The following is a 461,373-nucleotide window of genomic DNA, read 5'->3' on the forward strand; positions in this document are numbered from 1 at the left end:
CAGGCCGCCGGCCAGGGCTATTTGCAGCACGGGCAGGGCCTCGTCGTAGCTCCCCATTTTGTAGTAGATGTCGCCCAGCGTGGCTTGCAGGCGGATTTTCGTCTGCAAGTCGCCCGCCTGCTCGGCCAGCCGCAGGCCTTTAAGGGCCGACGCCAGGGCCGGCACGGGGTTGCCCTGGAGCATGTCAATCAAGCTCAATTGAAGCCAGGCGCGGCCCTGCCCCTGGCGGTCGCGCAGCCGCACAAACAGCGCCTGCGCCTGCCGGGCCAGGCGGCGGGCCAGCGCAAAATCGTTGTGACGACGGTGCAAAGTGCTCAGGCGCAGCAGGGCCTGGCCCTCGCCCGCCGAATCGCGGAGCTGCCGGGCCAGCACCAGCGCCTGCTGGCTCAGCCTAATGGCGCGGGGAATGTCAGTGCTGCTCCATTGCTGTGCGGCTTGCAGCAGCTGGCGCACGCGGGCCGTATCGGGCCGGGCCGGACGGGGCAGCGCCGGGCGCATATTGGGGGCATGGGGCACCTGCCCAGCCACCGGTAGATAGCAAACTGTCAGGCTCATGCACAGCAGAATCACGAAGAATTTCATGCCGATGAGCGCAAAAAATCAGGTTATTGCCCGGGGCAACCGCGCATGCGGCAGGCGGCCGGGCAACCACTCAGATATTCGGGTTGTGAATCACGCCCGCAATCACCTCGCCGCCGTCGCGCAGGGCGTTGGTTTGGATGAGGTGCAGCTCATAATCCTGGTCGACGGCCCGAAAAATGACCACCGGCGGGTACTGAGAATAGTCCGGAGCCGTGCCCAGGCGCTGCGTGTAAGACTCAACGGTCTCGTTCCAATTATCCTGAGAAACAACTTTTTTTTCGATGGCGGGATGGGGCTTCATGGCCACAGGGGTTAGCGGTGAATATAATATTGTAAATATAATAAATATTATATCAACTATTTCACCCCAGGCATTCAATGAAAAAGCCTATTTTAAAAATCCCAATCCTGGCTCCAGAATGTCCGGGAAAGCGCCTCAGAAGAGCTTAATGCGGGATAAATAGGCCGGCAGGCCAGGCAATTATGCAGTAAAATCATTATCCGGTTTCAGCCACGGATGAGCCGCTTACGTAGCAGTCCTGTTCACTTTACCATTCGTTTATGAAGCGCTACGCCCCCCTCCTGCCGCTGGCCCTGCTGCTGAGCTGCGCCAGCACCGACCGGCCCGTGGTCGAAACCCCAACCGTGAGCACCGCGCCCACCGTGCAGCGGGCCTTCGACGTGCCCGCTCTGCTGGGCATGAATGCTGACCAGATTGCCCGGCCCCTCATTAGCCAATCCATCCGCCCAGACCACGACCGCACCCCGCGCGAATCATCGGCAGGCACCACCGAGGCCCTTTACACGTACTGGCGCGATACCACCGCACTGGAAGTGAGCTACGACCCGGCCACGCTGCACGTCAACAGCTATTTCATCAAAACCAAGAGCGGGCGGACAGCGGACTATACCACGCTGCTCAAGCTGGCCAACGTGAGCAAGTACGACAAGCGCCTGAGCATCGAGCCCATTGCCTCGGTAGAGAACCCGAACCTTTATACTGGCGTGAAGCTCACGCCGGCCGCACCCACACCTGTGAACTAAGCGCTGAAACGCGTCATTCCGACGAAGGAGGAATCTGGGCAAAATACAGCCCTCAGATTCCTCCTTCGTCGGAATGACAATGTTTAACCAGTTGCTTACCTATTCAGCAGCCGCCGGAACGGGTTCAAAAGCGCGCACAAAGGCGGCCTGCTCGGCAGTTTCGGGTGAGCGGGGCACGCGGTGGTTTTTCTCCACGCCCTTCCACTCCTCGGCGATGCGGGCCAGGGCTTCGTCGCCGCTCAGGCCGAAATGCTGGCGCAGGTGGCAGCCCACCACCGTGCCCGTGCGGCCCACGCCGCCCCAGCAATGCACCACGGCCCGGCGGCCGGCGGCGGCACTGTCTTCGATGGCGGCCAGCACTTCGGCCAGGCGCTTGGGCGTGGGTACGCTCACGTCGCGGATGGGGAAGCGGCGGAAACGCACGCTTTCGGCGGCCAGGCCCAGGTGGGCGGCCCGGGTGCGCAGCAGGTTTTCGTAGGGTTCGAGCGGCTCGGTGGCCTCGGTGAGGTCGTAGAAGTCGCGGATACCGGCGGCCAATAACAGGTCGAGGCGATGCGCGGCATCGGCTTCCAGCTTGGCCCCGGGGTACTCGGAGGCCAGCAATAAAGGGGTGGCCCAATACGAGTTGGGCAGCGGACGGGGGGCGGGAATAGTATTCATGGCAGAAGGTACGGAAAGTTGCGAAATGCCCAGCTTACTCGCCCGCCAGCCGCCCGGCCAGGTCCTCAATATCGGCCCGGCGGGCCAGCACGGCCAGCCACTCGGCCGGGATGCCCGCCTCGCCATAGGCCAGACCCGCGAGGCCGCCGGCCACGGCTGCGGTGGTATCGGTGTCGTCGCCCAAGTTCACGGCAGCCAGCACGGTGGCGGCGTAGGTGTCGTGCTTCAGCAGGCACCACAGCGCCGCTTCGAGGGTGTGTACGACGTAGCCGGAGGAAGAAATTGCCTTTTCCGGCTGATTTACAATCCCTTCGGAAAGCACCCACCAACGGTAGTGTTTGTCTTCAACCACGGCCGGAATGCTGCCGTTTTCCAGCCACGGATTAGCCTGCTCGCGCATCCGGGCACAGGCCTCCACAGGTGAAAGCCCCGCTAATAGTCCCCGCGCCACCAATAGGTACAGAAAGCAGCCCAGCGTGGAGCGCGGGTGGCCGTGCGTGACGCTGGCCACATTTTCAGTAAGTGCCCAGGCAGCATCCAAATCCAGGTTTTCCGCCCGCCAGACATCGTGAAACACCAGCGGCAGAATCCGCATGAGTGCGCCATTGCCGTTGTCGGTTTCCGAGTTTGGTCCGGCGGCGGTGGGCATGATGCCGCGCTGAAGCCGGTCTATGGCGGTGCGGGTGGCGTTCCCCACGTCGAATGTTTCGCCCGTCGCGGTCCAGTAAGATTGATATAGCCAGTTGATGCTGCGCCGGGCGAAATCGGCCAAATCGGGTGCGCCGCTGCGGCCGCTGGGGCGGGCCAGGGTTTCGGCCAGGCAGAAGGTGAGCGAGGAATCGTCGGACCAGGTGCCGGCGGGCTGGCGGTGGGTGCCGAAAGCGCGCATCCCGGTCACGGGGTCTTGGCGGCGGGCGACACGGGACAAAAACTCCACGGGCACGCCGAGGGCATCGCCCACGGCTAGGCCTAGGAGGGCGGCGCGGGTCTGTTCAGAGGTAGCTGGTTGGGACATTGAATTTGAATGGAAAAGAAGCGTTTGGCTACACAAAGAACCGGATAAACTTATCCCAGAACCAGCTCTTTTCGGCCTGCATGAGGCGCGTGAGCAATTTATCCGACACCGTGGCCAGCTGCTGAATGTCAGTTAGCGCGCTGTGGAAAGCACGGTAGTCGGCATCGGCCGCATCGCCGGGAAGGGCGGCCAACTGGTCGAGGCTGCGCTTCATCTGGTCGAGTTCGCGCCGCTTGCGGGCCCGGATGATGCAGCGCGTGACTTGCAGCATATCCTTCTCGGCGATGAAGTATTCGCGGCGTTCGCCCGGGCGCAGCTCTTTGTAAATCAGCCCCCAGTCGAGTAGCTCGCGCACCGTCATGCTGGCATTGCCGCGCGAGATGGTGAGTTGCTCCATCAGGTCTTCGGTACTCAGGGCGGCAGGGCTCACCAGCAGCAGGGCGTGCACCTGCGCCAGGGTTTTGCTCACGCCCCAGCTCGCGCCCGATACACCCCAGGTATGAATGAATTGGGCTTTGGCCTCGGCCAGGGTGAGTGCGGGAGAATTATCGGTTGGTTGCATTGTTGAAATCAGGTTAGCTGGCAAGTAAGTCCGTAATAGCCTGCCCGCAAGTGGGATACCGAAACTCAAAGCCCAACTCCAGCAGCCGCTGCGGATATACTTTGCGGCTTTTGAGAATCAGTTCGGTTTCAGTACGCAGGAAGAATGCACCAATTTCCAGCAGCCATTTCGGCTGCGGCAGGCGCAACAACGGCCGCAGCTGCCGGCCCAGCAAGGCATTGAATTCCCGGTTTGGCAAGGGGTTGGGCGCGCATACGTTGAACGCACCGGCTTCCTCAGTTTGCGAAATCAGAAACTCCACAGCGCGGCAGAAATCCGTAATGTGCAGCCAGCTCACCCACTGTCGCCCGGTGCCCTGGGGCGTGCACAAGCCCAGCCGGGCCAGCTTCGCCATCACCGGGAAGGCACCACCATCCCGCCCCAGCACAATGGAAGTGCGCAAGGCTACCTTGCGCGTGGCCGGCGCAAAGCACGCGTCGAATGCCGCTTCCCAGGACCTGGCTACTTCCACCGAAAAGCCCGTGCCGATAACGCCCGCAGCCTCAGTATTGGCTGGTTTGTCGCCTTCGGTATCGGCATAAATTGTGGCCGTGGAGGAATTGAGCCAAACGTTGGGGGGTACGGCACAGGCGGCCACGGCCTCGCCCAGCACCCGCGTACTTTCTACCCTACTGGCGATGATTTCGCGCTTATTGGCTTCGGAGTAGCGGCAATCCACTGTGCGGCCGGCCATGTTCATCAACACGGCGGCCCCTTCCAGCTCGGCGGCCCACGGGCCCAGCGTGCGAGCATCCCATTGCACACTATCCGGCCCGGTATGCAGATTTCGGCTGATGATGACCACCCGGTATCCCAACTGCTGAAAGTGCTGGCGCAAGTGGTTTCCCAGAAACCCATTGCCCCCGACGATTACCATTTTTGGCTGTTGCATACGCTCCTGCCCTGTGTTGGGGACCCGCCATCCGGTTGGTTCCGGGACGTCCCTGTTGGGCGAAGCAAATGTATCACAAGTTTCAATAATTATTGAAACTTGTGATACATTGTTTTTATTCCTGTGTCGGGATGCCAGTGAGCATGACGGGTTGAGCATTTCGAAAGTAGCAGGAGCCGCCGCACGGCGCTACTTTAGCGCCTCACCCCTTGCTCCCCGGCAGTCCGCCGCCCCTCCCGCATGCACAAAGGACGACTCGAAGCTTTCAGCGATGGCGTGCTGGCCATCATCCTCACCATCATGGTGCTGGAAATCAAGGTGCCGCACGGGGCCGATTTCGCGGCCCTGCGCCCGCTGCTGCCCGTGGTTCTCAGCTACGTGCTGAGCTTCATCTACATCGGCATCTACTGGAACAATCACCACATGATGCTGGCCGGCACGAGCAAGGTTTCCGGCGGCGTGCTGTGGGCCAATCTGCACCTGCTGTTCTGGCTGTCGCTGGTGCCCTTCGCCACGGGCTGGATGGGCGAAAACCACTTCGCCCCCGCCACGCTGGCCGTGTATGGCGTGATACTGCTCATGGCCGGCGTGGCCTATTTCGTGCTCCAAAACTGCATTATCGCCATCGAAGGCCCGGATTCGACGCTGGCCCGCGCCATTGGGCGCGACTTCAAGGGCCTGTCGTCGCCCCCGCTTTACCTGGCGGGCATTGCGGCCAGCTTCTGGCAACCGTGGCTGGCGGGCGGCATCTACGTAGCCGTGGCGCTGATGTGGCTCATCCCCGACCGGCGCATCGAGCGCACGCTGGTGGATAAAGCCTGAACGACTGTAGAGCCGTGCCCCTATTATCACCTCGTTTTAGAGCCCCGAATAATCAGTTGGCCGCAGGAATGTGATGTCGATGTGGGACACGTTATGCTGATACTCGGGCAGGGCGGATAGTTTTTTCCATTCGGGGTCGCTGCCAAAGGCTTTCCAGTGTGCTTCCCGCGCCGGCATGTTCGCGAAGGACGTCATGTACATGAGATTGGGCATTTTGGCACCGAAGACTACTTCGCCGTAGAAAATGCCATTGAATCCCAGCCGGTCAAACAGCCTGATTTCTTTGCCGGCATTGAACATCTGAACTTTGTTGCGGAACAGCTTTTCGCTAGCGCCTTCGTAGCTGCGCAGCTCGTACACCCGCTCATTTTTAGGAGCTTCGAACCGGGGGGCAGTCAAGCCAGTCATCTCATCAAAAGCGCGAATGAGCATGGTTTCGTGCCGGGTGTAGGCCGGGTCGTTGTAGGCGGCATTGACGTAGGTGCCACCCGCGGCCAGCAGCTTGGCAGTCGTTTCTTTATCGACTTTCTCCCACTGTTTCAGGGAAGTAAATGGCGTGAATACATACACGCGCCTATCGGCGGCCGTGTCGTTGCCGATGGGCTTGAACACCCCAATGGTAGCAATGCCCGCCGCGTGCATAGTCGGCAGGTATTGCCGCTGCAGAAAACTGTCAATCAGGCCTTCCTGCCGAGCAGTTTTTAAGTGATATACCTTCAGCGCAAAATACGTTGGGCGCTCGGTGGAAGTGGTTGGGGCAATGGCGGCGCTGGTCAGCAAAAAGCCCAGACAGGTAACGATGAGCGGAAGGATAAGTCGTTTTTTCATGGATAGGCAAGGTCAGCTTAAATGCTTAGCCACAAGTACGTGGTAGGTGCCGCAACTGCTGCCTAACTCCTAAACGGGCGCTGCTGTTTCCCCGACCGGCGCATTAAGCGCACGCTGGTGGCTAAAGCCCAAGGGAAACACGCTGGGTAGCGGCGGCCGCTTCGCGGACTTGACGGGAGATGCGGGAGTAGCTTGGGCGCTGGAGTGGCATAATTTCATTAATTATACTTCGAATTTCAAATCCCATTTTAAAAACACCAGTAATCCTTATGAGCCACACAGAAAAAGAACTCAATGACATTGGTGTATTCCAATGGGAGTCAATTGTAGATGGCTTCCAAGACGCTAACTTGTTCTTGGGAAATGGATTTTCTATTTCTCTTTGCAAACGACTTTCTTACAAATCTTTATTTGAGAAATTCAAAGTTACTACAAACCCTGAATTACTTAAGATTTTCAACAGCTTCAAAACATTCAATTTTGAGCTGGTTATGCAGAATTTGAATAATACAGAAACAATCAATAACATTCTAGGCATTTCCAGCAATAAGATTGAAAAACTAAGAGACGCACTCAGAAGTGGGTTGATTAAGACCGTCCAGGACAACCACCCAACTCACAGCGAAATACATTACCCACAATTATTGAAGCCTGGATATGAACTACTTGATTTTAGAGATATTTTTACCACTAATTATGACGTATTTCTTTACAAAAGTATTTTACAGGTTATTTCAGAGTATCAATACCAAAAGTTAGAAGCGCCATTTCAAGACTATTTCTATGAGAAAGCAAGCCCGACTCAACTCAAATTTTCCAGCGTTATCCCCTACAGCAATCCTCGAAGTGTGTACTATTTACACGGGTCACTATTTCTATATATTTTCGATAATCAGCGCTCTACGTACAAACTCCGCAGATTAGAGGAAGCACGTATTGAATATATTCACCTGATTAGAAGAGAAATAGAAAACAATAATTTTCCTATTTTTGTCGCCGAAGGCTATGCTGATGACAAACTGCGCACTATTAATAACAATGCTTATTTAAGCTTTTGCGCCAGCAAACTCCAGAACTCAGGTAGAAACTTGGTCTTTTACGGCTTCTCATTCGGCGACTCTGACAAACACATTCTTGACTTTGTGAACAAAAGCAAGGTAAACCAAGTCGCAATCAGCATTTATAAAGGAAACAAGAGTCTTGAGCAATTAGAGCAAGAAAGCTCATTCTTTCGTAATTTATTCACGAAGAAGGATGTAGCTGTGTATGATTCTGAGAGTTTATTTCCAAGTTTAAGGCCTTTCTAATAATTTGAGTCCTACAGCCGTGGGTCCACCTCCGCGTTTTCCAGCGATAGCACGCCGAAGACTCACTGATGTACGCGGCGCAGGGGCTGGCCGGCCACGAAGCGAGTTCGCCCTCGACGCCGAGGGCGAACTCGCGCAGGGCGAGGTTGCTCTTGGCCTTCACGTTGCGCTGGCGGAGGCGGTCGAGGTGGCCGGGCAGCAGGTAGTCGGGGCCGTAGATGATGCGTAGGCACTCGCGGCCCCGGCACTTGAGGGCAGTGTAGAAATTCGGGAGGCCGAATGTACCATGGCCACGTCCGATGCAGGGCCGGGTTGGCGAAGGAGAAGTAGGTTTGCGGTTGATTAGGCCGGTTTACGACCGGCTCCACTCCTTTTTCCTGCTCCGCCTGCTCGTGCCCGACACCGCTCCCGCCGCTCCCATCGGTCCATCCCTCGCCGATTTTGCCTGCTTTTATCTCTACGGCCTCACCAACCATCCCTATCAGCAATCGCCTGACTTAACGAAGTTTGGCGAACTGTACAGCCTCGTCATCGGCAACCACGGCGGCTTGGGTATCGCCAGCTCGTTCCACCCTTATCAACTGGTGGGTCCGGGTGGCATCTCGGTGTGGTACGCGGCCTATGCGCAGTTCTACGCGCAGCCCAATCGACTCGAAATGTTTGCCGAAATGACGCTGGAAAAAGCACAATTTGTAGTGGTGCCACCGGCTTCGTTCGCCGAATACCACGTCTGGTCCGACACCCGCCTAACCACCGACGAAAACCCAATTTTTGGCCGCTTCGTCCCCTTCGTTATTCCGTTTCTGGTGCGCAAAGACCCGGAATTATTGCGCTGGGACAAGGAGTTTGCCGCCGCCGGAGGCGACAAAAACCGCATCAGCCCCTATTTAAAAGCTGTGAACGAGGCCATCCATTTCGTGCAGCCCGCGCCGGCCTTCGTGCTGGGTTTTGGGGAATTTGATGAGCAACAGCCGGAGCAGCTGATTGAGCATTTTATGAGCTGCCGCGATATGCTGCTGTAGAGACGCGCCCCTTCACGTCTCGTTGTTCGCGCCATACTGACGGTACTCGTTCAACGCCGAGACGCGAAGGGTCGCGTCTCGGCGCCTAACTACCGCATCGTTCCGGCGCGCATTGTGGCATCTGCAGTACCGGCCACCGCTGCGCCGCCCAAAAACTCCTGGTACCAGCGCCCCGAGTCCTTCACAATCCGCTCCTGCGTTTCATAATCAACGTGAATGAGGCCGAAGCGCGGGCCGTACCCCTCGGCCCACTCGAAGTTATCGGTCAGGCTCCAGGCGAAGTAACCGCTCACATCCATGCCCTCGCGCTGGGCGCGCAGCACTTGGCCGATGGCTGCCTGCAGGTAAGCCCGGCGGGCAGCATCGTGCACCCGGCCATCCATTGCCACGTCCGGAAACGCTGAACCACTTTCAGTTACGAGCAGCGTTGGCGCATTTGGATAAGCGGCAAACTGTTTCAACATTTGGTAAATCGACTCTGGATACACCTCCCAGCCCATGTCGGTATAGGGCACGCCGCGCTGCTTGGCGGGCACCAGTGCGGCCCATTGCAGGGGCAGCCAGGGCGAGAATTTTACCACCTCGCGGGTATAATTCTGGATGCCCCAGAAGTCGAAATCAAAGGCCATGCGCTGCTCGTCGCCGGGCTTTTGGTAGCGTTCCAGCAGCCAGCGCAGGGCCGGCAGCTCGGCCACCGGGTATCCCAGGCCGAGGGTGGGCTCCACGAAAAAGCGGTTCAGCAGGGCATCGGCGCGGCGGTTGGCGGCTTCGTCGTAAGCATTGCCGGGGCGGTGCGGCGTGAGGTGCGAACACGAAAACGTAGTGCCGATTTGGGCTGTGTCGGGCAGCGCAGCGCGCAACGCCCGCCCCCCCTCGGCCTGGGCCAGCGTGGCATGGTGGGCCGCCGCCAGGAAAGCCCCCAAGTGCCGCCTTCCGGGCGCATGAATGCCTAGCAAGTGGCCCGCCCCCACAAATACCATGGGCTCGTTCAGCACGCACCAGTTCGGCACCCGGTCGCCGAGGCGGCGGGCCATGATTTGGGCGTAGTCCGAAAACCAGTTCACAATGTCGCGGTTGGCCCAGCCGCCGCGCGCTTGCAGGGCGCTGGGCAAATCCCAGTGATAGAGCGTGAGCATGGGCCGCAGGTCACGCTCCAGGCAGGCATCCACCAGCCGGTCGTAGTAGTCGAGGCCGCGGCGGTTCACGGCCCCGATGCCTTCGGGCAGCACCCGGGGCCAGGCGGCGGAGAAGCGAAAATCCGTCAGGCCCAGGCTGCTGGCCAGGTCCAGGTCGGTTTCGTAGCGGTTGTAGAAATCGGCGGCCACGCGCCCGTGCTCGTTGCGCCGGATGGTCCCCTTGCGGCGCGTAAAATCATCCCAGATGCTGGGACCTTTGCCCTGGTGCTGCCAGGCACCCTCGGTCTGGTAAGCGGCTGCTGAGGCTCCCCACTGAAAATCGGGCCCGAAATCGGCCCTTGAAAACGGCAGCGGGGCCGAGGCCGGATAGAAGGCCGCCGGTAGCGGCTCCGAATAGCTGGGGGGAAGCTTTATCATGCGCGGGGCGCGGAGGAATCAAATGGATGGAATTAATCACGCCACGCGTGACGCGCTTTCTTATGGTGTACCGGCCCAACACCATTGCCCGGCAATTGCTCCCGCAGCAACTGGTCAATTACGGCGGCCGTCTGGTCGGGGTAGTCAACGGCAATCACCTGGTCCTGATTCAGCCACTGGTCCACCTTATCCAGGTTTTTGTCCTTGAAGCTTTTGATGACGGGCACGCCCAATTTTTCCAGCGCGGCGGCGTTGCACTGCTGCTCATATTGCTGCTTCATGGGCATCACCAACAGCTTTTTGCCCAGGTAGAGCGCTTCGGCGGGGGTTTCAAAGCCCGCGCCGCACAGCACGCCGGCCGAGCGGGCCAGACTGTCGAGAAAGGCCGGGCCGCTCACGGGCCACACCCGCACGTTGCCGTACTCGGCGGGTTCGTGGCTGTGCTTGCTAAATACCTCCCACCGGATGCTACGGCTCAGGTGCTGCAGCCGCTCCACCAGAATTTCTTCTTCGTAGGCCGGTAGGTACACCGTGTAATGGCCCTCATTGGTCGGGCTCAGCTCGCGCACCTGCTGGCGGATAACGGGCGTGGAAATCTCCGGTGCATAGCGCTGAAAATGGAAGCCGTACTGGTCCGTACTCGGCGCGTAGTGCTTCAGCACGGCGCGGCCGGCCGGGTCTTCGCGGTCGGGGCGCGGGGCGGCGGGGTGCAGCACGGCGCTCTGGTGGCTGAGGGCAATGCAGGGCACATGCCGCATTTTGCAAGCCCAGCTGCTCACCGGCTCAAAGTCACTGATAACCAAATCATATTCTTCCACCGGCAGGTGCCGCACCTCGTGCAGAAACTTCACCGAGTTGAACTGCGCGAAGGTCTTCACGAAGTTGATGCCGCCCTTTTTGCCGAACATGAAGCCCATGCCCTGCGCCTTGTATTTCACGTCAAAAGGCAGCGGCAAATCGGCGGGCGGGCCGCTCACCAACACATCAAGCTGCTCGCAGCGGCTTTGCAGCAGTGGCACCACATCGAGGGCGCGGCTGAGGTGGCCATTGCCGGTGCCCTGGATGGCGTAGAGAATTCGGGACATTTATTATTGATTCTAAATTCTGGCCGGTCATGCTGAGCGTAGCCGAAGCATCTCTACCACTTCGTTGCAATGCCATTGATTACTGTCGTGGTAGAGATGCTTCGGCTGCGCTCAGCATGACGTTCTTTATTGTTGTTCAACGCAACTGCGTCGTTTACGCCTTAATCTTAAACTCGGCCAACAATCCTTCCAGCAGCTGCGCCGGGTTGGCATCGGCCAGCTCCTCGGCGGCGTCTGCTGCTTCCGTTTCCACAGCCTGTTGCATGGCCGGGTCGTTATTATAATAATAGAGCTGCCAGCCGGCCTCGGCCGTGTACTCCAGCGCCGTCAGGTTCTCCACCCAATCGCCGGAATTCAGGTAAATCACCTCCCCTTTTTCGGTATGCAGGGTCTTGATTTCGGGCTGGTGAATGTGCCCGCAGGCCACGTAGCGGTAGCCTTCATCGGCGGCGATGGCGGCGGCTGTTTCCTCGAAGTTGCTCACCGCCGATACGGCCGATTTCACCCGTTCCTTCACCAGCTTGCTCAGGGCCACGCGGGGGCGGCCCAGCTTTGCCAGTAGGTAATTCACGAAACGATTTATCAAAATCAATAAATCGTAGCCGTGGCCGCCGAGCTTGGCCAGCCAGCGCGAGTGCCGCATGGTCACGTCGAACACGTCGCCGTGAAACAGCCAGGTGCGGCCGTGGGGCAGGTCAAGCACCAGCTTGTTATCGAGGCGGAAATTGCCCAGCTTCAGACCGGCGAATTTGCGCAGCAGCTCGTCGTGGTTGCCGGTCAGGTAATGGATTTTGACGCCCTTGGCAGCCAGGCCGGCCAGGTAGCGCACCACGCGCATGTGGGCCGGCGGCCAGTAGTTTTTGCTAAACTGCCAGATGTCCACAATGTCGCCATTAAGCACCAGCACCTGCGGCCGGATGCTCTTGAGGTAGCGTAGCAGTTCGGTGGCGTGGCAGCCATACGTGCCCAAATGCACATCGGATATGACGGCCACCTGCACCCGGCGCTTGCGGCGGGCGGCGGGGCGGGCGGGAACAACCGGCGGGTTTTCGGGCACCAAAACAGTTGCTACGCTCATGCGGCAGCCGACTGGGTGAAACGTCCTCCACGCGCCGGCCCCACCGAGCGGCGCGGCCGGATGGCCGGCCCCGCCGTGCGCCGGCCAAACTCGCCCCCTAGGGCCGAGCGCAGGCTGCCCAGCGTGTGCAGCGCATACGCCACCCACAAGGCCAGTTGAAACAACTCGTACACGAGCCATCGCCCCAAACGGCGCAGCCCCGAAATCAATGCCGGGAAGTACATAGCAGGAATGGTTATAACCAGTGAAAATCCTGCTTTCAAAGGTCCACTTCTTCTATTAAGTCTTGATTACGGCCGCATTAAGGTTAAATCACGCTTGGCAATAATTGCGCAGTCCAATTCTGCCCCGTCCGCATTTTGCCAGATTTCGGCCGGGTTTCCGTTTCTTTGTTCCCCCAATTATCGGTTGGTTAGCCTCACCTTATTTCGTTCCTCATTTTACCGCTTATTATGCAGTTTCTACCCCGTCTGGCCCGTCATTTCTTCGTTGTGGCCCTGCTCCTGCTGTGCGCCGGAGCCGCCCTGGCCCAGCCCACCGGCAAAGCCGCCAAAGGCCGCAAGCGCTACACCTTCGCCCAGAAAGACGAAGAGTCGCCTTACGTGAAGAATGTAACCAAAAACACCGAGGATGAGCAGGATGTCGACGGCTCCTTCACCCGCCTCGGCTACCGCTCCTACTCCGACATGCTCACCGAGCTCACGGCCCTCAAAAAGCTGCACGACTGGGCCGATACCACCTACCAGCGCCGCGTGGCCGCCATTCCGGCCGGCGGCGCGCTGGTGGTCATCGTGCACCGCCAGGGCCCCAAAGGCGTGGAAATGTCCAACCTCACCCTCACCGCCACCGACAAAGCCGGCAAGGAGGTCTTCACCCAAACCCTGGCCCCCGCCACCGGCCGCTTCTTCGGCCGCGACCTCTACCAAGGCAAAGCCGTCATCCCCTTCCCCAAAATGGACCCGCAGGAGCTGAACGTCAGCATCCGCGACGCGAAGCTCTACCAGACGTTTGATTACACGCTGGAACTGCCGGCGGCGCAGTAGCCGCAATATCTTCTTTTCGCTTCGATGGGGCGACATTCGCGGCGGCGGATGTCGCCCTGTTTTTTTATTTCCTCATACTCCGCTTACCAGTCGAATCAGCATGAAGCGCAAAGCAGCCCTCGTTTTCATTGTGTTGCTGCTGGGAGTAGTTATTATGTCCAGTCGGCCGGCTTACCAATACCCGGCCCCGACCGAACTGCGTCAAAAAGCCCATTATCTGGAGCGTATTATCCAGGCACCCGAGGGCGAAGCGGCCGAATTAAATGCGCTGGGCAATGCGGAATGGTCGCTGTTCTCGATGTCTTATTCAGCGTATGCGTTCACAAATATGGCGCAACTGGACAGCAGCTTTCGCCGCGAAGCCGCACAATACACCCAGCTGGCTATTGGCAAAATGCTGGCTGGCAATATCGCCCAGGCATTCCGCAACTCAGCTGCCACCGTCGCAGCTGATTCGGTAACCTCTGTGCTCTACCTGGGCCACCTCAACCTGATGCTGGGCTGCCACCGCCTGCTCGACCCTAATTCTCCTTATAAAACGTTACACGACTCTCTTTCTGCCAGCCTGCACCGCCGGCTCGTTAGCGCGCCCAACCACTGCCTCGAATCGTATCCCGGCGGAGTATGGGTGCCCGACAATACCGTAGCTCTGGCCTCACTGCAACTCCATAGCGACCTGACGGGCAGTCGCTATCGCGCCTTCTGCCAGCAGTGGGTAACCTACGCCCGTCAGCATCTTTCCGACCCTACCACTGGGCTGCTGCTCTCCAAGCCGGCCACCCGCCACCAGGCGGCCGAAGAGCCGCGCGGCTCTCACTTGGGCTGGAGCATCTTCTTCCTCTACCGCTTCGCCCCCGCCTACGCCGCCGAGCAATACCAACGTTACCAGCAGCACTTCAGCACCAACTTCGGCGTCATCCGCCTCTACCACGAGCGGGCTGGCAAATACGAAACCAGCGAGGGCGATGTCGACAGCGGCCCGCTGATTTTGGGCTACAGCATCCCGGCCAATGCTTTCGCCTTCGGCAACGCCGTAGCCCTTCGCGACTGGCGCAATGCCCAGCGACTTCGCCGCGTCATCAGCTTCGGCAGCCGCGAGGTGGAGACGCCACAGGAAATATCCTACGGCGTCCGCTTCGTTGATTTATCCGTCAGCCCGTTGGCCGAGGCACTTTTATTGAATGCCGAGACGATGACGCCCTGGCAAAGGCCTTCCAAAAGCCAATAGTTAATTTCAGCTTATTTGCCCCAAGGAACTCAGCCGTACGAATATTCGGAACACCTATTTCCGCAGCCGCACCCACTGCACGGCAATCACCGTCTTCGCATCCCGCAGCGGCTCCGCTACCAGCGCTTCCCATCTCAGCTCCACCATTTCGATGTTCTCGTGCTCCTCGGCCAGCCCACCACCTTCTCCGGTGCGGTGGCTCACTTCGGCGTGGTACACGGTGATTTCCTCGGAGCTGGTGCCCGGCGAGGGCCAGATGCACACAATTTCCTCCAGCTTATCTACCTCGTAGCCCAGTTCCTCGTGAATCTCGCGGCGCACGGCCGTTTCGGGCGCTTCGTCGCCATCAATCATGCCGGCGGCGATTTCCAGAATCTCCGCTTCCGGGCCGATGCGGAACTGGCGGGTGAGCACGTACACCTGCCGGGCCGTGTCGTAGACTAGCGCGGCTACAGCTTTGCCGGGCGCGAACTGCTCGCGCCGGAGCTGGTGCTCGCCGTCCTGAACGATTAGCTGGTTGACTTTGTAGTGGCCATTGAAGACCCGGGTGCGCTCGATAATCTGCATCGTCGGATTTGTGTGTTGTACCTTTGTTGTCACCAGGGCCGCCGTCGGAGCAGCCCGCTGCCCGGCTGCGTCGGGCAAAGCCCCGCGCCTCGGCTGTCTCCGCGAAGTAAGCGCACCTCACCCCAATTCCTCTTCATTCAGGGAATCTGACGGCCTCCGACGAGCCATCAACCCCGCCCACGCCTGGCCTCGTCCGGCGTGGACATGCCCGCCTATGCTACGGCGCAGGCCCAACCACTTATTGCGCGGACCACTGTCTGCCAACACGATACCCAAGTACCCAGTACTAAAGCCAACCTATGACGTTTGACGATTTAAATCTGATTGACCCCATTCTCAAAGCCCTCAAAGAAGAAGGCTACACTACCCCTACTCCCATCCAGGAGCAGGCCATTCCCCACGTTCTGGAAGGCAAAGACCTCCTCGGCGTGGCCCAGACCGGCACCGGCAAAACGGCCGCCTTTACCGTGCCCATCCTGCAAGTGCTGCACCGCACGGCGCAGGTTGCTAACCACGCCCCGCGCGCCATTCGCTGCCTCGTGCTCACGCCAACCCGCGAGCTGGCCATCCAAATCAACGAAAGCTTCGGTGCCTACGGCCGCCATCTTAGCCAGATTCGCCACACCGTTATTTTCGGTGGCGTGGGCCAGCACCCGCAGGTACAGGCCCTCAAGCGCGGCGTAGAAGTGCTCATCGCCACTCCCGGCCGCCTGCTCGACCTCATGAATCAGGGCTTCGTGGACCTGCGTCAGGTAGAAGTTTTCGTGCTTGATGAAGCCGACCGCATGCTCGACATGGGCTTCATCAACGACATCAAGCGCATCCTGCCCAAGCTGCCCACCAAGCGCCAGACCCTATTTTTCTCGGCCACCATGCCCGGCCAGATTCAGGAGCTCGCCAGCACCATCCTACGCCCCAACCCCGTGCGCGTGGCCGTAACGCCCGTCAGCAGCACCGCCGACACCGTTACCCAATCGGTATACCTGGTTGAAAACAACGACAAGCCCGCCCTGCTCCGCCACATTCTGGAGGACAAAGGCATCAAGCGTGTCCTCGTCTTCACCCGCACCAAGCACGGAGCTGATAAGGTTGTGAAAGCCCTCGCCGCGAATCAAATACAGGCCGAAGCCATTCACGGCAACAAAAGCCAGAACCACCGCCAGCGCGCCCTGTCGAATTTCAAAGCCGGCAGCACCCGCGTGCTGGTGGCCACCGACATCGCCGCCCGCGGCATCGATGTGGACGAACTGACCCACGTCATCAACTACGAAATCCCCAACGAGCCCGAAACCTACGTGCACCGCATCGGCCGCACCGGCCGAGCCGGCGCTTTTGGCACCGCCTTCTCCTTCGTGGAAGATGAGGAGCGCGCTTACCTCCAGGATATCCAGAAGCTCATCAGCCGTCAGATTGACGTGGAAGCTGAGCATCCCTTCGTGTCGGGCCGCATCAAACCCGTAATGCTGCACGGCAACGAGCGCATCATCCGGCCCAAGGGTCCGGCTGGTCGCCCGGCCCGCTCCGGCCCCCGCGAGGGCGGTAATGGCGGCGGCGGTCGTTCCGGCGGTGGCCAGGGCGGCGGGCGCTCGGGTGGCGGCCGTACCAGCGGCGAGCGTCCTAGTGGCGAGCGCACCGGCGGTGGCCGTCCCAGCGGCGAGCGCAGCCGTCCGGCCGCACCTGCCAGCAGTGGTCAGTCCGATACCGCTCGTCGCTTCGGCAGCGGCGGGGCCCGCGTGAATGTGGGCGGCAACCGCGAAGGTGGTGACCTGGGCGGCCGTCGCCGGGGCGATGCCGGTGGCACGCGCCGCGGCTCGTTCTAAGCAACGTCTTTATTAGGGTGTCATGCTGAGCGCAGCCGAAGCATCTCTACCGCAAGAGTAATCCAATCGACAGGATTAGTTACACGGTAGAGATGCTTCGACTGCGCTCAGCATGACGTTCTTTTTTACGGACGAATAGATTCAACACAAAGCAGAAGGACCCGGAAAACTTTTTCCGGGTCCTTCTGCTTTTTATGGCTGATTACTTGCTTTTTCCGCGAATAATTCCTCCGTTAATATGGCTCAGCCCACGCTTCCCGTCATTCAGGCCCTGCGCGATACGGCCCAGCGCCTCGCCACCCAAGCACCCTACCAGTGGGGCCACATGGGCAGCTGCAACTGCGGCCACCTCGCCCAAACCGTCACGCGCCTCACTAAAGCCGAAATCCATGCCCGCGCCATGCAGCGCTACGGCGACTGGGAGCGCCAGATTACCGACTATTGCCCCACCAGCGGCCTGCCCATCGACCAGACCATCGACGAAATGCTGGCCCTCGGCTTCTCGCGCCGCGACCTCACCCACCTCGAGCGCATCTCCGACCCCACCATTCGGGCCGCTATCCCGTTCGAGCGGCGCGACAGCCTTCGCCACAACCAGCGCGACGACGTGGTGCTCTACCTCAGCACCTGGGCCGACCTGCTGGAGCGCGACCTGCTGGCCGGTATCAGCCTGCCGAACTTCGACGCCGCGCCCGTACCCACGCCGGTAATGGCCGCCGCTCGCTAAGCCTTTCAAGTTGCCTGGCCCATGACGGCCAAAACTGATGACACAGAAAAAGCCCCCGCCAAATTTTTGGCAGGGGCTTTTTTATTTTTCAGGACGGTCGGCGGCTTAGCCAACCGCTGGCCTTAGTTGCGGGTCACGTTGGAACGCTGGGCTTCGCGGTAGCCTTCGGCACGGTGGGCACGCTTGTAAGCGGCGTCAGCGGAAGGGTCTTTCTCAGCCTCGGCGGCATCGGGGGCCTGGGCACAAGAGGCCGTCAGGAGCATGGCCGTTGCGGCGGCCAACCAAAGATTCGTGCGGGTCAGTTTCATGCCACGAAGGTAGCCCACGGTCGCCAAACGAACAACCCGACCAGCAGGGCATCCGCACAACCTATGTATTTCGGGCCGCTCTTGCGCACTATTGCCGGCTATGCTTTGGGAGCAGAAAACAAGCTACCCTTCATTTACAATTGACAACACCCCTGCTTACCTGCCCAAACGCAACGGATACTTTACCCACTACGTCTGGCACAGCTTTCAGCTATCCAAAAGCAGTTGGCGCTACTCCCATTCTGCCCTACAGCAGCTAACCCATGCTCCAACAATCCGTCTCACTATGTTAGCACACGTTAGTTTGCAATCAACCTGACATTGTACTCAACCATGTTGGTTATTTTAGCCACCATGTCAAATTCATTAGCAGCACCATGCAGCTACCCGGTGTAACATCTGCTGTCCGACTGCTCAAATAGCTGGGATTATAAAGTCGATAATTCCCTACCCAGCTTCTACATCACACCACTCAATCCATCAAACCATTGCTTTCGTTAGCTTAATTTAATTCGGTGAAATACAATATATTATGAAAATAAAAAACATTAAAGCAAATCAGTTAAAATTGGCCCTACAAAAGTTAGCAGTCAATACAATTAAATATTGCCGTTTCCAAGAGCATTAAGTTCATTACAACCCTACCAACGAGGGCACCCAAGCGCGAAGCCCAAGCGCATGACAAATTGAACAATGGCTGCAGAAGTGACCTAACCTCCAATTAAGGCAGGGAGGCTCAAAACCTGAATATCACTTGGGCTTCAATAGCAGCGTCCAATATGGCAAGGCCAAATAAAGTACTAGGGAATGCCCTGCTAAGCACCCTGCGTGACGCTGTTTTACTGGCGTATACACGCATTATATACGCCGAATTAAGCTTGGCAGATTCTGTCCTCGCGCCTGGCCATGGTCAGGTAGCAACCATCTGCAATGAGATTGCAGCAATGGAAAACGGCACTTCTATTGGAGTCGCAACCTACTCGGGTTGATAATCGGCAAAGGAACCGTCGCGATAGAAAATCACAATCCGACGGATGGGCTTGTCGCCTCCAGCAAATAGAGCGGAAGCCAAAGTTGCACCAGTCGTTTCATTGGCCGGCACCAGCTGAAGCGTAGCTGCCGCATCAGACACGTCTGCCGTAGGGGTGGGCGTGGGAATAGGCGGGCTGGGTGTAGTATCCTGAACTGGAACTGCTGCCGGGGCCTGTTCGCTCGTCACTGCCAAGCGCTGGGTTGGAGCTTGGAGGCTGTCCGGAAGTTGAGGTAACGCATCCATCGGTGCTGCATTCGCTACAAAGCGCTTGGGCATAACCCGGGTACGACCTGGAGCAGGTATGCTGGTTCGTAGTGGGACCGCCTTGGGCATATCATACCGAACAGGCTCTTGTTCAATATGTTCATTACCGTGCACAGGTGCCGGTGGGGCCTCCACGGCCGTTTCCATAACAATTGGGCGGTTCTCAGCAGCCTCAACTGATACTGGTGCAGCTGCCGCAACCGGCGTAACGGGTATAGCTGTAGCCTCCGATGGCACGGAAAGGATTGCCGCAGCACTGGTGCCGGCCAACATTGGCCCGGTACCATTCAGCAGCCACGGCATGGCCAAATCGGGCATAGCGGCCAAGATGCGCTGGACAACTTCCAGGCTAGGTTTGTTGCGCCCCGACAAAATGTGGCTGACAATGGGCCGGGCCACGCCGATAACATCGGCAAACTGCGTAGGCGTAAGCTGTCGGCTTTCTAATAGGGTTCTGATGCGCTCAACCATAGTCGGGATTTTAGTTACAAATGTAGCGCCTGAAATCAGGAGAGCATTAACGCCAATTAAAAAGCATTGATTACAATTGTATAAGCCCAGTGTCACATGCTGTATTTACATCTGTAAATCAAATGGGGCTTGCCATGGCACATCCCCACCCAAAACAAATGTAATCAGCCCAAATGTTGTAAATATTGCCCTTCTTGGTACGCTTGGATTCGCATTATCACAATTCGTTACTGGCCTCGGCCACTGTCTCGTGGCAATATTTCCGCAGCGCAACGATGCAATAAGGGGATGGGATTTCTACCCGGTTTAACTTCTCGCTTTTGCTTATTCCCCTGAACCAACGGCACGAAAAAAGGCCCGGCAACCTCTCGGTTATCGGGCCTTTTGAATCATCAGCCCCACACGCAGAGGGGGTGCAGAGCCAGCGTTTTGGCTAGTCGAAGTACTCGCGGGCGAGCTTTTTATCCAGCCCGTAGATGTCGTCGCGGAAGTGTGGATGGCCGGCGGCATCGGCCCAGGCCGTGAAATAGACTAGGTACACGGGCAGCTTTTCTTTGAGGGTAATGTACTTTTCGCGGCGGGTTGCGATGGAGTCCAGGATGGTGGCCTGGTCCCATTCGGGCCGGTCGCGCAGTAGGTAGGTAGCCAGTTTGATGGGCTCGGAAAGGCGCACGCAACCGTGGCTGAAGCTGCGGTTGCTCTGCGAAAACAGCTCGTCGTGGGGCGTGTCGTGCAGGTAAATATCGTTCGAGTTGGGGAAGATAAACTTCACATTGCCGAGGTCATTCTTGGGTCCGGGGCGGCGGCGCAGCGTGTATTTGAACGTCGCCTGCGTCACGTTGGCCCAGTCGACGGAGGCCGGGTCGATGACGGTGGCCTTACGGCCGTAGCCCTTCACCACCTCCATATCGAGGCGGTCGAGGTAGTTGGGGTTGGCCACGAGTTTATCGCGCAGCTCATTATCGATGATGCTGAACGGCACATTCCAATACGGAGCCAGCACCACGTACTCCATTTTGTCGCTGAACACCGGCGTTTCGTGCAGCACTTTACCCACGATAACGCGCATGTTGAATGCCTCTTTGCCCCCCTCAATCACGTGCAACGTGTACTCGGGAATGTTCACCAACAGGTAATTTTCTTCAAACTTTTTGGGCAGCCAGCGCCAGCGCTCCATGTTCAGAATGAGCTGGTCGATGCGCGTGCCAATGGGCACGTTGAGTTGCTTCAGTGTCTCGCCACTGACGATGCCGGTCGGTTTCAGGCCGGCATCCTGCTGAAATAATTTGACGGCCTGCACCAGTTCGGGGTCGTAAACCTGGGCGGCAGGAACTGCGGCGGCCGGGGTTCCGGGCTGGGCGGGGTTAGCCGGGGGCGTGCTGGCGGCGGCCCCACCGGCACTATCGAGCAGACGCTTGCGCAGGGCGGCCACAGCCGGCGAGGCGGCTCCGGGCTTCAGGTTGAGGGTGGCCGGAAGGGTGGGCCAGCCGCCGGCGCGCTCCTGAGCGCGGTAGGTGGCGAGGGCCTTTTTCAGCTGGTCGTACTCGGGGTGAAGGGGGGCAAACTCGTAGTAATTATAGCGGCTTTTACGCTCACCCAGGAAGGTGAGCAGGGCCTTATTGAGCTTGATTTTATTGGGCTTGACCAGCCACGAGGTATCCTTTTTATCGTGCGGATTGGCCACGCCCCGGTAATAGTCGTTGGCCCACTTCATATACGTTCCGGTCAGGGCAATATCAACCTGGCGCTCCAGCGCATTGCGGCGCACGGAGTCGCCACGCACCTTCTCCAGCTCGGCCAGCATCTTGGATATATCCTTAACCTGGTAGTCTTTAGAATTCAGGCCTTCATTTCCAGCTTTAGCAATAATATCCTGTAAGGTTTTAACCCGAGCCACCGGCTGGTGGTCCTTAAACCAGCCTAATTTGAAGCCCCGCTCCCGGTAGAAGCGGCGGGCGGGGAGTAACTGAGCCTTGAATTTAGGCTCGGCCTGAAAGGCTTTGATAACCTCCGTGCTATCGAGCAGCGGCTGGGGGCCGGCCACATTAGTCACCGAAGAGTCGGCCGCCGTTTGCCCGGCGGTCTGGTTCTGCGAGTCAGAGGAGCCGCAGGAGGCAAGAGTAGTGCTGCCGAGAGCCGCCAATAGGAGCAGCCACAGCAGGGAAGTAATTCGGAGGAGAAAAGTCATTGAAGGAAAAAAAGCGGGCGGAAAAATAGCCTCGGCCGTGGCCGAAGGCTGGGCGTTGTACTGCCAGGCTGCTGGCAGGGTTGCGCCGGGCCGCCCGCAGGCAGTCCGGTTGCAAAGTACGCTACTGCGGGGCACAGCGTGTTGCCATAAGGCGGTAATCGTGCCAATTCCGGGCAAAAAGTACCGTTCCGAGGGGCGGGGCGGCCCGAATAGCCTTATTTGCCGGGCGTAGCTGGCTTCCGGCAGCCCTTATCTGGCAACCGACGTCTTCTTTTGAGCCCAATCCACCAGCCTGGTTGTTATTTCGGGCCGGCGTTTAGCGAAGTACTGGCTAGCACGGTCATCGATTTCCGTCCCGGCTTTTCCGACTATCTCTTCTCCATTTCCCGCATGGCCCCTCTCTCATCCGACTTGACCCCCACCGTCCTCCCCACCGACCCGCATAGCCACGCCGGTAGCAGTCCGGTGCGGGTGCAGCACCTCGCCCTGGCCCTGACGGTCGACTTCGACCAGCATACCCTGGCTGGCACCGCTACTTGGCACCTCGCCAATCCCGGGGCGGCGGCCGATTTCGTGCTCGACACCCGCGACCTCACCATCGAAGCCGTGGAGGCGCTCGATGCCACAGGCTTGGCCACGACCACTGATTTCATCCTAGGTTCGCCCGATGCCATTTTGGGCCAGGCCCTGCGCGTGACGCTGATGCCCGCGACCACGGCCGTCCGCATCCGCTACCGCACGGCCCCGCAGGCGGCAGCTTTGCAGTGGCTGAAGGCGGAGCAGACGGCCGGCACCGAGCCGTTCCTCTTCACGCAGTCGCAGGCCATTCTGGCGCGCACCTGGCTGCCGTGCCAGGACTCGCCGGGCATCCGCTTCACCTACGAGGCCACGGTGCGCGTGCCCGCCCACCTGCTGGCCCTGATGAGCGCCGAGAACCCGCAGAAGCTAAGCCCCACCGGCGAGTACCACTTCCGCATGGCGCAGCCTATTCCGGCCTACCTCATGGCGCTGGCGGTGGGCGACCTGGCCTTTGCCCCGCTCAGCGGACGCACCGGCATCTACGCCGAGCCGGCCACGCTGCCGGTAGCAACCCACGAGTTTGTCGACCTCGAAAACATGGTGGTCGCCGCCGAGCAACTGTACGGTCCTTATCGCTGGGAGCGCTACGATTTGCTGGTGCTGCCTCCCTCCTTCCCTTTCGGCGGAATGGAAAACCCTAGATTAACATTTGTAACACCAACCATCCTTGCGGGCGACCGCAGCCTGACCAGTTTGGTGGCCCATGAGCTGGCTCACTCGTGGTCGGGCAACCTGGTTACAAATGCAACGTGGAATGATTTCTGGTTGAACGAAGGATTTACGGTGTATTTCGAGCGCCGCATCATGGAACATTTGTATGGCCGCGAATACGCCGATATGCTCCAAGTACTGGGCCGGGCCGCGCTGCATCATACCATTGAAGAAATTGGGGCGGCCAGTCCCGATACCCATCTGCACCTGGCCCTGGCCGGCCGCGACCCCGACGAAGGCCTCACCGAAATTGCCTACGAGAAAGGCTGCGCCCTGCTCCTGACGCTGGAGTCACTCATTGGCCGGCCCCGGCTCGACACCTTTATTAAGGAGTATTTCGCCCGCTTCAGCTTTCAGGCGATGGACACCGCCACCTTCCTACACTACCTCCGCGCCGAGCTGCTGGACAAAGAGCCCGGCCTCGAAGCCAAGTTGAACCTGGCCGCCTGGGTCGATGGCCCCGGCCTCCCACCCAACGCGCCAACGCCAACATCCGACCGATTTGCCAAGGTCGACCAGGCATTGGCCAACCTGGAGGCAGGCACCGCACCAACGGCCCTCCGGACGGCCACCACCGAATGGAGCAGCCACGAGTGGGTCCATTTTCTGCACCGCCTCTCCCCGACCCTGACGGCCGAGCAGCTGGCGGCGCTGGACGCGGCCTTCCACTTCACTACTTCCGGCAATGCCGAAATTCTGGCCGCCTGGTTTCCGCACACGCTGCGGGCCGGCTACGCGGCGGCCGACGAAGCCGTGAAAAAATTTCTGCATCACGTGGGCCGTCGCAAATTTGTGGTGCCGCTCTACCAGGCCCTGCTGGCCACGCCCGATGGCCCGGCGCGGGCCCACGCCATCTACACCGAAGCCCGGCGCAACTATCACTCCGTGACCACCGGCACGCTCGATGCCCTACTTGCCACCCGGGCCGAGCGTCATTAATCCCCATCCGGCCCGAACTTTGCCACGGGCTACGGCCCGGCTACCGTCTGGCCATTTCGTTTTTGCATCACTCCGTAACATCCGCCATCCGTTGAAAACCATCATTCCGCTCGGCAAGCTCATCGCCGTGGGCGGCAACGAGGACAAGGGCACGTACCCCAACCCCCGGACCCGCCGCAAGTATTACCTCAACTTTTTCGAGTTGGGCATCCTGAAGCGCATCGTGCTCGAAACCGGCAAAACCGACCCGCGCATCGAAGTCGTGACCACCGCTTCTATGATTCCAGAGGAAGTTGGGCCGATTTACACCGGCTCCTTCGCCATGCTCAACTGCCTGAACGTGGGCATTATGGACATCCGCACGCCCGAGGATGCCCGCCAGCCCGAGTACTTAGAGCGCCTGCTGGCCGCCGATGTGGTCATGTTTTCGGGCGGCAACCAGTCGCGCCTGCGCGAGATGTTCGGCGAAACCGATTTCCTCGACCGCATGATTCAGCGGTACTACGCCGAGCCGAATTTCGTAATTGCCGGCACCAGCGCCGGGGCCATGGCCATGTCGCACTACATGATTCGCGGCGGCTCGGTGCCCGATGCCTTGTTAAAAGGAGCCGTGAAAATGGGCATCGGCCTGAGCCTGCTACCCGCCGCCATCATCGACTCGCACTTCGTGAAGCGTGGCCGCTTCGGCCGGCTCATCGAATCGGTGGCGCTGCACCCCAAGCTCATCGGCATTGGCCTGGGCGAGGACACCGGCGTACTCATCACCGAGGGCAACCTGGTCGAAACCATTGGCTCTAACCTGGTTATCATCCTCGACGGCCACAACATCCAGCACAATAACGCCGCCGCCGCAAAAAAAGGCACGGTGCTTTCCATCGAAAACGTAACCATGCACGTCCTGGCCAAAGGCAACGTGTACGACATGCGCGAGCGGAAATTCTACCCCAGCAAAGACGTTCTGGCCCCCGTTGCCACCCCAAGCGTGGCCATTGATATTACGCCCATTGGGTAAAGCCTGCCGGATTTTGCCAGAAAAAGCCCGCTCATTGCGTAAATGAGCGGGCTTTTTCTTTCCATCGCAGCCATTTTGCCGTACGCTACTCAGCAAGCAGCACTCCGCAGCGCGGGCGTAATGGCCTGTTTTCGCCGCTTTCACCATCAAACTTCATCCATATGAACTACCGCAAGCTCGGCAGAACCGGATTTTCAGTTTCAGAAATCAGCCTTGGCACCTGGCAAGTTGGCGGCAAGTGGGGCGACCCGTTCAGCCACGCCAACGCCGATAAAATCCTGAATACCGCCGTGGATGCCGGCATCAATTTCATTGATACCGCCGATGTGTACGGCGACGGCGAGAGCGAAAAAGCCGTGGGCCGGCTGGTGCGCTCCCGCTCCGAGCGCCTTTTCGTGGCCACGAAATGCGGCCGCCGCCTCCAGCCCCACACGGCCGAGGCCTACCAGCCCGCCGTGCTCCGCCAGTTTGTGGAAGACAGCCTGCGCAATATGCAACTGGAAACCATCGATTTAATTCAGCTACACTGCCCACCCACCGAGGTCTACTACCGCCCGGAGATTTTCGGGGAGTTTGACCGCCTGCGTGAAGAAGGCAAAATCCAACACCTCGGCGTGAGCATCGAGAAAGTGGAGGAAGGCCTTAAAGCCATCGAATTCCCCAACGTGACGACGGTCCAGCTGATTTTTAATATGTTCCGCCAGCGCCCGCCGGAGCTGCTGTTCAAAGAAGCCGCCCGGCGCAATATCGGCCTGATTGTGCGGGTACCGCTGGCCAGCGGCCTACTCACCGGCAAGTTCTCCCCGCAAACCCATTTCTCAGCCGACGACCACCGCAATTTCAACCGTCATGGCGAAGCCTTCGACAAAGGCGAAACCTTCTCCGGCGTGGATTACGAAACCGGCCTCGCCGCCGTGGAAGAATTAAAACACGTTTTCGGGCCTCAAACGCCCCTCGCCGCCCAGGCCCTGCGCTGGATTCTGATGTTCGACGAAGTAAGCTGCGTCATCCCCGGCGCTTCCCGCCCCGAGCAGATTCTCTCGAATCTGCAAGCCGCCGAGCTTCCCGCCTTATCGGCGGAGCAAATGCAGGCCGTGCGGGAGATTTACGATGAAAAAATCAAGCCGATGGTGCATTATAGTTGGTAATCGTAACCGGCGCATTACAAAGAAAACGTCATGCTGAGCGCAGCCGAAGCATCTCTACCGTGCAAGTAAATCCTGTTGATTGGATTACCACTGCGATGGAGATGCTTCGGCTGCGCTCAGCATGACGTTCTGATTTTTGCCTATAGTCGTTCGGCTACTCCTTATAGATAGCCACCGCGGCCTCCCCTCCTTCAACCCGGCTGGCGCGGTACATACCTTCCGAATTAAACGGCAGCGTGACGTTCCCGGCCGCGTCCACGGCAATCAGACCGCCTTCACCGCCCACCGGTGCCAGTTTGTCCTGCACCACAATGCGGGCCGCTTCCTCCAGTGATAACCCCTTGTATTCCATCAAACAAGCCACGTCGTAAGCCGCCACCGCCCGGATAAAATACTCCCCATTGCCCGTGCAGCTGATGGCGCAACGCGCATCGGCCCAAGTGCCAGTCCCGATGAGCGGCGTGTCGCCGATGCGGGAGTAACGCTTGTTGGTCATGCCGCCGGTGCTGGTGGCGGCGGCCAGGTGGCCGTGCTGGTCGCGGGCCACGGCCCCCACGGTGCCTTTTTTCCAGTTCGGGTCGGCAGCGTGGTCGAGCTGCATTTTGCCCGAAGCAATGGCATCCTGGAGCTGGTCGAAACGCTTTTGGGTGAAGAAATATTCCTCTGGTTGCAATGGCAGGCCGTGTTCGCGGGCCAGCTCATCGGCTCCGGGGTAAGCCAGCAAAACATGCTCGGTATACTCCATTACCAGGCGGGCGGCCCGGATTGGATTTTGCACCTGCCGCACGCCGGCTACCGCCCCAGCCAGTTTGTTGTGGCCGCTCATGAGGGCGGCGTCCATTTCGTGGTGGCCGTCGTGGGTAAACACGGCCCCGCGCCCGGCATTGAACAGCGGGCAGTCTTCGAGGCTGCGCACGGCGGCTTCCACGGCGTCGAGGGCGGCGGCCCCGTCGCGCAGCATATCGTAGCCAGTGCTGAGGGCCGCTTCGAGGGCAGCGCGGTAGAGCTGTTCATCGGCGGGAGAAAGCGAAGCGCGGGCAATGGTGCCGGCACCGCCGTGGATGGCAAGGGCGAACATATATATAAGGAGTAAAAAAGTCGGGAGAAATGCGCCCGCAAAGGTAGCCGGAGGGAACGGCAGCGGGGCCGCTTGCGTTTTTTTTCGTAGGTTTGATGTTCAAGTCTACAAATCCAAAAACACCCCATTTTTATGGCATACGACGTAACCGGCCGGCTGCACGAAATATTTGACGAACAGCAGGTAAGCGAAAAGTTTCGCAAGCGCGAGTTCGTGCTGGAAGTCCAGGACGGCCAGTATCCCGAGCATATTAAGTTTCAGATGGTTCAGGACAAAACCAGCCTCATCGACCCTTTCAAAATGGGCGACGAAGTGAAGGTGACCTTCAACCTGCGCGGCCGTGGCTTTAACAAAAACGGCCAGATGCTGTACTTCACCAACCTGGAAGCCTGGAAAATCGAGCCTGCCGGTGCTGCCAACTACGGTGGCGGCGGTGGCCAGCAGCAAGCGGCTCCCCGCCCCGCTGCCCAAAACCAGAACCCCACGCTGCGCGCCCAGCCTTCTGCTGCACCCATCGCCAGCGACGACGACAACGACCTGCCCTTCTAAGGCCAGCCGTTTGCTCCGGTAGCTCAGCTACTTGATAACGCTTATGAAAATGCCGCCTCCGGTACCCGGGAGCGGCATTTTTTATGTCCGATTTGCGTATAATATTCCATGGACTTACACGAGTTGATAGCAAGGGGCGAGGGTGAGGCGCTGGAATTCAAGCAGAAAACTACCCACCCGCACCGCATTTCGCGCACCCTGGTTTCGCTGGCCAACACGCGCGGCGGGCAGGTACTGGTAGGTGTCGATGATGCCGGCCGCATCCTGGGCGTGCGCGATGCCGAGGAAGAATTATTTGTGCTGCGCGATGCTGCCGCGCACTACATTGCCCCGCCCCTAGCCGGCCTGCACTTCCACGAAGTGGAGGAAGATGGCCGCACTGTCCTCATCGTGACCGTGCCCGAAAGCCCCCGCAAGCCCCACCGAGCCCAGGTAGCGCCCAACGACTGGCGCGGCTACGTGCGCGTGCGCGATGCCAGCGTGCAAACCAGCGGCCTCACCGAGAAGCTGTTGGAACGCCAGCAGCCTGAGTCTCAATTCGAGCAAATCCCCCTCAACAAGCAGGAACTTGCCGTTATCGACTACCTGAAAACCCACCCCCGCATCACCCTGGCCCAGTTCATGAAGCTGGTAAATTTCGGCAAGCGCCGCGCCTACCAAACCCTGATAAAGCTGGTGCTGCACGGCTACATCCGCCACCATGACAAGGAAAAGGAACCGTACTACACTGCCTGACCACGGATTGGCTACGCCGAACTTCGTTTCGCTCGGATTTTTCGGATTCCACGGATTTTGTAGAAGTCACGAATTATTCAAACCGCACTCAATGAAAAGGCCACTCAACTGAGTGGCCTTTTTCATTGAGTAACCTAGATGAATCGTCCACAAAATCCGTGGAATCCGAAAAATCCGAGCCAATCCGTGGTCTATTCCTGCTTGCGGGCGCGGGCTACTTTCTTCTCTTCTTTTTCCGCCTTTTTTTCTTTGGTGGTTTTTACGGGTTCTTTCTTTTTCTCTTTGCGGGCATCCTGCGCTTTGGCCATGATTGAAAAGAAGTTTAGGTGAGGGAATGGGTTTCGGGGCTTTCAACGCACGGCCGGGCCGGCGTGTTGTAGTTGGGCGAAGGTAGAAACTTTACCGAAAATCCCCTACAAAATGGGCAAATACCGCTCGCGGATGATGTTGAGGTGGTGCCGCTCGTGGCCGGGCACGATGTAGAGCAACGCCCGCACCGTAGCGGGGCCGCCGTTAGCCGTGCCCCGCCGGTCCAGTTGCTCCTCGGTGAAGGAGTCGAATAAGGCTACGGTAGCAGCGCGGGTGGCATCGTACTCGGCCAGCAAGCTGGCAATAGAACGGGCGTTGGCCCCGCTGTACGTTACGTAGTCGTCCTGCTCGAAACCGGGCAGGTTCTGTCCATCATTGCGGGCGAAGCGCATGGCGCGGTAGGCAAATACCCGCTCAGAATCAATTTGATGCAGCAGCATTTCCTTCAGGTTCCACTTGCCGGGAGCGTAGGCTTTTTCGGCCTGCTCTTCGCTTAGGCCAGCAAAAACGGCGTGAATTTCGGCGGGTTGGGAGCGCAGCACCTCGCGCGGGTCGGCATCGGTTGGCACGAGGTTGATATAGCCGGCGGCATACGGCAGGAAGTCGCCATCGGCAGGGCGGGTCAGGGACATGGGAGTGGGAATTGAATGAGTAGCAAGGACTAATGCAGCCGGCAATGGTTGCCCAACGGCATTTTCGGAAGTCGGCAGCACCAGCGGGGTGACGGGCGGCGCGACTGGCGGGGCCGAAGGCGGCAAAATAGCGGGGGCCAGATGCGGGTCGAGTTGCAGGCGTACCACCGGCAGCGGGGCGGGGAGCGCAGCCGAACCTTCTGCCTTGCCAAATGCCCAAATCAGAAAATCAGACATCACCCGGCCCCAGGTATCGGGGTGGTGGTGGCCGCCTTCTACCTGCACGTAGCGCAGGGCATTTTGCGTATTTAAACCACAGGAAATCAATTCCTCAATTAAATCCAGACAGTCTTCGACAGAATCGATAACGCCATTTTCGTTGCGGTCGCCGCGCTCGTCGAGCGTGCCCACCTGCAACCAGAAACGGTGGCTGGGATGCAGGCTACCGGCCCGCACCAGCCCGTGCATGATGCGGTCGGCGGGCGTGTAGCCGGCCCCCACCGCCCGCTGCCGCCACCAGAACGAGCCCGAAAATACCCCGGCCCGCGCAAACGCCTCCGGGTGGTGCCACACCAAATCAAACGCCGACAGGCCGCCGAGCGAAAAGCCCGCCATCACCGCCTCAGCCGGGTTAGAAGAAGCCTGGTGATTCTCTTGCACAAAGGGCAATAGCTCCTCCAGCACGAACTGCGCATACGCCCCGGCCAAACTGCCCCGGCCGTTGAAATCGGGGTGGCCGGCCGTACCGTATTCCTGCACCCGCAGCTCGTTGGCGTGCATTCCTACTACTATAAAAGGCTGCACCGTTCCCCCGGCATACAGCACATCGAGCGTGGCTTGCAGGTGCAGCCGCTCAAAATCCTGCCCATCGTTGAGATATAACACTGGATAGGAGGCGGCCGTAGGCAGGCTCGCCGGGGGCAGCAGAATGCTTAGTTCCACCTCGCGCGCCAAAAAGCTGGACGGTAACACTTCCCGGCAAAGGCGGGTGCCAACGGATGATATTAAGGGGCTGGTGGGGTCTGCAAGCATCAAACAAAGTAACGCCGCCCGGTCGGAATGCGCTTCTTAATCAAAGAAAAACCGGATAAATGCAGCCGGTCCATGATTTCTTCACTAGTTTGCCGCACCGCTCCTCAAATATTTCTTCGCCACCCTTCCCCCCACCCCGTGCAGGAACAACATCGTCGCTTTTACTCGCACCACCTCGGCCAGGATATTGATATGCTGGTTTTTGGCACCTGGGGCTACCCGGTGGTCATCTTTCCCACGTCCGGCGGCCGCGAATACGAGGCCCGCGACTTCAAGCTCATCGAGGCGGCGCGCCCGCTCGTAGAAGCCGGCCGGGTCAAGCTTTACTGCATCGACAGCGTCGACCAGCATTCCTGGTACGCCAAGCACCTGGAGCCTCGCATCCGGGTGCAGAACCACGTTTTCTACGACCAGTTTCTGAGCGAGGAGCTCGTGCCAATGCTCCAGCAGGAGTGCCACGTTGATAAAATTGCGGTGGCGGGATGCAGCTTCGGCGGCTTCCACGCGCTCAATTTTGCCTTCCGCCACCCCGACCAGGTGGCACATTTATTTACGATGGGCGCGGCCTTCGACATTCGCCAGTTCGTAGACGGCTACCACGACGACAACGTGTATTTCAACAACCCGCCCGAATACCTGCCCGGCGCGTACAACGAGCATTTCCAGTGGATGAACATCATCTTGGGCACCGCCGAGCATGACTTCTGCAAAGAAGCCAATTTCCAGATGGCGCGCCTGCTCAGCGAAAAAGGCATTCACTATACGCTGGACGTGAAGCCATTCGGCAACCACGACTGGCCTGTATGGCGCGAGATGTTCCCCCAATACCTGGCCACCATCGGCTAAGCACCTCCGTTCGCTTCCCCAATTCTTCACCCCAGAAAACGAACCAAACACCCCAACCTATGAAAAAAATTGGCATCCTCTTCGGACAGGAAAATACCTTCCCGCAAGCCTTCGTCGACCGTGTAAACGAGAAAGCCGTGGACGGCATCACGGCTGAATTTGTTAAGATTGAGCAAGTTGAACAGGCTGTGCCCTGCGGCTACGATGTCATCATCGACCGGATTTCGCAGGACGTTCCATTTTACCGCGCCTACCTGAAAAATGCGGCCCTGACCGGCACCGCCGTTATCAACAACGCCTTCTGGTGGAGCGCCGACGAAAAGTTTTTCAACAACGCCCTGGCCGTACAGTTAGGCGTGCCGGTGCCCAAAACGCTGCTACTGCCCAGCAAGGCCCGCCCCGACGACACCACCGAAAACTCCTTCCGCAACCTGACCATGTTCAACTGGGAGCGGGCGTTCGAACGCATTGGCTTTCCGGCCTTTATGAAGCCCCACTCCGGTGGCGGCTGGAAGAGCGTGTATAAAGTAGACAACCCCGAAGAAGCCTGGCGCGCCTACGACGAAACCGGCCAGCTGGTGATGCTGTACCAGGAAGCCATTGAGTTCGACGACTACTTCCGCTGCTACTGCCTGGGCGGCAAGCACGTGCTCATCATGCCTTACGAGCCCCGCAACGCTCCCCACGAGCGTTACCAGACGACCATGAAAACCGAAGGTGAGGCTGGTCAGAAGCTGCTCGACACCATCAAGGACTACACCCTGCGCCTGTGCCAGGGCTTGGGCTACGACTTCAACACGGTAGAATTTGCCGTGCGCGGCGGGGTGCCCATCGCCATCGATTTCGGCAACCCTGCCCCCGATGCCGACGTGAATTCCGTTGGTGCTGAGAACTTTGAGTGGGTGGTAGAACATGCCGCGCTGCTGGCCATCGAGCGCGCTCAAGCCAACCAGGCAGGCAAAACCAACCTCACCTGGGGCAGCTTCGTGCAGGACTCAGTAGGTGCCGCACCCAAGAAATCCGCTGGCAAAGCCGATGTACAGGTAGGCAGCGCCGTGAGCGAAACCAACGACTTGGGTGCCACCGGTGCCCCCAAGGCCACCGCCAAAAAAGCCGCGCCCAAGAAAGCCACCAGCGCCCCCAAGCCCGAGCCGCCCACCGGCGAAGTACCTGTAGCCAAAGCTCCGGCCGCCAAAAAAGCTGCCGCACCCAAAGCGCCCGCCGCCAAAAAGCCAGTTGCTAAAAAGGCTTAATCGCCTGTCCACCAAATAGCCGCGCTCCACCCCATCGGGCGCGGCTATTCTTGCCTTTTTCTTCCTTTCTTCAGTCGCTCCGTTCATGGCCACGCCTACGTTTACCCTCGGCATCGAGGAAGAATTTCAGACCATTGACCCGGAAACCCGGGAGCTTCGCTCGCACCTCTCGCAAATCGTCGAAAACGGCAGAATCACGCTCCACGAGCAAGTGAAGGCCGAAATGCACGAGGCCGTGGTGGAGGTGGGCACCAATATTTGCCAGAACATCGGCGAGGCTCGTACGGAAGTACTGCACCTGCGCCGCCAGGTAATTGAGCTGGCTGACCGGCAGGGCCTGAAAATCGGGGCGGCTGGTACGCACCCATTCTCGCGCTGGCAGGACCAGCCCATCACGCCCGATGTGCGCTACGATAAAATCGTGGAAGAATTGCAGGAGGCCGCTCGTTCAAACCTCGTTTTCGGCATGCACGTCCACGTCGGCATCGAAAACCGGGAAATGGGCGTGTACATGATGAACACGCTGCGGTATTTCCTGCCGCACTTGTTCGCACTCAGCACTAACTCGCCGTTTTGGGAAGGCCGCGAAACTGGCTACAAATCATTCAGAACCAAAGTGTTCGAGCGATTTCCGCGCACTGGTATTCCCGGCTTTTTCCACAGCGCCAGCGACTACGATGAATTTATCGCGCTGCTGGTAAAAACCGGCTGCATCGACAACGGCAAAAAAATCTGGTGGGACGTGCGCCTGCACCCCTTCTTCGACACCATTGAGTACCGCATCTGCGACATGATGATGCGCGCCGATGAAACCATTGCCGTGGCCGCCATCATGCAGGCGCTGGTGGCCAAAATCTACAAGCTCAAGGCTCAGAACCTCAATTTTCGCATCTACCGTAGCGCTCTTATCAAGGAAAACAAGTGGCGTGCCGCCCGCTACGGCCTCGATGGCAACATGATTGATTTCGGCATTCAGGAGGAAGTGCCCACCCGCAAGCTCATCCTGGAGCTGCTCGATTTCATCGACGACGTGGTGGACGACCTCGGCAGCCGCCACGAAGTAGAATACGTGCTGAAAATGATGGAGATGGGCACCGGGGCCGACCGCCAGCTACAGGTTTTCCGCGAAACCGGCGACCTGACCAAGGTGGTCGACTACATTCTGGCCGAAACCACGTTCGGTCTGTAACTGAATTATCTTTGTTTTCGCAACGCCAGCCCCCCGGTTGGCGTTGTTTGTTTTTAAGCTCGGCTCTGGCTTGGCTTTTTTCTATTTTTTGGCTGCAACAGCCTATTTATTAAATACTCTATGAAAGCTATTCGCATTGCGATTCTGGATATGTATGATAATGCGCGCAATGAAGGAATGCGCTGCATCCGGCAGCTGCTGGCCCGTAGCGCGGAGGAAAACGGTGCCCGATTTCGCGTCGACACCTTTAATGTGCGAGCCGAAAACGAGTTGCCCGGCCTGGATTATGACATTTACGTTTCGAGCGGCGGCCCCGGTAGCCCCCTGCCCTCTGATGAGCTGTGGGAACCTCGGTACTTTCGGCTGATTGATGCAATACTTGCTCATAATCAGACAAATGAAAACAAGAAGCACCTGTTACTTATTTGCCATTCGTTTCAGTTAGTGAGCCGCCACTTGGGCGTGGGCACCATTAGCCGGCGCAAATCCACCTCGTTTGGCGTGCTGCCGGTGCATTTCACACCGGCCGGCGCGGCCGAGCCTACGCTGCGGGGCTTAGCCGACCCATTCTATGTGGTCGATTCGCGTGATTATCAATTGGCGGACCTCAATATGCCGCGCATTGAGGAGTTGGGAGCTAAAATTCTGTGTCTGGAAAAAGAGCGTCCCCACATACCCCTGGCCCGAGCCGTAATGGCCATACGCTTCTCGCCGGAAGTATTCGGCACGCAGTTTCACCCCGAAGCCGATGGCGAAGGTATGTTACGCTATATGCTCACCGACGAGCGCAAGCAACAGGTAATCACGACTTACGGTGAAGCCAAATACCACGAAATGGTGCGCCTACTGGCCGACCCCGACACGATTGAATACACCGAATCCATCATCCTGCCTACTTTTTTACGTCGCGCTTTAGCCCAGTTGGGCCAGCTCACGGCCGCTTAATTCCGGCCCGCATTCAGCCGCTCCTTTCCTTATGATTCCTGAGCACCGCCACCGCTACAACGCCGCTTTCACGCCCGAGAAATATCAGGAAATGCTGGCCGACATCGACCAGCAATTTCCCGGGCAATTAGACTTTCGGGTGGCCGAAACACCGGTATTTATCCCAGCTGATTTACGGGATAAATTAATTGCGGCCGGCGACTCAATTATCGATGTTATTCAGCAGGATAATTTCAAGGAATTAACCGAAGGAGCAATTCCCACGCATCAGCGCGTGCCCGGCAATGAAGGCCGGCCGGATTTTTTAACGTTTGATTTTGCCGTGTGCCGCAATGCTGCCGGCGAACTGGAACCGCAGCTGATTGAGATGCAGGGATTCCCCTCGCTCTACGCGTTTCAAGCTTGGCTACCAGGTATTTTTGGCCGGCATTTCCCTATTTCAGATTCCGTTTCCGCATTCCTAAATTCGCCGGATGCAATTGGTTACCGCGAAGAAATGAGGCGTTTTTTACTAGGCGGTGAAGCACCTGAAAACGTTATTCTGCTGGAAATTTATCCCGAGAAACAAAAGACTCGCATTGACTTTGTTTTAACGAAAGAATTCTGGGGAATCGAGGCTGTTTGTCTCACCAAAGTTCGCAAAAATGGCCGGCAGTTGTTCTACGAAAAAAACGGTCGCCAAATTCCAATTAAGCGTATTTATAACCGTGTTATTTTTGACGAATTAGAGCGCTACCCAAATTTGCCCGGTGAGTTTCACCTGACCGATGATGTGAACGTGATTTGGGTGGGTCACCCCAACTGGTTTTTTCGCGTCAGCAAGTACACGCTCCCGTTGCTCAGCGGGCCATTTGTACCGCCCAGCTACTATCTGCACGAGCTAAGTTCCTACCCTGCCGACCTGGAAAACTACGTGCTCAAGCCTCTGTTTTCCTTTGCCGGGGCCGGCGTGCGCCTGCACGTCACGGCCGCCGATTTGGACGCCATTGAGGACAAGGAACATTATCTGTTGCAGCGCAAAGTGCAGTACGAACCCGTAGTACAGTCCCCTGATGGCTTGGTTAAAAGCGAGATTCGCCTGCTTTACATCTGGCATCCTGACCAGGTACGTCCCATGCTCCTCTGCGGCCTGAGCCGCCTGAGCCGGGGCGAGATGATTGGGGTCGATTTCAACAAGAATAAAGATTGGGTGGGTGGCACCACGCCCCTGTTCGAACGCTAGGGCCGCTGGCCTTGGATGAAGCCGGCGTGAACAACGCGGGGCCGTTGCGCGTAAAGCCCGCCCAACACTCTCTCACTCGCATTGTTATGCCCATGTCTCCGCTGGCCGAAAAAGGCCTCAAAATTTCCAAAAACGCACTTTTCAACGTATTCATTGGCCGCGCTACCAAGCTTCTGGGCAAGCCGTTCAAAGTAGTTGCCGTCCTGAACGAAACGGCTGATAAACTGGCCAGTAAGGAAAGCAAGGACAACAAATTCAAGCAGCTGTTCGACGTGGCCCTTACGCTGGTACGGCTGGTGCGGGCCTTCATCAGCGGCCAGTACCGGGACATTTCTACCAGCACCGTTATTTCGGGCCTGGCGGTGTTGCTCTACGTGTTGTCGCCCATCGATTTGGTACCCGATTTTATTCCGGTAATTGGCTTCCTCGACGATTTGAGCCTGATTGGCTGGTTTGTGGGCAAATTCCAGGGCGAAATCCTCAAATTCCGGGAATGGGAGCAAACCGGTGCACGTGCCGCCGTTAGCAGCCCCGGCCCGGATGCTGCCGCCGAGCCTGCCCGTGGCGACCAGGCCCAGCCCAGTGTAGCCGAACTGGGGCATTCGTAAATTGCCTTTTAATGTTGGAGCCTCAGCCCCGGCTGGGGCTTTTTTCGTTATTCTGCCGACCAAACAACTGATTATTTGCCGCTGTTTGCCTTCGCCTGGCCAGATTCCAGTTTAGCCGGCTTGCTTCCAGCTACCGTTCCATTCCGCCCGTATGCCGACTTTCGTAGTTTCCCTGCGCCTGCCCGATGCCTTCAACGAGGAGTTTATCGCCGTTATTCCGCGCCACCGCGACTTTATCAACCGCCTGCTGAACGAAAAAATCGTGGAATCCTACGCCATCAGCAGCGACCGGAGCCGGGGCTGGGTCACCATGAACGGCGATGACGCCGCCGCAGTGCAGGCCCTCGTCGAACAATTTCCGCTCTATCGGTTCCTGCGTGGCGTGGAAATTGATGAGCTGTTCATTTTCGACAGCACGGCCTCGCGCTTTCCCCACATCAACCTCAATTAATGCTGCCTTTGCTCCCTGATTCTGGAGCAGTCGGTCGCTCATTTTGTCCTTTTATGCCTGCTTTTCCCGCTACATTTTCTACTACGCTACGTTTCGTTATTCCGGGAGGAATATTGGCTTTAATGGCCGCCACGGCCCCCGCTCCCCCGCCCCCCATCACCACGGAGCAACTCACGACGCGCATGAGCTCGGCCATCGAAGGCCTGAAATTCCTGCGCTGCACCGTGAAAGCCCAGGAGCGCATCGAAGGCAGTATCCATCAGGCACGTAGCATCATGAAGCTGACGTACAAGCCGCTACGCATTTACATCAAAAACCAGAAAGGCGTGGAAGTGCTCTGGCTGGCTGGCCAGAACGGCGGCGATGCCTGGGTGTACCCAGCGGCTTTCCCCTACGTTACCCTCAGCCTAGACCCCAATGGCAAGCTGATGCGCAGCGGCCAGCACCACACGGCGTTGCAGGCCGGTTTCGGCACCATTTCAGACCTGCTACGCTCCACCGGCCTGCGCCAGGATAATTCCTACAGCCGTTCGTTCCGCTACGTGGGCGATACCACCCTGCTGGGCCGCACCAATTACGTGCTCCGCTCCGACTACCCGCAGTACCGCTACGTGAGCTACAAAGCGGGCAAAAACGAAACCATCGGCACGGTTGCCGAGCGTTTTGGCTGCGGCGAATTCCGCATAATCGAGCGCAATGGTCTGACTATCGGCGACAAAATACCCGAAGGCAAAGTGCTGCAAGTGCCTAATTCTTACGGTCGCCGCACTATTCTCTGTGTCGACCCCAAGACCTACCTCCCCACCATGGTGCAGGTGAATGATGAAAAAGGCCTGTTTGAAAAATTTGAATTCCTGGATGTAATTCCTAACCAACCCATTCCGCTGGAGGAATTCACCAAGGATTACAAAGACTACAAACTCTAGACCATGGATTCGCTCGGATTTTTCGGATTCCACGGATTTTGTGGACGCAGAAAAAACAAAAAAGGCTTGCCAGTTGGCAAGCCTTTTTTACTCATTATGATATCAATTAGTAGATTGACATCCACAAAATCCGTGGAATCCGAAAAATCCGAGCGAATCCGTGGTCTAGCGGCGCATGGTTTTCTCAATGGTATCCCACATATCAGGCGTCAGCATTTCGAGCTTATTGAACTCGCCGGCCCCGTTCAGCCACTCACCGCCGTCAATGGTCACGACTTCGCCATTCACATAGGCCGAGAAATCAGATACCAAGTATGCGGCCAAGTTGGCCAGTTCCTGGTATTGGCCCACGCGCTTGAGCGGCACGCTGGCGGCGGGGTCGAGCTTACTAGCCAAGGGCTCGGGGAAAAGGCGGCTCCAAGCCCCTTCCGTCGGGAATGGGCCGGGGGCAATGGCGTTGGAGCGAATACCGTACTTGGCCCATTCCACTGCCAATGAGCGCGTCATGGCCAGTACGCCGGCCTTGGCCGTGGCCGAGGGCACCACGAAAGCCGAGCCAACGGAGGCATAGGTTGTCACGATATTGAGAATAGTGCCGGGCTTTTTATCGGCAATCCAACGCTTGCCCACGGCCAGCGTGCAGTTATAGGAACCGCGCAGCACGATGTCCACAATCACATCAAAAGCCTTGTGACTCAGGCGCTCGGTGGGGCTGATGAAATTGCCGGCTGCGTTGTTTAGCAGCACGTCAACGCCGCCAAATTCCTGGATGGTGCGCTCCAGCATGGCCTCCACTTCGTCGTACTTGCGCACGTCGCAGGCAATGGCCAGCACTTTGCCGCCGGTTTGCTGGCGAAGTTCGTCGGCGGTTTTTTCCAGCACGTCCAGCTTGCGACTGGTGATGGTGACATTGGCCCCCAGCTGGAGGAAATAGGTGGTCATGGCCCGGCCCAGGCCGGTGCCGCCGCCAGTTACGATGATGGTTTTGCCAGCCAGGGCGTTATCGCGCAGCATGGGCTGGGTGTAGGGTGCGTTCATTCGAAAAAAAGTCGGTGAGGGTGGGAATAGCGGGGTGGTCCGCCGCCCGAAGGTACAAGCCTGCTGGTGCGAATGTTAGCTCAACGCGGCTCAGAAGCCAGATTATTTATTTTCAATGCCGAATATAGTGTTTCATATTTTTTTCTCACCTTCGCAGCTTGAAGGCATTAATAGGTACTGACATTGCATGACTAGTTCCATTTCCGGGGGCTCCACGAGCCCGACTTCGGGAGCGGGGCTCCCTACCGTATTAGTGCTGGGCTGTGGCTGGCTGGGCATGGCCCTGGCCCGGCAGCTCGCGGCTTCGGGCCACCCCGTGCTGGGCACCACCACCACCCCCGAAAACCTGCCTCTGATGGCTGCGGCTGGCATTAAAGGCCACTTGCTGCGGCTAGGTTCTGATTTTGGCGCGCCGGCCGAAGCTCTCCTGCACCGCCTGCTCAGCGCTGCCGACGTGCTCGTGCTGAACGTGCCGCCTCGCGCCGCCGCCGCCGGGGCCTACCCCACCTTGCTACGCCCCATCCACCGGGCCGTGGCCGCTGCTGGCACCCCGCACGTACTATTCGTGAGCTCGACCAGCGTGTATCCGAACGAGCCGCGCCTCATGCGCGAAACCGACGCCATCAGCACCCGCGATGCGGCCTCGGACGTACTGCGGGCAGAGGGCCATTTCGTGCCACGCTACGGCCAATGGAAAAGCACCGTGGTGCGCCTGGGCGGCCTCATTGGCCCGGAGCGGGCCCCCGGCCGCTTCCTGGCGGGCCGCCAGGGCCTCGACCAAGGCAATGCCCCCGTAAACCTTGTGCACCTGACCGATGTGGTGGGCGTGTTGTCCTGCATCATCGAGCGCGGAGCCTGGGGCCACACTCTGAACGTGTGCGCCGACCAGCACCCACGCCGCCGCGATTTCTACCCCGCCGCCGCCCAATACCTCAATCTGACCGCACCCACTTTTAAAGACGAGCAGGGCGTGAGCGGCAAAACCATTGACAGTAGTCTGGTACGCAGCATTGTGCCTTATCAGTTCAAGCACGACGACGTGCTGGCTTCACTGGCCTACTGCTAAGGCGCTGCTTGTAGCATATGCTTTAGCTTGTGCCCAGTAGAATGCCAGCCGAGCACAAGCTAAAGCATGTGCTACAAGCCAGCCGTACCTTTGCCCCGTGAAATCTGCTGTAGCTCCCCCCCTCGTGGCCGTTCTTGGCGGCGGGGCGGCCGGCTTTTTTGGTGCCATTGCCTGCGCCGAAGCCAACCCCAACATCTCCGTCATTTTACTGGAAAAAACCGGCAAATTGCTGGCAAAAGTGCGCGTTTCGGGTGGCGGCCGCTGCAACGTGACCCATGCCTGCGACACCCCCGCCCAGTTAGTGGCCCACTACCCGCGCGGCAGCAAGCAGCTCAAAGCTGTCTTTCAGCAATTCGGCGTGGCCGAAACCATTGCCTGGTTTGCCAAGCGCGGCGTGGCGCTGAAAACGGAGGCCGACGGCCGCATGTTTCCCACCACCGATTCGAGCGAAACTATTGCCCAGGCGCTGGAAGAAGCTGCCCGGCGGGCCGGTGTCCGCATCGTCACCAATGCCAGTGTTGATGAAATCAAGCCCTTGCCCGAAGGTGGCTTTAACCTGAAAATTACTGGCTCAGGCAGCACGCAACTGGGCGCATCGTTGCTGGTTTCGCAGTTGCTCATCGCCACCGGCGGCAACCCCAAATCGGCCAACTATGACTGGCTGCGCGCCCTCGGCCACCACATCGCCGAGCCAGTGCCTTCCCTCTTCACCTTCAACGTACCCAATTCGCCCTTAAGCGAGCTCATGGGCGTGAGCGTGCCTCAGGCCCGCGTGGTGCTGGCCGGCGAAAAGCTGCAATACGAAGGCCCGCTACTCGTCACGCACTGGGGCGTGAGCGGCCCGGCCGTGCTCAAACTCTCGGCCTGGGGCGCCCGCCGCCTCAGCGAGCTGGGTTACATAGGCACTGCGCTTATCAATTGGATACCAGCCTTTACCGAAGAAACCCTGCGCCCCTGGCTGCAACAATTCCGGCAGGAAAACGGCAAGAAAACGGTAGTAAGCAACCCGCAATTCGGCCTGCCGCAGCGCCTCTGGCGCAACCTGGCCGAGCAAGCCGGCATCGCCGCCGAAACCCGCTGGAGCGACCTACCCGCCAAAGCACAGAACCGCCTGCTCGAATTATTACTCCGAATGCCGCTGGCCGTGCGCGGCAAAACCACTTACAAAGAGGAATTCGTGACCTGCGGCGGCATCATCCTCGACGAAGTCGACCTCAAAAACATGCAGAGCCGGCGCGTACCCGGCCTGTATTTCGCCGGCGAGGTGCTAGATATCGACGGCATCACCGGCGGTTTCAACTTCCAGGCCGCCTGGACCACCGGCTTTCTGGCCGGGCGGGCGATGGCCGTACCATTGGCATCGGCAGTGTAACCTTCCGCGCGGCTCAGCAGTAAACGAGGCATAATATTTCACCTCAAAATACTCTTTCCTCATGGAAGCCAAAGCCACCCAAGCCCTGCTCAACGAATTGGTTGAAACCCTCAAAGACGGCCAGAAAGGCTACGCCGAAGCCATGGTTGACGTGCAAGACGCCGACCTAAAGGACACGTTCAAGCATTTCGCCGCCCAGCGCTCAAGCTACCTCAATGAAATCGAGGACCAGATGTTCAAGCTGGACCTCAAGCCCGACACCAACGAAGGTGCCAGCGGCTCCATCACCGGTGCCGTGCATCGCGCCTGGATTGACCTGAAATCGGCCGTAACCGGCAAAGACCGTCACAGCATCCTCGCCGAGTGCGAGCGCGGCGAAGACTACGCCAAGAAAGCCTACCAAACCGCACTGAAAGCCGAAGGCCTCCCCGCTGCGCTGAAATCGGTAATCGAAAAGCAGTACCAGGGCGTGGTTGAAGGCCACGACAAAATCAAAGCCCTGCGCGATTCGTCGAAGTAGAAACCGTAGATTATTACGGATTCGACGGATTCAGACAACCTGTTTCGAACGTTTCTAATAATCTTGATAAATCAAAAAAGGCCCCCTCGATTAATCGAGGGGGCCTTTTTTATAGCACTAACTTCAATAAATAGCTTTGCTAATTATCACCAACAAACAATAAATATATAATCAACAATTAACTGGACTGATGGAGATGAATATCGGCCGGGTTATAATAACCCGACCGAATCCGTTCTTATCCGTCAAATCCGTTAAAATCTGCGGTCCTTATTCGTCGAAGCTCTCGTTGCGGGGAGCACGGGGCGCAGGGCGCGTGTCGTACTCGCGGGGCGTGCCGTAGCTCGGCTTGTTGCCGTAGCTGGGCTTGTCGCCATAGCTCGGACGGTTACCGTAGCCCGACTTGCCAGTGCCGCCTTCGCGGTTGCCGTAAGCTGGCTTGTTGCCATAGCCGCTGCCACCGTCGCGGTTGCCTTTGTAGCCACCGCCGTAGCCGCTGCCACCCTCACGACGCTCGCCGCCGCCAAAGCTGCCACCACTGCGGTTGCCGCCTTTGTAGCCGCCGCCGTAGCTGCTGCCGCCTTCACGACGCTCGCCGCCGTTGAAGGGACGACGCTCACGGTCGCCGCCGAAGCCGCCGGGACCACCACCGCCCATGCGGTTGAAGCCTTCTTCTTTAGCTGCGCCTTCCTGCACGGGAGTGGCGATGCTGAAGCTAACCGGAGTGCCCTGGATGCTGGTGCGGCCCAGTTTGCTCACAATCTCATCGGCGTATTCCGACGGTACTTCCACAAAGCTAAACTTGTCGTAGAGGGCGATATCGCCCACTTTGGCACCGGTCAGGTTGCTCGATTCCGAAATCAGGTCCACGATGTCGCGGGGATGAATCCGGTCTTTCTTGCCCATGGTCACGAACAGACGGGTGAAACCGGCGCGCGCTTGGCCGGCGGCCTTGCTGGCGTCGAGGCTCTGCTGAGCACTCTTGTCCTCTTTCATGGTCATTTTCAGCAGCGCAGCGGCGATGTCGAGCGAGGTCATTTCCTCACCCTGGTCGAGCAGGCGCTGCACGCGACCCACGTATTTCTCCAGGTTGCCCTTCTCCACGATTTCCTTAATCTGGTTCAGGAACAGCGTGGTTTTCACCTCCGATACATCGGCGAACGACGGCACCTGCTCCAGTTTAATCTGGGCCTTGGTGAAGCGCATGATGTCGCGCAGCTTATAAATGTCGCGGCCGCTCACAAACGTGAAGGCTTTGCCACTCTTGCCAGCGCGGCCCGTGCGGCCGATGCGGTGTACGTAATATTCTTCGTCGGCCGGCAGGTCGTAGTTTACTACGGCTTCCACGTTGTCCACGTCGATACCGCGGGCAGCTACGTCGGTAGCAACAAGCACTTCGATGGTCGACTTGCGGAATTTATCCAGCGTGTTCTGGCGCTGCTGCTGGCCCATGTCGCCGTGCAGGCCCTCGGCGAAATAGCCTTTGGCTTGCAGGTCGGCCACAATTTCGTCCACCATACGCTTGGTGTTGGCGAAAACGATGGTCGACTTCAGGTTGAACATATCGAGCAAGCGGCTCAGCACGTCCTTTTTCTGGGGGCCGCGCACCTCGTAGTAGCTCTGCTCGATGTTGGTCACCGTCATCGTCTGGTGGTTCACCTTCACTACCTGCGGGTCGCGCTGGTATTTCTTGGTGAGCTCCATGATGGGCTTGCTCATCGTGGCCGAGAAGAACACCGTCTGGCGCTCCTTCGGCATCTTGCTCAGGATGAACTCGATGTCGTCGCGGAATCCCATATCGAGCATTTCGTCGGCTTCATCCAGAATAATTTTGGTGGTGTTTTCCAGCTTCAGGGTGCCACGCTCGATGTGGTCCATAATGCGGCCGGGCGTGCCGATAACAATCTGCACACCACGCTCCAGGGCGCGGAGCTGACGGTCGTAAGGGCTGCCGCCGTAGATGGGAACTACCATCAGGCCACGCTTATACTTGCCCAGTTTCTGGATTTCGCCCGAAACCTGCACCGCGAGTTCGCGGGTGGGGCAGAGCACCAATACCTGCACGTCCTTGCTCTCGGTATCGATGTTATCGATGGCGGGAATGGAGAAGGCAGCGGTTTTGCCGGTACCCGTCTGGGCCTGGCCGATAACGTCTTTGCCGGCGAGCAGCACGGGAATAGCAGCAGCCTGAATGGCCGAGGCTTCCTCGTAGCCCATCTCGGTGATGGCGCGTTGTACTTCCTCGGAGAGGTTCAGTTCGTCAAAGCGAACCACAATTTTTTCAGCTTCCATGATTGGAGTTGATAAGGGGGAAAAGAGACATAGCTCTGAAAACAGCCGTACTCAGCGACGTTTCCCCTCCTTCTACCTTGTCACAATCAGGCGGGAAAAAACAACCAAAAAACTACGCGGCCAATGCGTTAGCGCCTCTCTCGGGCTTGCGCGGACTTGGGCCGTCCTCAAATGCGGGTGCAAAGGTAGGATTTTTATTTCGGAAAAGCTAATATTCTTCAAAGAACAAGAAACCCGAACGTCATGCAGAGCGCAGCGAAGCATCTTTACCGCTTCGTTGTTAGCCATCCCACGTTTCCAAAGCAATCGGCTTCCACTCAGGATTGAACGCAGCAACAAGCGCGTCTTTCTTAGCACGTGACCATCCTTTCATCACTTTCTCGCGGGCAATGGCTTGAGCAGCATCAGGCAATTGCTCAAAGTAAACCAGCAAATCAGCTTGGTAGCGGCCGGTGAATTTACTGGCATCGCCCCGGCCGGTGCTGTGCTCGTAAAGGCGGCGAGTGAGGTCGTTGGTTACGCCGATGTAGAGAACGGTACGGCCGATATTGGTTAGAATGTAGACGTACATGGCGTAATCAGAATGTTCAACGAAGCGGTAAAGATGCTTCGCTCCGCTCTGCATGACGTTCTGGGTTCGTTCTTTTATTCGTTCTGACTATCGCCCATCGGGCACAAAAAAAGCCCGCCGGAAGGCGGGCTTTCTTATCAAGAACAAAGCTAGGACAGGACTAAACCAGCGTCACTTTCACAGCGTTCGGGCCTTTTTTGCCCTGAGCTACTTCGAATTGAACTTTGTCATTTTCGCGAATCGAGCTTACTTGCAGGTCGCTGATGTGTACGAAAATGTCATCGCCAGTTTCGTCGTTTTTGATGAAACCAAAGCCTTTGGTCTCATTAAAGAATTTTACCGTTCCGGTGGGCATGGTGGTTGTGTTGTGGAGTTTCCCTAAGCTTTTGGGCCACCGTGGCTTGGTTTCTTAGGTTGCGTCAAAGATAGGCATAATTTCCAAATCAGCAAGTCGATAGGTATTTTTTTCATTCGCTACCGACCTTTGCCCGCTCCCCCTCCTACCTATACTGTATGCCCGACGCGCCAGCCCACGCTTTTTCGCACGATTTTAAAGTTCCGGAAAGTGCCATTGATGCGCTAGGCCACGCCAATAACGTGGAATACGTGCGCTGGGTGCAGGACGTGGCGGGCGCGCACTGGCTGGGCATCTGCCCGGCTGAACTGCGCGACCAGATTATCTGGGTGGTGCGCGAGCACCGGATTCGCTACCTGCAATCGGCCTTCGCGGGCGAGACGCTGCGGGCCAGCACCTGGGTGGGCGAAACCAGCGGGGCCACGTCGCTGCGCTACACCCGCCTCACCCGCGCCGCCGATGGCGTGCTGCTGTGCGAGGCGGAAACGACCTGGGTGCTGCTCGACCCCAAGAGCGGCCGGCCGGTGCGCGTGACGGCGGAGATGGTGAGTTGGCTGCTGCCCAAGTGACAACCCATCTTAGACATAAGCAGGGTCTATCTGACTGCTTGTTGTACCGCATTTCATACAGACAAAAACATTGATTACCCAACAATCACCCAAGTCGTAGTCATCGCCAATAGAATCAATAGTTGCATAGCAGGTCATTGGTTGTTTGCACATTGTGCATGATGGAGTTTCCACATTTTCACCAATAGGTTCTCCACCCAATTTATGTCTTGTACCCGCTACTTTATTCCACTTGTGAACAGCAGCAGCTTTTGCTTCTTCTGTATCTGGCGAGGGAATTAATTTAATTTCTGGAATTGTCATTTCAAGATTCGTAACAAGATTATGCCTCCCTCCTTCCGCATCTACTCCTCTTCGGCCGGCTCGGGGAAGACGTACCAATTAACGAAAGAATACCTGCTGCTGGCGCTGGGGGGCGATGACCCGGCGTATTTCAAGCGCGTGCTGGCCATTACGTTTACCAACGATGCGGCGGGGGAAATGAAGCACCGCATTGTGGATGCGCTGCGGAATTTTGCCTACCCCACGGCGGGCAAAACGGATGCGCTGCTGGCCGATATTGCGGCCGAGCTGCAACTGCCGGCGGCGGAAGTGCGGCGGCGGGCGGCGGAAACGTTTCGGCTGGTGCTGTACCACTACGCCGATTTTGGGGTGAGCACGATTGACTCGTTTGTGCAGCGGATTGTGACGGCGTTTACCCGGGAATTGGGTTTGCCGGCCACATTTGAGGTGGAGCTGGACACGGATGCAGTGCTGCAAAGCGCAGTGGCCGCGCTGCTGGACAAGGTGAACCGCGACCCGAACAGCAAGCTGCTGTCGCAGACGCTGGCGGAATATGCGCTGGGGCAGGCCGAGGAAGGCAAAAGCTGGAGCCGCCTGCCGGAGGAGCTGGCCGGGTTTGGCCGGGTGCTGTTTAATGAGACGGTGCAGGAGGCGGTGGCGCAGTTGGACAGATTGAGTCTGGCCGATTTTCGGCGGCTGGACAAGGAGATTCGGGCGCGGCGGGGGGAAATTGAGACTGCCTTTGCGCAGACGCGGGAGGTGGCCCTGGCGGTGATGGAAGCCGCAGGGGCCACGGAAGGTGACTTTTTCCAGGGCAAACGCGGCATTTTTGGCTACGTACAGAAGGGCGTGGATTTGCTGGCGCCCGATGCCGGGCCGAATAGCTACGTGCGCGCTACGCTGGCCGATGACAAATGGTACAGTGGCAAAATCAAGACGGTGGCCGACCGGGAACGGGTGGATGCGGTGAAGGAACCGCTCGGCCAATTGGTGGAGACGCTGGATAAATTACGCGCCGAGTATTTGCCGAATTATGTATTGCTGGCGGCGATGCAACCGTATTTATTTCACGCTTCCTTATTAAGTGAATTAAATAAAATAGTGGAGCAAATTAGCCGCGAGAGAAACGTGGTGTTGATTTCGGAATTTAACCGGCGTATTGCCAGCATTGTGCTCACCGAGCCGGTGCCGTTTTTGTATGAGCGGCTGGGCGAGAAATACGAGCATATTTTGATTGACGAGTTTCAGGATACGTCCGTTTTGCAGTGGAATAACTTGCTGCCGCTGGTGGAAAATACGCTGGCGAATGGGCACTCCAGCTTGGCGGTGGGCGATGCCAAGCAGGCCATTTACCGTTGGCGGGGGGGCGAGATGGAGCAGATTCTCAGGCTGCACCAGGGCAACACGGAGGCGCTGGCGGCGCGGGCCCGCGAGCCGGAGATGCGCGAGCTGCTACGGGGGCGCTATGAGTCATTTCGGGGGAAGCTAGAGCCGCGGGCGTTGCAGGTGAATTACCGGTCGGCGCGGGAGATTATTGATTTTAATAACTCGTTTTTTGAGGCGGTGAGTGGGCGGCACGAGGTGCTGGGGCTGGTGACGGGGATTTATGACGCGCATTTTGGGCAGCAGGTGCCGGAATCGCAGCGAGCGGACCAGCAGGGGCATGTGGAGTTGCTATTCACCCAAAAGGATGCGCCGGCGCTGATTTTCGACCCGGCCGCCGGCGCTTACACCGCCGAGCCCCTCCCCGGCCACGCGGCGGAGGCGCTGCTGGGCTACGATGAAAGCACCTGCTACCTCACCCTACAGCTGGTGGAACAGGCCCTTCGCGACGGCTACGAGTTGCAGGATATTTCGGTGCTGTGCCGCACGCGGGGGGCCAGTAAAATCATTGCCAAGTTCCTGAAAGAGCGGGGCTACGCCATTATTTCGGCCGACTCATTGGCGCTGGAATTTGCGGAGGTGGTGAACTTGCTGGTGAGCATTCTGCGGGTGCTGCACCAGCCGGCCGATACGCTGGCGCGGGCCGAGGCCCTGCTGCTCGTGGACAAGGTGGTGCGCGGGCTGGCCCCCACGCCGGCGCGGGCGCGGCACATTGCGGTAGTGGCGAATGCGGCGGGCGGCACGTCGTTTTTTGAGGAGCTGCGCGACCTGGGCTACGACGTGAACGAGGCCGAAACCGGCAACCTGGGCCTCTACGAGCTGGCCGAGCGGCTGCTGAATCTGTTCGGGCTGCTGGGGCGCAACGGGGAAAGCGAGTACCTGTTCCGCTTCCTCGATTTGACGCTGGAATACAGCTTGAAATTTGGCAACAACCTGGGCAATTTCCTCACGCACTGGGAGGAGCGCAAGGGGCGCATCAGCATCAACGCGCCGGGCGGGCGGGCGGCTATTACCATCACCACGGTGCACAAGGCCAAGGGCTTGGCGTATGGGGTGGTGATTGTGCCGTTTGCCGATTGGAGCCTGGAGCCGCACCGGGGCACGCTGCTGTGGGGGCATCTGGAGGCGGGTCAGAAGCCCATCGAACTGATGCCCGACGTGGCGGTGGTGAGCCTGAGCAAGGGCATTCAGCAGACGGTATTGGGCGGGCAGTACGACGAGGAGCGTGAGAAAACTTTCCTCGAAGGGCTGAACACGCTGTACGTGGCCTTCACCCGGCCGCGCCACCGCCTCTACGTCATCAGCAAGCGGCCGGAAGAGAAGAAAACCACCAAAACCGATGAGTTGGACGCCGCCGCGCCCACCACGGCCGCCCGCACCGTGGCCGACCTGCTCCACGGCTACCTGCTGGGGCGCGGCGAGTGGCAGGACGAACAGGTGTCTTTCGTAGTATCGAAAGGCTCGTTGGCGGCGGAGAAAAAGGCCGGCAGCGCCCCAATGGCGGCTACCTACGAGCTAACGAACCTGGCCGCCGCGCCCTGGGAGGAGCGCCTGAAGCTGCGCCGCCACGCCACCACGCTCTTCGATTTTGACGAGCAAAAGGCCCAGGGCGAGTGGAACCGCAAGCTGCACTTTGCCCTGCGCCGCCTGCTCACGGCCGCCGATGTGGGCCGGGTGGCCAGCCAACTCGTAGCCGAGGGCATCCTCAGCGCCAAGGAGCGGCCCGCGCTGGTGGAGAGCCTGGAGCAACTAGTGAGCGACCCGCGCCTGGCCCCCTACTTCGCCCCGCACCTGAGCGTGGAAACGGAGCGCGAAATCCTGGTGGGCGGCGTGAAGCTGCGCGACTACAAGCCCGACCGCGTGGTGCTCGAACCCTCCCTCGAAGCCCACCACCGCCTGGGCGGTCGCGTCACGCTGCTCGATTTCCGCCTGCCCCCGCCGCAGGAGAAACACCAGCGTCTGCTGCGGAATTACGCCACGCTATTCGAGCAATTGGGGTACGCGGAGGTGCGCGGGGTTATTTATTATTTCGGGACGGGAGAAGTGGTGGAGATGTGAGGAGGTTTAATCTAACTTCGTTTTTCACATACATCAAGAAATCTAATGAAAGTAAAATTCGCCTTGCTGTATCTATTTCTTGTATACAGCTTTAATGGTCATGCCCAAAACAGACCGTTAGCAACTTATACTATTCGCTCAAAAAACTATGACGACATAGATGTTGCGATGAAGAACATCATAGCTGGAAAGCTAGTAGAAATAAACCAGCGGCGATGGGCTGAAATTGAACAGTCAATAGCGGCAAAATCGGGAGGCATCGTGATTAACAAGGAATTCTTTGAGAAGAATAATTACGAAATTGATGGCAGAGGCAGAAGTCTGTTTATACTTTTTGATAAAGTGAGTACTACATTTTACGCAATACAAATCATGAATTGTGTAAATACTTCTCCAAGCTCCAAATTGAGGTGGGGCTGTGAGTTGGGAATAACGAATGTGGTTTTTGATGATGGACGAACTGATTACACAGTAAAAAGCAAAAATGAAGTTGATGCTGCTTTAAGACGGTTTAAAAAAGATATTCTACCTCGTTTGAAATCATTGATGCATTGACCTAGTAGCATCAAACCCTATTCATCTACTGGCGCGCGTCTGCGGGGTTATCGGATTTGAGTAAGGGTTTCGCTGTCCCCCTTCCTGAACCCTCGGCTACTCCAGTAGCCGGGGGTTCGCCTTTTTAGTGGCAACCGCTGGCCGGGGACTACCTACGCGTGGGGCGAAGATAGGCGGGCGGGCCACCCGGCCCGGAAAAATGCTCGACGGCCCTTGTCACCTTGAGTTGGGAGCCGTCGAGCAGCGCGGGAGCACCCGGCGCGAGGTGACAAGGGCTGTTGAGCGCCGCGACGGGCCATATCACCACGCGCCCGTGGCCGTTGAGCGCCGCGACGGCCACGGGCACCACCCGCCGAAAGCCGTTGAGCACCGCGCCGGCTCCCGGCTCCTGGCCGCCGACGCCAGCGCGGAAAATGGGGGCTTACCAAAATTTTACGCACCTTAGCCGGGCCGTAACTCTGCGGTGCCTTTCATCCCTCATTTTTACCTGTTTACCTCATGGCAGACCAATCTACCACGCCCGTTTCGGCCGGTGCCTCCACCCCCACTTCTACCGCCGATGCGGTGGTGAACCCCAAATTACTCATCCCCAAAAAAGACGGCCCGCTGGCCGAGGTGGGCCGGCTCGCGGCCGAGGCCTGGGGCAAGGAACCCTGGTTTGTGCTGCGCTGGAAAAGCCAGGCCGACTTTGCCACGCTGGCCGCCGAATTTGGCGCGGCTATCACCGACAAGCGCAGCGCCGCCGCCGCCCGCACCCCGCAAAGCCAGCGCCTACAGGAGCTCGACGACCAGTTTGACGAGGGCCTGCGCATTCTGAAAAAATACATCAACGAAGACAGCGGCTACGACAAGGCCCGCACCGATGCCCGCCTGCCCGGCTTCGGGCTGATAACGCGCAAAAGCCGCGGCTTCGCCCTGAGCGAAGACCGCAACGAGCGCCTCGTGGCCCTGCGCGACATGCTGATACCCGCCGTAGCCGGCGCGCCCTTCGCCGCCCGCGATTATGGCGCAGGGTTCTGGCAAACCCGCTTCGATGAATACAAAAAGCTACTGGACCAGACCGGCGGTCTGGCCGGCAAAGTCAGCAAGTCGGTGAGCCAGAAAGACACCGCCAAGCTGGAGCTGCGCAAGGTGCTGCAAGCCGTGGTGTATGCGCTGAAGGCCAATTTCCCGGAGACGTTTGAGGCGGAACTGCGGAGCTGGGGCTTCCGGAAGGAAAGCTATTAGTACAGGTTTTTAGGCGTTATTATAGAACGTCATGCCGAGCGCAGCGAAGCATCTTTACCGCCACCAGTATACCCTTTCGATTAGGTTAGCGGTGGCGGGCAAGATGCTTCGTTGCGCTCGGCATGACGTTCTTTTTTGTCGTTCATAGTCCGCGCTACGCCGACCTTTGCCCCCATGCACACCCTTGCCCAACTGCGTGCCGGCCAGCTCCACGGCCTCACGCGCTTAGATTTAGCCGAAGGCCTCACCGAATTTCCCCGCGAAATCTTCGCCCTGGCCGATACGCTCGAAGTCCTCAACCTGACCGGCAACGCGCTGTCGTCTTTGCCCGATGATTTGGGCCGGCTGCATAAGTTGGAGGTGCTGTTTTGCTCCGATAATCAGTTCACCGAAGTGCCCGCCGTGCTGGGCCAGTGCCCCCGGCTGCAAATGGTGGGCTTCAAGGCCAACCAGATACGGACGCTGCCAGCGGCGGCCCTCACCCCGGCCCTGCGCTGGCTCATTCTCACCGATAACCAGCTGGAAGCATTGCCCGCCGAAATCGGCCGCTGCCAGCACCTGCAAAAGCTGATGCTGGCCGGCAACCAGCTGCGGGAATTGCCCGCAACCCTGGCCCACTGCACCAACCTGGAGCTGCTGCGCATCGCCGCCAACCGCCTCACCGCGCTGCCGACGTGGCTGCTGGCCCTGCCGCGCCTCTCGTGGCTGGCCTACGCCGGCAACCCCTTCAGCGCGGCCATTGAGGCCCGCGTGGAGGCGCGGCAGCTCATCGGCCCCATCGCCTGGAGCACCCTGACGGTGGAAGAAAAGCTGGGCGAAGGCGCTTCCGGCATCATTTACCGCGCCCGCCGCGAGCAGCCCAATGTGGAGGACACCGAGGTGGCCGTAAAGCTCTTCAAAGGCGCCGTGACCAGCGACGGCCTGCCCCACTGCGAGATGCTGGCCTGCCTGCTGGCCGGCGCGCACCCCAATCTGATTGCGGTGGAAGGCAAGCTGAGCGGCCACCCCGCCGGAGCCGAAGGCCTGGTGCTGGAGCTGATTGACGAGGCTTTCGGCAACCTGGCCGGCCCGCCCAGCCTGGCCACCTGCACCCGCGACGTGTACGCGCCCGGCACCTCGTTCAGCCTCGAAACCGCTTTAGCTATTGCTTCAGGCATTGCCGCCGCCGCCGGGCATTTGCACGATGAGGGCATCATGCACGGCGATTTATACGCCCACAACATTCTGACAACCCGTGAAGGCAATGCCCTACTGGGCGACTTCGGGGCCGCCAGTTTCTTCAATTCCGAGGATGCGGCCACGGCCCAGGCCTTGCAGCGGCTGGAGGTGCGGGCCTTCGGCTGCCTGCTGGAAGAATTGCTGACGCATTGCGATGAGGCCGATAAGGCCCCGGCGGCGGTTGCGGCGCTCTGGGATTTGCAGCGGCGCTGCGTGCAGCCGGAAGTGGCGGGCCGGCCGCTGTTTGCGGAGATTGAACGGGTGCTGGCCGGGTTGTAGCGCGGACTTTTAGTCCGCGAGTGCGTGGTGTATACGCGGACTAAAAGTCCGCGCTACAGCTACTCCGCCAGCCGCTGGTAGCGGATGCGCGGCTGCACGCTGCTCGTATCCACGTAGAAGGCGAAGCTGGTTTCAGCACTGTTGATTTCGAAGCGCACCTCGGCCAGCTTTTTTGGCGGTGTGAAGCGCGGCATGGCGGCAAAGCGCATCTCCACGGGCACGCCCGTGCCGCCCAGCGGCAGCAGGTAGAGGCCGCGCTTGTCATCGAGCAGGTACTGCGTGGCGGTGGCCTTCAATTGGTAGCTGGGAATGGTGTAGCCCATTTCCTCGTAGTAGCCGTTGTAGTGGAAGCGGCGCAGCACGCGCCCGGTGCGGATGTTGCGCACGAAGGCATTGGGCGCGCGTAGCTGCTGCACAGTGGGCGTGCGGCCGTAGCCCTCCATGCCATCGGCAAAGCGAATGGGATGGGCCTTGCCGGGCGCGTACACCACCAGCACGGTGCTGTCGCTGAGGAAGGACGCGCCCACCAGCTCGGCATCGGGCCGCTCTAAGCGCATGGGCGGACGGCCGGGCCGCAGCAGCTCCGACGCCGTGAGCAGGGCCGAGCCGTTGGGCGAGAGCGCGGGCTCGGCCTCGGGGCCGCCGCCGGGGCCCCGGCCTTCGCTCAGGCGCAGCACGTTGCCGGCCAGGTCCAGCATGAGCACCACCTGGCCGCCCACATCGCTGTCGGGCACCATGAAATCGAGGGTGAAAACCAGCGCGCCCAGCGGCCGGCTATAGCCCAGAAACTGCGGCAGGTAGGCCTCGCTCTCGGTCACGATATCAGCCCCGGCCTTCTTGAAAAACGCGCCCTTGCGCAGCTTGCGGCTGAAAATCTGCCGGCCCGACTTCTCGCGCAGCGTCACGGTATAGTAGCCCTCGAAGCCGCGCACGCGCTTGAAGCGGCCGGGCGTTTCCTCGTAGGAAGCCGTGAGGCGGTGGGTCGAATCGGTTTCGGCGGCCAGCAGCAGGTGGTAGGGCTGGCCGTTGAGCATCACCAGCGTATCGGCCGCAACGGGCGGAGCCCAGCCGGGGATTTCGGGCGGCGGCTTGGGCTTGGCCACGGGCGGCTGGGCGGCGGGCGGCGGTTCCGGCAGCGGCGCAGGCGCAACCGCCACGCTGGGCATAGCCCGCGCATCCGACCTCGTAGAATGGAGCTTCTGCTCGCAGCCCGCCAGCAGTGCCAGCAGCCCGACGGCAACTATATTGCGCATTATTTTGAGAGCCAGCCGTTGGCGTCGAGCCAGTTGCGCAGGCGGTCCGTCCAGAGGTCTTTGGTGGTTTTATTGTTGAGCCCGAAGCCGTGGCCGCCCTTTGGGTAGAGGTGCATTTCGGCCGGCACGCCGTGGCGCAGGCAGGCCTGGTAGAACACGATGCTGTTATTGACAGGCACCGTTTTATCGTCCTGAGCGTGTACCAGGAAGGTGGGCGGCGTCTGGGCCGTCACCTGCAATTCGTTGGAATACTGCCGGATTTGCGCGGCCGACGGGGTTTTGCCCAGCAGGTTATCGCGCGAGCCCGTGTGCTTGAGCGTGTCGCTGAAACTGATAACCGGGTACATGAGCACCAGAAACGCGGGCCGCACCGAAGCCGGCCCCACATTATCGCCCACCGGCCGGGCAAACTGGGTGCCCGCCCACGCCGCCAGGTGCCCGCCTGCCGAAAAGCCCATCAGGCCAATGCGCTCGGGGTTGACATTGTATTTAGCCGCCTGCTGGCGCACGAGGCGCAGCGCCTGCTGGGCATCGAGCAGCGGGGCAATGGACTTGTCGACCTGGCTTTCGTCGTTGGGCAGGCGGTATTTCAGCACGAAGGCCGTCACGCCGAACTCGTTCAGGCGCTTGGCCACGTCGTAGCCCTCGCTATCGATGGAAAGCCGGGTGTAGCCGCCGCCGGGGCAGATGATAACCGCCGTGCCATTGGCCGTACCCGCCGCCGGCAGAAAGGCCGTGAGGTTGGGCTGCACCACGTTGGAAATCCGCACGCCGCCGTTGGCTAGCGTGACGCTGGTTTCCTGCACCGCGCTGGGCTGGGAATCGGGCACAGTACCCGTGTAAATCGGGAATGTCTGCTGTGCGAGCAAGCGCCCGGAAGCCAGCAGCAGAAGCCCCATAAACGCAATAGTAGCGGTTGTTTTCATAGAATAGAGGATTGTACGCAAAAGTACGGCATCCGGCCATATGGTGGCATTATTAAACAAGCACATGGTATTATCAGATGAAATTTCTGCAAAGCGCAACCTAAGTTGAATCATTCCGTACCGTCGGCGGTCTTTAGGCCATGCGCAAGACCACTCTGCTGGCCGCCGCCGCCCTGCTGGGCAGCCCCGGCCTCACCCTGGCCCAGAACACGCCGGACGAAAACAACCCCAACGTGGACGCTCCGTTCGTGCGAAACATTCGCGCCGACCGCCCCGGCCAAACCATCACCGCTCAGGTGCTCCGCCCCGGCCGCCTGCAGCTCGAAACGGGCTTCCAGCGCCAGTTTGGCGGCGTGGGCTTGGCCCAGAGCCTGAGCGCGGCCACGCTGCGCATCGGCTTCTTCAACAGCATGGAGCTGCGCGTGAGCCAGCCCTACTTCCACAACGGCCCGTCGCGGGTGACGGAGGCCGGCCGCGTCGATTCCAGCGGCTGGGCCCCGGTGGTGGTGGGCGCGAAGTTCATGATTTCGCCTAACTACGACACCCGCACGCAAGTCGCTATTCTGGTAGAGTCGGCGGTGCCGGGCTCCGGCAGCGCGGGCCTGCGTGGCACCACCTGGGGTCCCGGCGGCCGCCTGCTGGTGAGCGAGCAGTTGGGCGAGCGGTTTGGGCTGGAAGCCAACTTCGGCTTCAGCCAACGCGGCCTCACCACCAAGGACATTGAAAAAGGCCAGTTTCTGGGCACGCTGGCCCTGAATGGCCCCCTGAGCGAGAAGGCCGGTTTCTTCGTGGAAGCCTACGGCTACGGCCGCCAGACTATGACCGCCGGTACCACGGCGGGGCTGTATTTCCGCCCCATTCCAGCCATGCGCCTCGACATCACGGCCGGGCAGGCAGTGAGCGGGCTGGCCGCCGGCACCTCCACGCTGGGGGCCGGGCTCACGTTCAAAGTGGGCAAGTAGGGCGGCTAGCGCGAACCACGCTAAAACAACGTTCAGCAAAAAGCCTGCGTAGTAACGCAGGCTTTTTACGTAAAATCAGCTTCTTAACTTGTTTGCTATGCGTCTCTCCTTTTTTCTGCTGACCCTGCTGGTTGCGGGTTGCCAAACCCGCCCACCTCAGGAAACTGCGGCATCGTCCCCACGCGCTCGCGTGGCGCCCGATGCCCAGCTGCGCGAAACCCGCTGGGTGCCGCGCCAGTTGGCCGGCCAGCTAGTGGCCGTGCCGGCCGACTCCCAAGAGCCTTACCTGCTGCTCCGTGCCGACGGCACGGCCGAGGGAAACGGCAGCTGCAACCGCTTCCGGGGCACTTTCTTCAGCGAAAAACCCGGCGAGTTGAAATTCAGCCCGCTGATGAGTACCCGCATGGCCTGCGCGGCCATTGCCATCGAGAACGAATTTACCAAAGCTCTGGGACAGTCGAACAGCTACCGAATCAGCGGCGACACATTGCTGCTATTCAACGCCACGAGCACACCGGTAGCGCGGCTGGAAGCGGTGTATTTGCGGTAGTCAGCGCAGTCGCTTTGTTGCCATTAATGGAGCACGCCCCTACTACTTAGCCGCCAGCCGAGCATCTATGCGCTGTACCAAAGCTCCAACCTCCGCATCGGTGCGGGCTTTGGATTTGTCCTGCGCTTCGGCTGTTACGGCGGTGGCTTGGCGCTGGGCTATGGTGGCCAGTATGCTGGCCTTGTTGCCTTTCACAGGCACATAGGTGCCATCGGCCCAGCGCAAATAGTATTGCGTCGCTGTCTGATAGGCATCCGTGGGAGCACCGCTGGAGTAAGCAGGGTCGGGCTTTTCACTGAAAACCGTTTTGCGCTGAAATTTTAGCAGCCGCAATTCTTTTCCCATGGATAAATCTTCGGCGTAGGCCACGGGCACATCGGGCACAAGGCTGCTCGGCAACAGCTCAAAGTGTCGTTCCATCGGCTTACCATCGGAACCGGTAGGCCGCAATGTGAACCCTTGCAACTTTTCAGGAGTCAAAATAATGGAGTCGCCCTGTGACCGCAAAGCTCGCAGCTGCTGGTTGTAGGCATCGAACTTGAACACTCCGGCCATGGGCTTGGCGGAGGTACTCAGCTGGGCATCGCCCATTGCCCAGCCGGGGAAGAGAAATGGAGTGCCGCGCACCTTACGCGCCCGGGTATCAAACCCCAGCACGTCGCCATCATTGGCACCGTTAATAGCCGTCATTTTATTGACGAGAGCCGCTTCGGCTATCGCATCTTTCACCGCTTTTTCACGGGCGATGGTGGAGGCAGTTTGGGCAGATGGCAGCACAACGGTCTGGGCAACGGCAGGAGCCGCAACGCAACCAAAGCCAGCTAATAGCAAAAGGAAGGGGCGCATGGGGGTAAATGAGGAAAGGAAGGTGAATGTGTAGCGCAATATAGCTGGCAGGTCCTTACCCCAACGTCAGCACCAAATCATCGGCCGAAACGCGGGTGCCTTCGGGCAGCACCACGTCGGCCACGGTCAGGTCCTGCGGGGCGGTGATGGTGGTTTCCATCTTCATGGCTTCGATGACGAAGAGCGGGGTATTTTTGGGCGCGGCCTGGCCCGGCTTCACCAGCACTTTGCTGAGCATGCCTTGCAGCGGCGCGCCCATCTGGTGCGGGTTGGCTTTATCGACTTTGGCGTTGCTGATTTTAGTGACGGCCACCGACTGGTCGCGCACCTGCAGGTTGCGAGTCTGGCCATTCAGGGTGAAGAAGATGGTGCGGCAGCCTTCCTCGTTAATATCGCCCACCGATTCGAGGCGCACGATTACCGACTTGCCCCGGGCAATTTCAATGATGGTTTCCTCGCCCGATTTTAGGCCGTAGAAGAAGGTGGAAGTGGGCACCTTGCTCACGTTGCCGAACTTCTGGCGGAATGCCCAGTATTCCTCAAACACCTTGGGGTAGAGCAGCGACGAGAGCATATCCGTGAACTTCGCGCCGGCAAATTTCTCCTGGAATGCCGGCCATTCCTTGTCGAAATCGATGGGCGCGAGGTGCTCGTTGGGCCGGTCGGTGAACGGGGTTTCGTTCTTCAGAATCAGCTTTTGCAGCTCGGCGGGCCAGCCGCCTTCGGGCTGGCCAATGTCGCCCCGGAATAGCTCGCGCACCGACTCGGGGAAGTTCAGGCTCTCGCCTTTTTCCATCACATCCTGCGGCGTGAGGCTGTTGCTCACCATGAATAATGCCATGTCGCCCACCACTTTAGAGCTGGGCGTCACCTTCACGATGTCGCCAAACATCATGTTCACGTCGGCGAAACGCTGCTTCACTTCCTCGAACTTATCGAGCAGGCCCAGCGAGGCCGCCTGCGGGCGCAGGTTGGAATACTGCCCGCCGGGAATCTCATGCTGAAACACCTCCGAAGTGCCGGCTTTCAGGCCCGACTCAAACGGGTAGTACATCTCGCGCACAGCCTCCCAGTAGTTGCTGAACTCGTTGAGAGAATGCTGGTTGAACTCGCGATGGCGCGGCGTACCCCGGAACATTTCGACCACCGAATTGAAGTTGGGCTGCGAGGTGAGGCCCGAGAGCGAGCCAATGGCCACGTCGATAACGTTGACGCCGGCCTCCACGGCTTTGGCGTAAGTAGCGGGCTGTAGCGAAGACGTGTCGTGGGTGTGCAGGTGGATGGGTATTTTCACCGTATTGCGCAGTCCCTCAATCAATTCGGTGGCGGCGTAGGGCTTGAGCAGGCCGGCCATATCCTTGATGCAGAGGATGTGTGCGCCGGCATCTTCGAGCTGCTTGGCCAGCTTGAGGTAGTAGTCGAGGGTGTATTTGGTGCGGTTCGGGTCCATGATGTCCCCGGTGTAGCAGATGCTGGCTTCGGCCAGGCGGTTGGTTTTGTTGCGCACGAAACCGATGCAGGATTCCATGCCCTTCATCCAGTTCAGCGAGTCGAAAATGCGGAATACGTCGACGCCGGTTTCGGCCGCCTGCTGCACGAACCGCTCCGTCAGGTTATCCGGATAAGCCTTGTAGCCCACGCCGTTGGCTCCGCGAATGAGCATTTGCAACAGGATATTCGGGATGGCTTCGCGCAGCTTGGCGAGGCGCTCCCAGGGGTCTTCGTGCAGGAAGCGCAGGGCCACGTCGAAGGTGGCCCCGCCCCAGACTTCGAGGGAGAAGGTTTGGGGGTGCTGCTGGGCGTAGGCGCGGGCCACTTTCAGCATATCCCAGGTGCGCATACGGGTGGCCAGCAGGCTCTGGTGGGCGTCGCGCAGGGTGGTGTCGGTGTAGTGAATGAGCGGCTCGTTGCGCAGCCATTCGGCGAATTTTTCGGGGCCGAGCTCGTCCAGTTTCTGCTTGGTACCGGGGGCGGGCTCGGTGTATTCGAAGTGCGGGATGTGCGGGCGGCGCGGGTTGGCGCGCGGGTCGAGCAGGTTGCGCACGTCGGGGTTGCCGTTCACTACCGTCTCGCCGATGAAGCCGAGCAGGCGCGTGGCCCGGTCCTGTCGGGTTTCGAACTGAAATAATTCGGGGTGGTCCTTGATGAAATCGACGGTGGCGTGGCCGGTCTGGAATTCCTCGTTGCCGACGATATTCTTCAGAAACGGAATGTTGGTTTTCACCCCGCGTATGCGGAATTCATCCAGTGCGCGCAGCATTTTCTGGGCCGCGCCGTGCAGCGTGGGCGCGTGGGCCGAGATTTTGACCAGCAGCGAATCGAAAAACGGCGACACCACCGCGCCCTGGTACACCGAGCCTTCGTCGAGCCGGATGCCGAAGCCGCCGGCCGAGCGGTAGGCCACGATGGTGCCGTAATCGGGCTTGAAGTCGTTGGCGGGGTTTTCAGTGGTCACACGGCACTGCACCGCGAAGCCGGCGCGCAGCGGCACTACGTCGGCCCCAAGGCCTATTTCAGGGTCGCTGAGCTTGTAATTGGCGGCGATGTAAATCTGGGTTTTAATCAAATCCACGCCCGTAATCATCTCGGTCACCGTGTGTTCAACCTGAATACGCGGGTTCACTTCGATGAAGTAAATCCGGTCCTGCTCGGGGTTCACCAGGAATTCCACGGTGCCCACGTTGTCGTAGCCCACGGCCCGGCCGATGCGCAGAGCGTACTCATATAAGAGGTGGCGCTGGTGGTCGGGCAGGTTCATGGCGGGCGCTACTTCCACCACTTTCTGGAAGCGGCGCTGCACCGAGCAGTCGCGCTCATATAAGTGCACGAGGTTGCCGTGGTGGTCGCCTACTAATTGAACCTCAATGTGCTTGGGGCGCTCCACGAATTTCTCCAGGAATACCGTGTCGTCGCCGAAAGCATTCAGGGCCTCGTTCCGCGCCTCAAAAAAGCCCTTCTCCATCTGCTCATCATCGCGAATGATGCGCATACCGCGCCCGCCGCCGCCGCTGGCCGCCTTCAGCATCACGGGGTAGCCGATGCGGTTAGCCTCAGCTTTGGCGGTTTCGAAGTCGACCAAGTCGGCTTCGCTGCTCTCGATTTGGGGCACCTGACACTGCTGGGCCACTTCCTTGGCGCGCACTTTGTCGCCGAGGGCTTCCATTACTTCGGGGCGCGGGCCGACGAAAATGATGCCTTCCTCGGCGCAGCGGCGCGAGAGGGTGGCATTTTCCGAGAGGAAGCCGTAGCCGGGATGGATGGCGTTGACGCCGTTTTCTTTGGCGATGCGGATGATGCCCTCGATGTCGAGATACGGCTTCAGCGGCTCGTCGTCGCGGCCGATTTGGTAGGCTTCATCAGCCTTGTAGCGGTGCTGCGAGTACCGGTCCTCGTAGGTGTACACGGCCACCGTGGGGATGTTGAGCTCGGTGGCGGCGCGCATCACGCGAATGGCAATTTCGCCACGGTTGGCGACCAGGAGTTTGGTTATGTTCATAGAAGCAGTGGGTGATAGGCGCGATACGGCGAATGTAGGGGAAAGGCTGCTGCAATACCATATTTCCCTGCAATTCCCCAACGAAGCCCGTTGCGAACACCCGCTTCAGGTTGGGGGTTGAACGTTATATTTGGCTGGCCCTGGCGCTACCTCCGCCAGTCCTTCCTCCACTCCATGAAACGTAACTACTATTTGCTGGCCGCCCTGCTGAGCGGCCCGGCGCAGGCGCAGTCCGCGGCTCCTGGTTCAGCTACGTCGGTTCCGCCCCCGGCCAATGCGTGGTATATCGGGCTGGGCGTGGGCAATGGGCTGGAGATGCACAGCGGGTACAAGGCTCCGCACTGGCTGGCCTATGGGCGGCTGCGCGGCAAATGGTGGGGACCGGATAAGGAGCCGAAAGCCCACTTGTTCGGCGACGATGTCAACACCAATTCCCAGCAAACGGAAGCGGCGGTGCTGCTGGGCATTCCGCTGGCGGCGGGCCGGTCCTACTTCTACGCCGCGGCGGGCGTGGCCTACGTGAGCGGGCGGCAGCTGGGTGAGTATCGCTATAGCCTGCGCAAAAGCGGCCTGCTCTCCTCCGATGCCACGCATTATTACGCCTACCGCGACTACCAGGCCATCGGCCTGCCGCTGGAAGTGGGCTGGCAGTCGACGGCTTACGCCGACGGCAATGCCCGGTTTGGGCTGGTTGGGCAGGCCAATCTGAACCCGGAACACTCGGTTTTCTGCCTTTTGGGCACTGTTTCAGTCTTGCTTTCACCATTGCACCGCTCGGGCCAGTAGCCGGCGCACCTGTTTTTACTGCTGCCATGACCACTCGTTTTCCGATTTTCATGCTTGCGCTGGGCGGCCTGGCCAGCTGCACCCTCACGGCCGATGACGTAGAGCCGGCGTTGCCCAGCGTACCGGTTTTCCAAACCAATACCGTGGCGTACCAACTCAACAGCTTGCCCGTGGTAGCGCATAATTACGGCTCGCTGATTTCTGCTGTTTTCTCATTTGGCAGCCGGTCGCGGCCGGTCGACGGCTTTTTATACCCCGACAGCACGTTAGTAATCGGTTCAGTAGATGACCAGAACTATATCGGACCCGGCGCGGTGCAACACGGGCTAGAATGGCAATTGCTGCATTTCCGAGGCGTGGGGCGCTACGTAGCAGTGCCCGGCCACACGTTTTTGCAGGTTGATACCCGCGACGCAGCCAACAAGGAATGGATAAACGGCCCCCGCCAGCCCCTGGCCGCCCAGCCGGCCACTGAGGTCGTCGTGACGGCCTGGGACCCAACTACCCAGCACATCAGCGGCACCTTCAGCATGCGCTTTGCGGCGGTCGGCAGCGCGCCCGACGCCGACCTCCGGGACGGCCGGTTCGACCTGACGCTGGGCCGCTAACTGCGCCAGTCCCAAACCTTCGGGGCAAATAGTGGGTTAGCGAGGCATTCCTGCCCTTAGCTTTCTTCTATGGATTTTGCCCAGAAAAACATCCTCATCATCGGCGCTTCGTCGGGCATTGGCCTGGCAACGGCCACGCTGCTCAGCGGCCTCGGGGTCAACCTGTTCACGGCCTCGCGCCACCGCTCGCCGGAACTGCAGGCCCTGAACACCACGCATTTTGACTACGATGCCACGCAGGCCGTGGGGCCGACCTTCGACGGCTTGCCCGAGGTACTACACGGCGTGGTATACTGCCCCGGCAGTATCAAGCTGCGCCCGTTTGAACGCATCCCCGTGGAAGATTTCCAGGCCGATTTCGACCTGAACGTGCTGGGAGCCGTGCGCGTCATCCAGGCCACCATCAAGCGGCTGAAAAAAGCCGAAGGCACGGCTTCCATCGTGCTGTTCAGCACCGTGGCGGCCGATACGGGCATGAGCTTCCATGCCAGCATTGCCACCGCCAAGGCGGCCGTGGAAGGCCTCACCCGCGCCCTGGCCGCCGAGTACGCTGCTAGTGGCGTGCGCGTGAACTGCATCGCGCCCTCGCTCACCAACACGCCGCTGGCCGCCGCCTTGCTCAACTCGCCCGAGAAGGTGGAGGCCGGCGGCAAGCGCCACCCCTTGCAGCGCATCGGCCAGCCCGAGGATTTGGCCTACACGGCCTCGTTTCTACTGTCGGACCACAGCTCGTTCGTGACTGGTCAGGTAATGGCCGTGGATGGCGGCATGGGGAAATTGAAGTAGATAACAGGCATGAAAATCTGCATCTTCTGGCACCGGCGTGACCTGCGCATTCATGACAATGCGGGCTTGGCGGCGGCACTGGCCAGCGGGCTGCCCGTGCTGCCGCTGTTCATTTACGACAAGGAAATCCTGGACCACCTGCCCGAGAAAGCCGATGCCCGGCTCACCTTCATTCATGATGAAGCGGAGAAAATAGCCCAAGAAACCGAAGCAGCCGGCGGCACATTTCTGGCCCGCTATGGGCAGCCGCTGGCTGTGCTGGAGCAGCTGCTGAAAGACTTCGACGTGGCCGCCGTGCATACCAACGAAGACTACGAGCCCTACGCCACCAAGCGCGACACCGCTGTAGCCGCCATGCTGAAGAAGCACGATGTGGAATTTCACGCTTATAAGGACCAAGTCATCTTCGCCAAAGAGGAGATAATGACCAAATCGGGCACCGTACCCAAGGTTTTCGGGGCTTACCTAAAAGCCTACACGGCGAAGCTCACCGATGAGCTTTTGGAGCCGCACGCTTCTAAAACAGCATTCAAGAAGGCCAATCTGCACCACGTTTCCAAAGAAAAAGCCGGCCCGCGCCCTACGTTGAAAAGCATGGGTTTCGAGCGCAAAGAGCAATACTTCCCGCCGGTGAAGCTGCCGGCTGAGGGCATCGTGCGCAACTACCACAAGACCCGCGACACGCCCGCCAACGAGCACGGCAGCACCCGCGAGTCGCTGAACCTACGTTTTGGCACGCTGAGCGTGCGCGAGGTGATGCGCCAGGCAAAGGAGCTGAACCCAAAGCTACTGGCCGAAATTATCTGGCGCGATTTCTTCATGATGCTGCTCTGGCATTTCCCGAACACCGCCACCGAGAGCTACGACCCCAAGATGCGGCATATTGACTACCGCAACAATGAGGACGAATTCCGGGCTTGGTGCGAGGGCCGCACCGGCTACCCGCTGGTGGATGCCGGCATGCGCGAGCTCAACGAAACCGGCTATATGCCCAACCGCGTGCGGATGACCGTGGCCGGCTTTCTAGTGAAGCACCTGTTCATCGACTGGCGCTGGGGCGAGCGGTATTTTGCCGATAAGCTCCTCGACTACGACATGGCCAACAACGTGGGCAACTGGCAGTGGATGGCCGGCACCGGTGCCACATCAGCCCCGTGGTTCCGGGTGTACAGCCCCGAGAGCCAGCAGGCGCAAGTCGACCCGGAGATGAAGTATATCAAGCGCTGGGTGCCCGAAGTAGGGACTTCAAAATATCCCGCGCCAATTGTGGAGCACAAGTTTGGCCGCGAGCGGGCCGTGGAAGCCATTCGGGCGGCGCGCATCGCGGCCAGCTAAAGCCGAAAAGCTGTTGATTTTTAATGGGCTGACCACCGAACCGCAGGGCCTGCGAAGCGGTTGTAATTCCATGGAAAAGGACCGCATCAAACAAGCCTATCTCGACTTCGTGCTCAACGAAGGCCACCCGCCGCAATCGGTATTCAAGCTCACCCAGCAGCTTGGCCTGAGCGAATCAGAATTTTACCAGAGCTACCCCAACTTCGAGGCCATCGACCGGGAAATCTGGGCCGATTTTGGCCGGCAGGCGCGCGAAACCGCCGCCGCCGAGCCCGTGTGGGAAGGCTACGGCAGCCGCGAAAAGCTGCTGGCGTTCTACTACACGCTGCTCGAAATCCTCAAAAGCAACCGCTCCTACGCCCTGATGAGCCTGCGCCGCTCGCTGCACCGCATCCCGGCGCTGTCGCCCCGCGTGCTCGATGACTTCCGGCAGGACTTTGAATATTTCGTAAGCGACCTGCTTAGTGCTGGCCGCGTAACCGGCGAAATCGCCAACCGCCCGCTGGTGCAGGACGGTTACCCGCGCTTTTTCTGGCAGCAGGCGCTGTTCGTGCTCGGCTACTTTGCCAAGGACGACACCGTGAATTTCGAGCGCACCGATGCTGCCGTGGAAAAGGCTGTGACGCTGAGCTTCGATTTGGTGGGCCGTAATACGATTGATTCGGCCGTGGATTTCGTGCGGTTTTTGGTGCGGAAGTAAATAACAATGGACGAACCCCAAACATCCCTCCCGACCACTAAGGTGGCCCGCGCCGCCCGCTTTGCCAAAACCGGCTTCAACGTCGGCACCAATTACATCAAGCACTACGCCAAGAAGGCCGTCGGCGCGGAATCAACTACTGAGGACCTGCACGCGGCCAACGCCGCCGAGCTCTACGGCACGCTGAGCGAGATGAAAGGGTCCGTGCTGAAAGTGGCCCAGATGCTGGCGATGGAGAAAAACATGCTGCCCTCGGCCTACGCTGAGCAGTTTGCCCAGGCCCAGTATTCGACCCCGCCCCTCTCCGGCCCGTTGGTGGTGAAAGCATTTCGGGATGCGTTCGGGAAGTCGCCGTTTCAGCTTTTTGATGAGTTCGAGCCCGAGGCGCGGCAGGCGGCCAGCATCGGGCAAGTGCACTTTGCCCGCAAGGATGGCAAAGCCCTGGCCGTGAAGGTGCAATACCCCGGCGTGGCCGACAGCATCAAGTCAGATATCCGGCTGGTGAAGCCCATTGCCCTGCGCATCATGGGCCTGAACGAAGCCCAGGTGCGCCCCTACTTGGAGGAAGTCGAAACCCGCCTGCTCGAAGAAACTGACTACAAGCTGGAACTGCGGCGCGGCCAGGAAATTGCGGCCAAATGCCAGAATTTGAAGCACCTGGAGTTCCCGGCTTATTATCCCGAGTATTCCACGGCCCGCATTCTCACCATGGACTGGCTGCCCGGTCAGCACCTCAAGGAGTTTCTGGCCACCAACCCCAGCCAGGAAATCCGCAACCAGATTGGCCAGGCGCTGTGGGATTTCTACCAATTCCAGTTCAACACCCTGCACCAGTTGCACGCCGACCCGCACCCCGGCAATTTCCTGATGCGGGCCGATAACGGCGGCACCCTCGGCGTACTCGATTTTGGCTGCGTGAAGGACGTACCACAGGATGTGTACGAGCTGTTCACCGCCCTGCTGGCCCCCGAAACCTTCTCCGACGAAGCCCGCCTCGAAGCCCTGCTCATCCAGGCCGGCGTGCTCCGCGCTACCGATGCGCCGGCCATGCGGGCGCTCTACCTGCGCACCATGCGGGTGTCGCTGGAGCTGGTGGGCCGCCCCTTCCGTCAGGCCACTTTCGATTTCGGCGACCCGGCCTACATGGCTGCCCTCTACGCCCTCGGCGACGACCTCATGGCCGACCCTGAATTGCGCAAGCAGCGCGAGCCGCGCGGCTCCGAGCATTTTATCTATTTGAACCGGACCTACGTGGGCCTCTTCGCGCTACTCACGGAGCTGGGCGCTTCCATCGAAACCGGGATTCCGGCGTAGCGCGAACCTGTAGCACAAGCTAAAGCATGTGCTACATTTCGACCGTGAACCTCCGAACCGAGCTACTGCGGGAACACTCGGCGCGCCAGACCCAGCGCCTGGCCGACTATGCCTGCGCCCACCCCACGGCCCTGGCCGAGCTGCTCCAGCTGTTCTGGTACGGCGCGGAGCGCGAGCGCCAGCTGGCCGCCGACGTGCTGGGCTGGGTGGGCGAGCGCCGACCCAAGTGGCTGGTGCCCAACCTGCCGGGCCTGCTGGCCGCCGCCCAATCCGGCTCGGAGCAGCACCCGGCCATCCGGCGGGCCGTGGCGCGGGTGTTACAATTCGTGCCAGTGCCCGAAGAATGGCAGGCCCTGGCCTTCGATACCTGCCTGGCCCTGCTGAGGGCTCCCCGTGAGCCGGTCGCCATTCGTGCCTACGCCCTCACGGCGGCCGCCCGACTGGCCGGCCCCTACCCCGAACTGGCCGCCGAAGTTGTGGCTACCGCCGAAACTGCCCTGAGCACCACCAACTCGGCCGCGCTGCGCAGCCGGGCAGCACGCGAATTGCCAAAACTTCGCAATATTTCGCGGGAAGTTTTGCCGGGTTAGCTGTTGGGTAGGCTCATTCGTTTCAATTCTCACCAATTCCCATGAAAAAGTTTCTTACCCTCGGCGCGGCGCTGCTCAGCCTCACCTTCTCGGCTTCGGCCCAAAAGATGGCCAGCTGCTGCGCCCGCCCCGCCGGCAACCTGTCGGCCTCGGCCACCGAGGCCTTCGCCATGCTCGCCACCGACAAGGATTTTTCGGGCGGCCACGACGCGCCCCTGCCCTATTCCTATGCCGGTGAGGGCAAAATGATTGAGTTCAAAACCCCCGATGGCACGCCCGGCCACGGCTTCGAAATCAAAAGCGCCAAGCCCAGCAACAAGTACCTGTTCGTGATTCACGAGTGGTGGGGGCTGAACGACTACATCAAGAAGGAAGCCGCCACCTTCGCCAGCGAAATGCCCGATGTCAACGTCATCGCCGTGGACCTCTACGATGGTAAAATAGCCACCACGCCCGAAGAAGCCGGCAAATACATGGGCGAGGTGAAAACCGAGCGCGCCACGGCCATCCTCAAGGGGGCCCAAATGTATGCCGGCCCCAAGGCGCAACTGGCCAGCATCGGCTGGTGCTTCGGCGGCGGCTGGAGCCTGCAGGAAGCCCTGCTCGGTGGCAAGCAAACCGTGGGCTGCGTGATGTACTACGGTATGCCCGAGAAAGACGTAGCCAAACTCAAAACCCTGAACTCCGACGTGCTGGGCATCTTCGCCAGCCAGGACAAGTGGATTAACCCCGAGGTGGTGGGCCAGTTCAAAAAAGACATGACCGCCGCTGGCAAAAGCGTGACCATCGAGAGCTACGATGCCGACCACGCCTTCGCCAACCCCTCCAACCCCAAATTCAACAAGGAATACGCCGCCAAAGCCCACGGCCAGGCGCTGGCTTACCTGCGCGGCCGCTTCAAATCGAAAGCCTAGTTTTTGGATTTGAAAAGGAAAAGCCTTCCCAATTGGGAAGGCTTTTTTTTGCTACTTTGGTGAGCCTGAACCATCCTCCTCGCGGGCTAAAAGCCCGCGCTACTAAAATTCCCACCGTTATGGCTCCGCTTGCCTCCCTCCTGTCCGAATACGGCGAAAGCCACCAAAACCCCACCAATAAGCTGGTGCACTGGGTATGCGTGCCACTGATTATGTTCTCATTAATTGGCCTGCTGTGGTCGGTGCCAGTGCCGGCGGCTATCCAACACATCAGCCCGTGGCTGAACTGGGGCACGCTGGTGATGGCGCTGGCCCTCATCTATTACGTGCGGCTGAGTGGGCGGCTGGCGCTGGGCATGGTGCTGGTGTGGGTGGCCATGGCGCTGGCCCTGCGCGTGGTGGCGGGCGCGGCGGCGCTGCCGCTGTGGGGTATTTGCCTCATCATTTTTGCGCTGGCCTGGGTGGGCCAGTTCTGGGGCCACAAGGTGGAGGGCAAGAAACCCAGCTTCCTCAAGGACCTGCAGTTTCTGTTGATTGGGCCGCTGTGGCTGCTGCATTTCGTGTATCGCCGGCTGGGTTGGGGATATTGACCAATGGCCAGTTGTTGATGGCGGTAATTTGCGTTAGCGGGCGAATTGGTAGAAGTTTCGTTGCACAAGCGCCGTATCAGCCGGAAGCCGCACCTGCTTACGGATAGAGAAGTGTTGCGCGCTCAACAGCAGTGTTTTGCGGATAACTACCGGACGGTTATCGTCCTGACCAGCGCCTTCGAGCAACAGGCGCAGCGTTTGGCCGGGCAGCCACTGTTTGGCTTTCACGGCGAAGTCGGTGCCGTCCCAGTGCAAGGTGGTGCCGCCGGATGCCACCGTCAGGGTATCGGTGCCAAAAACGTGGGTGTGGTTGGGTTCTTCGTAATCGAATCGGAGGACGAAGCGGTCGGGACGGCTCATTAGCGCCTGCAAGCCGGTATTGAGCACAACCGATTTATGGGAACCATAGTCGAGGTAAGTAAGCGTACCGCGCCAATTTGGAGCAAGCAGAGCCGAGAGTTCGGCAGCTGTTATTCGGGGCGTGGCTTTTGCCTTTACCGCGTAATGCTCATACATGCCGCTGTTATCAGGGCTGACGAAGCGGGCGGAGAAATCTGCGGCAAAGGGCGCGGACAATGCCACAGCTACAAAAAAGGGAAGGAGAGAATATTTCATAAACGGGGGAAGTGGGGTTGGTGAATCGATGCCCCAAAATTCTCCCTGCTCAGCCCCGGTCGCGCTCCAACTTACGGCCTGAGCCGTCCCAATTTATCATTTGGGCCGCGCAATCTCGCCGGGCGTGCGGCCGGTGAGCTTCTTGAAAACCCGGTTGAAAGTAGACTTCGAGTTAAACCCCGACTCCAACGCAATGCCTACCAAGGAGTAATGCGCCAGGCGTGGGTCCTGCAGCTTGCGCTCGGCCTCGGCCACGCGGTAGCGGTTCACGAAGTCGTTGAAGTTCTGCCCGCAGCCGGTGTTGATGACGTGGGAGAGCAGCGAAGTGTTGGTGCGCAGGCGGTGGGCCAGCTCGGCCAGGGTAAGCTCGGGCTCCAGCCAGGGCTGGTCCTCGGCCATCAGGGCGAGCAGCTTGGTGCGCCACGGGTGTAGCTCGGGGGCCAGCGCATCGGCGGTTTCCTCACTTGGTGTAACTGCCCCGGCCAGTCTGGGAGCAACCGCAGCTACTTCGGGAGCTTTTGCCACTTCAGTGGCACTGACAAATGGCAAGTCAGCAGTTGGGGCAGCTTGGGCAGCAGCCTCCCTTAAGGGAATTTCTTCGGCTGTCGTGCCAAGCCCGGTAGTCATTTCGGGAGAAACCAGTGGCCCGGTGCCGAAGGAAATCCCGGCAACGCCAGCCGCCTCGGGCTCAAAGCGCAACGGAGTCATGGCGGCAAAATTGGCCTGTAAGCCCACGATGCTCAGGTAGTAAATCAGCGCGCCATTGGCGAAGTAGGCGTACCAGTAGTCGCCGTAGCCCAGCGGCCCAACGGCCCAGTTCACTACCTCAAAGCCCACCCACAGCACCAAGCCCAGCAGCGCGGCCACCAGCAAATCGCGCAGCCCCCGAAACCGCAGCCGCGCCGTGTCCGAAAAGTTGTCGTCGAGGTAGCGGCGGTAGCGGCGAAAAAGCCGCAGCGTGGCCAGGCCATAGCCAAGCATCAAGGCATAGCCCAGCCACTCGGCGGGTGCACTCAGCATATCGAGGAAGTTAGCCGCCGCGCCTTTGGTACCGAAGTGATAAGGCAGCGCCCAGCCGTGCAAGGCCCGGCCCCAGACCAAATCGTACAGCGCCGCGCCCGCGTACAGGCCCGCAAACAGCAGCCCCGGCAGCAGGTGCCGCCAATGCTTCCGCAGCTCAAATTCCTGGTTGGTGAGGCTGCGGAAGTAAAGGTAAAACGCCGGTCCCCAGGCCAGCCAGGGCTGCCACGGCACGTAGAACATTGCCGTGGAATGGCCGTCGTGGCTGTCGTACCAGCCGGCGTAGCCCAGCATCCACTGCGTCACGGGCAGCACGTTCAGGAACAGCAGCAGCGCCAGCAGCCCATTGGGCAACGCGCCGAAACGGAAGCTCCGAATCAGCAAATGCACCGCCAGCACCAGCCCCGGCACCACAAAAGGCAACAGCAGCGCACTGTGCGCACCAAATTCAAACAGCATGCTGCGAAGCTAGTGCATAGCGCCATGCCTTCGCCATCAGCGACCTTAGCCCAAGGCCAACATGCCAGCCAGTTCGGCCACGCATTCGGTGAGCTGGTCCCAGGCGGGCAACATGAAATACTGATTTTGGTAGCGGGCCCCGGTCACGGGCGTGCGCAATACGGTGGCCAGGTCGAAAGCCGGACGCGGGGTCAACTCGTTCACGCAGTGATGTATTTCGCCGGCCGATGACAGCAGGCCCGCCCCGTAGAGGTGCGGCTTGCCATCGTACTGCACCATGCCAAATTCGGCCGTGAAGAAGTACAGCGCCCATAGCTGCTCCCGCGCCGGCGAGCCCGCCGGCTGGGCCACGTAGGCCTGCCCCAGCTCGTGCAGGAAGTTGGCCAGGCCCTCATCAAGCAGCATGGGCACGTGCCCAAACAGGTCGTGGAACAAGTCCGGCTCGGGGCTGAAATCGAACGCCTGCATGGACCGGATACGGGTCACAATCGGAAACTTGCGCTCGGCCAGCAGGGCGAAAAACGCGGCCGGCTCAAACGGGCGGCCCACCGGGGCCAGCTGCCAGCCAGTTTCGGCCTCCACCGTCGCACTCAGCTCCCGAATGTCGGGGATGGATTCGCGCCGAAAGCCCAGCCGGGTCAATCCTTCCCAAAACGCCGGCACAGCCCGCCGGTGCAGCAGCGCAGTCTGGCGGTCAAACAGCATCTTCCAGATGAGCTGGTCCTGGCTGGTGGCGGCGGCGGGGTTGGACTTGGTAAACATAGCGTAACGAAAAAGGTAAGCGTGGTTAAAACGGGGCGAAAAAAAAGCCCGATATCCTGGCGGATTCGGGCTTTTGAAGGTTTCTAGAGAAAGTCGGGTTTCATGCCTCGTCTTCCGGTAGCGCCAATCGCAGCCCGTACGCTCCCTGTTTGGGGGCGGTCATTAGGGTGTTAATGCAATTGACGAATTGGTGGCGCATGAGTGAGACGAATTTAGGAACCGATTTCGGGAATGCAAGCATTTCCCCACATTAATTTTTCTTTATTCAAGTTCCTGCCGCAGCTGGTACACGCGCCGCAGGTTGCGAATAAGGCGGGCCGACTCATCAAAATCCAGCGTCTGGGCTCCGTCCGAAGCGGCGGTTTCGGGCGTTTCGTGGGTTTCGTACACGATACCGTCGGCCCCAGCCATCACGCCGGCCAGCGCCATCGTGGGTACGTACTCGCGGATGCCGATGCCGTGCGAAGGGTCCACAATCACGGGCAGGTGGCTCTTGGCTTTCAGGATGGGTACTGCGTTCAAGTCCAAGGTATTGCGGCTAGCGGTTTCAAAGGTCCGAATGCCGCGCTCACAGAGAATCAGCTTCTCATTACCGCCCGAAAACACGTACTCAGCCGAGGAAAGCAATTCCTCAATTGAACCCGAGATACCTCGCTTCAGCAGCACCGGCTTGTCCACGCCACCCAGGGCATCGAGCAGGTTGAAATTCTGGGTGTTGCGCGCGCCGACCTGGAACACGTCCACAAAATCGTGCATCTCCTCCACCTGCGACACCTGCATCACTTCGGTCACGATTTTGAGGCCGCGCGCCCGGGCCATGCGGTGGAAGTCGCGCAGCCCCTCCAGCCCCAGCCCGCGAAAGGCGTAGGGCGACGAGCGGGGCTTAAACACGCCACCGCGCATCAGGCGCACGCCGTTGGCTACGAGGTGGTCCATCACCTTTTCCATCTGGGCTTCGCTCTCGATGCTGCACGGCCCAGCGCAGATGGCCAGCGAGTTACCACCGATGGTCACGCCGTCGCCGAGGTCGAGCACGGTGGGCTTCACGCGCCACTTACGGCTCACGAGCTTGTAGTCGTCGCTCACGCGGTGCACGTCGCGCACGCCCGGCAGCTGGCCGATAGTGCGGATATCAAAGTCCTTTTTGCCGATGGCTACCAAGTAGTGGGCGTGCTGGGTGGTGACTTCGGTGGCCTTGTAGCCCTGCTGCTTCAGGTGCTCGGTGATGGTGGCTACTGAGGCAGATTTTTCTAATTGGATTATCACGGAATGAATGAGTTAACTCAAGAACGTCATACTGCGGCTGCGCTCAGCATGACGTTCTTGAGATTGAATGAAATTGCTTATGCCTGCTTTATGACCCGCACGAAACGCCCAGCAGCAGCCGGCGCATCATCCACATCCTCCAAGGCACGGATGAGGGCCGAGCCGATAATGGCACCCTCGGCGTGCTGGCAGGCACGGTCGAAACCGGCTTTATCAGCAATGCCGAAGCCGATGAGGCGGGGATTGCGCAGCTTCAGGGCGGCGATGCGCTCAAAGTATTGCTCCTGCACGACAGCATCGGGCAACGTAGTGCCGCCGGTGGTGCCGGGGCCGGACACGAGGTACAGGAAGGCTTCGGAGAGATTGTCGAGGCGACGGATACGCTCTTCTGAGGTTTGCGGGGTGATGAGGAATACGGCTTTCAGACCGTATTTCTTGAAGGTTTCCTGATAGAACTCTTCATACTCCGCGAGCGGCAGGTCGGGCAAAATGAGGCCATCGATGCCCACGGCGGCGGCCTGGCGGCAAAATTCCTCCACCCCGAACTGCATCACTGGGTTGAGGTAGCCCATGAGCAGCACCGGCGTTTCGGGCACGGCAGCGCGCAGGCCTTTCAGCTGCTCGAACAGCACGGGCAGGTTCATGCCATTGGCCAGGGCCACACTGCTACTGCCTTGGATGATGGGTCCATCGGCCAGCGGGTCGGAAAAGGGCATGCCGATTTCGAGGATGTCGGCCCCGGCTTCCACCAAGGCTTTAGCTAGCGGGATAGTATCGTGCAGGCTGGGGTAGCCGGCGGTGAAGTAGGTATTGAGCAGGTTGGTTTTGCTCGCGAAGGCGTGTTTGATGCGGTCCATATAATATAGCGTTGGGGAGCCGCAGGCTACACCAGCTTGTCCATGTTTTTGAGGTAGGTTTCCAAATCCTTGTCGCCACGGCCGGAGAGGTTTACCACCACCACGTCATCCGGCCCAGCCCCGATTTGTCCGAGAGCGGCCAATGCGTGGGCCGTCTCCAAGGCGGGGATGATGCCTTCGAGGCGGCTCAGTTCGGCCACAGCCGTTAGAGCTTCGTCATCGGTGATGGCAATGAACTCGGAGCGGCCCACCTCGCCCAGATAGGCGTGCAGCGGGCCAATACCGGGGTAATCAAGTCCCGCGCTCAGCGAGTATGGCTCGGTAATCTGGCCGTGCTCGTCCTGCATCAGCAAGGTTTTGCTGCCGTGGATGATGCCCGGCGTACCCAGCACCGACGTGGCCGCCGAATGGCCGGAATGGATGCCGTGCCCGGCAGCTTCCACCGCAATCAGGCGAACATCCGGCTCATCCAGAAAGTGGTAGAATGCCCCAGCCGCGTTGGAGCCACCGCCCACGCAGGCCACCACGAAATCGGGCAGCTCGGAGCCGGTTTTTTCCAGCAGTTGCTTGCGCATCTCCTCGCTGATAACGGCTTGCAGGCGCGCCACCAAATCGGGGTACGGGTGCGGGCCGACGACGGAGCCGATGATATAGTGAGTATCAACGGGGTTGGCAATCCAGTCGCGAATGGCTTCGTTGGTGGCATCTTTCAGGGTCTGGCTGCCGCTTTCGGCGCGGCGAACTTCGGCCCCGAGCAGGCGCATCCGGGCCACGTTGGGGGCCTGGCGCTCCATGTCGATGGCCCCCATGTACACCACGCAGGGCAGGCCCATCAGGGCGCAGACGGTGGCGGTGGCCACACCGTGCTGCCCGGCCCCGGTTTCGGCGATGATGCGCGTTTTGCCCAGCCGCTGGGCTAACAGAATCTGCCCCACGGTGTTGTTGATTTTGTGGGCACCGGTGTGGCAGAGGTCTTCGCGCTTGAGGAAAATCCGGGTGTTGTACTTGGCCGACAGGCGCTTGGCTTCAAACAGTGGCGTGGGCCGGCCTACGTAGTCGCGCAGCAGGCCTTGCAGTTCGGCCTGGAATGCCGGGTCGGCCATGATTTCCAGATACTGCGTGCGCAGCTCCTCCACGTTGGGGTAGAGCATTTCGGGCACGAAAGCGCCGCCGAACTGGCCGTAGTAGCCGCGGGCAGTGGGCTGTTGGTAAGAGGTAGTGGGAGTCATATCGATGGTGCGCCGGGGCGCAATTGAGTGAGCATTTGGGCCAGGCGGGCGGCATCTTTCACGCCCGGCGCGGTTTCAAAACAACTGTTCAAATCGACGCCGGCCAGGCAGGGCAAGCGCAGGGCCGCCAACTCGGCAGCGTGTTCCAGCCCCAAGCCGCCGGCCAGGAAATAGGGTACGGGCAGATTGTAGGATTGCAGCAGATTCCAGTTGAACGTGGTACCGTTGCCGCCGGGTACGGCCCCTTTGGTATCGAAGAGGAAGTAGTCGCAATACGGCACGTAAGGCAGCAGGGCATCAAAATCAACCTTCTCCCCTACCGAAAACGCTTTCATCACCAGCAGGCCGCCTTCGTTCAATTCCTCGCACTGGGCGGGCGTTTCCTGGCCGTGCAGCTGCACGGCGGCGAGGCTGAAGCGGTGGGCCGTGGCGAAGATATTTTCGGTGGTTTCGTTCACGAACACACCCACTTTCCAGATAGCTGGCGGCAGGGCACGCACCAGTTCCGGAGCCAGTACGTCGCCCACAAAGCGCGGTGATTTCGGCGCGAAAATGAACCCCAGAAAGTCCGGCCCCAGCGCGGCGACTTTGGCCAGCGCCGCCGCGTCGCGCATACCGCACACCTTCACCAGCAGCCGCGATGGGGTAGCGGCCGGAGTTGATGGCACAGCTGCGCCGGGTACGCCAGCGGCGAGCGCCAAAGCAGACAGGTTTGGGCGGGGCATTTTCATTTCCGGCAGCTAGGCAACGGCAGATTCGGTTTTCGGCAGAGCTGCGATTTCCTGCACCAGCGCGGCGCAGGCACGCTCGGGGCGGGCGTGGCGCATGAACGCCTCGCCCAGCAGGAAGCCCCGATAACCGACTTCGCGCAGCTGGCCAATGGCCTGAGCCGTTGAGATACCGCTTTCCGACACCTTCACAAATTCCTGCGGAATGGCTTCGGCCAGCGCCATCGACGTATCGAGGCTCAGGCTGAAATCGTGCAGGTTGCGGTTGTTTACGCCGATGAGGTTGACGGCGTCGGCGTTGGCGGAGCGGGCCAGTTCTTCGCCGTCGTGCACTTCGAGCAGCACTTCGAGGCCCAGCGAACGGGCCAGGCGGCCCAATGAGTCGACTTCGGCGGGCGTGAGGACGGCCGCAATCAGCAGCACAGCATCGGCTCCTATGCTTTTGGCTTCGAGAATCTGGTACTCGTCCACCACAAAATCCTTGCGCAGGATGGGGCAGAAATTGAAGCGCCGCGCCGTGGTCAGGTCCTCGTTTTTACCGCCAAAAAACTCGGCGTCGGTGAGGATGGACAGCGCCGCCGCGCCGGCCTGCATGTAGCCAAGCGTGGTGCGCTCTACGGGCGCATACTGGTTTATCCAACCCTTGGAGGGCGACTTGCGCTTGAACTCAGCAATGAGGCCGCTGCCGCCTTCGCGCAGCAGGTATTTGCGCAATGACAGCGGCTGCGAGTTGAAGTAAAGGCTAGTTTCGAGCAGCTTCACGGGCACCAGCTCGCGGCGGCTGGCTACTTCCTTGCGCTTGTGGGCGACGATGGTATCGAGAATGGTGGATTGGGACATGACTTGGAAAACAGCAGCGCGCAGGATTTGCTTCGCGCCATATAGAAAATTTATTGGGTGGCCAGCATGGTTTCAAACGCCCGCCGGGCCGCGCCCGAGTCCAGCGACTCGCGGCTGAGGGCCAGGGCCTCGGCCCAGCTCAGGCCGGGGCGGGCGCATTGCAGGGCCAGGGCGGCGTTGGCGGTAGTTACGTTGCGCTGGGCGGCGGTGCCATGGCCATCGAGGACCTGCTTGAACAGCTCGGCGGCGGCGGCCACGGTGCTGCCACCGGCCAGGTCTTCGGCGGTGCAGGTGGGCAGGCTCAGGGTATCGGCGGTCAGCATCCGCTCGCCTTCGAAGGAGGAAACTACTTTGGCCGGGCCGGTGAGGGCCAGCTCGTCGTAGCCATCCAGCGCATGCACCACAGCGTAGCGAGTGCCGGTGGGCTGCATGAGGTAGTGGTAGAGACGTTGCAGTTCGAGGCTGAACACACCCAGCAGCTGGGCGGCCGGCCGGGCCGGATTCACCAGCGGGCCGAGGATGTTGAAGAAGGTGCGCAGGCCCAGCTCGCGCCGGATGGGCCCGGCATGGCGCATGGCCGGATGGAAGGCGGGCGCGTGTAGAAAGCAGATGCCCGCCTGGTCGAGCTGTCGCCGCAATTGGTCGGAGCTGGCTTCGAAATTGTACCCAAAATGCGCCAGCACATTGGACGCCCCCGACACCGACGACACGCCAAAGTTGCCGTGCTTGGCCACCAGCGTGCCCGCCCCGGCCACGATAAAACAGGCCAGCGTGGAGATGTTAATCGTGTTTTTGCCGTCGCCGCCCGTACCCACGATGTCCACGACTTCGTGCGTGCCCAGTTCCGGGTCGCGGCTAAGGTCGAGCAGCGCCTGGCGGAAGCCGGCCAGCTCGGCCACCGTGATGGGCCGCATGCGGTACACGGCCAGGAAGGCCGCCGTTTCGGCCGGGTTGGCTCCGCCCTCGCCCAGTTGGCGCATGGCGGCGTGGGCCTCTGCGTGTGTGAGGGGCTGGTGGTCGAAAAGCTTGGTGAGAATCTGTTTCAAGGGATTTTTCTTTTCAGAACGTCATGCTGAGCGCAGCCGAAGCATCTCTACCGCTTCGTTGCAGCAGTTAGTTAGTAATGGAGGTAGAGATGCTTCGGCTGCGCTCAGCATGACGACCTTTTAATATTCTGACGGCCTAGCTCAGCCAGTTTTCCAGCATCTGCGCGCCGTGCTCGGTGAGGATGCTTTCGGGATGAAACTGCACGCCGCGCACGTCATATTCGCGGTGGCGGAAGGCCAGCACCTCGCCGTGGGCGTCGCGGGCCGTTACTTCCAGCGTCGCGGGCATCGACTTGGGCCGCACCGCCCAAGAGTGGTAGCGCCCCACTTGGAACCGCTCGGGCAAACCCGCGAAGAGGCGTTCGTCAGATACGGTTACTTCAGCTTCATTAGCCACGCCGTGCAGTACGGCCGGGATGTTGTAGAGCTCCGCGCCGAAGCTTTCGGCCAGGCCCTGGTGGCCCAGGCACACGCCCAGGATGCGCTTGGTGGGCGCATATTTTTCAATGATGGCCGGCATCAAGCCCGCTTCGGTTGGAATGCCGGGGCCGGGCGAGAGCAGGATGGCATCGTAAGCATCTACGGCTTCGAGGGTGAGCTGGTCGTTGCGCGTCACCGTCAGGTTGGGGCCGTGGCCGAGCTCACGCAGCAGGTGCACCAGGTTGTAGGTGAAGGAATCGTAGTTATCAAGAACGAGGATTTTCATGGCGATAGGCTGGAATTATTTTACGTCTTCGGCGGCCCGCAACGCCGCGCGCAAGGCCCCCAGCTTGTGGTGCACCTCCTCCAGCTCCGACTGTACTTTGGAGGCCGCCACCACGCCCGCGCCGGCCTGGAAATACAGCTGGTTGCCGGTGCTCAGAAACGAGCGAATCATAATGGCGTGGTTGAAACTGCCATCGAAACCCAGGTGGCCCAAGCAGCCGCCGTAGTAGCCGCGGGCAGTAGGCTCCAGTCCGTCAATCAGTTGAATAGCGCGGAACTTGGGCGCGCCGGAAAGCGTGCCGGCTGGGAAGGTATCGGCCACCACCTGCAGCGTGTCGGTGTTTTCGGCCAGTTCGGCCGTTACCTTACTTACGAGGTGGATGACGTGGGAGTAGAACTGAATTTCGCGCAGCGTGCGAACCTCCACTTTGGTGCCGTGGCGGGCCAGGTCGTTGCGGGCCAGGTCCACCAGCATCACGTGCTCGGCGTTTTCCTTGGGGTCAGCGGCCAGGCGCTGGGCGGCGGCGGCATCGGCAGCGTCGTCGCCGGTGCGGCGGTAGGTGCCCGCGATGGGAAACAGCGTGGCTTCGCGGCCCTGCACCAGCACCTGCGCCTCGGGCGAGGAGCCGAAGATTTTGTAGTCGCCGTAGTCGAAGTAAAAGAGGTAGGGCGACGGGTTGATGGACCGCAACGCCCGGTACACGTTGAACTCATCGCCCGAGAAGCCCTGCTGGAACCGGCGCGAAAGCACAATTTGGAACACATCGCCGCGCAGGCAGTGGGCCTGGCCCTGCGTGAGGCGGGCCAGGAATTCCTCGTCCGTCTGATTGGTCTGCTCCTCGCCTACCGTGGCGAAGCCGAAGTTGGGCACGCTGGGGTGGCGCACCAGGTTTTCGAGGCGGTCGAGACCGTCGGTTTCGGCCAGGGTCTCGCCGGCTACGCCGTGCTCGAACAGGTGCAGTTCCTGGCGGAAGTGGTTGAAGGCAATGACGTAACGGTACACGCCGTAGCGAATGAGCGGAATGTCGCCGGCCGGCACCTTATCAGGGCTTAGCTGCACGTCCTCAAAACTCTGCACGGCCTCGTAGCCCATGTAGCCAAACAGGCCGGTGCTAATGAAGGGCAGCTTCTCAGCCGAAGCATCGGGCGTGCCGGCAGCGGCAAAATCACGCAGCCGGGCCAGTGCTTCGCGGGGGTGGGCCAGTGTTTCGCTGGTTTCAGGGGCACCGGGCAGCAGCTGGCGTAACACGCCGCCGCGCCGCAGCTCAAACGTGGCCAGCGGCTCGCACACCAGGTAGCTGAAGGCATTTTGCTGGCCGTGATAGTCGGCGCTTTCCAGCAGCAGGCAGTTGGCGTACTGGTCGCGCAGGCGCAGAAACAGGCCCACGGGCGTCACGGTATCGGCGAGCAGGCGGCGGGAGCGGGTGAAGAGTTGGTAAGGCACGAGGATGAAAAAGGAAGCAGCAAAAACGAAAAAAGCCCGGCGTATGGGCCGGGCTTTTTGTGATTGCAGGGTAAAATCAGGTTGACTTCACGAGGCGCACAGGCAGGCCGGTCCGATGTTTCGGAGCTGCCACCACCAAGCCTGAGAAATACGAGTCGAGTTCATATTAAAAAAGACGCTTCGACTGAAACGCGTTGCAAAGATAAGGCTGCATTTTTGAGATTAACACAATCACTAGCAAAATTCCATACGAAACCCGCAATGACATGGTTCTGTTTTCACCAATATTCAAATCAGTGCGAAGCCCCGATTCTACTTCCGCTTGGCCCCCGAGGTGCTGGTTTTCACCGCCGAACCAAACAGAAACTGGTAGGCCGCCGGGAATTCCCGCCGCCAGAACCATTCCCGATGCTCCCCATCGGCAGGGGCCGAAAATGCCAGGTTGGCGGCCGGTACGCCTTCGGACCGCAACTCATCGCGCCATTGCGCCATCAGTGGCAGCATAGTTTCCGATTCCTTGGTGCCGCACACAAAGTAGAAGCGCGCCGTGCGCGCCGCCGGGTGGGTTTTGGCATAGGCCCGCAGCGAATCGTTGCACACCCAGAAGGCTGGCGAAAACGCCCCTACTTCGCCAAAAACCTTCGGGTATTTCAGCGCGGCGTACACCGAAATCAACCCGCCCAGGCTGGAACCGGCGATGCCGGTATGCGTCGCCTCGGGCCGGGTGCGGTAGTGCGCATCTACGTAGGGCTTGAGCGTGAGGGCCAGAAAATCGACGTAGGCGCTGCCCTGTCCGCCTTTATGCGGCTGGTCCTTGAGCTCGGCGCTGGCCCAGGGAATGTACTCATCGGAGCGGAACTGGTCGCCATTGTCCACGGCCACCACGATGCTGCCGGTGGCATCCTGGCCGGCCTTGCGCAGGCGGTCGAGGGTTTCGTCGACGCCCCACTCGCCGCCGAAACTCGTGGCGTCGTCGAACACATTCTGGCCATCGTGCAGGTAGAGCACGGGGTAGCGCCGGGCGGGTTTCGCCGCGTAGTCGGCGGGCAGGTAGAGCCAGACGCGCCGCTGCCGGCCCAGCTGCGGCATGGCGAAGGAGGTGGACAGTATGCGCACCTGCGGCGACGCAGTGTGCTTTTTAGCAGCGTCGCTCTGGGCGTTCCAAGCCAGCACCTGGTTGGTGATTTCGCGGGTCGTGGTCAGGTCAGCTTTGCGGTTGGCAATCTGGTCGTTTTTGCCGTCCACTTCCACCGTGGGCCAGCTGCCACGGGTAAACTTATACTCGATGGTGCCCAGGCTGGGCGGCAGGCTGATTTGGTAGGTGCCGTCGGCCTGCTTCTGCAAGGCGTAGGCGCGGCTGTGCGGGTTCCAATTGTTGAAAGAGCCCGCCACGAAGAGCGTGTCTTGGGTCGGTGTGGTGGCCGGCACTTGGGTTAGTTTCAGGATGGCTTGGGCGCTGGCGGTGCTGCACGCCAAGTCCAGGGTGCTGGCCAGCAGCGCCGTGCGTTTCAAAAGCAGTAGTTGGTTCATTGGTTATCGTATGGTTTCGCCGCTGCCGGCACCCCGCTCCGAGGCTTCCGTTTTGCGCAGGGTGTACACGGCCCGCACAGAGTCGATGCCCGGCAGACCGTTGGCCTGGAAATCGAGCAAGGCCCCCTTCTTCTGCGGGCCCTTCACGAAGTGCCGGTATTCTTCGGCCGATTCGCGCACCACGTACAGGATTCCCGGCGACGGCACCTTCAGGCGAGAGAAAAAGCTGCGGCCATCGCCGGCGGGGCGGCGCGTGGTTTCGGCCACGGCACTGGTGCCCAGCAGCCGGTACTTGGCCACGTCGGCCCCCGGCGGGGTCAGGTTGCCCAGGCCGTCCACAAACACTTCGCGGCGGGACATGAGGTGCTCCAGGTCCAGGGTTTTGAGCAGGGTCAGGTTTTCCTCCGACATGATGAGCTGCTGCACCGTTTTGCCGGGGGCGGGCTCTTCGTAATACACCAGCACCGGCTTTTTCAGCTTCAGCTTGCTCACCACCAGGGGCGGCGGCGCATCCTCGTTGTCGGTGGCGCGCTGGGTGGTAATGGGCGTGTATACCGGCGGCGGCTTCACCACTCCCCGGGCACTGGGCGCGGGCTTGCCCGCGCTCTTGGGGGCGGGCTTGTGGGAGCCAGGCCGAGACTGGGCCACGGCCCCGGTCACCGTACCGGCCAGTAGCAACGCGAGTAATGGTAGGTGCTTTTTCATTTTCTGAGGAAAAGCCAAAAGTAGCGAGGAGAATATGGCCCGGCAAGGCAATTACTGCGCCAGCTGAGGGAAAACAGTGCCATTATGAGCCGGAACGTACCGGAATACGCTACTGGCAACGATGATTAACCACAGGTAGCCGAACGGACTTCGTGGCTTTACCCGTCCGCCCGACAATCGATTTTGGGGATGCGGCAGGCCTGGGCAAAGGAAAGCACCAGGCCGCCGCAAACCGTCCGAATGAGTAGCTACACACCCCGGATGAGTAGCTACACACCCAAAAAAATCGCCGCTTTTAAACTTATTTTTTCCTGAAAAACCTCAAAAAAAGTCACTTTTGGAAGCAATGTGCGCCCCAACTCCGAATCGTTTGCATTGCGCACCCTGTAGCACCGCCCGCCAACACGTCAGTTATACATCTGTTAAACAGTGCTTAATAAATTAAATCAATATCATTTTCAAATTATTTACCACTTAAATATCGGTCAAAAAAGCCCGATTTTGAGCAAACGTTTTTTCGCTTTTATGAAGTCCCGTGATTTTTAAAAAAACGCCTTTAAACCTCCTGTAACGCAAGTTTTTGGTAACTTGCAGCCCCAATCTTTAAAAATTTCCCACCATCAACACATTTAAGAAGTTTCCCATGAGACACCCTTATTTAGCGAAGCTCCTGTTTCTGCTATTGTTAGCGGGCTTTGGCTTCCTCCCTTCGGCGGCCTTTGCTCAGTCGACCGGCTCGGTTAGCGGCCGCGTCACCGACAGCAAAAACGAAGGCATTCCCGGTGCTACGGTCCTCATCGAGGGCACTTCACTGGGCAGCTCCTCGAACGTAGACGGCACCTACAGCATTCAGAACGTGCCCGCCGGTCCGCACACGGTTGTGATTTCGTTTGTGGGCTACAACGCTGTTCGCGTTCCCGTGACGGTAGTGGCAGGCCAGAATGCGGACGCATCCGCAGGCTTGAAGGAGAACACCACCCAACTGGCCGAGGCCGTGGTGGTGGGCTACGGCACCCAGCGTCGGCAGGACATCACCGGTGCCGTAACGGCCATTGACTCGAAGCAGTTTGTGCAGGGCCAGGTGACCAACCCCGAGCAGCTGATTCAGGGCAAAGTGGCCGGCGTGAGCATCTCGACGGCTGGCGGTGCGCCGGGCGCGGGCACTACGGTACGTATTCGCGGCAACTCGTCGCTGAATGCCAACAGCGACCCGCTCTACGTAATCGACGGCGTGGCCGTGGACAAAGAAGGCATCAACGGCGCTTCGAACCCGCTGACGCTGATTAACCCGAACGATATCGAAAACGTGACCGTGCTGAAAGATGCTTCGGCAACGGCCATCTACGGCAACCGGGCAGCCGGCGGGGTTATCCTCATCACCACGAAGCGTGGCTTGGTGGGCGAGAAAATCCACGTTGAGTTGAATTCCCAGGCGTCCATCTCGACCGTAGCCCGTCGCTACGACGTGTTCTCGGCCGACGAGTTCCGCGAAGTAGTGAAGGCCAACAGCACCTTGTCGTCGCAGGTTGCGACGCTGGGCACGGCCAACACCGATTGGCAGAAGGAGATTTTCCGGACGGCGAAGGCTTTCGACAACACCGTCAGCCTGCGCGGCGCGGTGGGCAAAGTGCCGTTCCGGGTTTCTTACGGTAACCTCAACCAGCAGGGCCTCGTCATCACCAACAAGCTGGTGCGGAACACAGGCTCGGTGAGCCTCAACCCCACGCTGCTCGACAACCACCTGCGCATTGATATCAACGCCAAGGGTTCCGTGATTGATAACCGCTTTGCTGACTACGGCCAGATTGCCAACGCCGCGTTTTACGACCCGACGCAGCCCGTTACCTCCACCGACCCCATCTACGCCCCCTACGGCGGCTACTACCAGTTCCTGAACGGGGCCAACCCGCTGGGCCAGGCCCCGGGCAACCCCGTAGCGGCGCTCAACTACCGCAACGACATCAGCACGGTGAAGCGCCTCATCGGCAACGTGCAGTTCGACTACAAGATTCACGGCATCGAAGGCCTGCGCGCCAACCTGAACCTGGGCGTGGACCTGGCCCGGAGCCGGGGCAGCATCTCGGTGGCTCCCACCGATTTCGGCACCCACAACAACGACCAGCCCAACGTACCGGGCCTGAACGGCTCCTACGTGCCATCGTCGCAGGACAAGAACATGAAGCTGCTGGAAGCCTACCTGGCGTATGAGCGGCAGTTCGGCGGCACGCGATTCACGATTCAGGCGGGCCACGCCTACCAGTCGTTTGAGAATCAGGGCCTGAACTTCCTGACGACCCGCTCCGACCAGACGACGCTGTTCAAGCCGGGCGAAATCCTGACCTTGCCAGCTTACTACAACAAGTACGTGCTGCTCTCGTTCTTCGGCCGGGCTACGCTGAACGTGAAAGACAAATACCTGCTGACGGCCACGGTGCGGAATGACAACACGTCGCGTTTCACCGCCGGCAACCGCAGCGGCACATTCCCCGCGCTGGGCCTGGCCTGGCGCATCAAGGGCGAGGACTTCCTGAAGGATAACAACAGCATCTCGGAGCTGAAGCTGCGCGTGGGCTACGGCCGCACGGGCCAGCAGGACATTGGCGGCGCTTACGATGCCATTGCCCGCTACCAGATTGGCAGCTCGACCACCCAGTACCCCATTGGGCCGATTGGCACTACGACCGGCATCACCGCCGCGCCGCTGGGCTACAACCAGTTCCTGACCTGGGAAACCACCAACACCTACAACGCCGGCTTGGACCTGGGCTTCCTCGACAACCGCGTTGGCCTGACCGTGGATGTGTACCAGCGCACGGCTACCGACCTGCTGGCCAACGTGGCAGTACCCGCCGGCTCGAACAACAACAACCAGCTGAACCGCAACATCGGCTCGCTGCGCAACCGCGGTGTTGAAGTCGCCTTGAACTACAACGTGATTCGCACCACCGACGTGAACTGGTCGGTGAACCTTAACGGGGCTTATAATGTGAACAAAATCACGGACTTGGGCACGCAGCTGGAAGGCTTTGCCGGCTACCGCTTCGGCAACCCGGGCGTGGGCACCGGCAACTACATCCAAATCAACTCGGTAGGCTACCAGAGCAACTCGTTCTACGTGCGCAAGCAGGTGTACGATGCCAACGGCCAGCCCATCGAAGGCCTGTTCGCCAACAACGGTGCTTACTATCAGTACAAGCAGCCGGCTCCGCTGGTCACGATGGGCTTCACCTCGAACCTGTCGTACCGCAAAGCCAGCCTGGGTGTTACCCTGCGCAGCAACATCGGCAACTACGTGTACAACGCCAACACGGCCAGCGGTGCCAACTTCTCCGGTGCCAACACTTCGACCGGTTTCGTGAGCAACCTGTCGCCGGATGTACTGGTGACGCGCTTCAGCACCAACAAGCCGTTTGACTCGGATTACTACGTGCAGAACGCCTCGTTCCTGCGTTGCGAAAACATCGTTCTGGGCTACAACGTGGGCAAGATATTTGGCGAAACCACGCTCCGCCTGTCGGGCAGCGTGCAGAACGCCTTCCTGGTGACGCGCTACAAAGGCGTTGACCCGGAAATCACCGATGGCATCGACCGGAACTTTTATCCGCGTGCCCGCACCTATACGTTTGGCTTGGCCCTTGGCTTTTAATCCTCCCTTCTCATGAAAAACGTTTTATTTCGGGGGCTAACCACTCTCACCCTGGGCACTGCCCTCGCCAGCCTGAGCGCCTCGTGCACCAAGGACCTGGACCAGAATCCCAAATACGAACTGACGCCTGACCGCCAGTACACCAGCCAGGCCGGCTATTACCAGGTCATGGCGAAGCTCTACGCCGGCTTTGCCGTGTCGGGCCAGGGCGACCCGGACTCCGGCTCGTCCAGCGACATCAGCGGCATCGACGCCGGCACGGGCAACTACCTGCGCCAGTACTGGAGCGCTCAGGAGCTCTCGACCGACGAAGCCGTGGTGGCTTGGAATGACCCGGGCATCCAGGACTGGCACAACATGAACTGGAACGCCAGCAACCTGCTCATCAACGGCCTGTACAACCGACTCTATTACGAGATTTCCATCTGCAACGAGTTCCTGCGGGAGTCGACGGATGAAAAGCTCAGCGCCCGCGGCATCACCGGCGATGCCGCTGCTGCGGTACGTGCTTACCGGGCCGATGCCCGCTTCCTGCGCGCCGTGACTTACTACCACGTAATTGACTTGTTTGGCAACGGGCCGAAAGCCACCGAAACGACGGTAGTAAACACCGGCGACACGCCGCCCTACGCCACCCGCAAGGACCTGTTCAACTTCGTTGAAGCCGAGCTGCTGGACTGCGGCAATACCCTGCCCAAGCCCAAGGCCAACCAGTACGGCCGGGTAGACCAAGCTGCGGCCTGGGGTTTCCTGGCGCGTCTGTACATCAACGCCGAAGTGTATACCGGCGATTTGCCGACGGCAAACACCACGCACGGCAACGGCGTGGCACGCTGGGCCGATGCGGCCAAGTACGCCAAGCAGGCTATTGATGCCGGCTACAACCTGGCCAACACGCCCAACGCCACTGCGTCGGCCTACGGCCGCCTCTTCCTGGCTGACAACAACACCGGGCCGGCTACGCAGGAAATCATCTGGCCGATTATCTACGACGTGAACACCACGCGCAGCTACGGCGGCACCACCTTCCTCATCAACGGCTCGACCAGCCCGACCACGGCTCCGTGGCAGAAGCTGGTGGGCCAGAGCACGGGCTGGGGCGGCCTGCGCGGCACGAGCGCCCTGGTCGACCAGTTCGCCAAAGCCGGCGGCGATACGACCCGCGATTCGCGCGGTCGTTTCTGGATAACTCCTCCCCGCCGGCCTTACCAGCCCAAACTGACCGATACCGCCAAAGTGCGCCAGTACCTGCGCATCACGAACCTGAGCGATTTCACCCGCGGTCCGGGCGTGCTGAAGTTCCGCAACGTTAACTCGGCCGGCGCGGCCCAGGGCGGTGCCCAGAATTTCTCGAGCGTGGATTACCCCATGCTGCGCGCAGCCGACCTGATGCTCATCTACGCCGAAGCAGTAGTGCGCGGCGGCGGCGACCAAACCACTGCCATGACCTACGTGAACAACATCCGCCGGCGTGCCTACGGCGACAACAGCGCCGACGTAAGTTGGGCCACCATCTCGCAACTCACCGGCGGCCAGCCCGAGTTCCTGCTCGACGAGCGCAGCCGGGAGCTGTTCTGGGAAGGCGTGCGCCGCACCGACCTCATCCGCTTCCGCCGCTTTGTGGAGAACACCTACGTGTGGCCCTGGAAGGGTGGCGTGGCCAACGGAACCGGCGTACCAGGCTTCCGCGAGCTGTATCCCCTGCCCACTTCCGATTTGACGGTTAATCCCAACCTGAAGCAAAACGCGGGTTACTAAAACTTTTCGTCCCTGACCTGCTGTTAGCGGGTCAGGGACAAATTCCCACCCCTCACCAGCTTAATCGTTATGACCAAGAATTTATTTACTACAGCCCTGCTGGCCGGCTTGTTGGCAGTGAGTTTTACGTCCTGCAAAAAGGATGAAATCCGCACCACCGCAACCTTCAGCGACGCGCCCAAGCTCAGCAGCAATACGACCAACGCGGGCGTGCTGCTGCGGGCCAACAAAGACAACGATGCCGTTACGTATACTTGGACGCCGTACACGTATACGCTGTCTGACAATACGACGAGCACTTCGCCCGTTATCTACACGCTGCAGATTTCTGCGGATGGCGCTTTTGCCAACCCATACGAGCTGGTAGCCGGCACCGATAAAGCCGCTTCGCTGAAGCTGACCGTTGGCCAGCTCAACGCGGCGCTGATTAACCTGAAAGCCCCGCTCACCAAGGCTTCGACGCTGCAGGTTCGCCTCAAGACCTTCGTGGCCAATAACGAGTCGGCCATCTATTCGAATGCGGTTAGCATCAGCGCCACTCCTTACGACGAGTGCGTAGCGCCGAACTCGGATACCTGGTCCCTCATTGGCCTGGCCGGAGTTGATTGGAGCACCGACGTGCCCCTGAAGTGGAGCTGCTCGGAGAATGCCTACGTTGTGACGATGGCTTTGAACGCTGACGAATTCAAATTCCGCCGCAACAACGACTGGGCCGTGAACCTGGGCGGTGCCGGTAGCGGCGTGACCACCCTGACGGTAGGCGGCACCACGGCTTTGGCCACCGGCAACCCACCGAACCTGAAAATCGGCACTGCCGGCACGTACACCATCAAGCTCAAAGTAACCGGGTCGGGCGCCACGACGGCTGGCACGGTAACGCTTGTTAAATAAGTGAATTCCGGGCAAACCGGTATTTCCTGAATGTCAATTAAGCAAAAAGCCGCTTCCTGTATGGAAGCGGCTTTTTGCTTAATGGGCCAGGGCCAGCATTGCTGTCCAAAACAGGATATCCAGCGTACTGAAAACGCTTTTTCTTAAAATAACTACCCCGCAAACGTTTGTTCAGAGGGGTTTTCCCGCTTTTTTCCGGGATGGTTGCTACTTTCGTTGCCCCTCCCAAACCATACTTTTTACTATGATACTTATTGCCGACGGCGGCTCAACGAAGTGCAGCTGGTGCCAGCTCGACGACGCGCACAACCGCGTGTACTTTAATACGGAGGGCTACAACCCCGATTTCATGGACACGGCGGCCATCGTGGCCTCGCTCAACCAGAACCTACCCAGCACGCTGCCCCGCGAAGAAGTGACCGACGTGCATTTCTACGGCGCGGGCGTGTCGTCGGCGCAAAAGGCAGAGGTGATTGCGGCGGCCCTGCGCCAGGTGTTTCCCAAGACCAAGGCGCATGTGACCGAAGACCTGCTGGCCGCCGCCCGGGCGCTGCTGGGCCACAAGCCCGGCTTCGCGGCCATTCTGGGCACGGGCACCAACTCCTGCCTCTACGACGGCGATAAAATCATCTACAACGTGGATTCGCTGGGCTATTTCCTGGGCGATGAGGGCTCGGGCTCGTACTTCGGCAAGCGGCTGCTGCGCGACTACCTGCGCGGCCTGCTGCCCGACGGCTTGCAGGAGATTTTCAAGGAAACCTACTCGCTGGGCTCGCGCAACGACATTCTGGACCGCCTCTACAACCAGCCGCTGCCCAACCGCTACCTGGCCAATTTTGCCAAGTTTGCCTACGACCACAACAACGTGAGCTACTGCCGCGAAATCGTGCTCGAAGGCTTCGAGACTTTCTTCCAGAACCTGGTGCTGCACTACCCGCGCTTCCAGGAGTACACGTTCAACTGCGTGGGCTCGGTGGGCTACAATTTCCGCGACGTACTGACGCAGGTGGCCAAAACCCACGGCATGGAAGTAGGCAAGATTATCCGCTCCCCTATCGATGATTTGGTAGCGTATCACGACGAGCTGCCGGTACGGTAGAAGTCTGGATTTCTCAACAGCTTCCGCATAAAAAAAGGCCGCTTCCAAATGGAAGCGGCCTTTTTTGTGGCCTTGGATGGACAGCGTTAGTGCTGCACTACGAGGCGGGTAGTTTGCATCAGCTGGCCGGTGCTGAGGCGCACCACATAGATGCCATTGGCCAAATCCTGCACGGGCAGGGTGAGCTCGTGCGAACCAGCGGCCTGCGTGGCGCGGCTGCTGATGGTACGCACGGTAGCGCCGAGCACGTTGTGGACGGTAACGGTAACGGCGGCCGGCGTAGCCAGCTCATACTGCAGGCTGGCGGTGCTGCTGGTGGGGTTAGGCACGGCCACGAGGCGCAGGGCCTCGGTGCGGCGGGCGGTGGTGCCCAGCAGGGTGGCCTTCTTGAGGCGGCGCGTGGTGTAGACGGCGTAGGCCCCGGGAGCCAGCGTGATGAGGGCGTTGGCGTTGGTTACGGTAATGCTGTCGCCGGAGAGGTAGTTGTACCACTTGCCGGTGCGCTGGAAGGCGGGGTCAATGGTGGTGGTGGTCACGTCGAAGTTGCCGATAACGGTGATGTTCTGGGTGGCGTTGCTCACGTGGATGGACTTGCCGGCACCGGCCAGCTGCTGGGTGTAGCTGGTGGGGTTGGCAAAGGCGGGCTCCTGCTTTTTGAGGGCAAGGAGGGCGCGCTGCACTTCGTAGAGCTGGCGGCGGTTGGCATCCTGGTAGTAGCTCCACACGGGTAGCTTGGCGCTCAGCTTGCACTGGTCGTTGCCGTAGGGCGTGGGCACGGTACCGTTCGAGCAGGTGAAGATGGACTTGTCGTAGCCGAGCTCACCGAACTGCCACAGCATTTTGGGGCCGGGCACGGTGAAGAAGAAAGCCGAGGCCAGTTCGATGCGGGCCAGAGCGGTGTTGAGGTCGCGGGTGCTGTAGGTGCCCGAGGAGTTGCCGAAGGTGAGGTTTTTGTACATCAGGCGCTCCTCATCGTGGCTTTCCATGTAGGTCACCAGGTTGGGGCTATTCCAGCCGCGGCCGCCCTGGGCGGTGCTGCCGTAGTAGCCGTAGCTGAAGTTGGAGTTGGGCAGGTAGCCCATGGTGGCCTCGTTGTAATTATTCACGGCGTTGCCCCATATCATGAAGCCGGCATCGGCCAGGGTTTTGGCTTCGCGGTTTTCGGGGAAGTGCTCCAGAATGGGGTACAGGTTCGGGTCAACACCAATCATGTGCTGGTAGTAATCCAGCCAGATGTTGATACGGCTCTGGTCGTAGTTGCCGTAGGTGTTGCCGTTGCTGGTCTGCTGCGTGAAGCCGCCGGCCAGGTCAAAGCGGTAGCCATCAATGTGATACTCCTGCAGCCAGAACGACATCACTTGCTTCGAGAAGTATTTGGTGAGGGCGCTTTCGTGGTTGAAGTCGTTGTAGACACTATAAGGATGCGGGGCCGTCACGTTGAACCAGGGGTTGTCGGCCGACGGGCCGGCCGTGCTGCCGTAGAGCTGCACCATCGGGCTCTGGCCGGTGGCGTGGTTGAGCACCATGTCCATAATCACGGCGATACCGCGACGGTGACATTCGTCGACAAACTGCTTGAAAGCCTGCTTGGTGCCGTAGTATTTATCGGGCGCGAAGAAGAAATCGGGGCTGTAGCCCCAGTTGTCGTTGCCGTCGAACTCGTTGATGGGCATCAGCTCAATGGCGTTCACGCCGAGGCGCGAGAGGTATTTCAGGGTGTCGCGCACGGTCTGGTAATCGTGGAAGGCCGTGAAGTCGCGCATCAGGAGCTCGTACACCACCAGGTTGGTGCGGCTGGGGCGCTGGAAGTTGGTGGTCGTCCACACGTAAGGCGTCTGGTTGGTTTGCAGCACCGACACGATGCCCGTGGTGAGGCCCGTGGGGTAAGCCTTCAGGTTGGGGTAGGTCCGTGCGGGGATGTACTGGTCGTCGTTCGGGTCCAGGATTTTCTCGCAGTAAGGGTCGGCCACGCGCAGGTTGCCGTCCACGAGGTACTGGTAGGCGTATTCGCGGCCGGGCGTGAGGCCGTTGATTTGCACCCACCAGCGGCTGCCATCGGGCGTTTTGTTCATGTAGCCGGCGTTGGTGGTCTGCCAGTTGTTGAACTCGCCAATGGCATAGGCAAACTGCTTGCTCGGGGCCGTCAGATTAAGGATAACCGACGTGCCGCCGTTCAGATACGTGACACCGTCCTTAGCCCCGGCGGGCAGCGCAGCCACGGTTACGGTGGGGCGCACCACGAAAATCAGCGAATCGACGCCCTGGCTGGCCCCGCTGGTGGCGGTGAAGCGCACCACGTTGCGGCCGCTGGCGGCTGTCACGGTGGTGGTGAGGGTGGTGGCGCTGGCCTGGCTGGCCACCTGCGTGCCGTTGAGGCTAAAGGCCAGATTGGCGGTGGCCGAGGCCGTGCCCGTCACGCTGATTTGCGCGCCCAGGTTCACGAACAACGGGTTGCCGCTGGCGTTGGGCGTGGGGCTGGTGATGCGGGCCGACAGGGCGGCCGAGGCGGCATCCACGAAAATGTCGCCGCCGCCCGTAGCCCGACCCACCACGGAGCCGTCGGCATTCTTGAAAATCATGCCCAGACGCTGCAGCGTTTCGGCGGCCGGAATGGGGTAATAAGTGCGCGGCGTGAAGGTGATGGTGTAGATGTTGGGGTTGCTGGCGCTGCGCGTCATCAGCGCGGTGGGGTCGGCCACGCCGAAGCTGGAGCTGTGCACGTTGCGCCAGTTGGTGTTGGTGGTGCTCAGGTTGGTCACGGTACCGGTCCAGATGTAGACGTTGCCGGTGAAGTTATTCAGCGCTCCGTTGCCCTGAGTGGCGTCGTAGGTGATGGTAACGGGCGTGGTGTCGGTGAAGAACACCGGCGAGGTGGTGACCTGGGCCTGGGCGGTCCAGGCCACGAGGGTTAACAGCAGGGCTGTCAGGCGTCGAAATGTTTGCATTGGGAATTTTTAGGATGCGAAATGATTAGGAGTGACTACGGGAATTGAGATTGGTGGGCTAAGCTGGACGCTTGTCGAAACGTTTGCCACGGCTGTAATTAATTGTTTTTGTTGGCAAACCAAGTCGCAAGATACGCTATGGGTGTCAGCAGCCCGCTTTATGGGGCGTACCTTTGGGCACTATTTATGGCCCGTATGGCGCTTGTCTCATTATTTTTGGATTTGATTGGGCGCAGACGGTTGGCCAGGCTGGCGGTGGGTTGTGGGCTGGCTTTGCCGCTACCCAGCCACGCCCAGGTTCCGCTTCGTACCGACAGCGCGGCCGCCCCACAGGTTCCCACGGTTCGTACTTCCTCACTCAGTAGTTTTCCGGTCGATTCAGTGGCGCTGCGCAAGCGCCGCCTGCGCCTGCTGGTGGGCGGCTCGGTGCTGGGCTACGGTGCGGTGTATGCCGGCCTGGCCACTTCCTGGTACACCGGCGAGCGGGTGCCGCTGCACTGGTTCAACGACCTGCCCGAGTGGCAGCAGCTCGACAAGTGCGGCCACTTCTGGGGCGCGTTTCAGGAAAGCCGGGGGGCCGTCGATATGCTGCGTTGGGCCGGCCTGAGCGAGAAAAAAGCCATTTGGTACGGCTCATTCGTAGGGTTTGCCCTGCAAAGCCCCATCGAGTACTTCGATGGCCAGGACCCCGAATACGGTGCCTCGGCCACCGATTTGGCGGCCAATTTCCTGGGCTCGGCGGGGTTGCTGGCCCAGCAGCTGGCCTGGCACGATGTGCGCATCATGCCCAAATGGTCATTTCACCTCACCAGCTACGCCAAAATGCGGCCCAACGTGCTGGGCAGCAACGTGCCCGAACGCCTGCTGAAAGACTACAACGGCCAAACCTACTGGCTCTGCGCCGACGTGGGCGCGTTCCTGAAGCCCGGCAACCGCTGGCCGCGCTGGCTGCAACCGGCCTTCGGCTACGGCGGCCAGGACATGGTGTACAACGACGACGGCACCAATGCCGCCAAAGGCCTGAACCCCTACCGCCAGTTTTATCTATCGCTCGACGTGGATTTGCGCCGCATTCCCACCCGCAGCGTCCTGCTGAAGCGCGTGTTTTACACGCTCAGCATTTTTCATTTGCCGGCCCCGGCGCTGGAGTACAACCCACGCAACGGTTTCGGCTTCCACGGGCTCTATATGTAAGGCCAGGCGAGGTCCGAAAACGGAATATCCATCCGCGCTGCCCATCTACCCGTACTTTTGACGAACCCACCCCGTCCCAGCCGCTGTTCCTGCCATTCAAGCAACCGCGCCGGCCGGTGTAAATCTGTGATATTATGAACGTAGGAGATAGAGTCCGGCTTTTGACCGGCACCGAAGAAGGAATTGTTACCCGCCTGCTCGACAGTGAGTTGGTGGAAGTGGCCATTGACAACGACTTCACCATTCCCGTGCTCCGGCGCGAGGTGGTGATAGTGGCCCAGGAAGAAGGCAAGAACTTCGACCGCGCCGCCCCCGACTACGGCCCCGGCCAGACGCCCGGCAAAAACGCCAACGCCAGCAAGAAGGACAACAGCAAGCGCGCTTCGGCGCCCGCCGCGCCTAAGCCGGTGCAGCCCTCGCTACAAGAAGCCCTGGCCGCCGTGGCATCCAGCGGCGCAGGCGTGGCCAAGCCGGCCGGCAGCAACGGGCCGGGAGCCGGCACCAAGCAGCCAGCCGCCGCCAAAGGACTATTTCTGGCCCTGGTGCATCAGTCGCCGGAGTTGCTGGGCGTCACGCTCATCAACAACACCGAAGCCGACGTGCTCTTTACCTACGGCGAGGAAACCGCCGCCCGCCCCTACCGCGCCCTGGCCGCCGACAAGCTCGGCCCCAAAACCAGCACCAAGCCTCTCTCCTTCCTGCACATGAAGGACTTTGAGGCCTGGCCCGCCGTGGTGTTCCAGCTGCTGCCCACCAAGCTCAATGGCGATGCCGCCTACGAGCTGCTCACCAAGCGGCAGGCCTTCAAGGCCAGCACGTTCTACGGCAGCCAGCGGCCCGCGCCGGTGATTGGCAAGGATGCCTACCTCTTCCAATTGGATGAGAAGGCGGCTGCTGCCATCGCGCCCGAGAAGCTGGCCGAGGAAGCCCCCGCTCCTGCCCCCGCCGCCCCGGCCAAACCCGCCGGCGTGGATGCTGCCGCCCTCAAAGCTCAGCTCAGCGGAGATGCGCCCGCTAAGCCCGCCGCCGTGGTAGCCGCCGCTGCGCCAGCCAAACCGGCCGGCCCCATCGTGGCCCCGCCCCACGAGCTTGACCTGCACCTCGAAGCCCTGCGCCCCGACAACAAGGAGGAGCTGAGCAACACCGCCATCCTGCGCCTCCAGCTCGATGCGTTTGAGGATGCACTGAGCCGTGCCCTGGCCACCAACATGCACGAAATCGTGTTCATCCACGGCATGGGCAACGGGGTGCTGCGCAAGGAAATTCACCGCCAGCTGAGCCGCAACAAGGACATCAAGTTCTTCGAAGATGCCCGCAAGGAGAAGTTCGGCTTCGGGGCTACGCTGGTGCGGCTGAAGTAATACTTCGCAGCACGGCGGCCACCCGCACGGCACCCTTCACCGACAAAAAGCACCCATCTGGCCCCGGCGGCCGGGTGGGTGCTTTTTTTCATCCATTAGCCATCAGCGGGCCTGTACTTTTGTAGTCCTTAAAATCGCCCTATTCATTACGGAATAATTTAATGACGAAAAAGCACCCTTAGCTCCAGCGCGGTGACCTCGGCCAGCAACGGCCTGACGAAATCCGGGTCGAATGTTGTGCTCGGCGGCACCCTCACGCAGGCTACCACAATTGCCACGGGCGATAACAACTTGGCCATTACGGGCACGGGCAGCGTGGGCATCGGCACCAGCAGCGCGCCCACCAGCACGCTGCAAGTGGCCGGCACCGTGGCCGTGGGCGTGGTCAACGGCCTGGCCGGCAGCGGGGCCGGCACCCCGCTGGGCAACGCGGGCTACGTGGGCCTCTCGCCCGTCAACGGGGCCGACTTCTACCGCCTGCCCGATGCCACCTCCTGCCCCGGCCGCATTTATTACGTGCGCAACAACAGCACCAGCAACATTGCTTACCTGAGCACATCGGGCGGGGCCATTTTCGAGGGTGGAACCACGGCCGCTGCCGGCCTGCCCTATTTCATGCAAACCAGCGGCCTCACCAAAACCATCACCGCCATCTCCGACGGCACGAACTGGACCCTGCTTAAGAACGGCAACTAGCCCACGGCGCCGGCCTCAGCGGCCCGCATTGCCCCCATCGCCCCCGACCATCTGGCCGGGGGCTTTTTTGTGGCCGGCTTTCTCGAAAAACCACACGTTCATGCGATACCGCCGCATGGGAATGCGCCGGACCTTTGTACCATGCAATTCCCCCTGGCCCTGGCCATCATCGAAGACCAGGCCGCCATCCGCGAGACCCTGCACGACTACCTCTGCGCCCAGCCCGAGTTCCGCTGCGTGCTCATCGTGGACTCGGTGGAGGCGTTTTTGCGGGAGTTGCCCACGGCCGCGGCGTCGCCTCAGCTCATCCTCTCCGACATCGGCCTGCCCGGCCTCACCGGCATCGAGGGCATTCCGCTCATTCAGGCGCGGCTGCCCGAGGCCCAGGTGCTCATGCTGAGCGTGTACGCCGATGCCGAGCGCGTGTTTGAAGCGCTGCGGGCCGGGGCGGTGGGCTACCTGCTCAAGCACACGCCCCTGGCCCAGCTCAAGGAGCACCTGCTTCAGGTGGCGGCCGGCGGCTCGCCCATGAGCCCCGGCGTGGCCCGCTTCGTGGTGCAGGCCTTTCAGCAGCAGCTGGTGGCCCCGGCGGCGGCCCTGCCCCTGGAGAAGCTGCTGGCCGAGCCCCTCACGGCGCGCGAGTTGGAGGTGGTGCACGGCATCGAGGACGGGCTGAGCTACAAGCTCATCGCCGAGCGCCACTTCGTGAGCATCGACACTGTGCGCAGCCACATCCGCAACGTGTACCGCAAGCTCCAGGTGAACTCCAAAGCCGAGCTGCTGGCCCAGACGCTGAAGCGCCAGCGCGGCTAAGCCCCCGCCCAAAACCACATGTTCATGCGATACCGCCGTGTTGCCGGGGGCCAGACCTTTGCGGGAAATACCCTTGTCGTTTCTATTACCGGGGGCCCCGCGGCCCAGCGCCTTACTCCGGGAGCCGGCGCGCTCCCTGCCTGCATGATTCACCCCTACGCTTTGGCCGCCCGCGCGGCCCACCAACTCCTGCGCCGCGCCCTGGCGTACTGCCTGCTGCTGCTGGTCCTGCTGCTGGCCGTAGCGGGGGTGGCCCAGGCCCAGACCGCCACCACCTATTCCTATACGGGTGGCACGGACAGCTACGTGGTGCCGGCCGGGGTGACGCAGCTGACGGTAGTGGCCACGGGTGCAAACAATGGGGCCGTTGTGCAGGCCACGGTGGCGGTAATCCCCGGCGAAACCCTGACCGTGGTGGTAGGCGGGGGCGGCAGCAGTGCCTTTTTTGGCCCCGGCGGTGGCAGCAGTGGCCCCTCTGTTCTGGTGGGCTATAATGGCGGCGGCAATAGCGGCTTCTACAACCTCAGTTCGGGCACCTCCATCAGCGTTGGTGGGGGGGCTACCGACCTGCGGCGCAATGGCGCCCGAACCAACGACTACCTGGCCAGCCGCAATGCGCTGTTGGTGGCGGGTGGCGGCGGCAGCGGATGCGCTACCGACCGCGGCGACTACTACGCAGGAGGCAGCGGGGGCACCCCAACCGGAGGGGACGGGAGCGGTGCTGGCGTTGGCGGCGGAGCTTCGCAGGCGGGGGTCGGCAGCTCGGCGGGCGGGGCGGCCAGCAACAACGTGGGCGGCACGGGCACTAACTACGGCGGCAGCGGCGGCGGCGGCTACTACGGCGGGGGCAGTGGCACGAGTAGCGGCAGCGGCCGCTCCTTTATTGCCGGCGGCGGTGGCGGCGGCTCGTCGTGGATAGCGACGGGCAGCACGGGCACTTTCGGCCTGAGCACCGACTACGACGGGAGCATGACCATTACGCCCATCATCACGGCCACCCCGGCCCTCACCGCGCCGGCCAACGGCAGCACCGTGGCCACCGCCACGCCTACTTACAGCGGCACGGCCACGGCTGGCAGCACGGTGCGTCTGTATGTGGACGGCAGTAGCACGGCCCTCACCACCACGGCCACCAGCGGCGGCACCTTTTCCGTCGTCCAGCCCACGGCCCTGGGCCAGGGCAGCCACTCGGTGTACGCCACGGCCCAGAGCAGCGGCGTGCCCGTGAGTGCCCGCTCGGCCACGGTCACCTTCACGGTCGATACCGTGGCACCCACGGCCACGCTCAGCACCACGGCCAGCAATCCCACGGCAACCTCGCCCATTCCCTTCACCGTCACGTTCTCGGAACCTGTGACGGGCTTTGGGGCCGGCGGCCTCGTGGTGAGCAACGGCACCCTGACGGGCGGCACCGTGAGCGGCACCAGCGGCGGCACTACCTATACCTTCACCGTCACCCCTTCCGGCAACGGCGTGGTGGTGGGCGTGAGCGTGCGGGCCGGCGCGGCCCAGGACGCGGCCGGCAACGGCAACCCCGCCAGCGGCACCACCAGCGTCACCTACTCCGTGACGCCCACCATTTCCGGCTTCTCGCCCCCGAGCGGCCCCATCGGCCAAACCGTAACCGTGACGGGCACCAACCTGACCGGGGCCACGGCCGTGACGGTGAACGGCACGGCCGGCACCATCACGGGTACGCCCACCACGGGCAGCCTCACCTTCACGGTGGGCGCGGGCAGCACCACGGGCCTCATCCGGGTGACGACGCCGGGCGGCACGGCCACCAGCAGCACCAGCTTCGCGGTGGTGCCCGCGCCCACCATCAGCGGCTTTTCACCCCCGGGCGGGCCGGTGGGCCAGACCGTTACCATCACGGGCACCAACTTCACTGGGGCCACGGGCGTGACCTTGAACGGCGCGGCCATCCCGGGCTTTACCGTCGTCAACAGCACCACCGTCACCTTCGTGGTGCCGGCGGGCAGCAGCTCCGGCCTCATCGCCGTCACTACGCCGGGCGGCACGGCTACCAGCAGCGGCGCCTTCACGTTTATTCCGCCGCCCACCATCAGCGGCTTTTCGCCGGGCAGCGCCAACACGGGCCGCACCGTCACCGTGACGGGCATCAACTTCAACGGGGCCACGGCCCTGACCCTGAACGGCGTCGCCATCACCGGCTTTACCGTGGTCAACGGCACCACCATCACCTTTGCCGTGCCCGCCGGGGCCACGTCCGGTCCCATCGGCGTGACCACGCCGGGCGGCACGGCCACCAGCAGCGGCTCGCTCACCATCGACAACACCGCGCCCACGGCTACGCTCAGCACGACGGCCGGCGGCAGCACCGGCGTGTCGCCCATTCCCTTCACCGTCACGTTCTCGGAAGGCGTGACGGGCCTGGCGGCCGGCGGCCTTGTGGTGAGCAACGGCACCCTGACGGGCGGCACCGTGAGCGGCACCAGCGGCGGTACCACCTACACCTTCACCGTCACGCCCACCGGCAGCGGCAGCGTGGTAACGGTGCGCGTGGCGGCCGGCGCGGCCCAGGATGCGGCCAGCAACGCCAGCCTGGCCAGCAACACCGTGAGCGTGACCTACAACGGACCGCCGCCGGGGGCCGAAATCGTGAACACCGGCACCCTGCTCACGGTGCAGGCCGGGGGCATTCTCTACGTGGGCCCCGGCGGGCTGGGCAACCAGGCCGGCACCCTCACCAACGGCGGCACCCTGCGCGTGGACGGCCCCCTGACCAACCCCGGCACCCTCGACCTGGGCGCGGGCACGCTGGAAGTGAAGGGCGACCTGAACAACGCCGGCACCGTGACGCCCGGCACCAGCGCCGTCACCTTTTCCGGGGCGGCCGACCAGCTGCTAACCCCCGGCGGGGCCAGCCTCTACCGCGTGGTGGTGAACAAGGCCACGGCCGGGGCCAACACCCTGCGCCTGGCCGGCAACCTCACGGTGACCAACAACCTGAACCTGCTCAGCGGCCTGGTGAACACCAAAAACGGCACTGTCGTCAGTACCTTGTCCCTGCCCAACGGGGCCACCCTCAGCGGCGAGGCCAGTGGGCGCTACGTGCTGGGCAGCTTGCAAGTCACCCGCAGCGCCGTGAGCGGCGCGGCCGTGGATTTTGGCCACGGGGCCGTGCTCAACCCCACCACCAACAACCTGGGCACGGTGGCCATCACCCGCACGGCCGGCCTGCTGACGGACGACGTGAGCCGGGGCGTGAACTTCACCAACACCGCCTATAAGGGCATCGACCGCATCTATACCGTCAGCCCGGCTACGCAGCCCGCTGCCAACGCCCCTGTGCAGCTCACCCTGAGCTGGCTGCCGGATAACGACAACGGCATCACGAACTTTACCCAGGCCCGCGTGTGGCAGCAAAGCGCCTCCGGCCAGCCCTGGGCCGTGCGCAGCCCCGTGGCCAACGCCAGCAGCCGCAGCATCAGCATGAGCCCCACCTCGCTCAGCCGCTTCACGGTGAGCAACGCCGCCAACCCGCTGCCCGTCACCCTCGTCGATTTCACAGCGCTGGCCGACGGCCCGGCGGCCGTGCGCCTGCGCTGGACCACCGCCTCGGAGCTGAACAACGCCGGCTTCACGGTGGAGCGTAGCCCCGACGGCACCGCCTTCGAGGCCATCGGCACGGTGGCCGGGGCGGGCACCAGCGCCACCCGCCACGACTACGCCCTGCTCGACGCCAAGCTGCCCGGCGGCGCGACCCTGCTCTACTACCGCCTGCGCCAGACCGACCAGAGCGGCGAGTTCAGCTACTCGCCCGTGCGCACGGTTCAACTCACCAGTTCACCAACTCACCAATTTGCCGTGTTCCCCACGCGGGTGGCGGCGGGACAGGCCGCTACCTACCGCTACATCGGCCCGGCCGAAGCCGGCACCCTCGACATCCTCAGCGTGCTGGGGCAGGTGCTGGGCACCGTAGCCCTCGACGGCCGCCCCACCGGCGCGGTGCCGCTGCCGGGCCTGGCCACCGGGGTCTATTTCCTGCGCTACACCGGCCCCGCCGGCCGCTTCACCAGCCGCCTGGTGGTGGAATAGTCCACCGGCCGCATTCACTTCTTCAATCTTAACCGCTCCGTGCTTCCTGTTTTCCTCATGCAATACTCTCCTCTCTCCCGGCGCGCCCTGTTGCTCGCCCTCTTCGCCACCGTCCCCTTCGCGGCCCGCGCCCAGCACATCGGCGTGGGCACCCTCACGCCCACCGAACGGCTGGACGTGGTGGGCGGCAACCTCAAAATCAGCACCGCCGGCAACGGGCTGATTTTCCCCGACGGCACCACCCAAACCACGGCCGCCAGCGGCACCGGCACCGGCAGCTTTATCCTCAACAACCCCGCCAGCCAGCAAGCGGGCAGCTTCAACCTAAACGGCGCGGGCACGGTAGGTGGCAACCTGCAGGCCGGCACCAACCTGATTGTGGACGCGGCCGGGGCCAACACCGGCACCACGGCCAACATCCTGCATTTTGGGGCTGCCGGCACCATCAGCGGCGAGGGCATCGGCAGCAAGCGCAACGCCGGTGGCAACCAGTACGGGCTGGATTTCTACACCACCTCGGCCGCCCGCTTGAGCATCACGCAGGCCGGCAACGTGGGCATTGGCACCAGCGCCCCCGGCCAGGCGCTGGAAGTCAACGGCAACGTGCTCATTCCCCTGACCAACGACTACCTCTTGCGCGACACCAACCACGGCCTGGGTTACTACGGAAGCGGCAAGCTTTGGAACGGCCTGAACGTTAATGGCCCGGCCCTCTACGGCTACGCCGGCGGGGTGCTGGGCACCAACCAGGGCGGCACGCGCACCACGGCCCTGACCTGGAACAGCGTTGGCAACGTGGGCATCGGCACCAGCACCCCGGCTTTCCCCCTTGACGTGCAAACCACGGCCACCACGGGTGCCTACAGCTTCGGTTACCTGAACGGCAGCGGCCAAACGGGCTCTGGCAGCATTGGTGCCAACGGGACGGGCATCAGCATTCGCGCCACCGGGCGCATCCTTTCCAGCGAGTTCAACGCCGTCTCGGACCGCCGCCTCAAAACCGTGGTGGGCCTGAGCGACCGCACGGCCGACCTGGCCCTGCTCAATAAGCTGCGCATCACCGATTACACCATGCGCGACAAGGTGCAGTTCGGCAACCGGGCCTTCAAAAAGGTGATTGCCCAGGAGGTGGAGGCCGTCTTCCCACAGGCCGTGCACCAGCAAACGGGCTTCCTGCCCGACGTGTACGCCCTGGCTACCGCCGTGCAGGCCCTGCCCGGCGACTCGCTCGTGGCCCTGACCCTGCCCGCCGCCGGCCTGCCCACGGCCGCCGCCGCCGGCCAGCGCCTCAGGCTGATGGGCCAAACCGGCGACGTGCTGGCCGCCCTGGCCCGCCCCGCCGCCGCCGGCACCCGCACCCTGGTGCTGCGCCGCGCCCGGGCTCTGGCCGGCACCCAGGTCTTCGTCTTCGGCCTGGAGCACCCCGACGTGCGCTCGGTAGACTACGAGGCCCTGAGCATGCTCAACGTGAGCGCCACCCAAGAGCTGGCCCGCAAAGTGGAAGCCTTGGAAAAGCAGAACACCGCCCTGGCCGCCAAAGCTGCGGCCTTCGAAGGCCGGGCCGCCCAGGCCGACGCCGACCACGCCTCGCTGGTTAGCCTACAAGAGCAGATGGCCCGCCTGCTGGGCGAAACGCCCCCCGCCACCGCTCAGGCCCGCAAGTAGCGGCGCGCGCCCCTGGCCGCTGCAAAAGTCCCCAGCGGCGCGGTAGTGAAGGGGTTCGATGCCCTGGACCGCCCCGTGCTTACCGCCACGGCCGATGCCGCCGGTACCGCCGCCCTGGCCCTGCCCGCCGGGCTCCCGGCCGGGGTGTACGTGGTGCGCACCGGCAGCAAGGCCCTGCGCCTCACGCTGGAGTAAGGTCCCTTCCTACTATCGTCCGCCGCTTGCATGTCGGCCGGGGTAGTTTTTGAAAGCCTCTGGCCATTGGCCGGAGGTTTTTTTGTGGGCAATGATGATGGGGTGGCGATGGGTAGCAGCTTTGGCAACAGGGAGCTGCTGGCGGAAGCCTTCCCCGCCGGGCGCGGGGACTCCCCCGCCCGGCGCGGGGATTCCCCCAGTGAGCGCGGGGACTCCCCCGGTGGGCACGGGGGCTCCCCCGCCGGATGCGGGGACTCCCCCGCCGGATGCGGGGACTCCCCCGGTGAGCGCGGGGAAGCCCCCGGTGAGCGCGAGGGGGTCCTCGCCGGGAATGAGGGGTACGTCCCCGATAAGAGCAGGGCTGCCCCGGGAGGCGTTGGTGGGGCTTTGCTGGTGGGCGAGGTCAGCAGGTATTCGGAGGGAGTTGCTAAAGCCGGGGTGGTAGCGCTAGAAACCAGGTAGAAGTACGTGGTTTCAAAATCAGGTATTTATACGCTATTCAGTGGCTACCCCTGCGTCTACTTTTGATTCATCCTTCGGGTAATAACCCATCCCTCCACATTTTATTTCTACAAGATGACCAATGACTGGTACCCCCGCCGCGAAGCTGAGCGCCGGATTTTTCTCCAAAACTTCGTCGATACCATCGAAAATGCCACCGAACTCATGGGCTTGCCCAAAGACACTTTCAAAGTAGCCGCCGGGGCGGCCCAGGCGGAGCTGGACCTGTTCGGCGTGCGCGATACGGCCCAGAAGGTTTTCGACACGGCCCAGGGCAAGTTGGTGAAGCAGGAGGAGCTGACTTCGGCGGCCGTGCGGGCCGGCGTGAAGCAAATCAAAAACACCATGAACGTTTCGTCGGAAGTGCTCGACCTGCTGGAATTGAACACCAGCTCCGACAAGCCCACCGAGCGCATTGCGGCCGATGCGCCCGTGCTCAAGGTGAAGATGGACGGCATCCACCCCAACATCGGGGGCGTGAAAAACGGCTTTGATGCCTTGCAAATCTGGTGCTGCCGTACCGGCGAGAAGGAGTTTACGCTGCTGGCCACCGTCACGCACCTGCCCTACTTCGACAACCGCCCCAACGTGGACCCCGCCGTGGCCGAGCAGCGCGACTACTTCGCCTACTACCTGAAGAAAAACGTGGTGGTAGGGAACAAGAGCGCCACCTACATGTTGCTGGTGCCCGGCGGCAGCCACGTGTAGGCCGGGTTTTAGCCGCCACTGGCCGACTAAAACCCGCCGTTCGCCCGTATCAGACGTTTTGGACAGGCCCGCGCAGTGGTTGCGCGGGCCTGTGTTTCGTTATTGGGGGTTGGGCTGCCGGGGCGGGGCGGGCGCCTGTCCGCCGATGCCTGCTCCCGGGGGAGCAACACCGGCGGCGGGTGGGTGCCCGCCCCGCCCCGGCAGCTCCCGTCCTTCAGTAGTGCTTACCTTGTCTTCCTTGATTAAAACGCTTACTTCCACCGGCCCGGGATTTCGGCTTATCTGTCTCGGGCTGCTGCTGCTGGGCCTGCTGCCGGGCAGTGGCCCTGCCCGGGCACAGGGGCCGCCCCTGCCGCTGGCCCGCCTGCGCGTGGTGCGCGACAGCTTGAGCCACCTGCTGGCTCGCGACACCCGCCCCGATACGCAGCGCGTGAGCCGCCTCAACACCCTGGCCTTCGCCCTGCGCATGAACGCGGCCGACGAGTCGCTGGCCCTCACGCGGCAGGCGCTGCGGCTGGCTCGGCAGCTGGATTTTGCGCGGGGCCTGCTGGAGGCCGAGTTCAATCTGAGCTACTACCTGCGCGCGCACAGCCAGTACGACTCGGCCATTTACTACGCCCGGCTGGCGCTGCCGCTGGCGGTGCGCACCGGCAACCGCTACACCCAGACGCGGGTGAACTACAACCTGGCCCGCATCTACCAGGAGCAGGGCAACTACGCCGCCGCCCTAGGCCCCAGCCTGGACGGGCTGGCCCTGGCCCGCGCCATGGGCAGCCCCCGGGTGCTGCTGTTTCAGCTGGTGATGGCGGCCCGCATCGAGCTTGCCCTGGACGAGTACGCTACCGCCCGGGCCTACATGAACGAGGCCCGCCCACTGGCCGGGCCGGCCCACGATTTGATGTCCACCGGCTACCTCTCCCAGGTAGCCGGCGACCTCAGCCGCCAGCAGCAGCAGTGGCGCGCCGCCCGCGACCACTATGCCCAGGCCCTGGCCAGCTACGCGGTGGTGACCAACAAACCCGGCCTGATAGACATGCAGCTCAGCATGGCCGAGATGGCCGAGCGCCTGGCCGACTACCCGGTGGCCCGCCGCGCCGGCCGGGAGCTGCTGCGCCAGGCCCACGCTGCCGGCCGCCCCGAGCACGAGGCCCGGGCCGCCCTGCTCCTGGCCCGCGCCTGGCTACCTGCCCGCCCCGACAGCGCCGTTTATTACGCCACGCGGGCCTTGGCTACCGCCCGGCCGCGCCACCTGCGCCCGCAGGCCCGCGACGCGGCCCAGGTGCTGGCCGAGGCCAGCGACCGCCTCGGCCGCGGCCACGCCGCCTACCAGTATCAGGCCCTGGCCGGGGCCTACGCCGACAGCATCGGGGGCGAGGACAATGGCCGCCGGCTGGCGGCCGCGCAGGGCCGCGCCGCCCGCTCGCGCTCCGGTATTGAGCTGAACGTGGTGCGCCAGCGCGAGCGCCTGCTGCGGCAGCGGCAGGAGCTGGAGCGCCTGCGCACCCAGCGCCAGCTGGCGGGCATCGGGGCGCTGGTGCTGGGGGCGTTGGTGCTGGCGGGCGGGCTGTTCTGGCGCTACCGCCGCCGGCAGCAGCGCCGCCAGTCCACCCGCGACGCGGCCTTGCGCCAGCGCCTGGCCGCCGACCTGCACGACGACGTGGGGGCGCTGCTCACCCAAATCAGCCTGCAAAGCGACCTGCTCCGTGAAGCCCCCGCCCCGCCCGAAGCCACCCTGGCCCGCCTCAACCGCCTGAGCGACACCAGCCGCCGCGCCGCCCGCCAGATGGCCGACGTGGTGTGGGGCTTGCACACCTCCTCCGCCCAATTGCCCGAGGTGCTGGCCCACATGCGCGACCACGCTCACGAGGTATTGGCCGATGCCGACCTGGCCGTGGACTTTGCCGTGAGCCCCGCCGCCGCCGCCCTGCACCCCGGCGTGGCCGTGTGCCAGAACCTCTACCTTATCTACAAGGAAGCGCTGCACAACGTGGTAAAGCACGCCCCTCGCGCCACCCGCGTTACCGTGCGGCTCACCGAAGACGCCGGCCGGCTCTGCCTCTCCGTGCGCGACGACGCCCCCGGCCCCGCCCCCATCGCCCGCCCCGGCGGCCACGGCCTGGCCAACATGCGCCAGCGTGCCGAGGCCGTGGGCGGGGCGCTGAACGTCGTGGCGGAGGCTACGGGGTTTGACGTGGTGGCGTGTTTGCCGGGATAGGTGGGCAGCGTATGACTTGAAATGAGCTGCAAGCCTCGGTAAGCCCCAGCGGGGCGACATATCGGTAGCAAAACCAGCTGAAGAAAACCCCAAAGCCCCGGCGGGGCGACACTCATTGAACGAGTGCCGCCCCGCCGGGGCTTTGGCGATGTAATTATTACGGTCTTACTACCGACATGTCGCCCCGCTGGGCCTGCTGTTTGGTTGGCTGCGGCTGTAACTGATTAACATTGCGTTTCGATTTCCTTTCTTCATTCCCCCTTTCCCATGTACGACCTCATCGGCGACATCCACGGCCATGCTACCGAGCTGCGCCAGCTACTCCAGCAGCTTGATTATCTTCCTGACGATGCCGGCGTGTACCGCCACGCCGGCGGCCGGCAGGTCATTTTCGTGGGGGACTTTATTGACCGGGGGCCGGCCATCCGCGAGACGCTGCAAATCGTGCGCGGCATGGTGGACGGCGGCGCGGCCCTCGCCGTGATGGGCAACCACGAGTACAACGCGCTTGCCTTCTGGAGCTTTTACCCCGGCGGCGGGCACGTACGGCCCCACCTCCCGAACCACATTCTCCAGCACATCGAAACCATTAAGGAATTCCGCAGCAAGGAGCTTTTTGTGGAATGGCAGGACTACCTGGCGTGGTTCTACACGCTGCCGCTGTTTCTGGAGCTGCCCGGCCTGCGCGTGGTGCACGCCTGCTGGGATGCCCGCTACATTGCCTACCTGCGCGCACAGCTCCCCGACGACCGCCTCACACCCGATTTCCTGCTGCGGGCCAGCCGCAAGGGCTCCGAGGAGATGAATGCCGTCGAAATCACCCTCAAAGGGCACGAAACCGACCTGCCCCGCCCCCACCACTTCTTCGACAAAGACGGCCACCGCCGCACCAAGATGCGCACCGCCTGGTGGCGCGACCCGGCCGCCGCCACCTACAACGATTACTTCCTCGAACCCATCGAAGCCCTGGCCGGCCAGCCCGTGGATGTAGCCGCCCTGCCCAACGCCAGCTACTACCAGGACGAAACGCCCGTTTTCTTCGGCCACTACTGGCTAAAGGGCGAGCCCCGGCTGCTCACGCCCCATTCCGTGTGCCTCGACTACAGCGTGGCCCGGGGCGGCGAGCTGGTGGGCTACCGCTGGCACGGCGAGCAAACGCTCACGCCCACCGGCCTGGTGCGCGCGGTAGGCGGGCATTAGCCGCACGATGTAGGGGCGGGGCCTGCCCCCGCCCGTCGTTGAACGGAATCGTTGCAGCGGCGCGAACGTCCGGGCGGGAGCAGGCCCCGCCCCTACATCGTGCGGCTTGCCCAATCATTCCAAACCCTTACCCTTCACCCCTTTTCCCTCTTAATTAATGCCCAACAACTCCCCCGCCGCTCCGCCGCTACTACGCGCCCTACCCCAGCTGCCCACGGGCGCTTTCTATGCCGCTGCCAGCCGGTACCACTCCCTGGCCATTCGGGCTGAGGGCTCGCTCTGGGCCTGGGGCAGCAACAGCTACGGTCAGCTCGGCGACGGGACCACCACCCCGCGCAACGGCCCCGTGCGGGTGGGGCAGGATACCGATTGGCGTAGCGTGAGCGCCGGCCCGGGCCACAGCCTCGCCATCCGCACCGACGGCACCCTCTGGGCCTGGGGCCAGAACAGCTATTGTCAACTCGGCGATGGCACCAGCGAAACCCGCCACCGGCCCGTGCAAATTGGCACCGCCACCGACTGGCAGTGCGTGAGCGCCGGCGACAGCCACTCGGTGGGCGTGCGTGCCAACGGCACCCTCTGGGCCTGGGGCTACAACGAGCACGACTTCCTGGGCGAGTTGGGCCCGGACAACACCATCCGGCACCAGTCCCCAACCCAAATCGGCACCGACACCCGCTGGCGCAGCGTGAGCGCTGGCCTGCGCCACACCGTAGCCACGCGCACCGACGACGAAGTATTTGCCTGGGGCTTCAATGAGCAGGGCCAGCTGGGCGACGGCACCACCGACCTGCGGCGGCACCCCGTCAGCCTCGGGGCCGTGCGAATGCGGACCGTGAGCGCCGGCACCCACCACACCGCAGGCGTCAGCGCCGACGGCTCGCTCTGGGCCTGGGGCAATAACGGCTGCGGCCAGCGCGGCGACGACGACTATAATGACCGCCTCACTCCCACCCGTGTGGGCATCGGCAGCAGCTGGCAGAACGTGAGCGCCGGCGAGATGCACACCCTCGCCCTGAGCAGCAGCCCCGGCGACGCGACGCGCAGCGGCCAGCTCTACGCCTTCGGGCTGAACCAGACCGGCCAGCTCGGCGATGGCAGCACCGAGATGCGCTACGCCCCCGTGCGCGTGGGCTCGGCCAATGACTGGGACGCGCAGGGATTCAGCGCCGGGGCCAGTCACTCGGTGGCGCTACGGTCCTACGGCCAGATATGGGCCTGGGGCTACAACGACCAGGGTCAGGTGGGCCACCGCGACCTGGGCGCGCACGCCAACCCCGCGCCCCTGCAAGTGGGCAAGGACCGCAACTGGCGCAGCGTGAGCGCCGGCGGCATGCACACCCTGGCCATTCGCACCGACGGCACGCTCTGGGCCTGGGGCAATAACGGCTACGGCCAGCTCGGCGACAGCACCACCACCGACCGCCCCGCGCCGGTTCAGATTACCACCTACGGCGGCTGGCGCACCGTGCTGGCCGGCATGGCCCACAGCCTGGCCCTGCACGACGATGGTACCCTCTACGCCTGGGGAGGCAATTTTGCAGGCCAGCTCGGGGTGGGCCAGCTCAAGGACTGCTTCTGGCCGACTGCAATCAACAACGATATGCGGTGGCAGGCCGTGAGCGCCGGCCCCCAGCACACCCTGGCCGTGCGCGACGACGGCACCCTCTGGGCTTGGGGCGAAAACGAGCGGCACGAGCTCGGCATCGGCAGCGTCGACCCCTACTTCGAGCCCCGGCAGGTGGGCCGCGACAGCAACTGGCGCAGCGTGAGCGCCGGCGCGGCCAGCAGCCTTGCCCTGCGCACCGACGGCACCCTCTGGGCTTGGGGCGAAAACCCGCAGGCCCAGCCCGACCCCGCCTCCAACTACCCCACGCCCACCGCCCTCGCCCCCGGCCAAACCTGGCAGAGCGTCTACACCAGTAACGGCCAGCTCCTGGGCCTGCGGGCCGACGGCAGCCTCTGGGCCTGGGGCCAGTCGCCCGCCGGCCCCTACACCGACACCGCGCACGCCCTCCACGCGCTGCCCGCCCCGGCCACCGGCGGCTGGCACAGCATCAGCCCGGGCAACGCGCACATCCTGGCCCTGGACACCAACGGCACCCTCTACGGCTGGGGTAACAACAGCTCCGGCCAGCTCTGCGACGGCACCACCAATGCCCGCCCGCAGCCCGCCGAGCTGTTTAGCCGCCAGCAGTGGCAGGCGGCCAGCGCCGGCAACAGTCACTCCGCCGCCGTGCGCGACGACGGCACCCTCTGGATGTGGGGCGGCAACGAGTCGGCCCAGCTGGGTTTGGTGATGATGAGTGCGGTGCCGCTGCAGGTGTTTTAGGGCTGAGCGCAAGTAGGGGCGGGGCTTGCCCCCGCCCGGGCGTTGAACGGAATCGTTGCGACGGTGCCAACGTCCGGGCGGGGGCAAGCCCCGCCCCTACGTGTGCCCGGCATCACGTTCTTTCACCTCGCCCACTGTTCTTTTGTGCTTTGGCGGCGCTGCTGCCGTTTCTTCTGCTTCTTCCGTTTCATGCGTTTCCTCCCCTTTGCCCTCCTTTTGCTGGCCGGCCCCGCCCTGGCTCAGCGCCCGCTGCCCCTGCCGCGCAACCTGCAAGTCCCCTACACCAAAGGCACCCGCGCCGAAACCGGCGCGCCCGGCCCCCGCTACTGGCAAAACACCGCCGACTACGACCTGGCCGTCAATTTCAACCCCGGCACCCGCCTCGTGTCCGGCACGGTGGATATCAAGTACATCAACAACAGCCCCGATTCGCTCAAGCAAATCTGGTTCAAGCTCTACCCCAACCTCTACCAGAAGGGTGCCCCCCGCAGCCGCGCCATCGCCCCGGAGGACGTGAGCGACGGCGTCAAAATCTTCAACCTCACCATCAACGGCGAAGCCTTTGATGTGAGCAAATTGAAGTCCGATGCCACCAATATGCCCGTGACGCTGCGCCGCGCCCTGGGTGCCCACCAAGTGGCTACGGTGCGCGCCACCTACGCCTACACCCTCAACAAAGGCTCGCACCAGCGCACCGGCGAGATTGAGCCGGGAGCCGATTTCGTGGCCTACTTCTTCCCCCGCATTGCCGTGTACGACGACATCGACGGCTGGAACCGCGTGCCCTACACCGGCGACCAGGAGTTCTACAACGACTTCTGCAACTTCAAAGCCGCCGTCACCGTGCCTAAAAACTTCGTGGTCTGGGCCACCGGCGACCTCACCAACACTGCCGAAGTGCTGGCCCCCAAGTACGCCCAGCGTCTGCGCGACGCCGAGCAGCAGGACGCCGTGGTGAGCATCATCAGCGAGGACGATGCCAAGCGGCACGACATCACCGCCCAGGCCGACCAGAATACCTGGCGCTTCGAGGCGAAGAACGTGACGGACTTTGTCTTCGCCACCGCCGACCACTACGTGTGGCAGAGCACCAGCCTGGTGGTGGACCCCGCCACCAAGCGCCGCACCCGCGTCGATGCCGCTTATAATCCTAAGCACGAGGACTACAAGGAAGTCATCAACTTCAGCCGCAAAACGGTGGAGGCCATGAGCTACACCTTCCCCCGCTGGCCCTTCCCCTACGCCCACGAAACCGTATTCGACGGCCTCGACCAGATGGAGTACCCCATGATGGTGAACGACAACCCCACCGCCACCCGCGAGGACGCCATCACCCTCACCGACCACGAAATCTTCCACACGATGTTCCCCTTCTACATGGGCATCAACGAAACCAAGTACGGCTGGATGGACGAGGGCTGGGCCACCATCGGCGAGTGGCTGATTTCGGGCATCATCGACCCCAAGCTCGACGACGACTACGGCGTGGCCCGCTACGCCCAGAACGCCGCCTCCGAAAACGACCTGCCCATCACCACGCTCAGCACCCAGCAAACCGGGATGCCCTTCTTCCTCAACTCCTACCCCAAGCCCGGCATGGGCTACCTCTACGTGAAGGATATGCTCGGCGACAAGCTCTTCACGCAGGCCCTGCACACCTACATCACCAACTGGAACGGCAAGCACCCCATGCCCTACGACTTCTTCAACAGCATGAATACCGGCGCCAACCGAAACCTCAACTGGTTCTGGCAGCGCTGGTTCTTCGATGACGGCTACCCGGACCTGGCCATCGCCCGCGTCACCAAAAGCACCGCCGGCTACGACGTCCTCGTCCAGGCCAAAGGCAGCAAGCCCGTCCCCGTCGACCTCACCGTCACCTTCGCCGACAATACCACCCAGAAAATCCACCGCAGCATCGCCGTCTGGGAAACGGGGGCCAATTCCGTCACCGTCCCCGTCCCCACCAAGCAACCCGTGAAGCGCGTGACGCTGGGCAGCACCCTCGTGCCGGACAGCTACCCGAAGGATAATGTGTGGGAGGGGAAGTAGGGTTAGTTTTACAATAAAGCAATGTTTTAAACGAAACGCTAATGTTTGATAACACCTCGTTTTCTGTAGAAACCAATGGTGGCAGAGTTACAATAGTTGGATTGCCTCAACACTGCCCAAACTGTCATCGGCACATTAGACCTTACGCTTTGTATGGCTACTTAAACCACTATCAAACCGACTTGTCCTTGTTATTAGTTTGTCCTAATCGGCAATGTGATAAAGCCTTTTTCGGGTATTACACACGCGAAGAAGTAGGGTCTCACCCCGACTTAATGAAAACTCAATACTGGTTTATTGAGAAAACTAATATTGGCACATTTAGCAAAGCTCCCATAAATCAAACGGTAGAGTTGATATCTCCGACTTTTATGACAATTTACAATCAAGCTTATCATGCGGAACAATCTGAACTATTAGAAATATGCGGAATGGGTTATCGAAAAGCATTGGAATTTTTGATAAAAGACTATGCTATTTCAAAAGACCCGTCCGCAAAGGAAATTATCGAGAAAAAGGCCCTTATGGGATGCATAACTGATTACGTCAGTGACACTAGAATCAAAGCAGTAGCTAAACGTGCCGTATGGCTGGGCAATGATGAGACTCATTATGTAAGGAAGTGGGAAGGAAAAAATCTAACTGACCTAAAAAAGCTAATCGAGTTAACAATTCATTGGATAGAAATGGAGAAACTAACCGAAAGCTTTGAAGCTGATATGCCTGGTTAATTAAAATTATAGTGCAACGTGATTCTCTTTGCCGTTTTTTATCAGGCATTGGCCACTTAACCAGAAACGAGTTGCTGCGGCCCTGACAATAGCTCAGGGCCGCAGCGATAAATCTGAGCGGCAGCACTCACATCGCCATTTGGCTGCTGCGCTGGAAGGCCTGCGCTACCGCCGCTGTATCGGTGTAGACCTGGAAACGCGACACTTTCCCGTCGCGCATCTGGAAGACGTGGGCCCACTCTTCTTCTTCGGACTGGCCCGTGGCCCGCGCCCGGGCTTTGCCGTAGCCCAGCGCCACCAGCTTATCGCCCTGCGCGATGAATTCTACCGGCTCGAAGCGTTCGAATTCCATGGCCTCGTGCAGTTTGCTGAAGAACGAGGCCACCGCTTCCTTGCCGCGGTACACGCCGGCATACGGAATGACCTTCAATGCGCCGGGAATAATAAATTCAACATCGTCCGTGTACAGTTTCAGCAAGTTGGGAATATCGCCCTTGCTGAACAGCTCGTATCCGGTTTTTACCGTCTGGGTGTTTTGTTGCTCATTCATGGCCGTGAGATGGATAAATGGTGAGGGGTTGTCACATAGCTCATCTCTTCCCGCAACCCTATCGGCAACAGACGCTTTTTGCGGCCGCGGCGGGGCTCACGACTAGCGTTCCGCTTGCCTCCGCAGCTTCTTCAATATACCAATTTTCCTATTGATTTCCGAGGGCGCTGGCATCTTCGTGCTCACTCGCGCGCCAGGCGGAGGCGGGCCTGGCCCTGGGTACCGCTCAGCAGCAGGTAGTAGATGCCGCCGCTCCCCATCTGCCGGGCGAGGTCCAGTTCCACCGCCGCGCCGGAGGCGGAGGCAGGCAACTGGCCGGTGGCCACCCGCTGGCCCTGCGCCGACACTAGGGAGTACGTCACCGCGCCTTGTACGCCCTCGGGCAGCACCAGCGTGAACCGGCCGGTGGCCGAGGGATTGGGGTAGGCCTGCACCCGGAATGCCCCCAGGGTTTCTGCTTGCGGCTGGCTGGCGGTGGTCAGGCGGCCGGCCGGTGGAGCCCCGATTTGCTGCCAGAGCTCGACGCCGGAGAAATTAGGCCAACCGCCGGTGGTGGTGAACCGAATGGTGCCGGCCGGACCAAGCGTGACCGGGTAGGGCCCGAGCTTGGCCCAGGTGCCGGCCGGGCCGCTGTTGTAGTTGGGCCGCACCACCTGCCCGTTCAGGCTCAGGCTATACACTTCCGGGTTGTTGTCTTCCCACACGTAGAGGTAGGCCATGTAAGTGCCGGCCGGCACGGCCGAGAGCGTCAGTTTCAGGCTGGGGCCGTACACCGAGGCCCGAATCATGCCCGCCCGGGCCGCGTCGGTGGCCGGCACCAAGGGCACATTCTGGTTCTGGAAGCCCGCCCCGTTGGTCGAATAGTTTGGGGCCGTGCTGCCGGCCCAGGCGTGGCCGTCGAGCGTGAGGGCCGGGCCATTCAGGTTGATGGCCCGGTAGAAGGCGTAGGTGTTGTCCAGCGCCTGGCTGTATTTCACGGTGAGGAAGTCGGGGCCGGTGACGGCTCCCGTGCTGCTGCCGGTCACCAGCACGTTGCCGCTATTGTCCACGGCCAAACCTATGGGTCTGAGGATTTCATTCCTTTTTCCCCATGCAGCCGAACCATCCAGGCTATTGTAACGCACGGTGAAGGTTCCGATTGAAGCTGTATTGAGGCTGTTGCCCGTGACGTAGACGCCGCCGCTGTTGTCCACCGCGATGGCGCAGGGCGCGTCGTAACCGTTGCTCGGGCCATTGTAGGTGCTGGCCCAGCTCTGCGCCCCGGTGGCCGCGGCGTAGCGCATCGTGATATAGTCACCGTTGTTGGCACCGAAAATGTCGGTATAGCCCGTGACGTAAACCCCACCGGCATTGTCCACGGCTATTGCGCTGGCCAAATCGTCACCGTTAGCGGGGCTGTTGTAGCGGCTGGCCCAACTTTGCGCCCCGGTAGCAGCGGCGTAGCGCACCGTAGCCATGTCTTTATCTGATACCCCGGTGACGTAGACGCCGCCGCCGTTCACAGCGATGCCGTAGGCCGCATCGTCGCCGTTGGCAGGGCTATTGTAGCGGCTGGCCCAGGTTTGCACGCCCGTGGCCGCCGCGTAGCGCACCGTGGCGTAGTCGTTATCGTAGAGTACGCCGTTATTGCTTAGGCCCGTGACGTAGACGCCGCCGCTGTTGTCCACGGCGATGGCAAAGGGTTGGTCGTAGCTATTGGCGGGGCCATTATAGCGACTGGCCCAGGTTTGCACGCCCGTGGCCGCCGCGTAGCGCACCGTAGCAAAGTCCCGGCTTGCGCCATTGGTTGAGCCCGTGACGTAGACGCCGCCGCTATTGTCCACGGCAATGGCCCGGGGCCTGTCGTCGCCGTTGTCGGGGGCATTGTAGAAGCTGACCCAGCTCTGCGCGCCCGTGGCAGCATCGTAGCGCAGCGTTACATAGTCACCACCAGGGGTGCCGTAGATGTTGTTATAGCCCGTGACGTACACCCCACCGGCATTATCTACCGCAATAGCACTGGCTTGCCCGCCACTGTACTCGCTCATCCAGAGCTGTTGGCCGGCGGGCGAATACTTTACCGTTACCACCCTGATACTGCCCACTGTATTACCGCTGGATGTTCCGGTCACGTAGCTGTTCCCAGCGTTATCTACCGCTATAGACGTGACACCGTCCCACAGACTGGCGGCCCCGGAATACGAATCCGACCATCCGACGGCACCGGTAGCAGCCTGGATTTTTACCGTGTAAAGGATTGGGCTGGTCCCAGGCGCCTGGCTGCTGCCCGTGACGTAGACGCCCCCGGCGTCTACCGCCAAGGCGCGGGCCTGGTCGTCGCTGCCGCTGGCCGGGCCGCTGCTGCGGCTGGCCCAGCTTTGCGCGCCCGTGGCCGCCGCGTAGCGCACCGTGGCATAGTCATTATCAGCGGTACCGGGGCTGATGCCCGCGACATACACCCCGCCGCTGTTATCCACCGCAATGGCGCGGGCGCCGTCGTAGCCATTGGCCGGGCCGTTGTAGGTGCTGGCCCAGCTTTGGGCCCCCGTGGCCGCGGCGTAGCGAACAGTCACGTAGTCCCCGTTTTTGGTCCCCGCCACGTAGACGCCGCCGGTGTTGTCCGTCGCAACGGCCTGGGCACTGCTACTCGCATAGGTGCCCACCCAGCTCTCGGCTCCGGTGGCCGCGGCGTAGCGCACCGTGGCGCAGCCGCCATGGCTGGTGCCCGTGACGTAGACCCCGCCGCTGTTGTCCACCGCGATGGCGCTGGCGTCGCTATAATTGTACGTACTGGTACTAATAATGGGGTTGTACGTATTGTACCAACTCTCGCCCCCCGTGGCGGCGTCGTAGCGCACCGTCTCGTAGTAATGTTTGGTGGGGAATGTAGGATTATCGATGCTGGTACCCGTGACGTAGACCCCGCCGGCGTTGTCGACCGCAATGGCCAGGGCGCGGGAGAAAAGGCCGTGTATCCGGGCCCAACTTTCAACCCCGGTGGCCGCGTCATAGCGCACGGTACTGAAGACCCTCACTCGATAACGGGTACTGGTTCCCGTGACATAAACGCCGCCGGCATTATCTACGGCGATGGCAATGGGGTTGTCATTGCCCAGGGAGGGGTCGCCGTACAACGCGTTGTAGGTGCGGGCCCAGCTTTGCGTTCCCGTGGCGGCGTCGTAGCGCACGGTCAGGTAGTCGGTAAGTGAGTAGGTGGATATAACGGTGCCCATGACGTAAACGCCCCCGGCATTATCTACCGCAATGGCTTGGGCACTTCCCCCGGCGTAGGTGCGCAACCAGAGCTTTTCGCCGGTCGGCGAATACTTTATCGTTACCATTTTCGAGGCCGTCGCGCCGCTGTCCCGGGCCGTGCTGGTGGCGTAGCTGTTGCCGGCATGGTCCACCGCTATCGAGATGGGCTGGTCGGGCAGAATGGGGGCACCGGCCGTCGCGCGGCCCTGGCCGTCGTAGCGCGCGGCCCATTCCTCCGTGACCTGCTGCTGCGCCTGTAGCGCATGGGTGAGAAACAAACAGCAGCAAATCAGCAGCAGACGCGTGCAAACCGTGCCGACATAAAAGCGGGAGTAGGAAGTATCAGCCATAAGGAAAAGGGGGGGAAAGTGGCACAAGCAGCCCTCTCCCCTCTTGTGAGAGGGGGCCAAGGGGGCGGCGCGAGCATCTTGCAGCCGCGCCGGGAATTGGGAATCTACTTTGCTGCCGGGGCCAGTGGGGGAACGGGCACCCGGGGGGTGGAAGGGGCTGATAAGCGTAGCCGTCGCGTCAGTACAATTGTAAATGTATATATTTAATTTATAATTGCAATAATTTAATTTAATTCCCCCGCAAATCTGTCTGAATGGGCCTCTATCGGGCCGAAACAAGCCCTAAATGACCGGAAAGGGCATCTCGAGCGCGCATCCTTCCATTCCGGCGGCGTGCGTACCTTTGCCCGCAGTGATGGGTCGCCTCACCGCGGCGCTTTCGGGCGACGAGGAAAGTCCGGGCAACGCAGAGCACCTTGCTTCCTAACGGGAAGGACTGGCAAGCATAATGCGAACCAGGACAGCGAGTGCCACAGAAAATTACCGCCTACGTACCGGCCTTCGGGCCGGTGCCGGTAAGGGTGAAAAGGTGCGGTAAGAGCGCACCAGCGGGCGGGCAACCGTCCCGGCTGGGTAAACCTCAGGGGTTGAAAGACCAAATAAGCTGGTACGCCGGCGCGGCTTCGGCCGCATCGGCTCCGGGCGGCTCGTCCGGCGCCAGCGGGTAGGTTGATGGAGCCTTTCCGCGAGGACTGGCCTAGATAAATGGTGAGGCAGGGGCTTCGGCCCCGGACAAAACCCGGCTTACAGACCCATCACCTCACAACAGAAAGGCCACTCCCGCCCGGGAGTGGCCTTTTTTGTTTCCAAGCGCCGGGGCCGCCCCAACGGGCGGAGCGCATGCGCTGTGCGCGTTGGGGCCGCCCCACTGGTCATAGTACACGCGCTCCGCCCGTTGGGGCGGCCCCACTGGTCATAGTACACGCGCTCCGCCCGTTGGGGCGGCCCCACTGGCTATAGCGCATCCGCTATGCCCGTTGGGGCAGTCCCGCTGGCAATAGCGCATGCGCAATGCCCGTTGGGGCGGCCCCACGGCTCAGCGGTTATTTCTTATTGGCGGCGCGTACGGCTTTCACCTCCGCCACGGTCACGGCGCTGGCTTTGTTGCCGAAGTTGCTGCGCACGTAGGTGAGCACGTCGGCCAGTTGCTGGTCGGTCAGGTAGGCCTGCGAGGGCATCACGCCGTGGTAGTCCTCGCCGTTGATTTCCTCGCCTTTGAGGCCATTGAGCAGCACTTTCGTGAGGCGGGTTTTGTCGCCCAGCACGTAGTCGGTTTTGGCCAGGGGCGGGTTCATACCGTCCACCCCAAGGCCGTCGGCCTGGTGGCAGGTGAGGCAATATTGGGTGTAGATGGCCTTGCCCTTGAGCACCGAGGCCGAGGCGGCGGGGGCTTTGGCCGCGGCTTTGGGGGCCGGTTTTTTCTGGGCGAAGGCCGGGGCACTGGTCAGGGACAGCGCGGCCAGCAGGGCAAAATACTTCTTCACGAACGCGCTTATTTCTGGTTGTACACGATGCGGTAGATGGTGCCGGCCTTGTCGTCGCTAACGTAGAGCGAGCCGTCCGGGCCCTGGGCCAGGCCGCAGGGCTTGTGGTCGGCGCGGCCGCTGGCCACCTTCTCGGGCGAGCCGGCAAAGTTGTCGGCAAACACTTCCCACTGGCCGCTCGGCTTGCCGTTTTTGAAGGGCTGAAAAACCACGTAATAGCCCTTCTGAGGCTCGGGGGCGCGGTTCCAGGAGCCGTGGAAGGCGATGAACGCGCCGTTGCGGTACTTCTCCGGAAACATGGTGCCGGTGTAGAACAGCAGGCCGTCGGGGGCAGTGTGGGCGGGGTAGGCGGCGGCGGGCTCCAGGTACTTGGGGTCGGCCAGCTTCTTGCCGTCGCCGCCGTACTCGGGGGCCAGCATTTTCTTGTGCGTTAGGCCGTCGTAGTACAGGAAGGGCCAGCCGGCATTCGCACCCTTGGTGATTTCGTAGAGGCACTCGGCCGGCAGCTCGGCCGACTGCTTGGTGGTATACATCTCGGGGAAGATGTCGTGGAGCTGGTCGCGGCCGTGCTGCATCACGAAAAGCTGGTTGGCCTGCGTGTTCCAGTCGAGGCCCACCACGTTGCGCAGGCCGGTGGCGTAGCGCGTGCCGCTGCCATACGTCTGCCCCACTTTATCGGCCCGGAACTGCCAGATGCCGCCCGCCGAATCCAGAATCGGGCAGTTCTGCCGGCCCATCGAGCCCTTCTCCCGGTCCTTCACCTGGCAGGAATTCGAGTAGGCCCCGATGTTCACGTAGAGGTTGCCCGCATTATCCAGCACGATGGATTTGCTCTCGTGCTCGCCCCGGTTCAGCAGGCCCGACACGATTTTTTCGGGCTGCGTGGGGTTGGTCACCTCCCCTTTCGCATCGAGCTTATAGCGGTACACGTCCTCATCCGAAGACGCGTACAAATAGCCGCCCTTGGCATAAATCCCCGTGCCCCCGTAGCTGCCGAAGCCGCCCGTCACGGTGGCCTTGCCGGTAGCAGTGGGCTTTAATTCGAGGATGCCTTTGCCGTCTTTGGGCTTATTGAGTTTTACAAAAATGTTGCCCTGCGGCGTCACTGTAATATGCCGGGCGCGGCCGCCGGTTTCGGCCACCACCAGCGCGCCAAAGCCGGCGGGCAGCTTCAGACCGGCGTTGTTGGGGTCGGCCACCACGGTGGGCTTGCTGGTGAGCGAGTAGAGGCTGAAGCTGCCGGCCAGCGCCGCCGTGAGCAGCAGGGGCCGGGTTATCGTGTTTTTCATGCGGGGAATTGGGTTGAAAAGAACGGACTGAAAGAACGGGGTAGAGACGCAACATTTTGCGTCTCGTCGTTGAACGGTCGGGGCTGCGCTGTTATGCTTTACGCTGAACGGGGCAGCAATAACAACATCAGCAACGATGAGACGCAAAATGTTGCGTCTCTACCTCGTTCAATATCCAGCTTAAACTCCTAGCGCCGCTTTTCGTTACCTTCGCGCCGCTCTATTTGCATTCCATCCGTATTCCGCCCCGCATGCCCCGCATCCTCATCATCGACGACGAAAAAGCCATCCGCAACACGCTGAAGGAGATTTTGGAATTTGAAGGCTACAAAGTTGACCAGGCCGAAGACGGCCCCGCCGGCCTCGACCTGCTCATCCAGCAGAAATACGACGTGGTGCTCTGCGACATCCGCATGCCCAAAATGGACGGCCTCGAAGTCCTGACCCGCGCCCAGGCCATGGGCACCGACGCCGCCTTCATCATGGTCTCGGCCCACGGCAGCATCGACACGGCCGTGGAAGCCACCAAAAAAGGCGCCTACGACTTCCTGCCCAAGCCCCCCGACCTCAACCGCCTCCTCGTCACCGTCCGCAACGCCCTCGACCGCACCAAGCTCGTCACCGAAACCAAGACGCTCAAAAAGAAGCTCTCCGTCACCAAAGGCTCGGAAATGGTAGGCTCCTCGGCCGCCCTCGGGGCCGTGCGCAAAGCCATCGAAAAGGTGGCCCCCACCGATGCCCGCGTCCTCATCACCGGCCCCAACGGCGCGGGCAAGGAGATGGTAGCCCGCCAGCTCCACGAGCTCAGCAACCGCGCCCAGGGCCCGCTGGTAGAAGTAAACTGCGCCGCCATCCCCTCCGAGCTGATTGAAAGCGAGCTATTCGGCCACGAAAAAGGCTCCTTCACCTCGGCCGTCAAGCAGCGCATCGGCAAGTTTGAGCAAGCCGACGGCGGCACCCTCTTCCTCGACGAAATCGGCGACATGAGCCTCTCGGCCCAGGCCAAAGTGCTGCGCGCCCTGCAGGAAAATAAAATCACCCGCGTGGGCGGCGAGAAGGAAATCTCGGTAAACGTGCGCGTCCTCGCCGCCACCAACAAAGACCTGCTACAAGAAATCGCCGACAAAAACTTCCGCGAAGACCTCTACCACCGCCTCTCGGTCATCCTAATCCAAGTCCCTTCGCTGAATGACCGCCGCGAAGACATCCCCGAATTGATTCAGAAATTCCTCAACGACATCGCCGCCGACTACGGCAACAAGCCCAAGAAAATAGATGCCGCCGCCCTGGAATATTTGAAGGGCCTCGACTGGCGCGGCAATATCCGCGAGCTGCGCAACGTGGTGGAACGCCTCGTAATCATGAGCGACGACACGATTACGGAAGGCGACGCGAAGGCGTTTGCAGGGAAATAGAAGTCGTATTGGACAATTAAAAAAGGCAGCGCCAAAATCGACTGATTCTGGCGCTGCCTTTTTATTTACCGCAGTTTCGATGACAGGCTTATCTTTTTATTTCCTTGTAATCATCAAAATCAACTTCTTCTTTTTCAAACAAGTTGCTGCGCCCTAAAAATTCGGCAATTAGTTTTATAATGGGTTGGTTGTTATCAGCCATGATAAAGGCAAAGTCCCAAATATCTTTTGACAAGGAAAACCATCCCTTACTTGAAGAAATCTGAAATATCACTTCGTCATTCATCCACAAATCTATAACTCCATCAATTTTAGGATTGATATCCTGAATCGTTGCCAACAGGTCGCTGTTAAAGTCTGCATCAGAACTATCAAGGAGGAATTCCAAGAGCAATTCATCCGACCCATAGCCAGGTCTTAGATGATATTTGTACGGCTTTCCCAAAGGATTTAATTTTACAATTACACCATCTGATTACACCCGCGCACGTCCGAATTATCCATCCGTCCCAGAACTTCAAACGAGCCGTCCGGGTGCATCCGCGCTAAGTCCTTGGTTTCGATGAAAGCGCAGGAATCAATGTTCGCCAAATCAATCACATTGATGGCCCCATCGGGTCTGTCACCAATCGAAAATGGGTCCGACGGGTCGCGCAGCAGCACCCGCAGCGGCGCTGGGCTATGGAACCTGCCATCGCCCAGCGAATAGGCTTGGCTCAGCAATTCCGTCATGCCATACTCGGAATGAATACCGACTGGCCCAAACGCCCGCTGCAATTCCGCGTGCAGCTCTTCCCGAATCATCTCGCGGCGGCGGCCCTTCATGCCGCCGGTTTCGAGCACGGTGAGGCCTTGCAGCTCCGGCGCGGGGCCAGCTTCCAGAGCAAAGTCCAGCAGCGCGTAGCTCACGCCAATGAGCATGACGCGGCGGCCGGGTACCTGCTTAGCTTCGGCCAGCGCGTTGCGCAGGGCGGCATGGTCGTGCAGGAAAAATGCCGGCTGCGTCTGCCCCGATTGCTGCGCGAAATAATCCACCATCGCCACCAGTGAGGAATTTCCCTGCTCCAGATACGACGGCAGCAGCGCCAGAAACGTCCAGCCCGTGAGCGGGCCGTAGTATTGCTCGAAGATACGGGCTGCGTTTTCGCGGTACAGGGCCGGCTCGCGCACGAGGTGGCGGCTGCGCTGCTGGAGCGTGGTGCCGCTGCTGAGAAACGTTTCCTGCGGCTCCCATTCGGCCGGCTGGGTGCGGACTTCGTGGGTTTTGAAAAACTCGATGGGCAGGAAGGGAATATCCGTCAGCCCGGCCACGGCAGCGGGCGCACGACCTAGTTGCGCCAGGTAGGCCGCGTAGGGTGGGCAATGCACAGCCTGATACCGGAACAAATCCAACGCGGCAGCCTCAAATGTGGCGGCCGTAACAAGCGGCAGCCTTTGCAGAAAATCGAAGCGAAAACTCATGAGCAGATGACCAGATTGGCAGGTACCACCGAACCAACCAGGTTGGCTATTCGTTGGGAAGAACGTACTTTGGGGCTACTTCGGCCGTTGTGCTGCTGACTTCTCACTTCCTGTCTATTATGAACTTGTTTCGTACCCTGCGCGGAGTTGCTCTTCTTGGCCTGGCCGGGGCGGGCCTCAGCGGCTGCCTCAGCGCTCCCAGTTACTCGAACACGCCTGAAATTGAGTTTACTGATGTTCGGGTAACGCGCATTCCGCCACCAAAGCCCGGGGATTTGACAGAAGTTGATTTGGAATTTGTTCTGAGCTTTCGGGACGGCGACGGCGACTTGGGCCTCGACCCTGAAGACCTCAACAACCCGCCATTCAACTCTACCACTGGCGGCCATAACGGTAAAGGTTTTGGCCTTAACTATTTCGTTCAGCCCTACAAGAAAAATCCAGCCACCGGAAAATTCGAATTTTTTCTGAACCCGCCACCCTTCGGCAAGGTCGGCGAATACGATGACCGTTATCCGCGCCTGAATGGGGCTGACGGCCGCGCTGCACCGCTGAAAGGCGAATTGCGCCACATGGTGCCTTTTTTTCTTGATGGTACGGTGTTCAACACCGGCGACGTGTTCCGATTCGAAATCAGCATCCTGGACCGTGGCCTGCACGAGAGCAACAAAATCACCACCAGCGAGGTAACGCTGTAGGCCGGCCCGCGAGCCAGCCTACCACGCCAATTGCTTAATAAATAGCCGGAAACTTCTCCGGCGCATCCTCGCTCATCATCTCATAGATGGTGTCGAACACGTCCTCCGCGTTGGGTTTGCTGAAGTAGTCGCCGTCGGAGCTGTAGGCCGGGCGGTGGGCCTGCGCGGCCAGGCAGCGCGGCTGCGCGTCGAGGAAGCGATAAGCCTGCTGCTCGTCCAGCACGTGCTGCATCATGAAGGCGGTACCGCCACCGGGCACGTCCTCGTCGGCAAATAGCACACGGTTGGTTTTCTGGAGGCTGTCGGCAATGAGGTGGTCGGTATCGAAGGGCAGCAGCGTTTGCACGTCGATAACTTCCACGGAAATACCCACTTCGGCCAGCTGTTTGGCGGCGTCCATCACGATGCGGCACATCGAGCCGTAGGTGACGATGGTTACGTCAGTGCCTTTTTGCAGCACCTCGGGGCGGCCTAGCGGCAGGGTGAATTCACCTACGTTGCTGGGCGTTTTCTCTTTCAGGCGGTAGCCGTTCAGGCACTCAATCACGATAGCGGGCTCGTCGCTGCGCAACAGCGTGTTGTAGAATCCGGCGGCCTGCACCATGTTGCGCGGCACGCACAAATGAATGCCCCGGATGCTGCCCAGAATCATCTGCATGGGCGAGCCCGAGTGCCACACGCCTTCCAGCCGGTGCCCGCGGGTACGCACGATGAGTGGGGCCTTCTGGCCGCCCTTGGTGCGGTATTGCAGGCAGGCCAGGTCGTCGCTCAGAATCTGGATGGCATACAGCAGATAATCAAGGTACTGTATTTCGGTGATGGGCCGCAGGCCACGCAGCGCCGCGCCAATCCCCTGCCCCACAATGGTGCACTCACGGATGCCGGTATCCGTCACGCGCAGCTCGCCGAATTTGTCCTGCAAGCCAGCAAAGGCCTGGTTAACATCACCAATCTTGCCCACATCCTCGCCGATGGCGAAGATTTTGGGGTCGCGCTGGAAGTTGGCGTCGAAGCAGGCCTGCAGCACCTCGCGGCCGTCCACCACGGGCGCATCGGCGGCGTAGGTGGCGGGCACTTCTTCAATATTGCCCACCGCCAGCTCGCTCTGGCTGAATAGATTGGAATTGTAGCGGTCAGCGTTTTCGGCCAACAGTTGCTCCAGGTGGCGCTGCACCGAGCGGCGGCCGAAGCTGCGCTTCTCGTTGCGCACGGCGCGCAGCACGCGGCGCATGGTCCGCACAATGTCGGCCCGGATGGGCGTGGGGTTGGTTTTCAGCTGCTCCACCTGCTCGTGCAGCGTGTTCTCGGTGCCGGTGTCGGCCACCAGCTTTTCGAGCAGGGCCACGGCCTCGTCGCGCTCCGCTTTAATGGGGTCGAAGAATGCGGCCCAGGCGGCGGTGCGGGCCGTTTTGATGACGGCGGCGGCGGTTTTTTCGATTTCGTCCAGCTCCAGCTCGGTGGCGTGGCCCTCGGCCAGCAGCCACTCGCGCAGCTTGTGCAGGCAGTCGTGGTCCTCCTCCCAGGTCAGGCGGTCCTTGCTTTTGTAGCGCTCGTGCGAGCCGCTGGTGCTGTGGCCCTGCGGCTGCGTGAGCTCCGTGACGTGGATAAGCACGGGGACGTGCTGCTCGCGGCACACGGCAGCGGCGCGCTGGTAGGTATCCACCAAGCCGGCGTAATCCCAGCCGCGCACCACGTAAATCTCGAAGCCCGACTGGCCTTCGCCGTCGCGCTGCAAGCCCATCATGATTTCGCTGATGCTCTGCTTAGTCGTCTGATATTCAGCCGGCACCGAGATGCCGTAATGGTCGTCCCACACGCTAACCAGCATGGGCACCTGCAGCACGCCGGCGGCATTCAGCGCCTCAAAAAACATGCCCTCCGAGGTGCTGGCGTTGCCGATGGTGCCGAAGGCCACCTCGTTGCCGTTGGTCGAAAGGGTATCGAACTGGTGCAGCTCGGGGTTCTGGCGGAACAGCTTGGAGGCGTAGGCCAGACCCAGCAGGCGCGGCATCTGGCCGGCGGTGGGCGAGATATCGGCCGAGGAGTTTTTGGTGTGGGCGAGGTCGGTCAGGTTGCCGTCGTCGTCCAGCATGCGGGTGGCGAAGTGGCCGTTCATGGCGCGACCGGCCGTGGCGGGCTCTGCTTCCACATCGGGGTTGGCGTAGAGCTGGGCGAAGTATTGCTCCCAGGTAAGCTGCCCGATGGCGGCCATAAACGTCTGGTCGCGGTAGTAGCCGGCGCGGAAGTCACCGTTCTGGAAGGCCCGGGCCATGGCCAGCTGCGGCACTTCCTTGCCATCGCCGAAGATGCCAAACTTGGCCTTGCCCATGAATACTTCTTTGCGGCCGGCCAGCGAGGCGTGGCGGCTTTCCCAGGCCAGGCGGTAATCGGTGAGAAAGTCGGCCTTGGTGAGGGGCGCGGCTAGCGCGGGCACGGCGGTTTCGGCTGCAGACATATAATAGGGGTCAGGATACGTGGGAATTTTGGAGCGGAAGAGGCGGGCGGCCGGGGCCGTGGGGCAAAAATACGGAATCGGGGCCGGGTGGGTGGCGTGGCGGGGTTTGGCCGTATATTTGGGGTACAATGGTAGTAAGTATTCCGTGCTGATTGTCAGCCCGGGACTGTTGCCAGCGGCTTTCTTTTTCTACTTCAAAACCGCCCGCCCCGGCATTTGATTACCGGCTCAGGGTTTAGAAATCATGAAGAAACTCCTTACTATTTGCCTGCTGGCTTTGGCCGGCGCGGCCCACGCCCAGGGCGTGATGCAGTTTTCGACCGACAACCACGACTTCGGCAACGTGCCCGAGGGCACGATGGCCACCTACGAGTTCAAGTTCAAAAACACTGGCAACCAGCCCGTGGTCATTGCCAACGTGCAGGCCAGCTGCGGCTGCACTACCCCGGACTGGACCAAAACCCCAGTGCTGCCCGGCAAGATGGGCGTCATCAAGGCCATGTACAGCAGCGCCGGCCGCCCCGGCGTGTTCAACAAAACGGTGACCGTGACCAGCAATGCCACCGAGGCCAGCAAGGTCCTCAGCATCAAAGGCACGGTGCTCACCAAAGACCAGATTAAGCCCACGCTCACGCCGGCCCAGTTGGCCGCCTCGCCGCATCTGGTGCTGGACCGCAGTGCCCACGATTTCGGCAAAATGGAGGCCGGCCAGCAGCCCACCGCCCGCTTCACGGTGAAGAACACCGGCAAAACTGAGCTCGTGCTTGGCGCGCTGTCGTCGGGCTGCTACTGCGTGGGCTATAAGAACAACCCCGCCCCCATCGCGCCCGGCCAGAGCGAAGTGGTGGAACTGCTCTACAGCCAGCGCCAGCTCGGGCAAGTGAGCGACGCCGTGACCATCAGCTCCAACGACGTGAGCGGCGACGCCAAAATCACGCTCAAGGCCAACATCGTGCGCGACCTCAGCGGCAACAGCATGGTGAAGGAAAGCGGCACGGCAGTTCCGTTTAAGTAAGGACTGGTTTCCAGATAGCCTATAAACGGGCTCCGACAGCCGACCAGCACAATACAGTGCTGGCCGGCTGTCGGAGCCCGTTGCTATTTCAGGGATGTTGGTCCAACTGCTTCAAACTGGATAGCAAGAGCCTTTCGTGCTTTTACCTGGACTGCCGCAGGCGGGCTCTTTTTAATAGATTTAATATATTATAATGTATATTTATATGTTTTATTTCGTTAAGCGCCATGGCTTTCTTTGCACCTGTTGGGCGGCGAAGCCGCTTTCTCACAGCCCCTGGTTGGCTGAAATACGTGCTTGGCGGGTTGCTACTGCTGCTCATTGTGGTGGGTGTGGCTCCGGCCCCAACCAAGAAGCGCCTGCGTACTAAAAACGTCATTATTGTCGTCATCGACGGTCCGCGCTACTCCGAGACGTGGGGCAATATTCCGGGCAACATTCCTAATATGTCAGGCAGCCTCAAGTCCCGGGGCGTGTTTTTTCCCGCTTTTTATAACAAGGGGTACACTTATACCAACTCCGGGCACACGGCCCTGACCACGGGCATCAACCAGCCCATTGATAACTACGACAAGGAATTTCCGCAGCAGCCCTCCATCTTTCAGCTGTGGCGCAAGGCCACGGGCAAGCCTGCCACGGCCGCCTGGCTTATCACCAGCAAGGACAAGCTGTACATTCTGGCCAATACACTCAACCCCGAGTGGAAGGACCAGTACCCGCCTTCCATCGACTGCGGCATCAGCGGCCCGGGCACCGGCTACCGAGCTGATTCTCTAACCTTAATAGCCGTTAAGCGCATTCTAACGCAGTACCAGCCCAACCTGGTGCTCATCAATTTTATGGAGCCCGACGGCTACGCCCACGCTGGCAACTGGCCCAACTACATTCGGGGCATCAACCGCGATGACCGGTATGTGGAGCAGCTCTATGAGTTTCTGCAGAAGAACAAAGCCTACCGCAACAACACGGCGCTGTTCGTGACCAACGACCATGGCCGCCACCTCGACACCGTGCCCCCCGGCTGGACCGAGCACGGCGATGGCTGCGAGGGCTGCCGCCACATCAGCCTGCTGGCACTGGGGCCGGATTTCAGAAAAGGCCGCACTGTGAAGGATACCTGCACCCTGGTCGACGTGCCGTCCACTGTGGCTTATATGATGGGTATTCCCTTCGCCCAGGGCCAGGGCAAGTCGATTGATGCGCTTTTTAAGCGTTGATAATCTAGCCGTTTGACCTGTTTCAGGTTGAGCCGTATTTGCTCCGGTTGATTGCATCGCCAGGCCGGTTGACTTTAAAGGGCCGCCTCACGTTGGCCCGCTGCCGTGATGATTTCGCTGCTGTTGGTTCTGGTTTGTTACGGCCTGCTGCTGGGGCAGCCGGCGTTGGCACCGGCTGGATGGCCGGCACAGGGGCAGGCCTACGCCGGCGATAATCCCTTCTTTACCAGCGAAGAAATCGTCGAGCTCACGCTCTCGCTGCCGCTGGAGCAGGTTCTGAAAGACCGCGGCGCTAGTCCCAGTATCCACCCGGCCCTCATCACCTACCGCGATGCCAAGGCCACCCTGCAAACGCTGGCCGTGCAGGTGCAGGTGCGCGGCAATCGGCGCAAAGACCCCAACGTGTGCGACTTCCCGCCGCTGCTGGTAAAGTTTCCACCGCCCAACGGGCACACCGCCCTATTCGGGCCCGTAGCCGAGCTGAAACTGACCACCCACTGCCTCTCCGACGAATACACCCTGCGGGAATACCTCGTGTATAAGCTCTACAACGCTCTGACGGACTTCAGCTACCGGGTCAGGCTATGTCGCATCACCTACCGCGACGACAGCGGCCGGGGCAGCACATCGGTGCACTACGGCTTCTTTTTGGAAAATACCGAGGCGATGGCGCGGCGCAACCAGGCCAAGGTGGTGCCGAAGCCCTTGTTCATCGGCATGGACAACCTGGACCAACCGGCCACGGCCACGATGGTCATGTTCCAATACATGATTGGCAACACGGATTGGTCGGTGCCCTACCGGCACAATATCCGCCTGCTGGCCCGCAGCCTGAGTACCCCGCCAATACCGGTGACCTTCGATTTCGATTACAGCGGATTGGTGAATGCCCCCTACGCCGTGCCGCCGGAGCAGCTCGGCATCACGTCGGTGCGGCAGCGACTGTATCGGGGCTACGACTTCCCGCCGGAGACGTATGCCGCCATTCGCGACCTTTTCAATGCCCGGCGCACCGCGCTCTACAACGTGTACCTGGCCTGCCCCTACCTCAGCCGCAATGAGCAGGAATTTGCCACCCACTATTTAGATGGGTTCTATAAAGTCCTCAACGATTCCAAAGACTTTGAGCGCCAAATCGTGCGAGTGGGGCGGCAAAACGAACGAAAATACACCCATATCAGGGGCTTCGACTGACTGGAAGCCCTGCCAATTTGGCGGGGCTTTTTTTGGAGCGATTTTGGATTGATGTTGGTACATTAATTTTATTAATTACCCTCTTCATCATGGCAAACGAAACCAGCAGCGCCGCTTCTGAAGCCAGCGCCCCCTACGTAGTGCCGGCGCAAACGCGCATCGGCCACATCCATTTGCAGGTCACTGACATCGACAAAGCTCTGGGCTTTTACCGCGACATTCTGGGCTTCCAGGTGGTGCAGCGCTTTGGCAATCAGGTGGCGTTTATTTCGGCCGGCGGCTACCATCACCACATCGGGCTCAATACTTGGAACAGCTTGGGCGGCCCACCCGCCCGCAAGCAGGGCGCGGGGCTGTACCACACGGCCATTCTCTACGCCACGCGGGCCGAACTGGCCGGCGCGCTTAAGCAATTGGTAAAAGCCAATTACCCCATCACCGGCTCGGCCGACCACGGCGTGTCAGAAGCCATTTACCTCGACGACCCCGATGGCAACGGGGTGGAGCTGTACTGGGACCGGCCGCGCGAGCAGTGGCCCATGACGGCCAACGGCGAAGTGCAGATGTACACCCGCGCCCTCGACCTGAACGCGCTGCTGGCGGAAGCATAAGCTGAACCAAATCTTGGCGTACCGGGTAGTACCCCCGCGCCCTATCTTTGCGGCTCGAAAGCTCACCTCCCCCACTCCATCACTTCCCCCCATTCGCTCATGATTATTGGCGTTCCTAAGGAGATTAAAAACAATGAAAACCGCGTGGGCCTCACGCCCGCCGGCGTAGCCGAATTGCGCAAGCATGGCCACAACGTGCTGGTGCAACACACCGCCGGCGAAGGCTCGGGCTTCTCGGACGAGGAGTACCAGACCGCCGGCGCGACCATCCTGCCCACCATTGCCGACGTGTACGGGCAGGCCGAGATGATTATCAAAGTGAAGGAGCCGATTGCCGAGGAGTATCCGCTCATCAAGGAAAACCAACTGCTGTTCACGTACTTCCACTTCGCCAGCGGCGAGGAGCTGACCCACGCCATGATTGAGCGCAAGGCCATCTGCCTGGCTTATGAGACGGTAGAGCTCAGCAACCGCGCCCTGCCCCTGCTCATCCCGATGAGCGAAGTGGCCGGCCGCATGGCCCCGCAGGAAGGTGCCAAGTACCTGGAGAAACCCCTGAAAGGCCGTGGCATTCTGCTCGGCGGCGTACCCGGTGTGAAGCCCGCGAACGTGCTCGTACTGGGCGGCGGCGTGGTAGGCACCCAGGCTGCGAAAGTGGCCGCCGGTCTCGGCGCACAGGTTACCATCATGGATATCAGCCTGAACCGTCTGCGCGAGCTCGACGACTTCATGCCTAAGAACGTGGTGACGCAGTACTCGAACGAGTACAACATCCGCGAAGCCATCAAAACCTCGGACCTGATTGTGGGCGCGGTGCTGATTCCCGGCGCGAAGGCCCCGCACCTCATCACCCGCGACATGCTGAAGACCATGCGTCCCGGAACCGTGGTAGTGGATGTGGCTGTGGACCAGGGTGGTTGCATCGAAACCTGCCACCCCACCACCCACGAAAACCCGACTTTCATCATCGACGACGTGGTGCATTACTGCGTGGCCAATATGCCCGGCGCGGTGCCCTACACCTCGACCCTGGCCCTGACCAACGCCACCCTGCCCTACGCCGTGAAACTAGCCAACCAGGGCTGGCAGGAAGCCTGCCGCCGCGACGAGGCCCTGCGCCTCGGCCTGAACGTGGTGCACGGCGAGGTAGTCTACAAAGGCGTAGCCGAAGCCTGGGGCCTGCCCTTGGTGAACGTGGAAACCGTGCTGGAACTGGCTGCGGTATAGGCAACTGCAACGGGGCCTGTCATTGCGAGTGGTGCGCAGCGCAACGCGGCAATCCGTCCCTCAAAGCACTAAGCCCTGAGATGTGAAAAGCCCCGACGCCTGCAACGGCGTCGGGGCTTTTCGCTACTATGTGTGAATTAAAAACATTTGTGAATCCTTGTCACGAAAATTGGCTGGTTGCGCTTTGAGGACGGATTACCGCGTTCCGCTGCGCTCCACTCGCAATGACAACATAATTTAAATGCTTCCCTCCCCTGCTATCCGCCTGCTGCTGCGTCGCTTTGCGCTGCTGCTGGCCGTTTATACGCTGCTTCGCCTGGGTTTTTACTGCCTTAATCTGGTCACGTTCCGGGGCATTGCGCCGGGGGCGGTGGCGCAGGCATTCGTACACGGGCTGCGGTTCGATATTGCCGCGCTGCTGTGGCTGAATTTGCCGCTGGTGCTGCTGTCGCTGCTGGTGCCGGTGGAGGCACAGCGCGGGCAGCAGTGGCTGCGCGCGCTTTTTGTGCTGCTGAACGTGCCAGGGTTCCTGCTCAATATCATTGATTGGGAATACTTTAAGTTCATCGGGCGGCGGCTGAGCAACGAGTGGAGCACCATCGGCCATGACATTGCCCAGCAGGCTGGCCAGATTGGCCTGCACTACTGGTACCTGGCCATTCCGCTGGCAGGGCTGGTGTATGTGCTGTGGCGGCTGTGCCCCATGCCCACGCTAACTGAGCAGGTTGCTTCGGCCGGCCGCTGGGGTTGGGTGCAGCGCACCGCGGAGTTTATGCTGGTGGTGGGCCTGGTGGTGCTGGGCCTGCGTGGCGGCTGGCAGCTCAAGCCGCTGCGCACCGGCATTGCCTTCGAGCAGCAGCCCGCCGTGCTCGGCCACCTGGCGTTGAACAGTACGTTCACGGTGCTGAAATCCTTCGATGAAGTGCAGATTGACCGGGTGGGGTATTTTCCGACTGCTACGGCGTTGCGGCCGGCTATGAGCGCCGCCTTGCTGCCCGCCCGAGCCGCCGCGCCCTCCCCGCCCGACAACGTGGTGGTACTGCTGATGGAAAGCTTCGGCTCGGAATACAACGGCGTGGAAAACGGCGGCCAGGGCAGCTTCACGCCGTTTTTCGATTCACTGGCCGTCGCCCCCGGGGCGCGGCTCATGCGCGAGAATTATGCCAACGGCCGCCGCTCCATCGAGGCGCTGCCGGCCGTGCTGTCCGGTCTGCCTTCGCTGATGGATGAGCCGTTTATCACCTCCAGCTTCCAGACCGCGGAGCTGCACGGGCTGGGCGAAATTCTGGGCCGCCACGGCTACAACACGGCCATGTACCACGCCGGCTCCAACGGCACCATGGGCTTCGATATGTTCGCCGGCATTGCCGGAATGCAGCACTACTACGGCCTGAATGAGTACCCCGGCGGGGCCGCCAGCCCCGACTATGACGGCCATTGGGGCATTTTCGACGAGCCTTATCTGCAATACTTCAACCGCCAGCTCACGGCCACCAAACAGCCGTTTATGGCCACGTTGTTCACGCTCAGCGCGCACGAGCCATTCTCACTGCCGAAGCAGTACCAAGGCAAATTCCCGGTGGGCACGCAGCCCATTCATCCCACCATTGCCTACGCGGACATGGCGTTGCGGCGCTTTTTCGCGGCGGCCAGCCGGGAGCCGTGGTACGCGCACACGCTGTTCGTGCTCACGGCCGACCATACGTCGCAATCAGACCGTGCCGGCTACCAAAACCCGCTGGGCGTGCACAAAACGCCGCTGCTGTTTTTCCGCCCCGGCCAGCCGCTGCCGGCCGCCAACCCGCACCGCATCAGCGAGCAGGTCGATGTACCTGCTTCTGTACTTGATGTGCTGGGCCTGGCGCAGGAGCAGCCAGCGCTGCTGCCCTTCGGCTCTTCGGTGTTTGATGCAGCCAGCCCGGGCCGCGCCATATTCCGCGACGGCGACTCGTATTACCTCGTGCATTCCGATTTCGTAGCCGAGCTGACCAATAAGAACGAAGTGCACCTTTACCCCTACCAGACCCATTTCATTCCCAATGAGCCCGTCGCCAAGCCCGACCCGGCATTGGTGAAAAAATACGGCGATGAGTTGCGCGCCTGCGTGCAGTTCTACGTGAATGGGCTGCTGGACAACCGGCTGTATAAGTAACAGCCGCGCATTGCTTGGTAAATTCGGTTTTTCGCTTTTATAATTCACAACGCCATGGGCAGGCCTTTGTAAAAGTCGACGAGTCTGGAGCGCAAAATCAACTCATATTTTGCTCTGAATAGATTAGTTTGTGCGCTTAGATAAACTGTTTTAGTTTGGTTAAGCTCGAATACGGAGATGGTACCGAATTCGTATTTTAAATTATCGGCTTCGTAGCTTTTACGAGCAAACTCTTCGGCTTTTTGGGCGGCATTCCAGCTTTGGCTGGCGGCCTCGGCATCGTACACGGCTTGTTGCACAACCTTGGTTAAGCGGTTGCGCTCAATGTCGGTATCAAGCATGCCCTGCTGGTAGCGCAGACGGCTTTGCCGGATAAGCAGATTATTGCGAAAGCTATTAAATAGCGGGATTGATAATACCAGCCCCGTCCCGTAGTACATATTGTTATTTATCTGGTTGCTGAAATTGTATTCCAGATTGGTATTGCTATAATCGGAGCCCAGGGAGCCGGTTAGTTGCAGGGACGGGTATTTATCAGCCCGGGCCACGGCAATCTGGTGGTAGAGCCGGGCCGCATTATGCCGCTTCGCCACCAGGGCCGGCTGGGTTTCGACGGCCTGCGCTACTTCCTCCCGGGCGGGTGTTTGGAAGTCGATATTTGATAGCGTATTGCCCGATAATGGGCTAATAACGATGTCTTCTGTGGGCTGCGCGTTGATGAGCTGCCGCAGGTCCAGGTACGCCAGGCTTAGCTCGTTTTGGCTGGTAACTACATTTAACTGCTCGGTGGCCTGCTGCGACTGCAGCTTAAACAATGCGCTGGCCGGCACCCGGCCCGCACTGAGCTTGAGCCGGGTCAGGCTCACCAGATGCTCGCTTAATTTGACTTGCTGCTGCTGGCTTTTAATTAATTCCAGCAAATAATTAATGCGAATATAGACCAGCGCGACATCGACCATTATTTCGTTTTTAATGGCCTGCGTCTGATTAGTATTTTGCTCAACCTCCTGCTTGGCCGACTTAATGGCATTAGCCGTTTTGAACCCCTGAAATAGATAAACCGATGAATAGGCGGTGCCGCTCACCGAATTATATTGGCTATTAATGAAATTATTGGTGAGCGGGTCGATGCTGCGTCCTACTGAATTGCTATTGCGCACCTGCCCGTTGAGCGTAGGCAATATGTCAGCTTTTTTCAGTTTGAGCTGCACGGTGGCGGCTTCCCAGTCGAGCAGCGCCCGCTTGAGCTGCAAATTCTGCTGAAAGGCCCGCTCTACACAATCGGCATATGCCAGCACGGTCTGACCATGGCCGGGCCGGGCAATAATCAGGAGCAGCAAAAGCAGCGAGAAAGCGGCCCGATGATTAGGTTTCATTGTAGTTGTCAAGTTTGTCAAACAACTTTTTTACGGCGTACCGCAGCAAGGTATACTTGGCGGTAATTATCTCGCCTTTAAGTTTATATCCAGCTTTCAGCGGAAAGCGGGGCCGGCCGGTGAGTTGGACGATGGTGTAAAAATGGTCTTCCACATTGGCCGGGGAAATGAAGGAGACGCGGCCGTGAATGGCGCCATACTGGTAATAGTAATAGGCGTTGATTTTCAGGTTTACGGCCTGGCCGGTGCGCACGAAGGCCATCTCGCGCTCGGGCAGTATCACCTTGGCGTAGAACTGTTCCTGCTGCGGGGCGATGACGGCCAGGGGCTGATTGCGGTCCAGCAGCTCGGTTTTTTGCCGGTCGTTGTAGAGGTTGATGATGTGGCCGGCCACGGGGGCCCGCACAATGAGCTGGTTGGCAACATCGCCTAACACCACGGCCGTGTTGCGGGCGCTGGCCAGTTGGGAGCGCAGGTCCAGCAGTTCGCGCTGCTTGCTTTGCTCGTCCTGTTGCAGCGTGTTCAGGTCAATGTTGAGGCTGGCAACCTGCTGCCGGAAATTCTGGAGCAGCGTGGTCTGGTAGGCGCGTTTCTGCTCGTAGGTGGCGCGGGTTTCGGAGGCTTCTTTGCGTTTGAGCAGGCTGCGGCTTTTCGATTCTGAGGCTTCCACGCGGGAAAGGGCGTGGCGGGCATACAGAATTGAATCGGACCGGTACTGGTCCCGGGTCATGGCGTTTTGCTGCCGGGCATAGCCAGTGGCGGCGGCCAGGGTGTGCAGTTCCCGCTGGTTCTGCTGGAGGTCGGCGGCATAAATCTGATGAAACAGGGTGCGCTGCTGCTCAATGGCCGCGCGGCGCTCGCGGGTGTAGGCCAGCATGCGCTCGGCCACCGCAATTTTGTTCTCGATGAGCCCCACCTCCTGCCGCGTGGTGGCGTAGTCATATTGCACCTTCTTGTTTTCCAGTACGAAAAGCGTGTCGCCTTGCCGCACGTTGTCGCCTTCGCGCACCAGCACTTTCACAACGTGCACATCGGTGGGCGTCCGAATAACCGACTGCGGATTGCGGGAGTAAATCTCGCCTTCCTTAAAGTCGATGGTTTCGTTAATGTGCATGAAAATCAGCAGGCCAATGGAGATGACCAGAAAGCCAACCAGCAGGCCGCCAAACACCTGGATGAGCCGGGTGGCCATGTTAGGCCGGTACGACAAGGGTTCCATTTTCGAGGGAAAAATGCTTGGTGAACTGGATGTAATCGATGTTCTCGTGCGAAATCACAATCAGGATTTTGCTAGTGAACTCGTTGAGCAGGTATTCAATCTGCTTGCGCGAGGCCGCGTCAATTCCGGAAAGCACTTCGTCGAGAATCACCACATCGGCGGCCGAAAACAGCGCGCGCAGCAGCAGTATCTTTTTGCGCTGGCCGGTGGATAGGTTGCGGCCGTTTTCATTGATGAGAAAGCCCAGGGCTTCCTCTTTTGAGGCGATGAACTCGTAGAGGCCAATTTTGCGGGCCATGTGCAGGATGCGCTCCGGCGACACGTCGCGGCCGAAAGCAATGTTGAATTCGATGGTGTCGTTGAATAAAATGTCCTCGTTGGTCACCAGCACCAGCTTGTCCTTCACTTTTTCGGTGGCGTAGAAGCGGCTGTCAATGTCGTTGAGCAGCATGCGGCCGGCGGCGGGCTCGTAGAGGCCGGTCAGGACCTTGCTCAGGGTGGTTTTGCCGGAGCCGTTCCGGCCTTCGATGCGGATTTTGTCCCCGCTCACCGCCTCAAACGAGAGGTTGTGCAGCACCAGCTGCTGCGGGTTGTAGCCAAAGCCCAGCTCGCACATTGCCAGGCTGTTTACCGAAAAATCCTCGATGCCCCGGGCCGCAGAGGTAGCCGCTGGCGCTTCCTCAAAATCGAGATAGCGGCGCAGAACCACCTCGTTTTCCTGCAGCTCCAGGTTTTCGGACAGGATGCCGCGCAACGACGAGAACACCCGCTCCGAGAGAGCAATGAAGGTGATGATTTGGCCCAGCGAAATGGCGTTGTTGAGGATGGCCTTTTTGGTGAGCACCACAATTATCAGCAGCGAGGCCAGCATGGTGATTATGGACACCACGGCCACGTTCACCAGGTCGACGTACTTGTTGCTTATCTGCACTTTAAGCAGCTGATTCACGATTTGCAGCAGCTTGCGCGAGTAGGTTTCCTCGATGCGGAACGACTTGAGCACCTGAATGCCGTCGAGCTTCTCAATCATTCGGGTGAAGAATTCGGACTTGCGCAGGAAGCGCAGCCGCTCGTTGCGCCGCAGCGTGGGCGTGACCAGCCGGAACCAGCCGTAAAAGGCCACCATCACCACGCAGATAACCAGGGTCAGCTTCGCATCGATGTAGAACAGAATGCCCAGCGAGTAGACCGACACGAAGACATCGACCAGAATGCTGGTGAAAAAGCGCAGGAAAAACCCCTTCAGCTTGAAGGCGTCGCTCATGCGCTCGGTCAGGTCGCCGCGCTTGAAAGATTGGATATAGGGCAACGAATACTGGTTCAGCTTTTCATCGAACCGCGTTAAGAAGTACTTATCCAGAATGTTGCCCATGTGAATGCCCACGAAGGACACATTGAGCCGGGTAGCCAGGTCGAAGAGTTTGAATACGCCCAGGCCAATGGCAAACACCACCAGCGTATTGAGCTGGTAGGACGGCAGCACGTAGTCAATCAGCACCTGGTTGATAAACACCGACAGCTGGGCCGTCATGGCCGAAAACAGGGCCGCGAAAATGTAGATGTACCAGATTTTGCGGTACTGGCCCAGCTCCTTCAGCAGGGTGAGGTAAGGGCTGGGTTCCGGCTGCGCGCCGGCGGGGCGGGTGGCCGGAGCCTTAGGGGCTATCTGGTCCGGCTTGGGGGGTAGCGGGGCCACGGTGAGCACCAGCGGGGCCTGCAGCATCATCTGGGTTTCGCTGTTTTTCAGGGCCCGGAAGTGCTTGGGCAGGGCCCCGGCTTCCTGGTTGAACAGCAGGTCGTGCAGGAAATTCTGCTCGGCCTCTTTGTCCTTCAGCCCAAAATTCTCCTTCAAATAAGAGAAGTAGCTGAGCTTGTTGAACAGCGTGCTGGCGTTGTTAGTGGTGAGCGCCTGCTCAATTCTCACGTCGTAGGGCAACAGCTCCTGGTTGCAGAGCACCATGAGCTTCTGCTCCATCTGCACCAGGTTCCAGTAGCTTTTGCTGAAGTACGCCATGTGCTTCAGCTCGGGCAACGTCACGTAGTATTCGTTAGCTTTAGCGGGGTCCAGCACCCGCAGCTTGGCCCCTCTTATTTTATCCACCACCACGTAGTGCAGCCCGTTTTCGTGCACGATGGGCATGATAAACGGAATCAGCTCCTGCCAGCCGGCCGGATTCGATTGCAGGTGGTTGATGTCGAGAATCCGCAGCAGGGCCGAGAACTCGTGCTGCTGCAGGAAATTCTGCAGGTCGGTCAGGCTTGAGCCCTGCTCATCCAGAAAGATATTCTGCTGGATGTACTTGCGGCTCACGTCCTGGTCGAAGATATTGAAGATGGTCTTCACCGCGCTGATGCCGCAATCGTTGTTTTTCAACTGACAGTCTACCATGGCGTTTCGAGAAAAATGGTGAAGATTCCGCCGCTGAATGCGGCATTCCGGCAGGCGCGGGCCGCTAGGGCGTTACTGCCAGGGCCGGCATTTCCACGGCGAGGGCCTGCTGCCAGGCGGCCAGCAGCTCCTGGCCGCTGGCATAGCGCGCCTGGGGGTCCTTTTGGAGCGCGTGCAACAGCACTTGCTCGTGCGGCACGGAGGGACTGAAATGCAGGCTAAAATCATAGGTCGCAATCGAGGCGGCCCGCTCTAGCCAAGTTTCGCCCGCAAAGGGCAGCTCCTTGTGGTAGAGCTTGAAAATAACGAGGGCAATCTGGTACACTTCGGCGCGGAAATCGGCCGCCTGCTTACTGAACTTATAGTTGTGCTGCTTAATGCGTTCCGGGGCCATGTAGGTGGGCACGCCGCCCCGACAGATGAGCTGCTCGCGCTCGGAAATGCCCACGCGGTACGCATAGCCAAAATCAATCATGGTTACCCGGTCGGCATCCACCACAAAATTGCGGGCATGGATGTCGCCGTGCACAATGCCGTGGCCATGCAGATGGGCCAGTGCCGACAAAATTTGCGTGGCCAGTTCCGTAGCGGTGGCCTCGCAGATGTTGACATTGCGGGCGGCCTCGGACAAGGATGCGCCCGGCAGATATTCCAGCACCGCGTAGTGGTACGGCTCGGTGTGGTAGGCATGCAGCAGGCAGATGCCAGGGTGCGCCGGCAGGGCGCGCATAATGTCGAACTCCTGCTGAAACTGCTCAAAGTCATCATCCAGGTGGGTATCGGGGCGGATGCTCTCCGGCTTGTGGGAAAACAGCTTCAGCACCACCGGCTGGCCGGTTTCGCCGTCGGTGGCCCGGTACACCTGCACGTCGTCGTGCAACGACAGCAATTCGGTAATCAGGTATTGGCCAAGCTGCGCGCCTGGCTCATAAAGCGCCGCTCGGGGCACCAGGTCTGCCTCCCCTTCCCTGCGCACCACGTCGAGGCGGTGCAGGTCTTTGAGAAACTTAGCCACCAACGGCTCAACCACCGCCGCGCTGGCCCCGGTTATGAGGGCCTGCAATCCGGTGGTCAGCTCCGGGGCCGTTTTGGGGGCATCCAGCAGGCCGATGAACGTGGCAATCGTCCGGTTAATTTTATACTCGTTTTTGAGGGTTTCGATGTAGAACTCATCTTCGTGCTCGCGCACGCTCACCCCTTGCGAAAGGTAAAATCTTTGAGCTTTCATAGGCGCAGAGGCTTGAAGTATGATTGCAGAAAAGGCGGTACAGGCGGGCGTGGGGCCAGAATCAATTGCGGCGCTTACCGCGACCCGGTAAGTAGGAAAAATCAAGAGCTGGAAAAACAGAATAAGTCCCGCTTTTCCAGCTCTTATTTTTCGCTAGTGCAATCCAATACAGTTACTGCCTCATATCAGATTGCGACACGCCGGCTTAGCGACGACGACGGCTGCTGCGACGACGACGGCTGCTGCTGCGGCGGGTGCTGCTGCTGCTGCTGCTGCGGCTGTAGTGGCGACGACGGCCACCACCAACGATTAACTCAACTTGCTGCATTTGCAGCTCGGACACGAGGTTATCTAGAGTAAGCATGACAGTAAAGGTTAGAATGTGGGAGAGATTTTGGGCAGCTGCTTATACAAATTTATATATACAAATTTATATTGTTAATAAGTCATCAAGTGATAATAATTACATTTTTTTCTAAAGCTGATGTGTACACACAGTCTAGATATGGCATATCTCCCTGTTTTACTACTTATAATTCAACTTTATAGTCGAGCAAATATTTATTATTTCATATAATCCTGGCATTGCAATTGCTTGCCTAATTTTAGACTATTCCGATACAGACCAGGTTCCCGCTATCAACTATCCGGTAAGTCAGCGACTTGCTTTTGCCAGTGCTTGAGGCATAATTCGCGGCGCTGAGCAAATAGAGCACAACCGTAAAAGCTATTGGGTCTGCTCGCCGGATTTCTGGCCGGTCCCAGCAAAAGCGCAAGCGTATGCGGAAATCAGGGTTACTGCCTGGAGTAGTTTTGGCCCTGCTGGCTGCTGGTGCATTTCATCAAGGGCCCATCTGCACCTAACCCTAACAAACCACCAACCATATAATCACCTTCATACTAATTACTTATATCCGAATCGAACCCGAATTTGCTTTCCCGCGTTAGAGGCAACTCAATTGCAGCGTTCTAAAACGACGCAGGCACTTTGTTTCACTAACCTATCGGTCCTATGAAAAAGCAACCCCTCGTTCTCGCCTTGTTCCTCGCCGTTTGTGGTTTCTCGGCCAACGCCCAAAGCAGCACCAGCACTACTACCACGCGCCAAACGACGGTGACGCCCGCCCCGGCCACGTACCCTACGGCTACGCCCGCGCCTGCGACTTCCACCACTACGGAATCGACCACGACCACCACTGACCCGGCTTCTACTACGGTAATTCAGGCAGCCCCCGCCCAAACTGCCATTCCCGCCGATACCAAGGTGAAGGATAAGCGCAACAAGACGAAAATAAAGCCGAAAAGATAGGGCCTTCTGCCCATCGTTTTCCATTTAAAAAGCCCGGTCGCAAGCAATTGCGGCCGGGCTTTTTGCATTACTGATTATCGGCGTGAAATGGCCTCAGTGGGCGGGAGAAGCTCCATGTGGGGCCTTGCCAATGATTGATTATTACCGGCGCAGCAGTTTGAGGTGTGCCTGGGCGTGCGCGCTGGTTAGGTGCAGCATGTAGACGCCGCTGGCCTGCATCTGGCGGGAGAAATCGAGCCGAAGGGTGGTGGCCCCGTTCAGAGCCGGGAGGGTCCCGCTGCTCACTTTCGCCCCGAGCGCCGACACCAATGTGTAGGAAACCTCGCCCTGCAAAGCCTCGGGCAACAGCAGGCTTACCTGGCCGTCCGACGGGTTGGGGTATGCATTCACCAACGCCGTCAACTCCGTATTGCCTGCGGTTTTGCGGGCCACGGGGGCCGGGCTGCCAGCGGAAGACGCGGCGGCGATGCGCGCCGCGCCATCAATCACATCAAAGGTGATGGTGTGCGGGGTGCCCGCGGTGCCGTCGGCCGCGTAGGACGTGGCGGTGAGGACATAGCTACCGGCCGCAGGGGTCCAGTCGGTATAGTCGCCCGCGCCGTTGTCGCCGAACAGCGCATATGGGACCAGAAATTCGGTCTGGCTCCAGGTCTGGGTGCCTCCAAGCTCAAACTCGACCCGGCCCACTGTAGCGGGATTGGTGTTGGCCCGGATGTTCAGATTGCGAGTGGGAAGCGTGGCCAGATTCAGCGTGGCCCCGTCTGTGAGGGCCATAAACTCGAAGCCGGTATTGGCGTTGACCAAGGTGTAGGTGATATGGCCGGGCGTAGTAGGCTCATTGATTACAGAGAAGGCGATTTCCAGCGGGGTGCCCGCGCAACCGGTGGCGGAGTACGGCTGGGCCGACAAGGACTCGTAGCGCCCCAGGGCCAGGGTATGGCCGAAGTAGTCGCCAGCGGCATTGTCGCCGAACAGCGTGTACGGGGCATAGAGCTCGGTCTGGCTCTGGCTGGTAGGCCCATGGAGGCTGAACACGACACTGCTGATACTACGGGCCGAGGTGGTATTGGCCCTCACGCTCAGGTTTTGCGTGGGCAGCGTGGCCAAATTGAGCACCATCCCGTTGGTGAGGGGCATAATGTCGGTATCGGTATCCGCATCGACCAGGGTGAAGCTGGTGACGGCTTGTTTGGCCCGTTTGATAACGATGGTCAGCGGAGCCGAGGTGCAGCCGTTCACCGTGAGCGTGAGGCTATAAGTGCCCGGCGGCAGATACGAGAACAGAAAAGAGTTTCCTCCGGACGGTTTGGGCGCATTCGGCGTGAGCTGGGCCGTGGCCCCCGCCGGCGGGTTCAGCACCTGAATAAAACCGGTGGTGGTGGTGCAGTTGGGCTGCGTTACCCTGACGTTGGCCAGCGTGAGCACCGGCGGCGCAGGAGCCGGATTGATGACGACGGTGTATGGCGCGGAAGTGCAGCCATTCACCGTCAGGGTCAGGCTATAGGTGCCCGGCACCAGGTACGAGAACAGGTAGGCATTGCCTCCAGACGGTTTGGGCGCGTTCGGCGTGAGTTGGGCCACGCTGTTAAACGGCGCATTCAGCACCTGAATAAACCCGGTAGGGATAGTGCAGGTAGGTTGCGTGACCGTGACGTTGGCGCTCGAAAGGACAGGCGGCGATGGGCAGGTGGTGGCCGTGGCGCTGGTGCCAGCGCTGGCCGCTGTGCCCAAGGGCATTACACGACCGAAACTCACCGTTGAAAATAATAAGACGGAGGCCAGCACCGCCAGCACCAGCCGTTGCCAACCGGCGGTGGGTTTCTGGTTTCGTTCGCAATTTATTGGCTCATACTTGCCGGGTGATACTACGCTGCCCCAGGGGGTTCCGGGGGCACTGGCACGTGCGATAATTGATTCATGTTTTTTCATGGCTATTGGCAAAAAAATGCGATGGGCAGAAAAGGTGCCGGGCAGCTGTTACACTGCCTATTAGCCGCAGCACAGCCCCAGGCGACGAGCCGGCACACCATTCTAAAATGCGGAGTCATTGGGTGCGCCGCTGCTTGGGCGCAATGCGCGGCCGGGCCGGCAGCGGGGCTACCGGGTGCAAGCGCATGGGGTGCTGCAAGTGCAGCACCAGCCGGAAGGGGAACCCGATTATCAAACGGTAGCCGGGAGTGGGGCTTCAATGCTCAAGGCGATGCGCGCAGGGCTTCAACGCCTGGTTCAGCGTACCCGCGGGCGGGTGCTGCGCGGCGGTATTTCGGAGTGAAGCAGGAAATACCCAGCCGCTTTTCAGGCCGTAAATCACGGCCTCATCATGGAATGAAAAGCCTGGCTATCCATCCCTAATTATATATTCTGCTGTCGGAAACGTGTAGTTAAGGTGACATAGGAATTATATTTTGAGGTGAACAAAAAATCATCCTACCGCTCAGCTTTCCCTCACCAAGCCACTACTGGCGCGTTGAAGCGCTTCTCCGGCAGGCAATCAAATATAACATATTATATATCATATACTAATAATATCCCTCACGCGCCACCATTAATAAAATGCTATGTACTACCCCCGCTTGAATTAACCCGAAGTACTGCTTGGCTAGCCGGATATACGGCTTCCTGCAAAGGCCTACAACCTACCGCCCCACCGCTGCCTCAAACGGCGGAATCTCCTCCAGTCGCTCGTTGGTCCGCGTCGCGAAATCGACCCGCCAGCAGTAGTGCACCAGGCCGTTGGTGAGCAGCAGCAGCGGTGCGCCGATGGTTTGGTTGTAGGTGGTGGCCTGCCGGGCCACGGCGGCATCAATCGCCACCGAGGGCGCTTTGCACTCCACCAGCAGCAGGGGCTGGCCGGCGGGGTCGAGGGCCAGCAGGTCGGTGCGCTTCTGGCGCTGGTTGTAGCGCAGGCCGCGCTCCAGGGCCAGCAGGCCGCGCGGGTAGCCCAGGTGGTTGATTAGATAGTGCACGACATGCTGGCGCACCCACTCCTCGGGCGTGAGCACGACGTGCTTGCGCCGCAGCCCATCCCAGATGAGTGGTTGATTTGTGGCCGATTGCGTAAGTTTGGCGTCGAAAGGCGGCAGGTCCAGGGCTTGCATCACCTCCAAAGGTAGGGGTCTGGTATCGAGTGACTGAGCAACTGAGTGGCTAAGTGACTCCGAAACGCATACCCTTTTCTCACTCCCGAACTTAGCCATCCCGCCACTCAAAACACTTTTATGAAGACCAAAGAAGAGATTGTCAACAACTGGCTACCGCGCTACACCGGCGTGCCGCTGAGCGACTTTGGGCAGTACATCCTGCTCACCAATTTCAGCAACTACGTGTACATGTTTGCCGAGCAGTTCGAGTGCGAAGTGCGCGGGCTGGACAAGCCCATGCAGACGGCCACGGCCAATGGCATCACCATCATCAACTTCGGCATGGGCTCGCCGATGGCGGCCACGGTGATGGATTTGCTGTCGGCCATCAAGCCCAAGGCGGCCCTGTTTCTGGGCAAGTGCGGCGGGTTGAAAAAGACCAAGCTCGGAGATTTGGTGCTGCCCATCGCGGCCATTCGCGGCGACGGTACTTCGGATGACTACCTGCCCAAGGAAATCCCGGCCCTGCCCTCATTCCGCCTGCAACGCGCTGTCTCGTCGATGATTAAAAAGCACGAGCTGGACTACTACACCGGCACGGTGTACACCACCAACCGCCGCGTGTGGGAGCACGACCAGGATTTTAAGGACTACCTGCGCCGCGTGCGCGCCCTGGCTGTGGACATGGAAACGGCCACCATTTTCGTGGTCGGCTTCATGAATGACATCCCGCACGGCGCGCTGCTGCTGGTGAGCGACAACCCGATGACCCCCGAAGGCGTGAAAACCTCAGAATCGGACTCGAAAGTGACCACCGATTTCGTGAAGCGCCACCTGCAAATCGGCATCGAGTCGCTGCAGGAGCTGCAGTTCTCGGGCGAGTCGGTGAAGCACATGCGCTTCGAGTAAGGGGCTCTTGATTTGACGACTCCGGAACGTCATGCTGAGCGAAGTCGAAGCATCTCTACCGTGAGAGTAATTCATTTACTGTTGCGGTAGAGATGCTTCGACTTCGCTCAGCATGACGTTCTTTTTTATTCTTTCTTACCAGAATTCTTCCGCTCAAAATTCTTCGTATGGCGCTCCGCTCCTGTTTCCATTTCCCCAAACTCGCCGCGCCGCTGCTGGCCCTCGCGTTGCTCAGCAGCTGCTCCGCGAAGCGCGAGGCCGTGGATTTGCTGGTTACCAACGCCACAGTCTACACCGTCGATTCGACCTTTTCTAAGGCCGAAGCCTTTGCGGTGAAGGATGGCAAATTTGTGGCCGTGGGGCCGGCGGCTGAGCTGAAAGCGAAGTACCAGGCGGCGCAGGAAGTGGACGCGGGCGGCAAGTTCATTTATCCCGGTTTTTACGACGCGCACTGCCATTTCTACCGCTACGCGCTGGCCCTGCCGAGCGCCGATTTGGTGGGAACAAACTCGTGGAAAGAGGTGATTCAGAAGCTACAGGAGAACCGGAAGAAATACCCGCAGGCTGCCTGGCTCACGGGGCGCGGCTGGGACCAAAACGACTGGCCCAGCAAGCAATTTCCAACCAAGGACACGCTCGACCAGCTGTTTCCCGACGTGCCCGTGCTACTGGTTCGCGTGGACGGCCACGCCGCACTGGTGAACCAGAAGGCGCTGGATTTGGCCGGTGTCACGGCCCGCACACCCATCAGCGGCGGCATTATTATGCGCGATGCGCAGGGCCGCCTCACCGGCCTTTTGGTGGACAATGCTACCCGCCTGGTGAGCAGCAAAATCCCCGACCCGGCCCCAGACGAAGCCGCCCAACTCCTGCTGCAAGCCCAGCAAAACTGCCTGGCCGTGGGCCTCACCAGCCTCGCCGATGCCGGCCTCGACAAAGCCAACATCGACCAGATGGCTGCCCTACAGCAGCAAAAGAAGCTCAAGCTGCGCCTCTACACTATGCTGAACCCGACGCCGGAAAATCGGGCATTTTATCTAAAAAATGGCCCGGTGCTGACGGACCAGCTCACCATCAATTCCTTCAAAGTGTACGCCGACGGCGCGCTCGGCTCGCGTGGGGCCTGCCTGGTGAAGCCCTATGCCGACCGGCCCAAGGAAACCGGCTTTCTGCTTTCGACCGAAAAGCAGTTCCGCGCCCTGGCCAAAGAGTTGGCCGCGTCGAAATTCCAGATGAATACCCACGCCATCGGCGACTCGGCCAACCGCATCATCCTCAATATCTACGGCGAGGCGCTGCACCGCCAGAAGGACCGCCGCTGGCGCATTGAGCACGCTCAGGTTGTCACCCCGGCCGACATGCCCAAATTTGGGCAGTTCGGCATAGTGCCCTCGGTGCAGCCTACCCACGCTACGTCGGATATGTACTGGGCCGGCGAGCGGCTGGGTGCTGAGCGCCTGAAAACGGCCTACGCTTACAAAGAGCTGCTGAAGCAATACGGCCAGCTGGCGCTGGGCTCCGACTTTCCGGTGGAGAACATCAACCCGCTGTTCGGCTTCCACTCGGCCGTGGCCCGGCAGGATGCCAAGAACTTTCCTAAAGGCGGTTTTCAGATGGAAAATGCCATTTCGCGGCCCGATGCCCTGCGCGGCATGACCACCTGGGCCGCCCACGCCGGTTTTGAGGAGAAGCGCAAGGGCCAGATTAAGCCCGGCATGCTGGCCGATTTCGTGGTGCTGGATACCGACTTGCTGACCGCGCCGAAGGAGAAATTGCGCGCTGCACAGGTGCTGCAAACGTGGATTGGCGGGGAGTCGGTATTTACCAGAAAATAGCAAAACGCTAACGCAGAACGGCCGGCTGAGCGATGCTCAGCCGGCCGTTCTGCGTTAAAAAATCCTGATGGCTAGCGCTGCGGGGCTTCGTCGGCCGAGCCGCCGTAGATGGCGGGCACGGGGATGTCGAGCAGGCGCAAGTACACCGAGAGCTGGCCCCGGTGGTGAATGAGGTGGTTGAGCACCATCACGCGGGCCACCATGATGCGGGGCATGGCCATGATGGTTTGCTCGCCGCGGCGCATGCTCCACATTTCCCAGAAGGTGGCGTCGTCGACGTCGGCCAGGGCCTGGCGCAGGGTTTCGCCGTTCAGGTCGAAGCGGCGCAGGACTTCGTCGGTGTGAGTGGGCGAAGGCGGAAAATGGCCGGCGGCCATGTCCGTTTCAGCGCCTTGCAGGCTGATTTGCAGGAAGCTCACCAGGTTGGCCATGTGCGAGGCCAGCGTGCCCAGCTTCATGCTTTTGGGGTGGGGCTGCCAGTCGAACTTATCGGTGGGGATGCGTTCGAGCAGGCGACGGGTGAGGGCCAGTTCGCGCTGGGCTTCCTGGGCCAGGGCGGCCTGCGGAGTGAGGCGGCTGGGGGCGGTGGTGGTTTCGCTCATTGGGTTGGGAACAAAAAAGAGAAAGAAGGTGAACGGGCTGATTGGTCGGCACCGGCTGCTAGACGCACCGGGCCGCCAATTACTTTACCGGCTCATCGGGGCACCCATTTCAGCGGCTGCCGAGGCGGGCGGTGGGCCAGGCAGAATTATCGGCCCCAGCGAATCTTCGCGCAGCTTCTTGCCGCGCAGCTGGAGCAGGAAATAAAGGCCCAGGATGAAGAACACAATCAGGGCCAGCAGGCTGTTGCGCATCGAGCCGGTGACCTGGTTGATAATGCCGAACGTAGCCGTGCCGATGACGATGCTCAGCTTCTCGGTCACGTCGAAGAAGCTGAAGAAGGCGGCCGAGTTGGGCGTGTTTTCGGGGATGATTTTGGAGTAGGTGCTGCGGCTCAGGCTCTGGATGGCACCCATGGTGAGGCCGATGACGGACGCCAGCGCGTAGAAGCTCCAGCCGGCCTGCACGAAGTAGCCAGCGATGCAAATCAACATCCAGATGAACACCGACCAGCTCAGCGCCCGCGTGTTGCCGATGCGCTCGGAGAGCTTGGCGAACAGGTAAGCGCCCGCGATGGCCACCACCTGGAGCAGCAAAATGGTGAGGATGAGCGCGCCCGATTCGAGGTGCAATTCATCGGTGCCGAAGAGGGTGGCCACGTACATCACCGTTTGCACGCCCATGTTGTAGGTGAAATAGGCGAGCAGGAATTTCTTCACGTTGGGCAGCTGCTTGAGCTGGTCCCACACCTTGCCCAGCTCGTGGAAACCGTTTAGCAGCCAGCCGCCTTTGGCTTCGGGGGCATCGGCGGGACGGCCGCGGTCGGGCGGCAGCGTGGCGAAGGGAATCTGGGCGAAGCCGGCCCACCACAGGCCAGTGAGCAGGAAGGAAAGCTGCGCGGCCCGCTCGGCCCCAATGCCGATTTTATCGTGGAACTGATTAATCACCAGGCAGGTCACCAGCAGGATAACCGAGCCTATGTAGCCCATCGAAAAGCCCTTGGCCGAGAGCGAATCAAACTTTTCCTCCGAACTGATTTCGGGCAAATAAGAATTATAGAACACGATGCTGCCCGAAAAACCCACCGTGGCCGCCACGAAAATGAACGTGGACAGCGTGAGCGTGGCCGGCGAGAAGAAGAACAGGCCCGCGCACGAGGCCGCCCCGATGTAGCAGAAGATTTGCAGAAATAGCTTCTTGCGCCCCGAAAAATCGGCCAGCGAGGTGAGGAAAGGGCTGACGATGGCAATGAGCAGGAATGACACCGAGATGGCGTAGTTCAGCAGCGACGAGCCGGGCACCATCATGCCTAGGAAGCTGACGGGGCTCTGGCCGCTGTCGGAGTGCGTAATCTGCTTGATGACGCTGGACCAGTAAATCGGGAAAATCGAGCTGGTGATGACCAGCGGGTACACCGAATTGGCCCAGTCGTAGAACGTCCAGCCGGTGGTGATGCGCTTGTTGTCTTTCTCGAAGCCTGGGGCGGCAGCGGAGGGAGTCGAAGTTGGGGTCATAAGTGGGCGCCGGGAATGTGTGGGGTTGCGCCGGGGAAGGTAACGGGTTTTTACGGCTCAGGTTGGGCCGGGCGGGAATACCGGAGGCCGGCGGGGCTCCGCCAGCGCCAGACCAGCCGGCTTTGTCCCCAGCCCGGAGGAGACTTTTCGGGGAGCGTGAATAAATATTCAATAATAACTATATTTAGACTGTGAGAGCAACGCAGCTCTTGCGCACATCCTCCCGTCTATGACTACATATCCCTCCCTCACCTTGGGCGGCTGGTGCCGCGCTATTGCGCTCCTGGCCCTTGGCATGCCGCTATTGCTGGCTTGCAGCAAAGACAGTGATTCGCCCACGCAGCCCGCCACCACCTACGGCACCTCCGTGACGATTGGCACCGGCGCGGCCCGCAGCTTTGTATCAGCTGATGCCAACGGCAAGCCCACCGAAATTGGCGTGGCCGTGAACGAAGCCGCCCTGGCTAGCCTGCCCACCACGCCGGCCACCGGCATCATGTACGACATGCCGTTGCCCGCCAACAACGCCACCTCCCAGATGCCATTCGACCACATTTCCTTCGACTGGAACCCCAACGGCCACGACCCGTCCCCCATCTACACCCTGCCGCATTTTGATGCCCACTTCTACATGCAGCCCATGGCCGCGCAGCACGCCATCACCCTCGACGACCCCAAGGGCGACATCTTCCCGGCCTCTAACAAGCTGCCCGCCGGCTACATCACGGCGCCCAACGTGGCGCCCGCCCGCACCATCCCCATGATGGGCCGCCACTGGGTAGACCCCACCAGCCCGGAATACACGCCGGGCACGGCCTTCACCCACACCCTCATCTACGGCACCTACGACGGGCACGTCACCTTCGTCGAGCCCATGTTTACCAAGGCCATTCTGGTGCCCGCCGTGAGCATCGAGCGCGACATCAAGCAGCCGGCCGTGTATGAGGTAACGGGCAAGTTCTTCCCCACCAAATACGTCATCCGCTACAACGCGGAGAGTAAGGAATACATCATTTTGCTGAAGGACATGGTGCTGCACTGAGGCGATATGCTACGGCTTTAGCGCCGCTCTGCCCAAGCTTTGGACGTTGGGCGGGGCGGCGCTTGCGTTTGTTTGAATAGGGAATATCGTGGATTGGGGCGGGGAAAGCGGTTATTGCCCTCGTGGCGGTATAAGCAGAATTATCAAATCGCTAAGCAGGACAATAAATCCAGGAATTCACCGGAACTTCACCCCCGGAAAGTCAGGCCCTGCCCCCAGCAGGGCTTTTCCTTTTCCATAAGCAGTTCTTTTTCCCTCCACCTCCACCCCTCTTCATGCGTCGTACCCTTACGCGTTGGCTCTGCCTGGGCAGTGCCTTGTTTGCCTTTTCTGATACGATGGCCGGCACCCCGGCCGTGGCCCCAGTGCCGACAGATGCCCACCCGCTGCGCTTCGTGCCCAACCAGCGGCAGTGGCAGAGCCCCATCCTGTTTGCGGCCGACATTCCGGCCGGACGGATGTTTCTGGAGCGCGGCCGCCTGCTGGTGGCCCGCTACGATGCCCCCGCCGTGGACCGCCAGCACCACGCCGGCCCCGCCGCCGCCCGCGAGCGCATCGGCGGGCACGCCTACTCGGTGAGCTTCGTGGGGGCCAATGCCCGACCCGCCGTGCGCGGCGAGCAGCCCACCGGCGAGCATATGAACTACTTCCTCGGCAACGACGAAAGCCGCTGGGCTACCGACGTGCCCGCCTTCACCGACGTGCGCTACCAGCAGCTTTACCCCGGCACCGACCTGCGCTTTTACTCGCGCGGCCCGGTGATGGAGTACGATTTCGAGCTGGCTGCCGGGGCCGATGCGGCTCGCATCAAGCTCCGCTACGACGGGCAGGAGTCGCTGGCCGTGGTGGATGGCGCGCTGCAAATCGGCACCAGCGTGGGCCGTGTTACGGAGCAAAAGCCCTATGCTTACCAAGTGATTGAGGGCCGCCGCGTGGCCGTGCCCTGCCGCTACGTGCTGGGGCCGCAGCACACGGTGAGCTTCGGCCTGCCGAAAGGCTACGACCACACCAAGCCGCTCGTCATCGACCCCGTGCTGGTGTACTCCACCTACTCCGGGGCCACGGCGGCCCTGAACTGGGGCTACACCGCCTGCCCCGATACGCTGGGAAACCTCTACGCGGCCAGCATCAACTTCACGGCCGGCTACCCCACCACCACCGGGGCCTACGACGTGAGCTTCAACGGCGGCGATACCGACATCGTCATCAGCAAGTATAATCCCCGGGCCGCTACCGGCACCAGCAGCCTCGTGTATGCCACCTACCTGGGCGGCACCGGCAGCAACTCCGCCCGCGACTACCCGCACAGCCTGGTGACCAACGGGGCCGGCGAGCTGGTGCTGCTGGGCAGCACCGACGCCAACAACTACCCCACTACCACCACCGCCTTCGGCCGGGCCCTGAGCGGCCCCACCGACCTGGTGGTGTCGCGCCTGAGCGCGGGCGGCAACCAGCTGCTGGCCTCCACCTACGTAGGCGGCACCGGCATCGACGGGCGCATGGACACCGGCATTGCCCTGTACCAGAACTTCGGCGATGACCTGCGCGGCGACGTGATTCTGGACCGCACCGGCAACGTGTACTTTACTTCGGTGACCCGCTCGACCAACTACCCCAGCACCGGCGGCTTCCAAATCGCCCGCAGTGGCGCGTCGGATGCCGTGGTCACCAAGCTCAACGCCGGCCTCACGGCGGTGGTGTGGAGCACCTACCTGGGCGGCACCGGCAATGAGTCGGGCTACAGCATTCAGCTCGACAGCCTTGATGGCGTGTTTGTGGCCGGCGGCACCACCAGCACCAACTTCCCGGGTACCACCAACGGCCTCAATGCCACCGCCCGCGGCGGCATCGCCGACGGCTTCGTGGCCCACATCAGCCCCAATGGCAGCCAGATGGTGCAAAGCACCTACCTGGGCACCAGCAGCTACGACCAGGCCTTCTTTGTGCAGCTGGGCCGCCAGGGCTCGGTGTACGTGCTGGGCCAAACCACCGGCACCTATCCCGTGACGGCCGGCACCTACCGCAACGCCAACAGCCGGCAGTTTATTCACCGGCTGAACTACCAGCTGAACGCCACGCTGTTCTCCACGGTGATTGGCAGCGGCAGCGTGGGCACCTTGCCCAACATCTCGCCCACGGCGTTTCTGGTGGATAACTGCGGGCAGATTCTGCTTTCGGGCTGGGGCGCGGCCAACGTGGCCGGCCTGCCCACCACCCCCGATGCCCTGCTGGCCACCGCGCCCAACTACCGCGTCACGGGCACCACCTTGTCCAATGACAACATCGACAACAGCTTCGGCTACCTGTACGTGATGCAGCTCTCGCCCGGCGCGCGCCGCCTAGTGTACGGCACGTACTTCGGCACCGGCACCACGCACGTGGACGGCGGCACCTCGCGTTTCGATAAGAAGGGCATCATCTACCAAGCCATCTGCGTGCGCCAGACCCAGAGCGGGCAGCGCGCTCCGGCCATCCTCACCACGCCCAACGCCCTGGCCCGCACCCAGACCAACTCGAACCAGACCTCCAGCGCGGCCTTCAAGATGGATATTGCCCGCCTCGATGCCAGCTTCGTGCCGGCCGCCAACGGCGTGGCCAATACCCGCGTGGGCTGCGCGCCGCTCACGGTGCTCTTCACCCGCGCCACGCCCTCCAACAACGGCACCACCTGGAACTTCGGCAACGGCCAGACCTCGACCCAGCCCAACAACGTGCTGGTGACCTACGCCGCGCCTGGCCGCTACCCCGTGCGCCTCACCGCGTATGACTCGACCAGCTGCCAGGCCGCCGTGGTGGGCCTCGATACCGTGACGGTGCTGGGCCTGCCCCGCGCCGCCCTCGGCCCCGACCAGACGGTGTGCCCCGGCTCGTCGGCCACGCTCACCGTGCCCGCCACTCCCGGCCAGCCCGCCACCTATACCTGGAGCCCCGCCGCCGGCCTGAGCAGCACCAGCGGCCCCAGCGTGGTAGCCACGCCCACCGCCACCACCCAGTACATCGTGACGGCCACCACGCCCGGCGGCTGCATCAGCCGCGACACTGTGGTAGTGAACGTGCGCAATCTTTCCGTGGCCATTCCGGCCGTGGCGGCGCTCTGCCCCGGCACCACCGCCACACTGACCACGGCCGATGCCGGCCCTGGCGCTACCTATACCTGGAGCCCCGCCACCGGCCTCAGCGCCACTACCGGCCGCACCGTAACGGCTAACCCCACCGCCACCACCACTTACACCGTGCGCGTGACTACGGCCACCGGCTGCACCGGCAGCGCCACTGTGGTGGTTACCCGCCTGGGCGTGCCCGTTATCCGGCTGCACGCCGCGCCGCTGCTGCCCATCGCCGGCAATCTGGTCACCTTCAACGACACCCTGCCGGCCACCTCGCTACTCACCAACCGCCGCTGGGACTTTGGCGACGGCCAGACGGCCACCGGCCTCGCGCCCACGCACACCTACGCCGCCCCAGGCACCTACACCGTGCGCCTGAGCGCCGATGTGGCCACCAGCGGCTGTCCGGTAACGGCCACGCTGACGCTGGTGGTGGCCCCGGCCCGGCCCTTCGAGTTCCCCAACGTCATCACGCCCAACGGCGACAAGAAGAACGACGATTTCCGCCCCTACGTGAGCACCGAGCCCGTGACGCTGCAAATCTTCACCCGCTGGGGCCGTAAGGTATTCGAGCAGGCCAACTACACCCAGGGCTGGGGCAGCGCCCCCGACGTGGCCGCCGGTATCTACTACTACCAGCTGCGCACCGCCGCCGGCCAAACCTGGAAAGGCTGGCTCGAAGTGGTAAAATAGCTTCGGTACCAGGCCAAGAAAAAGCCCGCTTCCTTGATTGGAAGCGGGCTTTTTCTTTGATGCTAATACGGGGCCCGGAATGATACTTCAGCCCGGTGCCGGAACCTTATCGAGTCGAAATTGCTAGCCAACCTTCGCAGTCGTGGCATCGTGGGCCAGCAACACTACGGGCGGCATAGCGGCCGCGGCAGCTTCCGCAGCTTCTTTGGCCTCGTTGCCACTTATCACCTTGGCATATTTGGCTTTGCGGTTGATGAAGCGCTTTTCAAAAAAGTCGTAGGACAGCGTGGCCATTAGCACGACCAGCCCAACCACTAGCGGGTACAGGATGGCATCATGCAGCAACCCAACCTTTTGCAGCAGCCGAATGCTGAACACGATGACCACGGGGTGAAACATGTACAAGCCGTAGGAAATCTTGCCCAGGTAATTAGTCCAGGCATTCTCCATGGAGAAAATACGCCCCGGATTGGCGGCGAAATTGCAAATCAGAATGCCAAACAGCACGGCATATACCTCGTAGTGAAAATAGGGAATATGCAGGCCGGTCGAAATCAGCCCCACAGTCAGCAGCAGCGTGGCCCACTGCACCGGTTTGGCAAACAAAACACCTCTTAAGCGGGCCGCGAAAGCCGACTGCTCGTTGAGAATGACGGCAAACAAGCCCCCAATGGCCATGCAATCAATGGGCGTAGAATCCCAGAATCTGATGCAGACCCTCATCAGCGGGCCGAGGGGCAGCACATAGCCAAAGCTATGCTTCACCACCGTGTAAAATCCCATCACGGCAAACATGAGCAGCCATTTGTTCTTCACTGCTTTGTTGAGCACGGGCCATACCAAGTAGAACTGCTCCTCCGCGCCGATGGACCACGCTTGCGAAACGTAGGGAATCATCCCAAACACGGTAAAAGCCATGTTGGGCAGAAAAAAGAGGTAAAGGGCCAGTTTCGTTCCCAGTTCATGCCACACCACGCTGCGCGGAAAGGCATCCTGCGTAAGAAAGGGAATGAACGGGTAAACGAAAAAGGCCAGCCCAATGGTCAGGAAATACAGGGGCCAGATACGCAGCATGCGGCGCATGTAAAAATCCCTAATGCTAATGGTGTGGGTAACCTCCTGCTCCTTGAAGAGCAGGTAGGAAATCAGAAACCCGCTAAGGGCGAAAAACAGCACTACGCCCAACTTGCCAAGCATCCCCACCACGGCATTATTCCAGTAGTTGGGGATGTGCATGTCAAACTTTGACTGCTCGGTATGGTGAATGACGACCAGAAATGCCGCGATGAAGCGAATGGCATTCAGATTTTGGAAATAAACTTTTACGCTACTGGTTGTGCCCGTCATCGTTGCGCATATTTACCATAATTGAATACAATAATTAACAATAATGTAAGCCAGTATATAGCAGTGCTATTTCTTTTTCCCACCAGTGCGTCGCATTAGGTCTGGCGCGTCAGGCCGTGGGCGCAGGCGTGTTCCCGTATCACCACCATCTAAACGTTGGGCGTGAAATCAGTGGTATGTATGGCCACGGCGGAAGCCGGCGTAGCTGGTGAGGCCTTTGCAAAGGCACAGCTTTGATGGGTGTGCACTTCTAAGCTGTTTTCATCGATTATGCGTGCACACAGCAGTTAAAAAAAGCCCTGGCAACACTGCTGACGAGTGTTTCTCAGGGCTTTTTTAACGGCTTGTTGAGGGGATGGGATTCGAACCCACGATGAGCTTTTGACCCATACACACTTTCCAGGCGTGCTCCTTCGACCACTCGGACACCCCTCAAGGATGGTGGTTGATGGGGCAAAGATAGGGCGGCTACGCTGGCCGGGCAAGCGGAATGTAGCGTGGACTCTGCGAGTCCGCGCGTGGGCCGCTCGATGCGCGGACTCGCAGAGTCCACGCTACAGGGTGATTTCGCCGCGTAAGTCGGTGGCCAGCAGCTCGCGGGTATGGGCTTCGCTCACGCCCAGGCCCAGCACGAACATGAGCTTGGTCACGGCTGCTTCGGTGGTGATATCTTCGCCGCCCACGATGCCCATTTCCGCGAAGCGGGCGCTGGTTTCGTACTTACCCTGCACCACGCGGCCTTCCTCGCACTGGCTCACGTTGAGGAGCCACACGCCGCGCCGGCGGGCCTCGGCCAGGCAATTGAGAAACCATGGCGCGGTGGGCGCGTTGCCCGAGCCGTAGGTTTCGAGCACGCAGCCGCGCAGGCCCGGCACGCTCAGCACAGCCGATACCACCGCCTCCGTGATGCCGGGGAACAGCGGCAGCACGGCCACGCCGGTTTCAAGCTGCTGGTGCACCTTGAGCCGCGCACCGGGCAGCAGGCGAATGCTTTTATCGTCGAATTCCAGGCCGATGCCGGCGCGGGCCAGTGGCGGGTAATTCTCGCTCTTGAAAGCGGCAAACTGCTGGCTTTCAACTTTCTTAGCCCGGGTTCCTCTAATGAGCACATCGTTGAAAAACACGCACACCTCAGGCACGCGCACGGTGCCGGCGCGGGGGTGCCGGGCCGCCGCGATTTCCAGCGCCGTGATGAGGTTGCGCTGGGCATCGGAGCGGTTGGCCCCCACCGGCACCTGCGCCCCGGTAAACACCACCGGCTTGCCCAGATTCTCCAGAATGTAGCTCAGTGCTGCCGCCGAATAGGCCATTGTATCGGTGCCGTGCAGCACCACAAATCCATCAAAATCAGCATAATGCCGGCCGATGAGCTGGGCCAGAAAAAGCCAGTCGGCGGGCGTCACATTGCTGCTGTCGATGGGTTCGGGCAGGCTCAGCAGCTCCAGCCGGAAGGGCAGGCGCGTGAGCTCGGGCATCTTGCGGTCGAGCCGGCCGAACTGCATGGGCACCAGCCCGCCGCGGCGGTTCACGGCCATGCCCACCGTGCCACCGGTGTAAATGATGAGCAGGCGCGGGGCCGTGGCGTCGGCCGCATCGGCACGGGTGGGCAGGGGCAGCAGGGGCAGGTCGAGGTTGTCGGGCATGGGTGGGCGAGGTTGAACGGACAGTAAGAACGGCAAACTCCCCTCCTTACCAAGGAGGGGACATTTTTGCGCAGCAAAAATTGGGGTGGTTGTGGCGTTGCTTTGGCGTTGCACAAAGTTGGGGCGAAATGGGCGCATGGCGGCTGGAAGCAATTAGGCTTCATTACTACCTCAGCTCAACGCCACAACCACCCCAGTTGGGCCTGCGGCTCAACATCCCCTCCTTGGTAAGGAGGGGAGTTTTTCCGTTCACCTCACCTTTTTCCGCCAACAAACAGCCCTGCTTCCCTGTCCATCGTATTGCCTGCGGCATTCTTACCCATTTTCATGAATTCAACCGACTCCTCCCCTGCCAAACCCGTTTCCGACGTCATCATCATCGGCGCGGGCATCATGAGCGCCACACTCGGCGTGCTGCTTAAGGCCCTCGACCCCAGCCTCACCATCAGCGGCTACGAGCGGCTGGACGCGGTGGCTGCCGAGAGTTCCGATGCCTGGAACAACGCCGGCACCGGCCACTCGGCCTTCTGCGAGCTCAACTACACACCCGAGCGGCCCGATGGCTCGATTGACATTTCCAAAGCCGATAAAATTGCCGAGCAATTCGAGCTCAGCAAGCAGTTCTGGGCCTCGCTGGTGCAAGAAGGCCAGCTGCCCGACCCTACGGCCTTCATCCACAGCATCCCGCACATGAGCTTTGTATGGGGCGAGGCCAATGTGGAATACCTGTGCAAGCGCCACGCCGCGCTGTTGCATTCGCCGCTGTTTCAGGGCATGGAATTCAGCACTGACCCCAAGCAGATTGCCGAATGGATTCCGCTGGTGATGGAAGGGCGCGACCCCGCCCAGCCGGTGGCCGCCACGCGCATGGCAGTGGGCACCGACGTGAATTTCGGGGCGCTCACCCGCGCCCTGTCCGACCACCTGAAGGGCCTGCCGGGTGTGGATTTGCACCTGGGCCACGAAGTGGAGAGTTTCAAACACAAGAACGACGGCATCTGGCGGCTGAAAGTGCGCAACTTGGCCACGGGCGAAAAGGTGGTGGCGCGGGGCCGATTCGTGTTCATCGGGGCAGGCGGGGGCTCGCTGCCGCTCCTCGAAAAGTCGGGCATCCCCGAGGCCAACGGCTTCGGCGGCTTCCCCGTGAGCGGGCAGTGGCTGAAGTGCCAGAACCCCGAAGTGATTGCCCGGCACGAAGCCAAAGTGTACGGCAAGCCGGCCGTGGGCTCGCCCCCCATGTCGATGCCCCACCTCGATACGCGCCAGATAAACGGCCGCAAAGAACTGCTGTTCGGGCCCTACGCGGGTTTCAGCACCAAGTTTTTGAAGAAAGGCTCGTATACCGATTTGTTTAAATCCATCGAGTTGGGCAACATCCGGCCGCTGCTCTACGCCGGGGCGCGCAACCTGGGCCTGACCAAATACCTCATCGGCCAGGTGCTGCAAACGCCCCAAGAGCGCACCGCTGCCCTGCGCGAGTATTACCCCGAAGCCAACCCCGCCGACTGGCAGCTCGAAGTGGCTGGACAGCGCGTGCAGGTCATCAAAAAAGACAAGAAAGAAGGAGGAGTGCTGGAATTCGGCACCGAGATGGTGACCGCCGCCGACGGCTCCATTGCCGCGCTGCTGGGCGCTTCGCCGGGGGCCAGCACGGCCGTAGCCATCATGCTGGAGCTGGTGCAGAAGTGTTTCCCCGAGCGCGCCGCCTCGCCCGAGTGGCAGGCCCGGTTTCGGCAGCTGGTGCCGTCATTCGGTCAGAAGCTGGCGGATAATCCGGCGCTGGCAGCGGCAGTGCGCGAGCACAGCCGCGCGGTGCTGCAGCTGGAGGCGTGAGGATGAGAACTTAGGAAAGCCTTAGCGAACGAAAAAGCACGTCATGCTGAGCGCAGCCGAAGCATCTCTACCGCGTAACTAACCCAATCGAAAGGGATTACTACTGCGGTAGAGATGCTTCGGCTGCGCTCAGCATGACGTGCTTTTTGCGGGCTGTTGCCGCCTGACTACCGGTTATTCATCACCCGAAACTGCTCGTCCAGCTCGGCCCGCGAGGCCAGACGGGACTTCTCGGAGCTGCCATAGCCCACTTCCTGCTCGCCAGCGCCAAGGCGGGCCATCACCGAATCGGCAAACTCGTCCACGTTCACGCCGAAGGTGTGCAGGCCCGGCCCGCCGAGGTCGGTATCCACGGCCGGGGGCACGATTTCGAGCACCGAAATGCCCGTGGGTACCAGTTGGTGGCGCAGCGAGAGCGTGAATGAATGCAGCGCGGCCTTGGTAGCACTGTAAATTGGCACGAACGCGGCCGGCGCGAACGACAGGCCCGAAGTGACGTTGATAATGGCCGCGCCCGGCTGCTGACGCAAGTGCGGCACCAATAGCGTGGCCAGGTGGATGGGCGCCTCCACGTTGATAACCAACTCTTCGCGGCGCTGCTCCCAATCGGTGGCGGCATCGTCGGCCAGCTGGATGCGGTTCTGGATGCCGGCGTTGTTCACCAGCACGTTGAGGGCGGGGTATTCGGTGGTGGCCCAGCGCACCAGTTCCAAGCGCTCGGCCACGTCGGCGATGTTGGCTTGGCGCGTAATTAGGCCGGGGTAGCGCTGTTGGGCTTCGGCCAGCTTATCGGCCCGCCGGCCCACGATGATGACGGTACTGCCAGCCCGCAAAAAACGGACGGCCAGCGCCAGGCCGATGCCCGAAGCGCCGCCGGTGAGCAGGATGGTGTTGGTGGCTAAATTCATGAAGCGAAATAGAAGGTTTGAGAAGCAAGCCGCTAACAAGCCAGCTGCCCGCTTGGTTAGCAAGGCAGCCTAGCGGGGCCTTATCTTGCGGGCTTATTGCCGGGCTTATCAAGCCGGCCTCTCCCCTTTTGGAATATGATTAAACTGGAACCCTTCACCTCCGACGATTTCACCCAACTCATGGAATGGGTCGACGACGAGCGGCTGATGAAAGAGTGGAGCGGCTCGATGTTTTCCTTCCCCCTCACCGAGGCCGGCCTGAGCTGGTACGTTGAAGGCTCCAACGACGTGAACGACCCCAGCGTCTTCATTTACAAGGCAGTGGATTCCAAAACCGGCGTTACCGTCGGGCATATTTCGCTGGGCGGCATCAGCGAGCGCGACCGGGCCGGGCGCATCACGCGCGTGCTGGTGGGCAACAGCACCGAGCGCCGCCGGGGCATCTGCCAGGGCATGGTGAAGGCGCTGTTGCGCATCGGGTTCGAGGACCTGAAATTGCACCGCATCAGCCTGGGCGTCTACGATTTCAACCACGCGGCCATCAACTGCTACCTCAAGTGCGGCTTCCAGCAGGAAGGCGTGATGCGCGACGTGGTGCGCCACGGCGAGGGCTACTGGACGCTCATCGAAATGGGCATTCTGGAAGATGAGTGGCGGGCACTGCACCCGGCGCATCCGGTGGCCTAATCCAGAAACTGTGCCCCCGTCAGCACCTCGCTCAGCGCCCAGAGTCGCGCAGCATTTTCGGGCGTATTGAAGGAATGCTTCACGGGCTCGGCCTTTTTCTCATCGAAATAGCCGCCGCTGATGGCCGCCACCTCAGGCGCGGAGGCCAGGAAAACACTGGTTTCGGCTCCCTTCGCCACTGAAATCATGAAGGGGCGGCCCAGTTGCGTGAGAAAGCCCATCAGGCCGCCGGACTCGTTCCCGAAACCGCTGGCCACCACGCCGGGGTGTAGCACGTTGGTGGTTACGTTGGCGATGCCGTGGGTGCGCAGGCGGCGGGCCAGCTCCTGCGTGAACATGATGTTGTAGAGCTTGGTGTTGGCGTACACGCGCAAGCCGCCGTAGCCCCGCGCCGACTGAAAATCCGCCAAATCCGGCCGGGCAATGCGGTATACTTTGGAGGCCACGTTGACCACGCGGGCGGCGGGGCTGGCTTTTAGTTTATCAAAAAGCAGGGCCGTAAGCAGGAACGGGCCGAGGTGATTGGTGGCTAGGCCCAACTCGTTGCCATCGGGCGAGAGCTGGCGCTCGGACCCGAAAATGAGCCCGGCGTTGTTCACCAGCACGTCGAGGCGCGGGTAGCGGGCATTGAATTCGGCGGCGGCGCGGCGCACCTGGCCCAGGTCGGCGAGGTCGGCCAGGAGCACGTCCACGTGGTCGTGGCCAGCGGCGGCTTTGATTTCCTGCTGAGTATCGGCTGCTTTTTCGGCGCTGCGGGCCAGGATGATGACGTGGGCACCCATTTTGGCCAGCTCGGTGGCCGTGACTTTGCCGATGCCGGAAGTGGCTCCGGTGACGAGAATTATCTGGTTTTGAAGGTCGGGCATGGGGAGTGACGTGGGTTGTTTTCTGGGTAAACGTAACTGCGGGCCAAATGCTTGGTTTGTCTATTGCCGTAAGGAAAAAGAACGTCATGCTGAACGCAGCCGAAGTATCTCTACTACTCGAGTAATCCAATCGTTGCAACGAAGCAGTAGAGATGCTTCGGCTGCGCTCAGCATGACGTTCTTTTGTGTTGTGCACGACAGTGCCTTCTACTCAGCCCACCCAACCCTTCCCTCCTGCCCATGAAAGCCCTGCTGCTCATTGATATCCAAAACGATTTCCTGCCCGGTGGCCGGCTGGCCGTGCCCGAGGGCGACGCCATTATTCCGCTGGTGAATGAGTTACAGCCGCATTTCGACCTGGTGGTGGCGACCCAGGACTGGCACCCGGCCGGCCACGAGAGCTTCGCCAGCAGCCACGTCGGCCGCAGCCAGTTTGAGCAGATTGACCTGCACGGCCTGCCCCAGGTGCTCTGGCCCGACCACTGCACCCAGGCCAGCGACGGGGCCGAACTGGCTCCCACCCTGCGCACCGAGCGCATCGAGGCCATCTTCCGCAAGGGCATGAACCCGGAAATCGACAGCTACAGCGCGTTTTTCGACAACGGCCACCGCAAAAGCACCGGCCTGGCCGACTATCTGCGCGGCCGGGGCGTGAGTGAAGTTTTCGTGGCCGGCTTGGCCGCCGACTACTGCGTGTACTACTCCGCCCTCGATTCGCTGGAAGCTGGCTTCGCGACCACCGTCATCACCGATGCCACCCGCGCCATTTCGACCGAGGGCTGGGCAGCCGCGCAGGCCGATTTGCACCAGCGCGGCGCGCAGCTGCGGAGCAGTGCGGAGGTGCTTTGAGTAGTTCGGCAATAGCAAACGCATGCCCCGGTCCGACCGCCCTAGGCGGTCCGACCAGTTGTTGTCAGGGCGGTATCAGTGGTGCTTCAACCGGTCAGACCGCCTAGGGCGGTCGGACCGGGCTACTAACCCAACAAAAAAGGCCCGGCAATGCGCCGAGCCTTTTTTGCAAGTGATTGGGTGGCTCAGATGTTGAGCTTCACCAGCTTCATGCCGAGCTGGTTTTTCTTCTTGAAATAGTCGGCAATCATCACGTAGCCGGGCTTGGCCGGGTACAGATAGGAGTACGTGGGGCCGCTCGGCATTTCGATTTTATCGACCGCATACTTGCCGTTGTCGCCGAAGGCAATGTTGCCGATGTATGTCTGCGCTTTCTCACCTTTCTCCTTGTCGAAGTTGACGTACACGACGTTGAACTGCGTGTTATCGTCGTTTTTCTGCATGAACTGGTAGTCAAAGTCGCCCTGCGACTTCATGATTTGTCCGAGCAGGCCAGCGCCCATGAACCCGGTGCCGGCCGGCAGCTCCGCATTCGTGACAGTCTTGGGATAGAATTTTACGCTGGTCAGCGTGGCCTGCGGGTCGATTTCAAAGACCAACATATTGGCTACCTTGCCTTTGGACACGCTGGCACTGCCACCGCCCCCGTTAAGAATGCTTGCCGCAATGCCGAGGCCATCGCCCACGATTTTGAATTGTTCGGCCACGATGTACATCCGGCCATTGGCCCCTTTCACCACGGCGTGGTTGTAGTTCACATAGTTGTCTTCCAGGCTGGCTTTGGCTTCGGCGGGCATCAGAGCGGCTATTTCGTTGTGCCAGCCGTAGTTTTTGGTGCTCACCTGCTTGCCGTTTTCGCCGAAGCGCTTCACGTAAAGGCCCTGGCTTTTGTTCACGAACGGCTTGTCATCCAGCTTGTAGTATTCGCCCACGGCCACAAACTCGCGCTTGTCGGCATCGAAGGTGAACGAGCTGAGCGAAAGTTGCTCCGTGGCGCTGGTTTCCACCGGCAAATCGAGCAGCTTCTTGCCCGTTTTGGCATCCAGCGCCACCATGTAGGACGTGGTTTTGCGGGACAGCAGGCCGTCGCGCCGCACCATAATTCCCAGCAGGTATTTGTCGGCGGCTTCCGTAATGCTCAACGACTCATACTGTTTCGCGTTTTCATCGGACGTGATGCGCCAGTGCATACCCAGCTTGTTGTCGTAGATGGCCAGGGTGTAGCCCTTGGCCATGCCGCCGGTGTACCCGTTGCGCACAAAGCCCAGGCCGGGCACCGGAAACAGGTTCAATCCCAGCATCATGCCGCCGGCCGTGGGGTCCACGGCCCGTTGCTGGGCGTCCAGCACGCGCAGGTCGCCCTTGGTCAGCTCGCCGATGGCCTTGGAGCCCAGCTTTTTCAGGCTGGTGTCGTAGGTTTCCATTTCCAGCGTTTTGTCCTTGCTGTTGAAGAAGTAAAACGCGAAAGCCGAGCCGTTGAAGGTGTTTTTCAGCAGCGTGTAGCGGCCGGCGGGTTTCTGAATGGTGATGGTCGAAATCTTGGCCAGGTTCTGGTCGTAGAGGTCGAGCAGGTAGTTGTCGTTTTTGCGGTCGGCTTTGTCGCCGCGGGCAAACATCACGTAGCCCTTTACCTCATTGCCATCATAGATGGGCGAAAGGGCCGAGCGGTGCATATTTTGGATGCCGTTGAGCGTATTGGTCTGGGCAAAAGCCGCCGGCGCAGCCAGCAGCAGCAGGGCGACCAGCGCCGTGCGGGGGGTAAATTTCATCGTGGAAAGTGGGGTAAGAGTGGACAATAAGGATTGGGAGTGAGTTAAGGAAATGTGTATCAGCGGTGCTTGCCTGTGGCTTTGGGCAGCGGGGCCGGAAACAGCAGCTTGGCAAACCGCCCGGCGGCGTACTGCTGCTGAAACTGGGTTTTGAGGGCCGCCGTGGCGGGCGCGGCCGCATCGGCGGCCAGGGCGCTGGCGGCGTATCGGGCGGCCAGGGCATACTCGTCGGCGGCGTCTTCGGGGCCGGTGGCTTGGGCGAAGCAAGCGCTCAGGCCCTTGAAATCGTCGTAGCGCAGGTCGTGCAGCGTGCTGACTAAGGCGTTAAAAGTGGCCGGATTGTGCGCCGATAGGTTGGACACGACCGCGAAGTAGGTGTGGTCCTGCAAGTGTTGGCGCAGCTCAAACAGGCTCAGCTGCACCACGGCGTGCAGGTAGCCGTTTTGGGGCTGCTGGGGCAGCAGCTGCAAGGCCTCGAAAAGCGCATGGTCGTAGCAGTCGTAATCAAACCAGCTCTGGATAACTTCCAGCCGGCTGGCGGCGCGGATGCGGGCAAAATCGGGCAGGCTGGCCGGCTGCGGCCCCTCGGCTATCTGCCCCTTGGTCAGGGCCTGCACATAGCGCATCCGCTTGGCGCAGTCGGGGTGCGATTTCAGCGTATCGGTGGTTTCGAGAGCCGTCACCTCCTTCTGCACCGTGAAGATGGACGCGGGCTTAGCCAGCGCGGTGCCAAACTTTTTGGGGAAATCAGCGCAGCTGAAATACGTGGGCAGGGCCACGGGCGCGGGGTTTTCGGGCTCGTCGATGGTATCGAGCAGCTGCAATACGCGGTAGGCCTGCGGGGCCTCGTAGGAAGTGCGGGCCAGCAGCGCGTAGCCCAGCGAGTCGGCTTGCGTCTCGAACCGGCGGTGGTGGTAGTTGGCGTTGAGCGAAAAGCCCAGCGCCAGCGCCTTCACCTGCGAGCTGATGTTGTACTCGGCGTTGACGATGCGCCGGAACTCGCGCTTCAATTCCTTGCTGTGCAGGGCCATCAGGCGCTCCTGCATGCCGTTTTCCATGTGCCGGCAGGCTACGTGGGCCAGCTCGTGGCAGAGGATGAAGGCAAGCTGGCTTTCGTTTTCGAGGCGGGGCAGCAGGCCGATGTTGAGCATCACCGTGCCGTTGCCCACGGCGTGGGCGTTGGGCTCGGGGTTGCGGGTGAGCACCAGCCGGGCCGTGGCCGGCAGCTGGGGGTTGGCTTTCAGAATCTGCGCAAAAACGCGCTGCACAAAGGGCTCCACCACGGGGTCGAGCAGGGCCGAATAGCGGATGGAATTGAACACGTCGTCGGACGTTTCCTGCACCACTTTGCGGTAATGGTCGCGGAACTCGCCGTTGCCGGTTTTGGGCAGCACGAAATGCGCTTTCACGGCATTGCGCTGCGCCACGGCCAGCTGGTAGAGCCGGGTGGTATCGGGCGAATAGTACGGGCGGTAAGCCGCGTCCTGCGCAGCAGCCCGGTATGGGCCTAGCACGGTGAGGAACAGCAGGCAAAGAAGCCGGAGCGCAGTGGAAATGCGCGGGTTCGGGGTAGAGCGCAACATCGGAATATAATTGCCTCAAAGCTACCCGAACCGCTCAGACAATTCCTATTTTCTGAAATATTTTTTATTCACTTTGCACTATTCTTTTTTGAAGTCCTCCCATTCAGAAAGCATAAAACAAACAGCGGCTCCCTGTTGAGGAGCCGCTGTTGTCAAACATAGCCAGAACTGTTTCGGGGTCAGTGAAATGTAGGGGCGGGGCTTGCCCCCGCCCGGGCAACTGCGCCGCCTCAACATTTTCGTTCAACGTCCGGGCGGGGACAAGCCCCGCCCCTACATCGTTCAGGCGATACACCACCTCCGAAGCCGCGCTACAGCTTCAGCAGCTTCACGGTAGTCGTGCCGCTGGCCGTGCTGGCCCGCAGCAGGTAGACGCCCGCTGCGCCGGGCAGCGTCACGCTGAGGCGGCTGGCGGCGCTGGCAGCCACGGTTTGCCGCCACACCACGGCACCGAGTGCGTTGCTCACTTGCAGCGTGACCGGCTGGTTTTGGGCACCCTGAATTTCGATTTCGGCCCGGCCGCCGGGTACGGGGTTGCCAAAAACCTGCACTTGCAGGCCGGTAGCCGAGGCGGAACGGGTGGCCGTGATGGTGGGGCACTGCGTGGGTACGTCGGTCGACCAGTCGCTGGTGGCCATGTTGGTGAGGGTGCCGGGGTGGGCGTGGCCAGAGGCATCGGCGGCCGTGAGGGCGGGCGAGTCGTTGCACTTCCAGTAGGCGGCCAGGGCGGTGCTGGTGGCGGAAACACCGCAGGTGTTGGCGGCGATTTCGGCGGCGGTGAGGGCACGGGTCCAGGCGCGCACTTCGTCGAGGCGGCCGTCGAGGCCGCGCGAGGCGGCGTAGTTGCGGGCCAGCGTGAAGGGCGCGTTGGCGGTCAGGCTGCCGGTGGCGGCCAGGGAGTTATCGAGCACGCCGTTGACGTAGAGCTTCATTGTGGTACCGTCGTAGGTGCCCGCCAGGTGGGTCCACTGCCCGGCCGTGAGGCGCGTCACTGAAGCCAGCTTGCGGGTGCTGCCGCCAACCTGGGCCACAAACTGCACCTGGCTGGCATCAATGCCGGCATCGCCGAGGCGCAGCATCAGCGTATTCACGCCGCCATCTTCAATGCCCATCAGACTGGAAATGTAGGGAGAGGTGGTTTTAAACGCGTTGGGTTTCACCCAGCATTCGAGGCTGAAGGCCGCGCCGCTCATATTGATGATGCCGGCGTCGACGTACTTGCTCAGGCCATCGAAGCTGAGGGACGTGTTGGTGCCCGTGGGCGGGGCCGCGAGCACGGTGATGTAGGCCGGGCGGGTGAGCACGTTCTGGCCGGCCGCGCTGCTGGCCGTGAGCGTCACGGCGTAGGTGCCGGCCGTGGCGTAGGTGGCGGTGGCGTGCACCGCGGTGCTGCTGGTCTGCGTAGCGCCGGGCAGCGCCCAGGCGTAGCTGGTAGCGTTGGTGGACGAGTTGGCGAAGGTGACGGGCTGGCCGGTGAGCACGGTGGTGGCGGTGGCCGCGAAGTTGGCCACCGGAGCCACGGCGGCGGCCGTGCCGTTGTACAGTTTCAGCTTGCCCAGGTTGAAGCGGTAGGCCGTGAGGGCCGTAGCCGAGGTAGCCTGCACGCCGATGATGGCCAGCTCGCGGTTGGCATAGGCGGCCAGCGAAACGGTGGTGCTGGCCCACAGCGTATCGGCCAGGGCGGGCACGTTCACGTACTCGGGCGTGGTCAGGTTGTCGCTGAAATACAGGGCCAGGCGGGTGCTGCTGGCCCCGGCAGCCAGGCCTTTGTAGGTGAGGTCGAGGTTGGTGGTGGCGGTGATGGGCAGCTTGGTTTGGTAGAGCTTGACGGTGGTGCTGGCCCCGGCGGCCAGGCTGCCGGCCAGTTTCACGCTGGTGCCGCCGTACCAGGCGCGGCTGAAATCGAAGCCCGTGCTGATGGTAGTAGCGCCGGTTTTGGCCCACTGCCACGAGGGCAGGATGGCCTGCTTGGCCATATCGGTCCAGCCCTTCACGGCCACCGCGCCGTTGTTGGCGAAAATCTTGCCCTGGCCCACGCAGAAGTTGGTTTCAAAGGGCAAGCTGGTGATGGCGCAGCGCACCGGCTGGTAGTAGCCGAAGCCCTGCCAGCCGCTGGCATCGGCGGTGGTGATGTCGAGGTCATCGCCGGCGAAAAGGCGCACTTCGGTTTTGTAGAAGTTGGCGTAGTCGGCCGGGTTGCTGTTGAAGTTGTTCAGGCCGCCGTTGAAGGTGAGGTTGGGGGCGAACACGGCCAGCGAGGTGCGCGGGGTGGCGGGGCTGTTGCCGGTGTAGTAATTGCCCAGCCAGGTGGTGCTGCTGAACAACTGCTGGGGGTTGCGGCCCGGCCAGATATCGGCCCCGCTATACACATCAAACGGGCTGCGGCCGATGCTGGCGGCCGTGGTCACGGCGGTGTTGATGGCCGTGGTGCCCGACCAGAAATAGTTGGTGAACATCGCGTCGCTCACGCGGTCGGGGCCACTTTGCAGCAGCGGGGCGTTGCTGGTGTTCATCGTGTTCTGATACGACACCACGCCGCTGGGCAGCATCGAATCGTACCAGTGAATCTCCATGCCGGCGGGCCGGAGGGCTTGCAGCTGCTTGAGCAGGTTAATCAATTCGGTGGACTGGGCCGTGGTCAGGCGCGATTCCTCGTTGAAAAACCAGCCGTCGAAGCCGTAATAATTGGCCACGTCCACCAGCTTTTGCGCGCCGATGTAGTTGCCGGCCGCATCCTTCTGGGTGAGGGCGATGAAGCCCGGCCCATCGGTGAAAACGGTGCCGATAATCTTCACGCCGTTGCGGTGCGCGGCCTCCACCCACGGCCGGCACGGGATGCCGATGGGGCTGGCAAACCACGTCAGCACGTCGATATATTGCCAGTGCGTGAAGTTGTAGAGATTGAACTGGGGCTGCTCGTTGAGGTAGCCCACGAAGTTGTTCATGCCATCGGGGCACCAGTTCACTTTGGAACTGAAGCTCTGGGCGGGGTTGAGCTGGGGGGCCAGGGAGTTTTGGCGGGTGGCCAGGGGCACGGTGCTCACGTTGGCCGGCACGGCGGTGGGGCCGGTGGCGGTCCAGGTCATCAGCTGGGCTGGGGTGAGAGTGGTGTACTGGGCGGCCGGCTCAATCTGGGCCTGCGCGGCCAGGGTAGCCGCCAGCAGCACCAGCAGCAGGCAAAATCGGGAGTAGCAGTGTTTCATGGGGTGGTGATGGGGGTGGATGAGGAAAACCGGGGCCAGACAACCCCACGGCAAGGTAAAGCTCAACCACTCACGCCCCTACCCTGTCTCAGGATAAATTATTTCCCGACAGCCTTGCCATCAATCCACAAAAAAGCCCGTCGGAAGTAATCCGGCGGGCATTTCGGGTTTCAGCAGGGTCTAAGCTCTACCCTTAGCTACAGCCGCTTGCTCAGCAGCATCCCCGAATAGGCATACCCGTTGGCATTCATCCCCTGCAACGGCATCAAAGACACGCCATTGCGGCCGGCCACTTTGTGCAGCTGCGGCACCACCACGCCCATGGTCGCGCCCACGGCGTAGCCCACGAGGTTATCGGTGAGGAAATGCTTGCCCGCTTCGATGCGAAAATAGGCCACGGCGGCCGGCACCACAGCCGCCGCGCCCCACACGAAGGGCTCACCGGCATAGCCGGGGTTGAAATCGTGCATGACTTTGGCGGCGAAGAACGTGGCCGTGGCCGTGTGCCCGGTGTGCCCGGCAAAGAAGGAATTGGTGGCGATTTTGCCCGAGCGTCCGCCGTCGCCTTCGGGGCCGTAGAGGTAGGGCCGGTAGCGGTAGATGTTGCCCACCGAAGTGGTGAACAGGGCATCGGTGGCCAGCATGGTTTCGACGTAGAGGCCCAGCACCTGGCCGTAGTGGCTGCGCACGTCATCGTTGAGGGCTAGTAGCGCCGGCGCGATGGCCAGCGTAGGGTAGCAGATTAAGTCGCTGGCGGTCTGGGCGCTTTCGCTGTACCAGCCGGCCGAAAAGCGGTCGATTTTCGGCACATCGTTTTTATTGAGGGCGGCCAGTTGGGCATCGCTCAGGCCGCTTTTTTGCTGCACGCGGTACAGGCCGAAGGCACTCACCGCCCCCAGGCCCAGGATGACGGGGCCATCGACGGCGAAGCGGGTGTGGTAGGGCGAGCCGGCCCGGCTTTGGGCCGATGCCGTGGGGGCCGCAGCCGTCAGCAACGTGCCGGCCAGGGCGAGAGAGGCAAAAAACTTCATCTGAAAAAATCTGGTGATGAAGCCCGAAACGGAGAATCAGCGCGCAGGGTTAATGATGGCTGAGCTTTCTTTTTCGTTCGTTTCCAGTGCCCGGCCCCCTTTGACGTCACCAGCGTTTACAAATAAGACAGCCACCAGTGCGAGTGCCGCTGCTTGTAGCCCTGGTACCAGCGGCACGGCCAGTACAGCAGCAGTACCACCACCGCCCACACCACATACGCCCGCAGCAGACTGGGCTGGTAGCCCGCAGGCCAGTCCTTGGGCTGGGCAAAGGAGAAGTTGAAGGGCTTGCCGAATTGCAGCCACGTCCAGACCAGCGCGCCGCCGCTGATGAGGCAGAAATGCATCAGGTAATAACCCATGGGCACTTTGCCGTAGGTGCTCAGCCAGCGGGCCAGGCGGCCGGGCACGTCCTCAGTTACCGAGAGCAGCAGCAACGCCGTGCCCAGCGTGAGGCTCAGGAACAGAAGCGACGGCGGGTACTTCGTGATGTTGACGAAGGACAAGGCGGTATAGAAGGCCCCGCGTGGCTGGACGGCCCAGGGCTGCGGGTCGCCGTACAGGTTGCTGAACCGCAGCGCCACGAAGAATAGCAGCGCGCCCGCCCCAGCCAGCCGCAATCGCTGCTTGCGCGCCGGCAGCGGCAGCTGAAACCACGGGCCGATGCAGTAGCCCGCCGCCAGCACCGCCACCCAAGGCAGGATGGTGTAAGCCGCCAGCACGGGCAGCTTGGGCGTGAGCTGGTACAGAAATGGGCTGTCGTAAATGAGGGCCGGCAGCAGCGTGGCGGCCGTCACGGGCTGAATATTGGGCAGCGCGTTATGCCCCAAAATCACGGCCAGCGCCAGCGTGGCCGTCAGCCAGCGCGGCAGCCAGATGAAGCCGGCCAGCGCCACCATGCCCCAGCCTATCGACCAGATTACCTGAAGCAGAATCAGATTAAATGCGCCCCATTGCAGCAGGAAATTAACAATCACGATTTCCATGAAAATCAGCCACAGGCCCCGCGTGAGCAAAAACCGGCTCACCCGCCCCCGGTCGGCCTGCTTTTGCTGATAAAGGAACACGCTGGTGCCAGCCAGAAACACGAAGGTGGGCGCGCAGAAATGCGTAATCCAGCGCGTGAAAAACAGCGCCGTCGAGGCGTGGGCCACATCTTCGGGCCGTACGGCGGTGGGCGTCCAGAACTCGCGGATGTGGTCGAGGGCCATGATGACCATGGCCAGGCCGCGCACCACGTCGATGGCCTGCACGCGGGGCGTGGCGGCGCGGCCGGCAATTGGCTGGGGTGGATGGGTAGTAGTCAGCGGCATAGGCGGGTATTTTGGAGAAAGACGCAGCCAAGTTAGGAGATTTCCCGAAGCTTGCTAATAAAGGGCCAGCAACGGGCGGGCGGGTTTCCACGTTGCCCATGTTACGCTTCTCTCGTGCCCGTTTTCATGCGCTTTCGCCTTCTGTTTTTCCTGTTGCTGCTGGCCCCGGCCGCGCCGGCCGCCGCCTATTCGGTGCTCACCCACCAGGCCATTATCGACACGACCTGGGCCGACTGCATTGCCCCGCTGCTGCAACACCACTACCCCGGCGGCACGCCCCACGAGATGAACGAGGCCAAAAGCTACGCCTACGGTGGGGCCATTTTGCAGGACATGGGCTACTACCCGCTGGGCTCCACGTTCTTCACCAACCTTACGCACTACGTGCGCTCCGGCGACTTCGTGCGCAACCTGCTGCGCCAGGCCCGCAACCGCAACGAGTACGCCTTCGCGCTGGGCGCGCTGGCCCACTACGCCGCCGACAACACCGGCCACCCCGAAGGCACCAACCAGATTATCGCCACCGTTTACCCCGATTTGAAGGCGAAATTCGGCCCCATCATCACCTACGAGCAGGCCACCGTGCGGCATACCGAGCTGGAGTTTTCCTTCGATGTGGTGCAGGTGGCGGCCGGCCGTTACCGCAGCCAGACCTACCACAAGGCCATCGGCTTCCGGGTGAGCAAGCCGGTGATGGAGCGCGCCTTCCGGCAAACCTACGGGCTGGAAATGAAGCAGATTTTTTTCAACGTGAATGCCAGCGTGGCCATGTTCCGCTTCGCGGTGAACCAGCTGCTGCCGGCGGCGGCGCGGGCCGCCTGGCACCACAAGCACGACGAAATTCGGGAGCTGAGCCCGCGCGCCCGGCGCGGCGACTCGCTCTACCACAACAACCGCCGCCAGTACCGCCGCGAGTTTGGCCACGACTACGAGCGACCGGGCTTCGGCGCGCGCCTGATGGCGGGTGTGCTGAGCGTGCTGCCCAAAGTCGGCCCGCTGAAACCATATGCCTTCACCCTGACCGACGTGCCGGGAGCCCTGCAGTTTCACCGCAGCTACCGCGCTTCGCTGGCCCGGTTTTGCACCCTCACCAACGAGCAGCCCACCGACACCACCCGCACCCTAGCCCTGCCCGATACCAACCTCGACACCGGCCAGCCCACCCGCCCCACCGCCTACGCCCTGGCCGACCAGACCTACGGCCAGTTGCTGCGCAAGCTGCGTAAACGTAAGTTCGAGCACCTCACCCCCGCCCTGCGCCAGACCCTGCTCAGCTACTTCGCCAACGGCGTGCCCACCGCCGCCCAGGAAAAGGAGCACGACGACAACAGAAAAGAGAAAAAAGCCCAGAAGAAACTCCAGCAAACGCAGGCTGCCCTGGCTGCTTTGCAGGCGCGGCCCGCGTCCTAACCCAAGCCCCCTTTTCACCCATGGATATTCGGCCCCGCGACGACGCTCCACGCTGGCAGCGGGTCGCTTATCGCGTTATTTTTGAGTCGGATACCCGCGCCGGGCGGGCGTTTGACATCGTGCTGCTGGTGGCCGTGGTGCTCAGCGTGCTGGCCGTGATGCTGGAAAGCGTGCACGATATCGCGGTCCGGTACGGCCCCTTTTTGCGGGCCGTGGAGTGGGCGTTTACCGGGCTGTTTCTCATCGAATACGTGGTGCGGCTGCTGGTGGTGCGCCGGCCGCTGGCCTACGCGCTGAGCCTGCTCGGTATCATTGATTTTCTGGCCATTGTGCCCGCGCTGGCGGCGCTGGTGCTGGCGGGTAGTCACTACCTACTGGCCATTCGCACGCTGCGGCTGCTGCGGGTTTTCCGGATTTTCAAGCTGGGGCGCTTCGTGGGCGAGGGCGAGTTCATCGTGCAGGCGCTGAAGGCCAGCCGCTATAAAATCATGGTATTTCTCACGGCGGTGCTCACGCTGGTTGTCGTGGTGGGCACGCTGATGTACGTGGTGGAAGGCGGCCAGAACGGCTTCACCAGCATTCCGAAAAGCATTTATTGGGCCGTGGTGACGGTGACGACAGTGGGCTATGGCGACATTTCGCCCGTCACGGTGCTGGGCCAGACGCTGGCCTCGGTGCTCATGGTAATGGGCTACGCCATCATTGCCGTGCCCACGGGCATCGTGACAGCCCAGATGGCCATGCCGGCAAACTCAGCTAAGCCAGCCGCGCCCGTTGCGCCGGCCGCGCCCGCGTTCAAGCAGGCCGTTTGCCCCGCCTGCCAGGCCGACGGCCACCGGCCCGATGCGGCCTTCTGCTGGCACTGCGGGCAGCCGGTGTAGCATCGGCCAGGGCACCACAAACGCCGACGGCTAACCTTTCCGAGGCGGGCGCGGTACACCCTGCTCACCCGAAGGCGGCCCGGGCCGCCCGCGCAACTGGTAATTATGAACGAACCGCTGGCGCATCTCGTCTCGCATTTTCCCGATATTTTCACGGGTCTGGCCGTGCTGCTGGGCGGGCTGGCCGCCGGGCTGGTGGTCCGGTTCGTCATCTTCGCCGGGCTGCGGGCCTATGACCGGCGCGAGGATTCGGTCCTGGCCCGCTCCCTGGCGCGGCACTTGCGCATGGCCAGCGCGTGGTTTCTGCCGGTGCTGGCCATTTCGCTGCTGCTGCCGCTGGTGCCGCTGCCGCCCCGGCCGTTTGAGGTGCTGCGCCGCTTCATCGAGTTCACGCTGATTCTCACCTTCGCCTGGGGCCTGATTAAGACGCTGGATGTGTTTCAGGACCTGGTGCAGCTCCGCTACCAACTCGGCTCGCCCGATAATTTGCGCGTGCGCAAGCTCTTCACGCAGCTCCAGTTTCTGAAGAAGCTGGCGGCTTCGCTGGTAGCATTCGTGGCGGTGGGTTTAGTTTTGATGAGCTTTGAAACGGTGCGGCGGCTAGGGACGGGCCTGCTCACATCGGCCGGCATTGCCAGCGTGATTGTGGGCTTTGCGGCGCAGCGCTCCATCAGCAACTTGCTGGCGGGGTTTCAGATAGCCTTCACCCAGCCCATTCGCATTGATGATGTGCTGGTGGTGGAGGGCGAGTGGGGCCGCGTCGAGGAAATCACGTTTACCTACGTGGTGCTCAGCATCTGGGACGAGCGCCGGCTGGTGCTGCCGCTCAACTACTTTATTGAAAAGCCTTTCCAGAACTGGACGCGCACCAGCGCCCGCCTCACCGGCACCGTCTTCCTCCAAACCGACTACACCGTTCCCGTGGACGCCCTGCGCGCCGAACTACGCCGCCTGCTGGAAGCCACCCCACTCTGGGACGAGCGGGTGTGCGTGCTGCAAGTGACGGACTCCAAGGAGCGCACTCTGGAGCTGCGGGCGCTGGTGAGCGCGGCCAATGCGAGTGCGCTGTGGGACCTGCGCTGCGCCGTGCGCGAGGGGCTGGTGGCGTTTTTGCAGCGGAATTTTCCGGGGAGTTTGCCGCGCATGCGGGCCGAGGTGGACGGGCCGCCGGTGGTTGGCGCAACTGTTTAGCAGGCTGTAGCGCGGACTCTGCGAGTCCGCGTCTCCGCGCCGTTCAGATATCCGTATAGGACGCGGACTCGCAGAGTCCACGCTACGTTGCTATTGTGGTTTGGAGGCGGAAAAGGGCGCGTCAGCAGCGGCGGTGCCGCGGGTGGTGGCGGGCGCGGGCACCATATCAAAGTCCAGCGTAGCGCCTTGCTGCAAGGCAGCGTGGCTGAGCCAGTTGTGGCCGTAGGGCTGGCCATTGAATTTCAGCTGGCTGATGTAGCGGTTGGCGGCGCTGTTGGCGGGGGCGTTCAGCACCACGTCGTGGCCGTTTTCGAGGTGCAGGGTGGCTTTGGGGAAAAGGGGCGCGCCGAGCACGTATTGGTCCGAAGCGGGGCACACGGGGTAGAAGCCCAGGGCCGAAAACACGTACCAAGCCGAGGTTTGGCCGTTGTCTTCGTCGCCGCAGTAGCCGTCGGGCGTGGGGCGGTAGAGGCGGTTCATGGTTTCGCGGGCCCAATACTGGGTTTTCCAGGGCTGGGCGGCGTAGTTGTAGAGGTAGATGATGTGCTGGGCCGGCTGGTTGCCGTGGGCATATTGGCCCATATTGGCAATCTGCATTTCCCGGATTTCGTGGATTACCTCGCCGTAATACGCCTCATCGAAGATGGGCGGCAGGGTGAAAACCGAGTCCAGCGTGGCCAGGAAGGGCCGGGGGCCGCCCATCAGGTTCATTAGGCCCTGCACGTCGTGAAACACCGACCAGGTGTAGTGCCAGCTGTTGCCCTCGGTGAAGGCATCGCCCCACTTGAAGGGATTGAACGGCGTTTGGAAGGTGCCGTTCTGGTTACGGCCGCGCATCAGGCCACTCTGCTTGTCGAAGAGCTTGCGGTAGTTCTGGCTGCGCTGGGTGTAGAGGGCAATTTCCTTTTTGGGCCGTTTCAGGGCCGTGGCCAGCTGGGCAATGGCAAAATCGTCGTAGGCGTATTCGAGGGTGCGGGCGGCGCTTTCGTTGATTTTCACATCGTAGGGCACGTAGCCGAGCTTGTTGTAGTAGCTCACACCGGCGCGGCCCACGGCTTCAAGCGGGCCGGCATTGTTGGCCCCATGCGTCAGGGCCTGGTAGAGGGTGTTGATGTCATAGCCGCGCCCGCCTTTCAGGTAAGCCTCGGCCACTACGGAGGCGGAGTTGTTGCCCACCATGATGTTGCGGTAGCCGGGGCTGCCCCACTCCGGCAGCCAGCCGCCCTCGCGGTAGGCATTGGCCAGCCCGGCCTGGATTTCGGCATTTACCGACGGATACATCAGGTTCAGCAGCGGAAACAAGGCCCGGAAAGTGTCCCAAAACCCGGTATCGGTGTAGAGGAAACCGGGCTGCACCTGGCCATTATACGGGCTGTAGTGCACGGCCTGGCCGGCCGCGTCCAGCTCGTAGAACTTGCGCGGAAACAGGAGCGAACGATACAGGCAGGAATAAAATGTGCGCTGCTGCTCATCGGTGCCGCCTTGTATTTCGACCCGGCCCAGGGCTTTGTTCCAAGCGTCGCGGCCTTTTTGCTTCACGCTTTCGAAGTCGTCGGTCCCGATTTCCAGCAGGTTGCGCTCAGCCTGCTCCGCGCTGATGAACGAGGACGCCACGCGGGCCTGCACCTGCTCGCCCCGGCCGGTGCGGAAGCTGACCACCGCGCCCGCGTGGGCGGCGGTGAGCTCGGTGCCGGTACTGGTCAGGGTGTTATCGTTGACTAAGTGAGTGGCCGTGAATGGGCGGTCGAACTCAACGATGAAGTAGTTTTTGAAGTTGGCGGGCACGCCGCCCCGGTTTTTGGTGGTGTAGCCGATGATGCGGTTCTGGGCTGGCAGCATCTTCACGAAGGAGCCTTTGTCGAGGGCATCGAGCAGCACGTAGGCGCTGTCGGTTTTGGGGAAGGTGAAACGGAACCGGACGGCGCGCTCGGTGGGGGCCAGCTCGGTGGTGATGTTGTAATCGGCCAGGTACACGCTGTAGTAGTAGGGCCGGGCGGTTTCGGATTTGTGCGAAAACCAGCTGGCCCGCTCGTCCTCCCCCACCCTGATTTTGCCGGTGCCGGGCATGAGCACGAACTGCCCGTAGTCGTTCATCCAGGGCGAGGGCTGGTGCGTCTGCTTGAAGCCCCGGATTTTATCGGCCCCGTACTGGTAGGCCCAGCCGTTGCCCATTTTGCCGGTTTGGGGCATCCAGCAGTTCATGCCCCAGGGCCGCGAAATGGCGGGATATGTGTTGCCGTTCGAGAGGTCGGGCTTGGAATCGGTGCCCATGAGCGGGTTCACCAAATCGGCGGGCGCGAGGGTTTGGGCCGAGGATTGGGCGGAGCCGAGCAGCGCGAGCAGGAGAACCAGAAGTAGCCGAAGGGACATTGGCGGGCGGGAAAACGGTTTGATGCGCAAAGTAGCGCGGACTTTGTAGTCCGCGAGTTAGACTGTTCGACTCGCGGACTACAAAATCCGCGCTACTTCGCATCCGCCTTGTGCAGCAGGCGCACCACCAGGCCGGTCCAGCCGGTTTGGTGGCTGGCGCCGAGGCCGTGTCCGTCGTCGCCGTGGAAGTATTCGTGGAAGAGCAGGTTGTCCTGAAAGTGCGGGTCGGTCTGGTGGATTTCAGTATCGCCCATCGCCGGGCGGCGGCCGTTTTCATCCTTCAGGAAGAGGCGGGCGAGGCGGCCCGACAGCGCATCGGCCACCTGCGCCAGCGTGTGCAGCTGGCCCGAGCCGGTGGGATATTCTATCGTAAAGGCGTCGCCGTAGTAGGTGTGGTAGCGCTGGAGCGACTCGATAATCAGGTAATTGACCGGGAACCAGACCGGGCCGCGCCAGTTGGAATTGCCGCCGAACATGTCCGATTCCGCTTCGCCCGCCACGTAGGACACCGAGAAGCTGTCCTCGTCGGTGTGGTAGTGATAAGGGTTATCGAGATGGTAGCGGGAGAGCGAGCGGATGCCGAATTCGGAGAGGAATTCGGTCTCATCAAGCATGCGGGTGAGGACGCTGCGCAGGCGCTTGCGGCGCATGAGGCCCATGAGGTGGCGGGTTGCCTGGCCGGGCTCTTCCCAACGGCTCACCAGCTCGGCCAGGCGCGGGCGGCGCTTGATGAGGGCCAGGGCGCGGGCGTGGAATTCGGGCACGGTGGCGAGTAATTCATCGTCAATGACTTCGACCGCGAAGAGCGGGATGAGGCCGACCATGGAGCGGATGCGCAGACGGGTGCGCGAGTCGTCGGGGGCGTGGAGGACGTCGTAGTAGAACTTATCCTCCTCGTCCCAAAGGTTGAAATGGCCGCCTCCCCCGCGCGTCATGGCCTCGGCGATGTAGAGGAAATGCTCGAAGAACTTGGTAGCCATTTCCTGGTAGACGGGCGTGGTGCGGGCCAGCTCCAGGGCAATGCGCATGAGGTTGAGGGCGAACATGGCCATCCAGCTGGTGCCGTCAGATTGCTCGATTTTGCCGCCGGTAGGCAGCGGGGATGAGCGGTCGAACACGCCGATGTTGTCCATGCCCAGGAAGCCGCCTTCGAAGATGTTGCGCTCGTCGCGGTCCTTGCGGTTTACCCACCAGGTGAAGGTCATGACCAGCTTCTGGAACACGGCTTCGAGGAAGGCGGTGTCGCCCTGGCCCTCGTGCAGCTTGCGGTCCATCTGGTACACGCGCCAGGTGGCCCAGGCGTGCACGGGCGCGTTCACGTCCTCGAATTTCCACTCGTAGGCGGGCATCTGGCCGTTGGGGTGCAGGTAGCCGTCCTGGCAGAGCAGGCGGAGCTGCTGCTTAGCAAAATCGGCATCGACCATGGCCAGCGGCAGGCAGTGGAAGGCCAGGTCCCAGGCGGCGTACCAAGGGTACTCCCACTTGTCGGGCATCGAAACGATGTCGGCATTGTGCAGGTGCCGCCAGGTGGAGTTGCGGCCTTCGAGGCGCTCGGCGGGCGGCGTGGCGCGGGCGGGGTCGCCGTCGAGCCACTGGCTGACGTCGTAGTAATAATACTGCTTGCTCCAAAGCATGCCGGCGAAGGCCTGGCGCTGCACGTTGCGGGCGTCGGCGTTGGTGAGGCCTTCCTGGATGCAGTCGTAGAACTCGTCGGCCTCGAAGCGGCGGGTATTGAAGAGGTGGTCGAAATCGGCAAACGGTTCGGCGTGCTCGGGCTGGCTGAGGCGCAGGCGCACGGTTTGGGGCTGGCCGGGGGCTACCATGAATTGGTAGCGGGCGGCGGCCTTGGTGCCGTGCTGGGCGGGGTTTACGGCAGTTTTCTGGCCTTCAACTATGTATTCGTTGATGCCGTCTTTGAAGTAGCGGCCGGCCTTGTTCTTCTTCTTGCGCTTCTTGCCGAAGAGCGTGGGGCTGGTTTCGTTTTCGCAGAAAAGCAGTTCGGCGGGCTGGTCGCAATAGAGCTGGAAGCGGCCCAGGTCCTGATGCTCGGCTGCCATGGCATCGGGCTGGGTGCGGCGGATTTCGGGGCGGTGGTCGTCGTAGCCCAGCGTCCAGGTGTTGCGAAACCAGAGCTGGGGCAGCACCGTGAGCGGGGCGGCTTCGGGGCCGCGGTTGTGGATGGTGAGCTGGACGAGGATGTCCTGGGGGCCGGCTTTGGCGTATTCGATGAAGACGTCGAAGTAGCGGCTTTCGGCGAAGATGCCGGTGTCGAAGAGTTCGAATTCGGGGTCCTGGCGGGTGCGGGCGGCATTTTCGGCCCGCAATTCTTCGTAGGGAAAAGCGGCTTGCGGGTACTTGTACAGCATCCGCATGTAGGAGTGCGTGGGGGTGCTGTCGAGGTAGTAGTACTGCTCTTTTACGTCCTCGCCGTGGTTGCCCTGGCCGTTGGTGAGGCCGAAAAGGCGCTCCTTGAGCTGGTTGTCGTGGCCGTTCCAGAGGCCGATGGCGAAGCAGAGGCGCTGCTGGTCGTCACTCAGGCCGCCGAGGCCTTCCTCGCCCCAGCGGTAGGCGTAGGCGCGGGCGTGGTCGTGGGTGATGTAGTTCCAGGCGTCGCCGTTGGCGCTGTAGTCTTCGCGCACGGTGCCCCACTGGCGCTCGGTGAGGTAGGGGCCAAATTGCTTCCAGTCGGTGGTTTTGGCGCGGGCTTCGGCCAATCGTATTTGTTCTTGCATAGCGGGTCGGGGCGAGCAGGGCCAAGCGCGAAAAACGCGGCGCGGGCGCTGCTGGCGTGGTTAGCGGGAAATTGGGCTTACGGGATTAGGCGGGCGAGGGGCCATGTAGCGCGGACTTTTAGTCCGCATCTGGCAGCTACCACTCGCGGACTAACAGTCCGCGCTACAGCGCCCGCGTCAGCCGGATGCCGCCGTACGCGTAGCCGTTCAGATTCAGCCCCTGCACGGGCACCATGGATATACCCGTGCCATGCAGCTTCTTATAAAAATGCAGCGCCACGAGGCCCACCGCCGCCCCTACCCCCACACCCACGGCCGAATCGGTGAAGCGCTGCGGGGGCACATTGGCGGGGTCGAAAACCGTGTCGTTGCGGTGCAGGCGGGGCACTACTACACCCACGGTGGCCCCCACGGCGTAGCCCACGAGGTTATCGGTGAGGAAGTGCTTGCCAGCCCGGATGCGGAAGTAGGCTACCACGGCGGGCGCGGCGGCGGCCACGCCCCACACGTAGGGCTCGGCTTTGGAGCCGGGGTTGAAATCGTGAAAAACCTGGGCGGCGAAGAAGGTGGCGGTGGCCGTGTGGGCGGTGTGCCCGCCAAAAAACGAATCGGTGGCGACGGGGCCGTGGCGCAGCTCGCCGCCCTCGGGGCCGTAGAGGTAGGGACGGTAGCGGTACACCGTCCCCACGGTGAGGGTGAAGAGGGCGGCGGTGCTGCTCATGGTTTCGAGGTAGAGGCCGGCCACCTGCCCGTAGCGGCCGTGCACGTTGGGCTGGAAGGCCAGCAGGGCGGGCACCAGCGCCAGGGTGCCGTAGCAAAAACCGTCGCTGATGAGCTGGGCGCGGGGGCTGAACCGGCCGGCCGAAAACCGGTCGATGGCCGGGATATTGGCGGGGTCGAGGGCGGCCAGGTCGGCATCGGTGGCGGTGCGCTTGTGCTGCACCAGCAGCAGCCCGGTGCCGCTGAGGCCCAGCAGCCCGGCCGTGAGGGGGGCTTCCACGGCGAAGCGGGTGGTGTAGGGCGAGGGGGCCTGCTGGGCGCGGGCGGCGGGGCCGGCGCTCAGCCACAAGGCCCCGGCGAGCAGCAGCGGCGGGCAATGCTTCATGGGGCGAAGGTGGGGCGGAAATGGTGGGTTTCGGAGTTGGGGTGCCGTAGCGCGAACTTTTAGTTCGCGTACCAGAACGAGCGAGCGGCGCGGGGAAGCGAACTAAAAGTTCGCGCTACGGCGCGCGGCGCGCCCGTTGCGGCGGCTTCAAAACATGCCGAATTTCTAAAACATGGCAAATACGCGCAACATGGCAAACACGAAAAACAGGGCCTATGGAGCGGTTTGCGGGTCGTATGCGGCGGTTTGCGGGGCCTATAAAGCGGTTTGCGGGCCGTATGCGACGATTTGCGGGGCCTATGCGGCGGTTCGCGGGGTCTATGCAGCGGTTTGCGGGGTGTATAAATGGGTTCGCGGGGCGTATGCGGGCATTTACATGGTGTGACAAGGGATTTGCGGGGCAAAAACGGGGGGTGGCAAGGGCGCAGGGCTTGGTTTTTATTCCACTACATTTAAGGCGGTTACGCTACACAGGCGTAGCTGTTAACTACCAGTGGAAGAATGTCAAAAACTACCTCAGAGACAGCGCGGCTGTTTCGGTGCCGGCTCGAAGAGCTGGGACCTCTCAACGACATGGTGAGCGCCATGTTCAAAACCAATCAGGACGAATTCGGCAAGGCTTCGCCCGACTATGCCGATAAGGACTACCTCAAGGGCTGGGATGCCCGGAAGGCGGACTTCGCGGAGCTGGTGCCTACGGGCGTGCATCGGGCCACCGATAAGGACGTGACCAAAACCATGGCGCAGGTGGCGAAAAGCCTGCGCGACCCGCTCAACTACCTGGACCTGCGCCTGAAGCGGGCGACCAAAAAGGGCGGGCTCACGGCCAGCGCCGCCGATTTCGGGCTGGGCAAGGTGCGCTCCGAAATCTCGACCCGCGACATGGAAGGCCTCGATGGGGCGCTGGGCCACTTGCTGCAACTGGTGCAACAGCCGGCCAACCTGGCGGCCCTCACCACCCAGGGCCACACCACTGACGACACGCAGGCCCTCGTGGATGCGCGCAAGCAGCTCGGCGCCTTCAACACGGACCAGAACACCAACCAGAACGCGGCCCTCGAACTCACGGATGAGAACATCAAGGCCGGCAACGCCCTCTGGGAGTACGTGGTGGACGTGCTGGGCACGGGCGCGCTGATGTATAAGGAAAAGCAGCCGAAGAAGGCGAAGACGTTTTCGATGGCGACGCTGCTCAAGCGGATTCGGAAAGAGAACGGCGGCGCGGGGGATGTGAAGGCGGGGTAGGTTTGGTTGGGATGGAAAAGGGACGGCCCCGCTGCGTGTGCAGCGGGGCCGTTTTTGGTTATGTTGGGTTGTAAAGCAGATTGCCCATAGGCTCCTGCACTGAGATGAAACTTACTAATTATTCGTTAGTGTATCAATTCTAACTGACTTCAAAATAGTGTAGGCACGTTTTTCAAAATTGCGACTGTCATTGTTTTTGCGTTCAAATACAAATGCAATACGCCACCATATGTGAGCTTGCCGGAATTCCGTCGTAGCCGTGAGTTGTTCGTATGGTTCACAAAACAAATGCCCCGGCCCTATACGGCTGCTGATGGCAAAGTCGCATCTATTGATTATCTCTCTTCGGTTTATTCTCCACACCGATTTTGCAGGGCAAATCATGCTGTCGCGTGTGTCAATATCACGGGCTATTTTAGCTAATTCCGACGTGGTCCACAAGCGGCTGTCGTAGGCTATATGAGGTTGAATTGTTAATCTATCCAGCGTATCCTGACAATAACTGCCGGCTTTTTTAATCCAACCGCTTTCTTTTAACAGACACCCTCTTGAATTTGTAAACCTATATTTTAGTTGGTCTGATTCTGAATTATCTGACCTGTCAATCCAAGTTAATTAAAGTATCATACTCTACCGGCACATACAATTTAAGTGTACAAGATGGCCAAGGGCGGTGGTCATCCTGTTTAAAAACGACATGGCGCAGAGTGAAACCAACTGGGATTTCGGGTTCGCGCTTCGAGCAAGCTGATAGCCCGAACGAGAGAACCAAAACCAGAATCCGTAGTTGAATCGAAGGAAGCATAGCGTAAAGTTGGGCTGGCCTTTGCACGCCCTACGCTGGGCTAACTCACAGCCGGCTTCAGTACAGCAAAATTTAACAACAGTCAATGATACTGGTGCGGCGCAAGCTACACCAGTATCTCAAGAAGCAGCTACTGGGAACGGGCGAAAGGCGGGCCGGGGTAGCAAAATGCTGCTGGTAGCTGCCGGGGCTATTGCATTGGGCACAAAAAAACGCCATGCCGGGCGTTGCCGGGGCATGGCGTTTTGGGTTGGCCGGTTATTTGGCAGGGGGCTATTTCAGCTGGATGCCTTGGGCGGCCATAGCTGCTTCCGTCTTGGCGTGGTTGGCCAAGTACTCGGCGTGCTGGGCCTCGGTGCGCTTCGTGCCCAGGCTGGCGAAATGCTCGCGCAGCTTGTCGGCGGGCAGGTCGGCCCCGTAGGACGGGGTGCCGGGCTGCTGCCGCCACGACTCGTGCAGGGTGCCGTCGTCCACAGCGTCGAAGCCCAGCTCTTCTACCAGGGCCATTACTTTCTGCTTGGCGGCGGGCTCGTCGCCGGCCACGGGCAGGGCAATGCGGCCGGGCGTGCCAGCGGGTACACCCTTGTTTTGGAGGTGGTCGGCGTAGATGTTGTTGAACACCTTCACCACCGGACGGCCCAGGTGCTGCTGCACCCACTCGCTTTCGGTGAGGTCGCCGGTTTCGAGCTCGGCAATTTTGCCGTCGCGCAGCATGGGGTAGTAGTTACTCGTGTCGATTACGGGCACGTCGGCGGGCACGCCGGCGAACAGGTCTTTGGGCAGGTCGGGGATGTTTTTCAGCGGGATGGTGACCACGATGAGGTCAGCGCCCTTGGCGGCTTCTTCGGCCGTGACGGGGGTAGCGCCGGTTTTCTGGGCTACGTCGCCCAGGGTTTCGGGGCCGCGCGAGTTGGCGATTTTAACCGAGTGGCCGAGGCTGGTGAGCCGCACGGCGAGGGCGCTGCCGATGTGGCCGGCTCCGATGATTCCAATGTTCATACTGCGAAAGTTTAAGCGTGTGGGGCGGTAGCGATTTGCGGCCGCAGGTAGCTTAACAGTTTCGGGGGCGAGTTTGCTTTTTTTCGGTGGGCGTTTGCTGGAGCGGACGCGACAGTTGAAGCCGACTAGAAAGGCGAAGAGCCTGTCATCCTGAGCGCAGCGAAGGACCTTATCACGTCTGAACTACTTGCTCTTGCGTGATAAGGTCCTTCGCTGCGCTCAGGATGACAGGCTTTTCCTCCCGTCGATAATTCCCCGCTCCTACTTCAGCCCCGGAATCTTCGCGCCGCGCTCGCGGGCTACGTCCTGGGCCAGCTCGTAGCCGGCATCGGCGTGGCGGAAGATGCCCATGCCGGGGTCGGTGGTGAGGACGCGGCGCAGGCGTTCGGCTTTTTCGGGGGTTCCTGTCGCTACTATCACCATGCCGGAGTGGGTGGAGTTGCCGATGCCCACGCCGCCGCCGTTGTGCAGGCTCACCCAGTCGGCGCCGCTGGCGCAGTTGGCCAGGGCGTTGAGCAGGGGCCAGTCGGCCACGGCATCGGAGCCGTCCTTCATGCCTTCGGTTTCGCGGTTGGGCGAGGCCACGGAGCCGCAGTCGAGGTGGTCGCGGCCGATGACGATGGGAGCCGAGACTTCGCCCCGCGCCACGAGGTCGTTGATGACGAGGCCGAACTTCTCGCGCTCGCCGTAGCCGAGCCAGCACACGCGGGCCGGCAGGCCGATGAAGGGCACTTTGGCCTGGGCCTTTTCAATCCAGCGGGCCAGGAGCTTGTTGTCGGGGAAGGTTTCGAGCAGGGCGCGGTCGATGCGCAGAATGTCCTGCGGGTCGCCCGATAGGGCGGCCCAGCGGAAGGGTCCTTTGCCCTCGCAGAAGAGCGGGCGGATATAGCCAGGCACGAAGCCGGGATACAGGAAATGACCGTTTTCGTCGCGCACGTTCAGGCCGCCTTTTTCGGCCTGGCCGCGCAGGTTGTTGCCGTAGTCTACGGCGATGGTGCCGCGCTTCTGCATCTCCAGAATGGCCTCGACATGCTTCACGATGGACGCCAGGGCTTGGCGTTTGAACTCGTCGGGGTTGGCTTCGCGCAGGGCCAGCACCTCCCCTATTTCGCCTTCGGGGATGTAGTCCATCAGGTCGTGGGCCGAGGTTTGGTCGGTCACGATTTCGGCGTTGAAGCCTAATTCCAGCAGGCGGGGCAGGATGGTGGCGGCGTTGCCGGTGAGGCCCACGGACCAGCCTTTGCCGTCGGCTTTGGCGCGTTCGCACAGCTCCAGGGCGTGGGTGAGGTCGCGGGCCTGCTCGTCTACGTAGCCTTCGCGCACTTTCTGCTTCACCCGCTCGTCGATGGGCTCGATGACAAGGCAGACGCCGTCGTTCATGGTCACGGCCAGGGGCTGCGCGCCGCTCATGCCGCCCAGGCCGGCCGTGAGGGTGATAGTGCCGCGCAGGCTGCCGCCAAAATGCTGGTCGGCCATGGCGGCAAATGTCTCATACGTGCCCTGCAAAATGCCCTGGGTGGCGATGTAAATCCAAGAGCCGGCCGTCATCTGGCCGTACATCATCAGGCCCATTTTGTCGAGCTCGTCGAAGTATTCCTGGGTGCTCCAGGCGGGCACGAGGTTGGAGTTAGCAATAAGCACGCGCGGGGCGTGGGGCCAAGTTTTGAGCACGCCCACGGCCTTGCCCGACTGCACGAGCATGGTTTCGTCGGCTTCCAGCTCCTTGAGGGTTTTGACGATGGTTTGGTATTCCTTCCAGTTGCGGGCGGCGCGGCCGGCACCGCCGTACACGATTAGCTCGTCATAAACCAGCGAAACTGCGGGGTCGAGGTTGTTTTCCAGCATGCGCAGGGCGGCTTCGGCTTCCCAAGTTTTGCAGCGGAGCGTGGTGCCGTGGGCCGCTTTCACGGTTTCTTCGGGCTTGAACTCGTAGAACATCGGGCGCTTGCCGTCGTGCTTTGGTGCAGGTGCGCCGGTGGCAGTGGAAAGGGAGTTGGCTTCGAGGTTTAGCTCGGGCGTGGCGATTTCGGCGGGGGTGAAAGAAGACATGGGAATTGGGGGATTTGGGTGGTGCGGCGAAGATAGGAAAGTGCCGAGTAGCAGCGCTGCTCCCCAACCGCAGTTTTTCCACCCGGCATTTTCTCACCGACCAATTATTACCGCTTCCCGGCTAGCTAATGCCGTTACTATGGCCGCTTTTTACAGCAGCCGGGCGGCTAGTAGTACGTGTATTTCACCTCATACACGTTGAGTTGATTATAGGAGCGGTTATCGGTTTTGCGAAGGAGCAGGCCGTTGGCTCCGTACTCATACTCGGTGTAAATGGGGCGAAGCAGGCGCTCATCCACTGTCTTTCCCGGTTGCACCTGCAATAGCTGCTCCTGCCGCTTCACGCGGCCATCCGGCAGGCGGGTGTAGCGGGTGGTGAAGCTGCTAAATGGACTGTCGGAAACGGTCATCAGGGAGCCGGCGCCGGGTTGCGCCTGGCGCTCGGCACGGCGGGGCTCAAACAGGGAAATGCTTTGGATGAGCTGGCCGCGCTGGTCGTATTCGTTGCGGGTATCGGGAATGCAGCGCCCGCGCTGCTGCCGGCTCAGCCGTAGCACGGCGGCGGGCACCACCGGCTTGGCCAATGCGCCCGCTTGCGGCTGGGAATAGTTGATATGCCCATTTTCAATGGTTTTTCCGTGCCGGCTAATGATGTAGATAGCCGAGAAATCAACAGGCTCATCGGACTGGTTATAGCCAATGGATTCCAGGCGGAGGGTATCGCCGCCCGTGGGATACATCAGCGAAAGCAGCCGGTGCGTCTCGTTCGCTTTCAGCCCGGGGATGGGGTTAAAAATAGCCTCGGTCACGGTGGTATCACCGCGCCGGTACTCCTGCGCCTGCTGCCATAAAACCGGCGCTGAATTCTGAACCGTGAGGTAGGAGGTGTTCACCTTCGTTTGGGCATCGTACACAATGCGGGTGCTGACGGGGAACGACGGCACGGCGGTGAGCACCAATTCGACCTGCCGGCTGTGCTTGTCGAAGCGTTGCAGGCGGCTTTGCCCGCCGTGGGCCTGGTCGATGCGAATTTTATTGCCACGCCGGTCCAGCTCAAAATGCTCGCTGGTGTCGGGGCCAAATCCATCGATTTGCCGTACCACAGTCACTGTCCGCACCCGATTACGAGCAAAAATCCGGCGGTCAAGCGAGTCTTCTGCTGACACCAGCTGCGGCACTTTATTTATCGACGCGAACAGCGGAATACTGACGGGATTACTGATTGTCAGCCGGGCACTGCCGCCGCGTGCGGCCGGGGCCTGCGCTACCGCAGCCCTCACACTGAGCAACAATGGGGAAAACAGGAAAGCAGTCAGCAAATTTTTCATTACGGGTAGCGTAAAGTTGCCCGCAAATAACATCACAATCACCCAACCCGTAGCCTAACCATGAGCCCCGACTACACCCCCATCGACTGCCATTTCTACGACCTGCTGGAAGCCGCCGCTACCCAGAGCCGCCGCGTCGATTTGCAATACTTTAACGACCTGCGCCAGCTCTGCCTCGGCTCCGGCATTATCGAAACGTTTTTCATCCGCGACAAAGTCGAGTTCATGCAGCTGAAATCGGGCGAGGAAATCCGGCTCGACCACATCATTCGGCTCGACGACACGCCCGCGCCGCTCTACCGCGATTACCCCGATTTCAGCTGTGGCTGCTGATGTAGCTGGCGAAACAAGAGAGTTGGGTCGGACACAAAAAGCCCGTCTTGCTTCGGCTACATTCAGCATGACGGGCTTTTTGTGTCCTTCGGAATCCGCGCCTAGTCCCGCTCCTGGTCCACGCTGATGCCGCCGTTAGTGGTCACGGCACGCACCGGGGCACCGCCCTGGCCCAGGCTGGCCTCCACTTCCTTGTGGAACATGCCTGATTTGGTCACCGGCAGCTCGGTGCGGATGCCGCCCATGTTGGTGCTGGTGAAGAGGCGAGCCGAATACGCGCGGGGCAGTTTCCAGTGGATGCCGCCGTTGGTGGTGCTCACGTCCAGGCCTTTGCCGTCCCACTTGCTGCCCGTGAGGGTGATGTTGACGCCGCCGTTGGTGGTTTCGCCCTTCACCTGACCGCCCAGGTTGGCGAGGTTCACGCCGCCGTTGGTGGTTTCGAAGGTGATGGCCGAGTTGAGATTATCGAGGCTGATGCCGCCGTTCACGGTGTTGAGGGTCAGGGCGGTGGTGCGGGGCACGAAAATTTCGTAGCTCACGCTCCAGTTCTTGTCTTTGTCGGGGTCGGCGGCGCGCAGGGTGTTGTTGGCGGTGCCTATGGTGATGCGCTTGACGCGGGCCGTGGCCTCTTGTTCATTGCTGGCCCAGGCCTGCACCCGGGCGCGGATGCGGACGTTGGGCCCATCCCAGCCGTGGACGGTGATGCCGCCGTTGGGGTCGGCGTTCACGCTCAGGGGCTGGCCGGCGGGGGCGCTCATGGTCAGGTCGCGGGTTTCGCAGAAGCCTTTCATCAGTTTGTCGCCCCGATTCCAGGAGTTGTTTTCGCAGGTGGTTTTGAACTGGGGCTCGGGGGCCGTTTGGGCGGTAGCGGCGAAGGTGCCGCACACTAGGGCAAGTGCAGAAATCAGGTTTTTCATCGGTTTGGAAATGAAGATTGGGGGACGAGATGAAGATGCTTGGCCAGGAAGCACGGTTGCTTGCAGGGGGCGGCGAGTGAAAGGGGTACCCGGGTTTCGCTTATTCGTTACGCGGGCTGGCCAAACTTTTTTGAGCATGATTTGAGCTAACAGACAGCGGCCCTACGCTTCCTGACTTGACGCCGACCCCATTTCGGCAGCCTTGCGGTAGCTTAATATTCAACAATTACTCTTTACCACTTCCTTTCTCACTTATTTTACAGCCAATTATCCCACCTGCCCTTCTCATGAAAACACCTTTTTTCTGTTCGTTTCTCGCCGCTTCACTGCTGCTCCAGGTGCCCGCCACTCAGGCCCAAAAAATCTCCAAAGAGCTTGATGTGCTGGCCACGCAATACGCCAAGGCCGGCCAGTTCAACGGCACGGTGCTGGTGGCCGAGCATGGCAAAGTGGTGTTTACCAAAGGCTACGGCCTGGCCAACCGCGAATGGAACCAGCCCAACGCGGCCGATACCAAGTTCCGGCTGGGCTCGCTCACCAAGCAGTTCACCTCCATGCTGGTGATGCAGTTGGTGGAAAAAGGCCAGCTCCGGCTCGATGCCCCCATCACCACCTACCTGCCCGACTACCCCAAGGCCACCGGCGATAAAATCACGCTGCACCAGCTGCTCACGCACACCTCGGGCATCCCGAGCTACACCTCCCAGCCCAGCTACGAAACCGCCAGCCTGCTGCCCACCACGCCCGCCGAGTTTGTGCGCACGTTTTCGGGCCAGCCGCTCGATTTTGAGCCGGGCACGGCTTGGCGCTACAGCAATTCGGGCTATTTCCTGCTCGGTGCCATCATCGAAAAAGTAACCGGCAAGCCCTACGCGCAGGTGCTGCGCGACAACATTTCACAGCCTCTACACCTCCAGGATACGGGCTACGACCTGGCCGAAACCATTCTGCCGCGCCGCGCGGCCGGCTACGACCGCACCCCCGAAGGCCTGTACAACACCACCTACGTCGACATGGCCGTCCCCTACTCCGCCGGGGCGCTCTACTCCACCGTGCTCGACCTCTATAAGTGGGACCAGGCCCTGTACACCAACCAACTGATTTCCGAGGCCAGCAAAGCCCTTCTATTTAAGCCTGATAGAAACCACTACGCCTATGCCTGGATGACCTCGAAGGTGGCGGTGGGGTCGGATTCGGTGGCCTTGCTGGCGCACAGCGGCCACGTCAACGGGTTCGGCACCTACCTGCTGCGCGCGCCCCAGGACCACCAGCTGGTGGTGGTGCTCGATAACGAAGGCGGCCCTCATGTGAAGGACCTGAGCCTGGACCTGTTGCGCGTGCTCTACCATCAGCCCGCCACCGGCCCCAAGCCAGCCCCCGTGGCCCCCAAAACCATTCCCGTAGATGCGGCCACGCTGGGCGCGTACGTGGGCAAATACCAGCTGTCGCCCACGTTTTTTATTACCGTGAAGGCGGAAGGCAGCCATCTCTCGGCCCAAGCTACCGGGCAGCCGGTGTTTGGGCTGGCGGCCACGGCCCCGGGTCGCTTTATGGTGCAGGGCGTGCCGGCCGAGGTCGAGTTCGTAAAAAACGCCAGCGGGGCGGTCGAGAAGCTGATTCTGCACCAGGGCGGGCACGATTCGCCGGGGGCCAAAGTGGAGTAAAATATATCCCGCCGGCAAAATCTGCGTAAAGATTTGCTCCACCAACCCATCCCCTGCCCTATGGATACCCTAGCCGCCGGCGTCACCCAGCTTCGCATTCAGCGCTTTGTCAACGTTTATTTCGTCGAAACCGGCACCCCCGGCGAGTGGGTGCTGATTGATACCGGCCTGCCCGGCAGCAAGAAAACCATCCTCGCCGCCGCCGATAAACTGTTTTATCCCGGCTCCCACCCCGAGGCCATCATCCTCACCCACGGCCACCTCGACCACCTAGGCTCGGCCAAAGAGCTGGCCGACCACTGGAACGTGCCCGTCATCGTGCACCCGCTGGAGCTGCCCTACGTGACCGGCCAGGCCCTCTACCCGCCCCGCGACCCCACCGTGGGCGGCTCGCTGGCCTTCATGAGCCGCTTCTTCCCCACCCAGCTGCCCAACCTGACCGACCGCGTGCAGGCCCTCGACGCCGATGACCCCAGCACGCCCTTCCTCATGAACTGGAAGTGGCTGCACGTACCCGGCCATGCCCCCGGCCAGCTGGCCTTTTTCCGCGAAGCCGACCGCGTGCTGATTGGGGCCGATGCCTTCGCCACCTGCCACCACGACTCGGTACCAGCCATTCTGCTGGGCAAGCCCGAAATCAGCCGGGCCGGCACGCCCTTCAACTACGACTGGGAAGCTGCGCGCAAATCGGTGCAAACCCTGGCTGCGCTGGAGCCCAAAGCCATTGGCTGCGGCCACGGCCCAGTTATCATCGGCCCAGAAGCAGCTGCCGGCCTGCACCAGTTGGCTGATAACTACCCCATTCCCGCCCACGGCCGCTATGTAAACGAGCCCGCCCGTACCGATGCCAGCGGCGTGGAGCACCTCCCGCCCGCCCCCAAAGACACCCTGCCGCTGAAAGCCGCCATCATCGGCGGGAGCCTGCTGGCAGCGGGCGCGGCATGGCTGCTCACCGGCGGCCGGCGCAAAATCAGGAAGTCCAAAGCTTATAAAAAGGCCTACAAAAAGGCCCAGAAGTACAGCAGCTACAAGTCCCCCACTCCTCCGCCGCTCTATCGGGGCGGCGTGGGTAGTTAGGAATGAAAATATCTGTCAACCTGAGCGTAGCGAAGGACCTTCTCACACCAGAACGTTTTGCAGTAACCCATTCGACACAAACGTGAGAAGGTCCTTCGCTACGCTCAGGATGACAGACACTCCAACTCTTAACTCTTAACTCTTAACTGAATACGCCACGCCGGTCAAATAAGCGGTGATGATGGTGGCAGCTAAGCGGGCGGTCTGGTTGTCGCGGTCGTAGAGCGGATTTAGCTCGACGATTTCGAACAGCCGGACCGCTTCTTTTTGGCCCGCCAGAAACGCGGCTTCCACTGCCTGGCGGGGCGTGAAACCGTCGGCGCTGGGGGCTGAGACGGCTGGGGCGAAGGCTTCGGCGCAGCCATCAATATCGAAGCTCACAAAGGCGGGGCCGGCGGCGGTGGCGCGTTGCAGGGCGCGGCTGACGTACAGCTCCATACCGCCCTCCTGCACGTGGGCCAGCGGCACGATGTGGGCCCGCTGCTGGTGCAGAAACTCAATGTCCTCCCGGGTATTCAGGTTGGAATGCAGGCCGATTTCGGTGAACCGGTCGCCTGGCAAAAACCCTTCGCGCAGCAGCCGTCCAAACGGCGTGCCGCTGCTGATTTCGGGCTTGTCCTTCACATCGGCGTGGGCATCGAAGTTGATGCCGCCCACGGGCTGCCCGTCATTCGCATCCCAGAGGCCGCGCACGGTGGAGTAGGTACCGTCATGCGAGCCGCCCAGCACCACCACGCGCGGATATTGGCGCAACAGCTGGCCAAGCCGCTCCCGGATGTGGGCGTGGTTCTGGGCGTGGTCGGGGTGGCGCAGGGCGAGGTTGCCGGCATCAGCAATGCGCAGGTTATTAAGGCTGATATCGTGCTCCAGGTTGTAGGTTTTGTGGTAGCGGCGCAGCTCGCGGCGGATGGCGGCGGGCGCACCGGCCGCGCCGGCCCGGCCACCTTCCAGCACAGTGCCGAAATCGAGGGGCAGGCCCACGAGGCATACGTCGGCTTCGGGCAGCTCGGCGGCGGGGCGGATGAGGTCGCGGAGGAAAGTAGGCATGGGGCCAAAAATAGCAGGCCCGTGCGGGTTTTGCGGGCCCGCGCCCCGACCTACTGCCGCGAGTAGGCCGTGCCGTTGAAATTGAACAGCGACACCTTGCCCGTGCCGATGGGATAGGCCACGTCGCGGATGGTGTGGCCCTGGGCATCGGTGAGGGTGAGGTACCAGCCGTCGAGGTGCCAGCGGCCGGTTTGGTTGGATGCGCCGCCGGTTTCGGCCACGCTACGCTCGGTCACGGATGTGACCGTGACCACGCCGCCGCCGGTGAAGGTGCCATCGGGCCGGAAAGTGAGCGAGCGCGACGACAGCACACCGCCCATCGGCGAGTACGTTGAAGAGCCGCCCTCGAACGAACCTACCAACTGGCTCGGGCTCTTGAACGGCCCCACGGCCGAGAAAATGCTGCCCCCGCTCCAGCTGAAGCCGCCGCCCAGCATGTTCATTTCGGCCGCTTCGGGCTTGGGGTAGCTGGTCCAGGCGATGGACAGGGTTTTGCCCGCCACCGAGTAGCGGCCCTTCGAGTTGGCGGGCGTGGCGGCCAGCTCGGCTGCGCTCAGGCCCACGGGGTTCTGGTAGGCCATGCCGTCGGGAGCGAAGTAATAGCTCATGGTCATGAAGTTGCCGAGCACCGACTTTGTCACAAAAAACAGGCCCACGGGCTTATTGCCAACCATGTGGCCTGCCACCGGCGCACTGCCGGGTGCAGCTGCCGAATGCGCCTGAGCGCGGCCGGTAATTAATAACCCCAGCAGAGCAACACTAAAAATGAGGTAGCGAAATCGGAGCATGGGCGTAAGTTTTATGATGAGTAGTGACTGCGCGGGGCCTTTGGGTTGCTACCGGGCCGTGGTCTTATAAGTGGTGCCGTTGAAGCGGAAATAAAAGGCCTTGCCCGTTTTTTCGTCCAGGCTGGTGGGGAATGCCAGGTTGCGGATGGTGCCCTGCCCGTCGGTCAGGGTCAGAAACCAGCCGTTCAGGCTCCAGCGGCCCGCTTGTTTGGAAGCTGAGGAAACGTTGGTGACTGAGCCGGTATTGGCTTCCAGGTGCCCGTCGGTGAGGTTGTCGCGGGTGAAGGTGCCATCGGCCTTGAAACTGAGCGTGCGGTACACGGCCAGCGAGCTGGCGGTGACACTCACGGCGGCGTTGCGGCCCTCAAACGTGCTCAGGAGCTGCCGGGCGCTGCTGAATGGCCCCACGCATATGAACCCGCCGTTCCAGCTAAAGCCGGTCGGGTCGGAGCGATAATCGAAGGTTGAAGGCGGCCCGGCGGCCCAGCGCACGGTCATCTGCGAGCCATTCACCGCGTAGGTGCCGCGCCAGCGCGGGTCGACGGCAGCCAGGCCGGCGGGCGAAAAATTGGCCGGGTCCATATACACCTGGCCAGCCGGGGTGAAATAGTAAATCCGTTCGTTATTAAATACATCCATAAAGAAAAACAAGCCAACCGGCTTGCCACCCGTGGTCCGGCCGGGCAGGGGTGCCACGACAGGCGCGGGCGCAGCGGCGGGAGCCGGCCGGGCCGCAACAGGTGCCGGACCGGGCGCAGCCGGGCGGGGGGCGGCGGCCGCTGGGCGCACGGCTAGGCCAGGGGCCGCGCCGCCCAAGGCATTCTTGCGGGCCAGCGCCTTGGTCATGCCGTCCGAATCGTCCACGCTCATGTAGGCTTCGTAGGCTTGCTGATAGGCCACGGCGGCAGCGGCTTTGTTGCCGGCGGCTTCCAGCTGCTGGGCTTTGGCAAAAACCGTCGCGCCGGGCGGGCCTTGGTAGGCCGGTTGGGCGGCGGCATTCATCAGAACAAGGCTAAATAGGCCGAAGCTTAGCACGGCGGGCCGCCAAACGCTTCGAAGGGAAAGCCGGGCCGGGTTGGGTTGATATTGCATCGGAGTTCCGGTTTCGTCTTGCTTACAGCCGTTTATAGGCCACGTTGTTGAAGTAAAACCGCGTCACCTGTCCGGTTTTTTCGTTGGTTTCGATGGGGTAAGCCACGCCGCGCGTGGTGCGACCGGCGGCATCGGTGAGGGTGAGCGTCCAGCCGGCCAGGGCCCAGCGGCCCGCCGCCTCGCCCGAGCTACCGACGTGGGAATTGCTGCCGCTGGTGTTCGTGGTGAACGAGGACACGCTGCTGCCGCCGTAGCTGCCATCTGCCCGAAACGTGAGGCCGCTCACGGCCGCCGCCGAGCCGCTGCTGCTGCTCACCGAGTTGCCGCCCTCGAAATTCCCCACCAGCTGCCGGGCATTGGCAAATGGCCCCATTCCCACAAAAATGCCCATATCCCACGAAAAGGTATTGGCCGAAGGATTCTCAAAATTGGCCTTTGAGGTGTTGCCGTCGGCCCATTTCATCACGAGCTGGCCACCGGCTACGCTGTATGTTCCCCGGGCATTGGCGGGCAGGCTGGCCAGGCTCGTCGGCGTGAAGTCGACCGGGTTATTATACACCTGCCCGGCCGGTGTGAAGTAGTAGGTGGCCTTTTCGAGTGAGTGAAAGGCCATGATGTAGCGCGTCATGAAAAACAGGCCCACCGGCTTCCCGCCCACCACTTTGCCCGCCAGCGGCACAGCCGAAGCGGCGGGCGGGGTGGCGCAGACCACGGCCGGCCACGCCACCGCAGCCTCGGCCCCTGGCCCGGCCGCAATCAAAAGCACCGCGCCGAACAGCGCACCGCAGCGCACGGCGCTACGCCAAAAGACGAGGGTTTTCATAAGCATGCCGGGGAGTAAAGCTTGTTAAATACAGTTAGTCAATTTTTGAAAGCCAGGTATTTATCAGAGAAGCTAGCTACCCAGCTTCACCGTGCCATCGTCGTTAAATGTGCGCTTCACAGACTCCGAACCTTTCACCACCAGGCCAAATACTTCGCGGCCGCCGTTGGCATCCTGGTTCAGTATCATGCTCAGCGACAGGGCGGGCGCGCTGTAGCTGAAGGTGCCGCCGTAGGTTACCGGCTTGCCTTTCGAATTGGTGTAGGTGAACTCGATATTCCTGCCCTTGATGGTGTACCGCCCCGTTTCGTCGAAGTGATAATTACCGTAGGGACCCGGAATTTGCAGTTTCTTCTCGTAGCTGCCCGCCGCACCCAGCGCGAGGGTGCCACTCACGCCGCGCGTGTTGGTGGGCTTCTGGCCGTGGGCAGGGTCGTAGACGAGGTACACCATATAGGTGTAAGTGCCGAAGAACTTGGCCGGCAGCCCAGTAGCCGCCACCGGCCGGGAAGCGGCCGGAGCCGCAGCCCCGCCGGGCATTTTCTGGGGCGCGACGGCTTGGCCGGAGGCCATGCCAGTCAATATTGATATAATCAAGAGCAAGGGACAGAGCAACTTGTGCATAAAAACGAAAGTAGAAAAAGAGTAGAATGGTAGAAAGAACCAGGGCAATGCCCGTTATTGGCAAGAAAAGTAACCGTACGCTACCTTGCGCCGATTACAAAGTCGAGTAAGGCCAGCGGAAAGTCGACGTACTTGCCGCGTAGTCGATAAACCGTGCGCCGCGGTGCTCCCCTCTCTGCTCATGTCCGCCTCCCACCCCGCCCCTTTCAGCTGCCTGGTTCTCGACGACGACCTACTGGTGCGCGACCTGGCCGCCGGCTTCGTGGAGCAAATTCCCTCCCTGGTGCTGGCGGGCAGCTACGACGACCCGCTGCCCGCCTTCGAACACCTGGCCCGCTCGCCCGTCGACCTGCTCATCACCGACATCGAACTACCCCGCCTCAACGGCCTGGACCTGGTGCGCGCCCTGCGCCAGCCGCCGCTGGTCATCTTCATGACCTCGCACCCGCAGTACGCCCTGCCCACCTACGACCTCGATGCCGTCGATTTCTTGGTGAAACCCCTGCGGTTCGACCGTTTTCTGCGGGCCATCGACAAGGCCCTGCTCCTGCTGCGTGCCAGCTCCGCTCCTACCGAAAACACCCCGCCGCCACTTGCCGATACCGACGCTTTTTTCATCCGCACCGAATTCCAGTATTTGAAGCTGCGCTACGCCGACGTGGCCTATGTGGAAGCCATGCGCGACTTCGTGAAAGTGCACCTGCTCGACGGCACAGTTCATATTACCCTGGTCAGCCTCAAGCACATGGAGGAGCAGCTGCCGGCCGCGCTGTTCGTACGCACGCACCGCTCCTTTCTGGTCAATGCCCGGCACATTGCCGCCGTCACGGCCCAGGATGTGCGCGTAGGTAAGGTAGACGTGCCCCTGGGCCACACCTTCCGCGACGGCGTGCTGGCGCAGGTGGTGCAGCAGCGCTTGCTCACTCGCCACCCCGGCAAGGCCACTTAGCCACCTGTCAGTCAATTATTTTACTAATTCCGGCTGGCGGTTTCAGCTACCACCGGGGCTTCGGCCGGCGGCAGGCTGAGGGTGAACGTGCTACCCTCGCCCGGGCCAGCACTGGCCATCCACAGCTGCCCGCCGTTGCGCAGAGCCACGTCGCGGCTCAGCTTGAGGCCAAGGCCAGAGCTGCGGGGCTGGCCGGTTCCGGCGCGGCGCTCCAACGTTTCGGCTGGCACTTCCTGGCGGGGCGTGGGCACGGGCAGGCCCAGGCCGGTATCGGCCACGGCCAGCTGCCAGGTGCCGGCCACGCGCCGGGCCGCTACTCGCACGGTGCCGCCCGCCGACGTGAATTTGATGGCGTTGGACAGCAGATTGCGCAGCACTAGGCGCACGGCCGACGGGTCGGCCCAGACGTGTTCTTCGCCGGTCAGGTCATGGTGCAAGGTCACTTGGCCGGCCTCGGCGGCGGGGCTTAGCAGTTCGAAATTCTCTTCGACCACAGCGGCTAATGCCAGATTTTCGGGCTGCGGCGGGGCAGTGGCCCGCATTTGCAGCGCGGCCCAGTGCAGTAGGTTTTCAAGCAGAGCCAGCGTGTGGTCGAGGGTGCTGGTGAGGCGCTGGGTGTACTGGGCCAGCTTTTCGGGCGGCAGTGGCGGGCCGCTCAGCAGCCCCACGAAGGCGTGCAGCGAGTGCAGCGGTCCCCGCAGGTCGTGGCCGATGATGGAAAACAGCTGGTCTTTGGTCGCGTTTAGGGCCGTAAGCTCGGCACGCTGCTGCTCAATCTGCTGGTTTTTACGGCCCAGCAGGCGGTTCAGCCGCCACAGGGCTAGCCCGACCAGCGCCGCCGCCGCTAGTCCCAAGCCCAGGCCCCACAGCTCACGCTGCTGCTGGCGCAGGCGTAGCTGCTGGGCCTCGGCGGTGCGGGCCAGCACCTGGGCGTGGTCGCGCTCCTGCCCAAGCTGGAAATCGCCCTGTAAGCGCCCAATTTCTTCGGCTTTGGCTTGGCTGAACAGGGTATCGTGCGCGGCCTGAGATTCCTCGGCATAGGCCAGCGCCTGGCGGTAGTCGCCGCGCTGCTTAAGGAGGTGAGCCAGGGTTTTGGTGGCTTCGTATTTCGCATTGGGGCTGCTAATCCGTTGGGCAATGGCCAGCGCTTGGCGGGCTCGCGTTTCGGCCAGAACGGGCTGCTTGAGGCGGTCGGCCATGCCGGCCAGCTCGTTCAGCACGTACACCGAATTATCCTGGTCACCAGCAGCTTGCAGGAGCTTTAAGGCTCGTTCGCGCACGCGCTGCGCTTCGGCTAAACGATGCTGTTGGTCGAGCCAGTCACCGAACGCGCTCAGAACCACGCCCAGCTGCGCCTTCTCGCCGAAGCCCTCCGACACCCGAATGGCTTCCCGAAACAAGCCCTCGGCTTTAGGCGAATGCAGGGCCATGTAGCCGTTCGCCAGGTTCGTGAGGCAGTCAGCCAGCGCGCCCGGGCTGGCCGACTGCCTCACCAGCGGCAGCGCCTGCTCCAGATAATCTACCCCCCGCTGGTACTCGAACCGCCGCAGGTACACGTTGGCAATATTATTTAAGCAATTGACCTGCAACAGGGTATCGCGCAGCACCTGGGCCTGGCGCAGGGCGGGCAGCAGCGCCGCCAAGGCGCGGGGAAAGTCGCTGCGGCTACTGTAGATGATGCCCAGGCCGTTGCGCGTCTGTGCCTCGCTGCGCACGTCGCCCCGGGCATGGTATAGGCGTAGCGCTTCTTCGCATGCACGCAGGGCCCCGGGATAGTCGTCCTGCTCGTTGGCGGCCTGCCCCAGAGCCAGCAGCAGGTTGGGTAATTCGGGTTGGCCGGGCGTATTGCGGGCCAGGGCCACGCCCTCGGTGAGGTAGGCGCGGGCGCGGGCCAGGGTGCCATGCACCAGCTCGGCCTTGCCGAGCATGCGCAGGGCCTGGGCTTCGCCTTCGCGGAAATTAAGGCGATGGGCCAGGTCTTTTGATTGCAGCAACAAGGGTTGAGCTTCGTCGAAATGACCTTCGCGGAGCAGTTGCTGGGCCTGGTGGCGCAGGGCGCGCACTTGCGCGGTATCGGCCGTCGGCGGGCCGGCGGCCAGCAGTGTCAGTAGCGCGGCGGCTCCGGCCCCGCGCCGACACAGAAAACAGAAGTTTATAATCCCCTCAACCGCCCGCTTTAATTCAGTACCGAGGCTTTCCATCCCGCATAGTTAAATAGAAATCCGGCAATTGCAAATACGCGTTTCCGGGCACTGTCTTTGCCAGCCGGACACTCGCTGCCGGCTGGCTCAAACCCTGCCCGGACCTACCTTCGACGCACCTTTTCGGACGCTGCTTATTTTCCTGCCTTCATGCTTTACCGTTTTCCGCTGCCTTTGCTTGCCGGCCTCGGTCTGTTTCTGGCCTTGCCAGCGGGTGCCCAAATGCCCGCCCAAACTGCCCCAGCATCACCTCCCACTTTTTACACCACCTATCAATACACGGCCTACACCGTGTACGACACTACCAGCCTCGACCCGCCCACCCAGGTGCGCGGCGTGGGCGGCACGCTCACCCTGCGCCCAGCCGGCACCTACGAAAAACGCTTCACCATCCCCGGCAATAACGGCCCGATGTTGTTCAAACAGGATGGCACGTTTGCCCTGGCCGGCGACAGCATCCGCTTCGCCTTCCGTGACCAAAAAGGGGCCGATGTGCAGCGCGGCACCTTCCGCTTCGACCCCGCCACCCGGCACCTCACCATCACCATCCTCGGCTACCCGGCCGGCAACCGGGGCGTGTACGAGCTGGTGGCGATGGAGCCCGCGCCCCCCGCAGTGAGCCCGCCTGCCAAAACTGGCAAAAAGCGCCGTCGCTAGCCCCGTCGGCGGGGCCGTATTTGGCTCCCCCCGCGCCTTCTGGCTAACTTGCGGCCCGTTTCACCGAAACCCACTTCGATGAAGCCCGCGCAGCTCCGGCTTCGCGCTTCCAACACTCTTTCACTCAGTTACTCAGTCACAGCAAATGGGACGCGCATTCGAATTTCGCAAAGGCCGCAAAATGAAGCGGTGGGATAAAATGTCGAAAGACTTCACCCGCATCGGCAAGGAAATCGTGATGGCCGTGAAGGAAAACGGCCCCAACCCCGACACCAACGCCCGCCTGCGCGCCGCCATGCAAAACGCCAAAGGCGTGAACATGCCCAAGGACCGCGTGGAAGCCGCCATCAAGCGCGCCAGCAGCAAGGAGGAAAAGGACTACGCCGAAGTGGTGTACGAAGGCTACCTGCCCCACGGCGTGGCCGTCGTCATCGAAACCGCTACCGACAACCCCACTCGCACCGTTTCCAACGTACGCCTCATCTTCAACCGCAACGAGGGCACGCTCGGCACCGCTGGCAGCAGCGACTACACCTTCACACGCAAAGGCGTGTTCAAGCTGGCCGCCGAAGGCCTCGACCGCGACGAGCTGGAGTTGGAGCTCATTGATTTCGGGGCCGACGACGTGTACGAAACCACCGAAGAAGACGAGCACGGCGCCGAGCACAAGTACATCGTGGTCGAAACCGCCTTCACCGATTTCGGCCAGATGCAGAAGGCCCTCGAAGCCCAGGGCCGCCACGTCGTGAGCGTGAACCTGCAGCGCGTGCCCAACACCACCGTTTCCCTTACCGACGAGCAGCTGGATGAAATCATGACCATCATCGAGAAGTTCGAAGACGACGAGGACGTGCAGGCCGTGTACCACACCGTAGGCTAAGACACTGGCAAACGCTCATAATTGAACGTCATGCTGAGCGCCGCCGAAGCATCTCTACCACAGCACTAGTCCCAATCGAAAGGAATCAGTATTGCGGTAGAGATGCTTCGGCGGCGCTCGGCATGACGTTCTTGTTTCAAACACTCACCGCCATGCCGCCCACCACTCGCCCCCTCGCCTACCGCCCCGGGCTGGATGCCGTGCGCGCCGTGGCCATCCTGCTGGTCGTCGTCGGCCACTGGACGCTGCCGTCTTTCCCCATGAGCCTCATGGGCAGCATGACTTTTTTCGTGCTCAGCGGCTATTTTATCTCGGGCATCGTCTGGAAACAGGAGGTGTACGTGGGCGCGCCCGGCCGCTGGCCGCGCCGGCTGGGCGTGTTCTACCTGCGGCGGCTGGTGCGCACGCTCCCGCCCTACTACTTGTCGCTGGCGCTGGGGTTTGCACTGCCGCTCGTCACGCTGCACCAATACCCCGGCTGGTTTCTGGTGCCGGTTTCCAACCTCCTGTTCTACCGCCTGCAGCACTGGGGCGAAGGCGTGGGCCACTACTGGACCATGGCCGTCGATGAGCAATTTTACCTACTCTGGCCGGTGCTGCTGGCCGTGGTACCCAAGCGCGTGCGCTGGCTGACACTGGTAGCCGCCGCCGGCCTCATTTTCCGCATCGCCTGGAGTACCTGGGTGCGGCCCGACCTAGCTTTTGCTCTGCTCCCCGGCTGCCTCGATTTGTTCGCCGCCGGGGCCATCCTGCGCCACGTCGAGCAGCTGCCAATGGTGCGGCGACTGGCCCGCCTTCATTGGGTTGCGCTAGCTTGGCTGGCCTGGGCCGCCCTCTGGGCCGCGCTCTACCTCACCGAATCGCACTACACTTGGCAACTCATTTACGCCACCGCCGGCTGCCTGCCCGCCGCCCTCACCCTCAACTGGGCCCTGCACCAGGCCACCCGCCCCGCCGCCGAAAACCGCCTGCTCACCGCCTTGCGCTGGGTCGGCCAGCGCAGTTACGGCTGCTACCTCTACCACCTGCTGCTGCCTGTTTTCTACCAGCGGGCCGTGTTTCGGCTGTTTCCTCTCGATAGCAACTACGGTGCTTCGCTACGAGCCTTTTGGGTGAGTCCGGCAATAATGGTAGTAGTGCTGCTGCCGCTGCTGCTGGTAATGGCCGCCGCTTCCTGGCATTGGCTCGAAGCCCCACTAAATCGCTGGAAAGAACGGCTGGCGTATTCCTAAAAATGCCTTTGCGGTTTCTTTTCGCATTTCTATAACGGCTTCAAATTCAATCCCAACCCGGGCTTCGTCGGGAACCACCCGGCAAAATCCCCTACATTTGGCTTAATAAGCCCTTTGCACGCCCAAAACCAGCCCCGCGCATCATGCTCAACTACCTCATCAATTCCTTCAAGCGGAAAATGGCCCGCCGCATCACCCAAAAGCACCCCATGGTGCTCGATACGTTCGCCATCCCCGGCATCGGCAACGGGCAGGTGCAGTTTGCCAACTGGGAGAATCCGCTGGTTGAAAAGAAGGTGTTCACCAAGGAGACGGTCGACTTTTTCAAGAAATTCCTCCACCCCGGCGACTTCGCCATCGATATCGGGGCCAACATCGGCCACACCACCGTGCAGATGGCCCTGGCCACCGGCCCAACCGGCCTCACCCTCGGCTTCGACCCCAATCCCTACGTCTTCGAAATCCTGCAACGCAACGCCGCGCTCAACCCCGAGCTGGTGCGCATCGGAGCCCACAACCTCGCCATCTCCGAGCAGGACGACGAGTTCTACTACAACTCCTCCGAAGCCTCCTTCAACAACGGCGGCATCTCCAAAACACCGAACAACAAACACGGCAAGTACTCCCTCAGCACGAAAATAAAAGGCGTAAATCTGGAGTCTTTTCTGGAAAAGGAATATCCTGATTTCCTCAAAAAGCTAACGCTAATTAAAATCGATACCGAAGGCTACGACAAGGAAATTATCCGTTCCATTTCCAGCCTCATCACCAAATACAAGCCGGTAATTATTTCCGAATGCTTCGGCAAAAATTCCGACGAGGAAAAATTTGAGCAATTCAACCTGCTTGAATCCCTCGGCTATTCGCTGTTCTATTTCACCGACTTCGTCGCCACCACGGAAATTATTTCTATCAAGCGCAAAGAAGATATGCTGAAGTACAAACACTTCGATTTTTACGCGACACCGAACGCATAAATCTCAATAATTACGTCAACTAAAAAGGCCGCCGCTGAAATTTCAGCGGCGGCCTTTTTAGTTGAATTCGACTAATTAATTAGTCCACATTATCGTGCAGAAACCGGTTATCACCCAGCAGCTCATTATCATCTGATAAGTTGAAGCGGGAAATATTCTGAGCCGAGCTGGGCTCCACGTTTTCCAGTTTCACCTGACGACGCAGGTAAGCGGGCGTATCATATTGGCTCACTGCTTCGGGCGGCAGGCCGTTGCTCAACTCCTGCAAGCGGCGGCGACGCTCCAGCGCCTGCGCATCCATTGCCGGACGCGGGCGGTGGGCCTCCGGACCAGCTACGGGCGCAGCAGCGGCCGCGCTCGACGTGAGCACGGGCTCAGTGGGCGCACTGGCCGGAATGCCGGCCAGCGGCGGCGCATTATGCGCCGACGGGCCGTTCAAATCGTGCATCACACGGGCCGGCTCAGGCGCGCCAAAGCTGGGCACGAATGGGGCCGAAGTGGCGGGCGCAACAGGAGCAGCTTCCGGACGGGGCGTTTCGGCCACCGGGGCCGGGGCCACAATCGGCTCGTGCGAGGCACTACCGCCCATCGCAGGCGTGGTGATGGAATGCGCATCGCGGGCAAAACCCGTGGCAATCACCGTCACGCGGATGCTCTGGCCCAGCGTGTCGTCGATGCCGTGGCCGAAAATCATCTCGGCGTCCTGCCCAGCTTTCTCCTGGATGTACTCCGTGATTTCCGTCAGCTCATCCATCTCCAGCTCGTGCTCGACGCCCGACATGATGGAGAGCAGAATGCGTTGCGCGCCGTGAATGTCGGTGTTGTTGAGTAGCGGCGAGTTTAGGGCTTCCTCGGCGGCGCGGCGGGCGCGGTTTTCGCCTTCGGTCACGCTGCTGCCCATTACGGCAGCCCCGCTGTCCTTCATCACCGTTTTCACGTCTTCAAAGTCGACGTTCACATCGGCCGTCACCGTGATGATTTCGGCGATGGACTTGGCGGCCGTGGTCAGCACGGTATCAGCTTTGGCAAAGGCAGCGCCCATCGTCAGGTTGCCGTAAATCTGCGGCAGCTTGTCGTTGAGAATCACCAGCACCGTGTCGCAGTGCTCGCTCAGTGCCTTGATGCCTTCTTCGGCCTGCTGACGCTTTTTCTTGCCCTCAAACATGAACGGGGCCGTCACGATACCTACCGTGAGGATGCCCAGCTCCTGCGCAACCTGCGCGATAACAGGAGCCGCGCCGGTACCGGTACCACCGCCCATGCCGGCCGTGATGAAGAGCATCTTAGTGCCCTGATTCAGCAGGTCACGGATTTGCTCCTTGCTCTCGATGGCGGCCTGGCGGCCTCGCTCGGGCTTGGCACCCGCACCGAGGCCTTCGGTGAGGTCGACGCCAATTTGCAGCTTATTGGGCACCGTGGAGCTTTGCAGCGCCTGGTGGTCGGTGTTGCAGATGATAAACTCCACGTCCTTGATGCCCTGCTTGTGCATGTGCTTCACGGCATTGGAGCCACCGCCGCCAACCCCAATCACCTTGATGATGGACTTGCTCTGGGCGGGAATATCGAATTTGTAATTCATAAGAAGTATGTCATGTTGAGCGAAGCGAAACAACTTATCGCGTCCGCGCCGCATTGGTTAGTAACTCTGACAAACGCAGCCGTGATAAGATGCTTCGTTCCTCAGCATGACAGGCATATTTAGTAAGATTTATCGTCGTAATCGTCAATCAGCAGCCCTTTGGTGCGGGTGATGATATCCTTGAAGAAGCGGCTGGCAGCACCGGGCTCTTTGGGCTTGGCGGGCTGCGGCGCGGGGGCCGGAACTGCAGGCGTAGCAGCAACACGGGTTTCCACGGGCGCGGGAGTGGCTTGAGCCACCGGCGCAGCGGCAGCTGGCGCGGAATAGTAAGATGGCGCGGCCACCTGCTCCTCTTCGTAGCTGGGACGCGAAATCTGACGCTCATCAAGCGAGTGGTAGCCCGACAGCACGAGGCCCACAGTGGTAGCGTACATCGGCGACTTTACAGCCTCAATGCGGCTCTTGCCGAGGTGCTGGTTAGGGTAGCCGATGCGGGTATCCAAGCCGGTGATGTACTCGGTGAGCTGCTCCAGGTTCTGGAGCTGCGAACCGCCGCCGGTGAGCACGATGCCAGCCGACAACTTGTCGTGCAGGCCCATGCGGTAGATTTCAGCATACACCAACTCCATAATTTCCGACATGCGGGCCTCAATGATATAGGCCAGGTTCTTCAGCGAAACCTCTTTCGGCGGACGGTTAGGCAGGCCGGGGATGCTCACGATTTCGTAGTCGCTGGCTTCCTGGGCAATGGCTTTGCCGAACTTCACCTTCAGCTGCTCGGCTTGGCCGGGAGCCACGTTGCAGCCGGTTTTGATGTCCTGCGTGATGATGTTGCCGCCGAAGGGCAATACCGCCGCGTGGCGAATGATGCCGTCTTTGAACACCGCCAAATCGGTGGTGCCGCCGCCAATGTCAATCAGGGCCACGCCGGCCTCCTTCTCCTCCTCCGAGAGGATGGACATGGAGCTGGCGAGGGGTTCGAGAATGAGGTCAGCGATTTCGAGGCCGGCCTTGGTCACGCACTTGTTGATGTTGTTGATGGCCGTGCTCTGGGCCGTGATGATGTGGAAGTTGCCTTCCAGGCGCACGCCTTCGTAGCCCACGGGGTCGGAAATGCCTTCCTCGTAGTCCACTTTGTAGTCCTGCGGCATCACGTGGATGATTTGCGAGCCGGGCTGGGTCACGAGGCGGTACATGTCCTGCGTGAGGCGCGCCACGTCTTCTGGCCCGATGGTATCATGCGAATTGCGCGTGATGCTGCCGTTGTGCTGGAGGCTCTTGATGTGCTGGCCGGCAATGCCGACGTTTACCACTCCAATGCTAATTCCAGACTGTTCTTCGGCCTGCCGAATGGCCCGTTTAATGGCATCTACGGTCTTGTCGATATTGAGCACGATGCCGCGCGAAACCCCTTCCGACACGGCTTTACCCATGCCCAGGATTTCGAGTTTACCGAACTCGTTTTTGCGGCCCACCAGGGCGCAGATTTTTGTGGTACCAATGTCGAGCCCGACGACGATTTTATCTTGTTGCATATGGAGCGGTGCTGGCGAGCAGTGAAGAAGCGGTGGGAATGGAATGAAAATCTAAGACCTAATGGTCTATTTTTCAGCAAATTGCTATTCGCAAATAATCTGATTTTGGTATTCGACGTTTACGCGGTGGTAGGTATCCCACCCCAAAACTGACGGAATTTGACGGTAAAATACCATAAGCTTTGCGAATTTTTCAGAAATATTTTCGGGGAGCCCGAATTCGATACGTTGGTCGCCCACTTGCTGCGTGAACGACAGCTTGCCGCCGGGCTCAATAAACACCTCCGAAACCTGCGCTTTCCAGAATTCATGCTCGTCTACGTAGCGCAAAAACTCCAGGTAATGCCGCCCGGTACTATCCTGGAAAAATCCAGTTGGCAGGCTGCCTCCGCCGGGCCGCGCCACGGTGGCTACGCGGGCCGTAAACAACGGTGAAAGCGGCAGGGCGTGCCCTTCGGCATCCACATAGGTATCGAGGCGGGTATCGGGGTGCGTGAGGCGGGCGATGGGGCGATTCTGGCGCACGTCGGCGTGCAGGTTGCCGGCAAGGTCGCGGTACACCTGGGCGTCGCGCACGAAGGCGTGGGCCTTCAGGCGAGCTTCGAGCACGCGTAGGCGTGGCCCCTCGGGTTGCGTGCCGATGACGGGTTCTTTGCCGCCCTTGGTGAGCAGGGCCGTTACGCCGCGCTCGGAGATGAAATAATTATCGAACTCGTTGACAATGTTCACCTTCACGGCATCGACCGAGCGGTTGGACTGGCGCACGGCGGCGAAAGCGCCCAGCGCGCCCAGCACCAGCAGGCAGGCAGCGGCAACGAGTAAGTTTCTAACGGTGCGTTCCAAAAGGGAGGGTATTGGGGAATGTGGGTTGGTGAGCTGATAGTTCTATCGGTCAGCCTTAACGGGTGTTTTACGGTTCTACTTCCACCGTTCCGTTAATACCATTTTGAGTTGGGGAACCAGCGTGTCAATGTCTCCGGCACCTACTGTGGCCAGCACGTCGAAGGACGTGTCGGTTTGGGCAGCGGCCAGGGCTTGTTCTTTTGTCACGAGGGCTTTTGTGGGAGCGGTAATTTCAGCCAAGAGCATTTCGGCAGTTACGCCGGGTAGCGGCTTCTCACGGGCGGGGTAAATATCCAACAAAAACACCTCATCTGCAATACTTAAGCTCTTGGAAAAGCCAGCGGCAAAGTCGCGGGTGCGGGTGAACAGGTGGGGTTGAAAAATGACGCGCAGGCGCTTGGTCGGGTAAAGCGCCCGCACGGAACGCAGGAAGGCTTCGATTTCGCGTGGATGGTGGGCGTAATCGTCTAAATAAACGTTTTCGGGTGCGGTCACGACGAATTCAAACCGACGCTTTACACCCCGGTAGGCAGCCACGGCGGCGCGCAACTTTTCTTCGCTCAGACCCTGTAGCTGGGCCACGGCAGCGGCGGCCAGCATGTTTTCGACGTTGTGGTAGCCGGGCACCGCCAGTTCCAGGCCAAGCACAGTGCCTTCGGGGCGGTGCAGGTCGAAGTGGAAGCGGTGGCCTTCGGCGGTGATGTTGGCGGCGTAAAGTTCGGGGCCCTGCTCTGGGGTGAGGCCGTAGCGGATAACGCGGGTGCCGGGCGGCACGGCGGCGGCCACGCTGGCATCGGCGGTGTGGTTGATGAGCAGCGTGCCGCCAGGCTTGATTTGAGCCACGAACTGGCGGAACGACTCAATCAGGGCCGACTGGTCGCCGTAGATGTCGAGGTGGTCGGCATCGGTGCTCGTGACGATGGCTACGTCCGGGAACAAGGTCAGGAAGCTGCGGTCGTATTCGTCGGCTTCGACCACGATGGGCGCTGCGGGCGTGGCGGGCAGCAACAGGTTGCTACCCAGGTTCACCGAAATGCCGCCGAGGAAGGCTCCGGCGTCGAGGCCGGCGTGATGCAGCAGGTGGGCCACCATGCTGCTGGTAGTGGTTTTGCCGTGGGTACCGGCCACCGCAATGGTGTAGCGGCCCTGGGTAAGCACGCCCAGCACCTGGCTGCGCTTGCGGATATCGTAGCCTTCGGCCCGCAGCCAGGCCCATTCCAGGCTGTCGGCCGGCATGGCGGGCGTGAGGACGACCAGCGTTTGGGCGCGGTTTTCGCGGACTTCGGCCGGGATGTTCTCCACGGCATCGGCATAGTGAATGGCGATGCCTTCGGCGGCGAGGGCGCGGGTGAGGGGCGTTTCGGTTTTGTCGTAGCCACTCACCTGATGGCCGTTGGCACGGAACCAGCGGGCCAAGGCCGACATGCCGATGCCGCCGATGCCGAGGAAGAAAACGTAGGGAAACTGGTTCAAATTCAGGGGGTATTTAGGCTCTTTCGAATGTCATGCCGAGCTTAATCAAGCTCGGTAATCCGCTCCTTCTTAATCAACTTCAATAGCTCGTCCACAATCGTCACGGTCGCATCGGGGCGGGCCAACTCGCGGACGCGGGTACTGAGCTGCTGCTGGCGCTCGGGGTCGCTCAGGAGGCGGAGGGCTTCGTCGTATAACCGCTCAGAAGCGTGCTCATCGGTAATAAGGACGGCGGCGCCTTTGCTAACCAGGGCCAGCGCGTTTTTGGTCTGGTGGTCTTCGGCCACGTTGGGCGAGGGTACTAGGATGCTGGCCTTGCCGGTGAGGCAGAGCTCGGACACTGACAGCGCCCCGGCGCGGCTGATGACGATGTCGGCGGCGGCGTAGGCCAGGTCCATGCGCTGGATGAATTCCAGCGCGTGGAGGCCGGCGGCCTGGTCGGCCTGCTGGCGGGCTTCGGGGAAGTAGAGCTTGCCGGTTTGCCAGAGGAGCTGGATACCGGCTTCGCGCAGGCGCAGCAGGGCAGCGGCCGTGGCCTGGTTGAGGGTGCGGGCACCGAGGCTGCCGCCGACAACCAGCAGGGTTTTCTTGTTGGGGTCGAGACCGAAGAATTTCAGGGCCTCATCGCGGTTGCCGAGGGCAATTTCGGTGCGCACGGGGTTGCCGGTGAGGACGAGCTTATCGGCGGGAAAGAATTTCTCCATGCCGTCGTAAGCCACGCAGATTTTATTCACCCGCTTGGCCAGCAGCTTATTCACGAGGCCGGCGTAGGAATTTTGCTCCTGAATGAGTGAGGGAATGGCGCGGGACGTGGCGGCCAGCAGCACCGGGGCTGAGGCATAGCCCCCTACTCCTACCACAGCATCGGGCCGGAATTCTTCAATCAGCTTGCCTGCCTTGCGCACCGAGCGGAACACGCGCACCGGAAACATCAGGTTCTGGGGCGTGAGGCGGCGCTGCAGGCCGGTGATGTCGAGGCCCACGATTTTATAGCCGGCATCGGGTACGCGGGTCATTTCCATGCGGCCGTTGGCCCCCACGAAGAGGATTTCGGCATCGGGCATCCGGCGGCGCAGCTCATTAGCAATGGCTACGGCCGGGAAAATATGCCCGCCCGTGCCGCCGCCGGAGATGATGAAACGAAGTGGGGAGTTGGTCATGGATAACGGAACGTCGGGAAGGCAGACGGGTAGGACAGGGTCAATGGCAAGCAGTCAGACCGTCATGCAGAGCGCCGCGAAGCATCTTTACCGCGCAATGCAATCCAATCAATGGGATTAGTAGCTGCGGTAAAGATGCTTCGCTGCGCTCTGTATGACGTTTTTTTTGTATTCATTGCCAAAGCTCCACTAGTAGCTGACCGATACTTTCGGAATGCGCGCCGTGTCCTCCGGCTCGCCGGTCATGGGGCGGATTTCGCGCTCCCCGCGGCTCACGGCCAGAATAATGCCGATGCTGATGCCGGTGAAGATAAGCGAGGTGCCGCCCATACTCAGTAGCGGTAGCGGCAGGCCGGTGATGGGGCCGAGGCCCACGGCTACGCCCATGTTCACCAGTGCCTGGAGCACAAGGCTGAAACTGAGGCCCGCCGAGAGCAGGCCGCCGAAGGCTCCGTAGCTGTTCATCACCGTTTTCAGCCCTCGATAGAGGAAGGCCAGGTAGAGGAACAAGATGACAAACCCGCCCAGCAGGCCGTATTCTTCGATGATGACGGCGTATATGAAGTCGGAATACGGGTGCGGCAGGATGTTGCGCTCGGTGCTTTTGCCGGGGCCCTTGCCCACAATGCCGCCTGTGGCAATGGCGATGTAGCTGTGTTCGAGCTGAAAAGGCGTTTTCTTGGTCTTGTCGGTGAAGTTGGTAACGCGCGACATCACCGTGCCCAAGCGCTGACCGGCGGCCAGGCCCGCCCCGCCCAACACCACGAAAATGCCCACCATCACGGCCATGTGCTTGAGCGGCACCCGGCCGATGAACATCAGCAGCATGCAGGTGGCAAACAGCAGCAGCGCCGTGGAGGCATTACTCAGGATGATGAGGCTGCAAATGGTGCCCACCCACAGCATCACCGGGAGCAGGGTCGATTTGAAGTCGTCGAGGTGCTGCTGGCGGCGGCTGAGCATGCTGGCTAGGTGCGAAATCAGGGCCAGCTTGGCCAGGTCGGAGGGCTGGAAGGTCTGGTTAATCACCGGAATGGTCATCCAGCGCGATGCGCCGTTGGTTTCGCCGCCCATGAAAAACGTGAACAGCAGCAGCGGCACGCTCACCAGCAGCGCGTAGAGCGAGAGGCGCGAGTAGTGCCGGTAGTCGATGCGGTGCGCCAGCCACATGCAGCCCAGCCCCACGAAAATCAGGCTGCTGTGCTTGAAAAGGAAGGCTTCGGTGTTGCCGTCCATCTTCTTGTAGGCCAGCGTGCCGGTGGCCGAATACACCACGGCAATGCTGATGAAGGAGAACAGCAGCACGATGGCCCACAGAATGGGGTCGCCTTTGAGGTTGCGTTGCAGCCAGTCTTTCATAGGTGAAATGGTGAAGATTAGGGAACGTGACTGTTTGTTTTTCTAGACCGTCATGCTGAGCGCAGTCGAAGCATCTCGCGTGGGTTGGCAACTTATATTGTGAGAACATCATTGATTAGTGGTGGCACGCGAGATGCTTCGACTCCGCTGCGCTCCGCTCGGCATGACGTTCTATTTTTTCAATTCACTGACCGCCGCTGCAAACTGTCGGCCACGGTCTTCGTAGTTTTTGAACAGGTCGAAGCTGGCGCAACAGGGCGAGAGCAGCACCACGTCGCCGGGGACGGCTAGGGCGGCGGCACGGGCCACGGCATCGGCCATGCTCTGGGTTTCTTCGATGTGCGAGACGATGGGGTCGAACGCGGTGCGGAGCTTGGCGTTGTCGACGCCGAGGCAGATGAGGGCCTTCACGCGGTGCTCGGCCAGGTTGAGCAGGCTGCTGTAGTCGTTGCCTTTGTCGGTGCCGCCGGCAATCCAGATGATGGGCTGGTGGATACCATCGAGGGCATACCAGGCGGCCTCCACATTGGTGGCCTTGCTATCGTTGATGAAGCGGACGCCCTTGATTTCGCCCACCAGTTGCAGGCGGTGGTCGGCGTTCTGGAAGGTGGACAGAGCGGCTTCAATCTGCGCGGGTTCGAGGCCGGCCACGCGGGCGGCGAGCACGGCGGCCAGCGTGTTCTGGCGGTTGTGCTGGCCGATGAGGGGCGAGTTGGCGGTGTTTATCTCTACCCCAGCCTCTTCGTCGATGCCCGGCGTGAGGTTGGTGCAGAGCACGTCTTCCGTCACGTAGTAGCCGGCGAGGTGGATGTCGTGGCGGTGGTGCAAGCTGAAGGGCAGTTGCCGCGTTTCGAGGAAAGCCGACTGGAAATATTTGCCCGTCACCTCATCATCGGCATTGTAGATGAAAGCGCCGCTGCCGTCCAGGTTGCGGGTGATGCGCAGCTTGGCTTGGGCGTATTGTTCGAGCGAGTAGCCGTAGCGGTCGAGGTGGTCGGGCGTGATATTAAGCAGGATGGCAATCCAGGGCTGAAAGTCGTGGGTGTCATCGAGCTGGAAGCTACTCAGTTCTACCACGTAATAGTCGAATTTGTCTTCGATTACCTGCTCGGCCAGCGAGAAGCCCACGTTGCCAGCTAAGCCCACGCTCAGGCCGGCGCTTTTCAGGAGGTGGTAAATGAGCAGCGTGGTGGTGGTTTTGCCGTTGGTACCCGTGATGCAGATGCACTTAGCGCGGGTGTAGCGGCCGGCAAATTCGATTTCGGAGATAATCGGAGTGCCTTTCTCGCGCAGGGCCTGGATAACCTGCGCTTTTTCGGGGATGCCGGGGCTTTTCACCACCTCATCGGCCGCCAGGATTTTATCCAGCGAGTGCTGGCTTTCCTCGAAGGCAATGCCAGCCGCGGTGAGCTGCTGCTTGTACTCGGGCTGAATGGGGCCGCGGTCGGACACGAAAACCGTGTAGCCTTTGGCCTGGGCCAGGAGGGCCGCGCCCACGCCGCTTTCGGCCGCTCCGAGGATTACAATGTTCATTCTTAGCGCAGTTTCAGGGTAACCAAGGTGATGACAGCCAGCATGATGCCGACAATCCAGAAGCGTGATACGATTTTAGATTCGTGGTAGCCCAGCTTCTGGTAGTGGTGGTGCAGCGGCGACATGCGCAGCAGGCGGCGGCCCTCGCCGTATTTCTTGCGAGTGTATTTGAAGTAGCTCACCTGCACGATAACCGACAGATTTTCAATCAAAAACACGCCGCACAGAATCGGAATCAGCAGCTCTTTGCGCACTATGAGGGCCAGCACGGCGATGATGCCGCCCAGCGCCAGCGAACCCGTGTCGCCCATGAAAACCTGCGCCGGGTAGCTGTTATACCACAGAAAGCCGATGCAGGCCCCCACGAAGGCGGTACAGAAAATAACCAGCTCGCCCGAATCGGGAATGAACATGACATCCAGATAATCAGCCAACAACGCATTGCCGCTCACGAAGGCGAAGATGGCCAGCGTGATGCCGATGATGGCCGAAGTGCCAGCCGCCAGTCCGTCGAGACCGTCGGTGATGTTGGCGCCGTTGCTCACGGCCGTAATCAGGAAGATGACGATGGGAATGTAGAGAAAGCCGTAGAGGCCGTTGAAAAACGTGCCGGCGGTGGCAAACAGGTCGCCGTAGTTCAGCTCGTTGTTCTTCATAAATGGCACAGTGGTAATCATCAAGTGCACGTCTTTGAACACTTTGCTGGCATCGACAGCCGAGAAGGTGCCGTTGGGCAGCAGGTACTCGCGCACGGTGATTTCGTTGCTGTAGAACAGCACCCAGCCCACCGTGATGCCCAGGCCCACCTGGCCCAGCACCTTGAAGCGGCCGCTCAGGCCCTCCTTGTTCTTGCGGAATACCTTGATATAGTCGTCCAGAAAGCCAATCAGGCCCAGCCACACCGTACTCAAAATCATGAGAATGATGTAAATATTGCGCAGACGGGCCAGCAGAATCACCGGTACCAGAATGGCCAGGATGATGATGAGGCCGCCCATGGTGGGCGTGCCTTTCTTCTCGTTCTGGCCCTGCAAGCCGAGGTCGCGGATGCTTTCGCCCACCTGCTTGCGTTGCAGCACGCGGATAAGGCGGTGCCCGAATAGCTGGGCGATGAGCAGGGAAATGACTACAGCCAGACCAGCGCGGAACGTGGTGTACTGAAACACGCCGGTGCCCGCCAGGTGGTAATGTTCGTGCAGGTAACGGAAGAGGTAATAAAGCATTCGGTAATCGGTTAGCGGTGGGGCTTATTTGCCCAGCGCGGCAAAAGTTTCGGCAAGCACCAGCTTGTCGTCGAAGGACGTTTTCACGCCGCGAATTTCCTGATAATTCTCGTGGCCCTTGCCGGCCACCAACACAATGTCGTGCGGGCCGGCCAGCCGCACGGCGGCTTCGATGGCGGCGCGGCGGTCGGGCACGGTCTGGACTTTGGCCGAATCGGGCGCGGTTACGCCTGCCTGCATCTGGGCTAGGATTTCGGCGGGGTCCTCGAACCGGGGATTGTCGGAAGTGAGGATGACCTTATTGGAAAGCCGGGCGGCCAGGTTGGCCATGATGGGGCGCTTGGCGGCGTCGCGGTTGCCGCCGCAGCCCACCACCGTGATGATGTGCTGGCTGGGCTGGCGGATTTCGTGCAGCGTTTGCAGCACGTTTTCCAGCGCATCGGGCGTGTGGGCATAGTCGATGATGCCGGTGATGCTTTGCGTACCCGATACCACGGGTTCGAAGCGGCCGGGCGCGGTGGTCAGGCCCGAGAGGATGGTCAGGACTTCGGTGGGGTCCTCCCCTAGCAGCACGGCCGCGCCGTACACAGCCATCAGGTTGTAAGCGTTGAACACGCCGATGAGGCGGAACAGGATTTCGCGGCCGTCGATTTCGAGGTGCAGGCCGTGGACCTCATTCGCCACCAGCTTGGCGCGGAAGTCGGCGGCCCCGCGCAGCGAGTAGGTGGCGCGGCGGGCGGCGGTGTTTTGCAGCATCACCGGGCCGCGCTTGTCGTCGGCGTTGGTGAGGGCGAAGGCAGTTTTGGGTAGCGCGTCGAAGAAGGCTTTTTTGGCCTTCAGGTAGTTGTCGAAGGTGCCGTGGTAGTCGAGGTGGTCGTGGGTGAGGTTGGTGAAGATGCCACCTGCGAAGCGCAGACCGGTGATGCGGTGCTGGGCCACGGCGTGGCTGCTCACTTCCATGCAGGCGTGCGTGCAGCCGGCGGCTACCATGCGGGCCAGCAGCGCATTCAGGCGGATGGCATCGGGCGTGGTGTGGGTGGCGGGGATTACTTCCTCGTCAATCTGGTTCTGTACGGTGCTCAGCAGGCCGGCGTGGTAGCCGAGCTCGCGCAGCAGCTTGTGCAGCAGCGTGGCGCAGGTGGTTTTGCCATTGGTGCCCGTCACGCCCACCAGCGTGAGCTGGCGCGAGGGGTGGCCGTGGAAGGCCGCTGCCATGTGGCCCAATGCCTCAGCCGAGTCGGCCACCAGCACGTAGGCCGTGGCAGGGTTCAGCACGGCCGGCAGTTCTTCGCAGATAACGGCGGCCAAGCCCTTTTCCACCGCGCCTTCGATAAACTTGTGGCCATCGGTAGCCGTGCCGCGCAGAGCGCAAAAAGCGACGCCCGGCCCGGCTTCGCGCGAGTCGAGGGTAAGGCCGGTGATGGGCACGTCGGTGGGGCCGTGCTGGGCGAGCACGTTCACGTCGGTAAGCAGGGAAAAGAGCGGCAGGGAAATCATGAGTAGTTGCGCGGACGTTCGGAACCTCACCCCCGGCCCCTCTCCCCAAGAGAGGGGAGCCTGACGACTTTGGGGATTAGATGGATTGTCAATGGTTTTGCCGGATGCTAAAGCGGCAGGTGTAACTAGCTTTCTTTGGAAATTAGGCGCGGCGCACGGCGGGCTTGACCGGCGCGGGCTTTTTGAGGTTCTTGCCCGCAGCGGGTTGGCGGGTGTCTTTGGATTTATCAGCAGCTTTTGCTCCGCTAGTTGCTGCTGCAGGCTTGGCCGTGGGCTTGCTGGCTTTGGCATTCGGCTTCACGCCGGCCGACCGCTCGGCTACGGCGGGCTGGACGTGGGCTTTCTCGCCATCGGCGAAAGACTTGCGGGCTTTGGCAGGCTCCATATCAACCGGCACCAGCAGCTTGTTTTCGGCTAGGTCGGTGTGCTCGGGCTCCGGCAGGGCCACGGGCGCGGCGATGCGGGGACCAGATTCTTCGAGGGTCAGCGTAATCAAGTCGCCGCGCTTGATGGGCGAGCCCGGGGCCAGCGACTGCTCGCGCACTCGGCCCGAACCCACGGCCCGCACGTACAGCCCCCGGTTTTCGAGCAGGAACAAGGCATCGCGCAGGCTTAGGCCTCGGGCCAATGGCACACGGTTGGGACGCACGGGGTTCACCACCAGCGCCACAGTACGGGCGTGGAAAGCGGTATCGGAAGCACCGCGTACCCACTCCTCGCCGCCGGTGGCCTGGGTGTTGCCCACCAAGCCTAGCTTCTGGCATACGAGGGCCAGTTCGTCGTTCATGCCAGCGCGTACCAGTGGCACGTGGCTCTTGTTCAGGCGGGCCTTGGCCAGCAGGGGGCGCTGGCTCAGCAAGTCGCGGGCCATGCACTTGTCGGCCACCTCGCGGAACACCGGCGCGGCCACGTCGGCTCCGTAGATGCGGCCGTTGCGAGGCGAGTCGACCACCACGATGCAGCTATACTTCGGTTTATCGGCCGGGAAATAGCCGCAGAAGCTGGTCGAATACGTCTTGGTGTACTGGCCATTTTTGAACTTCCAGGCCGTACCGGTTTTGCCGGCAATGCTGTAGTCCTTGGGCCGGATGCTGCGGGCCGTGCCGGCCGTCACCACCCCTTCCATCATCGACTTCAATTTAGCCAACGTGGCATCGGAGCAGATTTTGGGGTTCAGCACCTTGGTTTCGTTATGCTGCAGCACCTGGTCGGCCTGCTTGATTTCGCGCACAATCATAGGCTGCACCTTCACGCCACCATTGGCCACGGCATTGTAGAGGGACAGGGTTTGAAGCGGAGCCAACTTTAGCTCGTAGCCAATGCTCATGGTCGTGAGCGAAGTGCGGCTCCAGCTTTTGTCCTTAGTATCCTTCACGTAGGGTACCGCCTCGCCAGCCATCTGGAAGCCCAGCGGCTTGTTGAGCCCGAATTTCTTCAGGTAGTCAGTGTATTCGGTAGGATTACCCGAAAAATACTTGTCGACCAGCTTGGCCACGCCGATGTTGCTCGACTTCTCAAACACCTGCTGCACCGTGATGCGGCCGTAGCCGTGCGAATCCGATTTCACGGCCCCGCCCACGTACATCCGGCCATTGCCGGTGTCCACCACGTCGTCCAGCGTCAGCTCAGGGTGCGCCTCAAACAAGGCCATCATCGAGGCCAGCTTAAAGGTGGAGCCCGGCTCCGTCCGGCCCTGGTCGGCAAAGGCGTAGTTGTAGTCTTCCTTATAAGTATCGTCCGAAGCCTTGCCCAGGTTGGCCACGGCCTTGATTTCGCCGGTCGCCACTTCCATCAGAATCACGCAGCCATATTGGGCGTTGTTATCGACCAGCGACTTGTAGAGGGCATTCTCCGCCACGTCCTGCAGGTTGATGTCGAGCGTGGTTTTCACGTCGTAGCCCGGCAAGGGCTTGATTTCGGTACCGTCGTACACGGGCTTGATGCCACCCGGCACGCGCTCAAACAGCGCCTCACCCGATTTCCCGGCCAGGCTCTGCTCGAAGGTGTACTCCAGGCCCGCGCCGTGATGGTCCTCATTCACGAAACCGATGGTGCGCTGCGCCAGCCCGCCGAAGGGCCGGAAACGCTTGTCCACCTTCTCAAAAATGGCCCCGCCCCGGTTCCGCTTCTCGCGGAATACCGGCCAGGTCGCCATCAGCTTCTTCTCCTGAAAGTTGATTTGACGCGAGTTGAGGCGGATATAGCGCTGCTTGGCCGAGTGCGCGTTCACCAACCGGCGGCGGTACTCCTGCACACTACGGTCGCCGAAGAAATGCGACAGATGCCAGGCCAGCGAGTCAATTCCGGCCTTAAACACGCCGTCCTCCACCACGCCCGGGTCCCAGGCCACGCGGTAAAACGGCAGCGAAGTAGCCATAATACTCTCATTATCAGAGTAAATATTACCCCGCGTGGCGGGCACCGACTGGTAGCTGATGCGCCGCTCCTGCTCCAAAGCCCGCCACTTGGCCCCCTCCTGAAACTGAATCTTGGTTGCCTTCCAGAAAATGGCACCCGAAAACACGGCTACCCCCAGAAAGGCCAGCCGCACCCGCGTAACTATCGACTTTTTAACGCTGCCTTTCATCGGGAATGAGCTTTAACGGTCTGCTTATCTGCCGATTGTTTCTTATGCGAACTTGTGCCTTTTTGTGCCTTATTCTTATTGTCGGGCTTATTCGGCTTGCTGTTGCGCTTAGCAGTAGCTGCTTGAGCGGCCCGAGGCGAGGCAGTTTCCCGGCGCGGCGCGGGTGCTACCGGCATCGAATCGCCTTCCAGCGCTTGGGGCGGGGCGATGATTTCGGGGCCGCTGTCCACGTCGGAGCCGTCGGCGGGGCGCTTGCGGCCGGCCAGTTGGTCGGCACGCAGGGCGGCGGTGGAATCGCGGTCGGCGCGGGCGGCCAGGGTATCGGCCGTGAGCACGGGCATCAGCTCCAGTTCAGCCGCGTCGAGGTGACCGGCCGGCACGGTGATGCGGAAGGGCGGCGAGGAGCTTTCCACCAGGCCGATGGCGGCCACTTTGCGGGCCACCTCGCTTTGCTTGCTGGCCTCCATATAGTCCGATTTCAGGGTGGTGTAGTCAGCCCGCAAGTCTTCGGTTTCCTGCTTGAGGCGCTGAATATTGCGGTTCATGCGGTTGCCATAGTGCGTGTTGCCGATGTAGAGCAGCACCAGCAGCATCACAAAAAGCAGGTGCGGCAGGAAGCGTACCGGCAGGCCCTCGCGGAAAAGCCCGTCCACGCTCGTGGCGCGGTCAAGCAGCGAAAACAAGCTCCACGAGCTGCGCGGGGCCGTTTCGGGCGCGGGCTCACGGCGGCGCTTCTCGCGTTTGCGCGCGGGGGCCGGGGCGGGTTCGGGCTCGGGAGCCACGTACTCGGCCACGGGGGGCGCGGGCGCTACCTCCGGCTCGGGCGCAGCAACCGGACGCGGCACGTTGGCGCGGCGCGGGGCATCGACAGGACGAGGTGTATTAGCGGCCATCGGCAGGGTCTAGTTTCGGATTGCAACCCGCAATTTAGCACTTCGGGCGCGGCTGTTCAGCGCTACTTCGGCCGGGTCGGCTTCTTCGGGCTTGCGGTTCACGGCCTCAAAGGGCTTGCTTTCATTGCCGAAGAAGTCTTTTTCGACCGTGCCGAAAAATTTGCCCTTCGCTATGAAATTTTTCACCAGCCGGTCTTCCAGCGAATGGTAGCTCATCACCACCAGCCGGCCGCCGGGGCGTAGCACGTCGGCGGTTTGCAGTAGCATCTCCTGCAGGGCCTGCATTTCCTGGTTCACCTCGATGCGCAGGGCCTGAAAAACCTGGGCCAGGTACTTATTTTCCTTGCCGCGCGGCGTGCAGGGCTGAATGGCCTGCTTAAGCTCAGCAATGGTTTCGAGGCGACGGCCGCGCCGGGCCGCGCCCACTGTGGCCGCTAGGGTGCGGGCATTGGTCACTTCGCCGTACATCCCGAAAATGCGGTGTAGGTCGGCTTCCTTGTAATCGTTGAGAATGTCGGCGGCCGTCAGCGGGCCATCGGGGTCCATTCGCATATCCAATGGGCCGTCGAAACGGGTTGAGAAGCCGCGCTCAGGCGTATCGAATTGGTGCGAGCTCACGCCGAGGTCGGCCAGCAGGGCATCAACGGGCAACGCGCCAAGCTGCTGTAATTCAGCGAACAAATCCCGAAAATTGGCTTTTACAAATGTAAACTGCGGGCAGGCCAGCTTGATGGCTTCTACCTCTGCGTCAGCATCCTGGTCGAAGCTGTAGAGATGGCCGGTGGTCAGCTTTTCAAGGATGCGGGCCGAATGGCCGCCCCCGCCAAAGGTGACGTCGACGTAGCGGCCATTGGGCTGTAAGTCCATGGCAGCCAGGCACTGGGCTAGCATCACGGGGCGGTGGTAGGCCTGGTCGTTATCGTATTCGCTCATGCTTTGGCAGCCAGGCCGGCGAGCGGCGGGGTTTCAACGGATAAAAATTTCTGTGCCAACTTACTAAAGCTCTGCTGGTCTTTGATGAGGAACTCGTCGTAGCGGGCCGGGTCCCAGATTTCGCAGCGGTTGCCCAAGCCCACGATAATGGCTTCCTTTTCGATGCCGGCGTAGCGCAACATACTGCGTGGCAGCATGAAACGATTGATGCTATCGAGCTCCACCTCAGTCATGCCCCGAAAAAAATTGCGTTGAAACTGGCGATATTCTTCGTTGAATTCGTCCAGTGCCATCACCTTCTCGTGGATGACGCGCCAGGCGGCGCGTGGGTACAGCACCAGGCAGGGCTCGAAACCGCGCACCAGCACCAGCTGGTTGCCCGACTGCTCGGGCAGGTTGCCCTTCACTTTGGCCGGCAATACCAGCCGCCCCTTAGGGTCGAGCTTGCATTCGTATTCGCCGGAGAGCAGGTTCATGGGCACGGGAGGCCGGGTGGGAAAGCGGCGACATTAGCAAATGTACGGGAAGCCCTGCGAAAACCAACCACGATTTACCATTTCCTACCACAAATGCAAAAAGGCCTTTGGAGCGTTTAAAACCGGTTTTTTCTGCGTTTCTACTCCTCAGCAAATTCAACAAAGCGGGCCTTGCACCTGACTTTACCAAAGTGGCAGCCATTTTTGGTGGGCATCGCTCAAAATGGCTGCGGGCTGCCGGCCCCAGATGTTGTACCTGCCCCGGCCGGATTTCGCACGCCGGACAACCTGTATCGGGCCGTACCTTTGCAGGAGTCATGCGTCCTCATTCTCTGTCCCGTCGCCTCGTCAGTGTTCTGCTGGCCGTGCTGGTGCTCATCACCTCGGTGGGCCTCACGGTGCAGCGCCTGACCTGCCGCATGAGCGGGCAGAGCACCGTGGCCATTTCGGTAGCCGGCCGGGCCGAGCTGCGTGGCTGCATGGGCGAGTTGGCCCCGGCTACGCCCAAAGCTGCCGATGGCTGCTGCGATTTCAGCAAGCACGAGCACAAGTTGAGCAGCCCGGTGCACGAGCTGGCCGCCAAAATCCTGGTGCCGGTTCCGGCGATGTCGGTTATTGTGCCACCACTGAGCTGGCCAGTTTCAACTGCCGACACTTTTTCGTTGGCCGTTACTGGACCGCGTTGGTTTGCGGCCGATGCCTCACCCCCACCCCTCGGAGGCCGGGCGCTGCTGGCCTTTGTCTGCACCCTGGAAGTCTAAGATTTCTGATTTCCCCCTGCTGCATCGGCCGCAGCGGAAGCTGTCGCGGCTACTTGCAGCGGCAATTCATCAGAAAATCTTAACTTTCAGATATTATGCGACATATCAGCGGAATTTTTCCGCATATTTTAGTACCTGCGTTACTCACGGCTTGGCTATCCACCGGGCAAGTGGCCGCCCAATCGGCGGCCATTGCGCCGGTGCGCGGCGAGGTTACGGAGACCGGCAAGGGCACTCCCCTTCCCGGCGCGGTGCTGCGCTGGCTCTATGATGCGGCCGACGCAGGCGCGCCGGTTATCACGGCTACTTCGGATGCGGCCGGGCACTTTGTGCTGGTGCGGCCGGCGCGGGCGGCCTCGCGGCTGGTGGTGCAGGCCTTGGGCTACCGGCCCGATACGCTGGCAGTGCCGTCTACCGGCGCGCCCTATTTGCGGGTGGCCCTGCGCCCCGGAGCCGAGTTGGGCGAAGTAGTGGTGACAGACCGCGCCCCGGCCTACTCCTCCCTCACGCCGGCCAACGTGCAGATGATTTCGGGCCGCGACCTCACTAAATCGGCCTGTTGCAACTTGGCCGAGAGCTTCGAAACCAACGCCTCGGTGGAAGTCACGACTTCGGATGCGGTATCGGGCGCGAAGCAGATTCAACTACTCGGGCTCGATGGCAGCTATTCGCTGCTGACCGTGGACAACCAGCCGGCCCTGCGCGGGCTGGCCGCCCCCTACCGCCTGGGCTACCTGGCCGGGCCGTGGATTGAGAACATCGAAATCATTAAAGGGACGGGCTCGGTGGTGAATGGCTACGAGGCCATTTCAGGGCAGGTGAATGTGAAGCTGAAGGAGCCGGAGAAAACCGACCAGCTACTCTTCAATGCCTACGCTAACGACCTGGGTAAATTTGATGTCAACCTCAACGCCTCGGCCCGCATCAACCCGAAGTGGAGTACGCTGCTGCTGCTGCACACCGACCATCTGGGCAACCGCGTAGACCGCAACAAGGACGGCTTCCTGGATTTGCCACTGGCCACGCAGTTCAACGCCTTCAATAAGTGGAAGTACATCTCGGGCCACGGCATCGTGAGCGAGGTGGGACTGGGCGCGCTGCGCGAAACCCGCCAGGGCGGCCAGCTCGATTTCCGCGATACCGGCGAAGCCGCGTTCACCCAGAATTACGGCACCACGCAGGCCACCACCCGATACACCGGCTATGCCAAAACCTCCTACACCTGGCCCGCGCGGCCCTTCCAGAGCCTGGGCCTGCTACTGACCGGCACCGACCACGACTTTACTTCCCGGTATTCCTACGGCTACCAGACCCTGCACACCGACCACGACCCGAGCCTGCCGTTTTACTTTGTCGATAACCGCACCTCGCGTGCTTACGATGGTAGCCAGCGCACCGGCCAGGCCACGCTGCTGTTTCAGAGCGCGTTGGGTAACACGGCGCATGTGTACCGCACCGGCCTGAGCTTCCTGTATGACAACTACGACGAGCGCCTGACCGCCGGCCGCAGCTACCTCACCGACACGCCGGCCGCCGTGGAAGCCCGCGAGCACCGCACCCGCCGCGAGCTGGTGCCCGGTGCTTTCGCCGAGTACACCTACCAGAACAGCCGCAACCTGACCGTAGTAGCTGGCCTGCGCGCCGACCGTCACAACCTCTACGGCTGGCAGCTCACCCCGCGCCTCAACATGAAGTACGACGTGCTGAAAAACACGGTATTGCGTGCTGCCGCCGGCAGCGGCTTCCGCGTGGCCAACCCCATTGCCGACAATGCCGCCATGCTGGCCAGCGCCCGCGAGTTCGTCATCGGCTCCAACCTGCGGCCCGAAAAGGCCTGGAACCTGGGCGGCAGCGCCACCCAATATTTCACGGCGCTGGGCCACCCGGCCACCTTCATTCTCGACTACTACCACACTGAGTTTGTGAACCAGGTGGTGGCCGATATGTACACCGCGCCCGGTATTATTTCCATTGATAACCTGTCGCCGGGTGGTCGCTCCTTCGCTCGCAGTCTGCAAGCAGAGCTTCAGGTAGAGCCAGTGAAAGGGCTGCAAGTGAAAGGCGCATATAAATATCTGGATGTGCGTACCACTTACGAAAACAGCCTGTTACCTAAGCCCCTCACCCCTGCCCATCGCGCCTTCCTAAACCTGGGCTACGCCAGTGCCTTCGATAAATGGCGGGCCGATTTCACAGTGCAGTGGTTCGGGCAACGGGCGCTGGCACACGTCACGAGCGAGCACGCCCACGGCACGGGCCAAGTGTACGCTCCAGAAACAGCCCCGCGCTACGCCCTGCTGAACACTCAGCTCACACGGGCTTTCAAGCGTCTGGAAGTGTACGCAGGGGTTGAAAACCTTACCAACTACCGCCAGCCCAACCCCATCGAAGGCGCGGCCAACCCGTTTGGGCCGACGTTCGACGCCGCTATGGTGTGGGGGCCGGTCTACGGCCGCCTGACCTACGCCGGGCTGCGCTACCGCATTGAGTAGCTACACCAAAAGCTTAGGCTGGCAAAAATCAATTTTTCCGGCAGCAATTTTGTTAGAGCTGTCGTCACTCGCTTTTAATTTTCAACTATGAAATCCCTCCTCCCGCTTTCGCTTTCGTTGCTCACGCTGCTCAGCTTCTCCCCCAGCGCTCAAGCGCAGACTGCTCCTGCCGCCGCACAAGCCGCCACCAACGGCATAGCCACGGCCCAGTTCAAAACTTCGGCCGTTTGTGATATGTGCAAAGCCCGCATCGAAAAAAGCCTCGCCTATGAGAAAGGCGTGCAAAGCGCCGTGCTGGATGTGCCTACCAAAGTCCTCACCGTGACCTATAAGGCCGACAAAACTACTCCCGCCGCCCTCCGCACCGCCGTGCAAAAAACTGGCTACGACGCCGACGAGCTCACTGCCGACGCCCGCGCCTACAACCGCCTGCCCGACTGCTGCAAGAAGACCAACGCGGTTCACTAGACCACGGATTGGCTGCGCCGAACTTCGTTTCGCTCGGATTTTTCGGATTCCACAGATTTTGTGGACGCATCCTTACTAGAACAAAAAAGCCGCTTTGCTGAGCGGCTTTTTTATTGAGCAGAAATTTCTAAACCGCTTGCAAATCGTCCGCGAAATCCGAAAAATCCGAGCGAAACGAAGTTCGGCGCAGCCAATCCGTGGTTTGGTTTAATAAAAGGGTTCTGCTTCCTGCAACCGACGGGTCACGTAGGCCCCGGCGGGCGTTACGATTCCGGCCAGGAAATGCGCGACCAAGGTATGGTGCATCTGGGTGGGAGACAGAAACTCGGCATCGGCGGTGCGGAGGTTACGCATCTGCTGCTGCCAGAGGCGCGCCAAGAAATCCACGTCGAGGCCTTCCTGGTAAAGCTGCTGGGCAATGCCCTGGCATAAATTGGCCCGTACATAAGCGAACATGTGGGCGTTGCGCTGCGCCTGCCACTGTTGCCACACGGCGGGGTACAGTGCTTCGGCATCCCGAAAAAAGGCCGTGTTGCCTTGCGCCATTTTCTGGTTGACCAGCACCCGCACCGCCAGGAGTTCTTCGACAGCAGTAGAGCATTGCCGACGCAGTTGCTCCAGTTCGGCGCGCATCTGGCGGCCGTAGCCTTCCAGCACGGCCTGTACCAACGCGGCCTTGCCAGCCGGAAACTCGGCGAGGATGGCACTTTCGGGTTGGTCGAGGCGGGCGGCCACGTCGGCCATCGACACGGACGCGATGCCTGCCTGAAAGAATAGCGTCTGCGCCATTGCAACGGTGTGAGAACGGTCCAGCACAACAGGTGGCTCGGCTAAGGCAATGGATGGCATGAACATGGCTGACAATAGAGAAATGAGCAACCGCTGATGGTGCCCGCCTATAAGACGCTTCCAGAACGCGTTTGGTGGCATTCTGCGTATCCCGACAACGGTAAAAATCTACGGGTGGGCCACTTTTCAACCCCAACCGGCCCGGTACATCGTTCAACCGCCTTGCCGTGCCCGGTGCAAAACCGAACGCCTGCCAACTACGAAATCCGTAGAATCCGAAAAAACCGGGCCAATCTGTGGTCCTTATTTTGCCCGCCACAACCGCCACCAGGGCAAATACGGTTGGTCGTGGTGTTCGTAGTGATACCCAAAGAAATAGCAGCTCACAAACGCCCACAAGTGGTGCCGGAACTGGCTGCGCGACTTGTGCGGGTTGTCGGCCGCGTGTTCGCCTCGGTGCGGCAGGTAGGTGCCGAAAAAGAACAGCTGCAAGGTGGCCAGCACTGCCGGTATCATCCAGAAGGCGATGACGTTGGCCTGCGGGAAGAAGAGTTTGAGGACGTTGTAGGTTGCGGCCATCAACAGTATTTGCCACCAGGTCACGTAGTTCCAGGCAAAGCGCAGGAACCACGGCAGGAAGCCGGGGTGGCGGCCGTCGTGGAAATCGGGGTCCTCCTGGGTGCCCACGTGGCGGTGGTGAGCATAGTGCTTGGGCAGCTGCCCGGGAAACCAGTTGTAGGCAAACAGACCGGCGGCCAAGGTACCCAGTGCGTTGTTCAGGCGCTTGTTGGGGCTTACCACGCCGTGCATGGCATCGTGCGCAGTGATGAACAGGCCGGTGTAGAGGTGGGTTTGCAGCAACGCCAGCAGGTAGGGCGCGGGCGAATGCCAATCGGGCTGGTACCGCGCCAATAGAAAGCCCACCAGCGCCGCCCACAGCACCACAATCAGCCCGCCAATGGCCACGCCGGTAGTGCCGACGGGCGCAGGAGCAACGCGCCGGATGGCCGCCACAGAAGGAACCGATGTTGCCAGCGCTTCCATCAGTCAACGATGAAAAGAGTGGCTCCGATAACCGTACTACTGCGATGGGCTTCCGCCCCATCGGCCACCTGGTAGCTCATGCCCGGCGTGAGCGTGAAGACACGACCATCGGCCAGCTCCGTTACCAACTCACCAGCTGTCACCAGCAGAAAGTGTCCTTTCTGGCACCAGTGGTCGGCCAGGTAGTCGGGGCTGTATTCTACCATACGCACCCGCACCGGGCCAAACTGCCGGGTTCGCCATGTGGCCACGCCAGTCGTGCCCGAGTGCTTTTCCCCGGCAACCTCGGCCCAATTAGTAACCCCAAACGGCAAATCCATTATCTGCATGGCTTGGCAAAAAATTGACTACAGGCTCAGCAGTTGCTCGCGCACCTGCTCCATCAGCCACATCGGGGTGCTGGTGGCCCCGCAGATGCCCACCGACTGCCCCGGTTGGAACCAGGCCGCGTCGATTTCGGCCACGTTGGAGATGAAGTGCGTTTGCGGATTGGTTTCGAGGCAGACCTGATAGAGCACCTTGCCATTGGAGCTTTTGGTGCCTGACACGAACACAATCTGGTCGTACTGAGCGGCGAAGCGGCGCAGGTCCTTGTCGCGGTTGCTCACCTGCCGGCAGATGGTGTCATTGGCATTCACCTGGTAGCCCCGCGTTTCCAACTGATTTTTAATATTGTAGAAACTGTTGGTGCTTTTGGTGGTCTGGCTGTAGAGGGTAATATTTTCGGGCAGCTCGTGGCTCAATAGCTCATCAAGGCTTTCGAACACCACGGCGTTGCCGCTCGTCTGGCCCAATAGGCCCAGCACTTCGGCATGGCCGTGCTTGCCGTAGATGAAGATTTGCTCCTTTTTGTCGTAGCTGGTTTTGATGCGGTTTTGCAGCTTCAGCACCACCGGGCAACTGGCGTCAATCAGGGTCAGGTTGTTTTCCAGGGCCATCTGATAAGTGGCCGGGGGCTCGCCGTGGGCCCGAATGAGCACGGCCTCATCGCGCAGCTCGGCCAGCCGCTCGTGGCAGATGATGCGCAGGCCGCGCGCCTCCAGCCGTTGCACTTCCTCGTCGTTGTGCACGATATCGCCCAGGCAATAGAGATAGCCCTGCTCATCAAGCAGGTCTTCAGCCATTTGAATGGCGTATATCACGCCGAAGCAAAAGCCGGAGTTGGGGTCGATTCGAACGCTGAGGTGCAGGAAGGGCATACGCCAAAACAAACCACGAAGCCCCCCGCAAGGTTGCGGAGAACAGGCTGGTTATTACCGAAAATACGTCAGCCGGGCTTAATTCAGTTTGCACCATGCCGAAAGCACTGCATAAGCTTCAGCTTATGCGGCATTTCTACTCCTTCACTTTGCTCAGGCGCTGGGCCTCATCCTCGCTCACGTGCCCGCGGCCTACCAGAAAGCCGCGCACCGTGCGGAATGCTTCGGCGTCGAGCCCAGTGCCGGGATGGTTGAGCGCAGCGTTGAGCAGCATTTCCTTGTCTTCGTCGATGTGCTTGCTCAGGCCGAGGAAGGCAGGCAGGTTGCTTTCGACCGAAAAGCGGAGGAAGCGGATTTCGGGGTTTTGCGGGTCGAGGCTCACGGCTTGCTCGAAGGTTTTGGCCGCGTCCTGCACGTAGGTGAGCTTGTTAAACATCGACGCATCACGGGCGCGGATGGCTTCGGAAGCGGCTTTGTAGCCCAATACCAACGCGTCACGGTCCTGATAATCAGCCAGCAGCTTGTAGAATTTTTCACCGGCGGCTTTGTCGGCGGCGGCCTGCTCGTAGTGGCGGCGCAAAATGGCTGGATGGTAAGGGGAAGTCGAGGACACAGTATGGGAGGTGAGATTGGATGAGAAGGGACGTAATGCTTTAGCGGCCGGATGGGTATGTTTGAAAACCGGCGGCGCACCGCCGGCGCGCCGGGCACTACTACGCAAATCGGCCGCCGAGGACGACGAACCAACCCCTACAATAACCGCAAAAAACAGAACCTTGGGAATTCGCATATCAGCAAAAATACGGCGTAAGGCCGCAAACGACTGACTTTATACAAAAGCCGCGCCCAAAAACCGCCTCAGATGCGCGAGAGCCGGTAGCGGAAATACGAGCCCAGCAGCAGCAGCAGCTTGGTGTTATCGGGCACGCGCACCCGCTCGCCCAGGATGCGGGCGGCCGGTAGCTTCTTTATTTTATAGAAGAGCTTGAGGTAGTACACGTAAGCCAGGTACACGCCCAGCTTGGCCGAGCGCGGCAGCTGCTGAATGCCCGCGTAAGCCGCCTCAAAGTCGGCTTTGATGTCGGACTCAATCTCGGCTTTGGTCGCGTCATTAAAGCGCGAATAGACCACGCCGGGGAAGTACACGCGGCCCCGGTCCTCGTAGTCGGAGCGGATATCGCGCAGGAAATTCACCTTCTGAAACGCCGAGCCCAGCCGCCGGGCCGGCTCGCGCAGCCGCTCAAACATGGCATCGTCGCCGTCGCAGAAGATGCGCAGGCACATCAGCCCCACCACTTCGGCCGAGCCGTAGATATATTCCTGATACAGCCCCGGGTGGTAGTGCTGGTCCTCCAAATCGAGGGCCATGCTGTGCAGAAAGGCCTCAATAAACTCGCGGTCAATCCGATACCGATGCACGACGTGCTGAAAAGCGTGCAGCACCGGATTGAAGCTCAGCCTGGTATCCAGCGCCTCATAAGTCTGGCGGCGGAAATCGGCCAGCAGCGCGGCCTTGTCGTAGTCGTGGAAGGTGTCCACGATTTCATCGGCCCAGCGCACGAAGCCATATACGGCGTACACCGGCAGGTGCAGCCGTTCATCGAGCGTGCGGATGCCCAGCGTGAACGAGGTGCTGTAGCGCCCCGTGATGAGCTTGCTACAGGCCAGGCTGGTGTCGGTGAAGAGTTTAACGTGGTCCATGACGTTCTATTGGTTCTCTTTCAGCACTTCGCCCGCCACTACCTGCCCCGAAATGAGCGAAGGCGGCACGCCCGGCCCGGGCACGGTGAGCTGGCCCGTGAAATACAAATTTGCCACTTTTTTACTCTTGAGCGTAGGCTTCAGAATGGCCGTCTGCTTCAGCGTATTAGCCAAGCCGTAGGCGTTGCCTTTGAAGCTATGGTAGTCGGCGATGAAGTCGCGGTGGGCGTAGCTGCGCTTGAACACCACCGCGTCGCGGATGTTGTGGCCGCAGTGCTTTTCGAGACGGTCCATTAGCAGATTGTAGTAGCGCTCGCGGGTGGCTTCGTCGTCGGTGAGACCGGGGGCCACGGGGATGAGCAGAAACAGGTTTTCTTGGCCTTCGGGGGCCACGGTGGGGTCGGTTTTGCTGGGGACTGAGGCGTAGTAGAGCGGCTTGGTGGGCCACTGCGGCTGCTCATAAATCTCGCGGGCGTGCTGGGTCAGGTCCTCGTCGAAGAAGAGGTTGTGGTGGCGCAGCTTGTCGAGTTTTTTATTCACGCCGAGATAGAACAGCAGACTGGACGGGGCCATCACGCGGGATTCCCAGTATTTCTCGTCGTAGTGGCGAAACTCGGGTTTCAGCACCTGCTGCTCGATGTGGTGGTAGTCGGCTCCGGCAACCACGGCATCGGCCGAAAAAAAGCCGCTGGCGGTGCGCACGCCGGTGCTGCGGCCATTTTCGACCACGATTTCCGTCACTTCCTGATTGTATTCGATTTTTACGCCCAACTCTTCGGCCAGGCGCACCATGCCTTCCACAATCTTGTGCATCCCCCCTTTCGGGTACCAGGTGCCCAGCGCTAGGTCGGCGTAGTTCATCAGCGAGTAGAGGGCGGGCGTATTCTCGGAAGTAGCGCCGAGGAAGAGGATGGGAAACTCCACTAACTCCAGCAGGCGCGGGTCTTTGAAGAAGCGGCGGACGTGCTTGTGCATGCTTTGCAGCACATCCATGCGCACCATATCAACCAGCAGCTTTGGGTCGGCAAACTCGAAAATGGAGCGGCTGGGTGCGTACACCAAGCGGTTGATGCCGACTTCATACTTATACGCCGCCTGCTTCAGAAACTCATCGAGGCGGGCGGCGCTGCCGGGCTCGTAGCGCTCGAACAGCGCCCGCAACTCGCTCATTTTGGCCGGAATATCCACGGCTTCCGGCCCTTTAAAAATCACCTGATACGAGGGGTCAAGGCGAATTAATTCGTAATAATCAGCCACTTTCTTGCCGAAGCGGGCGAAGTATTTCTCGAATACATCAGGCATCCAGTACCAGCTCGGACCCATATCAAAAGTGAAGCCCTGGGCGTGAAATACCCGCGCCCGCCCGCCGGGGCCTTCATTTTTTTCGAGGATGGTGACGCGCCAGCCGGCCTGGGCCAGCGTGGTGGCGGCCGCCAGCCCGGCAAAGCCGGCCCCGATGACGACAGCGTGTTTTGTATTAGCGGTGTTGGAAGGCAAGAGCAAACAGGAACGAAATCAGTTAAACAGGCAGGCGAAGTACGCCCAAAAAGAAACCGCCGGCCCAGCGCCGCAAATGCAGCAGCAGGCCGGCGGCCACCGCGCGGGCGCGGCAAAGTTTAGTCTTCCATGGTTTCGGCGGCATCGGTAACGGCCGAGGCACCTACCGGGGCGTACACATGCAGGGCCGATTTCAGGTCCTTACGGGCGATGTGGATGCGGTTTTTGACGGTACCAATCGGTATTTGCAGCTTCTCGGCAATCTCCATGTACTTGTAGCCGATGTAGTACATCATGAACGGCGTGCGGTAGTCGGTGCCGAGGCTGGAAATGGCCTCGTTGATGTCGCGCACCACAAAATCGGACGTGGCGCCGTTGTGGGTGATGTAGTTCTGGTCGGTGTTGAAATACTGGAAATACTCCGTCGAATCAATGTTGGAGCTGCGCTTGGTTATCTTGTTGTAGTTGTTGATGAAGGTGTTGCGCATGATGGTATACAACCACGCCTTCAGGTTGGTACCGGCTTTAAACTTGTCCTTATTGAGCAGGGCTTTGAGGAGGGTTTCCTGCACTAAATCTTTGGCGTCGTCAGCGTCTCGCGTCAAATTCATGGCGGCGGGCCGGAGCGTCAGCGAAATTTTCTGCACTTGCGAGGTAAATTCGAGCGAATTCATGCTGTTTAGCTTTTCGTGACCATTTGTTAAACAAATATACGAGCCGGCTGCTAATCCGGCTAGTCCGGGCCTAAAGAATTTTGCTCGGCACGCCTACTTTTCGCCATAGGCGCGGCAAGGTACGGCCGACCTCGGTTTCAGCCCGACGAATTTCCCCGAAAGCCCGTGATGTTTTTGTGAAGTTTTCGGGCTCACCTACGGAGTGCGCCGCCAACCAGATTGCCCGCTTCAGGCCGCCACCGGCTCGGGCTCATGCTCACCCACCAGCGCCAGAAAATCAGTCATTAACTCCGGTGCAACGCAGTTTTTGGGTAGTTCCAGGCCTTCCTGCCGAGCCAGTGGCCCGTAGAGCACCACCAGCTTATCGGCGCACATTGCGGCCACTTCGCGGGCAAACTCCCCTACTTTGCCACGCTCGGGCTGCGAGGTTAGTACCGTGGCAACGGCATCGGGCTGGTAGGTTTCGCACACGGCGTGCAACTCGGCGGTGGGCAGGTTCTGGCCCAAATAGAGCGTGTGCTGGCCGCGCGCCCGCAGGGCGTAGTTCATAAATAGCAGCGCCAGCTCGTGCAGCTCATTGGCGGGCAGGAACAGCACCCAGCGGCGGGCCGAGGTGGGCACGCAGGGCAGGGCATCGGTGGCGGCTAGCAGTTTCTGGCGCAGCAAATGGGCCAGCAGGTGCTCCTGAGCGGGGTTTACCGTGCCGGCCAGCCACATCAGGCCAATGCGCTGCAGGAGTGGGTATGCCACAAAGAGCATCATCTTTTCGAAGCCCAACCAGGCGGTGGCTTCGTTGAGCAGGTGGTTGAGACGCTGCTCATCGAAGCTCAGCATGGCGGCCAGCAGGGCATTCACCTGCTGATGGTAGTCGTGGGAATCGTTGCAGCAGGCCAGCACGGCCGCCTGAATCTCGGCATCGCTGAGGCAAGCCACCTGCGAAATGCGCTTTCCCCGCCCGCACAACGTGCTCACATTCAGCAGGCGGCGCAAATCATCGTCGCAATACGTGCGGATGTTGGTAGCGGTGCGCACCGGGCGCAACAGGCCGTAGCGCTGCTCCCACATCCGAATGGTGTGCGCCTTGATGCCCGAAAGCTGCTCTAAGTCGCTGATGGAGAAGTGGCCCATTGGGGTAATTAAAAACTTATTGAGTTGAGAATTAAAAATCAGCACGCAGAATCCGGACTAGAATTCGGCGGCTCGGGGGTCATTTTTAATTTTCTCTTTCATTTTTAATTGGTGCTGCTTTCGGGCCAGCTCCAGGTATTTGGGCGAAACCCACAGCAGGCCGAACTCAGCTGAGCCGTCGCGGCCCGTGGTTTTGTGGTGGGTTTTGTGGGCCATGTTGAGGGCCCGCAGGTAGGTATTCTGCGACTTTTTCCAGAAGCGTAACCGGCCGTGAATCAATACATCGTGCACGAAAAAATACACCGTGCCGTAGCAGGCAATGCCCACGCCCACCCAAAACCACCAGCGCCCGCCATTGTCGCCGGTGATGAACAGGGCGGCCGAAATGCCCCCGTAAATCAGAAAAAACAGGTCGTTGCGCTCCACCGGGTGCGGGTGGCGCACGTGGTGCGAGCGGTGCAAAAACCACAGCGGCCCGTGCTGCACAAATTTGTGCATAAACCACGCCCAGAATTCCATGAATCCGAAGGTGCTAAGGGTGATGCCAATGGCGGCCAGGGCTGTCATGCGGAGGTAACCGTTGCGGAGAAAAAGTTGTTTGCCGGAAACGTAAAAACGCCGCTCTGGTCCATTTCGGGCCAAAGCGGCGTTCAAGATACTACTTTCCTGAGGGCCGTGGGAAGCGGCAAGGCCCGGAGCAGCCTACCAGCCAATCTTTTCTTTGCTGAGGAAGGCGGCAATGCCTTTGCGGCAATCCTCCGAGCCGCGGGCTTCGGCGTTGCGCTGGGCGGCGTAGCGCAGGCCTTCTTCGAGGTCGAGCTCGGGCAGGTGGGCCAGCATTTCCTTGGTTACTTCCATGCTCTGGGCCGAGTTTTCGCGGCACAGGCGCTGGGCGAAGGTGTGCACGTTTTCGGCCAACTCGGCCTTGGGGGCCAGGAAGGTGATGAGGCCCATGTCGAGGGCGGTTTGGGCCGAAACGGGGTCGCCGGTGAGCAGCAACTGCTTGGTGCGCGACTCGCCGATTTTGCGCAGCAGGAATACGCTCACGATGGCCGGCAGAAAGCCGATTTTTACTTCGGTGTAGCCAAACTTGGCCTCGGGCACAGCAAAAGTCAGGTCGCAGATGGCGGCCAGGCCGCAGCCACCGGCCAGCGCATGGCCCTGCACCTGGGCGATGACGACTTTTTTGAGGGTATAAATCTGGTGGAAGAGCTGCATGAGGTGCGTGCTGTCCTCCAAGTTGTCGGTGTAGCCGTAGCCCTGCAACTCCTGAATGTAGGCCAAATCGGCCCCGGCGCAGAACACCTCGCCGGCCGAGCGCAGCACGATAACCTTGGCGTCTTCGTCGTTTTCGGCGAACTCAAACGCCTGTTTCAGCTCGGTTACCACGTCGGCGTTCAGGGCGTTGCGCTTGTCGGGCCGGTTGAGGGTGATGTAGCCAATGCGGTCCTGGGCTTCGTACTGAATGTAGCGAAGGGCTTCGAGTTCGGGGGTGAGCAGGTTTTCCATAGGGGCGGTATTGGCGCGGACGGATGGTTACAGCTGGGATGCCGCCGGCGGGAGAAAGGTGGCATCTTCCAAGGCAATTAACGCAAAAAATGTACGGATGGACTGCCTTGCTCGACCAAGCACCCGGTAGAACCGTTGAAAGTCATTGACTACTGGTCCATTGACCATTCTAGCTCTAACTCGGAAGAGCTGGGGTCGGCGGTTGCCTACGGGCCCCACCCTACCGCCCGGCCAACGGCGGCGCGCACCGAAAAGCCCCCCGCGCCGTGACGTCCCAGGTGCGGAAGCCTTGGGCGCGCAACAGGGAATCCTGCCGGGCCACGTACCAGATTTTACAGCTCGAATCGAATACCACCTGCACCCGTGGGCCGAAGACGGCAGCCACGGTTTCGGGCTTGAGGCGGGCGTTGCGGCGCAGCACCAGCACATCGACGGGCGCGGGCTTGGTGGCGGTGGAAATGCGATTGGAGACGAAGGCTACCCGCAGGCCGCGCCAACGGGCTAACACCACCGGGCCGGGCTTGAAATACAGCTTCTCGTTCGTGCTATCAGGGTCGGCGAGGCGCTGCACGGGCACGGTGCAACCGCGCCAGCCCACGCGGTAGGCCGTGCGCCGCGCCGCCCGCCTGATGATGCCCGGCAGCAGGCGGTAGGTGCGCTCGGTTTCGGTGAGCGGCAACGAGTCGGGCGTGACGAACTCGGCCGCCGCGCCCTGCCAGAACCCCACCGCCGAGCGGCGCGGAATGCTGTACACGATAAATTCCTCGGTGGGCGCTACGGCTCGGGCCTCGGCCACGCGGCTGCCGCCGTAGCAGCATAACAGCAGCGCCATGCCGCGAAGCCAGCCCAGCCGGCGGGTATTCAGCCAGGCCAGGCCGGCCCCGATTATCCCGAAAAGCAACACCGTTTGCAGGGCCGAAACGTGGATATCGCGCACCACCCAGCCGGAGAACCAGCGGCTTATCAGGAAGATGTATTCGTTGAACGCCCAGACCATCCATTCAAATACCTGGGCCACGGCGCGGGGAAGCAAGTCGAGCCACCACGCCGCGCCGGCGGGCAGCAGCAGGCCAATTGTGGCCATAATTCCCTTCACCGCTAATAAAGCCAGCCCCACATAAACCGCTCCGCTGGAAATGGGCACAGCCACAAGGTTGGAAAATAGAAAGCTGAACGGGAACTGATGGAAGTAGTACAGCCCCAGCCCAAACGTGGCCACCTGCGCCGCTAAGGATAGCGCCACCGCCTGCCACACTTTGTCCAGAAACCAGCCGCTGCCGCGCCAAGCCCACTGCACGGCTTTGGGCTGCCAGGGCCGGCGGCGGGCGTAGAAATACGCTTCAACATCGAGCCAGCGGGCGATGCGGGGCTGCACGTACACGATGCTGAGCACCGCCAGAAACGAGAGTTGGAAGCCCACATCGGCCACCAGAAACGGGTTCCAAACCAGCAAGCCGAACGCGGCCACACCCAGCGTATTGAAGATGGAATCCTGCCGCCCCAGCGCCCGTCCGATGATGATGACCGTGAACATAACCGTGGCCCGCAGCACCGACGCCGACAGCCCGGTGAGAAAGGCGTAGCTCCAAATCACGGCCAGCCCCACCAGCGACGACCACAGCAAAAAGCCCTTCACGCGCCCAAACATCTTGCGCAGCACCCACGACATGGCCGCGAACAATAAACCCACCTGCAAGCCGCTCACCGCCATTATGTGTGTGGTGCCCGTGGCCGTGTAGGCCTGCTTGGTGGCCAAATCCACGTCGTCCTTGATGCCCAGCACCAGCGCCGAGGCAATGGCATACTCCCGCTTGGCATGGATATAATGCCGGAAAACGCCATCGAGTTGCGCAGCAGCTTTCATGCTGATGGCTACCAGCACATTAGGCGGAGCCAGCCGCAGAATCCGGTACTGGTCGGGGTGTATGTATTGCTGGTGATAGACTTGCCTATACTCCAGATAGCGGGCGTAGTCGAACTCTCCCGGGTTGAGCGGCGGCTTGCTGGGGTCGGGATGGCCGCGAATGAGCCAGACCTCGCCGTACTGCGGCTGCGCAATGCCCGCCACCCGGGGCAGCGACACCCGCACGCCGCCCGTGGCCCGGCGCCAGCGGCCGGCCACGCGCACGGCCTGCACTTTCAGAGTGGTGGCGTAGGTGGCGGCCCGTACCACGGTGGCTTCGTCCACCACGGCCTGGTAGCATTCTACATTATCGCCGAAACGGTAGAGGTGGTCGGCGCGGCGGCATTCGGTGGCGCGCTGGGTGAGCGTGGCCCCCAGCGCAATGATGGTGAGCAGCGACAACAGACCGGCAGCATCGGATGAGAACGGCGTGCGCTGTCGCACAGCCCAGAAAATCAACCCAATGCTTATTAATGACAGGGCTGCGGTAACGGGCCACAGTTCCGGCCAGTCAGCCCCGAGGTAGAGGTAGCCCACGATGCCGAGAATCAGTGCGGGGGTGTAGCGCACGAAGGGAAAGGTGGCCCAGGCAATCATTAGCGGGTAGAAAAGGGAAAGGGTATTGGGCTGGCAATGTAGCGGTTTGGGCCGAAACAGCCAGCTTCACCCCGGCCACGCCTGCCCCCTGGCCTTATCCCAGCACCATCTTGAAGTGCTGAATCCCCGCCTCCTCAAACATCTCCCCTTCCTTCCGAAACCCGTGCCGCTCGTAGAAGCGGACGGCATTAATCTGCGCGTTCAGATACACTTCAGCATCAGGTAGCTCGGCTTGCACATCGGCCAGCACGGCGTGGAGCAGCGCGGCCCCGATTTGCTGGTTGCGGAAGCCTTCGAGTACGGCGAAGCGTTCCAGTTTCACACCGTTATCGGTTTCGCGCCAGCGGGCGGCTCCGGCGGGCGTGCCGTCCTCGGTGCGGGCCAGGTAGTGGCGGGCATCGGTACGGTCGTGGAGGTCATTTTCGAGGGTGGCGGGCACGCCCTGGCCTTCCACGAATACTTTTTCGCGGATGGTGAAGGCGGCGTCGAGGTCGCGCAGGTCGGTGATGCGGTAGGCGGTGGCGGGCATGATATATGATTAAAAACTGTCATCCTGAGCAGAGCGAAGGACCTTATCACCGCTGAACAACGAGTTCAAACGTGGTAAGGTCCTTCGCTTTGCTCAGGATGACAGATGGTTATTAAAAAAAATCAGACAGCAAGAGCTACAGCGCCTGCTCGTGGTTCACGGGCAGCTCCGTTTCTTCGGACCCAAGCTGCTCGCCTTCTACCAAACCCTGCTCGCGTAGGCGGCGCTCGTGCCGCTCATCGCGGCGCGGAATGCCGTTGGCCTGCGCCTGGCGCACCGTTTCTTCGGTGTCGAACTTGTCGTAGGCTTCCACGATTTCCTTCACCAGGCGGTGGCGCACCACGTCTTCGGAAGTCATTTCGACGTAGCCGATGCCTTGCACGTTTTTCAGAATGTCCATGGCCTGCATCAGGCCCGATTTCTGGCGGGTGGGCAGGTCAATCTGACTGCGGTCGCCGTTCACCATCACCTTGGCCGTGGGGCCCATACGGGTCAGAAACATCTTAATCTGGCTCGGGGTGGTGTTCTGGGCCTCGTCGAGGAGCACGAAGGCGTTGTTCAGCGTCCGGCCGCGCATGTAGGCCAGCGGGGCGATTTCGATGATTTTATTTTCCTGGTAAAACTTCAGCTTTTCGGCCGGAATCATGTCTTCCAGGGCATCGTAAATCGGGCGCAGGTAGGGGTCGACTTTCTCCTTCATGTCGCCGGGCAGGAAACCCAGGCTTTCGCCGGCCTCCACTACAGGGCGCGATATGATGATTTTCTTCACCTCCTTGTTCTTGAGCGCCCGCACGGCCAGGGCCACCGAAATGTAGGTTTTGCCGGTACCGGCGGGCCCGAGGGTGAAGGTGAGGTCGTGGGCCATTACAGTATCCACGAGCTTCTGCTGGTTGGGCGTTTTGGCTTTGATAACGCCGCCTTTGGCCCCGAAGAGAATAACATCGGGCGAGGCGGCCAGCACCCTGCCTTCGGCCTCTTCAGAAGTGGCGGAGAGGTACTGATTTACCGTTTTCTCGGTAATCTGGCCGTATTGGTGGTAGTGCTCGATGAGCGAGGAAAGCAGGTCGTTGATGCGGGCAATGACTTCCGTCTGGCCCTGGATTTTGATTTCGTTGCCGCGGCTGATGATTTTGGAGCCCGGAAACGCGGCCGCCAGCTGGCGGATATTCTGATTGTCGGGGCCGAGGAAATCGACCAAAGACATGTTTTCGAGGGTGATGATTTTTTCGACCAAGTTGGAAGAGAGGGGGAAAGAGAAAGGGTGTGGGAAAAAGGGCCCGTTTTCGGCCCAAACCGGCTACTTTTGCCCCGGTTCGGGCGCTGGAACAATACTACGAAAAACTACGGAACACTGGCATGGGGTTGATTACGCTGCTCACCGATTTTGGCTACCGCGACCATTACGTGGCGGCCCTGAAGGCGCGGCTGCTGCACCTGGCCCCGGCGATTCCGGTGGTCGACATCAGCCACGGCGTCGAACCCTTTAACATCGCGCACGCCGTTCACGTTCTCCAAAGCGTGTTCCGGGATTTTCCTGTGGGCACGGTGCATGTCATCGGCGTGGCTGACCACGGCGCGGGGGCTGAGCCCGGCTGGCTGGCCGCTGAGCTTGAAGGCCACTATTTCGTGAGCGGCGACAACGGCATTCTGGCCCTGCTGGCCAACGGCACGCCCGAAAACCTGGTGGCCCTACCGGCCGCCATCACCGCCTCCCCCACCCGCGACGTGTTGCTGCCCGCCGCCGTAGCCCTGGCCCAAGGCACCTTGCTCAGCGACCTCGGCCCCGCCGTTACAACTCAGCACCAGCTCAATAACCGCCAACTGCGCCTCCAGGACCACCGCATCACCGGCCACGTGGCGCACGTGGACCACTACGGCAACCTCGTCACCAACATTTCGCGCACGGCAGTGGAGGCCGTGGGCCACGGCCGGCCGCTGGCCATCCACTTCGGGCGCGATGTGGTGCGCGACCTGCACCCGCACTTCTCGGCCGTGCCGCCCGGCGAGGCGGTGGTGGTGTTCAATAGCCAGAATTTTTTGTGCCTGGGCATTTGCCAGGGCAATGCGGCGGAGCTGCTGGGGCTGAATTTTGATTCGCAGGTAGACGTGCGGTTTCAGGCGGAGTAGTCAAGGGCCCCGTCTGTCATTGCGAGCGCAGCGCGGCAATCCGTCCTGTTCTCAGCGACTAACCCTGAGATGTGATGCAGCCCTAAATTGCGCGGCCGCCGGAACCTCACCCCCGGCCCCTCTCCAAAAGAGAGGGGAACCTAGTGTAATTTTTAAAGCAGGAAGCCCCGGCACCGCAATGGTGCCGGGGCTTTTCACATTATTAGGCTGGTCGCTGAGAACAGGATGGATTGCCGCGCTGCGCTCGCAATGACAAATGACTACTTCAGCGCGCCTTTCAAGTCGCTTACGGCTACGCCTTGGGCATCTTTCGCCTCGGGAACCACGGCGGCCATGCCGAAGAATTCGTGCGTAGTGCCGTCGTATTTTTTGTAGTTGACTTTCACACCAGCAGCGGAGAGCTTGTCCGACAACGTTTTGCCTTCGCTGGTGAGCGGGTCGTAGTCGGCGGCGATGATGGTGGTGGGCTCAAGACCTTTCAGGTTGGCGGCCACGAGGTTGATGCGCGGGTCTTTCAAATCAGCAGCGGTGCGCTGGTAGTTCTTGAAGAACCACTCCATGCCGCCCTTGTTGAGGGGAGCGGTCTGGGTGTTGGCCTGGTACGAAGGCGTATTGGTATCGGAGCCGGCGATGGGGTACACCAGCACCTGGTATTTGGGCAGAGCCACTTTTTTGTCGCGGGCCATGATGCTGACGTTGCAGGCCAGGTTGCCGCCGGCGCTTTCGCCCACTACGGCCACTTTGGCGGGGTCGCCTTTCATGCTGGCAGCGTTTTTCAGCACGTACTGGTAGGCGGCGAAGGCATCATCATGCGCGGTCGGAAACTTGTGCTCCGGACCTTTACGGTATTCCACCGACACCACCACGGCACCCACCTGCTCGCACAGGGCCTGGGCCGAGGCTGCGTAGGTATCATTCGTGGCAATCACCCAGCCGCCACCGTGGTAATACACGATGACCGGATACGAAGCCGCGCCGCCCTTGGGCGTGTAGATGCGGGCCTTCACACCGGGCATCAGAGCTTTAGTAACGGTGTCACAGTTCAGGGGCGGCACGGGAATATTGCTGGCCTTCATCTGCTTCATAGCCGCGTCGGCGGCGCTGGGCTGCTTGCGGGCCTCGGCTGCGGTGATTTCGGGGAAAGGCTTGTTTTTGAAGCTCATGAGCTGCTCGATAACGGCCTGCATCTCGGGCTTGAGATTGGGACCCCAGGCGGGTTTGGGGCCGGTGGGCTTCACGGCACCCGTGCCAGCAGCGGGAGCGGTTACGGCGGCACTATCAGAGGCAGCGTTGGTTTCGCCGGGAACCACGGTGGCGGTTTTATCGGCTTCGGTGGCGGTGGGCTGGCTGCTGCAGCTGCTGAGCAGCAGGCCGCCGGCCAGAGCGGGAGCAGCAAGCCACGCAAAGGCTGCCGAACGGGTGGTGGAGAGTTTCATGAAAAAGAACAGGTAAAATATGACAGTATGAAGAGAAGGTGTTTGCGGCAGGTTCTACGCCTAATGTTCGTCAGAGTTGACAGAAGCCCAAGATTTGTAGCTTATGGGAGCTTTTTGATGTTAAGACAAGCCAACTGTGCAAACCTTAGCACACTCATAAATAGGAGTTTACATTGTTTTGCATTTTAATAGCTGGTAGATTTGGGGTTCTGTTTCCCACCTAACTCTTTTTGCTTCTGCTTACTGATGAGAAAACGCTACGCCTTGCTGGCGCTGTGGCTGCTGGCCCAACTGGCCAGCTACCCGGCCCGCGCCCAAACCACCATCAAAAAGGTTGTGCTCCAAGCCTTTTGGTGGGATTATTACAACGATACCTACCGCTTTAAGTGGGCCGACTACCTGACCGAGCTGGCCCCGCGCCTCAAGGAGATGGGCATTGATGCCGTGTGGCTGCCGCCCACGCCCAAGAACAAGAACGCCACCAACGACGTGGGCTACTCGCCCTTCGACCCCTACGACCTCGGCGACAAGTACCAGAAAGGCGACGTACGCACCCGCTTCGGCTCGAAGGACGAGTTCCTGCGCCTGGTGGCCGTGCTGCACGCCAACGGCATCGAAGTCATTCAGGACGTGGTGCTGAACCACACCGACGGGGCGGGCACCACCACCGGCGATGCCGGCCAGGACCCCGAGCCCAACTTCTCAATGGCCAGCAACAGCGGCTACAAAACCTTCCGCTACAGCTCCTTTGCCACGCCCCTGCCCGAGGCCGGCGACAACGGCGCGGCCTACGCCGCCCGCCAGGGCCGCTGGCCGAAAAACTACGCCAACTTCCACCCGCAGCTGGGCCACAACACCACCAGCGGCGACCAGGCCGCCCCGTATTTCGGCCCCGATTTCTGCTACGGCAACGACGGCGGCAATGACGGCTACGGCCAGCTAAGCCCCAATTACTTAGCCCTGTACCCCGGCGCGTTCAACCCAGTTCAAAGCCAGGGCTACAGCCAGACCCAGGCCCGCAACTGGATAGTGTGGATGAAGAAGCAGACCGGCGTGGACGGCTTCCGCTGGGACGCGGTGAAGCACTTCAGCTACAACGCTCAGCAGGACCTGAGCTTCAACCTGAAGTACAACGCCGGCTGGGCCAACGGCGGCGAGGCCATGCTCAACGTGGGCGAATATGTGGGCGGCAAGACCGACCTGGACGGCTACGTGACCAGCGTGAAGGGCCAGAACAGCGGCAACGACTTCCTGATGGGCACCTTCGATTTCGGCTTGCGTGGCGCTATTTACGGCATGGTGAGCGGCGGCGGCAACTACGACCTCGGCCAGATTCCGAGCCAGCAGCAGGACCAGCGCGTGGCCTACTACGCCGCCTCGAATACCTACGTGCACCGCACCGCGCCCTTCGTGAATAACCACGATACCTTCCGGCCCCAGCTCAGCGCCACGGGCAACTACACCGGCTGGAACACTGGCGACGAGCTGGCCGCCCACATCGACCCGTTCGACCCGCGCCTCTCGGCTGCCTATGCCATCGCCTTCGCGGTGGATGGTAACCCGCACATCTTCATCGAAGACCTGTTCAACCTCGGCAGCACGGGCAAGCGCTACGCCCACGTGCCCACCTCCACCACCGACCTGCCCACCCGCTCCGACCTCGTGAACCTGCTCTGGTGCCACCAGCACCTTGGTTTTAAGGACGGCACGTACAAGGTGCGCTACCAGGCGCAGGACCACCTCATCATCGAGCGGAGCACCAAGGCCATTATTGGCATCAACGACAGCTATAATAACTGGCAGGAAAACTACGTGGATTCGGACTTCGCGCCCGGTACCGTGCTCAGGGATTATTCGGGGGCCAACGGCACGTACACCTACACCGTGCCGGCCGACCAGCGCGTGCGCATCAACACGCCGCCCTGCAACGGCAGCGCCCTGCTGGGCCGCCGGGGCTACTCGGTGTGGGCACCCGTGGGTCAGGACAACTCAACCTACACCCCGCCCCGCGCCACCCTCACCACCCAGGAATGGGAAATGGCCGACGACCTCGGCGACCTGAACTGCGGCGGCCTGGGCCAGGGCGGCGCGCTCCCCTCGAACTCGACCAACACCCGGCTGGTGGGCAAAATATATACCCAGGCCGGCCAGCCCGTGAGCTACACCCTCTCACCCGAAGCCGGCAGCAACACCCGCAGCCTCACCATCGGCGTGTACGACCTGCGCGGTCAGCTCCTGAGCAGCGCCAGCGGCACCACAGCCGCCACCGGCAGCTACTCGCCCAGCACCACCGGCTGGCTGTCCCTGAAAGCCCGCAACACCACCGCCACCGTGGCCGGCCAGCGCTGCTACGTGAAGGTGAGCTACACCGCGCCCGCCGCCGTGAACACCCTCACGTCCCCCGCCTCCACCAACCAGGTGGCCATCTGGACCAGCAACGACGCCTCGGCCGATGCCACTGACTGCCGCAACTGGGAAGCCGGCGTGACACCCACCGCCAGCACCGACGTGCTGATACCCGCCGGCACCAGCTTCGCCCCCACCCTCGCGGCCGGCACCCTGGCCGCCCACAACCTCACCGTTGAAAGCGGGGCCAGCCTGTCGCTGGCCGCTGGCACCACCCTGCGCGTGAGCGGTAACGTGTTGGCCGTCGGCTCAATAGCCAGCTCTGGCACTTTGGAGCTGAATGGCAGCGCCGAGCAAACCGTGAGCACCGGCAGCAGCACGGTTTTGGCGCTGAATAATCTAACCATCAATAACGCTGCGAATGCCCGCCTGCTCAGCCCCGTGAGCGTGAGCGGCGCGCTGGCTTTCACGGCCGGCCATTTGGCTATTGATAATCAGAACCTGACGTTGGGCAGCACGGCTACCGTGAGCGGGGCCGATGCCAGCCGCTACGTCATCACGCCCGATGTGGCCGCTACGGGCGGTTTCGTGGTGCGGCCCGTGCCGGGCGATGGCTCGGCCGTGGCCTTCCCGGTGGGCACGGCGGCATCGTTCACGCCCCTCACGCTGGCAAATAGCGGGGTCAGCACCACGTTCCAGGTTCGCACATTCAGCGGGTTGCTTACCAATGGCACCAGCGGCGCACCCTACGCCCGCACCGCCGAGTTCGTGAACCGCACCTGGGAGGTGACGCCCACACTGGCCACCGGCCCGGTCGTAGCTATGAGCCTCCAGTATAATGCCGCCGACCAGAATGCCAGCTTCGTGCCCGCCCAGGCCAGCATCTACCGCAACCACGGCGGCGCAGGCGAAACCTGGACCGAGCTGGGCCGCGCTACCATCACCGGCAGCGGGCCATTTGTGGCCACCTACGCAGGCATCAGCTCCTTCTCGAAATTCGCCCTCGGCAATGGCAGCCCAACGCTCCCGGTCACGCTCACCCGCTTCGAGGGCCGCCGCGCCAGCGCAAGCACCGTGCGCCTGGACTGGGCTACAGCTCTGGAGAAAAACAACGCCGGCTTCGACATCGAGAAATCGGCCGACGGCCAGCAGTTCCGCCGCCTGGCCACCGTGCCGGCCCGGGGCGGCAACCAGCCCACCACTTACACCTACGACGACCTCGACGCGCCCACTGCCGCCTACTACCGCCTCCGCCAGCGCGACCTCGACGGCAGTATTAATTACAGCCCCGTGGCCTACGTGTCCGCCACCGCCAGCCCCTACGTGGTACTGCCCAACCCCAGCCACGGCGATGCCGTGCAGCTCCTCGGCGGCCCTGCCCTGGCCGATGACGCACCCCTGCGCCTCACTCTAAGCTCGGTGCTGGGCCGCACGCTGCTGGCCCCCGCGCCGGCCCCACGCGCGGCGCTGGCCGAGCAGCTCGGCAGCTTCCTGCGCCAGGTCGCGCCGGGCGTGTACGTGGTGACGCTCACTGGTGCTGATGGCCTGCCCCAGCGCCTGCGCGTGGTGCGGGAATAGAACATTGGCGCGAAACCGAACGATGTAGGGGCGGGGCTTGCCCCCGCCCGTCGTTGAACGGAATCGTTAATTCGGTCCTAACGCCCGGGCGGGGGCAAGCCCCGCCCCTACGTTGTTAATCCCCCATAAAAAGCCCCAGCTCCCTTCGCGGAGCCGGGGCTTTTTACTTTTGCCCCTCCAACTCCCCCACCCCGAATGCTAATCCGCATTGTTCGCATGAGTTTTGAGCCGGCGCAGGTACCGGCCTTTCTCGCCCTTTTTCGCGCCACCGAGCAGCGCATCCGGCAGCAGCCCGGCTGCCGCTTTCTGGAGCTGTGGCAGGATGCCGACAACCCCGCCATCTACTGCACCCACAGCCATTGGGACGATGCGGCCGCCCTCAACGCCTACCGTAAGTCTGCGCTGTTTGGGGAGGTGTGGCCGGCCACGAAGCGGCTATTTGCCGCGCCGCCCGTGGCTTTTTCGGTGAATCCGGTGTTGTAGCCGTATGCGCTTCTGATAAACATCCATTTTCTATGTCCCCCGATTACTTCGCCTTCTACGGCCTGCCCCAGTCCTTCCGGCCCGATGAAGCCGCCCTCAAGCGCCTCTACTACGCCAAAAGCCGCGAAACCCACCCCGATTTCCACGCCACCACCTCGCCCGAAAACCAGGCCGAGATGCTGCGCCAGGCCACCCTCAACACCAACGCCTACCGCACCCTCGCCGACCCCGACCAGCGCATGGCCTACCTGCTGCGCCAAAACGGCCTGCTCGAAGAAGGCAAGCAGGAGCAGCTCCCGCCCGATTTCCTGATGGACATGATGGACCTCAACGAGGAATTGATGGAGCTGGAAATGGATGCCGACCCGGCCGGCATCGCCAAAGTGGCCGCCGAAGTCACTGCCCTGGCCGATACCCTCGACGCGGGCATCGAGCCCGTTCTCGCTGGCTATGAGCAGCTCCCCGCCGACCACCGCCCGGCCGCGCTCCAGCAAATCCGCACCTACTACCTAAAAAAGCGGTATCTGTTGCGCATCCAGCAGCAAGTTGCTACCTTTGCAGCCCGCTCCTGATACCGGCAAGAGCGGAATTGTTCTGAATAAGCATCCTGCCCGGATGGCGGAACCGGTAGACGCGTTGGTCTCAAACACCAATATCGCAAGATGTGCCGGTTCGACTCCGGCTCCGGGTACTTGATAATCGAAAGCCGGCTTCTCTCATGCGTGAGAGAGGCCGGCTTTTCGCATTTGTACCCGGAGTCAGAATAAAACCGGCGCACCTCAATGGTTGAGTTAATTTTTAGGCTCTAACTGACCGAAATTTGCGGTCACCTTTGAGCCCCATACCCCCAGAACTGCCAGTGATAAACGCAACGGAACGAGAAGAGAGAGAATACCTGGAAGAAATCAAGGAGAAGCTGACGCTGGCCATCCGGCGGGTCGATGGCTCCGTGAAGCAGTTTTCGGATGAGCTTCGGGAGAAAAAGCAGTACATCCACGAGCACCAGTCCGGCATGGACGATGCCGACATGGTGGCCGCCGGCCAGTCCATCAACCGCATGGCATTTACGGGTGACGCGGCCGTGGCTCGGAAACGCAAGCTCCTCAAGCTGGGGCAGTCGCCGTACTTCGGCCGCATCGATTTCGTGCCGCAGGGGAAGGCCAGCTTGCCGGTGTACATCGGCATTTATTCCTTCATCGACGAGCAACAGCGCCAAAGCCTGATTTACGATTGGCGGGCGCCCATCTCGTCCATGTTCTACGATTTTGAGCTGGGCGACGCCTCCTTCGCCACCCCGGGCGGCGTGGTGCAGGGCAATATTGAGCTGAAGCGGCAGTACAAAATCCGGGACGGCCGCCTGGAGTTCATGATTGAAAACGACGTCAACATTCACGACGACGTGTTGCAGCGCGAGCTGGCCAAGTCCTCCGACGACAAGCTGAAGAACATCGTCGCCACCATTCAGCGCGACCAGAACGCGGTGATTCGCAACGAAACGGCCCCGGTGATGGTCATTCAGGGAGTAGCCGGCTCGGGCAAAACCTCGATTGCCCTGCACCGGATTGCGTTCCTGCTCTACCGCTACCGCGAAACCATCGGGGCCAAAGACGTGCTCATTATCTCGCCCAATAAAGTCTTCGCCGACTACATCTCGAACGTGCTGCCCGAATTGGGCGAAGAGCACATTCCCGAGCTGGGCATGGAGGAGCTGGCGGCCGATTTGCTCGACCACCAGTACTCGTTCCAGACCTTTTTCGACCAGGTAGCCGCGCTGCTGGATACGCACGATGCCGCGTTTATTGAGCGCATCCGGTTCAAGTCGTCGTTCGAATTCCTGAACCAGCTCAACCAGTACCTGATTTACGTGGAGAACAACTACTTCACCGTGAAGGAGCTGCGCGTCGGTCAAACCATTGTGCCCCTGCCGTTTTTGCTGGCGAAGTTCAAGACCTTCCACCGGGTGCCGCTCCTGAAACGGTTTGCCCTGGTGGCCGAGGAAGTGCGGAACTACGTGCGCGATGCCACCAAGCGGAAGCTCACCAATCACGAGAAATCCACGATTGGGGAGGCCATTCCGCGCATGTTCCGCTTCCATCAGGTGCTGGACCTGTACCGGGATTTTTACCGCTGGCTGGGCAAGCCCGAACTCCTGAAATTCGACCACGGCCGGCCGTTGGAATACGCGGACGTATTCCCCCTGATTTACCTGCGCCTGCGCCTGGAAGGCATCAGCACCTACGACCACGTCAAGCACCTGCTGGTGGACGAGATGCAGGACTACACGCCCGTGCAATACGCCGTGCTGTCACGTATGTTCCTGTGTCGCAAGACCATCCTTGGTGATGTCAGCCAGACCGTTAACCCCTACAGCTCATCCTCAGCCGAAACCATCGAGCGCGTTTTCCCGCAGGCCGAGGTGGTAAAGCTCTACCGCAGCTACCGCTCCACGGTTGAAATTACGGCCTTCGCGCAGCGCATCACGCCGAACCCGAACATCATCCCCCTGGAGCGGCACGGGCCGGAGCCGGCGGTGGTACGTTTCGGCAGCCCGAATGAAGAGCTACAGGCTATCAAACAGCTGATTACGACCTTCCAGAACTCTGGCAATCATTCAATGGGCATCATCTGCAAAACCCTTCGGCAGGCCGAGCAGGCGTATACGGCGCTGGAAGCTCCCGGCGTTTATTTGCTCACCGATGAGTCCACGGCCTTTAAAGAAGGCATCATCATCACGACGGCCCATTTGGCGAAGGGACTGGAATTTGATGCGGTCATCGTGCCCTTTGCCTCTGCCCGCACTTACAAAACGGAAGTCGACAAAAGCATGCTCTACGTGGCGTGTACCCGGGCCATGCACCAGCTCACACTCACGTATTCGGGCGAGGTTGCCCCGTTTTTGTCAGCCTAAACTACCGCTTCTCCCACCGCAGGGCGAACTCCTGCTTGCTGCAATACATGTACTGGCGCGAAACCGGGTTGATGATGACGATTTCGGCCGGCCGCTCCTCGTCGGCGGGGCTCAGGGCCAACTCCAGCTCGTATTCCTGGCCGTTGCGGAAACCGGCGTAGCCATCCATGCCGCGAAACGCGTACTTCTTTTTCTGAAACTCCATGCGGCAAAGGTAGCGCCAGGAGGCACGGCCTGGCCAATGGCTGGTGGCCGTTTGGGCGCAGTTAGCCTTGTTCGTCGGGCGTGGTGACGGGCAGCGGGGCAAACTCGTTTTCGGCCGGCGTGTAGCTCATCTGGAACAGGCGGTCCTGGCAAATGTGCTGGTCGCCAGTGGGCTCCGTGATGACCCAGTCGCCCGCGAATACGGTGAGGCGGCCCTTGCGGCTCGTGAGGTAGGCGTGCGGCGGCACGGCTAGCAGGCTTTCATTGCCCGCGAAACCCACGGCCTCATCGGTCACGCCGGCCACCTGCTGGCCCGGAAACCACTGGTGGGCTTCAATCAGGTTGGTATCGGTAGGGAGGCGCGTGAAAAAAGGCATAACGGGGCAATGGGTAACGGACTGATAAGCAGCGGGCAAAAAAGCGGCGTTGAATATCGGCTCAGCGGTGCTTTTTCTACAAGATTAAGACGCATCATGTGAATGTTTTATGAGGTGCAACGGCCGAAGTGTTGGGCAGCGGGCCACTCCGTTGGGCTTTTTATTCCCGGTAATTCCCCGTTATTTTCTGTCGTCGGGCTCGGTTCTTTGCCGCTGAGCCATTGGACGCGACGGCTTTTGTGCATTTTTGCACCTTCTATTTTGACTTCTCTTATGATTGGTTTTCCTGTAAATCGCGGCCCGCTCCGCTTCCTGAGCGGGCTGGGGCTGCTTTCCATCACGCTGTTGGCGGGCTGCGCCCGGACAGCTGGCAGCAGCACCGCCGCCGCCAAAGACTACTGGCTGTACGTGGGCACCAACGTGGGCAACGAGCAGGATAACACCATTTTCCTGTACCGCGTGGACGGTGCTACCGGCGCTTTCACCCGCGTGAGCGCGCAGCACGGCGGGGCCAGTCCTACCTACCTAACGCTTTCGGCCAACCACCACTTCCTCTACGCCGTGAGCGAAACCCAGACGTTTCGGGGCGCGCCGGGCGGCGGCGTCAGCGCCTTTGCGGTGGCTCCGCGCACCGGCGATTTGAAACTGCTCGACCAGCAGCCTTCCAACGGGGCCTCGCCCTGCTACATCAGCCTCGACCGCACCGGAAAAACGGCCCTGGTGGCCAACTACGTGGGCGGCAATGTGAGCGCGCTGCCCATAGCGCCCGATGGCCAACTGGGCGCGCCCACCACGGACCAGCACACCGGCAGCGGCCCGCACAAGAACCAAACCACCTCGCACGCCCACTGCCTCCTGCCCGACCCCACCAATAAGTTTGCCTTCGCCGTGAACCTGGGCACCGACCGCGTGTACTCCTACCGCCTCGACCCCACCAAGGGCCAGCTCACCCGCGAGGCCGAGCCAGCTTTCGTGGCCAAGCCCGGCGCGGGGCCGCGCCACCTCGTTTTCCATCCCGATGGCAAGCACGCCTACCTCATCAACGAGCTGAACTCGACCGTGACGGTGCTGGCGTATGACGCGGCCGCCGGGCGCTTCCGCGAACTCCAGACGCTGTCGGCGCTACCGGCCGGCTACACGGGCGAAAATTCCTGCGCCGACATCCACGTTTCGCGCAACGGGCTGTTTCTCTACGCCTCCAACCGGGGCCACAACAGCATCGCCGTGTTTGCCATCGATACCGGCAACGGCACGCTGGTGCCCATTCAGGACGTGGACACGCAGGGCAAAACACCCCGCAATTTCACCCTCGACCCCAGTGGCCGCCTGCTGCTGGTGGCCAACCAGAACTCCAACAACGTGGTGAGCTACCGCGTCGACCCGCAATCGGGCCTGCTCACACCCACCGGCCAGAGCACGGAGGTGCCCTCGCCCATGTTTTTGCAGGTGACGGAGGATTTCGGGCGGTAGGCCGGGTACTTCGCTGACCGAGAATTCCCCGCCGCCCGCCGAAACCCGGCAACGTGGCGGGCAAGGGCACGTAAGGGGGCAAACCGGCCGGCATTTCGCCCGAACCGACCCTTTTTGCCTCTTCCATGCCCGCCCCTTACGACTCCGAACCCCGCGAGCTCCAGTTTCCGCTCTACGTGAAAGCCCCGCTGATACTGCTGGGCCTGGCGCTGCTGGTGTTCACGCTGCACATTGCCAGCGACATCATTTTCCCGCTGTTTTTCGCGGCCATTTTCGCCATCATGCTGCACCCGGTGGAGCAATGGCTCATCCGCAAGCGGGTGCCGCCGATACTGGCCATTCTGCTCACGGTGGTGCTGGGCGTGGCGGCGGTGTTGGGCATCGTGTACTTCATCAGCATGGAAGCAGCCCAGCTTTCGGACCAGATGCCGATGTTCAAAAAGAAATTTGCCGAAACCGCGGCCCAGGTGCACGGGTGGCTGCAGTCGCGCTTCGGCCTCAGCGACCAGAAGCTGCAAGGCTGGATGAGCGAGGCCGGCACCAAGGCCCAGGGCCTGGTGGGCGGTACGCTTTCAGCCGTATCGGGCCTGCTCGTATCGTTCACACTGATACCGGTTTACATCTTCCTGCTGTTCCTGTACCAGAAGCGGCTAGTCGATTTCCTGGTGCAGGCCTTTTCGGGCCACCGCCGCGATACCGGCGTGAGCGAGGTGCTACGCGAAAGCAAAACCGCCATCCAGAGCTACATGGTGGGCCTTCTGATTGAGGGCAGCATCGTGGCCGCGCTCAACGTCACGGCCCTGCTCATCATCGGGGTGCCTTACGCCCTGTTGCTGGGTGTGATGGGCGCATTGCTCAACTTCATTCCCTACATCGGCGGGCTCATCGCCATTGCTTTGCCCATGCTTATGGCCTTTGTGGCCAAGGACGGCTACGGCCACGCCCTGGCGGTACTGGGGGCCTACATGCTCATTCAGTTCATCGACAACCATTACCTGATTCCGCGCATCGTGGCTTCCAAAATTCAGGTGAATGCCCTGGTGGCCATCGTGGGCGTGCTGGTGGGCAATGCCATTGGCGGCGTGGCGGGCATGTTTCTGGCCCTGCCGGTTATTGCGATTTTGAAGATTGTGTTCGACCGCATCGAGTCGCTCAAGCCCTGGGGCATGGTGCTGGGCGACGAGGAAACCCCGCGCGGCCGCAAAATCAACCCGGCTAAAAAGAGCGTTGTGGCCGCCGAAAGGGGCCAGGTAGTACCCGAAGCCGACGCGGCTTAGCGGTTGGGTTCGCTTACATAAATGAACGGTCATGCTGAGCGGAGTCGAAGCATCTCTACCGCGCAAGTAATTCATTTACTATTGCACGCGAGATGCTTCGGCTCCGCTCAGCATGACCGTTTTTAATGGCTTATTGCTGCGGGGCAATTTTGTTTCTAACGGCTCAGCACAGCCCCATACAGCCATTTCTCAGCCTCATCCATCGTCGAGAAGCGCTGGAAAATCAGCCCCGCCGGGGCCGCGCTCACCACCGACTGCGTGGAGAGCCTGTGCATGGGGTCGGCCCCCTCTACGATGGCGCAGTACTGCGCCCGCGCCTGGTTGATGGCGCGCGGAATCCACTGCCCGGTGAGCCACTCCTGTGCCGCGCCGGAGAGGGGCGCGCGCTGGCCGTGGTCGGAGAGAATTTTACGGGTGGCCGTGCTCAGCATAAGGGTCAGCACCTGCTCGTAGAAAGCCTGAATGGCTTCCAGCGCCGCCCGCTCGGGGGCCCACACCAACCGCACAAAACCCGCCGGCTGGTAGAAAACCTTGCCAGCAGCATTTTGAAAGAACAGCGTTTCTTGAGCGCGTGACGGCAATAGCATAAAATGGAGGGGGTGCGAGACCTGCGGCGGTAGTGCGCGGTTTCGGAAGCAAACAAAATTACGCCCGGGCCGGCCTCCCCACGCCCTCCGGCCAACAAATTATACAGCGCATCGTAAGCAGGCCCGGCCATCCATTATTACAGGCTGAACATTTTATTCAATTTCTATCTGTATTCCATTAAGTTAGTTATTAATAACATGCGATTATATTTTGAGAATCCGGTTGGGCGCTTGCTTGAGCATCCCGACGGCTACGCGCTGGTGCAATACACCGACGCGCCTCGGGATTTTGCGGTTTTTCAGGCTTTCCTGACCCACACCCACCACCTGCTCCGCCGCCACGGCTGGCACAAAATGCTGGCCGACCAGCGCCACATGGCCCCCTTCACCGACGAGGAGCGGCAGTGGATTGGCCAGGACTGGCTGGCCCGGAGTGCCAGCGACGGCTACGCGCTGTTCGGGGCCATCATCATCCCCACCGACGTATACGCCCGCCTGGCCCTGGACCAGGTGATGAGCACTATACAACAGCAGTCGGCCCTCACCTACCGCCTTTTCGCCACCGAAGAGGAAGCTACCGCTTGGCTGCGCCAGCTGCCCGAGCCGAACTAATCCAGCCGCAGGTGGGCCGTGGCGGCGGTGCTGCCGCCCGCGTCGTCGTCGGTCACGAGCAGCAGCTCAAACTGGCCATCGGCCAGCTGCTGGCGCACGGCCAGCCCCTCCACTTTGCCGAAATACGGCCGCCCATCGGCCCAGACCAGTTGGGCAAACGTGGCCGTGTGGGCGGCCACATCCACCACGCCCACAAACGAGCCCAGCACCGCCCCGTCCAGCACGGCATCGGCAGTATTTTCCACCGAAGCTGACACGAACAGCTGGCCATCCACAAACGTGGCCCCGGAAAAGCCCGCCGGGCAGCCCTCGATTAGCGGCAGCTCAAACACCAGCTGATGCACGGCGGGCGGGTTTGCGCCCGTTGGGTTCGTCAGAAAAGCCAGCGTTTCGGCCAGCGGCAGCACGAAGAGCAAGGCCGCATCGGCCCGGCCCACGGTGCGCTGAAACAGCAGCAGCTCGGTATCGGTGGTGGCAGCGGCTTCGAGGTTGAGAACCACGCCGGTGGGCAGGTGAGCCGCGAGGATGGCGTAGAGGGTCGTCAGGTCCACGGCTGCAGGCAGTTGCTCCCCTGCGGCAGGCACAAACCAGCCGCGCACCCGGTTGGGTCGGCTGCCCGAGCCGAGTAGCAGCAGGCCGGCGCGGTCGTCGGGCCAGGTCAGGGCCACCATGCACTCCAGGTCGGGCTTTACCGGCTTGGGGATGCGGCCGGTGGCGAAATCGGCGGCGGCATCGAACAGGGTGATGCGGCCGGTGGGGGCCAGCGTGGCCGCGTCGAGCTGGTAGAGGTAGGGCGAGTCATCGCCAATGACGTAGGCCACGGGGCCGATGATTTCGACGCCGGAGGCCGAGGGCAGGCCGGGGATTTGGTTTTCGGAGATGATGGCGGCCGTCATGGCAAGGGGGAATAGCGGGTTGGTTTTGTAATGCGCCGGCCGGGCCGGGCGATACAGCGGGCAAGCTTCGGCCAAATATCAACCCGTTCTGCTCCCTATCTTGCCGGCGCGCTTGCCCCGCGCTCCTTTCTAATGCCTGACTACACTCCCGGCCTCCACATTCTGGCCACCTTCGCGGCTCCGGCCCCGGCCTTGCGCAATGCCGGGGCCTGCCGCGCTTTCTTCGATGCCCAGGTGCTGGCCTTCGGGCTGGAAAAAGTGGGCGAAGCCTACCACAGCTTCCCGGCCGATGCAACCGGCCCGGGCGGCTTCACCGCCGTGCTGGCCCTCACCGAGTCGCACCTGAGCATCCACACCTGGCCCGAGCACGGGCTGGCCACGTTCGACGTGTTTCTCTCAAATTTCCGGCGAGATAACGCGGCCACGGTGCGCGGCATTTACGAGGCCACGCTGGCATTTTTCGAGGGAGCTGAGCTCACCAAAACCGAAGTGCGCCGATGAGCGAAACCGCTACTCCCCGGCCCGAATCGGCCCAGCTGGACTGCCCCGAGTGCCACAACAGCATCACGTATTATGACGTGGAAGGCAGCGAATATTATGCCTGCCCGCACTGCCACGCCTATTTCAAGTACTCGGGCGAGGAAACGCCCACAGTATTTGGGGATTATCAGCAAGCCCCAAAAACGTCGCCCGTGCTGCCATTGGGCACCATGGGCATTTTGGGTGGCACGCTGTACCGCGTGGTAGGCGTGGTGAGTCGGCACGAAGCAGTGCATCCGCAATACAGCTGGCGCGAATACCAGCTGTTTCAGCCCGAAACCGGGCGCTACGTGCAACTGGCCGAATACAATGGTCACTGGACCTTGATTTGGGAAGCCAGCTACCTCGACCAAAACCGCGAAGAATTCCGGCTGGCCGATTTCAAGCTGTTCAATAAGTATCAGTCGCGCATCAACTGGGCCTTGGGCGAGTTTGATTGGGATATCGAGCGTGATAAAACCCTGGACGTAAGCGAATACATCCGGCCGCCGCTGCTGCTGGTGCAGGAGCAGCGCGGCCGCGAGCAGCAGTGGTACCGGGGCCGCCACGTAGCCCCCGAGGAGCTGGCTACGGCTTTCAGCATCAGCCGCAGTACGCTGCCGCCCCAGGAGGGCGTGGGGGCAGTGCAGCCGGCCCCCGGCAGCCGGGAACGCACGGCCCTGATGGCGCTTACGGGCATCGTGGTAGCGCTGCTGGTGCTGGTGCAGCTGGCCCTGTCGCTCCGCTCCACCGCGCCGGTGCTGAACCAGACCTTTCAGGTCACGGCCGATACCACGGCCACCGTTGCGCCCGGCACGGGCCGCGTACTGGTATCCAATTCATTTGTTCTCGACCACCAGTCGGCCCTGAACATTGACCTGACGGCCGGCACCCTGGCCAACCAGTGGCTGGAGCTCCCCGTGAGCCTGGTGAACGAGCAAACCGGGCGCGGTTTCGAGTTCACCAAAAACATTGAATTCTACAGCGGCGTGGAAAGCGGCGAAAGCTGGAGCGAAGGCAGCCGCAAAGCCGATGCCGTGCTCTCGCGGGTACCGGCCGGGCGCTATCATCTCAACTTTTATCCCATCACCGAGAAGGGCGTAGCGCCTGAAATTCAGGTGAGCGTTTGGCAGGATTCGGCGCTGTTTTCGAACTTCCTGCTGGTGCTGGCGCTGGTGCTTATCTATCCCTTGGTTCAGGTGTTCCGCTTGTCTTCTTTCGAGCGCAGCCGCTGGGAAAACAGCGACTATAATCCCTACGCCACCGACAACTAGCCCGCCCCACATGCTCGAACGCCTCCTCATTTTCCTGCGCCCGGTGCGCCTCTACGCGCTGCTGTTGCTGCTACCACTGGCCTGGTTTGCCTGGGGCACCGCCACCGGCACCCGCCTGCTCGGCGACGACAACGAGAGTACCGAAACCCTGAACGCGCCCGGCGCGCGCGGCAGCCACGGCCACGCCGGGCGGGGCCTGTATTTTCACAAGTAATCCATCACGCCCAGCCCCTTCCCCATGGAATACCTCAACGCCAAAGCCTTCGCGGCTTCCATCATCTACTCGCTGCTCGGCATCGTCATTCTGGTCATCAGCTTTTACCTGTTCAATAAGCTGACACCCGGCACCTTGCGCAAGGAAATCATGGAGGAGCACAACACGGCCCTGGCCATTCTGGGCGCGGCCTTTATGCTGGCCGTGGCCCTCATCATCAGCGCCGCCATTCATGGCTGAGCTGATGGAAGCGCCCGCCGCTGAAGCGCCAAATGCCGCGCCGGCCACGGCCGGCCCCGAGGCGCGGCTGCCGGGCCTGCTGCTGGCGGCGGTGGCCGTCATCGCCACCTGCGGGCTGATTTATGAGCTGATTGCCGGCACCCTGGCCTCCTACCTGCTGGGCGATTCGGTGACGCAATTTTCGACCATCATCGGGGCGTATTTGTTTGCCATGGGCATCGGCTCGTGGCTCTCCAAGTTTCTGGAGGGCTCGCTGTTGCGCTGGTTTATCCGGCTCGAAATATTGGTGGGCATCGTGGGCGGGTGCATGGCCCCGCTGCTGTTCGTGTCGTTTGAGTACGTGGCCTCGTTCCGGCTGCTGCTCTATACGCTGGTGGGCCTCACGGGCATTCTGGTGGGGCTGGAAATCCCGCTGCTGATGCGGATTCTGGAGCACCGCTACCCGTTCAAGGATTTGGTGGCGCGGGTGTTCACCTTCGACTACGTGGGCGCGCTGCTGGCTTCGCTGATATTCCCGCTGGTACTGGTGCCGCAGTTGGGGCTGATTCGTACCTCGCTGGTTTTCGGGGCCTTGAACCTGGCCGTGGCCGCCGTGGTGCTGGCCCGCTTCCCCGAAACGAGGCCCTACCGGCGGCGCTTCGGCGTGGGCATTGGGGCGGCGCTGCTGGGGCTGGGGGTGCTGTTCGGCTTCGCCAACAAGCTGCTGGCCTACACCGAAACCCTGGCTTTTCAGGACCAGGTTATCTACTCGAAATCCACTCCCTACCAGCGCATCGTCCTCACCCGCAACCCGCGCGAGCTGCGCCTGTTCCTCAACGGCAACCTCCAGTTCAGCTCGGCCGATGAGTACCGCTACCACGAAGCGCTGGTGCACCCGCTCATGCAGGCGCTGCCCCAAGCCCGCCGGGTACTGGTGATGGGCGGCGGCGACGGCTTGGCCGTGCGCGAGCTGCTGAAATACCCGCGCCTGACCAGCATCAAGCTGGTCGACCTCGACGCGGGCATGACCGAGCTTTTCAAGCACAACGAGCTGCTGTTATCCTTAAACAAAGGCTCCCTGAACAACCCCAAAGTCCAGGTCATCAACGCCGACGCTTACCAGTGGATTCGGCAGGACACCACGCGCTACGACGCCATAATCGTCGACTTTCCCGACCCCGGCAACTACTCCATCGGCAAGCTGTATTCGGCCGCGTTCTACACGGCGCTGGCGAAGCGGCTGGCCCCAAGCGGGCGGTTGGTGGTGCAAAGCACCTCGCCGTTTCTGGCCCGGCAGTCGTTCTGGTGCGTGGCGCACACGCTGGCGGCGGTGGGGCTGCACACCATTCCCTACCATCTCTACGTGCCATCCTTCGGCGAATGGGGCTACGTGCTGGCCGGCCCCGACACCCACTGGCGCGGCGATATGAGCCCGCTCCCAGCCGGCCTGCGCTACATCACGCCCGCTACCATTCACGACATGCTGCGCTTCCCGCCCGATATGAACGAGGTACCGACGGAGGTTAACCAACTCAATAACCAGGTGCTGGTGCGGTATTTCGAGGAGGACTGGGGGCCGTATGTGCATTGATTCCAGGATATCCCAATTCTTCGGAACGTCATGCTGAGCGCAGCCGAAGCATCTCTACTGCTCGAGTAATCCAATCGTTGCAACGAAGCGGTAGAGATGCTTCGGCTGCGCTCAGCATGACGGTCTTTTCTAATTTGCTTTCTCTTCCATTCTCTATCCATGCCCACCCGTCGCTCCTTCCTGGCCCAAAGCGGGGCGGCCCTCACCGGGGCGCTGCTGCTGCCGGCCCTCCCCGGCTGTGCGCCCACCAACCCGCTGGCCCACATCAAAGGCCAGATGATGGGCCAGGATGCCGCTACCGGGCACCTGCTGCGCGACCTTGGCAAGCTGCCCGCGCCCACCAGCACCGTTGAAACCGACGTGCTCATCATCGGTGGCGGGGTGGCGGGGCTTTCGGCCCGGCGCTGGCTGCATCGGCACGGCCAAACCAATACGCTGCTGGTGGAGTTGGCCCCCGGAACCGGCGGCAACGCCAGCGCCGGCCGCAACGCCGCCTCGGCCTACCCCTGGGGCGCGCACTACCTACCCGTGCCCGATGTGCGCAACACCGAGCTGCTGGAATTTTTGCAAGCCGCCGGCACCCTCACCGGCTACGCCCCCGATGGCCAGCCCATCTACAACGACTACCACCTCTGCCACGACCCCGAGGAGCGCCTCAACATCGAAGGCCACTGGCAGGAAGGCCTGGTGCCCGCTCTGGGCCTGAGCACCGCCGACCAAGCCCAGGTAGCCCGTTTTTTCAAGCTGACCGAAGCGCTGAAAACCACCGTGGGGTGCGATGGCCGCGACGTGTTCCGCATCCCGCTCGACCAGTCCTCGACCGACGAAGCCTACCGGGCACTGGACAAAATTTCCTTCGCCGCCTACCTCGACCGCGAAGGCTTCACCGCGCCCGCCCTGCGCTGGTACCTGAACTATGCCTGCCGCGACGACTACGGCGCTACCGCCGCGCAGGTATCGGCCTGGGCCGGGCTGCACTACTTCGCCAGCCGCAAGGGCCTGGCCCACAACGCTACCGGCGCCGACGTGCTGACCTGGCCCGAGGGTAACCACTTTCTGACGGAAAACCTGCGCCGCCAGGCCAGCGCCCCCATCCAGACCCAAACCCTGGCCTACGACCTGCGCGAAACCGCCACCGGCATTGAGGCTCTGGTTTACAGCGTGGCTACGCGCCAGAGCACCCGCGTGCGCGCCCGGCAGGTGCTGCTGGCCACGCCGCAGCATATTGCCCACCACCTGCTGGCCGCCGTGCCGGGCCACCAGTTGCCGCCGCCCGGCAGCCTGCACCACGCGCCCTGGCTCGTCGCCAACCTCACGGTGGCCGGCCTGCCGCAAGGCCCCGGCCGCCCCTTGAGCTGGGACAACGTGCGCTACGGCAGCGCCTCACTGGGCTACATCAACGCCACCCAGCAGTCGCTGAAACAGGACGATGGCGGCCCCAAAGTCATCACGCTCTACTGGCCCCTCACCGATGAAGCCCCCGGCCCCGCACGCCGCCGCGCCTACCAAACCAGCTACGCCGAGTGGCTGCCCCGCATGGTGGCCGAGCTCGAAACCTACCACCCCGGCGTGACGCCCTACCTACAGCAGGCCGACCTTTGGGTGTGGGGCCACGGCATGGTGGCCCCCACGCCGGGCCTGCTCTGGGGCGCGGCGCGGGCGGCGGCCATGCAGCCGGTGCGCGGGAGGGTATTTTTCGCCCACACGGATTTTAGCGGGATTTCGATTTTTGAGGAGGGGTTTTATCAGGGGATTCGGGCGGCGCGGGAGATGCTGGCGGCAGGGTCCGTTTGATTAAAAAGCACGTCATGCAGAGCGCAGCGAAGCATCTTGCCCGCCACCAGTATTCTTTTACCCAACGATTAAGTTAGTGACTGCGGGCAAGATGCTTCGCTGCGCTCTGCATGACGGCCTATTATCCTCAGCTACCTCGCCCTTACCGCATGCCCCAACCCTGGATTCGCTCCCCGCGCTACGATGGCCTGCTCATCCTCGCGCCGCCGTTTCTGGCGCTGCTGGTGGTGCTTGGGCTGCCCGCTTCCTACCGCCACTCGGCCGCTATGCCGCTGCTGGCCTGGGTGGCGCTGGTGGTGCTCATTGATGTGGCCCACGTCTACGGCACGCTGTTCCAGACCTACTTCGACCCCGTGCGGCGGCGGCAGCGGTGCACGCTGCTGTGGGTGGTGCCGATGGCCTGCTACGCGGCGGGCGTGGCCCTGCACAGCCTGGGCGGGCTGGTGTTCTGGCGGGCGCTGGCGTATCTGGCGGTGTTTCACTTCATCCGACAGCAGTATGGGTTTCTGCGGATTTATAGCCGGCACGATGCGCCCGCGCCGGGCCGCTGGCTGGCCACGGCCCTGATTTATTACGCCACCATTTACCCGCTGCTGTACTGGCACTTCTCGCCGGGGCGCAATTTCAACTGGTTTGTCGAGGGGGATTTTATCCAAATCGACTGGCCTCTTGGCCGTACCATCGCCACGGTGCTTTATGGGGGGTTGATTACGGCTTACGCGGCCCGCGAAAGCTGGCGCTGGTGGCGCACCCGCACTTTCAATGTGCCCCGCAACCTGTTGCTGGGCGGCACGCTGGTGTCGTGGTACGTGGGCATTGTGCTCTTCAATGGCGACCTGGTTTTCACGCTGCTCAACGTGGTTTCGCACGGCATTCCCTACTTGGCGCTAGTGTGGGCAGGCGGGCCAAAACCCTCCCAGGCAACGCCCGCGCCGCGCCGTGGTGCCTGGGCCGGGCGTTACGGCCTGGCCGTTTTCATTGGGGCCGTGGTGCTTTTCGCTTTTCTCGAAGAAGGCCTTTGGGATGGGCTGGTATGGCGCGAGCACGGCGCGGTGTTCGGCTGGTTTCAGCACTTGCCCACCATTGCCAGCCCCGCGCAGCTGATGTGGCTGGTGCCGCTGCTGGCGCTGCCGCAGTCCACGCACTACGTGCTGGATGGGTTTATCTGGCGTCGACAGAAGTAGCTTGGACTCTGCGAGTCCAAGCTACGGCTACTTCACAATTACCAATTCCACGCGGCGATTGAGGCGGCGGGTTTCTTCGCGGTCGTTGCCGTATTTTGGTTTCGAGCCGCCGAAACCCACGGTGGTGATGCGACTTTCGGCCACGCCGCGGCCCACGAGGTAGCGCTTCACCTCGGCCACCCGGTCTTCGGAAAGCTGCTGGTTTTTATCGGCCGGGCCCACGTTGTCAGTGTGGCCCTCGAGGCGCACTTCGGTGGCGGGTGCGGCTTGCAGGGCAATGGCGAGGCGGTTGAGCTCAGTGTAGGCTGAGCCGAGCAGGGTGGCCTTGCCCTGGGTGAAAATGATGCTGGGCAGGTCCACCTTGGCCCCCACGGCGGCAGGCAGCAGCAGGATGTCGCGCCGGGGCGAGCCGGCGGCTACCAGCGTGTCGCCCATCGTGAGCAGGCCCGCGCCGTTGGCCGAGAGGTAGTATTTACCCGGCAGCAGCGACATCTGGTAGTTGCCCTGATTGTCGGCCGTGCTGGTGGCCAGAAATTGCGGGCTGGTTTTGCTGGTGCCCAGCAGGTTGGCCTTCACCAGCGCCCCCGGCACCGGCTGCTTGGTGCGCGAATCCAGCACCCGCCCGCTCAGGAAAGCCCGGCCGGAGTTCTCGTTGGCCTCGGCCACCACGGCGGGCTTGGGCAGTGAGTCGGCGGGCACGGCGCGGCCCGTGCGCCAGATATCCTTGGTGCCGTTGGGCGTGGTTGAGGACGAGTAGTATGCCGTTTTGCCATCCGGTGTGAGGCTCAGGTAGGCGTTAAAGCCGGGGCCATTCAGGGCCGGGCCGAGGTTGCGCGGTTCGCTCCACTTGCTCCAGCTGTCATCGAGCCGCTGGCTCACGAACATATCGGCCGAGCCGTAGCCCATGTGCCCGTAGGACGCGAAATACAGCGTTTTGCCATCGGGCGTGAGCCAAGGCGCAAAGTCGAAACCGGGCGAGTTCAGCACCGGGCCCAGGCTTTTGGGCTCGGTGTAGCTGCCGCTGCCGTCGGGACGGCTCAGGTAAATATCGTTGCCGCCTTCGGAGTCGCCGCGCTCCAGGGAGAGCAGCAGCGTCTGTCCATCGGCCGACATGAAAAAGCCCGTGCCCGTCACCGCCGAGTAGAAATTGGCAATGCGCAGGGCCTCGGGGCGGGTGGTTTTGGGGGTAGCGCCGGGGGCCACGGCGGCAGCCTGCGCCACCCGGCTCAGGCCCTCGTCACGGAAGGTGCCGTCGCGCTCGTAGATGCCGCGCACGATGAGTATCTGGCCGCCCGTGCCGGTGGTGGCTTCCACGGCGTTGTTCTGGGGGGTGTTCAGGCCGTCGAGGCGGGTGGGTGCGCCCCAGGTTTTGCCCTGGTCGGGGCTCTGGCTCAGCCAGGCATCGCCGGAGTCGGTGTTGCCTTCGGTGTTGCCGGCAAACTTGGTGCGGGCGAAGTACAGTGTCTTGCCATCGGGGCTGAGCACGGGGTGCACCTCGTTGCCGGGCGAGTTCACGCTTCCCGCCAGCGGCTGCGGCGGGCCGAAGGGCGACGGCCCTTCCAGCACGTTCAGGCGCAGCCGGAACAGGTGCCACTGCTGGCTGGCGCGGCCGTTATTCTTTTGGGCCACCACGGGCGTGCCGTTGAATTTATCCGAAGCCGCCAGCGCGGCGCAACGGGCTTCGCTGCGGTTTTCGAGCTGAAAGCTGCCCGCCGGGCCGGCCGGCACCAGCCGCCACTGCTGCTGCTCGCTACCCTGGAAGGGGCGTTGCACCAGGCCCATATTTTCGCCGGGCTTATCCACGGTGAGGCACTGGGAGCTGTGGCGGGCTTCGATGCGGTAATATTCGCTACCGGCCCGGATGGGCACGAAGCGCCACTGCTGGCTGTTGGCGTGCGTGAATTCCCACTGTACTGCTGCTGCGCCGCTGGCCGTGCTGGCGCTGGCAATGTCGAGGCAACGCCCGCTGCCCCGGTCAATCAGCCCGTAGTAGGCCCGCTCATCGGGCACGAACGGCGTTTGGGCGGAGGCGAAAAGGGGCAGCAGGAACAGCAGCGACAGAAATCGGAACATCATGGGGGGCGCGCATAAAAGCAGCACGCATGGTTGAACTACGCAAAAGAACGGCGAAACGGCGGAGTATGGCGGCCCGCCGCCTGCGCTACCGCCGCCCTGCCTATCCCGACAACGATGGACCGCCGTTGGCAGTACACGTACTTCAAACTCATTTCAGCGGCTGAATTCCCCCGCTTGCTCCCGTTTTTTATGCGCAAAGGCACCCAAGTTTCCTGGAAATACGGCACCGGCTCGGCCACCGGCAAAATTGAATCGGTGCATAAAGAGCCCATCAGTCGCACCATCAAGGGCAGTGTCATCCACCGCAATGGCTCGGCTACGGACCCCGCTTTCGTCATCGTGCAGGAAAATGGCGACCGGGTGCTCAAGCTCAAAAGCGAAGTGAAAGTCGCCAGCTAGCGTCGCAACACACCGGGGTGCTCGTTATTGGCATTGCCATCCAGCACAACGGGCACGCCATTGAGCGTGAAGCGGCGGCGCACGTTTTTGCCGCAGTTGCAGCAGTCTCCGGCGTCGCTCGGACCGGTTTGCAGCTCTATGTTGCCGAGGTCGTACGTGCGGTTGAGGGCCGGCAGCACAAAGCGGTAGTTGGACGCTGCCAAAGCAGTCTGGGAAGCGCCGGGCGGCCTTCCAAGCCCGGCCAGCGTACGCAGGCTGATGAGGCCCCGGTAGAAATTAAGTCCGTCGCGCGTTTGCCGCACCGTATCGGTGGGGGCATTGAAGCCGGGGGCGGCAAAGCGCACCGCGTATCCTCCGTCGATTTCGGCCTTGCGAAACCCAGCCTGCAAGCTGTCGCGGTCAAAAACCACCACGATGTCATCCGTAAAGGGACTGCACGGGGGGCAGTCCACGCCCTCGCACTTTTCGCCGCACCCGCCCAAGGCAGCCAATAGCGGAATGATACCGGTATAAGTAGCGAAACGAATGTTCATGGCAAAGCAAACTGAGTAGGAGTTGCGAAGGTGACCGCCAAACGACTGGCGGGGTTGCCAAAGGTGTACAAAAAAGTCCCGCCGATTCGCACCGGCGGGACTTTTCACTTTAGCAGTAAGCCGCTGGCCTACCGGTTGTGCACATCGGGTTTGATGAAGGCTTCTTCCTCCATCTCGGTAGGCACCACCACCACGCCCTTCTGGAGCATGGAGTTTTTCTTGCCGTAGAGGAAGTATACGATAAAGCCGAGCAGCATCCAGCCCAGGGCCAGTTTCAGGGTGTTCGAGTCGAGGGCCAGAATCATGAGCGTGCAGATGGCCGCGCCCAGGATGGGCACCAGCGGGAAGCTAGCCGACGAGAGCGGCGAGCGGAACGGCCGGGGCTGGTCCGGGTCCGACTTGCGCATGAGCCACACGCCGATGCTCACTAGCACGAAGGCCAGCAGCGTGCCGAACGAGGTCAAATCGCCGGCTACCGAGCCGGGCACGAAGGCTGCGAACGCGCCCACGAACACCAGCAGCGCCAGGTTCGATTTGTAGGGGGTGTTGAAGCGGGGGTGCAGGTCGGAGAAGGCTTTGGGCATGAGGCCGTCCTTCGCCATGGAGAAGAACACGCGGCTCTGACCCATGAGCATCACCAGAATTACGGAGGAGAAGCCGAGCAGAATGGCCACCGTCACGGCCGTGCCGAGCCACTCGTAGCCGGGCATGTGCGCCTTGATGGCATAGGTCACCGAAGCCTCGCCGCCCAGAGCCGGGTCGGCAAATTCGCGCCAGTTGGCCACCCCCGTCAGCACGTGGCCGAACAGGATGTAGAGCACCGTGCACACCGCCAGCGAGCCCAGGATACCGATGGGCATGTCGCGCTTGGGGTTTTTGGCTTCCTGCGCAGCCGTGCTCACGGCATCGAACCCGATGAAGGCAAAGAACACAATGGCCGCACCGCCGAGGATACCGCCCCAGCCGTGCTTGTTCCAGGCAGTATACTCGCGCACGATAACGCCAGCGGCGTTTTTAACGGGCGGAGCGTTTTCGGGAATCAGGTAGGGCGTGTGGTTGGCGGGGTTGATGAACTGCCAACCCACAGCGATGAACACCAGCACGATGGCCACTTTCAGCACCACCACTACAGCATTGAACATGGCCGATTCCTGCGTGCCCTTGATGAGCAGCAGCGACAGCATCACGATGATGAACAGGGCCGGTAGGTTGATGAGGCCGTGCTCCAGCGTGCCGTTCACCACCGCGCTTTCGAAGGGCGAGTGGCTGAGATTATACGGCATACTGGTCCCAAACACCTGCAAAAGCTTGTTCAGGTATTCGCTCCAGGCAATGCTGACGGTGGCCGCGCCCAGCGCGTATTCCATAATCAGCGCCCAGCCGATAACCCAGGCCACAAATTCGCCCATGGTGGTGTAGGCGTAGGTGTAGGCCGAGCCGGCAATGGGAATCATGGCCGCGAACTCGGCGTAGCACAAGCCGGCAAACACGCAGCCGATGGCGGCCACGATGAAAGCCAGCGTCACGCCCGGGCCGGAGGCCTGAGCGGCGGCGGCGGCGGTGCGCACAAACAGGCCCGCCCCGATGATGGCGCCCACGCCCAGGGCCACGAGGTTGCCCGCGCCCAGCGTCCGTTGCAGCGTGCCGTGCCCGGTCGAGTTGGCCTCGCCCAGCAGCACAGACAGGGGTTTTTTGGCGAAAATACTTGCCATGTGTTAGGTGTAAAGAGGGAAGAAGTTTGAAATAAATGAAGGAATTAAAAATCCCCGTCCGGCCCATTGAGCAATGAAAATGCTCCCAAGCGCTTGTGGCGGAGCCGAAATATAGGCAGCATTTTGCCACCGCCGGGGCGCTGGCCCTGCGCCGCGCCGGTTTTGCGCCCCGGCCCGCGCCCAAAATCCCGTCCTTAAACCTAGTCCGACACGGTACATCCAACCTGCTGGCACTACTTTCGCTCCCCTATCAGCAAATCTCTCCAACTACCATGAAAAAGCTCCTCCTTATCCTCGCCGCCAGCACGGCCACCGCCGGCACCGCCTTTGCACAGGCCCCTGCTGCCGCTACCGGCCTGGCCCAGGCCGGCACCGCCGCCCCCGACCAGCTGGCCCAGCGCCGCGCCCAGTACCTGGGCAAAGAGCTCGGCCTCACAGCCGACCAGCAAACCCGCCTGGCCCCCATCCTCATGGCCCAGCGCCAGCAGCTGCAGCTGCTGCGCGAGCAGCGCACCACCGGCGGCCGCAAGCTGGGCACCGCCCAAGACCTGAAAGCCAACGAAGCCCGCACCGATGAGCAGATTAAAACGGTGCTCACCCCGGAGCAATTCACCAAGTTTGCGCAGATGCGCGACGAGCAGCGCGAGAAAATGCGCGAGCACCGCGCCGCCGGTGCCAACGCCCCGGCCGGCCAGTCCGAATAAGGCAGCGCCTTCTCACCACCCAATTTTGCTTATCCCCACCATGAGAAAGCTCCTTTTGCTGCTTGCTACGGTAGCCGCCACCGCCGGTCTTGGCTTCGCCCAAGCCCCCGCCGCCCAAAAGATGCCCACCCGCGCCGGCCTCCCGGAAACGCCGGCCCAGACGGCCAAGCGCGCCACCCAGTACCTCACCAAGGAGCTGGGCCTTTCGGCCACCCAGCAGGCCAGGTTGGAGCCCATTATGCGGGACCAGAACCAAGCCCTGCTGGCCATGCGCTCCAAGGCGCAGACCGGCCGCCTCCGGCCCGGTATGGGCCCGGATTTGAAAGCTACCCTCGCTAAGTACGACACCCAGATTAAGGGCGTCCTCACCCCCGGCCAGTATACCAAGTACACCAGGATGCAGGATGCGGAGCGCAACAAGGTAATGAAGCATCTCGCTGAACAGGGCATGGCAATGCCTACCGCCCGGTAAATTCGGCCGGTTCCGTACACAAAAAGCGCCTGTTCATCGATTGATGCGGGGCCTTTTGGGCGCTTGGCCTTTCGTGGCACACCGCTTGCAATTACCCTGGCAAGCAACTAAAGCGGCCTGTGCTGCCAGTAGCTTTCCCCGCAACCACCCTCTTCATTCTTTACGCTAATCATGAAAAAGAACCTGTTGCTGCTCGCCGCCCTCGCTTTCGCTACCGCCGGCACCAGCTTTGCCCAAACGGCCGTGAAAACCACCGGCACCGACGCCAATCAGACTGCCCGCCACTACGCCAAAGGCAAGCAGGGCCCGAAAGACCCCGCCAAGATGGCCGACCACAAAGCCGGCAAAATGGCCAAAGAGCTCGGCCTCAATGCCGACCAAGAGGCCAAAGTAGAGCAATTGATGCTGGCCCGCCAGCAGGAAATGACGGCCCTCAAAACCAAGTACGGCACCGACCGAAACGCCGGCCGCACCGAAATGAAAGCCGCCCACGACCGCTACGAGGCCCAGCTCAAAACCATCCTCACGCCGGAGCAATACGCCAAGATGGACAAGATGAAAGCCGAGCACCACGGCGGTCATGGCAAAGGCCACGACGGCGGCAAAATGAAAATGAAGGCCAAAGCCTAATTATTTTCTGCCTCGTCAGTAAGCAAAAAGCCCCGCTCAAATTGAGCGGGGCTTTTTGCTTACTGACAAAATTGATTACCGTACCACGGCTAGCCGTTGGGACTGGCTCCCCGCTTTCCCCTCTGCCACTACCTGATATACACCCACCGGCAAGTGGCTCAGGTCAACGGAAGGGGCGTTGGCCGGCAACTCTACCTGGAGCTGCAGCTGGCCCAGGGCATTGTACACCTTCACCCGCTGCACCGGCAGCACCGATGAAATGGTTACCCGTCCCGCCGTGGGGTTGGGGTACACAGCTAGGCCACTTTTCACTGGCTGGTTAGACTGGCTGGCCAGTAAGGTTCCCGTGAAGCGGGCCGTTGCATTATTAGCGGTGTAGTAGCCGCCTGCCCAAATATTTGTTGGGCTTTGAATTACTAGGGCATCGTGATAATTAACATTCTCGATTGTCCGCCAGGTAGCGCCGTTATCGGTGCTTACGGCGCTGCCTCTGGGGTCGGTTGGGCTATAAGTGTGGCTGGATGGACCGACGCTCAAATACGCCCCCAGCACCCCGGGCAACGCCTGAATCACGCCGTAGCGCATGGGGCCGCTGGGAGTAGTCAAGGTCCACGTCTGGCCCCCGTCGGCAGTCACGGATACCTGATTTCCGTTGCCCGCGTAAGCCAGGCCATGTAGAGGGTCCGAAAAGCTAACGCCGCGGATGGGCAAACCCACTGTCGCCGCACTCCAGGTATGGCCGGCGTCGGTGCTGCGCAGGATGCTGCCCAAGTGGGTTGGTATCCAGACGTTGTTACCTAACAAAACACAATCTAGAGCATAATCGCCGGCGGCTAGTGTTGGGGCGCCCACAAGGGGCTGCCAGCTGCTGCCACCATCGGTGGTATGATATAGCGGCAAGGTGTTCGAAGTCCCGGAAAAAGTGATTCCAACCCCAGTGGTTGAGTTGAAAAACCGGACAAAGCGCAGATTTTCCGACACTGCATTAGGCGGCAGCACGGTCAGGGCGGCGCTGCCTGTTGTCGTACGCAGCAGCGAGGTCACGAGGATATTCGGATTAGCGGCTGTCGGATTACCTATCAAGAGCCAGGCATGTTGGGCATCTACGGCCCACACATCCCAAACAGATGTTCCGCCTACTCCATTGCTAGTATAAGATGCCACTACCTGATGCTGCCACGTCAGCCCATTGTCAGGCGTGGTGTAAAGCTCCGAGGTAGTGGTAAGATACCCAAACCCCCCGGACAAATACGTTCTCACGCCCCACACTGCGCCCGCCACAGGTACACGTAGTATAGTGCTTTCCGGTATGGCGTACGCAACCCAGGGCATACTGGGCAGTGTCCAGCCGTTTTGGGCTTGGGCTGACAGGCCCAAAAGCAGGCATATACCCGTTGCGGGTATCCGTAGAAACTTCATCATAAATCGCAGGAAATGTGGAAATAATTATTCCAAAAGTATTGAAAAAACTGGAGTTCCCTTCCCATCTGGCTGGTGCTTTTTTGGTGCTTTATCTGGGCGGGCCTGCCCGCTGCTATTCGGCCGCTTGCTTATATTTGACCAAACCACCCGGCTTCCAAACCACCCCACCCCATGCCTCCCCTCCCCAGTAGCACGGCCTCGGCCGTGCAAATCCAGCAGTTTTACGACAAGGGCCTGGCCCACGCCAGCTACGCTGTGCGCTGCGGCCGCCAAGTCGCCATCATCGACCCGGCCCGCGACCCCCAGCCCTACTACGATTTCGCCGACGAGCACGAGGCCCGCATCATCGCCGTGATTGAGACGCACCCGCACGCCGATTTCGTGTCGTCGCACCTGGAAATTGCCGAAGAAACCGAGGCCACCATCTACTGCAGCAAGCTGGTGGGGGCCAAATACCCGCACAAGAATTTCGACGACGGCGACCGCATCAAGCTGGGCAGCTACGAGCTGCACGCCATCAACACGCCCGGCCACTCGCCCGACAGCATCAGCGTCCTGCTCATGGATGAGCTGGCCCAGAGCCGCGCCGTATTCACCGGCGACACGCTGTTTGTGGGCGACGTGGGCCGGCCCGACCTGCGCGAAGACGAGGCCGTGGGCGGCCACAAGCGCGAGGAACTGGCTGCGCAGATGTATAAAAGCACCCGCAACAAGCTCATGACCCTGCCCGGCAGCACCAAGGTGTACCCCGCCCACGGCCCCGGCTCGCTCTGCGGCAAAACCACCAGCCTAGACCTTGACTCCACCATTGCCAAGGAGCTGAAAACTAACTACGCCCTGCAACCCATGTCGCAGGACGAATTCATCAAAGTCCTGCTCGAAGACCAGCCCTTCGTGCCCAAGTATTTCGGCCACGACGTGGCCCTGAACAAGCAGGGCGCGCCCAGCTTTGAGGACAGCATTCGGGCGGTGCCGCACCCGGGCAGCGACGCGGCGCTGGAGCCCGGCGTGCTACTCATCGACACGCGGCCGGCGGCAAAATTCCGGGCCGGTCACCTACCGGGGGCCATCAACCTGCAGGATGGCGGCAAGTTTGAAACCTGGCTGGGCTCGGTAGTGGGCCCCAAAGAGCCCTTCTACCTGCTGGCCGATTCCAAAATCGCGCTGGACACTGTCATCCGCAAAACCGCCAAAATCGGCTACGAGGGCAACATCAAAGGCGCGCTACTGGCCCCCACGGCCCTGCCCGCCACCTCCCCCGCCGTGGACGTAGCCGCGGTGCGCGAGCACCCCGAAGCCTTCACCATCGTGGATATCCGCAACCGGACGGAGGCCAAAACGCCGGTATTCGACAACGCGCTGGTCATCCCGCTGCCCGAGCTGCGCGAGCGCGCCCACGAGATTCCGACCGATAAGCCCATCCTCATTCACTGCGCGGGCGGCTACCGCTCGGCGGCCGGGGCCAGCATTGTGCAGCAGGCTTTGCCAGGTGTAGAGGTGCTGGATTTGGGCGAGGCGATTACGGATTTCCAGAAGCAGGCAGCGCATTAGTAACCGCTGGCCTTGTGTAAAAAGAACGTCATGCTGAGCGCAGTGGAAGCATGACGTTCTACTTTTCATGGGACTCACCCAACCGCCCTCAGTCCACCACCGCTTCCTCCGGCACTTCCGCCACCGGCGCGGCTTTCGGCTTCTGGCTCACCAGCCACACGCCCAGGAAAATGAGCGCCGCCTGCCCGGCCTTGGCCAGCGTGAAATGGTCTTTGCCCAGGGCCACGGCGATGAGCACGGCCAGCACCGGCTGCAGGTAGATATACACGCCCAGCAGGGCCGGCGAGGCGTATTTCAGCGCCCAGTTATTGAGCAGGTAGGCCAGGATGGTGAGGAACACCACCATGTAGCCGATTTCGAGCCAGATTTTGAGGGGGAAGCTGGCGTAGTTGGCCGTCAGCGCCTCGCGCCAGCCGAAGGGCACGGCCACGATGGCCCCCACCAGAAACACCCGCGCCAGCACCGTAAACGCGTGGTACTTGCGCATGAGCGGCTGCACCAGCACCAGGTAGAGGCCAAACACGGTGGCATTGGCCAGGATGAACAGGTTGCCCAGCGTGGCGTGCGGGTAGATGGCCGCCTGCGCGTTGCGGCTGAGGATGAGCGAGGCCGCACCCGCCGCGCCCACGGCAATGCCCAGCACGCGCGGCAGCGTAATCTTCTCGCTCAATAAAATAGCTGAGGCGATGACCACCACGATGGGCGCGATGGTTTGCAGCAGCGAGGCGCTGATGGGCGAAGTCAGGTTCAGCCCCGAAAAAAACAGCAACTGATTGACTCCAATCCCACAGATGCCACAGATGATGGACCGCCGGTTATCGGCCCAGCCGATGATTTTGTCCTGCGGGGCCACGAAGTATTTCACCAGCGCAAAGAAGCTGGAGGCCCCCAGCACCCGTAGCGTCACGATGCCAAACGGCGTCATGTAGAGCGGCATCACGTCTTTGGAAAGCGAATAGTTGGCCGCGTAGATGACTGTGACGACGAAGAGGGCCGCGTGGACGCGGAATTGATTGGGCATAACCGGGAAGAGTAGCGCGAACTTTGTAGTTCGCGTTTCGCGCCGTCTGAACCACGACGGGCGGGAATCGTTCTAAAACGCGAACTACAAAGTTCGCGCTACTTCCGCGCTACTTCGCTCCCCCATGTCCTCCCTCTTTCCCGACGACGAACCCGCCGCCTTCACCCCCGCCGCCGCGCCCAGCGCCGACGCCCCCCTCGCCGAGCGCCAGCGCCCCCGCCGCCTGGCCGACTACGCCGGCCAGCAGCACCTGGTGGGCGAAACCGGCGTGTTGCGCCGCTACCTCAACTCGGGCCGACTGCCCAGCCTCATCCTCTGGGGGCCGCCCGGCGTGGGCAAAACTACCCTGGCCCACCTGCTGGCCTCGGAGCTGAAGCAGCCGTTTTCGGCCCTCTCCGCCATTAATGCCGGCGTGAAGGACGTGCGCGACGTGATTGAAAAAGCCAAGCGCCAACGCGGCACGGTGTTGTTTATTGATGAAATCCACCGCTTTAGCAAGGCCCAGCAGGATGCGCTGCTGGGCGCGGTGGAGCACGGCACCGTCACGCTCATTGGGGCGACGACGGAGAATCCATCCTTTGAGGTCATCCCGGCTTTGCTCTCGCGCTGCCAGGTGTATGTGCTGGAGGCATTGAGCGCGGACACCCTGCGCGGGCTGGTGCAAAAAGCCCTGACCGAGGACGCTGCCCTGAAGCAAAAAAAGGTGAAGCTAAAGGAAGACCACGCCCTGCTGGCCCTCTCCGGTGGCGACGCCCGCAAGCTGCTCAACCTGCTCGAAATCGTGGTGCAAAGCACGCCGCCTGACAAAAAAGGCGTCATCGAAATCACCGATGCGGTGGTGCAAACCGTGGCCCAGCGCCCCCTGGCCCGCTACGACAAGGGCGGCGAAATGCACTACGACGTGATTTCGGCCTTCATCAAATCCATGCGCGGCTCGGACCCCAACGCCGCCCTTTACTACCTGGCCGTGATGCTGGAAGGCGGCGAAGACGTGAAGTTCATCGCCCGCCGCATGCTCATTCTGGCCTCCGAAGACATCGGCAATGCCAACCCCAACGCCCTGATGCTGGCCACGAGCTGCTTCCAGGCCTGCACCGTCATCGGCCTGCCCGAATCGGATTTGATTCTGGCCCAGACCGTCATCTACCTCGCCACATCGCCCAAAAGCAACGCTGCCTACATGGCCATCCGCGCCGCCCAGGCCGAAGTGAAGGCCAACGGCGTGTACCCCGTGCCGGTGCCCCTGCGCAACGCCCCCACCCGCCTCATGAAACAGCTCGGCTACGGCAAAGAGTACGCCTACTCGCACAACGGCGAGGGCAATTTTGAGGAGCAGGAGTTTCTGCCCGATGCCCTGAGCGGCACCCGCTTCTACGCGCCGGGCCACAACGCCAGCGAGGCCAAAATCCAGGAGCGCCTGCGCGGCTGGTGGGGCGAGAAATACGGGTATTAGGGTTTCGAATGCCCCGGTCCGACCGGTTGTCGTTGGGGTAGCTCGGGTATCGGTGGTACTTCAACCGGTCAGACCGCCCTAGGCGGTCCGACCGGCCACGCTTCGCACGCCGGCCCCGATACTTCAAACACCTTTCCCGCCCTTACAAACAGTCTGCCCGGTCCTTCGAACGCCCTTTCCGGCGCTTCAAACACCTCCCCCGGCCTTACGAACGGTCGAGCCGCGGCTTCGAACACCTTCGCCGCCGTTACGAACACCTTTCCCGACCTTTCGAACGGTCTTGCCGCCGTTACGAACACCTTTGCCGAGGTCGGCAAGACTGTTCGTAACGGCGGCAAGACCGTTCGAAACGCTCCCCCGGCCCATTGCACCGCGCCCTTGCCCCTGCGCACCCCTCCCCGGCGGCGGCGCACCGGCCCCCGGCGGTTCCGCACGGCTCCCCCGGGACTTTTCATCGCTCCCCCGCGTTTTCGCATCGTTCCCCCGGGCCTTCGCATCGTTCCCCCGTGTCTTCCCACCGGTGGGAAAGCGCGGGGGAGCGGTGCGAAACCCCGGGGGAAAGCCAAACGGCCCGCGCCGCCTACTTTTGCTTGCTCTCACCTAGTCTGCAACCATGCGTCAGTTTCTTAAATACGTCCTCGCCACCATCGTGGGGCTTGTGACCTTCGCCTTCCTCGGATTTTTCCTGCTGGCCATCTTCATCGGGGCCACGGTGAGCAGCGCCAACGGCCCCAAGGAAACCGTGGCCAACTCGGTGCTGGAGCTCAAGCTCAACGAGCCGCTCAATGAGCGCGGGCGCGAAGGGCGCTTCGGCGGCTTTGGCGGGGGCGGCAGTACGGGGCTGGTCGAGTTGAAAGAGGCCATTCACCGGGCCAAGGGCGACGACGACATCAAGGGCATTCTGCTGAATTTGGGCATCGTGCAGGGCGGCATGGCCTCGCTGGAGGAAGTGCGCAACGCGTTGCTCGACTTCAAAAAGAGCGGCAAATTCGTGGTGGCCTACCACGAAATCGCGTCCGAAAAGAGCTTCTACCTCTCTTCGATGGCCAATGAAATCTACCTCAACCCCCAGGGCACGCTCGAATTCAACGGCCTGAGCTCGGAGGTGCTGTTTTATAAGCGCCTTTTCGATAAGGCCGGCATTCAGCCCTACATTTTCCGGGTGGGCTCCTTCAAAAGTGCCGTGGAGCCGTTTTTTCGGGAGAATTTCTCTGATTCGGCCCGCTACCAGACGGTGTCGTTCCTGAACTCCATCAACGGCTACATGATTGGCGAGGTGGCCAAAACCCGGGGCATCAACCCGGCTCGCCTCAAGGTAATTTCGGACTCGATGCTGGTGCACAACGCCCCCGATGCCCTGCGCCTGCACCTCGTCACCAAACTCGGCTACTTCGATGAGGTGCAGGACTACATGCGCCGCAAGCTGGACCTGGCCAAAAACAAAAAACCCAGCCTGGTAAGCCTGTCCGACTACACCGACCACGACAACGGCGTGGACGAGCGCGAAGGCAAAACCAGCGGCCGCCGCATCGCCGTGATTTACGCCGAGGGCGACATCGTGACCGGCAAGGGCTCCGACGACAACATCGGCAGCACCAAGTTCGCCGAAGCCATCCGCAAGGCCCGGCTCGACGACCGGGTGAAGGCCGTGGTGCTGCGCATCAACTCGCCGGGCGGCTCCTCGCTGGCCTCCGACATCATCTACCGCGAGGTGCTGCTAACCAAGAAAGTAAAGCCGATTATCGCCAGCATGAGCGACGTGGCGGCTTCCGGCGGCTACTACATTGCCATGGCCTGTGATACCATCGTGGCCCATCCGAACACCATCACGGGCTCCATTGGCGTGTTTGGCGTGCTGCCCAACATCCAGCCCATGCTGGCCGACAAGCTCGGTATCACCGTGGACCGCGTGACGACGGGCAAGTTTTCGGACCTGCCCACCATCACCCGCCCGCTCACGGAATTTGAAAAACGCACCTTGCAGGAAGAAGTAAATCGCATCTACGCCGACTTCACCAGCAAAGCCGCCAAAGGCCGTCACATGCCCGTGGAGCGCCTGCGTCGCCTGGCCTCGGGCCGCGTCTGGAGCGGTATCGAAGCCAAAAACAACGGCCTCGTGGACGTGCTCGGCGACTACCAGGACGCGCTGAAAATTGCCGCCGCCCGCGCCCACCTCCAGCCCGACGACTACCGCGTGCAGCGCCTGCCCCGCCAGAAATCGGCGCTGGAGGACTTCATCTCCACGTTCACCGACGACGATGATGCCGCCAAAACCCGCGCCATCAAGGCCGAGCTGGGGCCGCTGTACCCCGCCTACGCCCAGTACCAGCAGCTCATGCAGATGCGCGGCGTACAGGCCCGCCTGCCGTACACGCTGGATATCCAGTAGCACGGCCAGCCGCTAGCGACCATCCATCAAAAAAGGCTTGCCCGTTGGGGCAAGCCTTTTTTATTTCAGGCTTCAGCCCTGCTCTACGGCTGCTTTTTGCCGTAGAATTTCCAGATGGTGCCCGCCTGCACCACGCCGCCCGAGTACACGTAGCAGTAGATGCTGTCGCCCGAGGTTTCCAGCTGTAGCGCGTTTCGAAGAGAGAAAAACGAGGCGTTTTTTCGTTCGGGCGCGTGGCCCATCCAAGCCCGGGGAGAAGTATAGCTACCCAGCTGATAGTCAAAATCACCGTTGAACAGGTGCAGTCGGCTCGGGCTCACCACCGTCAGGGGCATGGTTGTGTCCCTAACCACGGTGGTAAAGTTGTTGCCGGAATAGTTCATCCGGTAGAGCCGGCCCCGGTAGTTGCCCACCGCCGATGACATCACACTGGCCGGAGCCCCGCCAGCGGTTATCTCCACTACCTGGCTGGTAGTATCGGTGCCTTCGGCCGAGGATGCGGCCAGGCGAATCCGGACTTTTTTGCTGTAGGTATCGAACGCGTGCGATGGGGTCGCGCCTGTGGAAGTCGTGCCGTCGCCCCAGGTCCACAAAAAATCCGTCGCATCGGTCGACTGGTTGGTGACCTGCAACGAGACGTTCGCGCCGATTGAAGCCGGGGCGCTGAAGCGGGCCACGGGCTTGGCGGCCGTAGTGTCTTTTTTGCAAGAGCCGGCCAGCAACGCAAGCAGCAGTAAGCTGTAGTTTATTTGTTTCATTGGAAAGATTTGTTTCATTGGAAAGAAAGGAAGTGGTTAGGTCTAACGTGGTAAACGAGCACCAAGTCGAAAGTAATATAGCTTCGCTGCTCATGAACGAATTTTGCTTTTCGTAATTACCCGATACTTCCCTTACCCCATCGCATGCAACACCTCCGCGAAGCCGCCACCTACATCAACGCCAACTCCCAGGCCTTCCAGCCCGAAACGGGCATCATCCTCGGCACCGGGCTGGGCGCGCTGGCCAAGGAGGTCGATGTCGAATACGAAATCAACTACGCCGACATTCCGCACTTCCCCCTTAGCACCGTAGAAAGCCACGCCGGCCGGCTACTGCTGGGCCGCATGGGCGGTAAGAAAGTGGCGGTGCTGCAAGGCCGTTTCCACTACTACGAGGGCTACACCATGCAGCAGGTGGCCATGCCTGTGCGCGTGCTCAAGCTGCTCGGCATTGCCCGCCTGCTGGTGAGTAACGCCGCTGGCGGCCTGAACCCCGATTTCAACATTGCGGATTTGATGTTGATTGACGACCACATCAACCTGCAGCCCACCAACCCGCTAATCGGGGCCAACCTGGACGAAATGGGCCCGCGCTTCCCGGATATGTTCGCGCCCTACGACGCCGACCTGCTCCGCCGGGCCGAAGCCGCTGCCCAGGCGCTGGGCCAGGCCGGCACCACCCGGCGCGGCGTGTACGCCAGCGTGCCCGGCCCCATGCTCGAAACCCCGGCCGAATACCGCTACCTGCGCACCATCGGGGCCGATGCCGTGGGCATGAGCACGGTGCCGGAAGTAATTGCCGCCCGCCACCTGGGCCTGCCGGTGCTGGCGGTGTCGGTCATCACCGACCTCTGCGCACCCGGCCACCTCAAGCCCGTAGTGCTGGCCGATATCTTCGCCGCCGCCGCCGCAGCCGAGCCCCGGCTCACGGCGCTGATAAAGGCGGTGGTGGCAGGCTTGTAGCACATGCTTTAGCTTGTGCAGTGCCAGGCAAAAAACAACGAGGCCCGGATGGTATATCCGGGCCTCGTTGTTTGAGATATCACTTATGAAGCAGCTTACACTTACGGCTGGGCCGAGAACGTGCGCTCTTCAACCGCGCCGGTTTTATTCGTGAAGGTGTAGCGCAGCTCAGTGGCCGTGAGGGCGGCCACGGCATATTCGTTGCTGGTGCCCTTGTTGTCGGTGAGGTGCAGCACGGTGTTGTTGGTCATCAGCATCCAGGTGCCGGGGTAGGTGGTGCCGTCGGCCAATAGCTTCTGGGTGTAGGTGCCGTCGGTGCGGAAGGTGAGCGAGTACTGGTCCTTGATGCCCGAGCCAGTGCCGGTGACCTGACCGGCTTGTTTGATTTGGTCGAGGCGCCAACTGCCGGTGGTCAGCTGCTGGGTAGAGGCGGTGGCGGTGGGCTGCGGCGTGGTGGCCGAGTCTTTTTTGCAGCTGCCGAGGCTCAGGGTAAGCAGGGCCAGGGCGAGAACGGGGTAACGGAGCTTGTGCATGAGAAGAAAGGAAATTGGGTTAGGAATGAACAGTAGATGATGCCCCGGTCTGAATGGTTGCCTGGGACAGTTTCTATTTTTTCCTGGCTCCTTACTTCGAGATAATCTTCTGGGCCGTGGTACCGCTCAGCACCCCAAAAATACCGATGCCGCCCTGCACGTTGCCGTAGATGGCGGAGGGCTGGGCGAAAGGGTTGCCGTTGGCCTGCCGCGCATCGCGCACCGACTGCCGGAAGCGGAACATGGCCCGCTCAGTATGGTAGAGCGTGGCCGTGACGGTATCGCCGGGATAGAAGCGGTAGCTGGTGCCCAGCACAAATTCCTGGCCGTTGAGCAGCCGGTCCTCTACCGACATATCCTGTTCCGGGCTTTTGAGGAGCGCGCCCTTGGCTGGGTTGCCCTTGTGCAGCTGCAGGCGGTAGCAGTCATCGAGCGGGGCCGGGTCACGGAAGCTGGTGAGGAAAAGCGCCTTGCGCTCGGAGCCGGTTTTGTCGTTGAACTGGTAGCTCACCGAATCGATGGGCACGGGGGCCAGCATGGTGGTGGTGGCGGTGGCGTGGCGGCCTTTGGTGTCTACCACGTCGAGCTTGAACACGTCGCCGGCCTTGGCCACCAGCGGGTCGCGGCCGATGTGGGAGTGGAATTTCACGCCCGAAGTGGTATCAATCAACGCCCGGTAATTGGGGTTGAAGGCCAGCGGCACCAGCGTGCCGTTGGGCATGGTGAGCGTGACGGTGACATCGGTGGGCACCTGCGGCAGCACGGCGCTGATGTACGGCACCGATGTGGTGACGGCCAGCTCCGGCACCTTGCCCGGCTGCAGATAGCATTCCACCACCAAATCGGAGGAGAAGGCCGGCAGCGGCACGTTGATGTCGTTTTGCAGCTTGCCGCAGCCGGCCAGCGCCAGCCCAATTATCGCCAGCGCCCCAAACGTGCTTCTGTTGATTGAAATCGACATAAAACCCATGGTTTAGAAGCGGAAATTGTACGTCAGCGACGGGATGACCGGGAACAGCGACACCTGCTTGGCCTGGAAGCCGGTGGTGCGGCCGGTGGCCTTGTCGCGCACGGTATCGAAGAACACGAAGTAGGCGTTGCGGCGGTTGTAGGCGTTGTAGATGCTCAGGGTGAGGTCCTGGTCGCGCCGGACCCCGATTTTGTACACCACGCCGAGGTCGAGGCGGTGGTACGGGATGAGGCGGTAGGAATTGCGGTCGGGGTACACGGGCACCGGGCGCGGGTCGATGCCCACGCTGGAACCCGGAATATCCTGCACCCCAAACCGGCCCAGCGGCAGCGTGGTGAGGTTGCCCGAGGTGTAAATGAAGCTGGCCGTGAGATTGATGCGGGTATTGAGTTGGTGCAGCACCACCACGGTCAGGTTGTGGCGGCGGTCGTAGTTGGGATGGAAATCGCGGCCGCCGTTCACGCCGTTGGTGCCGTTCTGGGGCTGGAAATTGCGCCAGCTCCAGGCCAGCGTGTAGCCAATCCAGCCGGTGGTTTTGCCGGTTTTCTTCTCTAAGTAAAGCTCGTTACCATAAGCCCAACTCTTGCCGAAAATGAACTCCTGGTCCAAATCGGGATTCACAAACAGCTGCGCGCCGTCGCGAAAATCGACCTGATTGCGGCCCCATTTGTAGTACAGCTCATTGGTGAGCAAATATTTCCCGCCGCCCAGCAGGAAGCTGGCCCCGCCGCTCACCTGCTGCGACTGCTGCGGCTTCACCGACAGCCGCGAGGGGTACCAGATATCGGTGGGCAGCGACGCGCCCGAGTTCGTGACCAAATGCACGTACTGGTACATCATGGCGTAGTTGAGCTTGAACGAGGTCTTATCGTTCAGAGCGTAGCGGGCGGCGGCGCGGGGCTCCAGGCCGCCGTACTGGTCGGTGCCGCTACGGAAACCGGTCAGGCGCAGGCCGCCTTCTAGTTGGAGCTTGTCGGTGGCCTTGTAGTTGTCGGAGGCGTACACACCGCCGTCGAGGCCGTAGTAATGCACATCGGAACCGATGTCGAGGCGGCCGTCGCCGGTGCTGGCGCTGAGGCGGCCCACGCCGAAGCGGTGCTGCGTGAGCATGGCCCCTAACTTGATTTGGTGGCGGTCGTTGGGCGTGTATTCAAAATCGGTGCGCCCGGTGTAGTCCGTGATTTGCGAGCCCAGGTTGAAATTGAACACGTTGGCCAGCTGGTTGGTCAGCGTGTATTTATAGTCCGACACCGACACGGTGGTATTCACGAATAGCTTGGGCGAAAACGTGTGGTTCCAGCGCAGCGAGCCAATGGTATTGCCCCACTGGAAGCTGAACTTGAACCCGTTCGGACTGCTGAAACCGAAAATATCGCGGCCCAGGTAGCCGGTCAGAAACACCTGGTCCTTCTCGCCGAGCGTGTAGTTGGCCTTGGCGTTGAAATCGTAGAAATAGTAGTCGGGAATGGGGCTGTAGTCCTCCTTGCCCTCGTTGGCCTTGTTGAGCGCCCGGGTGAAAATGTCAAAATACGTGCGCCGGCCGCTCACGATGAATGAGCCCTTGCCCTTGTTTATCGGCCCTTCGTAGGTGAGGCGCGACGAAATAAGGCCCACGCCGCCGGTGGCCACGTAGTGCTGGCGGTCACCCTCGCGCAATTTCACATCGACCACCGACGACAGCCGCCCGCCAAACTGCGCCGGGAAGCCCGACTTGTACAGGTCCACGCTCTGCACGGCATCGGAGTTGAACACCGAGAACAACCCGAACAAGTGGTTAGGATTATACACCACCGTGTTATCCAGCAGCACCAGGTTCTGGTCGGCCGAGCCGCCGCGCACAAACAGGCCGCTGGTGCCCTCGCCCCCACTCTGCACGCCGGGCTTTAGCTGCAACGTTTTCAGGATATCGACCTCGCCAAAAAGGGCCGGCAGCAGCTTGGCTTCCTTAATGCTGAGGTGCTCGACGCCCATTTGGGTGGTTTTGAGCTTTTGCTCCAGCGTCACGGAGCCTTCCACCACCACTTCGCCCAACTCATTGCCACTTTCTTCCATGTTGAGGCTCAGGCGCTCGTTTTTTTTCAGGTTCACCTCGCGGGTGATTTGCTGATAGCCGATGAAGGCGATGACCAGCTGGTGATGCCCCGCGGGCAGGCTCAGCGAATAGTGCCCGAGCGAGTCGGCCGCCGTGCCGGTATTGAGGGCGGGCACGGCCACGCTGGCCCCGGGCAGGGTTTCGCCGCGCCCGCCGCGCACCGTGCCGCTGATGGTGAACCGCGCCACCGTCTGGGCCCGGCCGGTCTGCGGCCATCCCAGCCCCAACATAAACAACAACAAGTAGTAACGCCGGGCAGCACTAAAAATCATACGGTAGCAGTCGAGGAAGACGCAAAGGTAGCGTCCTCCCCAACGCCGGCCTGCACCGGATAGTTTAGCGCCCGTGCCGGGGCGGGTTATTTGCCCACGTAGGACTGCAAAACCTGCGCAATCTGGGCGGCCGGCACTACGCCCGCCTGCCGCCACACCGGCTGCCCCTGATGGAACAGAATCAGCGTGGGAATGCTCTGCACGCGGTATTGCTGGGCCACGGCCTGGTTACGGTCCACGTCGATTTTGACGACGCGCACCTTGCCGCCGTGCTGGGCCGCCACCTGCTCCAGAATAGGGGCCATGGTTTTACAGGGGCCGCACCAGGTGGCGTAAAAGTCAACCAGCACCGGCATTCCAGGGCTGTTGATGAGTTCGGGGAAAGACTTGCGAGGCATGGCGAAGGGTGGTTAAGCGAGAAGTCAAGGGCTTTGAACCATATATAACGCAAAAAGCCCGGCGCGTGGCCGGGCTTTTTGGTTTTTGCGGCCGCAATCGGCTTCGCTACTTGTTGATAATTGTCACGTCGTTGGCTACTTCGGGCAGCGTAAAGCGCCCGCCCACGGCTTTCACACCTTTCACGCGGCACTCCCAAGTGTAGCGGCCGGGGATGGCGCTGGCCGCTTCGCCGGTTTCGGCCTTGAAGTATTCGGGGTCGGAGGGGTCGGTGGGAAAAAGCACGTCGACGCCGGTCTGGCCTTTGGCCAGCTCTTTCACCAGTAGGTAGTCTTTGCCGGTTTTCTCGCTGTGCACGATGAAGATAGCCGTGTAAGGGCCGAGCTGGCCATATTTATCCAGGATGCCCAGCTTGATTTGGGCGGTGGTGCTCACCATCCAGGTTTGCGCGTGGGCTTCGGGGGCCGAGCCCAGTAGCAATATCATCATCAGTGCCCCGGTCAGCCAGCCGGCCAGGGGCCACTGTTTGGGCTTTAAAAAAGCAGGTACAGTTATCATCACGGTTAAAAAGGAGAGAAAAAGGGTGAAATGCAGTTAGCCAGAAAGAGAGATAAAATGCGAGAAATCCGCACATTACTGGCCAAGATAGTACGTTGATAACAAATCCGCAACTTGCAGCAAGCGAAGTCTGTTAAGGTTTCAGTCAAATTGTTCCTGTCCGACTACTATTTGCGTAATGCCCAGGCAACGCTCGCGGTCTGTTTCATGGCCGTCCGATAATCCTTCGCCGACCCTTGCCGGCCCCCGCTGCGGCCTTTGCGAACGGGAGGTGCAGGCCACCTCCCGCCACCACCTGGTACCCCGCGAAGAAGGCGGCAAATATGGCCCCACCGTCGACCTCTGCCAGCCCTGTCACAGCAGCGTGCACCGCTTCCTGAGCAACCGCGCCCTGGCCAGGCAGTATGCTTCCGTGGAAGCCCTGCGGGAAGCCGATGAATTGCAAACCTACCTGCGCTGGATTCGGAGGCAGCGCGTGGAGCGCATCAGCAACCGGCGCGGCCGACGCTGAGCAGGCTTGCGCCGCCTGGTATTTTTAACGGAGCTTTGCCGGATGAACCGCTATTTCGTGCCTTTCGCGCAGCTTCGGCAGCAGCCTACTATTGTGGTGGATAGCGTGGGCCTGGGGGCCGTGCTCACGCTGGCGCACTGGCGCGGGGCGGCCACGCCCACGGCCCTGCGCGACGATACGAGCGCAGGCTCGGCGCTGCGGGCGCTGCACCAGACCACCACGCCGGGCCTGGACGCAGCGGCCGTCACGGCCAATCATTTTGATATTGACGGCTTTATCGGCGTGTGGAGTTTACTGAATCCGGCACTGGCTTTGGAGCACGAAGCACTGCTGCGTCTGGTGGCCGTGCTGGGCGATTTCCGGGAAATCGACCTGACCCACCCGCTGGCCAATGACGCGCTGAAGCTGGTGTGTTGGCTGAATGCCGAGGAAAAAGCCCGGTTCTACGAACCCTTCGGCGCGCCCATCCGGCGGCGGCGCGAGGACGAGGCCTCGGCCGAAAAGTTCGACTGGTTTCTGCCACGCTTTGCCGAATTGCTCCAAAACCCGGAGAACGGCCGCGCCGCCTGGCAGCCCGAATACGACCTGGTGCAACGGGCGGCGGCCATCATCCAAAGCCCCCAAACCACGCGGCGGCACTACCCAGAAATCGGCCTGGCGGTGGTGCATACACCCGCGCCACTGCCATACTACGCCCTTTTCGGCCCCACGGCAGGCTATGATATCGTGCTGAGCCAGTACGAAGGCAACCGATACGAGCTAGAATACAAATACACGACGTGGATTGACCTGGCCAGCCGCCCTACCCTGCCGCGCCTGGCGCTGGCCCCACTCACAGCCCGCCTCAACGCGCTGGAAAACAGCGGCCGCACCTGGACCGCCGACGGCATCACCGACACCGGCCCGCTCCTGCGCCTGACCGGCAAGAAGCTAACCAAAGCCGAGCGCTACGCCGACCCCGACGGCCGGCCGATTTATCCGTCGTCCATTGCGCCGGAGGATATTGAACGGCAAGTGTTGGCGTTTTTTCGGGCCGGCTACGCTGGGATTGAGCCGAAGAAATACTGGACCTGGCCGGAGGTGAAGGCGGCCGGGATGTAACGCGGACTCGCAGATTCCACGCTACAGCTACACCGCGCAGTCGGTTTCTTCGCCGCGCACGTCTACCAAGTGCACTGAACTGTTGCCGCCCGCGCCCGGCCGTACCCGAATCTGGGTGCCAATGCGGTCTTTGAGGTCGGAAACGTGGGAGATGATGCCAATCATTTTGCCTGAGTGTTGCAGACGCTCCAGCGCATCTAGAGCGGTGTTCAGCGCCTCGGGGTCGAGCGTGCCGAAGCCTTCATCAATGAATAACGACTCGATACGGGCCTTGTGGCCAGCCAGCTCACTCAGGCCCAAAGCCAGTGCCAGGCTTACCAGGAAGCTTTCGCCACCCGAGAGCGAAGCCATGGGGCGCACGGTATCGGCCTGGTCGTGGTCGATGATTTGCAGCTCCAGGTTGCGGTGCGGGGTTTTGAGGATGGTGTAGCGGCCGGTGAGCTGGCGCAGGCGCAGATTGGCCAGTCGGGCGAGGTGGGTGAGCGTGAGGCCTTGCGCAAACTGGCTGAACTTGTCGCCCCGCGCCGAGCCAATTTGGTCGCTCAGGTCCTGCCAGCGCTGCTCTTCCAGCTGGCGCAGCAGCAGTTCCTGCAAGCCAGCCGCCTGCTGGGTGCGGGCATCGTCGTCCAATTTCAGCTGATTGCCCACGGCCCCCAGCTTCTGCTGCAGAATGTCATCGGCGGCTGAGAGGGTATTGAGCTGGGCCGTTAGCTCGGGGGCCGAGTGCGGCGTTAGGCCGGCCTCGGCGTGGTGGCTGAGCTCGGCGGTGAGGTCGGTGAGGCGGCGGGCGGCGGCGGTTTGGTTAGTAAGGTGTTCCTGGCGAAGCTGCTGGAGGCGCTGGGCTTCGGCGGCGGGTAGCAGCAGGGCGCGGGCCTCGGCGGCGCTGGCGAGGCCTGCGGTTTCCAAGGCCCTGGTTAGCTCAGCCTGCCGCTGGGCATAGGCCGCACTGTGCGCGGCAAGCTGGGTTTGCAGGTCGTCGCGGCGGTTTTGCTGGATTTCGAGGGCTTTCTGCTGGTCGGCTAGTTGGCTTTGGCTGAGCTGCTGGGCATTGGCCAGGCGCAGGGTAGCTTGACGAGACTGCTCGGCTTCGGCGGCGGGATTGGGGCCAGCGTAAGCTGCCTGGCGAGCCTGCTGCTGCTGGCGTAGCGCTTCCTCGTCGGCCGCCAAAATAGCGACGGCAGCGGCAAGTTGGGCTTCCTGCTGCGTCAAGGCCTGCTGATGGGCATTGCGCTGGCTGGTTTTTTCCAGCAGCTGTTTTCCCAGCTCACTGAGCGTGGTCACCTGGGTTTCGTAATGGTCGGCTCGCTCCCGCAGCGTGGCCAGCAGGCCGTCGTAGGGCGGCCGGGCGGGCAGTTCCAGCTTATGCGGCTGGAGGAAATCCCGAAGCGAGCTTTGGAAAATCTCGGCCTGTTCCTGCCAATGCACCAGCTCATCGGCGAGGCGAGCCAGGTCGGCTTCGATGGTTGTCTGCCGGTCCAGCAGGCGTGGAATCTCGCGTTGCGCGGCGGTGATGGCCTCACCGGCCTGCAGGTATTTTTCGCGCAGCGCGCCCAGCTTTTCATCAAGCTCGGCCAGGCGGCGACGGGCGGCGACGGCCGCAGCTTGCTCACCGGCCGCCGCTTCCAGCAGCGCACGAACGGCGGCGGGGTTGGCCGGTTCGGCGGGCGCGGGCACCAGTGCCGCTGCGAGGTCGGCGGCTTGCTGACGGGCCGTTTCGGCAGCATCAGCTGCTTCCCTACGGAGCTGCTGGCGCTGGCGCTGCTCGGTCTGGTGACGGGTGAGGGCGGTAGTGGCTTGCCGAAATTCCTCATCGAGCGCGGCCAGAGCCCGCTCCTGCTGGGTCACGCGCAGTTCCTGTGCATCGGCTTCGGCCGTAAAATCGGGGCCGAAGGCATGTTCCAGCGCGCCACACAGCGGGCAGGGCTGGCCGGCCTCTAGGTGCTGGCGGTGGGTGTTGAGGTCGGCCAGGGCTTGCTGGACGCGCAGTTCGCGGCGGTAGCTGTCGAGCAGCTTCTGGCCGTCGGCGCGGCGGGTTTCGAGGTGATTTGCAGCCGCTTCGGCCGTGACCAGAGCCGGGGCCTGTTGGTCGATTTCAGCGGCCAGGGCAGCGGCGCGGGTCTGGTGCTCGTGGGCTGCTTCGGCTTTGGGCAGCAGCTGTTGCAGGGCCTGCCGGTGGGCGGTGAGGTCGTCGGCGCGCTGGACGAGGGCGGCGGCCGACGTGCCGGCCAGAAGAGCGTCGCGCTCGGTGCGGCAGGGCTGGCCTTCGTCCTTGATGGCTCGCTGGCGGGCTAGGGCGTCGGTTTCGAGGCCGTGCTGACGGCGCAGGTCGGTGGTGGTTTGGTCCTGGGCTTTGCGCAGTTCGGCGCGGCTGGCCTCGCGGGTGGCTATTTCCTTTTGCGCGTTTTGCAGGTCGATGATTTCACGACTTATCTGGTCGAGTTGCTTATCAAGTTTAATCTCGGCGCTGTGCTCGATGAGCCAGCGGTCCAGGGCCGCGTTGCGGGTTTGCAGGGCTTCAATCTGCTGTGTCTCGCGGTTTAGGTCGGCTTCGGCCTGGGCATAAGCCTTCTGGCTTTGCTCGTGGGCCGCGTGCTTTAAGTTGAGCTGCTGCCGGGCGGCGGCAATCTCGGCATCCTGCTGCTGCGCTTTGCTGAGCAGGGGGCGCAGGCGGTTTTCGTCGGCCAGGGCGGTGGCGTGGGCGGTGGTGGCGGCGGTGTGGGCAGTGGCGGCAGCATCGGCGGCCAAGCGCAGGCGGGGCAGGGCTTCGGCTAGTTCGCGTAGCTGCGTTTCGTCGCTATTGACTTCCTTTTCAGCGGCCGCGGCCAGTTCCAGTGGCTTATCAACGGCAGCGGCGCGTGCGTGGCCATCTAGCCGGGCAATATCGGGTTGCAGGGTTTCGTCATCGCGGCGCAGGCGCTCCACTTCGCGGGCCGTGTCGCTCAACTGCTTATTTAACTGGTCCAATTCAGTGCGCCATACCAAGAAAACAGTTAGGTCCTGCTGCTCCAAGTGGTGCCATTCCGCTTGCTGGTGCAGCACGTCGAGCTGGGCCTCCAGCTCCGCCCGCTCGTCGTCCGACAGCAGCCGGGTGGCATCTAGCTTGGCACGCAGCAGCCTGGTTTTCAGCTCCTCTTCCTTGGCCTTCTCAAACGCGGCCACGCTCAGCCGCGAGTAGATGCCCACGTTAGTCATCTTTTCCAGCAGGGCGCTCCGCTCCTTCTCGGGCGCGTGCAGGAAGCGCGCAAACTTGCCCTGGCTCAGCAGCACCGACTGCTCAAACTGCCCGAAATCGAGCCCCGACAACTCCCCCACCCGCTTCGGTACTGCCTCCTTGCCGCTGATAACGGCCACGTTGGATGGGCTCATTACCAGCGTCATGGCATCGGCATTCAGCGCGCCTTTGTCTTCGCCGCGCACTTTGCGCTTCACTTCCCAGCGCGAGCGGTAGCGCACGCGGTCCACCACGCCGGTGTCGGGGTTGGTTTCGTGCACCTCGAATTCTACTTCCGAAAAAGCGTCTTTGGCGTGGCGGCTCACCATCTCGCCCACCTGGCGGTCGTGGCGCGGCACGCGGCCGTAGAGTCCCACCGCAATGGCATCCAGCAGCGTGCTTTTGCCCGCGCCGGTGGGGCCGGTGATGGCAAAAAGCCCCGTGTCGGCCAGCGGCGTTTCATCGAAGCGAATCAGAAACGGCCCGGGCAGCGAGTTCAGGTTAGCGAAGCGGACGCTGATAATTTTCATAGGATAAAATTACGCCCGCCGCTACCAGCATCAGGCTGGCGGCGGCGGGCGAAGAACCAGGCCAAGCCGAAAGGCAGGTTATTTGGAGGTGGCAGCCTTCTGGCGACGGGCATCTTCGGCCAGATAGAAAGTGGCTTCTTTCTGGTATGGCTGGAGGTCCCAGCTCGATTGGGCCCGGGCCAGGTTCACCATGGCCGTCTGGATGGCAGTGCGCTGCTCGGGCGTGCATAGCGCACTGGTCGAATCAGCAAGCAGGGCGGTGTGGAAGCGGTCGAGCTGGGTTTCCATGGCCGTCACCTGCTCGGCACCTTTCTTGGGCAGCAGCTCGGCCGGCGTGCGCTGCATCGGGAACGTTTGGCCCCGGTAAGTGCCTGTGGCGGCAGCCGGTGTGGCAGGGGCTCCTTTTTTATTGGCAGCCCGGCTAGCCAGCCGAATGCCGCCCACAATACCGTTTATGAGGTAGGCCTGAGCGCAGGCTTCGGTGGCCGTGCCCAGCAAAAAAGCGAGGGCAGCGATAGGCAGTATTAATTTTTTCATGAGTAGAACGAATATGGAAGTCAAAACTACCGCCGAAAATCCACTGTAACCAGTTTTATCCGTCCGTTCCGCCCCAGGCCAACGGGTCGGCTTCGGCCAGCAGCTGGCGCAGCTCGCCGAAGGTGGCGGAGAGGGCGGCCGCCCGCTCGGGCGGCAGGCTGGCTACGCGGCGGCTGAACACTTCGTCCACGGTCAATTCGTGCAGCAGGGCCAGCGGCATCGTGCTTTCGGCCAGGTCAGCGGCTTCGGTGGCGCGCTGGTGGCGCACGCCACGCGGAGCCAGCACCTGGGCTTTTTGCAGCTGCAACACGGCCTGCACGCGGCGCTGCACTTCGGCGGGCGTTTCGTCGGAGCGCACCAGCACATCGGCCCAAGCCACGAATTGAAACGCGGAATTATCGAAGGCCAGAATGTCGGCCTCCACCTCCTCCAGCGTGCCGTGAAAGCGCTGCAAGCGCCGCGTGACCGGCACGGGCAAACTGGTAATGGTGGGCGCGCCGGCCCCATTGAATTCCAGTAGCAGCACTTGTTGCTTGTCATCGGCTTCGGTGAAGGACAGCGGCACCGGCGAGCCCGAGTAGCGGATGTGCGCCCGCCCGCCCACCACCTGCGGGCGGTGCAGGTGGCCCAGGGCCACGTAGTCGAACGCGGCGGGGAAATGCTCGGCCCCAATCAAACCCAGCCCGCCGATGTGCACGTCGCGCTCGGCCCCTTCGCGAGCTTCGCCGCCGGCCGCGTAGAGGTGGCCGGTGGCCAGCACGGGCACGTCCTGCTCGCGCTGGCGCCGCACGGATTCGTGGTCGGCCAGGGCGGCGTAGTGGCCGGCAATGCTCTGGCGGATGCGGAGTTGGCGGTCGTCGGGGGTTTCGCCGGCCACGGCCAGGCGGATGTCGCGGTCGCGCAGGAAGGGCACGGCACACACCACCAGCCCCGGGCGGCCATCGGCTCCGTTGAGATTGAGAATTTGCTCGGTGGGGTCGGTAGGCACGCCGCCCACTACGTGGATGCGCAGCTGCCGCAGCAGCTGCCGCGAGGCGTTGAGCATGGTGGGCGAGTCGTGGTTGCCGCCCACCACCACAATGTCGCGGCAGCCGGTGGCTTGCATCTTCACCAAAAACGTATAATACAGCTCCTGCGCCGTGTAGGACGGCGTTTGGGTATCGAAAATATCGCCGGCCACTACCAGCACCTCTATCTGCTGGGCCTGCACCGTCAGCAGCAGCCAGTCGAGGAAAGCCTGCTGCTCGGTGGTGCGCTCCTGGCCGGTGAGGAAGTGCTGGCCAAGGTGCCAGTCGGCGGTGTGAAGGACGCGCATTTAGGGGATAGGTAGCGGGTATTAAGGAAGGCGGGGAACTGCTGAAACGATAATCGAGGCAGAAAATTCACCTGCAAAGTTCGGTCAAAGTCCATAGATGAGTTCGCCTCATAACAATGGCTCATTCAATAAAACCAGCCAAATGCGCAAGACCAACTACTTACAACCGGACAAAGGTGCAACCCGTTATTCCGACGGCTACCCAAGTAACGGGGCACTCATCCCGCTTTCATGAGGTTGCTACTAATATGCACCGCCAATTCATTGGCCGACGCTTCACACTTTCCCATTCCCTATGAAACACTCGCCGCTGGCCCAGGCCGGCATTCCCATTGCTCCCTCCCTCGATTCTACCCTGGCCGATGACGGCGTGCGGCCCCGCGTGGCCCCCGACAAGCAGCGCCTGGTACGTATTTCGGCCTTGGCGGTGCTGGTGGCCGTGGTCATCAGCTTCGTGGCCCGCCTGCTGGTCTACCTCATCAATTTGGTGACCAATCTGGTTTTCCACGGCAGTGCCTCACTGGAATACCACAGCCCGGCCGATAACCACCTTGGCCTGTGGGTTATCCTCATGCCGGCACTGGGCGGCCTGCTGGTCAGCCTGATGGCCATCTATGGCTCGAAAGCCATTCGCGGCCACGGCATCCCCGAGGCCATGGAGCAGATTCTGACCAACCAGAGCCGCATCAAGCCCTCCATCATGTATCTGAAGCCGTTGTCGGCGGCTATTTCGATTGGTACGGGCGGGCCGTTTGGGGCCGAGGGGCCGATTATTGCCACCGGCGGGGCACTGGGCTCCACACTGGGCCAGCTCATCAAAATCACCCACCACGAGCGCAAGGTGCTGCTGGCGGCGGGCGCTACGGCGGGCATGTCGGCCATTTTCGGTACGCCTATCGCGGCGGTTTTTCTGGCTATCGAGCTGCTGCTGTTTGAGTTTTCGCCGCGCTCACTGCTGCCGGTGGCGCTGGCCTGCATCACGGGAGCGGCGGGGCATCACTTGCTGTTTGAGCAAGGTCCGGCGTTTCCCATGCCCGCGCTGCTGGCCCCTAGCAACGGTGCGCTGGCAACCTACAGCGCTATCGGGCTGCTGGTGGGACTGGCCTCGGTGGCCATCACCAAAATCGTGTATTTCATTGAGGACTTGTTCGAAGAACTGCCCATTCACTGGGCGTGGTGGCCGGCACTGGGCGGGCTGGCCGTGGGTGGCATTGGCTACTTCGCGCCGCGCACGCTGGGCGTGGGTTATGAAAATATCACCGAGGTGCTGTCGGGCAACGCCTCGCTGAGTTTGCTGCTGACGCTGTGTTTGTTGAAGTTTGCCTCGTGGGCCATTTCGCTGGGCAGCGGCACGTCGGGCGGCACGCTGGCGCCGCTGCTCACCATCGGCGGGGCCACGGGCGCGCTGCTGGGCGTGGCTATTAAATACTTCTTTCCGGCTTCAGATATTGTGCTGCCGCTGGCGGCGCTGGTGGGCATGGCGGCCATGTTTGCGGGGGCGTCGCGGGCGCTGCTCACGTCCATCGTGTTTGCGGTGGAATCGACGGGCCAGGCCCAGGCGCTGCTGCCACTGCTGGGCGCCTGCACGGCGGCCTACCTGGTGTCGTTTCTGCTGATGGGCAATACCATTATGACCGAGAAAATTGCCCGGCGCGGGGTGAAAACGCCAGTCGACTACGAACCCGACCTGCTCGACAAAGTGAACGTGGGCCGCGTGCTGCAAAACGGCATGCTGGCCATCAGTACCGACAATACCATCGGCGAAGTGCGCGAGTGGACCGAGCGCGAAGCCGAACATACCGGCCCGCACTTAGTAGTGGTGAACCCCGACGGGGCGTTCGCGGGCATCGTGAGCACGGTGGCCCTGGCCGGCTGGCACGCCGACGAAAACGCGCCCATCAGCGCCCTGCTCCAGCCCCGCTCCTCTACCCTGCTGGCCACCGACAGCCTCCGCACCGCCGTAGAGCGCATGGCCCGCGAGAATGTGGACGTGCTGCCCGTGCTGGGCCCCGGCAGCAAGGCTTTGGTCAGCGGCGTAATCTCCTACCGCGACATCCTGACGGCCTACAAAAACCGCCTCGAAGATGACGACAGCACCACCCCGAATATTTCGCTCAAGCGCAAAAGCCTGCGCGTGCTGCTGCGCGGCCAGGCCATGTTTCAAAAGCAGAAATCGGAGATTGAGTAATTATTCGTAGCTCATGACACACAAAAAAGCCTCTTGCTATTTGCAAGAGGCTTTTTTTTAATGGATTAGAACAGACCCTTACAGGTGAATCACCTCGCCATATGCCGCCGCGGCAGCTTCCATAATGGCTTCCGACATCGTTGGGTGTGGGTGCACGGCCTTGATGATTTCCATGCCGGTGGTTTCCAACTTGCGGGCCACCACTACCTCGGCAATCATTTCGGTCACGTTCATGCCAATCATGTGGGCGCCGAGCCACTCGCCGTATTTCTTGTCGAAAATGACTTTCACGAAGCCGTCTTTGGCACCGGCGGCGCTGGCTTTGCCCGAGGCTGAGAAGGGGAATTTGCCCACCAGCACGTCGTAGCCTTTGGCTTTGGCTTCGGCTTCGGTGTAGCCCACACTGGCAATTTCGGGCGAGGCGTAGGTGCAGCCAGGGATATTCTGGTAGTTGAGCGGCTCGGGGTGGTGGCCGGCGATTTTCTCAACGCAGATGATGCCTTCGGCCGAGGCGACGTGGGCCAGCGCGGGGCCGGGCACAATGTCGCCGATGGCGTAGATGCCGGGCACGTTGGTCTGGTAGAAATCATCGACCAGCACACGGCCACGCTCTACCTTGATGCCCAGCTCTTCGATGCCGATGTTTTCGAGGTTGGTGGTCACGCCCACGGCGCTCAGCACCACGTCGCAGTCAATCTGCTGCTCGCCTTTGGCGGTTTTGATAGTCACTTTGCAGCCTTCGCCGCTGGTGTCCACTTTAGTTACTTCGGCGCTGGTGAGCACGTTCACGCCGATTTTGCGGAACGACTTCTCCATCTGGCGCGACACTTCCTCGTCCTCCACGGGCACGATGCGGGGCAGGAACTCCACCACCGTCACCTCCGAACCCATGGTGCGGTAGAAGTAGGCAAACTCGACACCGATGGCACCGGAACCTACCACCACGAGGCGCTTGGGCAGCTGCTCCATGCTCATGGCCTTGCGGTAGCCGATGATTTTTTTGTTGTCAACCGGCATCGTGGGCAGCTCGCGCGAGCGGGCGCCGGTGGCCAGAATGATGGATTTGGCTTCCACCGTTTCCTTGCTGCCGTCGGCCTTGGTTACCTCCACTTTGCCGGGGGCCACCACCTTGCCGGTGCCCATCACGGCTTCGATTTTATTTTTTTTGAACAGGAAGTTGATGCCCTTGCTCATGCCGTCGGCCACGCCCCGGCTGCGCGAAATCACCGCACCGAAGTCGTAGCCGATGCCTTCGGCCTTCAGGCCATAGTCGGCGGCGTGGTTGAGGTACTCAAACACCTGCGCCGACTTGAGCAGGGCTTTGGTGGGGATGCAGCCCCAGTTGAGGCAAATGCCACCCAGCGACTCGCGCTCGATAACGCCCACTTTCAAACCCAGTTGCGACGCCCGAATGGCGGCTACGTACCCGCCGGGGCCGCTGCCGACCACGACCAAATCAAATTGCAATGCCATAGAATGCTGCGAAAGAAAAAAGTAAACCGGGCCCGGCTGGGGGGCCCACCCATTACGAGCCGTAAAGATAGCCGCCGCGCCGCGTCGGGATTGTAGTTGCCGGTGGGTTATCTTGCCAACAAGATTTTGGCGCGGTCTGGGCCAGCAGCCAATTTTTGAATTTTCCCGTATAAGGCCCGGTTACGGCGCAGCTTGCCGTGGCTACACATTTCTGCATTCCATGAAACCACATTTTCGCGCTCCTATGGCGGCCCTCGGGTTGCTCGCTTTCCTCACCAACTGCGCCACTACTGTTACTGAAAAAGAGAAGCCGGGCAATACCAGCCAGCTCATGACCATGCCGCCCGTGTCTGATGCCCGCCGACCGGACTCGACCGGCGCGGCCATTTCAGCTCCCGATGCCCGCACCACTAGCGAGGCCAACGGCATTGCCGCCACGCCCGCCACCGCCGTGGCTTCGGATGCGGCCTCGGCTGCCGCGCTGGCCGCCGACCGGCCCGACCCGAACGCGCTATCGGCCACGGCGGCTTCGGCCGAGCGCGAGAAGGAGAAAAAAATGACGGTCCTCGACTACCGCAACATGCTGGCCAACGCTGATGCCATCCTGAAAGTAGAGCCCAAAAATTCGGCGGCTTACCTGCAGCGGGCCAAGGCCAAAAGCTACCTCAAGAACTACGCAGAGGCTCTGCCTGACTACGCCACGGCCATCAAGTACCAGCGCAACAACCCCGATGCGTACTACAACCGGGGCGTAAACCGCCTGATGATGAAGCAGTACAAAGCCGCTTCGACTGACTTTTCGGGAGCCATCAAGTACCGACCCGATGACAAGGAATCATACTTCGGCCGGGGCGTGGCCAAGATGCAGATGTACCAGTACAAGCCCGCCGTGGCCGATTTTACTAAAGCCATCCAGCTCGATTCGACCTACGCCGACGCTTGGGAATATCGCGGCATCAGCTATTCGTCATTTGATAAGCTCTCCGAAGCCCGCCGCGACCTCGAAAAGGCCGCTAAGTTGAACCCCGAAGCCGCCAAGAGCCTGCGCCGCTATGTGGGCAATGATGAGGGCAAAGCGCCCATCAAGCCGGCTCCTGCGGCGCGCACGGGTGGCGTGCACCCCAAGCCCGGCCAGCACTAGGCCGGAAAGCTTCAGCTGACGAATAAGAGAACGTCATGCTGAGCGGAGCCGAAGCATCTCTACCGCATTACTAAATTAAATTAGTTGCGCGGTAGAGATGCTTCGGCTCTGCTCAGCATGACGTTCTTGTTTTATCCCTTCCTCACCCCTACTTCCCGCCGAAAAACAGTTTGAAATAAAAACTGGGCTTGCGCAGCCGCTCGCGCAGGTCCAAATCCATGAACATCATGGACAGGGTTTCGGCCAGCGTGGGGTTGTTCACGGCACGGTTGGCCACGATGTTGAACAGGCTGGGGAAGTTGAGTAGCCGCTGCATCACGCGGCTCAGGCGCAGCTCCTGGCCGAGGCGGTTGTAGACGGCTTTGTCGTAGTTTTTGAGGAAATCGGAGCTGAAATCGGCTTTTTTCACCGCCTCCACGGCCCAGATGGCGGCGTGCCGGCCGCTCACCATGGCGTGCGAAATGCCTTCGCCGGAGAATGGGTCGATGAGCGAACCGGCATCGCCGAGCAGGAAATAACCCGCGCCGGACAGCGCCCGCCGCTTCGAGCCCAGCGGCAGGCCGAAGCCTTTGACCGGCCCCAGCCGCGTGGCCCCGGCGAAGCGCGGGGCCAGCGTGGGGTGCGTGGCCAGAATCTCATCGAGGCGCTGGCGCAGGTTGATTTTTTTGGCGGCTACGGTTTTGGAGAGCATGCCCACGCCCACGTTGGCCTGGCCGTTGGGGAGCGGGAACACCCAGAGGTAGCCGGGCAGGAAGTCCTTGATGAAGTGCAGCTCGATGAAGTTATCGGGGCTGAGGCCGCTCACGCCGTCATAGTAGGTGCGCAGGCCGGCGCAGTGGTGGTCGGGCTCCAGGGCGTGGCCAGCCACTTTGCGGGCAAATTCGGACTGCGCACCGTTGGCCACGAGCAGTAGGCGGCAGGTGGCGATTTCCTGGCCGGCTTTGTCGAATAATTGCCAGCCCTCGGGCGTGCGCTCGGTGCGGGCCACGTCCACGTTTTCGCGGAAGTCGATTTCAGGGCGCTGCCGCACTTCTTCCACCAGGAAATTATCGAAATCAATGCGCTTGGCGACGTGGCCGGCGGTGTGGTCGGTGGCCTTGTCGAACTGGGGCTTGAAGGGGATGGCGAGCTTGCGGCCGTTGGGCGCGATGAAGTCGATGCCCCAGCTGGGAATCTGGATGGGCGAGGCGGCCAGCTTGGCGTGCAGGCCGGGCTCGATGCGCTTCAACTCATTGATGACCTTGCCGCTGAGGGCGTCGCCGCAGGTTTTGTCGCGCGGGAACGCGGCGCGGTCCAGCAGCAGGCAAGGCTGGCCGGCGTTGGCGAGGTGCAGGGCGGCGGCGGCCCCGCCGGGGCCCGCGCCCAGAATGCAGATGTCGTAGGTTGTCATTCCGAAGGTGTCATTCCGAGCATGTTGCGCATCAAGCAAGGTCGAGGAATCTGAGATAATGTGGCACAAAGGACGCTACACAATTCAGATTCCTCACTTCGTTCGGAATGACGGGCGGCCTTACCTTCGCCCCATGACCAACACACTCACCGGAAAAGTGGCCCTCGTGACGGGCGCTTCCAAAGGAATTGGCCGCGCCATCGCGGCGCATTTTGCCCAGCTCGGCGCCGATGTCGCCTTCACGTATTTATCCTCAGTGGAGAAGGGCCAAGCCCTCGAAACCGAGCTTTCGGCCAACGGCACGAAAGTGAAAGGCTACCGCTCCGACGCCTCCGACTACGCCCAGGCCGAAAAGCTGATTGAGGACGTGGTGGCCGATTTTGGCAAGCTCGACATCCTCGTCAACAACGCCGGCATCACGCAGGACGGCCTGCTGATGCGCATGTCCGAGCAGCAGTGGGACAACGTACTCACCGTAAACCTAAAATCGGTGTTCAACCTCACCAAAGCGGCCACCAAGCCCATGATGCGCGCCAAAGCCGGCTCCATCATCAACATGACCAGCGTGGTGGGCATCAAGGGCAACGCCGGGCAGGCCAACTACGCCGCCAGCAAGGCCGGCATCATCGGCTTCACCAAATCGGTGGCGCTGGAGCTGGGCTCGCGCAACATCCGCTGCAACGCCGTGGCCCCCGGCTTCATCGAAACCGAAATGACCGATGCCCTCGACCCCAAGCAGGTGGACGAGTGGCGCAAGGCTATTCCGCTCAAGCGTGGCGGCCGGCCCGAGGATGTGGCGAAAGCCACCGCATTTCTGGCGTCGGATGATTCGGCCTACATCACCGGCCAGGTGCTGCAGGTGGATGGCGGGATGCTGACGTAGGAAATTCAGCCCATTTAAGACTGAAGGGGCACCGCAGCACTTTTGCACGGTGCTCCTTTTGGTTTCTGCACTTCACGGCCGCACCAGCTTGATTTGGGCGCGCTGGTTCCGGCCTTTCAGCAGCAGGTAGTACAAGCCAGAAGTGGTTAGCTCGTGTGAGAAATCAAGCAGCTGGGCTGCTTCTGTCAATTGGCCGCTCGCCAGCTTAGCCCCCAGCACCGATACCAGCGAGTAGGCTACCGGCCCCTGGAAATCATCGGGCAGCAGCACCCACAGCCGGCCGTCGCCGGTTGGGTTGGGGTAGGCCTGGGGCGTGGCGATGCCGGCGGAGCCGCTCAATCGGGCCGCGTCCGGGCTGCTGATGCTGGCTGACGGAGCCGACGACATGGAACTGCTAAAATCCGCGGCCAGGGCGGTTCGGGCCGCGCCGGCATTCTGCCGCCACACCTCCACTCCGGATAGGTTGGCGTAGCCGCCGGCGGTGCTCAGCACCAGCGTGCCCGTGCCGGTAACGGTGGCGGGGTACGGTCCCAGCCGGTCCCAATGCCCGGCGGGTCCGCTGTTGTAGTTGGCCAGCACTACCTGGCCCTGCACGCGCACATCGAAGATTTCCGGGCTGTTGTCTTCCCACACGTAGGCGTACACGGCGTAGGTGCCGGCCGGCACGTTGCGCAGCGTCGCATCAATGCTGGGGCCGTACACCGACGAGCGAATCATGCTGGCCCGCAGGGCATCGGTGGCCGGGTTCAGAGTGATATTCTGATTCGCAAACCGCGTCCCCGTCACGGTGAAGTTGGCCGCGCCGGTGGCGGCTTCCCAGTTCTGGCCGTCCAGCACCAAGGCGTTGCCGTTGATGTTCAGGGCGCGATAAAACGTCAGGCCAGTGCCGCTGGTGGCCGTGAAAGTAGCCGTAATGGCCTTGTTGGTGGTCATCGTCACGGTCAGCGGATTGGTGGTGCCCGTGGCATCGCCGCTCCAGCCGTTGAACTGGTAACCGGCGGCGGGCGTGGCCGTGAGCGTGACGCTGCTGCCACTGGCGTAACTGGTCTGATTGGGGTTTTTAACGACTGTGCCGCTGCCGGTGGTGGCCGTGGTCAAGGTGTAGGTAGTCGGGGCTACCGCCGTGAAAGTGGCGGTGATGCTTTTGTTGGCCGTCATCGTCACGGTCAGCGGATTGGTGCTGCCGCTGGCATCGCCGCTCCAGCCCGTGAACGTGTAGCCCGTGCCGGGCGTAGCCGTGAGCATCACGCTGCTGCCGCTGGCGTAAGTAGCGGTGTTCGGGTTCTTCGTCACCGTGCCCGTGCCTACCGTATTGGTGGTCAGTGTGTACGTCGTTGGGGCCACGGCGGTGAAGGTGGCGGTAATGGTCTTGTTGGCCGTCATGGCCACCGTGAGCGGGTTGGTGCTGCCGGTGGCGCTGCCACTCCAGCCCGTGAAGGTGAAGCCCGCCGCTGGGGTCGCCGTCAGGGTCACGTTGGTGCCGCTGGGGTAGCTGGTCTGGTCCGGATTTTTGGTCACCGTACCACTGCCAACGGTAGTAGCGGTGAGGGTATAGCTGGCCGGGGTGGCCTGGTTCGATACGCTGAAGCTGATGCTGAGCGGCGTGCCGGCCGTACCATTGCCATTGCCCGCCGTGTAAGGAGTGGCCGTGAGCGAATAGTTGCCGACTGCCGGCGTCCAGGAATTGTATTTGCCCGCGCCATTGTCCCCAAACAGCGCGTAAGGGGCCACCGATTCGGTCTGGTTTCGGGTTTGCGTTCCGCTGAGGGCGAAGACGACGCTGCCCACGGTAGCCGGGCTGGTTGTGGCCCGGATGTTCAGGTTGCGGGTGGGCAAGGTGGCCAGGTTGAGCGTCGCGCCCGCCGCAATCCCTTGAATATCCGTGTTGCTATCGGCATTAACCAAAATATAGCTCACCACGCTTTGGCCGGTAGCCGTGAAGGTGGCCGTAATGGCCTTATTGGCCGTCATCGTCACGGTCAGCGGATTAGTGGTGCCCGTCGCGTCGCCGCTCCACCCCGTGAAGGTGAAGCCAGCTGCCGGTGTGGCCGTCAGCGCAACGCTGCTGCCGCTGGCGTAGCTGGCCTGATTCGGATTTTTCGTTACCGCGCCGCTGCCGCTGGTGCTGGTCGTCAGCGTGTAGCTGGTCGGGGGCACGGCCGTGAAGGTAGCCGTGATGCTTTTATTGGCCGTCATCGTCACGGTCAAGGGATTAGTCGTGCCCGTGGCATCGCCGCTCCAGCCGCTGAAGGTGAAGCCCGCTGCTGGCGTGGCGGTCAGGCTCACCGTAGCGCCGCTGGCATACGTGGCCTGGTCCGGGCTTTTGGCCACCGTGCCGCTGCCCGTAGCCGTCACCGTCAGCGAATACGTGGCGGGACTGGTCGCGCCACTTACCTGGTTGTAGGCCACCTGCTGCAAGGCCACGGCATCGGCCGGCGCAATGCCCAGGTCGGCGGCAGCGGTTTCGCCGGTCCCCAGGGTGCGCGGGTCAACCCCCGTGATTTGATAAAGCAGCACGCAGGCACTGAGATACGAGCCCCATTTGCTGGCGTGGAAATAGTTGGACCATAGGTCGAGCTGCCCGGCCGTGGGGTTGTAGGGGTTGGGCATGGCCACGCCCGTTTGCATGGCCAGCTGCCAGGCATCGCCCACCGGAGCCACCGCTTCAAAATGCCCGTTCTGCGCAAAGGCCTGGGCATAACCATTGTGCAGGTCCGTACCCATGGCCGTGATGGGCTGGCCCGAATACGGCTGCCCGGCCGGATACGTGAGGTCGGCGCGCGCCCAGGTTTCGTAGAGGTAGACCTTAGCCGCCGCGTTTGCCGCATGCACCGCCTGTTCCAGCCGCGTGGAATAGGTGAAAAAGTCAGCTTGGTTGCCGCCTTTGTTCGCGGGCAAGGGCCCGGTGCTCAGCTCCTGCAAAACCACTTTGTCCCAGCCCGCCGGCCGCCCGATAACCGAGAGGGCGTTGGTGTAGTGGTAGGTCAGGTCCACCCCGTTGATGGCTTCAATGTGCACCTCATAGGCCAGGCCCGCCTCGTCGGTGAAGCGCTTGAAAATGCCCGGCACGCCGCCCCACGGCCCCGAGTCGTCGCTTTCGTGGCGGGGGGAGTTGGCGGGCAGTCCGTAGTTGTCGTCGAAAATGGCCGCCGCGTTATAGTTCAGCACCGGCGCGACGTAGCCGTGCGTGAAACTATTGCCCACAAATAGAATGCGGGTTTGGGACAGCGCCGGCCCGGCCGGGGCCAGCAGGGCCAGACCGGTACACAAGGTGGCAATCAGCCATTTCAAATCACGGAAGTGGGCATAACGCATCAGCATGGCACGTCGAGCAGGTTAATTTATAATTACATGTTTCTATGTTGTAAAAAACAGTACATGAGTAGCCCGCCCCTTGCCCCACACTTGTAGCTGCGGGTGAGTGGTCGAAACTGGTGGGCGGTAGAAGAAGGGCAAGCCGGCGGCCGGGACTTAGCGGGGCCTGTCCGCCGGTGGTGCATGGGTCGGGCTGGCAATGAGTGGGGAACACGCCTGCCATTTGCACGGGCTTATACGGCCTTACCCGCCTCGAAGTCGGCAATTAGACTGGCTCTGGCGTTGGCTTATGCTGGATTTCAGCATCCTCAACCCGACGGGCAAAATATGTAGCTTCACGAATAGTCATTGGCTTTCACTTGGTTACACTTATAGAATATCTAATTCTCAAAAAACAAATTATTTGATAATATTAATAATAATTTACTCAATCATTAACCCTATCAGTATTAATACTATCAGTCACGTATTCTTTCATTTTAAGAAAGACTCCGAAGCTCCTGTTAGAGTTGATTTTTCGGGTTGCCTGAACGATGCGGAGACGCATCATTGCGTCTCCGCATCGTTCAGGTATTTCCACTCGGCTTCATTCCTCCTCACTCACCACCGGCTCTCACCACATTCCACAAGCTCGCTGGGGGCGTAGTTTTGTTGGCAAGCCGGGTGCCCGGTGCCGAACGGCCCACAGTGCGCAGCCGTTGAAGCAGCGGACGGCTGCAACTTTAGCGGCGCGGGCCGACCTTTAGCGCTGATTCAATCCGATTTCCGTTTGCTGACCACTCAATATTCTTCCTGGTTTATCCTGCTCTGCCTGGCCGTGGGGGCCGGCTACGCAGCCCTGCAATACTCGGCCCAAGCGCCCTGGAGCAAGCAGCGCAACTACGCGCTGGCGGCGTTGCGCTTCGCGGTGGTGAGCTTTTTGTGCTACCTGCTGCTGGCCCCGGTCATCCGCACCACCACCACGCACACCGAAGCCCCCGCGCTGGTGCTGGCCGTCGATAACTCGCAGTCGGTGGAATTATTCACGCCCAAAAACGTGCTCAGCCAAGCCACCGACGGCCTCACGAAGCTGGCCGAAACGCTGCGCGGCAAGGGCTTCACCGTGGAAACCCGCACCCTGACGTCCACGCCCGCCCGCCCGGCCCGGCTCGATTCACTCCGCTTTTCCGCCGCCACCACCGACCTCGACCAGCTGCTCGCCGGCACCCGCGACGCCTACGAGGGCCGCAACCTGGCCGGCGTGGTGCTCCTCAGCGACGGCCTCGTGAACCGGGGCCGCAGCCCCGCCTCCGCCGAATTCAACTTCCCGATTTACACCGTGGCCCTGGGCGACACCATCCCCAAGCGCGACCTGCGCCTGACCGGCCTCACCTACAACCGCGTGGCCTTCAGCGGCAATAAATTCCCCATTGAGGCCGAAATAGGCTTCGAAGGCTACGCGGGCGGCGCGGCCACCGTGGAACTGCGCGAGGGAAACAAGGTGCTCGACAGCCGCCGCGTGGCCCTGCCCACCGGCCGGCGGCGGGTGCGCGCCACGTTCCAGCTCACCGCGCCCGCGCCGGGCAAGCGCCGCTACGAAGTCCGCATCGTGCCCCAGGCCGGCGAGTTTACGGCGCTGAACAATGCCCGCACGGCCTTCATCGAAATTGTGAAGGGCAAGCTGCGCGTGCTGTTGGCCGGGGCCGCCCCGCACCCGGATTTGAAAGCCCTGCGCGCCGCCATTCTCGCCAACGACAACTTCGACCTCACCCTGGCCCTGCCCGGCGTAAATCCGCTCAAAGCCAACGCCGATTTCGACGTGGCCATCCTGCACCAGCTGCCGGCGCAGGGCGGGTTGGGCAATGAGATTCTGGCCCAGGTGAAGGCCCGCAAAACACCCGCGCTCTACATCATCGGGGCCCAGTCCGATTTGGGGGCGTATAATCAGCTCGGCGCGGGCCTCACCATCCAGCCGCGCGGGGCGCAGACGGACGAGGTGACGCCGCTGCCCAACCCCGGCTTCGCCCGCTTTGCGACGGACGAGGAATCGGCTCGCCGCTTTGCGCAGTACCCGCCCGCGCCGGTGCCGTTTGGCGAGCTGCGGCTGGGCCCGGGGGCCGAGGCCGCGCTCTGGCAGCGCGTGGGCCGCGTGGCGACGCAGAAGCCGTTGCTGGTTTTTGGCGGCCCCACCGACCACCGTCAGGCCACCCTGCTCACTGATGGCAGCTGGCAATGGCGCCTGAGCGAAGCCGTGGCCCACGACGACAAGCCCGAAGCCTACGACCGCCTCATCATCCGCACGCTCCAGCTCCTCACCCAAAACGCCAACAAAAAGCGCCTCGACGTGTACCCCACGCAGGACGTGTTCGGCACCCAAGACGACGTGACCCTCGGGGCCGAAACCTACAACGCCGTCTTCGAACGCCTCTACAACCAGCAAATCGACCTCGTTTTAACCGACGAAAAAAAGCAAACCCGCCGCTTCTCCTTCGCCAACCCGGAGGATGGCTCACCCCTGCACCTGGGGCCGCTGCCGGCGGGCCTCTACCGCATTCAGGCGCGGGCCACGCTGGGCGGCCAGCCCCAGCAGGACGCGGGCGAGTTGCTGGTGCAATCCCAGCCCCTCGAAGCCCTGGAATCGAAGGCCGACCACAACCTGCTGGCCCAGCTCGCCCGCCGCAGCGGCGCGCGGCTGTACTACCCGGCCCAACTGGATAAGCTGGCCCAGGACATCATCAAAGCCAACTACAAGCCCGTGATTACGGCCGAGGAAGACCTGAAGGACTTAATCAACCTGAAGTGGATTTTCTTCGTGATTCTGGCCTTTTTGACGGTGGAGTGGGCCGTGCGGAAGTATTCGGGCAGCGTGTAGCATCGGGGAGCTACGAGCCTTCGCATCTCCACACCGTTCTTTTGGCATCTGCGTAAAGTAGAAACGCCCTCACTGCGTCCTCCCTCCTACTTTACCTCATCAATATGAAACTACGAGTCATCCTGACCGGGGCCACCGGCATGGTGGGCGAGGGCGTTCTGCTCGAATGCCTGGAGAACCCTACTGTGGAGCACGTGCTGGTGCTCACGCGCAAGCCCACCGGCCGCAGCCACGCCAAAATGCGCGAGCTGCTGGTGCCCGACCTGGCCAACCTGAGTGCCGCGGAAAGCCAGCTCACGGGCTACAACGCCTGCTTTTTCTGTGCGGGCGTGTCGTCGGTGGGTATTTCGAAGGAAGAATACGAGCGCATCACCCACGACATGACGCTGGCCGTGGCCGAAACACTGGTGCGCCTCAACCCCGAAATGACGTTCATCTACGTATCCGGCGCGGGCACCGACGGCACCGAAAAAAGCAGCCAGCACTGGGCCCGCGTGAAGGGCCGCACCGAAAACGAGTTGCTGGCCCTGCCCTTCCAGGCGGCCTACATGTTCCGGCCGGGCTTTATGAAGATTACGCCCGGCCAGCGCAACGTGCTGAAATGGTACGGGGCTATTGCCTGGCTCTACCCGGTGGCCCGCAAACTGGCCCCGAACTTCGTGAGCACCATGCAGGAGGTGGGCCGGGCCATGATTAACGCCGCCGATTTCGGCTACACCAAACCCGTGCTCGAAGTGCGCGACATCGTGGCCCTGGCCCACAGCCAAGCCGCCCCGCGCCCCTAATGTAGAATGCGGAAACTCCTAAAAACCTCCCTAATGGCATCGAGCGGTATGATTGGCGTGGTGTTGCTGGCCGCCATCAGCTTCATCGGCCTCAGCCCGCAGCTGGGCGGCAAGCCCACCAAAGCCGAGCGGCAGACCTACGCGAAGTCGGGCCACTACAACGAGAAGGAGGAAGAATTCGTGAACCTGATTCCGACCCGGGAGCTCACGGCCGGCAGCATGCCGGCCGTGATGTGGAAATTCCTGTTCCGCAAATCGCCGCAGGCCGCGCCCCCCGGCCCGCTCCCCACGCAGCCGCTCGATTCGCTCGCCATCACCCAAAAAACGCCCGAGATGGTGCGCGTGACGTGGTTCGGCCACTCGGCCAGCTTGGTCGAAATCGCGGGCCAGAACATCCTGCTCGACCCCATGCTGAGCATCAAGATGGGCCCCGTGAGCTGGGCCGCCCCCAAACGCTACAACCGCAGCTTGGCCATCGCGCCCGAAAAGCTGCCGCCCATCGCCGCCGTCCTCATTTCGCACGACCACTACGACCACCTCGATTACGAAACCATCCGGAAAATCAAGGACAAAGTGGGTCATTTCTACGTGCCGCTGGGCATCGGCCCGCATCTGCGCCGTTGGGGCGTGCCGGCCGCGCGCATCACCGAAATGAGCTGGGGCGACAGCGCCAAAATCCCCGGCCTCACGCTGCGCTGCACGCCCAGCCGGCACTTTTCGGGGCGCGGCCTGGGCAACCGCAACTCCACGCTCTGGTGCTCCTGGGTGATGCAGGCCACCGCCAAGCGGGTTTTCTACACCGGCGATGGCGGCTACGGGCCGCACTTCGCCGCCATCGGCCGGCAATACGGGCCGTTTGATTTGGCGTTGGTCGAATGCGGGCAGTACAACGAGAGCTGGGCCGAAATCCACATGAAGCCCGAGCAAAGCGTGCAGGCCGCCCGTGATGTGCGCGCCGCCGTGATGCTGCCCGTGCACTGGGGCGCCTTCACCGAATCGCTCCACGCCTGGAACGAGCCCGTGACCCGCGCCACCGCCGAGGCCGCCCGCCTGGGGCAGGTTATAACCACGCCCCACCTGGGCGAGCCCGTAACTTTGGGGGCTGCATTACCGCAGACGCGGTGGTGGGAGTAGCGCGGACTTTTAGTCCGCGACTGCACCGTCCCTCTCAGTTGCTCATATCCCCGCACTGGTCCTATTCGCGGACTAAAAGTCCGCGCTACTATGCGCTACATCCTCCTCAACAAGCCCTACGAAGTCCTCACCCAGTTCACCGACGAGCACGGCCGCGCCACGCTCAAGGATTTCGTGCCCGTGCCCGACGTATACCCCGTCGGCCGCCTCGATTTCGACAGCGAAGGCCTGCTCCTGCTCACCGACGATAAGCAGCTCCAGCACCGCCTGAGCGACCCCAAATTCAAAGTCCCGAAAACCTACTGGGCACAAGTGGAAGGCACTGTTTCTGAAGCAGCGTTGCAGCAGCTGCGGCGCGGCGTGCAGATAAAAGAAGGCCTCACCGCCCCCGGCGAAGCCACCGCATTGCCTGAGCCTGCCCACCTCTGGCCGCGCAACCCTCCTATCCGCTACCGCACCAGCATCCCCACCAGCTGGCTGGAAATCCAGATTTCGCAGGGTATGAACCGCCAGGTGCGCAAGATGTGCGCCGCCGTGGGCTTGCCGTGTTTGCGGCTGGTACGGGCGGCCATCGGGCCGTTGGGGCTGGGCGAGTTGCAGCCCGGCGAGTGGCGCGATTTGACAGCAGCCGAAGTGGCGGAGTTGCGCCAGACCGCCGGAGTAATGCGCCGTTTCTAGCTGAAGCGCAAGTTTCCAAAGCCCGGCACGACTTACCCCGGCGTGGGCTACGAACAGTAATGGAAGCGCTACGCCACCGATTGGGAGTAGCAGACGTGGGCATTTTTAAGCCGCTGATGCTTATTTCTCTCGCACAAAGTACCAATCCGTATGGCCGTAAACCTTTTTCGGTCCATAGTAAGAAAGGCTGGCATAAATCAGCGTATCCTTCGTCAACTTCATTACCGAGTCAGTCGGAATCATTTTATCAAGATACCCTCCAGGTACTTTCGCCCCATTGTATTCGGAAACTTCGAAAGCTAATCGAGTTGAATCCTGATTGAATTTCCAACGCCCCTTTATTTGCATTTGACCATAAAGGATTTCTTCGTAGTTACCACTCCGGCCTAGAGTCATCACTTTCTCTGAAGCACTTACAGCTTGATATTTTTTGCCAAATGACTTTATACCTACTTGCTTCCACTTATGGCAAGCAAGATGCATTCGGCTATCCTGGTTGAAGACGCCGAACAGTGAAGCGAAGAGTAGAAGACAGAAGAATTTTATCACTTCAGCTACTAATTAGTGTCTTGAGTTATACAGTTCCTCGCAAGTATAACTGGTTTTGCAGGACTGAGTGAGCATTTCAAAATGCCGTTTCCGCCCTCATGTCAGGAAATCCCCCGCCGCCCGAAACAAATCAAGCCACCGCGTCGCATAACCCCGGCCCTAGCCGCCATTCGGTGACAATCTGTCACCAAAACGACGCTGGTACGTTGCTTGTAATCCCTCGGTAGCGGCGGCAACGCGGCTTTCAACCTGACAACTTCCACTCTTCTTAACCCAACACACCCCCTATCATGGGCAAAATAATCGGCATTGACCTCGGCACCACCAACTCGTGCGTGTCCGTAATGGAAGGCAACGAACCCGTTGTAATTCCCAACAGCGAAGGCCGCCGCACCACCCCCAGCATCGTCGCGTTCCTCGACGGGGGCAAGGGCGAGCGCAAAGTGGGCGACCCGGCCAAGCGCCAGGCCGTGACGAACCCCCAGAACACGATTTCCAGCATCAAGCGCTTCATGGGCCGCCACTTCAACGAAGTGACCGCCGAGCAGAAGCACGTTTCCTACCAAGTAGTGGCCGGTGCCAACAACACCGTAGCCGTGAAAATCGGCGACCGCAACTACACGCCGCAGGAAATCTCGGCCATGGTGCTCCAGAAAATGAAGCAAACCGCTGAGGATTACCTCGGCCAGCCCGTAACCGAAGCCGTTATCACGGTGCCCGCTTACTTCAACGACGCCCAGCGCCAGGCCACCAAAGAAGCAGGTGCCATCGCCGGCCTCGACGTGAAGCGCATCATCAACGAGCCCACCGCCGCCGCCCTGGCTTACGGCCTCGATAAGAAGCACAAAGACCAGAAAATCGCCGTGTACGACCTCGGCGGTGGTACGTTCGATATCTCCATCCTGGAGCTTGGCGATGGCGTGTTTGAAGTACTGAGCACCAACGGTGACACCCACCTCGGTGGCGACGACTTCGACCAGGTTATCATCAACTTCCTCGCCGACCAGTTCAGCAGCGAAAACGAAGGCCTCGACCTCCGCAAGGACCCCATGGCCCTCCAGCGCCTGAAAGAAGCCGCTGAAAAAGCCAAAGTGGAGCTTTCCAGCTCGACCGAGACCGAAATCAACCTGCCCTACATTACCGCCACGGCCTCGGGCCCCAAGCACCTTGTGGTGAAACTGAGCCGCGCCAAATTCGAGCAACTCGCCGATGACCTCGTGCGCCGCTCGATGGAGCCCGTGAAAAAGGCCCTGCAAGACGCTGGCCTGTCGACCTCCGACATCAACGAGGTTATCCTCGTGGGTGGCTCGACCCGCATTCCCCGCATCCAGGAGGAAGTGGAGAAATTCTTCGGCAAGAAGCCTTCGAAAGGCGTGAACCCCGACGAAGTGGTAGCCATCGGCGCTGCCATCCAGGGCGGTGTACTCACCGGCGAAGTGAAGGACGTGCTGCTGCTCGACGTGACCCCGCTTTCGCTGGGCATCGAGACGATGGGCGGCGTGATGACCAAGCTCATCGAGTCGAACACGACCATCCCGACCAAGAAATCGGAAACTTTCTCGACGGCTTCGGACAACCAGCCTTCGGTAGAAATCCACGTGCTGCAAGGCGAGCGTCCGCTGGCCAGCCAGAACCGCACCATTGGCAAGTTCCACCTCGACAGCATCCCGCCCGCACCCCGTGGCGTGCCGCAAATTGAGGTAATCTTCGACATCGACGCCAACGGCATCCTGAACGTAACCGCCAAGGACAAAGGCACCGGCAAAGAGCAGAAAATCCGCATCGAAGCCAGCTCGGGCCTCTCCGAAGCCGACATCAAGCGCATGCGCGACGAAGCCGCCGCCAACGCCGAATCGGACAAAGCCGAAACCGAGCGCATCACGAAAGTGAACGCCGCCGACTCGATGATTTTCCAGACCGAGAAGCAGCTGAAAGAATACGGTGAGAAGCTGAGCGGTGGCAACAAAACGGCCATCGAAGGCGCGCTGGCCGACCTCAAATCGGCGCATGAAGCCAAAGACCTCGCCCGTATTGACACTGCTATGGAGGCAATGAATGCCGCCTGGCAGGCTGCTTCGCAGGAGATGTACGCCGCTGGCGGTGCCGAAGGTGGCCAGCCCGGTGGTGGTTTCCCCGGCGGCGACGGCCAGGGCGGCGATGGCCAAGGCCAGGGCCAGCCGGCCGGCGACCACGTCACCGATGTGGACTACGAAGAAGTAGATGGCAATAAATAAGGACCACGGATTCGCTCGGATTTTTCGGATTCCACGAATTTTGTGACTGAGTAAAAAGGCCGGAGGCGTGAGCTTCCGGCCTTTTTACGTTATTTGTTGCCCACATCCAGCACCTGCAATTCCTTTTCTATGCTTGACTTTCTACCCTTCCAGTCGTTTCCATCGGCCGAGGCGGCACAGCCGCTGCTGACGATGCTGCGGCAGCGCGCGATTCCCTTCGAAACCGCCACCGATACCGGCGAACCCGTTTTCAATCCGGCCTTCACCTTCAATAACACCTACGCCACCTTCGTGGTAAAGCTGCACGGGGCAGATTTTGAGTGGGTGCGCCGCTTGCAGGAAGATGCCAACCGCGAAGCCCTGGCCACGCTCAGCCCCGACCATTATCTGTTCAGCTTTTCCGATGCCGAGCTGTTTGAGCTACTGGCCAAGCCCGAAGAGTGGAGTCCGCTAGACGTGAGCCTGGCCGGGCAGCTGCTGCGGCAACGGGGCCGCGATGTATCGGCCGATACCATTCGGCTGCTGCGCGAACACCGCGTGGTGGAACAGAACAAGCCGGAACGGAACAATACCGGCCGCATTCGCCTGGGGTATTTGTTTGCGCTGCTCGGCGGTTTCGGGGCCATTTTCATGGGTTGGGAGCTGTACTCGCACAAGAAAACCCTGAACGATGGCCGCCAAATCCCCGGCTATTCGGCCCGCGACCGGGTGCACGGCCTGCGCATTATGACGCTCGGCGCGGCCAGCCTCATCCTCTGGCTTGCGTGGCGCGTGGCGGTGATGCCGCAATAGCCGGGCTTACCTTTGCAGCCATCGGCCCCGCTTTCGCGTAAGCACGCCCACGGACGCGCTTAGGGCCGGTCCCCTTCTGTTTCGACTTATTGCTCCTCTTTTTATGAACGTTTCTTCCCTTCTGTTTCCCGCCCGCGCCCTGGCTTTGGGCACTTTGCTGATTGCCGCCGCTTCGTGCAGCGTGAGCGAACAAGTAAAAGACAAACCCACCGGCAAGAACGCATCAGCTGAAGCCCTGGAAAACGAGGCGTACAGCCTAATGCAGTACCGCCTCAATTTCATCGACGAAGCCACGCTCGGCGGCCAGGACATCCTGTTCGTGCGCCAGGCCTCCGACATCGCCTCGCCCCAGCAAGCCCAGCTCCAGACCGCGCTGCAAAAAGGCAACCTGCCCCTGCACCTCAAAATGCGCGTGTACGCCCGCAACCCCAGCGCCACCACCAGCATCCAGCTCAAGCAGCTCGATTACAAGCTGCTGCTCGACGGTAAGGAGCTGACCGCCGGCACCACCGGCGCGGGCACCACGCTGGAATCCAGCGCCATCGAAACCCTGCCCGTCACCGTTGACCTCAACGTGAAGCCCGCGCAGCTGGCGGGCAGCACCCCGGCCGCCTTCGCCGCCGGCCTCACCGATTTCACCGCCGCCAATCGCCGCCTCACCATGCAAATCCGCCCCATGTACGTGGGTGCCAACGGCCGCCAGGTGCCGCCTACTGATTTTGAAACCGTAGAATTAGTAACGAAGAAAAAAGCGACGGCAGCTAAGTAAGAAGCCCTCGGGCTCAATAGGTTCATCAGCCCAGCACGTCATGCTGAGCGCAGCCGAAGCATCTCTACCGCAGTAGTAATCCTGATAATTGGATTGCGTTGTGCGGTAGAGATGCCTCGACTGCGCTCAGCATGACGTTCTGGTTTTAGCCAATTTCAATCCTACTCATTCCCAGCCGCCACATCCTCCACCCCCTCCTCAATCTTCTCCTCGGCCTCTTGGTGGTCATCCGAATCAGCAGCTTCGAGGAGATTTTCCTGTTCCTGCCAGCCCTGGGGCTCGTAGCTGAGGCGGATGTAGATGGGGTAATGGTCGGAGCCGATGTGGGTGAGGCGGCGCAGGTCCTGCAAGCGGAAATGGGCCGAGTGAAACACGTGGTCCAGCGGCCAGCGCAGCAGCTTGTAGTCGGCGTGGAAGGTGGGCAGCAGGCCGCGCCCGATGCGCGGGTCGAGCAGCCGCGAGAGCCGCCGGAACAGCTCAGACGTGTGCGACCACGCCACGTCGTTGAGGTCGCCGGCCACGATGGTCGGCCCGGTATGGTGCTGAATCACCTTGCCCACCACCAGCAGCTCCGCATCGCGGCGGGCGCTGTTTTTCGATTCCTGCGGAGCCGGCGGCTTGGGATGCAGAAAGTGCATGTTGACGGTGACCCCGCTGGGCAGCCGCACGCAGCCGTGAAACGACGGAATATCGGGGTCGAGAATGTAGCGAATCTGCGGCTCCACCAGCGGCAGGCGCGAGAACACCAGCATGCCATAGGTGTTGGGCAGCGGGGCGTGGCAGGTGTAGGGGTAGTCTTTTTCGATGCGCTGGAGCTGGCTCAGCCACCAGTCGTCGGTTTCCACGGCCAGCACCACATCGGGCCGCAGGTGCGAGATGTGGCCCAGCAGCCGCGAGGCATCCCGGTTATACATCAGCACGTTGGCCACGATGATGCTCAGGTGGTGGGCATCGTCATCGGCTGGCCGGCTGGCATCCGACACCTGCTTGCGGTGCAGCGGCGTGTAGGGCCAGATGCGGCTGAACTGGTACACCACCGCCACCGCCAGGCTCGCCACAAACAAGCTATTGCCGAAGCTGCGCGGCGTGGGCAAGGCCAGCGCCGCCCCTAGGCTCAGCAGCAGCGCCGCCACGATTTGCAGGCGCGGAAAGTCGCAGATGCGAATCCACCACGCGGTTTGGCGGAACACGGGCAGCAGCGTCACGAGCAGGCCCGCGCCCCCGATTATCCATACCGCCCAATGGCCGGTGGTCAGCATTGCAGAAAGAAGAGTGGGCATCAAAAGGGAAGCGGGTGGGATTTGTTAAAAGGGCAATTGAACCCAAAAGAACGTCATGCCGAGCGTAGCGAAGCATCTCGCTTGGGGTAGTAATTCAATCGTTGAAAGGGATTAGTGGCGGCGAGCGAGATGCTGCGCGGCGCTCTGCATGACGTTCTCTATTAGCAGTGCCGCCCCCTACACATCATCCTGAAAACCGCCCTTGCGCAGCTCCTCAATCGTGCGCATCACCCGGTCTTTGAGGGCGGTGCGGTATTTTTCCAGCGCATCGGCCAGCCGCGCGTTGCCGATGGCCAGCATTTGAATGGCCAGCACGGCCGCATTGGCGGCGCTGTCGATGCCCACCGTGGCCACCGGCACCCCGGCCGGCATCTGAATCATGCTCAGCACCGAATCGAGCCCCTGAATGGACGTGGTGCTATTAATGGGCACCCCAATCACCGGCAAAATGGTGAACGCGGCCACCATGCCCGGCAGGTGCGCCGCCCCGCCCCCGCCCGCAATCAGTACGCGCAGGCCGCGCTTGCGGGCACTTTCGGCATACTCTACCATGCGGTGCGGCGTGCGGTGCGGCGACACCAGCGTGATTTCATACGGCACCCCGAACTGGCGGCACACCTCGGCGGCGGCCGTCATAATTTTCAAATCCGACCGCGACCCCATGATAATGCCCACCAGGGGCGTTTCGGTGGTCGGGCGGTCGTCGGAACCGCTCGAAGCAGCGGCAGCAGTAGTATCGGGAATCATTCGGCGGAGAAAACAAAAGAGCGTAAAACCGGCCACTGCCGGCACCGGACGACACACAGGCCGCCGTTGAGGCGGCAAAATAGGGCTTTTCTGTCCGGCCCGCCCCTTCTCCTACCTTTGTTGCCTATGGAAATTCTGCTCGCCACCTTCACCACCCTCTTTTCCATCGTCAATCCGTTCGGGGCGATGCCGGTTTTCCTCACCCTCACCGCCGACGACCGCGCCTCCGAACGCGCCCGCACGGCCCTGCGGGCCTGCATTTACATGGTGGCCGTGCTCACGGTAGCGTTTTTTGGCGGGCAGTACATCCTGAATTTTTTCGGCATCAATATCCAGCATCTGCGCATCGCGGGCGGCATTCTGCTCATCCGCTCGGCGTTCGATTTGCTCACCCCCGGCGGCAACCGCGACCGGGTGGGCCCCGAAGCCCTCGAAGAAAGCAAGCAGAAGGACGACATCAGCTTCACCCCGCTGGCCATGCCCATGCTCTCCGGCCCGGGCTCGATGGCCATCTGCATCGGCCTCATCCGCCCCACCTACGTCGACAAGGCCATGACCGTGGCCGGCTTTGTGCTGGTAGCATTCGCCGCCTTCATTGTCCTGATTTTTTCGCTGCGCCTCACCCGCGTGCTCGGCAAGCCCGGCATGGCGGCCATGTCGCGCATCATGGGCTTCATCACGCTGGCCATCGGGGTCAATTTCCTGGCCTCGGCCATTGGGGTGCTGTTCCCCGGCCTCACGCGGTAGCGCAAAGGGTTCGGCAGGCCATTCACAACTGGTGAGGGGCATGTCGAACCCTTCGGCATGCCGCTCACAACTAGTGAGGGGCATACCGAATCCTTCGGCATGCCGCTCACAACTAGTGAGGGGCATACCGAACCCTTCGACATGCCGTTCACAACTGGTGAGCGGCATATCTAACCCTTTGGCATGCCGCTCACAACTGGTGAATGGCATGCCGAAGGGTTAGATATGCCGCTCACAACTAGTGAGGGGCATATCTAACCCTTTCCCATGCCATTCACGAGTGGTGAGTGGCTGGGGAAAGGTGGTTCGCTGAATTTGCGGCCCACGGCACCTATCGCCGCGTCCCCAGCCCGTACCTTTGCGCTTCCTTATGCTGAAAAACGACCTTTTCCTGCGTGCCGCCCGGGGCGAAGCCACCGAGCGCACCCCCGTCTGGCTCATGCGCCAGGCCGGCCGCATCCTGCCCGAATACCGCGCCCTGCGCGCCCGCCTCTCCGGCTTCAAAGAGCTGGTCGAAACCCCCGAGCTGGCCGCCGAAGTCACCATCCAGCCCATCGACGCGCTGGATGTGGACGCCGCCATCATCTTCTCCGACATCCTCGTGGTGCCCGATGCCATGGGCCTGCCCTACGAAATGGTGGAAGCCCGCGGCCCCTTGTTCCCCACCACCATCAAGACGGCGGCGGACATCGACAAGCTCCGCATCCCCGACCCCGAAGAAGGCCTCGGCTACGTGCTCGAAGCCCTGCGCATCACTAAAAAAGCCCTCAACGGCCGCGTGCCGCTCATCGGTTTCGCCGGCGCGCCCTTCACCATCCTGGCCTACATGATTGAAGGCCACGGCTCCAAAACCTTCAGCAAAGCCCGCGGCTTCCTCTACAAAGAGCCCGTTCTGGCCCACCGCCTGCTCGCCAAAATCACCGCCACCACCATCGCCTACCTGCAAGCCCAGGTGGCGGCCGGCGCGCAGGTCGTGCAGGTGTTCGATTCGTGGGCCGGCATCCTCACCCCCGCGCACTACACCGAGTTCTCGGCCCGCTACATCGCCGAAATCTGCGAAGCCCTGGCCCCCCTCGTGCCCGTCACCGTCTTCGCCAAAGGGGCTTGGTGGGCCGTGCCCGAGTTCGCCGCCATGCCCTGCCGCACGATAGGCCTCGACTGGAACCAGACCCCCAGCCAGGTCCGCCTCGAAGCCGGCAACAAAACCCTGCAAGGCAACCTCGACCCCTGCGCCCTCTACGGCACCCCCGAGCAGGTGAAAGCCGCTACCGAAGCCATGCTCCGTCAGTTCGCCGGCGGCCCCCACATCGCCAACCTCGGCCACGGCGTGTATCCCGATACTAATCCCGACAACGTGCGGGTATTCGTGGAAACGGTGAAGGCCTGGCGGGGATAGATTATCTATGTAGGATGCGGGGCTTGCCCCGCCCGCCGTTGAACGGAATTGTTGAAACGGTGCGAACGCACGGGCGGGGGCAAGCCCCGCACCCTACTTCAAACAACTCGATTTATGGACGTAAAAGACAGCAACGGCACCCTGCTCGCCGAAGGCGACTCGGTCACCCTCATCAAAGACCTCAAAGTGAAGGGCTCCTCGCTCACGCTCAAGCGCGGCACGGTGGTCAAAAACATCCGCCTCACCAACAGCGCCGCCGAAATCGAAGGCCGCGCCGGCGGCAGCACCATGGTGCTGAAAACCGAGTTTCTGAAAAAGGCTTAGCTTGCCATTGCCCTCATTTCAACAGTCACTGATAATGTGCGGCAATTGCTTTAAAGAAGAATTTTTCTCCTTCCCCAGCTATTGGGCTTTTGAAGAATTTGATTTGCAGCTAACTCAGGGATTACAACTTGCAAAAGGCTTGCGCTATGTAAAGCAGACCCAAATTGATAGGCTTCACGCGTTTTCAACCTACAAGTGTGAAAACTGTGGAACTACATGGCAGCTTTCAGAGCCTGATAATGCTTGGCGCGGATTCTTCTTGACAGAACCTAACGCAAAAGCATATCTGAATAAAATCGGTCGTAACGATAGAGCCCGTTCTTTCGGGTGCTTGGCGATTATAGTAATTCTTTCTGCCCTGGCGTTAATTTGGCGATTGAGTAGATAACTGTGCGGAGTTTCACTCCAGGCCATTATCTACCGCAGTCCCGCCTCCCCCGCTTCTTCCAGCAGCCGCTGTTTCTCTACGGGCACCACGCCTACCTGCTCGCACACCAGCCCGCCGCCCAAGTTGGCCAGCGCCGCCGTGAAGGCCGCCGGCTGGCCCAGCGCCACGCACAGCGCCGCAATGCTGATAACGGTATCGCCCGCGCCCGACACGTCGGAAATGGTGCGCAGGTGGGCCGGCAGGTAGGTCTTTTCGGCTTCCTGCTGGGCAAATACGCCGTATTCGGAAAGCGTGACCAGCACGATTTCGGGCGTCAGCACCTCCCGCAGCCGAGCCACGGCGGCCTCGAAACCGGCGCGGTCGGTATTAGGCTCGCCGAATTCCAGCTTCAGACCCTCGCGCAGCTCTTTCAGGTTGGGTTTGAAGAGGGTGCAGTGGCGGTAGGCCAGGAAATTCTTCTTCTTAGGGTCCACCACCGTGGGGATGCCGCGCTGCCGGGCGCGGGCAATGCACTCGATAATGATGCTTTCGCTGAGCACGCCTTTGTCATAGTCCTCAAAGATGACCACGTCGGCGCGGGCCAGCAGGTCGTCGTAGGCGGCCAGGAGCTGGGCGGCTTCCTCGGCGTTGAGGTCGGTTTCAATTTCGGAGTCGATGCGCAGCAGTTGCTGGCCGTGGGCCAGGATGCGCTGCTTCACCGTGGTGGGCCGGGCCGCGCTACGGATGAGCCCGTCGGCCGGCAGGTCGTGGGCGTGGAGCAGGTCCAGCAGCTGGTCGCCGCCCGCGTCATTCCCAATCACCGCGCAAAGCAGCGGCGTGGCCCCGAGGGCCTGCACGTTCAGGGCCACGTTGGCGGCCCCGCCGAGACGGTTTTCGGTGCGGGCTACGTGCACCACGGGCACGGGGGCCTCGGGCGAGAGGCGCGTGGCGCGGCCCCACACGTAGGCATCCACCATCACGTCGCCGATGATGAGGACGCGGAGGTTGTTAAAGTTGTCGAAAAGGTCGGTGAGGGAAGTTTCGCGCAAGGTTTCGCTGAATTTGCGACGCCCGAAAGAACGTCATGCAGAGCGCAGCGAAGCATCTCGCGTGCTTTAACTAACTCAATCGATTGGATTTACTTGAGCACGCGAGATGCTTCGCTGCGCTCTGCATGACGTTTATAATTAACCCAGCTTTGCCAGGCTGGCTTTGATACGGCGGAAGGCTTCCACCAGCTTGTCATCGGCGGCGGCGGTGCTAAAACGCATGCACTCCGGTGCCCCAAAAGCGTCACCCGACACGGCCGAAACGTGCGCGTCATTCAGCAGGTACAGCGCCAAATCCATAGATGTGGCGATGGTGCTGCCATCCGGCGCGAGGCGGTTGAAATAAGCCGAGACTTCGGGGAAGATGTAGAACGCGCCGCTGGGCGTGGGCGTGTTGAAACCGGGGATGTCCTTCACGATGTCGAGCACCAAATCGCGGCGGCGGCGGTAGGCGGCCACCATCTCATCGGCCGAAGACCGGCCGCCGCGCAGGGCGGCCAGCCCAGCCCGCTGGGCAATGGAGCAGGTGCCGGAGGTAATCTGGCTCTGCATCTTCTCGCAGGCGGCGGCAATGTCCTGCCGGGCGGCGAGGTAGCCCAGCCGCCAGCCCGTCATGGCGTAGCCTTTCGAGAAGCCGTTGACGGTGATAACCCGGTCTTTGATGGCCTCGAAATGGGCCAGGCTGGCGTGCTCGCCCACGAAGTTGATGTACTCGTAAATCTCATCGGCCAAGGCGTAGACCTGCGGGTGGCGGGCCAGCACTTCGGCGATTTCGCCCAGTTCCTCGCGGCTGAAAACTGCGCCCGTGGGGTTGCAGGGCGAGGAATACATGATGAGCTTGGTGCGCGGGGTGATGGCGGCTTCGAGCTGCGCGGCGGTCACCTTGTACTCGTTTTCGAGGGTACCCACCAGCGTCACGGGCACACCTTCGGCCAGCTTCACCATCTCCTCGTAGCTCACCCAGTAGGGCGCGAATACGATGACTTCCTCGCCCGGATTGACCAGGCTAAGCACGGCGTTGGCCAGCGCCTGCTTGGCCCCGGTGCTCACCACAATCTGGTTGGGCTGGAAATCGAGCTGGTTGTCGCGCTTGAATTTATCGCAGATGGCCTGCCGCAACTCCGGGATACCGGGCACGGGCGTGTAGAAGGTGTAGCCGTCGTCGAGGGCCTGCTTGGCGGCGTCCTTGATGTACTGCGGGGTCTGGAAATCGGGCTCGCCGAAGCTCAGGTTGATGATGTCGATGCCTTTGGCCATCAGCTCGCGGGCTTTTTTGACCATGGCGATGGTGGCCGATTCGTTCATCGCCAGCAGGCGGTGCGAGAGCGGCGAAACGGGCGCGAGCGTGGTGGTATCGGGCATATTGAGCAACGGTGAATGGGACGGCAAAGGTACGGCAGCAGCGCAGTAGCGCGGACTTTTAGTCCGCGAGTGGAACCGATGGACTCGCGGACTAAAAGTCCGCGCTACGGCACTACTGCCCTAGACGGCGCCAGCAGCGCCAGAGCACGCTCAAATCCGTGCCGGGCTCGTAATCTTTGGCGTAGAGCAACTCCAACCGCCGGCGCGTTACCTCATTGAGGGGCGTTGCGGAGTTGGCGGCATCGGCGGGCGAGAGCACGGCGGGCACGGCGCGGGCCGGGCCTTCGAGATGGCGCAGGCCCACCCAGGTGCGCCGGCCGAGCAAGACCGATGCGCAGTTGCGCAGGAACCCCACTTTTCTCGGCTGAAACCAGACCAGCACCGGGCTCAGCACCAGCAAACTGGCGCTGCTCAGCAGGTCGAGTAGACGCTTGGCGCGGGCCTGCTGGGGCTGGTAAAGGTTCAGGGCGATGTCGAGGGTGTAATAGTCGCCGGGCGAGTCTTTGCTGCTGCTGCCGATGATGTACTGGCTGTCCTCAGGCAGGATTTTGTAGGCCACGGGCGGCTCGGCGGGCAGGCCCAGCATGAGGGCGATAATCTGGCTCGCGGCCAGGTCCTTCCCGCAAAAAATCAACTCATTCAACGCGTAGAGGCGGATAATGTCGTCCAGCTGGCGCAGCTCGCCCAGCGGCTCCAAGAGCGACTGCGTGACGGAGTGACGGAGCGAATGGTCCCCGGCCGGCGCGGCCGAGGGCTCAGCCTCCTCCCCCACGCTCACGTAGCCAATCACGCGGGCCGATACCTGGGCGGCATCCAGCAGCTGGCGCACGCGGCGGCTCTCGGGGCCGGAGCCCACGATGGCAATATTTTTCTGTCGCCGCTCGCTCAGATGCAGATTTTTATACTTGATGAAGTGGGCTACCAATTGCCGGCCCACCAGCGCCGCCACGGCCCAGGCCCCGCCCAAAATAATGAGCGCCTTCGAAAATCGCCAAGCATCCAGAAAATTCGAGGCCGCCGAAATCAGCAGCGTGCCGATGAAGATGCCGCGCACCACCCGCGAGGTGCGCACCGGCTGGTCGTAGCCCCCGCTGAGGTAGGCCGACGTGAGCCAGACCGCGATGTAGGCCGGCACAGCCATCGTCATGTACTGCGGCGGATATGCGCCGGGTACAAACTTGTGGTTGTGCTCCCAGTAGGTTTTCAGGAAGTACATGCCGCCCCAAATCAGGCCGGCATCGAGCAACAGCGGGGCGGCGCGGACGGCCAGACGCTCGGCCACGGCCGCCCCGGCCCGCAGCCAGATGGCGGCGTTGATGAGCAGCGAAAACAGGCCCGCTCGGCCCGGCGCGAAGTGCTTCTGGGCAAAAATCACCATCGCCCGGTAGAACACAAATACGTAGTTCACGCTGGTGCGCTTCGTGCTTTCGCCCTTGTAGTGGATGATGCGGGTGCCGGGGAAATAATAGTTTTTCCAGCCACCCTGAGTGAGGCGGTACGAGAGGTCGATGTCCTCGCCGTACATGAAATAGTCTTCGTCGAGCAGCCCCACCTGGTCGAGCGCGGCCTTGCGCAGTAGCATGAAGGCCCCGCTCAACACCTCAATCTCGTGGGTTTCATCCTTATCCAGAAAGCCCAGGTGGTAGCGCCCGAAGGTGCGCGACTTCGGAAAAACACCCGCCAGCCCGAACATCTTGTAAAAAGCCACGGCCGGCGTGGGCAGGGCGCGTTTGCTTTCGGGCAGGAATTTGCCCTGGCCATCGAGCATTTTGATGCCCAGGCCGCCGCAGTTGGGGTGCGCGTCCATGAAATCGCAGCAGGCGCGGAAAGTGTCCTCTTCTACTACGGTATCGGGGTTCAGCAGCAGCTGGTATTGGCCGGTGGCGCGGCGCAGGGCCTGGTTGTTGCCTTTCGAGAAGCCGGGGTTGTCGCGGTTGGCAATGAGGATGACCTCCGGGAAACGCGCCCGCACCATGGCCACCGAGCCATCGGCCGAGTTGTTATCGACCACGAACACCTCCACCGGCTGGCCCAGCTTCTCCACGGCCCGCCGCACTGAGAGCAGCGCCTGCTCCAGGAAATAGCAGACGTTATAATTGACAATGACGACGGAGAGCTTGACCACGGGGCGCGAAATTACGTGTAGAACGCGCATTGTGCCGCCCGCTACCGCTGCGAGCACGAAGCATCGCCTAAGCCAACCGATTTATGCAGCGGAGACGTAACCGCTTGATTTCGGCTTTATCTTTTTATTGATTAAATATGTCTATATACAATAATTTGTATATTCATCTAAGCTTTGTCATCGTGACATGGGGTTATGATGTGTCCGGGCCGTTTAATCCTTAAAATAACCGAACCATGAAAATCATCATCGCCCTTTTACTCATCGGTTTCAGCTTTTCAACCGCCTTCGCGCAGAAAGGGACCGGCACGTCCGCCAGCAACGACAAAATGAAAGCCATGATTATCCAGCTCGACAAAGACTGGGCTGCCGCCACTTTGCATAACGATATGGCTTTCATGAAGAAATTCGTGGCTGATGACTGCCTATTCACGGAGGCCGATGGCACCGTAGCCACCAAGGCTGAGATGCTAAAAGATATGGAATCAGGGGCATCCAAGACCACGGCTAATGAAACCTCCAACTATTCGGTGCGTTTTTTCGGCCCCGACGTGGCAATTATTCGGCACGACATCAATGTCGCCGGCATGGACAAAGGCAAAGACACCAGCGGGGACTACCGCCGGATGCACGTATTTGTGCGCCGCAACGGCCAATGGGTTGTGGTGGACAGCCAGTCGGTGCGGATAGGCGGCAAAGCAATGGCCACGAAGTGATTACAACGCAAGGAAGTACCTGCTGGCGCTGGTATCGGCCCACCGTGCTTTGCCATCTTCTTCCTCCAGGTTATTTATACAGCAAGCCCCGACTCTGGTAAGAGCCGGGGCTTGCTGCCTTATTCAGGAGTGGGTAGGTAGTTGCCTGCAAATATCTTACGCACCTACCGCGCCTGTCGCAGGCGGTCCACGATGCTGCGGCCGAGGGTGATTTCGTCGGCGTATTCCAGCTCGCCGCCCATCGGAATGCCCCGGGCAATGGTGCTGATGTGGACGTTGGGCAGGTCGCGCAGGCGGCGCGAGAGGTAGAAGGCCGTGGTGTCGCCCTCCATCGTGGGCGAAATGGCGAGGATAACCTCGCGCACTTCCGAGTCTTCGCCCGCAGCCCGCTCTACCAGCGAATCAATGTGCAAATCGGAAGGGCCAATTCCTTCAATTGGCGAAATCACGCCACCCAATACATGATACACGCCCTTATACTGGCCGGTGTTTTCGATGGCGATGACGTCGCGCACGTCCGACACCACGCAGACCAGGCTGTGGTCGCGCAATTTGTTGGCACAGATGCCGCACTCCTCGGCATCGGAAATGCTGTGGCAGGTTTTGCAGTAGGTGATTTCGAACCGCATCTTGGCCAGGGCCTCGGCCAGGGTGGCCGTGGTGTCCATTTCGGCCTTCAGCAGGTGCAGGGCCAGGCGCAGGGCCGTTTTGCGGCCGATGCCGGGCAGGCGCGACAGCTCGCCGACGGCGTTTTCAATCAGTTTTGAGGGGAACTCCATTCAGTTAAATGGGATGGATGGCTAAACGACATCGGCCGAGATGCCGCGGTCGTGAATGGCGGTGCAAAGAGGCTCCAGCTCCTCGTAGGTGCCGATTTTGACGGCGCACTTGCCCTTGTAATGGATGAGCAGGGTGCACTGCTCGGCCTGCTCGGGCTGGTGGCCGCACACGTCCATCAGGGTTTTGATGACGTGGTCGAAGGTGTTGATGTCGTCGTTGTACACCACCAGGTTGCGCAGCTCTACGGCTTCTTCCAGCAGTAGAACGTCATCTTCGTAATCAATTTGCGGACGGGTATTCATAGGGCAAATTTACGCAGGAAAGGCCGCGTGAGATAGCCAGTAATAACCCCCAATCCGTCTTATTCGTTTCGTTGGTTCCCGGAGATTTGTCCCGCGCCCCGCCGTTTTCGGGCGTAGTTTTCCGTTTCGCCGCGTCAGCTTTCGCCGGCCCGCTCCTTTTCCGCATCCGCTTGCCATGCCCGTTCCCTCCGCCGATTTCAAAAAAGCCCTCAAGCGCCTCTCCGAGCCCGAAAAGGAAGCCCTCCTGCTCCGCGCCGTGCGCCGCGACGCCGAACTCTACGAAACCTTCCGCTTCGAATTACTGGCCGACGTGACCCTGGGCCAGATTCAGGAAGAAACCGCCGACCGCATCCACGAGCTATTTGCCGTAGCCGTCACCGGCCGCCTGCTCAACCGCAGCCTCGTGAAGGCCGTGCGCGCCGGCGTGCAGGAAGCGGCCCGCGCCCGCCGCATCACCAAAAACAAGCAGCTCGAAATCGACCTGCTGCTTTACATCCTGCGCCAGTGCATCGATAATTACTCGGGCCAGTTCGACAGCGTGTGGGACGGTTTCTACAACGCCACCGCCCGCCTGGCTGCCCGCCTGCCCGCCCTCATCCTCAAAAGCCTGCACGAAGACCTCTGGGTCGAATACCAGTCGGAGCTGGACGACGTGCTGCGCGAGCTGCACAGCCGCAAGAAAAGCCACAACCTAAAATTCGACTTGCCCCGAAAATTCGAAATCCCGGAATAAAACGCACAAAAAAAGGCCTGCCGAATCCGGCAGGCCTTTTTTATTCGCTGTGAAAACCGCAATTATGCTTTCTTGGCGATTACGTTGAAAGTCAAATCGAACGTGTCGTAGATGGCTTTGTCGCCGATGCTTTCGAAGAACGACTTCGAGCCGTATTTCAGGCCGAATTTGGTGCGGTCGATGGTAACCTTACCGCTGGCGGCGGCCACGCCGTCTTTCACGCCGGCTTTGGCGGGGAAGCTGATGCGCTGCGTCACGCCCTTGATGGTCAGGTCGCCGGCGATGGTCACGTTATCGGCATTGGCGGCGGCACCTTTGATGGGCGTTACGCTGGCAATTTTGAAAGTCGAAGTGGGGTAAGTAGCCACGCCGAAGAAGTCGTCGCTGCTCATGTGGCCCACAAATTTGCCCTGGCTTTCGGCATCTTTGATGTCGGTGGCCACCATGGTTTTCATGTTCACGGTCACGGTGCCGCCCACGATGTTGTTGCCTTTCACGAGCAGGTCGCCGTCGGAGAACTGCATGGTGCCCACGTGGCCGTGGGTTACGGCTTTGCCTTCCCAACCCAGGGTGCTCAGCTGCGGCTGCAGCTTGTAAGCGGGGGCCGGAGCTGCGGTGGCTACTTTGGGAGCCGAAGCAGCGGAAGTTGCGCCGATGGTGGCAACGGCAAACAGAGCGGGCAAGAGGAATTTTTTCATCTTAAACAAGGATTTGAAAAAAGGTAAGAAGTGTGAGTTGAAGTAAGCATCACGGCCGGGCCGCAACGAAAAAGCGTGCCGGAATTCCGGCGATTTAGGTTGTTGAAAAACGGCTTATTCCACCGTTCGCATTTTGTCGAGCAGGGCGTTCAGCTGGCGCATCTCGTCCTCGTTCAGCGCCATGTTTTCTTTGGTGTACAGCACCCCGGTTTGCTCCACCTGGTCGAGCAAATCGAGGCCAGCTTTGGTAATTCGGATGTCGACGGCCCGACGGTTGGCTGGGCACACGGTGCGGGTCACTAATTTTTTTTCTTCGAGGCGGTCCACGATGCGCGAGGCGTTGCTGGTTTTGTCCAGCATCCGGTCGATGAGCAGGGCCACCGTGGCCGGCAGCGGGTGCTGCCCGCGCAGAATGCGCAGAATATTGAACTGCGGCGAAGTGAGGCCAAACGGCTTGAACGCCGCCGCCTGCCGTAGCTGCAACCAGCCAGCCGTATATATCAGATTGATAAAGGCCTTTTGGTGCTCGTCGCGGAAAATGGGCTGTTTGATTTCGTCTTCGATGCGCATAGTAGGCAGTGGAATCGGATGCAAATATAATGTACATACATTTAATGTCACAACATCGTTCCCAATTATTTTAAAAAGTTTAGCCTTCTGCTCCTCCTGCCCTACCGCCGGGGCCTAAAATCCGTATCCCCGCACATTCACCATTCCCTGTATTGCTATGAATCGTTTCTTCCTGCTCGTATTCGCCGCTGGCTGCCTGGCCACTGCCCCACACCTGGCCGCTGCCCAGGCTGGCGGCTTCCCGGTGCAAACCACCAGCCGCACCCAGTTTGTAATGCTTGACGGCGAAGTAGTGCGCCGCGAGGGCACCCAGACCACGCCCCTCACCCAAAACGTGAAGCTGGCCGGCGGCGTGAAAATCAACTACAAAAACGGCATCGTAGAAATGCCCGCCGACAAAATCAACCCTCAGGGCAAGAAAATCACTCTGCACGAAGGCGACTACGTGAAGCCCGACGGCGGCGTGGTATTTGCCACCCCCGCCAGCGCCGCCGCCGCCCGGGGCGAGGGCACGCCGCCCACCACGCCCCCCGGCACCAAGTTCGAGCCCTACGTGCAGCACGGCCCCGGCTTCTCCGACCCCGCCATGCAAGTGTCGTTGCTCAATAAAAAGATTGAGCTGCTCAACCAGAAAATCCAGGTGCTCAGCCAGGGCCAGCCCACCAAGCCTGATACCAAGGCCATCGACGACCAGCTCAAGCAGCTTGACGCGCAACTGAACGGGCCTAAGTAACCCAAATAGCAGCGCACCGACTTCTAGCAGGTCGGTAGTAAGCCCGAATAGCTAAAAACCTGAAAGCCCCGGCGGGATGACACTCACCAACCGAGTGTCGCCCCGCTGGGGCTTTGTTACGCTAGCATCGGCCGTTGCTACCAATATGTCGCCCCGCCAGGGCTTCTTTATTATGGCAGCAACTTGACAGGCCGGGCCTAAGCCCGCCGCAGCAGCCCAGCTTCTTCCCGCACCAGCCCAAACGGCTCATCCTTCACAATCAGAAAGCCATCCAGGTCCAGCACTTCGGCCAGGGCACTGATTTCGAGGGCGGCCGCGATGCCCACGCTGGTTTCCACCATGCAGCCCAGCATGGGCAGCAGGCCGTGGGCGCGGGTACGGCGCAGCAGGTCGATGCCGCGCCGGAAGCCGCCGGCTTTCATCAGCTTCACGTTCACGCCATGGAATTGCTGAGCAATTTCGGCAAAGTCGGCCGCATCGGTCACCGACTCATCGGCGATGAGCGGCACGCTGCTGCGGGGACATAGGTAGCGGTAGTCGTCGGCCAGGGCGGCGGGCAGGGGCTGCTCCAGTAGTTTTATATACAGCCCGGGCACCGCAGCGGCGGCTTCCTGGAAGCGTAGTACGCTGTCGGCATCGGGCCAGGCTTCGTTGCCGTCTACCAGCAGGGCGTGGCCGGGCAGAGCGCGGGCCACTTCGCGCAGCAGGTCGAGGCCACCAGCCTGGTTTACTTTGATTTTTAATAGCTGAAAGCGGGCGGCATCCTGCTCACGCAGGAAACCGGCCACTTCGTCCGGCTCCATAATGGGGAGGGAAAACGCCGTGGGCACGGCGGCAGCGGGCGGCGGCACACCCAGCCATTGCCACACCGGCTGCCCGGCGCAAGCGGCCAGCCACTGAACCAGCGCGGATTCGAGGGCAAAGCTCAGGGCATGCGCTACAGGGTTGGTAGCCAGCAGGGCATCAAGCTCCGACAAGGCGGTGACTTCGGCTAAGCCATTGGCCAGCAGGATGGCGAACTGTTCCTGGAGCAACTCCGGCGACTCGCCGTAGCGGACATTGGGCGCGGCCTCGCCGGTACCCTGCTGGCCGTGGCCGGCCACGCGCAGCACCAGATTGGTTTTGGTGGCCGAGGCATTGCGGGATATTTTCCAAACGTAGCGAAGCGGAAGCAGGTGCGGAGTGAGGGTCCAGATAGGCATGAGCGAGAGGGAAGCAGCATCACCGGGGCTTGAGCAGCAAGCGCTACCGACGGGTAACGCAACAACCACGGAGAATTCGGGGCATTAAACGAAATTTTTGCTTCATCAGCTTAAAAAGCTGCTGGAAACTGCTCGAAAGAAGCAGAATTTTATTTCGGTGCCAACCAACGGCAGAATTAGACCGATGGGAAGAAATCAATAGGCCCTATTGCTTCCTTAAAACAAATCCCGCAGCCGGCTTCCGGTAGTGCCCAACGGGCACGGTCGGGCTTGGTGGCGGGATAATGCCGTTCTTTGAGGCCTCATTCCGTATTCACGGCCTTTTTCAATTGCATGGCAAAATCCCGTTTACTCCTCGTTGCTTTTATGGTGCTGCTGGCTGGTGTGCTCACCGTGCTCGCCGCCAACCAGATGCTGGCCCTGCCGCCCGTGGTGCCCGTAGCGGCCCGCTGGCTGGCCCTGCTGGCCATTGCCGCCGCCGTGGCCCCCCGGCGCTCCCTCACCCTCTGGATTGTGGTGAGTATGCTCATCGGCATCGAGCTTGGGCATGATGCACCCGGCGTAGCCATGAACCTCAAAGTACTGAGCGACGCCTTCTTACGCCTCGTAAAAACCATCATCGCGCCGCTGGTTTTCGCTACGCTGGTAGTCGGCATTGCCGGCCACGCCGACCTGAAGCAGGTGGGCCGCATGGGCCTCAAAGCGCTGGTTTACTTTGAAGTCGTCACCACGTTTGCCCTCTTCATTGGCCTGGCTGCCATCAACTTAACCAAGGCCGGCGTGGGCATCAGTCAGGTTGGCGTGAAGGAAGAAGCCCTGACCGCCGCCGCCCCCCAGACCGCCGCCGACATCATCCTGCACATCTTCCCCGAGAACATTGCCAAATCGGTGGCCGAAGGGCAGGTGCTCCAGGTGGTTATTTTCGCCATCATCTTCGCTATCGGCCTGGCCCTCACCCCGGAGCGCCCGCGCCGCGTGATGCTGGAATTCTGCGAAAGCCTGTCGGAAGTCATGTTCAAGTTCACCAACGTGGTGATGTATTTCGCACCGCTGGGCGTGGGCGGAGCCCTGGCCTACACGGTGGGCAAAATGGGTTTCGCCCCGCTGCTCAATGCCTTGCAGCTGCTGCTCACGCTCTACGGGGCGCTCATTGCCTTCGTGCTGCTGGTGCTGCTGCCGGTAGCATTATTTGCCCGCCTGCCGCTGCGCCGCTTCATCGCGGCCGTGGCCGAGCCGGTCAGCATCGCCTTCGCCACCACGTCCTCGGAAGCGGCCCTGCCCCGGGCCATGGAAGCGATGGAAAGCATCGGCGTGCCACGCCGCATCGTGGCCTTTGTGATGCCGACGGGCTATTCGTTTAACCTCGACGGCACGACGCTATACCTTTCGCTGGCAGCCGTTTTCGTAGCGCAGGCTGCCGGGGTGCCGCTCACTTTCGGCCAGCAATTGCTCATGGTATTCACGCTGATGCTCACCAGCAAGGGCGTGGCGGGCGTGCCCCGGGCCTCGCTGGTTATCCTGCTGGCCACGGTAGCATCGTTCAACCTGCCGGCCTGGCCGGTGTTCATCATCCTGGGCATTGATGCCCTGATGGATATGGCCCGCACGGCCGTGAACGTGCTCGGCAACTGTTTAGCTTCGGCCGTCGTAGCCCGTTGGGAAGGAGAATTTGTAGACGGCTACCATGGCCCCGACCCGGCAGCCGTTTCGCAATAGAACTTTTTCAATAATAGCCAAGTTAAACAAGTGGCTTGGCCGGTTGAATTCCTCTTTTTAAGGGGTATTTTGAGCCTTTTACCGAGCAGATGCCAACTGGTTGATGTAAATCATCTAATTTTACACCATGCCTTTGAAGTAATTGCAAGAGGTTTGGCAAAGGCATTTTTTTGTTGTAATATTTGATTTTTACGATATAATTTTCTACCTTCCGCCTATGAAAATCGTCCGTCCTCTCGCATTACTGGCTCTTTCGCCGATGCTACTGCTGGCTCCGGCTTGCGTGTCGGTCAAGACTATGATGAAAGGCACGCCATCGGCGGCCATCTCCAAACGCCTGCCGCCGCTGGAAATTCTGGCCGACCAGGGCCCGCTGGCGATGAACGACGGAGCTCTGCCCGAAGACCCGCTGAAATTATTTCAGCAGGAGTGCCGGGTGAATTTGACGGAACCCACCGACTCGGCCACGTACGGCTACGCCAAGCTGATAGTGAAGAAGGTACGCACCCTGCGCACCGGCCGCGCCGTGCAGGGCCTGCAGGTACTCACCTTCATGATTCCCGCTGTGGTGGGCGTGCCACTGGAATGGTATAAAACCACGCTGCAAGCTGAAGTACAGGTGAGCGACGCGGCCGGCAACCTGCTGGGCTCCTACCTCGGCACGGGCACCTCGGAAGTGAAAGTGGCCATGTACCACGGCTACTCGCAGACGGCCGCGCCCCGCCTGGCCGACGTTATTGCCCTGCGCAGCGCCATGGCCCAGATTCGGCCCCAGCTCGATACTGCCACCACCCGCCTGCGCCCCCTGCTGATGGCCGGCGGCACCGTGGAAAACCCCACCCTGCCGGCCTCGTCGGTGGTGACGGGCAGCCGCTAACCCTTGGGTTAACGCTCGTTTTTTTCCTCTTCTGAGTTAGCATTAAAAGGCCCGTCGTGCCCTGCCTCCCGGTTCCGGGCAGTGGGCGCGACGGGCCTTATCTTTGGGATTACCATGACCCACCTCCTGCCCTTCCGGTTTTCTGCCATTCTGCTTTTGGGCCTCGGGCTGCTGCCCGGCTGCTGCGCCAATAACGTGTGCGACTGCCCCGGCGAAGCCCAGGCGGATGCCATCAAGCTAGTTTTCTCACAGACCGACTTTCCCATTAGAGCTGACCTCGATACGATTGTGCTTCAGCGCTATCCGTTGGTAATCGTGCCGGCCAGCGGCTCCAACCCCGGCACCAAGCCCGAAACCGTGACCCTGATTCGCTCGGTAGCCCAGGCCTACGACACGATTGTTATCAACAACAGCACGCCGTTTGGCCAGGTGAGCACGGCTAAGCTCGACCAATACCAGTACTACGTGTGCTATTATCCGGCCCCACACCGGAAGAGCCCGGCCTTCGCCTTGGTTATTGATAAGGTAGCGTTGAAGGGAAATCTGGATGGCAACGGCTGCTGCACGTGCTACACCAACACGCAAAAGGACATTACCACGCGCAAGGACATCACGGCCAGCGCCTCCACGGCTCTGACTGTTAACCTCAAGGACAAAGGACTCCCGGCCTTCCCCGCCTTCACCATCACCAAGTAGCCCGCCAGGCGCTTGCCTACGTATAGCTACCGCCGCGCTGCAACGTTTGGCCGGGCATTCCTGTTTTCGTTCCTATGGCTGCTGAACCTACTCTTACGGTGGCTCCGACGGTGCCCGCTGCACCGCGCCCGCCCGCTCCTGCTTCTGTTTTTCCATTTAAATCCACGCTCAGCCTGGAGCCGCTGATTGCCTATTGGCATGCGCGCGAAAGCGCCAGCAATGCCGGCGTGGCCCTGTTGGCCAAGGCCATTGGCCAGCAGGTGGCCGAGGCGGGCTGGTGCCGGGGCCTGCTCACCGATTATTCGGTGCTGGAATGCAACTGCGACCTGGTGGAAACCCTGATGCTGGCCGTGTTCCCGCCGGCCTCCTTTGCCACCGACATCAGCGGCGTGGTGGCCCCGTTTCAGCGGCGCAGCTTCTACTCCACGCACTTGTTCGAGGAGATAATGCTGAACAAGGACCGCACCGTGAAGCAGCCGCTCAACATCGACATGGCGGCCATGGAGCGGCAGATGGGCCTGATGGCCTACCACCTGATACTGCACCGCCTGTACGGGGCCGAAATGCCGAGCCTGGGCACCATCGTTTTTACTGTACCCGACTACAAAATCGGGTTGTACCGACACTACGGGGTCGATTTTAACTCCGATTTTGTGATGGTGAAGGTGGTGGGCGAATTGCCCGCACTCACACCCGAACAGATTGAATTTCTGATTCATAACCGCCACCGGCCGGAGTTCTGGAATGAGCTGCTGCCGCCCGAGCATTTCGAGCTGGAGGGCTTCAACCTGTTGCAGCTGGTGGATATTACCGACCAGGAAATCCTGTCGGAGCTGAAGTACGACCTGCTGGAGCGCGACGTGCTGCAAACCCCCGCCCGCTTCGAGCAGATTCAGGAGAAGCTGCGGGTACTGTTTGCGCAGCCGGCCTTGCAGCTGGGTATTGCGGCTTATGACGAGAAAAAGCGTGCTTTCGTGGACTTTGGGCGCAAAATCAACCACAGCTTTCTCACCAAGCAGGTTCAGCACCAGTCGGCCGACGGCAGCTTCCGGCAGATTTATGAGCGCCTGCTGCGCGAGCGGGAGCCGTTGGTGCTCAAGGATGTAGCCACGGCCGACATTCCGCACGACCTACGCCATCAGATTATTACGCTGGGCATCAAGTCGGCTATTCTGGCGCTGCTGCCCTACGGCAACGACACGGTGGGCCTGCTGGAGCTGGGCACGCCCGACGTGAACGGCCTCGATGAGTTTGACATGGACAAGGTAGCGCAGTTTGTGCCGCTGTTTGCGGTGGCGGTGAAGCGCAACGCTGAAGACCTGCAGTCCCGCATTCAGGCCGTGATTCAGGAGAAATTCACCGCCATTCACCCCACCATGGAGTGGCGCTTTGCCGACGCGGCCCGCAACCTGCTGACGCAACTCGATGCCGGAAACCGCACGGCCGAAATGGAGGCCATCGTGTTTGAGGACGTGTACCCGCTGCACGGCTCCTGCGACATTCGCGGCAGCAGCACGGTGCGCAACGAGGCCATTCAGGGTGACCTCATCGAACACCTCACGCTGGCTAATAAGGTCCTGAAAAAGGCTTCGGAATGCCAGCAGCTGCCCATTCTGGACGAGTTGAAATTCTACGTTACCAAGAACCTGAAGCGGCTGCGCGACGGCCTGCTTTCCGGCGATGAGGCCAATATTTACGACTCGCTGAAGCGCGAAGTGGAGCCGCTATTCGAGTATCTGGCTACGCACACGCCCGAGCTGCGGCCCGTCATCACCAGCTACTGGAATAATATTGACCCCAAGCTGGGCATTCTCTACAAGCGCCGCCAGGACTTTGAAATCAGCGTGACTACGCTCAACGATGCCGTGAGCGACTACCTCGACGAGGAGGAAGAAAAGGCGCAATCCATGTTCCCGCATTACTTCCAGCGCTACAAAACCGATGGCGTGGAGTTCAATATCTACGTGGGCAGCACGCTGGTACAGGATAAGCCGTTCGACTTGGTTTTCCTGAAAAACCTGCGCCTGTGGCAGCTGCTGACGATGGTGGAAATCACACGCCGCACCCATGTGCTGAAGGCCACCCTGCCCGTGCCGCTGGATACGACGCAGCTTATTCTCATTCACGGGCAGCCGCTAAGCATTCGGTTCCGGCAGGATGAGCGGCAGTTCGACGTGGACGGCGCCTACAACATCCGCTACGAAATAATCAAGAAGCGGATTGATAAAGCCACCGTGCTGGGCACGGGCGAACGCCTGACCCAGCCCGGCACCCTAGCCCTGGTGTACGCGCAAACCCGGGAGGCCGTGGAATACTACGAGTACATCGACTACCTCCAGGACCGGGGCCTGCTGGAGGCGGGGGTTGAAGAGCTTGAACTGGAAGAGTTGCAGGGCGTGAAAGGCCTGCTGGCCCTGCGGGTACGGGTCCGGTTGGCCGAATAACGCTTGCCAAACGTCTTTTTAAGTAGCAAGAAAGCGCGTCACAACGACGCGCTTTCCTCCTCCATCACGGCCTCTTCCTCGCGCCAGAACAGCTTCAGGCCGGCCCGGAAAGCCACCAGCCACGCCGCGCCGCCCGCGAAGCCGGCCAGCACATCGGTGGCGTAGTGCGCGTGCAAATACACCCGCGTGAGGCCAATCAGCCCCGCCCACAGCAGCAGCGGCACCACCCAAACCGGCCGCTTGAAATGCCGCGCCAGCAGCCACGCCAGACACCCGTAGAACGTGATACCCAGCATGGCGTGGCCGCTGGGAAAGCTCAGGCCGAAGGTTTGGAGCAGGGCGTTGGTGGGCCGGGGGCGGTTGAAATACCACTTTAAGAGCTGATTGAGCAGCACGCTGCCGGCCATGGCCAGCAGCATTTCCCAGGCCCCGCGCGGGTGGCCGGCCCGGCGTATCAGCAACGGTGCGATGACGCTGGCAGGCAGCAGAAACGGCAGCGCCGCGAAAAACGTGACCACCCGCACCGGACCGGTCAGGCCCGGGTTGGCCAGCCGCCAGCCATCCACAATGCCCGAGGCCCAGTTGTCGAGTGCCACCGAGTGATGCACGAACACTACCCGCGCCAGGTAAAAGAACACCGCGAAGGCCACGATGAACAGCACCAGTCCAAACAGCACTTCGACAGTGAGCAAGCCGGCCAGGGCCAGCAAGCGGGAGGTAAACCGATTCATAGCGGGCAAAAATGCCGGGAAATAAAAATGCCAGCAATTGCTTTCAGTACGGAAAATAAAAAAAGCCAGCCCGGTGGGGCTGGCCTTTTAAAACGTGCGCTCGGGGAGACTCGAACTCCCACACCTTGCGGAACTGCCGCCTGAAGACAGCGCGTCTACCAATTTCGCCACAAGCGCAAGCTGGGCTAAAAAACCGCTCATCCCGAAGGAGGAGTGGCTTTTTGATGCTGCAAAGATACAGTGCTGTTTTATCGCCACGCAACACATAGGCCATTTTTTTCAGTTGAACGGGGCTACTGAACGGCACCGGCAATTGTTTTTCAGTTACTTGCCGGCCCAATTATTTTTCCTGCAATCGTTATTTTCTGATGGCTTTGCCCCCAACAGCCCCTCTTTCTACCCCCGCAGCTCCCGAAAAGCTGGTTGGCTTCGACCAGGCGGTGTGGTTTTATGATGCGCTGGCTGGCCTGGTGTTCGGGTCGTCGCAGCAGGCGGCCCAGTTGGCGGCGCTGCGTGGCCTGCCGGGCGGTGCGCCGCACATTCTCATTTTGGGCGGAGGCACGGGCTGGGTGCTGGACGAAGTATTGCGGCGGGTGCCAGCCGCTACGGTGCTGTACTTGGAGGCATCGCCCAAAATGCTGGGCCGCGCCCGGGCCCGGCTGGCACGTGAGTTTCCGCAGGCGGTGGGTCAGGTTGAGTTCCGGCACGGCACCCAGGCGGCCCTGCAACCGGCCGAACGGTTCGGGGCCATCATCACCTTCTTCGTGTTGGACTGCATTCCCTCGGCGGACCTCGGGGCGGCGCTGGCGCAGCTGCGGGCAGCCCAACGCCCCGGGGCACCGTGGCTGGTGGCTGATTTCCGGCCGGCACGGCGCGGCTGGCGGCGCTGGCTGCTCCGGCTGATGTACCTGTTTTTTCGTCTCACTACCGGCTTGCGCGCCCGGGAGATGCCCGACCTGCGCGCGGCCCTGGGCCGGCTGGGGCTGGCGGCCGGGCACCCGCAGCTTTTTTTTGGCGGAGCTATGGAAGCACTGATTTTTACAGAAAACCCGGCTATGGCCCAACCTTGATATTTACTAACACTGTTTCACCAAGTTGAAACATGATTTTATCATTATCCACACCCTTTTTTACAATGATTACCCTTATTTTATTGTAAATTTTCTGCAACTTTGTATTCCACACCGCTCACGGCTTTCTATTGCATTACTTGTTTCCTTATTATTTCTGCCCATGAAACACACGGTCACAACTGCTATTTTATTTTCATTGGGACTGGGCGCTTTCCAGGCGCAGGCACAGGTAAAACCCGCTCCGGGCAAGCCCTTGCCGGCGAAGGCCGCGCCTGCCGCAGTTAAACCTGCCCCGGCCAAGCCATTTGCTGTTAAACCGGGAATTGCCAAGCCGGCTCCTGTTAAACCCGCTCCTGGTAAACCAGTACCTGCCAAACCCGCAGCTCCTAAACCCGCACCCGTAAGTGCCGCGCCAGTAGTGCCAGCACCAGCCGCCGCTCCGGTAGCTGCTCCGGCTCCTGCGCCAACCCCGGCCAAGGCCGATACCGGCCCGGCTGTGCGCTATACCATGGCGTTTCCGAACGCGGTGCACCACGAGGCTAAGGTGACGGCCACGTTTGCGGGACTGACCGGTGGCGGACCGCTGCATGTGCGTATGGCGCGCAGCTCGCCCGGCCGCTACGCCATCCATGATTTTGCCAAAAACGTGTATTACGTGGTGGCCACTGATGGGGCCAACCACCCCCTCCCCCTGAACCGCCCCGACCCTTATGGCTGGGACGTGATGCCCGCTGCCGATGGTACCGTCGTTTTCAGCTACACGCTGTACGGCGACCAGACGGACGGCACTAACGTGGGCATCGACCAGCAGCACGCCCACCTCAACCTGCCGGCCGCCCTCTGCTACGCCACCGGGCTGGAGGGCCGCGCCACCGAAATCAAGTTCGACCTGCCCGCTACCTGGAAAGTGGCCTCGCAGCTGCGCCAAGGCTCCGATAAGTCCGTGTTCACGGCTCCCAACATGCAGTACATGATGGATAGCCCGGTATCGTTGGGGCCGCAGCAGGTGCTGTCGTGGCAGGAAGGCGACCAGACCATTGAGCTGGCCACGCTGTACATGGGCCCGGCGTCCGAAGTTGATGCCTACGCCAAGAAAATTCAGAAGGTGGTAAAGGAGGAAAAGGCCGTTTTTGGTGAGCTGCCTACGTTCGATTTCGCCCGCTATACCTTCGTGGCCGACTACCTCAGCCAGGCCAAGGGCGACGGCATGGAGCACCGCAACTCCACGTCCGTGACCAGCCCCCGCACCCTGAAGGACGAGGATGCCACCAAAAACCTGGGCACCGTGGCCCACGAGTTTTTCCACGCCTGGAACGTGGAGCGCCTGCGCCCAAAAGACCTGGAGCCCTTTGATTTCCAGCGCGTGAACATGAGCGACAACCTCTGGTTTGCCGAAGGCTTTACGCAGTATTACGGCCGCCTGGCCTTGCGCCGCGCCAAGCTGATTGAGGACGAGGATTTTTACGACGACATCAGCCGCTGGGTGAACCTGCGCCAGAACAGCCCCGGTGCCCGCTACGCCTCGGCCATCGACATGAGCCGCCAGGCGGCCTACACCGACGGGGCCGGTACCGGCGCGCCGATGAACCTGGTAAACACCAACTTGTCGTACTACGACCAGGGCGCGGGCATCGCGCTAGTGCTCGATTTGCAACTGCGCCAGCACCACCGCTCCTCGCTCGACAAGTTTATGCAGGCCATGTGGCTGCAGTACGGCAAAAAGCAGGCGGGCTACGCCCCTACCAATCCCTACACCACCCGCGACTTGCAGCGCGTGCTGGGCGAGGTGAGCAAGGACACGGTTTTTGCCAGCCGTTTTTTCCGGCAGTACGTGTACGGCCGCGAGCAGCCGCGCTTCAGCGAAAACCTGCTGGTGGCCGGTCTGGCCGTGATTCCGACCCGTGCCCTAGGCGCGGCCCTGCCCAGCCAGGTTGAGTTTGACGAAGAAGGCCGCTGCCTGGTAGCTTATAATACCCAGATTGGCTCGGGCCTGTACAAGGCCGGCATCGACCGGGGCGACCAGATTGTGGTGCTTGATGGCCAGACCATCAAAAGCTCCGGCGACCTCGACGGCGTGCTGCACAAGCACTCGCCCAGCGACGTGGTATTTGTAAAAGTGAAGACGCGGGGCGGCGTGGAACGCACCACCCAGCTCATCCTCGCCGAAGACCCCAACGTGCAGGTGAAACCCGTGGAATCGGTGGAGAAAATGGTGCTTTCGCCCGCACAAAAAGTATTGCGTGAGGCGTGGTTAGCCAGCCAAGCTTCCAACTAAAAACAAACTGATATAAGAATGGCCCCGGCGGGCCGGTGCCGCGTGAAGCGGCCCGGTTGGCCGGGGCTTTTTGCTGCGCGGTGGTTGGGGCCGGTTGATTGGGTAAAATCTTTACCTTTGAACGGTTGGCAGCGGTTTTTACACTGTTGCGGCAATTTTCGCTTACCCGCCGTCTCCTTTCTATCACCTCCTTTTTCCGTTCTGTCATGGCAATCTTCGATAAGCTCGCCCACGCTGCCAAGGACTTTTTCATTGAGCCCGAGGAAGGCGCGGTTGCTCCGACCACCCCACCTACCACGCAGTACGGGGCCGCTGCCCAGCCCGCCGCCGCACCCACCGCCCCTAACGCAACACCCAATGCCGCCCCGGCTCCCGGCCAGGCCGAGCAGCGCCACCTCGACCACATCGCGGGCCTGCTGGCCGGCGATGGCAAGGATTTCGCGGCCTATATGAAGATGGTGAAGAGTATGGCTGCCGCCGGCCTGAGCGGCCCCATGCTCTACCAAACGGCCTTCAACGCCTTCACGGCCGTGAACGGCAGCACCGTGCCTGCACTACTGGCCTCGGCCACGCAGTTTGAGCAAACCCTGGCCGATGACCGCGCGAAAGTCCTAGCCCGCCACCGCGAGAAAATGGGCGAAGGCGCGGCTCCTGGGGCCGCGCCCGGCCCGGTAGCCCTGCTCATGGCCCAGGAAAAAAAGCTGGCCGCCGACCTGGCCGAGCTCACCCAACAGCTACAGGCCAAGCAGCAGCAGCTTCAGCAAACCCAGCAGCAGCTGGGCGAGGAACGCCAGAAAACCCAGAGCGCGCTGGCCTCCTACGAGCTGGCCAATGCCGCTGCAATGGCCGACCTGCACACCCACCACAAAGCCGCCGAAACGTTTTTGAACGCGGCGAAGTAGGTTTTTCCGATTTCCACTCTTCACTTTTTCTGCGAAATGAATACTCCGTTATTAGGTCCGCCCTCGCCCGCCGATGGCCTGCCGTCCTGGCAAAAACCGGAGAAAGCCGCCGCCTGGATTTTCGTAGCCGGACTGGTCGGTTTGGGCGTGTATTACTGGGGCAAGATTCTGCCCTTTCTCATTGATATTGTTTTCAATACAGTGAAGCTGGGCATTGGGCTGGGCGTGTTGTTTGTGCTGATTTTGCTGGTTACGAACAAGCGTATTCAGACCGGGCTGTGGTATTTGGGGCAGCGCATTTTCCGCACGGCCGCCAGCATTTTCGTTAACACCGACCCCATCGGCATCATGGAAGACTACATCTCGAACACCGAGAAGGAAGCCCGAAATATGGACGCCGAAGTAGGCCACATCGAGGGGGCCAACGAGCTGGTGAAACGCAAGATGGCTGCCAATACCGCCCAGATGAAAGAATACTTGGCCTTGGCCGCCTCGGCTCAGCGCCAGGGCGAAAAGGACAGCGCCGACAGTTACGCCAGCCGCGCCGCCCAGCTCGAAGACTACAACCGCCGCCTGCAGCCCATGGCCACCACCACGGCCAACGTGAGCCTAGTGATGCGCCAGATTCTGAAAGCCGCCCTGCGTCAGATTGATAACAGCAAGTTCAAAGTCAACCTGCTGAAAGACGAATACGCCTTGGTGAAACGCACCAGCTCCGGCATGCGCGCCGCCATGAACATCCTGCGCGGCGACCCCGACAAGAAATACTTCTTCGACCTGGCCACCGACCGCGTGGCCGAGGACATGGCCCAGCAACTCGGTCAAATCAAGCAAGCTATGCGCTACTCGCAGGAGTTCGTGAAGGAGATGGACATCCAGAACGGGGTGATGAGCGAGAAGGGCCAGCACCTGCTCGACCAGTACCAGAAGGGTGAATTCAGCGCCATTATGAACAACGAGCCGCCCGTGCCGATGACGGCTGCCACCACCCGCCAGGCCACCGACGACGCCTACGGCAAGCTGCTTGACTAATACTTGTCATTCCGACGCAGGAGGAATCTGGGGAAACCGTTGGACAAGTTCCCTCAGATTCCTCCTACGTCGGAATGACAAAGCCCAATCTGGTTAGCTACTAATCTCCCGCCGCGTAACATTGCCCCAGCAAACTCTCCCCTTTCATCACCTTCTAACTGCAACCACCATGCGGCTCACCTTCGCCAGCAAGGCCATTATCGCGGCCATCATCCTCATCGGCCTTTACTTCGGTATCCGTCGCTTCACGGCCACCAACCCGGAACTAGCCAAAACCGGCCGCTCGGCCATCGACCCGGTGGCCGACACCACCAGCCGCTCCGGTGACCAGGGCGGGTCGGGGTCTTACGATACGCCGGCCCAGGCCGGGGGGGCCAAGCCGGCTTTCTCCTACGAAGCGCCCGCGCCCGTCGACGGCAAGCTGAAAGGCGTGGTGGAACTGGGGGCCAGCGGCTTCAACTCCTTCATCGTTCGCATCGACCAAAACCGCACCTGGAAGCTGGAAAAAGCCGATTTCGGCAACAGCCTGGTGATGGAAAACATGGCCACCGATGACGACATCCGCAAGGGCCTTAAGGCATACATCGGCCAGATGCTGGACTTTGGTGTGAGCGGCCGTGATATTCATTTCGTGGTGAGCTCGGGCGCATTGAAGGCCGAAGTAACCGGCAAAATCGTGAAAGTGTTGAAGGCAATGGGCTACGTGGTAAACACCGTGACGCCCGAAAAAGAAGGAATTCTGGGCCTGCGCTCGGTGCTGCCGGCCTCGTTTGCCGACCGCGCTTTCGTGGCCGACATTGGCTCGGGCAACACCAAGATTTCGTGGCTCGATGGCAACCAGCCGAAATCGGTGGAAACCTTCGGGGCCAAATATTTCGAGAAAGGCACCGCCGACGCCACCGTGGCCGCTGAAGTAAAAGAGAAAGCCAGCCAGGTGCCAGCCAATTTGCGCGGTACCTGCTTCATCATCGGCGGCGTGCCGTTTGAGATGGCCAAAAAGGTGCGCAAGGGCAAGGAGCGCTACACCGTGCTCGACGCGCCCAGCGCCTACCAGCTCGACAACGCCAAATCGAAAGCTGGCCTGAACATTTATAAATCAATTGCCGAAGCTACTGGCTGCAAGCAGTTTGTGTTCGACTGGGACGCGAATTTCACCATCGGCTACCTGCTGACGCTGCCGAAGTAGCAGCGGCTGGTTATTCAGATTGAAAACGCCCCATCGGTTGCCGGTGGGGCGTTTTCGTAGGCGCGGGGTCGTACCCGGTAGGGCTTGCCCCCGCCCCTACAAAACACTTCCATCGCCCGCCCGTTTCTTTGGCTCCCGAAGCTTCTTCTTATTCTCATGCCCCAACGCATTTCATACCTCCGCAACGAAGCGCTGCCCACCGTGCGGCCCGGCTACCCCGGCAACAAGCTGTTCGGCAATGAATTCGCCAACGGCGAGGAACTATTCGAGCCCAGCTTCGCCACGGTGCTGAAGTGGCAACTCTCGACCAACCCGCAGAAAGAGGAAAAGAAGCGCGACACCTGGGCCCCGGAAGTGGTGGACTGCGCGGCCGCATTTTCCTCGACGGAGGACATGCTGGTGTGGCTGGGCCACTCCAGCTTTCTGTTGCGCGCGGCGGGCGTATCACTGCTGTTTGACCCGGTGTTATTCAGCTCGCTCGGGCTGCGGCACCGACACCCCATGCCCTGCGCGCCCGAGGCCATCCGCAGCATCGATTACCTGCTGCTCTCGCACGGCCACCGCGACCATCTCGACGAGAAATCCATCAAGCTGCTGGCGGCCCAGAATCCGCAGATGCAAGTGCTGTCATCGTTGCGCATGGCCCCGCTGCTGCGCGGCATGGCCCCCGCCCTGCCCGTGCAGGAAGCCGGCTGGTGGCAGCAGTACGACCTCGGCCCCGATTCACCCTTCGAAATCACCTATCTGCCCGCCGCCCACTGGCACCGCCGCGGCCTGGCCGACCTGAACCAGGTGCTCTGGGGCAGCTTCATGATTCGGGTGAATGACCGGCTCATTTACTTCGCCGGCGACACGGCCTACGCCGAGCATTTCGAGACCATCGAAGCCCGCTTCGGCCCCATCGATATTGCCCTGATGCCCATCGGGGCCTACAAGCCGGCCTATATGATGGCCAAAAGCCACGTCAACCCCCACGAAGCCGCCAAAGCCGCCAACGTACTGCGCGCCGGCCACGTGGTGCCCATGCACTACGGCACATTCGCTCTGGCCGACGAGCCCGCCTCCGAACCCCTGCGCCAAATTAAGGAAGTGGCGGCCGGCGGCATGCTGCGCGGCGAGCTGCACGTCCCCGCCGTGGGCGAAATCCTGCGCTGGCAGGATTGGGAATAGCAGACCGATGTAGGGGTGCTCCGCCACGACTTCGGAGGCTCCGCCAGCCCCGCTACCGAACCCCGCCGGGCGGCCTTACCTTTGCCCCCTATGTCGCCAACTTTAGTATTGAGCCTGGTTGCGGGCTACTTCGTCGTCCTCATCATCATTGCCCTGCTCACGTCGCGGGGCGCTACCAGCGAAAGCTTCTTCGTGGCCAACCGCAACGCGCCGTGGTACATGGTGGCGTTTGCCATGATTGGCACCTCACTCTCGGGCGTCACCTTCATCTCGGTGCCGGGCAACGTGTACGGCAAAAGCTGGAGCTACCTGGCCGTGGCTTCGGGCTTCGTGGCCGGCTACGTGGTCATCGGCACCGTCCTGATGCCGCTCTATTACCGGCTGCGGCTGGTCAGCATCTACTCGTATCTGGAGCAGCGCTTCGGCTACTGGAGCTATAAAACCGGGGCGCTGTTCTTCCTCATTTCGCGCTCGCTGGGCTCGGCCCTGCGGCTGTATTTGGTGGCGGGTGTGCTGCAATTGGCTGTTTTCGATGCCATGGGCGTGCCGTTTGCTGTCACGGTGGTGGTCAGCATCCTGTTCATCTACCTCTACACCTTCAAGGGCGGGCTGAAAACCATTCTCTGGACCGATACTTTCCAGACCCTAGCCATGCTGAGCTGCGTGGCCCTGAGCATCTACTTCATGTCGGATGCGCTGAATTATTCCTTCAAGCAACTCGTCACGTCGGTGCGCGAAAGCCCGATGTCGCAGGTCTATTTCTCCGATTTCCGGGACGATAAATTCTTCTGGAAGCAGTTCGCCTCGGGCATGTTCATCACCATCGTGATGACCGGCCTCGACCAGGATTTGATGCAGAAAAACCTGAGCTGCCGCAGCCTCGGCGAGGCCCAGAAGAACCTGTTCTGGTTCACGCCCGTCATCGTGTGCGTCAACATCCTGTTCCTCACCTTGGGCGTGCTCATGTACCAGTACGCCGCCGCTCGCGGCCTCAAGCTGACCGAGCTGCCCCAGCTCCTCAACCTCAAAGGCACCCTCGATACCGACAAAGTTTTCCCCTTCCTGGCCACCACGCAGTTCTCGCTGGCGGCCGGCATCATCTTCATCCTGGGCATCATCGCCGTAACCTACGCCTCTGCCGACTCGGCCCTGACGGCCCTCACCACGTCCTTCTGCGTCGACTTTCTCGACATCAAAAAATACCCCGAGGCCCGGCAAACCACCCTGCGCCAGCTCACCCACCTGGGCTGGTCGGTGGTACTCATCGTCATTATCCTCATTTTCCGTGTCCTCAACGAGCAGAGTTTGATTGATGCTGTTTACAAGGCCGCTGGCTTCACTTACGGGCCGCTTTTGGGCCTGTTCGCCTTCGGCATTCTCACCCACCGCCAGCTGCGCGACAAGCTCGTATTGCCCACCTGCACCGCCGCCGTGCTACTCACGCTGCTCATCGTGTCGCACTCCGTGGAGTGGCTGAACGGCTACAAGTTCGGCTTCGAAATCCTACTGCTAAACGGCGCACTGGTGTACCTCGGCCTGCTGCTGATTTCGCGCCCTGCCGATGCAGCCGTAGCACCCGCGAACCTGTCGGCGTAGTCCGGGGTTTGAGGTATTTGAGCCGTTTGTTCGTCTTCTCTATTATGCGATTTATAAATGGCGCGGGCGCTGTCCCGGCTGTTATTCTGCCTATGAAAAACTTTCTCCCGGCCCTCGGCCTGCTGTTCCTCGCCGGCGCTGCCCACGCCCAGCAGCCCGCCCCCGCTACCGGCCAGACCATCATTCTGAAGCCCGGCCAGATGCAGGTGCAGCGCAACCCTGCCGCCAACCGCCCCGACCGCGCCCCCGTGTATCCCGGCGGCGAGCAGGCCATGGGCCTCTTCTTCCTCGAACACATCAACTACCCCGCCGCCGCCAAAGCCGCCGGCATCAACGGCAAAGTGCTGGTGAATGCCACCGTGAACGAGGACGGCAGCATCAGCAACCCCGTAGTCGCCCAGTCGCTCTCGCCCGAGTGCGACGCCGAGGCCCTGCGCGTGGTGAGCCTGCTTTCGGGCTGGCAGCCGGGCATGCGCCGCGGCCACCCGCTGCCCGTGATGGTGCAGCTGCCCGTGCCCTTCGGTGCGGCCGGCGTAATGCACGTGGAGCAGGTGCGCCGCCAACCCGCGCGCGGAAGGCACCAGTAGAGACGCATACTTGCGTCTCGGCGTTCTCGCCACGTGGCTGGTAGCGTTCAACGCCGAGACGCAAGTATGCGTCTCTACCGCTTCACCCGCGCCTCATGCCCGGCGGCCGAAATTGCCGCGTTATAATTAGCAGAATTAGATAAGACCCGATGGCCCGTAGTGGACTCAATACCAGCGGCAACGATGTTGCCGCCGACTTACCCAAACCCAAAGTCAACAAGGAATCGCTGCGGCGCGGCCTGCGGATATTCCGCTACGTGCTGCCCTACCGCAGCAAGTTTACCGTGGGCATGGTGCTGCTGGTGCTCAGCAGCTTAAGCACCATGTCGTTTCCGTGGATTGCCGGCAAGCTGGTGAACGTGGCCACCGGCCAGCCGCTTGTGCTGCCCGGCGGCCTGGTGCTCGACATCAACCGCGTGGCCATCGGGCTGTTTGTGGTGACGGTGATGCAGGGTTTTTTCTCGTTCGGCCGCATCTGGTTTTTCACGCAGGTGAGCGAGTTCACGGTACGCGATATCCGGCAGGCGCTCTACGCCAAGTTCGTGCAGCTGCCCATCCCGTTTTATGAGAAAAACCGCGTGGGGGCCATTACCTCGCGCATTACCTCGGACGTGGCTCAGATTCAGGACTCATTTTCGCTGACGCTGGCCGAGCTGTTCCGGCAGGTATTTACGCTGCTGGGCGGCATCGGCTTCATCATGGTGGTGTCGTGGAAACTGTCGCTGTTTATGCTGCTCACGTTCCCGCCCATCGTGCTGGCGGCCGGGCTGTTTGGGCGCAAAATCCGTACCCTGTCGCGCACCGTGCAGCAGGAGTTAGCTCACACCAACACCATCGTAGAGGAAACCCTGCAAGCCATCAATTCGGTGAAGGCCTTCACGAATGAGAAGTTTGAAACCGGGCGCTACAACTCCTCGCTGGGCAAAGTGGTGAAAGCCGCGCTGCAAAGCAATTTGTATCGCGGGGCCTTCGTGTCCTTCGTGATTATCGGCCTGTTTGGCGGCATCATCCTCATCCTCTGGCGCGGGGCCACGCTGGTGCACACGCCAGTAACTGACCCCAACCACCTCCAGATTGGCGACCTCACGGCCTTCATCATCTACACGGCCTTCATCGGGGCCTCGGTGGCGGGCCTGGGCGAAATCTACGGCAAGGTGCAGAGCACGTTGGGCGCGTCGGAGCGCATCCTCGAAATCCTCGACGAAGCCCCCGAGCCCACGCACATCGAGCCGGCCGTAGGGCTGGTGCCGGCACGCCTGCACGGTGACATCCGCTACGAGCACGTGGCTTTCCGCTACCCCACCCGGCCCGATGTGCCGGTGCTTTCCGACATTGATTTCCACATTGCGGCGGGCGAAAAAATTGCCCTCGTCGGCCCCAGCGGCGCGGGCAAAAGCACCATCGCCGGCCTGCTGATGCAGTTTTACCCGCTCAGCGGCGGCCGAATCATCGTGGATGGGCACGACGTGCAGGACTACGACCTCACCGGCCTGCGCCGCCACATCGGCATCGTGCCGCAGGAAACGCTGCTCTTCGGCGGCACCATCCGCGAGAACATCGCCTACGGCAAGCCCGGCGCCAGCGACGCCGAAATCATCGAAGCCGCCCAGCGCGCCAACGCCTGGCAGTTCATCCAAGCCTTCCCCGAGGCGCTCGATACGGTGGTGGGCGACCGCGGCATCAAGCTCTCGGGCGGGCAGCGCCAGCGCGTGGCCATTGCCCGCGCCATCCTGAAAAACCCCGCCATCCTCATCCTCGACGAAGCCACGTCCTCGCTCGACAGCGAAAGCGAAAAGCTGGTGCAGGGTGCCTTGGATGAGTTGATGGAGCACCGCACCAGCCTCATCATCGCCCATCGTCTGAGCACCATCCGCAAAGTCGATAAAATCCTGGTGATTGACGGCGGTCGCATCGTGGAGGCCGGCACCCACGAGGAACTGAGCGACCGCGAAGGCGGGCTGTATGCAAACCTGCTGCGTCTACAGTTTGAGCTGACGTAGCGTTCGGTTTAGAGACACACGATTACGGTCCATGCTTCGTTAGATTTGACGAAGTATGGACCGTAATTATTTATGAGCATGAAAGCAGTGTATGAAAGCAACGGCCCAGGCCGAAAACACCGCGGAATTTTGCTGCCGGAAATGGCCCCATTTGCGGGGCTCATTTTTCTACTTGTCTGCTTCTACCTGCTCACTAATCAGTTCAGGCAACATGTAGCCAGCAATGTGCGAATTGAAAGTTTACCATTTTCAACAACGCGTGCTTGTTTTCCAGAAAACAATGAAGCGATTGTAAGCCTAACCCGGGAAAACCAATTAGCATTTGCGGTCGATTCCCGAGAAGCGCAGACGCTGGCAATCCAGAAAGTTGCCCAACAACACAAAATCAGCTTTACAGTCAATCAATTAAATCGACTGGCAGACCTTCCCTATTTGGCGACCAATATTGAAAACCTTCCCCGGCTTTTGTCGCTAGCATCCGACCCAAACCACTTCTCACACCAAAGCCAAGCTTTTCCTCCGCTTAGTGAACAGCAACTTGTCGAATGCGTTTCATCTGCCAAATCTGCGGTCCAGACCTTATATCACAAGCCCATCTACTTATCTCTGAGAATAGATGCTGAAGTAACAACTGGTCATGTTAGTCGTCTGTTGGAACGGTTGGAAACTAGCGGTTTTCACCACCTTCGCTTGCATACTCAGTATAAATGATTTTCGCGAATAGTATACCCAAAACCCGCGCCCCAAGCGCGGGTTTCGTATTTTTAGCCCCTCAACAACTCCCCCTCACTCTCTCCTTACTGATGAGCAAGCACTTCGCAAGTTTCTCCGTCGCTGTTGCAGCGGCTGCTACCCTGCTGGCCGCGCCGGCTGCCCAGGCCCAAATCAAAACGCCCGCGGCCAGCCCCCAGAGCACCGTGACCCAGCGCGTGGGCCTCACGGATATTACCATCGTGTACTCGCGGCCGGGCGTGAAGGCACGTAATATTTTCGGCACGGTGGTGCCGTTTGGCAAGCGCTGGCGCACGGGTGCCAATGCCACCACCAGCATCAAGTTCTCGGATGATGTGATGATTGAGGGCAAGAAAGTGGCTGCCGGCGAGTACGGCCTCTACACCATCCCGAACAAGACGGAGTGGCTGGTGGTGCTCAATAAGAGCCTCAAGCAGGGCGCGGATGTGGACGGTTTCAAGGACGACCAGGACGTGGCCCGCTTCACCATCAAGCCCTACAAGCTGGCCAGCAAGGTCGAAACCTTCACCATCAACTTCACCGACCTCACCCCCGCCACCGCCAACGTGGCCATGGAATGGGAAATGACCGGGGCCAAGTTCAAGGTAACCGCCGACGTGGAAACCAAGGTAATGGCCCAAATTGACGAGAAAATCACCAAAGCCGCCACTCCCGCCCCCGCCGACCTCGCCTCGGCGGCAGTGTACTACTTCGACAACAACAAGGACCTGAAGCAGGCCCTGGCCTGGATGGAAAAAGCCAACGCCGCCGAGCCCACCAAGTTCTGGAACCTGAACACGGAAGCCAAAATCCGCCTCAAAATGAAGGACTACGCCGGTGCCACCAAAGCCGCCGAAGCCTCGAAGAAAGCCGCACTGGCCGCCACGCCGCCGAACGGCGAATACGTGAAAATGAACGAGGACCTGATGGCCGAGGCCAAGAAAATGGGCAAATAAAAACGCCTGTCCTCTGAAGTTAAAAAGGCCGCGACACTGGTGTCGCGGCCTTTTTGATTTTACTATCCCTATGCAAAGGTCGGTTGCAGGTGGTGAGGAAATTACTTGTGCTCGACTGGGTGCAGCTGGCTGTTCATGATGGTGGCCAGCATGGAATCGGGGAGCACGAGGCTGGTGAAGAAGTTCATTTTGGCGCTCATGGTGGGCAGGCTGCGGGCTCCGCCGTCCATGAGCACGTCGTAACCTTCTTCGGCCACGGCGCGGGCCGATACGGTGTGGCTGGCAGCGCGGGTATTTTCGGCGTGCGCGGTGCGGAAGAAGTTGGTATCGGTGGGCGGCGGGCAGAGTACGGTCATGGTCACGGCCGATTTCTGCTGCTTGAGCTCGTGCTGCACGGCTTCGGTGAAGCTGAGCACGAAGGCCTTGGTGGCGGCGTACACGGCCTGGCAGGGGCTGGGTGTGAAGGAGGCCAGCGAGCCGACCTGCAGAATGCGCCCGGTATTGCGAGCCACCATATCGCGCAGGTAGAGCTTGGTGAGCTGCACGAGCGCCGCCACGTTTACCTGAATGATGGCGAGCTCCGTGGCTAGGTCGGTATCGGTGAAGTAGCCGGTTTCGCCGAAGCCGGCGTCGTTCACCAGCGCGTCGATTTGCAGGCCCCGCGCCGTGGTTTCGGCGTAGAGCTGGGCGGGTGTATCGGGGTGGCTCAGGTCGAAGGGCAGCAGCACGATATCAACAGTTTCAAACTCCTGATGCAGCAGCCGGGCGGCTTCGTGGAGTTCATCCAGGTGGCGGGCCACGAGTACTACCCGGTAATCATCGCGGGCGAAACAACGGGCCAGTTCGAAACCGATGCCGCTCGAAGCACCGGTTATGAGGGCGGTTTGGTCGTTCATAGCTGATGGATTTAAGGTGAATCATATATTATTATAATATATAGATTAGTAATTTAATTCAAAGTTGCACCGTGTAACCTCCCTTGCCCCAGAAAGCTCACGTTACTATTGATTCCTGCACGCACTTGAAAGCCGCGCAGCTCCCACAAAAGCAGAAGGAACTGACCGAAATTAGCCGCAGCAACAGACAGCAAAAAGCCCGATTCAATGCAGAATCGGGCTTTTTCGTCAATAATTCCTGGCTCCTCTCCTACTTCTGGCCCCGGCCCTGCATAATGAGCAGCCGCTTCACGTTGTCGACCTCAATCTCATCGGGCTGGGTTCTGAGCACGCGGCGCAGGTCCTTGGGCGAGCGGCCGCCGAATACCACCACCTTGAAGCCGGCGGCGTGGGCCTGGGCGCTTTGCTCAGGCGTCACACGGTCGGCATCGAGCACCACGGTGTGGACATTCTCGGTTTTGGCCGTTTTCAGGCCGGCAGCAAAGTCATCGGAGGCGATTTCGAGGCCGACACGCACGCCCGGCATGGCGGCGCGGGCCAGCCGGACGGTGGCCCCGTCCATGGTAATGAACAGGACTTTGGCCGGCGGCACGTGGTAGCGGGCCAGGCTACGGGCAATCTGGCGCACCAGTTGCGGCACCTGCTCGTTCTGACGGCCGGGGGGCAGGCACTGGTCGTCCTCATGCAAATCGAGGTGGATGAAGGGGAACGTGGGCCGACGGTTGAGGCGGGCCAGCAGCGTGTCGAAGGTGATGGGGTGCTCCTTTTGGAGGAGGTCGTAGGGGAAGCCGCCTTTGTAGCGCAGCTGGGTGAGCTCGGCGGCGGTGCGCTGGCTCACGCAGCCGGTGCCGGTGCTGCCGTCCTGCAAGTGCTGGTCGTGGTAGAGCATCACCACGCTGTCGCGGCTCATTTGCAGGTCGATTTCCACGCCATCGGCCCCGCGCAGCAGGGCGCGACGGACGCCGCGCCAGCTGCTCGGTGGCCGGAAATTGAACGGGCTGATGGGCGTGTAGAAGCCGGAACCGGCGTGGCCCAGCACCAGTAGTTTGGGGTTGGCCACGGGCTTGGTGGCGGTGCAGGCCGCCAGCGTCAACACCAAGAAAAGCGCCAGCGAAGCGGCGGGGAGTAAGCGGTATTTTCTCATGCAAAAGCGAAAGCCGGCATGCGCCGGTTGGGGCCTGAACGGCAAAGGGGCTGGTGGGTTGTAGAGACGCAATATTTTGCGTCTCGTCGTTGAACGGTTGGAACCACGCCAGTTGCGCAGTCATAACAACATCAGCAACGACGAGACGCAAAATATTGCGTCTCTACACCGTCTGCATCTTCTGCGGCTTATCCAGCAGCCCGAACAGGAATGTCAACGCCACCACCAGCCAAATGGAAAACCACACGTCGCTCAGATAATGCATGCCCAGCACCAGCCGGCCCAGCGCGATAAGCCCCGGCAGCACCAGCAGCGGCCCCCTATACTTCGGAAACGCCACCGCCAGCGGCCAGAACAGGCTGAAATAAGTGGCAGTGTGGGTAGATGGAAATGAGTCGTTGTGAGGGCCGGTGGCCCAGAGGCCCGTGCCCTCGTAGCCTGTGCCGAACAGCACCTCCGGCCGCAGGCGGTGCACCGTGCCTTTCAGCACATTGGCCAGCACCATGCTGAATTCGTGGGTGAGCAGTATGATGAGGAAGATGGTAGCGGCCTTTTTTTTGAGGGCGTAGCGGCCGATGGCGAAGGCCAGCCCCAACGCCAGGAAAATGATGGGCAGACCCAGCAAATGGACCATCAGTGCATCGTGAACCTTATCGGCGGTGGCGGTGAGGGTGGCGAAGAACGGCGCGGCTCCGCCAAAATGCCCGTGGATGAACCGGGCCAGCGGCTGGTCGAAAAACAGAATGAGTAGGGCGCAGGCCGGCAGCGTGAGGGCCGTAAAAACGAGGAACTGGCGGAGCGTCATAGAGCGAAAGTAGCGTGGACTCTGCGAGTCCGCGTGTCGTTGGTCAGTAAGTCGTTCGCCTGGGCGCGGACTCGCAGAGTCCACGCTACACGGCTACCCCAGCGCCTGATTCAGGGCGATGATGGCCGTTTTGTAATCCTCGCGGCCTACGATGAACTGGATATTTACCTTGCGCAGCGCGAAGCCCGCGCTGCGAATATTGATGCCCGCATCGGCTAGGGCACCAGCGGCGCGGGCCAGCAGGCCGGGCTCGTCGATGTTGGAGCCGATGAGGCAGACTAGGGCGGCTGGCTGCACGGTCACGTTCTCGTACTTGGCTTCGAGGGCGGCCACGAGCTGGGGCTTGAGGTCCTTTTCCCAGATTAGGAGCGAGATGCTGTTGGCGCTGGTGGCCTTGAAAATGTAGCTCACCCCGAGGTCGAAGAATACCTGCATCAGGTTCAAATCGAAGCCGGCGGCACCTACCATCAGGGGGTCGTGGATGTCGATAATGGTGACTTTTTCGGTGCCGGTGATGACTTCGATGCGCTTGGTGGGCGAGATGTAGTCGCGGGTGATGAGCGTGCCGGGGTGCTCGGGCTCGAAGGTGTTTTTGATGCGCAGGTCGATGGCGTTTATCTCCAGCGGCTTCGAGGCTTTGGGGTGGATGGCCTCCATGCCCACGTCGGCAAGCTGGTCGGCCACGTCGTAGTTGGTGAAGCCGATGGGGTGGCACTGGTCCACGCCCACCAGGTTGGGGTCGGCCGAGCTGAGGTGGTATTCCTTGTGAATAATGGCCTCCTGGGGCCGCACGGCCACGGCAATCTTACTGAAGGTGACTTCCGAATAGCCCCGGTCGAACTCCCGCATGATGCCCTCGGTGCCCTTGGTGTAGCCGGTGGCAATGCAGATGGTGCGCGGAAAATCAATGTCGGTAAAGGCCTGCCGGATGCGCTCGTCAATGGTCAGCGGCTGGGCGTCGTCGAATCCGCTGAGGTCGACCAGGGTGGCGTGCACGCCCCGGTTTTGCAGGATGTTCACGGAGTTGAAGGCGGAGTGGGCCTCCCCTATCGAGGCCAGGATTTCGCGGGCGGCCTGCAGGATGTTCACGCTATTCACGTAGCCGGAGGCCAGCACGTTCACGAGGCTTTCGAGGTAGGTCTGGGCCTGGTCGATGCGCTGCTGAATGAACGCATCGGCCACGGCCAAATCCAGCCCCAGCGGCTCGTATTGCTTGTTTAGCTCCTTGAGCTGGGTGGCCACGTCCTGCAGCGGCTGGCTGAACTCCTGGCCCTGGGTGATGTGGTGATACACGCCGGGCGCGCCGGTTTTCTTATTTTCGAGCAGCCAGTTGGTGACGTTGGCGTAGGCTGATACCACGAACACGCGGTTGTACAGCTTCGCGCCCTCGCGGCCGTGGAAGATGATGTTGTCGAGGACGTCGGCGAAGGCGGTCATCGAGGTGCCGCCGATTTTTTCTACTGTTAGCACGGGTATTTACAATAGGCCGGTAAGCCTGAAAATGGTAATCAGAACACAAAAGAACGTCATGCCGAGCGCAGCCGAGGCATCTCGCGTGGCGAAGTAAACCAATCGATTGAGTTACTACCACACGCAAGATGCCTCGGCTGCGCTCGGCATGACGGACAATGTAGCGTGGACTCTGCGAGTCCGCGCGGACTCGCAGAGTCCACGCTACAGCCCACTACTGCGCCACTTCCTTCCCGTAGGAAATCATGTTCGTAATAATCCGATACGCCCCCGGTACGCCCGCCGGCAGCTCCCGAAACAGCGAAAGGCCCGTGTAGATGTAGTGCCCCTTGCCATAGTCCGTGACCAGAATCGCACTCTCTTTCGGCGCTTCGCCAGGGTCACTGCTGGAAATGACGGTCTGGTATTTCGGGTCCCATTTCGAGGGGTAGTAGAGGCCTTGCTCCTGCACCCAGCCTTTGAAATCTTCCGCCGTAATCTTATTCGGGGCGGCCAGTAGCTGGTGCTTCGTGAGGGTCACGGGGGCATCTTCCACGGTCACGCGGTCGGAGGAAAGCGTCATTGGGTAGGGACCGATTTCGGGCATCACGGTGCCGCGGTTCACTACGTATTGCACCACTACGTTGCCGCCCTGCTCGATGTATTTGAGGATTTCGGGCTGCTTGGTTTTCAGGGCATCTACCGTGTTGTAGGCGCGGATGCCCACGACCAGGGCGTCGAATTCTTTGAGGCGGGCGGCGCTGAGGTCCTTGGGTTCGAGCAGGGTCACGTTGTAGCCGATTTGGCGCAGGGCGTCGGGCACTTCGTCGCCGGCGCCCATGAGGTAGGCCACGTTTTGGCCGCGCCGCTTCAGGTCGAGCTTCACCAGCGGGGCCACGGCTTCGGGGAAGAGGAACTGCGTGGGGATGTGCGGGTACTCAATCTTCTGGATGCCGCGGGCGTAGGCCTGGCCGGCCACGGTGGCGGTGGCGCGCAGCTCGGCGCGGCCGGGCGCGGCGCCGGCCAGGGGCTGCACCTGGAAGTTCACGGTCAGCTCCTCGTCTTTGGCGGCGAGGGCGAAGGGGACGGTGGCGGGCTCGCACTTCCAGCCGGCGGGCAGGGCCAGGGCCAGGCTGCCGCTCACCCCGGCGCGCCCGGCCCGCAGCGTGACGGGCACGGTCTTGGGCTGGGCATCGGCGAAGACGTAGGAACGGGCGGGCGGCAGGTTCACCAGCACGGGCGGCACCACGGCCAGCGGCTGGTATAATTCGCCCAGCACGGGGTCGGTGTGCTTGTATTGGACGGGGACAGTAAGTGAATATGGCTGGCCATCCACTTCCATGTTTGCGATAACCGAAGCGTTAGGCTCATTCTCCGGCATCCCTATTACTTCTTGCCTAGTCGGTTTAATAAAATTCTTGGTAAATCCTTTACCTGGTTTGAGTGGCTCGCCATTTGTAGAACCCATAAAGTCAGTAATCTTGCTAGTCATTTCTGCAACAAGAATAGAATCTGGCACCTGATACATACCCACGCTGCTCGGTAGCCTCAACCAATATGGCTGGGAGGTACCCACTTTTTTATCAATTGTAAGTGCTGCGTTAAAGCTTACTGCTTTCCCAGTAAGAAGTGGCTTCTGCATCACAGTATCAAACATTGTCAGAAAACCAGTTACCCGTTTGAGGGTAATTTCTTTCGGCGAGCGGTTCAGTATTGCGATGGCAACAGTCATTTTTTGACCTGCTACCACCGAAGGTTCACTAGCAGTCGCGGTTAGGCTAAGGCCGAGGCAAGCAGCAATCAGCTTTTGCACCTCGCGCGACTTCTCAACTAGAATTAATCTCTGCTCCCTTCCTGCCCCAACATATGGTATCTTATAAGGAGCTTGCTTCGCTGAGAGAAGCTGCATTATCAACTCATTCGATTTTAGCAGCCCCGCCACGCTGGCGCTGGGGTTGCTCGCGTCATACTTGCGAATGACCTCCTCGATGAGCTTGCCCACGGCCGCGCCGCCGGGCACCCGATTCCAGGTCTGGTCCACGCCTTCGAACAGGTCTTTGGAGGCTGTGGAGCCTTTCACGGGCTGGAAATACTCCAGCGCCTCGCCCCGCTGGGCGGCCGAGCCGAAGCCCTGGCTGCGGTGGTTGCTGCGGCTGCGGGCCGCGATTTCGCCGTAGCTCTGGCCCAGCAGGGGGTTGTAGCCGCCGGCGTCGAGCCGGAGGTAGCCGTCCATGTTTTCGCCGGGCTTCACGAAGAAGCTGCCGGTGTTCCAGAGCAGGCGCTTGGGCTGCCAGGCTTGCACGTACTGGAGCTGTTCGGGGAAGCGCTTGGGGTCGCCGGCGGCGTCGAAGGCTTCGGCGGCGAGGATGGCGCTGGCCTGGTGGTGGCCGTGGCCGGCGCGGGCATCGGGCGGGAAGCGGGTGATGAGCACATCGGGCCGGCGCTGGCGGATGACCCACACCATGTCGGCGAGCACCTGCTCCTTGTCCCAGATGCGAAAGGTTTCGTCGGAGGTTTTGGAGAAGCCGAAGTCGTTGGCGCGGGTAAAGAACTGCCGGCCGCCGTCGAGCCGCCGGGCCGCCAGCAGCTCCTGCGTGCGAATCACGCCGAGGCCTTCGCGCAGCTCGGGGCCGATGAGGTTCTGGCCGCCGTCGCCGCGGGTGCAGCTCAGGTAGCTGGTTTCGAGCAGGCGCTCGTTGGCCATATAGGCGATGAGGCGGGTGTTTTCGTCGTCGGGGTGGGCGGCCAGGTACATCACCGAGCCGAGGACGTTGAGCTTCTTCAGCCCCAGCAATATTTCGGAGGAAGTGTAGGACTTCGGCGTTTGGGCCAGGGCCGTGAGGGGCAGCAGCAGCGCCGCGAGCAACGGGCGTAAGGAACGAATCATGCGCAGGAAACCAGATTGAGGCCGTGAAGTTACCAGCCGATGCCCGCCGATCGCGCGGGCCTGCGGCCCGGGCCGATTATTCGCAGGCCTCCGGCCTGCAATCGTTGGGTGATGCCTGGATGGCTGCGCTACGGCTGCCCATACGGCGCGGATGCCGGCGGGCCTGGAGGCCCGCTAATAGTCGGCACGGGCCGCAGGCCCGCGCCATCGTGGGTTTAGCCAGGGGATGCAAAGGTTCGGACAGGGAATGCAAATTTTTGGACAGAGGACGCAAAGGTTCGGACATGAGATGCAAAATTTTGGATAGAAGATGAAATAAATTTGCCTCCTATTACCTTAAATCAGCCAGCTGTTGGATTTGGCTGGTTTGCAAGCCCCATGAAGATGCCCGATAGCCTGCCTGCCGCCTTTGCCCGCCGCGTGTTTGAGCGCGATAACCCGCCCCCACCGCCGCCCCTGAGCCAGGAGCCCGCCGCCGTGCAGGCCCGCATCGAGGAATGGCTGTTGCAGCGCCACCAGGTGCGCAACAAGCGGGGCCGCCTGCGCCAGAGCCTCATGCTGCTGGCCCTGATGCAGCACCCTGAGCGGCACACCATGCAGCTGGCCGAAGCGGCGGGCCTGCCCATCCGGGCCGCTGCCCGCGTGGCCGTGCGGCTGGGCGAGTTCGGCCTTGCTACCCCGGAAGAGCGCGGCCTCTACCGCTACTGGCGCCTCACCCCTGCCGCCGAAGATGCCCTGCTGCTGGTGGTAGTGGGGCCGCCGGCCGCCTAGCCGACGCAACGCGGGGCCACCCGGGCCCGTCTTTGCCCCGGCTGAACTTCATTTGTGTGAAAATCGGTTTATCCCCTACACCGGCCGCCCATCGCGGCCCCAACCTTTGTTTATGACGATTCATCCTTTCCGCCGCTGGTCGCTTTCGCTGGCCTTGCTGGCCCTGCCGGTTCTGGCCCAGGCCCAATCGGTGAATGCCCTCTCCCCCGCCCCCGCCACCCCGGCGGCCGGCGATATGAGCGCCGCCCAATGGTACCTCAAAGACCCGCAGCTCGACAACGTGCCCGGCGTGGGGGCCAACCGCGCCTACAATGAGATTCTGAAAAACCTGATTCCGACCCCGGTCATTGTGGCCGTGATTGATTCGGGTATCGATACGGCCCACGTCGACCTCAAGCCCGTGCTGTGGGTGAACCGGGGCGAAATCCCCGGCAATGGCATCGACGACGACAAGAACGGCTACATCGACGACGTGCACGGCTGGAATTTCCTCGGTGCGCCCGACGGCCGCAACGTGAACGCCGAAACCCTAGAGATGACGCGCATCGTGGCCGCCGGCCGCAAGCGCTTCAAAGGCATCACGGCTAAGACCGTGAAGCCGGCCGATAAAGCCGCCTATGTGCTGTATCAGAAGGCCGAAAAAGCCTATTCGGGTCGCCTCAAGGAGGAAACCGAGCGCAGCAAGCAGGTGGAGGAAATGAGCGGCCCCCTCACCCAGATGGTGACCAACATGAAGCAGGCCCTCGGCACCGAGAAGCTCGACACCACGGCCCTCAAAAACGCCAACCCCGACGACCCCAACCTGAAACGCGCCGTGGCCGGCATGCTCGACATGATGCGCCAGACCGGGGCCGGCGACGCCGACGCGTTGCTAAAAGAGTTGAACGAAGGCGTGAAGCAGGAGCGCAGCATGCTGGATAATTCACTGAACCTGAACTTCAACCCCCGGGCCGACATCATCAAGGACAACCCCGAGGATGTGAGCCAGCGCTTCTACGGCAACAACGACCTCCACGGCCCCGACCCCATGCACGGCACCCACGTCTCGGGCATCATCGCGGCGGTGCGGACCAATAACCTCGGCATCCAGGGCCTCGCCCCGGACCCCGTGCGCATCATGATGGTGCGCGCCGTGCCCGACGGCGACGAGCGCGACAAGGACATCGCCAATGCTATTCGCTACGCCGTGGACAACGGCGCGCAGATTATCAACATGAGCTTCGGCAAGGAATTTTCGCCCCAACGCCCCGCCGTGGAAGCCGCCTACAAGTATGCCGCCCAGAAAGGCGTGCTGCTGGTACACGCCGCCGGCAACGAAAACCACAACCTCGACGTGGCCGACAACTACCCGGCTTCATTCTACATCAACAACACCACCATCCCGAACCTGCTCACCGTAGGCGCGTCCGGCCCGAAGGACAACGTGAACCTGACCGCCGATTTCTCGAACTACAGCAAGAAGGGCGTGGACGTATTCGCGCCCGGCGTGGGCATCTACAGCACCTTGCCCGGCAGCACCTACGGCAACGAAAGCGGCACCAGCATGGCCTCGCCCGTGACGGCCGGCGTAGCGGCGGTGCTGAAATCGTACTTCCCCAAGCTCACCGCTACCGATTTGAAGCGCATCATCATGCAGTCGGCCCAGGTGCACCACACCAAAGTCCAGACGCCCGGCAGCGATAAGCAGGTCGATTTCTCGACCCTGTCCGTGACCGGCGGCGTAGTGGATATGTACGAGGCGGTGAAGCTGGCGCAGAAAGCGTCGCTGTAAATGAGTTGAGAACCAAATAGCCACCTGTCATCCTGAGCGCAGCGAAGGACCTTATCACTTTTGAACTCGTTGTTCTGCCGTGGTAAGGTCCTTCGCTGCGCTCAGGATGACAGGTGGCTATTTGGTTCTCAACTCACCCCACGTCCACGCCTTTTTCTTCCTTCCGAAAGTGGTTCAGCACGAGCTTATCGCTCAACCCGGGCAGCCACTTATTGAGGAAAACCACCAGTTTGCCCTGGCCCGTGAGCACCAGCGTGCGCTTGCGCTGCTGCACGGCTTTCAGAATCTCGTCGGCCACGGCTTCGCTGCTCATCATGGCGCCTTCGTCGCGCGGCGACTCGCCCTGCGAGGAGCCATCGGCCGCTAGGGCCGTGTTGCGGATATTGGAGGCCGTGAAGCCGGGCGCGGCCGTGAGCACGTTCACGCCCTGGTCGAGCAGCTCCGTGCGCAGGGCTTCGAGGAAGCCGTTCATGGCAAACTTGGAGGCCGAGTAGCCCGTGCGCCCCGGCAGCCCCCGATAGCCAGCAATGCTGCTGATGCCCACGATGCTGCCCTTGCTTTTCAACAGATGCGGCAGCGCAAACTTGGTGGTGAACACGGTACCGAAGAAGTTGGTCTGCATCAACCGCTTGATGACTTCAAGGTCGGCATCCTGAAAGCGGGCGCGCATGCTGATGCCGGCGTTGTTGAGCAGCACGTCGAGGCCGCCGAAGCGGGCCACGGTTTCGGCCACGGCGCGCTCGGCAGCGGCTTCGTCGCCCACATCGGCCCGGATGGTGAGGTGGGCCACGCCGGCGGCGGCCAGGGCGGCGGCGGTATCGGTCAGTTTAAGTTCGTCGCGCCCGGTGATGGCCACCTGGTAGCCGGCCCGGCCGAAGGCCAGCGCACAAGCCCGGCCAATGCCCGACGTGCCGCCGGTGATGAGAACAGTGGGAGTTGGCATAAACTAAAAATAGTGCCCCAGCCGGGCCGGGGAGAAAGATGGGCGAATACTACCGGCAAACTTACGGCTGGCTGGTGCGATTTTTGCGCCGCCTGATTAAACCTCCGTTGCGGGTTCTGGTCAGCTACTTGCTGGCCGCGCGGCGGCGGGCGTTTGGCGAACCCGCGTGCGGGGTGGCCGACTCAGAGTGGATAATGGACGATTGCAACGGGGCCATCCCCGCTTTCTGCTTACATTTATCCGTTGAATTCAATTGCTTTCTTTCAAAGTACCGTATGCATCCACACCTACGTTCCTGGTTCCGGTTCACGCCGGGTTTTATTGCTGTTTTGCTGGGACTGGGCTTAAGCTCAGAGGCCGTCGCCCAGAGCTGCCCCATTGCGGCCACGTGCACGCCGGGCACCGCCACCAACGGGCAGGCCAACCTCTACGGCATGGGCATTCTCAACGTTAATATTGGGAACAACCTCATCAACAACACCACCGGCAACTACATCGACGGCTACCGCGACTATAGCTGCACCTACAACGCGGCCCTGACCGTGGGCCAGCCCTACGCCATCAGCGTGCGCACCGGCCCGAACGTGAACGAGAGCGTGAAGGTCTGGATTGACTACAACAACGACGGGGCCTTCACCGGCAACAACGAGCTGGTGTTTGATGCGCCCAACAGCATCCTGCACACGGGCACGTTCACGCCGCCGGCCTCGGCCGTGCTCAGCACCAACCTGCGCATGCGGGTATCGTCGGACTACGCGCTGGCCACCACCGTGCCCGCGCCGTGCTCCACGCCCCAATACTCGCAGGTGGAAGACTACAGCGTGCGGCTCTCGTCGAACGTGAGCGCGCCGGTGGCGGCTTTCACCACCAACGGCACCACCACCTGCTCCGGCACCGTGCAGTTCACCGATGCCAGCCAGAACCTGCCCACGTCCTGGCTCTGGACCTTTGGCGACGGTGGCACCAGCACCCTGCAAAACCCCTCGCATACCTACGCCACGGCCGGTACCTACGCCGTGACGCTGCGCGCCACCAACGCGGCCGGCAACAACACCAGCGCCGCTACCAGCATCATCTATAACACCACGGTGCCGCTGGCCGCCAGCTGCTCGCCCCAGACGACCAACTACTTCGCCAACTACGGCATCACTCGCTTCCGGCTGGGCACCATTGATAACACCTCGGCCGACGGCAGCGCCGGCTACCAGGATTTCACCTGCCCGCAGCGCACCGAACTAATTGCGGGCGTGAGCAACCAGATGATTATCAACACGGGCGGCGTGAACGCGCACGACATCCGGGTATACCTGGATTTGAATAACAACGGCGTGTTTGCCGCTTCCGAACTGCTTTATACGGGCCTGAACACGCCTACCCCCGGGGCCACCACCACCCTCACCCTGCCCACCGGCACCACGCTCAACCAGCCCCTGCGCCTGCGCATCATTGCCGATGCCATTGGCAACACGGCCGGCCCCTGCGTGAGCCCGGTGAGCGGCCAGGTGGAAGACTATACCGTCATTGCCCGGCCCAACACGCTGCCGCCCACCATCAACTTCAGCACCAACTACGTGGCCGGCGGCTGCGTGAACCCCATCGTGTTCACCGACCTCACCACCAACCTGCCCACTTCGTGGCTGTGGGCGTTTGGCGACGGCACCACCAGCACCCTGCAAAACCCCACGCACACCTACACCGCCTCGGGCACCTACAACGTCACGCTCACGGCCACCAATACCAACGGCACGGCCAGCGTGACGCGCCTGAACGCGGTGACCATCCAGGTGCCCTGCCTCATCTTCTGCGCTTCGAATGGCACGGGCGGCACCGGCCCCACGGGGCAGCAGCAGCCCAGCCCTTTCTACATCAGCACCGTGAGCATTGCCAATGCCACGCCGGCCTTCACCAACAGCACCAGCGTGGCCACGGGCGGCTACGCCAACTACACCAGCCTGTCGCTGTCGGCCAACGTGGGCAACTCGCTCAGCCTGACCGTGGCCACGAACCTGGCCGCCAACCACCGCACCTCGGCCTGGGTAGACTGGAACATGAACGGCACGTTTGACGCCTCCGAGTTGGTGGTGAACGGCACGGCCACGGCCAACTCGTTCACGGCTCCCTTCACGGTGCCCGCCGGCACGGCCGGCAGCAATCCCCGCATGCGGGTGATAGTGGTTGCCAATGCCACCGGCGGCACGCCCAGCGCCTGCGCCACCAACGTCCTCAACGCCGAGGTGGAAGACTACCAGCTGCGCATCCTGCCCCTGGCCACCCGCGAGGCCCAGGCCCTGCCCACGCTCAGCCTCTTCCCCAACCCTACCCTGGATGGGCGGGTGAGCCTGCGCCTGCCCGATGCCAGCGCCGCCGGCCTCTACACCACCGAGGTGCAGAACCTGCTGGGCGCTACGGTGCTGCGCACGGCCCTGCGCCTGGGCCCGGCCGCCGATGCCCAGCTGGACCTGAGCGCCCTGCCGGCCGGCGTGTACGTGCTGCGCCTGCGCGACGCGCAGGGCCAGACCGCCCTGCGCCGCCTGGTGCGCGAATAGCAAAACCATTTCTTCGGGCGATGAGGCCCGAGCTCAACCCCTAACCGCCCCGGCCGCCTTTTGACGGCTGGGGCAGTTTTTCAGTTTTCCTACCCTTCATTTTATTGTATGCCTACAACCTTACTACGGCGTTTTTTTGGGTCGATGCTACTACTGGCGCTGCTGGTGGTGGGCGCGCGCCCGGCGCAGGCCTCGCACCTTTTGGGTGGCGAGATGAGCTACCGCTACCTCGACGCGACTGGCCCGACGGCTACCCCGTTCCGCTACGAAATCACCCTTACGGTGTACAGCAACGGCCTGTATTATACCAACCCCACCGGCATTGCGGCTCCGCCGGCGAATGCAACCATTGACATCTTCAACAAGGCCACCACGTTGCGCATTGGCTCTTACAACTTCGCCCGCACGTCGCCCACGGCGAGTAACAACAACCTGCCGCCACCGATTTCCCCGTCCGTACCTGCGGGCTGCACGGTGAGCGGACCCAGTCAGCCATTCTACCTGTGCAAATACGTGCAGGTAGTGAACCTGCCGGTTTCCTTCGATGGCTACTACGCTGTGTATTCGGTGAGCGCCCGCAACAACACCCTCACCAACATCAACAACCCCAGCGGGGGCACGGGCGGCAACGTGCCCCTGACGCTCTACGTGAGCATGGCCCCACCGCTGATTTACAACCGCTCGCCCGTATTTTCGGACACGGCCGTGGCCATCGTGTGCCAGAACGATACCACCATCTCGCTCAACAACGCTTTCGACCCCGACGGCGACCGCCTAGTGTACTCCTTTGGCACGCCCTACGGCTTCCTGGCCGGCACCACCAACCCGCCCACTTTCCCACCCCTGCCCCAGTCGGTGCCTTACTATCCGGCTTACAGCGCGGCCAACCCGTTTGGGACGGGCGCGGGTAACTTTGCCAAGATTAACGCCAGTACGGGTATTGCCAAGTACGGGGCCACGTCCACCGGCCTCTACGTAGTGGCGGTGGACGTGGCAGAATACCGCTCCATCAACGGTGTGGAAGTGCTGATTGGGACTACCCGACGAGACTTACAGCTCGTCGTTTCGGTATGCCCGCCTACTACGCCGCCGCTGCTACCGGCCCCGGCGCTCACGCCCCGTAACTACACTATTGAAGAAGGCCAGTCGCTGAGCATCCCGATTACGGCCACCCAGGCCAGCGGCAACCACCCGCTGGTGCTCACCGTGAACAGTGCCCTACTCGATGGCAGCGGGCCGTTCAACACCACCTTCAACGGCAGCACGGGCGTAGTGCAGGCCGGCAACCTGACCGGTACGGCCACGGCCTCCGGCACCGGCTCGGTATCGGGCACCTTTGTTTATAACTCCACCTGCGGCCAGTCGCGCACCACGCCCTACGACCTGGGCGTGACCGTGAAGGACAACGGCTGCGGCGGCAAGCTGGCTTCGGATATTTTCCGGGTGACGGTGACCCGCGCCGCCGGCCCCAACGTTATCAATGGCCCGAGCACGGTGTGCGACCCGGCCACGGTGCGCTCCTACACGGCCGCCGGCCCGGTGCCAGCTTCTTACCGCTGGCGCATCTACGGAGGCACCATCACCAGCGGCCAGGGCACCAACACGGTGCAGGTGACCTGGGCCAGCGCCAACACCACCGGCCGGCTGTCGCTGAAGGGCGTTTCGACCTACGGCTGCCTTTCTGATTCGGTGGTTAAAACCGTGGACATCCGGCCCTTGCCGGCCATCACGGCCACGGCCCTCGCGCCCAGCCTCTGCCAGGGCACGTCGACTACGCTGACGGTGACCGGCCAAACGGGCCTGACCTATGCCTGGACCGGCGGCGGCATCAACCTGACCGGCACCAGCATTACGGTAACGCCCACCGCTACCACCACCTATACCGTGACCGGCACCGACGGCACCTGCACCACCACGACCACCGTGACGGTGACCGTGACGGCCCCGCCCACCGCCAATGCCGGCCCCGACCGCACCATCTGCCCCAACGTGGCCTCCACGCCGCTGGGCGTGGCGGCCATCACTGGGCTCACCTACGCCTGGAGCCCGGCCACCGGCCTGAGCAGTGCCACCGTGGCCCAGCCCACCGTGACGCTGCCCAATACCACCAGCGCGCCCATCACCCAGACCTACACGCTCACCGTGTCTTCCGGCCCGAACTGCTCCAGCACCTCATCGGTGGTGGTGACGGTGAGCCCCGCCGCCGTGGCCGATGCCGGCCCGGCCCGCAACACCTGCTCGGGCGTGGCTTCGGCGGCCATTGGCACCCCGGCGCTGGCTGGCTACACCTATAGCTGGAGCCCCGCTACCGGCCTCAGCAGCGCTACGGCCGCCCAGCCGACGGTGATGCTGCCTAACACCACCGGCGCACCCATCACCCAGACCTACACCGTGACGGCCACCAACGCCGCCGGCTGCACCGCCACTTCGTCGGTCATTGTTACCATCAACCCCGCCGCCGTGATTACGCCCAGCCCGCCTATCAGCTTCTGCTCGGGTACGGTTTCGGCCCCGCTGGGCGGTGCGGTGACGCCCGTAGCTGGCACCACTTATAGCTATACGCCCACCACCGGCCTCAGCAACCCGAACATCCTCAACCCAACCGTGACCGGCACCAACACCACCGGCGCGCCCATCACCACGACCTACACGCTGACGGCCACCACGGCCAACGGCTGCTCGGCCACCAGCACCGTGGCCGTGACCATCAACCCCGCCGCCGTGGCTGATGCCGGTCCGGCCCGCAGCACCTGTTCCAACGTGCCCGTGGCCATTGGCAATGGCACGGCCGTAGCTGGTACCACGTATGCCTGGAGCCCGGCTACCGGCCTGAGCAGCGCTTCGGTGCTGAACCCGACGGTGACCCTGCCCAATCTGACCGGTGCTAACATCACCCAGACCTACACCCTGACGGCTACCACCGCCAACGGCTGCGTGAGCACCGGCACGGTCGTCGTAACCGTCTTCCCGGCTGCCGTGGCCCAGGCCGGACCGGCCGTAGCCTTCTGCTCGGGCGAAACCCGCACGCTGGGCACCGGCACCGCCGTAACCGGTACCACCTACGCCTGGAGCCCCGCCACCGGCCTGAGCGACCCAACCGCACTTAGCCCAACGGTGACGTTGACCAACACGACCGGTGCCCCTATCACCACGACTTACACCCTGACCGCTACCACCGCTAACGGCTGCACCGCCACCAGCACCGTGGCCGTGACCGTGAACCAGGCCGCCGTGGCCCAGGCCGGACCGGCTGTCACGTTCTGCTCGGGCGAAACCCGCACGCTGGGCACCGGCACCGCCGTGACTGGAACCACCTACGCCTGGAGCCCCACCACCGGCCTGAGCAGCGCCACCGCGCTGACCCCGACCATCACGCTGACCAACACCACCGGCGCGCCCATCACCACCACTTATACCCTGACGGCCACCACGGCCCAGGGCTGCACCGCCACCAGCACCGTGGCCGTGACCGTGAACCAGGCCGCCGTGGCCCAGGCCGGACCGGCTGTCACGTTCTGCTCGGGCGAAACCCGCACGCTGGGCACCGGCACCGCCGTGACTGGAACCACCTACGCCTGGAGCCCCACCACCGGCCTGAGCAGCGCCACCGCGCTGACCCCGACCATCACGCTGACCAACACCACCGGCGCGCCCATCACCACCACTTATACCCTGACGGCCACCACGGCCCAGGGCTGCACCGCCACCAGCACCGTGGCCGTGACCGTGAACCAGGCCGCCGTGGCCCAGGCTGGACCGGCTAAGGCTACCTGCTCCAACGTGGGCGTGGTTATCGGTACCGGCACGGCCGTGACCGGCACCACCTACGCCTGGACGCCCGCCACGGGCTTGAGCAGCGCCACCGCCCTCACCCCCACCCTGACGCTGCCCAACCTGACGGCCGCGCCCATCGTGGCAACCTACACCCTGACCGCCACCACGGCCCAGGGCTGCACCGCCACCAGCACCGTGGCCGTGACCATCAACCCCGCCGCCGTGGCCGATGCCGGCCCAGCCCGCGCTACCTGCTCCAACGTGCCCGTGGCCATCGGCAACGGCACGGCCGTGGCCGGTACCACCTACGCCTGGAGCCCGGCCACCGGCCTCAGCAGCGCCTCGGTGCTGAACCCGACCGTGACGCTGCCCAACCTGACCGGCACCCCCATCACCCAGACCTACACGCTGACGGCCACTACCGTCAACGGCTGCACCGCCACCAATACGGTCGTGGTAACCATCAACCCGGCCGCTGTGGCCGTGGCGGGCACCAGCCAGGCCATTTGCTCGGGCGCAACCATTACCCTGGGCGCGGCCCCCATTGCGGGCACCACCTATAGCTGGAGCCCCACCACCGGCCTGAGCAGCGCCACCGTGGCCAACCCCACGTTCACGCTGGCCAACACCACGACCACCCCGAACCCCATCACCTTCACCCTGACCGCCACCACCGCCAACGGCTGCACCGCCACCAGCACCGTGACCGTGACCGTGAACCCCGCCGCCGTGGCCGATGCCGGCCCCGACGTAGCCGTTTGCGACCTCAAAACCATTACCCTGGGCACCCCGGCCCGCACCGGCTATACCTATAGCTGGGCTCCGGCCACGGGCCTGAGCAGCACCACCGTCGCCCGGCCTGTCTTCGCGGCCTCGAACACCACGACCGCGCCCATCACCCGCACCTACACCGTGACGGCCACCACCGCCAACGGCTGCGTGAGCACCGATGACGTGGTCATCACCATCAACCCGCGTCCGGCGGCGGCGACTATTGTGGGGCCGGCTTCGGTGTGCCCCACCGTCACGGGCATTGCCTACTCGGTGCCCACGGGCACGGGCACGGCTTTCCCGCCCGGCACGCCCTTCACCTGGCAGATTAACGGCGGCACTATCACGGCCGGCCAGGGCACCCCGGCCATCACCGTGGACTGGGGCGTGGCCAGCACCGGCGGCTACCTGAAAGTATTCAGCCTGAATACCCAGGGCTGTTCCTCCGATACCACTACGCTGCCCATCGTTATCAACCCACGTCTGCAGACGGTACGGCCCACCGGCCCTGGCGACATTGGCGTGGGACAGCCCCCAATTCGGGGCGTGTGCCAGGCCGATGGCCCCTACCGCTACGTGAGCGGCGCGTACGCCAACGGCTCCAGCTACGCCTGGACCATCGTGGGCGGCACGCAGGTGAGCACCTTCCAGAATACGGTGACCGTGAACTGGACGCCCGTGGCGGTGCCCACCATCGGCAAAATAGTGGTGACGGAAACCAGCAACCCCGCCAGCGGCGTGCGCTGCCTGGGCACTTCCGATACACTGAAGGTGCTCATCAATCCTTCGCCCCGCCCCACCCTGGCCATCACCGCCCCGGTGCGCGTGTGCCAGACCAATGGCCCGGTGACCTTCGGCCTGCCCGGCGGCTTCACCGGCTCGACTTATGTGTTCCAGCTGGGCACCACCACTCTGGCCGGCACCGGCAACACCCGCGTGTTGAACACCCTACCCATCCCCGGCACCTACACCCTCACGGTGCAGGAAACCACGGTGGCCGGCTGCGTTGGCCCACTGTATTCCACGCCGTTCACGGTGGCTCCCACGCCCACGGCCCCTACCATTTCGGGCTCGGGCTTCGTGTGTAACGTGGCCCAGACCCAGCCGTACGCCATTGCCAACCCCACGGCCGGCGCCAGCTACCAGTGGACCGTCGTAGGCGGCACCATCACGGCGGGCGGCACCGGCAGCCAGATTACGGTGCGCTTCAACGCCACCGGGCCGTACACGGTGAGCGCTGCTGAAATTAGCGCCGCTCCGGCTTCCTGCACCGGCCCGGCTACCACCCGCACCATCCTCTTCGATAGCCCGACGGTGGTGCTGACCAACGCCTCGGTGGACATTACCAGCAACAACCGCGTCATCATCAGCCTGAGCGTGCCCAACAGTGGCAACACCCCCAATCAGGTGCAAATCACGCGCCGCGTAGCGGGTTCCAGCACCTTCGCGGTAGTAGGTCAGGTAGCGGCTTCGGCTACCACCTTCACCGACAACAGTGCGGTGGATGCCAACGCCAATTCCTACGAGTACCAGCTCGGCCTCACCAACGGTTGCGGCACGACTAACACAACCGGCATCGCCCAGACCATCCGCCTGCAGGCCACCGCTACCGCCACGGCTGGCGGCCGCAACCAGGGCAGCACGGCCCTCACCTGGAATGCCTTCGTGGGCTTCACGGTGAAGGAGTACCGCATCTACCGCCGCTCCGATGCCGGTGCGCCAGTGCTCATTGCCACGGTGAACGCGGGCACGCTGCAATACACCGCCACCAACAACGACCCGAACGCCACCGCCACCGGCCTGGGCTTTAGCCAGAACTTCCGGGTGGTGGCCGTCAGCACCGACGCCACCCCGCTGCTCTCCAACTCGAACGAAACCAGCGTGAGCTTCGCCAACGCCGTGAAGACCTACAACGTCATCACCCCGAACCGCGACGGCCTCAACGATGTGCTCGTCATCGACAACATCTCGCTCTACCCCGGCAACACCTTCACCATCTTCAACCGCTGGGGCCGCGAGGTGTACAAAACCACCAACTACCAGAACAACTGGGGTGGCGACGACAGCACGCCCGCCGGCAACTACTTCTACATCCTCACCCTGCCCAACGGCACGAGCGTGAAGAACTGGTTCGAGGTGATTAAATAGACCACGGATTCGCTCAGATTTTTCGAATTCCACGGATTTTGTAGCCGACATCTTTCCACCGAAAAGGCCTCCCGAAATCGGGAGGCCTTTTCTATTTATCCCCTAATACCCGCAAGATGCTTGCTGCCACTTGCGAGCCATGCCCCAACTACCGCCCACAAAATCCGTGAAATCCGATAAATCCGCGCGAATCCGTGGCCCGGGCAGTAGTTTTGTCTTCTTATGAGCCGAGCCAAAAAAATAGCCCCCGAGTTACTCCGCAACGTCACCATCCAGGACATGGTCGCCGAAGGCAAATGCCTCGTTCGCGTCGAGAACCTCGTCATTTTCGTGTCCCAAGTCGCCCCCGGCGATGTCGTGGATTTGTACATCACCAAAGCCAAGAAGAGCTTCCTGGAAGCCGTGCCGGTGAAGTTCCACCAGTATTCCGAGCTGCGCGTCGCGCCGTTTTGCCAGCACTTCGGCACCTGCGGCGGCTGCAAGTGGCAGCACATCGGCTACGACACCCAGCTGCACTTCAAGCAGCAGCAGGTGGTCGACCAGCTCACCCGCATCGGCAAAGTGGCCCTGCCCGAGATTCCGTTCATCCTCTCCTCGCCCCAGCGAACCTATTACCGCAACAAGCTCGAATACACCTTCTCGGACAACGGCTGGCTCACCACCGAGCAAATCAACGACGACACCCAGACCTTCGACCGCAACGTGCTGGGCTTCCATACCCCCGCCCGCTTCGATAAGATTATCGACGTGCAGCACTGCCACCTCCAGGCCGAGCCCAGCAACGAAATCCGCCTCTTCATTCGCGACTACGGCCGCGAGCACGGCCTCGAATTCGGCAACATGGTGCGCCAGACCGGCAACCTGCGCAACCTCATCATCCGCACCGCCCAAAGCACCGGCGAAATCATGGTGATTCTGCAGTGCTACCGCCCCCACGAGTCCATCGAGCCCCTGCTGGATGCCCTCTACGCCAAGTTCCCCGGCATCACTTCCCTCAACTACGTCCTCAACAGCAAGGGCAACGAAACCTTCCACGACCTCGAAGTGGTGACCTACAAAGGCAAGCCCTACATCGAGGAAGAAATGGAAGGCCTGCGCTTCCGCATCGGCCCCAAGTCCTTCTACCAAACCAACTCTGAAGGCGCCCATCAGCTCTACAAAGTAGCCCGCGACTTCGCCGACCTCAAGGGCGATGAGCTCGTGTATGACCTCTACACCGGGGCCGGCACCATCGCCAGCTTCGTGGCCCACCAAGCCCGCAAAGTCATCGGCGTCGAGTACGTGGAGCAGGCCGTGGCCGACGCCCACGTCAACGCCGAAATCAACAACATCACCAACACCGAGTTCTACGCCGGCGACATGAAGGACATCCTCACCGCCGACTTCACCGCCCACCACGGCCGCCCCGACGTCCTCATCACCGACCCGCCCCGCGCCGGCATGCACCCCGACGTGGTGGCCCGCCTCCTGGAGCTGCGCGCCCCCCGCATTGTCTACATCAGCTGCAACCCCGCCACCCAAGCCCGCGATTTGGAACTACTAGATGCCGCGTATAAAGTAACGCGCGTGCAGCCGGTGGATATGTTCCCGCATACTCACCATGTGGAAAATGTAGTGGCGCTGGAGTTGAAGTAACGTCTGTCATCCTGAGCGCAGCGAAGGACCTTATCACGCACGAACAGTTTGCAGTAATTTCAAACCGTGCGGCCGTGATAAGGTCCTTCGCTGCGCTCAGGATGACAAACGATTAAAATAACCCTGCCATGCCCTACTACGTGTACATCACCACTAACCCCGCCAAAAAGGTGTTGTACATCGGCATAACCAATAACATCGCGGACCGCCTCGCCCAGCACTACGCCAACCGCGGTTCCGCCGAAACCTTCGCTGGTCGCTACTTCTGCTACAATCTGGTTCACATCGAAGAATACCCGGATGTCAATGCCGCCATTGCCCGCGAAAAGGAATTGAAGGGCTGGACGCGGGCTAAAAAAGACGCGTTAATTGCTATTGATAATCCTGAATGGCAGTTTATTCAAACCTGAAACCGGCGCGGCTGTGATAAGGTCCTTCGCTGCGCTCAGGATGACAGACGATTTCAATAATTAAATAAATGGACTATTTCAACGACCCCGAACTCAATGGCAAATACCTCGGCACCATCACCAAGGATTTTGTGAAGGTGTGCGACACCCTTGCCGAAGCCTCTTCCCAGATTCGCAAGGGCGACTTCAGCCAATACCCCATTTTCGTCTTTGCCAAGCAGGAAGTGCCCCTCGGCGGCCTCCTCGTCAACGCCGACGAGCTGAATCTGGAGTGGCACGTCTTCGCCAGCTACCTCGAGCTCTTCGTGCAGCAAGGCATCATCGACGAAGGCGGCATCGAAGCCTTCAAAGCCACCTACAAGGACGCCGACGAATTCTGCTGCCTCTTCGTGCTCGATGAGGAGTTCACGAATTTCGTATTCGTCCCCTACCCCGAAGATTAATTCAAAGCCCCGGAGGGGCGACATATCGGTAGCAATACCAGATAATCGGGAACACCAAAGCCCCAGCGGGGCGACACTCGTTCAACGAATGTCACCCCGCTGGGGCTTTTGAAACTTTAGCGCCTTCTGTTTCTACCGATATGTCGCCCCGCTGGGGCTAAACCGGCACGATGGCGCAATGAATTAATTCCGGCGCTGCACTGGCAAATCCTCTAGCTGCGCGTAGCTCAACTTCCAGGTATTATCAGCCGCTTTTTTCCAGTAGAAAATGTAGTTTCCCTCGCCAAAACCGGCGGGCTGGCCAGGGCCAGCCGGCTGCACATCCACCGAGAATGTGCCGGCTTCGTAGGCGCTGTTGTCGTCGGTGTTGCTGCTGCTCACGCTGGTTTTCAGGTTGGCAATGGTCGGCAGCGTGGCGCTCACCCACTTCTGGCCCACTTCGTCCTTGCCCTTCCAGTGGGCGTTGCCCTGCACGAAGGTGATGTCGTCGGCCATCATGCCGGTGATTTTGCCGGAGTCGCGGCTGTTCCAGGCGTTGATAAAGTCGCGGTTCAGGTTCTGCACGTTGGCCGAATCAGCCGGCGCTTTCGAGCACGAGGAAGTGAGGGCGGCGGCAGCCAAGAACAGGCTACAAACAAGGGATTTCATACATCCAGAGGGTTGGTGAAAGAAATAGTGGTGGGCCGCATCGCCCACCGTGGCATTACGCTAAAAAAGTCAACCCCCGGGCGCGGACGCCCAGGGGTTGCAAGGTTAAGCAAGAACGGACATTACCAGCTCTTACGACGGTACTCCGAGGTGCCGTAGGGGTGCGAAGCATCGCCATACGCCTCGTTGGGCAAGTAGGCGGCGTTCGAGGTGGCGGGCACAATAGCGTTACCCACCATGGCGTTGGAAGCCGTCAAGCTATTGGCTGGCACCAGCGCAGTTTGGGTGGTGCGGGTAGTCGTGGTCTGGCGGTTGCGGGCCAGGGCCAGCTCGCGGCGATACTCGGCTTCGCGGGCAGCTACGGCACGGCGCTCAGCGGCAGCGGCGGCGCGCTGCTTATTCTTGTTATCAATGTGCTTGCCCACGCCGTAGCCGATGGCCCCACCGGCCACACCGCCTACCACGCCACCCACCACGCGGTTGCGCTTGTTGATGAGCGCCCCGGCAGCGGCACCACCCAGGCCGCCGATTGCGGTGCCCTTCGCCTGCGGGCTCCAGTTTTTGAGGATTTGGGCTTGGGCCGAACGAGTGCTAAAAGACGTGCTCAACAGCACCAGCAAAGCGAAGAGATAAGGAAGCTTTTTCATGGCTTAAAGAATAAAGGAGAAAAGAAATCCGCCCGGATAATGGATAGGAAGACAATTAGCGTGCCATTCCCGCCACCGGCTGATTCCCCCTCCCTAACGGCAGCGCTTAAAGAAGGTTGGAATCCTATATAGAAAACGGGCTAAAAGCTCGTCCAGCCCTGCGCCTGGAGGGGTATGGCCTGGCCCGCCTTGGTCACCAGGTTGGCCCCGTCGGCCTTATCGGTGAGATGGCCGATGATGGTGATGTCGGGGTGATTCTTGATTTTTTCGTGGTCCGTGACGGGCACCGTGAACAGCAGCTCGTAGTCCTCGCCGCCGTTGAGGGCGCAGGTGAGCGGGTCGAGGTTGAACTCGGCCGCCGCTTCCAGCGTGGGGTTAGCCAGGGGGATAAATTCGGTGAACACCCGCGCCCCCGTGCCGCTGGCCGCGCACAGGTGCAGCACCTCCGAAGCCAGTCCATCGGAAACATCAATCATGCTGGTGGGCCGGATGCCGCGCTCGCGCAGTTCGTGCACGATGTCGAGGCGGGCTTCGGGGCGCAGCTGGCGTTGCACGATGTACTCGTAGTTGGCCAGCTCAGGCTGGGTTTCGGGGTCGGCCAGGTAGGCTTGCTTTTCGCGCTCCAGCACTTGCAGGCCCAGGAAAGCGCCGCCCAGGTCGCCGGTCACGCAGAGCAGGTCGGTGGGCTTGCCGCCGCTGCGGCGCACAGCCTCGCCGGTTGGTACTTCGCCCAGCACGGTGATGGCCAGCGTGAGGCCGCCGCGGCTGGCGGTGGTGTCGCCGCCCACCAGGTCCACGTTGTAGGCCTCGCAGGCCAGGCGCATGCCGGCATACAGCTCCTCAATGGCCTCCACGGTGAAGCGCGGGCCGGCCGAAAGGGCTACCACCAGCTGCGTGGGCAGGGCATTCATGGCGGCCACGTCCGACACGTTCACGGCCACGGCCTTGTAGCCCAGGTGCCGCAACGGGCAGAATGAGAGGTCGAAATGAATGCCTTCGACCAGCAAATCGGTGGTCATCACGATATCAGTGCCGGCCGTGGGCCGGATGATGGCCGCATCGTCGCCAATGCCGAGCACGGTGCCGGGCTGGCGCGCGGTGATGTTGGCCTGCAAGCGGCGGATGAGAGCAAATTCGCCAATGGCGGAGAGGGGCGTGAGTTCAGACATGGTTTGAGTTGTCAGTTATTCGTTGTCAGTTGTCAGCACATCCCTGCTTGATGAACAGTATGACAACTGACAACAAACAACGGCCAACTAACCGCTAAGGCACAAAAGTACGCCCACAAAAAAAGGAGGGAATTGCTTCCCTCCTTTTTCGATTTCAACCAACCGGCTGCTTATTCAACAGTCAGCTCTTTGTAGATTTTGGTCTGGCCGTCGGCGCTCAGAATCTGTACGAAGTACAGGCCGGGCTTCAGAGCCGAGATGTTGAGCTCGAGCTTCTCCTGGCCCTGGCCTTTGGCTTGGGCACTAATGCTCTGGCCGAGGTTGTTCAGGACGATAACGCTGCCCACTTTGGCATCTTTGATTTCAACCGTGGCCTTGCCGTGGGCCGGGTTGGGGTACACGCTGATGTTGCTATCGAACTTGCCCAGCGTGCTCAGCACGGCCTGGTAGGTGCCGAAAGGCCCCGTGTAGTCGTTGTGGTTGCCGAGCTGGTTGTAAAGCTGGCCGGCCGGGTTGCTGCTGGGGGTAGTTGCGGGCGGCACAATGGGGCCGTTGAAGGCCGTGGAGTACATGTACCACTCGTCGGCAATGTTGTAGCCACCGACAGCCCGCACGGGCGGGCACGAACCGGGCACGTTTTGCGGAGATGGGTTCACCGTAGTGCCGTGCGATACCGTAGCCCGGCGAATGATGGACTGGTTGGCCGAGGCCACAAAAATTGCGTTGGTGCCGGTACCGTCGAGGGGGTTGGTGCCGCTCCAGTTGCCGCCCGCTGCGCAGGTGGTTTGCAACACGGGGCCTTCGCCAATCACGCCAATCAGGTCCACAATCACGCCATTGCCCACGCCGGCCGTGCCGCTGGGGTAGCGTACCAGGGCCATGGCATCGTCGCCGCTGAAGTAGATGGGGCCGCCGCCCACAATCACCGTGTTGTTGGCGGCCGGAGCCAGCGCATAATCAGAGCAAAACTGGTTGGCCGCGTTCACGATGGCCGGCAACGTTGCCTGCCCGCAGGCAATCACGAAAGTCGTGCGGGCGCTCATGCTGTTGTTGCCGACAGCTACGTGGGCCGCGTTGCTACGGAATACCCGCTCCTCCTGAAAGATGGGGGTGTTGCCGTTGGAGTAGCGCCGTACCGAATACGGGTTCAGGTTGACGGTATTATTGGTAGGGTTGTAAATTTCGAGGGCACGCTCATTGCCGCTTGAGTTGGCCGTTCCGCCGTAGTTTACGCCCGACTGGTGGGCTCCCTCGTTGTATTCCGAGAAAAACAGCTCGGTGCCTTGAGCATGGGCGGCTCCGGCCAGCAGCAGCGCTGCCGAGAGCATCAAGTAGTTCTTTTTCATAATTTTTGAAATGTGTATTGTCAGTGCAACGGCAAAGATACGCGCTTTTCGCGGCTAGGTTCATTACGTTTATGCGTACCTGAAAATCCCTTTTTCTATAGATAATGCTCCTGGTCGGGCCGATGGGTGCGGCGCACATACCGAATCGCCTTATTCGGGCGTTGCAGCCCATATTGCCCAGCTTGAGCCGGGACTATACGTGCCCGGCCGGTTCGCGCATTTTTTTTCACCTGGCCCCGTAGCTTTGCTATGCCGGGACTTTTTCCTTCTGGCTACTTCTTGAATCTATGCGCACTTTCCTTTCTTCTCCGGTCAAAACCGCCGTGCTTTCGCTGTTGATTTTCTCGGGCTGCGCGGCTTCCTGCAAGCGCGACGGTGCCAAGACGGCCGCTTTCAACCCGGCTTCGGCGGCGGCGGCCAAAGCGCAGTTCGACGTGCTGCGCGATTCCGTCGACATCAAATGGCGCAACATGACGGAGAGCGACGACCAGAAAATCGGCATCACCCGCCTGCTGCTGCGCGAGTTGAAGGGCCGGCCCGGCATTGATGCTACCCAACTGCAAGGCCTGGACCGCGCCAATACCCGCCTCAAAGCCCGCCGCTACACCCAGCAAACCATGGCCAGCTCGGACCTGATTGACCAGTACGACATGGCCCAGGACTCGCTGCTGAAAGCCGTGTACCCCGTGGCCGCCCCCAACGGCAACGCCCCCACCGAAAATGCCCGCAATTTTGTGGAGGGCATTCAGCAGCTCGATGCCGGCGTAGTGGCGTTCCGGGTGCAGTACGACCGCGCCGTGCACCAGTACAACGACTACCTGAAGCTGCACCGCGCCGAACTGGAATCACTCGGCGGCAAGTACGCTACGCTCCAGCCGCTGTCATTTTTCACGATTGGGGACAAGTAAATCGGGCTCGGCATTTTGCGCGGGGTAGTCTCGGTATTAAAGCAGCAATTGCTTATCTTTAAGCCTCAGCTACTCAACGTCATTCACCAAACGCCCCGCACATATGCACACCGCTACTTTTTTCCGCCGGCTGCTGCCGGTTATGCTCCTCACCAGTCTCGTCCTGGCTTCGTGCGGAGGCTGCAAAGACCGCGACCCACGCCCCAAAGGCAAATGCGGCTCGACGGCTCCTACTACCACTACTCCTCCTCCCGGCGGCAATTCATAGGCGCCGCTTGTGGCTCCACAACAGAAAAGGCCGGCATAATTGCCGGCCTTTTCTGTGTCTAAACGGAATGCTAATTTGCTTACAGCGCGGCCATTTCCTCGCGCACGAAGTCGGCGAGAGTACGCAGGTACTCGGTGCTGAAATCGAATCGAATGCCAGCAGCAGCGTAAATCTGGCCAATGGGCGCGGTGTAGCCCAGCGCCAAGGCACGCTTGTAGGCGGCCAGGCCCTCGGTAGGGTTCTGACGAAAGTTGCGCCACACGGCAATGGCCCCAAGCTGCGCCATGGCGTACTCGATGTAGTAGAACGGCACTTCGTAGAGGTGCAACTGCTTCTGCCAGAGGTAGGGCTTAAATTTTTCGAGGCCGTTCCAGTCCACGGTGCGCTGGTTGAATTCATCGAAAATCTCGACCCAGCGCTGGTGGCGCTCGGTTTCGGTGTGCGTGGGGTGTTCGTACACCCAATGCTGAAACTTGTCGATGGTAGCCACCCACGGGAAGGTTTCTAGGACGCTTTCCAAGTGTGTTTTCTTGGCGCGGCGCAGGTCTTCCGGGTTGGGGAAGAAAACGTGCCACTGGTCCATGCTCATCAGCTCCATGCTCATCGAGGCCAGCTCGGCCACTTCAGACGGCGGGTGCTTGTCGGCACCCAACGGCAGGCCGCGCGTGAGGAAGCTGTGCACGGCGTGGCCGCCTTCGTGCAGCATGGTCACCACGTCGCGCAGGCTGCTCGTGGCATTCATGAAGATGAAGGGCACGCCGGTTTCGTCCAGCGGGTAATTGTAGCCGCCGGGGGCTTTGCCCTTGCGGCTTTCCAGGTCGAGGTGGCCCATCTGGCGCATGGTGCGCAGGCAGTTGCCGAGGTAGCTGTCGAGGGTTTCGAAGACGGTGATGGTTTTTTCCAATAGCTCCTCGCCGGTGCCGAAGGGGCGCAGTGGCGGCTGGCCGCTGGGGTCCACGTCGAGGTCCCAGGGGCGCAGGGCGGGCAGGTTCAGGTCCTGGCGGCGCTCCAGGTCGAAGTCGTCAATCAGCGGCACCACCGTTTCGCGGATGGCGGCGTGGAAATTGAAACAGTCCTGCGGCGTGTAATCGAACCGGCCCAGCGCGGCAAACATATAGTCGCGAAAATTGGCGAAGCCCGCGTTCAGCGCCACCTGATGACGCAGGGCTACCAGCTCGGTGAAAAGCTGGTCGAGCGGCTGGGCGTCCTGCAAGCGGCGGGCCTGGATGGCGCGCCAGGCGGTTTCGCGCACGGCCCGGTCGGGGTTTTTGAGGCGGTCGGCGGCCTGGGGCAGGGTCAGGTCCTGGCCGTCGAGGGTCACATTCATGGCCCCCACCGTGGCGGCGTACTGCTGCTGTTTGGTGCTGATGTCGGTTTTCAGCGGGATGTTTTCGGCCCGGTAGATTTCCGAAGCCCGGCGCACCGAGCGTAGGAACACGCCATAGCGGCGCTCATCCAGCCCGGCCAGGTGCGGCGAGGCCAGCATCTTTTCGTTGAGGGCGTGGTCGTGGGGAGCTACTTCCGGCTCCACTTCGTTCACGAAATACTGGAAGGCCTCGGAGCGCGCCGGGTCCTGCGTGTCGCAGGTCATGTGAATGTAGCGCCAGGCGAGGTCCTCACTGAGCACCGATTCCAATTCCGAGCGGTCGAGCAGCCAGCGCTCCAATTCGGCGGGCGTGTTTATGGACCGGGCCTGCAACTCCTGGAAGAAGGGCTCAATCGCGGCCCAATTGGTCACGAGAAAGTCTTCGGGCAAATATTGGCGGGGCGGCCGGCTCGTATCAGTGGCCGACTCGGCGGTAGGTTCAGCTAGAAGCATCATAGTACAAGTATAGTAGAACGGAATTCGGAAGAGATGAAACTGTCGCCATTTTATGCGAGCAAACTCCGGGCCGACCTAATTTTTTAGAGCGGCAAGCGTCTGTCATCCTACCCTATTTCAATCACCACGTCCTCCGTCATCGGGTGGCCTACGCAAGTCAGCACGTAGCCTTGTTTCAGCTCCGAATCGGAGAGGCCTTCGCGCTCGTCGAGGTGCACTTTGCCGCTCAGGCACTTGCCGCGGCAGGCGGTGCAGAGGCCGGCCTGGCAGGAGTACGGCAGGTCGATGTCCTGGTCGAGGGCGGTTTCGAGGATGGTTTTGCCGGCGGGCACTTCGATGAGGTACTCGCTGCCTTCGTACTGAATGGTGACGGTGCGGGTGTTCTTCACGTTGTCGTCCGGGCTGGCCGACACGTCGCCGTGGCCGCTGGGCTGGGCGGCGGCCAGTTCGGCGTTGTCGGCGCTGGCCACAAAGCTTTCGCGACGGATGCGGGCCTCGGGCACGTTAAGCAGGCTGAGGGCAGCCTGGGCTTCGGCCATCAGGCCTTCGGGGCCGCACATGAAGTATTCGGCCTGCTCGGCCGGAAACTGGTGGCGCTGCTCCAGAATGCGCAGCAACATGGTGCGGTTGAGGCGGCCGGTGTGGCGGTGCGGGGCCATGGGCTGCAAGGGCTGGCTATACACGTGCTCCACCTGCAGGTGGCCGTTGGAGCGGGCTTCGAGGTCGGCGAGCTGCTGCTGAAAAATCACAGATTCCTCGTTGCGGTTGCCGTAAATCAACAGCACGTAGCTCTGGGGCTCAGCCGCTACCACGGCTTTGAGCATGGCCATGAGCGGCGTGATGCCCGAGCCGGCCCCGATGAGCACCAGCGAGCGGGCCGCCTTGGGGCTGGGGCTGAGCGTGAAGTTGCCGAGCGGCTCCATCACCTCAATTTCCTGGCCCACCTGCACCGTATCGAGCAAATAATTACTCACCAGGCCGCCCGGCACGCGCTTCACCGTCACGGACAGGCGCGGGGCCTCGGCCGGCGTGCTGCTGAGCGAGTAGGCGCGGCGCTCCTTCTTGCCGCCCGGCCCGCAGGGCACTATAAGCGTCAGGAACTGGCCGGGACGGGCTGCGATAGGCGCCCGGTCGGGCCGCTCCAGGTGAATGGTGATAGAATCGGCGGTTTCCTGGGTGATGGCAACGACGGTGAGGGTATGGTACATTGAGCGGGGTAAGCGAATGGGGGAACGAGGGGCCGGGGCGGCGCACTGGTTCGCGGTAAGGCAGTAACAGAAAAGCGGGCCGGATGGCGAAAATATTCCCGCCGGCCCGCCGGCAAAGGTAACTTGCCAGCCACATTACGGGTTTGCGGCCGGGCCGTTTTCCTTTGTGGCCTCACGCTTTTACTTCTCTCGCGCTTGCTCTCCACCCTGCTCCAACGCCATCAGGCCGGCTTCGGCCCCGTGCTGCCCGTCGACCTCAACGGCTCCACCGTCACCCGCCTCGATTTCACCGCCGCCAACCCCCAAATCACCAGCGCCGACCTGCGCGACACCGCCGGCTTCGATGATTTAGTTAACAAAATGCTGGCTGACCAAAATGCCACCATCGGCATCGGCGGCTACCTCGAAAACCGGGTTATTTACCGCCGCAGCGCTCACTTCGGCCCCGGCGCGGCCGAGGAGCCCCGCTCCCTGCACCTAGGCGTGGATGTATGGCTGCCGGCCGGCACGCCGGTGCTGGCCCCGCTGCCCGCCGTGGTCCACAGCCTAGCCGACAACGATAATTTCGGCGACTACGGCCCCACCGTCATCCTGCAACACGAGCTGGAGGGAACGGTCTTCTACAGCCTCTACGGCCACCTCAGCCGCCACGAGTGGCGGGCACTGCGCGTGGGCCAGGCGCTACAACAAGGTGAAGCATTTGCCACCGTTGGCCCTTTTCCGGAGAATGGCGACTGGCCCGCGCACCTGCATTTTCAGTTGATGGCCGATATGCAAGGGCGGGTGGGCGATTTCCCCGGCGTTGCCCGGCCCAGCGAGCGGGAAGCATGGGCGGCCTTGTGCCCCGACCCGAATCTGGTGTTGCGGAGCCGGTATGTTTAGCCGAAGAAGCCCCGTAGGGGCGACATATCGGTAGTAAAACCAAATGATAAGAACGGTAAAGCCCCAGCGGGGCGACACTCGTCTGACGAGTGTCGCCCCGCTGGGGCTTTTGAAACTTTAGCACCTGCCGTTTCTACCGATGTGCCGCCCCGCTGGTGCTTCGTTCGGCAACCCAAGACTGATGTTTAATCGAATTTGATGGCCACTACCGGCTTAATCCGCGCAATCAGGTATGTGGGGATGAGCACGGCCAGCAGCGAGGCGGCGAAAGTGGCCACGTTCAGCAGCAGCAGCATTTTGGGGTCCCAGGAAATCGGGACGCGGTCCATGTAGTAGTTCTCGGGGTCGAGGGGAATGACTTTGAAATAATACTGGATGGCGCAGAAACCCACGGCCACTAGGTTGCCGATGAGCATGCCGCGGATAGTGAGCGAGAGGCCCCGAAAGAAGAACATCCGCCTGATTTGGTTATCCGTCGCCCCCAGCGCCTTGAGGATACCAATCATGTTGGTGCGCTCCAGAATCATGATGAAGATGGTGGCCACCATGTTGAACGTGGCTACGAAAATGATTAGGAGCAGGAAGATGATAACGTTGCGGTTGAGCAATTGCAGCCAGTCGAAAAGCTGGGCGTATTGCTCCGTGATTTTATCGATTTTGAGGTCGTAGGGCAGGCGCTCGTAGAAATTGTCGGCGGTTTTGTCCAGGGTTTTGAAGTCTTTGAGGACGACTTCCATGCCGCCCACCAGCGAGTCGGGCCAGGCGGGGGAGTTCAGCTCCCGAATCTGGCGGATATCACCGATGACGTAGACTTCATCGAACTCATCGAGGCCCGTGGAATAGATACCGCAGACCCGAAACTGCCGGATGCGCGGCGGGTTCTGAATGAAGTAGAAAAGGGCTTTTTCGCCCACGGCGAGGCGCAGCTTGTCGGCCACTTTGCGCGAAATCAGCACATCGTCGCTGGCCGAGGAATCGGAAAAGCTGATGAACTTGCCAGCCACCAGATTTTCGCGCATGGGCGAAGGGCCGCCGGTTTCGGCGATGCCTTTGAGCACCACGCCCAGCACTTCGTCCTTGGTCTTGATGATGGCCGTTTTCACGGCGTAGGGCTGCGTGGACTTTACCTCGGGAAACGCCTTGAGCTGCTGCACCAGCTTGGGGCCGGCGATGGGGGCAACTTCGAGCGAGTTATTGGTGTCGTAGCGCGAAATCTGGAGGTGCGCGCCGAAGGAAAAGATTTTATTCTGAATCTCGTTGCGAAACCCTTGCAGGATGGCAAACGACACCACCATCACCGCCAAACCCATGGCAATGCTGATGATGGCTATTTTTGTAACCGACGAGGTAAAGGAGCCGGAATCGGCTCCCCCGTCAATCTTCTGCGAAATGTAGCGGGAGACATTCATTGTTCAGCCGTAAAGCTACGTTTTGAACCGCTACCGGCCGCGCTCCCGACCTTTGGGTCCGGCGGTGCTCCGCGCCGGGTTCTTTTTTCCGCCCTCTTTTTCACTGTTTATGGTTGGGTTATTCGCTAAAATCACCTTGTCGATGCTGCTGGCGCTGCCGGCCTGCGGCACCACCCGCCCGGCGGCCACGGCCGCCCCGCATACGTTGGCCACCCCGCCCCGCGTTGCCGGCGTGACCGTAGGAGCCGAGCGGCTCGATAAATACCTTCCCCAATTGCAAGGCAAGCGCGTGGGCCTGGTCATTAATCAAACCTCCCGCGTGGGCCGGGCCTACCTCGTGGATACCCTGCGGGCGCGAGGCGTGAACGTGACGGCCATCTTCGCTCCCGAGCACGGTTTCCGGGGCGAGGAGGCCGACGGCGCAACCATCACCGATGGCCGCGATGCCCGCAGCGGTGTGTCCGTGCGCTCGGTGTACGGCAAAACCAAGAAGCCCACCCCCGAAATGCTGGCCGACTTGGACGTGCTCATCTTCGATATCCAGGACGTGGGAGCGCGGTTCTACACCTTCATCAGCACGCTGCACTACGTGATGGAGGCCGCCGCCGAGCAGGGCAAAACCGTCATCGTCCTCGACCGCCCCAACCCCAACGGCGACCTCGTGGACGGCCCTATGCTGGAGCCGGCCCACAAATCCTTCGTCGGCCTCGACCCGCTGCCCATTGCCCACGGCCTCACGGTGGGCGAACTGGCCCAAATGATTAACGGCGAAAAATGGCTGGCCGGGGGCAAGAAATGCGCCCTCACGGTGGTGCCGCTGGCCACCGGCTACACCCACGCCACAGCCTACGCGCTGCCCATCGCGCCCTCGCCCAACCTGCCCACCGCCCACGCCGTGGCCCTGTACCCCAGCATCTGCCTGTTTGAGGGCACCAACGTGAGCGTGGGGCGCGGCACGGCCACGCCGTTTGAGGTCATCGGCAGCCCTGCCCAGCCGGCCACGCGGCCCTACACCTTCACGCCCGTTCCCAATGCTGGCTCGCCCACCCCGCCGATGAAGGGCCAAGCCTGCCACGGCCTCAACCTGGCCGGTGCCCCTACCCGCGCCGCCTCGGGCGGACTGGTGCTGAGCTACCTGCTCGATTTTTATCAGCAGAGCACCGACAAGGCACATTTCTTCGGGAAGTATTTCGAGGAATTATCCGGCACCAATAGCCTACGCGAGCAGATTATCGCCGGCAAGACCGAAGCCGAAATCCGAGCCTCGTGGGCTCCGGGGCTGACCAAGTTCAAGGCCCTGCGCAAGAAATACATGCTCTACCCGGAGCGATAGAAACTCCCCGGGGCTCGGAATCCGGATTCCGAGGCTCGGGGAAACTCCCCGGGGCCTGGAATCCGGATTCTGAGGCTCGGGGAAACTCCCCGGGGCTCGGTTTTGAGATTCCGGGGCTCGGGGAAACTCCCCGGGGCTCGGTTTTGGGATTCCGAGGCTCGGGGAAACTCCCCGGGGCTTGATTTTTGAAAATCAGTCCCCGGGGAGTTTTTAGTAGCGCGAACTTTTAGTTCGCGTCCCCGCGCCAATGCAACGATTGACGTTCGGGGACGCGAACTGAAAGTTCGTGCTACGGTGCTACGGGCGCTGGGCGTTTTCTTTGCCCCATGAATACTCCCCTGCGCCTGGTTTTCATGGGCACCCCCGATTTTGCCGTGCCCACCCTCGAAAGCCTGCTGGCCTGGCCGGGCGGGCAGGTGGTGGCCGTCGTCACGGCCCCCGACCGGCCGGCGGGGCGCGGGCGGCAGCTCCAGGCCTCGGCCGTGAAAATGGCCGCCGAAGCCCACGGCCTGCCCGTGCTCCAGCCCACGAACCTGAAATCGCCCGAGTTTCAGGCCGAACTCAAAAGCTACGCCGCCGATTTGCAGGTGGTCGTGGCCTTCCGCATGCTGCCCGAAGCCGTGTGGAACATGCCCCGGCTGGGCTCCATCAACATCCACGGCTCGCTACTGCCGCAGTACCGGGGCGCGGCCCCCATCAACTGGGCCCTGATGCACGGCGACACGGAAACCGGCGTCACCTCCTTTTTCCTCCGCCACGAAATCGACACCGGCGACCTCATCTTTCAGGATAAAATCACCATCGCACCGGAGGACGATTTCGGCAGCGTCTATGATAAATTGAAAGGGGTGGGCGCGGCCCTGGCCCGCCGCTCGGTGGAGGCCATCGCGGCCGGCACCGCCCCCAGCACCCCGCAGGAACAACGGGCCGACCTCCGCCCCGCCCCCAAGCTCCAGAAGGAAACCGGCCGCCTCGATTTCGCCCGCCCCGCCGCCGAGCTGGTGAACTGGGTGCGCGGTCTCTCCCCCATCCCCACCGCATTCGCCGCCCTGCCCGATGGGCGCATCATCAAGATTTTCCGCGCCGCTGCCCTGCCTTTTGAGGGTGAGTCTGCGCCCGCCGGCACCTGGGCTTCGGATGGCAAGAAGTACCTGCGCGTGGCCGCCGCCGATGCCTGGCTCGATTTGCTGGATGTGCAGCTGGAGGGCAAGAAGCGAATGCCGGTGCAGGAACTGCTGCGCGGGTTTAAGCTGCCGGCTTAGGGCTTTTTTATTGTAGGGGCGGGGCTTGCCCCCGCCCGCCGTTCGCACCGTTTCAATGATTCCGTTCAACGACGGGCGGGGGCAAGCCCCGCCCCTACATCGTTTTAATAACACTCCCATCACCTCCCCTGCTCCCCCAAACCAATGGTTTCCTTCGTCGTGGCCGTAGCCGAAAACAATGCCATCGGCAAAGATGGCGAACTGCCCTGGGGCCACCTGCCCGATGACTTGCAGCACTTCAAGCGCCTCACCCTAGGCCACCCCGTGGTGATGGGTCGCCGCACCTACGACAGCCTCGGCCGGGCCCTGCCCAAGCGTCCCAACATCGTGGTCACGCGCCAGCCCGGCTGGGCTGCCCCCGGCTGCGAAACCGCCGCCTCAGTGCCAGCCGCCCTGGCCCGCGCCCGTGAGCTGGACGAGGAAGTGTGCGTAATCGGCGGTGGCGAAATCTACCGCGAAGCCCTGCCCGCCGCCGACGTCATCTACCTCACCGAAGTCCACCACAGCTTCGAGGGCGACGCCTTTTTCCCCACCCTTGACCCCGCCGAGTGGCGCGAAGAAGCCCGCGAGCGCCACGAGGCCGACGAGCGCCACGCCTACCCTTTCAGCTTTGTGACGCTGCGGCGGCGGTAGGTTTCGGAGATGTGGGCCAATAAAAAAGGCAGCCGATTGGCTGCCTTTTTTGTTTTTCCTTGCGGTCGGCTAGCGCATGAGCACCAGCTTGCCCCAGTCGTTTTTGAAGGCTTTGTCGCCGCCCGTGGCGCGGTGGCCGAACTGAGCGCCCGGGTCATCGAGGGCCACGCGGTAGAGGTAAGTGCCGTTGGCGAGGCGGTCGCCGTAGGTATCGGTGCCGTCCCAGGCAAAGTCGGTAATGTTGTTGCCGATGTGCAGCGGGCCGAGCTCATTCATGAAAATCTCGCGCACCACCTTGCCGGTGAGGGTCACAATCTGGATTTTCATGTTGCGGGGCAGTTCCTGGCCCGTGAGGGTGAACACGAAGCGGGCCTTGCTCACCACCGGGTTAGGGTACGGGTACACGTTGGAGATTTGCGAGGCGTTCACCACTTCAAACTTCACCTGGAAATTCTGGGCACCGGCGCTGGAGTTGCTGGGGTCGCGGCCCTGCACTTCGAGGGTGTACATGCCATCGGGCAGAGGGCCGGTTTTGCCGGGCTCATAGGTGAGCTTGGCCACGCTGCCGTTGGTCTGGTCCACGCTGAAGTGGAAGCTGTTGCTGTTCACATCCATCACCGTCGGCACCGTCTGGCCGGGGCGCTGCAGCAGCACGGTGAAGAACGAAGCGTCGGTGATGTGGCGGAACTTGTCCTCGTCGTTGAGCTGGATGTTGATAACGGGCATGGCCGATACCAGCTCGCCGTTGAGGATGTGGCGGCCATCGAAGGCCACATCAAGCGTCGGGGGTACGTTGCGGTCTACCACCGTGAACGGGGGCAGCGACAGCTCGTTGTTGGCGTAGTTCTGCTCGCGCTGGAGGCGCGGGTTCACCACCACTTCCACCACGAATGTCCCAAACTGGCCCGTCATGTCAAACTTAACCGGAATGGTAAGCGGCGTCTGACTCGGTAGCAGTATGGTGTTCGTGACCACATCTACCGACTTCACTATCGGCTGACCGCTGGCGCTCGTTTTGCGCAGGTTTACGCGGGTGATTAGCGGCGAGGCAAAGGGCGAATCCGAAATATTCTCAAACTTCACCGGGAAGGTAATGTATGCGGAATCAGCGGCCTGGCGTGCAAATTTGGCGGGGTCGTAGTCGGCAGCAGTGGCTAGGTCGCGCCGTACCACGCCTTCGGGCACGCCCTGCGAGGTTACGAGCCACTGCTCCAGCTGCGGCGGAATGCGGGTTACGTTATCGGACAGGGCCAGCTCCAGGCGTAGGTAAGGGTAGGTTTTGGCCGGAACCAGCGTCGTCAGGGACTGCACTGCGGTAGTAACATTGGGCAGCACCACGGTTTCGCGGCCCAGCGAGTCGATGCCCACCACGCTCAGCGTGTGCTGGCCATTCGGCGTCAGGTTGCGGATGGTGCTGTACAGATTAGTCCATTGCTTGGCGGGGCCAATGCGCGTCGAAACAATGCGGCCCGACGGATTGGACTGCTGCAAAGTGTCGCGCAGCACAATGGTCTGAATATTTTTGGCGATGGTGCTGCTGGCATCCGGCCCGGTTTCGTGCATCAGGCGGCCGGTGGTGGCCGTAAGCTTCTGGCCCAGCAGCGCCAGCGGCTCGCCATCGGCCAGCCGGGTGATGAGTTGGGAGCCCAGCAGGGTTTGCAGGCGGTTTTTGAGAGCCGTGGGCAGCAGCGAGTAGCGCAGGCGGTTGGCCGATACCACGGCCACGTATGAGCCCGCCGGAATATCAGTCAGGAACGCATCAAGCTGCTGCTGCCGGGTGGCACTGTAGTTCAGGTTATCGAGCGTATCAAGCGTAGCAGTACCAGTCGGGTCGGACGCTGAGAAGTAGTAAAAATAGTCCGGGGCCTGCCCGCACTGCTGATAGCCCGCCGGCATGGCTACCGGCAGCAGCGATGCCCCGCTGTACACGGCAATCAGCAGGTTGGGCGAGCGCACGCCGCAGCCATACACCGAGGGCTGCCCCGCCGCCGTGCGGATATAAATCCCCGCCCCGCTCAACGAGACAAAGTTGGCCGGGCTGCGGGGGGGGCCACCGCCCCGGGTGCGCAGCACCAGCGGCACCCGCGTGGCCGCAAATTCCCAGCGGCGGGTGGGGGCTTTCACCTCCACGCCGGTGCGGGCATCCTGCTTGAACTGCGTGTAGTGGCTCTGGGACCAGCCGCCGGGGCTGTTCGGAATCACGCGCAGCGAAGAGGTGGCCCAGTCGCCACTTTCGCCGGTAGCCGGGGTATGGAAACGGGCGCGCCAGTACCACACCAGGCTGTCGCGCTGGCCCAGGCGGGCCGGCAGCGTGGGCGTCCACTCTGCCAGCAGGCCGGCCGTGATGGTGGTGCGCTGCACGGCCCCATTGAAGGTGGCCACCGTGTCAATTTCAAAATCGTAGTCGCGCTGCACGCCCAAGAGGGTGTTCGACTGCACCACCAGGCGGGGCCGGTTGGTGCCCGAAATGGCAAACTCGGTAGGGTTCAGGATTGACACGCCCCCACTCAAAAAGGTATAGTCGATTTGGGCCGTATTGTTATTCTCGTTGACCTCCGCAATCTGGTTGTTCGGGTCCAGGGCCACCACAAACGTGCTGCCCCCGCTGGCCCCTACACTGTTGCGCATGGGCAGGGCATACGTGGTATCGGGGCTCCAGGCGGCCCGCTGGGTGAAGGTGTACACCGTGTCGGCACGGGTAGGAGTTGTCGTGTTAAACTTCCGCGTCACCCGAATTACCAGGGGCTCGTAAGGGATTTTGCCGGGGTTGGAGACACCCACGTTCAGCACAAAGTCGTGCGAGTCGGCCCGCACCGTGGTCTGGCCTGGGGCGGGCACAATGGAAACCCGGGCCGAGCTGGCAATGAAATCGGGCAGCGGCGGCGCGTACAGGCTCAGGGTAGGGTCGCCCTGCCAGCCAGTGCACAGCAGCTGCTCCTTTTCGTAGTCCTGCGTGAAGGTGCTTTGCAGGCGGCGCACCACCTCGTCGTGCACCACCGTAATGGGCTTGCCGTACCAGGCCGGGTCGTTGAACAACAACCGATAGAGCGTATCCTGGGCCATCTGTAAGGGCGTGGCGTAGCTGAAACCTGATTCGGCCAGCGAGCCCAGCGCCCCCCTGCGGTCGGCAAACAGCCAGTCTTCTACCACGGTGTTCACCCGGGTGAAGGTGGAGTTAGCGGCGCAGCCACTCAAAAACAAAAACGGGTACTTGCGGTAGTTCGCAAAGGCCGGCATGGTCGACGGCATGCCGAAGTTGAAGGTGAAGCTGGTGGGAGCCGCGTGGCCAAAATAGGAAATCACCGAAACCCCGGCATTCAGCTGGGCCGAAATATCAACGTTGACCGGCAGCGGCGTATTCCGAACCAGCGTCTCCACACTCCCCCCAAACAGCGGGCGCTCGACGCGGGCCTTCGCCGCATCCATGTAAGACTTGTATTCAACTGCCTCGCTGGCATCCTTTGCCCCAATCAGGTGCAGGATATTTTTGCGCCAGGGCTGGGTGCCCAGCGGCTCCAGGTTCTGCAGGTCCTGGTCGATTACCTTGTTCAGGTAATTCATTATCTGCTGCGGAGTGGTGACGGTGAGGCGACCCGTGTGCAGCTTGGCCACGAAGTTGTTGTTCATGTAATCGGCCGTCAGCAGGTTGTCCGATACGGAGCGGGAGCTGGTGGGCACCAGGTCAAGGCCAAACTCCCCGCCACGGGCGAAATAAGAACCACCGGCTGGGACCGGCTCGCTGGGTACAATGCCCTTGCCCAGCAGCAGCAGGTAGCGGTTGGTGGCATTGGGCGTGGCCGCCGCCAGCCACCGCGTGAAGTGCCGCAGGGCCAGCCACGACTTTTCGCCGTAAAAAAACTGGTCGTAGAGTTGCTGCGAAGTCACCATGAGCGTGTCGTAGCGCCCGCCGGCCGCCGAGGCCCGGTAGTTGGCATATGCACGGGCCGCGTTGGGAACGGTCCCGGCGGCCCGCATCAGCTGCGGGTGCGTGATGATGACGAACGTAGGCACCGCCGGGTTGATGGTCCGGAAGCGTATCTGGCGGGCCGGCAGGGGCTTGGGCAGCGTGGCTTCATCGGCCAGCAGGAGGCGGTGCGTGGCCGCCGCCGTAGCGCCCGGAAACACGAAGCGCTTCAGCGCCGCCGTAGCGCCTTGCGTGCCCACCACCCGCTGCACGTTATTTAAATCGTTGATATCAAACCCGACCACCGTAGCGGGCACATTGGCCAGCTCGTACGTGGCGGGGCCGCTCAGCAGCGAGTCGTTCTGAAACAGCAGCCGATTGCGGTTCGCCAGCCAGATTGGGGCCTGAGCAGCGGTGGTGCGAAACAGCGAGAGGCAGAAATTGTCGTTGGCGGCAACCGGAGCCATCTCCTTGAGCTTAACCGTGACCGTGCCGGTGCTGCTCACGTCAGAGGCCTGGAGCTGGAACGTCTGTTGCGCCCGTACCAAACCAACGTAGTTTACCACCCCCAACACGCGCTCGGCCCCTGCCCCGGCGGGCGGCACCACCGTTACCTGGGTGTGGTGGGGCACGCCTATCCCCCCAGAGTACAGGTTGAAATCCTGCCCACCAAACAATACCACGTTGATGCGCGGCAATGGCCCCGTGGCCGACGGGCTAACCGATACCGAATCAATGGTGAAGACTCTGTCAACGTCGTGGCCATAGGCCATAAAGAAGTTCTCGCCGGCCTCCAGCCAGGGCAGGTACGTATTGAGGTTCTGCGGGTAGTCGATGAATCCGTTGGAGGCGGTGGGCGAGTTTCGCTGGTCCAGCTTCTCACGCAGGTAGTGCGGGTGCACGGTGCCGCCCGCCGCTACCGGGGCCTGCATGTGGCGGCCGGCGGTGCCGCTGCGCCAGGTCAGGAAATAGCTGGCCGTATCGGTGTAGAGGCTGTAATACTGGTTGGGCTGGTCGGCCGGGTTTTTATATAGTTCAACGTCCAGCCGGCCATCGTTGTGCACGGCGTAGAATTCGAGAAACGACGTGGCATCCAGCGTGGCCTGGTTGCCGCCCGCGTAGGTAGCAATTTCCCGGCCGCGCCGCCAGATTTGAAGTTCATTGGGCACCACGCCGGTTATACCGGCCTGGGTAAGGTACTGATAATCAATTTTATATAAGCCATCCCGGACTATTTTCATTTTATAATACGTCTGGCCGGGCACAATCCATTCATTGCCCACCGGCCCGGACTGGGCCTGGACGGCGGCGCTGGTCAGCCATAGCCCCAGCCACATCAGCAGCACTGTCCACCTCCGCGTCGAATACTTGTAGTTTTTATTCATTCTATTTTGAAATTTATTTATTACTTCCCAACATCTACGCAGTCCGCTGCCAATCAGCCTACTAGTGTCAGTAAAATATTTCGAACTACTATTTGAAGCCGTAGCCCAGCGATACAATCAGCGAGTTGGTCTGCGAAGCGCTGCCCAGCTTTTCCACGGCCAGGCGCGAGAGCGCCAGGTCGATGCGCAGGCCGCTCACAGCCACGCCGGCCCCGAGGCTGTACTGGCCCTTCCACTGCATGGACTTATCCACCACGCTGCTGATTTTCTGAAAGTTGCCGGCCCCGCCGCGCAGAAACACCAGGTTTTTGTAGCCCAGCTCCACGCCTAGGCGGGGCTCCACGCTTACCGTTTTACTGGAAATTAACGTGTTGCGCTGGCCATCGGTGGTGGCCTCCAGGTCGACGGCCACGAGGGCGGAGAATTGTTTGGGTAAATCAAAGCGACGGCCCACGCCCAGCACGAAGCGCGGCAGCGTGATTTCGGTGCTGTTTTTCGGAATAGAGTCCGACTTGACGGCCACGTTGCTGTTCAGCCCCTTCACGTACTCGGCCGAGTTGATATTCCAGGAATTGAACGTGGTGGTAATGTCACGGGCCATCAGGGCCAGGTTCCAGCCTTTGCGGTTGTACTGCACGCCAGCATCAATGCCAAAGCCGTAGCCGTGGGCAAACTTGCCGATGTTGCGGTAGATGATTTTGCCACTGCCGCCCACGCTCAGGCCTTCCACGCCCAACTTGCGGGCGTAGGAGAGCAACAGGGCGTAGTCGGCCACCGAGAAATATTCAATCTTGCTGTAGTCGACATAGCCGTACTCGTTCACCAGGGCGCGGGTATCGGCAATGTTGTCAACCCCGAGACGCAACACGCTTACGCCCAATGCACTCTTATCATCGAGCGGCATGGAGAAGGCAGCGTAGTCGTTTTTCACCACGCCCGAGAACAGCTCGGAGTGCATCAGCACGCCGTCGTACTTGTGGGTTTGGTTGGTGAGGCCGGCGGGGTTCCAGTAGCCGGCGGTGGCATCGGAGGCCAGGCTCACCTGCACCTTGCCCATGCCCAGGGCACGGGCCCCCACGCCGATGTTCAGGAATTCGTTGCTGTACTTGGGCGTTTTGGTAGACTGCGCGGCGGCGGGCAGGGCCAGCACAGCGGTGGTCCCCACGAGGGCTAGCCCACGGGCAACTGAGGAAAATTGAGGCATAGAAAGGCGTCTGGTAAAGTTTGCGCGGACGGAACGCAAGTTACTCCATTATAGTGCGTCCGACCCCGCGAATTTCAAGCCAGAATACCGGATGCGGGCTATTTCTGTTGCAAGCCGCTTGGCAGTGTCCAGCTTTTTATGGCCTGTAGTGCTACTGACCAGGCCTGATATGAGCCACTCCCCTGCTGGGCCGTCCAAGAATAAAGCTGGGCTATTAGCGAAATGCTATCAGATTTAACAAAAATTTTATCTCTGATAATCAGTAGGTAACAAAGTATTTTTATTGATTTGATTGAATTATTTATCCAGTACCTTGCGTTACAAAGTACCTACCATACATTTGTACTGTTCGTCACCCACTAGTCAACCTACTCGCCCATGAAACTCGAGAACACCCAGGTTCAGATGCGCAAGGGAATCCTTGAGTTCTGCATCCTGGAAATCATCGCCCGCGGCGAAGCCTACGCCTCCGACATGCTGGAGGAATTGACTTCGGCCCGCATGATAGTGGTGGAGGGCACGCTCTACCCGCTGCTGACCCGCCTCAAAAACGCTGCCCTCCTGGACTATGTGTGGAAGGAAAGCACCAGCGGCCCGCCCCGCAAGTACTACACCCTCACCGATGAGGGCCGGAAATTCCTGGAGGAGCTGCGCGATACTTGGGAGGAAATGGCCACTTCGGTGGGCATTATTCGCCACAGCCGGCCGCCCGGCGACATTCGCTAACTCCCCTTCTTTTTCTGCTTCACTCACCAGCATTCAATTGGCCCGTTCGGCCTTCTTTCACATGAAAAAGAACATCAGTATCAACCTGCAAGGCATCATCTTCCACATCGAGGAAGACGGTTTTGAAGTCCTTAGCCGCTACCTGGCCGAGGTGAAAGCCCACTTTGCCAACTACCGCGGCCACGAGGACATTGTGGCCGACATCGAGGGCCGCATCGCTGAGTTGTTCTCGGCCCGCCTCTCGCCCATGCAGCAGGTCATCAGCCTGGACGATGTGAACGCCATGACGGCCAAAATGGGCCGCGTGAGCGACTTCGCCCCCGAGGCCGACGAGGACGACGAAGTAACCGCCGACGAAGCCGCCGCCTCGGCCAGCTACGCCCGCCCCGGCACCAGCGCCTACACCACCGAGCCAGTTGCTGCCGCTGCCGCCGCCGCCACCGACGAGCCCAAGCGCCTGTACCGCGACATGGCCAACCGCAAGATTGCGGGTGTAGCCGCCGGCATCGCCCAGTACTTCGCCGTGAACCCGCTCTGGATTCGCCTGGCTTTCGTATTCGGCACTATCTTTTTGCCCGCCAGCAACATCTGGATGCGCCACAACACGCGAGTGGACTTTGGTGGCTGGGTAATGCTGGCTTACATCATCCTCTGGATTTTGCTGCCCAAGCGCTACGATGCCCCCGCTCACCCCGAAGCACTGCTGAACTCGGGGCCGCTGGCCGGCCGCCGCTTGTTCCGCGACACGGGCACCGGTAAAATCGCCGGGGTATCGGCCGGCCTGGCCGCCTACTTCAACATTGATGTGACGCTGGTGCGGGTGATTATGCTGGCCGGCCTGTTTGCCGGAGGCTTCACCCTCCTGCTCTACATTATACTATGGATAGTATTGCCCGAGGCCAAAACGGTCTCGGACAAGCTCCGTATGCGCGGCGACGCCATCACGCTGGAAAGCTTTGATAGCAGTGCCCGCAACAACGCCTTCGCCGACGGCCCGGCCACGACCAACCGCCCCGTGGGTGAATTTGTGGAGGATGCCGCCCGCACGCTGCGCCCAGCCGTTGATTTTGTGGGCTCGGCCATTCGGGTAGTGGCGGGCATTCTGCTCACGATGACCGGGTTTGGCCTGCTCCTGGCGCTGGCCATTGGATTGGGCGCGAGCATTGGCCTGTTTCCCAATGCTGAGAACATGATATTCACCCACGTGCTGCTCCACGGCGTGCCTACGTGGGGCCTGCTGGCCGGCTTTCTGGCCATGGGCATTCCGGCCCTGGCTTTGCTGCTGAGCGGTTTGAACCTGCTCTTCCGCCGCTCGCTGATGACGCGCACCGTGGCCTTGTCGCTGCTGGGGATTTGGTTGCTGAGCGTGGTGGGCGTGACGGTGGCTGCGGTTCAGCAAAACCGTAATTTCCAATATGATGCCGAAGTGGAGCAGCTGGAACAATTCTCGAAGCTGACCACACCGGTAATTATGTTTGACTCGCGCCGGGTGGACCGCGACTGGGACCAGCACGTCGATGTGAACCTTGCCGCCGCCGATAGCGGCAAAGTAGTGGAAGTGCTGCGCACCCTAAGCGCCAAAGGCGTGAACGAAGCCGAAGCCCGCCGCACGGCCCTCACCACCATCGACTACACGGTGCGGCCAAGCGGCGACTCTTCGCTGGTGTTCGACGACCATTTCTCCTTCCTGCCCAACTCGGCCTTCCGCAAGCAGGAGCTGAGCATCACCATCCGCCTGCCCCGCGACCGCACCTTCCGCATGAGCCGCGACTTCGCCTTCGACATCCTTAACGACGACGACTTCGTGGGCAACCGCCGCCCCGAAGACCCCGAGCAGCACCGCTACCGCCTGCGCGGCAACAAGCTGGAGTGCATCGGCTGCACCGACGAACAGCTCGGCCGCGATGAAGAGGACAACGACAACGATGGCCAAACACACATCAACATCGATAGCGACACCAACGACGAAGCCGACAGCAACGATGACGGCGACAGCGGCGACGACGAGGGTAACCACGTAGGCACCACCATCAACTACGGCGGCGCGCCCTCCTTCGACACCGATATGAACAGCTACGGCAGCGCCCGCCGCACCTTCCAGGAATCCGGGTTTAGCCGGGTGAGCGTGGCCGGCGGCTACCGTGTGGTGGTGCGCCACGGCGACAGCTTCAAAGTGGAAGCCGGCGGCAACGACAAGGCGCTGGGCGAAATGCGCGTAGAGCTCCACGGCAACGAACTGCAAATCGGTCCCCGCAACAGCCGCGGCTTTTTCGGCGGCAACTGGGGCAACAACCAGAGCAAGGTGCTCATCCGCATCGAGCTGCCCAGCATCGACCACCTAGAGTTGGCCGGGGCCGTGCACGCTGATTTCGGTGGCTTCGAGCGCCAGGAAGAGCTGCACGTGGAGCAGGCCGGCGCCAGCCACCTGCGCCTGAATGGCAGCTTCGGCACCCTGAAACTAGAGCAGGCCGGTGCCTGCCGCACCACCGCCACCGGCCAGGCCGACAACCTCGACCTCGACGCCGCCGGCGCCTGCGAGCTGGCCGGAGCCAACCTGAAAACCATCGATACCAAGGTTTCCATCGCCGGCGTGTGCAAAGCCCGCCTCAACGTGACCGGAAGCCTGGAAGGCGACGCCGTGGGCGCAAGTGAAGTGGCTTACAGCGGCAAACCCTCCCGGGTGAAAATGGACGCCACCGGCCCCTCCAGCATCAAACATCTGTAAATGCCGGAATTTCATTGTTACCAAATAACGTTGTAGGCAACCTTTCGCCGTATAACTGCATCTATCCCCCGAAATCAAAAAAAAGAAGCCAGGCTTAGTTTGGTGAGTGAACGAAGCCTCCTTCCGGAGCCAGTCCTTTGGCCGCCCCCTGCTGCAACAGGAAGGCCAAGGCTGGCTCCATTTCGTTTTTAATGATGCCGTCGAGGATGGCTTCCATCACGGCCTCCTTCAGCTCGCCGACCTGGCGCGAAGGCTTCAGTCCGAAGGTTTCCATGATGATTTCGCCGGTGATGACGGGGCGGAAGCTGCGCAGATGGTCCTTCTCCTCCACCTCCTTCAGCTTCTCCTCCACCTGCCCGAAATTGCGCAAATACCGCTCCTTGCGGGTGTGGTCCTTGCTCGTGATGTCGGCCCGGCACAGCAGCATCAGCCGGTCAATGTCCTCACCGGCCTCAAACAGCAGGCGGCGCACGGCCGAGTCGGTCACCGTTTCCTTCACTAGGGCAATGGGGCGCAGGTGCAGCTTCACCAGCTTTTGCACCATGCGCATCTCCTCGCCCAGTGGCAGTTTCAAATCAGTGAAAATGCCGGGCACCCAGCGCGCCCCCTTGTCCTCGTGGCCATGGAAGGTCCAGCCCACGCGCTGGTCGTAGCGCTTGGTGGCGGGCTTGGCGATGTCGTGCAGCACGGCAGCCCAGCGCAGCCACAGGTCGCCACCGGCGGCGGCCACATTGTCCAGCACCTGCAGGGTGTGGTAGAAGTTGTCCTTGTGGGCATGGGTGCCCACTTTTTCCACGCCGTGCAGCAGCGCCATCTTCGGGAAGATGAGTTGCAATAGCCCCGTCTGAAACAGCAGCTTGAACCCGTAGCTCGGCGTGGGCGACTCGATAATCTTGTTTAGCTCGACGGTAATCCGCTCCTGCGACACAATCTTAATCCGGTCCTTATTCCGGATAATGGCATCGAACGTATCCGGCTCAATGTCAAAATTCAGTTGCGAGGCAAAGCGCACGGCGCGCATCATCCGCAGCGGGTCGTCCGAGAAAGTCACATCCGGCCCCAACGGCGTGCGGATGGTTTTGCTAGCGAGGTCCTTCATGCCCTCGTAGCGGTCTACCAGCTCGCCAAAATTTTCCGGGTTCAGGCTGAGGCCGAGGGCATTGATGGTGAAATCGCGACGGGCCAAATCCTCTTCCAAGGTCCCGGCCTGCACTTCCGGCTTGCGGCTTTCGGCGCGGTAACTCTCCTTACGGGCTCCCACAAATTCAATGTCGCCGGCCTCCTTAGTCGGCAGCATGGCTGTGCCGAAGTTCTTGAACACCTGCACGCGGCCCCGGCCTTTCAGCTTGTTGCCCACGGCCTGCGCCAGCGCAATGCCGTCGCCCACCGTCACTACATCAATATCCTTGCTTTCGCGCCCCAGCGCTAAATCCCGCACGTAGCCGCCGATGACATAGGCTGGCTGGCCGAGTTCGGCCGCAGCTTCGGCGATGGTATGGAAAATGGGCAATTCGGGCAGTTTCGGCGTGTTCATGAGCGCAAAGTTCGGCGCTGAACGCATAATGCCGCCTGTCATTGCGAGTGGAGCGCAGCGGAACGCGGCAATCCGTCCTGTCAACCCCAGACATTTTCTTCTACCAGAAAGCCCCGATACTTCACAGTGTCGGGGCTTTCTGCTTTTGAAAAAGGGCTTTATCACAACTCAGAGTTGGTCGCTCATGAGAGGACGGATTGCCGCGCTGCGCTCGCAATGACAGGTGTCCCCACCCTTACTCCCGCACCACTTCCAGCTTACCGCCCTCGCCCAGCCGCACCACCCGCGAAGGAGCAGTGCGAGTAGCATCGTCCTGCCGCCAGTTTACCACATGGTCGGCCCCGCGCACGATAGCGGGGTCCACCTCCGAATACACCGCCGGCGTGGGTTCGCCAGCCTTATTGGCTGATGTCGACACCAGCCCGTGGCCCAGCCGGCGCACCACTTTAAAGCAAAATTCGTCCTTCACTACGCGCAGGCCCACGGTGCCATCTGGTGCAATCAGCTCCTTCGCCACGGCCCGGCTGGCGGGCAGGATGTAGGTGGTTGGCCGCGTATCGGCCGCCAGCATGGCCTCCAGCTCCGCTGGCACTTCGGCGGCGTAGCGCTTCATCATAGCCAAATCCGCCACCAGCACGATGCTGGGCTTGCCGGCCTCGCGGCCCTTCAGTTTGTAGAGGTCCTTCACGGCGGGCGGCGCTTCGGCATCGCAGCCCAGGCCCCACACGGTATCAGTCGGGTACAGAATCACTTGTTGGAGCAGCAAAGCATCAACAGCAGCTTCTACTTCTTGTTGGAAACGGTTCATAGTAGTAGCGCGGACTTTTAGTCCGCGAGTGGAAAACATTGTAAAAAATCAGCAGATTCTCTTGCGGACTAAAAGTCCCTACCGGGTACGACCGCGCTACTTGATAGTCTGGCACAGTTCCACCAATACGCCGGCCGCGCTTTTCGGATGCACGAAGCACACCAGCTTGTTATCGGCCCCGCGCTTGGGTTCTTCATTTAATAACACGAAGCCCTCCCCTTTCAGCCGCGCCATCTCGGCCCGAATATCATCGACTTCAAAAGCTACGTGGTGAATGCCTTCCGGCTTTTTGGCCAGGAATTTCGTGATGGCGCTATCCGGCGAAGTACCGGCCAGCAGTTCAATCTTCGAGCCGCCTACCTGAAAGAAGACGGTATCTACGGCCTCGCTGGCCACGTGCTCTTTCTTATAGGGAGCCGCGCCGAGCAGCTTGGTGTAGAGCGCGGTGGCAGCTTCCAAGTCATTTACGGCTAGGCCGAGGTGTTCGAGGTTGGTAATCATGGGTGGGGATTTCGGGAAAGAATGCCGCTGGCCGGGCAAAAAAGACGGTTTTACCGCGCATTTAGCGCCGTTGCCGTAAGTCGGCGCATTTCCTTATTTAGATTGTGTCTACTTTTGTAGGACCAAAGAAAACTGATTGCCCCCGAACCGTGTTCTAAAGGCCGACCAAGCTTTCATTGGTTTATCTTTTTGCTATACCGCTGCGCGCAATGCTGAAGCTCCCCATTTACCTCGATAACAACGCCACCACGCCGCTCGACCCGCGTGTGCTGGAGGCCATGATGCCTTATCTGACCGATGTATTCGGCAACGCGGCTTCCCGCAACCACCCCTTCGGCTGGGCCGCTGAAGAAGGCGTGGACTACGCCCGCGAGCAGATTTCGAAGCTCATCAACTGCGACGCGAAGGAAATCATCTTCACCTCGGGCGCTACTGAGTCGGATAACCTGGGCATCAAGGGCGTGTTCGAGATGTATAGCCAGAAAGGCAACCACATTATCACCGCCACCACCGAGCACAAAGCCGTGCTCGATACCTGCAAGCACATCGAGAAACTGGGCGGCAAGGTAACCTACCTGCCCGTCGATGAAAAAGGCCTCATCAGCCTCGCCGACCTCGAAGCCGCGATGACCCCCGAGACGATTCTCGTGACCATCATGTACGGCAACAACGAGACGGGCACCATCCAGCCCATTCACGAAATCGCCAAAATTGCCCACGCCCACGGTGCCCTGTTCATGACGGACGGCACCCAGGCCGTTGGCAAGATTCCAGTTGACGTGCTGGCCGATGGCATCGATATCATGGCCTTCACCGCCCACAAAATGTACGGCCCGAAAGGCGTGGGTGCTCTCTACGTGCGCCGCAAGAACCCCCGGGTGAAAGTAACCGCCCAAATGGACGGCGGTGGCCACGAGCGCGGCATGCGCTCGGGTACCCTCAACGTACCCGGCATCGTGGGTCTGGGCAAGGCTTGCGAGTTGGCTCGCCTCGAAATGGCAGCCGACACCGAGCGCTTGAGCAAAATGCGCGACCGCCTCGAAAAGGAACTCACCACGCTGGAAGAAAGCTACATCAACGGCTCGGTGGAGCATCGCCTGCCGCACGTGACGAACATCAGCTTCAAGTACGTGGAAGGCGAAGGCCTGATGATGGGCGTGAAAGACCTGGCCGTATCGTCCGGCTCGGCCTGCACCTCGGCTTCGCTGGAGCCCAGCTACGTGCTCAAGGCCCTGGGCCTGAGCGACGACCTGGCCCACAGCAGCCTGCGCTTCGGCCTGAGCCGCTTCACCACCGACGAGCAAATCGATTATGCCATCGGCCACGTAAAAGAGGCCGTGACCAAGCTCCGCGAAATGTCGCCCCTGTGGGAGATGTTCAAGGAAGGCGTCGATTTGAGCAAAATCGAGTGGGCAGAACACTAGAAATTTTGAATGTTGAGGGTTGAGTTTTGAATGATGTGCACTAGCACCATTTTACTCTTCAAACTCAGCGTTCCGAAACATTCAAAACTCAACTTTCAAAACTCAACACTACAATAATGGCTTACTCCGATAAAGTAATTGACCACTACAGCAACCCCCGCAACGTGGGCACGCTGGACAAAAGCAAGAAAAACGTAGGCACCGGCCTCGTGGGCGCACCCGAGTGCGGCGACGTAATGCGCCTGCAAATCGAGGTGGACGAAGCCACCAACACCATCACCGACGCCAAATTCAAGACGTTCGGCTGCGGCTCGGCTATTGCTTCGTCGTCGCTGGCCACGGAGTGGCTGAAAGGCAAATCCATCGACGAGGCCCTGGCCATCGACAACATGGAGATTGTGGAAGAGCTGGCTTTGCCGCCCGTGAAAATCCACTGCTCGGTACTGGCTGAAGATGCTATCAAGTCGGCCATCTCGGACTACCGCGTGAAAAACGGTTTGCCCGCCTTGGAGCTGTCGCACCACTAATCATTGAGTGAATTTTGAATGGGTGAATGAGTGAAGTGGCGTAAAGTCATTTTACCCATTCGCCCATTTTCACTTTGCCCATTCACTCACTTACTTATTCAATTAGTGGACGAATTTGACATTGCCCGGCTGGAGCGCGAGATTCGGCAATATCTGGGCCTGGAGCCCGCGCAGCTACAGTTTGAGTTTCGGGAATTGGAAGGCCAGACCCGGCTCGACCTGATTACGGTGAACCCGCGCCACCAGCAGAGCTTCCTGTTTCGCTATGAAACCGGGCGCGACCAAGTGGAGTGTCTGGAGAAAATGTTGAGCTACGTGAAGAGCTTCCGCGATACTGAAAGCTCCTACACGGTGCAGTGGCGCGCCCGCGACGACCGGGAGCTGCATACGTCCTATTTCCGGGCGCACAACGTATATGAGGCGCTGGACAAGCTCTATTTCGGTCGTGATTTGAACACGATTACCGTGTTCAGCGTGGTGCTGAACCCGAGCTCGTAAGGGCCGGAATAAATTATTTGATGGGCGAGCGAACAAAGAAATTCGCCGCCTTGTTTATAATGTGTCTAAATTGCGGCCCCATTTGGTTTGCTTTTAAGCCTAACCGGCCCCGCTCCTACTGCCATGATTACCGTATCTGATAAAGCCAAAGAAAAAGTAGCTCGCCTGATTCAGGATGCGCACCTTGATGACACCTATCGCCTGCGCGCCTCGGTGGCGGGTGGCGGTTGCTCGGGTCTGAGCTACAAGCTGGACTTCGATAACGAAGTGCGGCCCATGGACCAGGAGTTCGAGGACAAAGGCGTGCGCGTGGTGGTTGACATGAAAAGCTTCCTCTATCTGGCCGGCACCGAGCTGGATTTCTCCGACGGCCTCAATGGCAAGGGCTTCCAGTTCAACAACCCCAACGCCTCGCGTGAGTGCGGTTGCGGCGAGAGTTTCTCGGTATAAGCAACTACCGATGTACGGACATTGAGGCTTAACATCGGCAATAAATCAACAAAAAAGCCCCCGTGCATATTGCACGGGGGCTTTTTTGTTGATTGCCTCTCGGCGGTTACTCCTTCTCAAACTTCTGCACGGTGCGGCCGGCGGCCGTTTGCAGTTCCAGGAAGTAGAGGCCGGTGGGCAGGATTTCGAGGCCGATGCTGGCGGTGCCGGCTTCGGTGGTGCCGCGCAGCAGGGGCTGGCCCAACTGGTTGAGCACGCGGTAGGGCGTGGCCGCCTCGGTGATGAAGCTGATGCGGCTGTGGGCCGGGTTGGGGTAGAGCTCAACCTTGGCGATTTCGCCCGAACCGACTACCGTGACCACCAGCGAGAAGGCGGTGGTGCCATCCAGGTCCACCTGACGCAGGCGGTAGTAGAGCTTAGCGGCGGGAGCGGCTTTGTCGAGGGTGGCGTAGGCTGTGGGGCTCATGCTGTTGCCCTGAGCGGCTACGGTGGCTACCGTAGCGAATTCACGGCCATCGAAGCTGCGCTGCACCTCGAAGCGGGCGCTGTTTTTCTCGGTGGCCGTGGCCCATTTCACCGCAACCGTTTTGTCGGCCTGGCGCTGGGCGCTGAAGGCGGTGAGCTGGACGGGCAGCGGGTTGATGGATTCCAGCACGTTGGTGTTGGACAGGTCATTTTGAGCGCCGAGGGCGAAGTCGGAGAAATCAGAGAACGAAGCCGAGGTGAGCGTGCCAGCTACCGAGGGGCCACCGGCCCCGGAATCGGTGCCCGTATTGGCCGAGCGGCCCAGGTTGGTCCACTGGTTGGCGAATGGGCCGGAAGCATCGCGCTTGGCAATCACGAAATCGGTGCTGCTGGGCACGTTCACGTAGTCTTCAGCCCCGAAGCTGAGGGTGATGGTGCCGGTGAAGTTGCCGGGAGCCGTGTTGGACGACGTGACGGTGTAGAAGCGCTTCGACGATACGCGGGCCAGCGGCGCGGTGCCTTTGCCGGGGTCCGTCGACAAATTACGGCTGAGGTTGCCCTCAAACTGCTCGGCGGTGTAGGTCGAAGCACCAGCCTGGGCCGTGCTGATGAGCGTGATGGGGCGGTAGAACGCGCCTTTGCCCACCGGGAATACCGTGGTGGCCGCGCCCACATCCGTTACGCGGGCCAGCGGGCCATTCACGAAGCTGCTGGCGCTGCCACCGGTAGCGTTGTTGGAGAGGGTGAGCAGGTTGGTGCCCGAAGTGGTGATGTTGCCGCTGGTGAGCTGCAAGGTGCCCGGCACTTCGAGCGGACGCTGGAGCAGCACGCCCTGGGCGTTGTTGATTTGCAGCGTTACGTTGGGACTCAGGGTCAGGGCGGTTGTGCTGGTGTTGGTGCCGCCGATGGTTTGCACAGCGGTGCCGTTCAATTGCAGGGGTGCCGTGGGCACGGAGCCTGGCAGGAAGGACAGGACGGCACTGCCATCCACCTTGATATCGCCCTTGATGGAAATGCTGCCGGTGAGGTTGATAGGCAGATTGCCGGTGAGTACCCGCAGGTCGTTCTGGATTACCAGCGGGTTGCCCCCCGAAATGGTGGGTGCCGAGGTGAAGCCGGGGTTATAGACGAACGTACCGTAGGTGCGGCCCGAGAACGAAGGCGTAGCCGAAATGGCGGGAACGAAACGGAAGTAGCTGCCGCTCTGGAACGTGGTCGAGGCGCTGGTGCCGGCCGCGCCGAACGGCGAAGCACCTCCCTGCTGAAAGTAACTCGACCCGGCTTCAAACAGCACCGTGCCGGCATAGGCGACGGCGCTGCCAAACAGGTTGCCGTTAAAGTTGGCCGTAGCCGTGATGGCGCTGCCCGTGTGAAACACAATGGCGTTTGGAGTAGCACTGGTGCCCAGAATCTTGTGCGTGGTACCGGCGCTGAAGGCCGAGCCATCGGCCGCGATGCCGCCGTCGATGCTGGCCGTGGCTCCCGTAGCGAGCTGAATGTTAAGGCCCACGTTGGTTACCGTGTTATACAGGCGCAGCGAGTCGGCAGTACCCACTACGAGGTTGGCCGGGGTGGCCGCGCCGCTCAGGTTGAGGGTGCGGTTGGCATCGGTGCTGAGCGTGGCAATAACGCCGCCCTGCAGCTTGAGGGCCGCAATAGTTTCGGGGGTGGTGAAGTCGAGGGTCACGTTGGCCGTGGGGGTCACCGTACCATCGAATAACAGGACGTCGCTGGCCGCAGTCAACGCCCGCGCGGGCGTCCAGCTGGTAGCCGCGCTGTAGCTGGTGCCGGTACCGTTCCAGAGGTAGGTGACGGCCGGGGGCGTGAGCGTGGTGAAGGTAGCAGTGCCGGGCGCAGTAGTCAGGTAGTTTTCGAGGCCGGCCGTGGCGTTATCGTTGTAAGCGTAGGCTTCCACGGTGTAAGCGGTGCCGGAAGCCAGCCCGGTTACGGTGAGGCTGGTGGTGCTGCCATCGGCAATCACCACGAAGTTGTTGGTGCCGGTGGTAGGGTTGGTACCCGTGGAGCTGCCGTAGGTGGTATTGGCGGTGTAGGTAGTGCCATCAACGGGGGCTACAGCGGCGGCGGCGGTAGGCCGCACCACCACGAGGCGCTTGGTGCCATCACCACCGCTCAGGTTGAGCAGCACGGTAGTAGTGGTAGCACCCGAAGCCGTGACAGTGGGCTGCACGGTGGGCTCGGCGGCGGGCGGGGTGCCGGCCGTGAGCGAGCCAAACAGGTTCACGTCATCAACGCCAAAGGTGCCGCTGGCGCTGTTGGAGCCGCCGTAGGCATAAATACGGAAGCTTACCGCGCCCGTCACGGTCGACAAGGCAGCCGTGCCGGTCAGGTTCACGGTGCGGGGAGTGAAGGTGGTGGTAGGGCCGGATTGCACGGCACCCACGGTAGCGGTGTAGCCGTCGAGGCTGGTGCGGACCTCCCACTTGGTGGGGCCGGTGCCGGAGCTACGGTCCGAAACAATGAGCGTAGTCAGGTTGGCAGTGTTGCCGGCTGCGGCCGTGAAGGTGAACTGATAATAGCCAGTAGCCGAGCCAGCAGCCGGCGAAGCCGTGGAAGTGGGGAAACCCGTGGACCGGAAGTCCGGGGTATCAGAAGAGCTGGTGAGGCCCGTGGCCCGCGAAAAGACGCTACCCGTTACGTTGGTAGCCTGGGTAGTGGGCGAGGTGGAACTTGTAGCCGGGAAGGTGTAAGCCAGCAGCGGCGGCGAAAGCACCGTGCCGCTCACCGTCACATCCTGCGAAGCTGCCCCCGATACGTTGGTAATGGTGCCACTAACCGGACCCACCGGCGTAGCAGCCGCAACGCGTACATACACGGTGCCGCCGGCAACGGGCACCGATACGGTGCTACCGAAGCCAGTGCCCGTGGTCAGCGAAACTTCAACCCCCGCAGGAGCCGTGACGGTAATCGGAGCAGAGAGGCCGTTGCCGGCCAGCACATAGGACTGCTCGGCCGAGGCCGTACCGGCGTAGTTAGAGAAGCCGCTCAGGCTGCCGGGGGTGGCGGTGAGGGTTGGAGCCGGGGTGGTAAACATCACATCGGCACCGTAGCCGGTGCCGGCACTGTTGGTGGCGTAGGCGGCCACATAGTAAGCCGTGCTGGGCGTGAGGCCCGTCAGGCTGCTGCTGTAGGTACCCGCGCCCGATGCGCCGGCTACCGTAGTCACGCCGGAGCCTCCCAGACGGGGCGTCGGCGTGAGGCTGAATACGACCCCGCGTACCGTAATGCTGGTACCGGCCACGGTGCCACCGCTGGTGGCCGTGGTAGGCGTAATGGCGGTGGTAGCAGCCGTGGTAGCCGTGGGCGGCGACAGCGTACTGAAGGTAATATCGGTGGCGTAGGTAGTGCCCACGCTGTTGGTGGCGTAGGCGGCCACGTAGTAGGTAGTGCTGGGCGTGAGGCTCGTGAGGCTGCTGCTGAAAGTGCCCGTGCCGGGTGCTCCATCGGCTACCTGGGTCACGCCGCTGCCGCCAATCTGCGGGTTGGGAGTGGTGCTATATACCACGCCGCGCGCCGTAATGGTAGCGCCGCCGTCCGAGGTAACGTTACCGCCGCTGGTGGCGGTGGTGCCCGTGATGGCCGACGCGGCCGTAGTGCTCACGCTGGGCGCTACCAGCGGCGCGGTCACGGTAAGGGTATTGGTCGAGTTCGAACCTGTGGTGACGGGGTTGCTGGCCACTACGCGGATGAGGTAGGCCGAACTGGCCGTGGTAGCCCCCGGAATGGTGACCGTAAGCGAGGTAGCCGTGGAGCCGGTAGTGGTCAGCAAAGTGGTGCCGCTGGCGAAACTGCCCGACGAGTTGGACAGCACGGCCGTGAACACGTTGGCCGGGTCGAAGGTGCCGGTGGTGGTGTAGGAAACCGTCACATCGTTGCCGGCCAGCACGGTGGTGGGCAAAATGCCGCCCGTGGTGATGGTGGGTGGCGGAGCGGGCGTGGTCACCGCGACCAGCACGGGAGCAGCTTGCAGGTTGGGTACGGCGTCTTCGGCCACTACATATACATCATAGGCAGTGCTGGCCGTGAGGCCGCTTACCGTCGAAGTGGCAGCGGTGTTGGCAGTGGGGTTGGCGAAGTTGCCGGATAGCGTAACGGCCGTGCCGGCAGCATTTTTTCCCGCTTTCACCTGCGCAGCTGTGGGCGCGGTGGCACCGCTGGCCAGGACCACATAATAGGTTTTGCCTACTTCATTGATAGTAGACGACAGCAGAAAGCTTGACGTGGTAATAGCTGAGGCCGAAGGCGAGGCCGGGGTAGTGCCGAAAACGGGCGGCGTGGTATCGGCGGGGGGAGCCGTGTAGGTATAATTCAGGACAAAATCATCGAAGCCCGTAGTTGCACGGTTACCACTACCAGTTGTCGCAGCCAGTGTCACAACGCGGATGTAAACAGGTCCGGTGGCGTTATCGAGTGCCGTTCCGAAGTTTACCGTAACGGTTGAATTCGAGAATGTAGAGCCAACAACCGAGGTACTGCCGCTCGATGGGGTAACAGCGGTGAAATTACCCGTTGCTCCTACTCGATAATCCACGGTAAAAACGGTGGTACGGCCTGATGTGACATCCAGCGACTGGAGCTTGAAGCTTGCCGACAAAGCTGAGATATTGGTTGTATTGGCAATTTGAAAGACAAACCCGGCTCCGGGGTCCCCGAATGCACTGGTTTGCCTCAACCCTATGGCCCGGTCAGGTGAAGCCGTTTGAGCAGCGGAAGTTGAATTTGATGCTAAACCGTCAGCAGAAGCGTAGTTACGGTAACCAGTAGTACCGCTATTGAAATTCGTAGCCGTTGAAGTAAAAGTCGCTGCTGTTCCTAATGCTGAAGATGTAGCACCTGTTACAACAGAAAACCCAGTGGGCAGTCCGGCACCAATGTTATCAAAGGTTTCGGTGTAGCTACTAGCACCTGTGCTTAACGTAACCTGCCCCCATCCAAGCAGGGGTAACATTAGCATCATCAGCAGCGCGAGGCTGCGGGCGATAGCGGAAGAAAAACAGGGTAACGGGTTTCTCATAAAAAACGGGTTGTTAGGGGGTTTACCGAATTATCGTAGGGTGGACACGTTGAGCGTAAAGATATTTGTATGAGACTAGATTCAGGGCATGATTCCGTTATCAAATCTTTATATTCTGCCAATAACCTCTTCAGTAGCGTCAAATCGGTCTTTTTTTTTCCAAAACAGGTCTTCAGGCACCTAAAATCGGCTGATGACAACCCTGCTCCCACCGTCTTCGGAGGAGGTTAAAGCATCCCCCTACCCAGATAAGTACAAAAAAAGCCCTTGCAGGTGCAAGGGCTTTCTGGGGCATCGGGCAACAGCCGGGGTCGGTGGTTGCACGCACGGCGGCGCAACTGCCGGCGGTTGGTAATGGTGCCTGCCATTCCGGGACGGGGGCGTGGGCTGGGCGCTGCTGCCGGCGGGGATAACCCCGCCGGGTGGGTGGCCACGCGCAGCCTGCCGGGCCGCTTAGGAATGACAGGACTTATGGGATAGCGCGGCCGGGCCGGCTGGAACCGGCGCAGGCCTCAGGGCACGCAGCTCGGGTTGATGGGTGCTGAACGAAGGGCAGTCGTGCTGGCCCAGCACGGCGGCGGGCACGGCCAGCTTCAGCAGCAGCCCACTCAAAAAACGAAGCCTGACAACGGAACTCATAGCTTGAAGAAATGAACCACCCCGGAGGCCCGGGGAGCAGTTGAATTGATGCCGTGAAACTACCGGTCCGGGGAAGCCGGCCGGCACCGATATCGGCCAAATCCGGTACTGTATCGACCGGAAGGGCTTTTTTCGGGGCTGCGCTATCAGGCTACGGCGTGGGCAAAGGCCGTATTCACGGACCGGTGCCGCTGCCGGGCGGCCCGAGGCGTGGCCACTGGCGCGGCCGCCACCGCCCGAATCACGTCTTCGGTGAGGGCGCACTGGCGGTGGTGCGAGTAGTGCCAGCGCGCCAGGCGGGCCCGCTCCACCCGCTCGTGGGTGGCGGCGGGCTCGGCAAAGGTGCGGCGGATGGCGCGGGCGCAGGCGGCCACGTCGCCAGGCAGGTAGAGCAGGCCGGTCTGGGTGTGCTCCACCAGTTCGGTGGTGCCGCCGGTGGCCGCGCCTACCACGGGCACGCCGGCGGCCAGGGCTTCGAGGGTCACCATGCCGTAGGTTTCGTTTTCGGAGGCCATCAGAAAGACATCGATGGCGTGGTAGAACACGGCCGGATTGGCCCGAAAGCCCCGGCAGTGCACTTGGTTTTGCAGGCCCAGCCGGGCCACCTGCCGCTGAAGCTGGCGCAGGTAGTCGTCGCCCTCGTTGCGGGTGGGCTCGCCCATGATGACGAGGTGGGCATCGTAGCCGTACTGCTGGCGCAGGTGGTGCAGGGCGTTGATGACGAAATCCTGCCCCTTGCCGGCATCCAGCCGGCCCAGAATGCCCAGCAGGCGCACGTCCTGGGGCAGGCCCAGCTCGTGGCGGGCTTCGAAGGGTGTGTGGGTGGGCGGCGCAAACTGCTCCAGCGGCAGGCCCAGCGGCACGAGGTGCAGCTTGGCCATGTCGAAGCGGGTGAGGTGGGCCACTTCGCGGGCCAAGCCGGGCAGCGGCGTCAGCCAGGCATCCACCAAGCCGAAGCGCAGGGTATGCACGGGGCTGCGCTTGGGGCGGCCCAGCTGCATGTGCTGTTGGTAAATAATGCGCAGGCGGCCGCCCAGCAGGGTTTTGACGAGCGTGGCCACGGGCAGGTCCTTATTCTGCGTCACCACCAGCACGTCGATGTTCAGGCGTTCGAGCTGCTCTTTCAGGGCCCAGGCCATGAGGGGCATGGCTAGGCCCCGGCGCACGGCCAGCGTTTCGAGGGGCACAAACCAGTCTTCGGCCCACATGGCCAGCGGCGTGGCGGGCGGCGCGAAAAACGTGACGCGCCACCCGCGCTCCTGCATCCAGCCGGCGAACTTTAGGCTGTTCAGCTCCAGCCCGCCCAGGCTACTTGAGAGGCAGAGCACCGCCAATTGCGGAGCAGCCTCCCGCACACAGGGGGCCGGGCCGGGAGCGGGGCTCCCGGAAAAGGTGAATGGTAACATAGCTCAGAAAGACAGGGAGTGTGGGGGGCATCGGGGGTGGTAGAAGGCGGAGAGAGGACGAGGGAAACGGGAAACAATAATTAGAACGTCATGCTTCGACTGCGCTCAGCATGACGTTCTTTTTAGTATCAGGTATCAAGCTCCTCAGCTCCAGCGGCTGAGGAATTGCAGGAACGTGTCTTTGTACTGGTCACCCACGGGGATTGTGACGGCTCCAATCTGGACGGTGAGGCGGCGCACGGCCTCAATCTTATCGAGCGCCACGATGAACGAGCGGTGGATGCGCATGAAGCGCCGGGTGGGCAGCTTCTCCTCCATCGCCTTGAGGCTCATGAGGGACAGCAGGGCGCGGGGCGTGCTTTTGAGGTGGACTTTCACGTAGTCTTTCAGGCCCTCTACATATAGTATATCACTCAGGGCCACGCGCACCAGCTGGTATTCGGCTTTCAGGAAGAGGTATTCTTCCTCCTCGGGGCCGGTGGAAACCGGGGCAGTAGCGTGCTGTGAGGTGAGCTCGGCGTAGGCGCGGGCTTTGCCGGCGGCGCGCAGAAACTCCTCGTAGTTGAAGGGCTTCACCAGGTAATCCAGCGCATCGACGCGGTAGCCATCCAGGGCGTACTGGCTGAAGGCGGTGGTGAAGATGACGCGCGGGCCGGTAGGGCCCAGCACGCGGGCCAGCTCCAGGCCATTGAGCTCCTGCATCTGGATATCGAGGAAGGCCAAATCGACGGTGCCGGGGTGCTCGTGCAGGTACTTGAGGGCCTCCACGGCACTGCCGAACTTGCCCACCAGCTCCAGAAACGGCGTTTTCTGGATGAAGGAAACGACCAGGCCCAGGGCCAGAGGTTCGTCATCAACGGCAATGGTTTTGAGGGGCGGGAGGCTAGCAGGGTTCATACTTGTCAATTTGTGGTGTAGGGGCGGGGCATGCCCCCGCCCGTCGTTGGGCGGCGTCGTTGCAACGGCGCGAGCGTCCGGGCGGGGGCAGGTCCTACCGGGTACGACCCCGGCCCTACGTAACGTGCAAGGTCAAATGCACCCGAAATTCGTTGGCGGGCGTGTGGTCATCCACCAGCAGGCTGAACCGGCCGGGGTACAGGAGGTCGAGGCGGCGGCGGGTGTTGGCCAGGCCGATGCCGTTGCTACCGGCCAGGTCGGTGCTGGGCAGCGCGAGCAGGGTGTTACGCACTTCCAGCTCCAGCACATCGGGCGAGGGCTGGCTCAAGCCGATGTAGATTTTGCTGCTTTGGGTGGCGGCCACGCCGTGCTTAAAGGCGTTTTCGAGGAAGGGCAGCAGCAGCATGGGGGCCACGGGCACGTCGCGCACGGGCTCGGGGCGGTCGAAGGTGACGGTCACGCGCTCATCGAGCCGCAGCTGCATCAGGGTGATGTAGTCCTGCACGAAGGCGATTTCCTGACTCAATAAGGTAAGGCCGCCGGCGGTGTCGTACAGTACGTAGCGCATCATGCGCGAGAGCCGGTGAATGGCCACGCGGGCCTGCTCGCCATCGAGCAGCGTGAGGGCGTAGATGTTATTAAGCGTATTAAAGAAGAAGTGCGGGTTAATCTGGGCCTTGAGCACCGACAGCTCGGAGCTGACGCGCTGCTGCTCCAGCGTCTGCCGAATCTGGGCATCCTTCTGCCACTTCTGCACCACCGTGATGCTCGTGCTGATGCCCAGCACAAACATGGTGGTGAGCAGGCCCATGGTGTCGATGTGCGGGCCGCCCCGATTCAGCCGGGGCCGGCCCACGGCGGCCTGAAAGGCCTTGTCCATGAGCGCCGGCAGGTCGAGCACCGATTCCAGAAACTTGCTGAAGCTGAGCACCACCACCGTCGTGGCTATCAGGGCCAGGATAAACCACTCGGTGCGCCCGTGCAGCAGCAGGCGCGGCACCGTGAATTTGGACGTGAAGTAGAACGTGGCAATCCAGGCGGCAAACATGAGCCCCTGCTTCAGCCAGAACTGCGGCGGCATGGTGAGCCGCCCGGTGAGCGGCTGAAACAACAAAAACGTGAGCCCGAACAGCCCCCACACCAGCACATGAATGAGCGGCGTGAGGTAGCGACGGGGCGTGAGGACGGCCATAGACGAGGGAGAAATCGAAACAAACATAGCTGACTCCCTATCCCAAAGCCGGGCCAAACCGACCACACCCCGCAATTGTATCGACGGCGGGCACCGTTTTACCGTTGGGGAAGGGCAGGATTTGACAAGAAGAGGCCGGCAGAACAAGACTCCCCTCCTTACCAAGGAGGGGATGTTCGAGCCGAAGGCTCGGACGGGGGTGGTAAGGGCGTTGAACGTCTTGCGAATGGCGCGGAACCAGTTGCCCCCGACTCTGGACCACTTGCCGGAGGCATTCACAGGCTTGCCGGAGCTTCCGAACGACTTGTTGCCAGTTCTCCACGGCTTGCCGGACCCATTCCACCTCTTGCCAGAGCTATTCCACGGCTTGCCGGACCCATTCCACCTCTTGCCGGGCCTTATCCACGACTTGCCGGACCTTATCCACAACTGCCGGACCTTATCCACGACTTGCCGGAGGCAATCCACGACTTGCCGCCAGCCCCCAGCCAATCCCATCTTATCCGAAAGAAATGCCGCCCACATTTCCGCCCCTACTCCCGACCTTTGCCCGCATGATTCGCCCGCTACTGCTGCTGCTTGTGCTGCTCTCCCCTGCCCCGGCTTCAGCCGCTCCGTCCCTACCCGACTACGCCACTTACCCCACCTACCTCGGCCCCGACCTGGGCCTGACCTGGCGCGGTGCCCAGGCCACCCTGCGTGTGTGGGCCCCCACCGCCGAGGCCCTCCACCTCAAGCTCTACCCCACCGGCAGCGGCGGCACCACCACCGCCGACTACGCCATGACCAAGGCCGAAGGCGGCACCTGGACCTACACCCTCCCCGCCGGCACGACCGGGTTTTACGCCGTGCAGGCCACCATTGCGGGCAAAAAAATGGCCGAAGTGGCCGACCCCTACGCCCACGCCGTGGGCGTGAACGGCTTGCGCGGGGCCGTGTTCAACCCCATCATCGCCGAGCCGCCGGGCTGGAAAGACGACCTCCGCCCCGCCCTGAAACAGACCACCGACATCGTCATCGGCGAAGTCCACGTCCGCGACCTCACCATGCACCCGCAGTCGGGCGTGCGGCACAAGGGCAAGTTTCTGGGCGCGGCCCAAACCGGTACGCGCGGCCCGGACGGCGTGAGCACCGGCCTAGACCATTTGGTAGAATTGGGCCTGACCCACGTGCACCTGCTGCCCACCAACGACTTCGCCAGCATCGACGAAGCCGCGCCCGCCAGCGCCAACCGCTACAATTGGGGCTACGACCCGCAGAACTACACTGTGCCCGAAGGCACCTACTCCACCGACGCCACCAACCCCGCCGCCCGCATCCGCGAGTTCAAGCAGCTGGTCGAAAACCTGCACGGCGCCGGCCTGCGAGTAGTTTTAGACGTAGTGTACAACCACACCGCCGATGCCCGCCGCAGCAATTTCGAGCAGCTGGTGCCCGGCTACTACTACCGCCACAACCCCGACGGCACCCTGAGTAACGCCACCGCCTGCGGCAACGAAGTGGCCTCCGAGCGCCCGATGGTCCGCAAGTTCATCGTGGAATCTGTGGCCTACTGGGCCCAGCACTACCACGCCGACGGCTTCCGCTTCGACCTCATGGGCGTGCTCGACATCGAAACCATGCGCGCCGTGCGCGTGGCGCTGGACCAGCAGGACCACAGCATTTTCATCTACGGCGAGGGCTGGACCGCCGGCCCCTCGCCCCTGCCCGACAACAAACGTGCCCTCAAAGGCAACATGATGAAGCTGGACCGCATCGCGGCCTTCGGCGACGAGCTGCGCGACGGCGTGAAGGGCCACTACGCCCACCAGACCGAACCCGGCTTCGCCAGCGGCCAGCCCGGCCTGGAGGAGAGCGTGAAATTCGGCATCGTGGCCGCCACCCAGCACCCGCAGCTCGATTACACCAAGGTCAATTACTCGAAAGCCCCGTGGGCCGGCGCGCCCTCCCAAGCCATCAACTACGTGGCCTGTCACGACGACCGGGTACTCTGGGACAAGCTCAAAGCCTCGAACCCCAACACCTCCGAAGACTCACTCATCAAGATGGATTTGCTGAGCAACACCATCGTGTTCACCTCGCAGGGCGTGCCATTTTTGCCGGTCGGCGACGAGTTTCTGCGCACCAAGGGCGGCTCCTCGAACTCCTACAACCAGCCCGACAGCGTGAACCAGATTGACTGGGGCCGCAAAGCCAAATACGTGGGTGTGTACGAGTTCTATCGCAAGCTGCTGGCCCTGCGCAAGGGCCACCCCGCCTTCCGCCTGCCTTCCGCCGAACTCATCCAGCAGCACCTCGAATTCCTACCGAACATGGCCCCCGGCATCATCGCCTACCAGCTGAAAGACCACGCCGGCGGCGACACCTGGAACACCATCACCGTCATTTTCAACGGCAACCGCTCGGCATGGAGCGTGCCCTTGCCCCGCGACACCTACAAAGTAGTCCTGCGCGGCAACCAAATCCAGGAAGAAGGCCTCGACGTGCTCGAAGTAACCAGCGGCGTGCAGGTCCCCGGCAATTCCGCGCTGATTCTGGTGCGGTAAACGGGGCCGCAGACGTTAGGATAAAAGGCCGTCATGCAGAGCGTAGCGAAGCATCTTTACCGCCACCACTATTCCTTTTTGATTGATTGCGTTGCGCGGTAAAGATGCTTCGCTGCGCTCTGCATGACGGCCACGAGTCCTCATCGCCCGCCTTGCGGCCTTGCTGATTTGAAAAAATCCGCTTTCCATTCTGAAAAAATTCATCCCCGCCCGGCCCTGCGCCCGGCGGGGATTTTTTATTATCGCACTGAAAACCAATAGCTAACTAAATCCCTCCCACATAATCCCCGAAACGGCATTGGTATTGGCATAAGCAGGAGGTAACCAACTAACGGCCGCACCGGCCACCACCTCCCCCCCCAATACCAACGCCATGAACGCACTTCCTTCTTTCGATTCCGCCCCCGGCCTCCCCAAGTGGCAGCAGCCGGAAAAAATTGCCGGCCGCGTGGTCCTCCTCGGACTGGTGGGTACGGCAGTGTACTTCTGGGGCAGCATCCTGCCCTTCCTTGTCGACATGGTGTTCGACACCGTGAAGCTGGGCATCGGGCTCGGCACGCTGTTCGTGCTGTTTCTGCTCGCCACGAATAAGCGCATCCACGCCGGGCTGTGGTACGCCGGGCAGCGCATCCTCCGCTCGATGGCGGGCATTTTCGTCAACACCAACCCCATCGGCATCATGGAGGACTACATCTCGAATACCGAGAAGGAGGCCCGCAAGATGGACGCCGAAGTCACCAACATCGAAGGCGCGCACGAGCTGGTGAAGCGCAAGCTGGCCGCCAACACCACCCAGATTAAGGAGTACCTGGCGCTGGCCGACTCAGCCACCCGCCAGGGCGAAAAGGACGCCGCCGAGAGCTACGCCATGCGCGCCGCCCAGATTCAGGACTACAACCAGCGCCTGCAGCCCATGGCCACCACCACGGCCAACGTGAGCCTGGTGATGCGCCAGATTCTGAAAGCCGCCCTGCGCCAGATTGACGGCAGCAAGTTCAAAGTCAACCTCTTGAAAGACGAGTACGCCCTGGTAAAACGCACCAGCTCGGGCATGCGCGCCGCGATGAACATCCTGCGCGGCGACCCCGACAAGAAGTATTTCTTCGACCTGGCCACCGACCGCGTGGCCGAGGACATGGCCCAGCAATTGGGTCAGATTAAACAAGCCATGCGCTACAGCCAGGAGTTCGTCAAGGAGATGGACATCCAGAACGGCGTGATGAGCGAGAAAGGCCAGCGCCTGCTCGACCAATACCAGAAAGGCGAATTCAACGCCGTGCTCAACGAAAAACCGCAAGCTCCCCAGAATATCCTCACCACCAAAAAAGCCTCCGATGATGCCTATTCTAGCCTGCTTGATTAGCTTTTTGCTGGCCTGCGGCCTGGTGGGCCTGCTGGGCCAGCCGGGAGACTCCTCTCCTACTGAACGTCATGCTGAGCGTAGCCGAAGCATCTCTACCTCAGTAGTAATCCAACCGGCCAAACGAAGCGGTAGAGATGCTTCAGCTTCGCTCAGCATGACGGCCTGCGCAGCCGCTAGCGCTACGGCCAGCCGCTAACCAACCTTACCAAAACCGAGAAAAACCTAGCGCCCAAAACGGGCGCATCACCCTCCTTTTGCCCATACTAAAATGACTACCCGCGGTAAATTCATCATTGGCCTCCTCCTCGTGGGCCTCCTGTACTTCGGCATCAACAAGCTGGTTTCCAGCGGTGCCGTCTTTAAGAAAGCCGACACGCAGTCGGTGCTTTTGAACTCGATTGAGTTGCCCACGGCCACCGGCGGCAGCCGGGCCAACATCGTGGTGCCGCTGGCCCCCATGCCCGGCACCGCCCCGGCCGATAAGGGCACGCCCCTCACCTGGGAAGTGATGGCCTGGAACAGCCAGATGGCCGGCATGCTGGCCAACGGCGGCGCCCGCTCCACAATGGGCTCGGCGGCCGCTGCCAATGGCCTGGACATGCAAATTGTGCGTCAGGACGACGTGAGCAAGATGCAGGCCGACCTGGTGAAAAACGCCCTCGACCTGCAAAACAACCCCGCCACGCCGGGCCTGATTGTGAGCATCATGGGCGACGGCCTGCCCGGCTTCTCGGCCGTGCAAACGGAGCTGAAAAAGGCCGGCACGCAGCTGCAAATCATCCCGTATTCGGTGGGAAAATCCTTCGGCGAAGACAAGCTGATGGGCCCGAAAGAGTGGCTCGACAACCCCAAAACGGCCCTGGGCAAAACCATTGCCTGCTACCTGCGCGACGGCGACCAGAACATCGCCCTGAAATGGTGCGCCGACAACGGCTTGAAAGTGAACCCCGACGAAACCACCTACGACCCCGAAGCCGTGAACTTCATGGCCGCCTCCGACTTCCTAGTGGCCGCCGAGAAGTACATCCTCGGCAAGCCCGAAGCCCGCACAAAAGTGGTGAACGGCAAAAACACCGGCGTGAAAGTGGACGTGGTGGCCGATGCCGTAGCCACCTGGACGCCCGGCGATGTGAACATCGCCAAACAGCGCGGCGGCCTCGTCAACATCGTGAGCACCAAAGACTACTCGAACCAGATGCCCAACATCATGGTGACCACCAAGCGCTGGTACGACGCCCACCCGAAGGAGGTAATGGGCCTAATGACAGCATTCGCCGTGGCCGGCGACCAGGTGAAAAGCCACCCCGAAGCCCTGGCCCGCGCCGCCGACATCTCGGCCACCGTGTACGGCGACCAGGACAAGCCCGGCGCCTACTGGCTGAAGTATTACAAAGGCGTGAGCGAAGCCGACCGCAACGGCAACGTAGTGGAGCTGGGCGGCAGCAAAGCCTTTAATTTCAGCGACAACCTGAACCTGTTCGGCCTCGACGAAGGCGGCACCAACATCTACGCTGCCGTGTACAAAACCTTCGGCGACGTGCAAAGCAAGCTCTATCCCAAAGAGCTGCCCAGCTACGTGCCGCTTGATGAAATGCTGGACCTGAAGCCACTTCAGCAGCTTCAGCAGCAATACAAAGGCAAAGCCGTGGCCCCGGCCGAAACCCAACAGTTTGCCGCCGATGATGAAATCCGCCAGAGCGTGAGCAAGCGCGCCTGGAACATCGAGTTTAACTCGGGCCAGAGCACCTTCACCCCCGCCGCCGAGCGCGACCTGAACCAGCTTTTCAACGACCTTGTGGTGGCCGGCCGCCTGAAAGTGGCCGTGCACGGCCACACCGACAACACCGGCGACCCGGGCAAAAACCAGCAGCTGAGCGAAGACCGCGCCATGGCCGTGCAGCACTGGCTCGAAGCCAAAAGCCACAGCGCCTTCCCTGACGGTCGCGTGCAGGTATACGCCCACGGTGCCACCGAGCCGGTAGCCAGCAACGCCACCCCCGATGGCAAAGCCAAAAACCGCCGCGTAGAGGTGGTGCTGGGCAATTAATATGTAGCGTGGACTCTGCGAGTCCGCGCCACGAGCGCAGCGAGTACCGTCGCCAAGTTCCGCTTAACAGTCAACCCTTTCCCAAGCACGAGCGCAGCCGACGATACTCGCTGCGCTCGTGACGCGGACTCGCAGAGTCCACGCTACTACTCGCCATGAAATCCCTTTTCGCCCCCAACGCCCAGCCGGCCCGCCTTGTGTTCACCACAATGGTCATTGGGCAAGCATCAATTCTGCTGCTGCTGTGGCTGTTTTATCCCATGCAGCTCTTCCCCAGCCTGGGCGAGGTCTTGCGCTCGCTTGGCGACCTCATCAGCACACAAGGCCTCATCCAGGAGCTGTGGGCCAGCATGACCACGGCCCTACAGGCGCTGGCCGTGGCCACGGTGCTGGCGCTGGCCATTTCCTACCTCACGGCGCTGCCCTTCTTCCGCCCCATCGCCTACGCAGCCTCCAAAATGCGCTACCTCACCCTCACCGGCCTCACCTTCTTCATGGCCCTGATGGTGAGCTCCGGCCACCAGGTTAAACTTTCGGTCCTCATTTTCGGGGCCACCGTGTACCTAGTCACGGGCATGACGAGCGTTATTCTGACCACCACGCAGGAGGAGATGGACCACGCCCGCACGCTGGGCATGAGCGAGTGGCGCAGCTTTTATGAAGTGGTGGTGCTGGGCAAGCTCGATGAAATGCTCGAAGTTGTGCGCCAGAATTTCGCCATCATCTGGACCATGATTACGCTGGTGGAAACGCTCTACCAATCGGAAGGCGGCATCGGGCTGCTGCTCTACAAGCAGAACCGGTACCTGCACCTCGATGGCGTGCTGGCCATTCAGCTGGTGATTCTGGCGACGGGGGCGGCGCAGGACTATGTGTTTGTGCTGCTGAGAAGGGTATTTTTCCCTTACTCGGTGCTGGGCGCGGCGTAGCGTGGACTCTGCGAGTCCGCGCCTGGGCGAACGACCTACCACCCAACGATGCGCGGACTCACAGAGTCCACGCTACGGTGCCCAATATGTGTAGGGCCACTGCTCCCAATCCTCTACCAACCCCGCTTTCACCGGATTTTCCAGCACATAAGCCACTACTCGTTCTAACTCTCCTTTCCGCACCACATGGTCGTAGCTCTCGGCCTGCCAGAAAGCCCCCGTTCGGCCCAGCAGTTTATTAGCTTGCGTAGCGGTATAGCTTTTCAGCCGTTGCAGGGTTTTCACCAGCGGCGGCGCTTCTTCCAACACCCGCACGACCAGATGCACATGGTTCGGCATCAGGCAGTAGCACCGCAGGTCGTAGCCGTTCCCATCAAAATAGCGCAGCGACTCAGCTACCAGCGTCGCGATGGCCAGTTGACGCAGATACGTCGGGCCGTATTCGCCCTTATTCAACTGGTCATCGAAACGCCCGAAATAGCGCTTCTGGGCCGCGTAAAGCTGTTCAGGCTCTAATTCAAAGCGTTGCTGAGCCAATTCTAACTCCGCCTGCAGCTGCTCCACTACCGTGCGGGGCAGCGAACCCGCCAGCCGAAAGGTCAGGAAAACTACCTCGCCCGGCGGCAACCGGTGCGGCAGGTTCCGCTCATAATTTATCGAGTCCGACACGGCCGCAATGTAGCGTGGACTCAGCGAGTCCGCGCATCGCCCGCGCAAAACCTCAAGCATTAACCTAGAAAGCGCGGACTCGCAGAGTCCACGCTACAATCCGCCATGACTGCCCACACCTACGCCTACAAAGACCCCATCCTGACGCTCAACAACGTCTCCATCACCCTCAACAACGAGCAAATCCTGCGCGACATCAACGCCCAGGTCCTCGACGTGACCCGCCCCAACATGCGCCAAGGCCAGGTCGTGGGCTTCTACGGCCGCTCGGGCATCGGCAAGTCTGTCCTGTGCCGCATCATGGCGGGCCTCATCGCGCCCGGCACCGGCACCGTGGAAGTGGGCCTCGCCCAGCAGCCTGTCACGCCCGGCATGGTGGGCTTTGTGCAGCAGCGCTACCCCCTATTCGACCACCGCACCCTGCACGACAACCTGCTGGTGGCCGCCCAGCGCAAGCACGCCCCCGCCGACGCCCGCCAGCACGTCGACGCCTACCTCGAACGCTTCGGCCTGGCCCCGCACAGGCGCAAGTACCCGGCCCTGCTCTCGGGCGGGCAGCGCCAGCGGGCGGCCATCGCCCAGCAGCTGCTCTGCTCCGACCACCTCATCCTGCTCGATGAGCCCTTCTCCGGCCTCGACGTGGCCATGATTGACGAAGTGAAGCGAATAATAGTCGAAGTCACCACAATGGACGAGCTGAACACCGTCATCATCGTTTCGCACGATATCGTGACCACCACCGCCCTGGCCGACCGCCTCTGGCTGCTCGGCTACGAGCACGACGCGGCCGGGGCCCTCGTGCCGGGCGCCACCATCAGCCCCCAGCACCAATACAACCTGGCCGAAATGGGCCTCGCCTGGCACGAAAACGTCGAAGCCGAACCCGAATTCGCCCAGTTCGTCGAGCACATCAAGAATGAGATTCGCGGGAGTTAGGTATCAGATAAAACTCTTAGCTGCTGTAGATTTAGCTAAATATCTGGATTGACTCAAAATGGCAACGAGAGAAACGAACGAGGGAATGGTGCAAATCCTCGATGCAGTGAGGGAGAATGGTTTCTATGGCTGTAAAATCAGAATCATCTTAGATGATGAGGAAATAACTATGAAGTTCGGCACGAATGAAAAGGGCTTTATGCAATTAAAAAAGCTACTATCCTTTCAACCTTTTGAAAGCGTGGAGGCTGGCAAGTACCAATACTTTTATGCTGGTGTTTATTGGGAAACAGGCACTCAAGAGTTAGCACGAATTAGAATCGAACAAGCCAAGAGGCATAAGCAATTTGAAGTCGAGCTACCGAAAGAGTTAGGAGCCAACTTACAGTGGTTCAAAATTGCCAAAGACAAATCGCAATTAGCCCACTTAATAGTATTTGAATAAGTTAAGCACTATGAGGCAATAGAGTTTCCAATGCGACTACTTCGCCATTCGGAACCCGTCCAATTAAAGTTCTAGTGAAACCACTAATGAACTTATGCTTTTCAAGCTTTTCGTAGCCATCGTAATAAGACGAAGGGCTTCCTGTTTCAAGCATAAGTAACCACACTTCGTCACAGCCACTTAAATAGCCCTGTATATTTTTGCTTTTGCGATTAATGATATTCTGGATAGCTTCGATTGGCGCGTCAGGCACCATAAACGACGTAATAGGTGACCAACAAGGAATTGTAAGTTTGTTTGAAAAAGAGATACCAATGCTTCTAACATAGCTATGGTTCAGTCTATCCTTGCGAATTGAGAAGTGTGATTTGTACTGTGCAAGTTCTTTTACTTCGGAAATAGAACGAATAACAATATCAGTTACAAACGATGCGACTTGTAGGCGATTTATCTTTTGCCAATTCCCTGATTCAGCAAAAGATACTGACACATGAAGCGGCATTTTGCATTGCTTATCGAATTGCTTTTGTGCCTCGCTTAATATCTTATCTTGGTCGCCTTCTCGCCTGCTAATGGCCCCGTCCAAGATTAAAGCAGTTGTTTCAATACCTATTTTCCTGCCGTTCACATCAACTACTGCATCAGGTAGTGGCGGCGCTGGTTGCGACACAGTGTAAGGGTGATTCTCTACTAATTCAGGCAGGAATCTTTCCAGCAAATACAGCTCTCGGCTAAGTTTATCGGGCATAAGGACTGAAAGGTAATGCCACTGCTTCGGTGTTAAGCCGATACTTTTAGGTGCTGAAGCGCCCAAAGCGTCCACTCAACATTTAGCCCTCAAAACTCAACCCTTCCTAGAATGCCCACCGGTACCCTGCTCATCATCGACGACGAAGCGCGCTTGCGCCAGCTGCTGGCCCAGGTGCTGGAGCTGGAAGGCTACACCGTGCTGCAAGCCCCCGACGCCCGCCGCGGCCTGGAGCTGCTCCAGCAACACGCCGCCGACATCCTGCTCGTGCTCTCCGACGTGAAGCTGCCCGATGCCAACGGCGTCGACCTGCTGCCCCGCTTCAAAGCCGCCGCCCCCGATGCCGAAGTGGTGCTGCTCACCGCCTTCGGCACCATCCCCGACGGCGTGAAGGCCATGAAGCTCGGCGCGTTCGACTACCTCACCAAGGGCGATTTTGAGCAGCAGCTGGTGGTGGTGGTGGAGCGCGCCGCCGAAAAAGCCCGCCTCCGCCAGCGCGTGACGGAGCTGGAGCGCCGCGTGGGCCAGCAGTACCGCTTCGAGTCCATGATTGGCGACTCGCCCGAGCTGCGGCGGGTGCAGCAGCTGGCCCGCCAGGTAGCCCCCACCGACAGCACCGTGCTGCTCGAAGGCCCCACCGGCAGCGGCAAGGAGCTGTTTGCCCAAGCCATCCACCAGGCCAGCGGGCGGCAGGGCAAGGCCTTCGTGGCCGTCAATTGCAGCGCCTTCCCCAAAGATTTGCTCGAATCCGAGCTGTTTGGCTACAAGAAAGGGGCCTTCACCGGCGCGCTGGCCGACAAGAAGGGCCTGCTGGAAGAAGCCAACGGCGGCACCCTGTTTCTGGACGAAATCGGCGAGCTGGAGCTGAACGTGCAGGCCAAGTTCCTGCGGGTGCTCGAAAGCCAAAGCTTCACCAAGCTCGGCGACACCAAGCCCACCAAGGTCAACATCCGCCTGGTGGCCGCCACCAACCGCAACCTCAAGCAGGAGGCCGCCGAAGGCCGCTTCCGCCCCGATTTATACTACCGCCTCTCGGTCTTCACCATCCTCGTGCCCAGCCTCAAAGACCGGCCCACCGATGTGCCGCCCTTGGCCAATTTCTTCCTCCAGCACTTCGCCGCCCGCCTCAGCAAGCGCCTCCCCGGCCTCTCCGAGGAGGCGTTGGCCATGCTGCAACGCTACCCCTGGCCCGGCAATGTGCGCGAACTGAAAAACGTGCTCGAACGGGCCGCTATTCTGGCCCCGAATGGGGAAATGCTGGCGGCCGATTATTTGCCAGATGAATTTCACGCACTGGGCCGGCCCGTAAAGCCCGGCGCTGATGCGGCCGATGAGAGCCTGCGGGCGCTGGAGGCGCGGCATATTGGGAAGTTGATGGGGGAACTGGATGGGAATAAGCCGGACGTAGCCAAGCGGCTGGGCATTGGGCTGACCACGCTGTACCGCAAGCTGGAAGAATACGGGCTGGCGTAGGGTGCGGGGCTTGCCCCCGCCCGCCGTCTGTACTGTACTGTTTCGACGACACCGTTCAACGACGGGCGGGGGCAAGCCCCGCACCCTACCCTAATGCCATTTGCACATCCAATCGAACTATTTGCATGTACGAATGGACCATTTGCTCATGCAATTGAACTGTTTGCATGTACAATCAAGCCATTTGCATATCCAATCAAGCCATTTGCATATCCAATCAAGCCATTTGCATATCCAATCAAGCCATTTGCATATCCAATCAAGCTGTTTGCATATACAAATGGACCATTTGCATATCCAATCGGACTGTTTGTATGTACAAATAGACCATTTGCTCATACAGACGGACCATTTGCATGTCCAAACAGACCATTTGCTCATGCAAACAGCTTAATTGGATATGCAAATGGCTTAATTACCCCACCGTCAAATCCAGCAGGAGCTGGCAGAGGGCAGTTTCCTCGTAGGGCTTGGTGAGGCAGGCATTCATGCCGGCGGCCAGGTAGGCGGCGCGGTCGGCCGCAAAGGCATTGGCGGTGAGGGCGATGATGGGCAGGTTGGCGCGGGCCGCGTCGGGGTGGCGGCGGATGGCCTGGGTGACTTCGACCCCGTTCAGGCCCGGCATGCGGATATCGAGCAGGGCCACATCGAAGGGCTGGGTTTGCAGCTGGGCCAGGGCCTCGACGCCGTTGGCCACGGCGTGCACCTGCACGCCCCAGTATTCGAGCACGACGATGGCAATGCGCTGGTTCACCAGGTTGTCTTCGGCCAGCAGCACGCGCAGGCCGCGCAGGGCTTCGTAGGAGGCATCGGGGGGCGCGGGGGCCAGCAGCACGGCCAGCTCCGGGGCGCGGGGCAGCGTCAATTGGAACGAGAACGTGGTGCCCGCGTCGGGGGCGCTGCTCAGGCGCAGGGTGCCGCCCATCTGCTCCACCAGCTGCTGGCTGATGGCCAGGCCCAGCCCCGTGCCGCCGAAGCGCAGGCTGGTTTCGGCGCTGGCCTGGCTGAAGGCGTCGAAGATGTGCGCCTGTTCGGCGGGGTCGATACCGATGCCGGTATCCTCCACCCAAAAGCGCAGCACGAGCTCCTGCGGGGTATCGTGCCGCACCTCGGCTCCCAGCCGGATGTGGCCCCGCTCGGTGAATTTGATAGCATTCGACAGCAAATTGAGCAATACCTGGTGCAGGCGGTAGGCATCGCCCACCACGCGGGGCACGGCGGGCGGCTCAATCTGGAGCTCCAAGCCTTTTTGCGCGGCCAGGGTGGCCACCATCTGGGCGGCCCCTTGCAGGGTCACGGCCACATCGAAGGGGCCGTGGTTGAGCTCCAGATGCCGGGTGGTGATTTTGGCCATGTCCAGCACGTCGTTCACCAGGGCCAGCAGGTGCTGGCCGGCCTCCTGCATGGTGCCCAGGTAGTCGAGCTGCGGCGCGGTAAGGGCCGTTTTGCGCAGCAGGGCCGCCATGCCCAGCATGCCGTTGAGGGGCGTGCGGATTTCGTGGCTCATGCGGGCCAGGAAAGCTTCCTTGGCATGGGCATTTTCTTCGGCCTCCTGCTTGGCCTGTTGCAGGGCGCGCTGGGCCAGCACGCCGGGCGTCACGTCGTAGCCCGAGGCCACCACGTAGGGCGGGTAGCCCTCCTGCGTCACTTTATAGGTGTAGTAGTTGAGGTAGCGCCGCTCGCCGGCCTTGTTGATAACGCTTATCACGCGGGGCTGGGGCAGGCTGGCTTCGTCGCCATCGAGGTAGGCTTGCAGGGTGGCCAGGTGCTCGGGCGGCAGCACTTCGCGGATGTCGCGGCCCACCAGCTCCGAGGCCGGCACGCCCATCAGCCGCTCAATGGCCGGGTTCACGGAGAGGAGCTTGCCGCCGAGGTCGTGGGTGCAAATCAGGGCCTGCGAGTAGTGCACCAGGTCGTGGTACTGCTTTTCGCGGCGCTCCAGCTCGTGGCTGGCCTGCCGCACGGCCGTCACGTCGGTGCTGATGGTGAGGATATCGACCTGGCCATCGGCCCGGAGCATGGGCCGCTTGTGCATCTGGAAATACCGGATTTCGCCCGAAGTCTGGGTGAAGGGCAAGTCCACGGTCAGGGCCTGCTGCGTGGCCTGCACCTGCTGGTTGAGGCCGAGCACCTGGTCCCGTTCTTTCAGCACCACCGGGTTGGCCACATCGGGCTGCTGGTGTTGGGCGAGCCGCGTCGCCTCATCGTAGGCTTTATTGAAAAACGAAACGCCCCCCTCCGCACTCACCAAGTAAATCACGTTGGGCAGGGTATCCACAATCTGCCGGATAAAGTCCTGCTGCTCCTGCAGCATGGTTTGCACCTCATTCTGCAGCTTTTCGGCCTGGTAGCGGGCCGTGATGTCGATGCCCGAGCCCACCACCAGGCGCAGGGCCCCATCGGCCCCGAACACGGGCCGCAGATGGCGCAGCATCAGCTGGGGGCGCTGGTTGCGGCCGGTGCGCATCTCCTCCCAAATCACGTCCTTGCCGGTGCGCACGGCCAGGTCGAAATACTGGTTGCGCTGCTGCACCACGCCGGTGGGGTGCCGCTGCTGGCGCAAGGCAAAATACTCGTCGTTGGTGAGGCCGATGATTTGCCGGCGCACTTCCGGGTCCGATACCGACGAGGGATTGACGAACAGAAAGCGGTGCTCGGCATCGAACACGGCCACATCCACGGGCAGCAGGTTCAGGATGGATTCGTAGAATTCCTGCTGCCGGGCTATTTCCTGCTCGGCCTGCTTGCTGGCCGTAATGTCAGTGCCCGAGGCGATGACCAACGGCGTGCCGTCGGGTCCCTGCACGGGCCGGTAGCTGCGCTGCAGGTACCGCGGGCCGGGGTAGGTTTCTTCCCAGGTTACTTCGGCCCACGTGTGCAGGGCTTTGGCAAACGCCGCCGTGCGCTGCGCGATGATGGCCGCCGGCCGGCCCCGCTGCGCGCTGGCCGCCTCGCTGGTCTGGCCCAGCATCCAGGCGCGCAGGACCGGGTCGGGCTCCACCACGGGGTTCACAAACAGGTAGCGGTGCAGGGTATCGAACACGGCCACGGCCGTGGGCACCTGCTCCAGAATGCTCTCGTAGAAGGTGCGCTGCTCGGCCAGCTGCTGCCCGGCCTGCTGCCGCGCCGTGATGTCGGTGAGGTAGAGGGTAACGTATTTTTCGCCCGGTACGGCCACCGCCGTGCACAGGTAGTGCTGCCCGGCCACGGTCAATTCCTGCTGCTGCTGCGCCGGGGTGCGCAGCGCCGCCTGCACTAGTGCGTGCAGCAGCGGCTGAAAATCACCCGACGCGTCGGCCGCCAGGGTTTGCAGCAGGGGCTGAGCGGCGGGGTTATTATAAATTACTTCGCCCGTGGCCGTCAGGCGCAGAATGGGGTTCGGGTTTTGCTGCGGAATGAAGGAAAGCGTCCGAATCTCGGCATCGCGCTGGTGGCGCTCGGTCACGTCGCGGTAGCAAATCAGGCGGCCGGCCCGCACGGTGTCCAGCACCAGATAATCGAGCTCAACTACGCGCCCGTCGGCCAATCGAAATTCCTCCTGTAGCGTGGTTTGTCCCGCCGCATTCAACTCCCTGGCCCGCGCCGCGAAGGCGGCCGGGTCGGCAAACGCATTGCCGATAAAAACGGCCGAGGGCGGAATCGGCGGCCCGCCTTCCAGCGGCCCCGCCACCGGCGGCAGGCCAAACAAGTCCCGGAACTGCTGATTGATAAACTGAATCTGGCCTTCGTGGTCGACCAGCACCAGGCCAGCCGGCAGGTGCTGGACCAAGGCCATGAGCTGGGTTTGGTAACGCTGGGCGCTCACGGCCGCCGCCGCCAGCTGCCCTTCGAGAGCGGCGGCCTGGGCGTGGGCAACGGCCAGGGCGGCTTCGGCCTGCTCGCGGCGGGTGCGTTCGGCGGCCACCAGCGCGGCCCAATCGGTATCAGAGTGGGGAGCAGCGGGCATGGCCAGAGGGGGAAAGGTGGCGGAAGACCGGGGCCGCTAGCGGTAGCAGCAACTCCGGGGGTGGCAGCCCAAGATACGGCCGGGCTTTTGGCAAACAAGTGCCGCCGCCCGATTGCTGCCCGGCCGGGGCCGCGTTCATTCGGTTTTTAAGCGTTTGCCATCCTGGGCATAGCGAAGACCTTAGCACGTCCGCTTACTTTGCTCCGTCATGTCCCTCAAACTAAAAATCCGCCTCAGCGTTTTTCTGCTGCTGTTGCTCCTGCTGGGGCTGGGCGGCTACGCCTTCCTCACCATCCGCTACCTCGAAAACGGCGCGCACGGCATCGAGCAGGCCGATTTCAACACGGCCCGCTTTGCGGTGCTGGCCTTTCTGGCGGCCGGCACGGCGGTGGGCATCACCATGATGGTGCGGCTGCCGCGCATTGTGGTGCGCCCGCTGCACCGTCTCACCGCCGACATGGAGCGGGTGGCCGGCCCCGGCCCCGCCACCCGCGTAGCAGTAGGCAAGCGCGACGAAGTGGGCACCGTGGCCGCCGCCGTGAACCTAGTGCTAAGCCAAGCCCAGGACGAGCGCCGCGCCACCCTGGCCGAGCTTTTCACGGAGCGCAACCGCATGGAAAGCCTCGTGCGCAGCCTCGACGAGGGCCTGCTGCTGCTCGATGAGCACGGCACCATCGTGCTGGCCAACCCCGTGGCCTGCGACCTGCTGGGCCTGCCCCAAACCCAGCTGCTGGGCAAATCGGCGCAAGCCGTGGCCGCCACCAACGAGCTGCTGCGCGACCTGCTCATTCCGCTGGCCGAGGCCAACCTGGCCGGCGACGCCGTGCCCGACCCCGTGTTCACGTTCCCGCACAAGGGCGACGCGCCGCACTACCAGCTCAGCATCAGCCCGATTGAAATGGCGGCCGGGCCGGGCGGCAAAACGGTGTCGGGCGGCCACATTTTCTGCCTGCGCAATGTGTCCGATTTCAAGAAGCTCGATGAAGTGAAGTCGACGTTCCTAGCCACCATCTCGCACGAGCTGAAAACCCCGCTGGCCAGCATCAAGCTCAGCCTGATGCTGTTGCAGAACCCCCGCACCACCGACGCCGAGCGCCAGACCCTGGCCACCGGCATCGGCGAGGAAACCCAGCGTCTGCTCAACATGGTGGGCCAGCTCATCGAAGTATCGCGCCTCGACGCTGGCGCGGGCATCAAGCTCAACGTGCAGCCCATGCACCTGGCCGAGGTTATCCGCTACGCCACCCAGACGGTGCACCCACAGCTCCACGACAAGCAAATCCAGCTCGACCTCCAGCTGCCCGAGGCCCTGCCGGCCGTGCACGGCGACGTGGAAAAAACCACCTGGGTGCTCATCAACCTGCTTTCCAACGCCATCCGCTACTCGCCCACGGGGTGCCCGCTCATCATCCGGGCACTGCCCTGGGGCGAGATGGTGCGCGTGAGCGTGGAAGACTGCGGCCCCGGCATTCCGGCCGAGTACCACAAGCGCATTTTCCAGCGCTTTGCGGGCGTGCCGGGCCAGGGCGGGCACGGCAGCTCGGGGCTGGGACTCAGCATCTCCCGCGAGTTCATCGGGGCGCAGGGCGGGCAGCTGTGGGTGGAAAGCCAGCCGGCGGCGGGCAGCCGGTTCCTGTTTACGCTGCCGGTGGCCAGCTGAGGAACTGGGTTTTTAGAAGAACGTCATGCTGAGCGAAGTCGAAGCATCTCTACCGGGGAAGTAATTGATTTACTCTCGCAGTAGAGATGCTTCGACTCCGCTCAGCATAACGTTCTGTATAATTCCTGAATTCCATTGTTTCCGGTTGTTTGCCGCCGCCGTGCGTAAACCCAACCGTACCGGCGGCCCCGCGCTGCCTTTCTTACTGAAATTATATGCTGACCCCCACCCCCAAATTCACCGTTGAGCGCCTCACCTTCGCCACCCTCACCGAGCTGCCCAACACCTGGCAAAACTCCGATTACAAGGCCTTACTGGTTAAGATGAATTACGACAACCCGGACGCCATCAGCGAAGCTGAGCTGAAAGAAATGTGCCTCATGTCCTTCACCGATTTGGAGCCGCGCGAGGCGGCCGAAGTGGTGCTGGGCTACTTGTACCCCGAAGAGTTGAACGCCGGTCAGGTTGAAAACCTGGCCCACCAGATGCTCACCGAAAAGCTCTGGGAAGAAAACCCCGAGCTGCCGCTGCACAAGGGCTTCTACCAAGCCACACAACTGCTGCACGATGCCTACAACGGCACCTTCCCGGCCACCAAGGCCGTGGAATTCCAGGTGAAAGTGACGGCCGAAAACCCCGCCGATTTGGCCGTATTCGCCGAGGAGCCGTCCGCGCCGCTGGTGCGCCTGCTCGCGCCCGGACTGCCAGATAACGCGCTGATAAACCGCCTGTTTTCGTCGCAGGTGGAGGGCGATAAATTCGAGGAAGCCAAGTCGATGCTCTGGCAATTAACTGAGAAGGAAAAGACGGATAATTCCATCACCTTCGACGTGGTAAGCTCGGCCTATTGGCTGGAAGATTTCAAATACGCCGACACCTACGAAGCCACCACCCACGCCGACGCCGTGGTGCCGACCGAAGAATAAGCCCCCTCCTTTCGGGCCGGGCCAGCATACGCGGAAGCAACTTTCCCGTATGCTGGCCTACATTGGCTCCTTAGCTCGCGGCAGCCCCGCCGCGCACCCGGCATTCTATGAGATTTTTCACCCTGCGACGAGTATTGGCACTGGTGCTGCTGCTGGCCGTACTGGGTGCAGTAATGGCCGTCTGGCTGCTTGGGAGTGAATACGGCCGCCGCGTGGTGGCCCAAAAAGTGCGCAAGGGTCTAACGCAGAATTCGGAGCTGGTGCTGGCCCCGTTTCGGGTCGAGATGTCGCCCTGGCGCGATTTCCCGCACCTCACGGCCTCCATCCAGCACCTCGCTCTTACCGATACCTCGTTTCAGAAATCGGTGCCGGTGCTCAGCATCGGCCGGGTCGATTTGCGGGTGGAGCTGCTGAGTTTGCTGCGCGGCCGGGTCGAGGTGGCCCGGGTCGAAATAGATGATGTTGATTTTCAGGAACGGGTCGATTCGCTGGGCCGCTCCTGGGGCCTGCGTGGCAAGCGCCGTAAAGGCACCGGCAACACCCCCAAGCTCAACCTGAAGCTGGACGAATTGGTGGTGAACAACTTCCGGTTCAGCTCGCACAACGGGTATTCACGGGGAGCTTTCGGAGTGCAGGTGCGGCAGGCGCGGCTGCAGGGGCGGCTGCGGGGCGGCATATTGCGCGTGTCCGGCACCTTGGATGGCGAATTGAGCTACCTGCGCACCCGCGCCGGCACCCTGTTTGAGCGCGAGCCCGTGACGGCTTGGGTGAACTACAAATACACGTTTGAGAACCGCCAGGGCCTGATATACCGCACCCGCGCCACCCTCAACGGCGACACCATCCGGGTGAGCGGCACCCATACCGTGGCCGCCGACCAGCCCGCCGGCACGATGATGGCGCTGCGCTTCGTGGGCAACCAGCCCCTCGTGGACGTGCTGCACGCCGCCCTGCCCCCGCGCCTGGAGCCCTACCTGGCTGGCACCACCAGCCCCAGCAAGGCCCACATTCACTACACCATCACGGGCTTGAGCGGGCCGAAGGTGACGCCGCGCAACGTGCTCACCTTCGGGCTGCGCGGGGCCAGCCTGCAATGGCCCGAGCCCGCCCGCCACATCCGCCGGTGGGATTTGGTGGGCACTTATGACAATGGCCCCCAGCATAATATCCGCTCCACGGTGCTCACGCTGCGCCGCTGCCGGGTGTATTCGGCCGCTGGCCAGCTCGACGTGGCCCTCACGCTGCGCAACTTCCGCCGCCCCTTCCTCAATGGCCATTTCCGGGGCAGCACCGAACTGACCGAGCTAGGGGCCTTACTGGCATCCAACCGCTGGCAGGCGCGGGGCGGCACCGCCGATATCGACGTGCACCTGCGCGGCCTGCTCCCGCCCCGCGCCGACCGCCCTGCCCCCAAAACGCCCCAGCGGCCGATGTCGCTGCGCGGCACGGTCACGCTGCATCGGGCCTCGCTGGTGCTACCGGCGCGCGGAGCCGACATCTCGGACCTGGACGTGCAAGTGGGCCTGCGCGACAGCCTCTGGCACCTGGCCAATGCCTCCGGGGTGCTTAACAGGATGCGCTTCAAGGCCTCGGCTACTACGGTCGATTTGCTGGGCTACCTCAATGGCCAGCTGTCCAGGGCCAGTATCAGCGGGCAGTTTGCGGTGGATGAGCTGCGGGTGCCCCAGCTGCGGACGCTTATGCAGCCCGTGCCCCGCGCTAACGGCGAAGGCTTTGCGCCCACCAGCCTGCCCAAGCCTAACCGCACGCCCCGCGACAAGGCCCAGCTGGCCGCCACCCTGGGCAGCGCCCTTATTCCGCCGGGCCTGCTGCTCGATGTGAGCCTGCGCTGCCAGCGCCTGCTGCTGGCCACCGATACCCTCAGCGACCTGGCCGTGACCATTCGGCACGACGGACAGCGCGTGCAGCTCCAGCACCTGGCCGGGCGCGTGTGGGGTGGCGACGTGCGCGGCGAAGTGCAGTGGCCCACCGACCCCGACAACCGCGTGGCCCCCGTGCAGTACCGCGTGGGCGTGCATTTCGCCACCCTCAACTACCAGCAGTTTCTGGCGCGCCTGAACCGTCCCGCCCCCGAGGCAGCCCGGCCCAAACGCGCCACCCGGCGAAAAGGCGGCGCGGCCAGCCCTGCCCTGCGCGACCTGTTGCTATCGGCCAACGGCCAGCTCACCCTCGAAATCGACCGCGTGGACCTGCCCGAAGATGAAACCATGCGCCGTGTGAGCCTGCAGCTGGAAAAAAGCGGCCCCACCCTGCGAATGCCCTATCTGCGCTTCCTCACACCCGAAGGCGGCCACGGCGAAGCCTCGGGCACGGCCCAGGTGGAGGGCCTGCACCTAACCGCCGCCGATGCCGACCTGACCCTGCGCTACGGCAACCTCGACGTGCAACGCCTGCTGGGCCTCATCGCCAGCCTCACCGCCCATACCGACACGGTGCCCACCGCCCGCACCCTGGCCCGCGCCGAACGTCGGGCCGAGCGCCGCGCCGAGCGCCGGCGACTGCCCGGCAACCCTTCCCTCTTTTCCAACGGGGTGCTGAGCGCCGTGCTGCGCGTGGAAGCCGAAAATGTACACTATGGCGCGCTGCGCGGCGGCCGGTTCCGGCTGGTTTCGCACTTGCTCGATGGCGAGGCCCGGCTTGATAACTGCTCGTTCGATGGCTTGCAGGGCCATATTAGCCTGAGCGGCTATATGCGCAGCACCGCCAACCGCGCCCACCACCCCACCCAGCTACAGGTGCGGCTGGAAGACATTGAGCTGCCGGGCCTGTTCTCCGCCGCCACCAGCATGGGCCTGAACGTGTTGGGCGGTGATAACATCCGGGGCAGCCTGCGGGGCGTGGCCGATATCCGCACCGACCTCGGCCCCACCTTCCTGCCTGGCCTGGCCCAAACCGCCGGCTACCTCAAAACCGATGTCCGCGACCTGGAGCTCATCAACGTGGAAGCGTTGATGGAGGCCTTAAAATTCATGAAATCCGAGCGCACCGGGCACCTGTACTTCGAGCCCGTGCGGGCCGAATTCGTGCTGGCACAGGGCCAGATTATCATCCCCGGCCTGCATCTGAACAGCAACCTGAGCAACCTCGAAGTGAGCGGCCATTATGGACTGGACGGGGCCACCAACCTCTACATCGGCCTCAAGCCCCTGCAAGCCCTGTTCGGCAACAACGACAAGCGCGTGGAGCGCATCCAGAACGGCGAAACGGTGAGCAAATCCACTTCTGGCAAGCTCACCTACGTGAACCTGCGCCGCACGGCCCCCGGCGAGAAATACAAGGTCCGCCTGTTCCAGCGCGACGAGCACCGCGACGCCATGACCCGCCTGCAGGAGCAGTACCGCGGCTACCTCCGCACCCAGCGCCTCGACACCACGGTGCGGATGCTGCGGTGAGCCATTGGGCTAAAGAAAAGAACGTCATGCTGAGCGCAGTCGAAGCATCTCGCGTGCCGAAGTAAACCAGACGATTGAGTTACTACCACACGCGAGATGCTTCGGCTGCGCTCAGCATGACGTTCTTTCGGTTCGCTCTCCGCTTACCGTTCTTTGCCACGCACCCAATACCCTATCATCATGTCCCGCCTGTTCCTCGCCTTCCTCCTGCTCACCGCCATTCCCGCCGCCCAGGCCCAGGCCCCACCCCGCGCCCAGGATTCCGCCTTCGTCAAAGCGAACTACACCAAGCTCGACCGGCAGATTACCATGCGCGACGGCGTGAAGCTCTACACCGTCATCTACGTACCGAAAGATGCCTCTACGGCCACGCCTTACCCATTTTTGATGACACGCACACCCTATTCGGCTGGGCCGTATGGGGAAAGCAAGTACCGCCTGCGTGGCCCCGGCCCCAGCCGGGAGCTGTCACAGGAGAAGTACATTTTCGTGTATCAGGATGTGCGCGGGCGGTACATGAGCGAGGGCCAGTTTGAGGAAATGACGCCGGCCTTGGGCGCGAAAGCGGTGGCCGGTCAGCCCGCGCCCCACGATGAAAGCACCGACACCTACGATACCATTGAGTGGCTGCTGAAAAACGTGCCCAACAACAACGGCCGCGTGGGCATGATGGGCATCAGCTACCCAGGTTTCTACGCGTCGGCTGCCCTGCCTAACGCCCACCCGGCCCTGAAAGCGGTGTCGCCCCAGGCCCCGGTCACGGACGAGTTTATCGGCGACGATGCCCGGCACAAGGGCGCGTTTTTCCTGCTTGATAATTTTGAATTCACCAACTATTTCGACGTGCCGCGCCCCAAGCCGGTGGCGAATTATGAGCCGCTGTTCAAGTTTGAGACGAAGGACGCCTACAAGTTTTTCCTCGACCTCGGCCCCATCAAAAACGCCAACGGACCGAAGTATTTCAACAACCGCGCCCGCATCTGGAACGAGTACCAGCAGCACGAAACCTACGACGCCTACTGGCAAGGCCGCAACATCCGCACGGCCCTCACGGGCGTGAAACCGGCCGTGCTGGTAGTCGGCGGCTGGTTCGATGCTGAAGATTTGTACGGCGCATTGAACACCTACAAGGCCATCGAAAAGCAGAACCCCGGCACCACCAACCGCCTCGTGATGGGCCCCTGGACCCACGGTGCCTGGGCGCGGCCGGAATGGAGCAAATTCGGGCCGTTGAGCTTCGGCTCAAACACCGCCCAAACATACCGCGAGACGCTCGAAACGCCGTTTTTCAATTTCTACCTGAAAGACAAAGGCACCTTCAACCCGGCCGAAGCCACGGTGTTCAACACCGGCACCAACGAGTGGAAAACCTACCCAGCCTGGCCACCCAAGGCGGAAACGCGGACGTTGTTTTTTCAGCAGACGAATAATTTGGCCTTCACTGCTCCTACTGCCGGCCAGAAACCCAACGAATACCTCAGCGACCCGGCCAACCCCGTGCCCTACACCGACGGCATTCACGGCGAGCGCAACAACGAATACATGATTGAGGACCAGCGCTTCGTCGCCAAGCGCCCCGACGTACTCACCTTCCACACCGAAGCGCTGCCCGACGACCTCACCCTGGCCGGCCCGCTCACCGCCGACCTATGGGTGAGCACCTCCGGCACCGATGCCGACTTCATCGTGAAAGTCATCGACGAGCAGCCCGACGGCACCCAGCGCCTGGTGCGCGCCGAGGTGATGCGCGGCCGCTTCCGCAACAGCTTCTCCAAGCCCGAGGCCTTCAAGCCCAACCAGCCCACCGAAGTGAAATACGAGCTACCCGATGTACTCCACACCTTCGCCAAAGGCCACCGGATGATGGTGCAAGTGCAAAGCACCTGGTTCCCGCTGGTGGACCGCAACCCGCAGACTTTTGTGCCCATTGCCACGGCTGAGGCGAAGGATTTTCAGAAGGCTACTATCAAGCTGTATCACGATGCCGGGCATCCGTCAGCGGTGCGGGTGGCGGTGTTGCCGTAGCTACATGATGCGTGCATGTTTGAACGTCATGCAGAGCGCAGCGAAGCATCTTTACCGCAGTCACTAACTCAATCAAATGAATTACTTACTGCGGTAAAGATGCTTCGCTGCGCTCTGCATGACGTTCCTTTTTATTCGTTCTTATTCCACCAGGCCGCGCATGAATTCATCCGTGAAATCCGGGGCGAAGTGCAGCACGTTGGGCAGGTGGGCGAACTCGGCTTCGAGGTGGGTGGTGGTGAGCACCACGGCTTTCATGCCGGCGTTTTGGGCGGCTTCGGCTCCTTTGGGTACGTCCTCGAATACGAGGCAGGCGGCGGGCGGCACGCCCAGCAGCTCGGCGCAGCGCAGGAAAACTTCGGGGTTGGGCTTGCTCACCGTCACATCGTCGGCGCTCACGATGGCCTGGAAGTAGTGCCGGATGTTGAGGTTATCGAGCACGAAATCGATGTTGAACGGGATGGCGGCCGAGCCGATGGCCATGGGAATGCCCTGCTGGTGGGCCTTTTCCAGAAACTCCATGAGGCCCGGCAGCAGCGCCAGGTGCGGCAGGAACTCGCGCTGGTATCGCTTTTCCTTTTCGAGCGAGACGCGGTCCATTTCCTCCCCCGTGAAGCGGTCGGGGCCGAAGACGCGCACCAGTACCTCGCGGTTTTTGCCGTACATCTGGGGCTTCACCTCGTCCCAGCTGAAGCTGCCGCCCAGGTCCTCGTTGAAGAGCTGCTGCCAGGCGCGGGTGTGGTACTCCATGTCGTGCACCATGGTGCCGTTGAGGTCGAAAATAAAGGCTTTCATAGGAGGTATTTAAGCGGTGTAGGGGCGGGGTCGTACCCGGCAGGGCCTGCCCCCGCCCGGTCGTTGAACGGAATCGTTATTTTGGCGCGAACGCCGGGCGGGGGCAGGCCCCGCCCCTACACCAGAACTGGCCACCCCCTACAAATACACCCGGAACGAGGTACCCTCCCCCACTTCGCTCTCCACCTCGATGCGGCCGCCGTTGCCCTGCACGATGCGGTTGATGAGGTAGAGGCCCACACCCGTGCCCTCGGTGTGGGTGTGGAAGCGGCGGAAGAGTTGAAACAGCTCGTCCTGGTGGCGGTGCATATTAAAGCCCAGGCCATTGTCTTCCACCAGCAGCACGGGGCGGCCGGCATCTTTCCATACGGACACATGCACCCGACAGGGTCGGGCGGGGTCGGCGTACTTGAGCGAATTGCTGAGCAGGTTGAGCAGGATGGTGCGCAGGTTGGCCCGCGAATACACCACCGTGGGCGCGGCGGCAAAGTCGACGGTGACGCGGGCGCGGGCGGCCTGCATCTGGGGTTGCAGGGTTTGCAGCACTTCCTGAGTCAGGTCCGGGAGGGAGACGGGCTCCGTGGGCAGGCCCGCGTTTTGCTGCGTCTGGCCCACCAGGGCCAGGTCGTCGATGGTGGTGCTGATTTGGTGCAGGGCCTGTTGCAGCATGGGCAGCAGCAGCTCCTCCTCGGCGGGGTCGGCGAAGGACACGGCCCGGCGCAACTCCTCAAACAGGCCCACCAGGTTGTTGATGGGCTGGCGCAGGTCGTGGCTGGCGGCGTACACGAAGTTGTCGAGGTCGGCATTGGTGCGGGTGAGCTGCCGGTTGGTGGTATCGAGGGCGGTGTTGGCGGTGAGGAGGTGCTCGTTGGTCTGGGCCACCAGCTGGCGGCTGAGCACCTTGTCGGTGGTGTCCACCACGAAGGCGAGGATGCCGTGGGGCTGGCCGGCCTCGTTGGTGAGGGGCTGGTACACGAAGTCGATGAACCGCTGCCGGGGCTGGCCCGTGCGGGCATCGTACAGCAGCACCGACGATTCGATGCCCACGTAGGGCTTGCCGGTGGCAAACACGTCGTTCAGCAGCTCAATAAAGCCCTGCTGCACCACTTCGGGCAGGGCTTCGGCCACCGTGCAACCCAGGCGGGCGCGGCCTCCCACCAGCGCCTGGTAGTTGGTATTGAAGAAGGTGAAGCGGTGCTCGGGGCCTTCCAGGGTGGCCACCGAGGCGGGCACCTGGCTCAGCACCTGGGTCAGGAGGTGCTGCTGCCGGCGCAGGTGCTCGCGCTGCCGCTCCGTGTCGACGAGGGCCTGGTTCAGGGCGTGCGTGCGGTCGGCCACGCGGGCTTCCAGCTCCTGGTTGAGCTCGTGCAGGGCCTGCTGGGCCCGAAACAGCTCCTCGTTATTGGTCCGGATTTCCTGGAGGGCGGTGTACAGCTCTTCGTTGGTGGCGGCCAGCTCCTCGTTGAGCTGGTTGGTTTGCTGCTCTTTCACCTCGATGAGGCGACGGGTGCGCACCTGCTCGGTTACTTCCACGGCCACGTCCACCACGCCGCGCAGGGTGCCGTGGGCATCGTAGAGGGGCTGGTACACGAAGTTGTAGTAGGTGGTGCGCAGCTGGCCGTCGCGGAGCATCTCGGCCGGGGCTTCGATGCCGCTCACCGGCACCTGGGTCTGGCGCACCTGCTGCATCTGCTCGTCAAAGCCCTGGCCCCGCAGCTCGGGCACGGCCTCCAGCAGGGGCCGGCCCAGCACCTCGGCCAGGGGGCGGCCCCAGAGGGCGGCCATGCGCTCGTTGGCCACCGTGATGCGCAGCTCGGGGCCTTCAAACAGGGCAATGGCCACGGGGGCCTGCGTGAACAGCTCCTGCAAGCGGGTGCGCTCCAGCTCGGCCAGGGCCAGGGCGGCCTGCTCGCGGGCCTGGCTTTCGCGCAGGGCCTGCTCCACGGGGGTGCGCTCCTCGTCGGCCGTGTCTGAGAAGCTCACCAGCAGGCCGGGGCCCACGCGGCGCACGGCCAGGCGGTAGTAGGCATCGAAGCCGTCGCGCTGGTAGTTGAAGTTGCGGTGGGCGGGCTGCCCCGAGGCCAGCGTCTCCCGGAAAAAATCGAAAATACCGCCAGGCTCCGCCGTGCCGGGCACCAGCTCCAGGTGGGTTTTGGTGGGCTGCGCGGGCAGGTTCAGCATCCGCTGAGCAGCCTGGCTGAGCAGGGCAAAGGTGAAATCGACCACGGTGCCATCGGCCGCACGCACGGGCTTCAGCAGCACCAGCGCCGTGATGGAAGTGGCAAAAATGCCCGCCAGCAGGTCATCGGCCGGGAATTGGGCCAGCACTTCGGCTGGCAACGCCGGCAGAGCAGCAACGGAATCAGACATTAATAAAGACGGAAAGGATGCAAGACCACGGCACGCACATTCTACTACACAAACATCGGGACTAGCGGTTTAATCGGAACCGTACCTCCCTTTCACCACATCAAAAAAGGCCTCGCCAGAGTGGCAAGGCCTTTTTATTGGAAAATCCAAACCGCGCTAGTAGCTCTCTTTCAGAAAGCCGAAGTTCCGCCACTCGGCGGCGTAGGTGTCGGGGAAGTTGGTTTTGATGTGCTGGCGCAGGGCACGCAGCATCTTGCGTAGGGGCACTTCCTGGGTGTTTTTGGTGCCCACGTCCACGGCGCTGTCGCTGCGCACGTCGCTGGAGGTGGTGGCCAGCGGCGCGTACTCTTTCTCGATGGTCCGCCAGAATTCGGTGCCGTACTTGCCCTTGTCGTAGCCGGAGTCTCCGAGGGCCTTCACCAGCTTGGCCAGGCCCTTGGCGCGGGCGGGGCGGGCGGTGGGCAGCTCGCCAGCCGGCGTGAGGCCGAAGGCATCGTAGTAGGCTTTGGCCTTCTTCCGGGTGTCGTGCTCCTCAATGAGGAAGTTGCGCACGAATTTCAGGCTCTTGTTGATGGTCGCGTCCAGCTCTTCGAGGCGGACGGCGGCGGGGCTCAGGTCGTCGTTGGCCTCGTCGGCCGTGCCGAGGCTGGCATTGAAGGCCCGCACCGCGTCGCGGAACTGCGCCTTGCTGCACCAGAGCAGTGCCAGCAGCGGCGAGGCGTCCCAGGCATCGGCGGCCCGCAGGCCCACGGTGGCCAGCTCCAACTCGCCGAGGGGAATCACGTCTTTGGTTTTGCCTTTCTTAGGCGTGGGGGAGCCGTTGGCTCCGGGGGTAGAGGGCGTCATAAAAGACTGCTAATGATGGAGTGGGAAAAGAATTACGGAGCTAATGTATTCCTTTTTTCCGGAGCTTCGGCAGAAACTTCTGCCGCTGCCGGGCCGTCGGATTCCCTGCCGGGCAGTTCGGAGTTCAAACCGGGCAGCAGGGGTCCCTGCCGGGCAGTTTGGAGTTCAAGGAGGGCGGCAGGGGTCCCTGCCGGGCAGGTTGGAGTTCAAACCCATCAGCAGGGGTCCCTGCTGGTGAGTTTGGAGTTCAAGGAGGGCGGCAGGGGTCCCTGCCGGGCAGGTTGGAGTTCCGGGAAGGCAGCGGGGAGCCCCGCCGGACCAGTTGTCGGCGGGTACATACCAAGCAGCTAAGCAGTTTCGTTTGTCATTACTACATTTAGTCCTCAACCCTTTCCCCGCCATGAAAAACCGTCTACATCTCCTTGCCCTGGGCTTGGCCCTCGGGGCCGGCCTGCTGGGCAGCGCCTGCTCCAAAAAGGCCCAGGACACCCCGGCCCCGGCCACCGAAGTACCGGCCGCGCCCTCCATCACCGGCCTCATTCAGCCGGCCGATGCCGTGCTGGGGGTTTCGCTGAAAGATGACAACACCCACCAGACCATTGTAGGCGTGGTCCCCGACAGCAAAGGCGCTTATCGTTTCGAAACCATGCCGGCGGGAACATACATCTTGTATTTCAACGTCAAGCGCGGCTACGTGCCGCCCCGGGAGCTGAGCGTGACCGTGACGGCCGGCAAAACCACGGTGGTGCCCACGGTTACGGTGGTGCAGTCCACAGTCGCCTTCACCGTCGATGGCGTGGCCGCCGCCCCTGCGGCCATCGATTTGATGTTGTTCTCCACCACAAAAAATTTCGACCTGGTTCTCAGCAACGGCACCCTCGGCACCACGCCCGACAGCTACGTGCTGCGCATCTCGATGCCTTACAACATGGCCGTCGGCACCTATAGCCTGAACGGTATCATGGCCTACGCCACCTTCACCGGGGCCGATTTGGTGACCTACGACTCCCGCGTGGGTACGCCCACGGCCCCGGCCGGCGGCACGCTCACCATCACCTCCGTTTTCAATGTGCCCCCCTACCCCCGCTACGCTTCCGGCACGTTCAGCTTCACGGGCCGGGCCACCGCCGCGTCGGGCAGCAAAACCATCACCGGCTCGTTCAGCGACATCAACTACTAACGGATTCCCGATAGCCGTTCACAAAAAAGCCCCCGCTGCGGAATTGCAGCGGGGGCTTTTTCGTGGCATTTGCTTCTCCGGCTTACTTCAGCTGGTCGCCAATCACGGCCACGGCCTCGGCCAGGGCGGGGTCTTTGCGCAGGGGCTTCAGGAAGCGGGCCACACGCTTGGCGGCCGTGGAGTCGGAGGCCGGGCGGGCATCGGCGGGCAGGGCGGCCACGTCGAGCACGGCTAGGGCATTCTGGGCGGCGGTTTGCTGTTTGTTTATGACGCGGGCCTCTACCTGCTGGGTGCGGTAGGCGGCCAGGTTCAGCGACAGCACGGTTTGCTTCTGGCGCAGGGTGGCGCGCTGGGCGGCCTCGGTGATGAGCTTGAAGCCGGGGCTGGCGGCCACGCGGGCGGCGCTGGCGGCCTTCAGCGGGGCCAGGGCGGGCAGCGTGTTGGCGGGCTGATACGTGGCGGGCGCAATCTCATCCCAGGGCAGCGGGTATTCCGATTCCTGCTCGCCCTTGGCGTAGGAGGCCAGGGCATCGGGCACCATAATGTCGGGCGTCACGCCTTTGAACTGGGTCGAGCCCCCGCTCACGCGGTAGAATTTCTGGATGGTGAGCTTGAGCGAGCCCAGCGGCTTGAGGGCGTTGGCCTGCGCGTTCACGGCATTGTCCAGGTCGAATACCTGCTGCACGGTGCCCTTCCCATAAGTAGTGCTGCCCATGATGATGGCGCGGTGGTAGTCCTGCATGGCGGCGGCCAGAATCTCGGAAGCCGAGGCGCTGTACTTGTTCACCAGCACCACCAGCGGGCCGCTGTACTGCACGGTAGGGTCGGTATCGGCCACGGGCTGGGCCGGGCCACGGCTGGTTTTCACCTGCACCATGGGGCCGGTGGGCACGAATAAGCCGCCCATATCCACGGCATCGCGGAGGGAGCCGCCGCCGTTGTAGCGCAGGTCGAGCACCACGCCGGCCACGTTTTCCTTGCTGAGCTTGGCCAGCTCAGCCTTCACATCGGCCGCGCTGCTGCGCCCGCCCTTACCGCTAAAGTCGGCATAGAAACCGGGCAAATTGAGGTAGCCATACGTGCGCCCGCCCTGCTTGATGAGGGCCGACTGCGCGTAAGTATCCTCAATCACCACCACGTCGCGGATGATGGGGATGACCTGCGTGGCCCCGTCGGGCTTGCGCACCGTGAGGCGTACTTCGGTACCTTTTGGCCCGCGAATCAGTTTCACGGCCTTATCGAAGCGCATGCCCTCCACGCTCACGGGCTCGGCCGCGCCCTGCGCCACGCGCAGGATGATGTCGCCCACCTTCAACTCGCCCTGGCGCGACGAGGCCGAGCCGGCCACGATGTCGACCACTTTGAGGTGGCCTTCGTCTTCCTGCAATTGTGCGCCCGTGCCCTCCAGGCGGCCGCTCATGGTAATGTCGAAATTTTCGCGGGCAATGGGGGCGAAATAGTCCGTGTGCGGGTCGTAGCTGTTGGCAATGGCCTCGGCGAAGGCAGCCAGGCGGTCGTTGGAGTCGGTTTGCAGCTGGTCGACGAATACGTCGTCGTAGTATTTCAGCACGCGCTTGCGGGCTTCGGCCTCCATCTCCACGGGCGTGCGGGTTTTATCGGAGGTAGTGGCCGGCGAGGCCCCGACTTTGGTCGCGGCCAGGGGCTTGTCCTTCTTCTTGGCCTCGTCGTCCATCATTTCCGAGAGGCGGGCCAGGGTCTGGTACTTCAGCATCTTGCGCCACTGCTCGCGCTGCTCGGCGGCGTTGGCGGCGTAAGTGGCCTTGGCGGGGTCAGTTTCCCAGCTTTCCTGCACCGAGAAGTCGAAGGGCTTAGCCAGAATCTGGCGGTAGAGGGTCTGAATCTCGGGCATGCGCTTGGCCAGCAGCGCGCTCGTAGCGTCCAGAAACTCGTGGGTGCCGCCGCGCATCTGGTCGTCAATCTGGGTTTTGAACTGGCTGAGCTGGGCCACTTCCGGGGCCAGCAGCAGCTGCTTGTTCACATCAATGCGCTTGATGTACAGGTCGTACACACGCTGCGAGAACTGGTCGTCAATCTTCTCGGGCTGGTAGTGGAGCTGGTTCAAGCCCTGCATCATCACGCCGAGCACCACTTGGTCACGCGGCGGCGTGCCCTGGTACACGGAGTAGGAAGCCAGCCCCAGCAGGGCCAGCACGGAAGTGGAATATAAGCCGAGCTTAAAGCGAGGGAATTGCATGCGGAGAGGTCTAGTGAAGAAAGGAAATTGGCTACGGCCGGGGCCGGCACCCACGCCCTGACGGGCCAAAGGGTAAAGATGATGCTTCCTTAACCAGAATCGCACCACTAATTGCTCCCAAAGTCGAAAAAGAACCGCCAAAGGTTGCGGAACGGGCCATCAGAAGCTCAGTGTGAGCTGCCGGCCCGCAGCTTCCTGCGCATTGCTCAGGTTGGAAAGCGTGACGCCCAGCAGCCGCACGCCCTTTTCCAACGGAAACAGGCCCTCCACCAGCTCCCGGCAAATGCGGGCCAGCACCTCCGGCCCCGGCACCAGGCCCACGCCGCTGCGGCTGCGTGTAATCTGCTGGAAGTCGCCGAATTTCACCTTCAGTGTCACCGTCCGGCCCCGGATGCCGCTCCGCTGGCAGTATTCCCACACGTCTTCCAGCAGCGGCTGCAGGGCTTCAAGCAAGTCCGAAAACTCCCGCAAATCCTGCGCGAAAGTGGTTTCCGAGCCCATGGACTTGCGCAGGCGGTCGGCCACTACGGGCCGCTCGTCCTCGCCCCGCGCAATGGCAAAGTAGTAGCGCCCCACCTTGCCAAAATGCTGGTGCAGAAACTCCACCGACTGCGCCCGCAAATCGGCGCCGGTGAAGATACCCAGCTCGTTCATGCGCGCCGCCGTCACCGGCCCCACGCCGTGGAACTGGCCCACGGCCAGCCCTTCCACAAAGGCCAGGCCCTGCGCGGGCCGCACCACAAACTGCCCATTGGGCTTGCGGTAGTCGGAAGCCAGCTTGGCCAGAAACTTATTATAGGAAATGCCCGCCGAGGCCGTGAGCCCGGTTTCGGCCAGGATTTTGGCCCGGATTTCCCGCGCAATCTGGGTAGCCGAGTCCAGTTGCTTAAGGTTATGCGTCACGTCGAGGTAGGCCTCATCGAGCGACACCGGCTCTATCAGCGGCGTGTACTCGGCGAAGATGGACCGAATCTGCCGCGACACCTCTTTATAGACCGTGAAGCGCGGCGGCACGAATACCAGCTCCGGGCATTTGCGCAGTGCCGTGGCACTCGGCATGGCCGAGCGCACCCCAAATTGCCGGGCCTCGTAGCTGGCCGCCGCCACTACGCCGCGCTCCCGGGCGCCGCCCACCGCCACGGGCCGGCCACGCAGCTCGGGGTGGTCGCGTTGCTCCACCGAAGCATAAAATGCATCCATATCCAAATGGATGATTTTGCGAATGGAGTTGGCAATCACTGTTTTTGCTTTTTATTCCAACAAAGATAAAAGGCATGCTACGGAAGACGGAATCTTTGTTTTCAGCGCGTAGAACGGGTTTCAAATTCCGAAAATCTCATTTCCTGAACACCGATTTCACTGATTACCAAAACTTAGCAATTAGACAATCTCAACAATTCTATTTCTATTGATAATTTTTTTACGTACTTTTGACTTATCAAACCTTGTGGGGTGGCGGAACTGGCAGACGCGCTAGCCTATCTCGCTAGTAAAATTAGAGGTTCGAGTCCTCTCTCTACAGCAACAATCCCGGTCGCAGCAGCGGCCGGGATTTTTTGCGTCTGGGGTTTTTTGGTCGCTATCCCAACCCGAAACGGGGCTACCGCGCGCCGTTGGCTGGCCTGCGCATACTCAGGAAAAAGCAGCACCTTTAGCTTCGTTGAATTTCCCTCCCACTTCCCCTTCCCAACATGGCCATCGCGCGGTGGCTGGGTTAAAACAGGCGTATATGTCAAGCCAGAAACTCCTCTCCTTTCTATTCCTCTCCACGCTGGGCCTCGGCCCTGTTGCCGCGCAGAAAGCGGCAACTGCCGCCTACTCAGCAGCCGGCAAAACGGCCCACGTTTTTGCCACGGTGCAGGGCACCAGCCAGCGCCTGGCGGCCGGCGGCGACCTCAAATTCTCGCCCGCCGCGCAGCCCGTGGAAACTCAGGTCTGCGTGTTTGTTGACCCCAGCCACTCGTTCCAGACCATGCTCGGCATCGGCGGGGCGCTGACGGATGCCTCGGCCGAAACCTTTGCCAAGCTGCCGAAACCCCAGCAGCAGGAGTTTCTCAAGGCGTATTACAGCCCCACGGGCGGCATCGGCTACACGCTGGGCCGCACCAGCATCCACAGCTCCGACTTTTCGAGCGGTAGCTACACCTACGTGGCCGACAAGGACGAGGCGCTGAAAACCTTCAGCGTGAAGCACGACGAGCAGTTCCGCATCCCCTTCATCAAGCAGGTGATGGCGGCGGCCGGCGGCAAGCTTACCCTGTATGTGAGTCCCTGGAGCCCGCCCGGCTGGATGAAAACCAACGGCGAAATGCTGCACGGCGGCAAGCTGCTGCCCCAATATCGCCAAGCCTGGGCCGACTACTACGTGAAGTTCATCAAGACTTACGAGCAGTTGGGCATCCCCATCTGGGGCCTCACGGTGCAGAACGAGCCGATGGCTACCCAGAAGTGGGAGTCGTGCGTGTTTACCGGCGAGGACGAGCGGGATTTCATCAAGGGCTACCTCGGCCCCACGCTGGCCAAGGGCGGCCTGGGCTCCAAAAAACTCATTGCCTGGGACCACAACCGCGACCTGCTGTTCCAGCGCGCCAGCACCGTGCTCGACGACCCCGAGGCCGCCAAATACGTCTGGGGCATCGGCTACCACTGGTACGAAACCTGGACCGGCAGCAGCATGCTTTTCGAGAACGAGAAGCGCGTGAAAGAAGCTTTCCCCAACACCAACCTCATTTTCACCGAAGGCTGCAAGGAGAAATTCGACCTGGCCAAAGTCGATGACTGGGCGCTGGGCGAGAAATACGGCAACTCGATGATTGGCGACTTTAACGCCGGCACCGTGGGCTGGACCGACTGGAACGTGCTGCTCGACGAAACCGGCGGCCCCAACCACGTCGGCAACTTCTGCTTCGCTCCCGTCATCGCCGATACCAAAACCGGCAAGCTGATTTACACCAACGCCTACTACTACATCGGTCACTTCTCGAAGTTCATTCGCCCCGGCGCCAAGCGCATCAGTGCCTCTTCCAACCGCGACGCCCTGCAAACCACCGCCTACCGCAACCCCGACGGCAGCGTGGCCGTGGTGGTGATGAACCAGACCGACAAGCCCGAGGAATTCCAGCTCTGGATGCGCGGCCAGGGCACCAAAACCACCGCCGCTGCGCACTCCATCATGACGCTGGTAGTTAATTAATTCCTGCCATGAAATCAGCTTCCTTGCTCCTGCTCGCGGCACTGCTCAGCACCACCACCGCCCACGCCCAGCAGCCCACCGACGCCGCAGCCGCCAAAAAAGCCGCCGACGAGGCCTACCACGAACGCCAGGAATACCTGCTGCACAACGACTGGCCCAACCTCCAGAAATACGCCGCCGCCAACCAGCGCCTGCCCGCCCCCACGCCCGGCAGGCCCCGCGTGGTCATCATCGGCAACTCCATCACCGAGGGCTGGGTGAAGGAAGATTCGGCCTTTTTTCGGGGCAAAACCTATGAGTATGTGGGCCGGGGCATCAGCGGCCAGGCCACGGGGCAAACTGTAGTGCGCTTCCGAGCCGATGTGATTGGCTTGCACCCGGCCGTGGTCGTCATCCTGGTGGGTACCAACGACGTGGCCGAAAACAACGGCCCCTACAATCCTCAAGTCACGATAAACAATATCATGACCATGACCGAACTGGCGCAGGCTCACGGCATCCGCGTGGTGCTGGGCTCGGTGGCTCCGGCGTCGGATTTCTGGTGGCGCAAGGGCCTGAATCCGGCCCCCAAAATCATTGCACTTAACAAGCAAATCAAAGCCTACGCCGACCAGCACCACCTTGTGTACTACGACATGCACACCGCCCTGAAAGACGACCAGAACGGCCTGAAAAAAGCCTACGGCGAAGACGGCGTGCACCCCAACCTAACCGGCTACCGCGTAATGGAGCCTCTGCTCAACCAAGCCGTAGCTGCCGCTCTAAAGAAGAAATAACCTTGCCCAATGACTATGCCAGTGCCGCCCGGCAGCTCCCAGCTGCTAGGCGGCACTGGCTTTTTTACGCCCGGCCGGCTTTTTCTTCTTCGCTTTTGGCCGGGCTTTTTTGCGGCGGGGCGGCAGGCGCTCCCGTTCCGCTTTGCGCTCGGCACGCATGAGCAGGCGCTCGGGCAGGCGGGCAATGAGGCGCTCGCGCACGTACTGCGCCAGGCTGGACAGCGGCACCAGCTGCGTGGTGCGCAGGAAATTGCTGACTTCGCGGCTCCGCAGTGTGCTCACGCCGGTGAGGCCCCGCGCCAGCAAAAACTGCTTCACCTCCTCCAGCAGCAGGAGTTTGGCCAGCGGGGCGCGCTCCACGGTGGCGTTGTAGCCGGCGGCGCGGTGCGGGCACAGCTCATCGGCCGAGGCCACCAGGATGCCCACCCACTCGGGCAGCAGCGGCAGGAGCTTGGGCAGGTGCTTTTCGGTGATGATGAAGGTGACGAAATCGTAGACCTCGCCGTAGCAGCGCAGCTGGTTGGCCACCCGTTGCAGGGTGTCGCCGTCGCCCTTCACCTCATAGCCGTGCATGAAGTGCTCGGTGATGTGCACCACGTCGGCCCGCGTGGTGCCGGTGGGCAGCTCATCAATGCGCACGCCGCCGAGCAGCAGCGGGTAGAGCAGGGCGCGGATTTCCGGGTCGTTCATGGCAACCCCAAAAGTAGCTTCCCGGCGCGTAGCAGCTTAAAATTAAATACATTGTTATAATTAATATATGTAATGTACATTATAAATAAATTTCGTTATTTTTGCTTAGTAGCGAACAAGTTGTATTTGCGCAAGAAGTTGTATCGGAGTATAAATCAATAAGCTCCGGGGCCGGGGCCTGCGGGCGCGGCGGGGAGTAGCCCGGCGGCAGGGCATTGTGCGGCATAACCAGTCTTTCCGACTTAATTATAGCATTATGAAAAACCCTATAGCCGAAGCAGTTAACTACTGCTTCACCCGTGAAACCATTACCCGCCTCGGCACCCGCCTGGATGAAGCCGCGCCCAATGTTGAATACGCGCTAAGTCAATCGGTGCCACTGGTGTTGAATGAGTTGTCGGAACGAGTGGGCCACGGCCTCACGCCCGAGGGCCTGCTGGAGCTGGTGCGCGAAGCCGATGCGGCGCAGGTGCTCCAGCAACTGGCCACCCTGCATCCGGCGGCCCGCTACGAACGGGGGGTGAACCTGCTCCTCGACTTGCTGGACGGCTCCTACCGCAGCACCGTGAGCCGCATTGCCGCCGGGGCGGCCATCCGGCCCTCGGCCAGCGACACGCTGTTGCAAATAGCCGCCACGGCCGTGCTGGGCGTGCTGGGCCACGTCGCCACCGAAAAAAGCCTCTCTCCCACCGACTTCGTTTATTGGCTGCACGCGGAGAAAGAGGCCATTGCGGCGGCCATGCTGCCAGTGCCGGCTTCAGGTGCCGTGCCGCCCCTGCCCACCGAGCAGGGCCTGCGCCGCCAGCCCCAACAGGCGGCGCAACTGGCCACCACGCCCGCCGCCGCCTGGGCCGAACCAGCCACGGAGGCCGCCCCGGGCAGCGGATTGTCGCCGTACTGGCAGTGGGGCGGACTGCTGCTGCTGGCCGTGTGCCTGGGGTATTTCTTTGGCCACAGCACCCCGGACCGGGCACCGCTGCCGGTGGCGGCTACCAGCAATTTGGTAGAGGCCGCCAGCCCACCGCCGGCTCCGGCTGCGCCTACAGCGGCTTACACTCCCCCCACAACGCCCCCAGCCGAGGCCACCGGGCCGGCTCCCGAACCTATGGTGCCGGCCCGCCGGCCTGCTCCAACCATTGCCAACCGGCCCATAGAAGTGCTGCCCGCCCGCACCCCGGCCATCGGGGCCAATGAGACCGCCCGGCCGACCCCAGCAGCCCGCCCGGCCGTCATCGGCAACGAGCCCAACGGCCGCTACGACCAGGACCGGGATACCTACATCTACGATACCGGCAAGCCCATAGTGCTGACGCTGGCCGACGGCACGACCCAGAAAGTGGGGGCCAATTCGACCGAAAACCGCCTCTATACCTTCCTGTCGTCGCCCGCCTTCCAGGTCGATTCGGTGAACCGGACCAAGGGCTGGATAAACTTCGACCGCATCAATTTCGAAACAGGCAAGGCCCGGCTCACGCCCGAATCGGCGTTGCAGCTAGGCAACATTGCCAGCATTCTCAACACGTTTCCGCAGTCCATCGTGAAAATCGGGGGCTACACCGACAGCACCGGCGAAGCCCTGGTGAACTACCAGCTCAGCGAGGACCGCGCCCGCGCGGCCATGCTCACGCTGGCCAGCATGGGCGTGAATGTCAACCGCCTGCAAGCCAAAGGCTACGGACCCAAATACTTCGTGCGGCCCAACAACACCCCCACCAACCGCGCTCTGAACCGGCGCGTCAGCATTCGGGTGCTGCGCAAGTAGGCACGCTTTGGCCCTTGCCGAGGGGAGGTTTATGCGCTGGCTTTCAGCTGCTGCTGGCAGGCGCGCAGCCATTCTTCGGCCTCGGATATATGCTGAAAAATCTGGAGCTCCAGCGCGCCGGCCGCCCCGTGCTCGAAATGCACGGTGAGGATGTCGGACAGGGAATCGGCCTGCACCACATGGGCCACGTAGCGCAGGCCCAGGGCGGCGGCCTGCGGCACCCACACGCGCTCCAGCCACTCAATGGAGTCGAACCACGGGCCCATCAGCGCCACGTTGTCGTTGAGCAGGCAGGGGTTGCGGAGGCCTTGCAGGGTGCGCAGGTAATTATCGGCCCCACGCAGGGCCTCCTGCATGTCGACAAAGCCGCGCCAGGTAGCCCGCAGCCAGCCCCCAGGCTCTTGCGAGAGGGTGCACCGGCTGCCGTCGGCATCGTGAAGGGAGCTAAGAATCATGACAGAAGTGAGTAGAGAGTTGTGTCAGCTAATTAAAGAATAAATACTCCCGAATACTCCCGGAAGTGGGGTTGTTTTACCGGCATATGGCTTTCCCGCATTCCTGATGCGTGGGGCACGGGGCTAATTTTCGGCCCGGCAGCGGCTAAGGTCAACAATTAAAAAGCAATTGAGCCTGATTAAGTGGGACTACAAACGCGGTGCAGTTGGGGCGGCGTGGGCGGCATTTTCAGTCGCCGGGCATGGCGGCAAATTGCGCCGACGCCAACCTTTGCAATTTGGTAACGGTTGCGGTAGCAGGAGCTGCGGATGGGGGGTGTTATTTCGCCCCTCATACTGTACCTTGGCGGCATGCCGGCCCTGCCGTGGGGCAGTTCGCCGGCGGTTCGGTTGCTTCAACTTTTCGTCCTGCATGTCCCGGAAAAAGGTTCTGTTTCTCATCGGCTCGCCCAACCAGACCACGCAAATGCACCAGATTGCGCAGCTGCTGGAAGACGAGTTCGACCCTTATTTCAGCCAGCTCTATTACGATGGCTGGCAGCGTCAATTCTACAAGTTCCTGCTCTGGACCGGGGGCCTGGACAAGACCATCGTCACCGGAAAAATAAAGGCCAAAGCCGATAAATATCTGGCCGAGCACGGGTTGCAGAACGATTTCGAGGCCCGGGTATTTAACAATCAGTACGACCTCATCGTGTGCTGCTCCGACGTGGTGGTGCCCTGGCCGCTGATGAAAAAGACGAAAACCATTTTCGTGCAGGAGGGCATGACCGACCCGCTCAACCTGTGGGCCCGGCTGGTAAAGCGCTTCACGCGCTACCCCATCCTGGCCATCGGCACGGCCCTCAACGGCATGAACAACTGCTGCGACATCTATTGCGTGGCCTCCGAAGGCTACGCCAGGCACTTCGAGCGCGTGGGCGTGGATGCCGATAAGCTCGTGGTAACAGGTATCCCCAACTTCGATAACATCGAGCAGGTGCGCCACAACGACTTTCCGCACCACGGCTACGTGCTGGTGGCCACCTCCGACCTGCGCGAAACCTTCACGCCCGAAAACCGCCCCAAATTCATCTGCGAGTGCGCCCGCATTGCCAACGGCCGCCCGCTGGCCTTCAAGCTGCACCCCAACGAGGAGCTGCCCCGCGCCACCGACGAAATCAAGCAGCACGCCCCGCCCGGCACCCTGATTTTCACCGAGGGCAACACCGACCACATGATTGCCAACTGCGTGGAACTTATCACCCAATACTCGACCGTGGTGTACGTGGGCCTGGCGCTGGGCAAGCCGGTGCATTCCTATTTCGACGTGGACGACCTCAAGCGCAAGTTGCCCTGGCAGAACGGCGGCACCTCGGCCCGGCGCATTGCGGCCATTTGCCGGGGCTATAGCCACTTTTCGGGCAGCGGGCCGGCATTTTTGCGGCAGCTCGATGCCGGAGCTTTTGCAACCGTAGCAGCGGCCGAAGCCTCTCCGGTAGAGGGCTGAAAGCTGGCGGCACTATTTTAAGAATGTATTTACCAATGGCTTACCAATTAGCCTGCTTTTTGCCCGGTAATTTTTAGCGTATTTCCGTTTCACGTCCGACTACGCGGTACCGACTACTCTATTTATGCCCGTTCCGAAGATTCTGACCGTTGTGCAGGCCCGCATGGGCTCCTCGCGCCTGCCGGGCAAGGTGCTGCTGCCGCTGGCCGGCGAGCCCCTGCTGGTGCGCATGGTGGAGCGGGTGCAGCGCGCCCACCTGGCCGGCACCGTAGTAGTAGCCACCACCACTGATGCCGCCGATGATGCCATCGCCGAGCTATGCGCTGCCCACGATATAAAGTGTTTCCGGGGCGATGTGCTGGATTTGCTCGACCGCCACTACCAGGCCGCCCGCCACTACGGGGCCGATGTGGTGCTGAAAATCCCGTCCGACTGCCCCCTCATCGACCCGGCCGTGATTGATGAAGTAGTAGGCTACTACCTGCACTTCGCCGACCGCTACGATTTCGTGAGCAACCTGCACCCCGCCACTTTCCCCGATGGAAACGACGTGGAAGTAATGCCCATCGAAGCGCTGGAAACGGCTTGGCGTGAGGCCCGGCGGCCGCTGGAGCGCGAGCACACCACCCCGTTTTTCTGGGAAAACCCCACCAGGTTCCGGCTGGGCAACGTGGAATGGGATGCCGGGAAGGACTTTTCGATGAGCCACCGCTGGACCATAGACTACCCGGAAGACTACGATTTCATTAAAGCCGTTTACGAGGCGCTGTATCCGAGCAAGCCGGATTTTGAGCTCGATGACATCCTTAGCCTGCTAAAACAGCGGCCGGATATTGCCCAACTCAATGCCCACTATGCCGGCGTGAATTGGTACCGCAACCACCTCGACGAGCTCAAAACCGTGGATTCGTCGCAAACCAAAACCTTGTAGCACTGGCTTAAACTTGTGCTACCACCCACCTTATGACCCTCGAAAAACAACAAAAACTTGAAGCCCTGGCCCTGCGCGTGCGCGAGCACATCGTGCGCCTGAGCACCGACGGCGGCTGCTTCACCGGTGCCTCGCTGAGTTGCGCCGACCTGCTGGTGTACCTCTACGCCGACTGCTTGAACGTGCGCCCCGACAACCTCCAGGACCCCACCCGCGATTACCTCTTCCTGAGCAAGGGCCACGACGTGCCCGCCCTCTACGGCACCTTCGTGGAGCTCGGCTTCATCGACAAAGCTCGTCTCGACCAGCACCTCAGCACCGACGACCACATCTACTGGCACCCCAACCGCAACGTACCGGGCGTGGAATTCCACTCCGGCTCGCTCGGCCACCTGCCCAGCGTGGCCTTGGGCGTGGCGATGGATTGCCGGATGCGCGGCCAGGACAACAAGGTCATCGTCATCACCGGTGACGGCGAACTGAACGAAGGAACGGTATGGGAAAGCCTACTGGTAGCCAGCGCCCACAAAGTCAACAATCTGACTTTAGTAGTCGACCGCAACCACTTCCAGGCCAACGTAGCCACTGAGGACCTCATCCCGCTGGAGCCGCTGGCCCCGAAGTTCGAGGCCTTTGGCTGTGAGGTGCGCCGGATTGACGGACACGACTTCAAGGCGTTGGAAGAATCCTTCTCCGCCCTACCCTTTTCCGATACCAAGCCCTCGGTCATCATCTGCGACACGGTGCGCGGGCGCGGCCTGCCCAGCATCGAAGCCCGCGCCGACCGCTGGTTCTGCAACTTCTCGGCCGATGAAGTAGAAGAATTGCTGCGCGAGCTGCACAGTCAGGTAGCCACTACGCTGACCAGCGAAACCCTCACCGTCCGCTAATAGCTTCTTATGACTTACGAAGAACTTATCAAGGAAACCGCCCTCACCGATGAGCGCCTGGTGGTGATGACGGCCGAAAACCGCGCCCTCATCCGCAACCTGCCGGCCGTGCTCGGACCTCGCTTCATCGATACCGGCATCACTGAGCAAACTCTCATCGGGGCCGCCGCCGGGCTGGCCCTGCGCGGCCGCGTGCCGGTAGTGCACGCGCTGGCCACCTTCCTCACGCTACGGGCCTTCGAGTTCATCCGCACCGATGTCGGCATCGGCCAACTGCCGGTGAAGCTGAGCGGCTTCGTGCCCGGTTTCCTTTCCGACGGCAACGGCCCCACCCACCAGGCCATTGAGGACGTGAGCCTGATGCGCGGCATTCCTGGTATGACCGTTTTCGCGCCCGCCGATGAGCAGGACATGCTGGCTATGCTGCCCGCCATCTGGGCCTCTCCCGCGCCGGCTTACGTGCGCATCAACACCCGCCCCGCCACCTACGCGCACGCGCCATTTGAGATGGGCAAGGCCGAAATTGTGGCCGAGGGCACCGACATCACCATCATCACCTACGGCATGCTCTTCGAGCAAACGCTGGTGGCCCGCGAGCTGCTGCAAGCCCAGGGCAAATCGGTGGGCCTCATCAACCTGCGCAGCCTCAAGCCGATTGACGAAGCCGCTCTTCTCGAAGTGGTGCGGCGTGGTTCCCTCATCGTGACGGTGGAGGACCATTTCATCACCGGCGGCCTCTATTCCATCCTAGCCGAGGTGCTGTTGCGCAACCAGCTCACCGCCCGCGTACTGCCCTTGGCGCTGGAGGAGCGATGGTACCGCCCCGGCCGCCTCAGCGCCGTGCTGGAGTACGAGGGCTTCACCGGCCACCACATTGCCCGCCGCATCACGGAGTTTTTGGGCGAGGCGGGCGCAACGCTTGCCGAAGGTCCTGCCGTGCTGGAAAATCAGTTCGCGGAGTAAACCAATCGTCTGTCATGCTGACGAAGGAAGCATCTTATCACGGCTGCTTTCGTCAGAATTTCTAACCCATGCAGTACGGACGTGATAAGGTCCTTCACTGCGCTCAGGATGACACAAATTCCCATGCCCAACACCGTTTCCTTCAACGAAAACTACCCCGACATCACGAAGTCGGACGAGCTTTATGCCCGCGCCCAGAAAATCATGACGCCGGTGACGCAGACCCTCGCCAAAGGCCCCGGCCAGTACACCAAAGGCGTGAGCCCGAAGTACGTGAAGCGCGCCAAAGGCTCCCACATCTGGGACGTGGATGGCAACGAGTACATCGATTTTCAGATGGGTATTGGCCCGATTTCGTTGGGCTACGCTTACCCGAAAGTGGACGACGCCATTCGCGCCCAACTCGAAGACGGCATCACCTTCTCGATGATGCACGAGCTGGAAGTGGAGCTTTCGGAATTGATTCACGAGATTATTCCGAACGCCGAAAGCATCCGTATCAGCAAAACCGGCGCGGATGTGTGCTCGGCGGCGGTGCGCGTATCGCGGGCCTTCACCGGGCGCGATAACGTCCTGTGCTGCGGCTACCACGGCTGGCACGATTGGTACATCGGCACCACCAGCCGCGACAAAGGCATTCCACAGGAAAGCAAAGACTTGGTGGCCGCGTTCGAATATAACAACCTCGATTCGCTGAAAGCCCTGCTCGATGAAAACGTGGCCTGCGTGATTCTGGAACCGTTTATTTTCGACGCGCCCAAGGACAACTTCCTCCACGAAGTGGCCCGGCTGTGCAAGGAAAACGGCACGCTGCTCATCTTTGATGAGATGTGGACCGGTTTCCGCGTGGCCGTGGGTGGGGCACAGGAGTATTTTGGCATCACGCCCGATTTGGCGGTGTATTCCAAGGCGTTTGCCAACGGCATGCCCATTGCCCTGCTCACCGGCCGGCGCGATGTGATGCAACTGTTCGAGCAGGATGTGTTCTTCTTCACCACTTTCGGGGGTGAAGCGCTGAGCCTGGCCGCCGCCGTGGCAACCATCACCGAGATGCGTGAGAAGAACGTGCCCGCCCGCCTCGCCGAGCAGGGCAAAAAGCTCAAGGACGGCTACAACGGAATTGCCGCCGAACTGGGCCTGACGCAGTACACCAAATGCTACGGCTATGACTGCCGCACGATAGTAACCTTCGACCCCTCGGCCGGCAACGGCATGGAAATAAAGGCATTCATGCAGCAGGAACTGTTCAAGCGCGGTATCATGTGGGGCGGTTTCCACAATATGTGTTTTTCGCACACCGATGCCGACGTGGCCCATACCCTGGCCGCCTACCGCGAAGTGCTGCCGCTGTTGAAGGAAGCTATTGAAGCTGGTGACGTAGCCTCGCGCCTGCTCGGTGAGCCGGTGGAAGCCGTGTTCCGCAAGGTGACGAATGCCGCGCCGGTTAAAGCCAAGTAAGCCCGATGAATTTATTCGATTTAACGGGCAAAACGGCCATCGTCACCGGTGCCTGCGGGCTCATTGGCCAGAAGCACTGCGCGGCCCTGGCCGAAGCCGGAGCCAACGTGGTTGTGGCCGACCTCAACGCGGAAGCCGCCGCAGCCGTGGCCTTTGGGCTGGGTGGCGGGCCGCACTTGTCGTTGGCAGTTGATGTGACTAAACCGGAATCCTTGGCTACCGCCCGCGACCAGATTCTGGCCCGTTTCGGCCACATCGACGTGTTGGTGAACAATGCCGCCATTAACGATATGTTCGAGAACCCCGCGCTGGCGGCTGATTTGAGCAAGTTCGAGAACTTCCCACTGGCCACGTTCCAGAAAGTGTTGGAGGTGAACGTGACGGGCGTATTCCTGGCGGCGCAGGTATTCGGCACACCCATGGCGCAGCAGGGCCACGGCAGCATCATCAACGTGGCCAGCACCTACGGCATCGTCGGGCCCGACCAGAGCATTTACCGCAACGAGGCCGGCGAGCAAACTTTCTATAAATCACCCTCCTACCCCATGACCAAGGGCGCGGTGGTGAATTTTACCCGCTACCTGGCGGCCTACTGGGGCGCGGCCGGCGTGCGCGTGAACACGCTCTCGCCCGGCGGCGTGGAAAATAGCCAGGATGCGTTTTTCGTCAAGCAATACAGCGCCAAAACGCCGCTCGGGCGCATGGCTACGCCTACTGATTACCAAGGCGCGGTCGTATTTCTGGCTTCGGATGCGTCGGCTTATATGACTGGAGCCAACCTGGTCGTGGATGGTGGCTGGACGGCTATTTAATTTCTTATAGCGCATGCTTTAGCTTGCGCATCTTCCTTACAGGCACAAGCTAAAGCGTGTGCTACAATACAACCCTTCGCCTCATGCAAGCTGTTGAAATTCGCAAAAACCGATTCATTGGCGCGGGCTACCCGGCCTACATCATTGCCGAAATTGGCATCAACCACAACGGCTCGCTCGACCTAGCCAAGCAGCTCATTTCCGAGGCCGCCAAGGCCGGCTGCGACGCCGTGAAATTCCAGAAGCGCACGCCCGAGCTGTGTGTACCCAAGGACCAGTGGGAAAAGCAGCGCGACACCCCCTGGGGCCGCATGAGCTACATCGACTACAAGCGCAAAACCGAGTTCGGTCAGGTCGAATACACGGCTATCGACGACTACTGCCGCGCCTTGGGCATCGACTGGTTTGCCTCGTGCTGGGACGAGCCGTCGGTTGATTTCATGGAGCAGTTTGCGCCCGTGATGTACAAAATGGCCTCCGCCTCCCTCACCGACAAGCCCCTGCTGGACCGCGTGCGCGCCACCGGCCGCCCGCTAATGCTAAGCACCGGCATGAGCACCCTCGATGAAATCAACCAAGCCGTGAAGTGGGTGGGTCTGGATAAGCTGATGATTGCGCACTCCACGTCCTCCTACCCCTGCCCGCCCGCCGAGCTGAACCTGCGCATGGTGCCCGTGCTGCAAGGCATGTTCCCCGGCACGCCCATCGGCTACTCGGGCCACGAAACCGGCCTAGCTACCACTGTGGCCGCCGTGACGTTGGGTGCCAGCTTTGTGGAGCGCCACTTCACCCTGGACCGCGCCATGTGGGGCTCCGACCACGCCGCTTCGGTAGAGCCCGGCGGCATGGCCAAGCTCGTGCGCGACATCCGCGACGTAGAGGAAGGCCTCGGCGATGGCATCAAGCGCGTGTACGACTCCGAATTGGAGCCCCGCGCCCGCCTGCGCCGTGAGCTGACGCCGAACCAGGAGTAGCCTGTTTGAGTTGAACTCCTGAACGAATAAAGAACGTCATGCAGAGCGCAGCGAAGCATCTTTACCGCAATAGTAAAATTGATTACTAACTCGGTAAAGATGCTTCGCTACGCTCTGCATGACGTTTTGCCGCATGCCGTTCTTTCAATAATCCAGAATCTGCCCTAAACCATGCATCACGTCGAACTCATCACCACGGCCATACTGCTGATTTGGGTGGCCGTGGTCATCACGCTGGAGCGCATCATCCCCTACCGCAAGGGCCTGCCATTTTTCCGCGAGGGCTTCTGGACCGACTTGGTGCTCTACACCTTCGTGCAGAGCTACGCCCTGAAAATCATCATTTTCGATTACATCATTCAGCCCCTCGACCAGCATTTCGGGTTCTCGAAGCTGCATTTTGTGACGGGCTGGCCTATTTGGGCGCAGGTGCTGTTTTTCGTAGTGACGCACGATTTCTACATCTACTGGTTTCATCGGTTTCAGCACAGTAGCCCGCTGTTCTGGCGCACGCACGAGGCGCATCACTCGGGCAAGCAGGTGGACTGGCTGGCTGGCTCCCGCTCGCACGCCCTAGAAATCATCATCAACCAGACCATTGAGTTTGCGCCCATTATCCTGCTCGGAGCCGACCCCATGGTGGTGCCCATCAAGGCCTGCATCGATGCCGTGTGGGGCATCTGGATTCACTGCAACATCGACGTGCGCTCGGGCCGCCTGCAATATTTCATCAACGGCCCCGAAATGCACCTCTGGCACCACGCCGACCACGAGGAAGTATTCTACGCCAACTTCTCGACCAAATTTGCCTTCTGGGACTGGATTTTCGGCACCGCCTACCGCCCCGACCACAAGCCGCTGAAATGGGGTCTGCCCTACGCCTTCCCGAAAGATTATTTCAGCCAGCACGTCTTTTCCGTAGCCCGTTTCGATGAGGAAGAATTGGTCAAACGGTCCCGATTATTCCGCGCATACCACGGCATTCGCGGGCGGCTGCTAACCAAGCTCACCGACCGCGTGCCGGCCCTGAAACCCCTGCATGGCTGGCCCGTGCCGGAGCCGTATACCGAAACCATCCCCGCGCAGCGCCCGGGCGGTAATTTTGGCGCAGCTCCGGCCCCGGCCACTCCCTCTCACTCCCCCACTGCTGCTGCTTCGTCCCGTTGATTAATCCCTGGTTTTCGCTGTTTCTGGCCTCGTTCATGGAGGTTTGCTGGACGTATAGTCTCAAGGCGCTCAACATGCAGCGCATCAAGGAAGTAGCCTGGCTGCACAGCTTCACGCATCCGGCCTTATTGCTACCGGTACTGCCGCTGCTGGCCTACGTGGCTTTTGGGCTGGCCAACGTGCTGTTCCTGTCGCAGGCCATGCGATTCATTCCCACCGCTACGGCATACTCGGCCTGGATGGCGCTGGCCGTAGTGGGCATCAAGCTCGTGGATGTGCTCTACCTCAAGCAGCCGTTTTCCTGGCAAAGCGTGATCTATACCAGCCTGATTATCATTGGCGTACTGGGATTGCGGCGCATCGAATAGCCCGCAGTTTTCCAACGGTTTCCATTTCCCGCAGGCGGCTCTTTCTGCTCAGAAAGAGCCGCTTTTTTGTATTCCCGAACTTCTCGGCAATCTGGCAGACAGCCCCAATATTGCCCCACCGAAGAGTACAGGAAGGTTGGGCGCGATGGCGCGAGGTTCTTGCGGCATCTTTCACGCATTCCCACCCGGTACCCGTGGCGCTTTCCGCTCGCTTTTATCTGGCTTGTCTACTGACTCTGTTCGGGTTAGGACTGGGGCGTGAGATTTCGGCCCAGGTATTGCGCCGGCCGGTCCCGGATAAGCTCATCGTCCTCACCTTTGATGATGCGGCCGTGAGCCACGCCACCTTCGTGGCCCCGCTACTGAAGAAATACGGGTTTGGCGGCACGTTTTTCGTGTGCGAGTTCCGGGAGCCACCGTTTTCGGACAAGACCAAATACATGACATGGGCACAGATTCAGGGCCTGCACCGGCAGGGGTTTGAGGTGGCCAGCCACACGCTCAGCCACCAGCACGTCAACAAGATGAACCGGGCGCAGCTTGGGGCTGAGCTGGATTCTATCGAAGCACGCTGCCGCGCCTGGCGTATTCCCCGGCCCGTCACCTTCGCTTATCCCGGCTACGATACCGCTCCCACGGCCACCGCGCTGCTGCCCGAGCGCGGCTACCAGTTTGCCCGCGCCGGCGGCGGCCGGGCTTACGCCCCCACCCAGGACAATCCCATGTTGCTGCCCAGCTTCAGCATCTCGGGTACCGATACGGCCAAGGTTTTCAACGCCATTCGGCAAGCTCATGATGGCCGCGTGGTAATCCTGACTGGGCACGGCGTGCCCGACGTGGCCCACGACTGGGTTACGACCCCGCCCGCGCTGTTTGAACAGTACCTGAAATACCTGCACGACCACCGCTACCACGTCATCGCCCTGCGCGACCTGGCCCGTTACGTGAACGTGCCCGAAGCCCTGCGCACCCTGCCGCCCCGCTACGAAAACCTGAAATAAGCCACCCTCCTAATCCTCAAATCCCACCCATGAAAACCAACTACTTATTCGCTTTGAGCGGCTTGCTACTGAGTTTCGGCAGCCACGCGCAGAGCAAAATGGCCACCGGCAGCCAGAAACCCATGCCCGCTGCTGAGTGGGTTGATGCCGATACCGGCCACAAGGTGGTACGCCTCACCCAGCTGGACGGCGACAACGGCAGCTTTTACTTTCACAACAACCCGTTTTTGAAAGGCAGAGGCAACGAGGGCGACCTGATGGTGATTTACCACACCGATGCCCAGGGCAAGCAACTGCGCCTGGTGAACCTGAAAACCCACCATACCGAGCCGCTGACGCGCTATTTCAAGCAGGTGAAGGGCGAAATAGTGGGCCGCAAGCGCCGGGAGGTGTTTTATCAGGTGCAGGACACGGTGTATGCCACCAACGTGGACTCGAAAAAAACGCGCCGCGTGTTCGTGTTTCCAGCCGATTTCAAGGCCGATATTACTTCGCTGAATGCCGACGACACCCAGCTTGGCGGGGCCTGGGGCAGCGATGCGGAAAAGGAAATCTACCGCCAGTACCCGGCCAAGAGCGACTTTTTCAACCGCATCTACGACGCTAAGCTGCCGCGCACGCTCTTTGTGGTGAGCACGGATGGCGGCGGGAAGCTCACCAAGCTATTCACGGATAATGCCTGGCTGAACCACGTGCAGTTTTCGCCCACCGACCCCGATTTGCTGATGTTTTGCCACGAAGGCCCCTGGGGCAAGGTGGACCGCATCTGGCACATCGACACCAAAACCAAGGCGGTGAAGCTGGTGCATAAGCGCACGGTGGACGGCGAAATTGCGGGCCACGAATTCTTCAGTCCCGACGGCAAAACCATCTGGTACGACATGCAAAAGCCCCGCAGCGTGACCTTTTACCTGGGCGGCACCGACGTGAAAACCGGCCAGGAACGCGCCTACCAGATGGAGCGCAACGACTGGTCCATCCACTTCAACGTTTCGCCCGACCAGAAGCTCTTCGCCGGCGATGGCGGCGACGCGGGCCAGGTGGCCAAAGCCCCGGACGGTATGTGGATTAACCTCTTCCATCCCGAAGGCGACAAATTCCGCACCGAGCGCCTGGTGAACATGAAAACCCACGGCTACAAGCTGGAGCCCAACGTCCATTTCTCGCCCGACGGGAAATGGATAATATTCCGCGCCAATTTTGAAGGCCAGGAGCAAGTGTACGCCGTGGAAATCGCCAAAACGGCGTCGTAGTTACTGTTCCAAGACAAGAAAAAGAACGTCATGCTGAGCGTAGCCGAAGCATCTCTACCGCGCAAGTAATCCAATCGCTGCAACGAAGCGGTAGAGATGCTTCGGCTACGCTCAGCATGAAGTTCAGATAAGACAATATCCTCACCCAATGCTACTAAAAACCTCCCTTCACTCCCTCCTCTGCGCCGCGCTGCTGCTCACGCTGCCCGCCACCGCCCAGAAGCTGCCGAAGAAAAAGGCCGTGCTCAAAAGCATGACCCGCGCCAACGACTACTTCATGCGGACCTGGCCCGACCCCGGCAAGGAAATCGTGACCAATATTGCCCGGCCCAGCCACATCTGGACGCGCGGCGTGTACTACGAAGGCCTGATGGCCCTCTACCAGACCGACAAGCAAAAGCGCTACTACGACTACGCCGTGGACTGGGGCACGAAGCACCAGTGGGGCATCCGCAAAGGCATTACGGACCGCAACGCCGACGACCACTGCGCCGGCCAGACCTACCTCGACCTCTACCAGATTGACCCCAAGCCGGAGCGCCTGCACGACATCAAGGCCAGCATCGACCTGATGGTGCAGAGCCCAAAAATCGACGACTGGAACTGGATTGATGCCCTGCAAATGGCCATGCCCGTCTATGCTAAACTGGGCGCGATGACCAAGGATACGGCCTACTACGAGAAGATGTACCGCATCTACAACTACTCAAAAACCCAGCACGGCGGCCACGGCCTCTACAACCCCGAGGATAAATTGTGGTGGCGCGACAAGGATTTCGTGCCCCCTTACAAGGAGCCCAACGGCGAAGACTGCTACTGGAGCCGCGGCAACGGCTGGGTAGTAGCCGCCATGGTGCGCGTGCTCGACATCATGCCCAAAGATGCCCCCCACCGCGCCGAATACGAGCAGATGTACCTAAACATGATGCAGGCCCTGCCCCCATTGCAACGCGCCGACGGCTACTGGAACGTGAGCCTGCACGACCCCACGCATTTCGGCGGCAAGGAGCTATCGGGCACCGCGCTGTTCGTCTACGGCATGGCCTGGGGCCTGAACCACGGCCTGCTCGACAAGCAGAAATACGAGCCCATCATCGCCAAAGCCTGGCAGGCCATGGCCACCGAATGCGTGACGCCCAACGGCTCGCTGGCCTACGTGCAAGGCACCGGCAAGGAGCCCAAAGACGGCCAGCCCGTCAGCGTCACTTCCCGCCCCGACTTTGAGGATTATGGCCTTGGCTGCTTCCTGCTGGCGGGAAGTGAGGTTTATAAATTGAAGTAACCCGTCATGCAGAGCGCAGCGAAGCATCTCGCGTGCCGCCACCAATTCAATCGTTGCCATTGCCTTGAGTACGCGAGATGCTTCGCTACGCTCTGCATGACGTGCCAATAAATTCTATGAAACGCCCCCTCGCCCTCCTCCTCCTCGCTTCCCTCACCGCCCACGCCCAGGCCCCCAAATGGCCGGCCATCACCCAGCAAACCAAGCCTTGGACGCGCTGGTGGTGGGAAGGCAGCGCCGTGAATAAAGCCGACCTCACCACCGTGCTCACCGAGTATCAGAAAGCCAACCTCGGCGGGCTGGAAATCACCACGATTTATGGGGTGAAGGGCGCGGAAAGCCAGTTTATCGACTTCCTCTCGCCGAAGTGGATGGACATGCTCTCGCATACCCTCACGGAGGCCGGGCGGCTGGGGCTGGGCATTGATATGGCGCAGGCCTCGGGCTGGCCCTTTGGTGGGCCGTGGGTGGCCCCAGTGGATGCCTCGAAGTACGTAACCTACAAAACCTACGAGGTGAAAGGAGGCGCGAGTTTGAATGAGCCGGTGACCTTTATGCAGAAGCCCATTGCCACGGCCATCGGCCACAAGGTCGATATCAAGCAATTGACCGACCCGGTGGCCAAAAACAAGAATATGCAAACCCTGGCCCTAGAGCAGGTGCGCTTCGAGAAGCCGCTGCCGCTGCAGGCGCTGATGGCTTATTCGGACAAGGGCGAAACGCTGGATTTGACGAGCAAAGTAGGCCCTGATGGCAAGCTAAGCTGGACAGCACCGGCTGGCTCAGCCTGGACGCTATATGCGCTGTTTCAGGGCGGGCACGGCAAGCAGGTGGAGCGCGCCGGCCCCGGCGGTGAGGGCGACGTGATTGACCACTTCTCTAAGACGGCCACCGACCATTACTTGGCGTATTTCGACAAGGCTTTCGCGGGCCACAACGTGAAGCCGATTCGGGCGTTTTTCAACGACTCCTACGAGGTGGACGATGCGCAGGGCGAGGCCAACTGGACACCTCAAATGTTTGCCGAATTCCAGAAACGGCGCGGCTATGATTTGCGCCAGCATTTGCCGGCGCTGTTCAACAAGGCCAGCGAGGATGAAAACCAGCGCGTGCTCACTGATTACCGCCAGACGATTTCTGAGCTGCTGCTCGAAAACTACACCCAAACCTGGGGCACCTGGGCCAAAACCCACGACGCGCTGATTCGCAACCAGGCCCACGGCTCGCCAGCCAACATCCTGGATTTGTACGCCGCTACCGACATTCCCGAGACGGAGGGCGAGGACCTGACGCGCATCAAATTCGCGTCGTCGGCCGCGCACGTCACGGGCAAGCCGCTGACCTCGGCCGAAACGGCGACCTGGGAGAATGACCATTTCCTGAGCAAGCTGAGCGACGTAAAAAAGGCCATCGACCGGATGCTGCTGGGCGGGGTAAATCACGTTTTCTACCACGGCACGGCCTATTCGCCTCCCTCGGCTAAGTGGCCCGGCTGGCTGTTCTACGCGGCGGTGGAGTTTAATCCGCAGAACCCATTCTGGACGGATTTCGGTAAGCTGAACCTGTACACGGCCCGCGCCCAGTCGTTCCTACAAGCCGGCCAGCCCAGCAACGACGTGCTACTCTACCTGCCCATTTCGGATGCCTATACCCGGCCCGGCAAGGTGCTGCTCCAGCATTTCGACGGCATTGAGCACGGCTTTAAAGGGCTGCCCATTGAAGCCACCAGCGAGCTGCTGCTGAGCAAGGGTTACGGCTACGATTTCATCTCCGACAAGCAGGTGCAAGCCGTAAAAAACACCGGCAACACCCTCACCACCAGCGGCAGTGCGGTTTACCAAACCCTGCTCGTGCCCGATGCCCATCTCATGCCGCTGCCCACGCTGGAAAGCCTGCTGAAGCTGGCCCAGAATGGCGCTACCATCCTGCTGCAAAACCAGTTGCCCGCCGACGTGCCCGGCCTTGGCAACCTCGAAAACCGCCGCAGCAACTTCAAGAAACTGCTGGCCCAGCTCAAGTTCAAGGCCACGGCCCAGGCCGGCGTACAGCAGGCAAGCCTCGGCAAAGGCCGCGTGCTGCTGGGCAATGACGTGCCGCAGCTCCTGGCGCAAGCCAGCGTGCGCCGCGAAACGCTGGCCGACCAGGGCCTGCAATTCCTGCGCCGTAGCCACGCTCAGGGCCATTACTACTTCCTGGCCAACTGGGCCGAAAAGCCCTTCGCCGGCTGGATAACCCTGCAAACGCCCGCCAAAGCCGCTGCCCTCTATAACCCCATGACCGAGCAAACGGGCATGGCCAGAATCCGCGCCACGGCCAACGGGCTGCCCGAAATCTACGTGCAGCTCAACCCCGGCGAAACCTGCATCCTCGACACCAACGAAGGCGCGCTCACTGGTCCGGCCTACCCCTACCTCACCGTAGCCGCCGCGCCCCAGCCCCTCACCGGCCCTTGGGACCTGAATTTCACCTCGGGCGGCCCGGAACTGCCCGCCAAGCTTCAGACCAAAGAGCTGACGTCCTGGACCACGCTGGCCGGCGACGCGGGCCGCAAGTTCTCGGGCACCGCCACCTACAGCACCACCTTCGCCCTGCCCCAAGGCCCCGGCGACGGCTTCCTGCTTGACCTCGGCCGGGTGGCCCAGAGCGCCCGCGTGCAGGTGAACGGCCAGCCCGCTACCACGCTCCTCGGCCCGGTGTATCAGGTTTTCGTGCCCAAAGCCCAGCTCAAAGCCAGCAATACCCTCACCGTGACTGTGAGCAACCTGATGGCCAACCGCATCATCGACATGGACCGCAACCACGTCGACTGGAAGATTTTCTACAACACCAACATGCCCGCCAAGCTCAAGGAAAACCGGGGCGACGACGGCCTTTTCACCACCTCCAACTGGTCGCCGCTGGATTCCGGTTTGCTCGGGCCCGTCACCCTCACGCCAGCCACCACGGGCGCGCCCGCTCAATAGATTTTAACTATGGAAGAAGTAGCTTTCACGATGCAGCTGCGGCCCGGCGTGGCCGCCGAATACCAGCGCCGCCACGACGAAATCTGGCCCGAGCTTTCGGCCCTGCTGCGCGAGGCCGGCATCCGGGATTATTCGATTTACCTTGATGCCGCCAGCGGCCGGCTGTTTGCGGTGCAAAAGCGCCTGCCAGGCCACACCACTGCTGATTTGCCGGCCACCGAAATCATGCAGCGCTGGTGGGCCTACATGGGCGATTTGATGGAAACTAACCCGGATAACTCGCCCGTAGTGCAGCAGCTAACGCGGGTCTTCTATATGGAATAACGCGCCTTTTTTCACGCCAATACAGGAGGGTGCGGGAAGGTTAGTGATGACTCAATCTCCAGATTTGTAGAGTGAGTGTAAACAACCTGACTGGCCCGTAGCCCGCCGGAGAAACGATGGGTGGGAGTCCTCTTTCCTCCACCAGCCGCTACGGGTCACGTCAGTGTTGTGGTGCCACTTTGCAAGCATTATCGGCCCGGTTTAATAACTGTCGGCGGCCATACAAAAACGTGAACATCATCGACGACGATAAGGCAGTTATAGACGCACAAAACAGCCTGAATATCAAATTTTAATTTTTAATGGACCCCAACGTTGAAGAGGCGGCTTCCTGTGGAGGCCGCTTCTTTTTTGTAGCTTATTGAATGGGCACCCACTGATTCGTTACTTCAAACACTTATTCCCAATCCGATGCTGACGAAGAGAGAACTAAATCTGGTTGGCCTCACGGCCCTGCTCATGTGCATTCCAATGGCCATCGTGGCCAGTCAAAACCGCCTGCCCGGCCCGCTGCCATCGTCGGTATTTGAGTGGAACGACTACAAAGCCGTGCCCACTAAAGTGGGCGAGCGGCGGCCGTTTTTCGACTCTCCCACCGAAACGCTCGATAACCTGGAAGTGCACGCCACCACCCTCAACCCCGGCGAATACGCCCACCCCGCCCACCAGCACCCCGACGAGGAGCTGATGATAGTGCGCGAAGGAACGGTGGAAGCCCTGGTGAACGGTGAACTGAAGCGCGTCGGCCCCGGCTCACTCATTTTCCAGGCCCCCAATAAGATGCACAGCATCAAAAACGTGGGCACCACCCGCGCCACCTACCATGTACTACGCTGGCGCACGTCCAAAACCGGCCCGGCCGCAGTCAGCAAGCCGTAATTAGAACAGTCAGGCTACTTGCTCGGGCCCACACTCTTCTTCGCAAAATCAGCCGCCGCGTCATTGAGTTGCTTTGGTGTCGGGGTTTGGCGGCCTTCGTCAATCAGCACGCGGTAGCGGAACGTCACAGATTCACCCTTTTTCAGCTGTAGGTTTTTGGCCGATTTTCCGTTGGTGAAAATATTTTCGCCCAACGGGTTGGCAGCGAATAACCCATAGCCACGGGCGTGCCAGAAGGTGGGATAATTGGGGTTTTTCGGGTGGTCGATGATGGTGATGCTGACGGAGTCGGCGTCCATTTTGCCGTAGGCTTTGCACCACACGCCGCGGGTACTCCAGGCATCGTTGCCGCGCTTGCCGGCGCTGGTGAGGTAGGTACCGTTGGCAACGTGGTCGGTGCCGGCTTTCACCACCGTCACAATGCCTTTGCTGTCGGTGAATTTCTGGTCCTGGTCGGCGGGGATTTGCAGTTCATGGGCCAGGCGCAGGCCCAGCAGGCCGTCTTTGGCGTCGGTGAAGGTCACTTCCCGCGCCGCCGTGAGCGTGGTAACGCGGTCGATGATGCGCGCCCGGGCGGTGCCGCTGAACTCGAAGCGCGTGGTTTCTTCCAGCAGCACTTCGTTTTGCTGGTTGGTCCAGTTGGCGTGGTAGGCCAGCACGCCGGTGGAGCCGCTACTGATGGTGAGAATCTTATCGGTTTTTATCCAGCCATACGCGGCTTTTTTCTCCTTCGGAATGGCGTAGGAGTTATTCCAGAAATCCAGTCCGTTCACGTTCTCGAAGTTGAACCACAGGCCGATGTGGTGCGGGTGGTCGGTGGGGTCGCCGGGCTGCGGGTTCAGCGGGAAGCCGCGCGTGACCACGGTGCCATTGGCGGCGCGCAATGGGTAAAGCACGGGCTTTTCCAGCGAGTCAGGGTACAGAAAGCTGGTGAATAACTCCTTGCCCACAAACACGTCAACCTTCCGGGCTTTGGCATCTTTGGTCACGCGCACCGGCTCGGCCTTCTGGGCCTGCGCATCGGAAAATCCAGCCAGCGCAAGCAGCAGCACGCCGCCGGGGAGAGCAAATTTCATCATCGGGTGGGGCTGAAACAGCATTAGTATTTGAACACTTTGCCGCCTACCATCACCTCCTGCGTCTTCTCGTCGAAGGTGGCTTTCATGCCCGAATGCACGGCGGCGTTGGTCATGATAGTAGCGATGGAATGGCTGTAGCCGGCCTCTACGGGGGCGTGCGGCTGCTGGCGGCTGCGCACGCACTCCATCCAGTTGCGCACGTGGTTCGAGGTCAGCTTGTCGCCGCCGGTGTTGGCCGAGGCAATGACCGGCTCGACGGCCGACAAACTCGACTCGGGCAGCAAAAATGGCTGCATATGCATATCGGCGGCGAATTTCTGGGTGAGGCCGCCGCGCGGCGATACGGTGTTGGTGTTCAAATTCAGCTCGCCGCCGTTGGAATAATAGATTTCGGACGGGTGCTCGTCGCCGTTATCCATCCGCGAGCCGAAGGTGACCTGGAAGCCGTTGCTGGGGTCGTTTTGGGGGCCATAGTCGAACACGGCCGTGAGGGTGTCCCAGTTCTTGCGTCCGTCTTTCCACATATAAATGCCGCCGTTGGCCACCACGCTGCGCGGGTGTTGCAGGCCCGTAAACCAGTGCACGGTATCAATCTGGTGGCTCATCCATTGGCCCGGAAGGCCCGACGAATACGGCCAGAACAGACGGTATTCCAGGTATTTGCGGGCATCAAACGCCTCGAAGGGCCGGTTCATGATGAAGCGTTTCCAATCCGTATCGGCCTCTTTCAATTGCGGCACCAAGTCCGGGCGGCGCCAGCGGCCGGGCTGGTTCACATTCCAGGTCAGCTCCACCATTTTGATGTCGCCGAATTTGCCTGATTTGATGTAGGCATCGGCCGCATGGTAATTGGCCCCGCTGCGGCGCTGCGAGCCAATCTGCACAATCTGCTTCGAGGCCTTTATGGCTTTCAGCGTCGCCCGGTTGTCCTCCATTGTCTCGGCAAAGGGCTTTTCGCAGTACACGTCGCAGCCGGCCCGCACGGCCTCAATGGCGTGCAGCGCGTGCTGAAAATCGGCAGTGCTCACAAAAACCGCGTCCACAGCCTTCTTGTCGTACATCTCCTCGTTGTTGCGGTAGGCGGCCACGTCGTGCCCCAGCTTTTCCTTCCAGGTGGCCGCCCCCTCCTCCCGCCGCTTTTTCCAGATATCCGACACGCCCACCACATCGAAATTCAGCTCCTTGTAGTGGTTCAGGAAGCTGGGCAGGTGCGAGCTGCGGTGCCGGTCCGAGAAGCCGACCACGCCCACGCGCACCCGGTCGTTGGCCCCAATGATGCGCTTGTAACTGCTGGCCGACCACGCCATTGAGGGCGCGAGCAGCACGCCGGCGCTGGCCAGCGCCGTTTGCTTGAGGAACAATCGACGGGCATTGGGTTCTTCGTGCGACATGGGAATTCTGGTTGGAATAGAAAGGATTTACTTGAGCGTCTTGATTTTGATGCTGCGGAACGACACCCGGTTGCCGTGGTCCTGCAACAGAATGTGGCCCTGCGGCGCCATCCCGAAATTCGGCCACACGTTGTACTTGCTGATGGCCACCAGCGCCTCAAATTCCTTCGAGCCGCGCGTGTATTCCAGCACTTTGCTGCCGTTGAGGAAGTGCTCCACGCGGTTGTCGGGGTGCACCACCACGCGGCCCACGTTCCACTCGCCGATGGGATGCACGAATCGCGGGTTTTTATCGGCCCGAATCAGGTCGTAGAGCGAGGCCAGGGTGCGGTCGCCGTCGCGGCCCAGCTTGGCATCGGGGTGCAGGGCATCATCAAGTACCTGATATTCCAGGCCGATGGCCGAGCCCTCCGTTTTCTCGTCCAGCGTCACGAAGTATTTCACGCCGCTGTTGGCCCCCGGCGTCAGCTTGAACTCAAACGAAAGGTCAAAAGCCTTGAACTCCTCGTTGGTCACGATGTCGCCGCCATTGGCCGCCTCTTTGCCCTCGGAGGGCTGCACGGTCATGGTCCCATCCCCCACTTCCCAGCCCCTGGCCGGGAAAGCCGGGCCCTTGGCACTGCGCCAGCCGGCCGAGGTTTTGCCATCGAACAGCAAACGCCAGCCGTGCTGTTTCTCGTAGGCATTCAAGTAATTAGACACGAAATTCACCACGTAAACATCAGCCGGAAACGCGCTGGTTTTCAGGCCGGTAGTATTGATGCGGATATTTTTAAAGTAGACCTTTTTGCCGGCGTCTTCCGGCTTGGTGATGCCGTGCACCTGCAAGCCGATGAAGCCGCGCGGGTCCACGGGGTCCACCACGTAGGCCACGGGCAGGTTGTTCACCCAGGTCTTCATCTCGTTGCCCAGGCACTCCACTTTGATGTGGTTGTATTGCCCGATTTTGAACGCCGATTTGGCCTCCGGGTGCAGGTCGAGCGGGTACAGCCACTGCCGCCGCGCCTCGTCATAAATCCCACCCGACCAGCTCCGCTCCGAGGGGTCAATTTCGACCTGCCGGCCATACACTTTACCGGCGTGGCCTTCGGTGTCAAAATGGCTGCGCGTCTGAATGCCCGAGTTGCTCGTGGGACTGTCAATCATCACATCCAGTTCCAGCACAAAGTCGCCGTATTCCTTCTCCGTGACCAGAAACGTATTGCCCGAATTCAGCACCGTAGTGCCCACAATCGCACCGTTTTCCGCCTTGTAGTCGGCAGTGCCAGCTAGCCGTTTCCAGCCCGCCAGCGTCTTGCCATCGAATAGGTTTTGCCAGCTGTTGGGGGCTTGCGCCGAGGCCGGCCCGGCCAATAGCAACACCAGCGAAGCCATAGCGCCAGCGGTTATGGAGACGTTTTTTTTCAAGGAGCTATTTTTTGATGAGACGAAGGAATCAGCGTGTCAAATAGCAAATTTTCTGGCGAATCAAGCCATTAAATGCCAACTCAATACAGCACCACCACCAGGCTGCGCGCCCCATGTGCACCAATCACCAGAGACTGCTCAATGTCCGCCGTTTTGGACGGCCCGGCCACGAATTTGCCGTAGCCACCGGTGTTGGGCAGTTGCGCGTAGGCCTGGTGCATGGTGGCCACAATACGCCGGTGGTCGAGCACCAGCGCGAGGTGCTGGGTAATGGTAGGCAGCGCCCGGTTCATCATATTCGCCTCGGGCAGCCAGACCGCACCGTTCTCGGCCACGCCGATTTCGCCCTGCAACACGGTCAGGTCGATAGCCGCCAGAATGCCGGTTGGCGTCTGCGCATTTATGGGAACAGAAGCCGCAAACAAGGGCGAGGCCGTAGTGCGGGCCTCGGGAAAAAGCTGCTGAAGCGTGGACACGAGTTCGCCCAGCCCATTCATGCGCACCACCGTGCCGCCGATGCCGGCCAGCACCGCCGCAAACCGCTCGGCCGTTGCCTCGCCGCCAAAATCGGGCACGGTGGGCAGGGGCAATTCGGCGGGTTTGTTGGCCTTGGTGGCAGCTAAAATGCGGTCACGGGATGCGGTGCTCATGCGGGAATCTTAGGTTGCGCGGGTTGGGCGGCGGGTTGCGGCTGCTTGGCATACCACTCGCGGAAGCTTTGTTTGGGTGCTTCGGGCAGCTCGCGGGCCACGGCCCAGGCGTTCACGGAAGTAGCGTGGGTGAGGCCGTGCGGCAGCAGGCGCAGCGCCTTGCGAGCAAACTGCCCGCCGAGGCCATACACGCGGGTACTGGCCAGCACACGGCCCATGAATTTCATGCTCCACTTCTTTGAGGCCGGGATTTCATTGGCCTCGCCCAGCACCTGCCGCCACTTGTAGAGCTGGGTGTGAATGTCAATTTTCACCGGGCACACGTCGGTGCACGAGCCGCACAACGTGCTGGCAAACGGCAGCGAGGCGTGCTTCTTCATGTCGATGTTCGGCGACAGAATGGCCCCAATCGGGCCGGGCACGGTGAAATCGTAGCTGTGGCCGCCGCTGCGCCGGTACACCGGGCAGGTGTTCATGCAGGCCCCGCAGCGA

At 61.4% G+C, this 461,373-nt stretch carries 368 protein-coding genes, 4 tRNA genes, 1 other RNA gene and 2 pseudogenes (2 of these 375 only partly in view); 195 read left to right on the forward strand and 180 right to left on the reverse strand.

Going from position 1 to position 461,373, the window contains the following annotated elements:
- Both ACYU70_RS04460 and ACYU70_RS04465 read right to left on the reverse strand, forming a co-directional pair.
- On the reverse strand, nt 1-582 hold the start of the coding sequence (locus ACYU70_RS04460; RefSeq protein WP_460615899.1) for an ATP-binding protein. Its footprint begins 1,608 nt before the window's first position; 582 of the gene's 2,190 nt are visible here — the first part of the coding sequence; the start codon lies at nt 580-582; the stop codon falls past the left edge of the window.
- 70 nt (nt 583-652) lie between these two features.
- Nucleotides 653-883 carry a hypothetical protein gene (locus ACYU70_RS04465; RefSeq protein WP_460615900.1) on the reverse strand — a complete coding sequence of 77 codons (231 nt, stop codon included), beginning with the start codon at nt 881-883 and terminating at the stop codon, nt 653-655.
- A 260-nt stretch (nt 884-1,143) separates the two neighbouring features.
- Here ACYU70_RS04465 and ACYU70_RS04470 point away from each other — a divergent pair, with 260 nt between their 5' ends.
- The gene (locus ACYU70_RS04470; RefSeq protein WP_460615901.1) at nt 1,144-1,626 is read left to right on the forward strand and encodes a hypothetical protein; all 483 of its coding nucleotides are present in this window, start codon (nt 1,144-1,146) and stop codon (nt 1,624-1,626) included.
- Nucleotides 1,627-1,725: 99 nt separating this feature from the next.
- On the opposite strand, the gene ACYU70_RS04475 is transcribed toward ACYU70_RS04470, so the two are convergent.
- Genes ACYU70_RS04475 through ACYU70_RS04490 form a run of 4 tightly spaced genes read right to left on the reverse strand, consistent with a single transcriptional unit; the run spans nt 1,726 to nt 4,794 of the window.
- Nucleotides 1,726-2,286: a protein-tyrosine phosphatase family protein gene (locus ACYU70_RS04475; RefSeq protein ID WP_460615902.1), complete on the reverse strand. Its 561-nt coding sequence runs from the start codon at nt 2,284-2,286 to the stop codon at nt 1,726-1,728.
- 34 nt (nt 2,287-2,320) lie between these two features.
- Nucleotides 2,321-3,301 carry an ADP-ribosylglycohydrolase family protein gene (locus ACYU70_RS04480; RefSeq protein ID WP_460615903.1) on the reverse strand — a complete coding sequence of 327 codons (981 nt, stop codon included), beginning with the start codon at nt 3,299-3,301 and terminating at the stop codon, nt 2,321-2,323.
- A 28-nt stretch (nt 3,302-3,329) separates the two neighbouring features.
- Complete coding sequence (locus ACYU70_RS04485; RefSeq protein ID WP_460615904.1) at nt 3,330-3,863, reverse strand: GbsR/MarR family transcriptional regulator; 534 nt, start codon at nt 3,861-3,863, stop codon at nt 3,330-3,332.
- Between the two features lie 13 nt (nt 3,864-3,876).
- Entirely contained in the window at nt 3,877-4,794 is a 918-nt protein-coding gene (locus tag ACYU70_RS04490) for a TIGR01777 family oxidoreductase (protein ID WP_460615905.1), read from the reverse strand.
- A gap of 240 nt (nt 4,795-5,034) precedes the next feature.
- Here ACYU70_RS04490 and ACYU70_RS04495 point away from each other — a divergent pair, with 240 nt between their 5' ends.
- Complete coding sequence (locus tag ACYU70_RS04495) at nt 5,035-5,616, forward strand: TMEM175 family protein (protein WP_342296327.1); 582 nt, start codon at nt 5,035-5,037, stop codon at nt 5,614-5,616.
- A 36-nt stretch (nt 5,617-5,652) separates the two neighbouring features.
- Here the strand turns inward: ACYU70_RS04495 and ACYU70_RS04500 are convergent, their stop codons facing one another.
- The gene (locus ACYU70_RS04500) at nt 5,653-6,444 is read right to left on the reverse strand and encodes an NIPSNAP family protein (RefSeq protein WP_342296328.1); all 792 of its coding nucleotides are present in this window, start codon (nt 6,442-6,444) and stop codon (nt 5,653-5,655) included.
- Nucleotides 6,445-6,713: 269 nt separating this feature from the next.
- On the opposite strand from ACYU70_RS04500, the gene ACYU70_RS04505 reads away from it, so the two are divergent.
- Entirely contained in the window at nt 6,714-7,751 is a 1,038-nt protein-coding gene (locus tag ACYU70_RS04505; RefSeq protein ID WP_342296329.1) for a DUF4917 family protein, read from the forward strand.
- On the opposite strand, the gene ACYU70_RS04510 is transcribed toward ACYU70_RS04505, so the two are convergent.
- On the reverse strand, nt 7,687-8,094 hold the full coding sequence (locus ACYU70_RS04510; protein WP_342296422.1) for a hypothetical protein: 408 nt from the start codon (nt 8,092-8,094) through the stop codon (nt 7,687-7,689). The two genes, ACYU70_RS04505 and ACYU70_RS04510, sit on opposite strands and share 65 nt — an antisense overlap.
- A gap of 49 nt (nt 8,095-8,143) precedes the next feature.
- Between ACYU70_RS04510 and ACYU70_RS04515 the strand changes: the two genes are divergently transcribed.
- Nucleotides 8,144-8,773 carry a hypothetical protein gene (locus ACYU70_RS04515; protein WP_342296330.1) on the forward strand — a complete coding sequence of 210 codons (630 nt, stop codon included), beginning with the start codon at nt 8,144-8,146 and terminating at the stop codon, nt 8,771-8,773.
- Between the two features lie 89 nt (nt 8,774-8,862).
- Here ACYU70_RS04515 and ACYU70_RS04520 read toward each other — a convergent pair whose 3' ends face one another.
- The 4 genes from ACYU70_RS04520 to ACYU70_RS04535 form a co-directional block, all read right to left on the reverse strand.
- Nucleotides 8,863-10,326 (reverse strand): GH1 family beta-glucosidase, encoded by a 1,464-nt coding sequence (locus ACYU70_RS04520; protein WP_342296331.1) that lies wholly within the window; start codon nt 10,324-10,326, stop codon nt 8,863-8,865.
- A 32-nt stretch (nt 10,327-10,358) separates the two neighbouring features.
- Nucleotides 10,359-11,411 carry a glycosyltransferase family protein gene (locus ACYU70_RS04525; protein WP_342296332.1) on the reverse strand — a complete coding sequence of 351 codons (1,053 nt, stop codon included), beginning with the start codon at nt 11,409-11,411 and terminating at the stop codon, nt 10,359-10,361.
- 154 nt (nt 11,412-11,565) lie between these two features.
- The gene (locus ACYU70_RS04530) at nt 11,566-12,489 is read right to left on the reverse strand and encodes a UDP-2,3-diacylglucosamine diphosphatase (protein ID WP_342296333.1); all 924 of its coding nucleotides are present in this window, start codon (nt 12,487-12,489) and stop codon (nt 11,566-11,568) included.
- Complete coding sequence (locus ACYU70_RS04535) at nt 12,486-12,713, reverse strand: hypothetical protein (RefSeq protein WP_342296334.1); 228 nt, start codon at nt 12,711-12,713, stop codon at nt 12,486-12,488. The genes ACYU70_RS04530 and ACYU70_RS04535 overlap by 4 nt, the downstream gene beginning before the upstream one ends.
- A 228-nt stretch (nt 12,714-12,941) precedes the next feature.
- On the opposite strand from ACYU70_RS04535, the gene ACYU70_RS04540 reads away from it, so the two are divergent.
- Nucleotides 12,942-13,532: a hypothetical protein gene (locus tag ACYU70_RS04540; RefSeq protein WP_342296335.1), complete on the forward strand. Its 591-nt coding sequence runs from the start codon at nt 12,942-12,944 to the stop codon at nt 13,530-13,532.
- 100 nt (nt 13,533-13,632) lie between these two features.
- Nucleotides 13,633-14,760 (forward strand): hypothetical protein, encoded by a 1,128-nt coding sequence (locus tag ACYU70_RS04545; protein ID WP_342296336.1) that lies wholly within the window; start codon nt 13,633-13,635, stop codon nt 14,758-14,760.
- A gap of 54 nt (nt 14,761-14,814) precedes the next feature.
- On the opposite strand, the gene ACYU70_RS04550 is transcribed toward ACYU70_RS04545, so the two are convergent.
- Nucleotides 14,815-15,327 (reverse strand): NUDIX hydrolase, encoded by a 513-nt coding sequence (locus ACYU70_RS04550; protein ID WP_342296337.1) that lies wholly within the window; start codon nt 15,325-15,327, stop codon nt 14,815-14,817.
- Nucleotides 15,328-15,626: 299 nt separating this feature from the next.
- Here ACYU70_RS04550 and ACYU70_RS04555 point away from each other — a divergent pair, with 299 nt between their 5' ends.
- Nucleotides 15,627-17,147 (forward strand): DEAD/DEAH box helicase, encoded by a 1,521-nt coding sequence (locus ACYU70_RS04555; RefSeq protein ID WP_342296338.1) that lies wholly within the window; start codon nt 15,627-15,629, stop codon nt 17,145-17,147.
- A gap of 238 nt (nt 17,148-17,385) precedes the next feature.
- On the forward strand, nt 17,386-17,874 hold the full coding sequence (locus ACYU70_RS04560) for a hypothetical protein (RefSeq protein WP_342296339.1): 489 nt from the start codon (nt 17,386-17,388) through the stop codon (nt 17,872-17,874).
- Nucleotides 17,875-17,996: 122 nt separating this feature from the next.
- Here the strand turns inward: ACYU70_RS04560 and ACYU70_RS04565 are convergent, their stop codons facing one another.
- The 3 genes from ACYU70_RS04565 to ACYU70_RS04575 all read right to left on the reverse strand — a co-directional run bounded on the left by ACYU70_RS04565 (nt 17,997) and on the right by ACYU70_RS04575 (nt 22,138).
- A complete protein-coding gene (locus ACYU70_RS04565) occupies nt 17,997-18,182 on the reverse strand; it encodes a hypothetical protein (protein ID WP_198068736.1) in 186 nt (61 codons plus the stop codon).
- 976 nt (nt 18,183-19,158) lie between these two features.
- Nucleotides 19,159-20,046 (reverse strand): helix-turn-helix domain-containing protein, encoded by an 888-nt coding sequence (locus tag ACYU70_RS04570; RefSeq protein ID WP_342296340.1) that lies wholly within the window; start codon nt 20,044-20,046, stop codon nt 19,159-19,161.
- A 337-nt stretch (nt 20,047-20,383) separates the two neighbouring features.
- Complete coding sequence (locus tag ACYU70_RS04575) at nt 20,384-22,138, reverse strand: L,D-transpeptidase family protein (RefSeq protein ID WP_342296341.1); 1,755 nt, start codon at nt 22,136-22,138, stop codon at nt 20,384-20,386.
- A gap of 390 nt (nt 22,139-22,528) precedes the next feature.
- Between ACYU70_RS04575 and ACYU70_RS04580 the strand changes: the two genes are divergently transcribed.
- The 3 genes from ACYU70_RS04580 (at nt 22,529) to ACYU70_RS04590 (ending at nt 26,527) form a co-directional block, all read left to right on the forward strand.
- Nucleotides 22,529-24,367, forward strand: a complete 1,839-nt coding sequence (locus tag ACYU70_RS04580) for a M1 family metallopeptidase (RefSeq protein ID WP_342296342.1) — start codon at nt 22,529-22,531, stop codon at nt 24,365-24,367.
- Between the two features lie 91 nt (nt 24,368-24,458).
- Nucleotides 24,459-25,379 carry a cyanophycinase gene (locus ACYU70_RS04585; RefSeq protein ID WP_342296343.1) on the forward strand — a complete coding sequence of 307 codons (921 nt, stop codon included), beginning with the start codon at nt 24,459-24,461 and terminating at the stop codon, nt 25,377-25,379.
- A gap of 161 nt (nt 25,380-25,540) precedes the next feature.
- Nucleotides 25,541-26,527 (forward strand): aldo/keto reductase, encoded by a 987-nt coding sequence (locus ACYU70_RS04590; RefSeq protein ID WP_342296344.1) that lies wholly within the window; start codon nt 25,541-25,543, stop codon nt 26,525-26,527.
- A 154-nt stretch (nt 26,528-26,681) separates the two neighbouring features.
- On the opposite strand, the gene ACYU70_RS04595 is transcribed toward ACYU70_RS04590, so the two are convergent.
- Nucleotides 26,682-27,605 (reverse strand): isoaspartyl peptidase/L-asparaginase family protein, encoded by a 924-nt coding sequence (locus tag ACYU70_RS04595; RefSeq protein ID WP_342296345.1) that lies wholly within the window; start codon nt 27,603-27,605, stop codon nt 26,682-26,684.
- Between the two features lie 132 nt (nt 27,606-27,737).
- Between ACYU70_RS04595 and ACYU70_RS04600 the strand changes: the two genes are divergently transcribed.
- Nucleotides 27,738-28,154 (forward strand): DUF3127 domain-containing protein, encoded by a 417-nt coding sequence (locus ACYU70_RS04600; protein WP_342296346.1) that lies wholly within the window; start codon nt 27,738-27,740, stop codon nt 28,152-28,154.
- 108 nt (nt 28,155-28,262) lie between these two features.
- Nucleotides 28,263-28,889, forward strand: a complete 627-nt coding sequence (locus ACYU70_RS04605) for an AlbA family DNA-binding domain-containing protein (protein ID WP_342296347.1) — start codon at nt 28,263-28,265, stop codon at nt 28,887-28,889.
- 413 nt (nt 28,890-29,302) lie between these two features.
- Here the strand turns inward: ACYU70_RS04605 and ACYU70_RS04610 are convergent, their stop codons facing one another.
- Nucleotides 29,303-30,862, reverse strand: coding sequence for an alpha/beta hydrolase-fold protein (locus tag ACYU70_RS04610; RefSeq protein WP_342296348.1), 1,560 nt, complete (start codon nt 30,860-30,862; stop codon nt 29,303-29,305).
- Nucleotides 30,863-31,000: 138 nt separating this feature from the next.
- Here ACYU70_RS04610 and ACYU70_RS04615 point away from each other — a divergent pair, with 138 nt between their 5' ends.
- The 8 genes and pseudogenes from ACYU70_RS04615 (at nt 31,001) to ACYU70_RS04650 (ending at nt 38,302) form a co-directional block, all read left to right on the forward strand.
- Nucleotides 31,001-31,708 (forward strand): esterase family protein, encoded by a 708-nt coding sequence (locus ACYU70_RS04615; protein WP_342296349.1) that lies wholly within the window; start codon nt 31,001-31,003, stop codon nt 31,706-31,708.
- A gap of 59 nt (nt 31,709-31,767) precedes the next feature.
- Entirely contained in the window at nt 31,768-32,961 is a 1,194-nt protein-coding gene (locus ACYU70_RS04620) for an ATP-grasp domain-containing protein (protein WP_342296350.1), read from the forward strand.
- Between the two features lie 85 nt (nt 32,962-33,046).
- A complete protein-coding gene (locus tag ACYU70_RS04625; RefSeq protein WP_342296351.1) occupies nt 33,047-34,150 on the forward strand; it encodes a carboxylate-amine ligase in 1,104 nt (367 codons plus the stop codon).
- Between the two features lie 120 nt (nt 34,151-34,270).
- Nucleotides 34,271-35,095, forward strand: a complete 825-nt coding sequence (locus ACYU70_RS04630) for a type 1 glutamine amidotransferase (protein WP_342296352.1) — start codon at nt 34,271-34,273, stop codon at nt 35,093-35,095.
- A 31-nt stretch (nt 35,096-35,126) separates the two neighbouring features.
- Nucleotides 35,127-36,317, forward strand: coding sequence for a hypothetical protein (locus ACYU70_RS04635; protein WP_342296353.1), 1,191 nt, complete (start codon nt 35,127-35,129; stop codon nt 36,315-36,317).
- 323 nt (nt 36,318-36,640) lie between these two features.
- Nucleotides 36,641-36,763 (forward strand): annotated as a pseudogene (locus ACYU70_RS04640) (YkvA family protein); the annotation flags it as partial.
- A 313-nt stretch (nt 36,764-37,076) separates the two neighbouring features.
- Nucleotides 37,077-37,376: a YciI family protein gene (locus ACYU70_RS04645; RefSeq protein WP_342296354.1), complete on the forward strand. Its 300-nt coding sequence runs from the start codon at nt 37,077-37,079 to the stop codon at nt 37,374-37,376.
- Between the two features lie 53 nt (nt 37,377-37,429).
- On the forward strand, nt 37,430-38,302 hold the full coding sequence (locus ACYU70_RS04650) for a DUF1571 domain-containing protein (RefSeq protein ID WP_342296355.1): 873 nt from the start codon (nt 37,430-37,432) through the stop codon (nt 38,300-38,302).
- Nucleotides 38,303-38,467: 165 nt separating this feature from the next.
- Here ACYU70_RS04650 and ACYU70_RS04655 read toward each other — a convergent pair whose 3' ends face one another.
- Nucleotides 38,468-39,340: an SDR family oxidoreductase gene (locus ACYU70_RS04655; RefSeq protein WP_342296356.1), complete on the reverse strand. Its 873-nt coding sequence runs from the start codon at nt 39,338-39,340 to the stop codon at nt 38,468-38,470.
- 187 nt (nt 39,341-39,527) lie between these two features.
- Between ACYU70_RS04655 and ACYU70_RS04660 the strand changes: the two genes are divergently transcribed.
- The 3 genes from ACYU70_RS04660 (at nt 39,528) to ACYU70_RS04670 (ending at nt 42,298) form a co-directional block, all read left to right on the forward strand.
- The gene (locus ACYU70_RS04660; protein WP_342296357.1) at nt 39,528-40,406 is read left to right on the forward strand and encodes a Rossmann-fold NAD(P)-binding domain-containing protein; all 879 of its coding nucleotides are present in this window, start codon (nt 39,528-39,530) and stop codon (nt 40,404-40,406) included.
- 97 nt (nt 40,407-40,503) lie between these two features.
- Nucleotides 40,504-41,778 (forward strand): BaiN/RdsA family NAD(P)/FAD-dependent oxidoreductase, encoded by a 1,275-nt coding sequence (locus ACYU70_RS04665; RefSeq protein ID WP_342296358.1) that lies wholly within the window; start codon nt 40,504-40,506, stop codon nt 41,776-41,778.
- Nucleotides 41,779-41,839: 61 nt separating this feature from the next.
- Nucleotides 41,840-42,298, forward strand: coding sequence for a PA2169 family four-helix-bundle protein (locus ACYU70_RS04670; protein ID WP_342296359.1), 459 nt, complete (start codon nt 41,840-41,842; stop codon nt 42,296-42,298).
- A 270-nt stretch (nt 42,299-42,568) separates the two neighbouring features.
- Here the strand turns inward: ACYU70_RS04670 and ACYU70_RS04675 are convergent, their stop codons facing one another.
- From ACYU70_RS04675 to ACYU70_RS04685, 3 genes are all read right to left on the reverse strand, one after another.
- Nucleotides 42,569-44,590 (reverse strand): DEAD/DEAH box helicase, encoded by a 2,022-nt coding sequence (locus ACYU70_RS04675; RefSeq protein ID WP_342296360.1) that lies wholly within the window; start codon nt 44,588-44,590, stop codon nt 42,569-42,571.
- Between the two features lie 280 nt (nt 44,591-44,870).
- On the reverse strand, nt 44,871-45,161 hold the full coding sequence (locus ACYU70_RS04680) for a GIY-YIG nuclease family protein (protein ID WP_342296361.1): 291 nt from the start codon (nt 45,159-45,161) through the stop codon (nt 44,871-44,873).
- A gap of 160 nt (nt 45,162-45,321) precedes the next feature.
- Nucleotides 45,322-45,516 (reverse strand): cold-shock protein, encoded by a 195-nt coding sequence (locus ACYU70_RS04685; RefSeq protein WP_168673032.1) that lies wholly within the window; start codon nt 45,514-45,516, stop codon nt 45,322-45,324.
- A gap of 158 nt (nt 45,517-45,674) precedes the next feature.
- On the opposite strand from ACYU70_RS04685, the gene ACYU70_RS04690 reads away from it, so the two are divergent.
- Nucleotides 45,675-46,085 carry an acyl-CoA thioesterase gene (locus ACYU70_RS04690; RefSeq protein ID WP_342296362.1) on the forward strand — a complete coding sequence of 137 codons (411 nt, stop codon included), beginning with the start codon at nt 45,675-45,677 and terminating at the stop codon, nt 46,083-46,085.
- A 9-nt stretch (nt 46,086-46,094) separates the two neighbouring features.
- Here ACYU70_RS04690 and ACYU70_RS04695 read toward each other — a convergent pair whose 3' ends face one another.
- Entirely contained in the window at nt 46,095-46,388 is a 294-nt protein-coding gene (locus ACYU70_RS04695; RefSeq protein WP_342296363.1) for a hypothetical protein, read from the reverse strand.
- Between the two features lie 21 nt (nt 46,389-46,409).
- Here ACYU70_RS04695 and ACYU70_RS04700 point away from each other — a divergent pair, with 21 nt between their 5' ends.
- From ACYU70_RS04700 to ACYU70_RS04715, 4 genes are all read left to right on the forward strand, one after another.
- Entirely contained in the window at nt 46,410-49,808 is a 3,399-nt protein-coding gene (locus ACYU70_RS04700; protein ID WP_342296364.1) for a UvrD-helicase domain-containing protein, read from the forward strand.
- Nucleotides 49,809-49,853: 45 nt separating this feature from the next.
- Nucleotides 49,854-50,363: a hypothetical protein gene (locus tag ACYU70_RS04705; protein WP_342296365.1), complete on the forward strand. Its 510-nt coding sequence runs from the start codon at nt 49,854-49,856 to the stop codon at nt 50,361-50,363.
- Between the two features lie 498 nt (nt 50,364-50,861).
- Nucleotides 50,862-51,590, forward strand: coding sequence for a hypothetical protein (locus ACYU70_RS04710; RefSeq protein ID WP_342296366.1), 729 nt, complete (start codon nt 50,862-50,864; stop codon nt 51,588-51,590).
- Nucleotides 51,591-51,764: 174 nt separating this feature from the next.
- Nucleotides 51,765-53,087, forward strand: a complete 1,323-nt coding sequence (locus ACYU70_RS04715) for a leucine-rich repeat-containing protein kinase family protein (RefSeq protein WP_342296367.1) — start codon at nt 51,765-51,767, stop codon at nt 53,085-53,087.
- Between the two features lie 59 nt (nt 53,088-53,146).
- Here the strand turns inward: ACYU70_RS04715 and ACYU70_RS04720 are convergent, their stop codons facing one another.
- Nucleotides 53,147-54,340 carry a hypothetical protein gene (locus tag ACYU70_RS04720; protein WP_342296368.1) on the reverse strand — a complete coding sequence of 398 codons (1,194 nt, stop codon included), beginning with the start codon at nt 54,338-54,340 and terminating at the stop codon, nt 53,147-53,149.
- Entirely contained in the window at nt 54,340-55,266 is a 927-nt protein-coding gene (locus ACYU70_RS04725) for an alpha/beta hydrolase (protein WP_342296369.1), read from the reverse strand. Before ACYU70_RS04725 ends, ACYU70_RS04720 begins: the two co-directional genes overlap by 1 nt.
- A gap of 140 nt (nt 55,267-55,406) precedes the next feature.
- Between ACYU70_RS04725 and ACYU70_RS04730 the strand changes: the two genes are divergently transcribed.
- Together ACYU70_RS04730 and ACYU70_RS04735 are read left to right on the forward strand one after the other, a co-directional pair.
- A complete protein-coding gene (locus ACYU70_RS04730; RefSeq protein ID WP_342296370.1) occupies nt 55,407-56,228 on the forward strand; it encodes a transporter in 822 nt (273 codons plus the stop codon).
- A gap of 97 nt (nt 56,229-56,325) precedes the next feature.
- Nucleotides 56,326-56,778 (forward strand): META domain-containing protein, encoded by a 453-nt coding sequence (locus ACYU70_RS04735; RefSeq protein ID WP_342296371.1) that lies wholly within the window; start codon nt 56,326-56,328, stop codon nt 56,776-56,778.
- Between the two features lie 42 nt (nt 56,779-56,820).
- Here the strand turns inward: ACYU70_RS04735 and ACYU70_RS04740 are convergent, their stop codons facing one another.
- Both ACYU70_RS04740 and ACYU70_RS04745 read right to left on the reverse strand, forming a co-directional pair.
- A complete protein-coding gene (locus ACYU70_RS04740) occupies nt 56,821-57,624 on the reverse strand; it encodes a hypothetical protein (protein ID WP_342296372.1) in 804 nt (267 codons plus the stop codon).
- A gap of 55 nt (nt 57,625-57,679) precedes the next feature.
- The gene (locus ACYU70_RS04745) at nt 57,680-61,120 is read right to left on the reverse strand and encodes a pyruvate carboxylase (protein ID WP_342296373.1); all 3,441 of its coding nucleotides are present in this window, start codon (nt 61,118-61,120) and stop codon (nt 57,680-57,682) included.
- Between the two features lie 174 nt (nt 61,121-61,294).
- On the opposite strand from ACYU70_RS04745, the gene ACYU70_RS04750 reads away from it, so the two are divergent.
- The 9 genes from ACYU70_RS04750 to ACYU70_RS04790 all read left to right on the forward strand — a co-directional run bounded on the left by ACYU70_RS04750 (nt 61,295) and on the right by ACYU70_RS04790 (nt 68,743).
- On the forward strand, nt 61,295-61,906 hold the full coding sequence (locus ACYU70_RS04750; RefSeq protein ID WP_342296374.1) for a hypothetical protein: 612 nt from the start codon (nt 61,295-61,297) through the stop codon (nt 61,904-61,906).
- Between the two features lie 26 nt (nt 61,907-61,932).
- A complete protein-coding gene (locus ACYU70_RS04755; protein ID WP_342296375.1) occupies nt 61,933-62,514 on the forward strand; it encodes a hypothetical protein in 582 nt (193 codons plus the stop codon).
- Nucleotides 62,515-62,583: 69 nt separating this feature from the next.
- A complete protein-coding gene (locus tag ACYU70_RS04760) occupies nt 62,584-63,300 on the forward strand; it encodes an SDR family NAD(P)-dependent oxidoreductase (RefSeq protein ID WP_342296376.1) in 717 nt (238 codons plus the stop codon).
- 9 nt (nt 63,301-63,309) lie between these two features.
- Nucleotides 63,310-64,635, forward strand: a complete 1,326-nt coding sequence (locus ACYU70_RS04765) for a cryptochrome/photolyase family protein (protein WP_342296377.1) — start codon at nt 63,310-63,312, stop codon at nt 64,633-64,635.
- A gap of 70 nt (nt 64,636-64,705) precedes the next feature.
- Nucleotides 64,706-65,335 (forward strand): TetR family transcriptional regulator C-terminal domain-containing protein, encoded by a 630-nt coding sequence (locus tag ACYU70_RS04770; RefSeq protein ID WP_342296378.1) that lies wholly within the window; start codon nt 64,706-64,708, stop codon nt 65,333-65,335.
- Nucleotides 65,336-65,341: 6 nt separating this feature from the next.
- A complete protein-coding gene (locus ACYU70_RS04775; protein ID WP_342296379.1) occupies nt 65,342-66,649 on the forward strand; it encodes an ABC1 kinase family protein in 1,308 nt (435 codons plus the stop codon).
- A 44-nt stretch (nt 66,650-66,693) separates the two neighbouring features.
- Nucleotides 66,694-67,239, forward strand: a complete 546-nt coding sequence (locus tag ACYU70_RS04780; RefSeq protein ID WP_342296380.1) for a hypothetical protein — start codon at nt 66,694-66,696, stop codon at nt 67,237-67,239.
- Between the two features lie 41 nt (nt 67,240-67,280).
- Entirely contained in the window at nt 67,281-68,153 is an 873-nt protein-coding gene (locus tag ACYU70_RS04785) for a dienelactone hydrolase family protein (RefSeq protein ID WP_342296381.1), read from the forward strand.
- Nucleotides 68,154-68,272: 119 nt separating this feature from the next.
- Nucleotides 68,273-68,743, forward strand: coding sequence for an Mpo1 family 2-hydroxy fatty acid dioxygenase (locus ACYU70_RS04790; protein ID WP_342296382.1), 471 nt, complete (start codon nt 68,273-68,275; stop codon nt 68,741-68,743).
- 33 nt (nt 68,744-68,776) lie between these two features.
- Here ACYU70_RS04790 and ACYU70_RS04795 read toward each other — a convergent pair whose 3' ends face one another.
- The 13 genes from ACYU70_RS04795 to ACYU70_RS04855 all read right to left on the reverse strand — a co-directional run bounded on the left by ACYU70_RS04795 (nt 68,777) and on the right by ACYU70_RS04855 (nt 81,949).
- Nucleotides 68,777-69,358 carry a hypothetical protein gene (locus tag ACYU70_RS04795; protein WP_342296383.1) on the reverse strand — a complete coding sequence of 194 codons (582 nt, stop codon included), beginning with the start codon at nt 69,356-69,358 and terminating at the stop codon, nt 68,777-68,779.
- Nucleotides 69,359-69,454: 96 nt separating this feature from the next.
- The gene (locus ACYU70_RS04800; protein WP_342296384.1) at nt 69,455-70,837 is read right to left on the reverse strand and encodes a helix-turn-helix domain-containing protein; all 1,383 of its coding nucleotides are present in this window, start codon (nt 70,835-70,837) and stop codon (nt 69,455-69,457) included.
- A gap of 45 nt (nt 70,838-70,882) precedes the next feature.
- A complete protein-coding gene (locus ACYU70_RS04805) occupies nt 70,883-71,599 on the reverse strand; it encodes a phenylalanine-4-hydroxylase (protein ID WP_342296385.1) in 717 nt (238 codons plus the stop codon).
- Between the two features lie 261 nt (nt 71,600-71,860).
- The gene (gene aroF / locus ACYU70_RS04810; protein WP_342296386.1) at nt 71,861-72,865 is read right to left on the reverse strand and encodes a 3-deoxy-7-phosphoheptulonate synthase; all 1,005 of its coding nucleotides are present in this window, start codon (nt 72,863-72,865) and stop codon (nt 71,861-71,863) included.
- Between the two features lie 77 nt (nt 72,866-72,942).
- Entirely contained in the window at nt 72,943-73,722 is a 780-nt protein-coding gene (gene trpA, locus ACYU70_RS04815) for a tryptophan synthase subunit alpha (protein WP_342296387.1), read from the reverse strand.
- 26 nt (nt 73,723-73,748) lie between these two features.
- A complete protein-coding gene (gene trpB, locus ACYU70_RS04820) occupies nt 73,749-74,951 on the reverse strand; it encodes a tryptophan synthase subunit beta (protein ID WP_342296388.1) in 1,203 nt (400 codons plus the stop codon).
- The gene (locus tag ACYU70_RS04825) at nt 74,948-75,652 is read right to left on the reverse strand and encodes a phosphoribosylanthranilate isomerase (RefSeq protein ID WP_342296389.1); all 705 of its coding nucleotides are present in this window, start codon (nt 75,650-75,652) and stop codon (nt 74,948-74,950) included. The genes trpB and ACYU70_RS04825 overlap by 4 nt, the downstream gene beginning before the upstream one ends.
- A gap of 39 nt (nt 75,653-75,691) precedes the next feature.
- Complete coding sequence (gene trpC, locus ACYU70_RS04830; RefSeq protein WP_342296390.1) at nt 75,692-76,519, reverse strand: indole-3-glycerol phosphate synthase TrpC; 828 nt, start codon at nt 76,517-76,519, stop codon at nt 75,692-75,694.
- Between the two features lie 50 nt (nt 76,520-76,569).
- A complete protein-coding gene (trpD, locus tag ACYU70_RS04835; RefSeq protein WP_342296391.1) occupies nt 76,570-77,565 on the reverse strand; it encodes an anthranilate phosphoribosyltransferase in 996 nt (331 codons plus the stop codon).
- A 136-nt stretch (nt 77,566-77,701) separates the two neighbouring features.
- Entirely contained in the window at nt 77,702-78,271 is a 570-nt protein-coding gene (locus tag ACYU70_RS04840; protein WP_342296392.1) for an anthranilate synthase component II, read from the reverse strand.
- Nucleotides 78,272-78,286: 15 nt separating this feature from the next.
- Nucleotides 78,287-79,714: an anthranilate synthase component I family protein gene (locus tag ACYU70_RS04845; RefSeq protein ID WP_342296393.1), complete on the reverse strand. Its 1,428-nt coding sequence runs from the start codon at nt 79,712-79,714 to the stop codon at nt 78,287-78,289.
- 312 nt (nt 79,715-80,026) lie between these two features.
- Entirely contained in the window at nt 80,027-81,244 is a 1,218-nt protein-coding gene (locus ACYU70_RS04850) for an alpha/beta hydrolase-fold protein (protein ID WP_342296394.1), read from the reverse strand.
- A 3-nt stretch (nt 81,245-81,247) separates the two neighbouring features.
- Nucleotides 81,248-81,949 carry a hypothetical protein gene (locus tag ACYU70_RS04855; protein WP_342296395.1) on the reverse strand — a complete coding sequence of 234 codons (702 nt, stop codon included), beginning with the start codon at nt 81,947-81,949 and terminating at the stop codon, nt 81,248-81,250.
- Nucleotides 81,950-82,592: 643 nt separating this feature from the next.
- Between ACYU70_RS04855 and ACYU70_RS04860 the strand changes: the two genes are divergently transcribed.
- The 4 genes from ACYU70_RS04860 to ACYU70_RS04875 all read left to right on the forward strand — a co-directional run bounded on the left by ACYU70_RS04860 (nt 82,593) and on the right by ACYU70_RS04875 (nt 89,343).
- Nucleotides 82,593-85,595: a SusC/RagA family TonB-linked outer membrane protein gene (locus ACYU70_RS04860; protein WP_342296396.1), complete on the forward strand. Its 3,003-nt coding sequence runs from the start codon at nt 82,593-82,595 to the stop codon at nt 85,593-85,595.
- A gap of 12 nt (nt 85,596-85,607) precedes the next feature.
- Nucleotides 85,608-87,353 (forward strand): RagB/SusD family nutrient uptake outer membrane protein, encoded by a 1,746-nt coding sequence (locus ACYU70_RS04865; RefSeq protein ID WP_342296397.1) that lies wholly within the window; start codon nt 85,608-85,610, stop codon nt 87,351-87,353.
- 69 nt (nt 87,354-87,422) lie between these two features.
- Nucleotides 87,423-88,244 carry a SusE domain-containing protein gene (locus tag ACYU70_RS04870; protein ID WP_342296398.1) on the forward strand — a complete coding sequence of 274 codons (822 nt, stop codon included), beginning with the start codon at nt 87,423-87,425 and terminating at the stop codon, nt 88,242-88,244.
- A gap of 244 nt (nt 88,245-88,488) precedes the next feature.
- Nucleotides 88,489-89,343 (forward strand): N-acetylglucosamine kinase, encoded by an 855-nt coding sequence (locus ACYU70_RS04875; RefSeq protein WP_342296399.1) that lies wholly within the window; start codon nt 88,489-88,491, stop codon nt 89,341-89,343.
- 86 nt (nt 89,344-89,429) lie between these two features.
- On the opposite strand, the gene ACYU70_RS04880 is transcribed toward ACYU70_RS04875, so the two are convergent.
- Complete coding sequence (locus tag ACYU70_RS04880) at nt 89,430-92,288, reverse strand: DUF4961 domain-containing protein (RefSeq protein WP_342296400.1); 2,859 nt, start codon at nt 92,286-92,288, stop codon at nt 89,430-89,432.
- A 381-nt stretch (nt 92,289-92,669) separates the two neighbouring features.
- Between ACYU70_RS04880 and ACYU70_RS04885 the strand changes: the two genes are divergently transcribed.
- The 12 genes from ACYU70_RS04885 (at nt 92,670) to ACYU70_RS04940 (ending at nt 112,013) form a co-directional block, all read left to right on the forward strand.
- Complete coding sequence (locus tag ACYU70_RS04885) at nt 92,670-93,482, forward strand: DUF2279 domain-containing protein (protein ID WP_342296401.1); 813 nt, start codon at nt 92,670-92,672, stop codon at nt 93,480-93,482.
- A gap of 134 nt (nt 93,483-93,616) precedes the next feature.
- Nucleotides 93,617-94,843 (forward strand): Smr/MutS family protein, encoded by a 1,227-nt coding sequence (locus ACYU70_RS04890; protein ID WP_342296402.1) that lies wholly within the window; start codon nt 93,617-93,619, stop codon nt 94,841-94,843.
- A gap of 192 nt (nt 94,844-95,035) precedes the next feature.
- Entirely contained in the window at nt 95,036-95,539 is a 504-nt protein-coding gene (locus ACYU70_RS04895; protein ID WP_342296403.1) for a hypothetical protein, read from the forward strand.
- 141 nt (nt 95,540-95,680) lie between these two features.
- Nucleotides 95,681-96,352, forward strand: a complete 672-nt coding sequence (locus ACYU70_RS04900; RefSeq protein ID WP_342296404.1) for a response regulator transcription factor — start codon at nt 95,681-95,683, stop codon at nt 96,350-96,352.
- A 144-nt stretch (nt 96,353-96,496) separates the two neighbouring features.
- Nucleotides 96,497-100,414 (forward strand): beta strand repeat-containing protein, encoded by a 3,918-nt coding sequence (locus tag ACYU70_RS04905; protein ID WP_342296405.1) that lies wholly within the window; start codon nt 96,497-96,499, stop codon nt 100,412-100,414.
- 57 nt (nt 100,415-100,471) lie between these two features.
- The gene (locus tag ACYU70_RS04910) at nt 100,472-102,079 is read left to right on the forward strand and encodes a tail fiber domain-containing protein (protein WP_342296406.1); all 1,608 of its coding nucleotides are present in this window, start codon (nt 100,472-100,474) and stop codon (nt 102,077-102,079) included.
- A 771-nt stretch (nt 102,080-102,850) separates the two neighbouring features.
- Nucleotides 102,851-103,483, forward strand: coding sequence for a hypothetical protein (locus ACYU70_RS04915; RefSeq protein WP_342296407.1), 633 nt, complete (start codon nt 102,851-102,853; stop codon nt 103,481-103,483).
- A gap of 238 nt (nt 103,484-103,721) precedes the next feature.
- Nucleotides 103,722-105,698, forward strand: coding sequence for a histidine kinase (locus tag ACYU70_RS04920; RefSeq protein WP_460615906.1), 1,977 nt, complete (start codon nt 103,722-103,724; stop codon nt 105,696-105,698).
- A gap of 267 nt (nt 105,699-105,965) precedes the next feature.
- Nucleotides 105,966-106,898, forward strand: coding sequence for a metallophosphoesterase (locus ACYU70_RS04925; RefSeq protein WP_342296409.1), 933 nt, complete (start codon nt 105,966-105,968; stop codon nt 106,896-106,898).
- Nucleotides 106,899-107,055: 157 nt separating this feature from the next.
- Complete coding sequence (locus ACYU70_RS04930; protein ID WP_342296410.1) at nt 107,056-109,230, forward strand: RCC1 domain-containing protein; 2,175 nt, start codon at nt 107,056-107,058, stop codon at nt 109,228-109,230.
- 189 nt (nt 109,231-109,419) lie between these two features.
- Entirely contained in the window at nt 109,420-111,282 is a 1,863-nt protein-coding gene (locus ACYU70_RS04935) for a M1 family metallopeptidase (protein ID WP_342296411.1), read from the forward strand.
- Between the two features lie 41 nt (nt 111,283-111,323).
- The gene (locus tag ACYU70_RS04940; protein WP_342296412.1) at nt 111,324-112,013 is read left to right on the forward strand and encodes a hypothetical protein; all 690 of its coding nucleotides are present in this window, start codon (nt 111,324-111,326) and stop codon (nt 112,011-112,013) included.
- 127 nt (nt 112,014-112,140) lie between these two features.
- Here the strand turns inward: ACYU70_RS04940 and ACYU70_RS04945 are convergent, their stop codons facing one another.
- Both ACYU70_RS04945 and ACYU70_RS04950 read right to left on the reverse strand, forming a co-directional pair.
- Entirely contained in the window at nt 112,141-112,563 is a 423-nt protein-coding gene (locus tag ACYU70_RS04945) for a nuclear transport factor 2 family protein (protein WP_342296413.1), read from the reverse strand.
- A 182-nt stretch (nt 112,564-112,745) separates the two neighbouring features.
- The gene (locus tag ACYU70_RS04950) at nt 112,746-116,147 is read right to left on the reverse strand and encodes an SBBP repeat-containing protein (protein WP_342296414.1); all 3,402 of its coding nucleotides are present in this window, start codon (nt 116,145-116,147) and stop codon (nt 112,746-112,748) included.
- 352 nt (nt 116,148-116,499) lie between these two features.
- Here ACYU70_RS04950 and rnpB point away from each other — a divergent pair.
- An RNA gene (rnpB, locus tag ACYU70_RS04955) (RNase P RNA component class A) lies at nt 116,500-116,910 on the forward strand.
- Nucleotides 116,911-117,190: 280 nt separating this feature from the next.
- On the opposite strand, the gene ACYU70_RS04960 is transcribed toward rnpB, so the two are convergent.
- Nucleotides 117,191-117,631 (reverse strand): c-type cytochrome, encoded by a 441-nt coding sequence (locus tag ACYU70_RS04960; RefSeq protein ID WP_342296415.1) that lies wholly within the window; start codon nt 117,629-117,631, stop codon nt 117,191-117,193.
- Between the two features lie 8 nt (nt 117,632-117,639).
- Entirely contained in the window at nt 117,640-118,920 is a 1,281-nt protein-coding gene (locus ACYU70_RS04965; protein WP_342296416.1) for a PQQ-dependent sugar dehydrogenase, read from the reverse strand.
- A gap of 251 nt (nt 118,921-119,171) precedes the next feature.
- Here ACYU70_RS04965 and ACYU70_RS04970 point away from each other — a divergent pair, with 251 nt between their 5' ends.
- Nucleotides 119,172-120,335: a sigma-54-dependent transcriptional regulator gene (locus ACYU70_RS04970; RefSeq protein ID WP_342296417.1), complete on the forward strand. Its 1,164-nt coding sequence runs from the start codon at nt 119,172-119,174 to the stop codon at nt 120,333-120,335.
- 88 nt (nt 120,336-120,423) lie between these two features.
- On the opposite strand, the gene ACYU70_RS04975 is transcribed toward ACYU70_RS04970, so the two are convergent.
- Nucleotides 120,424-120,723, reverse strand: coding sequence for a hypothetical protein (locus ACYU70_RS04975; RefSeq protein ID WP_342296418.1), 300 nt, complete (start codon nt 120,721-120,723; stop codon nt 120,424-120,426).
- A gap of 74 nt (nt 120,724-120,797) precedes the next feature.
- The gene (locus ACYU70_RS04980; RefSeq protein ID WP_342296419.1) at nt 120,798-121,796 is read right to left on the reverse strand and encodes an acyl transferase; all 999 of its coding nucleotides are present in this window, start codon (nt 121,794-121,796) and stop codon (nt 120,798-120,800) included.
- A gap of 89 nt (nt 121,797-121,885) precedes the next feature.
- Between ACYU70_RS04980 and ACYU70_RS04985 the strand changes: the two genes are divergently transcribed.
- On the forward strand, nt 121,886-122,494 hold the full coding sequence (locus tag ACYU70_RS04985) for a hypothetical protein (RefSeq protein ID WP_342296420.1): 609 nt from the start codon (nt 121,886-121,888) through the stop codon (nt 122,492-122,494).
- Nucleotides 122,495-122,528: 34 nt separating this feature from the next.
- On the opposite strand, the gene ACYU70_RS04990 is transcribed toward ACYU70_RS04985, so the two are convergent.
- A complete protein-coding gene (locus tag ACYU70_RS04990; protein WP_342296423.1) occupies nt 122,529-124,949 on the reverse strand; it encodes an alpha-ketoacid dehydrogenase subunit alpha/beta in 2,421 nt (806 codons plus the stop codon).
- A gap of 244 nt (nt 124,950-125,193) precedes the next feature.
- Here ACYU70_RS04990 and ACYU70_RS04995 point away from each other — a divergent pair, with 244 nt between their 5' ends.
- The 6 genes from ACYU70_RS04995 (at nt 125,194) to ACYU70_RS05020 (ending at nt 132,365) form a co-directional block, all read left to right on the forward strand.
- Nucleotides 125,194-125,964 (forward strand): DUF1573 domain-containing protein, encoded by a 771-nt coding sequence (locus ACYU70_RS04995; RefSeq protein WP_460615907.1) that lies wholly within the window; start codon nt 125,194-125,196, stop codon nt 125,962-125,964.
- 227 nt (nt 125,965-126,191) lie between these two features.
- Nucleotides 126,192-127,181, forward strand: coding sequence for a sulfatase-like hydrolase/transferase (locus ACYU70_RS05000; protein ID WP_342299187.1), 990 nt, complete (start codon nt 126,192-126,194; stop codon nt 127,179-127,181).
- Between the two features lie 105 nt (nt 127,182-127,286).
- Nucleotides 127,287-128,375 (forward strand): hypothetical protein, encoded by a 1,089-nt coding sequence (locus tag ACYU70_RS05005; protein ID WP_342299189.1) that lies wholly within the window; start codon nt 127,287-127,289, stop codon nt 128,373-128,375.
- A gap of 89 nt (nt 128,376-128,464) precedes the next feature.
- Complete coding sequence (locus ACYU70_RS05010) at nt 128,465-128,986, forward strand: VOC family protein (protein WP_342299190.1); 522 nt, start codon at nt 128,465-128,467, stop codon at nt 128,984-128,986.
- 99 nt (nt 128,987-129,085) lie between these two features.
- Nucleotides 129,086-130,213, forward strand: a complete 1,128-nt coding sequence (gene ald, locus ACYU70_RS05015; RefSeq protein ID WP_342299191.1) for an alanine dehydrogenase — start codon at nt 129,086-129,088, stop codon at nt 130,211-130,213.
- A gap of 241 nt (nt 130,214-130,454) precedes the next feature.
- Entirely contained in the window at nt 130,455-132,365 is a 1,911-nt protein-coding gene (locus ACYU70_RS05020) for an LTA synthase family protein (RefSeq protein WP_342299192.1), read from the forward strand.
- Nucleotides 132,366-132,409: 44 nt separating this feature from the next.
- On the opposite strand, the gene ACYU70_RS05025 is transcribed toward ACYU70_RS05020, so the two are convergent.
- The 5 genes from ACYU70_RS05025 to ACYU70_RS05045 all read right to left on the reverse strand — a co-directional run bounded on the left by ACYU70_RS05025 (nt 132,410) and on the right by ACYU70_RS05045 (nt 138,941).
- Entirely contained in the window at nt 132,410-133,741 is a 1,332-nt protein-coding gene (locus tag ACYU70_RS05025) for a TolC family protein (protein WP_342299194.1), read from the reverse strand.
- A complete protein-coding gene (locus ACYU70_RS05030; protein WP_342299196.1) occupies nt 133,731-134,960 on the reverse strand; it encodes an HlyD family secretion protein in 1,230 nt (409 codons plus the stop codon). The genes ACYU70_RS05025 and ACYU70_RS05030 overlap by 11 nt, the downstream gene beginning before the upstream one ends.
- Complete coding sequence (locus ACYU70_RS05035; RefSeq protein ID WP_342299198.1) at nt 134,935-137,349, reverse strand: ABC transporter transmembrane domain-containing protein; 2,415 nt, start codon at nt 137,347-137,349, stop codon at nt 134,935-134,937. Before ACYU70_RS05035 ends, ACYU70_RS05030 begins: the two co-directional genes overlap by 26 nt.
- A gap of 64 nt (nt 137,350-137,413) precedes the next feature.
- Nucleotides 137,414-138,577, reverse strand: coding sequence for a serine/threonine-protein kinase (locus tag ACYU70_RS05040; RefSeq protein ID WP_342299199.1), 1,164 nt, complete (start codon nt 138,575-138,577; stop codon nt 137,414-137,416).
- A 205-nt stretch (nt 138,578-138,782) separates the two neighbouring features.
- Complete coding sequence (locus tag ACYU70_RS05045) at nt 138,783-138,941, reverse strand: hypothetical protein (RefSeq protein WP_342299201.1); 159 nt, start codon at nt 138,939-138,941, stop codon at nt 138,783-138,785.
- Nucleotides 138,942-139,589: 648 nt separating this feature from the next.
- Here ACYU70_RS05045 and ACYU70_RS05050 point away from each other — a divergent pair.
- Nucleotides 139,590-139,886: a hypothetical protein gene (locus tag ACYU70_RS05050; RefSeq protein WP_342299203.1), complete on the forward strand. Its 297-nt coding sequence runs from the start codon at nt 139,590-139,592 to the stop codon at nt 139,884-139,886.
- 141 nt (nt 139,887-140,027) lie between these two features.
- Here ACYU70_RS05050 and ACYU70_RS05055 read toward each other — a convergent pair whose 3' ends face one another.
- Both ACYU70_RS05055 and ACYU70_RS05060 read right to left on the reverse strand, forming a co-directional pair.
- Complete coding sequence (locus ACYU70_RS05055; RefSeq protein ID WP_460615908.1) at nt 140,028-141,641, reverse strand: T9SS type A sorting domain-containing protein; 1,614 nt, start codon at nt 141,639-141,641, stop codon at nt 140,028-140,030.
- An 881-nt stretch (nt 141,642-142,522) separates the two neighbouring features.
- Nucleotides 142,523-142,984: a type I restriction enzyme HsdR N-terminal domain-containing protein gene (locus ACYU70_RS05060; protein WP_342299246.1), complete on the reverse strand. Its 462-nt coding sequence runs from the start codon at nt 142,982-142,984 to the stop codon at nt 142,523-142,525.
- A 120-nt stretch (nt 142,985-143,104) separates the two neighbouring features.
- On the opposite strand from ACYU70_RS05060, the gene ACYU70_RS05065 reads away from it, so the two are divergent.
- Together ACYU70_RS05065 and ACYU70_RS05070 are read left to right on the forward strand one after the other, a co-directional pair.
- On the forward strand, nt 143,105-143,875 hold the full coding sequence (locus ACYU70_RS05065) for an AMP nucleosidase (RefSeq protein WP_342299207.1): 771 nt from the start codon (nt 143,105-143,107) through the stop codon (nt 143,873-143,875).
- A 167-nt stretch (nt 143,876-144,042) separates the two neighbouring features.
- Nucleotides 144,043-145,710 (forward strand): amidohydrolase, encoded by a 1,668-nt coding sequence (locus tag ACYU70_RS05070; RefSeq protein WP_342299209.1) that lies wholly within the window; start codon nt 144,043-144,045, stop codon nt 145,708-145,710.
- Between the two features lie 71 nt (nt 145,711-145,781).
- Here the strand turns inward: ACYU70_RS05070 and ACYU70_RS05075 are convergent, their stop codons facing one another.
- On the reverse strand, nt 145,782-146,312 hold the full coding sequence (locus tag ACYU70_RS05075; RefSeq protein ID WP_342299211.1) for a DinB family protein: 531 nt from the start codon (nt 146,310-146,312) through the stop codon (nt 145,782-145,784).
- 84 nt (nt 146,313-146,396) lie between these two features.
- Complete coding sequence (locus ACYU70_RS05080) at nt 146,397-147,824, reverse strand: MFS transporter (RefSeq protein ID WP_342299213.1); 1,428 nt, start codon at nt 147,822-147,824, stop codon at nt 146,397-146,399.
- A 229-nt stretch (nt 147,825-148,053) separates the two neighbouring features.
- Here ACYU70_RS05080 and ACYU70_RS05085 point away from each other — a divergent pair, with 229 nt between their 5' ends.
- Both ACYU70_RS05085 and ACYU70_RS05090 read left to right on the forward strand, forming a co-directional pair.
- Nucleotides 148,054-148,866 carry a DUF5602 domain-containing protein gene (locus tag ACYU70_RS05085; RefSeq protein ID WP_342299214.1) on the forward strand — a complete coding sequence of 271 codons (813 nt, stop codon included), beginning with the start codon at nt 148,054-148,056 and terminating at the stop codon, nt 148,864-148,866.
- A 275-nt stretch (nt 148,867-149,141) separates the two neighbouring features.
- On the forward strand, nt 149,142-152,666 hold the full coding sequence (locus tag ACYU70_RS05090; protein WP_342299216.1) for a DUF7948 domain-containing protein: 3,525 nt from the start codon (nt 149,142-149,144) through the stop codon (nt 152,664-152,666).
- Between the two features lie 123 nt (nt 152,667-152,789).
- On the opposite strand, the gene ACYU70_RS05095 is transcribed toward ACYU70_RS05090, so the two are convergent.
- The 3 genes from ACYU70_RS05095 to ACYU70_RS05105 form a co-directional block, all read right to left on the reverse strand.
- Nucleotides 152,790-154,013 carry an acyltransferase family protein gene (locus tag ACYU70_RS05095; protein WP_342299218.1) on the reverse strand — a complete coding sequence of 408 codons (1,224 nt, stop codon included), beginning with the start codon at nt 154,011-154,013 and terminating at the stop codon, nt 152,790-152,792.
- A gap of 347 nt (nt 154,014-154,360) precedes the next feature.
- A tRNA-Ser gene (locus ACYU70_RS05100) sits at nt 154,361-154,448 on the reverse strand.
- 119 nt (nt 154,449-154,567) lie between these two features.
- Nucleotides 154,568-155,656 (reverse strand): asparaginase, encoded by a 1,089-nt coding sequence (locus ACYU70_RS05105; RefSeq protein WP_342299220.1) that lies wholly within the window; start codon nt 155,654-155,656, stop codon nt 154,568-154,570.
- A 321-nt stretch (nt 155,657-155,977) separates the two neighbouring features.
- Between ACYU70_RS05105 and mqo the strand changes: the two genes are divergently transcribed.
- Complete coding sequence (gene mqo / locus ACYU70_RS05110; protein ID WP_342299248.1) at nt 155,978-157,489, forward strand: malate dehydrogenase (quinone); 1,512 nt, start codon at nt 155,978-155,980, stop codon at nt 157,487-157,489.
- A gap of 167 nt (nt 157,490-157,656) precedes the next feature.
- On the opposite strand, the gene ACYU70_RS05115 is transcribed toward mqo, so the two are convergent.
- Nucleotides 157,657-158,397 (reverse strand): SDR family oxidoreductase, encoded by a 741-nt coding sequence (locus tag ACYU70_RS05115; protein WP_342299221.1) that lies wholly within the window; start codon nt 158,395-158,397, stop codon nt 157,657-157,659.
- 135 nt (nt 158,398-158,532) lie between these two features.
- On the opposite strand from ACYU70_RS05115, the gene ACYU70_RS05120 reads away from it, so the two are divergent.
- Entirely contained in the window at nt 158,533-159,084 is a 552-nt protein-coding gene (locus tag ACYU70_RS05120; protein ID WP_342299222.1) for a GNAT family N-acetyltransferase, read from the forward strand.
- On the opposite strand, the gene ACYU70_RS05125 is transcribed toward ACYU70_RS05120, so the two are convergent.
- Nucleotides 159,081-159,950, reverse strand: coding sequence for an SDR family oxidoreductase (locus ACYU70_RS05125; RefSeq protein WP_342299224.1), 870 nt, complete (start codon nt 159,948-159,950; stop codon nt 159,081-159,083). The genes ACYU70_RS05120 and ACYU70_RS05125 overlap by 4 nt on opposite strands.
- Before the next feature lie 240 nt (nt 159,951-160,190).
- On the opposite strand from ACYU70_RS05125, the gene pncA reads away from it, so the two are divergent.
- On the forward strand, nt 160,191-160,799 hold the full coding sequence (pncA, locus tag ACYU70_RS05130) for a bifunctional nicotinamidase/pyrazinamidase (RefSeq protein WP_342299226.1): 609 nt from the start codon (nt 160,191-160,193) through the stop codon (nt 160,797-160,799).
- 185 nt (nt 160,800-160,984) lie between these two features.
- On the opposite strand, the gene ACYU70_RS05135 is transcribed toward pncA, so the two are convergent.
- The 5 genes from ACYU70_RS05135 to ACYU70_RS05155 form a co-directional block, all read right to left on the reverse strand.
- On the reverse strand, nt 160,985-162,568 hold the full coding sequence (locus ACYU70_RS05135; protein ID WP_342299228.1) for a DUF6770 family protein: 1,584 nt from the start codon (nt 162,566-162,568) through the stop codon (nt 160,985-160,987).
- Nucleotides 162,569-162,627: 59 nt separating this feature from the next.
- Nucleotides 162,628-164,151, reverse strand: a complete 1,524-nt coding sequence (locus ACYU70_RS05140; RefSeq protein WP_342299230.1) for a M48 family metallopeptidase — start codon at nt 164,149-164,151, stop codon at nt 162,628-162,630.
- 311 nt (nt 164,152-164,462) lie between these two features.
- Nucleotides 164,463-167,354: an endo-beta-N-acetylglucosaminidase gene (locus ACYU70_RS05145; RefSeq protein ID WP_342299232.1), complete on the reverse strand. Its 2,892-nt coding sequence runs from the start codon at nt 167,352-167,354 to the stop codon at nt 164,463-164,465.
- Between the two features lie 197 nt (nt 167,355-167,551).
- Complete coding sequence (locus tag ACYU70_RS05150; protein ID WP_342299234.1) at nt 167,552-168,385, reverse strand: phosphatase PAP2 family protein; 834 nt, start codon at nt 168,383-168,385, stop codon at nt 167,552-167,554.
- Nucleotides 168,386-168,501: 116 nt separating this feature from the next.
- Nucleotides 168,502-169,698 carry a DUF1624 domain-containing protein gene (locus ACYU70_RS05155; RefSeq protein WP_342299236.1) on the reverse strand — a complete coding sequence of 399 codons (1,197 nt, stop codon included), beginning with the start codon at nt 169,696-169,698 and terminating at the stop codon, nt 168,502-168,504.
- Nucleotides 169,699-169,824: 126 nt separating this feature from the next.
- Here ACYU70_RS05155 and ACYU70_RS05160 point away from each other — a divergent pair, with 126 nt between their 5' ends.
- The 3 genes from ACYU70_RS05160 to ACYU70_RS05170 all read left to right on the forward strand — a co-directional run bounded on the left by ACYU70_RS05160 (nt 169,825) and on the right by ACYU70_RS05170 (nt 173,180).
- Nucleotides 169,825-171,108, forward strand: a complete 1,284-nt coding sequence (locus tag ACYU70_RS05160) for a zinc dependent phospholipase C family protein (protein ID WP_342299238.1) — start codon at nt 169,825-169,827, stop codon at nt 171,106-171,108.
- Nucleotides 171,109-171,128: 20 nt separating this feature from the next.
- The gene (locus ACYU70_RS05165) at nt 171,129-171,989 is read left to right on the forward strand and encodes an ion transporter (protein ID WP_342299240.1); all 861 of its coding nucleotides are present in this window, start codon (nt 171,129-171,131) and stop codon (nt 171,987-171,989) included.
- A 105-nt stretch (nt 171,990-172,094) separates the two neighbouring features.
- Nucleotides 172,095-173,180 carry a mechanosensitive ion channel family protein gene (locus tag ACYU70_RS05170; protein ID WP_342299242.1) on the forward strand — a complete coding sequence of 362 codons (1,086 nt, stop codon included), beginning with the start codon at nt 172,095-172,097 and terminating at the stop codon, nt 173,178-173,180.
- A 90-nt stretch (nt 173,181-173,270) separates the two neighbouring features.
- Here the strand turns inward: ACYU70_RS05170 and ACYU70_RS05175 are convergent, their stop codons facing one another.
- From ACYU70_RS05175 to ACYU70_RS05185, 3 genes are all read right to left on the reverse strand, one after another.
- Nucleotides 173,271-175,550 carry a GH92 family glycosyl hydrolase gene (locus ACYU70_RS05175; protein WP_342299244.1) on the reverse strand — a complete coding sequence of 760 codons (2,280 nt, stop codon included), beginning with the start codon at nt 175,548-175,550 and terminating at the stop codon, nt 173,271-173,273.
- A gap of 92 nt (nt 175,551-175,642) precedes the next feature.
- A complete protein-coding gene (locus ACYU70_RS05180) occupies nt 175,643-178,282 on the reverse strand; it encodes a glucosidase family protein (RefSeq protein ID WP_460615909.1) in 2,640 nt (879 codons plus the stop codon).
- Nucleotides 178,283-178,445: 163 nt separating this feature from the next.
- A complete protein-coding gene (locus ACYU70_RS05185; protein WP_342301060.1) occupies nt 178,446-179,387 on the reverse strand; it encodes a phosphatase PAP2 family protein in 942 nt (313 codons plus the stop codon).
- 501 nt (nt 179,388-179,888) lie between these two features.
- On the opposite strand from ACYU70_RS05185, the gene ACYU70_RS05190 reads away from it, so the two are divergent.
- Entirely contained in the window at nt 179,889-180,632 is a 744-nt protein-coding gene (locus ACYU70_RS05190) for a hypothetical protein (protein ID WP_342301059.1), read from the forward strand.
- Nucleotides 180,633-181,710: 1,078 nt separating this feature from the next.
- Here the strand turns inward: ACYU70_RS05190 and ACYU70_RS05195 are convergent.
- The 3 genes and pseudogenes from ACYU70_RS05195 to ACYU70_RS05205 all read right to left on the reverse strand — a co-directional run.
- Nucleotides 181,711-182,442: pseudogene (locus ACYU70_RS05195) on the reverse strand (NADPH-dependent F420 reductase); the annotation flags it as partial.
- Nucleotides 182,443-182,697: 255 nt separating this feature from the next.
- On the reverse strand, nt 182,698-184,485 hold the full coding sequence (gene hutU, locus ACYU70_RS05200; RefSeq protein WP_342301058.1) for a urocanate hydratase: 1,788 nt from the start codon (nt 184,483-184,485) through the stop codon (nt 182,698-182,700).
- Nucleotides 184,486-184,652: 167 nt separating this feature from the next.
- Nucleotides 184,653-185,813 (reverse strand): hypothetical protein, encoded by a 1,161-nt coding sequence (locus ACYU70_RS05205; protein ID WP_460615910.1) that lies wholly within the window; start codon nt 185,811-185,813, stop codon nt 184,653-184,655.
- A gap of 60 nt (nt 185,814-185,873) precedes the next feature.
- Here ACYU70_RS05205 and ACYU70_RS05210 point away from each other — a divergent pair, with 60 nt between their 5' ends.
- Nucleotides 185,874-186,146: a hypothetical protein gene (locus ACYU70_RS05210; protein WP_342301055.1), complete on the forward strand. Its 273-nt coding sequence runs from the start codon at nt 185,874-185,876 to the stop codon at nt 186,144-186,146.
- Nucleotides 186,147-186,247: 101 nt separating this feature from the next.
- On the opposite strand, the gene ACYU70_RS05215 is transcribed toward ACYU70_RS05210, so the two are convergent.
- Entirely contained in the window at nt 186,248-187,063 is an 816-nt protein-coding gene (locus ACYU70_RS05215) for a DUF4097 family beta strand repeat-containing protein (protein WP_342301054.1), read from the reverse strand.
- 287 nt (nt 187,064-187,350) lie between these two features.
- Between ACYU70_RS05215 and ACYU70_RS05220 the strand changes: the two genes are divergently transcribed.
- Nucleotides 187,351-188,727, forward strand: coding sequence for a serine hydrolase (locus tag ACYU70_RS05220; protein ID WP_342301052.1), 1,377 nt, complete (start codon nt 187,351-187,353; stop codon nt 188,725-188,727).
- A gap of 60 nt (nt 188,728-188,787) precedes the next feature.
- A complete protein-coding gene (locus ACYU70_RS05225; RefSeq protein WP_342301050.1) occupies nt 188,788-189,804 on the forward strand; it encodes an MBL fold metallo-hydrolase in 1,017 nt (338 codons plus the stop codon).
- Nucleotides 189,805-189,939: 135 nt separating this feature from the next.
- Here ACYU70_RS05225 and ACYU70_RS05230 read toward each other — a convergent pair whose 3' ends face one another.
- The 5 genes from ACYU70_RS05230 to ACYU70_RS05250 form a co-directional block, all read right to left on the reverse strand.
- The gene (locus ACYU70_RS05230; protein ID WP_342301049.1) at nt 189,940-190,851 is read right to left on the reverse strand and encodes an arginase family protein; all 912 of its coding nucleotides are present in this window, start codon (nt 190,849-190,851) and stop codon (nt 189,940-189,942) included.
- A gap of 50 nt (nt 190,852-190,901) precedes the next feature.
- Nucleotides 190,902-191,639, reverse strand: a complete 738-nt coding sequence (locus ACYU70_RS05235; RefSeq protein ID WP_342301047.1) for a hypothetical protein — start codon at nt 191,637-191,639, stop codon at nt 190,902-190,904.
- A gap of 48 nt (nt 191,640-191,687) precedes the next feature.
- Nucleotides 191,688-192,641: a hypothetical protein gene (locus ACYU70_RS05240; RefSeq protein WP_342301045.1), complete on the reverse strand. Its 954-nt coding sequence runs from the start codon at nt 192,639-192,641 to the stop codon at nt 191,688-191,690.
- 112 nt (nt 192,642-192,753) lie between these two features.
- Nucleotides 192,754-193,554 carry a hypothetical protein gene (locus ACYU70_RS05245; protein ID WP_342301044.1) on the reverse strand — a complete coding sequence of 267 codons (801 nt, stop codon included), beginning with the start codon at nt 193,552-193,554 and terminating at the stop codon, nt 192,754-192,756.
- A gap of 72 nt (nt 193,555-193,626) precedes the next feature.
- Nucleotides 193,627-194,127 carry a hypothetical protein gene (locus tag ACYU70_RS05250; protein WP_342301043.1) on the reverse strand — a complete coding sequence of 167 codons (501 nt, stop codon included), beginning with the start codon at nt 194,125-194,127 and terminating at the stop codon, nt 193,627-193,629.
- A gap of 232 nt (nt 194,128-194,359) precedes the next feature.
- Here ACYU70_RS05250 and ACYU70_RS05255 point away from each other — a divergent pair, with 232 nt between their 5' ends.
- The gene (locus tag ACYU70_RS05255; protein WP_342301041.1) at nt 194,360-195,127 is read left to right on the forward strand and encodes a LytR/AlgR family response regulator transcription factor; all 768 of its coding nucleotides are present in this window, start codon (nt 194,360-194,362) and stop codon (nt 195,125-195,127) included.
- A 23-nt stretch (nt 195,128-195,150) separates the two neighbouring features.
- On the opposite strand, the gene ACYU70_RS05260 is transcribed toward ACYU70_RS05255, so the two are convergent.
- Nucleotides 195,151-197,328: a tetratricopeptide repeat-containing sensor histidine kinase gene (locus ACYU70_RS05260; protein WP_460615911.1), complete on the reverse strand. Its 2,178-nt coding sequence runs from the start codon at nt 197,326-197,328 to the stop codon at nt 195,151-195,153.
- A 150-nt stretch (nt 197,329-197,478) separates the two neighbouring features.
- On the opposite strand from ACYU70_RS05260, the gene ACYU70_RS05265 reads away from it, so the two are divergent.
- From ACYU70_RS05265 to ACYU70_RS05280, 4 genes are all read left to right on the forward strand, one after another.
- On the forward strand, nt 197,479-197,985 hold the full coding sequence (locus tag ACYU70_RS05265; RefSeq protein ID WP_460615912.1) for a hypothetical protein: 507 nt from the start codon (nt 197,479-197,481) through the stop codon (nt 197,983-197,985).
- A gap of 145 nt (nt 197,986-198,130) precedes the next feature.
- Complete coding sequence (locus ACYU70_RS05270) at nt 198,131-198,865, forward strand: YebC/PmpR family DNA-binding transcriptional regulator (RefSeq protein WP_460615913.1); 735 nt, start codon at nt 198,131-198,133, stop codon at nt 198,863-198,865.
- A gap of 152 nt (nt 198,866-199,017) precedes the next feature.
- Nucleotides 199,018-200,097 carry an acyltransferase family protein gene (locus tag ACYU70_RS05275; RefSeq protein ID WP_460615914.1) on the forward strand — a complete coding sequence of 360 codons (1,080 nt, stop codon included), beginning with the start codon at nt 199,018-199,020 and terminating at the stop codon, nt 200,095-200,097.
- Nucleotides 200,098-200,240: 143 nt separating this feature from the next.
- Nucleotides 200,241-201,074, forward strand: a complete 834-nt coding sequence (locus tag ACYU70_RS05280) for a class I SAM-dependent methyltransferase (RefSeq protein WP_460615915.1) — start codon at nt 200,241-200,243, stop codon at nt 201,072-201,074.
- A 79-nt stretch (nt 201,075-201,153) separates the two neighbouring features.
- On the opposite strand, the gene ftsZ is transcribed toward ACYU70_RS05280, so the two are convergent.
- The 13 genes from ftsZ to mraZ form a co-directional block, all read right to left on the reverse strand.
- Nucleotides 201,154-202,653, reverse strand: coding sequence for a cell division protein FtsZ (gene ftsZ, locus ACYU70_RS05285; protein WP_460615916.1), 1,500 nt, complete (start codon nt 202,651-202,653; stop codon nt 201,154-201,156).
- Nucleotides 202,654-202,772: 119 nt separating this feature from the next.
- Complete coding sequence (gene ftsA / locus ACYU70_RS05290; RefSeq protein ID WP_342299179.1) at nt 202,773-204,188, reverse strand: cell division protein FtsA; 1,416 nt, start codon at nt 204,186-204,188, stop codon at nt 202,773-202,775.
- An 84-nt stretch (nt 204,189-204,272) separates the two neighbouring features.
- Nucleotides 204,273-205,031, reverse strand: a complete 759-nt coding sequence (locus tag ACYU70_RS05295; protein WP_342299177.1) for a cell division protein FtsQ/DivIB — start codon at nt 205,029-205,031, stop codon at nt 204,273-204,275.
- 75 nt (nt 205,032-205,106) lie between these two features.
- Nucleotides 205,107-206,510 carry a UDP-N-acetylmuramate--L-alanine ligase gene (gene murC, locus ACYU70_RS05300; RefSeq protein WP_342299183.1) on the reverse strand — a complete coding sequence of 468 codons (1,404 nt, stop codon included), beginning with the start codon at nt 206,508-206,510 and terminating at the stop codon, nt 205,107-205,109.
- Nucleotides 206,511-206,545: 35 nt separating this feature from the next.
- Nucleotides 206,546-207,664 (reverse strand): undecaprenyldiphospho-muramoylpentapeptide beta-N-acetylglucosaminyltransferase, encoded by a 1,119-nt coding sequence (gene murG, locus ACYU70_RS05305; protein WP_342299176.1) that lies wholly within the window; start codon nt 207,662-207,664, stop codon nt 206,546-206,548.
- Between the two features lie 189 nt (nt 207,665-207,853).
- Entirely contained in the window at nt 207,854-209,023 is a 1,170-nt protein-coding gene (locus ACYU70_RS05310) for an FtsW/RodA/SpoVE family cell cycle protein (protein ID WP_342299174.1), read from the reverse strand.
- Between the two features lie 171 nt (nt 209,024-209,194).
- Complete coding sequence (gene murD / locus ACYU70_RS05315) at nt 209,195-210,556, reverse strand: UDP-N-acetylmuramoyl-L-alanine--D-glutamate ligase (protein WP_342299173.1); 1,362 nt, start codon at nt 210,554-210,556, stop codon at nt 209,195-209,197.
- Nucleotides 210,557-210,558: 2 nt separating this feature from the next.
- Nucleotides 210,559-211,779, reverse strand: coding sequence for a phospho-N-acetylmuramoyl-pentapeptide-transferase (gene mraY, locus ACYU70_RS05320; protein WP_342299172.1), 1,221 nt, complete (start codon nt 211,777-211,779; stop codon nt 210,559-210,561).
- Between the two features lie 24 nt (nt 211,780-211,803).
- The gene (locus tag ACYU70_RS05325; protein ID WP_342299170.1) at nt 211,804-213,276 is read right to left on the reverse strand and encodes a UDP-N-acetylmuramoyl-L-alanyl-D-glutamate--2,6-diaminopimelate ligase; all 1,473 of its coding nucleotides are present in this window, start codon (nt 213,274-213,276) and stop codon (nt 211,804-211,806) included.
- A gap of 142 nt (nt 213,277-213,418) precedes the next feature.
- Complete coding sequence (locus tag ACYU70_RS05330) at nt 213,419-215,863, reverse strand: penicillin-binding protein (protein ID WP_342299168.1); 2,445 nt, start codon at nt 215,861-215,863, stop codon at nt 213,419-213,421.
- Complete coding sequence (locus ACYU70_RS05335; protein ID WP_342299166.1) at nt 215,860-216,756, reverse strand: FtsL-like putative cell division protein; 897 nt, start codon at nt 216,754-216,756, stop codon at nt 215,860-215,862. Before ACYU70_RS05335 ends, ACYU70_RS05330 begins: the two co-directional genes overlap by 4 nt.
- A gap of 9 nt (nt 216,757-216,765) precedes the next feature.
- Nucleotides 216,766-217,689, reverse strand: a complete 924-nt coding sequence (gene rsmH / locus ACYU70_RS05340; RefSeq protein WP_342299164.1) for a 16S rRNA (cytosine(1402)-N(4))-methyltransferase RsmH — start codon at nt 217,687-217,689, stop codon at nt 216,766-216,768.
- The gene (gene mraZ, locus ACYU70_RS05345) at nt 217,686-218,165 is read right to left on the reverse strand and encodes a division/cell wall cluster transcriptional repressor MraZ (RefSeq protein WP_342299161.1); all 480 of its coding nucleotides are present in this window, start codon (nt 218,163-218,165) and stop codon (nt 217,686-217,688) included. Before mraZ ends, rsmH begins: the two co-directional genes overlap by 4 nt.
- Before the next feature lie 317 nt (nt 218,166-218,482).
- On the opposite strand from mraZ, the gene ACYU70_RS05350 reads away from it, so the two are divergent.
- From ACYU70_RS05350 to ACYU70_RS05360, 3 genes are all read left to right on the forward strand, one after another.
- Nucleotides 218,483-218,926, forward strand: coding sequence for a hypothetical protein (locus ACYU70_RS05350; RefSeq protein WP_342299160.1), 444 nt, complete (start codon nt 218,483-218,485; stop codon nt 218,924-218,926).
- Nucleotides 218,927-219,096: 170 nt separating this feature from the next.
- Nucleotides 219,097-221,418 carry a TonB-dependent receptor gene (locus ACYU70_RS05355; protein WP_342299159.1) on the forward strand — a complete coding sequence of 774 codons (2,322 nt, stop codon included), beginning with the start codon at nt 219,097-219,099 and terminating at the stop codon, nt 221,416-221,418.
- Between the two features lie 87 nt (nt 221,419-221,505).
- A complete protein-coding gene (locus ACYU70_RS05360; RefSeq protein ID WP_342299157.1) occupies nt 221,506-221,886 on the forward strand; it encodes a heavy-metal-associated domain-containing protein in 381 nt (126 codons plus the stop codon).
- 207 nt (nt 221,887-222,093) lie between these two features.
- On the opposite strand, the gene ACYU70_RS05365 is transcribed toward ACYU70_RS05360, so the two are convergent.
- From ACYU70_RS05365 to ACYU70_RS05430, 14 genes are all read right to left on the reverse strand, one after another.
- Nucleotides 222,094-222,675, reverse strand: coding sequence for a TetR/AcrR family transcriptional regulator (locus ACYU70_RS05365; protein ID WP_342299154.1), 582 nt, complete (start codon nt 222,673-222,675; stop codon nt 222,094-222,096).
- Between the two features lie 303 nt (nt 222,676-222,978).
- Nucleotides 222,979-223,719 (reverse strand): fatty acid desaturase, encoded by a 741-nt coding sequence (locus tag ACYU70_RS05370; protein WP_342299151.1) that lies wholly within the window; start codon nt 223,717-223,719, stop codon nt 222,979-222,981.
- Nucleotides 223,719-224,048 carry a DHCW motif cupin fold protein gene (locus tag ACYU70_RS05375; protein WP_460615917.1) on the reverse strand — a complete coding sequence of 110 codons (330 nt, stop codon included), beginning with the start codon at nt 224,046-224,048 and terminating at the stop codon, nt 223,719-223,721. The genes ACYU70_RS05370 and ACYU70_RS05375 overlap by 1 nt, the downstream gene beginning before the upstream one ends.
- Nucleotides 224,049-224,066: 18 nt before the next feature.
- On the reverse strand, nt 224,067-224,918 hold the full coding sequence (locus ACYU70_RS05380; protein ID WP_342299149.1) for a 4-hydroxy-3-methylbut-2-enyl diphosphate reductase: 852 nt from the start codon (nt 224,916-224,918) through the stop codon (nt 224,067-224,069).
- Nucleotides 224,919-225,054: 136 nt separating this feature from the next.
- On the reverse strand, nt 225,055-225,531 hold the full coding sequence (locus ACYU70_RS05385; RefSeq protein WP_342299146.1) for a hypothetical protein: 477 nt from the start codon (nt 225,529-225,531) through the stop codon (nt 225,055-225,057).
- Between the two features lie 245 nt (nt 225,532-225,776).
- Nucleotides 225,777-226,619: a phytoene/squalene synthase family protein gene (locus ACYU70_RS05390; RefSeq protein WP_342299145.1), complete on the reverse strand. Its 843-nt coding sequence runs from the start codon at nt 226,617-226,619 to the stop codon at nt 225,777-225,779.
- A 6-nt stretch (nt 226,620-226,625) separates the two neighbouring features.
- Nucleotides 226,626-228,116, reverse strand: coding sequence for a phytoene desaturase family protein (locus tag ACYU70_RS05395; RefSeq protein ID WP_342299143.1), 1,491 nt, complete (start codon nt 228,114-228,116; stop codon nt 226,626-226,628).
- 119 nt (nt 228,117-228,235) lie between these two features.
- The gene (locus ACYU70_RS05400; protein WP_342299142.1) at nt 228,236-228,790 is read right to left on the reverse strand and encodes an RNA polymerase sigma factor; all 555 of its coding nucleotides are present in this window, start codon (nt 228,788-228,790) and stop codon (nt 228,236-228,238) included.
- 228 nt (nt 228,791-229,018) lie between these two features.
- Nucleotides 229,019-229,918, reverse strand: a complete 900-nt coding sequence (locus tag ACYU70_RS05405) for a MerR family transcriptional regulator (protein WP_342299140.1) — start codon at nt 229,916-229,918, stop codon at nt 229,019-229,021.
- 57 nt (nt 229,919-229,975) lie between these two features.
- Entirely contained in the window at nt 229,976-230,485 is a 510-nt protein-coding gene (locus ACYU70_RS05410) for a sterol desaturase family protein (protein WP_342299138.1), read from the reverse strand.
- Between the two features lie 135 nt (nt 230,486-230,620).
- Nucleotides 230,621-231,427, reverse strand: a complete 807-nt coding sequence (locus ACYU70_RS05415; RefSeq protein WP_342299136.1) for an enoyl-CoA hydratase/isomerase family protein — start codon at nt 231,425-231,427, stop codon at nt 230,621-230,623.
- Nucleotides 231,428-231,647: 220 nt separating this feature from the next.
- Nucleotides 231,648-233,927: a ComEC/Rec2 family competence protein gene (locus tag ACYU70_RS05420; RefSeq protein ID WP_342299134.1), complete on the reverse strand. Its 2,280-nt coding sequence runs from the start codon at nt 233,925-233,927 to the stop codon at nt 231,648-231,650.
- Nucleotides 233,928-234,021: 94 nt separating this feature from the next.
- Nucleotides 234,022-234,456, reverse strand: a complete 435-nt coding sequence (locus tag ACYU70_RS05425; protein WP_342299131.1) for a GNAT family N-acetyltransferase — start codon at nt 234,454-234,456, stop codon at nt 234,022-234,024.
- Nucleotides 234,457-234,592: 136 nt separating this feature from the next.
- Nucleotides 234,593-235,690, reverse strand: a complete 1,098-nt coding sequence (locus tag ACYU70_RS05430) for a PhoH family protein (protein ID WP_342299130.1) — start codon at nt 235,688-235,690, stop codon at nt 234,593-234,595.
- Nucleotides 235,691-235,812: 122 nt separating this feature from the next.
- Here ACYU70_RS05430 and ACYU70_RS05435 point away from each other — a divergent pair, with 122 nt between their 5' ends.
- Nucleotides 235,813-236,583: an SAM hydrolase/SAM-dependent halogenase family protein gene (locus ACYU70_RS05435; protein WP_342299129.1), complete on the forward strand. Its 771-nt coding sequence runs from the start codon at nt 235,813-235,815 to the stop codon at nt 236,581-236,583.
- 260 nt (nt 236,584-236,843) lie between these two features.
- Here the strand turns inward: ACYU70_RS05435 and ACYU70_RS05440 are convergent, their stop codons facing one another.
- Nucleotides 236,844-238,019 carry an alpha/beta hydrolase gene (locus ACYU70_RS05440; RefSeq protein ID WP_342299127.1) on the reverse strand — a complete coding sequence of 392 codons (1,176 nt, stop codon included), beginning with the start codon at nt 238,017-238,019 and terminating at the stop codon, nt 236,844-236,846.
- 246 nt (nt 238,020-238,265) lie between these two features.
- Here ACYU70_RS05440 and ACYU70_RS05445 point away from each other — a divergent pair, with 246 nt between their 5' ends.
- From ACYU70_RS05445 to ACYU70_RS05465, 5 genes are all read left to right on the forward strand, one after another.
- Nucleotides 238,266-241,943, forward strand: coding sequence for an alpha-amylase domain-containing protein (locus ACYU70_RS05445; protein WP_342299125.1), 3,678 nt, complete (start codon nt 238,266-238,268; stop codon nt 241,941-241,943).
- Between the two features lie 195 nt (nt 241,944-242,138).
- On the forward strand, nt 242,139-242,426 hold the full coding sequence (locus ACYU70_RS05450; protein WP_342299123.1) for a putative quinol monooxygenase: 288 nt from the start codon (nt 242,139-242,141) through the stop codon (nt 242,424-242,426).
- Between the two features lie 32 nt (nt 242,427-242,458).
- On the forward strand, nt 242,459-242,998 hold the full coding sequence (locus tag ACYU70_RS05455) for an iron-sulfur cluster co-chaperone HscB C-terminal domain-containing protein (RefSeq protein WP_342299121.1): 540 nt from the start codon (nt 242,459-242,461) through the stop codon (nt 242,996-242,998).
- 37 nt (nt 242,999-243,035) lie between these two features.
- A tRNA-Leu gene (locus ACYU70_RS05460) sits at nt 243,036-243,117 on the forward strand.
- A gap of 168 nt (nt 243,118-243,285) precedes the next feature.
- Complete coding sequence (locus tag ACYU70_RS05465; protein ID WP_342299119.1) at nt 243,286-245,334, forward strand: HelD family protein; 2,049 nt, start codon at nt 243,286-243,288, stop codon at nt 245,332-245,334.
- A gap of 1 nt (nt 245,335) precedes the next feature.
- Here ACYU70_RS05465 and ACYU70_RS05470 read toward each other — a convergent pair whose 3' ends face one another.
- Together ACYU70_RS05470 and ACYU70_RS05475 are read right to left on the reverse strand one after the other, a co-directional pair.
- Nucleotides 245,336-245,539 (reverse strand): hypothetical protein, encoded by a 204-nt coding sequence (locus tag ACYU70_RS05470; RefSeq protein WP_342299117.1) that lies wholly within the window; start codon nt 245,537-245,539, stop codon nt 245,336-245,338.
- A gap of 61 nt (nt 245,540-245,600) precedes the next feature.
- Nucleotides 245,601-245,915 (reverse strand): hypothetical protein, encoded by a 315-nt coding sequence (locus ACYU70_RS05475; protein WP_342299115.1) that lies wholly within the window; start codon nt 245,913-245,915, stop codon nt 245,601-245,603.
- 273 nt (nt 245,916-246,188) lie between these two features.
- Here ACYU70_RS05475 and ACYU70_RS05480 point away from each other — a divergent pair, with 273 nt between their 5' ends.
- Both ACYU70_RS05480 and ACYU70_RS05485 read left to right on the forward strand, forming a co-directional pair.
- Entirely contained in the window at nt 246,189-247,385 is a 1,197-nt protein-coding gene (locus ACYU70_RS05480) for a lactonase family protein (RefSeq protein WP_342299113.1), read from the forward strand.
- Between the two features lie 125 nt (nt 247,386-247,510).
- Nucleotides 247,511-248,662, forward strand: coding sequence for an AI-2E family transporter (locus ACYU70_RS05485; RefSeq protein WP_342299111.1), 1,152 nt, complete (start codon nt 247,511-247,513; stop codon nt 248,660-248,662).
- Between the two features lie 155 nt (nt 248,663-248,817).
- On the opposite strand, the gene ACYU70_RS05490 is transcribed toward ACYU70_RS05485, so the two are convergent.
- The gene (locus ACYU70_RS05490; protein ID WP_342299110.1) at nt 248,818-249,249 is read right to left on the reverse strand and encodes a hypothetical protein; all 432 of its coding nucleotides are present in this window, start codon (nt 249,247-249,249) and stop codon (nt 248,818-248,820) included.
- A 231-nt stretch (nt 249,250-249,480) separates the two neighbouring features.
- Here ACYU70_RS05490 and ACYU70_RS05495 point away from each other — a divergent pair, with 231 nt between their 5' ends.
- A complete protein-coding gene (locus tag ACYU70_RS05495; protein ID WP_342299109.1) occupies nt 249,481-249,861 on the forward strand; it encodes a hypothetical protein in 381 nt (126 codons plus the stop codon).
- Here ACYU70_RS05495 and ACYU70_RS05500 read toward each other — a convergent pair.
- A complete protein-coding gene (locus ACYU70_RS05500) occupies nt 249,858-250,757 on the reverse strand; it encodes a DUF6929 family protein (protein WP_342299107.1) in 900 nt (299 codons plus the stop codon). The genes ACYU70_RS05495 and ACYU70_RS05500 overlap by 4 nt on opposite strands.
- Before the next feature lie 132 nt (nt 250,758-250,889).
- On the opposite strand from ACYU70_RS05500, the gene ACYU70_RS05505 reads away from it, so the two are divergent.
- From ACYU70_RS05505 to ACYU70_RS05535, 7 genes are all read left to right on the forward strand, one after another.
- Nucleotides 250,890-251,258 (forward strand): S-adenosylmethionine decarboxylase family protein, encoded by a 369-nt coding sequence (locus ACYU70_RS05505; protein ID WP_342299106.1) that lies wholly within the window; start codon nt 250,890-250,892, stop codon nt 251,256-251,258.
- Nucleotides 251,255-252,550: a DUF4178 domain-containing protein gene (locus tag ACYU70_RS05510; protein ID WP_342299105.1), complete on the forward strand. Its 1,296-nt coding sequence runs from the start codon at nt 251,255-251,257 to the stop codon at nt 252,548-252,550. The genes ACYU70_RS05505 and ACYU70_RS05510 overlap by 4 nt, the downstream gene beginning before the upstream one ends.
- A gap of 10 nt (nt 252,551-252,560) precedes the next feature.
- Nucleotides 252,561-252,764, forward strand: a complete 204-nt coding sequence (locus tag ACYU70_RS05515) for a hypothetical protein (RefSeq protein WP_342299103.1) — start codon at nt 252,561-252,563, stop codon at nt 252,762-252,764.
- Nucleotides 252,765-252,788: 24 nt separating this feature from the next.
- Complete coding sequence (locus ACYU70_RS05520; RefSeq protein WP_342299101.1) at nt 252,789-253,004, forward strand: DUF350 domain-containing protein; 216 nt, start codon at nt 252,789-252,791, stop codon at nt 253,002-253,004.
- Nucleotides 252,997-254,574, forward strand: coding sequence for a polyamine aminopropyltransferase (locus tag ACYU70_RS05525; RefSeq protein WP_342299098.1), 1,578 nt, complete (start codon nt 252,997-252,999; stop codon nt 254,572-254,574). The genes ACYU70_RS05520 and ACYU70_RS05525 overlap by 8 nt, the downstream gene beginning before the upstream one ends.
- Nucleotides 254,575-254,733: 159 nt before the next feature.
- Nucleotides 254,734-256,368, forward strand: coding sequence for an FAD-binding protein (locus ACYU70_RS05530; RefSeq protein ID WP_342298719.1), 1,635 nt, complete (start codon nt 254,734-254,736; stop codon nt 256,366-256,368).
- 149 nt (nt 256,369-256,517) lie between these two features.
- The gene (locus ACYU70_RS05535) at nt 256,518-257,552 is read left to right on the forward strand and encodes a hypothetical protein (protein WP_342298721.1); all 1,035 of its coding nucleotides are present in this window, start codon (nt 256,518-256,520) and stop codon (nt 257,550-257,552) included.
- 27 nt (nt 257,553-257,579) lie between these two features.
- Here the strand turns inward: ACYU70_RS05535 and ACYU70_RS05540 are convergent, their stop codons facing one another.
- Nucleotides 257,580-259,628 carry an RICIN domain-containing protein gene (locus ACYU70_RS05540; protein WP_342298722.1) on the reverse strand — a complete coding sequence of 683 codons (2,049 nt, stop codon included), beginning with the start codon at nt 259,626-259,628 and terminating at the stop codon, nt 257,580-257,582.
- A 189-nt stretch (nt 259,629-259,817) separates the two neighbouring features.
- On the opposite strand from ACYU70_RS05540, the gene ACYU70_RS05545 reads away from it, so the two are divergent.
- Entirely contained in the window at nt 259,818-260,027 is a 210-nt protein-coding gene (locus ACYU70_RS05545; protein WP_342298724.1) for a hypervirulence associated TUDOR domain-containing protein, read from the forward strand.
- Here the strand turns inward: ACYU70_RS05545 and ACYU70_RS05550 are convergent.
- Both ACYU70_RS05550 and ACYU70_RS05555 read right to left on the reverse strand, forming a co-directional pair.
- On the reverse strand, nt 260,024-260,560 hold the full coding sequence (locus ACYU70_RS05550) for a hypothetical protein (protein WP_342298726.1): 537 nt from the start codon (nt 260,558-260,560) through the stop codon (nt 260,024-260,026). The two genes, ACYU70_RS05545 and ACYU70_RS05550, sit on opposite strands and share 4 nt — an antisense overlap.
- Nucleotides 260,561-260,688: 128 nt before the next feature.
- Nucleotides 260,689-262,272 carry an amino acid permease gene (locus tag ACYU70_RS05555; RefSeq protein WP_342298729.1) on the reverse strand — a complete coding sequence of 528 codons (1,584 nt, stop codon included), beginning with the start codon at nt 262,270-262,272 and terminating at the stop codon, nt 260,689-260,691.
- A gap of 272 nt (nt 262,273-262,544) precedes the next feature.
- On the opposite strand from ACYU70_RS05555, the gene ACYU70_RS05560 reads away from it, so the two are divergent.
- From ACYU70_RS05560 to ACYU70_RS05570, 3 genes are all read left to right on the forward strand, one after another.
- The gene (locus tag ACYU70_RS05560) at nt 262,545-262,976 is read left to right on the forward strand and encodes a hypothetical protein (protein WP_342298732.1); all 432 of its coding nucleotides are present in this window, start codon (nt 262,545-262,547) and stop codon (nt 262,974-262,976) included.
- Between the two features lie 40 nt (nt 262,977-263,016).
- On the forward strand, nt 263,017-263,448 hold the full coding sequence (locus ACYU70_RS05565; protein WP_342298734.1) for a hypothetical protein: 432 nt from the start codon (nt 263,017-263,019) through the stop codon (nt 263,446-263,448).
- A 171-nt stretch (nt 263,449-263,619) separates the two neighbouring features.
- Complete coding sequence (locus ACYU70_RS05570) at nt 263,620-264,078, forward strand: hypothetical protein (RefSeq protein ID WP_342298737.1); 459 nt, start codon at nt 263,620-263,622, stop codon at nt 264,076-264,078.
- A 75-nt stretch (nt 264,079-264,153) separates the two neighbouring features.
- Here ACYU70_RS05570 and ACYU70_RS05575 read toward each other — a convergent pair whose 3' ends face one another.
- Nucleotides 264,154-265,122, reverse strand: coding sequence for a T9SS type A sorting domain-containing protein (locus ACYU70_RS05575; RefSeq protein ID WP_342298739.1), 969 nt, complete (start codon nt 265,120-265,122; stop codon nt 264,154-264,156).
- Nucleotides 265,123-265,671: 549 nt separating this feature from the next.
- Between ACYU70_RS05575 and ACYU70_RS05580 the strand changes: the two genes are divergently transcribed.
- Nucleotides 265,672-267,051 (forward strand): MBL fold metallo-hydrolase, encoded by a 1,380-nt coding sequence (locus ACYU70_RS05580; protein WP_342298741.1) that lies wholly within the window; start codon nt 265,672-265,674, stop codon nt 267,049-267,051.
- 88 nt (nt 267,052-267,139) lie between these two features.
- Here ACYU70_RS05580 and ACYU70_RS05585 read toward each other — a convergent pair whose 3' ends face one another.
- Nucleotides 267,140-268,072 (reverse strand): DMT family transporter, encoded by a 933-nt coding sequence (locus tag ACYU70_RS05585; RefSeq protein WP_342298743.1) that lies wholly within the window; start codon nt 268,070-268,072, stop codon nt 267,140-267,142.
- A gap of 124 nt (nt 268,073-268,196) precedes the next feature.
- Between ACYU70_RS05585 and ACYU70_RS05590 the strand changes: the two genes are divergently transcribed.
- Both ACYU70_RS05590 and sppA read left to right on the forward strand, forming a co-directional pair.
- On the forward strand, nt 268,197-269,525 hold the full coding sequence (locus ACYU70_RS05590; protein WP_342298746.1) for a replication-associated recombination protein A: 1,329 nt from the start codon (nt 268,197-268,199) through the stop codon (nt 269,523-269,525).
- 613 nt (nt 269,526-270,138) lie between these two features.
- Entirely contained in the window at nt 270,139-271,914 is a 1,776-nt protein-coding gene (sppA, locus tag ACYU70_RS05595) for a signal peptide peptidase SppA (protein WP_342298748.1), read from the forward strand.
- An 83-nt stretch (nt 271,915-271,997) separates the two neighbouring features.
- Here sppA and ACYU70_RS05600 read toward each other — a convergent pair whose 3' ends face one another.
- Nucleotides 271,998-272,690, reverse strand: coding sequence for a PKD domain-containing protein (locus ACYU70_RS05600; protein ID WP_460615918.1), 693 nt, complete (start codon nt 272,688-272,690; stop codon nt 271,998-272,000).
- A 126-nt stretch (nt 272,691-272,816) separates the two neighbouring features.
- On the opposite strand from ACYU70_RS05600, the gene ACYU70_RS05605 reads away from it, so the two are divergent.
- Complete coding sequence (locus ACYU70_RS05605; protein WP_342298751.1) at nt 272,817-273,635, forward strand: purine-nucleoside phosphorylase; 819 nt, start codon at nt 272,817-272,819, stop codon at nt 273,633-273,635.
- Nucleotides 273,636-273,736: 101 nt separating this feature from the next.
- Here ACYU70_RS05605 and ACYU70_RS05610 read toward each other — a convergent pair whose 3' ends face one another.
- The 5 genes from ACYU70_RS05610 to ACYU70_RS05630 form a co-directional block, all read right to left on the reverse strand.
- Entirely contained in the window at nt 273,737-274,168 is a 432-nt protein-coding gene (locus ACYU70_RS05610) for a lipocalin family protein (protein WP_342298752.1), read from the reverse strand.
- 91 nt (nt 274,169-274,259) lie between these two features.
- The gene (locus ACYU70_RS05615) at nt 274,260-275,129 is read right to left on the reverse strand and encodes a DUF4249 domain-containing protein (protein ID WP_342298754.1); all 870 of its coding nucleotides are present in this window, start codon (nt 275,127-275,129) and stop codon (nt 274,260-274,262) included.
- 12 nt (nt 275,130-275,141) lie between these two features.
- Complete coding sequence (locus ACYU70_RS05620) at nt 275,142-277,502, reverse strand: TonB-dependent receptor (protein WP_342298757.1); 2,361 nt, start codon at nt 277,500-277,502, stop codon at nt 275,142-275,144.
- 86 nt (nt 277,503-277,588) lie between these two features.
- Nucleotides 277,589-277,900 (reverse strand): thioredoxin, encoded by a 312-nt coding sequence (gene trxA / locus ACYU70_RS05625; protein WP_342298758.1) that lies wholly within the window; start codon nt 277,898-277,900, stop codon nt 277,589-277,591.
- Nucleotides 277,901-278,006: 106 nt separating this feature from the next.
- A complete protein-coding gene (locus ACYU70_RS05630) occupies nt 278,007-278,456 on the reverse strand; it encodes a hypothetical protein (RefSeq protein ID WP_342298760.1) in 450 nt (149 codons plus the stop codon).
- A gap of 271 nt (nt 278,457-278,727) precedes the next feature.
- Here ACYU70_RS05630 and ACYU70_RS05635 point away from each other — a divergent pair, with 271 nt between their 5' ends.
- Entirely contained in the window at nt 278,728-278,967 is a 240-nt protein-coding gene (locus ACYU70_RS05635; protein ID WP_342298762.1) for an HNH endonuclease, read from the forward strand.
- A gap of 42 nt (nt 278,968-279,009) precedes the next feature.
- On the forward strand, nt 279,010-280,068 hold the full coding sequence (locus ACYU70_RS05640) for a DUF6687 family protein (RefSeq protein WP_342298764.1): 1,059 nt from the start codon (nt 279,010-279,012) through the stop codon (nt 280,066-280,068).
- Nucleotides 280,069-280,095: 27 nt separating this feature from the next.
- On the opposite strand, the gene ACYU70_RS05645 is transcribed toward ACYU70_RS05640, so the two are convergent.
- From ACYU70_RS05645 to sbcD, 3 genes are all read right to left on the reverse strand, one after another.
- Nucleotides 280,096-283,809: an AAA family ATPase gene (locus ACYU70_RS05645; protein WP_342298766.1), complete on the reverse strand. Its 3,714-nt coding sequence runs from the start codon at nt 283,807-283,809 to the stop codon at nt 280,096-280,098.
- Between the two features lie 78 nt (nt 283,810-283,887).
- Nucleotides 283,888-284,346, reverse strand: a complete 459-nt coding sequence (locus tag ACYU70_RS05650; RefSeq protein WP_342298768.1) for a hypothetical protein — start codon at nt 284,344-284,346, stop codon at nt 283,888-283,890.
- Nucleotides 284,347-284,401: 55 nt separating this feature from the next.
- Nucleotides 284,402-285,661, reverse strand: coding sequence for an exonuclease subunit SbcD (sbcD, locus tag ACYU70_RS05655; RefSeq protein ID WP_342298770.1), 1,260 nt, complete (start codon nt 285,659-285,661; stop codon nt 284,402-284,404).
- A 295-nt stretch (nt 285,662-285,956) separates the two neighbouring features.
- Between sbcD and ACYU70_RS05660 the strand changes: the two genes are divergently transcribed.
- The gene (locus ACYU70_RS05660; protein ID WP_342298771.1) at nt 285,957-287,849 is read left to right on the forward strand and encodes a chloride channel protein; all 1,893 of its coding nucleotides are present in this window, start codon (nt 285,957-285,959) and stop codon (nt 287,847-287,849) included.
- A 78-nt stretch (nt 287,850-287,927) separates the two neighbouring features.
- On the opposite strand, the gene lpdA is transcribed toward ACYU70_RS05660, so the two are convergent.
- Nucleotides 287,928-289,322, reverse strand: coding sequence for a dihydrolipoyl dehydrogenase (gene lpdA / locus ACYU70_RS05665; RefSeq protein WP_342298773.1), 1,395 nt, complete (start codon nt 289,320-289,322; stop codon nt 287,928-287,930).
- 220 nt (nt 289,323-289,542) lie between these two features.
- Between lpdA and ACYU70_RS05670 the strand changes: the two genes are divergently transcribed.
- Nucleotides 289,543-290,463, forward strand: a complete 921-nt coding sequence (locus ACYU70_RS05670; RefSeq protein WP_342298775.1) for a tetratricopeptide repeat protein — start codon at nt 289,543-289,545, stop codon at nt 290,461-290,463.
- A 148-nt stretch (nt 290,464-290,611) separates the two neighbouring features.
- Here ACYU70_RS05670 and ACYU70_RS05675 read toward each other — a convergent pair whose 3' ends face one another.
- Nucleotides 290,612-291,853, reverse strand: coding sequence for an NAD(P)/FAD-dependent oxidoreductase (locus tag ACYU70_RS05675; protein ID WP_342298778.1), 1,242 nt, complete (start codon nt 291,851-291,853; stop codon nt 290,612-290,614).
- A 133-nt stretch (nt 291,854-291,986) separates the two neighbouring features.
- Here ACYU70_RS05675 and fabG point away from each other — a divergent pair, with 133 nt between their 5' ends.
- Nucleotides 291,987-292,736, forward strand: coding sequence for a 3-oxoacyl-[acyl-carrier-protein] reductase (fabG, locus tag ACYU70_RS05680; protein ID WP_342298779.1), 750 nt, complete (start codon nt 291,987-291,989; stop codon nt 292,734-292,736).
- A 72-nt stretch (nt 292,737-292,808) separates the two neighbouring features.
- On the opposite strand, the gene ACYU70_RS05685 is transcribed toward fabG, so the two are convergent.
- A complete protein-coding gene (locus tag ACYU70_RS05685) occupies nt 292,809-296,057 on the reverse strand; it encodes an InlB B-repeat-containing protein (protein WP_342298781.1) in 3,249 nt (1,082 codons plus the stop codon).
- A 763-nt stretch (nt 296,058-296,820) separates the two neighbouring features.
- On the opposite strand from ACYU70_RS05685, the gene ACYU70_RS05690 reads away from it, so the two are divergent.
- The 4 genes from ACYU70_RS05690 (at nt 296,821) to ACYU70_RS05705 (ending at nt 301,499) form a co-directional block, all read left to right on the forward strand.
- The gene (locus ACYU70_RS05690) at nt 296,821-298,902 is read left to right on the forward strand and encodes a VWA domain-containing protein (RefSeq protein ID WP_342298783.1); all 2,082 of its coding nucleotides are present in this window, start codon (nt 296,821-296,823) and stop codon (nt 298,900-298,902) included.
- 104 nt (nt 298,903-299,006) lie between these two features.
- Complete coding sequence (locus tag ACYU70_RS05695; RefSeq protein ID WP_342298784.1) at nt 299,007-299,687, forward strand: NAD-dependent epimerase/dehydratase family protein; 681 nt, start codon at nt 299,007-299,009, stop codon at nt 299,685-299,687.
- 33 nt (nt 299,688-299,720) lie between these two features.
- Nucleotides 299,721-300,821 carry an MBL fold metallo-hydrolase gene (locus ACYU70_RS05700; RefSeq protein ID WP_342298787.1) on the forward strand — a complete coding sequence of 367 codons (1,101 nt, stop codon included), beginning with the start codon at nt 299,721-299,723 and terminating at the stop codon, nt 300,819-300,821.
- Nucleotides 300,822-300,911: 90 nt separating this feature from the next.
- Nucleotides 300,912-301,499, forward strand: a complete 588-nt coding sequence (locus ACYU70_RS05705) for a pseudouridine synthase (RefSeq protein WP_342298788.1) — start codon at nt 300,912-300,914, stop codon at nt 301,497-301,499.
- A 120-nt stretch (nt 301,500-301,619) separates the two neighbouring features.
- Here ACYU70_RS05705 and ACYU70_RS05710 read toward each other — a convergent pair whose 3' ends face one another.
- Nucleotides 301,620-302,048: a hypothetical protein gene (locus ACYU70_RS05710; RefSeq protein ID WP_342298790.1), complete on the reverse strand. Its 429-nt coding sequence runs from the start codon at nt 302,046-302,048 to the stop codon at nt 301,620-301,622.
- A gap of 290 nt (nt 302,049-302,338) precedes the next feature.
- Between ACYU70_RS05710 and dnaK the strand changes: the two genes are divergently transcribed.
- From dnaK to ACYU70_RS05725, 3 genes are all read left to right on the forward strand, one after another.
- Nucleotides 302,339-304,282 carry a molecular chaperone DnaK gene (gene dnaK, locus ACYU70_RS05715; RefSeq protein WP_342298792.1) on the forward strand — a complete coding sequence of 648 codons (1,944 nt, stop codon included), beginning with the start codon at nt 302,339-302,341 and terminating at the stop codon, nt 304,280-304,282.
- A gap of 129 nt (nt 304,283-304,411) precedes the next feature.
- Entirely contained in the window at nt 304,412-305,074 is a 663-nt protein-coding gene (locus ACYU70_RS05720) for a hypothetical protein (RefSeq protein ID WP_342298794.1), read from the forward strand.
- A 103-nt stretch (nt 305,075-305,177) separates the two neighbouring features.
- Nucleotides 305,178-305,843, forward strand: coding sequence for a hypothetical protein (locus ACYU70_RS05725; RefSeq protein WP_342298795.1), 666 nt, complete (start codon nt 305,178-305,180; stop codon nt 305,841-305,843).
- Nucleotides 305,844-306,004: 161 nt separating this feature from the next.
- Here the strand turns inward: ACYU70_RS05725 and ACYU70_RS05730 are convergent, their stop codons facing one another.
- On the reverse strand, nt 306,005-307,123 hold the full coding sequence (locus tag ACYU70_RS05730; protein ID WP_342298797.1) for an endonuclease/exonuclease/phosphatase family protein: 1,119 nt from the start codon (nt 307,121-307,123) through the stop codon (nt 306,005-306,007).
- Between the two features lie 177 nt (nt 307,124-307,300).
- Nucleotides 307,301-307,870 carry a 5-(carboxyamino)imidazole ribonucleotide mutase gene (gene purE / locus ACYU70_RS05735; protein WP_425293332.1) on the reverse strand — a complete coding sequence of 190 codons (570 nt, stop codon included), beginning with the start codon at nt 307,868-307,870 and terminating at the stop codon, nt 307,301-307,303.
- A 126-nt stretch (nt 307,871-307,996) separates the two neighbouring features.
- Here purE and ACYU70_RS05740 point away from each other — a divergent pair, with 126 nt between their 5' ends.
- From ACYU70_RS05740 to ACYU70_RS05750, 3 genes are all read left to right on the forward strand, one after another.
- A complete protein-coding gene (locus ACYU70_RS05740; protein WP_342298799.1) occupies nt 307,997-308,617 on the forward strand; it encodes a MarC family protein in 621 nt (206 codons plus the stop codon).
- A 370-nt stretch (nt 308,618-308,987) separates the two neighbouring features.
- Nucleotides 308,988-310,013 (forward strand): uroporphyrinogen decarboxylase, encoded by a 1,026-nt coding sequence (hemE, locus tag ACYU70_RS05745; protein WP_342298801.1) that lies wholly within the window; start codon nt 308,988-308,990, stop codon nt 310,011-310,013.
- Between the two features lie 114 nt (nt 310,014-310,127).
- Complete coding sequence (locus ACYU70_RS05750; protein WP_035567109.1) at nt 310,128-310,337, forward strand: zinc ribbon domain-containing protein YjdM; 210 nt, start codon at nt 310,128-310,130, stop codon at nt 310,335-310,337.
- A gap of 417 nt (nt 310,338-310,754) precedes the next feature.
- Here ACYU70_RS05750 and ACYU70_RS05755 read toward each other — a convergent pair whose 3' ends face one another.
- The 3 genes from ACYU70_RS05755 to ACYU70_RS05765 all read right to left on the reverse strand — a co-directional run bounded on the left by ACYU70_RS05755 (nt 310,755) and on the right by ACYU70_RS05765 (nt 315,240).
- Nucleotides 310,755-311,753: a bifunctional heptose 7-phosphate kinase/heptose 1-phosphate adenyltransferase gene (locus ACYU70_RS05755; protein ID WP_342298806.1), complete on the reverse strand. Its 999-nt coding sequence runs from the start codon at nt 311,751-311,753 to the stop codon at nt 310,755-310,757.
- A gap of 138 nt (nt 311,754-311,891) precedes the next feature.
- A complete protein-coding gene (locus ACYU70_RS05760) occupies nt 311,892-313,115 on the reverse strand; it encodes a pyridoxal phosphate-dependent aminotransferase (RefSeq protein ID WP_342297248.1) in 1,224 nt (407 codons plus the stop codon).
- A gap of 112 nt (nt 313,116-313,227) precedes the next feature.
- A complete protein-coding gene (locus tag ACYU70_RS05765; protein ID WP_342297249.1) occupies nt 313,228-315,240 on the reverse strand; it encodes a glycosyltransferase family 2 protein in 2,013 nt (670 codons plus the stop codon).
- A 236-nt stretch (nt 315,241-315,476) separates the two neighbouring features.
- Here ACYU70_RS05765 and ACYU70_RS05770 point away from each other — a divergent pair, with 236 nt between their 5' ends.
- Nucleotides 315,477-315,956 carry a nuclear transport factor 2 family protein gene (locus ACYU70_RS05770; protein ID WP_342297251.1) on the forward strand — a complete coding sequence of 160 codons (480 nt, stop codon included), beginning with the start codon at nt 315,477-315,479 and terminating at the stop codon, nt 315,954-315,956.
- Between the two features lie 164 nt (nt 315,957-316,120).
- Here the strand turns inward: ACYU70_RS05770 and recR are convergent, their stop codons facing one another.
- Nucleotides 316,121-316,735, reverse strand: a complete 615-nt coding sequence (recR, locus tag ACYU70_RS05775; protein WP_342297253.1) for a recombination mediator RecR — start codon at nt 316,733-316,735, stop codon at nt 316,121-316,123.
- 21 nt (nt 316,736-316,756) lie between these two features.
- A complete protein-coding gene (locus ACYU70_RS05780; RefSeq protein ID WP_342297255.1) occupies nt 316,757-317,038 on the reverse strand; it encodes an ATP-dependent Clp protease adaptor ClpS in 282 nt (93 codons plus the stop codon).
- 175 nt (nt 317,039-317,213) lie between these two features.
- Here ACYU70_RS05780 and ACYU70_RS05785 point away from each other — a divergent pair, with 175 nt between their 5' ends.
- Nucleotides 317,214-317,771, forward strand: a complete 558-nt coding sequence (locus ACYU70_RS05785) for a hypothetical protein (protein ID WP_342297256.1) — start codon at nt 317,214-317,216, stop codon at nt 317,769-317,771.
- 62 nt (nt 317,772-317,833) lie between these two features.
- On the opposite strand, the gene ACYU70_RS05790 is transcribed toward ACYU70_RS05785, so the two are convergent.
- Nucleotides 317,834-318,469 carry a YceI family protein gene (locus ACYU70_RS05790; RefSeq protein ID WP_342297257.1) on the reverse strand — a complete coding sequence of 212 codons (636 nt, stop codon included), beginning with the start codon at nt 318,467-318,469 and terminating at the stop codon, nt 317,834-317,836.
- 114 nt (nt 318,470-318,583) lie between these two features.
- Nucleotides 318,584-319,039, reverse strand: a complete 456-nt coding sequence (locus ACYU70_RS05795) for a MarR family winged helix-turn-helix transcriptional regulator (protein WP_342297259.1) — start codon at nt 319,037-319,039, stop codon at nt 318,584-318,586.
- Between the two features lie 157 nt (nt 319,040-319,196).
- Between ACYU70_RS05795 and ACYU70_RS05800 the strand changes: the two genes are divergently transcribed.
- Complete coding sequence (locus ACYU70_RS05800; RefSeq protein ID WP_342297261.1) at nt 319,197-319,772, forward strand: DUF6799 domain-containing protein; 576 nt, start codon at nt 319,197-319,199, stop codon at nt 319,770-319,772.
- 197 nt (nt 319,773-319,969) lie between these two features.
- Here the strand turns inward: ACYU70_RS05800 and ACYU70_RS05805 are convergent, their stop codons facing one another.
- Nucleotides 319,970-320,974, reverse strand: coding sequence for an enolase C-terminal domain-like protein (locus ACYU70_RS05805; protein WP_342297263.1), 1,005 nt, complete (start codon nt 320,972-320,974; stop codon nt 319,970-319,972).
- A gap of 333 nt (nt 320,975-321,307) precedes the next feature.
- Here ACYU70_RS05805 and ACYU70_RS05810 point away from each other — a divergent pair, with 333 nt between their 5' ends.
- The 4 genes from ACYU70_RS05810 (at nt 321,308) to ACYU70_RS05825 (ending at nt 326,707) form a co-directional block, all read left to right on the forward strand.
- Complete coding sequence (locus ACYU70_RS05810; RefSeq protein ID WP_342297264.1) at nt 321,308-322,690, forward strand: dicarboxylate/amino acid:cation symporter; 1,383 nt, start codon at nt 321,308-321,310, stop codon at nt 322,688-322,690.
- Between the two features lie 217 nt (nt 322,691-322,907).
- Nucleotides 322,908-323,567 (forward strand): hypothetical protein, encoded by a 660-nt coding sequence (locus ACYU70_RS05815; protein ID WP_342297265.1) that lies wholly within the window; start codon nt 322,908-322,910, stop codon nt 323,565-323,567.
- Between the two features lie 114 nt (nt 323,568-323,681).
- A complete protein-coding gene (locus ACYU70_RS05820) occupies nt 323,682-324,263 on the forward strand; it encodes a hypothetical protein (protein WP_342297266.1) in 582 nt (193 codons plus the stop codon).
- A gap of 74 nt (nt 324,264-324,337) precedes the next feature.
- A complete protein-coding gene (locus ACYU70_RS05825) occupies nt 324,338-326,707 on the forward strand; it encodes a GAF domain-containing protein (protein WP_342297268.1) in 2,370 nt (789 codons plus the stop codon).
- Nucleotides 326,708-326,745: 38 nt separating this feature from the next.
- Here ACYU70_RS05825 and ACYU70_RS05830 read toward each other — a convergent pair whose 3' ends face one another.
- Nucleotides 326,746-327,438: a phosphatase PAP2 family protein gene (locus ACYU70_RS05830; RefSeq protein WP_342297269.1), complete on the reverse strand. Its 693-nt coding sequence runs from the start codon at nt 327,436-327,438 to the stop codon at nt 326,746-326,748.
- A 95-nt stretch (nt 327,439-327,533) separates the two neighbouring features.
- Nucleotides 327,534-327,615 (reverse strand) — tRNA-Leu (locus ACYU70_RS05835).
- Between the two features lie 191 nt (nt 327,616-327,806).
- On the opposite strand from ACYU70_RS05835, the gene ACYU70_RS05840 reads away from it, so the two are divergent.
- The 11 genes from ACYU70_RS05840 to ACYU70_RS05890 all read left to right on the forward strand — a co-directional run bounded on the left by ACYU70_RS05840 (nt 327,807) and on the right by ACYU70_RS05890 (nt 340,947).
- A complete protein-coding gene (locus tag ACYU70_RS05840; protein WP_342297271.1) occupies nt 327,807-328,508 on the forward strand; it encodes a class I SAM-dependent methyltransferase in 702 nt (233 codons plus the stop codon).
- 421 nt (nt 328,509-328,929) lie between these two features.
- On the forward strand, nt 328,930-330,786 hold the full coding sequence (locus ACYU70_RS05845) for a M61 family metallopeptidase (protein WP_460615919.1): 1,857 nt from the start codon (nt 328,930-328,932) through the stop codon (nt 330,784-330,786).
- A gap of 206 nt (nt 330,787-330,992) precedes the next feature.
- Nucleotides 330,993-331,688 (forward strand): hypothetical protein, encoded by a 696-nt coding sequence (locus ACYU70_RS05850; protein WP_342297273.1) that lies wholly within the window; start codon nt 330,993-330,995, stop codon nt 331,686-331,688.
- 36 nt (nt 331,689-331,724) lie between these two features.
- Complete coding sequence (locus ACYU70_RS05855) at nt 331,725-332,720, forward strand: hypothetical protein (RefSeq protein ID WP_342297274.1); 996 nt, start codon at nt 331,725-331,727, stop codon at nt 332,718-332,720.
- A 169-nt stretch (nt 332,721-332,889) separates the two neighbouring features.
- Complete coding sequence (locus ACYU70_RS05860; protein WP_342297276.1) at nt 332,890-333,906, forward strand: hypothetical protein; 1,017 nt, start codon at nt 332,890-332,892, stop codon at nt 333,904-333,906.
- Between the two features lie 156 nt (nt 333,907-334,062).
- A complete protein-coding gene (locus tag ACYU70_RS05865) occupies nt 334,063-335,076 on the forward strand; it encodes an MBL fold metallo-hydrolase (RefSeq protein WP_342297277.1) in 1,014 nt (337 codons plus the stop codon).
- Between the two features lie 90 nt (nt 335,077-335,166).
- Entirely contained in the window at nt 335,167-336,672 is a 1,506-nt protein-coding gene (locus tag ACYU70_RS05870) for a sodium:solute symporter (protein ID WP_342297278.1), read from the forward strand.
- 92 nt (nt 336,673-336,764) lie between these two features.
- Nucleotides 336,765-337,259, forward strand: coding sequence for an energy transducer TonB (locus tag ACYU70_RS05875; protein ID WP_342297280.1), 495 nt, complete (start codon nt 336,765-336,767; stop codon nt 337,257-337,259).
- A 149-nt stretch (nt 337,260-337,408) separates the two neighbouring features.
- Nucleotides 337,409-339,259, forward strand: coding sequence for an ABC transporter ATP-binding protein (locus ACYU70_RS05880; RefSeq protein ID WP_342297281.1), 1,851 nt, complete (start codon nt 337,409-337,411; stop codon nt 339,257-339,259).
- Between the two features lie 78 nt (nt 339,260-339,337).
- A complete protein-coding gene (locus tag ACYU70_RS05885; RefSeq protein ID WP_342297283.1) occupies nt 339,338-339,970 on the forward strand; it encodes a biopolymer transporter ExbD in 633 nt (210 codons plus the stop codon).
- 92 nt (nt 339,971-340,062) lie between these two features.
- Nucleotides 340,063-340,947: a DUF2911 domain-containing protein gene (locus ACYU70_RS05890; RefSeq protein WP_342297285.1), complete on the forward strand. Its 885-nt coding sequence runs from the start codon at nt 340,063-340,065 to the stop codon at nt 340,945-340,947.
- 101 nt (nt 340,948-341,048) lie between these two features.
- On the opposite strand, the gene ACYU70_RS05895 is transcribed toward ACYU70_RS05890, so the two are convergent.
- The 5 genes from ACYU70_RS05895 to ACYU70_RS05915 all read right to left on the reverse strand — a co-directional run bounded on the left by ACYU70_RS05895 (nt 341,049) and on the right by ACYU70_RS05915 (nt 348,128).
- Nucleotides 341,049-341,843: an SDR family NAD(P)-dependent oxidoreductase gene (locus tag ACYU70_RS05895; protein WP_342297286.1), complete on the reverse strand. Its 795-nt coding sequence runs from the start codon at nt 341,841-341,843 to the stop codon at nt 341,049-341,051.
- A gap of 250 nt (nt 341,844-342,093) precedes the next feature.
- Nucleotides 342,094-342,987, reverse strand: coding sequence for a glycerophosphodiester phosphodiesterase (locus ACYU70_RS05900; RefSeq protein ID WP_342297287.1), 894 nt, complete (start codon nt 342,985-342,987; stop codon nt 342,094-342,096).
- A 163-nt stretch (nt 342,988-343,150) separates the two neighbouring features.
- Nucleotides 343,151-343,792, reverse strand: coding sequence for a phosphatase PAP2 family protein (locus ACYU70_RS05905; RefSeq protein WP_342297289.1), 642 nt, complete (start codon nt 343,790-343,792; stop codon nt 343,151-343,153).
- Between the two features lie 93 nt (nt 343,793-343,885).
- Nucleotides 343,886-345,262, reverse strand: coding sequence for an aspartate kinase (locus ACYU70_RS05910; protein ID WP_342297290.1), 1,377 nt, complete (start codon nt 345,260-345,262; stop codon nt 343,886-343,888).
- A 214-nt stretch (nt 345,263-345,476) separates the two neighbouring features.
- A complete protein-coding gene (locus ACYU70_RS05915) occupies nt 345,477-348,128 on the reverse strand; it encodes a PIG-L family deacetylase (RefSeq protein WP_342297292.1) in 2,652 nt (883 codons plus the stop codon).
- Between the two features lie 378 nt (nt 348,129-348,506).
- Between ACYU70_RS05915 and ACYU70_RS05920 the strand changes: the two genes are divergently transcribed.
- Both ACYU70_RS05920 and ACYU70_RS05925 read left to right on the forward strand, forming a co-directional pair.
- Complete coding sequence (locus tag ACYU70_RS05920; protein ID WP_342297293.1) at nt 348,507-348,899, forward strand: hypothetical protein; 393 nt, start codon at nt 348,507-348,509, stop codon at nt 348,897-348,899.
- A gap of 112 nt (nt 348,900-349,011) precedes the next feature.
- Entirely contained in the window at nt 349,012-350,670 is a 1,659-nt protein-coding gene (locus ACYU70_RS05925; RefSeq protein WP_342297295.1) for a S8 family peptidase, read from the forward strand.
- Nucleotides 350,671-350,803: 133 nt separating this feature from the next.
- Here ACYU70_RS05925 and ACYU70_RS05930 read toward each other — a convergent pair whose 3' ends face one another.
- On the reverse strand, nt 350,804-351,613 hold the full coding sequence (locus tag ACYU70_RS05930; protein WP_342297297.1) for an SDR family oxidoreductase: 810 nt from the start codon (nt 351,611-351,613) through the stop codon (nt 350,804-350,806).
- A 275-nt stretch (nt 351,614-351,888) separates the two neighbouring features.
- Between ACYU70_RS05930 and ACYU70_RS05935 the strand changes: the two genes are divergently transcribed.
- The 5 genes from ACYU70_RS05935 to ACYU70_RS05955 all read left to right on the forward strand — a co-directional run bounded on the left by ACYU70_RS05935 (nt 351,889) and on the right by ACYU70_RS05955 (nt 363,340).
- Complete coding sequence (locus tag ACYU70_RS05935; protein WP_342297298.1) at nt 351,889-354,159, forward strand: GEVED domain-containing protein; 2,271 nt, start codon at nt 351,889-351,891, stop codon at nt 354,157-354,159.
- A 108-nt stretch (nt 354,160-354,267) separates the two neighbouring features.
- Complete coding sequence (locus ACYU70_RS05940) at nt 354,268-360,852, forward strand: T9SS type B sorting domain-containing protein (RefSeq protein ID WP_342297299.1); 6,585 nt, start codon at nt 354,268-354,270, stop codon at nt 360,850-360,852.
- A gap of 222 nt (nt 360,853-361,074) precedes the next feature.
- Entirely contained in the window at nt 361,075-362,487 is a 1,413-nt protein-coding gene (rlmD, locus tag ACYU70_RS05945; RefSeq protein ID WP_342297300.1) for a 23S rRNA (uracil(1939)-C(5))-methyltransferase RlmD, read from the forward strand.
- Nucleotides 362,488-362,615: 128 nt separating this feature from the next.
- Nucleotides 362,616-362,897, forward strand: coding sequence for a GIY-YIG nuclease family protein (locus ACYU70_RS05950; protein WP_342297301.1), 282 nt, complete (start codon nt 362,616-362,618; stop codon nt 362,895-362,897).
- Between the two features lie 68 nt (nt 362,898-362,965).
- Nucleotides 362,966-363,340, forward strand: a complete 375-nt coding sequence (locus ACYU70_RS05955; protein ID WP_305010311.1) for a hypothetical protein — start codon at nt 362,966-362,968, stop codon at nt 363,338-363,340.
- A gap of 183 nt (nt 363,341-363,523) precedes the next feature.
- On the opposite strand, the gene ACYU70_RS05960 is transcribed toward ACYU70_RS05955, so the two are convergent.
- From ACYU70_RS05960 to ACYU70_RS05975, 4 genes are all read right to left on the reverse strand, one after another.
- Nucleotides 363,524-363,988 (reverse strand): YybH family protein, encoded by a 465-nt coding sequence (locus ACYU70_RS05960; protein WP_342297304.1) that lies wholly within the window; start codon nt 363,986-363,988, stop codon nt 363,524-363,526.
- 122 nt (nt 363,989-364,110) lie between these two features.
- The gene (locus ACYU70_RS05965; protein ID WP_342297306.1) at nt 364,111-364,635 is read right to left on the reverse strand and encodes a hypothetical protein; all 525 of its coding nucleotides are present in this window, start codon (nt 364,633-364,635) and stop codon (nt 364,111-364,113) included.
- A gap of 140 nt (nt 364,636-364,775) precedes the next feature.
- Entirely contained in the window at nt 364,776-365,804 is a 1,029-nt protein-coding gene (thiL, locus tag ACYU70_RS05970; RefSeq protein WP_342297307.1) for a thiamine-phosphate kinase, read from the reverse strand.
- 170 nt (nt 365,805-365,974) lie between these two features.
- Nucleotides 365,975-367,150, reverse strand: a complete 1,176-nt coding sequence (locus ACYU70_RS05975; protein WP_342297308.1) for a T9SS type A sorting domain-containing protein — start codon at nt 367,148-367,150, stop codon at nt 365,975-365,977.
- A gap of 287 nt (nt 367,151-367,437) precedes the next feature.
- On the opposite strand from ACYU70_RS05975, the gene ACYU70_RS05980 reads away from it, so the two are divergent.
- Both ACYU70_RS05980 and ACYU70_RS05985 read left to right on the forward strand, forming a co-directional pair.
- Complete coding sequence (locus tag ACYU70_RS05980) at nt 367,438-368,058, forward strand: hypothetical protein (RefSeq protein WP_342297309.1); 621 nt, start codon at nt 367,438-367,440, stop codon at nt 368,056-368,058.
- 103 nt (nt 368,059-368,161) lie between these two features.
- Nucleotides 368,162-368,326 (forward strand): hypothetical protein, encoded by a 165-nt coding sequence (locus ACYU70_RS05985; RefSeq protein ID WP_342297310.1) that lies wholly within the window; start codon nt 368,162-368,164, stop codon nt 368,324-368,326.
- Nucleotides 368,327-368,405: 79 nt separating this feature from the next.
- On the opposite strand, the gene ACYU70_RS05990 is transcribed toward ACYU70_RS05985, so the two are convergent.
- On the reverse strand, nt 368,406-370,148 hold the full coding sequence (locus ACYU70_RS05990) for a M3 family oligoendopeptidase (protein WP_342297311.1): 1,743 nt from the start codon (nt 370,146-370,148) through the stop codon (nt 368,406-368,408).
- 107 nt (nt 370,149-370,255) lie between these two features.
- On the reverse strand, nt 370,256-371,356 hold the full coding sequence (locus ACYU70_RS05995; RefSeq protein WP_342297312.1) for a ferredoxin--NADP reductase: 1,101 nt from the start codon (nt 371,354-371,356) through the stop codon (nt 370,256-370,258).
- Between the two features lie 195 nt (nt 371,357-371,551).
- On the opposite strand from ACYU70_RS05995, the gene ACYU70_RS06000 reads away from it, so the two are divergent.
- Nucleotides 371,552-372,238, forward strand: coding sequence for a peptidoglycan DD-metalloendopeptidase family protein (locus ACYU70_RS06000; protein WP_342297314.1), 687 nt, complete (start codon nt 371,552-371,554; stop codon nt 372,236-372,238).
- A 185-nt stretch (nt 372,239-372,423) separates the two neighbouring features.
- On the opposite strand, the gene ACYU70_RS06005 is transcribed toward ACYU70_RS06000, so the two are convergent.
- A complete protein-coding gene (locus tag ACYU70_RS06005) occupies nt 372,424-373,647 on the reverse strand; it encodes an ABC transporter permease (RefSeq protein WP_342297315.1) in 1,224 nt (407 codons plus the stop codon).
- 109 nt (nt 373,648-373,756) lie between these two features.
- On the opposite strand from ACYU70_RS06005, the gene ACYU70_RS06010 reads away from it, so the two are divergent.
- From ACYU70_RS06010 to ACYU70_RS06020, 3 genes are all read left to right on the forward strand, one after another.
- On the forward strand, nt 373,757-374,980 hold the full coding sequence (locus ACYU70_RS06010; protein ID WP_342297316.1) for an exo-beta-N-acetylmuramidase NamZ family protein: 1,224 nt from the start codon (nt 373,757-373,759) through the stop codon (nt 374,978-374,980).
- A gap of 326 nt (nt 374,981-375,306) precedes the next feature.
- Nucleotides 375,307-376,242, forward strand: coding sequence for a methionyl-tRNA formyltransferase (fmt, locus tag ACYU70_RS06015; RefSeq protein ID WP_342297317.1), 936 nt, complete (start codon nt 375,307-375,309; stop codon nt 376,240-376,242).
- A gap of 144 nt (nt 376,243-376,386) precedes the next feature.
- Complete coding sequence (locus ACYU70_RS06020; RefSeq protein WP_342297319.1) at nt 376,387-376,875, forward strand: dihydrofolate reductase; 489 nt, start codon at nt 376,387-376,389, stop codon at nt 376,873-376,875.
- A gap of 69 nt (nt 376,876-376,944) precedes the next feature.
- On the opposite strand, the gene porU2 is transcribed toward ACYU70_RS06020, so the two are convergent.
- Together porU2 and ACYU70_RS06030 are read right to left on the reverse strand one after the other, a co-directional pair.
- The gene (porU2, locus tag ACYU70_RS06025; protein WP_342297320.1) at nt 376,945-382,164 is read right to left on the reverse strand and encodes a putative type IX secretion system sortase PorU2; all 5,220 of its coding nucleotides are present in this window, start codon (nt 382,162-382,164) and stop codon (nt 376,945-376,947) included.
- Between the two features lie 88 nt (nt 382,165-382,252).
- Entirely contained in the window at nt 382,253-383,368 is a 1,116-nt protein-coding gene (locus tag ACYU70_RS06030; RefSeq protein ID WP_342297321.1) for a putative type IX sorting system protein PorV2, read from the reverse strand.
- A 378-nt stretch (nt 383,369-383,746) separates the two neighbouring features.
- Between ACYU70_RS06030 and ACYU70_RS06035 the strand changes: the two genes are divergently transcribed.
- Both ACYU70_RS06035 and ACYU70_RS06040 read left to right on the forward strand, forming a co-directional pair.
- A complete protein-coding gene (locus tag ACYU70_RS06035) occupies nt 383,747-384,094 on the forward strand; it encodes a PadR family transcriptional regulator (protein WP_305030340.1) in 348 nt (115 codons plus the stop codon).
- Nucleotides 384,095-384,155: 61 nt separating this feature from the next.
- A complete protein-coding gene (locus ACYU70_RS06040; protein WP_342297323.1) occupies nt 384,156-386,819 on the forward strand; it encodes a PspC domain-containing protein in 2,664 nt (887 codons plus the stop codon).
- 94 nt (nt 386,820-386,913) lie between these two features.
- Here the strand turns inward: ACYU70_RS06040 and ACYU70_RS06045 are convergent, their stop codons facing one another.
- The 3 genes from ACYU70_RS06045 to mce all read right to left on the reverse strand — a co-directional run bounded on the left by ACYU70_RS06045 (nt 386,914) and on the right by mce (nt 389,662).
- Nucleotides 386,914-388,353 carry a CCA tRNA nucleotidyltransferase gene (locus tag ACYU70_RS06045; protein ID WP_342297325.1) on the reverse strand — a complete coding sequence of 480 codons (1,440 nt, stop codon included), beginning with the start codon at nt 388,351-388,353 and terminating at the stop codon, nt 386,914-386,916.
- A 235-nt stretch (nt 388,354-388,588) separates the two neighbouring features.
- A complete protein-coding gene (locus ACYU70_RS06050) occupies nt 388,589-389,161 on the reverse strand; it encodes an L-threonylcarbamoyladenylate synthase (RefSeq protein WP_342297327.1) in 573 nt (190 codons plus the stop codon).
- Nucleotides 389,162-389,257: 96 nt separating this feature from the next.
- A complete protein-coding gene (mce, locus tag ACYU70_RS06055) occupies nt 389,258-389,662 on the reverse strand; it encodes a methylmalonyl-CoA epimerase (protein ID WP_342297330.1) in 405 nt (134 codons plus the stop codon).
- Nucleotides 389,663-389,871: 209 nt separating this feature from the next.
- Here mce and ACYU70_RS06060 point away from each other — a divergent pair, with 209 nt between their 5' ends.
- The 4 genes from ACYU70_RS06060 (at nt 389,872) to ACYU70_RS06075 (ending at nt 392,561) form a co-directional block, all read left to right on the forward strand.
- Entirely contained in the window at nt 389,872-391,086 is a 1,215-nt protein-coding gene (locus tag ACYU70_RS06060; protein WP_342297332.1) for an IscS subfamily cysteine desulfurase, read from the forward strand.
- 116 nt (nt 391,087-391,202) lie between these two features.
- The gene (gene iscU / locus ACYU70_RS06065) at nt 391,203-391,613 is read left to right on the forward strand and encodes a Fe-S cluster assembly scaffold IscU (RefSeq protein WP_168673962.1); all 411 of its coding nucleotides are present in this window, start codon (nt 391,203-391,205) and stop codon (nt 391,611-391,613) included.
- Nucleotides 391,614-391,718: 105 nt separating this feature from the next.
- Nucleotides 391,719-392,111: a hypothetical protein gene (locus tag ACYU70_RS06070; protein ID WP_342297334.1), complete on the forward strand. Its 393-nt coding sequence runs from the start codon at nt 391,719-391,721 to the stop codon at nt 392,109-392,111.
- A 123-nt stretch (nt 392,112-392,234) separates the two neighbouring features.
- Nucleotides 392,235-392,561 carry a HesB/IscA family protein gene (locus tag ACYU70_RS06075; protein WP_342297336.1) on the forward strand — a complete coding sequence of 109 codons (327 nt, stop codon included), beginning with the start codon at nt 392,235-392,237 and terminating at the stop codon, nt 392,559-392,561.
- 106 nt (nt 392,562-392,667) lie between these two features.
- On the opposite strand, the gene ACYU70_RS06080 is transcribed toward ACYU70_RS06075, so the two are convergent.
- The 5 genes from ACYU70_RS06080 to ACYU70_RS06100 all read right to left on the reverse strand — a co-directional run bounded on the left by ACYU70_RS06080 (nt 392,668) and on the right by ACYU70_RS06100 (nt 402,192).
- On the reverse strand, nt 392,668-397,419 hold the full coding sequence (locus ACYU70_RS06080) for a T9SS type A sorting domain-containing protein (RefSeq protein ID WP_342297338.1): 4,752 nt from the start codon (nt 397,417-397,419) through the stop codon (nt 392,668-392,670).
- A gap of 1,092 nt (nt 397,420-398,511) precedes the next feature.
- Nucleotides 398,512-398,697, reverse strand: coding sequence for a hypothetical protein (locus ACYU70_RS06085; protein WP_342297339.1), 186 nt, complete (start codon nt 398,695-398,697; stop codon nt 398,512-398,514).
- 146 nt (nt 398,698-398,843) lie between these two features.
- Entirely contained in the window at nt 398,844-400,103 is a 1,260-nt protein-coding gene (locus ACYU70_RS06090) for a glycosyltransferase family 4 protein (RefSeq protein ID WP_342297340.1), read from the reverse strand.
- A 144-nt stretch (nt 400,104-400,247) separates the two neighbouring features.
- Nucleotides 400,248-401,000, reverse strand: a complete 753-nt coding sequence (locus tag ACYU70_RS06095; protein ID WP_342297341.1) for a LytR/AlgR family response regulator transcription factor — start codon at nt 400,998-401,000, stop codon at nt 400,248-400,250.
- A 115-nt stretch (nt 401,001-401,115) separates the two neighbouring features.
- Nucleotides 401,116-402,192: a sensor histidine kinase gene (locus ACYU70_RS06100; RefSeq protein ID WP_342297342.1), complete on the reverse strand. Its 1,077-nt coding sequence runs from the start codon at nt 402,190-402,192 to the stop codon at nt 401,116-401,118.
- A 554-nt stretch (nt 402,193-402,746) separates the two neighbouring features.
- Between ACYU70_RS06100 and pulA the strand changes: the two genes are divergently transcribed.
- The 4 genes from pulA to ACYU70_RS06120 all read left to right on the forward strand — a co-directional run bounded on the left by pulA (nt 402,747) and on the right by ACYU70_RS06120 (nt 409,077).
- Entirely contained in the window at nt 402,747-404,738 is a 1,992-nt protein-coding gene (gene pulA, locus ACYU70_RS06105; RefSeq protein WP_342297344.1) for a type I pullulanase, read from the forward strand.
- Between the two features lie 373 nt (nt 404,739-405,111).
- Complete coding sequence (locus ACYU70_RS06110) at nt 405,112-406,101, forward strand: PspA/IM30 family protein (protein ID WP_342297346.1); 990 nt, start codon at nt 405,112-405,114, stop codon at nt 406,099-406,101.
- A gap of 268 nt (nt 406,102-406,369) precedes the next feature.
- Nucleotides 406,370-408,148, forward strand: a complete 1,779-nt coding sequence (locus tag ACYU70_RS06115) for an OmpA family protein (RefSeq protein ID WP_460615920.1) — start codon at nt 406,370-406,372, stop codon at nt 408,146-408,148.
- Between the two features lie 155 nt (nt 408,149-408,303).
- Complete coding sequence (locus ACYU70_RS06120; RefSeq protein ID WP_460615921.1) at nt 408,304-409,077, forward strand: ABC transporter permease; 774 nt, start codon at nt 408,304-408,306, stop codon at nt 409,075-409,077.
- A gap of 72 nt (nt 409,078-409,149) precedes the next feature.
- On the opposite strand, the gene ACYU70_RS06125 is transcribed toward ACYU70_RS06120, so the two are convergent.
- On the reverse strand, nt 409,150-409,746 hold the full coding sequence (locus ACYU70_RS06125; RefSeq protein WP_460615922.1) for a transposase: 597 nt from the start codon (nt 409,744-409,746) through the stop codon (nt 409,150-409,152).
- A gap of 105 nt (nt 409,747-409,851) precedes the next feature.
- Between ACYU70_RS06125 and ACYU70_RS06130 the strand changes: the two genes are divergently transcribed.
- Entirely contained in the window at nt 409,852-410,682 is an 831-nt protein-coding gene (locus tag ACYU70_RS06130; protein WP_460615923.1) for a P-loop NTPase family protein, read from the forward strand.
- Nucleotides 410,683-410,740: 58 nt separating this feature from the next.
- Nucleotides 410,741-411,127: a hypothetical protein gene (locus ACYU70_RS06135; protein WP_460615924.1), complete on the forward strand. Its 387-nt coding sequence runs from the start codon at nt 410,741-410,743 to the stop codon at nt 411,125-411,127.
- Nucleotide 411,128: 1 nt separating this feature from the next.
- Here ACYU70_RS06135 and ACYU70_RS06140 read toward each other — a convergent pair whose 3' ends face one another.
- The gene (locus ACYU70_RS06140; RefSeq protein ID WP_460615925.1) at nt 411,129-411,875 is read right to left on the reverse strand and encodes a hypothetical protein; all 747 of its coding nucleotides are present in this window, start codon (nt 411,873-411,875) and stop codon (nt 411,129-411,131) included.
- A gap of 111 nt (nt 411,876-411,986) precedes the next feature.
- Between ACYU70_RS06140 and ACYU70_RS06145 the strand changes: the two genes are divergently transcribed.
- Nucleotides 411,987-413,348, forward strand: a complete 1,362-nt coding sequence (locus tag ACYU70_RS06145; protein WP_460615926.1) for a sigma-54-dependent transcriptional regulator — start codon at nt 411,987-411,989, stop codon at nt 413,346-413,348.
- A gap of 415 nt (nt 413,349-413,763) precedes the next feature.
- Here ACYU70_RS06145 and ACYU70_RS06150 read toward each other — a convergent pair whose 3' ends face one another.
- The gene (locus ACYU70_RS06150; protein ID WP_342301395.1) at nt 413,764-417,294 is read right to left on the reverse strand and encodes a PAS domain S-box protein; all 3,531 of its coding nucleotides are present in this window, start codon (nt 417,292-417,294) and stop codon (nt 413,764-413,766) included.
- A 208-nt stretch (nt 417,295-417,502) separates the two neighbouring features.
- Between ACYU70_RS06150 and ACYU70_RS06155 the strand changes: the two genes are divergently transcribed.
- The 4 genes from ACYU70_RS06155 to ACYU70_RS06170 all read left to right on the forward strand — a co-directional run bounded on the left by ACYU70_RS06155 (nt 417,503) and on the right by ACYU70_RS06170 (nt 425,318).
- A complete protein-coding gene (locus tag ACYU70_RS06155; protein WP_342301393.1) occupies nt 417,503-418,954 on the forward strand; it encodes an ATP-binding protein in 1,452 nt (483 codons plus the stop codon).
- A 215-nt stretch (nt 418,955-419,169) separates the two neighbouring features.
- Nucleotides 419,170-419,880, forward strand: coding sequence for a hypothetical protein (locus ACYU70_RS06160; protein ID WP_342301390.1), 711 nt, complete (start codon nt 419,170-419,172; stop codon nt 419,878-419,880).
- Between the two features lie 107 nt (nt 419,881-419,987).
- The gene (locus tag ACYU70_RS06165; protein WP_342301388.1) at nt 419,988-423,293 is read left to right on the forward strand and encodes an AsmA family protein; all 3,306 of its coding nucleotides are present in this window, start codon (nt 419,988-419,990) and stop codon (nt 423,291-423,293) included.
- A 180-nt stretch (nt 423,294-423,473) separates the two neighbouring features.
- Nucleotides 423,474-425,318: a CocE/NonD family hydrolase gene (locus tag ACYU70_RS06170; protein ID WP_342301386.1), complete on the forward strand. Its 1,845-nt coding sequence runs from the start codon at nt 423,474-423,476 to the stop codon at nt 425,316-425,318.
- Between the two features lie 141 nt (nt 425,319-425,459).
- On the opposite strand, the gene ACYU70_RS06175 is transcribed toward ACYU70_RS06170, so the two are convergent.
- The 3 genes from ACYU70_RS06175 to ACYU70_RS06185 form a co-directional block, all read right to left on the reverse strand.
- Entirely contained in the window at nt 425,460-426,113 is a 654-nt protein-coding gene (locus ACYU70_RS06175) for an HAD family hydrolase (protein WP_342301384.1), read from the reverse strand.
- Nucleotides 426,114-426,251: 138 nt separating this feature from the next.
- Nucleotides 426,252-428,483: a PAS domain-containing protein gene (locus ACYU70_RS06180; protein WP_460615927.1), complete on the reverse strand. Its 2,232-nt coding sequence runs from the start codon at nt 428,481-428,483 to the stop codon at nt 426,252-426,254.
- A 156-nt stretch (nt 428,484-428,639) separates the two neighbouring features.
- Nucleotides 428,640-429,329, reverse strand: a complete 690-nt coding sequence (locus ACYU70_RS06185; RefSeq protein ID WP_342301431.1) for a hypothetical protein — start codon at nt 429,327-429,329, stop codon at nt 428,640-428,642.
- Between the two features lie 400 nt (nt 429,330-429,729).
- Between ACYU70_RS06185 and ACYU70_RS06190 the strand changes: the two genes are divergently transcribed.
- Nucleotides 429,730-430,509, forward strand: a complete 780-nt coding sequence (locus tag ACYU70_RS06190) for a hypothetical protein (RefSeq protein ID WP_342301432.1) — start codon at nt 429,730-429,732, stop codon at nt 430,507-430,509.
- 82 nt (nt 430,510-430,591) lie between these two features.
- Here the strand turns inward: ACYU70_RS06190 and ACYU70_RS06195 are convergent, their stop codons facing one another.
- Together ACYU70_RS06195 and dinB are read right to left on the reverse strand one after the other, a co-directional pair.
- Entirely contained in the window at nt 430,592-432,724 is a 2,133-nt protein-coding gene (locus ACYU70_RS06195) for a carboxy terminal-processing peptidase (protein ID WP_342301433.1), read from the reverse strand.
- Nucleotides 432,725-432,883: 159 nt separating this feature from the next.
- Nucleotides 432,884-433,924 (reverse strand): DNA polymerase IV, encoded by a 1,041-nt coding sequence (dinB, locus tag ACYU70_RS06200; protein WP_425293352.1) that lies wholly within the window; start codon nt 433,922-433,924, stop codon nt 432,884-432,886.
- A gap of 246 nt (nt 433,925-434,170) precedes the next feature.
- On the opposite strand from dinB, the gene ACYU70_RS06205 reads away from it, so the two are divergent.
- The 3 genes from ACYU70_RS06205 (at nt 434,171) to ACYU70_RS06215 (ending at nt 436,693) form a co-directional block, all read left to right on the forward strand.
- Nucleotides 434,171-434,246 (forward strand) — tRNA-Asp (locus ACYU70_RS06205).
- 207 nt (nt 434,247-434,453) lie between these two features.
- A complete protein-coding gene (locus ACYU70_RS06210; protein WP_342301435.1) occupies nt 434,454-435,917 on the forward strand; it encodes a glycoside hydrolase family 30 protein in 1,464 nt (487 codons plus the stop codon).
- Nucleotides 435,918-435,925: 8 nt separating this feature from the next.
- Nucleotides 435,926-436,693 (forward strand): GDSL-type esterase/lipase family protein, encoded by a 768-nt coding sequence (locus tag ACYU70_RS06215; RefSeq protein ID WP_342301436.1) that lies wholly within the window; start codon nt 435,926-435,928, stop codon nt 436,691-436,693.
- A 45-nt stretch (nt 436,694-436,738) separates the two neighbouring features.
- Here the strand turns inward: ACYU70_RS06215 and ACYU70_RS06220 are convergent, their stop codons facing one another.
- The gene (locus tag ACYU70_RS06220) at nt 436,739-437,383 is read right to left on the reverse strand and encodes a sce7726 family protein (protein ID WP_342301438.1); all 645 of its coding nucleotides are present in this window, start codon (nt 437,381-437,383) and stop codon (nt 436,739-436,741) included.
- Between the two features lie 256 nt (nt 437,384-437,639).
- On the opposite strand from ACYU70_RS06220, the gene ACYU70_RS06225 reads away from it, so the two are divergent.
- On the forward strand, nt 437,640-439,145 hold the full coding sequence (locus ACYU70_RS06225) for an OmpA family protein (protein WP_342301440.1): 1,506 nt from the start codon (nt 437,640-437,642) through the stop codon (nt 439,143-439,145).
- 29 nt (nt 439,146-439,174) lie between these two features.
- Here the strand turns inward: ACYU70_RS06225 and ACYU70_RS06230 are convergent, their stop codons facing one another.
- Complete coding sequence (locus tag ACYU70_RS06230) at nt 439,175-439,600, reverse strand: hypothetical protein (protein WP_342301442.1); 426 nt, start codon at nt 439,598-439,600, stop codon at nt 439,175-439,177.
- Between the two features lie 412 nt (nt 439,601-440,012).
- Between ACYU70_RS06230 and ACYU70_RS06235 the strand changes: the two genes are divergently transcribed.
- The 15 genes from ACYU70_RS06235 (at nt 440,013) to ACYU70_RS06305 (ending at nt 456,354) form a co-directional block, all read left to right on the forward strand.
- Nucleotides 440,013-441,089: a glycosyltransferase family protein gene (locus ACYU70_RS06235; protein ID WP_342301443.1), complete on the forward strand. Its 1,077-nt coding sequence runs from the start codon at nt 440,013-440,015 to the stop codon at nt 441,087-441,089.
- A 124-nt stretch (nt 441,090-441,213) separates the two neighbouring features.
- Nucleotides 441,214-442,020 carry a glycosyltransferase family protein gene (locus ACYU70_RS06240; RefSeq protein ID WP_342301444.1) on the forward strand — a complete coding sequence of 269 codons (807 nt, stop codon included), beginning with the start codon at nt 441,214-441,216 and terminating at the stop codon, nt 442,018-442,020.
- A 32-nt stretch (nt 442,021-442,052) separates the two neighbouring features.
- A complete protein-coding gene (locus ACYU70_RS06245; protein ID WP_460615928.1) occupies nt 442,053-442,910 on the forward strand; it encodes a transketolase in 858 nt (285 codons plus the stop codon).
- Between the two features lie 9 nt (nt 442,911-442,919).
- Nucleotides 442,920-443,873, forward strand: a complete 954-nt coding sequence (locus ACYU70_RS06250; RefSeq protein WP_342298306.1) for a transketolase family protein — start codon at nt 442,920-442,922, stop codon at nt 443,871-443,873.
- A 123-nt stretch (nt 443,874-443,996) separates the two neighbouring features.
- Complete coding sequence (locus tag ACYU70_RS06255; protein ID WP_342298307.1) at nt 443,997-445,331, forward strand: aminotransferase class III-fold pyridoxal phosphate-dependent enzyme; 1,335 nt, start codon at nt 443,997-443,999, stop codon at nt 445,329-445,331.
- 5 nt (nt 445,332-445,336) lie between these two features.
- Complete coding sequence (locus ACYU70_RS06260) at nt 445,337-446,143, forward strand: SDR family oxidoreductase (protein WP_342298309.1); 807 nt, start codon at nt 445,337-445,339, stop codon at nt 446,141-446,143.
- 83 nt (nt 446,144-446,226) lie between these two features.
- Nucleotides 446,227-447,117, forward strand: coding sequence for an N-acetylneuraminate synthase family protein (locus ACYU70_RS06265; RefSeq protein WP_342298310.1), 891 nt, complete (start codon nt 446,227-446,229; stop codon nt 447,115-447,117).
- 171 nt (nt 447,118-447,288) lie between these two features.
- Nucleotides 447,289-448,284 (forward strand): sterol desaturase family protein, encoded by a 996-nt coding sequence (locus ACYU70_RS06270; RefSeq protein WP_342298312.1) that lies wholly within the window; start codon nt 447,289-447,291, stop codon nt 448,282-448,284.
- A complete protein-coding gene (locus ACYU70_RS06275) occupies nt 448,281-448,652 on the forward strand; it encodes a DMT family transporter (RefSeq protein WP_342298313.1) in 372 nt (123 codons plus the stop codon). Before ACYU70_RS06270 ends, ACYU70_RS06275 begins: the two co-directional genes overlap by 4 nt.
- A gap of 194 nt (nt 448,653-448,846) precedes the next feature.
- A complete protein-coding gene (locus ACYU70_RS06280; protein WP_342298315.1) occupies nt 448,847-449,653 on the forward strand; it encodes a polysaccharide deacetylase family protein in 807 nt (268 codons plus the stop codon).
- A 29-nt stretch (nt 449,654-449,682) separates the two neighbouring features.
- Nucleotides 449,683-450,906 (forward strand): oligogalacturonate lyase family protein, encoded by a 1,224-nt coding sequence (locus ACYU70_RS06285; protein WP_342298317.1) that lies wholly within the window; start codon nt 449,683-449,685, stop codon nt 450,904-450,906.
- A 148-nt stretch (nt 450,907-451,054) separates the two neighbouring features.
- Entirely contained in the window at nt 451,055-452,188 is a 1,134-nt protein-coding gene (locus ACYU70_RS06290) for a glycoside hydrolase family 88/105 protein (protein WP_342298318.1), read from the forward strand.
- A gap of 116 nt (nt 452,189-452,304) precedes the next feature.
- Nucleotides 452,305-455,151 (forward strand): glycosyl hydrolase, encoded by a 2,847-nt coding sequence (locus ACYU70_RS06295; RefSeq protein WP_342298319.1) that lies wholly within the window; start codon nt 452,305-452,307, stop codon nt 455,149-455,151.
- Nucleotides 455,152-455,160: 9 nt separating this feature from the next.
- Nucleotides 455,161-455,475 carry an L-rhamnose mutarotase gene (gene rhaM, locus ACYU70_RS06300; RefSeq protein ID WP_342298320.1) on the forward strand — a complete coding sequence of 105 codons (315 nt, stop codon included), beginning with the start codon at nt 455,161-455,163 and terminating at the stop codon, nt 455,473-455,475.
- Nucleotides 455,476-455,886: 411 nt separating this feature from the next.
- On the forward strand, nt 455,887-456,354 hold the full coding sequence (locus ACYU70_RS06305; RefSeq protein ID WP_342298322.1) for a cupin domain-containing protein: 468 nt from the start codon (nt 455,887-455,889) through the stop codon (nt 456,352-456,354).
- A gap of 14 nt (nt 456,355-456,368) precedes the next feature.
- Here ACYU70_RS06305 and ACYU70_RS06310 read toward each other — a convergent pair whose 3' ends face one another.
- The 5 genes from ACYU70_RS06310 to ACYU70_RS06330 form a co-directional block, all read right to left on the reverse strand.
- Complete coding sequence (locus ACYU70_RS06310) at nt 456,369-457,433, reverse strand: DUF6807 domain-containing protein (RefSeq protein WP_460615929.1); 1,065 nt, start codon at nt 457,431-457,433, stop codon at nt 456,369-456,371.
- Between the two features lie 20 nt (nt 457,434-457,453).
- Nucleotides 457,454-458,824, reverse strand: coding sequence for a Gfo/Idh/MocA family protein (locus ACYU70_RS06315; RefSeq protein ID WP_342298326.1), 1,371 nt, complete (start codon nt 458,822-458,824; stop codon nt 457,454-457,456).
- Nucleotides 458,825-458,851: 27 nt separating this feature from the next.
- The gene (locus ACYU70_RS06320; RefSeq protein ID WP_460615987.1) at nt 458,852-460,198 is read right to left on the reverse strand and encodes a 3-keto-disaccharide hydrolase; all 1,347 of its coding nucleotides are present in this window, start codon (nt 460,196-460,198) and stop codon (nt 458,852-458,854) included.
- A gap of 113 nt (nt 460,199-460,311) precedes the next feature.
- Complete coding sequence (locus ACYU70_RS06325; protein ID WP_342298329.1) at nt 460,312-460,881, reverse strand: LutC/YkgG family protein; 570 nt, start codon at nt 460,879-460,881, stop codon at nt 460,312-460,314.
- A protein-coding gene (locus ACYU70_RS06330; RefSeq protein WP_342298331.1) for a lactate utilization protein B crosses the window boundary here: on the reverse strand, nt 460,878-461,373 show its end. It continues 905 nt past the right edge of the window; only the last 496 of its 1,401 coding nucleotides appear in the window; its start codon lies off the right edge, out of view; it ends in the stop codon at nt 460,878-460,880. Before ACYU70_RS06330 ends, ACYU70_RS06325 begins: the two co-directional genes overlap by 4 nt.

The sequence above is a fragment of the Hymenobacter segetis genome (genome assembly GCF_054776495.1).

What these genes read in the sequence shown, in the direction of transcription:
- ACYU70_RS04465 (WP_460615900.1), bottom strand. Translation starts at nt 883, where the DNA reads ATGAAGCCCCATCCCGCCATCGAAAAAAAAGTTGTTTCTCAGGATAAT.
- ACYU70_RS04470 (WP_460615901.1), top strand. Translation starts at nt 1,144, where the DNA reads ATGAAGCGCTACGCCCCCCTCCTGCCGCTGGCCCTGCTGCTGAGCTGC.
- ACYU70_RS04475 (WP_460615902.1), bottom strand. Translation starts at nt 2,286, where the DNA reads ATGAATACTATTCCCGCCCCCCGTCCGCTGCCCAACTCGTATTGGGCC.
- ACYU70_RS04480 (WP_460615903.1), bottom strand. Translation starts at nt 3,301, where the DNA reads ATGTCCCAACCAGCTACCTCTGAACAGACCCGCGCCGCCCTCCTAGGC.
- ACYU70_RS04485 (WP_460615904.1), bottom strand. Translation starts at nt 3,863, where the DNA reads ATGCAACCAACCGATAATTCTCCCGCACTCACCCTGGCCGAGGCCAAA.
- ACYU70_RS04490 (WP_460615905.1), bottom strand. Translation starts at nt 4,794, where the DNA reads ATGCAACAGCCAAAAATGGTAATCGTCGGGGGCAATGGGTTTCTGGGA.
- ACYU70_RS04495 (WP_342296327.1), top strand. Translation starts at nt 5,035, where the DNA reads ATGCACAAAGGACGACTCGAAGCTTTCAGCGATGGCGTGCTGGCCATC.
- ACYU70_RS04500 (WP_342296328.1), bottom strand. Translation starts at nt 6,444, where the DNA reads ATGAAAAAACGACTTATCCTTCCGCTCATCGTTACCTGTCTGGGCTTT.
- ACYU70_RS04505 (WP_342296329.1), top strand. Translation starts at nt 6,714, where the DNA reads ATGAGCCACACAGAAAAAGAACTCAATGACATTGGTGTATTCCAATGG.
- ACYU70_RS04520 (WP_342296331.1), bottom strand. Translation starts at nt 10,326, where the DNA reads ATGATAAAGCTTCCCCCCAGCTATTCGGAGCCGCTACCGGCGGCCTTC.
- ACYU70_RS04525 (WP_342296332.1), bottom strand. Translation starts at nt 11,411, where the DNA reads ATGTCCCGAATTCTCTACGCCATCCAGGGCACCGGCAATGGCCACCTC.
- ACYU70_RS04530 (WP_342296333.1), bottom strand. Translation starts at nt 12,489, where the DNA reads ATGAGCGTAGCAACTGTTTTGGTGCCCGAAAACCCGCCGGTTGTTCCC.
- ACYU70_RS04535 (WP_342296334.1), bottom strand. Translation starts at nt 12,713, where the DNA reads ATGTACTTCCCGGCATTGATTTCGGGGCTGCGCCGTTTGGGGCGATGG.
- ACYU70_RS04540 (WP_342296335.1), top strand. Translation starts at nt 12,942, where the DNA reads ATGCAGTTTCTACCCCGTCTGGCCCGTCATTTCTTCGTTGTGGCCCTG.
- ACYU70_RS04545 (WP_342296336.1), top strand. Translation starts at nt 13,633, where the DNA reads ATGAAGCGCAAAGCAGCCCTCGTTTTCATTGTGTTGCTGCTGGGAGTA.
- ACYU70_RS04550 (WP_342296337.1), bottom strand. Translation starts at nt 15,327, where the DNA reads ATGCAGATTATCGAGCGCACCCGGGTCTTCAATGGCCACTACAAAGTC.
- ACYU70_RS04555 (WP_342296338.1), top strand. Translation starts at nt 15,627, where the DNA reads ATGACGTTTGACGATTTAAATCTGATTGACCCCATTCTCAAAGCCCTC.
- ACYU70_RS04560 (WP_342296339.1), top strand. Translation starts at nt 17,386, where the DNA reads ATGGCTCAGCCCACGCTTCCCGTCATTCAGGCCCTGCGCGATACGGCC.
- ACYU70_RS04565 (WP_198068736.1), bottom strand. Translation starts at nt 18,182, where the DNA reads ATGAAACTGACCCGCACGAATCTTTGGTTGGCCGCCGCAACGGCCATG.
- ACYU70_RS04575 (WP_342296341.1), bottom strand. Translation starts at nt 22,138, where the DNA reads ATGACTTTTCTCCTCCGAATTACTTCCCTGCTGTGGCTGCTCCTATTG.
- ACYU70_RS04580 (WP_342296342.1), top strand. Translation starts at nt 22,529, where the DNA reads ATGGCCCCTCTCTCATCCGACTTGACCCCCACCGTCCTCCCCACCGAC.
- ACYU70_RS04590 (WP_342296344.1), top strand. Translation starts at nt 25,541, where the DNA reads ATGAACTACCGCAAGCTCGGCAGAACCGGATTTTCAGTTTCAGAAATC.
- ACYU70_RS04595 (WP_342296345.1), bottom strand. Translation starts at nt 27,605, where the DNA reads ATGTTCGCCCTTGCCATCCACGGCGGTGCCGGCACCATTGCCCGCGCT.
- ACYU70_RS04600 (WP_342296346.1), top strand. Translation starts at nt 27,738, where the DNA reads ATGGCATACGACGTAACCGGCCGGCTGCACGAAATATTTGACGAACAG.
- ACYU70_RS04605 (WP_342296347.1), top strand. Translation starts at nt 28,263, where the DNA reads ATGGACTTACACGAGTTGATAGCAAGGGGCGAGGGTGAGGCGCTGGAA.
- ACYU70_RS04610 (WP_342296348.1), bottom strand. Translation starts at nt 30,862, where the DNA reads ATGCTTGCAGACCCCACCAGCCCCTTAATATCATCCGTTGGCACCCGC.
- ACYU70_RS04620 (WP_342296350.1), top strand. Translation starts at nt 31,768, where the DNA reads ATGAAAAAAATTGGCATCCTCTTCGGACAGGAAAATACCTTCCCGCAA.
- ACYU70_RS04625 (WP_342296351.1), top strand. Translation starts at nt 33,047, where the DNA reads ATGGCCACGCCTACGTTTACCCTCGGCATCGAGGAAGAATTTCAGACC.
- ACYU70_RS04630 (WP_342296352.1), top strand. Translation starts at nt 34,271, where the DNA reads ATGAAAGCTATTCGCATTGCGATTCTGGATATGTATGATAATGCGCGC.
- ACYU70_RS04635 (WP_342296353.1), top strand. Translation starts at nt 35,127, where the DNA reads ATGATTCCTGAGCACCGCCACCGCTACAACGCCGCTTTCACGCCCGAG.
- ACYU70_RS04645 (WP_342296354.1), top strand. Translation starts at nt 37,077, where the DNA reads ATGCCGACTTTCGTAGTTTCCCTGCGCCTGCCCGATGCCTTCAACGAG.
- ACYU70_RS04650 (WP_342296355.1), top strand. Translation starts at nt 37,430, where the DNA reads ATGCCTGCTTTTCCCGCTACATTTTCTACTACGCTACGTTTCGTTATT.
- ACYU70_RS04655 (WP_342296356.1), bottom strand. Translation starts at nt 39,340, where the DNA reads ATGAACGCACCCTACACCCAGCCCATGCTGCGCGATAACGCCCTGGCT.
- ACYU70_RS04660 (WP_342296357.1), top strand. Translation starts at nt 39,528, where the DNA reads ATGACTAGTTCCATTTCCGGGGGCTCCACGAGCCCGACTTCGGGAGCG.
- ACYU70_RS04670 (WP_342296359.1), top strand. Translation starts at nt 41,840, where the DNA reads ATGGAAGCCAAAGCCACCCAAGCCCTGCTCAACGAATTGGTTGAAACC.
- ACYU70_RS04675 (WP_342296360.1), bottom strand. Translation starts at nt 44,590, where the DNA reads ATGGAAGCTGAAAAAATTGTGGTTCGCTTTGACGAACTGAACCTCTCC.
- ACYU70_RS04680 (WP_342296361.1), bottom strand. Translation starts at nt 45,161, where the DNA reads ATGTACGTCTACATTCTAACCAATATCGGCCGTACCGTTCTCTACATC.
- ACYU70_RS04685 (WP_168673032.1), bottom strand. Translation starts at nt 45,516, where the DNA reads ATGCCCACCGGAACGGTAAAATTCTTTAATGAGACCAAAGGCTTTGGT.
- ACYU70_RS04690 (WP_342296362.1), top strand. Translation starts at nt 45,675, where the DNA reads ATGCCCGACGCGCCAGCCCACGCTTTTTCGCACGATTTTAAAGTTCCG.
- ACYU70_RS04695 (WP_342296363.1), bottom strand. Translation starts at nt 46,388, where the DNA reads ATGACAATTCCAGAAATTAAATTAATTCCCTCGCCAGATACAGAAGAA.
- ACYU70_RS04700 (WP_342296364.1), top strand. Translation starts at nt 46,410, where the DNA reads ATGCCTCCCTCCTTCCGCATCTACTCCTCTTCGGCCGGCTCGGGGAAG.
- ACYU70_RS04705 (WP_342296365.1), top strand. Translation starts at nt 49,854, where the DNA reads ATGAAAGTAAAATTCGCCTTGCTGTATCTATTTCTTGTATACAGCTTT.
- ACYU70_RS04710 (WP_342296366.1), top strand. Translation starts at nt 50,862, where the DNA reads ATGGCAGACCAATCTACCACGCCCGTTTCGGCCGGTGCCTCCACCCCC.
- ACYU70_RS04715 (WP_342296367.1), top strand. Translation starts at nt 51,765, where the DNA reads ATGCACACCCTTGCCCAACTGCGTGCCGGCCAGCTCCACGGCCTCACG.
- ACYU70_RS04720 (WP_342296368.1), bottom strand. Translation starts at nt 54,340, where the DNA reads ATGCGCAATATAGTTGCCGTCGGGCTGCTGGCACTGCTGGCGGGCTGC.
- ACYU70_RS04725 (WP_342296369.1), bottom strand. Translation starts at nt 55,266, where the DNA reads ATGAAAACAACCGCTACTATTGCGTTTATGGGGCTTCTGCTGCTGGCT.
- ACYU70_RS04730 (WP_342296370.1), top strand. Translation starts at nt 55,407, where the DNA reads ATGCGCAAGACCACTCTGCTGGCCGCCGCCGCCCTGCTGGGCAGCCCC.
- ACYU70_RS04735 (WP_342296371.1), top strand. Translation starts at nt 56,326, where the DNA reads ATGCGTCTCTCCTTTTTTCTGCTGACCCTGCTGGTTGCGGGTTGCCAA.
- ACYU70_RS04740 (WP_342296372.1), bottom strand. Translation starts at nt 57,624, where the DNA reads ATGCGCCCCTTCCTTTTGCTATTAGCTGGCTTTGGTTGCGTTGCGGCT.
- ACYU70_RS04745 (WP_342296373.1), bottom strand. Translation starts at nt 61,120, where the DNA reads ATGAACATAACCAAACTCCTGGTCGCCAACCGTGGCGAAATTGCCATT.
- ACYU70_RS04750 (WP_342296374.1), top strand. Translation starts at nt 61,295, where the DNA reads ATGAAACGTAACTACTATTTGCTGGCCGCCCTGCTGAGCGGCCCGGCG.
- ACYU70_RS04755 (WP_342296375.1), top strand. Translation starts at nt 61,933, where the DNA reads ATGACCACTCGTTTTCCGATTTTCATGCTTGCGCTGGGCGGCCTGGCC.
- ACYU70_RS04760 (WP_342296376.1), top strand. Translation starts at nt 62,584, where the DNA reads ATGGATTTTGCCCAGAAAAACATCCTCATCATCGGCGCTTCGTCGGGC.
- ACYU70_RS04765 (WP_342296377.1), top strand. Translation starts at nt 63,310, where the DNA reads ATGAAAATCTGCATCTTCTGGCACCGGCGTGACCTGCGCATTCATGAC.
- ACYU70_RS04770 (WP_342296378.1), top strand. Translation starts at nt 64,706, where the DNA reads ATGGAAAAGGACCGCATCAAACAAGCCTATCTCGACTTCGTGCTCAAC.
- ACYU70_RS04775 (WP_342296379.1), top strand. Translation starts at nt 65,342, where the DNA reads ATGGACGAACCCCAAACATCCCTCCCGACCACTAAGGTGGCCCGCGCC.
- ACYU70_RS04785 (WP_342296381.1), top strand. Translation starts at nt 67,281, where the DNA reads ATGAAAAAGTTTCTTACCCTCGGCGCGGCGCTGCTCAGCCTCACCTTC.
- ACYU70_RS04790 (WP_342296382.1), top strand. Translation starts at nt 68,273, where the DNA reads ATGGCTCCGCTTGCCTCCCTCCTGTCCGAATACGGCGAAAGCCACCAA.
- ACYU70_RS04795 (WP_342296383.1), bottom strand. Translation starts at nt 69,358, where the DNA reads ATGAAATATTCTCTCCTTCCCTTTTTTGTAGCTGTGGCATTGTCCGCG.
- ACYU70_RS04800 (WP_342296384.1), bottom strand. Translation starts at nt 70,837, where the DNA reads ATGCTGTTTGAATTTGGTGCGCACAGTGCGCTGCTGTTGCCTTTTGTG.
- ACYU70_RS04805 (WP_342296385.1), bottom strand. Translation starts at nt 71,599, where the DNA reads ATGTTTACCAAGTCCAACCCCGCCGCCGCCACCAGCCAGGACCAGCTC.
- trpA (WP_342296387.1), bottom strand. Translation starts at nt 73,722, where the DNA reads ATGGACCGCATCAAACACGCCTTCGCGAGCAAAACCAACCTGCTCAAT.
- trpB (WP_342296388.1), bottom strand. Translation starts at nt 74,951, where the DNA reads ATGACTCCCACTACCTCTTACCAACAGCCCACTGCCCGCGGCTACTAC.
- trpC (WP_342296390.1), bottom strand. Translation starts at nt 76,519, where the DNA reads ATGTCCCAATCCACCATTCTCGATACCATCGTCGCCCACAAGCGCAAG.
- ACYU70_RS04840 (WP_342296392.1), bottom strand. Translation starts at nt 78,271, where the DNA reads ATGAAAATCCTCGTTCTTGATAACTACGATTCCTTCACCTACAACCTG.
- ACYU70_RS04850 (WP_342296394.1), bottom strand. Translation starts at nt 81,244, where the DNA reads ATGAACCAACTACTGCTTTTGAAACGCACGGCGCTGCTGGCCAGCACC.
- ACYU70_RS04855 (WP_342296395.1), bottom strand. Translation starts at nt 81,949, where the DNA reads ATGAAAAAGCACCTACCATTACTCGCGTTGCTACTGGCCGGTACGGTG.
- ACYU70_RS04860 (WP_342296396.1), top strand. Translation starts at nt 82,593, where the DNA reads ATGAGACACCCTTATTTAGCGAAGCTCCTGTTTCTGCTATTGTTAGCG.
- ACYU70_RS04865 (WP_342296397.1), top strand. Translation starts at nt 85,608, where the DNA reads ATGAAAAACGTTTTATTTCGGGGGCTAACCACTCTCACCCTGGGCACT.
- ACYU70_RS04870 (WP_342296398.1), top strand. Translation starts at nt 87,423, where the DNA reads ATGACCAAGAATTTATTTACTACAGCCCTGCTGGCCGGCTTGTTGGCA.
- ACYU70_RS04875 (WP_342296399.1), top strand. Translation starts at nt 88,489, where the DNA reads ATGATACTTATTGCCGACGGCGGCTCAACGAAGTGCAGCTGGTGCCAG.
- ACYU70_RS04880 (WP_342296400.1), bottom strand. Translation starts at nt 92,288, where the DNA reads ATGCAAACATTTCGACGCCTGACAGCCCTGCTGTTAACCCTCGTGGCC.
- ACYU70_RS04890 (WP_342296402.1), top strand. Translation starts at nt 93,617, where the DNA reads ATGAACGTAGGAGATAGAGTCCGGCTTTTGACCGGCACCGAAGAAGGA.
- ACYU70_RS04900 (WP_342296404.1), top strand. Translation starts at nt 95,681, where the DNA reads ATGCAATTCCCCCTGGCCCTGGCCATCATCGAAGACCAGGCCGCCATC.
- ACYU70_RS04905 (WP_342296405.1), top strand. Translation starts at nt 96,497, where the DNA reads ATGATTCACCCCTACGCTTTGGCCGCCCGCGCGGCCCACCAACTCCTG.
- ACYU70_RS04910 (WP_342296406.1), top strand. Translation starts at nt 100,472, where the DNA reads ATGCAATACTCTCCTCTCTCCCGGCGCGCCCTGTTGCTCGCCCTCTTC.
- ACYU70_RS04915 (WP_342296407.1), top strand. Translation starts at nt 102,851, where the DNA reads ATGACCAATGACTGGTACCCCCGCCGCGAAGCTGAGCGCCGGATTTTT.
- ACYU70_RS04925 (WP_342296409.1), top strand. Translation starts at nt 105,966, where the DNA reads ATGTACGACCTCATCGGCGACATCCACGGCCATGCTACCGAGCTGCGC.
- ACYU70_RS04930 (WP_342296410.1), top strand. Translation starts at nt 107,056, where the DNA reads ATGCCCAACAACTCCCCCGCCGCTCCGCCGCTACTACGCGCCCTACCC.
- ACYU70_RS04935 (WP_342296411.1), top strand. Translation starts at nt 109,420, where the DNA reads ATGCGTTTCCTCCCCTTTGCCCTCCTTTTGCTGGCCGGCCCCGCCCTG.
- ACYU70_RS04940 (WP_342296412.1), top strand. Translation starts at nt 111,324, where the DNA reads ATGTTTGATAACACCTCGTTTTCTGTAGAAACCAATGGTGGCAGAGTT.
- ACYU70_RS04945 (WP_342296413.1), bottom strand. Translation starts at nt 112,563, where the DNA reads ATGAATGAGCAACAAAACACCCAGACGGTAAAAACCGGATACGAGCTG.
- ACYU70_RS04950 (WP_342296414.1), bottom strand. Translation starts at nt 116,147, where the DNA reads ATGGCTGATACTTCCTACTCCCGCTTTTATGTCGGCACGGTTTGCACG.
- ACYU70_RS04965 (WP_342296416.1), bottom strand. Translation starts at nt 118,920, where the DNA reads ATGAAAAACACGATAACCCGGCCCCTGCTGCTCACGGCGGCGCTGGCC.
- ACYU70_RS04970 (WP_342296417.1), top strand. Translation starts at nt 119,172, where the DNA reads ATGCCCCGCATCCTCATCATCGACGACGAAAAAGCCATCCGCAACACG.
- ACYU70_RS04980 (WP_342296419.1), bottom strand. Translation starts at nt 121,796, where the DNA reads ATGAGTTTTCGCTTCGATTTTCTGCAAAGGCTGCCGCTTGTTACGGCC.
- ACYU70_RS04990 (WP_342296423.1), bottom strand. Translation starts at nt 124,949, where the DNA reads ATGTCTGCAGCCGAAACCGCCGTGCCCGCGCTAGCCGCGCCCCTCACC.
- ACYU70_RS04995 (WP_460615907.1), top strand. Translation starts at nt 125,194, where the DNA reads ATGAAGAAACTCCTTACTATTTGCCTGCTGGCTTTGGCCGGCGCGGCC.
- ACYU70_RS05000 (WP_342299187.1), top strand. Translation starts at nt 126,192, where the DNA reads ATGGCTTTCTTTGCACCTGTTGGGCGGCGAAGCCGCTTTCTCACAGCC.
- ACYU70_RS05010 (WP_342299190.1), top strand. Translation starts at nt 128,465, where the DNA reads ATGGCAAACGAAACCAGCAGCGCCGCTTCTGAAGCCAGCGCCCCCTAC.
- ald (WP_342299191.1), top strand. Translation starts at nt 129,086, where the DNA reads ATGATTATTGGCGTTCCTAAGGAGATTAAAAACAATGAAAACCGCGTG.
- ACYU70_RS05020 (WP_342299192.1), top strand. Translation starts at nt 130,455, where the DNA reads ATGCTTCCCTCCCCTGCTATCCGCCTGCTGCTGCGTCGCTTTGCGCTG.
- ACYU70_RS05025 (WP_342299194.1), bottom strand. Translation starts at nt 133,741, where the DNA reads ATGAAACCTAATCATCGGGCCGCTTTCTCGCTGCTTTTGCTGCTCCTG.
- ACYU70_RS05030 (WP_342299196.1), bottom strand. Translation starts at nt 134,960, where the DNA reads ATGGAACCCTTGTCGTACCGGCCTAACATGGCCACCCGGCTCATCCAG.
- ACYU70_RS05035 (WP_342299198.1), bottom strand. Translation starts at nt 137,349, where the DNA reads ATGGTAGACTGTCAGTTGAAAAACAACGATTGCGGCATCAGCGCGGTG.
- ACYU70_RS05040 (WP_342299199.1), bottom strand. Translation starts at nt 138,577, where the DNA reads ATGAAAGCTCAAAGATTTTACCTTTCGCAAGGGGTGAGCGTGCGCGAG.
- ACYU70_RS05045 (WP_342299201.1), bottom strand. Translation starts at nt 138,941, where the DNA reads ATGCTTACTCTAGATAACCTCGTGTCCGAGCTGCAAATGCAGCAAGTT.
- ACYU70_RS05050 (WP_342299203.1), top strand. Translation starts at nt 139,590, where the DNA reads ATGAAAAAGCAACCCCTCGTTCTCGCCTTGTTCCTCGCCGTTTGTGGT.
- ACYU70_RS05060 (WP_342299246.1), bottom strand. Translation starts at nt 142,984, where the DNA reads ATGCAAGCCCTGGACCTGCCGCCTTTCGACGCCAAACTTACGCAATCG.
- ACYU70_RS05065 (WP_342299207.1), top strand. Translation starts at nt 143,105, where the DNA reads ATGAAGACCAAAGAAGAGATTGTCAACAACTGGCTACCGCGCTACACC.
- ACYU70_RS05070 (WP_342299209.1), top strand. Translation starts at nt 144,043, where the DNA reads ATGGCGCTCCGCTCCTGTTTCCATTTCCCCAAACTCGCCGCGCCGCTG.
- ACYU70_RS05075 (WP_342299211.1), bottom strand. Translation starts at nt 146,312, where the DNA reads ATGAGCGAAACCACCACCGCCCCCAGCCGCCTCACTCCGCAGGCCGCC.
- ACYU70_RS05080 (WP_342299213.1), bottom strand. Translation starts at nt 147,824, where the DNA reads ATGACCCCAACTTCGACTCCCTCCGCTGCCGCCCCAGGCTTCGAGAAA.
- ACYU70_RS05085 (WP_342299214.1), top strand. Translation starts at nt 148,054, where the DNA reads ATGACTACATATCCCTCCCTCACCTTGGGCGGCTGGTGCCGCGCTATT.
- ACYU70_RS05090 (WP_342299216.1), top strand. Translation starts at nt 149,142, where the DNA reads ATGCGTCGTACCCTTACGCGTTGGCTCTGCCTGGGCAGTGCCTTGTTT.
- ACYU70_RS05095 (WP_342299218.1), bottom strand. Translation starts at nt 154,013, where the DNA reads ATGACGGGCACAACCAGTAGCGTAAAAGTTTATTTCCAAAATCTGAAT.
- ACYU70_RS05105 (WP_342299220.1), bottom strand. Translation starts at nt 155,656, where the DNA reads ATGCCCGACAACCTCGACCTGCCCCTGCTGCCCCTGCCCACCCGTGCC.
- ACYU70_RS05115 (WP_342299221.1), bottom strand. Translation starts at nt 158,397, where the DNA reads ATGAATTTAGCCACCAACACCATCCTGCTCACCGGCGGCGCTTCGGGC.
- ACYU70_RS05120 (WP_342299222.1), top strand. Translation starts at nt 158,533, where the DNA reads ATGATTAAACTGGAACCCTTCACCTCCGACGATTTCACCCAACTCATG.
- ACYU70_RS05125 (WP_342299224.1), bottom strand. Translation starts at nt 159,950, where the DNA reads ATGCCCGACCTTCAAAACCAGATAATTCTCGTCACCGGAGCCACTTCC.
- pncA (WP_342299226.1), top strand. Translation starts at nt 160,191, where the DNA reads ATGAAAGCCCTGCTGCTCATTGATATCCAAAACGATTTCCTGCCCGGT.
- ACYU70_RS05135 (WP_342299228.1), bottom strand. Translation starts at nt 162,568, where the DNA reads ATGAAATTTACCCCCCGCACGGCGCTGGTCGCCCTGCTGCTGCTGGCT.
- ACYU70_RS05140 (WP_342299230.1), bottom strand. Translation starts at nt 164,151, where the DNA reads ATGTTGCGCTCTACCCCGAACCCGCGCATTTCCACTGCGCTCCGGCTT.
- ACYU70_RS05145 (WP_342299232.1), bottom strand. Translation starts at nt 167,354, where the DNA reads ATGAAACACTGCTACTCCCGATTTTGCCTGCTGCTGGTGCTGCTGGCG.
- ACYU70_RS05150 (WP_342299234.1), bottom strand. Translation starts at nt 168,385, where the DNA reads ATGAAGTTTTTTGCCTCTCTCGCCCTGGCCGGCACGTTGCTGACGGCT.
- ACYU70_RS05155 (WP_342299236.1), bottom strand. Translation starts at nt 169,698, where the DNA reads ATGCCGCTGACTACTACCCATCCACCCCAGCCAATTGCCGGCCGCGCC.
- ACYU70_RS05160 (WP_342299238.1), top strand. Translation starts at nt 169,825, where the DNA reads ATGCGCTTTCGCCTTCTGTTTTTCCTGTTGCTGCTGGCCCCGGCCGCG.
- ACYU70_RS05165 (WP_342299240.1), top strand. Translation starts at nt 171,129, where the DNA reads ATGGATATTCGGCCCCGCGACGACGCTCCACGCTGGCAGCGGGTCGCT.
- ACYU70_RS05170 (WP_342299242.1), top strand. Translation starts at nt 172,095, where the DNA reads ATGAACGAACCGCTGGCGCATCTCGTCTCGCATTTTCCCGATATTTTC.
- ACYU70_RS05175 (WP_342299244.1), bottom strand. Translation starts at nt 175,550, where the DNA reads ATGTCCCTTCGGCTACTTCTGGTTCTCCTGCTCGCGCTGCTCGGCTCC.
- ACYU70_RS05180 (WP_460615909.1), bottom strand. Translation starts at nt 178,282, where the DNA reads ATGCAAGAACAAATACGATTGGCCGAAGCCCGCGCCAAAACCACCGAC.
- ACYU70_RS05185 (WP_342301060.1), bottom strand. Translation starts at nt 179,387, where the DNA reads ATGAAGCATTGCCCGCCGCTGCTGCTCGCCGGGGCCTTGTGGCTGAGC.
- ACYU70_RS05190 (WP_342301059.1), top strand. Translation starts at nt 179,889, where the DNA reads ATGTCAAAAACTACCTCAGAGACAGCGCGGCTGTTTCGGTGCCGGCTC.
- hutU (WP_342301058.1), bottom strand. Translation starts at nt 184,485, where the DNA reads ATGTCTTCTTTCACCCCCGCCGAAATCGCCACGCCCGAGCTAAACCTC.
- ACYU70_RS05205 (WP_460615910.1), bottom strand. Translation starts at nt 185,813, where the DNA reads ATGAAAAATTTGCTGACTGCTTTCCTGTTTTCCCCATTGTTGCTCAGT.
- ACYU70_RS05210 (WP_342301055.1), top strand. Translation starts at nt 185,874, where the DNA reads ATGAGCCCCGACTACACCCCCATCGACTGCCATTTCTACGACCTGCTG.
- ACYU70_RS05215 (WP_342301054.1), bottom strand. Translation starts at nt 187,063, where the DNA reads ATGAAAAACCTGATTTCTGCACTTGCCCTAGTGTGCGGCACCTTCGCC.
- ACYU70_RS05220 (WP_342301052.1), top strand. Translation starts at nt 187,351, where the DNA reads ATGAAAACACCTTTTTTCTGTTCGTTTCTCGCCGCTTCACTGCTGCTC.
- ACYU70_RS05225 (WP_342301050.1), top strand. Translation starts at nt 188,788, where the DNA reads ATGGATACCCTAGCCGCCGGCGTCACCCAGCTTCGCATTCAGCGCTTT.
- ACYU70_RS05230 (WP_342301049.1), bottom strand. Translation starts at nt 190,851, where the DNA reads ATGCCTACTTTCCTCCGCGACCTCATCCGCCCCGCCGCCGAGCTGCCC.
- ACYU70_RS05235 (WP_342301047.1), bottom strand. Translation starts at nt 191,639, where the DNA reads ATGCTCCGATTTCGCTACCTCATTTTTAGTGTTGCTCTGCTGGGGTTA.
- ACYU70_RS05240 (WP_342301045.1), bottom strand. Translation starts at nt 192,641, where the DNA reads ATGAATGCCGCCGCCCAACCGGCCTACCAAGGCCCGCCCGGCGCGACG.
- ACYU70_RS05245 (WP_342301044.1), bottom strand. Translation starts at nt 193,554, where the DNA reads ATGAAAACCCTCGTCTTTTGGCGTAGCGCCGTGCGCTGCGGTGCGCTG.
- ACYU70_RS05250 (WP_342301043.1), bottom strand. Translation starts at nt 194,127, where the DNA reads ATGGCCTCCGGCCAAGCCGTCGCGCCCCAGAAAATGCCCGGCGGGGCT.
- ACYU70_RS05255 (WP_342301041.1), top strand. Translation starts at nt 194,360, where the DNA reads ATGTCCGCCTCCCACCCCGCCCCTTTCAGCTGCCTGGTTCTCGACGAC.
- ACYU70_RS05260 (WP_460615911.1), bottom strand. Translation starts at nt 197,328, where the DNA reads ATGGAAAGCCTCGGTACTGAATTAAAGCGGGCGGTTGAGGGGATTATA.
- ACYU70_RS05265 (WP_460615912.1), top strand. Translation starts at nt 197,479, where the DNA reads ATGCTTTACCGTTTTCCGCTGCCTTTGCTTGCCGGCCTCGGTCTGTTT.
- ACYU70_RS05270 (WP_460615913.1), top strand. Translation starts at nt 198,131, where the DNA reads ATGGGACGCGCATTCGAATTTCGCAAAGGCCGCAAAATGAAGCGGTGG.
- ACYU70_RS05275 (WP_460615914.1), top strand. Translation starts at nt 199,018, where the DNA reads ATGCCGCCCACCACTCGCCCCCTCGCCTACCGCCCCGGGCTGGATGCC.
- ACYU70_RS05280 (WP_460615915.1), top strand. Translation starts at nt 200,241, where the DNA reads ATGCTCAACTACCTCATCAATTCCTTCAAGCGGAAAATGGCCCGCCGC.
- ftsZ (WP_460615916.1), bottom strand. Translation starts at nt 202,653, where the DNA reads ATGAATTACAAATTCGATATTCCCGCCCAGAGCAAGTCCATCATCAAG.
- ftsA (WP_342299179.1), bottom strand. Translation starts at nt 204,188, where the DNA reads ATGCAACAAGATAAAATCGTCGTCGGGCTCGACATTGGTACCACAAAA.
- murG (WP_342299176.1), bottom strand. Translation starts at nt 207,664, where the DNA reads ATGACCAACTCCCCACTTCGTTTCATCATCTCCGGCGGCGGCACGGGC.
- ACYU70_RS05310 (WP_342299174.1), bottom strand. Translation starts at nt 209,023, where the DNA reads ATGAAAGACTGGCTGCAACGCAACCTCAAAGGCGACCCCATTCTGTGG.
- murD (WP_342299173.1), bottom strand. Translation starts at nt 210,556, where the DNA reads ATGAACATTGTAATCCTCGGAGCGGCCGAAAGCGGCGTGGGCGCGGCC.
- mraY (WP_342299172.1), bottom strand. Translation starts at nt 211,779, where the DNA reads ATGCTTTATTACCTCTTCCGTTACCTGCACGAACATTACCACCTGGCG.
- ACYU70_RS05325 (WP_342299170.1), bottom strand. Translation starts at nt 213,276, where the DNA reads ATGATTTCCCTGCCGCTCTTTTCCCTGCTTACCGACGTGAACGTGCTC.
- ACYU70_RS05330 (WP_342299168.1), bottom strand. Translation starts at nt 215,863, where the DNA reads ATGAAAGGCAGCGTTAAAAAGTCGATAGTTACGCGGGTGCGGCTGGCC.
- ACYU70_RS05335 (WP_342299166.1), bottom strand. Translation starts at nt 216,756, where the DNA reads ATGGCCGCTAATACACCTCGTCCTGTCGATGCCCCGCGCCGCGCCAAC.
- rsmH (WP_342299164.1), bottom strand. Translation starts at nt 217,689, where the DNA reads ATGAGCGAATACGATAACGACCAGGCCTACCACCGCCCCGTGATGCTA.
- mraZ (WP_342299161.1), bottom strand. Translation starts at nt 218,165, where the DNA reads ATGAACCTGCTCTCCGGCGAATACGAATGCAAGCTCGACCCTAAGGGG.
- ACYU70_RS05350 (WP_342299160.1), top strand. Translation starts at nt 218,483, where the DNA reads ATGCGTCCTCATTCTCTGTCCCGTCGCCTCGTCAGTGTTCTGCTGGCC.
- ACYU70_RS05360 (WP_342299157.1), top strand. Translation starts at nt 221,506, where the DNA reads ATGAAATCCCTCCTCCCGCTTTCGCTTTCGTTGCTCACGCTGCTCAGC.
- ACYU70_RS05365 (WP_342299154.1), bottom strand. Translation starts at nt 222,675, where the DNA reads ATGGCGCAGACGCTATTCTTTCAGGCAGGCATCGCGTCCGTGTCGATG.
- ACYU70_RS05370 (WP_342299151.1), bottom strand. Translation starts at nt 223,719, where the DNA reads ATGGAAGCGCTGGCAACATCGGTTCCTTCTGTGGCGGCCATCCGGCGC.
- ACYU70_RS05375 (WP_460615917.1), bottom strand. Translation starts at nt 224,048, where the DNA reads ATGCAGATAATGGATTTGCCGTTTGGGGTTACTAATTGGGCCGAGGTT.
- ACYU70_RS05380 (WP_342299149.1), bottom strand. Translation starts at nt 224,918, where the DNA reads ATGCCCTTCCTGCACCTCAGCGTTCGAATCGACCCCAACTCCGGCTTT.
- ACYU70_RS05390 (WP_342299145.1), bottom strand. Translation starts at nt 226,619, where the DNA reads ATGGACCACGTTAAACTCTTCACCGACACCAGCCTGGCCTGTAGCAAG.
- ACYU70_RS05400 (WP_342299142.1), bottom strand. Translation starts at nt 228,790, where the DNA reads ATGAATTCGCTCGAATTTACCTCGCAAGTGCAGAAAATTTCGCTGACG.
- ACYU70_RS05405 (WP_342299140.1), bottom strand. Translation starts at nt 229,918, where the DNA reads ATGGGCCACTTCTCCATCAGCGACTTAGAGCAGCTTTCGGGCATCAAG.
- ACYU70_RS05410 (WP_342299138.1), bottom strand. Translation starts at nt 230,485, where the DNA reads ATGACAGCCCTGGCCGCCATTGGCATCACCCTTAGCACCTTCGGATTC.
- ACYU70_RS05415 (WP_342299136.1), bottom strand. Translation starts at nt 231,427, where the DNA reads ATGGAAAACCTGCTCACCCCCGAACTCGAAGCCCTTCGCTACATTCAG.
- ACYU70_RS05420 (WP_342299134.1), bottom strand. Translation starts at nt 233,927, where the DNA reads ATGATTGCCTGGGCCACCTTTCCCTTCGTGCGCTACACCCCCGCACTG.
- ACYU70_RS05425 (WP_342299131.1), bottom strand. Translation starts at nt 234,456, where the DNA reads ATGCCCGCCACCGCCTACCGCATCACCGACCTGCGCGACCTCGACGCC.
- ACYU70_RS05435 (WP_342299129.1), top strand. Translation starts at nt 235,813, where the DNA reads ATGGGGTTGATTACGCTGCTCACCGATTTTGGCTACCGCGACCATTAC.
- ACYU70_RS05440 (WP_342299127.1), bottom strand. Translation starts at nt 238,019, where the DNA reads ATGAAACTCTCCACCACCCGTTCGGCAGCCTTTGCGTGGCTTGCTGCT.
- ACYU70_RS05445 (WP_342299125.1), top strand. Translation starts at nt 238,266, where the DNA reads ATGAGAAAACGCTACGCCTTGCTGGCGCTGTGGCTGCTGGCCCAACTG.
- ACYU70_RS05450 (WP_342299123.1), top strand. Translation starts at nt 242,139, where the DNA reads ATGCTAATCCGCATTGTTCGCATGAGTTTTGAGCCGGCGCAGGTACCG.
- ACYU70_RS05455 (WP_342299121.1), top strand. Translation starts at nt 242,459, where the DNA reads ATGTCCCCCGATTACTTCGCCTTCTACGGCCTGCCCCAGTCCTTCCGG.
- ACYU70_RS05470 (WP_342299117.1), bottom strand. Translation starts at nt 245,539, where the DNA reads ATGGAGTTTCAGAAAAAGAAGTACGCGTTTCGCGGCATGGATGGCTAC.
- ACYU70_RS05475 (WP_342299115.1), bottom strand. Translation starts at nt 245,915, where the DNA reads ATGCCTTTTTTCACGCGCCTCCCTACCGATACCAACCTGATTGAAGCC.
- ACYU70_RS05480 (WP_342299113.1), top strand. Translation starts at nt 246,189, where the DNA reads ATGATTGGTTTTCCTGTAAATCGCGGCCCGCTCCGCTTCCTGAGCGGG.
- ACYU70_RS05485 (WP_342299111.1), top strand. Translation starts at nt 247,511, where the DNA reads ATGCCCGCCCCTTACGACTCCGAACCCCGCGAGCTCCAGTTTCCGCTC.
- ACYU70_RS05490 (WP_342299110.1), bottom strand. Translation starts at nt 249,249, where the DNA reads ATGCTATTGCCGTCACGCGCTCAAGAAACGCTGTTCTTTCAAAATGCT.
- ACYU70_RS05500 (WP_342299107.1), bottom strand. Translation starts at nt 250,757, where the DNA reads ATGACGGCCGCCATCATCTCCGAAAACCAAATCCCCGGCCTGCCCTCG.
- ACYU70_RS05505 (WP_342299106.1), top strand. Translation starts at nt 250,890, where the DNA reads ATGCCTGACTACACTCCCGGCCTCCACATTCTGGCCACCTTCGCGGCT.
- ACYU70_RS05510 (WP_342299105.1), top strand. Translation starts at nt 251,255, where the DNA reads ATGAGCGAAACCGCTACTCCCCGGCCCGAATCGGCCCAGCTGGACTGC.
- ACYU70_RS05515 (WP_342299103.1), top strand. Translation starts at nt 252,561, where the DNA reads ATGCTCGAACGCCTCCTCATTTTCCTGCGCCCGGTGCGCCTCTACGCG.
- ACYU70_RS05520 (WP_342299101.1), top strand. Translation starts at nt 252,789, where the DNA reads ATGGAATACCTCAACGCCAAAGCCTTCGCGGCTTCCATCATCTACTCG.
- ACYU70_RS05525 (WP_342299098.1), top strand. Translation starts at nt 252,997, where the DNA reads ATGGCTGAGCTGATGGAAGCGCCCGCCGCTGAAGCGCCAAATGCCGCG.
- ACYU70_RS05530 (WP_342298719.1), top strand. Translation starts at nt 254,734, where the DNA reads ATGCCCACCCGTCGCTCCTTCCTGGCCCAAAGCGGGGCGGCCCTCACC.
- ACYU70_RS05535 (WP_342298721.1), top strand. Translation starts at nt 256,518, where the DNA reads ATGCCCCAACCCTGGATTCGCTCCCCGCGCTACGATGGCCTGCTCATC.
- ACYU70_RS05540 (WP_342298722.1), bottom strand. Translation starts at nt 259,628, where the DNA reads ATGATGTTCCGATTTCTGTCGCTGCTGTTCCTGCTGCCCCTTTTCGCC.
- ACYU70_RS05545 (WP_342298724.1), top strand. Translation starts at nt 259,818, where the DNA reads ATGCGCAAAGGCACCCAAGTTTCCTGGAAATACGGCACCGGCTCGGCC.
- ACYU70_RS05550 (WP_342298726.1), bottom strand. Translation starts at nt 260,560, where the DNA reads ATGAACATTCGTTTCGCTACTTATACCGGTATCATTCCGCTATTGGCT.
- ACYU70_RS05555 (WP_342298729.1), bottom strand. Translation starts at nt 262,272, where the DNA reads ATGGCAAGTATTTTCGCCAAAAAACCCCTGTCTGTGCTGCTGGGCGAG.
- ACYU70_RS05560 (WP_342298732.1), top strand. Translation starts at nt 262,545, where the DNA reads ATGAAAAAGCTCCTCCTTATCCTCGCCGCCAGCACGGCCACCGCCGGC.
- ACYU70_RS05565 (WP_342298734.1), top strand. Translation starts at nt 263,017, where the DNA reads ATGAGAAAGCTCCTTTTGCTGCTTGCTACGGTAGCCGCCACCGCCGGT.
- ACYU70_RS05570 (WP_342298737.1), top strand. Translation starts at nt 263,620, where the DNA reads ATGAAAAAGAACCTGTTGCTGCTCGCCGCCCTCGCTTTCGCTACCGCC.
- ACYU70_RS05580 (WP_342298741.1), top strand. Translation starts at nt 265,672, where the DNA reads ATGCCTCCCCTCCCCAGTAGCACGGCCTCGGCCGTGCAAATCCAGCAG.
- ACYU70_RS05585 (WP_342298743.1), bottom strand. Translation starts at nt 268,072, where the DNA reads ATGCCCAATCAATTCCGCGTCCACGCGGCCCTCTTCGTCGTCACAGTC.
- ACYU70_RS05590 (WP_342298746.1), top strand. Translation starts at nt 268,197, where the DNA reads ATGTCCTCCCTCTTTCCCGACGACGAACCCGCCGCCTTCACCCCCGCC.
- sppA (WP_342298748.1), top strand. Translation starts at nt 270,139, where the DNA reads ATGCGTCAGTTTCTTAAATACGTCCTCGCCACCATCGTGGGGCTTGTG.
- ACYU70_RS05600 (WP_460615918.1), bottom strand. Translation starts at nt 272,690, where the DNA reads ATGAAACAAATCTTTCCAATGAAACAAATAAACTACAGCTTACTGCTG.
- ACYU70_RS05605 (WP_342298751.1), top strand. Translation starts at nt 272,817, where the DNA reads ATGCAACACCTCCGCGAAGCCGCCACCTACATCAACGCCAACTCCCAG.
- ACYU70_RS05610 (WP_342298752.1), bottom strand. Translation starts at nt 274,168, where the DNA reads ATGCACAAGCTCCGTTACCCCGTTCTCGCCCTGGCCCTGCTTACCCTG.
- ACYU70_RS05615 (WP_342298754.1), bottom strand. Translation starts at nt 275,129, where the DNA reads ATGTCGATTTCAATCAACAGAAGCACGTTTGGGGCGCTGGCGATAATT.
- ACYU70_RS05620 (WP_342298757.1), bottom strand. Translation starts at nt 277,502, where the DNA reads ATGATTTTTAGTGCTGCCCGGCGTTACTACTTGTTGTTGTTTATGTTG.
- trxA (WP_342298758.1), bottom strand. Translation starts at nt 277,900, where the DNA reads ATGCCTCGCAAGTCTTTCCCCGAACTCATCAACAGCCCTGGAATGCCG.
- ACYU70_RS05630 (WP_342298760.1), bottom strand. Translation starts at nt 278,456, where the DNA reads ATGATAACTGTACCTGCTTTTTTAAAGCCCAAACAGTGGCCCCTGGCC.
- ACYU70_RS05640 (WP_342298764.1), top strand. Translation starts at nt 279,010, where the DNA reads ATGAACCGCTATTTCGTGCCTTTCGCGCAGCTTCGGCAGCAGCCTACT.
- ACYU70_RS05645 (WP_342298766.1), bottom strand. Translation starts at nt 283,809, where the DNA reads ATGAAAATTATCAGCGTCCGCTTCGCTAACCTGAACTCGCTGCCCGGG.
- ACYU70_RS05650 (WP_342298768.1), bottom strand. Translation starts at nt 284,346, where the DNA reads ATGAAAAAATTAATACTGCCTATCGCTGCCCTCGCTTTTTTGCTGGGC.
- sbcD (WP_342298770.1), bottom strand. Translation starts at nt 285,661, where the DNA reads ATGCGCGTCCTTCACACCGCCGACTGGCACCTTGGCCAGCACTTCCTC.
- ACYU70_RS05660 (WP_342298771.1), top strand. Translation starts at nt 285,957, where the DNA reads ATGAAACACTCGCCGCTGGCCCAGGCCGGCATTCCCATTGCTCCCTCC.
- lpdA (WP_342298773.1), bottom strand. Translation starts at nt 289,322, where the DNA reads ATGGCATTGCAATTTGATTTGGTCGTGGTCGGCAGCGGCCCCGGCGGG.
- ACYU70_RS05670 (WP_342298775.1), top strand. Translation starts at nt 289,543, where the DNA reads ATGAAACCACATTTTCGCGCTCCTATGGCGGCCCTCGGGTTGCTCGCT.
- ACYU70_RS05675 (WP_342298778.1), bottom strand. Translation starts at nt 291,853, where the DNA reads ATGACAACCTACGACATCTGCATTCTGGGCGCGGGCCCCGGCGGGGCC.
- fabG (WP_342298779.1), top strand. Translation starts at nt 291,987, where the DNA reads ATGACCAACACACTCACCGGAAAAGTGGCCCTCGTGACGGGCGCTTCC.
- ACYU70_RS05685 (WP_342298781.1), bottom strand. Translation starts at nt 296,057, where the DNA reads ATGCTGATGCGTTATGCCCACTTCCGTGATTTGAAATGGCTGATTGCC.
- ACYU70_RS05695 (WP_342298784.1), top strand. Translation starts at nt 299,007, where the DNA reads ATGAAACTACGAGTCATCCTGACCGGGGCCACCGGCATGGTGGGCGAG.
- ACYU70_RS05700 (WP_342298787.1), top strand. Translation starts at nt 299,721, where the DNA reads ATGGCATCGAGCGGTATGATTGGCGTGGTGTTGCTGGCCGCCATCAGC.
- ACYU70_RS05705 (WP_342298788.1), top strand. Translation starts at nt 300,912, where the DNA reads ATGCGCTACATCCTCCTCAACAAGCCCTACGAAGTCCTCACCCAGTTC.
- dnaK (WP_342298792.1), top strand. Translation starts at nt 302,339, where the DNA reads ATGGGCAAAATAATCGGCATTGACCTCGGCACCACCAACTCGTGCGTG.
- ACYU70_RS05720 (WP_342298794.1), top strand. Translation starts at nt 304,412, where the DNA reads ATGCTTGACTTTCTACCCTTCCAGTCGTTTCCATCGGCCGAGGCGGCA.
- ACYU70_RS05725 (WP_342298795.1), top strand. Translation starts at nt 305,178, where the DNA reads ATGAACGTTTCTTCCCTTCTGTTTCCCGCCCGCGCCCTGGCTTTGGGC.
- ACYU70_RS05730 (WP_342298797.1), bottom strand. Translation starts at nt 307,123, where the DNA reads ATGCCCACTCTTCTTTCTGCAATGCTGACCACCGGCCATTGGGCGGTA.
- purE (WP_425293332.1), bottom strand. Translation starts at nt 307,870, where the DNA reads ATGATTCCCGATACTACTGCTGCCGCTGCTTCGAGCGGTTCCGACGAC.
- ACYU70_RS05740 (WP_342298799.1), top strand. Translation starts at nt 307,997, where the DNA reads ATGGAAATTCTGCTCGCCACCTTCACCACCCTCTTTTCCATCGTCAAT.
- hemE (WP_342298801.1), top strand. Translation starts at nt 308,988, where the DNA reads ATGCTGAAAAACGACCTTTTCCTGCGTGCCGCCCGGGGCGAAGCCACC.
- ACYU70_RS05750 (WP_035567109.1), top strand. Translation starts at nt 310,128, where the DNA reads ATGGACGTAAAAGACAGCAACGGCACCCTGCTCGCCGAAGGCGACTCG.
- ACYU70_RS05760 (WP_342297248.1), bottom strand. Translation starts at nt 313,115, where the DNA reads ATGCCCGATACCACCACGCTCGCGCCCGTTTCGCCGCTCTCGCACCGC.
- ACYU70_RS05770 (WP_342297251.1), top strand. Translation starts at nt 315,477, where the DNA reads ATGAAAATCATCATCGCCCTTTTACTCATCGGTTTCAGCTTTTCAACC.
- recR (WP_342297253.1), bottom strand. Translation starts at nt 316,735, where the DNA reads ATGGAGTTCCCCTCAAAACTGATTGAAAACGCCGTCGGCGAGCTGTCG.
- ACYU70_RS05780 (WP_342297255.1), bottom strand. Translation starts at nt 317,038, where the DNA reads ATGAATACCCGTCCGCAAATTGATTACGAAGATGACGTTCTACTGCTG.
- ACYU70_RS05785 (WP_342297256.1), top strand. Translation starts at nt 317,214, where the DNA reads ATGCCCGTTCCCTCCGCCGATTTCAAAAAAGCCCTCAAGCGCCTCTCC.
- ACYU70_RS05790 (WP_342297257.1), bottom strand. Translation starts at nt 318,469, where the DNA reads ATGAAAAAATTCCTCTTGCCCGCTCTGTTTGCCGTTGCCACCATCGGC.
- ACYU70_RS05795 (WP_342297259.1), bottom strand. Translation starts at nt 319,039, where the DNA reads ATGCGCATCGAAGACGAAATCAAACAGCCCATTTTCCGCGACGAGCAC.
- ACYU70_RS05800 (WP_342297261.1), top strand. Translation starts at nt 319,197, where the DNA reads ATGAATCGTTTCTTCCTGCTCGTATTCGCCGCTGGCTGCCTGGCCACT.
- ACYU70_RS05805 (WP_342297263.1), bottom strand. Translation starts at nt 320,974, where the DNA reads ATGCCTATCTGGACCCTCACTCCGCACCTGCTTCCGCTTCGCTACGTT.
- ACYU70_RS05810 (WP_342297264.1), top strand. Translation starts at nt 321,308, where the DNA reads ATGGCAAAATCCCGTTTACTCCTCGTTGCTTTTATGGTGCTGCTGGCT.
- ACYU70_RS05815 (WP_342297265.1), top strand. Translation starts at nt 322,908, where the DNA reads ATGAAAATCGTCCGTCCTCTCGCATTACTGGCTCTTTCGCCGATGCTA.
- ACYU70_RS05820 (WP_342297266.1), top strand. Translation starts at nt 323,682, where the DNA reads ATGACCCACCTCCTGCCCTTCCGGTTTTCTGCCATTCTGCTTTTGGGC.
- ACYU70_RS05825 (WP_342297268.1), top strand. Translation starts at nt 324,338, where the DNA reads ATGGCTGCTGAACCTACTCTTACGGTGGCTCCGACGGTGCCCGCTGCA.
- ACYU70_RS05830 (WP_342297269.1), bottom strand. Translation starts at nt 327,438, where the DNA reads ATGAATCGGTTTACCTCCCGCTTGCTGGCCCTGGCCGGCTTGCTCACT.
- ACYU70_RS05840 (WP_342297271.1), top strand. Translation starts at nt 327,807, where the DNA reads ATGGCTTTGCCCCCAACAGCCCCTCTTTCTACCCCCGCAGCTCCCGAA.
- ACYU70_RS05850 (WP_342297273.1), top strand. Translation starts at nt 330,993, where the DNA reads ATGGCAATCTTCGATAAGCTCGCCCACGCTGCCAAGGACTTTTTCATT.
- ACYU70_RS05855 (WP_342297274.1), top strand. Translation starts at nt 331,725, where the DNA reads ATGAATACTCCGTTATTAGGTCCGCCCTCGCCCGCCGATGGCCTGCCG.
- ACYU70_RS05860 (WP_342297276.1), top strand. Translation starts at nt 332,890, where the DNA reads ATGCGGCTCACCTTCGCCAGCAAGGCCATTATCGCGGCCATCATCCTC.
- ACYU70_RS05865 (WP_342297277.1), top strand. Translation starts at nt 334,063, where the DNA reads ATGCCCCAACGCATTTCATACCTCCGCAACGAAGCGCTGCCCACCGTG.
- ACYU70_RS05870 (WP_342297278.1), top strand. Translation starts at nt 335,167, where the DNA reads ATGTCGCCAACTTTAGTATTGAGCCTGGTTGCGGGCTACTTCGTCGTC.
- ACYU70_RS05875 (WP_342297280.1), top strand. Translation starts at nt 336,765, where the DNA reads ATGAAAAACTTTCTCCCGGCCCTCGGCCTGCTGTTCCTCGCCGGCGCT.
- ACYU70_RS05880 (WP_342297281.1), top strand. Translation starts at nt 337,409, where the DNA reads ATGGCCCGTAGTGGACTCAATACCAGCGGCAACGATGTTGCCGCCGAC.
- ACYU70_RS05885 (WP_342297283.1), top strand. Translation starts at nt 339,338, where the DNA reads ATGAAAGCAGTGTATGAAAGCAACGGCCCAGGCCGAAAACACCGCGGA.
- ACYU70_RS05890 (WP_342297285.1), top strand. Translation starts at nt 340,063, where the DNA reads ATGAGCAAGCACTTCGCAAGTTTCTCCGTCGCTGTTGCAGCGGCTGCT.
- ACYU70_RS05895 (WP_342297286.1), bottom strand. Translation starts at nt 341,843, where the DNA reads ATGAACGACCAAACCGCCCTCATAACCGGTGCTTCGAGCGGCATCGGT.
- ACYU70_RS05900 (WP_342297287.1), bottom strand. Translation starts at nt 342,987, where the DNA reads ATGAGAAAATACCGCTTACTCCCCGCCGCTTCGCTGGCGCTTTTCTTG.
- ACYU70_RS05905 (WP_342297289.1), bottom strand. Translation starts at nt 343,792, where the DNA reads ATGACGCTCCGCCAGTTCCTCGTTTTTACGGCCCTCACGCTGCCGGCC.
- ACYU70_RS05915 (WP_342297292.1), bottom strand. Translation starts at nt 348,128, where the DNA reads ATGATTCGTTCCTTACGCCCGTTGCTCGCGGCGCTGCTGCTGCCCCTC.
- ACYU70_RS05920 (WP_342297293.1), top strand. Translation starts at nt 348,507, where the DNA reads ATGAAGATGCCCGATAGCCTGCCTGCCGCCTTTGCCCGCCGCGTGTTT.
- ACYU70_RS05925 (WP_342297295.1), top strand. Translation starts at nt 349,012, where the DNA reads ATGACGATTCATCCTTTCCGCCGCTGGTCGCTTTCGCTGGCCTTGCTG.
- ACYU70_RS05930 (WP_342297297.1), bottom strand. Translation starts at nt 351,613, where the DNA reads ATGCCAACTCCCACTGTTCTCATCACCGGCGGCACGTCGGGCATTGGC.
- ACYU70_RS05935 (WP_342297298.1), top strand. Translation starts at nt 351,889, where the DNA reads ATGCATCCACACCTACGTTCCTGGTTCCGGTTCACGCCGGGTTTTATT.
- ACYU70_RS05940 (WP_342297299.1), top strand. Translation starts at nt 354,268, where the DNA reads ATGCCTACAACCTTACTACGGCGTTTTTTTGGGTCGATGCTACTACTG.
- rlmD (WP_342297300.1), top strand. Translation starts at nt 361,075, where the DNA reads ATGAGCCGAGCCAAAAAAATAGCCCCCGAGTTACTCCGCAACGTCACC.
- ACYU70_RS05950 (WP_342297301.1), top strand. Translation starts at nt 362,616, where the DNA reads ATGCCCTACTACGTGTACATCACCACTAACCCCGCCAAAAAGGTGTTG.
- ACYU70_RS05955 (WP_305010311.1), top strand. Translation starts at nt 362,966, where the DNA reads ATGGACTATTTCAACGACCCCGAACTCAATGGCAAATACCTCGGCACC.
- ACYU70_RS05960 (WP_342297304.1), bottom strand. Translation starts at nt 363,988, where the DNA reads ATGAAATCCCTTGTTTGTAGCCTGTTCTTGGCTGCCGCCGCCCTCACT.
- ACYU70_RS05965 (WP_342297306.1), bottom strand. Translation starts at nt 364,635, where the DNA reads ATGAAAAAGCTTCCTTATCTCTTCGCTTTGCTGGTGCTGTTGAGCACG.
- thiL (WP_342297307.1), bottom strand. Translation starts at nt 365,804, where the DNA reads ATGTCTGAACTCACGCCCCTCTCCGCCATTGGCGAATTTGCTCTCATC.
- ACYU70_RS05975 (WP_342297308.1), bottom strand. Translation starts at nt 367,150, where the DNA reads ATGAAAAAGAACTACTTGATGCTCTCGGCAGCGCTGCTGCTGGCCGGA.
- ACYU70_RS05980 (WP_342297309.1), top strand. Translation starts at nt 367,438, where the DNA reads ATGCGCACTTTCCTTTCTTCTCCGGTCAAAACCGCCGTGCTTTCGCTG.
- ACYU70_RS05985 (WP_342297310.1), top strand. Translation starts at nt 368,162, where the DNA reads ATGCACACCGCTACTTTTTTCCGCCGGCTGCTGCCGGTTATGCTCCTC.
- ACYU70_RS05990 (WP_342297311.1), bottom strand. Translation starts at nt 370,148, where the DNA reads ATGATGCTTCTAGCTGAACCTACCGCCGAGTCGGCCACTGATACGAGC.
- ACYU70_RS05995 (WP_342297312.1), bottom strand. Translation starts at nt 371,356, where the DNA reads ATGTACCATACCCTCACCGTCGTTGCCATCACCCAGGAAACCGCCGAT.
- ACYU70_RS06005 (WP_342297315.1), bottom strand. Translation starts at nt 373,647, where the DNA reads ATGAATGTCTCCCGCTACATTTCGCAGAAGATTGACGGGGGAGCCGAT.
- ACYU70_RS06010 (WP_342297316.1), top strand. Translation starts at nt 373,757, where the DNA reads ATGGTTGGGTTATTCGCTAAAATCACCTTGTCGATGCTGCTGGCGCTG.
- fmt (WP_342297317.1), top strand. Translation starts at nt 375,307, where the DNA reads ATGAATACTCCCCTGCGCCTGGTTTTCATGGGCACCCCCGATTTTGCC.
- ACYU70_RS06020 (WP_342297319.1), top strand. Translation starts at nt 376,387, where the DNA reads ATGGTTTCCTTCGTCGTGGCCGTAGCCGAAAACAATGCCATCGGCAAA.
- porU2 (WP_342297320.1), bottom strand. Translation starts at nt 382,164, where the DNA reads ATGAATAAAAACTACAAGTATTCGACGCGGAGGTGGACAGTGCTGCTG.
- ACYU70_RS06030 (WP_342297321.1), bottom strand. Translation starts at nt 383,368, where the DNA reads ATGCCTCAATTTTCCTCAGTTGCCCGTGGGCTAGCCCTCGTGGGGACC.
- ACYU70_RS06035 (WP_305030340.1), top strand. Translation starts at nt 383,747, where the DNA reads ATGAAACTCGAGAACACCCAGGTTCAGATGCGCAAGGGAATCCTTGAG.
- ACYU70_RS06040 (WP_342297323.1), top strand. Translation starts at nt 384,156, where the DNA reads ATGAAAAAGAACATCAGTATCAACCTGCAAGGCATCATCTTCCACATC.
- ACYU70_RS06045 (WP_342297325.1), bottom strand. Translation starts at nt 388,353, where the DNA reads ATGAACACGCCGAAACTGCCCGAATTGCCCATTTTCCATACCATCGCC.
- ACYU70_RS06050 (WP_342297327.1), bottom strand. Translation starts at nt 389,161, where the DNA reads ATGAACCGTTTCCAACAAGAAGTAGAAGCTGCTGTTGATGCTTTGCTG.
- mce (WP_342297330.1), bottom strand. Translation starts at nt 389,662, where the DNA reads ATGATTACCAACCTCGAACACCTCGGCCTAGCCGTAAATGACTTGGAA.
- ACYU70_RS06060 (WP_342297332.1), top strand. Translation starts at nt 389,872, where the DNA reads ATGCTGAAGCTCCCCATTTACCTCGATAACAACGCCACCACGCCGCTC.
- iscU (WP_168673962.1), top strand. Translation starts at nt 391,203, where the DNA reads ATGGCTTACTCCGATAAAGTAATTGACCACTACAGCAACCCCCGCAAC.
- ACYU70_RS06075 (WP_342297336.1), top strand. Translation starts at nt 392,235, where the DNA reads ATGATTACCGTATCTGATAAAGCCAAAGAAAAAGTAGCTCGCCTGATT.
- ACYU70_RS06085 (WP_342297339.1), bottom strand. Translation starts at nt 398,697, where the DNA reads ATGAGTTCCGTTGTCAGGCTTCGTTTTTTGAGTGGGCTGCTGCTGAAG.
- ACYU70_RS06090 (WP_342297340.1), bottom strand. Translation starts at nt 400,103, where the DNA reads ATGTTACCATTCACCTTTTCCGGGAGCCCCGCTCCCGGCCCGGCCCCC.
- ACYU70_RS06095 (WP_342297341.1), bottom strand. Translation starts at nt 401,000, where the DNA reads ATGAACCCTGCTAGCCTCCCGCCCCTCAAAACCATTGCCGTTGATGAC.
- ACYU70_RS06100 (WP_342297342.1), bottom strand. Translation starts at nt 402,192, where the DNA reads ATGGCCGTCCTCACGCCCCGTCGCTACCTCACGCCGCTCATTCATGTG.
- pulA (WP_342297344.1), top strand. Translation starts at nt 402,747, where the DNA reads ATGATTCGCCCGCTACTGCTGCTGCTTGTGCTGCTCTCCCCTGCCCCG.
- ACYU70_RS06110 (WP_342297346.1), top strand. Translation starts at nt 405,112, where the DNA reads ATGAACGCACTTCCTTCTTTCGATTCCGCCCCCGGCCTCCCCAAGTGG.
- ACYU70_RS06115 (WP_460615920.1), top strand. Translation starts at nt 406,370, where the DNA reads ATGACTACCCGCGGTAAATTCATCATTGGCCTCCTCCTCGTGGGCCTC.
- ACYU70_RS06120 (WP_460615921.1), top strand. Translation starts at nt 408,304, where the DNA reads ATGAAATCCCTTTTCGCCCCCAACGCCCAGCCGGCCCGCCTTGTGTTC.
- ACYU70_RS06130 (WP_460615923.1), top strand. Translation starts at nt 409,852, where the DNA reads ATGACTGCCCACACCTACGCCTACAAAGACCCCATCCTGACGCTCAAC.
- ACYU70_RS06135 (WP_460615924.1), top strand. Translation starts at nt 410,741, where the DNA reads ATGGCAACGAGAGAAACGAACGAGGGAATGGTGCAAATCCTCGATGCA.
- ACYU70_RS06140 (WP_460615925.1), bottom strand. Translation starts at nt 411,875, where the DNA reads ATGCCCGATAAACTTAGCCGAGAGCTGTATTTGCTGGAAAGATTCCTG.
- ACYU70_RS06145 (WP_460615926.1), top strand. Translation starts at nt 411,987, where the DNA reads ATGCCCACCGGTACCCTGCTCATCATCGACGACGAAGCGCGCTTGCGC.
- ACYU70_RS06150 (WP_342301395.1), bottom strand. Translation starts at nt 417,294, where the DNA reads ATGCCCGCTGCTCCCCACTCTGATACCGATTGGGCCGCGCTGGTGGCC.
- ACYU70_RS06155 (WP_342301393.1), top strand. Translation starts at nt 417,503, where the DNA reads ATGTCCCTCAAACTAAAAATCCGCCTCAGCGTTTTTCTGCTGCTGTTG.
- ACYU70_RS06160 (WP_342301390.1), top strand. Translation starts at nt 419,170, where the DNA reads ATGCTGACCCCCACCCCCAAATTCACCGTTGAGCGCCTCACCTTCGCC.
- ACYU70_RS06165 (WP_342301388.1), top strand. Translation starts at nt 419,988, where the DNA reads ATGAGATTTTTCACCCTGCGACGAGTATTGGCACTGGTGCTGCTGCTG.
- ACYU70_RS06170 (WP_342301386.1), top strand. Translation starts at nt 423,474, where the DNA reads ATGTCCCGCCTGTTCCTCGCCTTCCTCCTGCTCACCGCCATTCCCGCC.
- ACYU70_RS06175 (WP_342301384.1), bottom strand. Translation starts at nt 426,113, where the DNA reads ATGAAAGCCTTTATTTTCGACCTCAACGGCACCATGGTGCACGACATG.
- ACYU70_RS06180 (WP_460615927.1), bottom strand. Translation starts at nt 428,483, where the DNA reads ATGTCTGATTCCGTTGCTGCTCTGCCGGCGTTGCCAGCCGAAGTGCTG.
- ACYU70_RS06185 (WP_342301431.1), bottom strand. Translation starts at nt 429,329, where the DNA reads ATGACGCCCTCTACCCCCGGAGCCAACGGCTCCCCCACGCCTAAGAAA.
- ACYU70_RS06190 (WP_342301432.1), top strand. Translation starts at nt 429,730, where the DNA reads ATGAAAAACCGTCTACATCTCCTTGCCCTGGGCTTGGCCCTCGGGGCC.
- ACYU70_RS06195 (WP_342301433.1), bottom strand. Translation starts at nt 432,724, where the DNA reads ATGCAATTCCCTCGCTTTAAGCTCGGCTTATATTCCACTTCCGTGCTG.
- dinB (WP_425293352.1), bottom strand. Translation starts at nt 433,924, where the DNA reads ATGGATGCATTTTATGCTTCGGTGGAGCAACGCGACCACCCCGAGCTG.
- ACYU70_RS06210 (WP_342301435.1), top strand. Translation starts at nt 434,454, where the DNA reads ATGTCAAGCCAGAAACTCCTCTCCTTTCTATTCCTCTCCACGCTGGGC.
- ACYU70_RS06215 (WP_342301436.1), top strand. Translation starts at nt 435,926, where the DNA reads ATGAAATCAGCTTCCTTGCTCCTGCTCGCGGCACTGCTCAGCACCACC.
- ACYU70_RS06220 (WP_342301438.1), bottom strand. Translation starts at nt 437,383, where the DNA reads ATGAACGACCCGGAAATCCGCGCCCTGCTCTACCCGCTGCTGCTCGGC.
- ACYU70_RS06225 (WP_342301440.1), top strand. Translation starts at nt 437,640, where the DNA reads ATGAAAAACCCTATAGCCGAAGCAGTTAACTACTGCTTCACCCGTGAA.
- ACYU70_RS06230 (WP_342301442.1), bottom strand. Translation starts at nt 439,600, where the DNA reads ATGATTCTTAGCTCCCTTCACGATGCCGACGGCAGCCGGTGCACCCTC.
- ACYU70_RS06235 (WP_342301443.1), top strand. Translation starts at nt 440,013, where the DNA reads ATGTCCCGGAAAAAGGTTCTGTTTCTCATCGGCTCGCCCAACCAGACC.
- ACYU70_RS06240 (WP_342301444.1), top strand. Translation starts at nt 441,214, where the DNA reads ATGCCCGTTCCGAAGATTCTGACCGTTGTGCAGGCCCGCATGGGCTCC.
- ACYU70_RS06245 (WP_460615928.1), top strand. Translation starts at nt 442,053, where the DNA reads ATGACCCTCGAAAAACAACAAAAACTTGAAGCCCTGGCCCTGCGCGTG.
- ACYU70_RS06250 (WP_342298306.1), top strand. Translation starts at nt 442,920, where the DNA reads ATGACTTACGAAGAACTTATCAAGGAAACCGCCCTCACCGATGAGCGC.
- ACYU70_RS06255 (WP_342298307.1), top strand. Translation starts at nt 443,997, where the DNA reads ATGCCCAACACCGTTTCCTTCAACGAAAACTACCCCGACATCACGAAG.
- ACYU70_RS06260 (WP_342298309.1), top strand. Translation starts at nt 445,337, where the DNA reads ATGAATTTATTCGATTTAACGGGCAAAACGGCCATCGTCACCGGTGCC.
- ACYU70_RS06265 (WP_342298310.1), top strand. Translation starts at nt 446,227, where the DNA reads ATGCAAGCTGTTGAAATTCGCAAAAACCGATTCATTGGCGCGGGCTAC.
- ACYU70_RS06270 (WP_342298312.1), top strand. Translation starts at nt 447,289, where the DNA reads ATGCATCACGTCGAACTCATCACCACGGCCATACTGCTGATTTGGGTG.
- ACYU70_RS06285 (WP_342298317.1), top strand. Translation starts at nt 449,683, where the DNA reads ATGAAAACCAACTACTTATTCGCTTTGAGCGGCTTGCTACTGAGTTTC.
- ACYU70_RS06290 (WP_342298318.1), top strand. Translation starts at nt 451,055, where the DNA reads ATGCTACTAAAAACCTCCCTTCACTCCCTCCTCTGCGCCGCGCTGCTG.
- ACYU70_RS06295 (WP_342298319.1), top strand. Translation starts at nt 452,305, where the DNA reads ATGAAACGCCCCCTCGCCCTCCTCCTCCTCGCTTCCCTCACCGCCCAC.
- rhaM (WP_342298320.1), top strand. Translation starts at nt 455,161, where the DNA reads ATGGAAGAAGTAGCTTTCACGATGCAGCTGCGGCCCGGCGTGGCCGCC.
- ACYU70_RS06305 (WP_342298322.1), top strand. Translation starts at nt 455,887, where the DNA reads ATGCTGACGAAGAGAGAACTAAATCTGGTTGGCCTCACGGCCCTGCTC.
- ACYU70_RS06310 (WP_460615929.1), bottom strand. Translation starts at nt 457,433, where the DNA reads ATGATGAAATTTGCTCTCCCCGGCGGCGTGCTGCTGCTTGCGCTGGCT.
- ACYU70_RS06315 (WP_342298326.1), bottom strand. Translation starts at nt 458,824, where the DNA reads ATGTCGCACGAAGAACCCAATGCCCGTCGATTGTTCCTCAAGCAAACG.
- ACYU70_RS06320 (WP_460615987.1), bottom strand. Translation starts at nt 460,198, where the DNA reads ATGGCTTCGCTGGTGTTGCTATTGGCCGGGCCGGCCTCGGCGCAAGCC.
- ACYU70_RS06325 (WP_342298329.1), bottom strand. Translation starts at nt 460,881, where the DNA reads ATGAGCACCGCATCCCGTGACCGCATTTTAGCTGCCACCAAGGCCAAC.